The organism is Burkholderia sp. BKH01 (assembly GCF_025685725.1).
Taxonomy (GTDB): Bacteria; Pseudomonadota; Gammaproteobacteria; order Burkholderiales; family Burkholderiaceae; genus Burkholderia; species Burkholderia pyrrocinia_C.
Window position 1 is genome coordinate 55,295 of the sequence record NZ_JAOTQT010000002.1, and the last position, 451,950, is coordinate 507,244.

Below are 451,950 nucleotides of genomic sequence, written 5' to 3' on the forward strand. Positions count from 1 at the left end.
GGCAACGGCTATGTGTCGGTGAAGCGCACGGACAACACGTTCCTGACGACGCTGAACAACCTGCATCGCGGCGTCGGGATGAACCTCGGCTGGGTGCTGCTGATGGACACGATCGCGGGCTCGCTGATCCTGCTGTCGTTGACGGGCGTGCTGCTGTGGACCGAGCTGAACAAGCGCCGCACGGTCGGCGTCGTGCTGGTGGTCGGTTCGGTCGCCGCGGCGCTCGCCGCCGGCCTGACCTGATCGGCGCTCGCGCCGGCCTGCCGCCGCGAGCCGCTTCGGCCGCGCATCCGGCATGGTCGAAGCGGCTAGCCGCCGCGGCTCAGAAGCCGCAGGCCGCGCCGCTGTTCGCCGCGATTTCTCGCGCGGCCTTTGCGCCCTCGACCTGCAGGATCGTCGGCAGCGACACGTTGTTCTTCGCGGCGGTGATCTCGGCGAGGATCGAGATCGCGATCTCCGGCGGCGTCCGGCTGCCGATGTAGATGCCGGCCGGCCCGTGCAGCCGGCCCAGTTCCGCTTCGTTCAGGTCGAACTCGCGCAGCCGCTCGCGCCGCGCCGCGTTGTTGCGCCGCGAGCCGAGCGCGCCGACGTAGAACGCGGGGGTCTTCAGCGCCTCCATCAGCGCGAGATCGTCGAGCTTCGGATCGTGCGTGAGCGCGATCACGGCCGAACGCGCATCGAGCTTCATGTCGAGCACCGTATCGTCGGGCATCGTGCGCACGACACGCGTGCCCGGCACGTCCCACGCATCCGTGTATTCCTCGCGCGGATCGCACACCGTCACCTGGTAGTCGAGCCCGACCGCGATCTGGCACAGATAGCGCGACAACTGGCCGGCGCCGATCACGAGCATCCGGTAGCGCGGCCCGTGGATCGTCACGAGCCGCTCGCCGTCGAACGCGAGCCCGTCGGTCGCCTGCGCGGGCGACAGCGATGCGCGGCCGGTCGCGAGCGTCATCGTGCGCGTGACGAGGCGGCCGGCCTCGACTTCCGCGCACAGCGCGGCAATCCCGCTGTCGCGCGTGAGCGGCTCCAGCACGAGCTGGATCGTGCCGCCGCACGGCAGCCCGAAGCGGTGCGCTTCCTCGGCCGTCACGCCGTACTTGAGGGCTTCCGGGCGCGCGTCGGCCGCGATCCCGCTTGCGTGCACACGGGCGATCAGGTCGTCCTCGATGCAGCCCCCGGACACGGAGCCGACCACGAGCCCGTCCTCGCGCACCGCGAGCATCGCGCCTTCGGGGCGCGGCGACGAGCCCCACGTCTTCACGACCGTCACGAGCAGCACGCGGCGCCCTTCTTCGAGCCAGCGCGCGCTGGATTTCAGCACATCGAGATCGACGCTTTCCATCTTCTGTTTCCTGTTGCCGGGCGGCCCGCCGGTCCGGGCCGTCGTTCGATGGCGGGATTATGAACCGCCCGGCGCACGCGTGCAGGCAGCGTGCAATTCGTGCGTGCAAATCCGGAGGATCGGGCAAGAGATCGCGACGATCGGACAGCGATCGAGCGCGGGAAGGGAACGGCGCGGCGGCGCGTGTCCTGCCACGGCGCAGGTGCGCCGGCGGTCGGTTCGGGTGGGGAGGCGGTTGCCGCACGGGGCCGGTTACGGCCCGGTGCGGTGTCGCGGCGCTGCGCGCGGCGTGCGCGCGCAGCGGCGGAGGTCAGTGCGTGTCGTGGTGACCGTGCGCGAGCTTCGAGTGGTGGCGCGAGTACAGGAAGTAGATCACGAGGCCGATCACGAGCCAGATGCCGAACGCGGCCCACGTGACGGGCTGCAGGTTCAGCATCAGGAACAGGCACGACGCGACCGCGAGGATCGGCACCACGGGCACGCCCGGGCAGCGGAATGCGCGCGGCAGGTCGGGGTGCGTGCGGCGCAGCACGAGCACCGCGATCGACACCATCGAGAACGCCGCGAGCGTGCCGATGTTGATCAGCTCGGCGAGCACGTTGAGCGGCACGAGCGCGGCGATCAGCCCGAAGAACAGGCCGACGAGCCAGGTCGTCAGGAACGGCGTCGCGTAGCGCGGATGCACGCGCGACAGCGTCGCCGGCAGCAGCCCGTCGCGCGACATCGCGAAGATCACGCGGGTCTGGCCGTAGCTCATCACGAGGATCACGGTCAGCATGCCGAGCACGGCGCCGAGATCGATGAAGCCGGCGACCCAGTTCTCGCCGGCGGCCTGCAGCGCGTACGAGATCGGGTGCGAGATGTTCGCGTATTGGGCCGATGGCACGATGCCGGTCGCAACCGCGGCGACCGTCACGTACAGCACCGCACACACCGCGAGCGACGCGATGATGCCGATCGGCAGGTCGCGTTTCGGATTCTTCACTTCCTCGGCCGCCGACGACACCGCGTCGAAGCCGATGAAAGCGAAGAACATCACGGCCGCCGCACCGAACACGCCGTTCCAGCCGTGCGGCATGAACGGCTTCCAGTTCGCGGGCGTCACGTGGAACACGCCGACCGCGATCACGAGCAGCACGACCGACACCTTGACGAACACCATGATGTTGTTGATGCGGGTCGACTCGCGGATGCCGATCGACAGCAGCGTCGTGATCACGAGCATCACGAGGAACGCGGGCAGGTTGAACCACGTGACGACGCCCGGCACCGCGCCGGGTGCCGCCGTCAGCACGGTCGGCAGCGACAGCCCGAAGCCCTGCAGCAGCGACTGCAGGTAGCCCGACCAGCCGACCGACACGGCCGATGCCGCGAGGCCGTACTCGAGCATCAGGTCCCAGCCGATGATCCATGCGGCGAGCTCGCCGAGCGTCGCGTACGAATACGTGTAGATCGAGCCGGCGACGGGGATCGTCGACGCGAATTCCGCGTACGACAGCGCCGCGAGGCCGCATGCGATCGCGGCGATCACGAACGACAGCATCAGTGCGGGGCCGGCCTGCACGGCGCCGGTGCCGGTCAGCACGAAGATGCCGGTGCCGATGATCGCGCCGATGCCGAGGAAGGTGAGGTCGATCGCGCCGAGCGCTTTTTTGAGCCCGGCGGCGTGCGCGCCGGCGATCATGCGATCGACGTTTTTCTTGCGGAAGAGAGACATTGCGGATGAATTGTCAGCGCGCGCGAGCGCGGCGGCGCTGACTGAGTGAAAACCCGCAATTTTAGCCGATTTGGCGAACAAGACCTGCTGCGGCGCAGCGGCGCTTTGCGGAATCGTCCGATAAAACAAGCGCTTGCGCGCGAAAACGGGCGGCGGTCGAGCGCGCCGCGGCGTGCGCCGCGCCGTTGAATCGTACGAATCTGATGTATCGGGCGAATCCGTTGAATCAGGCGGATCAGGCGCCGGCCGTGGGCGCCATGTCGACGAGCCGGTTGCTCATCACGTAGAACGTGAGCTCGGCGTTGTTCGACAGCCGCATCTTCTCGAGCAGCCGCGACCGGTACACGCTCACCGTCTTCACGGACAGCGACAGCGTGTTCGCGATGTCGGTGAGCCGCTTGCCCGACGCGAGCATGCAGAGCGTCTGGTATTCGCGGTCGGACAGCTTCTCGTGCGGTAGCGGCTCGTTCTCGAACGACACGTATTCGGCGAGCGCCTCGGCCATCGCGGGGCTCACGTACTTGCGGCCGGCCGCGACCTGCTGGATCGCGCCGATCATCTGCGCGGCGTTGACCGTCTTCGACAGGTAGCCGGCGGCGCCGGCCTTCAGCGCGCGCACCGCGTACTGGTCCTCGCGGTACATCGAGAACATCAGCACGGGCGTGCGCGACAGCTTGCGCTTGAGGCGCTTGAGCACCTCGATGCCGTTCGTGTCCGGCAGCGAGATGTCGAGCAGGATCACGTCGAATTCCTGCCGGTCGACGGCAGCCATTGCGTCGCCGCCGGTCTCGGCCTCGGTGACGTCGCGCGCGATGCCGCGGTCGATCAGCAACTGGCGGATCCCTTGCCGGACGATCGCGTGATCGTCCACGAGCAGGATGTTCAGGCTCATGCCGACCTCACGAAAGCGACGCGCGGCGTGCCGCGGCGGGCATCGCGAGCAACGAATGCCACGCGAAGCGCGCGGTGACGCGCGTGCCGTGGCCGGTTTCCGGCGTGGCCGTCTCGAAGCTGCCGCCGAACGCTTCGCAGCGTGCGCGCATGCCGGCGAGGCCGTAGCCGGTGCGGCGGCTCCGGGCGAAACCTCTCCCATCGTCGGCGACAATCAGTGACAGATGCGTACCGTCGGTGATGATCCGCACGTCGATCGACGACGCGCGGGCATGTTTCGCGACGTTCGACAGCGCTTCCTGCGCGACGCGGAACACCGCGAGCGCGCTGGCGCCGGCGATCTGCGTCAGGCGCGCGTCGGCCGCGCACACGAAGCTGGTGCGCAGGCCCGTGCGCGTCGCATGGCTGTCGACCCACGACGACAGCGCGCCGACCATGCCCGCGTCGAGCGCCGGCGTATCGCGCTCGTCGATCAGCCGGCGATTCGCGTCGGTCGCGGCGTCGAGCGCCTGCTGGGCCAGCTCCAGCGCGCGCAGGCAGCCGTCGGGCGCATCGGCCGGCAGCCACGTTTGAACGTTTGCGAGCGCGAAACGCGCGGCGGTGAGTTCGGCGCCGAGCCCGTCGTGCAGCTCGCCGGCCAGATGGCGGCGCGCGGCTTCGTCGGCGGCAAGCAGTTGGGCGGACAGCGCGGCGATGCGCGCAGCGCAGGCGTCGCGTGTCGATGCGGCTTCGGCAATGGGCGGAGTAGCGGCGCAGCCATGCACGAGCTGCCGCGACGGGAACGGGGCGTGGGCGCCCGAGGGCGCGTTAAGCAACGTATCCATGACTCTCCCTGCTGTCAGAAAGCGGTTCAGGCACCGGCTGGCTGCGTGGAATGGCTGCCGTATCGATGACGGTCGCCGCCAGGGAATCGTCCCATGCCGAGGTAACAAAAGTTACGTTTTGTAACACTTGCATCCGACCCTTCAAGACCTATCCGAATGGCATCCACGCGCGCCGAATAATATCTCAAAAATTCCGGAAAGGTCATGTCGGGCGGACATTTAAGGGTAAATGTGAACAATCCGGATGAAGCTGTTGTAGGAAAAACACTGACACTCAAGCGCCGGACGATGACGTATCGAAATGTAACTATTTGAGATGAGATGGTCCCAGTTTGTTACGAATTCGCCAAGTGCGGACGAAAAAAAACCGGAGCTTTTGCTCCGGTTCTTGATACCGCGCAAATTTCAGGGACCGATCAGTCGACGAACGCACGCTCGATCACGTAGTGGCCCGGCGCGCTGTTCTTGCCTTCGACGAGGCCGGCCTGCTTCAGCAGGTCGGTCGTGTCCTTCAGCATCGCGGTGCTGCCGCACAGCATCACGCGGTCGTTTTCCGGCGAGAACGGCGGGACGTCGAGATCCGTGAACAGCTTGCCCGTCGCGATCAGGTCGGTGATCCGGCCTTCGTTGTCGAACGCTTCGCGCGTGACCGTCGGGTAGTAGACGAGCTTTTCCTTGATGATGTCGCCCAGGTACTCGTGGCCCGGCAGGTCGTGCTTGATGTAGTCCATGTACGCGAGCTCGCCCTTCAGGCGGCACGTGTGCGTGAGGATCACCTTGTCGAAGCGGTCGTAGATGTCCGGATCGCGGATGATCGACATGAACGGCGCGAGGCCCGTGCCCGTCGACAGCATCCACAGCGTCTTGCCCGGCAGCAGGTTGTCGGCGACCAGCGTGCCCGTCGGCTTCTTGCCGATCAAGACCGTGTCGCCCACCTTCAGGTGCTGCAGGCGCGACGTCAGCGGGCCGTTCTGCACCTTGATGCTGAAGAATTCGAGGTGCTCTTCGTAGTTCGGGCTGACGATCGAGTAGGCGCGCGCGAGCGGCTTGCCGTCGACCTCGAGGCCGACCATCGTGAATTCGCCGTTGTTGAAGCGCAGGCTCGCCTCACGGGTGCAGGTGAAGCTGAAAAGCGTGTCGGTCCAGTGGTGGACGGATTGGACGGTGGCGGTGTCGTATTTGCTCATGGCTTTGAAAACGGACGCGCGTGGCGAACGCGTGTAACGGGCCCAAAAACGGGCAAAAAAACCGAGTGCGACGGCCCGATCGCGGATCGGCCGGCCGGCGCGTCGGACACGCGCCCTCTCGATGACAGACGATTGACGAACTGGTTATTTTACCCTGTTGGCGCTGATCGCGGGCTTGACCCGCGTGGCCGCGCGGATTTGGCGCAACGAATGCTTTCGAACAACTTTCATCGGTCGGCCGTGAGTTTCGCGCCGAGGCCGACGATCGCGACGCCGCACGGCGCGTCGAGCGGGCGCCGCACGCGCCGGTAGCCGCGCTTGCCGCGGATCGTGATCGCGTCGTTATTGCGGATCGAGGCGCAGGCGCGCGATGTACGGCAGGTGGTCCGACAGCCACGCGGCCTCGCCGGACGGCGCGCGCCATTCGAGCGGCGTCAGGCCGCGCACGAACATCTTGTCGAGCGCGAGCGCCGGCGAGAACGCGGGGAACGTGCGCCCCGATTCGCCGAGCAGCGTCGCGACCTCGGACATGCCGATCTCGCCGAACAGCGCGACCGAATCGTTGCGCCAGTCGTTGAAGTCGCCGGCGAGCATCAGCGGGCCGTCGCCCGCGTTGCGCACGATCCAGTGCGCGATCCAGTGCATCTGGCGCAGCCGCGCGGCGCGCGTGAGCGCGAGGTGCGCGCACAGCAGCGTGACCGGGCGCGCGCCCGCGAGCGTCGCGCGCGCGACGAGCAGTCCGCGCCGTTCGAAGCGGTGCGCGGATATGTCCCAGCGGCCGCCGAGATCGAGCGGATGCGGCGACAGGATTGCGTTGCCGTGCCGCCATGACGGCTTGAACACGTTTGGCCCGAGCGCGATCTGCCAGTCGAGCGCATGCGCGATCTCGGTGGCCTGGCAGTGCCACACGTCGTCGACCGCGTCGTCCATCGGCGCGCCGAAGCCGGGCGCGAGCACGGGGCGCGGCATGCGGCGCGCCATCGCTTCCTGCAGGAAATACACGTCGGCGTGCGTCGACTGCATCCAGTTGCGCATCGCGTTCCATGCGGTGAAGCCGAGCGGCGAGCGGCCCTTGTGGAGGTTCCAGCTGACCGCGGTGATTTCGTCGGGGGCGGCGTGCGGTTCGGCGAACGGCAGGGACAGGGCGTCTGCGGACATGACGCTCAGTCCTTTGCGACGTGTGCGCGCACGCGGTACACGAGGTGCGGGTGCTGCTCGACGAGCGTCCAGTCGGTCCACGCGTCGCTGCCGACCGACAAGCCGGGGTGGCTCGCGACGATCTGCCGCGGCGACGCGGGCACGCATGGATCGCCGCGCGTCGCGTTTTCGTCGTCGAGCGTTTCCTGCACGTCGAGCGCGAGCGACACCGTGTTCGCGCTGGCGTCGACGGTGAGCGGCGCGACCGTCACCGAGCGCGAGCGCTCGGTCGGCACGACGCGCGCGGCATTGCCGCAGCCGACCGGCACGGCGGACGGATAACGATGGGTATCGGTGCGGGTCTGACCCACGGTGGTGCGCTGCTGGAACGTGTCGATCGTCTGACCGTCGCGCACTACCTGGATCTCCCACGCGACGGAGGCCGGTGCGGGGCTCTGCGCATGGGCGGCGAGCGCGACGCTCGCGAGCAGGACGGCCAGGCCGTGTTTCAGCATGAAACGTCTCCGGAAACGCGGAATAGCGGGGAACGGACGCACATCTTACGCCCGATCGATTTCGATCGTGATGTGACAGGACGCGCCGCGACAGGTTCGCTGCGCAATACGGTCCTGTCCGAAAGGTAGGTGCGCGTCACGCGTTTTCAAGCGAAAAAGCGCGCGAATTCGGCGACGGGCGCGCGTTCGGTGACGAGGCGGTTCTCGATCGCGTCGGGGTCCGCGTGGCCGAGCGACATGCCGCAGACGAATTGTTCGTTGGCGGGAATGCCGAGGTGTTCGGCGACGATCCGGTGAAACGGCACAAACGCGGCTTGCGGGCAGGTATCGAGCCCGCGTGCGCGCGCGGCCGTCATCACGCCTTGCAGGAACATCCCGCAATCGAGCCACGCACCGTGCGTCATCACGCGATCGAGCGTGAAGAACAGCGCAACGGGCGCATCGAAGAAGCGGAAATTGCGCGCGTGCTGCGCGTGCATGCGCGCCTTCTCGTCGCGACCGATGTTCAACAGCCCGTATAGATCCCAGCCGACCTTGCGGCGCCGGTCGATATACGGCGACACCCATTCGCGCGGGTAGTAGTCGTACTCGGCCACATATTTCTCGTCGCGCGCGGGATCGTCGTGGGCCGCGGTCAGCGCGGCGGCGAGCGCATCGCGCGTGGCGCCCGTCGCGACGTACACGCGCCACGGCTGGATGTTGGTGCCCGACGGCGCGCGGCTCGCGGCTTCGAGAATCGCCTCGAGCGTGTCGCGCGGCACGGGCGTCGGCAGAAATGCGCGGATCGCGCGGCGCGACGTGAGCGCCGCGTCGACGGCGCCGATCGCATCGGCATCGACGCGCGGGGAAGCAGTGGGGACGGACATCGGCATACCTTCGGGACGGGGCGCGACGCGCCGCGCGGGCGCCGTCGGCGAAGCCTTCGGGCGGGTGGGTGAACCGACGATCATACGCCGCGCCGCGCAGCCGTGCAGCGCACGCCGGGTGTTAGCAGCAGACTCGCACGGCTGCTTGCTTGCGCGCGGATACGGGCCCGCTACACTGAAATCGTAAGGGTCTGATGGTCGTGTGACAGCAAGCGGCAGCGAGGTTGGTATGACGACGGCGATGGTGAAACAGGAACTGGCGGTGGCGTCCTTCAGCACGGTGTACGACCTCGAGCAGGTCGAGACGGCGCTGAGCGACCTGAACGAGAGCGCGAGCGATGCATTGCGCGCCACCTACGAAAGGATGCTCAAGACGGGGAATCTGCGCTTTTGCGTGAAGCCGAACCGGATGCCGTCGTTCGACGCGCTCGGCGATGCACTGCCCAATTTCGTCGAACCGCTCGACGACGTGCGCAAGCAGGTCGCGTTGTGTCTCGAAACGGACGATCGGCTCGAACTGATGCCGATCCTGCTGCTCGGGCCGCCCGGCATCGGCAAGACGCATTTCGCGAAGGCGCTCGCGCAACTGCTCGGCACCGCGTACCACTATGTGCCGATGAGTTCGCTGACGGCCGGCTGGATCCTGTCGGGTGCGTCGTCGCAATGGAAGAACGCGAAGCCCGGCAAGGTGTTCGACGCGCTCGTGAACGGCAGCTACGCGAACCCGGTGATCGCGGTCGACGAGATCGACAAGGCCGGCAGCGATGCGCAATACGATCCGCTCGGCGCGCTGTATGCGTTGCTCGAGCACGACACGGCGCGCGCGTTCGTCGACGAATTTGCGGAAGTGCCGATCGATGCGGGCAACGTGATCTGGGTCGCGACCGCGAACGAAGCGCAGGCGATCCCGGAGCCGCTGCTCAACCGGATGAACGTGTACGAGATCGCGCCGCCCGATGCGGCCGGTGCGCGCCGGATCGCGCAGACGATCTACGACGAGATCCGCACGTCGCACGCGTGGGGGCGGCGCTTCCCCGACACGCTCGGCGACGACGCGCTCGACGTGCTGGCCGCGACGCCGCCGCGCACGATGCGCCGCGCGCTGCTGCATGCATTCGGCGCCGCGCGGCTCGACGGTCGCGACGCGATCGCGCCGCACGACATCCGCGCCGACGAGGGCGCCGCGAAGCGCAGGCCGATCGGCTTCTGAACCGGCGGCGCGCGCACGGCCGAGGGGCGCGCGCCGCGTCGTGCGCAGTGTCGTCGCGACGCGGCACACATGCTTTCGGCAGGCTTGCGAACCGAGACGTACAATTCTCTTCTCTCCCCTCGACGCGTTAGCGGCGCGAAACGTCATGGAGCAGATGGATTGTGTTGTGATCGGCGCGGGCGTCATCGGCCTTGCGATTGCACGCGAACTGGCCGCGCGCGGGCGGGAAACGCTCGTGCTCGAGGCGGCCGATGCGATCGGCACGGGCACGAGCTCGCGCAACAGCGAAGTGATCCACGCGGGGCTCTACTATCCGCGCGGTTCGCTGAAGGCGATGTCGTGCGTGCGCGGTCGCGATCTGTTGTACGAATTCTGCGACACGCATCACGTGCCGCACCGGCGCACGGGCAAGCTGCTGGTTGCGACGAGCGCCACGCAGGTGAAGCAGTTGAAGGCGATCGCCGCGCGCGCGGCCGAAAACGGCGTGCTCGACCTGCTGCCGCTCACGCGCGTCGAGGCGCAGACGCTCGAGCCCGCGCTCGAATGCGTCGCGGCGCTGTTCTCGCCATCCACCGGCATCGTCGACAGCCACCAGTTGATGCTCGCGCTGCTCGGCGATGCGGGGCGCGACGGTGCCGTGTGCGCGCTGAATTCCCCGGTCGAGTCGATCGACGTGCTGCGCGGCGGGCGTTTCGTCGTGCGCACGGGCGGCGATGCGCCGACCGAAATCGAGGCCGTCTGCGTGATCAACAGCGCGGGCCTCGGTGCGCAGGCGCTGGCGCGCCGCACGCGCGGCCTCGACCCGCGCTGGGTGCCGCCGCTCTATCTCGCGCGCGGCAATTATTTCAGCCTGTCGGGCCGCGCGCCGTTCTCGCATCTCGTCTACCCGATGCCCGACCGCGCGGGGCTCGGCGTGCACCTGACGCTCGACCTCGCCGGGCAGGCGCGCTTCGGCCCGGACGTCGAATGGTGCGATTCGCTGCGCTACGAAGTCGATCCGGCGCGCGCGGGCGCGTTCTACGCATCGATCCGCGCGTACTGGCCGGATCTTCCCGACGACGCGCTGCAGCCTGCGTACGCGGGCATCCGGCCGAAGGTCTCGGGGCCCGGCGAGCCGCCGGCCGATTTCATCGTGCAGGGCGCCGCGCAGCATGGCGTGCGCGGGCTCGTGAACCTGTTCGGCATCGAGTCGCCGGGGCTCACCGCGTCGCTCGCACTCGCGCAGCGCGTCGGCGACATGGCCGCTTACGGCTGACGCAACCGCGCGCGTCGGCCGTGTGAAATCCCTTATCTCCGGCATTTCGGCGCGCACATTTGCTCGCGTGGGCGTTATTCTGTCGAACGGCTGTCGCCAGAACAGCTTTCAAACCGATAACGTTGGAGCGAGTCCCCATGAAAACATCCCGTCGGAGTTTCCTGATTTCGAGCGTTGGCGTCGTGTCCGCGCTGGCGCTGTCGCGTGAAGCGCTGGCCGATGCGCCGATGCTGTCGGAAACCGATCCGACCGCGGTGGCGCTCGGCTACAAGGCCGATGCCACGAAGGTCGACAAGACGAAATACCCGAAATACGCAGCGGGCCAGGATTGCGCGGCCTGCATGCTGTACCAAGGCAAGAAGGGTTCGGCTTCGGGCCCGTGCGGCGCCTTCCCCGGCAAGCAGGTGTCGTCGAAGGGCTGGTGCAGCGCATTCTCGAAGATGGGTTGAGGCCCGTGCGGCATCGTGCGATGCCGCAATGTGGCGAAAACCGCAAAACGCCCGCCGTCGAAAGACGGCGGGCGTTTTTATTGCTTGAAAACGGTTCCGTCGCTTTCTACACTCGCTGCAAACCAGCGCGGCGCGGCACACCACGCGCCGCCCGACATGGCGAATTCACGAGGATGAGGCACGCATGGCGACGATTGCGAATTCAACGAAGACGATCAGGCCCGAGCGTGCGCTGAACCGGCGCGCGGTCGTGGCCGCCGTGATCGGCAATGCGCTCGAGTGGTACGACTTCACGGTGTTCGGTTTCATGACGGTCGTGATCGCCGAGCTGTTCTTCCCGACCTCCAGCGAATACTCGTCGCTGCTGTTGACCACCGCGACGTTCGGCGTCGCGTTCTTCATGCGCCCGATCGGCGGCATCGTGTTCGGGCTGTACGCGGACCGAGCCGGCCGCAAGGCCGCGCTGTCGCTCGTGATCCTGCTGATGACGGCCGGCATCTTCCTGCTCGCGATCGCGCCGCCCTATGCGGCGATCGGCATCGGCGGCCCGATCCTGATCGTGCTCGGCCGCCTGCTGCAGGGCTTCTCCGCCGGCGGCGAATTCGGCAGCGCGACGGCGCTGCTGATCGAAGCCGCGCCGTTCTCGAAACGCGGTTTCTACGGCAGCTGGCAGATGGCGAGCCAGGCGGCCGCGCTGCTGATCGGCGCGCTCGTCGGCGCGGCCGTCACGCGCGGGCTGTCGCACGACGCGCTGCGCAGCTGGGGCTGGCGCGTGCCGTTCATCCTCGGGCTCGTGATCGGCCCGATCGGCTTCTACATCCGCCGCCATCTCGCCGATTCCGAAGCGTTCCTGCATGCGCAGCAGAGCGCGCGCCGCGCGACGCTCGGCGAAGTGTTCACGCGCCACCCGCGCGAGGTGCTGTGCGGGCTCGGCTCGGTGATCGCGCTGACGGTGACGATCTACGTGCTGATCAGCTATCTGCCGACCTTCGCGGTGAAGCAGCTGAAGCTGCCGTACTCGGAATCGTTCTACGCGGTGATCGTCGGCAACCTGCTGCTGATGGTGCTGTCGCCGGTCGCCGGCGCGTGGTCGGACCGCATCGGCCGCAAGGGGCTGTCGCTGTGGTCGCTCGTGCTGACGCTCGCGCTGATGTATCCGCTGTTCGCGTGGCTCGACGCGGCGCCGAGCATCGGGCGGCTGATCGCGGTGCAGGCCGTGCTGTCGGTGACGCTCGCAGGCTATTACGGGCCGTTCGGCGCGATGATCGCCGAGCTGTTCCCGGCCAACGTGCGCTCGACCGGGCTGTCGATCGCATACAACGTCGCGGTGATGCTGTTCGGCGGCTTCGGGCAGTTCATCGTCACGTGGCTGATCAAGGTCACGGGTTCGCCGCTGGCGCCAACCTACTATGTGATGGTCGGGCTCGCGCTGTCGATCGTCGCGGTCGCGTTCGTGCCCGCGCGCAACGCCGATCTCGACGCGCCGGCATGACAGCATGACAGTGTGAAGACTGTCATCGAATCGTTTCGCAAAACGCAATGATGTGTGGCCGAACACGGGAAACCGCGCGCGGAACCTTCGCATTCGCACCCGAATTGTTTAGTTGTCGAACGAAACATGCGCGGAATGAACGGAACTGTCGCTCGCGCGCGTTTTCGCATTTTTTGCCCGTGCAATACATCGGCAAAAACCCGTGCGGGCGCGTCTAGAAGAGTTTTTTCTCCAGCTTGTTGCAGCATCGCTAGCTCAAGTAATATCCGCGTACGCCGGACCCTGGCGGGACCGGTTCCGATCTGGAGACCTGGAGGAAACATGGAATACAACCGTCTGTTGCACACCCTGCGTGTTACAGCCATTGCAGGCGTGGCAGCGGCATCGCTCGGCGTCGCGGGTTCTGCATTCGCACAGATCCCGAACAAAACGCTCGTCTACTGCTCAGAAGGCAGCCCGGCGGGTTTTGATTCCGCGCAATTTACGACCGGCGTCGATTTCACCGCCGCCACGTTCACCGTCTACAACCGCCTCGTCGAATTCGAGCGCGGCGGCACCAAGGTCGAGCCAGGCCTCGCCGAGAAGTGGGACGTGTCGTCCGACGGCAAGGTGTACACGTTCCACCTGCGCCACGGCGTGAAGTTCCACACGACCGACTTCTTCAAACCGACGCGCGAATTCAACGCGGACGACGTGCTGTTCACGTTCCAGCGCATGCTCGACCCGAACCAGGCGTTCCGCAAGGCGTATCCGGTGTCGTTCCCGTACTTCACCGACATGGGCCTCGACAAGCTGATCACGAAGGTCGAGAAGGTCGATCCGTACACCGTGAAGTTCACGCTGGCCGAGCCGAACGCGCCGTTCATCCAGAACATGGCGATGGAATTCGCGTCGATCCTGTCGGCCGAATACGGCGACCAGCTGATGAAGGCAGGCAAGGCCGCCGACATCAACCAGAAGCCGGTCGGCACGGGCCCGTTCATCTTCCGCAGCTACACGAAGGATGCGACGATCCGTTTCGACGGCAATCCTGATTACTGGAAGAAGGGCGAAGTGAAGCTGTCGAAGCTGATCTTCTCGATCACGCCGGATCCGGGCGTGCGCGTGCAGAAGATCAAGCGCAACGAATGCCAGGTGATGAGCTATCCGCGCCCGGCCGACATCGCGACGCTGAAGGCCGACTCGAACGTCGACATGCCGTCGCAGGCGGGCTTCAACCTCGGCTACCTCGCGTACAACGTCGAGCACAAGCCGGTCGACAAGCTCGAGGTGCGTCAGGCGCTCGACATGGCGATCAACAAGAAGGCGATCCTCGAATCCGTCTACCAGGGTGCGGGCCAGGCGGCCGGCGCACCGATGCCGCCGACCCAATGGTCGTACGACAAGAACCTGAAGATGGCCGCGTTCGACACCGCGAAGGCGAAGGCGCTGCTCGCGAAGGCCGGTTATGCGAACGGTTTCGAGATCACGCTGTGGGCGATGCCCGTGCAGCGCGCGTACAACCCGAACGCCCGCCTGATGGCCGAGATGATCCAGGCCGACTGGGCGAAGATCGGCGTGAAGGCGAAGATCGTCACGTACGAGTGGGGCGAGTACATCAAGCGTGCGCACACGGGTGAGCAGGACACGATGCTGATCGGTTGGACGGGCGACAACGGCGACCCGGACAACTGGCTCGGCACGCTGCTCGGCTGCGAGGCGATCAAGGGCAACAACTTCTCGCACTGGTGCTACAAGCCGTTCGACGAGCTGGTCCAGAAGGGCCGCACGACGACGGGTCAGGACGCGCGCACGAAGCTCTACACGCAGGCTCAGCAGATCTTCGCGCAACAGCTGCCGTTCTCGCCGATCGCGAACTCGACGGTCTACCAGCCGGTGCGCAAGAACGTGGTCGACATGCGCATCGAACCGCTGGGCTACGCACGTTTCGACGGTGTCGGCGTGAAGTAACAGAGCCGGCGTAAGCTGTCTACGAAGACCGAGACCGGCTTGAAATCATCCGGCGGCGGGGGGCCAAAAGCCCCCCGTCGCCGGTCGCACATTTCCCACAAGAAAATACGAGACGCATCATGTTCAGATTCGTGTTGCGCCGCGTGGGCATGGTGATCCCGACTTTCATCGGCATCACCATCCTGGCGTTTGCGCTGATTCACCTGATACCGGGCGACCCCATCGAAGTGATGATGGGCGAGCGCGGCGTCGATCCCGCCATGCACGCTGAGGCGATGAAACGCCTCGGGCTCGACCAGCCGCTGCCCATGCAGTACGTGCACTACATCGGCCGTGCGATGCACGGCGACCTCGGCACGTCGATCATCACCAATACGAGCGTCGCGGGCGAGTTCTTCGCGCGCTTCCCGGCGACCGTCGAGTTGTCGCTGTGCGCGCTCGTGTTCGCGCTCGCCGTCGGGCTGCCGGCCGGCGTGATCGCCGCGCTGCGGCGCGGTTCGGTCGTCGACCATGGCGTGATGGGCACCGCGCTCACCGGTTATTCGATGCCGATCTTCTGGTGGGGGCTGATCCTCATCATGGTGTTTTCGTCGTATCTCGGCTGGACGCCCGTGTCGGGGCGCATCGCCGTCGAATACGACTTCCCGCACCCGACTGGCTTCATGCTGATCGACGCGCTGCTCGCGCCGGACGAAGGCTCGTTCAAGTCGGCGGTCAGCCACCTGATCCTGCCCGCGATCGTGCTCGGCACGATCCCGCTCGCGGTGATCGCGCGGATGACGCGCTCGTCGATGCTCGAAGTGCTGCGCGAGGACTACATCCGCACCGCACGCGCGAAGGGGCTGTCGCCCGTGCGCGTGGTCGTCGTGCATGCGCTGCGCAACGCGCTGATCCCGGTCGTCACCGTGATCGGCCTGCAGATCGGCACGCTGCTCGCGGGCGCCGTGCTGACCGAGACGCTCTTTTCGTGGCCCGGTGTCGGCAAGTGGCTGATCGATGCGATCGGCCGCCGCGACTATCCGGTCGTCCAGGGCGGCATCCTGCTGATCGCGACGCTCGTGATCGTCGTGAACCTGGTCGTCGACCTGCTGTACGGCGTGCTGAATCCGCGCATCCGCCACACGAGGTAAATCCATGAGCAATCTGCAAAACACCCTGCCGAGCGAATCCGCGCCGGCCGGCGGCCGTGCGCTCGCGCTGCGCGAGTTCTGGGCCAACTTCTCGCGCAACCGCGGCGCCGTCGGCGCCGGGATCGTCGTGATCACGCTGATCCTGGTCGCGCTGCTCGCGCCGCTGATCGCGCCGCACAGCCCGGTCGAGCAATACCGCGACTACGTGAAGATCCCGCCCGCGTGGCTCGACGGCGGCAACTGGAAATTCATCCTCGGCACCGACGAAGCGGGCCGCGACATTCTTTCGCGCCTGATGTTCGGCGCGCGGATGTCGTTCTGGATCGGCTTCGTGTCGGTCGTGCTCGCGCTGATCCCCGGCATCGTGCTCGGGCTCGTCGCCGCGTTTTTCCAGAAGTGGGCCGACACGCCCGTGATGCGCATCATGGACGTGCTGCTCGCGCTGCCGTCGCTGCTGCTCGCGGTCGCGGTCGTCGCGATCATCGGCCCGGGCCTCACCAACACGATGTTCGCGATCGCGATCGTCGCGTTGCCGGCCTACGTGCGCCTCACGCGCGCGTCGGCGCTCGGCGAGCTGCAGAAGGAATACGTGACGGCGTCGCGCGTGGCCGGTGCCGGCACGCTGCGCCTGATGTTCTCGCAGGTGCTGCCCAACTGCACGGCGCCGCTGATCGTGCAGGCGACGCTCGGCTTCTCGTCGGCGATCCTCGACGCGGCCGCGCTCGGCTTCCTCGGCCTCGGCGTGCAACCGCCGACCGCCGAGTGGGGCGCGATGCTCGCGTCCGCGCGCGACTACATCGACAACGCGTGGTGGATCGTGACGATGCCCGGCCTGTCGATCCTGATTTCGGTGCTCGCGATCAACCTGCTCGGCGACGGGCTGCGCGACGCGCTCGATCCCAAACTGAAACGGATGGCCTGAACATGAGCCAAGATCTACTGACCATCCGCAATCTAGCGGTGAACTTCAACGGCCTGCCCGCCGTCGACCGTATCAACATGTCGATCGCGCCGGGCGAGGTGGTGGGCGTCGTCGGCGAATCGGGCTCGGGCAAGAGCGTGACGATGATGGCGCTGATGGGCCTGATCGACGCGCCGGGCAAGGTCACGGCCGACGAGGTCACGTTCAACGGCGTCGACCTGCTGAAGGCGTCGCCGAAGGCGCGCCGCAAGATCGTCGGCAAGGACATCGCGATGGTGTTCCAGGACGCGCTGACGAGCCTGAACCCGAGCTATACGGTCGGCTACCAGATCAAGGAGGTGCTGAAGCTGCACGAGGGGCTGCGCGGCGACGCGCTGCACCGGCGCGCGCTCGAACTGCTCGACCAGGTCGGCATTCCCGATGCGAAGAACCGCATTACGTCGTTCCCGCACCAGATGTCGGGCGGGATGAATCAGCGCGTGATGATCGCGATGGCCGTCGCATGCAACCCGAAGCTGCTGATCGCCGACGAGCCGACCACCGCGCTCGACGTGACGATCCAGGCGCAGATCATGGATCTGCTGGTGAAGCTGCAGAAGGAGCGCGGGATGGCGCTCGTGCTGATCTCGCATGACCTGGCCGTGGTGTCGGAGGTCGCGCAGCGCGTCGCGGTGATGTACGCGGGCGAGATCATCGAGACCAACAGCGTGCCCGAGATCTTCCGTGCGCCGCATCATCCGTACACCGAAGCGCTGCTCGCGGCGATTCCCGAGCACAACAAGGGGGCGCGTCGCCTTGCCGCATTGCCCGGCATGGTGCCGGGCCGCGATGATCGCCCATCCGGGTGCCTGTTCGCGCCGCGCTGCAAGTACGTGGTCGACGATTGCCGCAAGGCGCGGCCGGCGCTCGACACGCTGGTGTCCGGCAACGAGGCGATGCGCGCGCGCTGCATCAAGCCGCTCAATGTTTCCAACCTCGACCTGACGGGAGGCGCACGATGAATGCAGTCCAAGATACGCGCGCGCCGCACGATGACGACGTCGTACTGGTCGCCGACCAGCTCGCGAAACACTACACGGTGAAGCGCGGCATGTTCGGCCAGGGCACGGTGAAGGCGCTCAACGGCGTGTCGTTTTCGCTGAAGCGCGGCAAGACGCTCGCCGTCGTCGGCGAATCCGGTTGCGGGAAGTCGACGCTCGCGCGGCAGCTGACGATGATCGAGACGCCGACGTCCGGCCACCTGTCGATCGACGGCAAGGACGTCGCGGGCGCGGACCGCCACCGGGTCGCCGACCTGCGCCGCCGCGTGCAGATGGTGTTCCAGAACCCGTTCGCGTCGCTCAACCCGCGCAAGACCGTCGAGCAGACGCTCTCCGAGCCGCTCGAGATCAACGCGAACCTGACGGCCGACGAGCGCGCGCAGCGCATCGCGCAGATCATGCGCACGGTCGGCCTGCGGCCCGAGCACGCGAAGCGCTATCCGCACATGTTCTCGGGCGGCCAGCGCCAGCGTGTCGCGATCGCGCGCGCGATGATCCTCGATCCGCGGATCGTCGTCGCCGACGAGCCGGTGTCCGCGCTCGACGTGTCGATCCAGGCGCAGATCCTGAACCTGTTCATGGATCTGCAGGAGCAGTTCAAGACGAGCTACGTGTTCATCTCGCACAACCTGTCGGTGGTCGAGCATGTCGCGGACGACGTGATGGTGATGTACTTCGGCAGCGTCGCCGAGCTCGGCGACAAGGCGACGATCTACGCGCGGCCACGCCATCCGTACACGCGTGCGCTGATGTCGGCGACGCCGGCGATCTTCGAGGAAGACCGCCGCGTGCAGATCAAGCTGCAGGGTGAGCTGCCGTCGCCGCTCAATCCGCCATCGGGCTGCGCGTTCCACCAGCGCTGCCCGTATGCGGTCGAGCGCTGCCGCATCGAGGAGCCGCAGCTGCGCGAGGTCGACGGACGGCGCGTGGCCTGCCATCGCGCCGAGGAGGTAGGGGAGGCGAATGCCTGAAGCGTTGGCGGCGCGCGTGTCCGGCGCGCGCCGTTCGGGGGCAAGCAGCGCGCGCGTGATGCGCGCGTACCGCTACGCGCGGCGCTGGAGCGTGCGCACCGTCACGGGCGCGGCGCTGGCCGGCGCGTGCGTGGCAGCCAGCCTCGCGGTTCCCGTCGAGGCCGCGCGCGCCGAAGGGCGCGCGCCGGCCACTTCGCCGATCCATCCGTCGCAAGTCCCGCCGCCCGGCATGAGCCTGCCGGGCTTCCACGCACCGGCCGTGTCGAACGGCACGGTCGCGAGCGGCGCGGTGCGCGTGCAGCCCGCGCGCATGCCGTTCTATGTCGCAACCAAGGGCAAGGTCACGCTCTACGTGCTCGGCACGCTGCACACGGGCGACCCGTCCGACTACCCGAGCGCGCAGCCGTTCCGGCCGCGCATCCTCGCGGCGCTCGCCGCGTCGGCGACGCTCGCGCTCGAACTGTCGCCCGACGACCTGCTCGAATCGCAGGACGACGTGTCGAAGTACGGCGTGTGCCGCTACCCGTGCCTGCAGCGCCTGCTGCCCGAGCCGCTGTGGCAGCGGCTCGCGGCGCGCCTGCGCGGCAACCCGGCCGCGCTCGCCGAGATCCGCAAGATGCGGCCGTGGCTCGCGGCGCTCGTCGTCGAGACCTACGATTCGCTGTCGGCCGGCCTGCAGACCGAATACGGCACCGAGGCGCAACTGCAGAACGTGTTCCTGAAGAAGAAGGGCGGCCGCGTGATCGGGCTCGAGACGCTCGCCGAACAGATGCGCGCGTTCACCGGGCTGACGCTGGCCGAGCAGCGCGAGATGCTCGCGCAGGACATGGTGCAGACACCCGCGCAGAACGCGGACGACATCAGGGCGCTGCACCGGCTGTGGCGAATTGGCGACGCCGACGCGATCTCGGCATGGGCCGTCGCGAAGAGCGAGCGGCTCGCGCGTTCGCCGGCGTTGTCGGCGTCGATCGACAACAAGATCCTGTACGAGCGCAACCGGCGCTTCGTTGCACGGATGACGGCAATCGCCGCGCCGAACCGGCCGCTGTTCGTCGCGATCGGCGCGCTGCATCTGGGCGGCCCGCGCGGCGTGCTCGAATTGTTGCGCCAGCAAGGATACCGGGTCGACGCGAACTGATCGCGCCGGGCGGCACGCACCGATGTTCCCCTGTTTGATCGGCATCACGCGCACGCCGGGAGGCGGCTGCACGGCCGCGGAAATCGATAAGGAAAACCCTCGAATCGTCGGGAAATAGCGTTTAAAACGATTGACATCCCGTTCTGCCAATATCTATTCTTCATCCCACAAGTTGAAAAAATGAAAAGAATAGATAAGTTCTACGGGGTAGCAGAAATAAAGCGCGGGGTTAGCGTTGCCGGCACGTGAATCGCGTGCCGGCCGCGGAGTGTCTGCATGCACGGCGGGGCCAATCATCGTCGGACACACAAATGCATGCGGGCCGACTTGCAGATAAGCAACGTTCCGTCGTCTGACCGGGGAATACAGTGATCGGGCGACGGCGGACGTTTTTTAATCCGGAATGTTTTTCCGGTCACCGTCGAAAGACGGTTTCGGGGGGCGAATCGACAGACGGCGAAGTCCGCGGCGATTGCGCCAACGTAAAAGCGCCACGAGGGCGCTTTTTTCTTTTGTGCGGCGCTTTTGTGCAGCGGATACGTGCCATGCACGTGTCACGCGACGCAGACGCGTCACGCGCCTTCGTCGGCCTGCAGCGCGCCGGGCGCCACGACGTCGACGCCGGCGGCCTCGAGCGCCGCGCGGATCCGTTTCGCGAACGCCAGCGCATGCGGCCCGTCGCCGTGCAGGCAGACGGTCTGCGCGTTCAGCGGCACCCATTCGCCGCTCAATGCACGCACCTGCCGGTTGCGCACCATGTCGAGCGTGCGCGCGAGCACCGCCTCTTCATCGTCGATCAGCGCGCCGGGCTGGCTGCGCGGCACGAGCGAGCCGTCCGCGCGGTAGCCGCGATCGGCGAACACTTCCTCCACCGCGGCGAGCCCCGCGTGCCGCGCGGCCGCGACGAACACGCTGTTCGCGAGCCCGAACACCGCGAGCGACGGATCGAAATCGTGGATCGCGGACACCACCGCATCGGCGATCATCGGGTCGCGCGCGGCCTGGTTGTACAGCGCGCCGTGCGGCTTCACGTGCGCGATGCGCCCGCCTTCGGCCTGCGCGATCGCCGACAGCGCGCCGAGCTGGTACAGCACGCCGGCGTAGATGTCGCCGGCCGGCAGCTGCATTTCCTTGCGGCCGAAATTCTCCGGATCGTGAAAGCTCGGGTGCGCGCCGATCGACACGCCTTTCTGCACGGCCCAGCGCACGCAGTCGCGCATCGCATTGGCGCCGCCCGCGTGCCAGCCGCATGCGATGTTCGCCGACGTGACGAGGTCGAGCAGCGCCTCGTCCGATCCGCATCCTTCGCCGAGATCGGCATTCAGATCGATTTCCATGATGTTCCTCGTCCACTGATTGCGTGGCGCGTCTCCCGTGCCGCTTCCGCCATTGTCACGCCGCGCGCGATTGTGCGCGGCGGCGCGCTTCCTCGCGCATGTCGATCGCGATGTCGATCTGCCGCAGGTACGCACGTTCCGCGGCGAGGGCGGCCCGCGCGACGTCGGGTGTCGTGCGCACGAAGCGGATCGGCAGGTTGAGCCGCGCCTGCGCGAGCTTCCACAGGTCGGCGCGGATCACCGTGCCGATCTTCGGGTAGCCGCCGGTGGTCTGCGCGTCGTGCATCAGCACGATCGGCTGGCCGTTCGGCGGTACCTGGATCGTGCCGGGCAGCACCGCGTGCGACAGCAGCTCGGCCGGCCGCTCGCGCACGAGCTCGGCGCCGGCGAGGCGATAGCCCATCCGGTTGCTGTTCGCGGTGACGAGCCATTCGTCGTCCCAGAACGCCTGCTGCGAATCGGCCGCGAACGACGCGTAGTCGGGGCCCGGCAGCACGCGCACGGGCATCGCCCACGGCGCATGCGCGGGGCGGTGGCGGCGCGGCGGCTCGTCGACGCGCGCGAACGCGCACCACGCGGGCGCCTTCACGCCGAATTCGGGCGCATCGGCCGCGAGGCAGCCCGCGCCGGCCGGCGGCACACCGACCGGGAGCCGATCGCCGTCGCGCAGCGTGCGGCCGCCGAGGCCGCCGAAGCGCGACGCGAGATCGGTGCTGCGCGAGCCGAGCATCGGCAGCACGTCGATGCCGCCCGCGATGCACAAATAGCCGCGCATCCCGCGTTTCGCGGCCGGCAGCACGAGCGTCTGCCCGGCTTCGACGGGCAGGCTCCACCACGAATACACGTGCCGGCCGTCGAGCGTCGCGCCGAATTCGGTGCCGGTGATCGCGATGCGGGTGGCGCGCGTGAAGCGGAATGCGGCCGGGCCGATCGTGATCTCGACGGCTGCCGCGTCGGGGCGGTTGCCGACGAGCCGGTTGCCGACCTCGAGCGCGAGGCCGTCGAGCGCGCCGCCCTGCGCGACGCCGAGATGGCGCGCGCCGCGGCGCCCGAGATCCTGCACGGTCGACAGCGGGCCGGCCCGCACCACCTCGATGGTGCCCGGTGCGTTGCTCTGGGTCATCGTGCGTCGACTCCCGCAATGGTGAAGCGCACGCGGTCGCCGGGCAGCAGCAGCGTCGGCTGCGGCCGCGCCGGATCGAACAGCACGTGCGACGTGCGGCCGATCAACTGCCAGCCGCCGGGTGACGTGGCCGGGTAGATGCCCGTCTGCGCGCCGCCGATGCCGACCGAGCCGGCCGGCACCTCGAGGCGCGGCGCCGCGCGGCGCGGCGTGTGCAGCGACGCGTCGAGGCCGCCGAGATAAGCGAAGCCCGGCTGGAAGCCGATGAAGAACACGACGTATTCGCCGGCCGCGTGGCGCGCGACGACCTCGTCTGCCGACAGGCCGGTGTGCGCGGCGACGGCCGCCAGATCGGGGCCGGCGGCACCGCCGTATTCGACCGGGATCACGACCTCGCGGCCGTCCGCGTGCTCGACGTCGGCGGTCTCCCACGCGTCGCGCAGCGCCGGCGTGAGCGACTCGGCCGTCGCCGCGAGCGGGTCGAACACGATGGTCAGGTTGTTCATGCCCGGCACGACGTCGATCACGTCGGGCCACGCGCGCGCAGCCTCGGCGACGGCCCAGACGCGGCGCTGGCAATCGAGCGTGGCGGGCGGCGGCACCTCGCAGACGAGGGCGGCATCGCCGAGCGGATAAAAGCGGGGTTGCGTCATCGGACTGGCACGGTTCGGACGGCAATGTTAGCGCACATTGTCAACAAGATATCGATAACTTACCAATAAGCGTTTTCGCCTAGCCCGTATACCGGGGCTTCTGACGTACACTCGGCACACCCTGACATCCTGCTTGCGCCGCCTTTCCATGAAGCGTCCTCCGACCAAGATCGTGTCATCCGAACACCTCGTTTCCGATTCCAGCGCGGAGCTGTCGGAGCTCGAATACGGGCTCATCATGGTCGGCAACGCGTTCAACCGCTGGATGGTGCGCTGCATGTCGGCGGCCGGTGCGAAGGACATGACGGCGGTCGAGGTGTCGCTGCTGCATCACGTCAGCCATCGCGAACGCAAGAAGAAGCTCGCCGACATCTGCTTCGTGCTCAATATCGAGGATACGCACGTCGCGACCTATGCGCTGAAAAAACTGATCACGCGCGGCTATGTGAAGAGCGAGAAGAGCGGCAAGGAAGTGTTCTTCTTCGCGACCGACGCGGGCCGCGACCTGTGCCTGAAGTATCGCGAGGTGCGCGAGCACTGCCTGATCGAGACGCTGAAGGACAGCGGGCTCACCAACGAGCAGATCGGCGACGCGGCGCAGCTGCTGCGCCACGCATCGGGCCTCTACGACACGGCCGCGCGCGCGGCGGCGTCGCTGTAAACGATTGCGGAAAGTGTTGCGCGCGGCATTGCGCTGACGGGCGTGCGACGACGGTCGAGGCGCCGCGCGGCGCGTCATCCGGCGGCCGGGTAGAGCGCGCCGTCGGTCACGATCCAGCGCAGCGCGAGATCGTGCGCTTCGGCCGGCAGCGCGTCGACGCGGCACGCTTCGTACGCGATGCCGACCGTCACCGGCAGCGTTTCGCCCGGCCATGTGGCGAGCGTGCGGTCGTAGTAGCCGCCGCCGTAGCCGAGCCGGTAGCGCTGCGGATCGAATCCCACGCAGGGAATCAGCAACAGGTCGGGCACGACGACGATTCCCGCCGCCGGTTCCGGAATCCGGTGATGACCTTCGCGCATCGGCGTGTGCGCGTCCCATGCATGGAACGCGAGCGGCGTGTGCCGCTCGCCGATCACGGGCAGCGCGGCGCGCCGGCCGGCGCCTGCCGCGCACCACGCGAGCACCGCGTCGCGCGCATCGAATTCGCCCGGCAGCGGCCAGTAGAACCCGACCGTGCGCGGCGCGAGCCGGTCGAGCAGCGTGCGCAGCCGCGCGTCGAGCGCGGCGTTCGCGGCGGGCTGCGACGCGGCGTCGCGACGCGCGCCGGACAGCGTTTTGCGCAGCGCAACCTTCGGGTTCGGCACAGGGTGGCGTGCTATGCTTTCGCTCAATTCGTGCTCCATTCAAAACGATGTCGAACAGCCTTTTTCGAGTATATCGCGCGGTCGCGCTGACGCTTTCGGCGGCCGCGCTCGTCGCGGGTACGGCCGCGTGCGCCGCGCCGGGCGACGACACGGTCGCCGGGGATGACCAGATCTTCGTGCAGCTTCGCGAAGCCGCACGCCGCAACGACGCCGCGAAAGCCGCGCAGCTCGCGTCGATGATCCCGAACTATCCGGTCCCGTCCTACGTCGAGTATTTCCAGATCAAGCCGCAGTTGTTCGATTCGACGGGCCGCGCGCGCGTCGATGCGCCGGACGCGCCCGTGCAGTCGTTCCTGCAGCGCTACGACGGCCAGGCGATCGCCGACCGCCTGCGCAACGATTACCTGCTCGTGCTCGGCGCGCGCCACGACTGGCGCAGCTTCGACGATCAATACAAGCGCTTCGTGCTCGACGACGACACGCAGGTCAGGTGCTATGCGCTCGAATCGCGCGCGGCGCGCGGCGAGAACGTCGCCGATGCGGCGCGCGCGCTGCTCGTCGAGCCGAAGAACTACGGCGACGCATGCGTCGACCTGATCACCGCGCTCACGGTCAACCAGCAGTTCACGAGCGACGACGTGTGGCAGCAGGCGCGCCTCGCGTACGAGCAGAACTACACGACGCTCGGCGGCAAGATCGTCGACGCGCTGGGCCCGCGCCCGGTCGGCTTCGACCAGGCGACGAGCGCGCCGCCGCTGTTCCTCGCGCGCGGCGTCGGCCCCGACGCGACGTCGCACCAGCTCGCGCTGATCGCGCTCGGCCGCATGGCGCGCAACGATCCGGACGCGGCCGCCGGGATGCTGACGTCGGTTGCCGGCTCGCTCACGAAGCAGGAACAGGCGATCGCGTGGGGCGCGATCGGTTACCAGGGCGCGATCAAGCGCTCGGCGCTCGCGTCGGTCTGGTACGCGAAATCCGCGAATGCGCCGCTGTCGAACTCGGGCTACGAATGGCGCACGCGCGCCGCGCTGCTCGTCGGCAACTGGCCGATGGTTCGCTGGTCGATCGAGCAGATGCCGCCGTCGCTGCGCAGCGATCCGGCGTGGATCTACTGGCATGCGCGCGCGCTCAAGCAGAGCGGCGACACGCTGCAGGCAAACCAGGAATTCGAGCAGGTCGCGGGCCAGTTCAACTTCTACGGGCAGCTCGCCGGCGAAGAGCTCGGCCAGCGCACGACGATCCCGCCGCGCACGAAGGTGGGCGACGCCGAGATCGACGCGATGAGCAAGATTCCGGGCTTCGCGCTCGCGCAGCGCTTCTATGCGCTGAACCTGCGCCTCGAAGGCAACCGCGAATGGAACTGGCCGCTGCGCGGGATGACCGATCGCCAGCTGCTCGCGGCCGCCGAGTACGGCAAGCGCGTCGAGCTGCTCGACCGCACGGTCAACACGGCCGACCGCACGAAGGCCGAGCACGACTTCACGCTGCGCTACCCGTCGCCGTACCGCAACATCGTCGAGCGCTATGCGCAGTCGACGGGCCTCGACATCGAATGGGCGTACGGGCTGATCCGCCAGGAGTCGCGCTTCATCACGAGCGCGCGTTCGTCGGTGGGCGCGGGCGGCCTGATGCAGCTGATGCCGGCCACCGCCCAGCTCGTCGCGAAGAAGCTCGGCATGGGTACGATCACGCGCGCGCAGATGCACGACATCGATACCAATATCCAGCTCGGCACCTGGTATCTGGCGGACATCTACAACAACTTCGACAGCTCGCCGGTGCTGGCCACCGCCGGCTACAACGCGGGCCCGGGCCGGCCGCGCCAGTGGCGCCAGGTGTTGACGCAGCCGGTCGAAGGCGCGATCTTCGCAGAAACGATTCCGTTCAACGAGACGCGCGACTACGTGAAGAACGTGCTGTCGAACACCGTTTATTATGCGGCGCTCTTCGAGGGTAAACCGCAGTCGTTGAAGAAACGTCTAGGCATGATCTCGCCCTGATCAGCAATCTTCACACTGCCGCGCGAGACGCGGCAGTGTTCTTTTGAGGTGTCGAACATGGATCGCCAGACCGTCGCGCTGCTGGGCGGCACCGGCTTCATCGGCAGCCGGCTCGTCAATGCGCTGATCGACGCCGGCAAGCAGGTACGGATCGGCACGCGGCGCCGCGACCATGCGCGCCACCTGCAGATGCTGCCGGTCGAGATCGTCGAGCTCGAAGCGCTCGACACGCGCACGCTCGCGCGCTTCGTCGCCGGCGCGCATGCGGCGATCAATCTGGTCGGCGTGCTGCACGGCGGCCGCGGCACGCCGTACGGGCCCGGCTTCGAGCGCGCGCACGTCGCGCTGCCGGCCGCGCTCGCGAGCGCGTGCGTCGAGGTCGGCGTGCGGCGCCTGCTGCACATGAGCGCGCTCGGCGCCGATTCGCACGGCGCGAGCATGTACCAGCGCTCGAAGGGCGACGGCGAAGCGGCGCTGCATGCGGTCGCGGCGACCGATTCGCTCGCGCTGACGATCTTCCGCCCGTCGGTCGTGTTCGGCCCCGGAGACGCATTCCTCAACACGTTCGCGAACCTGCAGCGCACGGTGCCCGTGCTGCCGCTCGCGATGCCCGATGCTCGCTTCCAGCCGGTGTTCGTCGGCGATGTCGTGCGCGCGTTCGTCAACACGCTCGATCTCGCGGCCGCGCACGGCAAGACCTACGAGCTCGGCGGCCCGACCGTCTATACGCTCGAGCAACTGGTGCGCTATTGCGGCACGCTGGTCGGCCGGCAGGCGCGCATCGTGCGGCTGCCTGACGCGCTCGCGCGGCTGCAGGCGCGCGTGTTCGAATGCCTGCCCGGCGAACCGGTGCTCACGCGCGACAATCTCGCGTCGATGTCGGTGCCGAATGTGCTGTCGGGGCCGCTCGCGCCGGAACTCGGGATCACGCCCGCGAGTCTCGAAAGCATTGCGCCCGCGTATCTTGGCAAGGCCGCGGAGCGGTCGCGGTTCGACTGGTTCCGCTCGCGCCGCTAGGCTCGGCCCGGGTGCCGTTGTTCAGCCTCTTCCTTTCCACCTTCGCGTTATCCGGAACACCGTCATGAAACTCGTCATTGGAGACAAGAATTACTCGTCGTGGTCGATGCGTCCGTGGCTGCTGCTCGCGCATTTCGGCATCCCGTTCGACGAGATCGCGGTCGAGCTGCGCCGCGACGATACGACCGCGCGCATCCTCGAGTATTCGCCGTCCGGCAAGGTACCGTGCCTGATCGACGACCACGGCGTCGCGATCTGGGATTCGCTCGCGATCGCCGAGACGCTCGCCGAGCGTTATCCGCAGTTCCCGATGTGGCCGGCCGATCCGCTCGAACGCGCGCATGCGCGCTGCATCGCGGCCGAGATGCATTCGGGCTTCGCGGCGCTGCGCACGCAGATGGGCATGAACGTGCGCGCGTCGATGCCGGGTCGCGGCGCGACGCCCGACGCGCTCGCGGATGTCGCGCGCATCGACGCGCTGTGGAGCGCGTGCCTCGAGGCGTCGGGCGGGCCGTTCCTGTTCGGCGAGTTCGGGATCGCCGATGCGATGTACGCGCCCGTCGTGATGCGCTTCAACACGTACGAGCCGGGCCTGTCGCCGGACGCGGCCGGCTACGCGGCGCGCGTGACGGCGCTGCCGGCGGTGCAGCGGTGGATCGACGCCGCGCGCAGCGAGACCAATGTGATCGCCGAATACGAACCGCAGCCATGAACATCTACGCAGTAGGCGGTGCGATCCGCGACGAATTGCTCGGCGTGCCCGTGCAGGACCGCGACTACGTGGTGGTGGGCGCGACGCCCGAGCAGATGGCCGCGCAGGGCTTCCGGCCGGTCGGCAAGGATTTCCCGGTGTTCCTGCATCCGCACACGCAGGAGGAGTACGCGCTGGCGCGCACCGAGCGCAAGACGGCGGCCGGCTATCACGGCTTCCAGTTCCATTACGCGCCGGACGTGACGCTCGACGAGGATCTCGCGCGGCGCGACCTGACGATCAACGCGATGGCGCGCGAGGTGAGCCCGGAAGGCGCGCTGGTCGGGCCCGTGATCGACCCGTTCGACGGGCAGGCCGACCTGCGCGCGCGCGTGTTCCGGCACGTGAGCGACGCGTTCGTCGAGGATCCGGTGCGGATCCTGCGCATTGCGCGCTTCGCCGCGCGGTTCGCGGATTTCACGGTTGCCGACGAAACGCTCGCGCTGATGCGGCGGATGGTCGACGCGGGCGAGGCCGACGCGCTGGTGCCCGAGCGCGTGTGGCAGGAAATCGCGCGCGGGCTGATGGAGGCGAAGCCGTCGCGGATGTTCGCGGTGCTGCGCGACTGCGGCGCGCTCGCGCGCGTCCTGCCCGAGGTCGACGCGCTGTGGGGCGTGCCGCAGCGCGCCGACTATCACCCGGAAGTCGATACGGGCGTGCACGTGATGATGGTCGTCGACTACGCGGCGAAGCAGGGCTATTCGCTGCCGGTGCGCTTCGCGGCGCTCACGCACGATCTCGGCAAGGCGACGACGCCCGCGGACGTGCTGCCGCGCCACGTCGGCCACGAGGGTCGCAGCGTCGACCTGCTCAAGCCGTTGTGCGAGCGGCTGCGCGTGCCGAACGATTGCCGCGATCTGGCGCTCGTGGTCGCGCGCGAGCACGGCAACCTGCATCGCGTGATGGAGATGGGCGCGGCCGCGCTGGTGCGGCTGTTCGAGCGCAGCGACGCGCTGCGCAAGCCGGCGCGTTTCGCCGAGATGCTGCAGGCCTGCGAATCGGATGCGCGCGGGCGGCTCGGGCTCGATGCGCAGCCGTATCCGCAGGCCGAGCGGCTGCGGGTGGCGCTCGCGGCCGCGCGCAGCGTCGATGCCGGCGCGATCGCGCGCGGCATCGGCAACGAGGCGGAGAAGATCAAGGATGCCGTGCATCGCGCGCGGATCCAGGCCGTCGCGCAGGCGCTCGCGATCGGCGAATAAAGGGCAGGGAGACAGCGGCGGGCGGCGCGCGCCCGCCAGGCGTCACGGCTTCTTGCGCGGGGCTGCCTTGCGCGCCGGGGTCGCGGCCGCCGGGCGTTTGCCGGCGGATGCGCGCGGCTTGGCCGTAGCCTTCTTTTCCGCCGCGCCGGCCGACCGGGCCGGATCGGCGTCGCGGCCGCGTTTCGGCGCCGGTTCGCGGCGGCTCACGCGCGGCTCGCCCGGCGCCGTGCGCACGACGGGCGCGGGCTGCCTGATTTCCATCGTCGCGGACACGAATTCGGCGCAACTGTCGTCGAACAGCGGTAGCGTGCCGACCGCGATCAGCTCGGCGGGCCCGTCGCCCACGTTGGCGACGCGATGCCGCTTGCGCGCGTCGAAGTGCAGTGAGTCGCCGGGCGCCAGCGGGTAATCCTTCTTGCCGACCGTGTAGCAGATGCGGCCGGCCAGCACGTAGACGAATTCGTCGCCGCCGTGCGACACCCATTCCGAGCGGTAGCCTTCCATCATCTGCACCTTGACCGCGTTGATCTGGCTGCCGTCGAACGTGGTGGACAGCCGTTCGTACCACTGCGACGCGCTGTCGACCGCGTATGGCTTGCGGCTGCCTTCGTGCGAATCGGGCTGCGCCTGGCGCGGCTGGTCGATCAGCGCGCCGAGCGGCACGCCCAGCGCCTTCGCGACGTTGACGAGCGACGACAGCGAGATGCCCGTGAGATGGCGCTCGACCTGCGACAGGAACCCGACCGACAGCTTCGCTTCGGTCGCGACTTCCAGCAGCGTCTTCTTCGCTTCCCGGCGCAGGCGGCGAATGCGCTGGCCGATACGCATGATGTCTGAATCCATGAATCTCTTTCGTGGCAACGAGTCGGGAGGCGAGCGGAGGGGCGGTGCAGTCGCCGGGGCGTTGCCTTCCGCGCATCGCACGAAGCACGGCCGTCGGGACGACGATGCCGGCGCATTGTACCGCGCAGTGTCGCCGGGCGAAGCCACGTTGCGCATGCACGCGGCACCGTGCCGCCGATTTTAGTCCTACGAAAATTTTGGCTTGACCTCAATTTCCACGTGCTCTAGATTCTGTCGCACGTATCAAACAAAGTTAAGTGAGACAAAAATTTCCGGGGTCTGCCGCTGGAACGGTACAGCGGCCCGGCCACGTGCCGGGCCGCGCGTCGTCCGCGCAGCGGCGCCGAGTTGCGTCAGGCCTGCTTCAGGCAGCGCACTGCCGCGTCACGCCGCCGGCCATCGACAACAATGAATAACATGGGCATCCGATGATCGATCGACTGAAATACAGCTTCTCCGGCCTTCCCCCGTACGACGCGTCCGTCGCCGACACGCAGGCCGGTCTGTCGCGCCTGCTCGACGCCGCGCGGCTCGACGCGGTGGTGGTCACGTCGCAGGACGAATACGTCACCGAGTACCTGCCGCGCAGCAATAACCCGCGCTATGCGTTGTCGGGCTTCGACGGCTCGGCCGGCTGCGGGATCTTCCTGAGCGCGGAGACCGCGCGGGCGCTCGGCGTGCCGCCGTTCGTGCTGTTCGTCGACGGCCGTTATCACCTGCAGGCCGAGCAGCAGTGCGACCCGGCGCGCGTGCGCATCGAGAAGCTCGGGATGAACCTGACGATCTGGCAGGCGATGGCCGACTGGCTGGTCGCGCATGCGAGCCGGCTCGCGCGGGTCGGCTACGACGGGTTGCGGATCAGCGTCGCGCAGCGCGACCGGCTGGTCGAGCAGACGCAGGCTGCGGTGCTCGACTGGACGAGCCTCGCCGATCGCGAGATCGACCGCGCGATCGCGCTGCCGGGCTGGGTCGTCGAGCGGCCGATCTTCGAGCTGCCGGAATCGATGACGGGCCTGAGCGTCGCGCAGAATCTCGACGCGCTGAGCCGCAAGCTTGCCGCGCATACCGGCGCGACCGACGGCAGGACCGCGTTCTTTACCTGCGCGTCGGACGATCTCGCGTATCTGCTGAACAGCCGCGGCTATCACATCCCGAATGCGTCGTCGCACCTCGGCTTCCTGTTCGCGGTCGGCGGGGAAGTCGCGCTGTTCCTGCCGGAAGGCTGCGACCGCTGCGAAGTCTCGCTCGAGTCGTATCCGGCGCTGCACGTGATCCGGCGCGACGTCGCGGCGCTCGAGCGCTTTCTCGCGCAGTTCGAGGTCGATCGCGTGTGCTACGGCTTCGAATCGGTGAACTGCGCGCTCGTCGACGCGGTGAGCCGCGTGTGGCCGCACGCGCGCCATGCCGACTTCAATCCGGTCGAGGCAATGCGGGCCGCCAAGACGCCGGCGGTGCTCGACCGGTTCCGCGACGCGTTCGCGCGCAGCTCCGCGGCGATCGCCGAGACGATGCGCTGGGCGAAGACCGGCGAACCGGGCGCACGCCACACCGAATACGACCTGGCGCGCACGATCAACGACGCGTACGGCGCGCGCTCGGCGGTTGCGCTGACGTTTCCGTCGATCGCGGCGAACGGCGCGAACAGCGCGTTCGCGCATTACACGGCGGCGAGCGCCGATGTCGAGCTGACGGAAGGCGAACTGGTGCTGCTCGACAGCGGCGCGTACTACGAAGCCGGTTTCGCGACGGACTGCACGCGCGTCGTGCTGCGCCGCACGCGCGCGGATACGGTCGCGCAGCCGTGGCAGCGCGAGATCTACACGGTCGCGCTGAAGGCCTGCATCAAGGGGCTCGTCACGCGCTTCCCGGCCTCGGCGACGGGCGGCGACGTCGATGCGCTCGTGCGGCAGGTGTGTCGCGATCACGGCCACGATTTCGGCCACGGCACCGGGCACGGCGTCGGGATTCACGTGCACGAGAGCGGCGTGCGTTTCGCGCCGGGCGCGAAATACGGGCTGGTGCCGAATGCGGTGATTTCGGTCGAGCCGGGCATCTACGTGCCGGGCAAGGGCGGCGTGCGGATCGAGAACATCGTGATCATCCGGCCGGACGACGCGCAGCCGGATACCGTGACGTTCGAGAACATCGTGACGGTCGGCTACGACTGGGACCTGATCGATCTCGACCTGCTGGACGACGACGAGCGCGCGTACCTGCGCGACTACGAGCGGCTGTGTGTGGAGCGCGGCACGCAGGTGACGGCGTGTCCGTTGCTGTAAGGAAGGGCAAGGCAGGCGCGCGGCCGTCGGGCGGCCGCGCCGCGCGACGTCAGCGCATCAGCGCCGACACGCGCCCGTCGGGGCCGTAGACGCCGGCTGGCGCGGGCGCCGAGCGCAGCACCGCGAGCGCGCGCTCGTTGTAGTCCATCCGGATCCGGATCAGCATCCCGTTGTTCGCGTTGGCCTGGCGCGCGCGTTCGGCGGCCTGCTGCAGCAACTGCCAGCGGCCGGCGAGGCGTGCATCGCGCTCGGCGGCCTGATCCATCCCTTTCTTGCCCGACGCAAAGCCGAGCGCGGAAAGCTGCGTGTCGCGCGTGCGTTCGAGCTGCGCGAGCCGGTCGATCAGCTCGTTTTTCTTCTCGACGATCCCGGGCAGCATCTCGAGCGGCTCCGCCGTCGTCAGCGCTTTTTCCTCGTAGGCGAGCAGGGACGCGAACGCCTCGACCGTTGCGTGTTCGTCGTTGACCGTGGCCAGCAGCTCTTCTCTCATCGCGTCATGCTCGTCGCGCCGGTGCGCGAGGTGCGGCGCGCCGGCAAACCGGGGGGACCGGCCGCGAGGCGGCCGGCTCAGCTGCCCTGCGGGCGCTGCTGCTGCAGCAGCTCGCGGGCGGTGTTCAATACGCCGTCGGCAATCTTGTTCGCGTCGATCGTCAGCGTGCCGTTGTTCAGCGCTTCCTTGATCGACTGGACAAGGCCCGTGTCGATATCGGCGTCGCCGGACGCGGATACCGAGCGCAACTGGCCGGACAGACCCGACAGGTTCACGGTCGCGTCGCCGCCGGTCGATCCGGCGTCGGCCGCCTGCGCGGACGACGAGGCCGTGCCGGATTGCGCACGGGTCGCGCCGTTGCCGGTCGGCGCAAGGGGGCTCGGTTTCGGAGTGGAATCGATCTTCACGATGGGTTTCCTGTACGGTTTGACCCAGATAACGGCCGGGTCGGCCCGAACTTTAGCATCGTGAGCCCGAAATTCTCCGAATAAACAATTCTTTGCAATCTTGCGGCGGGATCCGTCCCTACAGCGGAATTTCCACGGTGCCGGCGTCCTTGACGATCGCCGTGACGATCTGGCCCGCCGCCATCCGCACCCGCACCGACTGGCCGGGTGCCGCATTCGCGAGCACGCTGCCCTCGGCCGAAATCGTGAAACCCGGGCCGGCCGCGACGACCCGCACCGTCTGGCCGGCCGACACCGACGCCGCGCTTTTCAGCATGTCCTGCCGCAGCGGCAGCCCGGCCGAGATGCGCGCGAGCGCGGTCGAGCCGATCGCCTGCGCCGGATCGGTGATCACCGCGAGCGGCAGCACCGTCAGGTCGCCGTCGCGCGCGATCAGGTCGGCCGCGCCCAGCGGCTCGCCGGGCGCGATCTGGCGCGCGGCGACGTAGTAGGTGGCCTGCACGGCGACCTTCGCCTGAAGGTAGACGGTCCACGGCCGTTCGCCCGCGCAGCGCACGCCGACCGTCGTGCGGCCCCACAGGCGCGCGCCGGTCGGCAGGAACGGCTCGAGCGTCGTGCACGCGGCGAGCCCGCGCGGAAACGCGGTCGTGACCGTCGCGGTGGTCTTGCCGGGCAGGCCCGCGATCTGCTGCTGCAGGAACGCGAGGGCCGCGCGCCGGATCGAGTCGGGGTCCTGCTGGCCGGGCGGCGTCGCGGGCTGGGCCGCCTGGGCCGGGTTGGCGGAAGCCATCGGTGCACGCGGCGCCGGCGCGGCCGACGCGGCGACGGCCGCCGCCATGCGCGCGGCGATTGCCCGCGGCGCCGGCCGTGCGGGATTCGACGCAGGCTCGGCCGTACCGGCGACGACCGTCGCGATGGCGTTGGGATCGGCGGCGCGCGGCGCGCCGTAGGCGGTGTTCGCGCGAGCGGCTGCGTAGACGGGGGCCGGTGCAGGGGGCGGCGGCGGAACGTTCGTCACGACCATCGTGCCGGCCGGCGGCGCCGCGTAGCCGGCGGTGGCGGCACCGGCAGCACCTGCCGCCGCGCGTCCCGCGTCCGGCGCCATGCCGGCGCTCGAACCCATCCCCGCATTCCCGCCGAACTGCCCGCCGCTCGCCGCATTGGCGTGCGCGAGCGCGGTTTCGGCCGTCTCGCCGCGTCCGGGAATCACGATCATCCCGTCGTCCGCATGCGCGGCCGGTGCGGCGATCCACAGCGCCGCGGCGAGCGCAAACGCACGCCGGACGTGCGTGAGCCGCCCGTTCCTGCCGCGAAGTGCGCTGCCCGTCATCGCCGTGTCCTCGATCCGTTGATCCGATTTGCATTCTAGGGAGCCGGACCGCCGCGCAAACGATGAATAGAGGGGGGCTTTGCCGCGTTATTCGCCCGATTGCCGGTTGCGTGCGACGCCTACCATCGCTGTCATGGAAAAAAGCCTCTCGGGTCGCCATCCGGCGCGAGGGGCGTGCAGCGCTTCATACGGAGAGACGCACACATGCTGGACAAACTCGATGCGGAATTCGCGTTCGGCCGACAGGCGCTCGACGTGCGCGCCTACCGGCAGGAACTGCTGTCGTCGAACATCGCGAACGCCGATACGCCGGGCTACCAGGCCCGCGACGTCGATTTCGCGTCGACGCTCGCGCGCTCGCTGAAGCAGACGAGCGGCGGTCTCGCGCCGAGCAACGCCGCGCAACTGCCGATGGCGCAGCCGGCCGGCGTGACGAGCGGCATGTCGATGGTGTCGACGGCGGCGGGCCACATGGCCGGCACGGCGAAGCTGATCCCGACGGGCGGCCCGGCCGACGACTACGGCCGCGCGCAGTACCGGATGCCGCTGCAGCCGTCGCTCGACGGCAACACGGTCGATCTCGACGTCGAGCGCGTGCAGTTCGCGAACAACGCGCTGCACTACGAAACCGGGATGACCGTGATGACCCAGCAGATCAAGGCCATGATCGCCGCGATCTCGACGAACTCGTAAGCGCGCCGCTTCCGAACCCGCGCACAAGCACAAGGAGCCTCCATGCCTTCGTTGATGAACATCTTCGGCGTCGCCGGTTCGGCGCTGTCCGCGCAATCGCAGCGCCTGAACGTCACCGCGTCGAACCTCGCGAACGCCGACAGCGCCACCGGCCCCGACGGCAAGCCGTACAAGGCCAAGCAGGTCGTGTTCGCGACCGACCCGATGGGCGGCGCGCGCACCGCGTCCGGCCAGGGCGTGGGCGGCGTGCGCGTGACCAAGGTGATGGACGACCCGTCGCCGATGAAGTCGACCTACGACCCGGCGAACCCGGCCGCCGACGCGAACGGCTACGTGCAGATGCCGAACGTCGACCCGGTTCAGGAGATGGTGAACATGATCTCGGCGTCGCGCTCGTACCAGGCCAACGTCGAGACGCTGAACACCGCGAAGACGCTGATGCTCAAGACGCTGACGATCGGCTCGTGAGCCGCGCGTCGACCCTAACCCGACAGTTCCGATAGAAGGCCACCCAGGATGACATCCTCCAGCACGACGATCGGCGGCAACGGCACGAACGTGTCGACCCTGCCGACCGACACGATGAACACCAACAGCCTGTCGTCGACCAACGGTACGTCGGCGAGCGACCTGCAGGCGACGTTCCTGAAGCTGCTCGTCACGCAGTTGCAGAACCAGGATCCGACGAGCCCGGTCGACAGCTCGCAGATGACGTCGCAGCTCGCGCAGATCAACACGGTGAGCGGCATCGCGCAGCTGAACACGTCGCTCACGTCGCTGTCGACGCAGCTCACGGCCGGCCAGCAGACGCAGGCCGCGCTGCTGATCGGCACGAACGTGCTCGCGCCGGGCAACGCCGTCGCGGTGAAGAGCGGTGCGGCATCGCCGTTCGGCGTGTCGCTGGCGAGCTCGGTGTCGAACCTGACGATCACCGTGAAGAACTCGGCGGGCGCCGTCGTGAATACGATCAACGCGGGCGCGCAGTCGGCCGGCACCGTGCCGTTCAACTGGACGCCGACCGACGCGGCGGGCAATGCGCTGCCGGACGGCAAGTACACGATCAGCGCGTCGTATACCAACAGCGCCGGCACGCCGCAGGCGGCCACGACGCTCGCGGCCGCGCAGGTGCAGAGCGTGATCAAGCAGGCTGACGGCACGGCGGGGCTCGTGCTGTCGAACGGCACGACGGTGGGGCTCACCCAGGTCGCGTCGATTTTCCCGAACACGTCGTCGTCCGGCGGCACTACGTCCAACTGATTCAGCTTTCCCGAAACGGAGACCGAAATGGGTTATCAACAGGGTCTGAGCGGCCTCGCCGGCGCATCGAACGCGCTCGACGTGATCGGCAACAACATCGCGAACGCGAACACGGTCGGCTTCAAGTCGAGCACCGCGCAGTTCGCCGACATGTACGCGAACTCGGTCGCGACGTCGGTCAACACGCAGATCGGCATCGGCACGACGCTCGCGTCGGTGCAGCAGCAGTTCGGCCAGGGCACGATCAATACGACGAACTCGTCGCTCGACGTCGCGATCAACGGCAACGGCTTCTTCCAGATGTCGAACAACGGCGTGACGACGTACTCGCGCGACGGCACGTTCCAGCGCGACAAGAACGGCTTCATCGTCGACTCGCAAGGCCGCAACCTGATGGGCTACGCGGCTGGCTCGGGCGGCGTGATCAACACTGCGCAGACGGTGCCGATGCAGGCGCCGACGACCAACATCGCGCCGACCGCGACGACCAAGATCACCGGCCAGTTCAACCTGAACTCGCAGGACACGGTGCCGGTCAAGACGCCGTTCAGCGCGACCGACACCACGACCTACAACTACTCGACGTCGATCCAGGTGTACGACTCGCTCGGCGGTTCGCAGGCGGTCAACATGTACTTCGTGAAGTCGGCGGCCGGCACGTGGGAAGCGTACGCGGGCGTCCAGGGCGGCGCCACGACCGATCTCGGCACGGTCACGTTCAATTCGTCGGGCGCGATCCAGAGCACGACGACGGGCACGCCGGCGGCACCGACCACGTCGCTCGGCCAGTTCCAGTTCACGGTGCCGAACACCGACGGCTCGGTGACGCCGCAGAGCCTCACGCTCGACCTGACCGGCACGACGCAGTACGGCGGCAAGGACGGCGTGAACAACCTCGCGCAGGACGGCTACGCGAGCGGCACGCTGACGACCTACTCGATCGGCGCCGACGGCAAGCTGACCGGCAACTACTCGAACGGCCAGACCGCCGTGCTCGGCCTGATCGCGCTCGCGAACTTCAACAACCCGAACGGGCTGGTCAACCTCGGCGGCAACCAGTATGCGGAGTCCTCCGCATCGGGCGTGCCGCAGATCTCGGCACCGGGCAGCACGAACCACGGCACGCTGCAGGGCAGCGCGCTCGAGAACTCGAACGTCGACCTCACGTCGCAGCTCGTCAACCTGATCACCGCGCAGCGCAACTACCAGGCGAACGCGCAGACGATCAAGACGCAGCAGACCGTCGACCAGACGCTCATCAACCTGTAAGCGCGGATAACCGGCAGCCATGGACCGACTGATCTACACGGCGATGACGGGCGCGTCGCAGTCGCTCGACCAGCAGGCGATCGTCGCGAACAACCTCGCGAACGCATCGACGACGGGCTTTCGCGCGCAGCTCGCGACGTATCGCGCGGTGCCGATGAATTTCGGCGACGGCAGCACGATCGACCCGACGACGACGCGCACCTACGTGCTCGCGTCGACGCCCGGCGCGGATTACGCGCCGGGTCCGATCACGCGCACCGGCAATCCGCTCGACGTCGCCGTGCAGGGCGCCGGCTGGCTGTCGGTGCAAACGGCCGACGGCAGCGAGGCGTACACGCGCGCCGGCAACCTGCACGTCGACGAGAACGGCCAGCTCGTCAACGCGAGCAACCTGCCGGTGATCGGCAACGGCGGCCCGATCTCGGTGCCGCCGAATGCGGAAGTGACGATCGGCAAGGACGGCACCGTTTCCGCGCTGATGCCGGGCGACCCGCCGACGGCGGTCGCGATCGTCGACCAGATGAAGCTCGTCAATCCCGATCCGGCCACGCTCACGCGCGGCAACGACGGATTGTTCCGCACCGCCGACGGCAATCCGGCCGACGCCGCCCCTAACGTGGTCGTCACGCCGAATTCGCTCGAAGGCAGCAACGTCAACCCGGTGACCGCGATGGTCGCGATGATCGACAACGCGCGCGCATTCCAGCTTCAGTCGAAGCTGATCCAGACGGCCGACCAGAACGAGCAGACGGCGAACCAGCTGCTCAACTTCAGCTGAGCGCCCGCGCCAGCCCACGCAGGAGACCTTACAAGTGAACCGTTCGCTCTACATCGCCGCCACCGGCATGAATGCGCAGCAGGCGCAGATGGACGTGATTTCGAACAACCTCGCGAACACCAGCACGAACGGCTTCAAGGCGTCGCGCGCGGTGTTCGAGGATCTGCTTTACCAGACGATCCGCCAGCCCGGCGCGAACTCGACGCAGCAGACCGAGCTGCCGTCGGGCCTGCAGCTCGGCACCGGCGTGCAGCAGGTCGCGACCGAGCGCCTGTACACGCAGGGCGGCCTCACGCAGACCGGCAACTCGAAGGACGTCGCGATCAACGGCGCGGGCTTCTTCCAGGTGCTGATGCCGGACGGCACGAACGCGTACACGCGCGACGGCTCGTTCCAGACCAACGCGCAGGGCCAGCTCGTCACGTCGAGCGGCTACCAGGTGCTGCCGGCGATCACCGTGCCGCAGAACGCGCAGTCGCTGACGATCGGCAAGGACGGCGTCGTGTCGGTCACGCAGCCGGGCTCGGGCAATGCGGTGCAGATCGGCTCGCTGCAGATCGCGACCTTCATCAACCCGACCGGCCTCGAGGCGAAGGGCGAGAACCTGTTCGCGGAAACGACGTCGTCGGGCGCGCCCAACGTGTCGCAGCCGGGGCTGAACGGCGCGGGCGTGCTCAACCAGGGTTATGTCGAGGCGTCGAACGTGAACGTCGTGCAGGAGCTCGTCAACATGATCCAGACGCAGCGTGCCTACGAGATCAACAGCAAGGCCGTGACGACGTCCGACCAGATGCTGCAGACCGTCACGCAGATGAAGACCTAACCGGAACACCCGTCGTCGCCATGAAGCAGGTTCGCCTCCTCCCGTCAGCCACCGTCCGCGCCGCGTGCGCGGTCGCGGTGGCGGCGCTCGCCGGTTGCGCGCAGATCCCGCGCGATCCGATCATCCAGCAGCCGATGACGGCGCAGCCGCCAGCGCCGATGTCGATGCAGGCGCCCGGCTCGATCTACAACCCCGGCTACGCGGGGCGGCCGCTTTTCGAGGATCAGCGGCCGCGCAACACCGGCGACATCCTGACGATCGTGATCGCGGAAAACATCAACGCGACGAAATCGTCGGGCGCGAACACGAACCGGCAGGGCAACACCGGCTTCGACGTGCCGACGGCCGGCTTCCTCGGCGGGCTGTTCGCGAAGGCGAACCTGTCTGCGGCCGGCAACAACAAGTTCGCGGCGACGGGCGGCGCGAGCGCGGCGAACACGTTCAACGGCACGATCACGGTGACCGTCACCAACGTGCTGCCGAACGGCAACCTCGTCGTCAGCGGCGAGAAGCAGATGCTGATCAACCAGGGCAACGAATTCGTGCGCTTCTCGGGCATCGTCAACCCGAACACGATCTCGGGCGCGAACTCGGTCTACTCGACGCAGGTCGCCGACGCGCGGATCGAATACTCGGCGAAGGGCTACATCAACGAAGCCGAGACGATGGGCTGGCTGCAGCGCTTCTTCCTCAACATCGCGCCGTGGTGATGACGATGCAGAAGCCCCTTTTCGACCGCCTGTCGTCCCGCGCACGGGCCTTCGCGCGGCTCGCCGTCGCGTTCGCGGCCGCGGCCTGCGTGTTCGGCGCGGCGCCCGCGCACGCGGAACGCCTGAAGGATCTCGCGCAGATCCAGGGCGTGCGCGACAACCCGCTGATCGGCTATGGCCTCGTCGTCGGCCTCGACGGCACGGGCGACCAGACGATGCAGACGCCGTTCACGACGCAGACGCTCGCGAACATGCTCGCGAACCTCGGCATCTCGATCAACAACGGGTCGGCCAACGGCGGTTCGTCGTCGCTGAACAACATGCAGCTGAAGAACGTCGCGGCCGTGATGGTGACCGCCACGCTGCCGCCATTCGCGCGGCCCGGCGAGGCGCTCGACGTGACCGTGTCGTCGCTCGGCAACGCGAAAAGCCTGCGCGGCGGCACGCTGCTGCTCACGCCGCTGAAGGGCGCGGACGGGCAGGTGTACGCGCTCGCGCAGGGCAACATGGCGGTCGGCGGCGCGGGTGCCAGCGCGAACGGCAGCCGTGTGCAGGTGAACCAGCTCGCGGCCGGCCGGATCGTCGGCGGCGCGATCGTCGAGCGTTCGGTGCCGAACGCGATCGCGCAGATGAACGGCGTGCTGCAGCTGCAGCTGAACGACATGGACTACGGCACCGCGCAGCGGATCGTGTCCGCGGTCAACTCGAGCTTCGGCCCGGGCACCGCGACGGCGCTCGACGGCCGCACGATCCAGCTCGCCGCGCCGGCCGACTCGGCGCAGCAGGTCGCGTTCATGGCGCGGCTGCAGAACCTCGACGTAAGTCCGGACAAGGCCGCCGCGAAGGTGATCCTGAACGCGCGCACCGGCTCGATCGTGATGAACCAGATGGTCACGCTGCAGAGCTGCGCGGTTGCGCACGGCAACCTGTCGGTCGTCGTCAACACGCAGCCGGTCGTGTCGCAGCCGGGGCCGTTCTCGAACGGGCAGACGGTGGTGGCGCAGCAGTCGCAGATCCAGCTCAAGCAGGACAACGGCGCGCTGAAGATGGTGACGGCCGGCGCGAATCTCGCCGACGTCGTGAAGGCGCTGAACACGCTCGGCGCGACGCCGGCGGACCTGATGTCGATCCTGCAGGCGATGAAGGCGGCCGGCGCGTTGCGCGCCGACCTGGAGGTCATCTAAATGGCAGCGAACCTTTCCAACGCGAACGACCTCACGCAGCGCTTCGCGCTCGACGTGCAGGGTTTCGACGCGCTGCGCGCGCAGGCGAAACAGTCGCCGCAGGCCGGCGCGAAGGCCGTCGCGGGCCAGTTCGACGCGATGTTCACGCAGATGATGCTCAAGAGCATGCGCGACGCGTCGCCCGACGGCGGGCTGTTCGATTCGCATACGTCGAAGATGTACACGTCGATGCTCGACCAGCAGCTCGCGCAGCAGATGTCGACGCGCGGGATCGGCGTCGCCGACGCGCTGATGAAGCAGCTGCTGCGCAACGCCGGGCAGGGCGCGGGCAGCGACACGGCGGCCGACGTCGGTACGGGCGGCTTGGGTGCGGGTGGCCTCGGCACGGCCGGCAACGAAGGCAGCCTCGCCGCGATGAACGCGATGGCGCGCGCGTACGCGAACGCGGCCGGCAACAACGGCGGGCTCGCCGGCGCGCGCGGCTACTCGGCCGGCAGCGCGCTGACGCCGCCGCTGAAGGGCGCGAGCGGCGCGCCGGACGCCGACGCGTTCGTCGACCGGCTCGCGGCCCCCGCGCAGGCGGCCAGCGCGTCGACCGGCATCCCGGCGCGTTTCATCGTCGGCCAGGCCGCGCTCGAATCGGGCTGGGGCAAGCGCGAGATTCGCGCGGCCGACGGCTCGACCAGCTACAACGTGTTCGGCATCAAGGCGAACAAGGGCTGGACCGGCCGCACGGTGTCGGCGCTGACGACCGAGTACGTGAACGGCACGCCGCGCCGCGTGGTCGCGAAATTCCGCGCGTACGACTCGTACGAGCACGCGATGACCGATTACGCGAACCTGCTGAAGAACAATCCGCGCTATTCGGGCGTGCTGAGCGCGAGCCGCAGCGTCGAAGGCTTCGCGCACGGGATGCAGAAGGCCGGTTACGCGACCGACCCGAACTACGCGAAGAAGCTGATCTCGATCATGCAGCAGATCGGCTGACGGGCCAGGGCCTGCGCCCCGCCGATAACAGGCTCCGGCCCACCGTCAATTACCCTCTCAGGACCGCGCCCGGCAGCCCGCCGCGCGCGGTTTCAACGTTTGCGCGAAAAAAATCGGGAAATCGATCTAAACTTTCGGTCAGCACTGCCGCTAAGTGTGAGAGACCTGCGACCGGGCCTTGTTCTGACCCGGTTTTATTGCGCACCGGTTGTCCGGGCGCCCATGACAAGAAAGACCGGCTAGCCATGAATATCGAAACGTCGACGGACCCCAGCCTGGACGCAGGCCACTCCGGGCCCGACTATGCCCGCCGCAATCCGCTGGAAATCGGCGTGCAGTTGCGCAACCTCGTGAATCGCGGCGATTTCCTGACCGTCCAGTATCCGGGCGGCCAGCTCGTCACGCGGCTGCTCGAGGTCGACGTCGGCGCGCGGACGTTCACGTTCGACTGGGGCGCGCTGTCCGAGCAGAACGCCGGCATCCTCGGCGCGTCGCACTGCACGTTCGCCGCCTCGCCGGAAGGCGTGCGCGTCGAATTCACCACGAGCACGCCGCGCGAGACGCGCTACGAGGGGCTGCCCGCGTTCGTCGCCGATTTCCCCGAAGTCCTGATGTGCATCCAGCGCCGTGAATATTTCCGCGTGGATGCGCCGATCGTCGATCCGTTCCTGTGCCGCGGCAAGCTGCCGGACGGCGAGAGCTTCCTGTTCGAGGTGCACAACCTGTCGCTCGGCGGCGTGGGGCTGCGCACGGCCGACGAACGCGTCGAGGCGCTCGAGGTCGGCACGCTGCTGCCCGACGTCGAGCTCGAGCTGACCGGCCACGGCAAGCTGTCGCTCGACCTGCAGCTCGTGTCGCAGCGCTCGACGCAGATGCCGAACGGGTCGCGGCGCTTCCAGCTCGGCTTCCGCTACATGTCGCTGCCGGGCAGCGCCGAGAACACGCTGCAGCGGCTGATCACGCAGCTCGAGATGAAGCGCCGCTCGCTCGTGCGGGCCTGACGCGCACGCGGCCGCCGGCCCGCACGGGCCGCCCGCCGGACGCTTCGACCAGCGCCGCGCGTGTCGCACGCCGTGCGTGCATTTTTTCCTCAATTTTTTCGATCCGCGGCCGTTATACCGGGAGTTACGCAACCCGGCGGCCGCAGCGCGGCCGGCTCATCAGGATCGCGCATGTCCAACTCACTCATGAACCTCGGCGTCAGCGGCCTGAATGCCGCGCTCTGGGGCCTCACGACGACCGGCCAGAACATCAGCAACGCCGCGACGCCGGGCTATTCGGTCGAACGCCCCGTCTATGCCGAGGCGAGCGGCCAGTACACCAGCAGCGGCTACATGCCGCAGGGCGTGAACACCGTCACCGTGCAGCGGCAGTACAGCCAGTACCTGAGCGACCAGCTGAACGGCGCGCAGACGCAGGGCGGCGCGCTGTCGACCTGGTATTCGCTGGTCACGCAGTTGAACAACTACGTTGGCAGCCCGACGGCTGGCATCTCGACCGCGATCACGAGTTACTTCACGGGGCTGCAGAACGTCGCGAACAGCGCGTCCGACTCGTCGGTGCGGCAGACCGCGATGAGCAACGCGCAGACGCTCGCGAACCAGATCACGGCGGCCGGCCAGCAATACGACGCGCTGCGCCAGAGCGTGAACACGCAGCTCACGAGCACCGTCACGCAGATCAACGCGTACACCGCGCAGATCGCGCAGCTGAACCAGCAGATCGCGTCCGCGAGCAGCCAGGGCCAGCCGCCGAACCAGTTGATGGACCAGCGCGACCTCGCGGTGTCGAACCTGTCGAACCTCGCGGGCGTGCAGGTCGTGCGCAACAGCGACGGCTACAGCGTGTTTCTCGCGGGCGGCACGCCGCTCGTCGTCGCGGACAAGAGCTACCAGCTCGCGACCGTCACGTCGCCGTCCGATCCGAGCGAGCTGACCGTCGTGTCGCAGGGGATCGCCGGCGCGACCCCGCAGGGGCCGAACCAGTTCCTGTCCGACGCGTCGCTGTCGGGCGGCACGCTCGGCGGCCTGCTCGCGTTCCGCAGCCAGACGCTCGACCCGGCCGAAGCCCAGCTCGGTGCGATCGCGACCAGCTTCGCCGCGCAGGTCAACGCGCAGAACGCGCTCGGCATCGACCTGTCGGGCAACGTCGGCGGCAACCTGTTCACGACCGGCTCGCCGATCACCTACGCGAACCAGGGCAACACCGGCAACGCGGCGCTGTCCGTGTCGTTCGCGAACGCGTCGCAGCCGACCACGGGCGACTACACGCTGTCGTACGACGGCACGAACTACACGCTGACCGACCGCGCGAGCGGCACGGTGGTCGGCTCGTCGGCGTCGATGCCGGCCTCGATCGGCGGGCTGAACTTCTCGTTCACGTCGGGCTCGATGAGCGCCGGCGACAAGTTCACCGTGCAGCCGACGCGCGGCGCGCTGAACGGCTTCGGCCTCGCGACGTCGAACGGCTCGGCGATCGCGGCGGCGGCGCCGTACGTGCCGTCGGCCACCACGACGAACACGGGCACCGGGACGATCGGCGGGTTGTCGGTCACGAGCGCGGCGGCCGCGGCCACCGCGCACAAGTACACGATCACGATGGGCGGCACCGCCGCCAGCCCGACCTATACGGTCACCGACAACACGGCCGTGCCGCCGACGACCACCGGCGCGCAGCCGTACCAGTCCGGCACGCCGATCACGCTGACGGCCGGCGTCACGGTGACGGTGTCGGGCACGCCGGCGGTGGGCGACACGTTCACGGTCGCGCCGAACACGGGCGGCACGAACGACGGCAGCAACGCGCTCGCGCTGTCGAAGCTCGTCAACTCGAAATCGTTCGGCAACGGCTCGACCACGCTGACGGGCGCCTACGCGAACTACGTGAACGGCATCGGCAACACGACGAGCCAGCTGAAGTCGTCGAGCGCCGCGCAGACCGCGCTGGTCGGCCAGATCACGTCCGCGCAGCAGTCGGTGTCGGGCGTGAACCAGAACGAGGAAGCGGCCAACCTGATGCAGTACCAGCAGCTCTACCAGGCGAACGCGAAGGTGATCCAGACGGCGTCGACGCTGTTCCAGACCGTGCTCGGCCTGTTCAACTGATTTCGGGGACCGAAGCGATGCGGATTTCCACCACCCAGTTCTACCAGCAGAACGTCGCTCAGATGAGCGACCAGCAGGCGCAGCTGTCGCAGCTGTACCAGCAGATCTCGAGCGGCGTGAGCCTCGCGACGCCGGCCGACAACCCGCTCGGCGCGGCGCAGGCCGTGCAGTTGTCGATGACGTCGGCGACGCTGTCGCAGTACGCGTCGAACCAGAACGCCGCGCTGTCGTCGCTGCAGAAGGAAGACCAGACGCTCATCAGCGTCAACAACCTGCTGAACAGCATTCATACGGTGGTGATCCAGGCAGGCGACGGCTCGCTGTCCGACAGCGACCGCTCGGCGCTGTCGACGCAGCTGCAGGGCTATCGCGACCAGCTGCTGACGCTCGCGAACTCGACGGACGGCTCGGGCAATTACCTGTTCTCGGGCTTCCAGTCGACCACGGCACCGTTCTCGAACGCGTCGGGCGGCGGCGTGACCTACAGCGGCGACATGGGCACGCGGCAGGTGCAGATCGCCGACACGCGCGCGATCTCGCAGGGCGACAACGGCGCGAACGTGTTCCTGTCGGTGCCGATGCTCGGCAGCCAGCCGGTGCCGCTCGCCGGCGCGACCAACACGGGTACGGGCACGATCGGCGCGGTGTCGATCACGAGCCCGTCGGCCGCGACCAACGCACACCAGTTCGCGATCACGTTCGGCGGCACGGCGGCCGCGCCGACCTATACGGTCACCGACAATTCCGTTGTCCCGCCGACCACGACCGCCGCGCAGCCGTATTCGGCCGGCGCGGGGATCGCGCTCGGCAGCGGCCTGTCGGTGCCGGTGTCGGGAACGCCTGCGCCCGGCGACACGTTCACGGTCACGCCCGCGCCGAAGGCCGGCACCGACGTGTTCGCGGCGCTCGACACGATGATCGCCGCGCTGAAGGTGCCGATCAGCAGCAACACGACTGTCGCGGCCGCGCTCGCGAACGCGATGACCACCGGCACGACGAAGCTGAACAACATGATGACGAACGTCCTCACCGTGCAGGCGTCGGTCGGCGGCCGCGAGCAGGAAATCAAGGCGATGCAGACGGTGAACCAGACCAACACGCTGCAGGTCACCAGCAACCTGGCCGACCTGACGAGCACCAACATGGTGTCGACGATCAGCCAGTTCCTGCAGATGCAGAACGCGCTGACGGGCTCGCAGAAGGCTTACGCGCAGTTGCAGAACCTGTCGCTGTTCCAGTACATCAACCCGTGATGCACAGTGCGCCGGCGACGATGCGAGCGCACGCTTGCATCGCCGCCGGCGCCATCCGCTGCCGCCCGCGCGCAACGCACGGGCGGCTGCTTCACCGGGCCGCGCGGCCGTGCGCCGGTTCGCGCATGCGGCAAGCCGCGCCCGCGCTTTCCGGCGGCCCGTTCGCGCTTGCCGCGCTTGCCAGCCTTATTCCCGCTCCGTAAACTCGCGCCAGATTCCAGACCGGCGCGCCCTCCGCAGCCGGCGACCGACAGGAGCCCTTTTCCCCATGTCCGATTCCTACTTCCCGCGCTGGCGGGTGCAATCGACCGGCGCGGCGTCGCGCGTGGTCGGCCCCGACGAGCGCCTCGCGTGGCCGCAGATGGTCGCGATGGGCGTGCAGCACGTCGTCGCGATGTTCGGTTCGACCGTGCTCGCGCCGCTGCTGATGGGCTTCGACCCGAACCTGTGCATCTTCATGTCGGGCATCGGCACGCTGCTGTTCTTCGTGCTGGTCGGCGGGCGCGTGCCGAGCTATCTCGGCTCGAGCTTCGCGTTCATCGGGCTCGTGATCGCGGTGACGGGCTACGGCGGCAGCGGCCCGAACCCGAACATCCCGGTCGCGCTGGGCGGGATCGTCGCGTGCGGCGTCGTGTATGTCGCGCTCGGCGCGCTGGTGCAGGCGATCGGCACGCGCTGGATCGAGACGCTGATGCCGCCCGTCGTCACCGGCGCGGTCGTCGCGGTGATCGGGCTGAACCTCGCGCCGATCGCGGTCAAGGGCGTGTCGGCGTCGACCTTCGACTCGGTGATGGCACTCGTCACGGTGCTCTGCGTCGGCGGCGTCGCGGTGTTCGCGCGCGGGATGATGCAGCGCCTGCTGATCCTCGTCGGGCTCGCGATCGCATACGCGATCTATGCGATCGCGACCAACGGGATGGGCCTCGGCAAGCCGATCGACTTCGCGATCGTCGGGCATGCCGCGTGGTTCGGCGTGCCGGCCTTCCGCACGCCGGTGTTCGACCCGCACGCGATGCTGATGCTCGCGCCGGTCGCGGTGATCCTCGTCGCCGAGAACCTCGGCCACATCAAGGCCGTCAGCGCGATGACGGGGCAAAACCTCGACCGCTACGTCGGCCGTGCGTTCATCGGCGACGGGCTCGCGACAATCGTGTCGGGCAGCGTCGGCGGCACGGGCGTCACGACCTACGCGGAGAACATCGGCGTGATGGCCGTCACGGGGATCTACTCGACGCTGGTGTTCGCGGTCGCCGCGCTGATCGCGATCGGGCTCGGGTTCTCGCCGAAATTCGGCGCGGTGATCCAGACGATCCCGGGCCCGGTGCTCGGCGGCGTGTCGATCGTCGTGTTCGGCCTGATCGCGGTGACGGGCGCGCGGATCTGGGTCGTCAACAAGGTCGACTTCTCCGACAACCGCAACCTGATCGTCGCGGCCGTCACGCTCGTGCTCGGCGCGGGCGATTTCTCGCTGAAGATCGGCGGCTTCGCGCTCGGCGGGATCGGCACCGCGACGTTCGGCGCGATCATCCTGTACGCGATCCTGCGCAGGGAAAAGGAGCCGGGCCCGGTGGTCTGACCGGGAACGGGCGGCACAACGCCGCCCGTCGGCGCGCACTCACGCGCCGGTATTCGACTGCGCTTCCAGCCACGCGCAGAACTGCGCGACGAGCGGATCGTCGGCCGGCGCGCGCGGCGCGATCCACCAGTAGCTGCGCGTCGCGATGCGCGGTCCGGGCAGCGGCATCACGAGCCGGCCGCTCGCGAGTTCGTCGTCGATCAGCGGCAGCGGGCCGAGCGCGACACCGAGCCCGTCGACGGCCGCCTGCAGCGCCAGGTAGAAGTGGTCGAACGACTGCCGCTTGCGCCCCTTCATCGCGACGCCGGCCGCCGCGAACCAGTCGCGCCAGCCTTCCGGCCGCGTATCCGAATGCAGCAGCACGTGCCGTGCGAGGTCGTCCGCGCGCGCGATCGGCGCGCGCTTGAGCAGCGCCGGGCTGCAGACCGGAATCACGCTTTCGTCGAGGAAGTGGCCGCTCGTGCAGTTCGGCCAGTGGCCGGGGCCGCGGCGGATCGCGACATCGAAGCCGTCGAGCGCGTCGAGCGGCGCGTTCGACGTCGACAATTTCAGTTCGACGTTCGGCACGTCGCGCTGGAACCGCGACAGGCGCGGCAGCAGCCATTTCATCGCGAAGGTCGGCAGCGCATTGATGCGCAGCACGCGCGCAGCACCCGTGTTGCGCAACTGCTCGGTCGCGTGCGCGATGCTGTCGAACGCCGCACGCACGGTGTCCAGGTAGCGATGGCCTTCGTCGGTGAGCTTCACGCGCTTGCCGTAGCGGTGGAACACCGGCTTGCCGAGCCACGCCTCGAACGCGGCGATCTGCCGGCTGATGGCACCGTGAGTCACATGCAGCTCGTCGCCGGCGGCGCTGAAGCTTTCATGTCGTGCCGCGGCTTCAAAGGCCCGAAGCGCGGAAAAGGGCGGGAGATCGCGTGCCATGCTTGTGATTCTAGATCACAAGGACGTGCCGATAAAATCGTTTTGCTGGGATCCTGAACGGCGGTAACCTCGGCTGACCGTTTGATGAGGATCCCCATGCAATCCGTTTCCCCGCAGCCTGCCGCGTCACCTCGCAGCGTCGGTCTCGCCGAGCTGTTCACCGGCTTCCTGTCGCTCGGCCTCATGTCGTTCGGCGGCGCGCTGCCGTTCGCGCGGCGCACGATCGTCGACGAGCGCAAGTGGCTGTCCGCCGCCGAATTCACCGATCTGCTCGGCCTGTGCCAGTTCCTGCCGGGTGGCAACGTGATCAACCTGTCGGTCGCCGTCGGCATGCGCTTTCGCGGCATCGCCGGCGCGTTCGCGGGCATTCTCGGGCTGATCGCGGGCCCGACGCTCGTCGTCGTCGCGCTCGGCGTGCTGTATGCGAAGACGCAGAACGATCCGCACGTGCAGCACCTGTTCGCGGGACTCGCCGCCGCGGCCGCCGGGCTGCTCGTCGCGATGGCCGTGAAGGTCGCGAAGCCGCTGCGGCACGCGCGCGCGGCGGCCGGCATCGCGGCGCTCGCGTTCGTCGCGATCGCGGTGCTGCGCATTCCGCTGCTGACCGCGATGCTCGTGCTGACGCCCGTCAGCGTCTGGTTCGCGTCGCGGCGCCGCGATGCGGGCACGCCGCAGCCGGCGCAGGCTGCCGCGCGCGACGCGCAGCCCGGAGGCCGGCCATGAACGACACGCTGGTCGCGATCGCGACGATCTTCAGCCAGTTGTCGCTGCTCGCGTTCGGCGGCGGCAATACGATCCTGCCGGAGATGCAGCGGCAGGTCGTCGACGTGCATCACTGGATGAGCGCGCACGAGTTCACCGCGCTGTTCGCGCTGGCGCAGGCGGCGCCCGGGCCGAACATGATGATCGTGTCGCTGGTCGGCTGGCACGTGGCCGGCTGGGCCGGGCTGCTGGTTGCGTCGCTCGCGAAGTTCGGGCCGTCGTCGATCGTCACCGTGCTTGCGCTGCATGCGTGGGAGCGTTTTCGCGACCGGCCGTGGCGCCGTTACGTGCAGCAGGGGATGATGCCCGTCACGGCCGGGCTCGTCGCGGCGAGCGCGGTGCTGATCTCCGAGGCGTCGAACCGCACGGCGATCCAGTGGGGCATCACGGCCGCCTGCGCGGCGCTCGCGTGGCGCACGCGCATCCATCCGCTGTGGCTGCTCGCGGGCGGCGCGTTGATCGGGCTCACGGGCATCGGGCAGTGAGCCAAGGACAAGCCATCTCCCGTGCAGCATACTGGCGCGAATATTCACGGGAGGATCGATGGATCTGGACGGCGCCAGCCGCAATCTCACTGTCGCCGCGTTGCTGACGCTGTCCGGCGGCTACCTCGACGCGTACACGTACGTCGGCCACGGCCACGTGTTCGCGAACACGATGACCGGCAACGTCGCTCTGCTCGGCATCAACCTGTCGGCCGGCGAATGGGCCGCCGCGCTGCATCACGTGCCGCCGCTCGTCGGCTTCGTGATCGCGGTGTTCGTCGCGCACCTGCTCGGTCTCGCCGCGCAGCGCGGCTGGATGCGGCACACCGCGTTCGCGAGCCTGATCGTCGAGATCGCGTTTCTCGGCGTCGCCGCGAGCGGCCTCGTCGGCGCGTCGAGCGCGTGGCTGATTCCGGGCATCTCGTTCGTCGCGACGCTGCAGACGCTGTCGTTCACCCATCTCGAGGAACTGTCGTACACGTCGGTGATGACGACCGGCAACCTGCGGCGTGCCGCGCAGAAGCTGTTCGTCGGGTTGATCCCGCGCTACGACGCGGGTGCGCTGCACGACTCGGCGCTGCTCGCGACGATCAGCTTCTGCTTCCTGGCCGGCGCGGTGGTCGGCGGCCTCGTGACGCGGCTCGCGCCGGGCGTCGCGCTGTGGGGCGCCGTGCTGCTGCTGGCGGGCGCGTTCGCGGAGATCGTGCGGCGCGCGTGGCGTCGTGCGGGGAACGGTGGCGATGGTGGTCGCGACGACGACGGGGTGGCGCAAACGGCCTGACGGCGCGTATCGCCCGGCAGCCGTTGGTGCCGCGTTCCGGACTTGCCGCGTCACCGCTTCATCAATTTCACCGATCCACCGATCCACCGATCCACCGATCCACCGATCCACCGATCCACCGGCGCACCCGAACGCGGGCCGGTTGCACCGGCCGCGCCCGCTGCGGGCGTTCGCGAGACATCCCGGTTGCATCGATCGCACCAACCGGCCCGCCGCGACACGCCCCTTACCGCGCCGCACCATCGCCGATCCTTACAGCACCGCCGACACACGCCGACACCGTCGCGAACCGTCCTGCCGGCGCGCGAGGCAAGCCCGGCACGGGAAACGTTGTTCCCGGGCGACAGTCGCGCGATTACCGCGCGTTTCAATTTCTTTCAGCGATTGCAGTCGTCATATGATTCAGGCCACATCGCGCGCGCCAAGAACGTGTGCGATCGCCACCCGGCTGCGCACGCGGCCGGCAATGAACGGAGACACCCACAAAAAGGAAAGCTCATGAAGCAGACCACTCGACTCGCAGCCATCGCAGGGGGCGCCGCGCTCGCATTCGCCAGCCAGTACGCGGCCGCACAAAGCTCGGTCACGCTCTGGGGCGTCGCCGACGTCAGCGTCCGCTACCTGACCAACGCGAACGCCAAGAACGACGGCCTGCTGTCGATGACCAACGGCGCGGTCACCAACAGCCGCTTCGGCATCTACGGCACGGAAGACCTCGGCAGCGGCCTGAAGGCCGTGTTCAAGCTCGAAAGCGGCGTGAACCTGCAGAACGGCGCATTCGCCGACAGCGGCCGCCTGTTCAACCGTGCGGCATACGTCGGTCTGGATAGCCCGTACGGCACGGTGACCCTCGGCCGCCAGAAGACGCCGCTGTTCGACCTGCTGTCGGACACCTACGATCCGCTGACGGTCGGCAACTACTTCGAAAATGCATGGCTGCCGGTCGCACTCGGCGGCGGCCTGTATGCGGACAACCAGATCAAGTACACGGGTACTTTCGCGGGCCTGACCGCGAAGGCGATGTACTCGACGGGCACCAACTACGAATCGACCGGCGCCGGCGGCTTCTCGGGCCAGATTCCGGGTTCGCTCGGCAAGGGCAATGCGTGGGGCGTGTCGCTGTCGTACGTGATGGGCCCGCTCAGCATCGCAGCCGGCGCGCAGCAGAACAGCGACAACTCGGCGCGCAAGCAGACGATCTACCACGCGAACGTCGTGTACGCGTTCAGCAAGGCGAAGGTCTACGCGGGCTACCTGCGCTCGAAGGACGACACCGGCTTCGTCGACAGCCTGCTCGCGCAGCAGACGATTCCGGTCGCGAAGGGCACGGGCCGGATCGACGACGGTCCGTTCGCGGGCGTGAGCTGGCAGGTCAGCACGCCGCTGACGCTGACGGGCGCGTTCTACTACGACCACATGCGCAATGCGATGACCGCGAACGGCACGCTCGCGAGCGGCAACCGCTACGCGATCGTCGGCATCGCCGAGTACGCGTTGAGCAAGCGCACCGAAATCTACGGCACCGTCGACTTCAACAAGACGAACGGCGCGGCGAACGTCGAGCTGCCGGGTCGCAGCAACCAGACGGGCATCGCGATCGGCCTGCGCAATATCTTCTGACGAACGTCGGTCGGCACGCGCCGGCATTCGCCCGGCGCGCATCGAAGAGGCTCCGCAAGGAGCCTCTTTTTTTTCGTCATGCGGCGTTCATACGCGCACACGACTATTCGGCAATCGCTTCATCACGGAATCCCCGCGCCGTAAGCGATCCGTCGGCAATCCAGAACATACTTTTACAGTACGCCCGAAGGCTTTCCGCTACGCTGCGTGCATGGCCCGCTGCGTGCCGCCGTGCACGCGCGTGCGTCGTTCCGGTGGCGCTTATCGAGCGTGGCCGGCCTGGTGCGTAACTTGTGTATCCGGTGATGACAGACACGGTCTGCCGGTTTTTTTTCGTGGGACGATCGGTCTCACGATTTTCTTGAAAGGGGATGACGATGGGTATCCTGAACACCGTGGGTGAAATCGCCGGCGCAGTGGCGGCAGTCGAAGGCGCGGAAAAGCTGGATCCGGATGCGGGCCTGCTGACCAAGGCGGCTGCGGCCGTCGCCGGTTTCAAGGGCGCCGAGGCGATCGAAGGCATGCTCGAGAAGAAGGAAGAGAAGCCCGAACAGGCGGCAGACGATACGCAGGCGACGGACGGCAGCGACACGTCGCAGGCCTGAGCATGGCGGCTGGTCCGGCCGCGGGCGCGCCCTTCGCGCGCCCGGGCGGACCTGGTGCTGCGCGCCGGCAGGTCGGGCATGCGGTCGATCGGTGACGCATGACACACCCGGCAGCTGGTTTGACCGGCGAGAGGCGACGCTTCTCGCCGTTTTTTGTTGGGCGCGCGGCATGTGACGCCGTGCCCCGCAAGAATTCCGGAATCTTGCTATCGTGCCGTCATCCGAACTGCGATGAGGCAATGCGATGGATTTCGACTACGACCTGTTCGTCATCGGGGCCGGCTCGGGCGGCGTGAGGCTCGCACGAATGTCGGCGTCATACGGCGCGCGCGTCGGCATAGCGGAGGAAGAACAGATCGGCGGCACCTGCGTGCTGCGCGGCTGCATTCCGAAGAAGCTGCTCGTCTACGCATCGCACTACCCGCACGAAGTCGAGGACGCGAAGGGCTTCGGCTGGACCTTCGGCGCCGGCACGCTCGACTGGCCCGCGCTGATCGCCGCGAAGGATCGCGAGATCAATCGGCTGAGCGACATCTACATCAACCTGCTGCGGCAATCGGGTGTCGAGATGCACGCGGGGCGCGCGACGCTCGTCGATGCGCACACCGTCGCGATCGGCGAGCGCACGATCCGTGCGCGCCACATCGCGATCGCGACCGGCTCGCGTCCGTCGCTGCCGCAGCGGCCCGGCATCGAGCATGCGATCACGTCGCGCGAGGCGCTGTCGCTCGCGACGTGCCCCAAGCGCATCGCGGTGGTTGGCGGCGGTTATATCGCGGTCGAGTTCGCGGGCATCTTCAACGGCTTCGGCAGTCACGTCGACCTGTTCTATCGCGGCGAAAGGATCCTGCGCGGCTTCGACGACGACGTGCGTCAATTCCTGAGTGACGAGATGACGAAGCAGGGCGTCGCGATCCACGCGCGCGCGGTGGTCGAATCGATTTCCCGCGCGGACGACGGCACGCTGAGCGTGCGCGCCGGCGATGCGCAGCACGGGCCGTACGACGCGGTGCTTTATGCAACCGGCCGCGTTCCGAATGTCGACGGGCTCGGGCTCGAGCAGGCGGGCGTTTTGCTCGACGCACGCGGCGCGATTGCCGTCGATGCGTATTCCGCGACGTCGATCGCGTCGATCCATGCGATCGGCGACGTCACGTCGCGGCCGCAGCTCACACCGGTGGCGACGCGCGACGGCGGGCTGCTCGCGCGCACGCTGTTCGGCGGGTCGCGCGTCGCGGCCGATCACGAATGGGTGCCGTCGGCCGTGTTCAGCCAGCCCGAGGTCGCGACGGTCGGGCTGACCGAGGCCGATGCGCGTCGCACGTACGGCGACGTCGATATCTACCGCACGTCGTTCAAGGCGCTGCGTCACACGCTGTCGGGTCGCGACGAGCGCACGCTGATGAAGCTCGTCGTCGCGCGCGACAGCCAGCGCGTGATCGGCGCGCACATGGTCGGCCGCGATGCGGGCGAGATCATCCAGGGGATCGCGATCGCGATTCGCGCGGGCGCGACGAAGGCGCAGTTCGACGACACGATCGGCATTCATCCGACCGCGGCCGAGGAATTCGTGACGATGCGGCAGAAAGTGGCCGACTAGCGGCGCCGGGTGGTGCGTCGACGTGCCCGAGGCATAACAATCGGGCGCATTCGATTTCCCGCCCCGATTGCTTTCCAAATGCCGAGATGTTGAATCGCTGTCTTGTTCGGCATTTATCGGCGTGCGCCAATCGCCGATCATCCGCTCGCGATCGCATCGGCCAATGAGCCGTGGACAGGGAGCGCGGCGACCGCGTTCGTCCAGTGTCGATTCCGGGCGATCGTTGTCGTCGTGTTACCGCCATACAAAATTCGTCAATTATCTAAAAGGCGTTCCGTCTCGATAAACACGTTTGGTATCATCGCGCAAAACCATACGGGGGGCCGATCATGCGCGATCAACAGCGCAGCATCCGCAATAACGGGGTAACGGGCGCGCACGCGCATGTCGCGTGTTCTGCCGCCTTTCCGCTTTTCGCCGCAACACGCCTGTTGCGCGCACCTTTCCTTCGAATGTCGTAGTCGCCAGTCCGGCGATGAATCAGGCCGCGCGCGCGCCGCATCGATGTGCGCACGTCCGCACCGACACGCCCGTTCCGGGCAATCTTTCCACGCAAGGAGACCAGCAGTGAAAATTCAGACACGACGCACCGTACTCGTGGCGGCGGCAGTCGTCGCAGCGCTGTCCGGCTGCGCGACCGAATCGTCGCGCACGCTCGACGTGCCGGCCGTGAGCAGCGCGCAGAAGCCTTATGCGGGCAAGCCCGTCGCGATCGCGGTCGGCAAGTTCGACAACCGCTCGAGCTACATGCGCGGCATCTTCTCGGATGGCATCGACCGCCTCGGCGGACAGGCGAAGACGATCCTCGTCACGCGCCTGCAGCAGAGCCGGCGCTTCAACGTGCTCGATCGCGAGAACCTCGACGAGATCAAGCAGGAAGCCGGCTTCATGAAGAAGGCGCAGGCGGTGAAGGGCGCGAACTACGTGGTGACGGGCGACGTGACCGAGTTCGGCCGCAAGGACGTCGGCGATCACCAGCTGTTCGGCATCCTCGGCCGCGGCAAGACGCAGGTCGCGTACGCGAAGGTCAACCTGAACATCGTCGACACGACGACGTCGGAAGTCGTCGCGTCGAGCCAGGGCGCGGGCGAGTTCAGCCTGTCGAACCGCGAAGTGATCGGCTTCGGCGGCACGGCCGGCTACGACTCGACGCTCAACGGCAAGGTGCTCGACCTCGCGATCCAGGAGGCCGTGAACCATCTCGCCGAGCAGGTCGACGCCGGTGCGCTGAAGACCGGGCAGTAAGCGCAGCAGGCGCCGGGGCCGGCGCCGCATGCGATCGATTCACCACGACATCAAAGAGAAAAGACCATGAAACGGGGTAACTGGCTGCCGGCGACGGCCGCCGCATTGCTGCTCGCCGGCTGCGCGAGCTCCACGCCGCCGCTCTATCAGTGGACGGGCTACCAGCCGCAGGTGTACGAATACTTCAAGGGGCAGAAGTCGCCGCAGGAGCAGATCGACGCGCTCGAAAAGGCGTTGCAGGAGATCCGCGGGAAGGGCCATACGCCGCCGCCGGGCTTCCATGCGCATCTCGGGATGCTGTACGCGAGCGTCGGCAACGAGCAGCAGGCCGAGCAGGAACTGCAGGCCGAGAAGCAGTTGTTCCCGGAATCGTCGACCTACATGGATTTCCTGCTGAAGAAGAAGACCGGCGCAGCGAAACCCGCGGATCAGAAGGCTGCCGGCCAGAAGGGTGCCGACCAGACGATCGCCGGCCAGAAGAACGCCGATTCGAATTCCGCCAAACAGTGACGTGCCCGCCATGTTCAAGACACTCTCATTCAAGCTGATGTCCGTGCTGTCGATCGTCGCGCTGCTGAGCGCGTGCGCGCAGCCGGTGAAACGACCCGACTACACGGCATTCAAGAAGAGCCAGCCGCGCTCGATCCTCGTGCTGCCGCCTATCAACGAGACTTCCGATGTCGCTGCGACCTACGGGGTGCTGTCGCAAATGACGCTGCCGCTCGCCGAGTCCGGCTATTACGTGGTGCCGGTCGCGGTGATGGACGAGACGTTCAAGCAGAACGGCCTGACCAACGCGGCCGAGATCCAGGAAACGTCGCCCGCGAAACTGCGCGAGATCTTCGGCGCGGACGCCGCGCTGTATTCGAAGGTTTCGCAGTACGGCACCGTGTACCGGATTCTCGCGAGCGCGACGGTCGTGTCCGCGTCGGCGAAGCTCGTCGACCTGCGCACGGGCGACGTGCTGTGGCAGGGCCGGGCGAGCGCGAGCAGCGACGAGGGCGGCAACAACGGCGGTGGCGGCCTGATCGGCATGCTCGTGGTGGCAGCGGTCAAGCAGATCGCGAACACGCTGATGGATCAGAGTCACGACGTCGCCGCGTTCACGAGCAGCCGGCTGTTGTCGGCCGGGCCGCCGAACGGTTTGCTCTACGGGCCGCATTCGCCGAAGTACGGCACGGATTGATCGACGCGGGCGCCACGTGCGCAGCGCGGCGGCAGGCGTGAGCATTCGCCTGCCGCCGTGCAACCCCGCAGTCGGATCGAACGGCCACGCTTTCGCGTGGCCGTATTGCTTCATTCGCGATGCTCAATGCACGCCGATCGCGTCGAGCAGCCGGTACCAGCTCATCGCGAGCACCAGCGCCGGCGTGCGCAGTGCCGCGCCGCCCGGGAAGTCGCGGTGCCGGATCTTGTCGAACAGGTCGAAGCGGCTCGCCTGTCCGTCGATCGCCTCGGCGATCAGCTTGCCCGCGAGCGCGGTCGTGTTCACGCCGTGCCCCGAAAACCCCTGCGCGAAGTACATCGTCGGCGCGACGCGGCCGAAGTGCGGCGCGCGGTTCATCGTGATGTCGACGAAACCGCCCCATGCGTAGTCGACCTTCACGTCCGCGAGCTGCGGGAACGTCTTCAGCATGTCCGCGCGCATCGCGGCCGCGAGATCGCGCGGCTGCCGCGTCGAATAGCTGACCTTGCCGCCCCACACGAGCCGCGTATCGGGCGCCGGCCGGAAATAGTCGAGCACGAAGCGGCTGTCGCAGATCGCCGCGCGCGCGGGCATCAGCGCGGCGGCGCGCGCTTCGCCGAGCGGCTCCGTCGCGATCACGTAGGTGCCGACCGGCATGATCTTCTTCGCCAGCGCGGGCGCGAGCGTGCCGACGTAGGTATTGCATGCGAGCACGACGAAACGCGCGCGTACGTTGCCGCCGCTCGTCTCGACGACGTGGCCGCCCGCGACGTCGCGCACGCGCATCACGCAACTGTCCTCGTGGATGCGCACGCCCGCGCCGGTCGCCGCACGAGCGAGACCGAGCGTGTAGTTGAGCGGGTGCAGGTGGCCGCTGTCCGGATCGTACAGGCCGCCGCAATAGCGGTCCGACTGCACGTAGTCGCCGAGTTCGTCGGCTTCGACGAAGTGGAAGCGGTCGTAGCCGAAGCGCTTCGCGGCTTCGTCGCGCCAGCGCTTCAGCGCATCCGCATCGCGTTCGGTGTTCGCGGCGGTCAGGTAGCCGGGCACCAGCGCGCAGTCGATGTCGTGCCGCGCGATGCGCGACTTCACGAGCGACAGCGTTTCGAGCCCCATGTCCCAGATGCGCTTCACGTCGCCTTCCGGCATGAATTGCCCGAACGTGTCGATGTCGCACGCAAAGCCGCCGATCAACTGGCCGCCGTTGCGGCCGCTCGCCGCCCATCCGACCCGCGACGCTTCGAGCACGGTCACCGAATGGCCGCGCTCGGCGAGGTTGAGCGCGGCGGACAGGCCCGTGAGGCCCGCGCCGATCACGCACACGTCGGCGTCGGTCGTGCCGGCGAGCGGCGCGTGGCGAGTCGTATCGTTGGCGGTCGCCGCGTAGTAGGACGCGACGTGCGGCTGGTTGGCGAATGTCTGCATGTTTAGGAAAACGGAAAAAAAGAGATCAGAACAGCTCGCGCACGCGGTGGTACAGCATCCCGAGTTCGAGCGCGGGTTGCCGCCATGCGTCGCCGCCGGGGAAGCGCCGGTGCCGCATGCGCGCGAACACGTCGAACGCGCGCATGTCGCCCGCGATCGCGCCGGCGACCGCGCGTCCGGCGATGCCGGTGAGCGCGACGCCGTGCCCGCTGAAACCCTGCACGTAAAAGAAGTTCGGATCGAGCGCGCCGAAATCCGGCGCGCGATTGCGCGTGACGTCGACGAAGCCGCCCCACGCGTGGTCGACGCGCACGTCGCCGAGTTGCGGAAACACGCCGACCATGCGCTGCCGGATCGTTTCGGCGAGCGTCGCGGGCGACGCGCCGGCTGAATTCGCGCGGCCGCCGAACAGCATCCGTTGGTCGGCCGACAAGCGGAAATAGTCGAGGAAGAAGTTGTTGTCGCACACGGCTTCGCGCCGCGCGATCAGCGCGTCGGCGCGTGCCTGGCCGAGCGGCTCGGTCGCGATGATGTACGACGCGATCGGCGCGATGCGCGCGGCGGTCGCGGCCGGCAGCACGCCGCCGGGGCCCGCGTTGCAGCACGACACGACGAAACGGCAGCGCACCTCGCCCGACGGCGTGCGCACGACGGGCCGAGCGCCGCGCACGATGTCGAGCGCGGGCGTGTGCGCATACAGCGCGACGCCTTCGCGGCGTGCGGCATCGGCGAGGCCCAGGCAATACTTGAGCGGATGCAGGTGACCCGACAGCGGATCGTGCACGCCGGCCAGATAGCGCGTCGATGCGATGCGCGCGTGGATCTCGCCGGTGTCGAGCCACGCAAGCGACGGATGGCCCCAGCGCGACGTCGCGGCGTCCATCCATGCGCGCAGGTCGTCGATGCGGCGCGGCTTCGTCGCGACCGTCAGGTAGCCGCGCGTGAAATCGCAGTCGATCCCGTAGCGCGCGATCCGCTCGGCGATCAGTGCGACGCCGTCGAGCGACAGCGACCACGCGGCGCGCGCGCCGTCGGCGCCGAGCTGACGTTCGATCTCCTCGTCCTTCGCGAAGCCGGTGATCGCCTGGCCGCCGTTGCGGCCCGATGCGCCCCAGCCAGGACGGTGCGCATCGATTACCGCGACCGACAGCCCGCGCGCGCGGCAGTCGAGCGCCGTCGACAGGCCCGCGAAGCCGGCGCCGATCACGCAGACGTCGACGTCGATCGCATCGTCGAGCGCAGGATCGTCGACCACGGGCCGTGTGACCGTCGCCTCGTAGTACGAGTCGCGCGCGAGTGCATCGGCGCGGCGGGTGAAAGACTGCGTCATCGAATCGACTCCCTCTTTACGGCCGGCAGACGGTGCGCGACGCGCCGCGATCCGGCCGGCAAAAACGGCACGGGACGCCGTGCGCGCGGCACGGCGTCCCGCGTGTGCTGCGTCAGAACGAATAGATGAACTGCGTCGCGAGCAGGTCGTTGGACTTGCTGTACGAACCGTCGTTGCGCAGGAACACCTTGTTGTTCGCCCAGTCATGCCGGTATTCGACCTTCACGGTGATCTGCTGGGTCGGATAGAACAGCAGGTCGAGCGCAACGTCCTGACGGATCGCGCCCTTGCACTCGAAGCCGAGGCCACCGCCGGCCCTCGACGTCGCGAGGCAGTCCGAATCGACGCCGAAGCCGTTGTTCGGATCCATCCCGTTGCCGTTCAGCGCGATGCCGCCGCCGCCGCCGCCGTTCTTGCTGTTGACGAGCGCATCGTAGCGCAGCGTCACGCCCATGCGGCCGACCACCGGCGCGTTGAACTTGCGGTGCGCGAGCAGCGACAGCCCGTACCATTGCGCGAGCCCGCCGTTGAATGCCGCATGATCCTGCCGACCGTAGTCGACTTCGGCGTTGTACTGAATATCCGCGAGCGTGTAGGTCGCGTCGAGCTCGCCGAAGAAGAACGAGCCGTACGCGCTCGGTGAGTTGCCGCCCGGGCCGTAGTGCACGACGCCGGTCGAATCGATCGCGCTCGCGAGCGTCTGCCGGCCGATGTTGAACGAGCCGCCGATGTCGAGCGCGCTCGACCACGTGTAGTCCGCGCGCGCGGTGAAGGTCGGCACCTTGTTGCTGGTGCTGATCGGATCGCCGAGCGCATTGGTGCCCGTCTGCGTGACCGAGCCGTACGTGCGGTACTGCTCGTTGCCGACGAAGAACTTCCACGCCCAGTTGCCCTTCGTGTAGTTCGCGCCGGCACCGATGTAGCTGCCCGGATCCGAGAAGTCGTACAGCAGGTTGTGCGTGAGCGTGAGCATCTGGTTCGACTGCTGCACCTCGTAGCCGCCGAAGCTCGGGATCAGGCCGGCCACGAGCGTCGTCTCGGCCGTGATCGGCACGTTGACGACCGCCGTGTTCAGGATGTTGTTGCCGATGTTGCCGCGCGAGTTCTGCAGCAGCGTGATGCCGTTGCCGCGGTTCGGCATCAGCGTGATTTCGGCCGACGGCGCCATCGGGCCGACGCCGAAGGTCTTCTTGATGTCGAGGTAGAGATCGCCGAACGTGCTGTTGAAGTAGTTGTACGCGCTCTCGTGGTTCGCGAACAGGAACGACGACGTGCCGGCCGCGCGGTTGTAGATGTAGGTCGGATCGATGTAGCCCGTCACCGACAGGCCGGCGAGCGGGCCCGTGTTGGCCGCGTCGGTCAGCGAGTCGACCTTCAGCTGCTGGTTCGCGATCTGCTGCTTCATTTCGCCGACCTCGTCGTTGGTCAGCGTGGCCTGCGCCTTGCCGTAATCCGGCGAGCCCGGATCGACGGCCACCGCAACCGGCGCCGCGCCGGCCTTCGCACCGGCCTGCGCGACCGCGGCGCCGCCCGGCTTCGCGGCGAGCTGCGCCTGCATGGCCTTCATCTGTTTCTGCAGCGCCGCGACCTGCGCCTGCAGCGCCTTGATCTCGGCGGATGTCGAGTCGGCCAGCGCGATGCCCGGCAACGCGCCGGCCACCAGCAGGCAGATCAGTTTCTTCTTCATTGCGGATTCTCCTTGTCGTGCGCCAGTCAAATTGCGATCGGTTCGCGCGCCGCATGGCACGGCGCGCGGGTCTTGTTATCGAGGAAAGGGAAAGGGGAGGCTCACGCCACCGCGAACGCCGCCTTCATGTCGGCCACGCGGCGCCGCTCGCGCGCGATCATCATCCGGTTCACGACGATCACGCCGATCGTCACGGCCGTGATGAACAGCGTCGCCAGTGCGTTCATCTCCGGGTTCAGCCCGAGCCGCACGCGCGAGAACACCACCAGCGGCAGCGTCGTCGAGCCCGGCCCCGACAGGAACGCCGACAGCACAAGGTCGTCGATCGACAGCGTGAACGACAGCAGCCAGCCGGACAGCAGCGCCTGCGAGATCAGCGGCAGCGTCACCACGAAGAACACCTTCAGCGGCGTCGCACCCAGATCGAGCGCGGCCTCCTCCAGCGACTTGTTCATCTCCTTCACGCGCGACTGCACGATGATCGCCACATACGACACGCACAGCATCACGTGACCGATCCAGATCGTCACCATCCCGCGGCCCTTCGGCCAGCCGAACATCTGCTCCAGCGCAACGAACAGCAGCAGCAGCGAGATGCCCTGGATCACTTCCGGAATCACCAGCGGCGCGTTGATCATCCCCGTGTACAGCGTGAAGCCCTTGAAGCGGCCGAAGCGCGCGAGCACGAAGCCTGCCCAGGTGCCGATCACGACCGACGCGGTGGCCGTCAAGAGGCCGATCTTCAGCGACAGCCACGCGGCGCTCAGCAGTTCGTCGTCCTGCCACAGCGACGCGTACCACTTCAGCGAGAAGCCCGACCACACCGTCACCAGCTTCGACTCGTTGAACGAGTACACGACCAGGCTGATGATCGGGATGTACAGGAACAGGAAGCCGAAGGCGAGGACGCCCGTCGACAGCGGTTTGCTCGGCTTGATCATTTCGCTTCCTCCAGTTCCTTGACCTGGTAGTACTGGAACAGCGCCATCGGCACCAGCAGCAGCAGCACCATCGCGACCGTCACCGCGGACGCCATCGGCCAGTCCATGTTGTTGAAGAATTCATCCCACATCACGCGGCCGATCATCAGCGTGTCGGCACCGCCGAGCAGCTCCGGAATCACGTACTCGCCGACCGCCGGGATGAACACCAGCAGGCTGCCGGCGATGATCCCGTTCTTCGACAGCGGCAGCGTGATCCGCGTGAACGCGACCCACGGCCTGGCACCCAGGTCGTACGCGGCTTCGAGCAGCGTCAGGTCCATCTTCACGAGGTGCGCGTACAGCGGCATCACCATGAACGGCAGGTACGAATAGACCATGCCGATGTAGACGCCCGCATCGCTGTGATAAAGCCGCAGCGGCGTGTGGATGATGCCGAGCGCGATCAGCGTGTGGTTCAACAGGCCGTCATCCTTCAGGATCCCGATCCATGCGTACACACGGATCAGGAACGACGTCCAGAACGGCAGCATTACGGCCATCATCAGCACGTTGCGCCGGTTCGGCTCGGCGCGCGCGATGTAGTACGCCATCGGATAACCGATCAGCAGGCACAGCACCGTCGACACGGCGGCCATCTTCAGCGAGCTGAGGTAGGTCGCGATGTACAGGTCGTCCTGCAGCAGGAACGCGTAGTGCGACAGTTGCAGCGCGAAGTGCACGACGCCGTCCTTGAACTCGACGAGCGACGTGTACGGCGGGATGCCCATCACCTGGTCGGCGAAGCTGATCTTCAGCACCAGCACGAACGGCAGCGCGAAGAAGACCGCGAGCCACAGGAACGGCACGCCGATCGCGACGCTGCGGCCCGACGGCAGGAACCGCGACAGCGCGGCGAAGCGGCCCGGACGCGACCGGCCGGCGCCGCTGCTCGCGGCGCCGGTCGACATCGGCGCGGACGGAGTGGAAGCGGAGGTTCTCATCGTGTCGTCCTCATTGCGTCAGCACGACGCCGCTGGCCGGCGACCACGACACGAACACGTCGTCGTTCCATGCGGGCGCACTGTCGGTCATCAGGTGCGAGCTCGACAGGTTCGATACGACCGTCTTGCCGCTCGGCAAACGCACGTGATACAGCGAGTACGCGCCCATGTACGCGATGTCGGTCACGACGCCGCGCGCCCAGTTGTGCTTCGAACCCGGCTTGTCGCGCGACACGTGCACGCGCTCCGGCCGCACCGAGATGCCGACCGGCATCCCGAGCGGGCCCGTCACGCCGTGGCTCACGTACATGCGTGCCTCGAGATCGTCGCTTTCGACGAAGATGTGATCGGGTTCGTCCTCGACGACGCGCCCTTCGAACAGGTTCGTCGAGCCGATGAATTCGGCCGAGAAGCGGCTGTTCGGGAATTCGTAGACTTCGCCGGGCGAGCCGATCTGCACGATCTTGCCTTCGCTCATCACCGCGAGGCGGCTCGCCATCGTCATCGCCTCTTCCTGGTCGTGCGTGACCATCACGCAGGTCACGTCGACCTTCTCGATGATGTTCACGAGTTCGAGCTGGGTTTTCTGGCGGATCTTCTTGTCGAGCGCGGACATCGGCTCGTCGAGCAGCAGCAGCTTCGGGCGCTTGACCAGCGAGCGTGCGAGCGCGACGCGTTGCTGCTGGCCGCCGGAAAGCTGGTGCGGCTTGCGCTTCGCATACTTGCTCATCTGCACGAGTGCGAGCGCATCGGCCACGCGCTCCTTGATCTCGTTCTTCGGCGTGCCTTCCTGCTTCAGGCCGAACGCGACGTTCGATTCGACCGTCATGTGCGGAAACAGCGCGTACGACTGGAACATCATGTTCACCGGGCGGCGGTACGGCGGCAGCGACGCGAGATCCTCGCCGTCGACGAAGATCTTGCCGGAGGTCGCGGTTTCCAGTCCGGCGAGCATGCGCAGCAGCGTCGACTTGCCGCAGCCGGAGCTGCCGAGCAGCGCGAACAATTCGTTCTTCGCGATCGTCAGGTTCACGTTGTCGACGGCCGTGCTGTCGCCGAATTTCTTCACGACGTTTTCGATGCGCACGAAGGCATCGTTTTGCGTACGGGCCGCGGCGGCCGGTTGAGTCTGTCGTGCAGCAGCGGAAGAGGGTATCGATTGCATGGGAGTCACCATTCGTTCTTCACGGATTGCAGGCATGAGCGTCCCCGCACGAGGCGCGCAACGCGACTCGCGGACAACGGCTCGTGCCGGATGGAACAGTGCGCGCGACGCGCGCGGGCGGACGGAGGTCCGCGGATCTCAGGCGGGCAGGCGTGGAGCGATGCCTGCACCGCCGTCATTCATGACGATCAGTGGCCGGTTTTCAGCTGCGCCCACAGACGGTTCTCGAGGCGCAGGATGTCGGCCGGCATCGGCTTCATCAGCACCATCTTCTTCAGCACGTCCTCAGGCGGATAGACGGTCGGGTCCTGCGCGACGGCCGGCGTGACGAACTGGTGCGCGGCCTTGTTCGCGGTCGGGTAGAACACCGTATTGGTGATCGCCGCGTTGACCTTCGCGTCGGAGACGTAGTTGATCCACTTCAGTGCAGCCTCGGGGTGCGGCGCATCCTTCGGGATCACCATCACGTCGAACCACAGCAGGCCGCCTTCCTTCGGGTTCGAGAACTTGATGTCGTACGAGCGCTTCGCTTCCGACGAGCGGCGGTGCGCGATGCCGACGTCGCCCGACCAGCCGAGCGCGACGCACACGTCGTTGTTCGCGAGGTCGTTGATGTAGCCGGACGAGTTGAACTGGGTGATGTACGGGCGGACTTTCTTCAGGACTTCGAATGCAGCCTGGTAATCGCCGGGGTTCTTGCTGTTCGGATCCTTGCCCATGTACTGCAGCGTGGCGGCGAACACGTCGACGGCCTGGTCGAGGAACGACACGCCGCAGCCCTTCAGCTTCGCCATGTTGACCGGATCGAACACCAGTGCCCAGCTGTCGACGGGCGCGTTGTCGCCGAGCGCCTTCTTCACCGCTTGCGCGTTGTAGCCGATGCCGTCCGTGCCGTAGGCCCAGGGCACGCCATACTGGTTGCCCGGATCCGCATCGGAGATCATCTTCATCAGCAGCGGGTCGAGGTTCGCGAGGTTCGGAAGCTTCGACTTGTCGAGCTTCTGGTACACGCCGGCCTGGATTTGCTTGGCCATGTAGTTCGACGTCGGCACGACGATGTCGTAGCCCGAACTGCCGGCAAGCAGCTTCGCCTGGAGCGTGTCGTCGCTGTCGTAGTTGTCGTACTTGACGTGGATGCCCGTCTGCTTCTGGAAGTTCGGGATCGTGTCCGGTGCGATGTAGTCGGACCAGTTGTAGACATTCAGCTCGTCGGCATGCGCCGACGGGCTGGCGACCGACGTGAACGCTGCCGCGGCGGCGAGGGCGGCAACGGAACAGGCTTGGCGAAGAAAGCAGGCACGCATGGTGGAGTTCCCCTGGTTATGGCGGCGTGCGGCGCCCGCCGCACGCTGGTAGGCAAGGCCGTTACGAAATACCCAGTTGCTGGGCGGTTGCATCGACGGCCTTCTTCGCCTTCGACACGAGTTCATCGATTTCCGGACGCGAGATCACGAGCGGCGGCGACAGCAGCATCCGGTCGCCGGTCGCACGCATGATCAGGTTCCCGTTGAAGCAGAAGTCGCGGCAGATCGTGCCGACGTCGCCGCCGTTCGCGAAGCGGCGGCGTTCGGCCGGCGCTTCGGCGAGCTGCAGGCTCGCGACGAGGCCGTGGCCGTGCACTTCGCCGACGATCGGGTGACGCGCGAAGGTTTCGCGCATCAGCGCCTGGAAGTACGGGCCCGTGTCGTTCTTCACGCGCTCGACGATGCCTTCGTCGCGCAGCAGCTTCAGGTTCGCGACCGCGACAGCCGCCGCGACCGGATGGCCCGAGTACGTGAGGCCGTGGTTGAATTCGCCGTTGTCGATGATCGGCCGCGCCACCCGCTCGTGAATGCCGACCGCGCCCATCGGCACATAACCCGACGTGAGGCCCTTCGCCATCGTGATCAGGTCCGGCTCGAAGCCGAAGTGCTGGTGTGCGAACCATTCGCCGGTGCGGCCGAAGCCGCCGATCACCTCGTCGGCGGCCAGCAGGATGTCGTACTTGCGGCAGATCCGCTGGATTTCCGGCCAGTACGTCGACGGCGGGAAGATCACGCCGCCCGCGCCCTGGAACGGCTCGCCGATGAACGCCGCGACGTTCTCCGCGCCGAGTTCGAGAATCTTCGCTTCGAGCTGCTGCGCACGCGCGAGGCCGAACGCTTCGGGCGTCTCGCCCGGCTGCGCTTCGCCGAAGAAATACGGTTGGTCGATATGCACGATGTGCTCGACCTTCGACGGCATCTGCTCGTGCATGTAGCCCATCCCGCCGAGCGTGGCGCCCGCGATCGTCGAGCCGTGATAGCCGTTCTTGCGCGAGATCACGTACTTCTTCTGCGGCTTGCCCTGCACGCGCCAGTACTGATGCACGAGGCGCAGCACGGTGTCGTTGCCTTCCGAGCCGCTGTTGCAGTAGAAGAAGTGGTTGAAACCGGCAGGCGTGACTCCCGCGAGCATCGCGGAAAGCTCGATCACCGGCGGGTGCGTCGTCTTGAAGAAGGTGTTGTAGAACGGCAGTTCCTGCATCTGGCGATACGCGGCATCGGCGAGTTCCTTGCGGCCGTAGCCGACGTTCACGCACCAGAGGCCGGCCATCCCGTCGATGACCTTGTTGCCGTCCGAGTCCCACAGGTAGACGCCGTCGGCCTTCACGATCACGCGGCTGCCCGCGCGGTTCAGCGCGCCCATGTCCGAGAACGGGTGGATATGGTGCGCGGCGTCGAGTGCGCGGTATTCGGCGGTCGTGCGTGCCTGCGCCGGGCGCGGCGCGGCGGCCGGCGCGGCCGGCTGGATCCAGGCAGATTCGTTGCGGTAAGTCATGTTTCCTCCGTGATTCCGTATGGCGGTTGTGCGCGCGCTTAGACGTGCAGCAGCAGATGGCGGCGTTCCCACGAACTGATCACGCGGAAGAACGCTTCGTATTCGGTTTCCTTCAGCGCGAAATACGCCTTCAGGAACTTGTGGCCGAGGATCTCGCCGAGCGGCTCGCACGCGGCCATCAGCGTCAGCCCTTCCTCGAGATTGCGCGGCAGCTGGTACGGCAGGTCGTAGCCGTCGCTGACGAGCGGCTCGGTCGGCTCCAGGCGCTGCGTCATGCCGAGGTAGCCGGCCGCGAGCGTCGCGGCGAGCGCGAGGTACGGGTTGCAGTCGACGCCCGGAATGCGGTTCTCGATGCGGCGTGCCGACGGGCCCGAGTGCGGGATGCGGAAGCCGACCGTGCGGTTGTCGTAACCCCACTGCACGTTGATCGGCGCGGCCATGAAGCGCGACAGCCGGCGATACGAGTTGATGTACGGCGCGAAGATCGGCATCAGCGCAGGCGTGTATTTCTGCAGCCCCGCGAGGTAGTTGTAGAACATCGACGTCGCGCCGCCGGTTTCCTGCGACGTGAACAGGTTCAGGCCCGTTTCCTCGTCGACGATGCTCTGGTGCACGTGCATCGCCGAACCCGGCTCGTTTTCCATCGGCTTGGCCATGAACGTCGCGTACATGTTGTGACGCAGCGCGGCCTCGCGCACCGTGCGCTTGAACAGGAACACCTGGTCGGCCAGCGACAGCGCGTCGCCGTGCATGAAGTTGATCTCCATCTGCGCGGCGCCGACTTCGTGGATCAGCGTATCGATGTCGAGGTTCTGTGCTTCGCAGTACTCGTAGATGTCTTCGAACAGCGGATCGAACTCGTTGACGGCCTCGATCGAATACGACTGGCGGCCCGTTTCGGGGCGGCCCGTGCGGCCGACCGGCGGGCGCAGCGGCAGGTCGGGGTCCTTGTTCATGTCGACCAGATAGAACTCGAGCTCAGGTGCGACCACGGGCTTCCAGCCCTTCGCCTTGTACAGCTCGAGCACGCGGCGCAGCACGTAGCGCGGCGAGATCTCGACCGGCGAGCCGTCGAAGTGCACGCAATCGTGGATCACCTGCGCGGTCGGGTCGACGGCCCACGGGATCAGGCGGATCGTCGACTCGTCGGGCACGCACACCATGTCGGGATCGGTCACGCCGGTCAGCGAGCCGTCTTCCGGATATTCGCCGGTGACGGTCTGCACCATCACGGCCTGCGGCAGCCGCATCGATTCGCCGGACGTGAACTTGTTGCGCGGCGTGATCTTGCCGCGCGCGATGCCGGCCATGTCGGGAATGATCGCCTCGACTTCGGTGATCCGGTGTTGTTTCAGAAAATCTTCGATGTCTTGCATGTCTGTTCTCGTAAGTGGGTCGGCGCGCTCAAGCGAGCGCGGCGGCGGCCATGGCGCGCGCGCGGGCATGGCGGCGGGCGCGGCAGGCGTCGCCGAAGGCGCGGAAGATCGCGCTCGACAGCGGGTCATGCGCATGCCGCCATTCCGGATGCCATTGCACGGCGAGTGCGAAAGCCGGGGCATCGACGACGCTCACGGCCTCGATCAGGCCGTCCGGCGCGACCGCCTCGACGGCGAGGCCGGAGCCGAGCTGCGCGATGCCCTGCTTGTGCAGCGAGTTCACGTGCACTTCATCGCGGCCGCCGGCGAGCGCATGCAGCTTGCCGCCGGGCGTCAGGTGCACGACATGTGCGGGGCCGTATTGCGTGTCCATCGGCGCGGCGTCGTCCTCGCTGTGATCGGCGAGGCCCGGCACTTCGTGCACGCGCTGATGCAGCGTGCCGCCGCAGACGACGTTCAGCTCCTGGAAGCCGCGGCAGACGGCGAGCACCGGCACGCCCGCGGCGATCGCCGCGCGCAGCAGCGGCAGCGTCGTCGCATCGCGAGCCGGGTCGTGCTTCGTGCCGGGTGCGCTCGGCTCGCCGCCGTACAGGTGCGGCTCAACGTTCGAGTAGCTGCCGGTAAACAGCAGGCCGTCGACCGTGTCGAGGATGTCGTCAGCCGACTGGCGCTCGCCGAGCGCGGGCAGCACCATCGCGAGCGCCTGCGCGCCGTCGACGATCGCGGCGACGTATTTGTCGCCGACCGTATGCGACGCGTGTGCGCCGATTTGCGTGTGGTCGGCGGTGATGCCGACGAGGGGTTTCCTTTCCATGACGTCAATCAGTAATCCATAGGGCTGTGGCGTGCGTCGTTTCGGATATTGCAAAACGCAGGCGCGACACGGCCCCGCAGCCTGGCGCAGAGCGCAAGGCCGCTGGTGAATGGGCGCAGCAGGATGACGTGGCGATCCGCGCTGCGCGCGACGATCAGGCCGTCGTTCGTTTTGTTGCGATACGTGACGCGGGCGACGCGGCAACGAATGCGCGAACGCGTTCCGTCACCGCATGGACGATGCGGTTGGCGAATCGACAAACGAAACGAACGACGTAAAGAAAGGAGAGGCGCTACGGCAGCAGCGACGCCACTTCGTCGGTATCGACGGCGACGAATGCGCGTGCGGAAACGGCGTTGTGGCGCCGAACAGAACGACGGGACAGGATTGTGTAGATCGACAGATGCTGCAGGCGAGGACTATGCCAGCCGCAACTGCCATCGGAAGGGGACGCCGCGCTGCGCGAACTTCGCGCCACGCTTCGATCCCACCTCACCAGAGGGCCACGGACTCTCACGATTACACTCGACTGGGTTGTTGAAAGTATTGAACACCTGACCGTTTCGACGCGCTGGGCGTTTAAAATAATCAAGGCGCCGGTCCTGCGTCATTTACATTGATGGGCATCAATTATTGCGTTGCAATAACGCGTTTTGCTGCCTGTGAAAGCCAAATGACGCTGACCTGAGAGCCAGCATATACGAGCCAAAAACGGCGTCAAATGTTTTTTAACGGTCCTGCATCAGGGCTTTCCCGAGCAGTGCGAACAAAAGATTCGCAAAAGGAATGATCGGCAAGGTGTTCATTATTTCGAACGCCTTTCAGGGTTTTCCCCGCTGATGTGCGGCATAAAGTGATTAGAATATTCAACGGCTGTCCACCGCGTCGTTTCACTTTGTCATCGCACTTATCGTGTCCGAAACCGAATCGATGTCCACCGAAGTCGCCGAGCGCCTGCGTTTCGTGCGCAACAAGCATGGCCTGTCGCAGCGCGAACTCGCGAAGCGCGCCGGCGTGACCAACGGCACGATCTCGCTGATCGAACAGGGGCGCGTGAGCCCGTCGGTCGGCTCGCTGAAGAAGCTGCTCGAATGCATCCCGATGAGTCTCGCGGAGTTCTTCACGTTCGAGCTCGTCGAATCGCGCACGGTCGTGTCGCGTCGCGACGAGATGCCGAACCTCGGCAACGACACGCTCGCGTTTCATCTGGTCGGCGCGAGCGTGAAGGACCGCAACATGTGCATCCTGCGCGAGATCTACCAGCCGCACGCCGATACGGGGCCCGAGATGCTCGTGCACGCGGGGCATGAGGGCGGTGTCGTCGTATCGGGCCGGCTCGAGCTGACCGTCGACGGCGCGACGTGGCTGCTCGACCCCGGAGACGGCTACTACTTCGAAAGCCGTTTGCCGCACCGTTTTCGCAATCCCAGCGCGGAGCAGATCTGCGAGGTCGTCTCGGCCAATTCGCCGGCGACCTTCTGACCGCGCGTCACCGCATTCGCGGCCGGCCGCGCATGATGCGCGCGGCGCGTCGCACCGCGAATGCCACAACATAAGGCATCCTGATGAACAAGTTGACTTTGGCTGACTGGCAGGACAAGGCGGCGTCGCTCGAGATCGAAGGGCGCGCATTCATCGACGGCGCGTCGCGCGACGCGCACGGCGGCAAGACGTTCGACTGCGTGAGCCCGATCGACGGCCGCGTGCTGGCGAAGGTCGCCGAATGCGGCGAAGCCGACGTGAACGCGGCCGTTGCGGCCGCGCGCCGCGCGTTCGACGCGGGCGTGTGGGCCGGCCTGAACCCGCGTGCGCGCAAGGCCGTGCTGCTGCGCTGGGCCGCGCTGATGCACGAGCATCTCGACGAGCTGTCGCTGCTCGAGACGCTCGACGCGGGCAAGCCGATCGGCGACACGACGACGGTCGACGTGCCGGGCGCCGCGTATTGCGTCGAATGGTTTGCGGAAGCGATCGACAAGGTCGGCGGCGAAGTCGCGCCGGCCGATCATCATCTCGTCGGCCTCGTCACGCGCGAACCGGTCGGCGTGGTGGCGGCCGTCGTGCCGTGGAACTTCCCGATCCTGATGGCCGCGTGGAAGTTCGGCCCCGCGCTCGCGGCCGGCAACAGCGTCGTGCTGAAGCCGTCGGAGAAGTCGCCGCTGACCGCGATCCGCGTCGCGCAGCTCGCGTACGAAGCCGGCATCCCGGCCGGCGTGTTCAACGTCGTGCCGGGCGCGGGCGAACCCGGCAAGCTGCTCGCGCTGCATCGCGACGTCGACTGCATCGCGTTCACCGGCTCGACGGCGGTCGGCAAGCTGATCATGCAGTACGCCGCGCAGTCGAATTTGAAGCGCGCATGGCTCGAACTCGGCGGCAAGTCGCCGAACATCGTGCTACCCGATTGTCCCGATCTCGATCGCGCCGCGCAGGCCGCGGCCGGCGCGATCTTCTACAACATGGGCGAGATGTGCACGGCCGGCTCGCGGCTGCTCGTGCATCGCGACATCAAGGATGTGTTCATCGAGAAGCTCGTCGCGGCCGCGCGGGCTTACGTGCCCGGCAACCCGCTCGATCCGTCGGTGTCGATGGGCGCGATCGTCGACGGCATCCAGCTCGAGCGGGTGCTCGGCTACATCGAGGCGGGGCGCAATGAAGGCAGGCTCGTCACGGGCGGTGCACGCGTGAAGGAGGAGACGGGCGGCTTCTACGTCCAGCCGACGGTGTTCGAGGTGAAGCCCGATGCGAAGATTGCGCGCGAGGAGATCTTCGGGCCCGTGCTGTCGGTGATCGTGTTCGACGACGTCGACGAGGCCGTGCGGATTGCGAACGACACCGAATACGGGCTGGCCGCGGCCGTATGGACGTCGAACCTGACGACCGCGCACGACGTGTCGCGCCGGCTGCGCGCGGGCACGGTATGGGTGAACTGCTACGACGAGGGCGGCGACATGAACTTCCCGTTCGGCGGCTACAAGCAGTCGGGCAACGGCCGCGACAAGTCGCTGCACGCGCTCGAAAAGTACACCGAGCTGAAGTCGACGCTGATCCGGCTGCGCTGACGCGATGCCGCGGGCTCATCGCCACCCGGCGGTGCGCCCGCAGCCCGCAGCCCGCGTTATGCGGCGCGCAGCGCGGGGTGGAAGCCGGCGGCCTCGATGATCGACTGCACGCGCTCGGCGCCTTGCGCCGATTCGACCTTGACGATCTTTGCCGCGACGTCGATCTCGAGCTTCGCGGCGGGATCGGCGGCCGTCACCGCACGCGTGATTGCATTGGCGCAGCCGCCGCAGGTCATGTCCTGGACTTCGAATTCCATCGTGTTCTCCTGGTTGGACGATTGACGAACATGGTCAGCATGAAGCTTGCCATGGTGGGAAGGTCAAGCGCATTCATTCAGCCTGACGCATGCACGGCCACCCGGCGCGGCGAGATCGCTCGCCGGTGTGAGGTCAGACAAATCGGAAAGCAGTCGAATGCGTCAGTCGGAATCTTTCCCGATTGACACCGATGCGGCGCCGCCGCCATGTGATGAGCGCCTTGCCTGGCAAGGCGCGGCACGCACTTGTGAAACGCTATCTCCATTATGAAAGTAAGGGTACGCGATATCGAAATGCGAATCGATCTTAGTATCAATGTCCTTCGATATTTCATTTCGCTACGCACATGAACCGTTTCGCACTGGGTTTCGCCGCTGTCCTGCTGGGCGCGTCGGCCGCCACCGCATTCGCCGCTGCCGACGACGTCAACCTGACGCTGAAGGACCACAAGTTTTCGCCCGAAGGCGTGACGATTCCGGCCGGCAAGAAAGTGAAGTTCGTCGTGAAGAACCTCGATGCGACGCCCGCGGAATTCGAGAGCGACGACTTCAAGGCCGAGAAGGTCATTCCCGCCGGCAAGTCGGCCGAGATCCTGGTCGGGCCGCTGAAGGCCGGTACCTACGAGTTCCACGACGAGTATCACGAAGCGCAGTCGAAGACCCACCTGACCGTCAAGTAAGCGAATCCCGCCATGCTGTCTACCGCGCTGATTGTCTTTCGTGAAGTGCTCGAGGCCGCGCTGGTGGTCTCGATCGTGATGGCCGCCACGAAGGGCGTGCCGCGGCGCGGCTGGTGGGTCGGCGGCGGGCTCGTCGGTGGTGTGGTCGGCGCGGGCCTGATCGCGGCGTTCGCCGACGTGATCTCGCAGTGGGCGTCCGGCATGGGGCAGGAGGTATTCAATGCGGGCGTGATGTTCGTCGCGACGCTGATGCTGGCCTGGCACTGCATCTGGATGAGCCGGCACGGCCGCGAGATGGCGTTGCACATGGGCGAAGTCGGCCGGGCCGTCGCGGCCGGCAGCCGGCCGCTGACGGGGCTGGCGATCGTGGTCGGCGTCGCGGTGCTGCGCGAAGGCTCCGAGGCCGTGCTGTTCCTGTACGGTATCGCCGCGGGCGATCCGGGGCAGACGCCGCAGATGATCGCCGGCGGGCTGCTCGGCGTGCTCGGCGGCGCCGGGCTCGGTTATGCGATGTATGCGGGGCTGCTGCAGATTCCGCTGAAGCGCCTGTTCTCCGTGACCAACGGGCTGATCGTGCTGCTGGCGGCCGGGATGGCGAGCCAGTGCGTCGGTTTCCTGCTGGCGGCCGGCCTCGTGCCGTCGTGGGGCGACGCGATCTGGGACACGTCGTGGCTGCTGAAGGAGTCGAGCATCGTCGGCAAGGCGCTGCATACGCTGATCGGCTATACCGCGCGTCCGGCAGGCATCCAGATCGCCGCGTACGTCGCGACGCTGGCGGCGATCGTCGTGCTGATGCGGCTCGTCGGTCGTCCGCAGGTGACGGTGAGGCCGCCACGGCATGCCGCGTGAGTTTTCCCGGGTTTGAACGAAAGAAGGGGCGTCCATGACGCCCCTTCTTTCGTTTGCGGTTCGTGGTCGGCTACGCGCCGGCCAGGGTCGGTCAGCGGTGGCTGTCGATCCACGCGCGGGCCCATTCGAGCCCGGCCTCGCGCGCGTCGTCCTCGGTGTCGAATACGCCGAGTACGCCGGACGCTTCGACGAGCTTGTTGTTCTGCGTGATCGTGCCGCTCGCCGCGAAGCGTTCGGGCTGCAGGATCTCGTCCTGCTGCAGGATCGCGTGGCCCCAGATCTGGTAGCCGAGGTAGTTTTGCGCTTCCATTATCGAGTCACCTCCGCGGAGCGGTTGTGCGTGCCGACCCGCAGCACGTTGCCGTCCGGCGTGTATTGCCGCGGGATGTCGGAGAAGTTGAGCGCGTGCGTCTCGTCGGGGCCGGCAGGCTGCATCACCGTGAGACGGCCCGGCGCGGGCTGCGCGACGGGGCGCGGTGCGGCCGGCGCCTCGGCCGCGGCGGGGGGGCGAGGCGAGCCGGCTTTCACGGTTTGCGTGACTCGACGCTTGTGCGGCTTCACGGCGGTTTTCGGCGTTGCGCTCGCGTGCTTCTCGGCGCTCTTGCCGGCGCGCGCGTCGGCGCTCGCGTGCGCGGCTGGCGTACGGGCTTCCGGCGTCCGGGCTTCCGGCGTATGCGCCGCCGGCTTCCGCGCCTCGGGCGGGTTCCAGACCTCGACGTAGTGCTCGGCGGCCCAGCCCGTCGACGCGAACGTCAGCGCCAGCAATCCGCATCCAAACAGTCTTACCATTGTCTCTCCGTCTGTCTCGTTGGTGCGCCGTGCCGGCTGCGCCGATCGGTCTTTCGCCTTACTCCACCGTCACCGATTTCGCGAGGTTCCGCGGCTTGTCGACGTCGGTGCCGCGCGCGCACGCGGTGTGATACGCGAGCAGCTGCAGCGGCACGACGTGCAGGATCGGCGACAGCTGCCCGTAGTGTTCCGGCATCCGGATCACGTGCAGGCCGTCGTCGTTGACGATCTGCGTATCGGCATCGGCGAATACGTACAGCTCGCCGCCGCGCGCACGCACTTCCTGCATGTTCGACTTCAGTTTCTCGAGCAGCGTGTCGTTCGGCGCGACCGTGACGACCGGCATCGCTTCCGTGACGAGCGCGAGCGGCCCGTGCTTCAGTTCGCCGGCCGGATAGGCCTCGGCGTGGATGTACGAGATTTCCTTCAGCTTCAGCGCGCCTTCGAGCGCGATCGGGTAGTGCAGCCCGCGGCCGAGGAACAGCGCGTTTTCCTTGCGCGCGAATTCCTCCGACCACGCGATGATCTGCGGCTCGAGCGCGAGCACGCTGTTCAGCGCGGCCGGCAGGTGGCGCAGCTGCTTCAGGAATTGCGCTTCCTGCGCGGCGTCGACGTGCCCGCGCAGCTTGCCGAGCGTCGCGGCCAGCACGAACAGCGCGACGAGCTGCGTCGTGAACGCCTTCGTCGACGCGACGCCGATCTCGGTGCCCGCGTGCGTCAGGAACTGCATTTCGGTCAGGCGCACCATCGCGCTCGTCGCGACGTTGCAGACCGCGAGCGTATGCGTGTGGCCGAGCGACTGCGCATGCTTGAGCGCCGCGAGCGTGTCGGCCGTCTCGCCGGACTGCGAGATCACGAGCACGAGCTGGCGCGGGTTCGGCACCGATTCGCGGTACCGGTATTCGCTCGCGATCTCGACTTGCGTCGGGATCTTCGCGATCGATTCGAGCCAGTACTTCGCGGTGAGGCCCGAGTAGTAGCTCGTGCCGCACGCGAGGATCAGCAGGCTGTCGATGTCCGCGAACGCGGCGGGCGCGGCGTCGCCGAACAGCGTCGCGTCGAACGCGTCGGTTTGCGGCACGGTATCGCCGATCGCGCGCGGCTGCTCGAAGATTTCCTTCTGCATGAAGTGGCGATACGGGCCCAGCTCGACCGCGCCGCCGTATGCGCTGACGACGCGGATTTCGCGCTGCACGGTGGCGCCGTGGCGGTCGACGATCTTCACGCCGTCGAGCGACAGCTCGCACACGTCGCCTTCCTCGAGGAACGTGAAGCGGTCGGTGCTGCCGGCGAGCGCGAGCGCATCGGACGCGAGGAAGTTCTCGCCGTCGCCGTGGCCGACGACGAGCGGCGAACCCTGGCGCGCGCCGACGACGGTGTGCGGCTGGTCCTTGTGGATCACGGCGATCGCATACGCGCCGTGCAACTGCTGCACGGCTTCGCGCACCGCGTCGAACAGGTTGCCGCGATACAGGCTGTGCACGAGGTGCGCGATCACTTCGGTGTCGGTCTGCGACACGAATTCGTAGCCCTTCGCGCGCAGCGCTTCGCGCAGCGGCTCGAAGTTCTCGATGATGCCGTTGTGGACGAGCGCGAGCGCGTTCGACGAGAAGATCGGGTGCGCGTTGTGCGTGACGGGCGCGCCGTGCGTCGCCCAGCGCGTGTGCGCGACGCCGGTCGTGCCTTCGAGGTGCGATTCGCGCACCTGCGCGTCGAGATCGGCGACGCGCGCGACGCTGCGCGCGCGCTTCGGTGCGCCGGGCTCGAGCACGGCGACGCCGCACGAGTCGTAGCCACGGTATTCGAGGCGCCGCAATCCTTCGATCAGCACCGGAACGATATTACGCTGCGCAACTGCGCCGACAATGCCGCACATGAATGGTCAGTCCTGTAAGTCGACGCGGGCGCCGCCGGGGCGCCCGCAAAAGGTTCAGCTCTTCTTCTTGACCGGGCGGACGTAGCCGCTCTTCGTGGTCTGGGTCTTCTCGTTCAATGCGAGCAGGCCGTCGGCGACGTCCTTCCAGATCGTCGTGCCGGCCGCGATCGTCACGCCGCGGCCGACGCGCACGGGCGCGACGAGCTGCGTGTCGGAGCCGACGAACACGTCGTCCTCGATCACGGTGCGGAACTTGTTCGCGCCGTCGTAGTTGCAGGTGATCGTGCCCGCGCCGATGTTCACGCGCGCGCCGATGTCGGCGTCGCCGATGTACGTGAGGTGGTTCGCCTTCGAGCCGTGGCCGATCACCGCGTTCTTCACCTCGACGAAGTTGCCGACGTGCGCTTCGTCCGCGAGCTGCGCGCCGGGGCGCAGCCGCGCGTACGGGCCGATCACGGTGTTCGCGCCGAGCTCGGCGCCGTCGATGTGCGAGAACGCGTCGATGCGCGTGCCGGCGCCGACCGACGCGTTGCGGATCACGCAGTTCGCGCCGATCGTCACGTTGTCGGCGAGCGTCACGTTGCCTTCGAACACGCAGTTCACGTCGATCGACACGTCGCGGCCGCAGCGCAGCGTGCCGCGCACGTCGATGCGCGCCGGATCGGCGAGCGTGACGCCGTCGACGAGCAGCGCGTCCGCGACATTGCGCTGGTGGATGCGCTCGAGTTCGGCGAGCTGCGCCTTGCTGTTCACGCCGAGCGTTTCCCATTCGTCGTCGGGCTGCGCCGTGACGACCTCGAAGCCGGCCTCGATCGCAAGCTCGACGACGTCGGTCAGGTAGTACTCGCCCTGCGCGTTTTCGTTCTTCAACGCGCCGAGCCACATCGACAGCTGGGCGGTGGGCGTGACGATGATGCCGGTGTTGATCTCGGCGATCTTCAACTCGTCCGGCGACGCGTCCTTCTGCTCGACGATGCGCGTGACGAAGCCGGCCGCGTCGCGCACGATGCGGCCATAGCCGGTCGGATCGTCGAGCGTGACCGTCAGAATCCCGTAGCGGCCGTCGCGCGCGGCGTCGACGAGATGTCGCAGCGTCGACGCGCGGGTGAGCGGCACGTCGCCGTACAGCACGAGCGTCGGCTGCGCGGGATCGAGGAGCGGCAGCGCCTGGCGCACCGCGTGCCCGGTGCCGAGTTGCTCGGCCTGCACCGCGAACTGGACGTCGGGCGCGGCGACGGCAGCCTGGACCCGCTCGGCGCCGTGACCGACGACGACGACGAGCCGGGACGGCTGCAGCGTGCGCGCGGTGTCGATGACGTGGGAGAGGAGCGGCCTGCCGGCCAGGGGGTGAAGCACTTTCGGCAGCGCGGAACGCATGCGCTTGCCGGTGCCTGCCGCCAAAATCACGATATTCATGGCGCCAGCTTGTCAGAGGAGTTCGAAGCCGTCCATTTTAGCATGCGGCCCCCGCCGTTCCGGGCCCGCCGCGCGGCTCCGGCGGCGCCGGAAAGGGCGGCCGGCGCCCCGTTCCGGCGGGAATTCCGACCCCGATTACAGATCGTCGAACTGGACGATCGAGATCGGTCGGGCGGCGCCCGGCGCCGTTGCGTCGTCGCCCGACGCGCACGGCTCCTCGTCGAACGCGATGTCGCCCTGCGGATCGGCTTCGCCTGTCGCGCGCAGCGACGTGAACGGGAACAGCGTCGTATCCATCAGGTGCGACGGCACGACCTTCGCGAGCGCGTTGAACATGTTCTCGACGCGGCCCGGGAAGCGCTTGTCCCATTCGCGGATCAGCGCCTTCATTTCCGCGCGCTTCAGGTTCGGCTGGCTGCCGCACAGGTTGCACGGGATGATCGGGAATTCGCGCAGCTCCGCGTATTTCTCGAGATCCGTTTCCTTCACGTACGCGAGCGGGCGGATCACGATGTTCTTGCCGTCGTCCGACTGCAGCTTCGGCGGCATCCCCTTCAGCTTGCCGCCGTAGAACATGTTCAGCAGCAGCGTCTGCACGATGTCGTCGCGGTGATGGCCGAGCGCGATCTTGGTCGCGCCGAGCTCGCCGGCCACGCGGTACAGGATCCCGCGGCGCAGCCGCGAGCACAGCGAGCAGGTCGTCTTGCCCTCGGGCACGAGTCGCTTGACGATGCTGTAGGTGTCCTGGTTCTCGATGTGGAACGGCACGCCGACCTGCTTCAGGTACTCGGGCAGCACGTGCTCGGGGAAGCCCGGCTGCTTCTGGTCGAGGTTCACCGCGACGATGTCGAAGTCGATCGGCGCGCGCTCGCGCAGGCGCAGCAGCACGTCGAGCATCGCGTAGCTGTCCTTGCCGCCCGACAGGCAGACCATCACCTTGTCGCCGTGCTCGATCATGTTGTAGTCGCCGATCGCCTGGCCGACCTGGCGCACGATCCGCTTGAACAGCTTGTTGTTCTCGTACGCTTCCTTCTGCTCGCGGCGCGTCAGCGCCTGGCGGCCGGCCGGGGCGGCGGTCGCGTCGAGGGTGGCGGCGTCGGCCGCCGTGTCATTCATGTGGGGGGCGTTCATGCGCGCTCCTCGTCCTTGATGCGAAAGACTTCGACGCCGACGGCGTCGCAGTCCGGATAGGCGTCCGGTTTCTCGGTACAGACGCGTACCGCGCGCACGGCGTCGTGCGCCAGCAGGTGCGCGGCGATCGCGTCGCACAGCGTTTCCTGCAGGTGGATGTGGCCGCGCGCCACGCATTGCGCGACGCTCTGCTTCATCAGGTCGTAGTCGACGACTTCATGGAGACGATCGTCGACGGGGGTGGACAGCGCGAGCGGCACGAACAGGTCGACGTTGATGACGACGCGCTGCTCGCCGCGCTTCTCGTGTTCGAAGGCACCGATGTTGATGTGCACCTCGTAATCGCGCAGGTAGAGCCTGCGGCAATCCGCGAGGCGGGGGTGCAGGAGAGCGGAAAACATGGTCGTCCCAGTCAAATTGGCGTGCGCGCACGCAAAGCGGCGCGGGCGGCGGCAGTCAGGCCGCGCGCCCGCGCGGTTCATTCATTCGGGCCGGCGGCGGGCGGCACGAGGTGCTCGCCGCCGTCGACGGTCAGCGTCGCGCCCGTGACGCCGGGCGCGCTCGCGAGATAGCAGGCGGCGGCCGCGATGTCGTCCGCGTGCGCCGCGTGGCCGCGCACGAGCGCCGCGACCCGCACCTTCGGCGCGAGCGCGAGCGCCAGCGCCGACGTCGCGCGGTTCAGCGCGGCCTGCATCAGCGCGTGCGACAACTGCGCCGGCGCCGGGTGAAACAGCGCCTGGTCCAGCACGTGGATCGCGCACGCGCGCAGCGCTTCGTGCTCGCGCGCGGCGTCGGGCGTCGCATCGGCGAGCGCGCGGGCCAGCGCGAGCGGCGCCGTCACGTTGCGCGCGAGTGCGGCGGCGAGCGACGCGCCGTCCACCGTGTGCGCGTCGTCGGTGCCCGCGCTGGCGCTCACGAATACCGCGCACGCGGGCCGGCCGAGCGCCGCGCCGCATGCGGCGACCAATGCGGCCGCGTCGGTTTCCAGGGCCAGATCGGTGTCGAGCACGGCCGCGCGGCGGCCGAGCGCCGCGACCTCGGCGACGATCGCATCGGCGGCCGCGCGCGGCGCGCCGTGGCTGCGCTGCAGCGCGACGTCCCAGCCGCGGCGCGCAAATCCCGTCGCGAGCGCACGACCGATCGACGCGGCGTCGGCCGCGCTGCCCAGGGCGCCCGCGACGAGCACCACGCGCAGGGTCGACGTATCGGCTGAAACGGTCATTTACAATGCCGGGATGAACCCGAAAGCTCACGAACCCGCTAGTTTACCTGCTCCCGGCCCTGACGCGCTCGCGCAGTCCGAAACCCTTGCCGCGCAACTGCGCGACGAGATCGCGGCGGCCGGCGGCTGGCTGCCGTTCGACCGCTTCATGGAGCGCGCGCTGTACGCGCCGGGCCTCGGCTATTACAGCGGCGGCGCGCGCAAGTTCGGGCGCCGCGCCGACGACGGCAGCGACTTCGTCACCGCGCCCGAGCTGTCGCCGCTGTTCGCGCAAACTCTCGCGCAACCGGTCGCGGAAGCGCTCGCGGCGAGCGGCACGCGCCGCGTGATGGAATTCGGCGCCGGCACGGGCAAGCTCGCGGCCGGGCTGCTCGAGGCGCTCGACGCGCTCGGCGCCACACTCGACGAATACCTGATCGTCGACCTGTCAGGCGAACTGCGCGAACGGCAGCGCGACACGATCGCGGCCGCCGCGCCGGCGCTCGCCGCGAAGGTGCGCTGGCTCGACGCGCTGCCCGAGCGGTTCGAGGGCGTCGTGGTCGGCAACGAGGTGCTCGATGCGATGCCGGTGCGGTTGTTCGCGAAGGCGGACGGCGCGTGGCACGAGCGCGGCGTCGCACTCGACGCGCGGCACGCGTTCGTGTTCGAGGACCGGCCGGCCGCGCCGGCCAGCCGGCCGCCGGTGCTCGCGGCGCTCGACGCCGAGGTCGCCGACGGCTACGTGACCGAGACGCACGAGGCCGCGCTGGCGTTCACGCGCACCGTCTGCACGATGCTCGCGCGCGGCGCGGTGCTGCTGGTCGACTACGGCTTTCCCGCGCACGAGTACTACCATCCGCAGCGCGACCGCGGCACGCTGATGTGCCACTACCGCCATCACGCGCACGACGACCCGTTCCTGTACCCGGGCCTGCAGGACATCACCGCGCACGTCGAATTCACCGGCATCTACGACGCGGCCATCGCCGCCGGCGCCGACCTGCTCGGCTACACGTCGCAGGCGCGCTTCCTGCTGAACGCGGGCATCACCGATGCGCTGGCCGCGATCGACCCGTCCGACATCCGGCAGTTCCTGCCGGCCGCGAACGCGGTGCAGAAGCTGATCTCCGAAGCCGAGATGGGCGAGCTGTTCAAGGTGATCGCTTTTTCGCGCGGCATCGACGGCACGCTCGACGCGTTCGCGCGCGGCGACCGCTCGCACGCGCTCTGAGGCCGGCATGCTGCGCTGGCTGATGACGTCGTTCGTCGCGGTGATGATCCTGACGCGCTGCTGGCCGTGGCTCGGCAAGCTCGGCATCGGGCGGATGCCGGGCGACGTCACGCTGACGCTCGGCGGGCGGCGCTACCCGTTCCCGTTCATGTCGACGCTGGTGCTGACGATGCTGGTATCGATGGTGGCGCGGCTGCTCTGAGCCGCGCCGGAAAGGGCGGTGCGCGTTACATCTCGATCTCGCCGAGGATCCGGTGCGCGAGCGCCTTCGCCTCGTCGAACGCTTCTTCCTCGCTGGGGCTCGTCGAGTGGACGTCGTAGCGCGTGTTCTCGGTGTCGTCCCCGTTGTCCCGCGCGAGGATCACGTAACCCTGGAACTGCCCGTTGGCCGAATGCTGGGTATGCGCCTTGGCCGTGTAGATACCCTTCGTGAACGTGTTCGTGTCCATCGTGCCTCTCCCGCAAAAGGACACTTCATCGTAGCACTGCGGCGCAGCATGTACAGCGCGGCTTATCGGTGACCGAACGGCGGCCGGTCAGCGCCCGGTCACCGTTCGATCAGCCCTCGATCAGCGCGACGACCTCGTCGAGCGTCGGCGCGTGCGCGCCCGTGTGCCGGCATGCGGCGGCGCCCGCCGCCAGCGCGAACGCGAGATGCTCGCGCCACGATCGCTGCGGCGCGGCCATCAGGCTGAACAGCATGCCGCCGATCGACGCGTCGCCCGCGCCGACGGTGTCGGCCACCTCGACGCGCGGCGGGCTGGCCACGTGCGCGTCGCCGTCCGCGTAGAGCGTCGCCGCCTGCGCGCCGCGCGTGACGAGCACGGCCGCGCGCGGGTTCAGCGCGCGCACCGCCGCGACCGCATCGGGGCCGTCGCCGCCGAACAGGTGCCGCAGGTCCTCGTCGGACACCTTGATCAGGTCGGCGAGCGCAGCCATCTTCGCGAGCGTCGGCCGGTACGCGGCCGTCATCAGGTTGCGGACGTTCGGGTCGAAGCTGATCTTCACGCCGCGCGCGTGCAGGTCGGCCGCGAGCGCGGCCAGCGTGCCCGCGAGCGGTTCGCGCACGAGGCTGATACAGCCGAAATGCGCCCATTTCACGTGGTCGGTCCAGCCGGCAGGCAGCCGCGCGGGATCGAACGCGAGATCGGCGCTCGCTTCGCCGATGAAGAAGTACGCGGGCGGGCGCGTCTCGTGGACGATCGCGAGCAGCGGCGGCCGTGCGACGCGCTGCAGGAAGCGCAGGTCGAGCCCGGCCGCTTCGCTCGTGCGCCACAGCACGTCGGAGAAGCAGTCCTCGCCGATCGAGCCCGCGAGCGCGCTCGGCACACCGAGCCGCGCGACCGCGCGCGCGACGTTCCAGCCGGCGCCGCCCGGCACCGACGTCCACTGCGCATCGCCCGCGCGCACCATGTCGGTCAGGATGTCGCCCGCCGATACGAAAGCCGGAAACGTGCCGCCGCTCATTGCGTCGGCTCGCTGCGCACCGTGCGCGCAAGGGTCGCGAGCACGTCATAGCACGCGCCCATCGTGTGATAGTCGGTCTTGCCGGCCGGGCTCTTCTCGTCGCTGTACTTGCGGTTGTCGCAGGTGAGGATCCGGTACCACGCGCCGTAGCGGTGATCGACGAAATGCGCCCAGCTATAGCGCCAGATCTCGTCGTACCAGTCCCAGAAGCGCTCGCTGCCGGTGCGCGCGCCGAGCATCGCGGCCGCCGCGAAGGTTTCCGCCTGCACCCAGAAGTACTTGTTGTGGTCGCAGATCGTGAAGTCGGGGCCGAAGCCGTAGTACAGGCCGCCGTGATCGGCGTCCCATGCGTGCGTGAGCGCCGCGTCGAACAGTTCGGCCGCGCGCGGCACGAGCCAGTCGAGCGGGCGGTGCCGCTCTAGGATCAGCAGCAGCTTTGCCCATTCGGTCTGGTGCCCGGGCTGGAAGCCCCACGGACGGAAGATGTTCGAGCTGTCTTCCTTGTTGTAGTCCCAGTCGACCGACCAGTCCGCGTGGTAGTGCTCCCATACGAGCCCGCCCGACAGCGCGGCCTGGCGCTGCGTGACGTGGGTCGCGAGCTTTTCCGCGCGATCGAGGTACGTGAGGTGGCCGGTCGCCTCGTAGGCCGCGAGCAGCGCTTCCGTCATGTGCATGTTCGCGTTCTGGCCGCGGTACGACGACACGATCCAGTTCGGCGTCGCGTCGTCCGCATACAGGCCCGCGGCCGCATCCCAGAAGCGGTGCTCGGCCAGCTCGTAGGTCGCCGCGATCAGCGGGCGTGCCTCGTCGATGCCGGCCATCGTCGCGTGCGCGGCCGCGAGCAGCACGAACGCGAGCCCGTAGCAGTGGCGCGTGCCGTCGAGCGTCGCGCGCTTCGCGCCGTCGCGCCAGTCGAGTTCCCAGTCGTAGCCCTGCAGTTCGTCGTCCCAGTGCACGTCGCGCAGGAAGCGCAGCCCGTGGCGCGCGTATTCGAGGTGACGCGGATCGCCGAAATGCCGGTACGCCATCGCGTAGTTGAAGACGAATCGGCAACTGCTGACGAGGTGGCGCGACGTGCGGTTGTAGATGCTGCCGTCGTCGCGGAAGTAGTGATAGAAGCCGCCTGTCGGGTCGAACGCGTTCGTCGCGTAGAAGCGCAGCGTGTCCTCGACGTGCGACAGCAGGAACGACGGATCGCGGAAGCTCGCGACGAGCGGCGCGGCTTGCGTGTGGGCGGCCGGCGCGGCCGTGCAGGGTTGGACCGGGGGCATGTTCATGTTTCGGTGACCGTTGCGATATCGAGTGCCGGGGAGCCGGCGGGCTGGCTGCTGGCCCGCACGATCAGCTCGACGGGCAGGGAAATCTCGGTGTGCTCGGGCGCTTCGGCGAGCAGCAGCTCGACGCCGCGGCGGCCGAGCGCTTCCTTGTCGACCGACAGCGTCGTGAGCGGCGGGCTCGCGTGCGCGGCGGCCGGGATGTTGTCGAAGCCGACGATCGCGATGTCGTCCGGAATCCGCAGGCCGCGCGCGGTGCACACGCGCTGCGCGGCCAGCGCGGCCGCGTCGTTGTACGCGAAGACGGCGTCGGGGCGCGGGCCCGGCGCGTCGAGCAGTTGCGCCATCGCGCGCGCGGCGCCGGTGTCGGGGTCGAGCCCCGCGTCGATCGTCACTTCGTATGCGGGATCGAACAGCCGCCCGGCCTCGAAGAATGCGCGCCGGTAGCCGATCGCGCGCTGCGCGATGCTGTAGTGCGCGGGCGAACCGCCGATGAACGCGATCCGCGAACGGCCGGTGGCGAGCAGGTGGCGCATCGCGAGCGCGGCGCCCGTCGCGTTGTCGATGTTGACCGAGCGCAGCCCGGGCGCCCACAGGTCGATCAGCACCAGCGGCCGGCCGGTTGCGGCGAGCGCCTCGATCGTCTCGGGCTCGATGAAGCCGGCGACCGCGATCGCGTCGGGCGCGTGCGGGCGCATCTGGCGCAGCACGTCGTCGTTCGGGCCGACCGTGAGCAGCGTCGGCACGATGCCGCGCTCGCGGCATGCGTCCTCGACGCCGTGCAGCACGTGCGAGAAGAACGGGCTCGCGGGAAAGCGGTTGTGCTGGCGGTGCAGCAGGAAGGTGAGCCGGCGGATACGCGGCCGCAACTGCGCGGAATCGTAGCCGAGCTGCTGCGCGATCTCGACGATGCGCGCACGCGTTGCTTCCGACAGGCCCGGCTGGTTTTTCAGCGCGCGGGAGACGGTGCCGATCGAGACCTCTGCCGCCCGCGCGACATCGCGAATGGTGGTGCCCATCGTTCGGGGTTCGGTTTGTTTAGGTTGAAAGCGATTGTATAGTAAAACACTTCGCGGAATTCGGGCCGGATGACCGGGGAATACCCGCGAATAGTGCCTTTTTAGGCGCTAATCTGCGAAAACGCCGTTACTAAAAATACTAAACAAAACGCGAAAAAGGCAAGGTGGTCGTGCGGGTGCCCGATGGCGCGGGCGGCCGGCGGGAAATGGACGGGAAAGAGGCCGGAAAGCGGGCGGTTTCGAGCGGCCGGGCAGGGTGCGCGACGGCCTGCGCGGGTGGCCGGAAGCCGATGCACAACGATTCGGCCGGTTGACGGGCGGTCGCCCGTCCCCGTCGCACCGAGCGCAGCCGTATCCCGCGCTCGACGATTGCCCGCCGTTCAGTCCGCCGTCACCGCCCCGCGACCGGCGGTTCGCCGCGATTGCGCAGCGCGGCGAGGCCCGCGTCGAGATCGACGACCGCGAGCCCGTTCGGCTGCTGTTTCGCGCGCCGCTTCGCGAGCGCCGCGACCGACGCGATCTCGTCGCTGCCGTAGCGCTTCGCGCCGTGCGCGCCGGCCGGCACGCCGACCGCGCCGATCGCCATCGTCACGAAGCCGAAGAACGCCGGGTTGCCGTGGCGGTCCTCGCCGCGCAGCCCGCCCGCCTGCCGGTCGGCCTGTGTGTAGAAGCGCTGCGCGCCGTCGTTGAAGCGCGCGATCGCGTCGGTCGCGCGCACGTGCCAGTCGTCGTGCTGGAACAGCACGAGGAAATCGTCGCCGCCGACGTGCCCGAGAAAGTCGCGCTGCGGGTCGCACACGCCGGCCAGCACCGTCGCGGCGAACTTCAGCACCTCGTCGCCCTGCCAGTAGCCGTACTGGTCGTTGAACGGCTTGAACTGGTTCAGGTCGACATAGCACGCATGAAAGCCGGCGTCCCGCTGGAGCAGGCGGTCGATATGCGCGCTGATCGGGATGTTGCCGGGCAGGAACGTCAGCGGGTTCGCGTAGCGCGCGGCTTCGATGCGCATCTCGGTCACCGCGCGCACGAGGCTCTCGCCGGTGCCGAGCCCGACGTAGCGGCCGTGCTCGGTGATCACGAAGCCGTCCGCGAGATAACGCTGGTCGTGGCTCGCGAGCAGCATCGCGAGCTGCTCGAACGTCGTCGCGTTGTCGATCATCAGCGGCGCATCGTTCGCGAACTGCAGGCACGGCTTCTTCCCGAACACCTCGCGGTGATACGGCAGCGCGAAGCGGTCGATGAAGCCGCGGCGATTCACGAGCGCGACGGGCCGCCCGCGTTCGACCAGCGCGACCGCGTGCAGGTCGGGCATCCGGTTGAACAGGTCGAGCACGTCGTTGCTGGTCGCGTCGCACGACAGTGCCGGCGCGGGGACGAGCATCTTCGCGGCGATCGTGCCGGCCGGCCGCATGGAGCGCGTCGCGCCGGGAAACACCGCGATGTGCGGCGCGCGGATCGCATCGCGCGCGGCCGGCGCGACGACCCGCGACGGCTGCGCGTCCGGGCGGCCGAGCAGGAAGCCCTGCACGCAGCAGATCCCCATGTCGCGCACGACGATCAGGTCGCATTCGTTCTCGATGCCTTCCGCGATCAGTTGCGCGCCGCTCGCCTGCGCGAAGTGCTGCATCGCCTTCACGGCCTCGAACTTGAGCGGGTCGCGCGCGATGTCGTGGATGAAGAAGCGGTCGATCTTCACGACGTCCGGATGCAGGCGCAGCCACAGGTTCATGCTCGCGTTCGCGGTGCCGTAGTCGTCGAGCGCGAACTGGATGCCCGCATCGCGCAGCGACGCGACCGCCGGCCCGATATGCGCGACATCCGGTATCGCGTTCTGCTCGGTCAGCTCGATCACGATGCGCTCGGCGCGGACCCGCGCGCGGCCGAGGAACTGGCACGCGCGCTCGCGTTCGCTGGCGAGTTGCAGGATCGTCCCCGCGCTGAAATTGAGGAACAGCTTGCCGTCGCAGCCGAGCGCCGCGAACGCGTCGAGGCAGGTGAGCGCGGCAGCCTGTTCGAGCGCGATGGTCGCGCCCTCGCGCGCGGCCTGCGCGAACAGCGCGGTGGGCGGCTCGAGGTCGGTGCCGCGCGGGCCGCGTATCAGGCCTTCGTAGCCGACGACCGTCCCCGACCCGAGATCGACGATCGGCTGGAAAACGGCCGCGAGCGCGCGATCCGCGATCAGGCGCGTGGTGCTGGCGGCAGCGGAGTCGGAGTGGAGCGCGGGCATGGGTGAGGGCAGCCGAATCGACGGGACGCCCGGCTTAACGGCACCGCTCGCGGGGAATTGAATGAAGATTTCGTGATGCGATGGGCGCTGATGGTGCATCGCGTTGGACGCGCACCGGCGCGCGTTTGGAAAGCGGGAAGGCGGGAAGGCGGAGAGCGGCGCCAGCGCGCCCCCATCCGGTGACCGTCCCGCTCCCCCTTCCCGTCAGCGCTTGCCCGCGTTCAGCGCGCCGGGCGCTGATGCCTTGCCGTCCTGCCCGTCGCGCTCGCCGCTCATGTCGCGTGCACCCCAGCGCTGCGCGAGCGCCGCGCACGCCATCAACTGGATCTGATGGAACAGCATCAGCGGCAGCACGATCGCGCCGACCGCGTTCGCCGAGAAGATCACCTTCGCCATCGGCACGCCGGCCGCGAGGCTCTTCTTCGATCCGCAGAAGATGATCGTGATCCGGTCGGCCCGATTGAAGCCGAGCCGCTTGCCGACGAACGCGGTCAGCAGCAGCGCGATCGTGAGCAGCACGAGGTTGACGACCAGCAGGCCGCCGAGCGCGCGTGCCGGAATCTGGTGCCACAGGCCCTCGTTGACGGCCTCGCTGAACGCGACGTACACCACGAGCAGGATCGAGCCCTGGTCGACGAAGCGCAGCACGCCGCGGTTCCGTTCGATCCAGCCGCCGATCACGGGCCGCAGCAACTGGCCGGCGATGAACGGCACGAGCAGCTGCATCACGATGCTGCCGACGGTGCTCCACGGAGATGCGGCGGCGGCCGACTGCGACGTGATGATCAGCCCGACGAGCGCCGGCGTGACGAAGATCCCGAGCAGGCTCGATGCCGATGCCGCGCACACGGCGGCCGGCACGTTGCCCTTCGCGATCGACGTGAACGCAATTGACGACTGGACCGTCGACGGCAGCGTGCACAGAAACAGCACGCCGGCATAAAGCGCCGGCGTGACGAGCGGCTGCAGCACGGGTTTCAGCGCGAGGCCGAGCAGCGGGAACAGCGCGAACGTGCTGAGCAGCACGACCGCGTGCAGCCGCCAGTGGGTCGCACCCGCAACGACGGCTTCGCGCGACAGCTTCGCGCCGTGCAGGAAGAACAGCAGGCCGACGGCGATGTTGGTCGCCCAGTTGAACGCATGGGCGGCCGGGCCGCGGCACGGCAGGAGGCTCGCGAGCACGACGGTGCCGACCAGTGCGAGCGTGAAGTTGTCGGGAAGAAAACGGGGGCGGGCCATCGGGAACTCGACTCGGAAACGACGAAGGCGCGCGTCGCGCGCGCGAATGCCGCTATTGTCCCGGTTGGCCATTCACTACACAAATTCATTGTGAGAATCGATTGATGATTCGATTGCATGCGACAACGGCCGTCGCGCCTGCCCGGCCATGCGCAAAACGGCAGAAGAATGTTCTGTCGCGTTCGCCCCCTGAAGTGAAAAAACCTAGCAGTAACATGGTGTTACACCGATGCCGGCGACCTAACACTTTTTGGCTCGACACCGTTTCGGGCCGCTCATAAATTACTGCTGAAAGCCTTGCGTCGGCCGAAAGGAGCCGGCGACAGGCGTGGACAGGCACTGAACGATGACGGAACGTGTGAAACGGAAGATCGGACGATGGGTGGCAGGCGTGCTCGGCGCGCTGCTGATGCCGCTTGCGCTCGCACAGCCGCCACACGGCGGTCATGGGTTCGGCGGCCACGGTTTCGGTGGCGGCGACATGCGCGCGTTCGGTCAGCAGGCTGGCGGCGGGTTCGGTGGCGGGCCCGTCTGGCGCCGCGTTCCGCCCCCCGTCGGGGCACGCGCCGGCGGCGTGAGCGGCTACGGCTCCCGCTGGGGGCTGCGGCCGACGCCGTCGTACGGCCATTACGCGGCGCAAAGCCCGTATCGCCCGATCAGCGCCGATGCGCGCCAGATGCCGCGCCCGCCTGGCGGCGGCAACGTGCCGCTGCGCGCCGGTTCGATCCGCGCCGACGTCGCGCGCTACAACGAGGAGCGCGGCGGCCGTCCGATGCCGCCGCCCCGCTCGCAGGAAGAGCCTGCGCACTCGCCGTATTTCTCCCCGTTCTACCGAAACTGAGCGCCCGCGCGCCAGCGCAAGCCCGCTATTAGCGGGAACAGGCTCAGGCCCCCCCGCCGGCTGATGCGAATTCGCCACAGTCGCGCGCAGATTTCCGCTGATTTTCCCGTCGCATTGCGCTATCTTTCGCGCCCGGCTCGCGTGCGCCACGCCGCCGTCCCGTCGAGCAACCGCTTTCGCGCGGGGCCGCCGCGGGGCATCCGGCCACGTATCGATTCCGTGAAGTTAATGCTGGCGCTATACCAGCAATAAGTGTGCGCAATTTTGACCGGACAAATGATCCGTAAAGATGGCTGCGCCCCATACGACGCAAGCACTCGGCTCCCAAAAACAACGCTCGCGCCACTTATCGACCATTCGACAAAACCTGGAGATCCCATGAAAGCATTTGCTCGCCGTGCGTCGCGCACGTCCGTCAAGCTGATCGCCGCGGCTGCCTGCGTGGCAGCGACCGCACCCGTTTATGCGCAATCGAGCGTGTCGCTCTACGGTCAGGTCGACGAATGGGTCGGCGCGACCAAGTTCCCGGGCGGCGATCGCGCATGGAACGTGTCGGGCGGCGGGATGTCGACGTCGTACTGGGGCCTGCACGGCGCAGAGGATCTGGGCAACGGCTACAAGGCGATCTTCACGCTGGAAAGCTTCTTCCGCGCGCAGAACGGCCAGTTCGGCCGCTTCCAGGGCGACACGTTCTTCGCCCGCAACGCGTACGTCGGCATCAGCTCGCCGTACGGCACGGTGACGGCAGGCCGCCTGACGACGCACCTGTTCCTGTCGACGATCCTGTTCAACCCGTTCTACGACTCGTACACCTTCTCGCCGATGGTGTACCACGTGTTCCTCGGCCTCGGCACGTTCCCGACCTATCCGAGCGACCAGGGCGCGGTCGGCGATTCGGGCTGGAACAACGCGGTGTCGTATACGTCGCCGTCGTTCGGTGGCCTGAATTTCGGCGCGATGTACGCGCTCGGCAACCAGGCCGGCGACAACCGCTCGAAGAAGTGGAGCGCGCAGTTCAACTATGCGAACGGCCCGTTCGCGGCAACCGCCATGTATCAGTACGTGAACTTCAACAACGGCCCGCAGGACCTGAGCGCGCTCGTCACCGGCATGAAGAGCCAGGGCATCGCGCTGGTCGGCGCGACCTACGACCTGAAGCTCGTGAAGCTGTTCGGCCAGTATATGTATACGAAGAATGACCAGGTCGCGGGCAGCTGGCACGTGAACACCGCGCAAGGCGGCGTGTCGGTGCCGCTCGGCGTGGGCAACGCGATGGCGTCGTACGCGTATTCGCGCGATGCAGGCGGCCTCGACCAGACGCGCCAGACCTGGGCCGTCGGCTACGACTATCCGCTGTCCAAGCGTACGGACGTCTACGCTGCGTACATGAACGACCACATCAGCGGCCTGTCGACCGGCAACACGTTCGGCGCCGGTATCCGCGCGAAGTTCTGACGCGCACGCGCGATCGGCGCGCCGGACCCTCGCGAAAATCGCGCATTCTGGCTGCATGTTTTCCCGCCCGAAACGGCGCCGCCTCCCCGCGGCGCCGTTTTGCCTTTGTTGACCTTTCTATTTCCCTGCCTTTGTTACCCTATCTCGTAATTGGAACATTCCCCCGTCATTACGAGCTAGTTCGATGGATACCCTCGTCAGCATGAATGTGTTTCGCTACGTCGTCGAAGTGGGCAGCTTCGTCGGCGCGGCCGAGCGCATGCAGATGTCGGCTGCGATGGCGAGCAAGCACGTGATGCATCTCGAGCAGCAGCTCGGTGCGCGGCTGCTGCATCGCACGACACGACGTGTCGCGCCTACCGAGGCGGGACGCGAATATTACGAGCGCCTCGTGCAGGCGCTGTCGGAACTCGACGAAGCCGGGCAGGCCGTCGGCGCCGCAAGCGTGGTGCCGCAGGGCCGCCTGCGCGTGACGTCGCTGTCCGCGTTCGGGCTGCGGCACGTGATGCAGGCCGTTACCGATTACGCGGGCCGGTTCCCGGACGTAACCGTCGACATGACGCTGTCCGATCGCGTGGTCGACCTGATCGAGGAAGGCTACGACGTCGCGGTGCGCGCGGCGCCGAACGGATTGAAATCGTCGTCGCTGGTCGCACGGCAGATCGCGACCGCGCACATCCTGCTCGTCGCGTCGCCCGAGTATCTCGACAAGCACGGCACGCCCGAAACGATCGCCGATCTCGCGCATCACAACTACCTGCGGCGCGACTCGAATTCGACGATGCTCGACTCGCTCGTGATCGACGCGGCGGCGGCGTCGCGCGTGACCCTCAACGGCAACCTGATCGTGAACCATCTCGAGGGGCTGCGTGCGGCCGTGCTCGCGGGCGCGGGCATCGCGCTGCTCGGCACCGAGGTGGTCGGCGACGACATCGAATCCGGCCGGCTCGTGCCGGTGCTGCTCGATTCGGTGCCGCCGCACGAGGCGCCGATCTACGCGGTGTACGCGAGCCGCCGTCACGTGTCGGCTAAGGTACGTTCGTTCGTCGATTTCCTCGCGGCGCGTTTCGAAGGCCAGTCGCTGTGCCCATCGATCGAGTCGCGCCTGCGCGTGCTGCCGATCACGCGGATCAAGCGCGCGGGCTGAGCCGCGTGTCCCGCGGCGGCGGGGCGATGAAAAAAAAGCGCGAACCGCAGCGGTTCGCGCTTTTTGTTTTGTCCGACGGGATTGGCGGCCGCAGTGGCCGCCGCATCCGTCAGCGTGCGATGCCGAGCCGCGCCTTTGCTTCGTCGTACTCACGCTTCAGGCGCTCGACGAGCTCGCCCACGCTCGGCAGGTCGTCCATCAGGCCGACGCCCTGGCCGGCGCCCCAGATGTCCTTCCACGCCTTCGTCTTGTCGCCGCCGAAATTCATCTTCGTCTTGTCGGATTCCGGCAGCGCTTCCGGATCGAGGCCGGCTTTCTCGATGCTCTCGCGAATGTAGTTGCCGTGCACGCCGGTGAAGAGGTTCGTGTAGATGATGTCGGACGATTTCGCGTTCAGGATCGCGTGCTTATAGTCGTCGATCGCGTGCGCTTCCTGCGTCGCGATGAAGCGCGTGCCCATGTACGCGAAATCGGCGCCCATCGCCTGCGCGGCGAGGATCGAGCCGCCGTTCGCGATCGAGCCGGACAGCACGATCGGACCGTCGAAGATCTTGCGGACCTCGCCGACGAGCGCGAACGGCGACGTCGTGCCCGCATGGCCGCCCGCGCCGGCCGCGACGAGGATCAGCCCGTCGACGCCGGCTTCGAGCGCCTTCTGCGCGTGGCGCAGGTTGATCACGTCGTGCAGCACGATGCCGCCGTAGCCGTGCACCGCGTCGACGATCTCGCGCGCCGGCGCGCGCAGGCTCGTGATGAAGATCGGCACCTTGTGCTCGACGCATACGCGCACGTCGTGTTCGAGCCGCGCGTTCGACTGGTGGACGATCTGGTTGACCGCGATCGGGCCGATCACCGCGTCCGGGTGTTTCGCCTTGTGGTCGGCCAGCTCCGACTGAATCTGCGTGAGCCACTCGTCGAGCAGTTCGGCCGGACGGGCGTTGAGCGCGGGGAACGAACCGACGATGCCCGCCTTGCATTGCGCGAGCACGAGTTCGGGGTAGCTGACGATGAACATCGGCGACGCGATGACGGGCAGCGTCAGGTTCTGCAGGACGGTGGGCAATGCCATGTGATGTCTCCAGTCTCCAGGGAGGGCCGGCGCCGGCGCGGTCGCGCCGATACCGACACCATGCTTTGCGGTCGGACGGTGATTCGAGTGTAGCTGCGGACGAAGTCGTTCGTTCATATTAATACGAACGGTCGTGCGATTCTACGCGAGCTTAACAAAATGCGCGGTGTGGCGGCAATCGAGTGAGTGTTCTCTTTCTACGGATTCTGGCTGTTGCACCGCTGTGCAGACGCACGAGCGCTCCTAAAATAGCCGCCATAACAAACCAACGAGAAATAAACCATGTCGTTTGAGGCGTTTGCACCGTTTCGCGTGATGGTGCAGGACACCGACATCTTCGGTGTCAAAGGAGGCGCGGGCCCGCCGCTCCTGTTGCTGCACGGGCATCCGCAAACCCACATGATCTGGCATCGCGTTGCCGCGACGCTCGCGAATCACTTCACCGTGATCGCCACCGACCTGCGCGGATACGGCGCGTCGGGCCGACCGCCGAGCGACGCGCGGCACGCGCCGTATTCGAAACGGGCGATGGCCGCCGACCAGGTCGCCGTGATGCGGCACTTCGGCTTCGAGCACTTTCATGTCTGCGCGCACGATCGCGGCGCGCGTGTCGCGCACCGGCTCGCGCTCGATCACGCGGACGCCGTCGAACGGATGATGCTGCTCGACATCGCGCCGACGCTCGCGATGTATGAGAAAACCGATCGCGCGTTCGCGACCGCGTATTTCCACTGGTTCTTCCTGATCCAGCCGGAGCCGCTGCCCGAGACGCTGATCGGCGCGCATACCGATGCGTACATCGAGCGCGTGATGGGCAACCGGTCCGCCGGGCTCACGCCGTTCGCGCCCGCGGCGCTCGACGCGTACCGCGCTGCGCTCGCGCAGCCGGGCGCCGTGCACGCGATGTGCGAGGACTACCGCGCATCGGCGACGATCGACCTCGAGCACGACCGTGCGGATCTCGAGCGCGGCAACAAGGTCGCGTGTCCGTTGCGCGTGCTGTGGGGCGAGCACGGGATCGTCGGACGCTGCTTCGATCCGCTCGACGAATGGCGTCGCGTCGCGCGCGACGTCAGCGGCCGCGCGCTCGAATGCGGGCATTACATTCCGGAAGAGGCGCCCGTCGCGCTGATCGACGAGCTGCTCGCGTTCTTCGAGGCGCGCGACCCGGCCGCATGAGGGCGCGGGCGGGCGGTGCGGGCCGTCCGCTCAGCGGTGCGCGCTGTCGTCCTCGACGAGCGGCGGCAGGCGGCGCGGCACGGGCGTCGATTTCACGATCGCGGTGCTCGTCTCCGCGCGCTCCGTCACCTTCGACAGGATGTCGTCGAGGTGCTCGATCGTGCGGAGGTAGAGCCGGCAGATGAAGCAGTCTTCGCCGGTCACCTTGTCGCATTCGACGAATTCGGGAATCCGCCGCAGCAACTCCTCGACCAGATGCAGCTGGCCCGGCAGCGGCTTCACGCGGACGATCGCCTGCAGCGTGTAGCCGAGCGCGCGCGGGTCGAGCTCGACGGTGAACGCGGCGATCACGCCTTGCGCCTCGAGCCGCCGCACGCGGTCGGCGGTCGCGGGCGCCGACAGCCCGATCTGCCGCGCGAGCTCGCTGGTCGCGATGCGCGCGTCGTCGGCCAGCGCCGCGAGGATCGCGCGGTCGGTCGCGTCGAGCGACGCGACGGAGGGTGGGGAAAGGCGTTTCGGCATGATCGCTTTGCTTTCGAAGGTAAATCGGCTGATTCACTTCAGTTTAGCCGTGGTTGCGGCGAAAGCAAGTTTCTAGAATCGAAGTCATCCACTCTCATCAACGGAGTTCAAGATGGCCTCGAATGAAATTCGCCGCGGCGCCGCCGAGATGGTCGTCGCGATGATGATGTCCGGCATGATCGGCTGGCTCGTGATGTCGTCGCAACAACCGCTGACGAACGTCGTGTTCTTCCGCTGCCTGTTCGGCGCCGCGACGCTCGCGATCGTCTGCGCGGCGTTCGGCTTCCTGCGCCGCTCGCTGTTCTCGCCGCGGATGCTCGCGCTCGCGGCGCTCGGCAGCGTCGCGATCGTCGCGAACTGGCTGCTGCTGTTCGCCGCCTATTCGCGCGCGTCGATTTCGATGGCGACCGCCGTCTACAACACGCAGCCGTTCATGCTCGTCGCGCTCGGCGCGATCGTGTTCCGCGAACGGATCACCGCGTCGACGGTCGCGTGGCTTGCGCTCGCGTTCGCCGGGCTCGTCTTCGTGGTGCGCGTCGAGCCGGCCGTGCTCGCGGTGCCGGGCGAATATCTGGAAGGCGTCGCGCTGTCGCTCGGCGCGGCATTCCTGTATGCGATCTCGTCGATCGTCACGAAGCACCTGAAGGGCACGCCGCCGCACCTGCTCGCGCTGCTGCAGGCCGGCCTCGGCATCGTGCTGCTCGCGCCGTTCGCGCACTTCGATACGCTGCCCGCGACTGCCGGGCAATGGCTCGACCTCGTCGTCCTCGGCGTCGTGAACACGGGCCTGATGTATGTGCTGCTGTACGGCGCGATCCAGAAGCTGCCGACCGCGATGACCGGCGCGCTGTCGTTCGTGTATCCGGTCGTCGCGATCGTCGTCGATCACGTTGCGTTCGGGCAGACGCTCGCGTGGACGCAGGTGTTCGGCGCGCTGCTGATCCTGCTCGCGGCGGCCGGCGTGAATCTCGGCTGGCGCATCGTGCCCGCGCGTCGCACGGCGGTCGGTAACTGAAACGGTCGTACGATTCGGCGCCGCGACGGGGCGCCGCCGCGGCTCGCCGGGGGCGGATTTCGGGTACGAGGATTGCGCGCGGATTGCGCTCGAAATGAGCCCGCGCGCATGCGCGAAAGACGCTGTAAGAAGTTGTAGGGAAACACCCGATGCGATGCGGCCGCGTCGCTCGTATCATGCGGGCTGTGACGTTGATCACGTTCACAGGATTCCGATCTCGACGCCGTTCGCCCGTGAGGCTGAACGGCTTTTTTTTATGTGCCGCTCCCGGCGAGCATGCGTCGCCGCGCATCGAGGCGCGAGAGCAGCGCGCGCCGCGCGTCGTCGTCCGACGCACGCCATCCCTTGATCTCGTCGCGCGTGCGCAGGCAGCCCGCGCACCAGTCGGTGCGCGGATCGATCCTGCAGACGTCCGTGCACGGCGATGCGACCGTGCCGACCGGCACCTGCACGTCGCTCATGCGTTGTCCCGCAATGCGACGTCCGCGACCGGTGCGCCCGTCAGCGACACGAGTTCGTGCGGCGACAGGTTGAACACCGCGTGCGGATGGCCGGCGGCCGCCCACAGGCTGTCGAGCTCGAGCAGGTCGGCGTCGATCAGCGTAACGGGCTCGACGAGATGGCCGATCGGGCAGACGCCGCCGATCGCATAGCCGGTGTTGTCGCGCACGAACTTCGCGTCCGCGCGGCCCACCTCGCCGACCTGCGCGGCAACCTTCTTTTCATCGACGCGGTTGACGCCGCTCGCGACCACGAGCACGGGCGCGCCGTCCGACTGCCGGCGAAACAGGATCGACTTCGCGATCTGCGCGACCTCGCAGCCGAGCCCGGCCGCGGCCTCGGCCGACGTCTTGCCGGTTTCGGTGAGCATCACGATGCCTTTCGCATGGCCGCGCTCGCGCAGCAGCAGCGCGACTCTGCGCGCGGAATCGGGGAGGGAATCGAATGAAGCAGGTGTCGTCATATTGAGGAATCCATGGAATGCCGGGGTCAGACGCAGGTCGCGGCGTCGTCCGCGCTCTGCGCCTTGGCGAGCAGCGCGCGACCGGCACGCGACACGTTCGTGCGGCCGATCGCGTTAGAGATGAAGTCGCCGGCGGCGACGACTTGCGCGAGATCGACGCCGGTGTCGATGCCGAGGCCCTGCATCAGGTACAGCACGTCCTCGGTCGCGACGTTGCCGGTCGCGCCCTTCGCGTACGGGCAGCCGCCGAGGCCGGCGACCGACGCGTGAAAGATTTCGATCCCTTCGAACAACGCCGCGTAGATGTTCGCGAGCGCCTGGCCGTAGGTGTCGTGGAAATGGCCTGACAGGCGTTCGCGCGGGAACACGCGCGTGACGGCCGAGAGCACTTCGCGTGTGCGCTTCGGCGTGCCGACGCCGATCGTATCGGCGATGTCGATCTCGTCGCAGCCGAGCGCCGCGAAGCGTTCGACGACGTCGACGACCGACGCGACCGGCACCTCGCCCTGGTACGGGCAGCCGAGCGTGCACGACACGCTGCCTCGCAGCCGCAGGCCCGCGTCCTTCGCGGCCTTCGCGACGGGCTCGAAGCGCGCGATGCTCTCGGCGATGCTGCAGTTGATGTTCCGCTGCGAGAATGCCTCGCTCGCCGCGCCGAAGATCACGACCTCGTCGGCGCGTGCGGCGAGCGCGTTCTCGAAACCCTTCAGGTTCGGCGTGAGCACCGAGTACACGGTGCCCGCGCGACGCTCGATGCCCGCCATGACTTCGGCGCCGTCGGCCATCTGCGGCACCCATTTCGGCGACACGAACGACGCGGCCTCGATGTTGCGGAAGCCGGCGCGCGACAGGCGGTCGACGAGCGCGATCTTCACGTCGGTCGGCACGAAGGTCTTCTCGTTCTGCAGCCCGTCGCGCGGGCCGACTTCGACGATCTTGACGGCGGTGGGGAACGTCATGGTTGTCTCCTGGTTCCTGGTATCTGTGTGGAGCGGAATTCAATAACCGCGCGCGTAGTCGACGATGCCGCCGACGCGCTCGCCGCGCTCGAACGCGCGGATCTTGCCGGCGATCTGCTCGACGGCCTCCGCGCGCAGCGTCTCGGCGGAGCTGTGCGGCGTGATCGTGATGCGCGGCGCGCGCCAGAACGGATGATCGTCCGGCAGCGGCTCGTGCTGGAACACGTCGAGCGTCGCCGCGGCGACCCGGCCGCTCGCGAGCGCGTCGAGCAGGTCGGCCTCGACGAGATGCGCGCCGCGCGCGACGTTGACGATGTACGCGCCGGGCGCGAGCCGCGCGAACGCGCGCGACGACAGGATGCCGTCGGTGTCGGGCGTGCTCGGCAGCAGGTTGACCAGCACCTTCGCGCCGTCGATGCACGCGTCGAACGCGCCGTCGCCGGCGAAGGTCGCGATGCCGTCGAGCTGCTTCGCGCTGCGGCTGTAGCCGCGCACCGGCAGGCCGAGCGCGGCGAGCGCGAGCGCGACCTGCGCGCCGAGCACGCCGAGGCCGAGCACGGCGACGGTGAACGTTGCGCGCGGATGCGGTTCGAGCGGCTGCCAGCGGCGCTCGCGCTGCTGCGCGTCGTATTCGTCGAAACGGCGCAGGTAGCGCAGCACCGCGTGCGTCACGTATTCGACCATCTGCTGCGCCATGCCCGAATCCTCGAGCCGCACGAGCGGCACGTGCGCGGGCAGCGTGCCCGGATGCGCACGGTCGAGCGCGAGTAGCGCGTCGACGCCCGCGCCGAGGTTGAAGATCGCGCGCAGGCCGTCGCGCGGCGCGAACAACTCGCGCGGCGCGCGCCACACGAGCGCGTAGTCGGCGGCGGCCGTGTCGCCCGGCTGCCAAGCGCGCAGTTCGGCTTCCGGCAGCGCGTGTGCGATCTCGTCGCGCCACGCGCCGGCTTCCTGGTGCGGGGAGTAGAACAGGATCTTCATTGCATGACTTCGCGCGCGCCGGCGAGGCTCGTCACGGGAAAGGCGAGAGGGGCCGGGCGCGGCGCGCCGGCGGGCGTAGCGGACATCGGGCGTCTCCTGACGACCGGGCCCGGCGCGTCGACGCCGGGCCCGGTTCCGTGTGAAGCTGACGGGAAGCCCACATTCTACGGTTTCGACGCGAATTGCGCCGTCGCGCGGGCCGGCGCGCGCAAAGCAAAGCACAAAATATTGGTTCGGCCGCCGGACGCGGCGCGCCACAATCGAAACTCGTCTTCAAGCAAGCGAGGGCAATCATGCGCGCATGCAGCAAATCGGCGTGGCCGCCGCGGCTCGTCACCGTACCGGGCCTGCACGGCAGCGAAGGCGCTCACTGGCAGACCTGGCTCGAGCGGCAGTTTTCGCGCTCGCTGCGCGTCGAGCAGGACGACTGGGACGCGCCCGATCTCGCGCGCTGGGCGCAGTCCGTGCGCGCGCTGCTCGACCGCGAGCGCGGCCCGTTCGTGCTCGCCGCGCACAGCTTCGGCTGCCTCGCGGCCGCACATGCGCTCGCGCAGCGGCCGCATACGGGCGATGTCGCGGGCGTGCTGCTCGTTGCGCCCGCCAGCCCGAAGAAATTCACGTTTGCCGGGCCGTTCGATGCGCGCCGGCTCGCGGTGCCGTCGATCGTGATCGGCAGCGAGACCGATCCGTGGATGCCGCTCGCCGATGCGCGCACGCTCGCGCAGCGCCTGGGCAGCGCGTTCGTGAACCTCGGCGACGCCGGGCACATCAATACGGCGGCGGGCTTCGGGCCGTGGCCGCGCGCGAAGTACTTCGTCGACACGCTCGTCCATTGCGCGGCGCCGCTGCGCTTTCGCGATGCGGATGACGGCTTCGAGGCCGCGCTCGTCGACCGCGCGCTTGCGCACGCGGTCTGACCACCTCGGTTCTGCGGTCGGGGGCGGAATCGGCGCGATCAGCCCGGCGAAGATGCAGCGGCGGCCGACGCGGCCGCGTTCGACGCGGGCTTCGCGTCGTCGTCGTCATCGGGCGGGTAATGCACGACGGGCGGCGCGAGCGGGGCGGCATCGGACGCGGCGGCATTCGCGGTCGCATTGCTGTTGAACGCGCTGGCGGAGCCGCTCGATGCGCCGGCCTGCTGCGATGCGTCGGCCGCGTGCGCGTCGTGCGGCGCGTCGTCGCTGCAGGCGGCGACCAAAGCGGCGGCACAAAGAACGACGACGACGGAAACGCGACGCATGACTTCTCTCCTGGCAGGCTGATCGGGAAACGTTTTCGAGTATGCCGGTGCGATGCGACGTTTCGGTGAATCGTTTGCGACCGGCACGTAATCGCGAAATGCTTTCGTCAAGCTAACGAATTACTTTCGTGCGCTCGTGCGCTCGTGCGCGCATGCAGCCGGCATGCGGCCATCGCCGACCGCCGCCTGTCAGCGCCGCGGCGTCCTGCGCCGCACTTCGCTGCGCAGCCAGTCGAGCCAGGTGCGGATCGCCGCTTCGTGCGGATGGCCGGGGCGCCACACGACGTAGTGCGCGTACACGTCGGTCACGCGCACCGTCGACACGCGCACGAGCGTGCCGGCCGCGAGTTCGGGCTCGATCAGCGAGCGGCGTGCGAGTGCGACGCCGCGCCCTTTCAGCGTCGCGTCGATCAGCGCGTTCGCATCGGTGAAGCGCGGCGCGCGAGCGGATTCGGTGAGGTCGAGCCGCGCGGCCTGGAACCACGGCTCCCACGGCTGCGCGGGATGGCGCAGCAGCGTCGCGCGCAGGAGATCGGCCGGCACGCGTGGCGCGATGCCGTCGCGATTGCGGTACGCGGGGCTTGCGACCGGAAAGATCGTCTCGTTCATCAGCTTCTCGGCGACGACGCCCGGCCACGTGCCGGGCCCGTAGCGCAGCGCGACATCGATGCGGTCGCGCTTGCGCAGCGGCGCGAGCGTCGCGTCCGGGTGCAGCGCGATCGCGATGTGCGGATGCGCGGCCGAGAAGCGCGGCAGGCGCGGTGCGAGCCAGCGCTCGGCGACGCTCGGCAGCACGCTGACGTTCAGCGTGACGTCGCAGGCGCGCGGGCGGCTGCGCATGGCGAGCGTCGGCTCGAACGCACGTTCGAGCACGCTCAGGCCCTGGCGCACCTGCAGCGCGAGCGCGTGCGCGGCATGCGTCGGTGTCGCGCCGTTGCGCTCGCGCGTGAAGAGCGGATAGCCGAGCTGCGCCTCGAGCGCGCGGATGTGCTGGCTGACCGCGCCTTGCGTGAGTGCGAGTGTGTCGGCCGCGCGCGTGAAGCTCTGCAGCCGCACGGCGGCCTCGAACGCGCGCAGCGTCTGCAGCGGAGGGAGGTGGATGCGTCGCATGCGGGTATTAGTAACACTAATGTCCGAGCACGACAATTCATCGTTTGCGGCGCCCGGCCACGCGTTCCTACACTCGGTTCCGTCTTCTACAGCCCGGTCGGGCCACATCAACATGAACGCATACCGTCTCTATCTTTCGCCGGGCGCCTGCTCGCTTGCCGCCCACATCGCGCTGGAGGAAACCGGCGCGCCGTTCGACGTCGAGATCGTCTCCGTGCAGAAGCAGCAGAACCTCGACGCGCGCTATCTCGCGATCAACGCGAAGGCGCGCGTGCCCGTGCTCGCGATTCCGGGCGAGCCGCGCGTGCTCACCGAAACGCCGGCGATCCTCACGTATCTCGCGCGCCGTTATCCGGATGCGCGCTTGCTGCCGCTCGACGATCCGCTGCGCGAGGCGCGCTGCCACGAATGGCTCGCCTGGCTGGTCGGCTGGGTGCATGGCGTCGGCTACGGCGCGCTGTGGCGGCCGGGCCGCTTCATCGGCGATCCGGCCCTGCACGGTGCGGTCAGCACGCACGGGCGCGGCACGATCGATGCCGCGAACGAGAAGATCGAAGCCGCGCTCGCCGACGGCCGCACGTGGGCCGAACCGGGCGGCCATTCGATCGTCGATCCGTTCCTGTTGGTGCTGTATCGCTGGGGCGTCGCGATCGGGCTTGACATGACGCGGCATCCCGCATGGACGGCTCATGCGCAGCGCGAGGCCGAACGGCCGGCCGCGCGGCGCGCGCTGGCTCGCGAGGCGGGCTGACAGCACGAGCCCGCCCGATCGGTCGCGCACCGGTTTCGTCTTCGGGTTCATTCGCAGAACGAAATTCGAACACGTCCAATTGCCATGCCGCGTCCACTCCGATTGAATGAGAATCATTCTTATCAATGAAGTGGAGTGAACATGAGTCGTTGCATTGTGTCGAGCGCGACGCCGCCGCGTCGCGCGACTGCTTCCGTCGCGTTTGCGATGATGACCTGTGCGGCCGCGCCGGCGTGCGCGGAAGAGGCGGACCCGCGGCAGGCGCCGCACCTGAGCCCGATCGTCGTGCAGGGCGATCGCGACACCGGTTCGCGCGTCGACCGCTCCGGCTCCGCGAAATACGCGACGCCGCTGCTCGACGTGCCGCAGACGATCACCGTCGTGCCGCGCGCGGTGCTCGACGAGCAGCAGGCGCTGAGCCTGCGCGAAGCGCTGTCGAACGTTGCGGGCATCACGTTCAACGCAGGCGAGGGCGGCGGCGGATCGGGCGACATGTTCAACATCCGCGGCTTCGGCGCGAACGCGAACCTGCAGCTCGACGGCCTGCGCGACAGCGCGCAGAACAATCGCAGCGACCTGTTCAACGTCGAGGCGGTCGAGGTGATCAAGGGGCCGAACTCGGTGTTCGGCGGCGCGGGCACCACGGGCGGTTCGGTGAATCTGGTCAGCAAGGCGCCGAAGGCCGGCGCATTCACGGAGGCCGGTGCGATGCTCGGCACGTCCGACTACCGCCGCGTGACGCTCGATGCGAACCGGCCGCTGCCGGGCACCGACGGCAGGGCCGCGTTCCGCCTGAACGCGATGGCGCACGTCAACGACGTGCCGGGCCGCGACGACATCCGCAAGCGTCGCTGGGGCGTTGCGCCGTCGCTCGCGTTCGGCCTCGGCACGCCAACGCGCGTCACGCTCGGCTATTTCCACCAGGACGACAACAACCTGCCCGACTACGGACTGCCCGCGCACAACGGGCAGGTGCTGGGCGGCGTGTCGCGCGACAGCTATTTCGGCTGGCGCAACCTCGACCGCGAACGCATCGCGTCCGACACGTTCACCGTGAAGGCCGAACACGACGTGTCGTCGAACCTGAAGCTGCAGAACCTGAGCCGCTATGCGCACCTGCATCGCGACACGGTGATCTCCGCGTCGCACGTGAACCTGCAGGGGCTGCCGCCCGGGCGCTACAAACCGGCCGGGCCGCAGGGTTACGGCCGTGATGCGTCGACGGCGATGTGGGCGAACCAGACGAACGTCACGAGCACGTTCGGCACCTTCGGGATCGGGCACACGCTCGTTGCCGGCTTCGAGATCTCGCGGGAAACGTACGACCGCACGACCTATTCGTACGGGCTCAACCGGTTCTACCCGGCCGGCGGTTTCCCGCTCGCCGCGCCGCCCGGCGACTGGCGCGGCCCCGCGCAGCGCGCGGACAGCGCGCACAACGACACGGCGCTGATCGTGAAGGCGCTCTACGCGTTCGACACGATCGCGCTCGGCCGGTACTGGGACGTCGACGTCGGGCTGCGGCACGACTGGATCGACGGCCGCTCGGAAAGCACGCCGGCCGGCAAGCCGACCGAGCGCGCGGACAGCGCTGACCGTCACCTGAGCACGCGCGCCGGGCTCGTGTTCAAGCCGACCGACAACGGTCGCGCGTATTTCGCGTACGGCACGTCGTTCAATCCGTCCGCCGAGTTTCTCGTCACGACGGGCTCGGGCGTGAGCGCGGCGACGGGTGCGCTCGCGCCCGAGAAGAACGAGAGCTTCGAACTCGGCGCGAAATGGGAGGGGCTCGCCGGTGTCGCGCTGAACGGCGCACTGTTCCAGACCGAAAAGAAGAACGCGCGCGAACGGATGGCCGACGGCAGCTACGCGCTCGTGGGCCGGCAGCGCGTGCGCGGCATCGAGCTCGGTGCCGCCGGCAAGGTGACGCCGCGTTGGGACGTGTTCGCGAACTACACGTATTTGGCGAGCGTCACGCTGAGTTCACCGTCTTCGCCGCGCCGCGACGGGCAGGCGCTCGGCAACACGCCGCGGCACGCGTTCAATCTGTGGACGACCTATCGGCTGCCGGCCGGCTGGACGGTGGGCTATGGTTCGCATTTCGTCGGCCGGCGCGCCGTGACGTCGCAAGGCGACGGCAAGCTTGGCGCGTACTGGGTGCACAACCTGATGGCCGGCTACGACGTGAGCCGCCGGCTGCGTTTCCAGCTGAACGTCGACAACCTGTTCGACCGCGCATATGTCGAGCGGGTGCGGCAGGTGTCGGGAAGCGAATCGCGATCGTCCGCGGTCGAGTTCGGCGACGGCCGCTCGGCGATGCTGTCGGCCATGTACAAGTTCTGACGGTGCGCGCGTGCCCGCTACCGCGAGAACAGCGGATAGGTCGCGCCGGCGACCAGCGCGGCCGCGAGCCAGACCACGCTCCACGAACTGACGGCGAGCAACGGCGGAATCGCGAGCGGCGTCGCGAACAGCCCGAGGTAGACGATCGTGTTCGCCATCCCGAGCGCGGTGCCCGCGTGGTTCGCGCCGGCGAGCGTCGCGAGCTCCGTATACGCGACGCCGTGCCATGCCGATACGCAGACGCCCGCGAACACGAGAATCGCGACGATCGCCGCGAGCGGCACGTGCGGGCTGCCGGCCGTCGCGGCTGCAAGCAGCGCGAACGACCCGGCCGCGACGAGCACGGAACCGCGCAGGTAAGCGCGCCGGTTGCCGTGCCGGTCGGTATGACGGCCGCTCCAGACGCGCATCACCATCGCGCCGAACTGCAGCGCGACCATCGCCGCGCTGATGCCGGCGAGGCCGAGCCGGCCGAAGTCGTGCAGGAACACCGTCGCGAACGTGAGCACCGCGAACTGCGGCGCGCACAGCAGGCCCATGCCGAGCACGATGCGCCACACACGGCCGCTCGCGAGCGGGCTGCGCGCATGCGGGGCGGGCTGCTGCTGTTCGACGGGACGATGCACGGTGCCGTGCACGGCGGCCGGCGCGGCGGGCGGTTCGTGCAGCCAGCGCCAGGTCAACGCGGCCGATCCCGCGCACAGCAGCATCAGCGCGCCGAACACCGCGGCGAAGCCGAGATGCGACGCGAGCGACGGCAGCAGCGCCGCGCCGACGCCGCCGCCGAGCGGGACGGCCGTCTGGCGGATGCTCATCGCGAGCCCGCGTTCGCGCTCGCCGAACCAGCGCATCACCGCGCGCCCGCTCGACCCGTTCACGCTGCCGCCAAGCAGGCCGACGCAGCTCATCATCGTGACGACGCGCACCAGCGGCGGCACCGCGTGCGCGGTCGGGACGATCGCGCACATCATCAGCGCGAACATCGCGGCCGTCGCGACGAGCCCGGTCAGCAGCACGCGGCGATCGCCGAAGCGGTCGGCGGCGATTCCCCAAGGCAGCTCGGACAGCGCGACGCCGAAGCCGAGCGCGCCGAGCACGAGGCCGAGCGCGCCGTTGTCGAGGTGATAGGCCGTGCGCATCCACACGGCGGTGGTCGGAATGCCGGCCGCGGCGGCCGAAAAGCTCATGTTCGCGGCGACGCCGGCCGCCAGCACGCGCCAGCGGTGGGCGGGCACGCGCGCGTCACGCGCGGGCGAGGAGGGGGAAGCGATGCAGGTGGTATCCATGACGGCAGGCCCGATTGGAATTTGACATCGACAGTCTGGCGGCCTACATTCATCCTGAAAATCGGAAAGTTTTTGATGAATCGTTCGATAAAACAGGATGATTGACGTGCCCGGACAAGACCTTCCCCGTGGCGGCGACGAGCCGCTCGCAATGGCCGATGCCGCGCATGCCCGGCCCAACTTCGATGTGGCGGCGCTGCGCAGCCTCGTCGCGGGCGTGGATCTCGGCAGTTTCGCGAAGGCGGCCGACCGCGTCGCGCGCTCGTCGTCGGCGGTGAGCGCACAGATCCGCAAGCTCGAGGAGCAGGCCGGCACGCCGCTGTTCGTGAAAGCCGGGCGCGGGCTCGCGCTGACCGACGCCGGCGACGCGATGCTGCGCTATGCGCGGCGGATGATCGAGCTGAACGACGAGGCGGCCGCGGCCGTGCGCGGCGTGAATCTCGACGGCTGGGTGCGCGTCGGGCTGCAGGAGGATTTCGGCGAGGCGATCCTGCCCGACGTGCTCGGGCGATTTGCGCGCGCGCATCCGAAGGTGAGGATCGAGGCGCGCGTGGCGCGCAATGCCGAACTGCTCGACCGGCTCGATGCGAACCAACTGGATCTCGCGCTCGTGTGGGGCGACCCGGCGTCGGCGGCGCTCGTGTCGCGGGCCGGGATCGACAGCGAAGCGATCGCGCAGGTGCCGATGCAATGGATCGGTGCGGTGGGCGCGGGCGGGTTCGGGATGCCGGACGGCGGCGGGGAGGGCGCGGAAGACGATGTGGCAGCGGTTGCGCGCCGCGAAACGGGCGGCCGTGCCGTGCGCGTACCGGGCGAGCCGCTGCCGCTCGTCGTGTTCGACCGGCCGTGCCGGTTCTTCGGCGCGGCAACCGATGCGCTCGACCGCGCGAGCGTGCCGTGGCGCGTCGCGTTCACGACGCCGAGCCTCGCCGGGCTATGGGCGGCGGCGGCGGCCGGCCTCGGGCTGACGGTGCGCTCGCACTACGGGCTGCCCGCGTCGGTGCGCGTGCTCGACGCGGCGTCGTCCGGCCTGCCGGAACTGCCGAGCCTGCCGCTGATCCTGCTGCGGCGCACGTCGTCGGCGACGCCGACCGTCGACCGGCTCGCGCGGATCGTGACGCAGGCTGTGCGGCAGGCGGAGGGGGCAGTGGCGGCGCTGGCGGCCTGACGAAACGTTCGATTGCCGCCGTGGGCTGCGACTCGGCAGCCCCTCTGCCGATCGGTCGAATGGATCGATCGGGAGAATCTGACTACAGTGATGGTCACCTGTAACGGAGGTCATCATGCAAAACGCGAACATTCCCGACGTCAGTGCGATCGATCCATCGCAACGGGCTGATGCCACGATCCGCGGTGACGGGGTGTCAGCCGATCGACTCGCGCCCGCCAAGCCGCCCATTCGGTTCGGAGTCCTGCAAGGGCAGGCCTGGATCGCGGACGACTTCGACGCTCCGCTGCCCGATTACCTGCTGGATGCTTTCGAAGGGCGCTGATGCGGCTGTTGCTCGATACGCACATCTTTTTGTGGATCGTGACCAATGACCCGAAGCTCAGCGCACGGGCGCGCAAACTGATCTCGGCCGCCGACGAACGTTTCGTCAGCAGCGCGAGTATCTGGGAGGCCGCCATCAAGGCCGGCTTGGGGAAGCTCGACATCGACGTGGACAGGCTGATCCGTTCGATCGGCGCAAGCGGGATTCGCGAGCTACCGGTTCGGGCCGCGCATGGGGCCGCAGTCCGGGATTTGCCGCACCACCATCGCGATCCGTTCGATCGCTTGCTGGTCGCGCAGGCCCGGCTCGAGCCGCTTCGGCTTGTAACTGCCGACGCCCATCTTGCGCGGTACGGCCTGTCTCTGGTTCTGACAGTTTGAAATAATCAGTCGCGTCGAAATTCTTCTGTCGCCAGCGCCCCGCGCGGTGTAGAGGCTTAAGCCGCCGCAACGTCAGGCTCGATTTCGTCGAGTGCCGCGCAGATGGCCGCCAGCCGCTCCCGCAACCCGTCGCTTGCCGGCACGAACGGCAGCCGCAACCCGTCCTCGCACCATCCTTGCGCGGCCAGCACGGCCTTCACCGGCGCCGGGTTCGGTTCCGCGAACAGCGCCGCGACGAGCGGCTGCAGTGCCACCGACAGGCGCCGCGCGTCGGCGAGCCGTCCGTCGCGCAGCAGCGCATGGATGCGCACATGGCATTCGGGCAGCACGTGCGCGCTGCTGGCAATCGCGCCGTGCGCACCGGCGCATAGCGCCGCGAAGTTCTGGTTGTCGTCGCCGGACAGGATCGCGAGCGGCGTGTCGTGCACGAGCCGGCTCATCCGGTCGAGCGTGCCGCCGCATTCCTTGATGCCCGCGACGCGCGGGTCGCGCGCAAGCGCCTGCAGCGTCTCCAGTTCGACGTTCACGCCGGTGCGGTACGGGATGTTGTAGACGAGCACCGGCAGGTCGGCCGCGTCGACGATCGCCTCGACATGGCGGCGGATGCCGTCCTGCGTCGGCCGCACGTAGACGGGCGGCGTGACGAGCAGCCCGTCGGGCCGCAGCGCCGCGAGTTCGCGCGCGCGTGCCGTCGCGAAATGCGTCGCGCTCGCGGTCAGCCCGACGACGATCGGCAGGCCAGGCGCCGCGTCGCGCAGCGTCGCGAACACGGCGTCCTGTTCGCGTGCGTCGAGCAGCACGCCTTCACCGGTCGTCGCGCCCGCGACGAAGCCCGCGATGCCCGCGGCCGCATAGTGGCGCGCGAGCCGCGCGAGGGCCGCATGGTCGACTTCGCCGTGGTGGAACGGCGTGATGATCGGCAGCCAGATACCTTCGAAACGTGTGTGCATGAAAAGCCTCATGGTGGAAACGGAGTGGGAAGGAACCGTTCCGCCGGCGGAGTGCCGGAACGAGGCACGCGGGCAAGGAGAAAGAAACGACCTGCGGGCATCCCGTCCGGCATTCGCCTGACGGGACGCGACGCCCCCGTCAGTCGAGGAGTCGTTTTTTCAGTTTCAGCCCGGCCGCGCGCGTACCTGCCGCGACGGCGGCGAGGATCGAGAACGAGCGCAGGGCAGCGGACATGGATGAACCGTGAAGTGGGCTGAACGGCGATCTTAACATCGGATCGGACGCGTGCGCGAGCGTCCGCCGCTGGTTAGCACGATTCGAGATTTGCTTTCCACGACTGATTGGAAAGCGCGCCGCGCCCGGCCGCTAGAATGCCCGCTTACGTTTCGATGACAGCGCGTACGCGTGCCGTCACGCACATTCACCACCACTGGAAACGGGGCATATCACGATGGCAAGCATCAAGGGGATCGGCCGCTGGCTGCACACGGGCGCGGCGGCGGCGCTCGTCGTCGCGGCGACGGCTGCGCACGCGGACACGTCGCTCCTGAACGTGTCGTACGACGTGACGCGCGAGCTGTACAAGGACATCAACGCGAGCTTTGCCGCCGCCTACAAGCAGAAGACCGGCGAGACGGTCGCGCTCAAGCAGTCGCACGGCGCGTCGAGCGCGCAGGCGCTGTCGGTGCTGCAGGGGCTGCAGGCCGACGTCGTGACGATGAACCAGCCGAACGACATCGACCTGCTCGCCGAGCGCGGCCAGCTGCTGCCGAAGGACTGGCGCGCGCGCTTCCCGGACAACAGCTCGCCGTACTCGACGACGATGGTGTTCCTCGTGCGCAAGGGCAACCCGAAGGCGATCAAGGACTGGAGCGATCTCGCGAAGCCGGGCGTCCAGGTGATCATCGCGAACCCGAAGACGTCGGGCAACGGCCGCTACGCGTATCTCGCCGCGTGGGGCTTCCAGAAGCAGAAGGGCGCGACCGACCAGCAGGCGCTCGACTTCGAGAAGGCGATCTTCCGCAACGTGCCGGTGCTCGACTCGGGCGGCCGAGGCGCCACGACGACGTTCACGCAGCGCGGCATCGGCGACGTGCTGGTCACGTTCGAGAACGAAGTCGCGCTGATGGACACCGGCGCGTCGGGCGCGCAGTTCGACGCCGTGTATCCGTCGGCGAGCATCCTCGCGGAGCCGCCCGTCGCCGTCGTCGACAAGGTCGTCGACAAGAAGGGCACGCGCAAGGTCGCGCAGGCGTATCTCGACTACCTGTACACGCCGGAAGCGCAGGAGATCATCGCGCGGCACCATCTGCGCCCGCGCGACGCGAACGTGCTGAAGAAGCATGCGGCCGAGTTCAAGTCGCTGAAGACGTTCAGCGTCGAGCAGGTCTTCGGCAGCTGGGCGAACGCGCAGAAGACCCATTTCGCCGACGGCGGCACTTTCGACCAGGTGATCGTCGACCGGAAGTGATAACGGCGCGCTCCGCGCGCTGGTCCGCACGATGACGATGCAGCCGGCCGCTTTCAAGCGGCCGGTTTTTTTTTCGACGCTGCGCGGCCGCACGCGTCCGGCGGCGCGGCAAATTTCCGTTCCGAATCGGCACGCATTCCCGGCCGCCGCCGCGCATGCTACGCTCATCGCCTCCCTGAAACCGGCACTGCGCGATGACCGTCGATTCGTCCTCCCCCGCCTCCCGCGGCCGTGGCCGCAAGATCTGGTCGGGCACCCGCCCGGTGATCGCGTACGGGATGCCGCCGCTCGGCTGGCGCGATTTCTATCACCGCGCGCTGACGGTGAGCTGGCCCGTGTTCTTCCTGTCGCTCGCGGTGCTGTTCCTGCTGCTCAACGGCGGCTTCGCGATGCTCTACATGCTGGGCCACGCGCCGATCGCGAACCAGTCGCCGGCCGGGTTCGGCGGCGCGTTCTTCTTCAGCGTCGAGACGCTCGCGACCGTCGGCTACGGCGACATGCATCCGCAGACTACTTATGCGCACCTGGTCGCGACGCTCGAGATCTTCGTCGGGATGTCGAGCATCGCGCTGGCCACGGGGCTCGTGTTCGCGCGGTTTTCCCGGCCGCAGGCGAAGATCCTGTTCGCGCGCTACGCGATCGTGCGGCCGTTGAACGGCCGGATGACGTTGATGGTGCGCGCCGCGAATGCGCGCCAGAACGTGATTGCCGAGGCGCAGGCGAAATTGCGGCTGATGCGCGTCGAAGGCACGCACGAGGGCTACTCGCTGCGCAAGATCCACGACCTGCCGCTCGTGCGCAGCGAGCATCCGATCTTCCTGCTCGGCTGGAACCTGATGCACGTGATCGACGAATCGAGCGCGCTGTTCGGCGAGACGCCCGAATCGCTTGCTGCGCGCGACGCGTCGCTGCTGATCACGATCGAGGGCTCGGACGAGACGACCGCGCAGGTCATGCAGGCGCGTCACTCGTGGGCGCATGGGGAGATTCGCTGGCGTCATCGTTATGTCGACCTGATGCACGACGAAGACGGCGTCACGCACATCGACTACACGCATTTTCACGACGTAGTGCCGGTCGACACCGATACCGACGAGCGCGGTTCGCCGGGCGTGGTGGTCGAAGCGGGCGCCGCGGCGCAGGGGCCGGCTGCGTAGGTATGCTCGCGGGGCGGCGGGCGCCGCCCCGCATGCGTCAAGCGTGCAGCAGACGCGCCGCTTCGCGTTGTTCGATCGCGACCGCGCGGCGGAACGCGTCGCGGTCCTCGGCTCGCGCGACGTAGTCGCCGAGCACGCCTTCGTGCGGCAGCAGATGCGCGTCGAACGCGATCTTCAGCGTGCTGGCGAGCAGCAGGTCGGCCGCGGTGAAGCGGTCGCCGACGAGCCAGGGGCTATGGGCGAGCGTCTGCGCGAGCGCGCGCTGCACGCGCGTGATGTTGCCCCAGCCGAACGCGACCGGATTGCCCGATGCGCCCGTGAATTTTTCGGCCATCGCCGGTTCGAGGCAGGTCGGCGTGAAGAACATCCATTGGAGGAAACGGCCGCGCAGCGGATCGTCGGGTGCGATGCCGAGCCCGGCGCCCGGGCAACGGTCGGCGAGATAGAGCAGCACGGCACCCGATTCGGCGAACGGCGCGCTACCGTCGTCGAGCGCGGGCAGCTTGGCCATCGGGTTGACCTGGACGAACGCGTCGCTGCCCTGTTCGTGCGAGCGCAGGTCGATCGGCACGAGTTCGTACACCACGCCGATTTCCTCCAGCATCCACAACGCCCGGAATGCCCGGGTCTTCGGCCAGTAGTAGAGCTTCATCGCGCCTCCGCGTTTGGGTGCAGGTAGGGTCCGGTGAATGCTCAAGCGTACCCGAGCAACGCGGGTTCGACAGAGGTTTAATGAGTGACTAGTTATATAAAGACTAGTTATAAATTCGAATCGGGAATCTCGGTGCAGATCAGCACGACTGCCGGGCACCGCCGGTTCGACCGTGCAGGGAGACAAGCAACGAATGGCAAACGACGATCGCACCACGATCATTCCGCGAAGAACGCCGGAATCGGCGGCCATGGTGGCCGAGGTCAAGCGAGCGATGGCGATCACCGCGCGGCTCAACCGTCTGACGTTCGACGATGCGGCAGACGTCCGCGCGTTGTTCAGCGAACTGATCGGCACGCAGGTGGACGACGGCTTCGTGCTGATTCCGCCGTTCCATGCAACGGGTGGCGCCGGCATGAAGATCGGGCGCAACGTGTTCGTCAACCAGAACTGCACGTTCTACGACCTGGGCGGGCTCGAGATCGGCGACGACGTGATGATCGGGCCGAACGTCAGCCTGATCACGTCCGGCCATCCGGTCGAGCCTTCCCGGCGGCGCGATTTCGTTGTCGCGAAGCCGATCGTGATCGAACGGAACGTTTGGATCGGCGCCGGCGCGACGATCATCGGTGGCGTGACGGTGGGCGAGAATTCGGTCGTCGCGGCCGCGGCCGTCGTCACCAGGGACGTTCCGCCGAATACGCTCGTCGGCGGCAATCCGGCAACGGTCATTCGTTCGATCGCCGAGTGAGGCTGCCCGGGAGCGTGTGTCGGCTTGAGTGAGCGCAATGGGAGGGATGTGGACAACCCACCGCCAAGGCGACTCGAAACGCTGTGCATTTGAATGGTGAGGGTGCCGCCGAGGCTGTCCAGACAGGGCTTTCCGGCTATCGCCCGAATGCTGCGCGTTGATGCGCCGACCGCTTTCGCCGATGTGCCGACGAACGTTTCTTCGCACGATCCGTTGTGGATATCCGCGCATCGAAACGACTCGGCGACCTGTGCATTTCACCGGTGAGGATGACCGAATGCGCGCAATACATGAAGAGGGTTGTGGATAACCGACCCACGAAACGACACGAAATACTGTGGAATTCAGCGGTGAGTGTCGGCGCCCGATCACGCGACGTGCCTGCTCCGGCGCGGCTTCCCAACCTTTGGTGTGATTCGGAGCGCCGCGCATTCTAGCCGAACGCGCGCATGCGTGACCGAACCGCGAGTGCGTGGCGACACGGATATCCGGCCCCGGAAGCCCATCGAAGGGCCGTGCATTCTAACGGTGAGCGCGGGGAAGTGGTCCGCCGCGAGCAGATTTCATTGCGCGTACCAACCTTCTCAAGCGACTCGACGCGCTGTGCAATTCAATGGTGAGCGTGAGTGCGCCATCGGCGGACAGCCGGTCAAGACGCGGCCGTTCGGCCGACAACGTCGTCTGAAGCGCCGCGCATTTCAGGCCCGGGAGCGAGCACGCTGTCGAGGGCAACGCGGATTCCCGTGTGGATATCCGGCCAACCAAACGACTCGCGGCACTGTGTATTTCGAAGGTGAGTGTCGACGCCCGATTGGATAGCGTGCCGACGCCGGCGTGGCCTCCCGGTCGTCGCGGCCCTTGGAAACGTGCTTTCATGGCTGATCAAAGGATTCGCGTCCATGTGGATATCCGTCTCTCCAGGCCACTCGTCGCGCTGTGTTTTTCAACGGTGAGGGTGCGAGCGAGATCGGACGGCAGTGCCGGTTCGGGCGGTGGACAACTGCCGCCGCAGCCACTCGAAGCGCTGTGGTTCTCAACGGTGAGGGTGCGAGCGAGATCGGTCAGCAGAGCCGGTTCGGGCGTGGACAACTACCATCTCAGCCATTCGAAGCGCTGTGGTTTTCGACGGTGAGGGTGCGCTTGAGACCGGACGACAGAGGCAGTTCGGGCGGTGGACAACCACCGCCACAGCCACTCGAAGCGCTGTGGTTTTCAACGGTGAGCGCAAGCCCACGACTGCGCAGCATGTCTGTCCGGCGTCGATATCCGGCCAACGAACCCACTCGCGCTCCTGTGTATTCGATCGGTGAGGGTGAATCGCGGATCGACGAAATCAGCCGATGCCGATGTGGATATCCACAGCCGAAACCCACTCGCCATGCTGTGAATTTCAACGGTGAGCGTCGGCGCCCGAGCGAACCGGATACCGATCACGGATGTGGACATCCCGCCCCCAACGCCACTCGAAACGCTGTGCATTCGAACGGTGAGCGCGCGAGCCCGATCGGCCGAAGGGCGCGGCATTGTGGACATCCCGCGCTTCCGACCAATCGGAAGGCTGTGCATTCCAATGGTGAGGGTGACCGCCTCGGACCGCCGAATCCCTTGTCACACGGGGCGCGAGCACCCGCCGCCGCGCCGGCCGGTTGCCTGCGGACCCGCACCGGTGGTTCCGTTAAACCACCCGGCCGTCCCGACACCCCGCCAATCCCGCTCGACCACCGCGCGCGAAAACTCTCTCAAATCCCGGTAAAAAGCTGCGCAGTTTTTCTCGCTACGGGCCCGCCCGAGCAAGAAGAGAAAAAACATTCTCGTCTGCGCGCGAAAAAATAGAGGCATTCGCTGCCGGCGCCCACACGTCGCCCGACGCACCGCCGCGCAGCCCAGAACAGCACAATCAGGAGACATCCCCCATGACCGCCCGCTTGCCCATCGACGGCACGCCTGCCCTGTCCGACTATCGCCTGACCGACAACCTGACCGCGACGCGCGGCCGGATCTTCCTGACCGGCACGCAAGCGCTGGTTCGCCTGATGCTGATGCAGCGCACGGTCGACACCGAACAGGGGCTCAACACGGCCGGCTTCGTCAGCGGCTACCGCGGCTCGCCGCTCGGCATGGTCGACCAGCAGCTGTGGAAGGCGAAGAAACTGCTCGACGGCAGCGGCGTGCGCTTCCTGCCCGCAATCAACGAGGAACTCGGCGGCACGGCCGTGCTCGGCACGCAGCGTGTCGAGGCCGATCCCGAGCGTACGGTCGAAGGCGTGTATGCGATGTGGTACGGCAAGGGCCCGGGCGTCGATCGCGCCGGCGACGCGCTGAAGCACGGTAACGCGTACGGTTCGTCGCCGCACGGCGGCGTGCTCGTCGTCGCGGGCGACGACCACGGCTGCGTGTCGTCGTCGATGCCGCACCAGAGCGACTTCGCGATGATCGCGTGGCACATGCCGGTCGTGAACCCGGCGAACATCGCCGACATGCTCGAATTCGGCCTGTACGGCTGGGCGCTGTCGCGCTACTCGGGCGCCTGGGTCGGTTTCAAGGCGATCTCGGAAACGGTCGAGTCGGGCTCGACCGTCGATCTCGACGCGCTGCAGACGCAGTGGCCGGCGCCGGCGGGCTTCACGCCGCCGGCGGGCGGCCTGCACAACCGCTGGCCCGACCTGCCCAGCCTCACGATCGAGGCGCGTCTCGCCGCGAAGCTCGACGCGGTGCGTCATTTCGCGCGCACCAACAGCATCGACAAGTGGATCGCGCCGAGCGCGCGGGCAAACGTCGGCATCGTCACGTGCGGCAAGGCGCATCTCGACCTGATGGAGGCGCTGCGCCGTCTCGACCTGACGGTGGCCGACCTCGACGCGGCCGGCGTGCGGATCTACAAGGTCGGCCTGTCGTATCCGCTCGAGATGACGCGCATCGAGACCTTCGTCGACGGGCTCGCCGAAGTGCTCGTGATCGAGGAGAAAGGCCCGGTCATCGAGCAGCAGATCAAGGATTACCTGTACAACCGCACGGAAGGCGCGCGTCCGCGCGTGCTCGGCAAGCACGACGCCGCCGGCGCCTGCCTGCTGTCCGAACTCGGCGAGCTGCGCCCGTCGCGCATCCTGCCGGTGTTTGCCGAATGGCTCGCGCGGCACAAGCCGGCGCTCGACCGCCGCGAACGCGTCGTCGATCTCGTCGCGCCGCAGATCCTGTCGAACGAGGCCGACGCGGTGAAGCGCACGCCGTACTTCTGCTCGGGGTGCCCGCACAACACGTCGACGAAGGTGCCGGAAGGCTCGATCGCGCAGGCCGGCATCGGCTGCCACTTCATGGCGTCGTGGATGGAGCGCGACACGACGGGGCTGATCCAGATGGGTGGCGAGGGCGTCGACTGGGCCGCGCACGCGATGTTCACGAACACGAAGCACGTGTTCCAGAACCTCGGCGACGGCACCTACTTCCACTCGGGCATCCTCGCGATCCGCCAGGCGGTCGCCGCGAAAGCGAACATCACGTACAAGATCCTCTACAACGACGCGGTCGCGATGACGGGCGGCCAGCCGGTCGACGGCAGCATCTCGGTGCCGCAGATCGCGCGACAGGTCGAGGCGGAAGGCGTGTCGCGCTTCGTCGTCGTGTCCGACGAACCGGAGAAGTACGACGGCCATCACGGGCTGTTTCCGAAGGGTACGACGTTCCACCACCGCAGCGAGCTCGACACGGTGCAGCGCGAACTGCGCGAGACGCCGGGCGTCACCGTGCTGATCTACGACCAGACCTGCGCGGCCGAGAAGCGCCGCCGCCGCAAGAAAGGCGAATTCCCCGACCCGGACAAGCGCCTGTTCATCAACGACGCGGTGTGCGAAGGCTGCGGCGACTGCGGCGTGCAGTCGAACTGCCTGTCGGTCGAGCCGCTCGAGACGCCGCTCGGCCGCAAGCGCCGCATCGACCAGTCGTCGTGCAACAAGGATTATTCATGCGTGAACGGCTTCTGCCCGAGCTTCGTGACGGTCGAAGGCGCGGCGCTGAAGAAGGCCGCGGGCGCCGCATTCGACGAAGCGGCGCTAGCCGCGCGCGTCGACGCGCTGCCGGTGCCGGCGACGCATCTCGATGCGGCGCCGTTCGACATGCTCGTGACGGGCGTCGGCGGCACGGGCGTCGTGACGGTCGGCGCGCTGATCAGCATGGCCGCGCACCTCGAAGGCAAGAGCGCATCGGTGCTCGACTTCATGGGCTTCGCGCAGAAGGGCGGCTCGGTGCTGTCGTTCGTGCGGATCGCTTCGAGCGACCAATGGCTGAACCAGGTGCGCATCGACACGCAGCAGGCCGACGTGCTGCTCGCGTGCGACATGGTCGTCGGCGCGAGCGCCGAAGCGCTGCAGACGGTGCGTCACGAGCGTTCGAGGATCGTCGTCAACACGCACCGGATCCCGAACGCGTCGTTCGTGCAGAACCCCGACGCGAACCTGCATGCGGACGCGCTGCTCGAGAAGATGCGTCACGCGGCCGGCGACGGCTACCTGTCGAGCTGCGACGCGCAGGCGCTCGCCGCGAAGTTCCTCGGCGATTCGATCGGCGCGAACATCCTGATGCTCGGCTACGCGTGGCAGCTCGGCCTCGTGCCGGTGTCGCTCGCCGCGATGATGCGCGCGATCGAGCTGAACAACGTTGCGGTGCCGATGAACAAGCTCGCGTTCTCGATCGGCCGGATGGCGGCCGGCGATGCGGCGGGGCTCGACGCGTTGTGGAACGCGCGTCACACGGTGGCCGCACAGGTCGCGCCGGAGACGCTCGCCGAACTGATCGCCGATCGCGAAGCGCGTCTCGACGCGTACGGCGGCGCGCGCTACGTCGAGCGCTACCGTGCGCTCGTGAACGCGGCGGCCGCGAAGGGCGACGACGCGCTGGCGCGCGCGGTCGCGACGACGTTCTACCGGCTGCTCGCGGTGAAGGACGAATACGAGGTCGCGCGGCTTTACACGGACGACGCATTCCGCACCGCGCTCGAAGCGCAGTTCGAAGGCGTGCCGGGGCAGGCCTATCGCGTGAAGTTCAACCTCGCGCCGCCGACGATCGCGAAGGCCGGCCGCGACGGCGGCGTGCCGAAGAAACGCGTGTTCGGCCAGTGGATGTGGCCGGTGTTCGGCATGCTGGCCCGCGTGCGCAGCCTGCGCGGCACGTGGCTCGATCCGTTCGGCCGCACCGTCGAGCGCAGGATGGAACGCGCGCTCGCCGACGACTACGAGACGACGCTCGCCCGTGCGCTCGCCGCGACGACGGCCGGCAATGCGGCGCAGGTCGCGCAGCTGGCCGACCTGCACGCCCGCGTGCGCGGCTTCGGTCACGTGAAGGTGCGTAACCTGGCCGGCGTGAAGCGTGCGGAGCGCGAGCTCGCGCTGCAGCTCGGCATCGACGCGGCGACGAGCGCGGCCGTGCAGCACGCGCTCGACGAAATGAAGGGCGCCGGAATGCTGAAGGGGATTCCGGTCGTCGTCGCGAAGTAACGCGAACGCGGGCGGATGTGAAAACGGCGACGCTTCGGCGTCGCCGTTCTTTTATGGGTGGTTGCTTCCGGGCATCGAACGGCCCGTCAGAGAATGCCTTTCTTGCGCGTCGACAGCGCGGTTTCCGACAGGTCGATCTCGCGGATCAGCTTCGTCAGCGTCTCGTCCGAAATCTTGCTGTCGCTGCGCAGCCGGTACAGCACCGAGCGCTCCGCGCGGATCGCGGCGATCCGCATCTGCAGTTCCATCGTTTCGCTCTGCTTCGCTTCCGCGCGCGGCGTGGGGCCGTCCTCGGCGAGCGCGGCGAGCCGGCGGCGGTACTGGTCCATCACGCGCGCGGAGATGTCCGCGCAGCGCGCGGCGCCCGATTCGTCGAGATCGGCCGAGATCGCGTCGTGCGACGAGTCGATCGCGCGAATCGCGGCCTGCGCGGCGGCCGCACGCGCGGTGCGCTCCTCGTCGGCGAGCGGGTTGCGCGACGAGCGCACGCCGCGCAGCAGCAGCGGCAGGCCGATCACCGCGACGACGAGCGAGCCGAGGATCACGGCCGACGCGACGAAGATCGCGGTGTCGCGCCCCGGCAGCGGCGCGCCGTCGGCGAGTGCGACGGGGATCGACAGCACGCCGGCGAGCGTGACGGCGCCGCGCACGCCGCCGACCGTCATCACCGCGATCGTGCGCACGCCGGCCATCGTGCCCGCGAGACCCTGGCGCGCCGCGCGGCGGCTCGCAATCCAGCGCAGCAGCCAGACCCACAGGAAGCGGATCGCATACAGCGCGATCATCATCGCGCATACGTTGAAGATCATCCGGCCGACGAGTGCGTCGCTCGTATGGTGCGCGTCGACGAGCGCGCGGCCGATGATGTGCGGCAACTGCAGCCCGAGCATGATGAACACCATGCCGTTGAACACGAACTCGATCATCGCCCACGTGCTTTCGGCGCGCACGCGCGACGCGACGGTGCTTTTGCGCGAGAAGCTCGTGTAATTCATCATCATCCCCGCCGACACGGCCGCGAGCACGCCCGACAGATCGAGGTGCTCGGCGAACAGGTAGGCCGCGAACGGCACGAGCAGCGTCATCACGATGCCGGGGGCCGGATCGCCTTCCTGCTCGGCGTTCAGGAAGCGCGTCGACAGCGCGCTGAACACCCACGACACGATCGCGCCCGTCGCGAGCCCGCCGGCGGCGACGATCACGAACGTGACCGACGCGGCGCGCAGCGAGAACACGCCGGTCAGCGCGGCCGCGATCGCGAACTTCAGCGCGACGAGGCCCGACGCGTCGTTCATCAGCGCCTCGCCTTCGAGGATGTGCATCAGTTGCGGCGGGATCCTACCCTTGCCGGCGATGCCCGACAGCGCGACCGCATCGGTCGGCGACAGCACGGCCGCGAGCGCGAACGCGATCGGCAGCGGCAACTCGGGAATCAGCCAATGCGCGAAGTAGCCCACTGCGAGTACCGTCATGAATACGAGCCCGAATGCGAGCATCAGGATCGCGCGGCGCTGCAGGTACAGCTCGCGTTTGGGAATCCGCCAGCCGTCCGCGAACAGCAGCGGCGGAATGAACAGCAGCATGAAGATTTCGGGATCGAACGTGACGTGCAGGTTGAACTTCGGCCACGCGAGGATTGCACCGAACGCGATCTGCATCAGCGGCAGCGGCAGTTGCAACGGCAGGATGCGTGTGACGGCACCGGACAGTGCGACGGTCAGCAGCAGGATCAGGACTGTGAAGACGATTTCCATCGATACGGCGAATACGGGGAATGAAACGATCGTACGGAGTGTAGCGTGCCGCTGTGACGGCTGCGCTCGAGCGGCCGGTGCGTGCGCACAAAAATGGTGCGCCGGACGCGCGCCACGCTGGTGCGGCAGCCCCGCGCACCCGCGCGGCGTATGGGTTGTTCGCCCCTTGCACGGAGCTTGCTTGATGCTGGGCAGCCGTCCGGCACCGACCGGACAACCGAGGGTCCAACCAAGACATTGCACGCGCCGTCCGTTTCGTCGGTCGGCGCGTTCGAGTGCTTCACCAGGAGGAAGGCATGACGATCGTGCAACAGGAGCGTCCGGCCGCCGCGTCGCCGTACCGTTTCGAGCGGGAGATGAGCTCCGGCCTCGAACGTCTGGCAACGCAGCATCGCGACCTGACGCTCACGACCGTGTTCCAGCCGATATTCAGCCTGTCGCACCAGCGTGCGGTCGGCTACGAGGCGCTGTTGCGCGCGCACGATGCGCTCGACCGCCCCGTGTCGCCGCTCGACGTGTTCGGCGAAGCCGCGCGCCAGGGTGAACTGCTGCAGCTCGACCGGCTCGCGCAGGCGCTGCATCTCGAAAACTTCGCGCTGTTCGGCGCCGAGCGCGAGTGGCTGTTTCTCAACGTCCATCCGGGCGTGCTCACCGACCCGTTCCAGGCGGCCGCACTGCTCGCGAACCTGAAGCGGCTCGGCATGCCGCCGCGCCGTGTCGTGCTCGAAGTGCTCGAACAGCGTGCGGACGACGTCGAGCGGCTCGCCGAGGCCGTGCGCGAGTTCCGCACGCACGGCTTCCTGATCGCGCTCGACGATTTCGGCGCCGGCCATTCGAACCTCGAGCGGATCTGGCAACTGAACCCGGACATCGTGAAGCTCGACCGCATCATGCTGTCGCACGCGGCACACCGCACGGGGCTCACCGCGATCCTGCACGGGCTCGTGACGCTGCTGCACGAGGCCGGCAAGCTCGTGCTCGTCGAAGGGATCGAGACCGAGCACGAGGCGCAGATCGCGCTGTCGTGCGAGGCCGATTTCGTGCAGGGCTACTACTTCGGCCGCCCGGCTCCGGGGCTGCCCGACAGTGCGGCCGCGACGGCCTGCATCGGTGAGCTGACCGAGCGCTTTCGTCAGCAGACCGAAGCGCGCGAGCGGCGCGACGCACAGCGAATCGCGCCGTACCTGCGCGCGTTCGAGCGCGCGGCCGAACGTCTCGCGGCCGGCGAGACGCTCGACGAGGTGTGCTGGAACTTCCTCGCGCTCGATGCCGCCGCGCGCTGCTTCCTGCTCGACGCGCAGGGCCGGCAGTCGGGCCGCAACGTCGTGCTGCGCGCCGATCGCGCGCTGAGTGAGGCCCGCTTCTCGCCGCTGGCGGACGCGCAGGGCGCGAACTGGCTGCGCCGCCCGTATTTCCGCTCGGCGATCGCCGAGCCGGGGCGCGTGCAGGTCACGCGGCCGTACCTGTCGATCAACGAGGCGCAGCCGTGCGTGACGCTGTCGGTGGCCGTGCGCGTCGGCGATGCGCAGCGCGTGCTGTGCGGCGATATCGACTGGGTCGACGACGAAGCGGACGCCGGCTAGCGCCGCCTGCGGTGCTTGCGGCGATCCTGGCGACCGGGGCGCACCGGCGCCGGCCGGCCGTTGCATTCGCCGCACGCTTCCCCGAAAATGGCGCGATCGCGGCCGTCGTGACCGCGATCGCGCCGTCCCGGGGGCCACCATGGCGGCGAATAAAAGGACAACACAATGAAAAGACCGATTTCGCTGACCATCCTCGCGTGGATCATCATCGTGACCAACGCGATCACGTGCATCTATACGCCGTTCTCGATCGGCATGCCGACCACCCAGGCACTGCTGTCGCACTACCTGCTGCCCGTCTGGGCGACGCTCGGCATCAGCGTGATCATCGAAGCCGCGAACGTCGTGATCGGCATCGCGATCCTCAAGGGGCGCGAGTGGTCGCGCAAGGCGTATGTCGCGACGTCCGTGCTCGGCTTCGCGTTCTCGTTCGTCAACATGCCGGTATCGATGTTCGCGGTGCTGATTCCCGGCTTCCTGCTGTTCGCGCTGTTCGTCTACCTGCTGTTCCGGCGCCCCGCGACCGCGTATTTCCGCCAGGCACTCGCGTGAGCTTCGTGCGCAATGCGCTGGCGGTCGTGCTGTTCACGATCGCGGGCATGTGCGTGATTACCGCGCAGATGGGCGCGTTCATGCGGGTCGGCCATACGGGCGTGATGTCCGGATTCGTCGCCGCGCTGTTCGCGTTTTCGGCCGTGCTCTTCGCTGCGGGCGCGTTCGCCGGTGCATTCCGGCCGCGCGCGCGGGGTGCGGGCATTGCGCTGCTCATCGCGACCGCGACCACCGCGCTCGGGATGATGGGCTGGGCGTCGTTCCTGCTGGCACCCGGGATCGTCGACGTGATGCAGCAGCAGGGCGTGGACCTGAACGCGCGGATGTTCCGGGTCGCACCGGGCGCCGTGGTGACGGCCCTGTCCGCGCTGGCCGGCATGTGGCTCGTGCGGCGCGGCTGACTCTCGCGGTGCCCGGCCCGCTGGCGCCCGTCGCGCCGCTCGGCTAGGATGCGCGAATTGTCCTGACGAATCGCGAGCCGCCGATGAACCGAAACGCCGCTTCCTCCGTCCTCCTCGAAGTGATCGCCACGACTGTCGGCGATGCGAAGGCCGCCGCCCGCGCGGGCGCCGACCGCCTCGAACTCGTGACCGCGATCAGCGAAGGCGGGCTGACGCCGAGCGTCGGCCTGATCGAGGCCGTCGTGGCCGCCGTGTCGATTCCCGTCAACGTGATCGTGCGTCCGCACAGCCGGTCGTTCGTCTATGACGCCGACGATCTGCGCGTGATCGAACGCGACGTGCGCGCGGCCGTTGCGGCCGGCGCGAACGGCGTCGTGTTCGGCGCGCTCGATGCGCGCGGCGACGTCGATCTCGGCGCCCTGGCGCGCATCGCCGCCGCCGCGGATGGCCGCACGCTGACGTTCCACCGTGCATTTGACGTGTCGCGCGACCTCAACGCCGCGTTCGACGCGCTGCTGCGCGTGCCGGCCGTCACGTCGGTGCTGACGTCGGGCGGCCATCCGTCGGTGCTCGACGCGGCCGCGACGATTTCGCGGATGGTGCGGCAGGCCGAAGGATCGACGTGCACGGTGCTCGCCGGCTCGGGGCTCACGGTCGATGCGGTCGGCGATTTCGTCCGGGCCACCGGCGTGCGCGCGGTGCATTTCGGCTCGGGCGTGCGGCCGCGCGGCGAGGTGCTGGCACCCGTCGACGCACAGCTCGTCGAGCGGGTGCGCGCGGCGCTTGACGGCGCGGCGTCGCATATCGGGTGATACGCGGCGGCGCGCGCCGTTACGTATTGCGCACGAACCAGGTTCGTTTCGCAGTGCCCAGCAACGCGCGATAGACGGCCCACGACACGACGAAAGTCGCGGGTGCCGACAACGACGCGGCAAGCCCGGTCGCCTGGTTCAGCGCGAGTCCCGCGAACGCGCCGGCGAACCACGCGGTCAGCCCGCCGGGGTTGAACGTCGGCACATGCGCGTCGCGGCATTCGACGTCGTCGCCGACCAGCTGCCCGTAACGCGCCGACAGGATATGCGCGAGCGCGACGCCGACCCACGCGACGACGAAGATGCCCTGGTACGCGAGCGCCTGCAGGATCCGCGAGAAGATGTCGGCCATCATCAGCGCATAGACGACCGCGCCGACCACGAGCGCCCACACGAATTTCGGCGCGCGCAAGCCGGCCACTTTCAGGAAGAACGCCTGCATGTTGACCGTCGCGAGATAGTAGTTCGCGGTGTTGATGCGCGATTGCGTGACCCACACGAACAGCAGCCCCCACAGCCCCATCAGCTTCAGCAGCGCGAGCACGACCGACACTTCGGACAACGTGCCGAGCCCCGGAATCGTGCTGACGAGATAGATGCCGGCCGCACCGTTGACGAGGAACGTGACGAGATAGAACGGCATTCCGAAGTTGAAGCGGCCGTGATACCCCGCGTCTTCCTTGCGCCCGAAACGCGCATAGTCGAACGTGAACATCATCAGCACCCACACGCCCATGTAGTAGACGAAGCAGTGCCACCAGCCGCCGGCCGGCGTCGCGCCCGTCGGGCCGAAATCGAGCCACGCGGCGTTGTAGCCGTACTCGGCCGTCGCGAGCCCGAGCGCCGCGAGCAGCCCGAACAGGTAGAACGGCAGCAGCACGCCGTTGAACTTGTCGAGCCAGTGCTGCACGCTGCCGAACACGAGCGGCACGCTGTAGCAGACGACGATCAGCGCCGCCCACTTGTAGTCGAGCGCCGGAAATTGGTGATGCGCGGCGACCGCGATCACCGAGCCTTCGAACACCGCGTAGTAGATCGCCGTCGCGAAGAAGATCAGCGTCGCGAGCGCCGCGCCCGCGCTGCCGAACAGCACGCGCGAGAACAGCGCGACCGACAGGCCGGTGCGGATCGCATAGCGGCTGATGATCGAATTGACGATGCCGTACGACACCACCGACAGCGCCATCCCGATCAACGCGTTGCGCGCGCCGTAGGTGAGCGCGAGCGTCGCGCCGACGACGATGTAGAACACGGCGCTGCACACGGCCCACCACGCCATCGTCAGCGAAAAGGGCGGCATGCGCGCGTGATCGGGAATGGCGAGCGTCGACAGGTCGAGATCCTCGTCGGTGCGTGCCTGAGCCAGGTTGGCCATGATCGTGCTCCTCGATGAGCAAAACTGCGAACGACGTCTCGGCCGCGGCACATGCGATCCGCAGGGTTGCCCCGACGTCGGGCGGGCAACCGGTCCGGCAGAAAAAACGCGCAGGCGTCCCCGCCGCGCGGCGCGTGGCCGCGCGGGCGGGAAACGGACAGCGAAGCGCGGAAAGCGCGAAGCGGAGGCGGCGTGCAGCCGCACACGGCGCCCGGCGCGACGGCCGGGCGTGCGGCGCTCAGTCCTGCAGCACGGCGCGCAGCAGCGCGAGGCGCCGCTGGTACTCGCGGCGCGCAGCGAGCGCTTCGGCCATCGTCACGCGCACGAAGCGCGCACGGTGGTTCGGCTGCATCTGGCCGATCAGGTCCATGTCGGCGCTGATGACCGTGCCGATCGTCGCGTAGCCGCCACCCGACACCGCATCGCGATGCAGGATGATCGGCTCGAGCCCGGCCGGCACCTGGATCGAGCCGATCGGGTAGCACGCGTCGACGATGTTCGACGGATCGGCGCCCGCGCCGAACGGCTGCTCGCGCGGCCGGAACTGCAACGGGCGGCCGTTCTTGTAGCGGTAGCCGATGCGATCCGCTTCGGGCGCGACGGTCCACTCGTCGTCGAAGAACGTCTGCGCCGATGCGTCGGTGAGCCGGTAGTGGTACAGGCCCGGCAGCACGCGCAGCTCGACCTGGCTGTCGAGCGGCCGGCTCACGGAAGCCGGCAGTTCGAGCCCTTCGCGGTGCGTGCCGCGCACGGCGCCGATCGGCAGCCGGTCGCCTTTCTGCAGACGCCGGCCCGCATGACCGCCGATCGCGCCGAGCGTGTACGTCGAGCGGCTGCCGAGCACGACCGGCACGTCGATGCCGCCCGCGACGGCCAGGTACGCCCGCGCGCCGCCCTTCACGTAGTGGAACGACAGCACGCTGCCGGCGCGGATCCGCAGCGCGACGTTGCAGCGCTGCCCGACGCCGTCGATCTTCGGCGTCATCTCGGCACCCGTGACGGCGATCAGCGCGTCGACATGGAACATCAGCTCGGGGCCGAGCAGCGTGCATTCGAGCACGGCCGCCTGTTCGGGGTTGCCGACCAGCAGGTTCGCCGCGCGCGATGCGTACTGGTCGAGCGAGCCCGACGGCGGAATGCCGACGTGGTAGTAGCCTTGCCGGCCCGTGTCCTGGACCGATGTCGCGAGGCCGGGTTTCACGACCTCGATCACGTTGTGCGCGTCAGCTTGCATGCAGCACCTCGACGAGAGAGCGGTTATAGGCGTCGGGATCGCGCAGGAATGCGTCGAGCGAGAACTTCACGGGACGCACGCGCAGGGAGAAGGTGCCGGCTTCGACGGCCGCGACGGCGGCGTCGTACGCAGCGCGGTCGATCGGCGTGAACTTCACGATGTCGCCGGGCCGGAAGAACACCATGAAGTCGCGCAGGTAGTCGAGCCGCTGCGCGGGATCGAAGATCGGCGCGGGCGTCACGCCGAACATCTGGTAGCCGCCCGCGCCGCGCACCGAATAGATGCAGCCGAAACAGCCGCCGTGGCCGATGGTGAGCTTCGGCGTGTCGGTGCGCGGGCGCAGGTATTTCGGCACTTCGAGCTGGCGCGCGCGCTCGACCATCTGGTACATGAACGGCAGGCCCGCGACGAAGCCGACCATCGACACGAACCACGGCGAGCCCGAGTGCGCGGCGATGAATTCGTCGACGCTTCGCTTGCCGTTGATGCGTGCCGCGTATTCGAGATCGGTCGACGACGGATCCTGGTGGCGCTCGCGAAACCGCATCAGCGTTTCATGCGTCCACGGGTCGTTGTAGAGCACGGGTATCTCGACGATGCGCGTGTCGAGTTCGAGCGACGCTTCGCCGACGTCGGCCTCGACCGTCTTCAGCAGCGCGACGAGCGCGTCGGGATCGATCACGTCCGGGTCGTAGCGCACCTGGTACGACGCGTTCGCCGGACAGATTTCGGTGATGCCCGGCACCGCGCGCCGCTGCAACTCGCGCGTGATCGCCGTGCCCTTGAAGAACGCGTCGAGCGACATGGCTTCGCCGATCTCGACGAACACGAACTCGTCGCCGCCGAACGTATAACGGGTCGTCACAGGGCCTCCCCGACGCGCGCGGCGTCCTCGGTTGTTTGCTCGCGCGCGGCGGCCGTTGCGGCTTCGCGCCACTGCGGCATCCACGCTTCGAGAAAATTCGTGTGGTAGCGCCCGGCGCGCACGTCGTCGTCAGCGAGCAGCGCGACGTGCAGCGGCGCGGTGGTCTTCACGCCGCCGACGTGCAGTTCGCCGAGCGCGCGCGCGAGCCGTTGCAGCGCGGCCGGGCGGCTCTCGTCGTGCACGATCAGCTTCGCGAGCAGCGAATCGTAGAACGGCGGCACGACGTAGCCCGGATAGAGCAGCGAATCGACGCGCACGCCGGGGCCGGTCGGCCACACGAGTGCGTCGATCCGGCCGGGATTCGGGCGGAACTCCTGCAGCGGATCTTCCGCGTTGATCCGGCATTCGAGCGCCGCGCCGCGCATCGCGATGTCCTGCTGCGCGAAGCGCAGCGGTTCGCCGTCGGCGATGCGCAGCGTCTCGCGCACCAGATCGATGCCGGTGATCGCCTCGGTCACCGGATGCTCGACCTGGATGCGCGTGTTCATCTCGATGAAGTAGAACTCGCCGCGCGTTTCGTCGAACAGGTATTCGAGCGTGCCCGCGCTGCGATAGCCGACTTCGCGTGCGAGGCGCGTAGCCGACGCGCACAGCGCGTCGCGCTGCGCCGGTGCGAGCGACGGCGACGGCGCTTCCTCGAGAATCTTCTGGCGGCGACGCTGCAGCGAGCATTCGCGCTCGAACAGATGGACGACATCACGCCCGTCGCCGAGCACCTGTACCTCGATATGCCGGGCGCGCGCGATGAAGCGTTCGAGATAGACGCCGCCGTCGCCGAACGCGGCCTGCGCCTCGCGCTGCGCGAGCGGCAGTTCGGCGTCGAGCTGCGCGGCGTCGTGCGCGACGCGGATGCCGCGCCCGCCGCCGCCCGCGGCTGCCTTGATCATGATCGGGTAGCCGATGCGCGCGGCGACTTCCCGCGCGTCGTCGAGCGACTGCACGACGCCGTCGCTGCCGGGCACCGTCGGCACGTTTGCGCGCCGCGCGGTGTCGCGGGCGCGCGCCTTGTCGCCCATCGTCGCGATCACCTGCGAGGCCGGGCCGACGAAGATCAGGCCGGCCGCCTCGACCTGCGCCGCGAATGCGGCGTTCTCGGACAGGAAGCCGTAGCCCGGATGGATCGCGTCCGCGCCGCATTGCCGCGCGGCGTCGAGGATCGCGGCGGGATTCAGGTAGCTCTTTGCCGCATGCGACGAGCCGATGTGGATCGCTTCGTCGGCCATGCGCGCGGCGAGGCTGTCGCGATCCGCGTCGCTGACCACGGCCACCGCGCGCATGCCGAGCTCGCGCGCCGCGCGTATCACGCGCACCGCGATTTCGCCGCGGTTCGCGACCAGCACGGTACGAATTCGCGACGGGCGATAGAACGCGCCGGAGAAGGTTGCCGGATTCATCGCGTCACCCCTCGATCCGCATCAGCACCTGGCCCGCGTCGACCGGCTCGCCGTCGTCGACGAGCAGCTCGGCGACGCGGCCGGCGATGTCGGCTTCGATCTCCGTGAACTGCTTCATCACTTCGACGAGGCCGACGACGGCGCCGGCGGCGACCGCCGCATCGACCGCGACGTAGTAGTCCGCGTCGGGCGCCGGGCGTCGGTAGAAGGTGCCCGGCAGCGGGCTGACGATATCGTGCAATGCCATCGTGTGTCTCCTTGGATCGAATTAGTGACGAGCGGCGAGCGGCTGCGGGCCGGCGGTCCGGATGCCTTCGCGGACCAGCGCGTCGCGCGTTTCGCGCACGAGGTCGAGCGCGCCCGGCGTGTCGCTGTGGATGCAGACCGAATCGAAATCGATGTCGATGTGATCGCCGTCGATCGTGCGCACCTTGCCGTCGATGCAGGCGCGCAGCACCTTGTCGGCGACCTGGCGCGGGTCGAGACGCCCGACGCGGCGCGTGAACACGATCGAGCCGCTGCGGTCGTAGTCGCGATCCGCGTAAAACTCGCGGATCACCGGCTGACCGTATTCGGCGGCGACGCGGTAGGTGACGGACGCTTCCATGCAGTACAGCCACAGGCCGGGATCGACGCGCTGCAGCGTCTCGATCAGCAGCCGCGAGAACGCCTCGCTGGCCGCTGCGTGCATGTAGAGCGCGCCGTGCGGCTTCACGTGCTGCAGGCTCACGCCGTTCAGGCGCGCGAATTCGCGCAGCGCGCCGAGCTGGTACAGGATGTCGTTGACGAGCGCTTGCGGCGTTTCGGCGATCGTGCGGCGGCCGAAGCCGACGAGGTCGCGAAAGCCGGGATGCGCGCCGATGCCGACGCCGGCGTCGCGCGCGAGTTGCACCGTACGCGCCATGATGTTCGGATCGCCGGCATGAAAGCCGGTGGCGATGTTCGCCGAGCTGATGAGCGGCATGATCTGCTCGTCGACGCCGTCGCCGATCGTCCACGGGCCGAAGCCTTCGCCCATGTCGGAATTCAGGTCGACGCTGTGCTTCCTCATACGGTTCGTTCCTCCAGGTTCTCCGGTTCGCGTGCGCGGCGGCGCAGCGCGAAACCGTGTTGAACGGAGGTTAGCCGTGTGGGGTGCGTCAAAATAGTTCTATTTTTGTATGCGACGGTATCGATTTTTCAGATACCCCCCGGATCGACCGCACAGCGCCGCCGGAACTGGGCGCAGCATGCTTCGCCGGCGCGGGATTGGCGTCGGCGGAACGGTTGATATGATGTTTGTCGCGCCCTCATCGGTTTTCGACCACACATGGCCCTGACCCTCAGACAGCTCAAGTACTTCGTCGCGACCGCCGAGCTCGGACAGATTTCGCAGGCGGCGATCCAGCTCACCATCTCGCAGTCGGCCGTGACGAGCGCGATCAGGGAGCTGGAGGACAGTCTCGGCACGCAGCTGTTCCTGCGCACGTCGGCGGGCGTGACGCTGACCGACACCGGGCGGCGCTTTCTCAATCACGCGTACACGATCCTGTCGTCGGTCGACGAGGCGATGCGGATCCCGAATCTCGAAAGCACGTTGACGGGCACGCTCGCGATCGCCGCGAGCTATACGGTGCTGGGCTACTTCCTGCCGCATCACGTGCTGCGGCTGAACACGCTCTATCCGCGGCTGACGATCCACTTGCACGAGCTGAACCGCGAGTCGATCGAGGAGGGGTTGATCGCGGGCCGCTACGACATGGCCGTGCTGCTCACGTCGAACGTGTCGAACCCCGAGCTCGTGCTGGAGCCCGTGATCCATTCCGTGCGCAGGCTGTGGGTCGGCGCGCATCATCCGCTGCTCAGGCGCGAGAGCGTCACGTTCGCCGAGGTCGCGCGCGAGCCGTTCGTGATGCTGACGGTGGACGAGGCAGGACAGACGGCACTGCGCTACTGGAACGAGACGCCGTACCGGCCGAACGTGATCCTGCGCACGTCGTCGGTCGAGGCCGTGCGCAGCATGGTCGCGAACGGCAGCGGCGTCGCGATCCTGTCCGACATGGTGTATCGCCCGTGGTCGCTCGAGGGGCGGCGCATCGAGACGATCGTGCTGCGCGATCCGGTCCCGCCGATGAGCGTGGGCCTCGCGTGGCGCAAGAACATCGAGCTGAGCCCCGCGATGCACGCGGTGCGCGACTATTTCCGGCACACGTTCATGGAGCCGCGGGCGCTGGGTGGTGCAGTCTGAATCGCCGGTGCGGATGCGAAAAAGCCGGGGCATTCCCCGGCTTTTTCGTTCGCAGGTCCGGCCCGCCGGCCGCCGTTTCGCTTACGCGTTGTCCGACAGCGCGTCGGCCTGGCTCGCGCGGATGCCGAGGCGCTCGAACAGCGCGCGGTCGCGCTGCGTCTGCGGGTTGCTCGTCGTCAGCAGCTGGTCGCCGTAGAACATCGAGTTCGCGCCGGCGAGGAAGCACATCGCCTGCATCGCGTCGTCGAGCTGCTCGCGGCCGGCCGACAGGCGCACGACGGCCTTCGGCATGGTGATGCGCGCGACCGCGATCGTGCGCACGAATTCGAACGGGTCGAGCGGCGCGGTGCCTTCGAGCGGCGTGCCTTCGATCGCGACGAGGTTGTTGATCGGCACCGATTCCGGATACGGGTTCAGGTTCGCGAGCTGCGAGATCAGGCCCGCGCGCTCGCGGCGCGACTCGCCCATCCCGATGATGCCGCCGCAGCACACGTTGATGCCCGCGTCGCGCACGCGGTCGAGCGTGTCGAGGCGGTCCTGGTATGTGCGCGTCGAGATCACCTGGCCGTAGAACTCCGGCGACGTGTCGAGGTTGTGGTTGTAGTAGTCGAGGCCCGCGTCGGCGAGCTGCTGCGCCTGTTCGTCCTCGAGCATGCCGAGCGTCATGCAGGTTTCGAGGCCGAGTTCCTTCACGCCGCGCACCATCTCGGTCAGCGCCGGCATGTGGCGCTCCTTCGGGTTGCGCCACGCGGCGCCCATGCAGAAGCGGCTCGCGCCGTTCGCCTTCGCGGCGCGCGCGGCGTCGAGCACCGTGTCGACGTCCATCAGCTTCTCGGCCTTCAGGCCCGTGTCGTGATGCGACGACTGCGAGCAGTAGCCGCAATCTTCCTCGCAGCCGCCCGTCTTGATCGACAGCAGCGTCGACAGCTGCACCGCGTTGGCATCGAAGTGCTCGCGATGCACCTGCTGCGCGCGGAAGATCAGGTCGTTGAACGGCAGAGCGAACAGCGCGACGACGTCGGCGACGCGCCAGCGCTGCGGGGCCGGTGCGGCCACGGGAATCGCGTCGGGTTGCACGGCGGCGGTCTGGGCTTGGGTCATTTCGTTTTCCTGTCCTGGGCGGGATTGGGGGATCGGTTGGGTCAATGCTGCGCGGCGCGCAGCGACTCGACGAGCGCGGCGATGTCGAGCATCGCCGCGGCGGATTCGGGAGCGGCCGGGCTCAGGTGCGCGATGCGGCCGAGCAGCGGCGCGCGATGCTCGCGCGCGAGCCAGTCGCGGATCGTCGCGACGTTCTCGTCGGCGAACGACATGGCCGGGTCGACGTGGTTCGCGACCCAGCCCGCGAGCGTGAGGCCGCGTTGGCGAATCGCGTCGGCCGTCAGCAGCGCGTGGCTGATGCAGCCGAGCCGCACGCCGACCACCATCACGACCGGCAGGCCGAGCGCGACCGCGAGATCGGCTGTGTCCTGCGTGTCGTTCAGCGGCACGCGAAAGCCGCCGACGCCTTCGACGACGACGATGTCCGCGCGCGTCAGCGCTTCGCGGTGGCACGCGACGATCGTGTCGAGGTCGAGCGTCACGCCTTCCTGCGCGGCGACGATATGCGGCGCGGCCGGTGCTTTCAGCAGGAACGGCGTGCGCAGCTCGGGCGGCAGCACGACGTTCGCGGCCGCATCGAGCTGGTCGGCATCCTCGTTGCGCCAGATGCCGTCGCGCTCGTACGCGCCGGCCGCGACCGGCTTCAGCGCGGCCGCGCGCAGGCCGTGCCGCGCGAAGCCGTGCAGCATCGCGGCCGACACGAAGGTCTTGCCGATTTCGGTGTCGGTGCCGGTGACGAAAAGCGAGAGCGGGGCTGTCATGCTGCTGCCTCGCTGGCTTCGATCAATGCGGCTTCGAGCCGCGCGAGATCGTCGAACGAATGCGCGGCCGACAGCGACACGCGCAGTCGCGACGTGCCGACGGGTACCGTCGGCGGCCGGATCGCGGGCACCCACAGGCCGTGCGCGTCGAGCGCGCGCATCGCGGCGAGCGTCGCGTCGTTGCTGCCGATCACGAGCGGCTGCACGGCCGTGTGCGAATCGACGGGTTGCCAGCGCGTGTTGCGCAGCAGCGCGCGCGTGCGCTCGATCAGCGCGGCGAGATGCGCGCGGCGCGCGTCGCCTTCGTCGCCCGCGATCACCTTCAGGCTGGCCGATACCGCATGCGCGACGGCCGGCGGCGCGGCCGTCGTGAAGATGTAGCTGCGCGCGCGCTGGATCAGCCATTCGATCACGGTCTCGTGCGCGATGACGAACGCGCCCGCGACGCCGGCCGCCTTGCCGAGCGTGCCGACGTAGACGAGATTCGGCGAACGCAGCGCGGCGGCCGCGAGTGCGCCGCGGCCCTGCGGGCCGAGCACGCCGAAGCCGTGCGCGTCGTCGACGACGAGCCATGCGCGGTGGCGTTCGGCCAGCGCGACGAGTTCGGCGAGCGGCGCGACGTCGCCGTCCATGCTGAACACGGTGTCGCTGACGATCAGTTTCGTTTCGGCGTCCGATGCTTCGAGCAGCGCGGCGAGCGCGGCGGTGTCCGCATGCGGGTAGACCTGCACGTTCGCGCGCGACAGCCGCATGCCGTCGATCAGCGATGCGTGGTTCAGCGCGTCGGAGAAGATCGTCGCACCTTTGCCGGCGAGCGCGGTCATCGCGGCGAGGTTCGCCATGTAGCCGGTGCTGAAGTACAGCGCGCGCGGTGCGTCGGAGAAGCCGCCCGCGAAGCCCGCGAGTTCGTCCTCGAGCGTCGCGTGCGCGCGCGAATGGCCGCCGAGCAGGTGCGAGCCGCCGCTGCCGGAGCCGTAGCGCTGCGCGCCTTCGGCGAACGCGGCGACGAGCGCCGGGTGCGCGGCGAGGCCGAGGTAGTCGTTGCTCGCGAAACCGACGATCTCGCGGCCGTCGACGGTCATGCGCGCGTCGCACGCGGTGTCGGCGATGCGGCGCACGCGGCGCAGCCCTTGCGCGTCGAGATCGGCGAGGCCGCGCTGCAGCGTGTCGAGCAGGGGCGTCGTCGCTGCCTCCCGCCGGGCCGCCTCGCGCGACGGATCTGCTTCCGGGGGATGGGGGGGCTGTTTCGTCATGCAATCTCCGCGAGCGTTGCGTCGAGCGTGTCGCGCGTGCGCTGCGCGAGCCACGCGATGTCGTCGTCGCTCATCACGTACGGCGGCATCAGGTACACGGTCGTGCCGATCGGGCGCAGCAGCAGCTCGCGTTCGAGCGCGCGTTCGAAGAAGCGCCGCGAGAACCCGCGCGCCGCGTCGCCGTCGAGCGCGACGTCGAATGCGAACAGCGTGCCGCGTTCGCGCAGGTGGCGCACCTGCGGGTGTGCGTCGAGCGGTGCGAGCGCGGCGCGCATCGCGGCCGACTTGCGTGCGTTCTGCGCGAGCACGTCGTCGCGTGCGAACAGGTCGAGCGTCGCGACCGCCGCGCGGCATGCGAGCGGGTTGCCGGTGTACGAATGCGAGTGCAGGAAGCCGCGCGTCGTGTCGTCGTCGTAGAACGCCGCGAACACGTCGTCGCGCGTGAGCACGAGCGACAGCGGCAGGTAGCCGCCGCTGATCCCTTTCGACAGGCACATGAAATCGGGCCACACGCCGGCCTGCTCGCACGCGAAGAAGGTGCCGGTGCGGCCGCAGCCGACCGCGATCTCGTCGGCGATCAGGTGCACGCCGAATTCGTCGCACAGCGCGCGCAGCCCGCGCACGTACGACGGATCGTGCATCGCCATGCCGGCCGCGCACTGCACGAGCGGCTCGACGATCAGCGCGGCGATCCGGTCGCCGCGTTCGACGAACAGGCGCCGCACGTCCGCGAGCGCGCGGCCCGCGACATCGGCGGCCGTCTCGCCCGGCAGCGCGCCGCGCGCATCGGGCGACGCGACGACGTGCGCATGGCGGATCAGCGGGTCGTACGCATCCTTGAACAGCGCGACGTCGGTCACGCCGAGCGCGCCGATCGTCTCGCCGTGATAGCTGTTCGCGACGCAGACGAATTCCTGCTTGTTCGCGCGGCCAAGGTTGCGCCACGCGTGGAAGCTCATCTTCAGCGCGATCTCGACGGCCGATGCGCCGTCCGACGCGAAGAACGCATGGCCGAGCGTGCGCGCGGTGAGCGCGTGCAGCCGCTCGGCGAGCTCGATTGCGGGCTCGTGCGTGCAGCCGGCGAGCATCGCGTGCTCGAGCGTGTCGAGCTGGTCCTTCAGCGCCGCGTTGATGTCCGGGTTCGCATGTCCGAACAGGTTGACCCACCACGAGCTGATTGCGTCGAAGTAGCGACGGCCTTCGCGGTCGTACAGCCACACGCCCGCGCCGCGCGCGACCGGGATCAGCGGCAGGCGCTCGTGGTGCTTCATCTGGGTGCAGGGATGCCAGACCGCGCGCAGGCTGCGCGCGACCCAGTCGTCGGTGGCTGGCGTACTCAAGGCAACTCCGAAGGGTAAAACGGCCGCGCGGCATCGACGGGATGCCGCGCGGCAGATTCCAAAACGCGCTGAGATTAGCGTGTTCCGCGACACGTTGCACTAGCGGTTACAAACGTCGCAAAGCCTTGCTGGGTGGGAGTTCGGCGCAGATCGGAGCGGCTCGGAACGGTACGGTTCAGATGCGCCGAAATGAGCGCAGATGACGACGTTCGAGTGAGCCCCCCCGACAGAAAAAATCGCGGGGCGGCGCGCGGCGCGATCGCGAAAAATCAGGGATCGAAGGGGCGCGGCGAAGCGGGCGACGCCACGCCACGCGCGAAAGGCGGCGGCCGAATGGTCTGCGGAATCCGGAGTGAGAGCGGGCCGCGAGGGCGGCAGGCGATGGCGTGGTGGCGCGAGCGCGCGTATGCGACGACACGCGATGCGATCGCGCACGGAAGAATGACGCGGGAGGCAGGAACGGAAGCGAAAAAGGCGCGGCGGGCGGCCCGCCGCGCGTCAGCGCGAAGCCAGCGCGTGCGTATCGGTGTCGCGCGTGTTGCCGTCGCCGTTGTCGGCCGTCTGCGTCGTGTTCGCGTTCCACACGACGCGGTCGTTGACCGCATACAGCCGGCACGCGCCCGCGCCCTGTTTCGCGCAGTTGTCGAGCGCGAGCGCCATCGGGTCGTCGCCGCCTTCGGCCCACGACCACGCGCCTTCCGACGACACCGCGAACGCGCGGCTTGGATGCTGGTTCAGGAAGCGGCGATAGCCTTCGCGGCCGGCTTCGTCGACGTAAGGCACCGCGTTGACCGCGTCGATGGCCGCATAGCCGGTGGCCTTCGGTTCGTGCGGGTTCGCGACCGCATAGCGCACCGAGGTCGGCAGGTTCAGTTTCTCGAGGAACGCGTTGACGGCCGGCCACCAGACCGGCACGCCGTCGCGATCGACGATCAGCCGGTGCGCGTCGTCCTTGTAGCGCCCGAAATCGATGAACTGGGCCTGCGTGCCGTGCGACACGTACGCGTCGTGCATTTGCGCGACGAGCGCGGGCGTCCACACCGAATCGTTGTCGCCGTACAGCCAGAGCGACCGCACGGCCGTGTGCGCGCCGTACTGGTCGAATGCATCGACGAGGTTACGCTGCCAGCCGTCGCACAGGTCCTGGCGCAGCCCGCCGGAGAAGTTGATGATGCCGCGCACGCCCGGTGCGGCTTCGGTGCCGTACGCGACCGACGCGAGGCCGCCGTGCGACGTGCCGGCGACGACGATGCGCGACGCATCGACATACGACTGGCGCGACATGTAGCGCACCGTCGCGTCGACGTCGGCCGCCTGGGCGAGACCGTTCTTGCCGACGTTGCAGCCTTCCTGCTGGTAGGTGCCGCCCGAACCGGCGAAGCCCTGGCGGTTCGGCGCGATCACCGCATAGCCGCGGCGCACGAATTCGCGCGCGAACGCAAGCGGCCGGCTGCGCGGCTGCAGATGGAGATCGCCGGTGTTCTTGCCGTGGTTGAAGACGACGAGCGGGAACGGGCCGGGGCCGTCCGGCTTGAAGAGTGTCGCCTCGAGCGTGACGGAGCCCGAAGCATCGGCCGGAATGCGGAGGATTTGTTCGTTGAGGTCGGCCGTGACCTGCGGCAGGTTCGCGCCGCCGTAATCGAAGCGCTCGGCGTGGGCGAGCGACCCGCTGGCGGTGCCGGCACCCGTGTTTGCGTTCGGCAGCGCACCGGCCTGAGCGGCCGACAGCGCACCGGCCGCCATCCATCCCACCAATACCTTGCTGAACGCCATTCGTAAGCCCTGCCATGCAACATGACCAATCTGACGGCCATCGTAGCCTGACAAAATCGGGTTGTGCAATGCGGGAATTACCCGGCGTCTGACACAGCAACTATTTGTCAGCGCTCACTTACTTCGCCGTCGACATAGCGCCAGAAACCGTGCTCGTCGCGCTCGAAACGGCTCGTCTCGTGGAGCCGGTAAGCGCGTCCGCCAACCTTGTAGCGGGCCACGAATTCGACCTCCGCGTGCCGTTCGTCGAGCGGCACATGGCGTTTCACCGCGAGGCCGAGCCAGCGCGGCGCGTCGGGTGCATCGGGGTCGGTGTCGAGATCGGGCGGGCAGGTGCGCGCGGCCCACGTCGCGCGCAGGTAGCCGGTTGCGCCGAGCACGTATGCGCTGTACCGCGAACGCATCAATTCGAGCGCGCTCGGCGCGGCTTCGCCGCCGTCGATGAAGCGGCCGCAGCAGGCCGCGTAGCGCGGGGCCGGCGCTTTGCCGGCGGGAGCAGGGGATGCGCCGCCGCACGGGCACGCGTCAGGTCGGTTCAAAATCATGCGAAACGGGAATTAACGACGCTCGGTTGTGACCGCGGCTCACCAGCTCAGCTCGATGCCGTCGTACTGGAAGAAGCGGCCGTTTGCCTGCGACACGTCCGCACCGGCTTCGGCGATCACGCGGCGCATGCCGGTCACGCTGGTTTCCGGATCGATCGCGGCCTGCGCGCCGCCCATGTCGGTACGCACCCAGCCGGGATGCAGCGAGATGCACGCCGCATGGCGCGTCTGCAGCGACGCGATGCGCAGCGCGTCGTTCAGCGCGGCCTTGCTCGCGCGGTACAGCCAGCCGGTCGTGCCGGTCGCCTCGGCGATGCTGCCCATCCGGCTCGACACGACGGCCAGCACGCCGCGCGCATCCTCGACGAGCGGCAGCAGGATCGGCAGCAACTGCATCGGCCCGCGCACGTTCGTGTGCATCACCGCGTCGAAATCCTCGGCGGTGATCGTCTCGACGCCTTCGGTGCGCGGCCCGTAGACGCCCGACACGAGCACGGCCGCATCGAGCCGCTCGCCGTCGAGCTTCCAGCCGAGCGCCGCGATCTGCTCGGGCTGCGCGATGTCGAGCGCATGCGCCTGCGCGCCGAGCGCGCGCAGCGCGGCGAGCGACGCGTCGTCGCGTGCGGTGGCGATCACGTTCCAGCCGTCGCGCCGGTATTGACGGACGAATTCGCGGCCGAGGCCGCGTGATGCGCCGACGATCAGTACGGTTTTCATGTTCGCCGCTCCTTTGCAGTGCCGTGGTGACGGCGTCAGGTCAGTTCGATGCAGGTTGCCGTTGCGTCGTCGCCGCCGCCGCGGAACGCGTGCTTACTCCGCGTCCGTGCAAGGCTTCAGCGTATCGACCACCGCCTGCGCGACTTCGTTCATTTGCGCGGCATCGGCGGCGACCATGTCGTTGTCGGGCGCATGCTGGCCGCCCGCGGTCAGCGCGGCGACGCAGCGCTTGTAGGTTTCGTCGAGCGCTTCGAAGTTCGACACGGCCATCCCGAGGTTGCGCATCCGGCCGTCGTGCACGCCGTACACGAGCCCGTGCACGGTGAGCGACTGGCCGCGTGCCCATGCGTCGTTGACGATCGTCGTGCGGCACACGTTGACGACCTGCTCGATCGCGTTCAGCTCGATCAGGCGGCGATAGCGCGCTTCGCCCACCGGCCATTCGTCGAGCAGCGCCGCGTGGCGCTCGCGCACGTCCTGCACGTGATGCAGCCAGTTGTCCGCGAGGCCGACGCGGCGGTTGTGCAGCGCCGCGTTCACGCCCGAGCAGCCGTAGTGGCCGACGACCATGATGTGTTTCACGCGCAGGATGTCGACCGCGAACTGGATCACCGACAGGCAGTTCAGGTCGCTGTGCACGACGACGTTCGCGATGTTGCGGTGGACGAACACTTCGCCCGGCGGCAGGCCGATGATCTGGTTCGCGGGCACGCGCGAATCCGAGCAGCCGATCCACAGATACTCCGGCGCCTGCTGGTCGGCGAGGCGCGTGAAGAACTCGGGATCGTCGGCGAGCTTGCGCCTGACCCAGGCGTCGTTGTTGTCGAACAGGTGCGAGAGCGGGTTGACTGGGGTGTTCATCGGTGTGGATTCCGTTTTCGGAACTCGGGTCGATATCGGGTTCGGTATAACCGGCGTCAGGCGGCGCGCTGCGCGTCGCCTTCACCGTCGTTCTGGTCCGCCGCGCCGAAGCGCTCCGGGTAGCGCACGCAAAAGCGCAGCGCGACGTCGTACGGATGAAAATCGGGCAATTCGCCCTGCAGCAGCTTGTCCTTGCTCGTCTGCCACAGCACGGGATCGAAAAAGTCCGCGTGATGCTTCATGAATACGTCCCGCACGCGCGGGTCGCCGAGCAGGAACGGCCCGTAGGTCTCCGGAAAGATGTCGTGCGGGCCGACGGTATACCACGGTTCGCCGGACAGCTCGTCTTCCTCGTTGCGCGGCGCCGGCACGCGGCGCACGTTGCAGTCGGTCAGGTACTCGATCTCGTCGTAGTCGTAGAACACGACGCGGCCGTGGCGCGTGACGCCGAAGTTCTTGTACAGCATGTCGCCGGGGAAGATGTTCGCCTTCATCAGCTCCTTCACCGCGTTGCCGTACTCCTTCACGCCGTGCTCGATGTCCGCGTCGGTGCCGTTCTGCAGGTACAGGTTCAGCGGCGTCATCCGGCGCTCGATGTACAGGTGCTTGATCACGAGGTTGTCGTCCTCGTATTCGAGCAGCGACGGCACTTCCTTCTCGAGCTCGCGCACGAGCGCATGGTCGAGCCGCGCGAGCGGCAGCGCGACGCTCGAATACTCGAGCGTGTCGGCCATCCGCCCGAGGCGGTCGTGGCGCTTCACGAGCTGGTACTTCTCCATGATCTGCGCGCGCGTCGTTTCCTTCGGCGGCGGGAAGTGATCCTTGATGATCTTGAACACGTACGGGAACGACGGCAGTGTGAACACGAGCATCACGAGGCCCTTGATCCCGGGCGCGACGATGAAGCGGTCGCTCGAGTGCGACAGGTGGTGCAGCAGGTCGCGGTAGAACAGGTTCTTGCCCTGCTTCTGCAGGCCGACCGACGTGTAGATCTCCGCCTTCGGCTTGCCGGGCATGATCGTGCACAGGAAGTCGACATACGCGGACGGCACGCCCATGTCGACCAGGAAATACGAGTGCGAGAAGCTGAAGATGATCTGCAGCAGGTCGCGGCGCAGCAGCACGGTGTCGAGCGCGAGCAGGCCCGGGCGCACGTGGCGGATCGGCACCGCGAACGGCAGCACGCGGTCGGCATTGATGATGCGGCCGACGATGTACGCGCTCTTGTTGCGGAAGAACAGCGACGACAGCACGTGGATCTGGAAATTCGGCGCTTCGTCGAAGTGGCCGAACTCGTCGTGGATCGCCTGCATCACGCACGCGATGTCGCGCGAGAGATCCTCGAACGGCGGGTCGAGCTGGAAGTTCGTGACGATGCGTTCGAGCGTGACTGCGAGCCCGTCGGTGCCCGGGTAATACGCGCGGTAGGTCGGTTTCGCGGCCGGCTCGTCGTTCTCGAGATACTCGGTCGAGATCGCCGGGCGCACGAAGATGAAGTCGTTGCTGAAATACGAGCGGTGCAGGATCTTGCAGCACACCGAATTGAAGAACGTCTCCGCGCACTCGGGCTGGCGGTGCGACGTGAGCAGGCCGATGTAGTGCAGCTTGATCTGCTGCCAGACCTCGTCGTCGATGTTCTCCGCGTCGTATTCGTCTTCCAGCACCTCGACGCACTCCTGCACGCGATCGTCGTACGACGTGATCCGTTCGCGTGCGAGCCGCTGCAGCCCGTGCCAGTCGGCGCGCTCGTACAGCGTCTTCGCCTCGACGGCCGCTTCGCGGAAGATCCGGTAGTGGCGGTCGAAGTTTTCGAGCATCGTCTGCGCGACGTCGAAACCGATCTGTGACGACAGCAGTTTGGGGAAGTGATTCATTGCGTGCAGGCTCGTTCAGGAGGGGCTGTAAGCACTCGCCATTTTAGCGCCCAAGCGGGCGGATCAAAGACTTTGCGGCGACGCGTGGCCGGCCGGCCACGCGTCGGGTTATCCGTCGTTGGGCGCAGTTCGGTGCATCTTCGCGTAAAGATACGGGTACGGAACCGATTCTGACACGAACTTTTTTAGCGGGCCGGCGGCGGCCGGGCACGCGTTTCGCGCGACGGCGATAGAATCGACGCACCGCCCGCCGCGGCCTGCCGCCGGCGCGCATTCGCACCGATAACGACGAGACGCCCCACCGATGAACGCACTGGAACACCAACTCGACTATCCCTTCGCCGACACGCTGCCCGCCGCGGGCGACACGTTCGAGGTCGCGCCCGGCGTGCGCTGGCTGCGCATGCCGCTGCCGTTCTCGCTCGATCACATCAACCTGTGGCTGCTGCGCGACGAGATCGACGGGCAGGCCGGCTGGACGATCGTCGATTGCGGGATCTCGTCGGATGCGATCCGCACGCACTGGGAGCAGATCTTCGATACGCATCTCGACGGCCTGCCCGTGCTGCGCGTGCTCGTCACGCACTGCCACCCCGATCACTTCGGGCTCGCGAACTGGCTGTGCGAAGGCGGCGACAAGGGGCGCTGGAACGTGCGGCTGTGGATGACGCTCGGCGAATACATGTTCGGCTGCCTGATGGCGGCCGGCAACGGCTCGAACGCGGGCGGCGCGGCCGCCGCCGATCATTTCGCGCGCCACGGGCTGACCGATCCCGCCGCACTCGACAAGCTGCGCAACCGCCGCAGCTACTACTCCGATCTCGTGCCGGCCGTGCCGCCGCGCTACCGGCGCCTGCGCGAAGGCGACGCGGTGACGATCGGCGTGCGCACGTGGCGCGTCGTCACCGGCTACGGCCATTCGCCTGAACATTGCGCGCTGCACAGCGAAGCGGACGGCGTGCTGATCTCCGGCGACATGGTGCTGCCGCGCATCTCGACGAACGTGTCCGTGTTCGACCTCGAGCCGGAAGCGAACCCGCTCGCGCTGTACCTGCAGTCGCTCGGCCGCTACGAGACGATGGCGCCCGATACGCTCGTGCTGCCGTCGCACGGCAAGCCGTTCCGCGGCGTGCGCACGCGCATCGTGCAACTGCGCGAACACCACGACGCGCGGCTCGACGAAGTGCGCGTCGCGTGCGCGGAGCAGCCGATGAGCGCGGCCGACATCGTGCCGATCATGTTCCGCCGCCGCGAGCTCGACATCCACCAGATGACGTTCGCGCTCGGCGAGGCGCTCGCGCATTTGAACCTGCTGTGGCTCGCGGGCGAACTCGTGCGCGAGCAGGGCGACGACGGCGTGCTGCGGTTCAGCACCGCCGGCCGATAGCGCTTCGTTCTCCTTACACGACGGGTTCGTAGCGCCACCCGTCGCGATGCCATTGCATCGTGTGCGTCGGTTCGAGCGCCGCGAGAAACGCGGTGTCGTGCGACGCGACCACGATCGCGCCCGGGAAGCCGGCCAGCGCGGCTTCGATCGCGCGCACCGATTCGAGATCGAGGTGATTGGTCGGCTCGTCGAGCAGCAGCAGTTGCGCGGGCGTGCCGCGCCACAACGCGCACGCGAGCGCGGCCTTCAGCCGTTCGCCACCGCTCAGCTGGCGTGCCGGCTGCGTCGCGCGTGTCGCGTCGAGCTGCAACAGTGCGAGACGGCTGCGCAGGTCGCCTTCGGCGAGCGGCGTATCGAGCAGCCCCAGCTGCTCGACGATCGAGCGCTCGGGGGCGAGCAGCGCGAGCCGCTGGTCGAGATACGCGGCGCTCACGTGCGTCGTGCATGTGCCTGAACGCGGCGCGAGCTCGCCCGCGAGCATCCGCAGCAACGTCGATTTGCCGCAGCCGTTCGGGCCCGTCAGCGCGATGCGCACGGCGCCGCTCGCCGACCACGTGATTGAATCCGCATCCGCATCCGCATCGCCGGCCGCGCGCCACGGCAGTTGCGCGCGTTCGAGCGTGAACAACTGGCGGCGCGCGCTGACCTCGGTGCCGGGCAGCGACACGAGCACGGGCGCATCGGCTTCGACGCGCGCGGCCGCCTGCTGCACGCGTTCGTCGAGCGTTGCCTTGAATTCGTCCTGTTGGCGCCGGACCTGTCCCATGATGTTGCGCGCCGCACCCTTGCGACTCTGTTTTGCCATCGACGACAGATTGGCCGTCTTCGCATCGCGCAGCGAGCCGGCCGCGTGACGCTGGATCGTGTCGTGTTCCTGTTCGAGCCTGCGCCTCACGCGCCCGCGCTCGGTGCGCGCATGATCGAGTGCCGCCTGCGCGGCGTCCTGTTCCGCGTCGCGCTGCGCGCGGTAGAGCGCGTAGTTGCCGCCGTACGAGCGTGCGCCTTGCGGCGTCAGTTCGACGATGCGCTGCACTTCGGCGAGCAGCGCACGGTCGTGGCTCACGATCACGAGCCCGCCGCGCCAGCCGTCGAGCGCCGCGCACAGCCATGCGCGGCCCGGCGCGTCGAGATGGTTGGTCGGTTCGTCGAGCACGAGCAGGCCGGCGCCGGACAGCAATGCGCCGATCAGCGCGACGCGCGCGAGCTGGCCACCGCTCAGCGCGTGCGCGGGCGTGTCGGGTCGCACATCGTGCAGGCCGGCCGCGTCGAGTGCCGCGCGCAGCCGCTCGGCGAGATCCCAGCGATCGCCGATCAGGTCGAAGTCGTGCGGCTCCGCGCGGCCGGTCGCGAGACGCGCAAGCGCGCCGAGCGGCGCATCGAGCGCGGCGATCTGCGCGACGGTCCGCGGGCCGGCCGCAGCGTCGTCGTTGTGCTGCTGCGCGACGTAGGCGACCGGCACATGCCGGTCGATCGTCCCCGAACTCGGCGCGCAGCGGCCCGCGATCAGTTGCGCGAGTTGGCTCTTGCCGATGCCGTTGCGGCCGACGATGCCCGTCGGCGTGCGATCGATGGAAAGGTCGAGCGAATCGAACAGCGCGAAGCCGTCGTCGAAGCGGAAGGAAACGTGATGAAGCGCGACGAGCGCGCCGGTGGGCGTGGCTGCAGCCATAAGCACCTCCGAAAATGCGTGAAGACCTTCGCGCGGCGTGCGTGGCACGGCGGCGAAAACATTTTGGGAAGGCTTAGTTGTTCACTTTGGCTGGCGTCCGGTATGAGGAATAGGAGCGGAGTGTAGCAAGCGGGGCGCGCGGGCCGCAAGCGAGCGGCGCGAACGCCGTCGCTTGCGCGCCACGCGCGGTTACTGCACGGCGACCGTCGTGAAGTTCTGCCGTCCGAACGGACTCACGCGATAGCCGCTCACGTTCGTGCGCGTGAGCGCCGCGGCGGTCGGGTAGCCGAGCGGGATCCACAGCGCCTGGTCGTGGATGATCTTCTGCGCGGCTTCATACAGCTTCGTGCGCTTGGCCTGGTCGGCGGTCGACTTGCCGTCGACGATCAGCTTGTCGAGCTGCGCGTCGCAGAAGCGCGCGAAGTTGATGCCCGACTTCACTGCATTGCAACTGAACAGCGGCGACAGGTAGTTATCCGGATCGCCGTTGTCGCCGGCCCAGCCCATGAACAGCATGTCATGCTGGCCGAGCTTCGCCTGCTTGATCAGCTCGCCCCATTCGATCACCTTCACGTCGGCCTTCACGCCGATCTTCGCGAGGTCGGCCTGCAGCAGCTCCGCGCCGACCTTCGGGTTCGGGTTCAGCACGCTGCCGGTCGGGCGCGTCCAGATCGTCGTCGAGAAGCCGTTCGGGAAGCCGGCCTGCGCGAGCAGCTGCTTCGCCTTCGCGGGATCGTACGCATACGGCGCGACGTCCTTCGCGTAGCTCCACGTGTTCGGCGGATACGGGTTGTTCGCGGCCGTCGCGGTGTTGTCGAACACGACCTTCAGGTAGGTCGCGCGATCGAACGCGAGGTTCAGCGCCTCGCGCACCTTGTCGTTGTCGAGCGGCTTCTTCTGCGTGTTCAGCGCGACGAACGCGGTCATGAACGCGGGCGTCTGCACGACCTTCAGCGCGCTTTCGCCCTTCGCGGCGAGCACGTCCTGCGGTTTCGGCGACAGCGCGATCTGGCATTCGCCGGCCTTCACCTTCTGCAGGCGCACCGACGGGTCGGGCGTGATCGCGTAGATCAGCCGGTCGACCTTCGGCTTCGTGCCCCAGTACGTCGGGTTCGCGTCGTAGCGGATCAGCGCGTCCTTCGTATAGCTCTTCAGCACGAACGGGCCCGTGCCGACCGGCTTCGCGTTCAGGTCGGCCTGCTTGCCGGCCTTCAGCAGCTGGTCCGCGTATTCGGCCGAGTAGATCGACGCGAAGCCCATCGTCAGGATCGGCACGAACGTCGCGTTCGGCTCGTTCAGCACGAACTTCACGGTGCTGTCGTCGACCTTCGTGACCGACTTCACGAGCTTCACGAGGCCCATCGACTGCGCGTGCGGGAAGCCGCTCGCGCCGGCCACCTTGTGCCACGGGTTCGCATCGTCGAGCATCCGCGTGAACGTGAACACGACGTCGTCCGCGTCGAGCGCGCGGCCCGGCTTGAAATAGTCGGTGGTCTGGAACGCGACGTTCGGGCGCAGGTGGAACGTGTAGGTGAGGCCGTCGGCGCTCGCGTCCCATTTGTCGGCGAGCGCGGGCACGACCTTTTTCGCGGCTTCGTCGTACGACACGAGCGTGTTGAAGATCACGTCGGCCGATGCGTTGGTCGTGACGAGCGAGTTGTACTGCACGACGTCGAAGCCGTCCGGGCTCGATTCCGTGCAGACGGTGAGCGGCTTGGCGGCAGCGAGGCCGGGGGCGGCGAGTGCGGCGGCGACCGCGGCCGCGGCGAACAGCTTGACGTGCATAGGATCTCCCACGTGGCTTGTGCTTTTTGCTTGGTGATGCTTGGTGACGGGATGCGGGCGCGGCCCGGAAGCGGGCGGGGCCGGCGCGGCTGGCGAATAGCATACCGGCAAAGCGTGCGACGCGTGAAAAAAGGCGCCGGAACGCGGTGAATTGACCGAAAAACGGCTGCGTTCGCGACGGAACGGGTGTTGGAGCGGCACCGGCGCCGCACATGGGGCTGGCCGGGCGCGTGCATACGGGAGGCGGCGGCCGGACCGGCGAAAGAGGGCGTGGAGCCCGCACGGACTCGGGTCCAGCTGCGAACGCGGGGCGAGCGCGCTGCCGAGGGGGAGCCGGCGGGAAGAAGGCGCGGAGAGGGTGTGGAGAGGGTGTGGAGAGGGTGTGGAGAGGGCGCGGAGAGGGCGCGGAGAGGGCGCGGAGAGGGCGCGGAGAGGGTGTGGAGAGGGTGTGGAGAAGGCGCGGAGAAGGCGCGGAGAGGGCGCGGAGAAGGCGCGGAGAAGGCGCGGAGAAGGCGCGGAGAAGGCGCGGAGAGGGTGTGGAGACGGCGTGGAGCGGGCGGGGCAACGACGCTTGTGCCGCCGAAACCGGAGCGCCGTTGCGACGATCGAATTGCCGAACGAGCCGCGCGGCGGGCCAACCCGCCGGTGCGTCAGTGCGCGCCGGCCTTCGGCTTGCGCGGCGCCTTCTCGAACAGGCGGTCGTACAGCCAGCGCGGCAGCACGTGCAGCACCTTCGCGACGACGCCCATCTGCCACGGAATCACGCGGAACGCGTGCTGCCGCGCGATCGCTTTCGCCGCGCGCGCGGCGAAGCGGTCGGCGTCCATCAGGAACGGCATCCGGTACGGGTTGTGCGCGGTCATCGGCGTGCGGATGTAGCCGGGCGCGATCGTCACGACGCCGACGCCGGCCGGGCGCAGCTCGACGCGCAGCGATTCGAGATACTTGATCGCAGCCGACTTCGACGCGCTGTACGCGCCGGAGCCGGGCAGGCCGCGCACGCCGGCGACGCTCGCGACGCCGACCAGCGTGCCGTGGCGCGACGCCGTCATCGGGCCGACGAACGGCTCGAACGTCGCGACCATCCCGTAGTAGTTGATGTCCATCACGTTGCGGAACGTCGCGAGATCGCCCTGGCCCGTGACGGCGCCCTGGCTGATGCCCGCGTTCGCGATCACGACGTCCGGGCAGCCGTGCGTCGCGATGAACGACGCGGCGGCCGTCGCGAGCGCGTCGGCATCGCGCACGTCGGCGGAATAGACGGAGATGGACAGCTTCGGGAAACGCCGCGCGAACGCATCGAGCGCCTCGGTGCGCCGCGCGACGAGCGCGAGCGTGGCGCCCTGGCGGGCGTATTCCTCGGCCATCGCGAGGCCGAGGCCGCTCGACGCGCCGGTGATGAAGACCTTCAGCGGAGTAGTCATGCCGGCGCGCGGGCGGGAATCAAAGCTTCTTGTCCTGAACCTGCTTCACGAGGAAATCGAGCACCTGGGCGGTACCCGGGATGCTGTTCGCGTAAGCGGGGCCCGTCTTGTACTTGCCCTGGACGACGACTGTCGGCACGCCGTCGATCGCGTAGTCCTTCAGCAGCTTGGCCGACTGGTTCACCTCGCCCTGCACGCTGAACGAGTTGTACGCGTCCATGAACTTCTTCTTGTCGACGCCCTGCGTGACCAGGAAGTCGGCCTGCGCCTGCGGCGTCAGCAGGTAGTTCTTCTGCTTGTGGATCGCGTTGAAGATCGCCGGCGTGACCTTCTCGGAGATGCCGAGCGCGGACACCGCATAGAACAGCTTCGAGTGCGGCACGAAATCGTCACGGAATGCGACCGGCACGCGCTTGAAGTCGATGTTGTTGCCCTGCTTCTTCACCCAGGCCTCGATCGTCGGCTCGAATTCGTAGCAGTGCGGGCAGCCGTACCAGAAGAACTCGATCACCTCGACCTTGCCGGCCGGCGCGGACACCGGCTGCGGGGACTTCATCACCTCGAAGTCCTTGCCGGCGACCGGCGCGGCGGGCGTTGCCTGGGCGAAGCCGGCCGCGAGGCCCAGGGACAGAAGGAGCGTGCTAAGCAGTTTTTTCATGTTGTGAACGTCGAATCAGTTGCTCGGGTTACGAAACGTAACGGGTTCTGCGTGGGCTCGACCGGCTGCCTACTGCTTCGTGAAGCGGATCACCGCCGTGTCGACACCTGCATCGGACAAGCGCTGACGGGCCGAGTTCATGTCCTCGAACTTCGAGAACGGGCCGACGCGCACGCGGAAATAGGTCACGCCGCTGACATCGCGCTTCGACACCTTCGACTCGAAGCCCTGGAAGCCGAGGCGCGCGCGCTGCTGCTCGGCGTCGCCTTCCGTCTTGTACGCGCCGACCTGCAGGAAGTAGCCGGTATTCGCGTCGCTCGCGGTCGGCGGTTTCGCTGCCGCGGCGGCGGTGGCCGACGACGTCGGCTTCGGCGTGTTCGCGGCCTGCTGCTGTTGCTGCTTTTGCGCGGCGGCCTGTTGCGCCTGCTTCTGCGCGGCGAAGCGCGCGAGGTCGTCCTCGCCGGCCTGCTGCTGCTGCGGTTGCGTCTTCTTCGGCGGCGTGGTGTCGGCCGGCTTCGGCGCGACGGCGACGCCGTTACCCGACGACGTATTGTTCGACGCGGTCGTGTTGCTCGAGCTGCCGGTGTTGTTCGAGCCGCTCGACCCGTTGGCCGACGGCGGCACTTCGACGATCTGCGGCTCGGGCAACAGGCCGCCCTGGGTCTGGTTCGCGGCCTGGCCGGGCGCGGTGTTGGGCGGCGCGGGCTGCGCGGCCTGCGGCACCGGCTGGCCGGGCGTCTTGCCCTGCAGCGCGCGGTTCGGGTCGAACTGCTGCGGCTGGCTCGCGCCGTTGTCGGCCGGCGGCGGCGCGACCTTCGACACGAACGGCGACGGCGAACGCGTGATGTAGAGCGCCACCACCACGGCGATCGCGAGGCCGACGATCAGGCCCAGCACGATTCCAAGAAATGTCCCTCCGGCTTGTTTCGATTGTTTCGAAGTGCGGCGTGGTTGTGCCATTGCTTGAGTCACCTGCAAAAAGAATCGTGAAAAGGCCGCGGCGGGCTATCCGACGGCGGTTAATCCGACGGCGGGCGCTGCCGCGGCCATTCGCTGCCCGGTTCGGGCCGCTTGCGTCCTTACATCTTGGCTGGCGCGGACACGCCGAGCACCGCCAGGCCGTTCTCGAGCACCTGCCGCGTCGCGGCGAGGAGCGCGGCGCGCGCATTGCGCGGCGCTTCGTCGTCGACCAGCACGCGCTCCGCATTGTAGAACGAGTGGAATTCACCAGCGAGATCGCGCAGGTAGAACGCGACCGCGTGCGGCGCCAGCTCGTTCGCTGCGTGCGTGAGCATGTCCGGATACTCGGCGAGCTTCTGCATCAGCGATGCCGCTTGCGCGCTCGTCAGTTGCGACAGGTCGGCGCCCGGCAGTTGCGCGGCGTCGACGTTGTAGCGCGACTTCAATTCGTTGAGCACCGAGCAGATCCGCGCATGTGCGTACTGGACGTAATAGACCGGATTTTCGTCGTTCTGTTTCAGCGCGAGGTCGATGTCGAACACGAACTCGGTATCGGCCTTGCGCGAGATCAGGAAGAAGCGCACCGCGTCGCGGCCGCGCGTGATGGTCGCCTCGTCGATCAGGTCGGGCGCCGCTTCCTGGCCCGCCGCGGCACCGCCCGACCATTCGATCAGGTCGCGCACCGTCACGTAGCTGCCCGCGCGCTTCGAGATCTTCACTTCCTGGCCGTCGCGCATCACGGTGACCATCTTGTGCAGCACGTAGTCGGGATAGCCCTTCGGGATCCCGATGTGCAGCCCCTGCAGGCCCGCGCGCACGCGCGCGATCGTGCCGTGGTGGTCCGAGCCCTGGATGTTGATCACCTTCGTGAAGCCGCGCTCCCACTTGGTCACGTGGTACGCGACGTCCGGTACGAAGTACGTGTACGTGCCGTCCGACTTGCGCATCACGCGATCCTTGTCGTCGCCTTCGTCGGTCGTGCGCAGCCACAGCGCGCCGTCCTGCTCGTAGGTCATGCCGGCCTTGATCAGCGCGTCGACCGTCTTCTCGACGCGGCCTTCGCTGTACAGCGACGACTCGAGGTAGTACTGGTCGAACTTCACGCCGAACGCCTGCAGGTCCATGTCCTGTTCGCGACGCAGGTACGTGACCGCGAACTTGCGGATCGCGTCGAGATCCTCGACGTCGCCCGTGCCCTTGACGGGCTCGCCGTCCGACGCGGCGACCGTTTCGCCGTTCAGGTAGTCGCGTGCGATGTCGGCGATGTATTCGCCGTTGTACGCGGCTTCCGGCCAGCCCGCGTCGCCCGGCTTCAGGCCGCGCGCGCGCGCCTGCGTCGAGATCGCGAGGTTGCCGATCTGCACGCCTGCGTCGTTGTAGTAGAACTCGCGGTGCACTGCGTAGCCCTGGCTCGCGATCACGTTCGCGAGCACGTCGCCGAGCGCGGCCTGGCGGCCGTGGCCGACGTGCAGCGGGCCGGTCGGGTTCGCCGACACGAATTCGAGCAACACCTGCTTGCCTTTCTCGCGATCCGACGTGCCGAATGCACGGCCCTGGTCGAACACGGCGGTGATCACCGCCTGCTTCGCGGCGGCCGACAGGCGCAGGTTGATGAAGCCGGGGCCGGCGATTTCGGCGGCTTCGACGAGCCCTTGCGCGGCCGGCTGCGCGGTGAGCGCGGCGACGATCTGCTCGGCGAGCTGGCGCGGGTTCGCGCCGAGCGGCTTGGCGAGCTGCATCGCGACGTTGCACGCGACGTCGCCGTGCGCGGCGACCTTCGGGCGCTCCAGCGTGATGGCCGGGGCGACGAACGCTGCGTCGGCGCCTTTCAGCGCGTGTGCGACCTGCTTGACGCTATCCGCGAGCAGGGCTTCGAGGGTCTGTTTGTGTGCTGGCAGCATGCTGGTAGAAGGCTTCGTTGGTGGCGGCCGGAAACGCCGGGCCGCCGGCGCGCTTTTTAAGCGCGCGTTTCAGGGATCGCAGAATTTTAACAGGTGCTAATATGCCGCTCAGGCGCCCCGCGTCCGCGAGGCCGGACGCCGGTCTGCCGGCGTTCCCCCAACCTCGCCGCGCAGGCACAACAAGATGAAAAGGGAATTGTCATGATTACGTTCAAGAGCAAGGCGGCACAGGATCTCGACGTGCTGAAGGATTTCGCGGTGTATGTGCTGGGCCTCGTCGGCAAGCAGCTGGGCGAGCGCGGTGTGATTACGCACGACGAGCTGGACCACGCGATCGCGAAGCTGGAAGGCGCAGTTGCGCAGGCGAAGCAGGCGCGCGCCGAGCACGCCGGCCATTTCCACGAGGACGAAGCCGATCACGCGCATCACGAAGTGCCGCCGAACCTGGCCCAGCGTGTCGCGCCGTTCCTCACGATGCTGCGCGAGGCGAAAGCCGGCGAAGCCGATGTGCACTGGGGCTTCTGAGCTTCCTTGCCCGGCAGTACGAAAGTTTGGTAAGGCAGGAAAAAGCCCGCTTCCGAGCGGGCTTTTTCTTTTTGTCTGACCAAACGGGCGGTCGGCCGCCCGTTTGCATCGATCAGAGCTGCGGCGCGAGCGCGCGGCGCGCGTCGTCGAGCGACAGCGCCATGCGCCGAGCGTAGTCCTCGAGCTGATCCTGCCCGATTTTGCCGACCGAGAAATAGCGGCTGTCCGGATGCGCGAGGTAGAAGCCCGACACGCTCGCGGCCGGCAGCATCGCCAGCGAGTCGGTCACGCTCATGCCGATCTCGTCCGCATGCAGCACGTCGAACATGTCGCGCTTCACGAGGTGATCGGGGCAGGCCGGGTAGCCTGGTGCCGGGCGGATGCCCGCGTACTTTTCCGCGATCAGCGCGTCGTTGTCGAGCGTCTCGCCGCTCGCGTAACCCCACAGCTCGCGTCGCACGCGCGCATGCATCGCCTCGGCGAACGCTTCCGCGAAGCGGTCGGCGAGCGCCTTCAGCATGATCGCGCTGTAGTCGTCGTGGTCGGCTTCGAACTGCTTTTCCTTCACGTCGACGCCGAGGCCGGCCGTCACCGCGAACATCCCGATGTAGTCGGCGACGCCCGATTCCTTCGGCGCGATGAAATCGGCGAGCGAGCGGTTCGGCCGCATCACGCCGTCGACCACCGGGCGCACGCTCTGCTGGCGCAGGTTGCGCCACGTGAGCAGTACTTCCGAGCGCGATTCGTCGCTGTAGATCTCGATGTCGTCGTCGTTGACGGTGTTCGCCGGCAGCAGCGCGATCACGCCGTTGGCGCTCAGCCAGCGGCCCTGGATCAGGCGCGCGAGCATCGATTTCGCGTCGGAGAACACGCGCCGCGCCGATTCGCCGACGATCTCGTCGTTCAGGATCGCCGGGTACGGGCCTGCCAGGTCCCACGTCTGGAAGAACGGGCCCCAGTCGATGTAGTTCGCGAGTTCGTTCAGGTCGTAGTTCTTGAACACGCGGCGGCCGATGAACTTCGGCTTCACGGGCGTGTAGCCGGCCCAGTCGACCTTCGTCCTGTTCGCGCGCGCCTCGGCGAGCGTGACCATCGGCTGCGCCTTGCGGTTCGCGTGCTGGTCGCGGATGCGTTCGTAGTCGGACTTCAGCTCGTCGAGATACTTCGTCGCGCCTTCGTCGGACAGCAGGCTCGACGCGACCGACACCGAGCGCGACGCGTCGGGCACGTAGACGACCGGGCCCTCGTAGTGCGGCGCGATCTTCACGGCCGTGTGCACGCGCGACGTGGTCGCGCCGCCGATCAGCAACGGGATCTTCTTCACGCGGAAGTAGTCGTCGCGCTGCATTTCGGACGCGACATACGCCATTTCCTCGAGGCTCGGCGTGATGAGGCCCGACAGCCCGATGATGTCCGCGCCCTCGACCTTCGCCTTCGCGAGGATCTCGTTGCACGGGACCATCACGCCCATGTTGACCACTTCGAAGTTGTTGCACTGGAGCACGACCGACACGATGTTCTTGCCGATGTCGTGCACGTCGCCCTTCACGGTCGCGATGACGATCTTGCCCTTCGCGCGCACGTCGCCGCCCGCTTCCGCGAGCAGGCGCTTCTCTTCCTCGATGAACGGGATCAGGTGCGCGACGGCCTGCTTCATCACGCGCGCCGACTTCACGACCTGCGGCAGGAACATCTTGCCCTGGCCGAACAGGTCGCCGACGATGTTCATCCCGTCCATCAGCGGGCCTTCGATCACGTTGATCGGGCGACCGCCGGCCGCGTCGATCTTCGCGCGCACTTCTTCGGTGTCCTCGACGATGAAGGTCGTGATGCCGTGCACGAGCGCGTGCGAGAGCCGCTTCTCGACCGGCTGGTTGCGCCACTCGAGGTTCTCTTCCTTCTTCGCGCCGCCCGCCTTGAACTTGTCGGCGATCTCGAGCAGGCGGTCGGTGGAATCGGCGCGGCGGTTCAGGATCACGTCCTCGACGCGCTCGCGCAGCTCGGCGTCGAGCTCGGCGTATACGCCGAGCTGGCCGGCGTTGACGATGCCCATGTCCATGCCGGCCTGGATCGCGTGGTACAGGAACACGGTGTGGATCGCCTCGCGCACCGGGTCGTTGCCGCGGAACGAGAACGACACGTTCGACACGCCGCCGCTCACCTTCGCGTACGGCAGGTTCTGCTTGATCCAGCGGGTCGCCTCGATGAAGTCGACCGCGTAGTTGTTGTGCTCCTCGATGCCGGTCGCGACCGCGAAGATGTTCGGGTCGAAGATGATGTCTTCCGGCGGGAAGCCGACTTCGGTCACGAGGAAGTCGTACGAGCGCTTGCAGATCTCGGTCTTGCGTTCGTACGTGTCGGCCTGTCCCTTCTCGTCGAACGCCATCACGACGGCGGCCGCGCCGTAGCGGCGGATCAGGTTCGCGTGGCGGCGGAACGCTTCCTCGCCTTCCTTCAGCGAGATCGAGTTCACGATCGCCTTGCCCTGCACGCACTTGAGGCCGGCCTCGATCACGTCCCACTTCGACGAGTCGATCATGATCGGCACGCGCGCGATGTCCGGCTCCGACGCGATCAGGTTCAGGAAGCGCACCATCGCCGCCTTCGAATCGAGCATCGCCTCGTCCATGTTGATGTCGATCACCTGCGCGCCGTTCTCGACCTGCTGGCGCGCGACGGCGAGCGCCTCGTCGAACTGGCCGTTGAGGATCATTCGCGCGAACGCCTTCGAGCCGGTGACGTTGGTGCGTTCACCGACGTTGATGAAGAGCGTTCCGGACGTGACGTTGAACGGCTCGAGGCCGGCAAGGCGCATCATGTGATCGGTCATGGCGGTGCGAATTCGTGTAATGAAGGGCGTGGGGCGGTCGGGTCAGGCGTTGTCGCTGTACTGGTTCGGCCAGCGGCGCGGCTTCACGTCGGCGAGCGCCTTCGCGATCTCGGCGATGTGCTCGGGCGTCGTGCCGCAGCAACCACCCGCGAGGTTCACGAGCCCGGCCTGCGCGAATTCCTTCAGCAGGCCCGACGTGACGTCCGGCGTTTCGTCGAAGCCGGTGTCGCTCATCGGGTTCGGCAGGCCCGCGTTCGGGTAGCACGACACGTAGGTGTCGCACAGTTTCGCGAGCTCGGCGATGTACGGGCGCATCAGCGCCGCGCCGAGCGCGCAGTTCAGGCCGAACGTGAGCGGCTTCGCGTGGCGCAGCGAATTCCAGAACGCCTCGACCGTCTGGCCCGACAGGATCCGGCCCGACGCGTCGGTGACGGTGCCCGAGATCATGATCGGCAGGCGCTCGCCGGTGTCCTCGAACAGCTCGTCGAGCGCGAACAGCGCGGCTTTCGCGTTCAGCGTGTCGAAGATCGTCTCGACGAGGAACAGGTCGACGCCGCCGTCGAGCAGCGCCTTCGCCTGCTGGTAGTACGCGTCGCGCAGCTCGTCGAACGTGACGTTGCGGGCGCCCGGATCGTTGACGTCCGGCGAGATGCTCGCCGTCTTCGGCGTCGGCCCGATCGCGCCCGCGACGAAGCGCGGTTTGTCCGGCGTCGCGTATTTCGCGGCCGATTCGCGCGCGAGCTTCGCCGATTCGACGTTCATCTCGACGACGAGATCTTCCATCCCGTAGTCGGCTTGCGCGACCGTCGTCGCGCCGAACGTGTTGGTTTCGACGATGTCGGCGCCGGCCGCGAAGTACTGGTCGTGGATCTCGCGGATGATCTGCGGCTGCGTGAGCGACAGCAGCTCGTTGTTGCCCTTGATGTCGCGCGTGAAATCCTTGAAGCGCTCGCCGCGATACGCGGCTTCGTCGAGCTTGTAGCGCTGGATCATCGTGCCCATCGCGCCGTCGAGGATCAGGATGCGCGATTTCAGCAGCGCGGGCAGTGCGGCGCCGCGCGTGTAGGGCGCGTCGAGCGGGACGGAAGCGGCGAGAGGAGTCGCAGACATGGGCGGAGGACCGGCGAAGACGGGAAAAGCGTCATTGTAGCCGGTGCGCCAGGCCGCCGCCCGGCCTCGCGCCGGCTGGGGCGCCCGCCAAACGAAAGCCCCCGCCGGCGAACCGGACGGGGGCGTGAACGGAGTGCTCGCGGCGCCGCGTCGGTGCGCGGCGAATGGCCCGGCCGCGCGAGGCGCCGGGCCGCGGGTCGTCAGTGCAGCACGACGGGCATCATCATCAGGCTGTCGAATTGCCCGAGGAATTCGTCGACTTCGTCGAGCGACGGTTCATCCTCGATCAGTTGCTTCACGTGCGCGCGGAAGCGTTCGGCAAGTTCGCCGTCGATGAAGATCTCGCGCTGCGCGTTCTTGTCGACGATTTCGTACCCGCCGGCATTCATCAGATGATGGCCGGCCTGCGGCGCAAATTCGACGACGCAGTAGTTGGGGCTGTTGTAGATCATTTGCATGGCGGCACTCCTCTTCGCAGTGGCATCTGGCCTTGTTGTCCCCTAGGTGGGGCGAGCCTTGCCGGTTTCAAGGGGCTTGCGCTGCACACCCCGTTCCCGTTGCGTGGGGTGTATCGGTTAGAAGCCGATGTCTATGAAACGTTTCTTATTGTCTGCCGGTGGACTGAAATAGTTGTTAAAGAGTGTCATCGGCCATTTCGCGGAAATCTGTAATCGGTCGAAATTGCCGATCCCTGCGCGTTCACTGTGTGACAGGCGCAGCCGGTTGCGCGGGCGGTTGCACGGTGGCCGGCGGCGCGGGTTGTGCCGGTTCCGCGGACGGGGCGGGCGGTGCGGCCGATGCATCGGGCGTCGATGCGCCGGCGGGCGCGTTCGTTGCACCGCCTGCCGGCGCCGCATCGGACGGCACGGCCGGCGCCGCGAGCCGGCCGTGCCACAGCAGCTCGATCTGCGCGCCGTTCGGTTCGGTCTGCACGAGCCGAGCGGGCAGCCAGCCGAGCGACGGCGCGAGCCACATGTCGATGCGGCGCGTGTCGCCGTCGCGGCGCGGCAGGCGCATGAAGTGCCGCGCGTCGATGATGCCGGCCTGCGTCTGCACCTGCTCGTCGCCGATCACCGTGATCGGCCAGGTCTCGCCGCTGTTGTTGTCGATCACGAAGAACTGCTGCGTGACGCCCGGCTTGTAGGCGGACGGGTTGCCGCGCAAGAGCCCCGACAACTGCATCAGCATGCTGAAGCGGTCCTGCACGCCGTCGGGCAGCGGCGCGTTGTTCGGCGTGCGCGTGAACACGACCTGCCGGATCTCGCGGTTGAAGATCGCGATGTCTTCCGGCCGCTTGCCGCGTTGCTCGACGTAACGGTCGGGCGCGACGCCGAACGCGTCGATGCGGCCTTCGCTGCGATAGGCGAACGGGCCGACGAACGGCACCGGCATCGATACCGACAGGTCGTAGGTGCGCCCGTCGGTGCGCCAGTGGATCGTGCCGATCATGTTCTGCATCCCGTTGTAGAACGTGTCGTACTGCAGGTCGCCGGACGGCGGCGCGGCGAACTTCACGCCGCTGGTCGCGGGGCCCGGCGTCGCGGCGCTGCTGGCGCCGGCGGCCGATGCGGCGAGCGTGCCCGATGCACCCGATGCACCCGGTACGCCGCTCGCCGCGGACGCGGCGGCCGGCGGCGGCTCGCCGTGCTCGGCCGTCTGCGTCGACGTGAGGACCGGCTCGGGTGACGGTGCGGGCTTCGGTGCGGCGGCCTTGGGCGCGGCCGGCGCGGGGGCGGCCGGATGCTCGACCGGCTTCGGCGCGGGCGGCGCGGGCTGGCGCTCGATCGGTTGCGGCTTCAGCAGCTCGATCTGCATGGGGACCTCGGCGGGCGCGGGCGGCGTGAACGATTCGCGATTGCGTATCAGCCAGATCGCGGCGAGCGCGTGCAGCACCAGCACGACGACGAGCGCGACGCCCACGCGCAGCCAGCGGCGGGGCAGGGCGTGACTCGGGCGGATGTCGGCAGGCTGCATGGGCATCGGAACGGGGTCGGGTCGGTCGCGTGACGTCGGGCGTGCAGCGCGCGCCACAGGAATCGGACCGTCGGAGGCGTCGCGCGTTCGCGGTGCGGCGTGTACCGGGGTGTCTCGCGTGCGTCAGGCGTGGCGCGCGTCGGGACTATAGCCGAGTTCGTAAGACAGTTTCCGCGCGCACGCGCGCAGCGCGGTGTCGATCTCGCCGCCCCACGCAATATCGAACGAGCCTTCCTGGCCGAGCGCGACGATCGCGAGCGCGAGCTCGCCGACCGCGTCGAACACGGGCATGCAGAACGCATGGATCGTCGGCAGCAGCATCCCCTCGACGCGCGCGGCCTCGTGCTCGCGCACGTCGGCCAGCACCGCGTCGACCTCGTCGAGCGTGCGCGGGCCGCCGTGATGCGGCGAGCGGCGCGTATCGGCGAGTTCGCGCTCGAGCATCGCGGCGGTCTTGCTGCGCGGCAGGTACGCGGCGAACAGCAGCCCGGTCGCGGAGCCGAGTAGCGGCATCACGTCGCCGAGCTTCAGCGACGCCTTCGCCGGATGGCTCGATTCCATCCAGTGCACGATCGTCGGCCCCTGGTTGCCCCACACCGCGATGCCGACCGTCTGGTCGAGGCGGTCGCGGAACTCGGTCAGCGCGATCCGCGCGAGCTTCACGCCGTCGACGCGTGCGAGCCGCGCGAGCCCCATCTGCAGTGCGAAGCCGCCGAGCTCGTAGCGGCCCGACACGGGATCCTGCGACACGACGCCGAGCCGCGAGAAGCTGACCAGGTAGCGGTGCGCCTTCGCAGGACTCATGCCCGCGCGCTGCGCGAGGTCGCGCAGCATCATCGCGCGCGGCTCGCTCGTCAGCACGTCGAGCAGGCGGAAGCCGACCTCGATCGACTGGATGCCGGAACGGACTTTCTCGCCGTGCTCGCCGGAAGCGGCGTCGTCGGTGTCGGAGTCGGCGAGATCGTCGTCGGGAAGCGGGCTGGCGGGCATGGGCAACGGGTGCGCGAAAATGCGGCAAGGATCGGGGCGAAAACGGCGTGCGCGATCATGCGCGCCGCATGGATTCACCATCGTAAAATAGATTCCTTCCATCGTCACTACAACGGCAGATTCCCCTATGAAACTTGCTTCGCTGAAGGACGGCACGCGCGACGGCCAACTGATCGTCGTGTCGCGCGACCTGCACACCGCGGCGATCGCCGACGCGATCGCGCCGACGCTGCAGCGCGTCCTCGACGACTGGGCGTTCTACGCGCCGCAGCTGCGCGACCTGTACGACGCGTTGAACCAGGGACGCGCGCGCAACGCGTTCGCGTTCGATCCGGCCAACTGCATGGCGCCGCTGCCGCGCGCGTTCCAATGGGCCGACGGCTCCGCGTACGTGAACCACGTCGAGCTCGTGCGCCGCGCGCGCGGCGCGGAGATGCCGCCCGAGTTCTGGACCGATCCGCTGATGTACCAGGGCGGCAGCGACGATTTCCTGGGGCCCCGCGACGACGTCGTGTGCCCGTCCGAGGAATGGGGCATCGATTTCGAGGCGGAAGTCGCGGTGATCACCGGCGACGTGCCGATGAGCACGTCGCCCGACGACGCGCTGAAGGCCGTGCGGCTCGTCACGCTCGCGAACGACGTGTCGCTGCGCAACCTGATTCCGGCCGAGCTCGCGAAGGGCTTCGGCTTCTTCCAGAGCAAGCCGGCCACCGCGTTCGCGCCGGTCGCCGTGACGCCCGACGAGCTCGGCGACGAATGGCGCGAAGGCCGCGTGCACCGGCCGATGATCGTCCACTGGAACGGCAGGAAGGTCGGCCAGCCCGACGCGGGCACCGATATGGTGTTCCACTTCGGCCAGCTGGTCGCGCACGCGGCGAAGACGCGCAACCTGCGTGCCGGCTCGATCGTCGGTTCGGGCACGGTGTCGAACAAGGACGCGAAGCGCGGCTACTGCTGCATCGCCGAGAAGCGCTGCCTCGAGACGATCGAGCACGGCGCGCCGCAGACCGAATTCATGCGCTACGGCGACACCGTGCGCATCGAGATGTTCGATGCGGCCGGCAAGTCGATCTTCGGCGCGATCGAGCAATCGGTCGCACCGCCCGACGGCGCGGCGTAAGGGACGCAGGGCACGCAGCGCCCGCGCGAGACCCGGCCCAGGCCCGCGCGCCGGGTTTCGCCTGATGTTTGCCCGCGCGGGCTTGGCTACACTCGATTCAAGCGTCTCGCAAGGAGCAGCACATGGCCGATCTCGCCGCGTACGGCGGTTATGAAGCACTGAAGGTGACGCGCCGCGACCATGGCGTGCTCGACATCGTGATGAGCGGCGAGGGCGCGAACCGCAGCGGCCTCGCGACCGCGAACGCGCGCATGCATCGCGAGCTCGCCGACATCTGGCGCGACGTCGATCGCGATCCCGACACGCGCGTCGCGGTGATCCGCGGCGAAGGCAAGGGCTTTTCGGCGGGCGGCGATCTCGCGCTCGTCGAGGACATGGCGAACGACTTCGACGTGCGCGCCCGCGTGTGGCGCGAGGCGCGCGACCTCGTCTACAACGTGATCAACTGCAGCAAGCCGATCGTGTCGGCGATGCACGGCCCGGCCGTCGGCGCGGGGCTCGTCGCCGGGCTGCTCGCCGACATCTCGATCGCCGCGAAGGATGCGCGCATCATCGACGGCCATACGCGGCTCGGCGTCGCGGCCGGCGACCACGCGGCGATCGTGTGGCCGCTGCTGTGCGGGATGGCGAAGGCGAAGTACTACCTGCTGCTGTGCGAGCCCGTGAGCGGCGAGGAGGCCGAGCGGATCGGGCTGGTATCGCTCGCGGTCGAGCCGGCCGACCTGCTGCCGAAGGCGTACGAAGTGGCCGAGCGGCTCGCGCACGGCTCGCAGTCGGCGATCCGCTGGACCAAATATGCGCTAAACAACTGGCTGCGCACGGCCGGGCCGACCTTCGATACGTCGCTCGCGCTCGAATTCATGGGCTTCTCGGGGCCCGACGTGCAGGAAGGCATCCGTTCGCTGCGCGAGCGGCGCCCGCCCGACTTCCCCGGCGACGCGCCGTTCTGACGACGCGCGCTATGATCGAATCACGCGCGGCTGCACGACCCATGGCGGCCGCCTCGCTCCCCCAGTCAACCAGGATGCCCGTATGACGACCGATGCCTCCGGCTCCAACCCTTTCGCCGGCTTTGCCGGCTTCAAGCCCGCCGACATGATGGACCGGATGTGGGACATGATGCGGATGTCGCCGTTCGGCGGGATGACGTCGTTTCCGGGCGCCACGCAAGGGCTGCCGCCGTCGCTGTCGAGCATGTCCGACATGATGGCGCCGCTCACGAGCGTCGAGGAACTCGACAAGCGGATCACCGATCTGCGCGCGGTCGAGCAGTGGCTGAAGCTCAATCTCGGGATGCTGCAGTCCGCGATCCAGGCGCTCGAGGTGCAGCGCGCGACGCTCGCGACGCTGCGTGCGTTCGGCGCGTTCGCACAAAGTTCGATGTCGGCGGCCGAGGAAGCGGCCGTCGCGGCCGCGCAGGCGGCGAAAGCCGCGTCGGCGTCGCCGGGCGATGCAGCACCGCCGACGGACGGTGCGGATGCGCCGCCGGAAGGCGAGGCCGCGCAGCAGGCGTTCGACCCGGCCGGCTGGTGGAACCTGCTGCAGTCGCAGTTCAACCAGCTCGCGAGCCTCGCGATGGCGCAGCCGGGCATGCAGCCCGCGGCGCCGGGCGACGCGCCGCCGGAAGCAGCCGCCCCGCCGGAGCAGCCCGCGAAGCCGGCACGGGCCGCCGCCGCGCCGCGCAAGCCCGCCGCGAAGCGCGCGAAGCCGGCCGGTTCGGCCGCGGCGAGCGCGGCGGCCGCATCGTCGCCCGAAACCCGTCCGCCGAAGCGCTCGACGTGACACGGCACAGCTAGCAGGTCGATCATGCGGCTCGCGCTCGTTCTGATGGGAGGCGGTGCACGTGCCGCCTACCAGGTCGGCGTGCTGAAGGCGCTGGCCGAAATCGCGCGAGAGGCCGATCCGGACCGGCAGACACTGCCGTTTGCGGTCGTGTGCGGCTCGTCGGCCGGCGCGATCAACGCGACGTCGATCGCGAGCCACGCGGACGACTTTTCCCACGGCGTGCGCCGCCTGCTCGAATTCTGGGAGCACCTGCGCCCCGACTACGTGTACCGCACCGACTGGCTCGGCATCGCGGCCGCCGGCGCACGCTGGCTCGCGACGATGACGTTCGGCTGGGCGGCCCGCCGTTCGCCGCGCGGGTTGCTCGACAACACGCCGCTCGCGCACCTGCTGCAGCGCGAACTGAGCTTCCACCGGATCGAGCAGATGCTCGAGGCGCGCCTGCTGCACGCGCTCGCGGTGACGGCGCTCAGCTATTCGAGCGGCCGGCACCTCACGTTCTACCAGGCGGCCGAGCCGATCCAGGCGTGGCGGCGCGCGCAGCGCACCGCGCGGCTCGTCGATTTGTCGGCGTCGCACCTGCTCGCGTCGTCGGCGATTCCGTTCGTATTCCCGGCCGTGCCGCTCGTGCTCGACGGGCAGATCGAATACTTCGGCGACGGTTCGATCCGGCAGATCGCGCCGCTGTCGCCGGCGATCCACTTCGGCGCGCACCGGATCGTCGTCGTCGGCGCGGCCGACCCGCGGCCCGAGATTCCGGCCGCGAACGGCGCCGGCCGCGTGCGCGGCTACCCGACGCTCGCGCAGATCGGCCAGCAGGTGCTTGCGAGCGTGTTCCTCGACTCGATCGGCTCGGACATCGAGCGGATCGAGCACATCAACCGGATGATCGAGCACCTGCCGCACCAGGTCGAGGTCGACAGCGGCTGGCGGCACGTCGACGTGCTCGCGATTGCGCCGTCCGAGCGTATCGAGCTGATCGCCGCGAAGCACCTGAAGCAGATGCCGGCGGCGATGCGCGGGCTGCTCGGCGCGGTCGGCGGCAGCCAGCCGGCCGGCGCGTCGTTCGCGAGCTACCTGCTGTTCGAGGAGGCGTTCACGCGCGAACTGATCGAGCTCGGCTACGGCGACGGGCGCGCGCAGCGCGACACGCTCGCCGGCTGGATCGCGCTGGCGGACGGCGGCAGCGCGCCGGCAGCCGGCATGCCGCCGGAAGACGGCCTCGCGACGGGCGAAATACGGGTCTGATGCACGCGGATGGCGGGCGGTTGCGCGAGGTTGCGTTTTCGCGACGCTGGGGCGCGACCGATCGCCGCACCGGGATTGGCGGCGCGCGACCGGGCAGGCGTCTCGGAAGCGTCATACACGCGTGATATCATGGCCGCCGCCGTATACACCACATCGAGCAGCCCGCCGATCCGGCATCCGCACGGGACCCTACGGGGAACCCGCCTGGGGGCAGGGGACGGGCTCGCCAACGAGCCGGCCAGTGCCGGCCCCCAACTCAGGCAGGCGCGGCCGGTTCCGTTCGAACGGAGCGTGGCTGCGGCGTGCCCAACGGCGGCGGCGCGGCCGCCCGGCTGCCGGACGCGGAATCAGCGTCCGGTCGGTCGGTTTCACGCGTAAAATTACAGTCTTGGCTGCAAAAAGCGCGCTTGGCGCGCCTTTGCGGCAACAGTCACGTTTAGAGAAGTCGCATTGCGCAGAACAGGGGTGGGACCATCATGAACACGATGCTTTATCCGGAACTTTACAGGTCGCTCGAAGCCGTCCGATGGGACATGGAGAAGGACATTCCGTGGGACAAGTTCGACGCTTCGCTGCTCACCGACGAGCAGGCGAAGACGATCAAGATGAACGCGATCACCGAATGGTCGGCGCTGCCCGCGACGGAAATGTTCCTGCGCGACAACCAGCACGACAGCGACTTTTCCGCGTTCATGAGCGTGTGGTTCTTCGAGGAGCAGAAGCATTCGCTCGTGCTGATGGAATACCTGCGCCGCTTCAAGCCGGAAATGGTGCCGACCGAAGAGGAACTGCACGCGGTGCGCTTCCAGTTCGACCCGGCGCCGCCGCTCGAAACGCTGATGCTGCACTTCTGCGGCGAGATCCGCCTGAACCACTGGTACCGCTGCGCGGCCGACTGGCACACCGAGCCCGTCATCAAGCAGATCTACGAAACGATCTCGCGCGACGAAGCACGCCATGGCGGCGCGTACCTGCGCTACATGAAGAAGGCGCTGAACAACTGCGGCGACGTCGCGCGTGCCGCGTTCGCGAAGATCGGCGTGCTGATGGCGTCGGCGCGCCGCACCGAGAAGCCGCTGCACCCGACCAACCTGCACGTGAACCAGGCGCTGTTCCCGCGCGACACCGTGCAGTCGCGCCTGCCGGATCCGGAATGGCTCGAGCGCTGGCTCGACGAGCAGATCCGTTTCGACGGCGAGTGGGAAAAGAAGGTCGTCGAGCGCATCCTGCACAACCTGTCGATCCTGTTCGAGCGCACGTTCGCGACCGCGCAGGAGCTGAACCGCTACCGCAAGGAAGTCACCGGCCGCCTGCAGGCCGAAAGCGGCCCGTCGTCGGCCGCGCAGCCGGCCTGAGGCCGTCGGGCACCGTAGTCGGCGTGAGTCGCGCCGGGGCCGCGTTGCGCGGTTTCGTGTCCGTTGCATGAAGCCCGCCCGGCCGGTCCGGCGGGCTTTTTATCTGGCGTCGCCGCCGCGTCCTGCCGTCGGGGCCGCCGTGCGCGCCATCGTTCATTCCGTCCGATCTCCATCATGTCCGCCACCTTCGAACGCAAGCTGATCACCCGTGATGCCCTCGTCGCCCTGCGCGCGGCGCTGCCGTCGCCCGTCGTGTTCACCAACGGCGTATTCGACATCCTGCATCGCGGCCACGTCACGTATCTCGCCGACGCGAAAGCGCTCGGCGCATGCCTGATCGTCGGCGTGAACTGCGATGCGTCGGTGCGCATGCTCGGCAAGGGCGACGACCGGCCGATCAACCGCGAGGACGATCGCGCGGCGCTGCTCGCGGCGCTGGAAAGTGTCGACTGGGTCGTGAAGTTCGAGGAACAGACGCCAGTGTCGCTGATCGAGGCCATCCGTCCGGACATCCTCGTGAAGGGCGGCGACTACGACATGGATGCGCTGCCGGAATCGGCGCTCGTGCGCGGCTGGGGCGGCCGCGCGCTGGCGATTCCGTTCGAGCACGACCGCTCGACCACCGCGTTGCTGAAGAAGGTCCGCGCGCAGCAGTCCTGAGCGCGGATCGGTACCGTCAGGGCGCGGACGCCGCGAGCGGCGCGGCCGTGACGCCCGGCGACGCGATCGGGCCGCCGACGACGGGCTGGTCGGTCGCCTGCGCCAGCGGCGTCACGCGCAGCGCGTCGGGCTGCACCTGCCGCGACAGCACGCCGGGTTCGCGCGGGCCGGCTGCCGGCAGCGGCCCGAACACGCCGCGCGCCACCACGAACGCAAGCATGTTGGCGAGAAAGAGAACAGCGATCAGCCAGCGCAGCATCGTCGAAACTCCTCGTCGTGGTTCACGTCATTCAGTCGGGCCGGCCGCATGGCCGGCGTTTTCGTTACTTCCGTGACTGTTCTCAACAGTCAGGCAACCCGTGTGCGGCCTTCGCCTCGCGGGCGGCGGGCCGCTTGCGGCGGCGCGTTCCCCCAACGTTCCCGCGACGAAATTCTGCACCGGCATGCACCGATACCGTCGGCGAGACGGCGAAGCCGACGCAACTCCGTCAATTCTGCGCTGCCGCTTCCTCGGCAATCAGCGCGAGCCCGGACAGGATCAGCGCGTCGTGCCGCGTATGCGGGACCGTCAGTGCACGCGCGACATCGTCCGCCGCGCCGCCTGCCAGCACGAGCCGCACGGGCGCCTGCCAGGCGTCGGCAAGATCGCGCCACGCGCGTTCGATCAGCCCGGCCTGCGCGTACAGGCAGCCGGCCGACAGCGAGCGCGGCGTATCGACCTGGAACGGCTCGGCCTGCGCACCCGCGAGCAGCCCGCTCGCGATGTCGGTGGTGAGCGTCGGCAACTGCGCGGTGTGCGTGCCGAGCGCGCGCATCATCAGCGCCCAGCCCGGCGCGATCAGCCCGCCCGTGAAGCGGCCGTCCGCGCGCAGCGCCTCGAGCGTCGTCGCGGTGCCGAACGTCGCGATCAGCAGATGCTCGCCCGGAAACGCCGCGTGTGCGCCGATCAGGCCGGCCCAGCGGTCGCTGCCGAGTTGTTCGGGGGCCGTATAGCCGTTCGTCACGCCGCATTGCGCGGGTCGCGAGCGTATCGTCGCGCGCGGCAGGCCCGGCCAGCGGGTGTCGAGCAGCGCGTCGATCCGTGCGGCCACGTCGGCGCCCGCGACGTTCGAGATCCATGCGCCGCGCGGACGCGGCAGGTTCGACCAGTCGGGATCGGCGCCGCCGTCGCGCGCGTGGCCGAACGCGCCCGTGTCGACGAGCGTGCGCTGCGCGTCGGCGAGCGCCCACTTGATCCGGCTGTTGCCGGCGTCGATCAGCAGGTGCGGCTCGCTCATTGCGCTTCGCGCAGCGACACGTCGCCGGCCGCGATCGCCTGCACGCCGTTCGGCGTGTCGAGCAGCAACTGTCCGGTCGCATCGATACCGGTCGCGATGCCGCGCGCGCGTTCGACGCCCTGTTCGAGCAGCACGACTTCGCGCCCCGCGTACGCGTGCAGCGCGTGCCAGCGCGGCAGGAACGGTGCGAGCCCGTCGGTGCCGAACTGCGCGAGCGCGGGCGTGAGCGCGTTCAGCGACGCGGCGAGCGTATCGGTGAGGTTGGCCGACGCGCACGCGATCGACAGCGCGGCGGGCGGCAGCCCGCTCGCGAGTGTCGCGTCGCGTGCGCGTAGCGCGTCGACCTGCGCGGCGACGGCTTCCGCACCGCGCACGTTGATGCCGAAGCCGATCACGACGGCGGTCGCGTCGGCGGTGGTCCAGACGGTTTCGATCAGGATCCCGCCGAGCTTGCCGACGATGCGGGGCGTGCCGTCGTCGGTCGCCGTCAGCAGCAGGTCGTTCGGCCATTTGAGCGCCACGCGCGTGCGCGCGTCGAGCGGCAGCGTGGCCAGCCCTTCGGCGAGCGCGACGCCGATCGCGATGCTCAGGCCGCCGAGCGCGTCGACGGGGCGCGGCACGATGCAGCCGACCGAGCACAGCAGTGCATTGCCGGGCTGCGCGAACCACGGCCGGCCCTGTCGGCCGCGGCCGGCCGTCTGCTCGAACGCGACGCGCACGAGCGGCGCGGGCAACGCGTTCGCGCTGCGCGGCAGCGCCTTGAGCCGCGTCGCGACGTCGGCGTTGGTCGAGCCGGTGGCGGCGACGATGTCGAGCGGCCACGCACGCGGCGCGGCGTCCAGGTGCGCCTCGAGCCGGTTGCGCGCGATGTGCGCGTCGCCGGAATCGGGCGTGTCGGAGGAGGTGGGGGCGTTCATGGTGACTATTGTAGCGACAGGGGGCGGGGGCGCGTCGGGCAACGCGCGCGAACCGAAGAACCATCACATCACGGCGCGACAACCGGATGCTTCAGCGCATGCGCGGTCTCGATCCACTGCGCGTGGAATTCGTCCGCGTCGGGCCTGAGCCCCAGCTCGCCGTTGCGATAGGCCATCGCGAGCGTCTGCACGGCTTCCGGCAGCTCGTGTTCGGCGGCCCGGCGATACAGCGCAAGCGCGCGCGCGTCGTCGCGCGGCACGCCGCTGCCATCGCGGTACGCGTTCGCGAGCATGAAGTCCGCGGCCGGGATGTCCGCACGCGACGCGATGTCGAACCAGTGCGCGGCCTGCACCGGATCGGCGGCGATGCCGTAGCCGCTGCGATAGATCAGCCCGAGGTAATACGCGGCGGCCGGGTCGCCCTGTTCGGCCGCTTCGCCGAGCAGCGCGCGTGCGCGTACGTAGTCCTTCGGGATGTCGCCGCTGCCGAGCAGCAACGCCTTGCCGAGCGCGAGCTGCGCGCGCCGCGCGGCCGGCGCGTCGGCCTTGCCGTCAGCCTGCGCGGCGGTTTCCAGCCAGCCGCGCCCCTCGTCGCGCAGCCCCGGTTCGCGCGCGTCGACGAGCGCGATGCCGAGCGCCGCCTGCGCGGCGCCCGACCCGCGACGCGCGAGGGTACGCAATTGCGCGAGCGCATGCGGCTCGGTGGCCTGCGTGACCATCGCCTGCCACTCGTCGAGTTGCGCGGCGCTGGGCGCGGGGCTGGCGCCGCGCAAGCCGGTCGCAGCTACCACGGCCGCGACGGTCACGGCCGCCGCCGCGAGCAGCGCGGCCGGCGGGAGTTTCGCGCGCAGCAGGCGCCGCGCGGCGGCAGCGAAGCCGGTTTCGGCCGGCCGCATCGTCCGGATCGGTTGCATCGCGTGTCTCATTGCGTGAGGTCGATCTCGTAGGTGGCGAGGTTCTTGCCCGAGCCGTCGTCGGCCGCGACCTGCGTGATGCCGGTCAGGCCGGCCGCTGCCGCATCGCCGAGACGGTTCGGTGCGGACGCAAACTGCACGTGCGCGACCGAGCTCGCGAGCTTCGTGAAGCGCCAGCTGCGCTGCGCGCCGTCGGCCGCGCGAGTGATCGCGCCGCGCTTCTTGATGAATGCGATCAGCACGTCGCGGTTCGCATCGGGCGACGCGAAGATCGTCTTGCTGCCGTCGAGGCCCGGGAAGTTGCCGCCGCCGCTCGCGCGGTAGTTGTTGGTCGCGACGATGAACTGCGCGTTCGGGTCGATCGGCGCGCCCTTGTACGTCAGATTCCTGATCCGGCTGCCGAGCGGCTGCGTGACGTCGATCTCGTACGCGAGATCGGCCGACGTGAACATGTCGAAGTTGTAGCCGGGGAAGCTGCTGACGAGCTTCTGTACGGTCGCTTGCGTCGGATCGATCCGGTTGAAGCGCTTCGCGGCGGTTTCGAGCCAGTTCTTCACGTCGGCGCCGCTCACCTTCACCGCGTACACGGTGTTCGGATACAGGTACAGGTCGGCCGCGTTGTTGATCGCGAGCGCGCCCGGCGCGACGTCGGTGTAGTCGCTGCCGCCGCCGAAGCCGCTCTTGAACGGCGCGCTGACCGACAGCACCGGCAGCGACGCGTACTGCGGCAGGTTCGCCTGCACGTAGGTCTTCACGTAGTCGGCTTGCGCCTCGTTGACGATCTGGATCGCGCCCGGGTCGCCGACATCCGCGAAGTACGAGTTCATCCGGTAGTCGGTCGAGCCGACCGGCGTCTTCACGTAGTCGATCGTCGCCTGGTGCTCGGCGGCGATCGCCGCGGATACCGACGGGTCGGCCGCGACGTAGGTCTTGTCGGCGTTCTGGATCGGCCGCGCCTCGACGGTCGTCTGCGACTTGTCGACGCTCCACGTCTTGCCGTCGAACTTCAGGCCGAGCTTGATCACGCCGAGGTGCTTGCCCCAGTAGTTGGCCATCACGGTCGGCACGCCGTTGACGGTGCCCTTGACCTTGTCGACGCCCGGCAGGTTGAACTGTGACACGGTGCTGTTCGCGTCCGGGAACACCTGGTGCGAGTGGCCGATCAGCATCGCGTCGATGCCGGTTACCGTCGACAGCCACCAGCTGCCGTTTTCCATCGTCGGCGAATACGCGGAATTGTCGAGGCCGCCGTGCGAGATCGCGACGACGAGATCGGCGCCCTTCGCGCGCATCTCGGGAATGTACTTCTCGGCGGCTTCCTTCAGGCCGGTCGTGTAGACCTTGCCGTCGAGCCAGCGCTTGTCCCAGCTCATGATCGCGGGCGGCGTGAAGCCGATGATGCCGATCTTCACGGGCGCGCTGACCGTCTTGCCGTCCGGCGTCGTCGCCGTCACCGTGCGGGTCAGGATCGTGTACGGCGTGAACAGCGGCGCGTTGGTCTTCGCGCTGATCACGTTCGCGAGCACCTGCGGGAAGTTCGGGCCCGCGCACTTCTTCTGCTGGGCCGGGGCCGGCAGGCCGTCGACCTCGAACGTGTTGCCGGTCACCTGCGACAGGTACGGCAGCCCGTAGTTGAACTCGTGGTTGCCGATCCCGCCGCCGTCGAATTTCGCGGCGTTCATCACCTTGTAGATCGCGAGCGTCTGGTCGCAGCCGATCGGCTTCACGAGCGCCTGGTAGTCCGACAGCGCGGTGCCCTGGATCGTGTCGCCGTTGTCGAGCAGCAGCGTGTTCGGGTACTGCGCGCGCGCCTGCGCGATCAGCGTCGACACGCGCTCGAAGCCGAGCGAATTGTCGGCGGCGAGCTTGAAATAGTCATACGACAGCACGTTGGTGTGCAGGTCGGTCGTCTCGAGCAGCGCGAGCGTGGCCGTCGTGCCGACGGGCGCCTGGGCCTGCGTCTGCGGCGGGGCGGTGACGTCGTCGCCGCCGCAGCCGGCGAGGGCAAAGGCCAGGCTGGCGAGCGCGGCGGCGGCCGGTACGCGGCGGCGGGAAAGCGGGGGGAAACGCATCGGTTGTCCTGTTCTCGGAGTTCTGTTTTGTGAAATGCGAAGTGCGCAACGAAATGGCGGCGCAGAGCGCCGACGGCCTGAGGTGCGGCGCGTGAGAGTATCGAAAGGAAACGTGACGGAAGAATGAAAGGCGATGACGCCGGCGGCGGGCCGCGTGTGCGGCGGCCTCCGGGGGCAGGCCCAGCCGGGCGCGCCCAGCTATGCGCGCCCGGCTGGGCGCCCCACGGAAATCCTCACGTCGCGGCGCCGGGCGGTTCGCTACAATGACCGCTGTCATCCTTTTGCAAACAACCTGCCCTTGGACTTCGAGACTCCTCCCGGCCTGTCGGTCGACGCCGGCGGCCAGGGCCAGACGGTGCGCCTGACCGGCCAGTGGACCGCGATCGCGCTTGCGCGCAATCGCGGCGCGGTTGCGCGCCGCGTCGCGAGCATCGCGTCCGGGCGCGTGAGCGAATGGGATCTGTCCGGCATCGAGCGGCTCGACCACGTCGGCGGCCAGGCGCTGTGGCGCGTGTGGGGCCGCAAGCTGCCGGCCGGCGTCGCGCTGAGCGCCACGCAGCGCACGATCTTCGAGCGCATCGAGCGGCTCGACAGCGGGCGCGAAGCGCCCGAGCGCATCGTGCGCGTCGATCCCGTCACGCGGCTCGGCCAGGCAATCTTCACGTTCGGCGAACACCTGCAGGGTGGCATCGCGATGTTCGGCCTCGTGATCCTCGATGCGCTGTCGGTGCTGCGCCGCCCGCAGACCATGCCGTGGAAGGAAACCTCGGCGAACATCTACAGCGCCGGCGCGCAGGCGCTGCCGATCACCGCGCTCGTCGCGTTCCTGATCGGCATCGTGCTCAGCTACCTGTCCGCGCAGCAGCTGCAGATGTTCGGCGCGAACCGCTACATCGTGAACATCCTCGGGTTGTCGGTGATCCGCGAGCTCGGCCCCGTGCTGTCGGCGATCCTCGTCGCGGGCCGCTCGGGTTCGGCGATCACCGCGCAGATCGGCGTGATGCGCGTGACCGAGGAACTCGACGCGATGCGCGTGATGGGCATCCCGCACGGGCTGCGGCTGGTCCTGCCGCGCGTGCTCGCGCTCGGCGTCGCGATGCCGTTGCTCGTGATGTGGACCAACATCATCGCGCTGACGGGTGGCGCGCTCGCCGCGAAGCTGGTGCTCGGGATCGACGTCAACTATTTCGTGCGCTCGCTGCCGGGCGTCGTGCCGATCGCGAACCTGTACATCGGCGTCGGCAAGGGCGTCGTGTTCGGCATGCTGATCGCGCTGGTCGCCTGCCATTTCGGCTTCCGGATCAAGGCGAACTCGCAGAGCCTCGGCGAAGGGACGACCACGTCGGTCGTGTCGTCGATCACGGTCGTGATCCTCGCCGACGCGGTGTTCGCGATCCTGTTCCAGAACGTGGGGCTCGGATGAACGCATCGAACGAATCGCCGGCCGATGCCGCGGCGGCCGGTGCCGCGCCGGCCCACACCGCGGCAGTCGGCGTCGCCTCGGCCGGCACGCCGCCCGCCGCGGCGGCGGATGCCGGCGACCTCGTGATCGAGGTGCGCAACCTGACCAAGCGCTACGGGCGCAACATCGTTCACCAGAAGCTCGACTTCGACGTGCGGCGCGGCGAGATCGTGGCGATCGTCGGCGGCTCGGGCTCCGGCAAGACGACGCTCGTGCGCCAGATCCTCGGCCTCGAGCGGCCGACGTCGGGCACGATCAAGGTGTTCGGCGAAGATACGGCGACGATCGACGACGCGAGCGCGCGGATGATGCGTACGCGCTCGGGGATGTTGTTCCAGCAGGGCGCGCTGTTCTCGTCGATGACGGTGTTCGACAACGTCGCGCAGCCGCTGCGCGAACTCGGCCGCGTGCCGCCGGACCTGCTGCACGACATCGTGATGCTGAAGCTCGAGATGGTCGGGCTGCCGTGCAAGCACGCGTCGAAGATGCCGGCCGCGCTGTCGGGCGGGATGGTGAAGCGGGTCGGCATCGCGCGCGCGATCGCGCTCGAGCCCGAGCTGCTGTTCCTCGACGAGCCGACGGCCGGCCTCGATCCGCAGGCATCGGACGAATTCGTCGAGCTGATCGCGACGCTGCACCGCACGCTCGGGCTGACCGTCGTGATGATCACGCACGATCTCGACACGATGGTCGCGCTGTCGACGCGCGTCGCGGTGTTGGCCGACCGCAAGGTGCTGGTCGCCGCACCGGTCGAGGAGGCCGCGAACGTCGACCATCCGTTCATCCACGAATATTTCCTGGGGCTGCGCGGGCGCCGCGCATTGCAGGCACTGCCGCCCGAGCGGCGCGCGAAGCTGCCGAAGGCGGCCCTCGAACCGGCGCTGTCGAGCGTCGAGCTGTAGGCAAGGCAAGAAGCAAGGAACCGTCGAATGGAAAACAAATCACATGCGTTCTGGGCCGGCCTGTTCACGATCGCGCTGACGCTCGCGATCGCGGGCACCGTGTTCTGGTTCAACGTCGACCGCACCGTGCGCGTGCCGTACGACCTGCTTGCGCGCACCAACGTGACGGGGCTGTTCCCGGACGCGGCCGTGCGCTTTCGCGGCCTCGACGTCGGCAAGGTGCAGTCGATCGGCTTCGACCGCACGCACCCTGGCCAGATTCGGATCCGGATTCTCGTCGACCACGACGCGCCGATCACGCAATCGACCTACGGCAGCCTCGGCTTCCAGGGCGTGACGGGCATCGCGTTCGTGCAGCTCGAGGATACGGGCCGCGACCTGGCGCCGCTGCCGTCGTCGCCGAAGGCGATTGCGCAGATCCCGATGCGGCCGAGCCTGTTCGACCAGATTCAGGAGCGCGGCGACGTGCTGCTGCGGCAGCTCGAACTGGCCGCGAAAAGTGCGAACGCGCTGATGTCGCCCGAGATGCGCGAGCAGTTGCGCGCGACGGCCGAAAGCCTGCAGCACGCGGCCGATGGCGCGACGGTACTGTCGAAGCAACTCGCCCCGGCCGTCGCCGCGCTGCCGGAGACGATGCACCAGGTGAACCGCACGATGGCGTCGGCGAACACGCTGCTGCAGCCGAACGGGCCGCTCGTGTCGAACCTGAACAAGGCCGGCACGGCCGCCGAGCAGGTCGGCGTCGCGCTGAACGATCTCAACGCGCGCGTGCAGTACGACACGCTGCCGCGCTTCAATGCGTTGGCCGGCAGCGTCGGCGACGCGTCGCGGCAATTGAAGGACGTCGCCGGTGAACTCGGCCGCAACCCGCGCAGTCTGTTGTTCGGTTCGCCCGGCGCTGCGCCGGGGCCCGGCGAAGCGGGCTTCGCCTGGCCCGCTGCGACGGCCGGGAAGTGAAGCAGGCCGGAGACCCATCGATCGCCTGGCCGGAAACGGCCGGGCAGTGACGTCCATCGAAACCGGAAACATCATGCAGGAACACGCCATGCCACGAATCCTTGACCGCGCGCTGCGTCCGGCCGCGGCTGCGTTTGCCGTGCTGACGCTCGCGCTTGCGGCCGGCTGCGCCGGCAACAGCGCGGCGCTGTCGAATGTCCGCTACGACCTCGGGCCGGCCGCGTCGGTTGTGACGGCCGGTTCGGGCCCTGCGCTGAAGGTGCTCGATATCGCCGCGCCCGACGCGCTCGATTCGGACAAGTTCGCGTACCGCCTCGCGTACGCGGATGCGCAGCACGTGGCCGTCTATCGCGACAGCCGCTGGACCGCGCCGCCCGCGCAACTGCTCACGCAGCGGCTGCGCGGCGCGCTGTCGTCGCGCGGCGCGGTGCTCGAAGGGACCGACGGCGTGCGCGCGCCGACCCTCAAGGTCGACCTGAACGAATTCGAGCAGGTGTTCGACGGGCAGTCGCAAAGCCACGGCGCCGTCACTGCGCGCGCGACGCTGACGCTCGACGGCAAGGTGCTCGGCCAGCGTACGTTCGTCGCGCGCGCGCCGTCGAGCACGCCCGACGCGGCCGGCGGCGCGCGCGCGCTCGCGACGGCGAGCGACGAACTCGTGTCGCAGATCGCCGCATGGGTCGGCATGCAGGCATACGCGGGCACGCCGTGACGCACGCCGCGCAGCCGCGATGAACGCGACCGGCACGCATCGCACATCGCCGCTCGCGCGGCAGGCCTTTGCCGCCTACGCGGCGCTCATCGTCTACGCGTCGCTGTATCCGTTCGAAGGCTGGGTGTCGCTCGGCATCGGGCCGTTCGACTACCTGTTCGCGCCGATGCAGCGCTACGTGACCGCGTTCGACGTGGTCACGAACGTGCTCGGCTATTTGCCGTTCGGCGCACTCGGTGTGCTCGCGCTGCACCCGCGCTGGCGCGGGGTCGCCGCGACGCTGATCGCGGGCGCGCTCGGCGTGCTGCTGTCGGGCTCGATGGAGGCGCTGCAGACCTACCTGCCGACGCGCGTCGCGTCGAATCTCGATCTCGCGGCCAACGCACTCGGCGCGCTGCTGGGCGCGGCGCTCGTCGCGCCGGCCACCGGTGCGCTGCTCGACCGCGGCGCGCTGCGCCGGCTGCGCTTCGCGTGGTTCGAGGCCGATGGCGCGACGCCGCTGCTGCTTGCCGTGCTGTGGCCGTTCGCGATCCTGTTTCCGTCGCCGTTCCTGTTCGGCATCGGCGACTGGCCGGCCGCGCTGTGGGAGCGCGCCGACGCGTCGATGCAGAACACGCTGCTCGCGTGGCTGCCGGCCGCGTGGCATGTGAGCGAATGGCCCGAGCGCGTCGACGGCTGGCTGTCCGATTCCGCGTGGGAGGCCGCGCTCGGCGGGCTGATGCTGTTCGCCGCGCTGGCGATCGCGTCGCTCGCGATGCGGCCGCGCGCGCCGCGTATCCGGCTGCTGATCGCGCTCGTCGTCGCGACGCTTGTGCTGAAGGCGGCCGCGACGTTCATGCAGTCGGCCACCGGCCTCGTCGTCGTGTGGGCGACGCCCGGCGCGCGGCTCGGCATCGAGCTCGGTTTCGCGGCCGCGCTCGTCGCGCTGCGCGTGCCGGCCACCTGGCGCGCGACGCTCGCGGCGCTTGCGTTGCTGGCGGGTGTGGCGCTCGTCAACCTGCTGCCGGTCAATCCGTTCTTCGATTTCACGCTGTCGGGCTGGCGGCAGGGCCGCTACCTGCACTTCAACAGCATTGCGCGCTGGCTCGCATGGATCTGGCCCTACGCGGCGCTGATCTGGCTCGGCCAGCGCGTCGAGCACGCGTGGCTGCCGGCCGCGGTGCGCCGCTGACGGTGCAGTCCGGGCGGGGCGGTTCCGGCCGCATCGCGGGCAGCGGCGCGCGCCGGTCGCTATAATCGTCCGGACCATCATCCGTTGCACCGCGCAACGGCTATCGCCCCTCTTTCCGCCCGGCACCGCGCCGGGCCGCTCGTCACCACCATGGATTCCTACTACCAGCACCACGTCTTTTTCTGCCTGAACCAGCGCGAACCGGGCGCCGAGCGTCCGAGCTGCGCGCAATGCGACGCGCAGACCATGCAGGAATACGCGAAAAAGCGCGTGAAGGAACTCGGCCTCGCGGGGCCCGGCAAGGTTCGCATCAACAAGGCCGGCTGCCTCGACCGCTGCGAGGAAGGGCCCGTGATGGTCGTGTATCCGGAAGGCACGTGGTACACGTACGTCGACCAGGCCGACATCGACGAGATCGTCGAATCGCACCTGCGCGACGGCAAGGTCGTCGATCGACTCAAGATCTGAACGGGCCGGCCGAATGAACGTTCATACGCAGAAATCGCTGATCGCAGGCCCGGTCGGACAGATCGAAATCGCGGTCGACCTGCCCGACGCCGTGCGCGAAGGCGGTGCCGCGCCGCGCGGCATCGCGCTCGTCGCGCATCCGCATCCGCTGTTCGGCGGCACGATGGACAACAAGGTCGCGCAGACCCTGGCGCGTACGCTCGTGCAGCTCGACTACGTCGTCTACCGGTCGAACTTCCGCGGCGTCGGCGCGACCGAAGGCGTGCACGACAACGGCACCGGCGAGGCCGACGACCTGCTCGCGGTGCTCGCGCACATGCGCGCGCAGCCCGCGTATGCGGACCTGCCGCTCGTGCTCGCGGGCTTCTCGTTCGGCACCTTCGTGCTGTCGCACGTCGCGAAGCGGCTGCGCGACGCGGGCGAGTCGATCGAGCGGATGGTGTTCGTCGGCACGGCCGCAAGCCGCTGGCAGGTGGCCGACGTGCCGGAGAACACGCTCGTGATCCACGGCGAAACCGACGACACGGTGCCGATCGCGTCGGTGTACGACTGGGCGCGGCCGCAGGAGCTGCCGGTCGTCGTGATCCCCGGTGCCGAGCATTTCCTCCACCGCAAGCTGCATGTGCTGAAGCGCATCATCGTCGACGCGTGGCGCTAGCCGGCGCGCGGGCGCCGGCATAACGGCCGGCGGCTCGCGTCGCGTACCCGGCATCCGGCACCCGCCGAATGCACGATCCACCCGCGCGACATCGCGCCGCACCGCGAGGCGCAACCCGACTTGCGCCCCGCCTGCGCGCGCCTTTCGCGCGGCTTCGAGCGATTTCCCGCAGCGTGTCCGCGCTATCCTCCTGACGCCTGTGTGCTGCCGTCCTGCAATCGTGCGGTGTTCGGCGCCAATCGGCACCGGTGTACTGCGCCTTCGCGTCCATGGCGGCGTTGCAAATCCTCGCGATGCCGCTGCGCATCGCTGCGGTTTGCGCGTTGCCATGAGCACGAATCCGCCGGCGCATCAGCACCGCCTGGCACTGGACGCTACACCCGGTTCCCGAAAACGCCGTTCGCGGCCACGTATAATGGCCGCATTTCGCGTCGCCCGCGGCCCGGCTGGGCCCATGCGGCGCTCGTTTCGCCGCCTGTCCGCCCGCTCGCGACGGCCGCGAACCGAACGCGTCCGCACGAGTCCAACCGGCGCGTTTCGCGTCGCCCGACGATGTCGGGCGAGTGCCCGAAACGCCTACCGCCTTGCCGTTCAACCCTGCGCGTTTCGCACCGCACTTTCTGCCATCAGCCTGAATCGATCATGCGTCTGTCTCCCCAAGGCCTCAAGTCCCTCGCTTCCTCCATCGCCTTCGGCACCGCCGCGCGCAACGTCGCGCTCGGCGTGATGCTGCCCGTCGCGCTCGCGTCGACGATCGTCGTCGCCGAGGCGAAGCCGGCCGCCAAGGCCAAGGCCGCGCATGCGGCGCCGGCCGCCGCTGCCGAGCAGTTCACCGGCGCGCCCGCGGTCTACATGCCGGGCGCGGTGCCGCCGCCGGGCGTGAATGCGCGTTCGTGGGTGCTCGTCGACGCGACGAGCAACACGGTGCTCGCATCGGGCAATGCGGACGAGCGTGTCGAGCCCGCATCGCTGACGAAGCTGATGACGGCCTACCTGGTGTTCGAGGCGCTCGACAAGAAGAAGATCTCGATGGAGCAGATCGTCACGCCGAGCGAAGCGGTGCGCCGCGTCGGCCGTGACGAGTCGCGCATGTTCATCGAGGCGAACAAGCCGGTGTCCGTGCACGACCTCGTGTACGGGATGATCATCCAGTCGGGCAACGACGCCGCGATCGCGCTGGCCGAACTCGTCGGCGGCAGCGAAGGGCAGTTCGTCACGCTGATGAACGACGAGGCGCAGCGCCTCGGCATGAAGGGCACGCACTTCGCCGACGTGAACGGCATGCCCGACCCGAACCACTACACGACGGCCGGCGACCTCGCGAAGCTGTCCGCGCACCTGATCCGCGATTTTCCGCAGTACTACAGCATCTTCTCGGAGAAGGAATTCAAGTACAACAACATCCGCCAGGGCAACCGCAACCGTCTGCTGTGGCTCGACCCGACGGTCGACGGCCTGAAGACGGGCCATACGCAGGCGGCCGGCTACTGCCTGATCGCGTCGGCGAAGCGCGCGATTCCGGGTGTCGACGGCCAGCGCCGCCTGGTGTCGGTGATGATGGGCGAGCAGAAGGAAGGCGAACGCACGCAGGACAGCATGAAGATGCTGAACTACGGCTATAGCGCGTTCGATTCGGTGCGCCTGTTCAAGGGCGGCCAGGCGATCTCGACGCCGCGCATCTACAAGGGCAAGGCGAACACCGTGCAGGTCGGCGTGAAGGGCGACCAGTGGGCGACCGTGCCGCGCGGCCTCGGCGACAAGGTCAAGACGGAAGTCGACGTCAACGCGCCGCTGATCGCGCCGCTCGCGGAAGGCCAGCAGGTCGGCACCGTGAAGATCGTCGCCGACGGCAAGACACTGTCCGAATTCCCGGTCGTCGCGCTGCAGGCCGTGCCGGAAGCCGGTATCTTCGGGCGTATCTGGGACTCGATCCTGCTGATGTTCAGCAAGAAGAAGTAAGCACGACGGGCCTTTGTTTTCACGACTTCATCCCCATCTGTCATCACCATGAGCCAAGCCGAATTCGAACCGATCGTCTACCTCAGCGTGTCGTCGCAGGAGGAGCTGGTGCCGCTGTCCGAAGCCCGTGTGCCGGTGCTCGACCGCGGGTTCATCTTCGGCGACGGCGTGTATGAAGTCGTCCCCGTTTATGCGCACGACGGCGCGCACGTGCCGTTCCGGATCGAGCAGCATCTGGAGCGGCTCGCGCGCAGCCTGAAGAAGATCGGCATCGACAACCCGCACGATGCCGCCGGCTGGCGCGCGTTGATCGAGCGCGTCGTCGCGGCGAATGCCGAAGGCCTCGGCGACGGCAACGCGCTCGTCTACCTGCAGGTGACGCGCGGCGTCGCGAAGCGTGGCCATGCGTTCCCGGCGAACGCGGTGCCGACGGTGTTCGCGATGACGAGCCCGCTGCGCCTGCCGTCGGAAGAAGAGCGCGCGAAGGGCGTGCGTTGCGTGACGGCCGAGGATCGTCGCTGGCTGCATTGCGACATCAAGTCGATCTCGCTGCTCGGCAACGTGCTGATGGCGCAGCATGCGGCCGAACGTGACGCGTTCGAGACGCTGCAGTTGCGCGACGGCTACCTGACCGAAGGCTCGTCGTCGAACGTGTGGATCGTGAAGAACGGCGAGCTGATCGCGCCGCCGCGCAGCAACAAGATCCTCGAGGGGATCCGCTACGCGCTGGTCGAGCAGCTGGCCGACGAATGCAAGATCCCGTTCGTCGCGCGCGAGATCAGCGAAGTGGAGTTGCGCGCGGCCGACGAAATCATGATCACGTCGGCCACGAAGGAAGTGCTGCCCGTCACGTCGCTCGACGATCTGCCCGTGCAGGGCGGCAAGCCGGGCCCCGTATTTGTGGCGCTGTATGACGCGTACCAGCGTGCGAAGGCACGCGAGTTTGAACAGTTTGACCTAACCCGGAGAAAATGATGAGCGAACCGACCAAAACCGTCGAGGTCACCGGCGCGATCGAGACCCGGAAGGAGTCGCTGCTGGAGTTCCCGTGCGATTTCCCGATCAAGATCATGGGCAAGGCGCACCCCGAGTTCAAGGACACGATCTTCAAGGTCGTCGCCGTTCACGACAACGAGATCGATGTCGAGAAGATCGAGGAGCGCGCGTCGAGCGGCGGCAATTACACGGGCCTCACGATCACCGTGCGCGCGACGAGCCAGGAACAGCTCGACAACATCTACCGCGCACTGACCGGCCATCCGATGGTCAAGGTCGTACTCTAAGCGCCTCCTTCCTGCGCGAACTCGGCGGGGGTCTTCCCCGCCGCGCGCCGCGCGTCTAGTTCGTCGCACAGCCGCTTGTATTCGGCGACTTCGTCGAGCAGCCAGGTCCTGAACGCCTGCACGCGCGGCGTGTTCAGCAGCGGCGGCGGACACACGAAAAAATAGTGCCACGGGCTCGGCCCGTCGATGTCGAACAGGCGCACGATGCGCCCGTCCAGCAGATCGTGCACCGCGAGCGAGCGCCGCACGAGCGCGATGCCCTGGCCGTCGATCGCGGCCAGCAACAGGTTCGACGAATCCTGGTACAGAATCCCCCGCTTCGGCTCGGTCAGCGTATCGAGCCCGGCCGCGTCGAACCATGGCCGCCACAGCTCGTCGTCCGAGCGCAGCAGGTTGTAGTGCACGAGATCGGCCGGAGTCTGCGGCAGCTTGCCGCCGTTCAGCGTCGGCGCGCACGCCGGAAAAAACACTTCCTCGAACAGCGGCTCGACATGCAGCCCCGGATAGCTGCCGAAGCCGAAGCGGATCGCGAGATCGACATCGTCGCGCGCGAAATCGGTGAGCGAGTTGGTCGACTGCAGTTCGACGTCGATTTCCGGATGGCGCTCGATGAACGTGCCGATGCGCGGCGTGATGAAGCGCGCGGCGAATGACGACAGCATCGACACCACGAGCCGCCGGTCGCGGTCGCTCGCGCGTACGTCGCGCGTCGCGTCGGCGATGACCATCAGCGCGGTGCGGATCTGCTGCGCGTAGCGCATGCCGGCGTCGGTCAGGCACAGCCGCTTGCCGTTGCGCGTGAAAAGCTGCACGCCGAGCTCCTCCTCGAGCGCGCGCACCTGGTGGCTGACCGCGCCGTGCGTGACGTACAGCTCGTCGGCGGCGCGCGAGAAATTCTCGTGACGGGCGGCGGCTTCGAACGCGCGAATTGCGTTCAGCGCAGGCAGCTGGCGGAGGTCCATTTGCTAATTTTCCTCACATCGACGTGAAAATTGGTCGTTTGGTCGGACGCCTTCAAGTGACTACGATTGTAGCCATCGAAGCATTTATTGGCGGAGTCGATCATGCAAGAAATTTCTTCAAGCATCACGTTCGAAATCCCCGCGGGCGAAACCGTGCCGATGAAGGTGCAACGCAGCACGCGGCTGATTGTCCAGTGCGGGCCGATCTGGGCCACGCGCAGCAACGACGTCGACGACTACTTCCTGGTCGATGGCGAGACGCTGAAGCTGCGCCGCGGCGAGCGGCTGTGGCTCAGCGCGGAAGGCCGGGAGGGCGCGTGCGTCGCATTCTCGGTGTCGCGGCCGACCAGGGAAGTCGCGCTTGGCGGGCTGGCACGGCTGCGCGAACGCTTGACCGCGCTGTTCCATGACGGATGGCGCACTGTTTGATCGGCATTTCCTCCGACGGATACTGACCATCCGTCCCTTTCCCGGGCCGGCGAGACCCATGGGTTTTCGGTAAACTACCGCCCATGTCCGTTTCGCCGGTTTCCATCGTGTCCACGCCTGTCGCCGTTTCCGCATCGCCCGCCGAATCGCCGGTTCACCCGGTCACCGTGCGCTGGCGGGGCGTCGAGGCCTACGAGACGAGCTTCGACGCGATGCGCGCGTTCACCGACACGCGCACGGCCGACACCGGCGACGAGATCTGGGTGGTCGAGCATCCGCCCGTCTACACGCTCGGCCAGGCGGGCGACCCGGCCCACCTGCTGGTGGCCGACAGCGGCGTGCCGCTCGTGAAGGTCGACCGCGGCGGGCAAATCACTTATCACGGCCCCGGCCAGATCGTCGCCTACCTGCTGCTGGACTTGCGCCGGCGCAAGCTGATGGTGCGCACGCTCGTGACGAAGATCGAGGAGGCCGTGATCGAAACCCTCGCGGCGTATAATCTCGCTTCGGTCCGCAAGGCGGGCGCGCCGGGGATCTACGTGGCATCCGGCATGCACGAAGGCGCGAAAATCGCGGCCCTCGGCCTGAAGATCCGCAACGGCTGCAGCTATCACGGGCTGAGCCTGAACGTGAAGATGGATCTGCGCCCGTTTCTTGCGATCAACCCGTGCGGCTATGCCGGACTGGAAACTGTCGACATGGCGAGCCTCGAGGTTGCCGCCGACTGGAACGACGTCGCCCACACGCTGGTGCGCCGTCTGATCGCCAACCTCGACGGCGCATCCGCGGCCGCCGACAAGCCGCAGGCACTGGAACAATCGAATGACTGACGTTACCGCTTCTCCCGCACCGGCCGATTCGGCCGCGACCCCTGCCTACGATCCGACCGCCAAGCAGAAGGCGCAGGCGAAGACGGCGCGCATCCCGATCAAGGTCATTCCGATCGAGAAGCTGAAGAAGCCCGAGTGGATCCGCGTGAAGGCAGCCACCGGCAGCTCGCGTTTCAACGAGATCAAGACGATCCTGCGCGAGCACAACCTGCACACCGTGTGCGAGGAAGCGAGCTGCCCGAACATCGGCGAATGCTTCGGCAAGGGCACCGCGACGTTCATGATCATGGGCGACAAGTGCACGCGCCGCTGCCCGTTCTGCGACGTCGGCCACGGCCGCCCCGATCCGCTCGACACCGATGAGCCGAAGAACCTCGCGCGCACGATCGCCGCGCTGAAGCTCAAGTACGTGGTGATCACGAGCGTCGACCGCGACGACCTGCGCGACGGCGGCGCCGCCCACTTCGTCGAGTGCATCCGCGAAGTGCGCGAGCAGTCGCCGGAAACGCGCATCGAGATCCTGACGCCGGACTTCCGCGGCCGTCTCGACCGCGCGATCTCGATCCTGAACGCCGCGCCGCCCGACGTGATGAACCACAACCTCGAAACGGTGCCGCGCCTGTACAAGGAAGCGCGCCCGGGTTCGGACTACGCGCACTCGCTGAAGCTCTTGAAGGACTTCAAGGCGCTGCATCCGGACGTCGCGACGAAGTCGGGCCTGATGGTCGGCCTCGGCGAGACGGAAGAGGAAATCCTGCAGGTGATGCGCGACCTGCGCGCGCACGACGTCGACATGCTGACGATCGGCCAGTACCTGCAGCCGTCCGAGCACCACCTGCCGGTGCGTGCGTACGTGCATCCGGATACGTTCAAGATGTACGAGGAAGAGGCGTACAAGATGGGCTTCACGCACGCAGCCGTCGGCGCGATGGTGCGTTCGAGCTATCACGCCGATCTGCAGGCGCATGGCGCCGGGGTGGTCTGAGCGCCGCGTCAGCGTTACCGCAGCCTTCACGCAGTCGAAAAAGCCCGCAGCGATGCGGGCTTTTTTGCTGGTGCGGCTGCGATCCCTGCATTCGCACGACAATCGCCATCCGACCGGACGCACGATCCGGTTCAGCGTGGAAAGCAAAGCTGAAACGGCATCGATAGCTTCGCAGGATAAGTTCGCTCCCGCCGCGCGCAAAGCTCCTATAGTCGGCTCTCCCGCAGCAATGCCCGCATTCCGAAGGAGAGCCGCATGTCCCGTTTCAGCTTCATTCGCCGCGCCGTCGTCGCGCTGACCGCCTTGGCCGCGCTCGGCGCGGCGCACGCCGAATCGCGTGAAGTCGTGATCGCGTACCAGGACATGGTCGTGCCGTGGCGCTATGCGCAGGCGAGCGGTGAAGTCGAAAAGGCGACCGGCTACAAGGTCAGCTTCCGCAAGCTCGACAGCGGCGCCGACGTGATCCGCGCGCTCGCGTCGGGCTCCGTGCAGCTCGGCGAAGCCGGGTCGAGCCCGATCGCGGCCGGCCTGTCGCAGGGGCTCGATATCTCGCTGTTCTGGGTGCTCGACAACATCAACGACGCCGAGGCGCTCGTCGCGCGCAACGGCTCGGGCGTCACGAGCGTCGCGGCGCTGAAGGGCAGGAAGATCGGCGTGCCGTTCGTGTCGACGTCGCATTTCCATACGCTCGTCGCGCTGCAGGCCGCGGGCGTCAATCCGAACGACGTGAAGATCGTCAACCTGCGTCCGCCCGAAGTCGCGGCCGCGTGGGCACGCGGCGACATCGACGCGACCTATATCTGGGATCCCGTGCTGGCGAAGGTCAAGCAGTCGGGCACGGTACTGACGACGTCGGGCCAGGTTGCGAAAGAAAGTGGCAAGGCGACCTTCGACGGCTTCGTCGTGAGCCGCAAGTTCGCGCGCGAGAACCCCGAGTTCGTCACGCGCTTCGTGAAGGTGCTCGCGGCCGCCGATGCCGACTACCGCGCGCATGCGGCCGCATGGAATGCCGGCTCGCCGCGGGTCGCGGCGGTGGCGAAGGTGTCGGGTGCGAACGCGCAGGACGTGCCGGCCAGCCTCGCGCTCTACGCATTCCCGACGCCGGCCGAGCAGGCGTCGCCGACGTGGCTCGGCGGCGGTGCGCAATCGGGCGCCGCGAAGTCGCTCGCGGCCACGGCCACGTTCCTCAAATCGCAGGGCACGATCCAGACGGTGCTGTCCGATTATTCGGCCGGCGTCGATCCGCAGTTCGTGCAGAAGGCCGCGCGCTGAGCGCGGTGATTTATCTCGGAGCCCTCGATCATGAGCACGCTGGAAGTCCGTCAGGTATCGGTTGCCTATCCGGGCGAGCGCGGTCGGCCGACGACGCAGGCGCTCGCGCGCGTCGACCTGCGCATCGATGCCGGTGAATTCGTCGTCGCGCTCGGTGCGTCCGGGTGCTGAAAGACGACGCTGCTGAACTGCATGGCCGGCTTCGTCGCGCCGACGACCGGCGGCGTGCGCGTCGACGGCGTGCCGGTCACGGGCCCCGGTGCCGATCGCGGCGTCGTGTTCCAGAAATATGCGCTGCTGCCGTGGCTCGACGTGCTCGACAACGTCGCGCTCGGGCTGCGTTTCGCGCGCGTGTCGAAGGCCGAGCGCGAGGCGCGGGCGCGCGAGATGCTTGTGCTGGTCGGGCTCGAAAAGCATGCGCATGCGCGCGTGTACGAACTGTCGGGCGGGATGCAGCAGCGTGTCGGTATCGCGCGTGCGCTCGCGAGCGACCCGCGCGTGCTGCTGATGGACGAGCCGATGGGCGCGCTCGACGCGATGACGCGCGGCACGATGCAGGCGCTCGTGCTCGACGTATGGGCACGCACCGGCAAGACGGTGTTCTTCATCACGCACGACGTCGAGGAGGCGCTGTTCCTCGCGACGCGCCTCGTCGTGATGACGCCCGGCCCCGGCCGGATCGCGGAAACGTTTGAGTTGCCGTTCGCGCGTCGCTATGTCGAATCGCGCGACGCGCGCGCGGTGAAGTCTTCCGCGGATTTCATCGCGTGGCGCGAACGGTTGATCGCGTATCTGCATCGCGACGAAGCGGTCGGAGTGGCTGCGTGACGAGCGAGCTCGCGCGGCAGGGCGCGTCCGTTGGGCGCGGCCGGAACAGTACTTTGCACAGGCAGGACGGCATGAGCACGCAGGATTCGTGGACGGCCGATCGTACGGCCGCAGGTTTCGAACCGGACGATCGCACGACGCGGCGCCAGACGGCCGCACGCGCCGTGCGCGTCCCTCATCCATCGCGTCGCTACCGCTTGCCGGGGCAGGGAAAGACCGCCGGGCTGAGCGTGGCGACGGTCGTGGCGCTGGCGGTGTTTTGGTGGGTCGCCACCCATCGGCAATGGCTGCCGCCGCTGTTCCTGCCCGCGCCGGAAGCCGTATGGACGGCCTTCGTCGACGCGTGGCACGGCCGCATCCAGGGCGGCCTGCCGCTGTCTGAGCATCTGCTGTGGAGCGCCGCGCGCGTGTTCGGTGCGTTCCTGCTCGCGACCGCAATCGGCGTGCCGGCCGGCATCCTGATGGGCGTGAGCCGCGTCGCGCGCGGCGTGCTCGATCCGCTGCTGGAGTTCTACCGGCCGCTGCCGCCGCTCGCGTACCTGCCGCTCGTCGTGATCTGGTTCGGCATCGACGAAACGGCGAAGCTCGTCGTGATCTTCCTTGCATGCTTCGCGCCGATCGCGATGGCCGCGCGCGCCGGCGTGCGCGCGGCGACGGTCGAGCAGATCAACGCCGCGTATTCGCTCGGCAGCAGCTTCGCGCAGATCGTGCGCCACGTCGTGCTGCCGGCCGCGCTGCCGGAGATCCTCACCGGGCTTCGGATCGCGATCGGCTTCGGCTGGACCACGCTCGTCGCGGCCGAGATGGTCGCCGCGACGGCCGGGCTCGGGCAGATGGTGCTGAACGCATCGAGCTTCCTGCGCACCGACATCGTCGTGATGGGGATCCTGATCATCGGCGCGATCGCGTGGCTGTTCGATCTCGCGATGCGGTGGGTCGAGCGGCGGGTGGTGCCGTGGAAGGGGAGAGGATAGGGGCGGCACGGCGCGCGGGGGATATACGCCGGGTGTATGGCGCGACGCGTGACGGCGATGAGCGTACAGGGTCGCGAATAGAACGGGCCGGGTTTCGTGTCGATCGAAACCCGGCCCGTTCTGAATGATGCTGTCGGCAATGCCGCGACGGCTTACCAGCGATAGCCTGCGCCGGCGCCGACTGCCACGGTGCCTCGTGTATTGGTCGACCCGGACGCCTTGACGACCCAGCGACCGTTGCGGGTAGCAGTCGACAGGCCGAACGCGACGGCCGACTGACCGCTGTACGTGCCGCCGGCGATCGATACCATGCTTTCGCCCGCCAGCGATGCTTGCGGCAGGTTCGCGATCGCGACGGCGGATGCGATGCCGCCGCTTGCGTCGCGCCGGTAGTGATCGATGTCGGATCGAACGCTGCCGATCTGGTCGTTCAACTGCTGCACGTTCACGGCATCGGTCGGCGCGGTGCCGGCCTTGACGTTGGTGATCTGCCGTTCCTGTCCCGGCGCGCCGACGGACACCGTGTCGTCGCGGTCGGCGACGGAGTTGTTGCCGAGCGCGACCGAATTCTTGCCCGAAGCGATCGCGTTGTTGCCGATCGCGAGACTGTCCTTGCCGGATGCGCTCGATCCCTGGCCGAGCGCCATCGCGTTCGAGCCGGTCGCGCCGGAGCCGTCGCCGAGTTGCGCCAGCTGGTTGCCGTGGTCGCCCGCCGGCGGTTTGACGGCCGGGCCGTTCTGCTCGATGTTCGACAGGCGCTTGTCGAGTGAATCGAAGCGGCTCTGGAATTGCTGCTGCGTCGAGAAGAGCTGCCCGCCGTTGACGGCCTGCATGCCGCTTGCAACGATCGCGCCTGGCCGTACGTTGTCCAGCAGCGTGCCGCCGACCCCGCCGAGCGTCGCGCGTCCGAGCGTCAGGTCGTCGTACACGATCGCGCCGAGCGGCTTGCCATTCGGGTCGATCAGGCCGGTCGCCTTAAGCTGCGCGACCGTCACGGCGTCGGTATCGCCAGTGCCGTTCGACAGCCCGGTCAGCGTGCGCGTGCCGGTCGCGCCGGCGACGTTGACCGACGTGCCGCCCTTGTCGGCGCCGATCGAGATCGCGAGACTCGCCGGGTCCTGCCGCACGAGGCCGGTCGTGCCGTTGTCGAGCCGTGTGCCGAGATCGCTGACGTCGTAGCGGATCGACTTGACGTCGGCTTCGGTCGTCGACACGCGCCCGTCGAGGTTCGTCAGCGCACTGCCGACATTGGTGAAGGTCTGGCCGTCGATCTTGTAGCTCGGGCCGCGCACGGACCCGTCCGCGTTGACCGCGGCGTCGCCGCCGAGCGCGTCGACGACGGGCTTGAGCTGCGACAGGTTGGTCGCATCGGTGTCGCGCGTGCCGGCGCGGAGATTGACGAGCTGACGTTCGTTGCCGGTGTTGCCGATCGACACGGTGTTTGTGCGGTCGGCGACGCTGCCCTGGCCGAGTGCGACCGCGCCATGCGCGGTGACCTTCGTGTCCGCGCCGAGCGCGAGGGCGCGGTTCGCATTGACGTTCGACGAGACGCCGAACGCGTTCGAGCGGTCGCCGTGGACGTTCGCGTTTTCGCCGACGGCGACGGTAGCTTGCCCGTCGGCAACGGCTTTCGCGCCGATCGCGATCGCCGAGTAGTCGCCGCCGGTTTCGCCAAGCGCTTGCGCGCCCGGTCCTATCGCGATCGCGCTGGCGCCGGACGCGATCGGATCGCTGCCGTCACCGCCGAGAATGACCAGGTTGGTCTGGATCAGGTCGTCGGTGGCATGGCCGTAGCACGGTGCGAGCGCGGCGAGCGCGAGGGCGAATGTCGTGAGTCTGGCGGCAGGTGTGCGCTTCGGCTTGATCGAAGCGCGCGAGCGTGCGCGCGGAATACCGGAGCGAATGGCGATGACGCTTGTCATATGAATCGTAGTCCTGATTGATTGATGTCGTGTGTCAGACGGCCGGACGATGCACGTGCGACTCACCGAACGGAGCAGGTACGATGTACCGCCGTCGGTGAAGACATGTCCGTATCGGATGGCCTCGAACCGGGGCAATATACGGTTCGTCGAAGGCGCCGTCGATCAGACAGTTACGAAAATGATGACGTCGCTAATGGGACAAATCGTATGTGGGGAGGCTGGCGGGGGGGCGTAGCCGCGATTCGATGGGCGGCCACGGAAATCGGTCGTTTGTATGTGTGGTGCTAGGAGCGGCGCGCGACGGGTCACGCGCGCTGCCGCGGACGGGGGGCGTCCGTCACTCTCCCATCGCAACCCCTTCCCGCCGCGGGTCCGCGCCGCCGAACCACACCGTCTGCCCCTGTACGTTCAGCCGCTGGATGCCCTGCAGCCCCGAGTTCATCTCGACGACCTGCACGTCGTGCCCGCGGCCCTTGAGCCCTTCGGCGAGCGCGTCCGACACGCGGCCGCGCTCGAGCTGCGTCGGCCCGTTCATCGACCCGAAGTTCGGCAGCGCGATCGCCTGCTGCATCGTCATGCCCCAGTCGAGCACGCCGACCAGCGTCTTCGCGACGTGATTGATGATCGCGGGGCCGCCGGCCGAGCCGACGATCATCGTCACCTGCCTCGTCTTCTTGTCGAACACGAGCTCCGGCGACATCGCCGAACGCGGCCGCTTGCCGGGCTGCACGCGGTTCGCGACCGGCCGGCCGTTGTCGTTCGACACGAACGAGAAATCGGTGAGCTGGTTGTTCAGCATGAAGCCGCGCACCATCAGCCGCGAGCCGAACGCATCCTCGATGCTCGTCGTCATCGACAGTGCCTGGCCGTAGCGGTCGACGATCGCGATGTCGGACGTCGACGGCAATTCGGGGCTGCGGTCGTCGGCCATCGCGAGCGTTGCGCCCTGCGGTGCGCCGGCCTGCGCGATGCCCATGCTGTTGTCGCCGATCAGCCGCGCGCGCTGCGCGAGATAGGTCTTGTCGGTGAGGCTTGCCCAGTTGCCGCCCGGCAGCGGCACGAAATCGGGATCGGCGACATAGCGCGCGCGGTCCGCATACGCGAGACGCCCGGCTTCGCTGAACAGGTGCGCGGCGAACGGCGTCGGCTCGTAGCCGACGTCGTTGCGCACCGGCTTCTGCGCGCCGATCTGCTGCCAGTCGGGCATCGCTTCGAGGATGCCGAGCATCTGCGCGATCGCGAGGCCGCCCGACGACGGCGGCGGCATCCCGCAGACGACCGAGCGCCGGTAGTCGGCGCACAGCGGCGTGCGCACCTTCGCCTTGTAGCGCGCGAGATCCTGGAGCGACAGCAGGCCCGGATTGGTCGGGTGCTTGCGTACCTTGGTGACGATGTCGCGCGCGATTGCGCCGGTGTAGAACGCGTTCGCGCCGCGGTCGGCGACCTGGCGCAGCACGGTCGCGAGCGCGGGGTTCTTCAGCACCGTGCCGGCCGCCTTCGGCGTGCCGTCCGGGTTGTAGAAGTACGCACGCGCGGCCGGGTCGTTCTTCAGGTACTTGTCGTTCGCGATCAGCGTCGCGAGCCGCGGGCTGATCGTGAAGCCGTGCTCGGCGAGCCGGATCGCGGGCTGGAACAGCCGGCGCCACGGCAGCTTGCCGTGTGCGCGGTGCGCGGCGTCGAGCATGCGCAGCACGCCCGGCGTGCCGACCGAGCGCCCGCCGACGACGCCTTCGTAGAAGCCCATCGGCTGGCCGGTCGGCCCGTAGAACAGGCGGTCGGTCGCGGCGGCCGGCGCGGTTTCGCGGCCGTCGTACGCCTGCGTCGCGTTGCCGTCGAAGTACAGCATGAACGCGCCGCCGCCGATCCCGGACGATTGCGGCTCGACGAGCGCGAGCACCATCTGCGTCGCGATCGCGGCGTCGATTGCGGTGCCGCCGGCCTTCAGCATCTCGTAGCCGGCCTGCGTCGCGAGCGGGTTCGCGGCCGCGATCATGCTGTGCTGCGAAGTCCAGCCCGGCTTGTCGACCCAGCCGGACGACAGCTCGGGCGCATGGATGCCGGGCAGCGGCGCGGCTGCGCCCGACGCGGCGGCAACCGGGACGACGGCGCCCGACGGCGCGGACGGGGACGTGCAGCCGGCGTTGAACGCGACGAGCGCGACGGCGGCGAGCAGCGTCCAGGGACGCGAATGCGGACGAATCCGGTCGAACATTGAACCCTCGGCAGCAGTGAATTCGAATGAAGCGATGGTGCGGGCGCAACGGGGCTGCGCGCCCCGGCGCGCTATTGTCGCCGCGGGGCCGGCGGATTGTCACCCGACAGGAAACCCTGACGCATCCCGCCGGGCCCGCCCCGGCCGGTCTTTCCGGCCTGTTCGAGGATGAACTCTATGAACGTGGACGTCGCGCGCGTGTGGTGCCGGTTCGGCATGTAGAGCATGTACATGTGCGTGCCGAAGATGCTGAGCCGGTACGCGTCGAGCGACGTGACGACGGCGCCGCACCGCATGTCGTCCTGCATCACGTAGTCGGGCACGATGCCGACGCCGATCCCCGCGAGGATCGCCTGGCGCAGGAACAGGAAGTTCTCCGAAATCAGCGTCGGCTCGAGCAGCACCTCGTGCCGCTCGTCGCCGAGATACGCGGCGATCCTGAGCTGGCGGCCCATCACCGTCGCGGTGACGACCGGCGCGGCGGCCAGCGCGCCGAGGCTCGCGGGCATCCCGTGCGCGGCCGCGAACGCGGCCGACGCGCACGCGATGTAGCGCACCGCGCCCATGTCGCGCGCGACGAGGTTCTGCGGCGGCTCGGGCATCACGCGTACCGCGATGTCGATCTCGTCGCGCATCAGGTCTTCCACGCGGTTCTCGAACACGACGTCGAGCACGATGCCCGGATGCAGCTGCTTGAACGCGAGCAGCCATTCGGACATCACCATCTGCCCATAGCCACTCGGCACCGACAGCCGCACGCGGCCCTGCAGGTCCTGGCCGAGCGTCGTCACCGATTCCTCCGCGGCGAGCAGTTCGTTGCGGATGCGCCGGCCGTGCTCGTACAGCTTCAGCCCGATCTCGGTCGGCTCGATGCGCCGCGTCGTGCGCCGCACGAGCTGCTGGCCGATCGAGCGCTCGAGCTGGTTCAGCCGGTAGCTGACGTTCGCGCGGCTCATCTTGAGCCGCTGCGCGGCCTTGCTGAGATTGCCGGCGTCGAGGATCTCGACGAGCAGCGTCAGCGCGTTCAGGTCCATGCGTTCGCTCCTGATCCGTCCCGTTTAACGGTCGGAAAGCATTCAGTGTCAAGTCAGACTTGACAGCTTGTAAAGGCGTGCGGGAATTGTCAATGAATCTCGATCAATCGAGAATCGATGCATGTCTGGTGCATATGACAGGACAGGAGACACCATGAATTCACCCACCTCACCCCAAGCCGGCACGGTCACGCGCGAGCGGCGCGACAAGGTGCTCGTCGTCACGATCGACCATCCGCCCGTCAACGCGCTGTCGGCCGACGTGCGGCGCGGCCTCGCCGGCGCGCTCGACGCCGCGCAGGCCGACGACGCGATCCGCGCGGTGCTGATCGTCGGCGCCGGCCGCAACTTCATCGCGGGCGCCGACATCCGCGAGTTCGGCAAGCCGCCCGTCCCGCCGTCGCTGCCCGATGTATGCGAGCGGATCGAGTCCAGCGCGAAGCCGGTCGTGGTCGCGCTGCACGGCGCGACGCTCGGCGGCGGCCTCGAAGTCGCGCTGGCCGCGCATTACCGGCTCGCGGTGCCCGGCGCGAAGCTCGGGCTGCCCGAAGTCACGCTCGGCCTGCTGCCCGGCGCGGGCGGCACGCAGCGCGCGCCGCGCCTGATCGGCGCAAAGGCCGCGCTCGACCTGATGCTGACGGGCCGCCACGCGAGCGCGGACGAAGCGCTCGCGCTCGGCCTCGTCGACCGCGTCGCGCACAGCGACGACACGCTCGCCGAAGGCCTCGCGTATGCGCAGGAACTCGTGTCGCTCGGCGCGCTGGCACGCCGCACGCGCGATGCGCAGGGGCTCGCCGATCGGGCGGCCGCGCAGGCCGCGATCGACGCGGCGCGCGCGGAGCTGCAGAAGAAGTCGCGCGGGCTGTTCTCGCCGGCGAAGATCGTCGAAGCGGTCGAGGCCGCGCTCACGCAGTCGTTCGACGCGGGGATGAAGTTCGAACGCAGCCTGTTCCTGCAATGCATCGACAGCCCGCAGCGCGCGGGCCTCGTGCATGCGTTCTTCGCGGAGCGCGAAGCCGCGAAGGCACCCGAGGCGCGGCGTGCGAGCGCGCGGCCGGTCGAGCGGATCGGCGTGGTCGGCGGCGGCACGATGGGCGCGGGCATCGCGGTCGCGGCGCTCGACGCCGGGCTGCCGGTGACGATGATCGAACGCGACGAATCGTCGCTCGCGCGCGGCCGCGCGCACGTCGAGAAGGTGTACGACGGCCTCGTCGCGAAAGGGCGAATGACGCCGGCCGCGCACGCGGCGCGGCTCGCGCGCTTCAAGGGCAGCACGTCGTACGACGCGCTCGCGCAGGCCGACGTCGTAATCGAGGCCGTGTTCGAGGACATGGCCGTGAAGAAGGCCGTGTTCGCCGAACTCGCGCGCGTCTGCAAGCCGGGCGCGGTGCTGGCGACCAACACGTCGTATCTCGACATCGACGAGCTGGCCGCCAGCATCGACCGACCGGCCGACGTGATCGGCCTGCATTTCTTCTCGCCGGCCAACGTGATGAAGCTGCTCGAGATCGTCGTGCCGGCGCGCGTCAGTGCGGACGTCGTCGCGACCGCGTTCGCGCTCGCGAAGCAGCTGAAGAAGACGCCGGTGCGCGCGGGCGTATGCGACGGCTTCATCGGCAACCGGATCCTCGCCGTCTATCGCACGGCGGCCGACTACCTGATGGAAGACGGCGCGTCGCCGTACCAGATCGATCGCGCGGTGCGCGAATTCGGCTTCCCGATGGGGCCGTTCCAGGTGGTCGATCTCGCGGGCGGCGACATCGGCTGGGCGACCCGCAAGCGCCGCGCGGCAACGCGCGATCCGCGCGCGCGCTACGTGGAGATTTCCGACCGGCTGTGCGAGCGCGGCTGGTTCGGGCAGAAGACGTCGCGCGGCTATTACCTGTATCCGGACGGCGCGCGCGTCGGCACGCCGGACCCGGAAGTCGAAGCGATCGTCGCGGCAGAACGCGCGAAGAAGGGCGTCACGCCGCGCACGTTCACCGACGACGAGATCCTGCGCCGCTACCTCGCCGCGATGATCAACGAAGGCGCGAACGTCGTGCACGAAAAGATCGCGCTGCGCCCGCTCGATGTCGACGCGGTGTTCCTGTACGGCTACGGATTCCCGCGCTATCGCGGTGGCCCGATGCACTACGCGGACACGATCGGCCTCGCGAACGTGCTCGCCGATATCCGCGCGTTCGCGAAGGAAGATCCGCTGTTCTGGAAGCCGTCGCCGCTGATCGTCGATCTCGTCGCGCGCGGCGCGGATTTCGCGAGCCTGAACCGCATCGACTGAACGCCAACCGCATTCGCAACGGACCGAAGATGGACCTCGATTTCACTCCCGAAGAGGAAGCCTTCCGCACGGAAGTGCAGCGCTTCCTGCAAGCCGAACTGCCCGAGCGCATTGCGCGCAAGGTGAAGGGCGGCCTGCACCTCACGAGCGACGACATGCGCGAATGGCATGCGATCCTCAACGCGCGCGGCTGGCTCGCGAGCCACTGGCCGCGCGAGTACGGCGGCCCCGGCTGGAGCGTCGCGCAGAAGTTCCTGTTCGACAACGAATGCGCGCTCGCGGGTGCGCCGCGCATCGTGCCGTTCGGCGTGAACATGCTCGGCCCGGTGCTGATCAAGTACGGCAACGAAGCGCAAAAGCGCCACTGGCTGCCGCGCATCCTCGACGGCACCGACTGGTGGTGCCAGGGCTACTCGGAGCCGGGCGCCGGTTCCGATCTCGCGGCGGTGAAGACGAGCGCGGTGCGCGGCGTAGACGCGCAGGGCGAGCACTACATCGTGAGCGGCCAGAAGACGTGGACCACGCTCGGCCACTACGCGAACATGATCTTCTGCCTCGTGCGCACCGCGACCGACGTGCGCAAGCAGGAGGGCATCAGCTTCCTGCTGATCGACATGAACACGCCGGGCGTCGAAGTGCGTCCGATCATCACGCTCGACGGCGAGCATGAAGTGAACGAGGTGTTCTTCACCGACGTGCGCGTGCCGGCGGAAAACCTCGTCGGTGACGAGAACCGCGGCTGGACCTACGCGAAATTCCTGCTCACATACGAGCGCACCAACATCGCCGGGATCGGCTTCTCGACGGCCGCGCTCGACCGGCTGCGCGCGGTGGCCGCGAAGGTGACGAAGAACGGCCGGCCGCTCGCGGACGATCCGTTCTTCGCGGCGCGTGTCGCGCGCGTCGAGATCGAGCTCGAGAACATGCGCACGACCAACCTGCGCGTGCTGGCCGCGGTCGCGGGCGGCGGCGCGCCGGGCGCGGAAAGCTCGATGCTGAAGATCCGCGGCACGCAGATCCGCCAGGAGATCACGTCGCTGATGCGGCGCGCGATGGGGCCGTACGCGCAGCCGTTCATCGACGAGGCACTCGATGCCGATTACGACGGCGAACCGGTCGGCCCGGACGACGCCGCGAGCGCCGCGCAGCAGTACTTCAACAACCGCAAGCTGTCGATCTTCGGCGGCTCGAACGAGATCCAGAAGAACATCATCGCGAAGATGATGCTCGGGCTGTAACGAGGGACGCGACGATGGATTTCCAGCACACAGAAGACCGCCGGATGCTGGCGGACACGTTGAACCGCTTCATCGCCGAGCAGTACGCGTTCCCGGTGCGCGATCGCATCGCGCAGTCGGCCGAAGGCTTCGATCGCGCGATGTGGCAGCGCTTCGCCGAGCTCGGCACGGTCGGCGCGCTGTTTCCCGAGACCGACGGCGGCTTCGGCGGCGCGGGCTTCGATATCGCCGTGGTGTTCGAATGCCTCGGGCGCGGGCTCGTCGTCGAGCCGTTCCTCGGCGCGCTGCTGGCTGGCCGTGCGCTGTCGCTCGCCGGTGGCGATGCGCATCGCGACAAGCTCGCGGCGCTGATCGACGGCAGCGCGAGCGCCGCGTTCGCGCACGACGAGCCGGGCTCGCACTACGAGCTGACGACCGTGCGCACGCGCGCCGAACGCTCGGGCGACGGCTGGGTGCTGACGGGCGCGAAGGGCGTCGTCGACCAGGCCGCGCAGGCGGCGTTCTTCGTTGCCAGCGCGCGCACGTGCGGCCACGACGACGATGCGGCCGGCATCGGCCTGTTCGTTGTGCCGGCCGATGCGCCGGGCGTATCGCTGCGCGATTACCGGAAGATCGACGGCGGTCGCGCGGCCGAGGTGCGCTTCGATCGCGTTGCGCTGCCGGCCGATGCCGCGCTCGGCGAGCCGGACGGCGACGGCGAAGCGGGCGCGGCGCTGCTCGAACGCGTGCTCGGGTACGGGCTGCTCGCGCTGTCGGCGGAAGCGCTCGGCGCGATGGACGTCGCGAAGGAACACACGCTCGACTACCTGCGCACGCGCAAGCAGTTCGGATTGCCGATCGGCAGCTTCCAGGCGCTGCAGCACCGGATGGCCGACCTGCTGCTCGAAGTCGAGCAGGCGCGTTCGGCCGTGATCAACGCGGCCGCGCAGCTCGATGCGCCGCGCGCGGTGCGCGAACGCGCGCTTGCGGCGGCGAAATACAGCATCGGCCGGATCGGCACGCTCGTCGCCGAGGAGAGCATCCAGTTGCACGGCGGGATCGGGATGACGTGGGAGTTGCCGCTGTCGCATTACGCGAAACGCCTCGTGATGATCGATCACCAGCTCGGCGACGAGGATCACCATCTCGCGCGCTACATCGCGCTGTCGAAACAGTAGAAGCGAACGACGCGAACGGAGGAGACAAGGATGACGAACGAACCGCGCGCATTGCCGCTGGCCGGCGTGAAGGTGCTCGATTTCTCGCGCGTGCTCGCGGGCCCGTGGTGTGCGATGGTGCTCGCCGATTTCGGCGCGGAGGTGATCAAGGTCGAGCATCCGGCGCGCGGCGACGACACGCGCGACTGGGGGCTGCGGATCGGCGATACCGAGACTACGTATTTCAACAGCGTGAATCGCAGCAAGCGTTCGATCTGCGTGGACCTGCAGACCGAAGAAGGGCAGCGCATCGCGCGTGAGCTGGCCGCGCAGGCCGACGTGCTGGTCCACAACTTCAAGTTCGGCGGCGCGGAAAAGCTCGGCCTCGGCTACGACGCGCTGGCCGAACTGAACCCGCGCCTCGTGCACTGCGCGATTTCCGGCTACGACCGTTCGGGCGCCGAGGCCGCGCGGCCCGGCTACGACCTGGTCGTGCAGGGCGAGGCCGGGCTGATGGCGCTGAACGGCGAGGCCGGCCAGCCGCCGCTGAAGTTCGGCGTCGCGGCGGTCGACCTGTTCACCGGCATGTATTCGGCGCAGGCGATCCTCGCCGCGCTGTACGAGCGCCATGCGACCGGGCGCGGGCGGCGCATCGAGATGGCGCTGTTCGACTGCGGGCTGATGATCACCGCGTACTACGGGCTCGATGCGCTGCTGATGGGCGAGGACCCGCCGCGCTACGGCAACGCGCATCCGTCGATCGTGCCGTACGGCGTGTTCGACGCGGCCGACGGCCCGCTCGTGATCACGGTCGGCAACAACACGCAGTTCGCACGCTTCTGCGAGGTGATCGAGCGGCCCGATCTCGCGGCTGACGCGCGCTACAAGACCAACCTCGGACGCTCTGAAAACCGTGCCGATTTGCTGCCAGAGCTTCGCCGCGAACTCGCGCGCAGGTCGCGCGCGACGCTGCTTGCGGCGCTCGCCGATGCAGGCATTCCGTGCGGCGAAGTGCTCGGGCTGCACGAAGCGCTGAGGTCCGAGCGTGCGACCAGCGCGGGACTCGTCACACGGCAGCCGCATCCGGTCGCGGGCGGTGTCGACGTGCTCGCGCCACCGTATCGTTTCGACGGTGCGCGGCTGCCGGTGCGCGGCGCACCGCCGGTGCTGGGCGCGGATACGGACGCGGTGCTCGGCGGCTGGCTCGGGATGTCGGCCGACGAGGTTGCGCGGCTTCGTGCGGATCGCATCGTGTAACGCGTTTTTTACCGCCGCGGCGCGTGCGGATCGATTGACGCGCCGGCCATTCACAAGACAACCCTCGCGAAACGACGAGGGGCCCTGCGGGGACGAGAGTCAGCGTTCAAACGCCGAATTCCGGTCCACCGCGGAGCATGGGACCGGAATAAGCGCTAAAGCGCCAACTCCGGTCGACCGCGAAGCATGGGACCGGAGTAAGCGCTAAAGCGCCAACTCCGGTCGACACAGGAGACAACATGGAGCTTTCCGTCATCGAATCGGTCACGGCGCGCCGCGACTACCAGCAACTCGTGCGTGCGCGGCGCCGCTTCAGCTTCACGCTGACGGCGCTGATGATCGCGACCTACTACGGCTTCATCCTGCTCGTCGCGCTCGCGCCGCACGTGCTCGCGGCGCCGCTGTATCGCGGTGCGACGACGACAGTCGGGATCGCCGTGGGCGTCGCGATCATCCTGGTCGCGATCGGCCTGACCGCGTGCTACGTGCTGCGCGCGAATCGTGCGTTCGATCGCCGGGTCGACGCGATTCTGCAGCGTTCGTAACGGAGGCCGACATGCGACGCACATCGATTGCGCTCGGCGCGCTTGCCATTCTCGTTTCCTCCGCCGCGCATGCGGTATCGGTCGCGGGCCCGATGCCCGACAAGGTCGAGCTGAACCCGGTCGCGATCGGGATGTTCTTCGCGTTCGTGTTCGCGACGCTCGCGCTCACGCGCTGGGCCGCGCGCCGCACGCGCTCGACGCGCGACTTCTACACGGCCGGCGGCGGCATCACCGGGCTGCAGAACGGCCTCGCGATCGCGGGCGATTATATGTCGGCCGCGTCGTTCCTCGGGCTGTCCGGGATGGTGTTCATGTTCGGCTTCGACGGGCTCATCTATTCGATCGGCTTTCTGGTCGGCTGGCCGTTCGTGATGTTCCTGATCGCCGAACCGCTGCGCAACCTCGGCAAGTTCACGTTCGTCGACGTCGTCGCGTACCGCTTCGCGCAGCGGCCGATCCGGCTGCTGACCTCCGCGAACGCGCTGACGATCGTCGTGCTGTACCTCGTCGTGCAGATGGTCGGCGCGGGCAAGCTGATCCAGCTGCTGTTCGGGCTGTCGTACGGCACGGCCGAGCTGATCGTCGGCGTGCTGATGGTCGTCTACGTGTTCTTCGGCGGGATGACCGCGACCACCTGGGTGCAGGTGATCAAGGCCGTGCTGCTGCTGTGCGGCGCGACGCTGCTCGTGTTGCTCGCGCTCGGCGAATTTGGCTTCAGCGTCAACGAGATGTTCCGCCGCGCGGTGGCCGTGCATCCGGGCGCGCTCGGCATCATGGGGCCCGGCAAGCTGATCCGCGATCCGGCCAACGCGCTGTCGCTCGGCATCGCGCTGATGTTCGGCACGGCCGGCTTCCCGCACATCCTGATGCGCTTCTTCACGGTGCCGAACGCGAAGGAGGCGCGCAAGTCGGTGCTCTACGCGACCGGCTTCATCGGCTACTTCTACCTGCTGACCTTCGTGATCGGCTTCTCGGCGATCGTGCTGCTCGCGCAGCATCCGGAATTCTTCAAGCTCGGCGCGAACGGCACGTTCAACCTCACGCACGACCTGCTCGGCGGCTCGAACATGGTCGCGGTGAAGCTCGCGCAGGCGGTCGGCGGGAACTGGTTCTACGGTTTTATCGCGGCCGTCACGTTCGCGACGATCCTCGCGGTGGTCGCTGGCCTGACGCTCGCCGGCGCGACGACGATCTCGCACGACCTGTATGCGCAGATGTGGGCGCGCGGCAAGCCCGACGAGCGCCTCGAGATGCGCATCTCGCGCGCGGCGACGATCGCGCTGTCGGCCATCGCCATCGGGCTGTCGATCCTGTTCGAGCACGTGAACGTCGCGTTCATGGTCGGGCTCGTCGCGGCGGTGGCCGCGAGCGCGAATTTCCCGGTGCTCGCGATGTCGATCTTCTGGCGCGGGATGACGACGCGCGGCGCGGTGCTCGGCGGCGGCCTTGGCCTCGGGTCGGCGGTGGTGCTTACGGTGCTGTCGAAGTCGGTGTGGGTCGACGTGCTGCACCACGCGCATGCGCCGGTGTTCCTCGACAACCCGGCGCTCGTGTCGGTGCCGCTTGCGTTCGTCGGGATTGTCGTCGGCTCGCTCGCGGATCGCGGCGAGCGCGCGCGGCGCGAGCGCGCCGCGTTCGCGCAGCAGGAGTTCTATGCGCAGACGGGCCTGCTGGCCGGCGAGGCCGTGCAGCATTGATTCGTCTGATCAATGCGCCTATCCGTCCGGCGATCCGGACGGATATTTTCCGGAAATCCGGAATCCCGGATTTCCTTGCCTGCCGCATTATGAGAAATACAATGAAAACAATGCTTTGAGCGGTTGCGGAAACCTGGCATCGACCTTGCGATATAAAACGCATGGCCGCCCACTCGGCCTGACTATTAAACCAAGCGTTGCATGGGACCCAAGTAAGCGCTGAAGCGCTAACTCGGGTCGACAGGAGACAATCGATGACCACTGCCTTCCTCCCCCTCCGGATGTCTTGAGGCATCGCTTGTTGCGGCACGGCAGCCGCGCGGGCGAGTGACTCCCCTGACATTCGTCCGCGCGCGTGACGCCGTTTCCACCGGCTCATCTACTTCAGCAGGAACCATCGTGAAGAAGAAACCCTTCTACAAAGTGCTCTATGTGCAGGTGATCTTCGCCATCATCGTCGGCGTGATCCTCGGCCACTACTACCCGGCGCTCGCCACCGACATGAAGCCGCTCGGCGACGGGTTCATCAAGCTGATCAAGATGGTGATCGGTCCGATCATCTTCTGTACGGTCGTCACCGGCATCGCCGGCATGGAGGACATGAAGAAGGTGGGCCGCGTCGGCGGCAAGGCGCTGCTGTACTTCGAGATCGTGTCGACCTTCGCGCTGCTGCTCGGCCTCGCGGCCACGCACATCCTGCGTCCGGGCGTCGGCTTCAACATCGATCCGGCGACGCTGAACGGCAAGGAAGTCGCGTCGTACGCGGCGAAGGCGCACGGGCAGTCGACGGTCGACTTCCTGATGCACATCATCCCGAACACGATGGTCGATGCGTTCGCGCAGGGCGAAATCCTGCAGATCCTGCTGATCGCGCTGCTGTTCGGCAGCGTGCTCGCGCACCTCGGCGAGCGCGGCAAGGTCGTCACCGACTTCATCGACGGGCTCACGCGCGTGCTGTTCGGCATCGTGCACATCGTCACGAAGCTGGCACCGATCGGCGCGTTCGGCGCGATGGCGTTCACGATCGGCAAGTACGGCGTCGGCTCGCTGGTGCCGCTGCTCAAGCTGATCGGCACGTTCTACCTGACGTCGGTCGTGTTCGTGCTCGTCGTGCTCGGCGCGATCGCACGCTTCACGGGCTTCTCGATCATCCGCTTCGTGTCCTACATCAAGGAAGAGCTGCTGATCGTGCTCGGCACGAGCTCGTCGGAAGCCGCGCTGCCGCAGCTGATGGAAAAGCTCGAGAAGGCCGGCTGCTCGCGTTCGGTTGTCGGCCTCGTCGTGCCGACCGGCTATTCGTTCAACCTCGACGGCACCAACATCTACATGACGATGGCCGTGCTGTTCATCGCGCAAGCGACCAACATCGAGCTGACGTGGATGCAGCAGCTCACGCTGCTGGCGGTCGCGATGCTGACGTCGAAGGGCGCGAGCGGCGTGACGGGCGCGGGCTTCATCACGCTCGCCGCGACGCTGGCCGTCGTGCCGACGATCCCGCTGTCGGGCATGGTGCTGATCCTCGGCATCGACCGCTTCATGAGCGAATGCCGCGCGCTGACCAACATCGTCGGCAACGGCGTCGCGACGGTCGTCGTGTCGGCCTGGGAGAAGGAGCTCGACCGCAACAAGCTGCGCCAGGCGCTGAAGGGCGGCGGCGAAGTCTCGGCGACCGAGACGGCCGGCGTCTGACACCATGAAGGAGCAGGCGGCGCCGCTCGCCGGCGGCGCGGCACGCGGCGGCCGAGGCGTTGACAGGGAGGCCTATGACACAATAGGCGATCCGCATCGCCAGGAAGCCTCGACCGTGAAGCGCCGCCTGCTCATCCTCGTCGTGCTTGCCGCCGCGCTCGTCGCGGCGTGCGCGCTGACGTGGACGATTACCTGGCAACGCGGCGTCGCCGAGCTGCAGCGCAACGCCGCGGTGCGCGTCGACCGCACCACCAGCGCGCTCAAGAGCACGCTCGACCGCTACGAATCGCTGCCTTATCTGCTCGGCAGCCATCCGTATGTGCAGGACCTGCTCGCCGAGCCGAAGCGCGGCGACTACACCGCGCGCGTCAACCGCTATCTCGAAGATCTCAACGAACACGCGCACGCGACCGTCACCTACGTGATCGGCGCGGACGGCCTGTGCGTCGCCGCCAGCAACTGGCGCGCGCCCGACAGCTTCGTCGGGATCGAATACCGTTTCCGCCCTTACTTCCTCGACGCGATGAACGGCCGGGTCGGCCGCTTCTTCGGGATCGGCACGATCTCGCGCGATCCCGGCTACTACATCTCGCAGCCCGTGTGGCGCGACGGCAAGATCGCGGGCGTCGTCGTCGTGAAGCTCAATCTCGAATGGTTCCAGGGCGCCGATGCGTCCGAGCCGCTCGTCGTCGTGGACGATCACGGTGTCGTGTTCCTGTCGTCGGTGCCCGCGTGGAAGTACCACACGCTGCGGCCGTTGACGGGGCCCGTTGCCGCGTCGATCTACGAGACGCGCCAGTACGCGCAGCAGCCCGTCACGCCGCTGCCGCTGCGCGTCGAGCAGACGCTCGGCGCCGATGCGGAGATCGTGCGCCTCGGCGCGGGCCTGCGCGCGCCGCGTTTCCTGGCCAGCAAGCGCCGGATCGGCGAGCCCGACTGGCTGCTCGTCACGCTCGCGCCGATCGCGCCCATCGACGCCGATGCGCGCAACGCGACGATCGTCACGGGCTTCGGCTTCGTGTCGGTCGCGCTGCTCGCGTTCTACTGGCGGATGCGCCGCGCGCGCGTGCGCGAAATGATCCGCGGCCGCGCGTTGCTGCAACAGGCGTACGCGGAGCTGAACCGGCGTGTCGAGGAGCGTACGGCCGATCTGTCGGAGGCGAACGAGCAATTGCAGAAGGAAGTCGGCGACCGGATTCGCGCGGAGCAGGAGTTGCGCGCCGCGCACGACGAACTGATCCAGGCGAGCAAGCTTGCCGCGCTCGGCCAGATGGCGGCCGGCATCACGCACGAACTGAACCAGCCGCTCGCGGCGCTGCGCAGCTTCTCGGACAACACGCGCGTGCTGCTCGATCGCGGCGAGCAGGCGGCCGCGCGCGAGAACCTCGAGGCGATCGCCGCGCTCACCGAGCGGATGGGCAAGATCACGAACCAGTTGAAGCTGTTCGTCGGCCGCGCGAAGCCGCGCAACGAGCGGGCGCTCGTCGTGCGCGCGCTGCGCAGCGTGCTGGCGCTGCTCGGCGATCGCCTGCGCGGCGTCGCGCTGACGCTGACGCTGCGGGACGCGACCGTATCGCCCGCGCACGACGACCAACCGAATTCCCCGCAGGACGCACCGCTCGATCTGGCGCGCGACTATCCCGAGCTCGTTGCGCGTTGTGAGGACCTGCGCCTCGAGCAGGTGCTGATCAACCTGCTCGGCAACGCGCTCGACGCGGTTGCGGGCATCGCGGCGCCTGCCATCGAAGTGACGATCGCGGTGTCGGCCGCGACGCTCGCGGTCGAGGTGCGCGACAACGGGCCCGGCATCGCGCCCGACCTGTTGCCGCGCCTGTTCGAGCCGTTCTTCACGACCAAGGAAATGGGGCGCGGGCTCGGGCTCGGCCTCGCGATCTCGTCGTCGATCGCGAGCGACGCGGGCGGTGCGCTGACCGCGCGCAACGCGCCGTCGGGCGGCGCGTTGTTCGTCTTGACGCTGCGGCGCGCGCGCACGCATCATCCGGACTCCGTGTCCGAGCCGGCGGGCTCGCATTGAGCAAGCGTCCGCCGCAGGCCCGGTCGGCGAACGACCGGCATCAACGCCGCCGCGCGCACGATAGCGCCGCGCGGCCCGTCAGGAGCAAGTGAGTACGATGGCCAACCGGCTGCAAGTGATCTATATCGAAGACGATGCGCTCGTTCGCCGGGCGAGCGTGCAGAGCCTTCAACTGGCGGGCTTCGACGTCGCCGGTTTCGAGTCGGCCGAAGCGGCCGAGAAGGCGATCGTCGCGGACACCGCCGGCGCGATCGTCAGCGACATCCGGCTGCCCGGCGCGAGCGGGCTCGACGTGCTCGCGCAGTGCCGCGAGCGCGTGCCCGACGTGCCCGTGATCCTCGTCACCGGGCACGGCGACATCTCGATGGCCGTGCAGGCGATGCGCGACGGTGCGTACGACTTCATCGAAAAGCCGTTCGCGGCCGAGCGCCTGATCGAGACGGTGCGCCGCGCGCTCGAACGGCGCGAACTCGTGCTCGAGAACCATGCGCTGCGGCGCGAGCTGGCCGGGCAGAACGTCGTCGCGCCGCGCATCATCGGCCGCAGCCCCGCGATCGAGCAGGTGCGCAAGCTGATCGCGAACGTCGCGCCCACCGACGCGTCGGTGCTGATCAACGGCGACACCGGCGCCGGCAAGGAGCTGATCGCGCGCAGCCTGCACGAGCTGTCGCCGCGCCGCGACAAGCCGTTCATCGCGGTGAATTGCGGCGCGCTGCCCGAGCCGATGTTCGAGTCGGAGATGTTCGGCTACGAGCCCGGCGCGTTTACCGGCGCCGCGAAGCGGCGCGTCGGCAAGCTCGAATACGCGTCCGGCGGTACGCTGTTCCTCGACGAAATCGAAAGCATGCCGCTCGCGCTGCAGGTGAAGCTGCTGCGCGTGCTGCAGGACGGCGTGCTGGAGCGGCTCGGCTCGAACCAGCCGATCCGCGTGAACTGCCGCGTCGTCGCGGCCGCGAAGGGCGACATGAGCGAACTCGTCGCGGCCGGCACGTTCCGGCGCGACCTGCTGTACCGGCTCAACGTCGTGACGATCGCGCTGCCGCCGCTCGCCGAGCGCCGCGAGGACATCGTGCCGCTGTTCGAGCACTTCATGCTCGATGCGGCCGTGCGCTACGGGCGGCCCGCACCCGTGCTGACCGACCGGCAGCGCGCGAGCCTGATGCAGCGCGATTGGCCCGGCAACGTGCGCGAGCTGCACAACGCGGCCGACCGCTTCGTGCTCGGCGTGGCCGACATGCCGCAGGAAGCGGGCGCGGGCGGCGACGCTGCCGACAACGAGCAGACGCTGAAGGAGCGCATCGAGCAGTTCGAGCGCGCGGTGATCGCCGAGGCATTGAACCAGACGGGCGGCGCGGTCGCCGCGACGGCCGACCGGCTGCATGTCGGCAAGGCGACGCTGTACGAGAAGATGAAGCGCTACGGGCTGTCGGCGAAAGGCGAAACCGAGCGCTGAAAAGCAAACGGACCGCGGAGCCGGGCTGGCCGGTCGTGCGGTCCGTTTTTGGAGAAGGGCGCTGTGCGCGCCCCTTCGATCCGGATCCGGCGGCGCTCAGGCCGCGTTGCTGTCGAGCGCCTTCTTGAGCAGCGCGTCGAGTTCCGCGAACTGCGGGGCGCCGACGTAGCGCTTCAGGATCTTGCCGTTCTTGTCGACGACGAAGGTCGTCGGCGTGAGCTGCACGTTGCCGAACTGCTTTGCGACGCTGCCGTCGTCGAGCGCGACCTTGAACGGCAACTGGCGCGTCTGCGCGTAGTTCGCGACGTACATCGGCGGATCGTAGTTCATCGCGACCGCGACGAATTCCAGCCCCTGACCCTTGAAGCGATTATAGGTATCGACCATCTGCGGCATTTCCTGCATGCAGGTCGCGCAGCTCGTCGCCCAGAAGTTCACGAGATAGACCTTGCCCTTCAGGTCGCCGGTGGTCGAGACCTTCTGGCCCGACAGCAGCGTGAAGGTCGCGTCCGGCACGCTGGACTTGCCGTTGAACGCGAAGAAGCCGGCTACTGCGATGGCCGCGACGACGACGGCCGCGACGATGTAGCGGACGGGGCCGGCACTGCGGCGGGCGGGAGGCGTGGTGTTCATCAGCGGTGCTCTCGGAGTCGGTCGATGACGCGGATCAATGCAAAGGACGTCGAAATTCGGCGCTCATTTTAGCGCGAATGCGGTGCGCGCACCGGCGGCGGCCACGCATCCCGGTTTTCACGTTCGGCGGATAATGGCCGATTTGCTTGCCCGATCCACGCCATGCCGAAGGAAGTCATCGATTCGTTGTGCCCCCTTTTTCGTCCGCTGCGACACTTCGCCGCGCTCGCCTGTGCGAGCGCCGCGCTGGCCGCGTGCTCGCCGTCGTACGACTGGCGCACGCTGCACAACGACGCCGGCTACACGATCGACTTGCCGGCGAAGCCGACCGTCGAGGAGCAGCCGGTTGCGATCGACGGCACGTCGATGCCGATGCGGATGCAGGCCGCGCACGTCGACGGCGCGGTGTTCGCGGTCGGCACGCTGACGCTGCCCGACGACCGCGACGACACGCGCCGCGCGGCGCTCGAGTTCCTGCGCGCCGGGCTGTCACGCAATCTCGAAGGCGCGCCGCAGACGGCTTCGGTGCCCGTGCCGCTCGCAGCCGGCGGCGCGGTGAACGGGCTCGAGCTGCGCATCGCGGGCGCGGCCGCCGGCGGCGATCGCGCGCGCAAGACGATCGTCGCGCGGCTCGCCGCGCGTGGCCGGCACGCGTACCAGGCCGTCGCGATCACCGACCGGCCGCTCGCTCAGGAGCAGCTCGACCAGTTTTTCGGCTCGTTCAAACTCGACTGACGATGGCAAGCGAGGGCGCTCAGACACTGTGTGACAACTGAAAGTTCATTCGCAGCTTTCGACGCTAATCGCCGGATTTTGCGAGGGTTTTTCGGCTATCCACAGCGCTTGTGGATAACTTTGTTGAAAAGTTGGCCGGATTTCCCGCTGAGCCGCACCGGGCGGCCCTCCGGCCCGTTTCGCTGCTCGTCCGTATTTTTGGAAATTCCAATAAAAACAAAGAGATATGAATTTTGCGATGAACGGGCCCTGGCGAGTCATGATCCGGGGCCAGATTCGCGAAATTGTGCATAAGTCAAGTCTTGACAGCCGGATTTTGTCCTCCGAGGGCGCTCAGAGCGATGTAAGCACGCGCCGGTAGCGGATCGCCTCGGCGATCTGCGCGGCCGTCGGCAGCGGGTCGCCGGCCAGGTCGGCGATCGTCCGCGCGACCTTCAGCACGCGGAAATACGCGCGCGCCGACCAGCCGAAGCGCTCGCCGGCCTCGCGCAGCAGCCGTTCGCCTTCGTCGGTCGGCCGGCACAGGTCGTCGGTCTCGCGGCCGCTCAGCATGTGATTCGTCTTGCCCTGCCGGCCGAGCTGCAGCGCGCGCGCCTGCGCAACCCGCGCGGCGACCGCGGCGCTCGGCTCGCCGGGCGCCGACGCACGCGACGCGAGTTCGGCCGGCGACAGCGCGGGCAGGTCGATCTGGATGTCGATGCGGTCGACGAGCGGCCCCGACAGCTTGCGCAGGTAGCGCGCGGCGACGTCCGGCGTGCAGCGGCAACGCCCGGACGGATCGCCGTGCCAGCCGCACGGGCACGGGTTCATCGCGGCGATCAGCTGGCACGCGGCCGGGAAATCGGCTTGCTGCGCCGCGCGCGAGATCGTGATGCGGCCGGCTTCCAGCGGCTCGCGCAGCATCTCGAGCACGTGCCGGTCGAATTCCGGCAGTTCGTCGAGGAACAGCACGCCGAGGTGCGCGAGCGTGATTTCGCCCGGCTGCGGCGGGTTGCGGCCGCCGACCAGCGCGGCCGCGCTCGACGAGTGATGCGGCGAGCGGAACGGCCGCCGGCGCCACTGCGCGGGCGAGAAGCCGACGCGGCTCGCGGAAAGGAGTGCGGCCGACGTCAGTGCCTCGTCGTCGGTCAGCGGCGGCAGGAGGCCGGCCAGCCGCGCGGCCAGCATCGACTTGCCGGCCCCCGGCGGGCCGACCATCAGCATGTGATGCCCGCCCGCGGCGGCGACTTCCAGCGCGCGCCGGGCGCCGCGCTGGCCGACCACGTCCGCGAGGTCGGGCGCGGCCGGTGCCGGCAGGCCGTCGAGACAGGGCGCCGCGACCGGCGCGAGCCGCCCGTCGGGCGCATCGGCGAGGTGCGCGCACAGCGCGGGCAGGTCAGGCGCGCCGAACACGGTGACGCCCGGTACGAGCGCCGCCTCGGCCGCGCTGTCGAGCGGCAGGTATAGCTCGGGTGGCCGCGACGTTGCCGCAGAGCCGGACAGGGCGACCGGATCCGGGCCCGGGCTGGAACCGAGGCCCGATCCGGTTTCGCACGCGCGCCAGTCCCGTGCCGCGCCGCACGCCATCGCGAACGCGCCGCGCATCGGCCGCAGCGCGCCGGTCAGCGACAGCTCGCCGGCGAATTCGCGGCCGGCCAGCGCGTCGGCCGGGATCTGGCCGTTCGCGGCGAGGATGCCGAGCGCGATCGGCAGGTCGAACCGGCCCGACTCTTTCGGCAGGTCGGCCGGCGCGAGGTTGACGGTGATCCGGCGCACGGGGAATTCGAATCCGCAGTTCTGCAGCGCGGCGCGGACGCGCTCGCGGCTTTCGCGGACTTCGAGATCGGGCAGGCCGACGATCGCGAACGACGGCAACCCGTTGGCGAGATGGACTTCGACGGTGACGTCCGGCGCGCGGCCGGATGCGGGCGCGCGACTGCGCACCACGGCGAGCGACATGGCGAGGCTCCTGTAAACAGGCGGGCGACGGCCGTTCGGGGCCGCATGCCGCGGGAATCGGAGGAATCGGTGCGCGCTTGCCGGCGTGGCGCGGGGAAAGAACGAGGCACTGCGGAACGACGGACTGCGAAGAGCGATGAACAGCGAAGAGCGGGGGCTGCGAAGAACGACGGACTACGAAGAACGACGGACTACGAAGAACGGCGGTACGGCTTCGGGGCGGCAGGCGCGGGCCGCGCGAGGCGGCCCGCGCCCGGACCTTGCGGTCGGGTGGCGGGCGTCAGGCCTGCGGCGCCGCGAGCTTCTGCTCGAGTTCCGCGACGCGCTTTTCGAGTTCCTCGAGGCGCACGCGGGTGCGGGCAAGCACCTGCGCCTGCGTGTCGAATTCCTCGCGCGTGACGAGATCGAGCTTCGAGAAGCCTTGCGACAGCATGGCCTTCACGTTGCGCTCGACGTCCTTGGCCGGCGAGTTTTTCAGCAGGTCGCTGACGCGCGACTGCAGATCGTTGAAAACGTCGCTGGGTTGTTTCATGTGATTCCCCTTCCTTGCACAAAAATTGTGCATCTTCAGTTGCGTACGTGCCCATGATGCACGCATGACCGGAAATGGTGCGCGCGGAGCGCGAATTCCGGGCATGGCGCCGGCATGGGTGAATGCCCCGGTGATCCGGGACGTGCGTGCACTCTAGCAACGATCCTTTCGCCGCGCCAGCAAACCGGGCCACGTTGGCCATTCGGCCGGGCTTTCGCACCTTACATCACGGGATGCGACCCCGTTCCAGGGCCCTTCGAGATCGTGCTCGGGCAAACATGGCATGCGAGTTGCTGAGAAGAGTCCGTTACAACATTCCAACCAATTCGACGGGACAACCCAGCGAGAGGACTTCATGAAACTCATTACCGCAATCATCAAGCCGTTCAAGCTCGATGAGACGCGCGAAGCGCTGTCGGCGCTCGGCGTCTCCGGCATCACGGTGACGGAGGTGAAAGGGTTCGGGCGCCAGAAGGGGCATACCGAGCTGTATCGCGGCGCCGAATACGTGGTCGATTTCCTGCCGAAGATGAAGATCGAGGCAGCCGTGTCCGACGATCTCGTCGACCAGGCGGTCGAGGCGATCGAGCGGGCCGCGCGCACCGGCAAGATCGGCGACGGCAAGATCTTCGTCACGCCGATCGAACAAGTGATCCGGATTCGCACCGGGGAGACGGGCGCTGACGCGCTGTAACAGAACAGACAAGACAAGCGACAAGAGGAAACCCAAGATGCGCAAACTTCTGATGTCCCTGCTGATGGCCGGCTCGCTGATCGCGGCCGGCGTCGGCCCCGCGCTCGCCGACGACGCGGCGTCCGCCGCGGCTGCGTCCGCGCCCGCCGCAACGGCTTCCGACGCATCGGCTGCCGCGGCACCCGCCGCGACGGCAAGCGCCGCGCCTGACGCATCCGCCGCAGCGGCCGCCGCCGCACCGGCTTCGGGCGCCGCCGCCGACGCATCGGCCGCCGCCGCTGCCTCCGCGCCGGCCGCACCCGCCGCGCCGACCGCACCGTTCTCCGTCGATTCGTCGAAGATCAACTCGGGCGACACCGCGTGGATGCTGACGTCCACCGCGCTCGTGCTGTTCATGACGGTCCCCGGTCTCGCGCTGTTCTACGCGGGCATGGTCCGCAAGAAGAACGTGCTCGCGACCGTGATGCAGAGCTTCGCGATCACCGCGCTGATCACGGTGCTGTGGACGGTGGTCGGCTACAGCCTCGCGTTCACGCCGGGCAACGGCTTCATCGGCGGCATGTCGCGCGTGTTCCTGCACGGGATGAACTACATCCACGGCGACAAGGCGACGACGCTGACCGTCAGCCACCTGGCACCGACGATTCCGGAATCGGTCTACTTCGTCTACCAGATGACGTTCGCGATCATCACGCCGGCGCTGATCTGCGGCGCGTTCGCCGACCGGATGAAGTTCTCGGCGATGCTCGTGTTCATGACGCTCTGGTCGCTGATCGTCTATGTGCCGATCGCGCACATGGTGTGGGAACCGACCGGCTGGCTGTCGGCCGACGGCGTGCTCGACTTCGCGGGCGGCACGGTGGTGCACATCAACGCCGGTATCGCGGGCCTGATGTCGTGCCTGGTGCTCGGCAAGCGCGTCGGCTACGGCCGCGAATCGATGGCGCCGCACAACCTCGTGTTGACGATGATCGGCGGCTCGATGCTGTGGGTCGGCTGGTTCGGCTTCAACGCGGGTTCGGCGGTCGCGGCTGACGGCCGTGCCGGCTTCGCGATGCTGACCACGCAAGTGGCGACGGCCTGCGCGGCGCTCGGCTGGATGTTTGCCGAGTGGGTTGCGAAGGGCAAGCCGTCGGTGCTCGGCATCGTGTCGGGCGCGGTCGCGGGTCTCGTGGCGATCACGCCGGCCGCCGGTTTCGTCGGCGTGGCGGGCGCGCTCGTGATCGGCATCGCGGCGGGCGTGGTCTGCTTCTGGTCGGCGACGTGGCTCAAGTCGAAGCTCGGCTACGACGATTCGCTCGACGCGTTCGGCGTGCACGGCGTGGGCGGGATTCTCGGCGCGCTGCTGACGGGCGTGTTCGCGGTCAAGGACATCGGCGGCGCCGACGGCAGCCTGCTGCTGCAGGCGAAGGGCGTGCTGATCACGCTGGTCTACAGCGGCGTGCTGAGCTTCGTGCTGCTGAAGCTGATCGACCTGACGATCGGCCTGCGCGTGTCCGAAGAGGAAGAGCGCGAAGGCCTCGACGTGATCCTGCACGGCGAGCATGTCGAATAAGTCATAAGGATGCACGGCGGGCCGCCGCGACGACGGCGCCCGCCACGAATGAGCGCAGCGACTTCGGCCCGCCCACCCGGCGGGCTTTTTTTCTCCTGCCGCCTGCTGCCGTAGCGCATAACCCTTCGCGCTATCGGGTCAATAGCCGAAAACTTCCTCCAAACCCTTGCGAAGCCGGGAACAATCCCCAAATGGGCAGGGCAATTGCTCTACAATCTTCATTCTCCCGCTCGCGAGTGATTCATGGTTCCCCACCTCGTTACCGCGTTGAACGGTCCGCTGCTCGAACTCGAGCAGAAGATCCTCGACGCGACGCCTGCGATCGAACGCTGGTTCAGGCTCGAATGGCAGGAACATACCCCGCCGTTCTATTGTTCGGTGGACCTGCGCAACGCCGGCTTCAAGCTGGCGCCCGTCGACGCGAACCTGTTCCCCGGCGCGTTCAACAATCTGCCGTCCGAAGTGCTGCCGCTCGCCGTGCAGGCCGCGATGGCCGCGATCGAGAAGATCTGCCCGGACGCGAAGAACCTGCTCGTGATTCCCGAGCTGCCGACCCGCAACGCGTTCTACCTGGAAAACGTCGCGCGCCTCGCGACGATCATGCACCAGGCTGGCCTGAACGTGCGCTTCGGCTCGCTCGACCCGAGCATCACCGACATGACGCCGATCACGCTGGCCGACGGCCAGAAGATCGTGCTCGAACCGCTCGAGCGTTCGCAGCGCCGCCTCGGCCTGAAGAATTTCGATCCGTGCTCGATCCTGCTGAACAACGACCTGTCGGCCGGCATCCCGGCCGTGCTGGAAAACCTGCACGAGCAGTACCTGCTGCCGCCGCTGCACGCGGGCTGGGCCGTGCGTCGCAAGTCGACGCACTTCTCGTGCTACGACGACGTCGCGAAGAAGTTCGCGAAGATGGTCGGCGTCGATCCGTGGATGGTGAATCCGTATTTCGCGCACGTCGAGGGTGTCGACTGGCAGGCGCATGAAGGCGAGCAGGCGCTCGCCGACGCGATCGACGGCGTGCTGAAGAAGATCGCGCGCAAGTATCGCGAATACGGGATCAGCGAGAAGCCGTACGTCGTCGTGAAGGCCGACGCGGGCACGGCGGGGCGCGGCGTGATGACCGTGCACGACGCGGCCGAGATCGGCCGCATGTCGAAGGCCGAGCGCGCGCAGATGGCCGAGTCGAAGGCCGGCCTCGCGGTGCGTGACGTGATCGTGCAGGAAGGCGTCTATACGTTCGAGCGCGTCGGCGACGAAGTGGCCGAGCCCGTCGTGTACATGATCGACCGCTACGTGGTCGGCGGCTTCTACCGCACGCACGGCGGTCGTGAGCGCGACCAGAACCTGAACGCGCCCGGCATGCACTATGTGCCGCTCGGCTTCGAGCACACCGCGCTGCCGGATGCCGGCGCGAAGCCGGGCGCCGCGCCGCCGAACCGTTTCTACATGTACGGCGTCGTCGCACGGCTGTCGCTGATCGCGTCGTCGATCGAACTGGAAAAGACCGATCCCGAAGCCATCCAGGTGTAACCGGGCTTCGCTACGCACAGGATTCGCATGGATATTCTCTTTATCGCCGACCCGCTCGAGCGCTTCAAGATCTACAAGGATTCGACCTACGCGATGATGGCGGAGGCCGCGCGGCGCGGGCACGTGATCTACACGTGCGAGCCGCACCAGCTTGCGTGGACGGGGTCGGGTGTCGAGGCGGACGTGCAGCGCGTGACGATCGTCGGCGATACGGCCGACCTGCATCGCCATCCGTGGTACGAGGCGGCCGCGCATGAATCCCGTCAAATGACGTCGTTCGGCGCGGTGCTGATGCGCAAGGATCCGCCGTTCGACATGGAGTACGTGACGGCCACGTGGATGCTCGAACTGGCCGAGCGCGCGGGCGCGCGCGTGTTCAACAAGCCGCAGTCGATCCGCGACCATTCGGAGAAGCTGGCGATCGGCGAGTTTCCGCAATTCGTCGCGCCGACGCTGGTCACGCGCGATGCCGCGCGGTTGCGCGCGTTCCACGCCGAGCACGGCGACGTGATCGTGAAGCCGCTCGACGGGATGGGCGGGATGGGCGTGTTCCGCGTGAAGGCCGACGGGATGAATCTCGGCGCGATCATCGAGATGCTCGGCCACGACGGCACGCGCTCGCTGATGATTCAGAAGTTCATTCCCGAGATCAAGGCCGGCGACAAGCGGATCCTGCTGATCGCGGGCGAGCCCGTGCCGTATTCGCTCGCGCGGATTCCGCAGGGCAGCGAGGTGCGCGGCAATCTCGCCGCGGGCGGGCTCGGCGTTGCGCAGCCGCTGACTGCCCGCGATCGCGAGATCGCCGGCGCGCTCGGGCCCGTGCTCGCGTCGCGAGGGCTGCTGCTGGTCGGCCTCGATGCGATCGGCGACTGGCTGACCGAGGTGAACGTCACGAGTCCGACCTGCTTCCGCGAGATCATGGAGCAGACGGGCTTCGACGTCGCCGCGATGTTCGTGGACGCGCTGGAGCGTGCGGCCGCGTAGGCCGCCTTCCTGCGCAACCCCGGCGGCGGCCGCGCAGGTCCCCCGTCGCCGGAGCAGCTTGACCGGCCTGCTACAATGCCCGCTTGCCCGGTGCCGTGATCGGCGCACCGAAGGCCCGGCGGTCGGGCCGAAACTGTTGCAAGGCTGAACATGAAACGTTCCCCACACTCGCTACGCTTTTTGCCCCGCCGCGGGGTGTCGGCCCGCCAGGGGCGGCCGGGAGCGATCTGACATGGCCGGGATCCTGATCATCGCGCACGCACCGCTCGCCACCGCGCTGCGGGACTGCATCGCGCACATCTACGGCGGCGTGCCCGCGCGCATCGGCTGTATCGACGTGATGGCGGACAGCGATCCGACCCAGGTGATGGCGTTCGCGCACGCGGAGCTCGCGCGGCTCAGGGAAGAGAACGGCGTGGTCGTGCTGACCGACATGTACGGCGCGACGCCCGCGAACATCGCGGGCCAGCTCGCGAAGATCGACAACGTGCGTGTGCTGGCGGGCGTGAACCTGCCGATGCTCGTGCGGGCCGTCTGCTATCGCACCGTGCCGCTCGACAAGCTCGTCGACAAGGCGCTGTCCGGCGGCGCGAAGGGCGTCCACGAAGTGGCGGCCGGCACGCCGCCGCCGCCGACGGAAGCCGGTTGCGGCCAGTGCGCGCCGATTCCGCCCGAACCGCAACCGCGCACCGAATCGCACTGATCACCGCGTTTTTCGTTTTAGACAGCACCGCCGACGCGCACCGCCGGCGGTCCCGACCGACCCGACCGAGAATCATGCTTCAACAAGAAACCACCATCGTCAATAAATTGGGGCTCCATGCGCGCGCATCGGCCAAGCTTACGCAACTGGCCGGCAATTTCCAGTCGGAAGTCTGGATGACACGCAACGGGCGCAAGATCAATGCGAAGAGCATCATGGGCGTGATGATGCTGGCGGCGGGCATCGGCAGCACCGTGACGATCGAGACCGAAGGGGCCGACGAACGGGAAGCGATGGACGCGCTGCTTAAGCTGATCGCCGACAAGTTCGGCGAAGGCCAGTAACCATCGCGCGGGATCGTTGCCGTTTCCAGCCAGAATGCCGCGGATTTCGCGGCATTTTTTTCGTCGGAAGCATTGATGCGGAATGCGCAATGCTGCGGTGCATGCAGTCAGCGGGGAGTCGCGGAATTTATAATCACTAACCGGGGTCATAAGCGCATCGCAGCAGTGTGCCGCGGCTTTACTTGTACAGAGGAGGTGCGCGTGTCCTTCACGCTGCAAGGCATTCCCGTCTCACGAGGTATCGCGATCGGGCGAGCGTATCTGATCGCGCCGGCGGCGCTCGACGTCGCCCATTACCTGATCGAGGCGAACCAGACCGACGCCGAAGTCGAGCGTTTCCGCACGGCGCTCGAAGTCGTGCATTACGAACTCGAAGCGCTGCGCGCCGACCTGACCGACGACACCCCGAGCGAAGTGGGCGCATTCATCGACGTCCACATGATGATCCTGAGCGACGCGATGCTCGTGCAGGAAACCATCGACCTGATCCGCACGCGCCGCTACAACGTCGAGTGGGCGCTGACCGAGCAGCTCGAGCTGCTCACGCGCCACTTCGACGACATCGAGGACGAATACCTGCGCGAGCGCAAGGCCGACATCGAACAGGTGGTCGAGCGCGTGCTGAAGGCGCTCGCCGGTGCGCCGTCCGCGTCGCAGGCGCTCGACCGCGCGGCCGCGAACGGCACCAACGAGATGATCGTCGTCGCGCACGACATCGCACCGGCCGACATGATGCAGTTCAAGACGCAGTCGTTCCAGGCGTTCGTCACCGACCTCGGCGGGCGCACGTCGCACACGGCGATCGTCGCACGCAGCCTCGGCATTCCGGCCGCGGTCGGCGTGCAGCACGCGAGCGCGCTGATCCGCCAGGACGACCTGATCATCGTCGACGGCGACCAGGGCATCGTGATCGTCGATCCGGCGCCGATCGTCCTTGAGGAATATTCGTACCGACAGTCCGAGAAGCTGCTCGAGCAACGCAAGCTGCAGCGTCTGAAATTCTCGCCGACGCAAACGTTGTGCGGCACCAAGATCGACCTGTACGCGAACATCGAGCTGCCCGACGACGCGAAGGCGGCCGTCGACGCCGGCGCGGTCGGCGTCGGCCTGTTCCGCTCCGAGTTCCTGTTCATGCATCAGAAGGAGATGCCGGAAGAGGAGGAGCAGTTCGCCGCATACAAGCGGGCCGTCGAGTGGATGAAGGGCATGCCGGTGACGATCCGCACGATCGACGTCGGCGCGGACAAGCCGCTCGAGGCGCTCGACGAGGGCTACGAGACGGCGCCGAACCCGGCGCTCGGCCTGCGCGCGATCCGCTGGAGCCTGTCCGAGCCGCAGATGTTCCTCACGCAGTTGCGCGCGATCCTGCGGGCGTCCGCGTTCGGCCAGGTAAAGATCCTGATCCCGATGCTCGCGCACGCGCAGGAGATCGACCAGACGCTCGACCTGATCCGCGAGGCGAAGCGCCAGCTCGACGATGCGGGGCTCGCATACGATCCGAACGTGCGCCTCGGCGCGATGATCGAGATTCCGGCCGCGGCGATCGCGCTGCCGCTGTTCCTGAAACGGTTCGATTTCCTGTCGATCGGCACGAACGACCTGATCCAGTACACGCTCGCGATCGATCGCGCCGACAACGCGGTCGCACACCTGTACGACCCGCTGCATCCGGCCGTGCTGCACCTGATCTCCTATACGTTGCGCGAAGCGAAGCGCGCGGGCGTGTCCGTGTCGGTGTGTGGCGAGATGGCGGGCGATCCGGCGCTCACGCGCCTGTTGCTCGGGATGGGGCTCACCGAGTTCTCGATGCACCCGAGCCAGCTGCTCGTCGTGAAGCAGGAGATCCTGCGCGCGCACCTGAAGGCGCTCGAGAAACCGACGGCCGACGTGCTCGCCGCGTTCGAGCCGGAGGAAGTGCAGGCGGCGCTGAAGCGCCTGTCGGTCGCCGAGCCGCGTGCGGACGCGGCCGCTTAGGCCGCTCTGGCCGCGTAGGCGCCCGAGTCGCCCGCTGACTGCCGTGAAGTGTCATGCATGCGCCGCCCGGCGCATGCGTTCGACGCGCGTCAGTGCCGGCCCCCGCACACGGGGCAGTCGGCCTGGCGCGCGATTTTCATCGTCGTCCATTCCATCCGCAGCGAATCGAGCATCATCAGCCGCCCGTTGAGCGTCGTGCCGATTTCGCCGATCACGCGCAGCGCTTCGGCGGCCTGCATCGCGCCGATGATCCCGACCGTCGGCGCGAACACGCCCATCGTCGCGCACGCGACTTCCTCGAACGGCTGGTCTTCCGGAAACACGCACGCATAGCAGGGTGCAGCCGCATCGCGGAAATCGAACGTGCTGATCTGGCCGTCGAAGCGCAGCGCGGCGCCCGACACGAGCGGCACGCCGTGCGCGACGCACGCGCGGTTGATCGCGTGCCGCGTCGCGAAGTTGTCGGTGCAGTCGAGCACGACGGTCGCGCGCGGCACGTGCGCGTCGAGCCACGCGTCGTCGACGCGCTCCGCGACCGCGTTCACCTTCACCTCGGGGTTCAGTTGCGCGAGCGTGTCGCGCCCCGATTCGACCTTGCTGCGGCCGACCGATGACGTCACGTGCAGGATCTGCCGCTGCAGGTTCGTGAGGTCGACCGTATCGGCGTCGACGAGCGTGATCGTGCCGACTCCCGATGCCGCGAGGTACATCGCGGCGGGCGAGCCGAGGCCACCCGCGCCGACGACGATCGCGTGCGCATCGAGAAAGCGCTGCTGCGCTTCGATGCCGATTTCGTCGACGAGGATGTGGCGGGAGTAGCGGAGGAGTTGATCGTCGTTCATGGGGAGATCGGGCGAAGCATGCCGCGGGCGGCGGCGCGGACGTATCTGCGTATTCTAGGCGCACATGAAAAACGGGCCATCGCGGTCTTCCCGCGATGGCCCGTCGGATGCCGGCCGGCGCTTACTTCGGCGCCGACGCGGGCTTCGGTGCGGAAGCCGGCTTTGCGCTTGCGGCCGATGCCTTCGGGGCCGCGGCAGCCTTGCCGGCCGGGCTCTTCGTCGTGCTCTCGGCGAGCAGCGACTTCGATGCCTGGACGGGCTTGCCTTCGAGCTTGTTGAGCGCCTGCTGCATCATGAAGTCGTCGGTGCTGCCGAACTCGATCGGCTTGCGATCGCGATCCTTCTGGCGTTGCTCCGGCGTCTTCTTGTCGTTCTGCTCTTCGAGGACGCGCAGTTGATCCATCCGGCGCTGCTCGCGCTCTTCCTGTTCCTTCTTCTCGTTCGGGTCCTGCGTGTTCGCGAGGTGGTTCGTGTAGTCGACCTCGCGCGTCACGAGCACGTCGTCCGGATCGCCGTCCGCGTACTGATCGACCGGCACGTCGGGCGTGATGCCCTTGTTCTGGATCGAGCGGCCGCTCGGCGTGTAGTAGTACGCGGTCGTCAGGCGCAGCGCGGTCTCGGCCGTCATCGGGCGGACCGTCTGCACCGAGCCCTTGCCGAACGTCGTCTTGCCCATGATCTGCGCGCGCTTCGAATCTTGCAGCGCGCCGGCGACGATTTCCGACGCGGACGCCGAATACGCGTTCGTCAGCACGATCATCGGCACGGTCTTGAAGACGGGCGGCAGGTTCTTCAGCGGATCGCCGTCGAAGGACGGCAGGCGATAGTTGTCGTACGTATCGCGGTAGACCTGCTTCGAATCGGGGATCTGGCCGTTGGTCGACACGACGACGGAGTCGGGCGGCAGGAATGCGCCGGCAACGCCGACCGCGCTCTGCAGCAGGCCGCCGCCGTTGTTGCGCAGATCGAGGACCAGGCCCTTCAGGTTCGGCTGCTGGCGCGCGATGTCCTGCAGCTTCGCGGCGAGATCGGGCGTCGTGCGCTCCTGGAAGCTCGTGATGCGGATGTATGCATAGCCGGGGTCGAGCATCTTCATCTTCACGCTCTGGACCCTGATGATCGCGCGCGTGACCGTGACCGGGAACGTGCGGTCGTCGCTCTTGCGGAAGATCGTCAGCGTGACCTTGGTGCCCGGCTCGCCGCGCATCTGCTTGACGGCCTTGTCGAGCGTCATGCCGCGCACCGGCTTGTCGTTGATGCGCGTGATCAGGTCGCCCGGACGGATGCCGGCGCGGAATGCGGGGGTGTCCTCGATCGGCGAGATCACCTTGACGAGGCCGTCTTCCTGCGAGATCTCGATGCCGAGACCCGCGAAGCGGCCCTTCGTCTGCTCCTGCAGTTCGTCATAGTCGGTCTTGTCGAGGAACGACGAGTGCGGGTCGAGGCTCGACACCATGCCCTTGATCGCCGCCGTCAGCAGCTTCTTGTCGTCGACCGGCTCGACGTACTCGCGCTTGATCTGGCCGAATACTTCCGCGAACAGGCGGAGCTGGTCGAGGGGAAGCGGCGCCGTGGCGGTCTGCTCGGCCGACGCGGAAATCTGCAGCGTGGCGAACACGCCCGTGGCGAGGCCCGCGGCAATCAGGCCGATGTTCTTCAATTTCATTCGCATAGAGAGTCTGGTGCGGTCGGGAAGCGCGTGGCGGTAGCGGGGATGTAGCGAACAAGTATAACTGTTCGTCCGATAACTCAGTGGAACGCCGCGAAAAGCCGAGAAAAGGGCCCCGGAGAAGGCCCGGCGGGGCGCCGCCGGACGCGCTGCGGGTTCGAAAGCGGATTCGACAGCGGCGGGGCCGCGAAGGTTCGCGCGGCGTGCCGGGCGCGCCGGACACGCCGGACACGCCGCGCCGGACGCGGCCCGCCCGGCGCGACGGGCGTCAGCCCGCCTTGCCCTGCTTCGCGACGGCGGCTTGCGCCTGCGCGATCGAGTCCTGGTCGCCGAGGTAATAGTGCTTGATCGGCTTCAGGTTCTCGTCGAGTTCATACACGAGCGGCACGCCGTTCGGGATGTTCAGGCCGACGATGTCGCTGTCCGAGATGCCGTCGAGGTACTTGATCAGTGCGCGCAGCGAGTTGCCGTGCGCGGCGATCAGCACCTGCTTGCCGGCGCGGACCGCCGGCGCGATCGACTCGTTCCACAGCGGCAGCACGCGCGCGACCGTGTCCTTCAGGCACTCGGTGAGCGGCAGCTGCTCGCGCGGCACCTTCGCATAACGCGGGTCGTCGAACGGCGCGCGCTCGTCGGTCGGCTCGAGCGCGGGCGGCGGCGTGTCGTAGCTGCGGCGCCAGACGAGCACCTGGTCGTCGCCGAATTTCGCGGCCGTTTCCGCCTTGTTCAGCCCCGACAGCGCGCCGTAGTGGCGCTCGTTCAGGCGCCACGAGTGGACGACCGGCAGGTACATGAGGTCCATCCGATCCTGCACGTGCCACAGCGTGCGGATCGCGCGCTTGAGCACCGACGTGTACGCGATGTCGAACGTGTAGCCGGCCTCGCTGAGCAATTCGCCGGCCTGGTAGGCCTCGTTACGACCCTGTTCGGTCAGGTCGACGTCGACCCAGCCGGTGAAGCGGTTTTCCTTGTTCCACGTCGATTCGCCGTGGCGGATGAGAACGAGTTTGTACATGGATCTTGCGGTCGGTAGTGAGGGAAGCGGTGCGCGTCGCGCGGTACCCGACCCGGGCCCGCCATCGCGCAAGGCGGTTATTTTATAATGGCTGGATTGTCCTCATCCGATTTCTCTTTTTCCGGCGGAATTCCGTGACGTTCTTTACCAATTACACGAACCTGGCCCTCATCGCGATCCTGCTGGTATCCGGCGGCCTGCTGGCGTGGCCCGCCCTGCGCCGCGGCCGCGGCGGCCTGTCGGCCGCGGAGGCCACCCAACTCATCAACCGCCGCAATGCGATCGTGATCGACGTGCGCGCCGCGTCCGATTTCGCCGCCGGCCACCTGCCGTCGGCGCGTCAGGTCGCGGCGGGCGAGATCGGCGCGAAGATCGCGCAGGTCGCGAAGAACAAGAGCACGCCGGTACTGCTCGTCTGCCAGAATGGCCAGCAGTCGCAGAAGGCGGCGCGCGAGGTCGAGGCGGCGGGCTACGCCGAGGTGCACGTGCTCGAGGGTGGCGTGGCCGCCTGGCAGCAGGCCGGGATGCCGGTCGTCAAACAGGGAGTGGCGAAGTGAACAAGGTTTTGATGTACAGCACGCAGGTGTGTCCGTATTGCATGCAGGCCGAGCGCCTGTTGAAGCTGCGCGGTGTCGAGCAGATCGAAAAGGTGCTGATCGACCGCGATCCGGCGCGCCGCGAAGAAATGATGACGCGCACGGGGCGCCGCACGGTGCCGCAGATCTATATCGGCGACACGCACGTCGGCGGTTACGACGATCTGTCGAAGCTCGACCGCGAAGGCGGGCTCGCACCGCTTCTGCAAGCGGCCTGATTAGGGCAGAATGGCCGCCGGCCGCGCCGCGGCTTGGGCGCGCAGGAATCATCCGTGGCGGCCGGCGAGAAGCCGGGCCGCTCCGTCACCACTTTTAGGGAAACACCATGTCCGACGTCGAAAACCAACCGTTCTTCAACATCCAGCGCGTCTACTTGAAGGATATGTCGCTCGAACAGCCGAATTCGCCGGCTATCTTCCTCGAGCAGGACATGCCGTCGGTTGAAGTCGAAGTCGACGTCAAGGCCGACCGCCTCGCGGAAAGCGTGTTCGAAATCGTCGTGTCGGGTACCGTCACCGCGAAGGTGAAGGACAAGGTCGCGTTCCTGATCGAAGCGAAGCAGGCCGGCATTTTCGACATTCGCAACATTCCGGACGAACAGCTCGACCCGCTCGTCGGCATCGCTTGCCCGACGATCCTGTTCCCGTACCTGCGCTCGAACATCGCCGACGCGATCACGCGTGCGGGCTTCCCGCCGATCCACCTGGCGGAAATCAACTTCCAGGCGCTGTACGAGCAGCGTCTCGCGCAGCTTCAGCAGCAGGCCGGCGCCGCAGGCGCACCGAACGGCACGACGCTGAACTGACGTTTCACTCGGACCGGTGCTGGGTATGAAAGTAGCCGTTCTCGGCGCCGGTGCCTGGGGCACCGCGCTCGCGGGCCATCTGGCCGCGCGGCACGATACGCTTCTGTGGGCGCGCGACGCCGCGCTCATCGCCGGGCTGCAGGCCCGGCACGAAAATTCCCGCTATCTGGACGGCATCGCGCTGCCTGACGCATTGCGCTACGACGCCGATCTCGGCGCCGCGCTCGCGCACGGCGCCGCGGACGACGCGCTGTGCGTGATCGCCGCGCCCGTGGCCGGGCTGCGCACACTGTGCCACGCGATGCGCGACGCAGGCTGCGTGCCCGCGCATATTGTCTGGGTCTGCAAGGGCTTCGAGGCCGACACGCATCTGCTGCCGCATCAGGTGATCGCGGCCGAGCTGCCCGAACAGCGCAGCAACGGCGTGCTGTCGGGGCCGAGCTTCGCGCGCGAGGTCGGACAGTCGCTGCCCGTCGCGCTGACGGTGGCGAGCGCGTCCGCCGAATGCCGCGAGCGCACGCTCGCCGCGTTCCATCACGGCGCGATGCGGATCTACACGGGCGACGACGTGGTCGGCGTCGAAGTTGGCGGCGCGGTGAAGAACGTGCTCGCGATCGCGACCGGCATTTCCGACGGCCTCGGCCTCGGGCTGAACGCGCGCGCCGCGCTGATCACGCGCGGCCTCGCCGAAATGTCGCGGCTCGGCGTCGCGCTCGGCGGCCGCGCGGAAACCTTCACGGGCCTCACGGGCCTCGGCGACCTGATCCTCACCGCGACGGGCGACCTGTCGCGCAACCGCACGGTCGGCCTGCAACTGGCGGCCGGCCGCACGCTGAACGACATCCTCGGTGCGCTCGGCCACGTGGCCGAAGGCGTGCGCTGCGCGCAGGCCGTGCTGGCGATCGCGCACGCGCAATCGATCGAGATGCCGATCACCGAAGCCGTGTGCGGCGTGCTGTTCGACGGCATCGCGCCGCGCGACGCCGTCAGCGGCCTGTTGCGGCGCGACGCGCGCGCCGAGTAACGCGGACGGGTGTCGCCCGGCGCGGCCGCATCAAGCGCGCGGCGCCAAAGCGCACTACGCTTGAACAGTCTCCGGCGTTTCGGGAGGTTGTCATGCTGCAGATCCATTCCACCACGCTCGACGCGCAACTCGTCGACATCACGACGCTCGATGTCGACGCGGTCGTCAACGCCGCGAACGGCTCGCTGCTGGGCGGAGGCGGCGTCGACGGCGCGATTCACCGCGCGGCCGGCCCCGGCCTGCTTGCCGAGTGCCGCACGCTCGGCGGCTGCAATACGGGCGATGCGAAGCTCACACGCGGCCACGGGCTGCCGGCGCGCTACGTGATCCATGCGGTCGGCCCGGTGTGGCACGGCGGCGATCGCGGCGAGTGCGACCTGCTCGCATCGTGCTACCGACGCGCGATCGAACTGGCCGAGGAGGTGGCTGCGACATCGATTGCGTTCCCGGCGATCAGTTGCGGGATCTATCGTTATCCGGCCGGCGAGGCCGTCGACATTGCAGTCGGCACCGTCGTCGAAATGCTGCCGCAGGCGCCGAGCCTCGCACGCGTGGTGTTCGCATGCTTTTCCCCCGACATCCACGACCTGTATCGCGCGCGGCTCGCGCGGGCCTGACGCAGCCCGCACCGCGCACGCATCATGCGCCGCCTTCGAAGCCGGCCTGGCGCCACGCCTCGAACACGACCACCGCGACCGTGTTCGACAGGTTCAGGCTGCGGTTGTCCGGCCGCATCGGCAGGCGCACGCGCTGTTCGTTCGGGAAGCGTTCGAGCAGCGCGGCGGGCAGGCCGCGCGTCTCCGAGCCGAACACGAACCAGTCGCCCGGCAGGAACGCATGATCGTGGAAGCGACCCGAGCCGCGCGTCGTGAACGCGAACATCCGCGCGGGATCGGGCGATTCGGCCGCGACGAACGCGTCCCAGTCGCGGTGCACGCGCATCTGCGCATATTCGTGATAGTCGAGGCCGGCACGGCGCATCCGTGCGTCGTCGAGCGGAAAGCCGAGCGGCTCGATCAGGTGCAGGTGCGCGCCGGTGTTGGCGCACAGGCGGATCACGTTGCCGGTGTTCGGCGGAATTTCGGGAGCGACGAGGACGACGTTGAACATGTTTCGGTTTGGCTGGGCCGGCCGGGACGGAGCAACGCGCGCTCGTTCCCGGCCAGCCGGTTCGTGACGGCCGCGGCCGCGTGCAGGCGGCCGGCCTCTCTATTTAATTAATCCCTGGCGGTGCGCAGCGCAACCAGATTCGTCACGCGCGCAGCGCCCGCCGCCTTCAGTGCGTGCGCGGCGGCCTCGAGCGTCGCGCCGGACGTCATCACATCGTCGACGAGCGCGACGTGGCGGCCGGCGACGTCGCCCGCCACCGCGAACGCCGCCATCACGTTGTCGCGCCGTGCGCGCAGGGCGAGCCGCGACTGCGGCGCGGTGTCGGCGACGCGCGTAAGCAGCGCCGCGTCCGCATGCACGCCGAGCCGGCGCGCGAGCGGCCGCGCGATCGCCCATGCCTGGTTGTAGCCGCGCACGACGAGCCGCCGGTGCGACAGCGGCACCGGCGCGACCAGGTCGAAGCCGCCGGTGCCGCGCGTATCGTCGACCAGCCGGGCGAGCCGGGCCGCGAATTCGGCGCCGAGCGCGAGCCGCGCATGAAACTTCAGGCCGCGTGCGAGCCCGTCGAGCGGCGCGCGGTAATCCGCGAGCGCGAGCGTCGCGTCGAACGGCGGCGCCGCCGTGCGGCACGCGTCGCACCGGTACGCGTCTGCGCGGGCGGCGCCGCCGTGCCCGCCGCGGAGCGGGCGCGAACGCGGTTGCCCGACACCCAGCGGCAGCGCGCAGACGTCGCAGCGCAGCCGCGCTTCATTCCAGTACGCGGCGTCGCAGGCAACGCAAATCACGGCGTGTGACAAATTGCCGCACAGTGCGCAGCGGTTCGGCAGCGCGACCGCGGCGACGCGCGCAGCCAGCGCGCGAACCTGCGACAAAACGACGCGCATCGCGCGCGGAGCGGAACTGCGGTTCATCGCGAATACTCCTGGCGGCCCCGCCTCGATGAAGCCTGCGGGGCGAGCGAGTATACTTCGGGCTCTTCGCCAGTGTGCCCGACATGTCCCCAGCTTCGACTTCAACCGGCCGTCCGGCCAATGACACCAGGCGCCTGCGGCGGATCTTCGATCGCCGTGCCGCCACGTTCGACGCGGTCGCGTTCCTGCCGCGCGAGATCGCGCAGCGGATGAACGAGCGCCTCGAATACATCAAGGTGAGCCCCACGGCCGTGCTCGATGCGGGCTGCGGCCCGGGCGACGATCTTCCGGCGCTGCGCGCGCGCTTTCCGGAGGCGCCCGTATTCGGCGTCGACCTGTCCGGCGCGATGCTCGCGCGGGCCGGTCAACGCGAGGTCGAGCAGACGAACTGGCGCCGCTGGCTGCCGGCTTCGCTCGGCCGGGCGCTGGGCCAGCGCGGCCCGCGCGTCGCGCAGGCCGACTTCGCCGCGCTGCCGTTTCCGGGCGGCGCGTTCGACCTGATCTGGTCGAATCTCGCGCTCCACTGGCATTCGCGCCCCGACGCGGTGCTGCCCGAATGGCAGCGCGTGCTGCGCGTGAACGGGTTGCTGATGTTCAGCACGCTCGGCCCCGACACGCTGCGCGAGCTGCGCGCGGCCTGCGCGGACGCCGAAGCGGCGCTCGGCATCGCGCCGCCCGCCGCGCGCGTGATCGATTTCGTCGACATGCACGACCTCGGCGACATGCTCGTCGAGAGCGGCTTCGAGATTCCCGTGATGGATCAGGAAGTGCTGACCGTCACGTACAAATCCCCCGACTCCCTGCTGGCCGACGTGCGCCGCTGGGGCGCCTATCCGTTCGAACGGGCGGCGCCGCAGCACGCGACGCGGCGCTTTCGCGCGGCGCTCGGCGATGCGCTGGAAGCGCGCCGGCGCGCGGACGGCACGATTGCACTGACCTTCGAGGTGATCTACGGCCACGCATGGAAGGCCGTGCCGCGCACGACTGCCGAAGGGCATGGGATCGTGCGCATCGAGGACATCGGAAAGGGGCGTCCGAAGAATCGGTAAAGCGGTAAAGAGGGGTTTTGTTATGTCTGAAATTAGCGGCGCAAAGCGGGGTCGAGTTGGCGCCAAAAATGGCCGGAAAGCTTGTCGTGCTTGGCTTGGCGGGCGATAGGCGCTTGCTTGTGGATGCCATTGAACCCGCCTATAATGCGTCAGCTTGTCGTCCCGGGGTCCCCGCAATACGGGGCGACGAGTCCGATGCAGGCATGCATCGCATGCCATTCGCGTGAGGCGGCGATGGAAGCAGCGAGGGTTTTGGCGGAGACGACGAACGGCGAGCCGGTCCTCGAAGACTGGCTCATGAAACGCAACTGTTCGGCGTCGCCACGCCAGTTCGTGCTGTTTTACGCGTCGCTCGCAGGCTTCTCGCTGGTGATCGCGACGTTGCTGATGTGGCGGGGGGCTTGGCTCGTCATGCCCTTCACCGGAATCGAGTTGCTGGCTGTGGGCGTCGCATTCGCGATCTATGCTCGCCATGCGGTCGATTACGAACGCATCAGGCTGTATCCGCACCGGCTCGTGATCGAGCGGATGGATGCGGAGCGGCTCACGCAGATCGAATTCAACCCGCGCTGGGTGCGGGTCGAGCCGGGTGCGACGCCACGCGATCCGATTCGGCTGGTATCGCGCGGGCAGACCGTCGTAATCGGGCAGCATCTCGCGCAGTACAAGCGTGCGCAGTTCGCCGACGAACTGCGCATGTCGCTCAGGCGCTGCGGCTGACGAGGCGCGGGCACCGGCCGGGAACAGGCCGGCGGCTTGCGACGGGGGAGGGTTTGAATGGAAATTTTGGGTAAGGATGCTATGAAAACAATCAAGCGAGCCCTCACGGGCGTGCTGGCATGCAGCGGATTGCTCTTTGCCGGTGCCGCCCTGGCGGTCGGTGATAGCCCGGGCGGCCCCCGCGTCAACGAGATCAACTTTCAGCCGCCGGTCACGAAAATCGCCGAGGAGCTCTACGATCTCCACACGATGATGCTGATCCTGTGTACGGTGATCTTCGTCGGCGTGTTCGGCGTGATGTTCTATTCGATCTTCGCGCACCGCAAATCCAAAGGCCACAAGGCCGCCAATTTCCATGAAAGCACGACCGTCGAGATCATCTGGACGATCGTGCCGTTCGTCATCGTCGTGCTGATGGCGCTGCCGGCGACGAAGGCCGTCGTCGCGATGAAGGACACGACGAACGCCGACCTCACGATCAAGGTCACCGGCTACCAGTGGAAGTGGGGCTACGACTACGTGAAGGGCCCGGGCGAGGGCATCGGCTTCCTGTCGACGCTGAGCACCCCGCGCGACGAAGTGATGGGCAAGAAGCCGATCACCGACACCTATCTGCAGGAAGTCGACAACCCGCTCGTCGTGCCGGTCAACAAGAAGATCCGAATCATCACGACCGCGAACGACGTCGTCCACTCGTGGTACGTGCCCGCGTTCGGCGTGAAGCAGGATGCGATTCCCGGCTTCGTGCGCGACACGTGGTTCAAGGCCGACAAGGTCGGCACCTTCCGCGGTTTCTGTACCGAGCTGTGCGGCAAGGAACACGCGTACATGCCGGTCGTGGTCGAAGTCCTGTCGGAAGACGACTACGCGAAGTGGGTCACCGCGCAGAAGGCCAAGATGGCCGGCGCGGCGGTCGATCCGAACAAGGTCTACACGATGGCTGAACTCGTCGCGCACGGCGAGGAAGTCTACAAGGCGAACTGCGCGGCCTGCCACCAGGTGAGCGGCAAGGGCCTCGGCGCGTTCCCGGCGATGGACGGCAGCCCTATCGTGAACGGCCCGATCGCCGGCCACGTCGAGCGCGTGCTGCTGGGCAAGGGCGCAATGCCGTCGTGGGCGTCGCTGTCGGACCTCGACATCGCATCGGTCATCACGTACGAGCGCAATTCGTGGGGCAACCACAAGAACGACCTGCTGCAGCCGAAGCAAGTGGCTGACGCGCGCAACGGCAAGATGCCGGAAGACGCGGCAGGCGCAGCGGCGTCGGCCGAAGCGGCTTCGGCACCGGCGCAAGCCGCGTCGGGCGCAGCCGAGCAGCCGGCGGCAGCGTCGGCATCGGCCGCACTGTCGACGATCTACTTCGAGACGGGCAAGAGCGTGCTGCCGGCCGACGCGAAAGCGGCGATCGCCGCCGCGGCCGACTATGCGAAGGCACATCCGGACGCGAAGCTCGCGCTGTCGGGCTTCACCGACAAGACGGGCTCGGCCGACGCGAACGCCGAACTGGCGAAGCATCGCGCGCAAGCCGTGCGCGACGCGCTGAAGGCAGCAGGCGTGGCGGAAGACCACATTATTCTCAAAAAGCCGGAAACGATCTCGGGCGGGGCAGACGCGAAGGAAGCCCGGCGTGTCGAGATCGGGCCGGCGGCTTGACGTGTCGCTGAGTTAGTCGACGTATTCGCATTAGGAGATTCTCATGTCTAGCATCGGGCACGACGTAGCCGCGGACCACGCGCACGACGACCACGCGCACGAAATGCCGCACGGCTGGCGGCGCTGGCTGTTCGCCACCAACCACAAGGACATCGGTACGCTGTACCTGCTGTTCTCGTTCATCATGTTCCTGTCGGGCGGCGTGATGGCGCTCGGCATCCGTGCCGAACTGTTCGAGCCGGGCCTGCAGATCATGCGTCCGGAGTTCTTCAACGAACTCACGACGATGCACGGCCTGATCATGGTGTTCGGCGCGATCATGCCGGCGTTCGTCGGCTTCGCGAACTGGATGATTCCGCTGCAGATCGGCGCGTCCGACATGGCGTTCGCGCGGATGAACAACTTCAGCTTCTGGCTGCTGCCGGTCGCGGCAGTGCTGCTGGTCGGCTCGTTCTTTGCGCCGGGCGGCGCGACGGCCGCAGGCTGGACGCTGTACGCGCCGCTGTCGACGCAGATGGGCCCGGGCATGGACTTCGCGATCTTCGCGGTGCACATCATGGGCGCGTCGTCGATCATGGGCGGGATCAACATCGTCGTGACGATCCTGAACATGCGCGCGCCTGGCATGACGCTGATGAAGATGCCGATGTTCGCATGGACGTGGCTGATCACGGCCTACCTGCTGATCGCCGTGATGCCGGTTCTGGCAGGCGCGATCACGATGGTGCTGTTCGACCGCCACTTCGGCACGTCGTTCTTCAACGCGGCAGGCGGCGGCGACCCGGTGATGTACCAGCACATCTTCTGGTTCTTCGGCCACCCCGAGGTGTACATCATGATTCTGCCGGCGTTCGGGATCGTGTCGCAGGTGATCCCCGCGTTCTCGCGCAAGACGCTGTTCGGCTATAGCTCGATGGTGTACGCGACGGCTTCGATCGCGATCCTGTCGTTCATGGTCTGGGCGCACCACATGTTCGCCACGGGCATGCCGGTCACCGGGCAGCTGTTCTTCATGTACGCGACGATGCTGATCGCCGTGCCGACGGGCGTGAAGGTGTTCAACTGGCTCGCGACGATGTGGCGCGGTTCGATGACGCTCGAAACCCCGATGCTGTTCGCGATCGGCTTCCTGTTCGTGTTCACGTTCGGCGGCCTGACGGGCCTGATGCTCGCGATGGCGCCGCTCGACATCCAGTATCACGGCACCTACTTCGTGGTGGCGCACTTCCACTACGTGCTGGTGGCGGGTTCGTTGTTCGCGCTGTTCTCGGGCTGGTACTACTGGGCACCGAAGTGGACGGGCTGGATGTACAACGAGACGCGCGGCAAGATCCACTTCTGGGCGTCGATGATCTTCTTCAACCTGACGTTCTTCCCGATGCACTTCGTCGGTCTCGCGGGCATGCCGCGTCGTTATGCGGACTACCCGGCGCAGTTCACGGACTTCAACCAGGTTGCGACGATCGGCGCATTCGGCTTCGGCCTCGCGCAGGTGTACTTCCTGTTCGCGGTCGCGCTGCCGGCCTACCGTGGCGGCGGCGATCTGGAAAAGGCGTCGGACAAGCCGTGGGATGGCGCGACGGGCCTCGAGTGGACGGTGCCGAGCCCGGCCCCCTTCCACACGTTCGAGCAACCGCCGCACGTCGAGTAAGTTTCACAGTGCGCTTAGCCGCTGCCTGCCGCGCAGGCAGGCAGCGGCGGGCGCCGAACCGAAGTTTCAGATGAACCGGAATCCACAAGAAAGACGAACGTCCGAGCAGATTCGCGCGGGCAACAAGCGGCTCGGCCTCATCCTGCTCGTCATCGCCGCCGTTTTTTTTGTGGGTGTCGTGATCAAGCAGTGGTGGCTGTCCACTCACTGATGCAGTAACTGACGCAGTAGCGAGGAAGTTGTCGTATGTCGAAGCCGGAAGAGGGCGCCGTCGATCGCGCGTTCAATCGTTCGATGCTGGTGAAGCTCTTCGTCGTGGCCGGGCTGATGTTCGGTTTCGGCTTCGCGCTGATCCCGATGTATCGGGCGATCTGCCAGATCACCGGCATCAACAACCTGGTGCAGCGCGACGTCAGCGAGCGCGAGGTGAAGAACTCGCAGGTCGACACCAGCCGTACGGTGTCGGTCGAGTTCGATGCGAACGCGCGCGGCCCGCTCGGTTTCAAGCCGGAGCACAACAGCCTCGACGTGCATCCGGGCGAGCTGACGACGATCGTATACGACGTGACGAACGGGCAGGGCCGGCCGGTCGTTGCACAGGCGATTCCGAGCTACGCGCCGAAGCAGGCGACGGAGTTCTTCAAGAAGATCGAATGCTTTTGTTTCACGCAGCAGACGCTGGCCGCGAACGAGTCGCGCAAGATGCCGGTGGTGTTCGTGATCGATCCGAAACTGCCGAAGGACGTGAAGACGATCACGCTGTCGTACACGTTCTTCGAGCTGAATACGCCGGCCGCGCCGGCGCCGGCGACGCGCAGTACCACGGCGCAGGGCGCGGCGAAGCCGGATGCATGACAACGGAGACGGGGCGATGACGGAGGGCAAGCGGGGCGGGTCGTTCGGCCAGGCGGTGAAAGCGGTGCTGTGGTCGTTCTTCGGGGTGCGCAAGCGGCGCGACCTGGAAGCCGACGCGACGCAGCTCAACCCGCTGCACGTGCTGATCGTCGCGTTGATCGCGGCCGGCGTGTTCATCGGCGTGCTGATCCTGATCGTGCGTGCCGTCGTGGGCTGAGGCTGAGGCCCGCGGTCACGAAAGAATGCAGTGCGCAGCGCCGCGGCGCTGCGTGCAGGAAAGAGCGGTGGCGGTCGCGCCGCGCAAGAAATAAAGCCGGAGCGGTTTCCGGTACACAAATTGGACTGAAGTGGAGAATCAAGCATGAGCGGTCAAAACCAGACCCCGTACTATTTCGTGCCGCATCCGTCGCAGCATCCGATCAGCGCGGCCATCGGCCTGCTGGTCATGCTCGGATCGGTGGCGCTGTGGATCAACGGTCACGACTGGGCGCCGTTTACGGCGCTGCTCGGCCTGCTGTGGTTGCTCTTCACGCTGTATCACTGGTTCGGCGATGCGATCGCCGAATCGGAAGGCGGTCATTACGGCAAGAACGTCGACAAGTCGTACCGCTGGAGCATGAGCTGGTTCATCTTCTCCGAAGTCATGTTCTTCGGCGCGTTCTTCGGCGCGCTGTTCTATGCGCGTGAAATCGCGCTGCACCAGCTCGGCAGCCTCGACTACAAGCTGATCTGGCCGGACTTCTCCGCCGTGTGGCCGAACGAAGGCCCCGCCGCGCTCGCCGGTCACTTCAAGACGATGGGCCCGTGGCCGGTCCCGACGATCAACACGGCATTCCTGTTGTCGTCGGGCGTGACGCTGACGATCTCGCACCACGCACTGCGCGACGATCATCGCAAGAAGGCGATCGCATGGCTGGCCGCGACGCTCGCGTTCGGTATCTGCTTCCTGTTCCTGCAGGGTTTCGAGTACTACCACGCGTACAACGAACTGAACCTGACGCTGAACTCGGGCGTGTACGGTTCGACGTTCTTCCTGCTGACCGGCTTCCACGGCTTCCACGTGTTCCTCGGCGGCACGATGCTCGCGGTGGTGCTGGTGCGGATGATCCGCGGCCACTTCAAGCCCGATCACCACTTCGCATTCGAAGGCGCCGCGTGGTACTGGCACTTCGTCGACGTCGTCTGGCTTGGCCTGTACGTCGTCGTCTACTGGCTGTAAATGGAAAAACGGCCCGCGCAGCAATGCGCGGGCCGTTTTCATTGGTGTTGGCCCCGCAGCGGCTGGCTGCGAATCGACACCACCCTGGCGCCGCCGCGACTCAGTCAGGCGGCGCTTTTGCTTGGTGGTGCGGCCATGCGGCTAAATGTCACAGCGGTTGCGGCGGGCCGCGGCGGCAAATACATCAACGCCCGATCGGCAGGCCGGTCGAATGGATCCAGCCCATCCAGTTCGCGAGCAGGATGAACAGGAACAGCGAGAGCGACAGCCCGACGCGGGTGGCGAGCGACCAGACCATGCGTTTCGTGTGGCCGCGGTCGTGCATCATGAAGTAGAGCGCCGAGCCCATGCTGGCAATGATGAGGACGAAGGCGATGGGAACGAGTATGTGCATGACGCGAACAGGACGACGGCAATTCGAAAGGAAGAGGATAATTATCGCACTTCGCTTTCGCGAATGTGCCGGGCGGGCCGCACGATGAAGATTCGCTGGCTGCCTGCGCTGCTGATTCTCGTCGTCGTCGCGGTCACGATCCGTCTCGGTTTCTGGCAGCGCGACCGCGCGCACCAGAAGGAAGCGCTGCAGGCGAGTATCGAGCGCTACGAGCATGCGGCGCCCGTCGATGTCGGCGCGCAGCCGATTCCGCTCGCGTCGATCGAGTTTCATCGCGTGCGTGCGAAGGGCCGCTTCCTGCCCGAGCAAGCCGTGTTTCTCGACAATCGGCCGTATAACGACCAGCCGGGTTTTTACGTCGTCATGCCGTTTAAACTCACGGGCGGCGGCGTCGTGCTCGTCAACCGCGGCTGGCTGCCGCGCAACATCGCCGATCGCACGGCGATCGAGTCGTTCGCGACGCCCGCGGGCGACGTCGAGATCGTGGGCATCGCGCGCGCGGACGCGTCGCGTGCGTTCGAGCTCGGCGAAGGCGGATCGGCGGCGCACCAGAAGATCCGGCAGAACCTGGACGTCGCCGCGTATGCGAAGGAAACGGGGCTGCCGCTGCAGCCGTTCGTGATCCAGCAGACGAGCGACGGCGGCGACAAGCTCGTGCGCGACTGGCCGGCGGCGACGACCGGCGTCGAGCGCAATTACGGTTACATGTTTCAGTGGTGGGCCATGGCGGCGGCCGCGCTCGGCTTCGGCCTGTACGCCGCACGGCGTGCGGCGAAGAAGTCGGCCGGCGCGTGAGCGCCATGCCAGGACGCGGCGCAAGCGCCGCGGGTTCGTTTCGAGAGGTCTGATTTGTCCATGCAATCTTCCCGTCAGGGTCCGGCCGCTGCGCCGATCTCGCCAGCGGCCCGCAAGCGCGGCCGCTGGATGCTCGTGCTGCTCGGTCTCGTGTGCGCGGCGCCGATGCTCGCGTCGTACTTCACCTATTACGTGATCAAGCCGAAGGGCGGTTCGACGAACTACGGCACGCTGATCGAGCCGCAGCGGCCGATCCCGGCCGATCTGCAAGTCACCGACGAAACCGGCAAGACCGTGCCGCTGTCGTCGCTGCGCGGCGTGTGGCTGTTCGTGATGACCGACCGCAGCGCGTGCGACGACGCATGCGCGCAGAAGCTCTATTTCATGCGCCAGATCCGCGTCACGCAGGCTGGCGAACGGCACCGGATCACGATGGTGTGGCTGCGCAGCGATGCGGGCGCGATGCCGCAGAAGGTGCTGGAAGCCTATCCTGACACGCGCCGGCTCGTCGCCGAGCCGGCCGCGGTGGCCGCGTGGCTGCCGGCCGACGTCGGCACGAAGGACAGCGACCACATCTACATGGTCGACCCGAACGGCAACCTGATGATGCGCTTCCCGAAAGACCCGAATCCCAGCAAGATCAAGTCGGACGTGACGAAGCTGCTGAAGTGGTCGAGCATCGGCTAAGGCAAGAGAGCGAGGCACCATTCCGATGTCGTATCTATTGCAACTCGGCCTGATCGGCTTCTGCATCGCGCTGCTGCCGCTGTCGTACGTGTGGGTGAAGGCCGACGACGACAAGTTCCGCAAGCTCGTGTGGATCACCACGTTCCTGACCCTCGACCTGGTGATGTTCGGCGGTTTCACGCGGCTGACCGATTCGGGGCTCGGCTGCCCCGACTGGCCCGGCTGCTACGGCACGTCGTCGCCGTTCATCGCGCATGCCGCGATCACGGCCGCGCACCAGGCGATGCCGACGGGCCCCGTCAGCATGACGAAGGCGTGGATCGAGATGATCCACCGTTATTTCGCGATGGCGATCGGCGTGCTGATCATCGCGCAGGTCGTGATTGCATGGGCCGCGCGGCTGCGCCGCCGGCCGCTGCACGTGTCGCCGTGGTGGCCGACGAGCCTGCTGCTGCTGATTCTCGTGCAGGGCGCCTTCGGCGCGTGGACGGTCACGATGAAGCTGCAGCCCGTGATCGTCACGATCCACCTGCTGCTCGGCCTCGCGCTGCTCGGCACGCTCGGCTGGCTCGCGGCGCGGCAGACGCCGCTGCCGTCTCATGACCCGGAGGCCGGGCGCTATCGCGCGGCCGCGCTGGCGGCGCTCGTGCTGCTCGTCGTGCAGATCGCGCTCGGCGGCTGGGTGAGCACCAACTACGCGGTACTCGCGTGCACCGATTTCCCGACCTGCAACGGCCAGTGGATTCCGCCGATGGACTTCCAGCACGGCTTCCACCTGTGGCGCGCGCTCGGGATGACGAAGGACGGCGATGCGATCACGCAGGATGCGCTGGTCGCGATCCACTGGACGCACCGCACGTTCGCGTTCGTCGTGGTCGCGTACCTGGTCGCGTTCGCGCTGAAGATGCGCCGCTTCGAATCGCTGCGGCGGCCCGCGAACGGCGTGCTGCTGGTCGTCCTGCTGCAGTTCGTGACGGGCCTGACCAACATCGTGCTGCAGTGGCCGCTGCCGGTCGCCGTCGCGCACAACGGCGGTGCCGCGATCCTGCTGCTGCTCGTCGTCATGTTAAACTTTCGCATCCTTTCAAGCCGCCCCGGCCGTGTCGCGCAGCCTGCGCGCGACGCCGCCCCGGCGTGACCGCCCCCATGCAAAGCACCCTCTCCCAATCGCCCGGTAGCCGCTTTTCCCAGTACATGGCGCTGACGAAGCCGCGTGTCACGCAGCTCGCGGTGTTCTGCGCGGTGATCGGCATGTTCCTCGCGACGCCGGGCATGGTGCCCTGGCATGTGCTGATCGGCGGCACGGTCGGCATCTGGCTGCTGGCCGGCGCCGCATTCGCGATCAATTGCCTCGTCGAACAGAAGATCGACGCGATGATGCGCCGTACCGCATGGCGCCCGTCCGCGCGCGGCGAGATCACGACGCCGCAGATCCTGGTGTTCTCGGCCGTGCTCGGCAGCGCCGGCGCATGGACGCTCTACACGTTCACGAACCCGCTGACGATGTGGCTGACGATCGCGACGTTCGTCGGCTACGCGGTGATCTACACGCTGCTGCTCAAGCCGATGACGCCGCAGAACATCGTGATCGGCGGCGCGTCGGGCGCGATGCCGCCGGCGCTCGGGTGGGCCGCGGTCACCGGCGCGGTGCCCGGCGACGCGTGGATCCTCGTGCTGATCATCTTCGTGTGGACGCCGCCGCATTTCTGGGTGCTCGCGCTCTATCGCCGCAAGGATTACGAGAGCGCGGGGTTGCCGATGCTGCCCGTCACGCACGGCGAGAAGTTCACGCGGCTGCATATCCTGCTGTACACGGTGATCCTGTTCGCCGTCACGCTGATGCCGTTCATCTCCGGGATGAGCGGGGCCGTCTACCTGACGAGCGCGGTGCTGCTCGGCGCGGTGTTCCTCGCGTATGCGTGGAAGATCTACCGCGACTATTCGGACGAACTCGCCCGCAAGGCCTTCCGCTACTCGATCGTCTATCTGTCGCTGCTGTTCGCCGCGCTGCTCGTCGATCACTATGCACGCCCGCTGCTCGGCGTGTAACCGCACGGTTTGAACGCAATGCTCCATACACGGTTCGGGCGCCGAGCGCGCCAAGGCTGGATGCTCGCGTGCGCATTCGCGGCAGCGCTGCTGCTCGCCGGATGCGACAACGCGCCGAAATTCCAGAATCTCGACATCACCGGCAACACGCAGTTCGGCAGCGACTTCTCGCTGCCCGATACCGCCGGCAAGGTGCGCACGCTCGCCGAATTCAAGGGCCGTGCGGTCGTGATGTTCTTCGGCTATACGCACTGCCCGGACGTGTGCCCGACCACGATGGCCGAACTGTCCGAGGCGCTGAAGCAGCTCGGGCCCGATGCCGCGAAGCGCGTGCAGGTGCTGTTCGTCACCGTCGATCCGGAGCGCGACACGCCGGCGCTGCTCGGCCAGTACGTGCCCGCGTTCGATCCGTCGTTCATCGGCTTGCGGCCGGCCGACGAAGCGGCGCTGAAGAAGGTCACGAAGGATTTCCGCGTGTACTACGCGAAGGTGCCCGGCAAGGCACCCGGCAGCTACACGATGGATCACACTGCCGCGAGCTATGTGTTCGATCGCGACGGCAAGCTGCGCCTGTTCGTGCGCGACGGCCAGGGCCCCGGCCCGTGGGTCCACGACCTGAAGCTGCTGGTCGACTGACCGGCATGCGTCGGGCGCCCGGCCCGGCGATCGTGTGACGGCCGTGTTGCGCCGTCATGCTTTCCCTCTTCCCCTTGTCATTGCATGTGCTGCCCGCCGAGCGGCGCGTCGGCACGCGCGTGCGTGCCATGCCGCGCAGGCGTCGCGTTACGGCAGTGCCGGCACGTTGAAGCCGGATGCGGCGCGCGTGATCCGGAATTCCGTCACGCGATACGTCGCGAGCCCCTCGGTGACGAACGGATCGGTCTTCAGGATCGCATCCAGCTCGTCGCGATCGATGCGGGCCGCGAGGATCACGCCGCCTTCGCGCGGCACCTTCGGCCCGGCCGCGATGAAGATGCCCTTGTCGAGCAGCGGCTGCAGATACGCACGGTGGCGTTCGAGCGCGTCGTCGATGCGCTCGAGCGATGCTGCGTAGTGGATGTCGATGACGTACATGGATGGCCCCGGAATGGCGCCGGCGCTTCGCGCGCCGGCAAGCCGGTCTTTTTAGCACAGCGGATGCAGGCTGTCGCGCCGGCGGGTGCGTTGCGGGGCGACGGCGCCGGCGGCCCGTCGCCGCGCCGGGCCGGCGAATGGGCGGTCGAACCCGCGTTCGGCAAGAAGGCGACCGGCGAAGCGGTGGAGGCGTGACACGGGCTGGTTGATGCGCGCCACGCGCCACACGTAAACGCAACTAACGGCCAGATCGCGCGTCGTTCGCCAGCACCGCTGCGGTGCATACCCATATGAGCGGGATGTATTTCACTTCCCGCCGATCCTGTGACACCATTTGCCCCTTCCTGCGAGTCGGGACATACCCGCATCGCACCCCATTTCCAGTAAGCAAGAAAGCGAGAAACAGATGAAGCGTCGCAGTCTCCTGAAGGTATTTTCCGTGCTGGCCGCCGGTGCAGCGCTGACGCTGTCGGCGGGCGCGCACGCCGAGGACAAGGTGATCAAGGTCGGCACGGTCGCCGGCCCGGATGCGGAAGTGTGGCAGCTCGTGCAGAAGGTCGCGAAGGAGAAGGAAGGCCTGAACGTGAAGGTCATCGAGTTCAACGACTACGTGCAGCCGAACGCGGCGCTCGACTCGGGCGACCTCGACGCGAACAGCTTCCAGCACCAGCCCTACCTCGACAGCCAGGTGAAGCAGCGCGGCTACAAGATCGTCAGCGCGGGCCTGACCTACATCTCGCCGATCGGCGTGTACTCGAAGAAGTTCAAGTCGCTGAAGGACCTGCCGCAAGGCGCGAAGCTCGCGGTGCCGAACGATCCGTCGAACGAGAACCGCGCCCTGCTGCTGCTGCAGACGCAAGGCGTGATCAAGCTGAAGTCGGGCGCCGGCACGGGCGGCAACAACGCGACGGTGCTCGACATCGCCGAGAACCCGAAGAAGCTGAAGATCTCCGAACTCGACGCCGCGCAACTGCCGCGCGTGCTGTCGGACGTCGACGCGGCCGTGATCAATACGAACTACGCGCTGGCCGCGAACCTGCAGCCGACCAAGGATGCGATCGCGCTCGAAGCGCTGACGAGCCCGTATGCGAACCTGATCGCCGTGCGCGCGAAGGACAAGGACCAGCCGTGGGTGAAGAAGCTGGTCAAGGCTTACCAGTCGCCGGAAGTGAAGGAATTCATCAAGAAACAGTTCAAGGGCTCGATGGTCGCGTCGTTCTGAACGCCGCACACCGGTCGGACCGCTGAACGAAAAGGGCCTGCATCGCGCAGGCCCTTTTTCATTGGTTCGGCCGACGGACGGCCGCGCGGTGCGCCGCGTTCAACGCCGGATTACATCTCGCCGCGCCGCGAGCAGATCGCCATGATCTGCTGGATCGCGTAGTTGTCGCGCACGCCCGGCAGCGACTGCACGACACACTCGTGAAAGCGCCGCTCGCGCGGCAGCAGCATCGCGTTGTTGCGGTACAGCGCGTCGCAGGAGCGCTGGATCAACTGAGCCGCCGCGCCGTTGCGGCTTTCGCGCAGCGCGCCGAGCATGCAGTCGTCGTATTGCGCATAGCCGTCGGTCAGCGCGAATGCCGCGCCCGGCAGCGCCAGCGCGACGGCCGCGAATGCGATTGCGCGGACTCCCCGTTTCATGGGCCCTCCGATGGAGTGGATTGGGTCGGCCGACAGCATAACGTAAAGCCGTCAACGCGGCTGACGCGTTGTGGCGATGTTGGCTGGAACCGCCGCCGGCCGGGCTTCGCGCGCGGTTGCGGGCACCGGCGAGCGGCGCAATCCGGCGCGCCGGGCGAAAGCGCGGAGTCAGGCGGTGGTCTGCGGAAATGGTATCCTCGTGCGTTCGCCGCTGCGCGCCTTCCCGGGGTGTGCTCGGGCCGGTCGCCGCCGAGTTTTGAGCGCGACGGCGCCCGCCTGACGGCGGCGGGAATCCATCATCCAGAACCGACACAATACGGGGGAGACTCACCCATGAAGCGATTCAAGACTTTCGCGATCCGTTCGATCACGGCCGGCGTGGCCACGCTCGCGCTGGCAGGCGCCGCGCACGCACAGACCGTCAAGGTGCTGTCGATCGTCGATCACCCGGCGCTCGACGCGATCCGCGACGGCGTGCGCGCCGAACTGAAGGCGGAAGGCTACGGCGACGACAAGCTCAAGTGGGAATACCAAAGCGCGCAGGGCAACACGGGCACGGCCGCGCAGATCGCGCGCAAGTTCGTCGGCGACAAGCCCGACGTGATCGTCGCGATCGCGACGCCGGCCGCACAGTCGGTCGTCGCGGCGACGAAGAGCGTGCCGGTCGTCTATTCGGGCGTGACCGATCCGGTCGCCGCGCAGCTCGTGAAGGGCTGGGGCCCGTCGGGCACCAACGTGACGGGCGTGTCCGACAAGCTGCCGCTCGATCGCCAGGTCGCGCTGATCAAGCGCGTCGTGCCGAATGCGAAGACGGTCGGCATGGTCTACAACCCGGGCGAGGCGAATTCGGTCGTCGTCGTGAAGGAGCTCAAGGAGATCCTCGCGAAGCAGGGGATGACGCTGAAGGAAGCGGCCGCACCGCGCACCGTCGACATCGGCCCGGCCGCGAAGAGCCTGATCGGCAAGGTCGACGTGATCTACACGAACACCGACAACAACGTCGTGTCCGCGTACGAAGCGCTCGTGAAGGTCGCGAACGAAGCGAAGATCCCGCTCGTCGCAGGCGATACCGACAGCGTGAAGCGCGGCGGCATCGCGGCGCTCGGCATCAACTACGGCGACCTCGGCCGCCAGACGGGCAAGGTCGTCGCACGCATCCTGAAGGGCGAGAAGCCGGGCGCGATCGCGTCGGAGACGAGCAGCAACCTCGAACTGTTCGCGAACACGGGCGCGGCCGCGAAGCAGGGCGTCACGCTGGCGCCGGATCTCGTCAAGGAAGCGAAGACGGTCATCAAGTAAGCCGCGGCCCGACCGCGCGCTTGCGGGCCCGATCCGGGCCTGAACGACACCGCCGGACGGGCGGCTCCCACCCGGGGCCGCCCGTTCGCTTCACCCGGCCGTACACGTCCGGCCGGGAAGCAACAGGATTTCCCCATCATGTCTCTGTTCTCGTTTCTGGGCGCGCTGGAGATCGGCCTGATCTTCAGTCTCGTCGCCCTCGGGGTGCTGATCTCGTTTCGCATCCTCAACTTCCCCGATCTCACCGTCGACGGCAGTTTTCCGCTCGGCGGCGCCGTCGCCGCGACGCTGATCTCGGCCGGCTACGACCCGTTCTCCGCGACGGTGCTCGCGATCGTCGCGGGCGCGCTGGCCGGCTTCATCACCGGTTGGCTCAACGTGCGCCTGAAGATCATGGATCTGCTCGCCAGCATCCTGATGATGATCGCGCTGTATTCGGTGAACCTGCGGATCATGGGCCGGCCGAACGTGCCGCTGATCACCGAGCCGACGCTGTTTACCGTGCTGCAGCCCGACTGGATGCCGGACTACGTGCTGCGCCCGGCGCTGCTCGCGATCGTCGTCGTGGTCGCGAAGCTCGGCCTCGACTGGTTCTTCTCGTCGCAGCTCGGCCTCGCGATGCGCGCGACCGGCGCGAACCCGCGGATGGCGCGTGCGCAAGGCATCGCAACCGGCCGCGCGACGCTTGCCGGGATGGCGCTGTCGAACGCGCTCGTCGCGCTCGCAGGCGCCTTGTTCGCGCAGACGCAGGGCGGCGCGGACATCTCGATGGGGATCGGTACGATCGTGATCGGGCTGGCCGCGGTGATCATCGGCGAGACGCTGCTGCCCGCGCGCCGGCTGGTGCTGACGACGCTCGCCGTCGTGCTCGGCGCGATCGTCTACCGCTTCTTCATCGCGCTCGCGCTGAACAGCGAATTCATCGGCCTGAAGGCGCAGGATCTGAACCTCGTGACGGCCGCGCTCGTCACGATCGCGCTGGTGCTGCCGGCGACGCGCAAGAAGCTGTTCGCGCGCAAGAACGGAGGGGCATGACATGCTGTCCGCACAAGACCTGAAACTCACGTTCAATCCCGGCACGCCGATCGAGACGCGCGCGCTGCGCGGGCTGTCGCTCGAGATTCCCGACGGCCAGTTCGTCGCGGTGATCGGCTCGAACGGCGCCGGCAAGTCGACCTTCCTCAATGCGGTCAGCGGCGACCAGCGCGTCGATTCGGGGCGCATCGCGATCGATGGCGCGGACGTCACGCGCCAGCCAGCGTGGGACCGCGCGCACCTCGTCGCGCGCGTGTTCCAGGATCCGATGGCCGGCACCTGCGAGGCGCTGACGATCGAGGAGAACATGGCGCTCGCGATGGCGCGCGGCGTGCGGCGTGGCTTCCGGGCCGCGCTCGACCGTCCGTCGCGCGAGCTGTTCCGCGACAAGCTGCGGCTGCTGAACCTCGGTCTCGAGAACCGGCTGACCGACCGGATCGGGCTGCTGTCGGGCGGCCAGCGGCAGGCCGTGAGCCTGCTGATGGCGTCGCTGCGGCCGTCGCGGATCCTGCTGCTCGACGAGCACACGGCCGCGCTTGACCCGAAGACGGCCGCGTTCGTGCTGGAGCTGACCGCGCGCATCGTCGCCGAGAGCCGGCTGACGACGATGATGGTCACGCACAGCATGCGGCAGGCGCTCGACTACGGCGACCGCACGGTGATGCTGCACCAGGGGCAGGTCGTGCTCGACGTGTCGGGCGACGCGCGCAAGGGGCTCGACGTGCCGGACCTGCTGCAGATGTTCGAGAAGGTGCGGCACGAGCAGCTCGACAACGACGCGTTGTTGCTGGGGTGACGTGACGGGCGGCACGCGGCGAGCCGGCGCGATGCGGTGCTGCATCGTGCCGGTTTGCGTGAGGGTTCGCGTGCCGATCCGGCCGGGCGATTCGGCCCGCGTGCGTCGCATCGGGCCGGATGGTCGTGGCGGCGGGCGTGCGGGCGGCATGATCCTGCCACGCCCGAGCCGGCGCGCCGTAACATGACGGGCGCGCCGGCTTTCCCCCTGTTTTTCATCTGACAAAAACCGATGTCGCACCGGTGCTGTGCGACGCGAGCGCATTGCCATATACTGTATATCCATACAGTTGTGGGTGGCGTCATGCTCGCATCCTCCATTTCTCCCGAATCCCTTCATCCGTCGCTCTGGCGAGGCTCGCAGCTCGCGCGCGGCGGCCCGCGCACGATCGATACCGGCTTCGCGCCGCTGTCCGCCGAGCTGCCGGGCGGCGGCTGGCCGGTCGGCGGGCTCGTCGAGCTGCTGGCCGCGCAGCCGGGCTGCGGCGAGATGCGGCTGCTCGCGCCCGCGCTTGCACGCACCGTCAGCACCCGGCGTCCGCTCGCGCTCGTCGCGCCGCCGCAATCGCCGCATGCGACCGCGCTCGCCAGCCTCGGCGTGCCGGCCGACGCGCTGCTGTGGCTGCGCGCCGGCAGTCGCACGGATGCATTGTGGGCCGCCGAGCAGGCGCTCAGGACCGGCTGTTGCGGCGCGCTGCTGCTCTGGCAGGACGCACGGTCCGATGCGCTGCGGCGCCTGCATCTCGCGGCCGCGCGCACGGGCGACACGCTGTTCGTGATGCTGCGCCCGCTGTCGGCCGCGCGGCAGCCGTCGCCGGCCGTGCTGCGCGTCGCGCTGCATCCCGTGCCGGGCGGCGTGTCGCTCGACATCGTCAAGCGTCGCGGGCCCGCGTGCGGCGAGCCGCTCGTGCTCGACCTGCCGTCGCCCATCGTGGAGAGTCGTTATGCGCGTCTTGCTCGGCATCCATCTGCCGCGCCTGCCGCTCGACGTGTGCGCCCCGCAGCCGTCTGACGCAGCGGCCGGCGGCGCCGGCTGCGCGGTGCTCGAGCAGGGCGTCGTGCTGATCGCCGATGCGGCCGCACGCCGGCAAGGCGTGCGCGCGGGCATGAAGCGCGGCGGCGTGCTGACGCTCGCGCCCGAGACGCAGCTCGTCGAACGCGATCCCGCGCGCGAGGCCGATGCGCAACGCGCGGTCGCGCTCGCGTTGCTGCGCTTCTCGCCGTGCGTCGCGCTCGACGACGAAGCCACGCTGATCGTCGACGTCGGCCCGAGCCTGCGCCTGTTCGGCGGCCTGCCGTCGCTGTGCCGCCAGGTGCGCGCGACGCTCGCGGCGCTTGGTTATGCTGCGCGCCTGTCCGCCGCGCCGACCGGGCGCGGCGCGTGGCTGCTCGCGCGTGTCTCGGCCCGCGCGCGGATCCGGCGCCGGGTGGCCGCTCCTGCGTCGCTGGTTCGCGCGCTCGACGGGCTGCCCTGCGTGCTGCTGCCCGATGCGCGTCCGTATGCGGGCTGGTTCGACGGCCTCGGTTGCCGCACGCTCGCCGATCTGCGCCGCCTGCCGCGCGCGGGGCTGCAGCGCCGCTGCGGTCCCGCGCTGCTGGCAGCGCTCGATCGCGCGTACGGCGATGCGGTCGAGCCGCTTGCGTGGATGGCGGTGCCGCCCGTGTTCGACGTGCGGCTCGAATTGCCGGAGCGCGTCGAATACGCGGAAGCCGTGCTGTTCGCCGCGCGGCGGCTCGTCGTGCAGCTCTGCGGCTGGCTGGCCGCGCGGCAACTGTCGCTGGCCGCGATGGCGTTCGAGCTCGAGCACGAGCGCGGCCGCCAGGCCGTGCCGCCGACGCCGCTCGAACTCGCGTTCGCCGCACCCGTGCGCGACGAGGCGCACTTCATGCGGCTGCTCGGCGAGCGGCTCGCGCGCGTCGAGTTGCCGGCCGCGGTGATCGCGGTGCGCCTGAAAGCCACGCGCGTCGAATCGGTCGCGCCGCCGGCCGACGATCTGTTTCCCGAGCCGGGCAGCACGCGCGAGACGCGTGCGCGGCTGTTCGAGTTGCTGGTCGCGCGGCTCGGCGCGGAGAACGTGCTGCGCGCGGCGCCCGTCGCCGATCACCGGCCCGAGGCCGCGAACCGCTGGCTTCCGCTCGATGCGCCGGCCGGCAAGCCGGCCGCTGGTCCGCCGGCCGTGCCGCCGCGTCCCGCGTGGCTGCTGGCCGAGCCGCTGCCGTTGCTGATGCGCGGGGAGCGGCCGGTATTTCATACGCCGCTCAGGATGATGTCGTCGGTGGAACGGATCGAGGCAGGGTGGTTCGATGGTCAGCTCGCTGCGCGCGATTACTGCGTTGCGCAGGACGAGGCCGGTGCGTGCTACTGGGTATTCAAGGAGCGGGCGGGGAGCGAGTCCGAGCCGCGCTGGTTCCTGCACGGCCTGTTCGGGTGAACGGCGATGGTTGCGGAATTCAGTTGGCTGCCCGATTACGCGGAGTTGTTCTGCCGCTCGAACTTCTCGTTCCTGCATGGCGCGTCGCATGCGGATGAACTGGTCGAGCGCGCGTTCGACCTCGGTTATCGCGGGATCGCGATCACCGACGAATGCTCGCTCGCGGGCGCGCCGCGGATGCATGTCGCGGCGAAGGCGAAAGGGCTGCCGCTCGTCATCGGTTCGTATTTCGAAGTCACACCGGATGAAGTCGCACCAGGCCACGATCCTGGCCCCGGCGCGTTCGGGCTCGTGCTGCTCGCGCAGAACCGCGAGGGTTACGGCAACCTGTCCGAGCTGATTTCGTGGCGGCGGATGGCATCGCCGAAGGGCACGTACCGACTGACGTCGAGGATGCTGTCGGTGCCGCCCGAGGAGTTTGCGCACTTGCGCGGAATACCCGACTGCTTCGCGATTCTCGTGCCCACGTATCCGGTGCGTGCGGATGTGCTCGATGCGCAGGTCGCATGGTTTCGCGCGACATTCGGCGAGCGTGCGCGGCTAGGGCTCGTGCAGTTGCAGCGCGCGCTGGACGGTGCGCAACGCGAGGAGATTCGTGCGGCCGGCACGCGGCGCGGCGTGCGCATCGTTGCGCTTGGCGACGTGACGATGCACCGGCGCTCGTGCAAGGCGTTGCAGGACGTGATGACGGCGATCCGCGTCGGGATGCCGGTTTCGGAATGCGGCTATGCGCTCGCGCCGAATGCCGAACAGCACCTGCGTTCGCGACAGCGTATCGGGCAACTGTTTTCGCCTGAAGAGATCGCGGAAACGTGCGCGATTCTCGATGCGTGTCATTTCGAACTCGATTCGCTGCGCTACGAGTATCCCGACGAAATCGTGCCGAAGGGGCACACGCCGGCGAGCTACCTGGAACAGGAAACCGAGGCAGGGGCGGCCGGGCGTTATCCGCGGGGTATTCCGCAGAAAGTGGCGAAGCAGATCCGGTATGAACTCGACCTGATCGCGAAGCTGAGCTACGAACCGTTCTTCCTGACCGTGTACGACATCGTCAAATACGCGCGCAGCCAGAACATTCTGTGCCAGGGACGCGGCTCGGCAGCGAATTCGGTCGTCTGTTTCTGCCTCGGCATCACCGAGGTCGATCCCGATCAGAGCACGATGCTGTTCGAGCGTTTCATCAGCGAGGAGCGTGGCGAGCCGCCCGACATCGACGTATATAGAACCCTGTTTTCTACCGATGAGCGGCACGCTTGCCTGTCAGCCTTTTGTCTCGGTACTCCACCTCCTTAGATGAATCGGTAGATATACCGAATCAATCGGGATAGCGCGAAAGAGCATCGTTTTCCAGGACGTCGGCCCCACGATGCGCCAGGATGTCTGGCGGATGCCTTGTTCGATGGAAATGTTCCGCATCGGTTGTACATCTCATGAACACATTGCCTCTCTCGTTGCCGGCATATGCCGAACTCTTCTGCTTGTCGAACTTCACCTTCTTGGAGGGGGCTTCCCATGCGGAGGAGTTGGTCAAGCGAGCCGCTCAGCTGGGTTACTCCGGGATTGCCATCACGGACGAATGCTCTTTGGCGGGGGTTGTACGGGCGCATGTAGCGGCCAAGGACCTAAATTTTCCGTTGGTCATCGGGTCGTACTTCAAACTGACTCAGGCCGATTCGTCTCCTGCCCTTGACCTAATCTTGCTGGCCCAGAACCGCGAAGGGTATGGCAATCTGTCCGAGCTCATCACGCTGGCACGCATGCGATCACCCAAAGGTGGGTATCGCCTCACGCCTCAGGATTTCTTGAAACCGGAGAAGGCGTATGCCCATCTGAGAGGCATGCCAGGGTGCCTCGCGATCCTGATTCCCAAGTTCCCCGCGAAACCGGAAGCGCTGGACGCTCAAGTTGAATGGCTGTTGGAGACGTTCCCAGGGCGTGCATGGGTCGGCCTATGTCTGCATCAGCGCGCAATGGACAATCCCCATGCTGGTGTTGTCGAGCACATAGCGTATGGCAACGGTGTCCCAGTCGTTGCGGTCGGGCATGTAACCATGCATGTCCGTTCCCGGAAGCCGCTGCAGGACACAATGACGGCGATCCGTATAGGCAAGCCCGTCGCAGAATGCGGCTATGAGCTTGCACCGAATGCCGAGCAGCATCTGCGGTCGCGGATGCGCTTGGCGCATCTCCATCATCCAAACGCGTTACACGAGACGGTCGCGATTCTTTCACGTTGCGGGTTCTCGCTCGATGAGTTGCGTTACGAGTACCCCGATGAACTAGTGCCGGCTGGGCTCACACCAACTGAATATCTGCGACAGGAAACATACATTGGAGCGCATCGTCGCTTCTCGAGCGGCATCCCTCTCAACGTGCAGACGCAGCTCGAACATGAGCTCGAACTCATCACGGACTTGAGCTACGAGCCATATTTTTTGACGGTGTACGACATCGTCAAATTTGCGCGCAACGAAGGAATTCTTTGTCAGGGACGTGGGTCAGCAGCCAATTCTGCGGTCTGTTATTGCCTTGGCATAACGGAGGTGGACCCTGCGCGATCGACGATGCTGTTTGAACGATTCATCAGCCGGGAACGCAATAGTCCACCCGACATAGATGTCGATTTCGAGCATCAAAAGAGAGAAATCGTCATGCAATACATCTATCGAAAGTATGGGCGTGACCGCGCAGCTATCGCTGCCGCGGTATCGACATACCGTGCGCGAGGTGTGCTTCGGGACGTAGGGAAAGCAGTCGGTGTTGATGCTCAGATTGTCGATCGAGTTGCCAAGGCGCATCACTGGTTCGACGGCACCGCAGATTTACTTGAGCGATTTTCAGAGTCAGGGCTTGATCCATCAGCACCCATCATTCAAACGTGGGCATCGCTTGCCGCGCAGCTGCATGGTTTTCCTCGACATCTTTCCCAGCACTCCGGTGGCTTTGTGATCAGTCGAGGCAAGTTGTCACGCCTTGTACCGATCGAGAACGCGGCAATGCAGGACCGTAGCGTGATTCAGTGGGATAAGGATGACCTTGAGTCGCTCGGGTTGCTCAAAGTGGATGTGTTGGCGTTGGGAATGCTGAGCGTCATTCACCGTGCGCTTGACCTCATATCCCTGCACCGTGGTGAACCGTTTGAGATGCAGGATATCCCGTCAGAGGATCCGGAGACGTACGACATGATCTCGAACGCGGATACGGTTGGAGTATTCCAGATCGAGTCGAGAGCGCAACAGTCGATGTTGCCACGATTGAAGCCACGGACGTTCTACGACCTCGTGATTGAGGTGGCGATCGTGCGTCCTGGTCCGATTCAAGGCGGTGCTGTCCATCCGTATTTGAAGCGACGTCAAGGAATCGATCCGGTCAGCTATCCGAGCAAGGATCTGGAAACAGCACTAGCTCGAACGCTCGGCGTGCCGATCTTCCAGGAGCAAGTGATGCAGGTCGCAATTCTCGCGGCCGGTTTTTCTCCCGGGGAGGCGGACGGACTACGGCGCGCGATGGCAGCCTGGAAGCGCAAAGGCGGGCTGGAGCCCTATCACGATCGCCTGGTGAGCGGCATGTTGATACGAGGCTACGAAAGGGAATTTGCCGAGGCGATCTTTGCTCAGATAAAGGGGTTTGCCGACTATGGTTTCCCGGAAAGCCATGCGGCAAGCTTTGCGTTGCTTGTCTATGTCAGCAGCTGGTTGAAATGTCACGAGCCAGAGGCATTCCTTGTATCGTTACTGAATAGCCAGCCGATGGGGTTCTACTCGCCCTCACAGCTTATCCAGGATGCGAAACGTCATGGGGTTACGGTCTTGCCTGCAGACGTCGCGATCAGCAACTGGGAGTCGTCTCTGGAATATCCAGAAGCGGGGTGTCGTCCCGTTGTTCGGCTTGGTCTCTCTCTTCTGCATGGGATGCGAGCGGAGGCGGCTGATCGTATTGAAATGGCCCGAGCCGTTGAGCCGTTTTCGTCAACGATTGATCTGGCTCGGCGGGCTCAGTTGGATCGACATGATTTGCATGTTCTGGCTCGATCCGATGCGCTTGCGTCGCTGGCTGGCGGTCGTCGAAGTGCGCTGTGGGAATCCGTTGTCGCTGCTCCGGACAAGGATCTGCTTGCTTCAGCAAATGTGGTTGATGAAACACCTGATCTCGGATGGGCATCCGAAGGGGACGAGATACAGAGTGACTACCAGTCTATGGGGCTGACGCTGCGACGACACCCCCTAGCGTTGCTGCGTCCGATGCTACATGCGAAGAAGCTCATGCCGGCCGCTATGTTAAACACCTACCCAAACGGAAGGCTCGCGCGTGCATGTGGGTTGGTCACCGTACGACAGCGGCCGGGAACCGCGAAAGGCGTAATCTTCGTCACGCTTGAGGATGAAACAGGCAACGTGAACGTCATCATTTGGCCCGCGTTGCTGGAGAGACAACGTAAAGAAATACTTAGGGCTAGGTTGCTGGCGGTCTTGGGCGTATGGCAATGCGTCGACGGTGTACAGCATCTGGTCGCCAAGCGCGTTGTGGATTTGACGCATTTGCTAGGGGAGTTGCCAACGGTCAGTCGGAATTTTCACTAGTAGAAATTTTCCGAAAAGATATGCCCTATGCTGTATGTTTTCAACGTAGATGAGCGACAGCGAACCGCTCATCTTCAGCTGGTCAATCGCTAGGTAACCGTCTTGGCGACGTCTGCAGAAAGCAACTCTCTCGCTTTGACATAACGGCGAGCTAAGTACTGTTCAACGGGGGCTCGATGGTGGCTACACAAGAAAGCATATATGCCGACGTGTTTGACTGGGCGGTTGTCCGCCTGGCAACTTACTTTCCGGCGTCCGCCGGCCAGGCTCGGATACTCTTTGGCTCCGTTTCACTCCTCACAAAAGATCGTCCACGTCCGGCGTCTAGTAGAGGTGCCGATAGTTATAAGGTGGCGAGAGGCAAGAGCGGAAAGCTCTTCTTCAGACGTACCGTCCTAAGTGCACGCGAGGCTATTGCTTGGTACCGCAGCGTTGGTGCACATGGCATCACAACGCCAGTTCCTACAGATCCGAGCGAAGTCGAGGATGACAAGGACGGCATTCCACTCACGCTAACTACGTTTACGGATGACCCACCGTGGCCGTCCCTCGGGGTACCTTTAGGTACAGATCTGTTCTCAAGTGCTGGAGGTCCTGGCGACCCGGCACCATTCCGCGGCTCTGGATCGCCGCGCGTTCATCGTCGCTTTGGCGACAATACTGGGTTTGAAGCGGTCATTGCGGATGATGCCGCCGTTAGCTTTCTGAATCGCCGTCTTCATCTCGAGCTTGCCGACTACACCGAATATCTCGGTGGTCTGGCTCTTGTCGTTCCGGATCCCGTCCTGCGTCGCGTGCAACATTTTTTGGTCCCTGCACAGGATGCTGGTGGGACAGAGCGTGTCGTTTACCGCCTGGTGTCACGTCCAGGACAAAATTTTCGCGATTTGAAGCTGACCGTTATCGAACGGCGATCAAATCTGCTTTCACGGTTCCAAACCGTCGATGTTCCTGATGACGGACTTGTCACGGTGGAGAGTTCTATACCATTTGACCAAACTGGCTACGCCATCTCACACAACAGACAGGGTGTTATTGCATACCAACAGCCTGTTCCATTCCTTCGTGCGGTGACAGCTTCAATCGGTGTTACTGGTCGAAGAATAAAGATCCAAGCTCCTCGAGCAGAGTCACCACGTAGCGCAGTCGACAGTTACGAGTTCAACGAGATTGCGCACGAAATTCCGATTGCCGTTGGTGAGGGACGCCACGATGCGAACGTCCAAGTTGCCGTCGCTGAGCAACGTCGTGCTAGACGGAGCGCAGCCAAAAATCAGAAGCAGACTTGGTTCGATGATGGTCAGCGTGATGAGGCCTTGTCTTTTATACGCAGGCAGATTGCGAGAGCTCGATCATCTGTGATGGTTGCTGATCCGTATTTTGGTGCCCTTCAGATCTTTCAGTTTCTCCAAGCCGTCCCGCGGACTCAGATTGAATTCACGATACTTACGTCAAGGCTCGCATTCGAGAGCGAACGTATGGAGGTGGTTGATCCACGTCAAAGCGAAGCCCAGGGCTCACCCGCGTACTCGGCTGGTGCCTCAACGGAAATCGAGAAACTGAGGGGTTTCACCAACTCACTCGAGGCACTTCGAGCGCGAGGGATGAAAAGCGTCGCTGCGGTTGTTTTGAATGGGAGGCCACCTCCGCTTCACGACCGTTTCCTTGTGATCGATGACGAGGTTCTGTTCCTAGGTAACTCGCTCAACGCTCTAGGAGAACGTGCTTCACTCATCCTTAGTGTCCCTGATAGCGAGCCGATCCTTGCGAGGTTGCGTACCATGGTAAGCGTGGCGCTTCCCTTTGAAAAGTACGCCTTGCAGCGCGGCAGTACTGTTGCATCGCCTTCGCGAGGAGCTTAGCCGGTGCCATTACCTCAGCCACTTGTTGTCGATGCGGCTACGCCTGTTGTGCGTCCCGTTCCAGATCCACAAATCCTATGGCCGACGTTTCCCGGCTACGGCACAAATGGTGGGTCGGATTCTGGTGCGTTTCCCTCTCTTGTTGCGATCAAGGCTCGACGGGCCGCACGTCCCCCGGGATTCCTGGACGCGTTCGTCGAGGCGGTCTGGGCAGCTCAGGATCGCATTCTGATTCTCGACGATTTTCTATTCAAGGCGCTGGATGGTCAGTCACAACAGGTACGGTACGACCAGATTTTAGATTGGCTCCCAGACGGGCTTGTTGCGAATGACATTCGATTCCTGACCAATTCGCACGAAGATAAGGTAGAGCAGCAACAGATACAGGCGCAGTTCGCTACACGCATTGCTGCCATCAACCGATCCGCGTCTCATCGGGCTGGTATGGCGACGATCGAAATCCGATTTTCTCTCGGCAGTAAATTTCCATACGTGCATGATCGCTTTGCAATCGTCGACAACGAGCTCTGGCATTTTGGTGCTACGGTTGGAGGGCTTCATCACCTTGTGAACGCTGCTACACGTGGTTGGGACGCGATGGCGCATCAAGCTCTCCGTTTTTTCAACGACGCGTGGAACGGCGATGACGACATTTATCCGGGAGGTCGCCATGGTTGAGTGGCCGCAGGAGCGACAGCGTAGATTGGGTAGCATGGTTCAGGTTTCGCAGCGTCTCGCTGATATCCCGAATGATCTAGTTAGAGAAATACGGACCACGAGTGAATTTGATGAGCTGGTTCAGGCCGCGATTGATGCCTTCTCCCGCAGGCAGGACCCTGAGGTAGCTCTCGGCAATTTATCGACTCGCATCGACCGGTCCGAAGCGTTCGGAGGCTACGATGAGATTGTGCGGCATGCGATCTTGGCGATGGCCGGGGTAGAAGCGCTTCGCTCGATCCCCTCGCGAGAGATGTGGGAGTATCTCTGGTCACTTGCTTGGCATTCTTCCGCGCTTGAGCGCTATTTGCCCGAAGCTGTCATAGCAGCTTGCGACGACGGGTTTCGCGATCAGTTTTTTGAGATCGCGAAAAGAGTTGTGGCTGAGGCGATCGAAAACCCAGGGCGTCGGGCCATCGAGCGTGAGAGGTCCGTCGGGGCCAGTCGAAGAGAACACTGGAGAGACCGCCCTCAGCTCTCGGCGCTTTGGGGAGGACGCTTCGAACATAGCTTTCATGCCGTCGGGCGAGACGATGATCACGTTTTATTGATAGTCGCGGAGATTGACGTAGCGAAGTTCGTTCATTTGCTTGCCCTCTACGACTACCCCGATCCTGTCGCTCATGCATTGGTATGGTGTGGAGCACAATGGCGATTTGAGCGTTGGCGCGCCGTGACACTGGCGGCACCGGAAGCATTTGACGACCGTGCCGGATGGAACCAATCACTAATCCTGCCGCTCCTGTTAGAGATTGCTCGTGAACAGTTCCAGTTCGGTCTCGGTAACAACCCCACCCCGGAGCAAGTTGCCGACGCAACCGATGAAATCAGAGATCTTGCGGCGGAAGTCGCAAAGACTCTCTCACAACGTTCCGATGCGCAAGGCTGCGCGACGCGATGGGGGAATTGGCTTGTTCGAACTAGTGTCCCTGCCGTGTCGACTAACCCGATTCCGCATCCTAGTGATGCCGCTTCTCACGGTTTCATCGATGACGCACTTCTAGAGGCACTGATCTCTGAGATGCCAGGCAATCGCTGGAAGGCAGAACTTCCGCCAGACGTCGAAGCGTGGGAGCCATGGTGTCAGCTCGCGGTAGGTGCAATGGTGGCACTTGCTGGAAAGACTTCGATGCCGTCTCCGGGCAAATTTCTCGATGAATGGCACGTCTCGCTTGACCAATGGTCGGCCAGATATGGTGGTGGACTCCTACTCGCAGCTATTCCGTTTGAACTCACCACCCAGAGGGCCGATGGATACGGCGCCCGCCTACTTGCTATACCCTTGGTCGAGACCGATTCACCAGATGAGCTGTGGGAACGATTTTGGAGTTCGACCATATCGTTACGCGAAATCGTTGAATTCGGCGACGTAGATGAGGCTGATCCGAATGGTTGGCAAGGTCGCATCGACGCAGGTCGCCTTCTTATGCTTCAGTTTAGTATCGGTCTCATGATGCTGGATCATCTGATTATGCCGCTGCGTGCTCTTCCATATGAGCGGTCCTCGGTCATCGTCAATTTGCTTCCACGCCTCAACGAAGCGATTCGAGAAATGGCGGCGATTGATCAACTGAATGGAAGATTCTGGTCTGAATCGATCAGGCATCTCGCAATTCGTAGAGCAGCATGGCTTTCCAACAACGATGCATCTATCGGAATTACGATCAGTGCTGATGCTACGCCGAACCTATCAGACTTCATCCGTGCTTTGGCGGGCGACACCGAAAATCTTCTGGCTCTTGCTTGCGTCGCACAACAGAATCATGTCGATAAGGCTGTCATCGCGAAGGCATTTGTCGAGGCGGAAATCAATCTTCAGGCGGAGATCGAACTTGCTGAGCGCCTGTTGTCGATATCTCCACGAGCTATAGGCCTAGATAGAGCACAGATTGATACCGCACGCGAGATTGCACGCAGCGACCTGCCAAGTCAGCACTGACATTGGCATCGTTGACGAAGTGTATTGATGGGGGAAGCATGAAAAGTCGAAGAGCTAAGTTCCAACAGGAGTCGAGCGATAGCATGGCACCACATGAAACGGATCCGTCGCTTGATATCCAGTTGAACACGCCAGCTGACAGAGTTCCAGATTGCCCCCCGATTAACACTAGGATTCAGGTGCTTCCGTTTGGGCAGCTTACTTGGGAAAATTTCGAGCGCCTTTGCTATCGCCTTGCCGGCAAGGCGGAGCACGTCGAATACGTCGCTCGCTACGGGCGGGCCGGACAAGCCCAAGGCGGTATTGATCTCTTCGTCCGTAGATCAAGTGCGAAGTATCAAGTGTGGCAGGCGAAGCGGTACGACGCTATAACTGCGACCGATATCGTAACTATGGTCGAGAAGTTCAGAGCGGGAAGCTGGCGAGAAAAGTCGGAACAGTTGATTCTCGCAGTGCAGGCTTCGCTGGCAGATACAAAAATACAAGATGCAATCGAGGCGCAGGCTACGCTTCTTCGAGCCGATGGAATCAGTTTGCTACCGTATGGAGGAGAGGAGCTCAGCGAGCTACTTCGGGGTTCACCGGAGATTGTCGACGATTTTTTCGGGCGGCAATGGGTTGAGGCATTCTTGGGGCTGGACGCGGTCAAGGCGCTAGGTCAGCGCCTTGACGGTGGTGAATTTGTCCGAGTTCGCGATCAGCTTCGCAGCTATTACAACGCACACTTCCATCTATTGGATGTAGGGGTAGCGTTGCCACTCCACGCTTCTGGTGCGGAGAGTAACGATCCTCCGTCGTTATTGAAGCGTTTCACTGTTCCCGACGTGGTTGTCCGAGATATGTTTGCTGGCGAAACATATGATGGATCTGTTGCCGAGGTGCAGCAGACGTCGGATTCGCAACGAACGTTGCTCGACAATGAGTTCGTACAGCCGCACATACCCCGTCTGTCACGACGCGATTACATTCGCCGTTCGCCATTAGGGAGCTGGATCGCCGATGGCCAACACTTGGCTGTGGTCGGAGATTCTGGTAGTGGAAAAAGTATGCTGCTCAGATGCATCGTGCTCGACTTGTTATCCGATAAGCAGACGTTCCCTCAGATTGTGCATCGTTGGAGTGGTCTCCTACCGCTCCATATTTCGTTTTCCAAGTGGAGCAGGCTTAGTGCGGGTTGCGGACGCCCGATTGGCCTTAAGGAGGCGATCGCCGAAACTCTTCAGCCGGCGCTTACGGCAGATTTGCTTTCCCTCATGAATCGAGCCATTGAAGAGCGACGATGCCTGCTACTAATTGACGGACTCGACGAGTGGTCGGACGAACAAGCTGCGCGAACCACGCTTCAACATGTGCAGGCCTTCGTCGCAACACATAGCCTTCCGGCAATCGTCACTGCGCGGCCTCGAGGGCTGGACAGGATCGGTGCGATTCCCTCCAACTGGCGAGTTGCCGAGTTGGCGCCATTGTCGCTCGAACAGCAAAGAGAGCTTGCCCGCGTGTGGTTTGTCAAAGGCTTCCCAACTGCGCTGAGCACTGGGGGACAATCCACCGGTGAGGGGACACCGGTCGAAATGCGCCTAGACAGATTTTTTGCTGAGCTTACCCGCGACAACCGACTGTCCACGCTTGCTAGCAATCCACTCCTGCTTGTCGGACTCGTTGCACTTTCGATACGGCAGGTCGCACTGCCACGAAATCGAATTCAGGTCCTGAAAAGTCTCGTGGAAATTCTGCTGGACAAGCACCCTAACGAGCGAGCAACCGCAGCAGGAGATACTGCGGGAAGATATGTCTATCTACCAGACCGAGATGACCGGCGCGCAGCTCTTGCGCGATTGGCGTTCGTCTCTAGATCGGAAAGCGGTGGCGGGACCTACGATATTAAGAAGGCCAAAAAAGTGATCCGGGAGTATCTGATCGATCCGGATCATTTCGCATTCGCCGCTGAAAAAGCACAGAATGCCGCAGGCGAGCTATTAGCGGTGAACGCGGAAACGATCGGACTTTTGACCGAGAGGGCACCAGGTGAAATAGGGTTCGCTCATGCGGCGTTTGAGGAGTATCTTGCCGCGGAACATATCCAGACGTGGAATCTTCAAGATATGCTGGACTTCGTTCGTGCGGGCTCTGGCAACACGCTATGGCGAAACGTCATTTCTAATCTGACATGCTTGCTGGTACGTCCAGCAGAGGTCGAGTCCGTTGTTTCTACGATAGAGGATGCGCGTGCGGAGACGGGCAACATCGAAGATGTGATCAGTCGCGATGTGCTGCTTGCCGATATAGCATTCAATTCGGCGCGAAAGCCACCGGCCACGGCAAGCAGATTGATTGGGAATGCCCTTGATATCATTCAAGTAGGCGATTGGATGCCAGCCCGCCGCGAAGCACTTAAGTCGGCGCTTGCAAGTGTCAGTGAAGGATCGTCACCAATCGACGATAGGATAGAGTCTTGGCTTCCACGTCGCAGCAGATCTTTGCGAAATTTGTTCGTGATGCTTGGTGATTGGAGTCCAGCCCCGGATCTGAAAGAAGTGCTGCTTCGGGCGCTGCACGATGAGGAAATTTCCACGCAACGGGCCGCCGCTCGTGCACTCGCCAATGTATATCGTGGCGATAATGATGTCGGCGAAATCCTTTGCAAAAAGATCCAGTCGACGCTTGATCTATCTGTTGCGGCTGCTGCTTTGGAAGCGTTGACGCACGGATGGCTTGACACGCCGGAAATCTCCAAGCTGCATGATGCAGCTTTCGAGTCAGATTTTCCAATACTTAAGTTTACCGGCATCTCAGGCAGGCTGGTCAGCGGCCGAACGGACCAGCGCGATTGTCATTGCTTGTTGGGATTGCTGAAAGAGTTCCCGGACCTAGACATATGGGAACGACAAGCTGCACAGGAAATGTTAATCAAGAATTGGCCAAACGACCCCGCCGTTGAGGAGGCTGCATTTAACAGCCTTTCCGGACACAGATCGGAGTCGGCGAAATTTGATCGCGGCGTCGCCATTCATTATCTGCTCGGCTGCTCCCCTACGAATAAGATGGTTGCGGATTGGGTAAGGAGTGAGTTAAAGGCGGATCACCCATTTCTCCTTTCGCGGGATGATATGGTATGGGATCGGGTTGCTGATTTTGCCATCGAGCACGATGACATACGAAATAAAGTAATGGAATTTATAAAAAAAGATTATGGGCGGTACAATCTTCATTTCATGCAGGAGCTCGTTATTAAGCTTCGCGGCAATGAAATTCGTGACGAGCTAATTAATATATCTCGCGCGGAATCCGATCATATGTTGTACTGGGCCATCGCTCCACTAGTCAAAGGTTGGGGGTGGGCAGATCCGGTCGTCGCAGCTTTGATGGCGGAAATTGTTGAATGGGAGGACGATCGGATTCAACACGTGGCGACCCTGCTCCCAGAGATTTTTAGGGACTCCGTAGAGTGCAAGGCGAAATTGTTGACTCTGGCCAATAGCTCAAAGGTTAAGCGACTCGATCTAATCGCACGAGGATTGGCAGTTTTGGGGTGCGATGGCGCGGATGCAGATGTTGTCGACATACTCCTTGCAAGCGTTGGCCGAACTGCCCCTGCATACGATCCAGGTGAGGACATACTCACGTATTATCATTCCAGCGTTAGAGTCAAGGAGTACGCGCTGCAGGCACTGACGAAGCAAGCGCCACCTATTGCGATATTGGCAAAGTCATACAAAGATGACGAGGCGATCCGTGCGAAAGTATTGGCCTTTGCGAATCCACTGCCAGCGCCTCTTCGCGGTGACATTATTGAGGTGGCTTCGACGGACGCAAATGGTCGCTCGGCGCTTGAGAGGATTTTAGCTGGGTACGATATCGAAGCGGATGGTGAGTTGAAAATTACTTCATCAATATGCTTCCATCGACATATTTCCTCGTATTCTGAAGAGACGCATGAGGACCACTTGACCGTGCTCCGACGGGATCTACGTGCGGTTGGGCCGGACCTCGAGGAGCGGCGAGCGGCAGCATTCGCCGGCATGCTTATCCTAGGGCACGTCGACGATGTCGTGCCCATGATGGATTACGGGGATAAGCCCCTTGATATTCCTTCCGGAAAATTCTATGGAGAGGAAAGTGAGAGTTTGGCGGCGCTCCTGAGTGAACGTTGGAGCGAGGTTCGGCAGGCATTTGGTGATACGTTTGCTACGCGTTTCGGGCGGATTCAAGGGGATGAGCGATATTTGTGGGAGTGCTTGGCACCTCATATTAGTGAATCTCCGGTTGCTCGGCGGGATTTCTTGGCCTTCTGTGGTTCTACACAAGGAGTCATTGGGGTACGCAGCATGATGGCGCTTGCTCGCGAAGATCCATCTAGTAGATTGCTTTACGAACATTGTTGCCGAGTACTCTCGAGCAATCTGCGTGAGGCGGAAGTGCGTTACTCCCCTTGGAATATATTGCAGCTGCGCCTTGAAACAGCATACATTGTTCGCGAAAACTTTCCCGGCGATTTGACGTTGATTGAGCAGGTTCGCGAGGCGTTTGTTCGTGGCCATCTTTATGCATTGGTGGCATTTCCTTTGATCGCGCCAAATGATCATCTTGTCGTAAATCTTCCATACGGACCGAGGGACGTTTGGGAGCGAACCGGGCAATGGATTTCAACTGTACATGTAGCAGCAACGTGCAGCAATGCGCATGAATTTGTTGAAATCGCTCTGGCGATGATTAATCGTAAAAGCCATCACATTTGGGATTTCCAAAGCATAATTAATCGTGCAGTCATCGAGCGATTGCAGCGTGACGACGCTGTAGGGCATCACTTCAAGAGTATTTTGGCAGATTGTCCCACCGAGAGTGAAACGGCGAGCTTGCCGCGATATCTGCTGGCGGTCGGTCAGTTCGATACTGAGGTTTTACTGCGATGTCGATCGCTTCTTGGTGAAGAAAGACGACGGATTCTTCCTCGGGCCGGCTATGACGCGATAGAGGGCGCGACGCGCGCAATATCGAGGAGTCTTCTCGAAGTTCTCGCACCGTCGTTATCTACCTAGCACGACCAGAACTTAGGTGTTCCTCCGATCATTGTCGTCTCTTCGATCGCTCAGCCAGAATTGTAACCATTTTGTTACCTCAACCCACTGAGCGGGAGATAACAGTGTTTGAACGACTCCATCAACCTCGCTGGCAAGCCGGATCGACTGACCCCGACGCTGAACCTGGATCGCGGATGGTTGCTTGATAAAGATCACCTCCAACGCATCGAGCAGGCATCGAGGAATTTGTGAATTCGAGTCTGACAGTTCGACCTGCAAGCCTAGCTCGTCTATCGGTCCGCTCCCCAGTGCTTCGGTTAGGGACAGAGGGTGTCGCAGTGATTCTTGCTCGAGCATCTGCGCTAGTCGAATATTTTCCCGTGCAAGCCTCTCGTTATCCTGCCTGAGAATGTCGATGTGCAACTTGGTTTTGGCGTCCAGATCCGTGGCTGGATAGTGCACAGCCTCATCCGTGATTCGTTTGCCTGCTTTGGGCGCGGCGCCTCCAGAGCGAGTGGCATGATATTCACTGATCCGGGTCGCGATGTATGCCTTCAGATGCCGATTATTCTGAACCGTTTGCGCGCGTGGTCCGCCGAACAGATCAGTCGCCATCGCGGCGACGCGACTGTAGTTCATAAGACCTCGCATCGCTTCGATCCTGTCGCACGCGGCCTTGATACGTTCCAGGCTGACCCGGGCCTTCGCACCCACCCGCTCCATCAATTGCGCCAGCACCTGTTCTGCTGTTCCATCGAATCGATCAACCACGGCGTATTTTCCTCTGGTGTTGCTTCGACTGATTCGGCAGGGCCTTTTGACTTGGCGGCATCGCTTCTGCAAGCGTTGATGCGACCCATCTATGAAACTCATCACGCTTTTCTGCCGAGAGGGGAAGCGGCGTGCGTGCGTCGATCGCTTCCTGGGCACTTTCGTACCCTACAAGATGCTCCACCATGGAGGCCATAAGATAGGCTGCTCGATGGCGCAGTCGATCATCCCGAATATCCATCAGCAAATGGCGACTATCTTCGGTCCGAAGAATCCTGTCCATGAATTGCGAACATGCATCCTTCGACAGACTGGACGCTTTCTCGAGGCCCCCTTGGATGATCGCCGCGTCGAGGATATTCCTGACCAGCCCGAAGTCGCCGGACTTCTCAAACCGCACTTCGACTTCACGTCTCAACTTGTCGTCGCTCTCTCCCGCTACCAGCAAAAAATGCCCGGGCGTTGGAGAACGCTTCTGTTTGAACTCCTTCCATTCGTTCGTCAGTCGAGCCGACTCGGTATACATGCGGTAGCGATTGATCCACTCAAGGATCAAGGGCTCGCTCTTTCGATCGAAGTCGGCGATCTTCTCTTTGATCAGTTGCTTGTCAAACACCAATTTATGGCGCTCGGCATCAGCGAGATCGGGAACGTCCTTCCATGCGAGCTCAGACAACGCGTCGTACAGGGCTTTACGCTCGCGGCCGAGGAGGCGGAGCTCAAGCATGAGTTCATTCATCGCAAGGCCCTGATGAATGAGGAACGCCGGCCCGGTACTGAAGAAGCGGCAGTTACCACATCCGCCTTCGACGGGTGAGTAGTGTCGGACGATCTTGTCGGGATCTTCCTCCTCGGACGGGATGCCGATATGGCATCCGCTACCGCCCACGGGGCAGATTCCGCCCGGTACGGTCTTCCAGCTCGATGCCTGATCCAGAATGTCATCGTCGCGGTGGCGAGCGTATCGTCGATTGAATGTCCACAGCGCTTGCTGGGCACTCAACGGCTCGCGGTAACAGTCCCACTCGTCGGCCGTCCCGCTGTTCTGAAGGGCCTCCACTAGTCTTGCCTTGAAGGCGCCCGGCTCCGCCTTGCTGTAATACATCGTCATTACTGCGGTGGCATGGCCAGCGATGAACTCCTGGACTATGCTGACGGGGACGCCCATCTCGATCAGACGGGAGATTCCGGCGACCCGAAGTCCATGGATCTCGTATATGCTGGCCCGCCCTTCATGGCTAGAGCTTGATGTACTCGTCTGGGTGAGTCTTACAACTCGTCCCTCGGCTGCGAGCCTCTTTTCGGTTTCGATCGACAGCGCATTGAACAACTTATAGAGCTTATTGTGCGATACAGGTTGGTAGTAACGCGTCTGCTTGCTGTCGCCCTTGTAGTACTCGTTGCTCAAGTCTGCGAAGAGTGGTGTGAATGCCGGCAACAAGTCAAGATACTTGTCATTGACCTGTAGCCTGTCGGAAATTGAGTCGCCGAAGGAGATGGGGACTGGATCGGGGTGGTACTGATTCATCCAGTCGATTTGCTGCGCAATCAGTGTGTATGGACGGTTCAACCACTGCGCAGTTTGCGACGCTATGCTGGAATCGTGATCCTCTCGAATATTCGGCCACGGAAGTTCATATCCGCGTCGACTCGATGGATCCCACATTTGGGTCTTGTTGGTATTGATAAAGATACCGAGGTCTTCTTCCTCCAGCATTGGATCAATGAGTGGCTGAAGTACCCCGCTCGGTCGCCCGTATCGCTGACGGTGCGTGCTTCCATCGGGGTACCGCCACTTTCGGAGGGGGTGCTTGTTCATAACGTATCGGTGTTGGCCGACGTCCCAGATATGTTCGTCTAACAGGCCGCGATCCAGCCACCGAGCCTGCTTTGCTCGAATCGGTAGAAGAAGTAGGAGAGCAAGAAGTGCGCACCTTGACGGGCACCATACTGGCTCACTTCGCCCGCTGACGTGACATCGCCATTCGAACCAGTCTGCGTGGCAGATAGTCTTTGCCCAGCGAAATGTCGGTGTTCCCCTGTCGTCTGACTCCAGAAGGACATCGATCATTGCATCGTGCACGCTGTTGGGTAGCCGGCGTCGAGAAGACTTGTGCTGTTGGCTTATGTTGAACGGGTTCTCGACGGCTTCGAACGGACTTTCGTCGATAGGCAGCAGCGCGTCTGGCGCAAGCTTTAGGGCGTTGACAACGCAACGAAAGGCATGCGCGGTTGAATGCCAGTATCCCCACGCTGTTCCGGTTGAAATTTTCCCTTGCTGAATGCGGCTCGCGAGATAGTGCTTGAACGTGATCTTGCTTGTCGGATCAGCCGGATCGATCAGGTCACGAATAGTAATGCCGGCAGGAGATCGGATTTCCCTTTGTGTCGCCCATTGAACAATGCTGCGTAGTGAGGCCCGAGTGCTTGCTCTTCCAGATTCACTCGTTTGGATAACGAGCTCCGCAAATCGACTCCATGCGGAGCCGCTCTTGTCACCGATAGCGGTAGGTGTCCACACCTCATTCTGCGCCTTTGCTCCTTGTCGACGGCCCCCGTGAAGACCGCTGAGGGGCCATGGACTGAGTTTGGTATTGTCACGCTGCACTGGCTCTACGAGATGCTTGGTCAGGCTGTAGGCATAGTGGCTCTCCTTGAAGCCGGAAAGCCAGCTCCTCAGCTGTGCTGGGACATCATTGACGTCACGGACATCAGTCGATGAAATCAGCAGTTGCAGTAACGGTCGGTAGTGTGGCTTTATCGTGCTCCATGGCCAATGCGGCGCAGCGATTCGACAGGCTTCCGGGTACGCCATTTGGGATGACGGGAGAAGTATTGAGCCACGTTGGACAAGGTTGACCAACGTGAGCTCTGCGGCATTCGCGATGTTCAGCAATGACATCCCGTCGGGAATACTGGATAGCGCTGCGCACGGAATGGCGAACGCTTTAAGGCGCGCTAGCACTTGGCGGTTGTGCTTTCGCGCCCAGCTGAGATCATATCCATGGCGGTGTTTGTTCCAGCTAAATTGCTGAGCAACGCAGAGGATTTCAATTGCAGCATCAAGTGACTCTTGTGACAACGCTTCAAGCAGCTGGAGAAATTCTGACTTTCCAAGGTGTAGCCAAGAGGAGGACGAACCATTCAGTCTCGGCATCCCGTCGGAGGACTGCTTGAGCGACTGAGTGACCTCGTCGATCACGAAGGCTCGTTGCTGCTCAATGCCACTCGGATAACTTTCTTTGAACCACGCGGCGAACTCTTGCCACGTGAATGCATCACGATTTTTCCCAGAGGGAAGCTGTTGGTGGAACGTTCGGAACAGCGTGAGCGGAAACCACAGACGGAAATTCGAGGTCGATGAGTCAAAAGCTCCCGATAAGGACCCACCGGACAATTCGAAGCAGCGGTCAAATCGCGCGGTGATCTCGTCACGAAGGTGCTTTCTGTAAAGCTGGAGACAGAGCTTGCGGATTTGCGCGGCCGTAAGCGAGGAGTCGAGAATGACGACCTGGTCTCCGGCGTTGAATCGCACTTCCCTGCGAGACCAGAATCCTTGCGTGACTCGGAGCGAGGATTGATCTCGCGACGCGGCCGGAGCGGAGAAGGCCTTCGGGAGTCTCATGATGGCTCATCGACACTAAGTGATACGGGTCCAATGGGAGGGCAAATCCAGTGAGGTGCGCTCCCTCCGATCAGGCATATCGCTCGGTGGGATATCGTGCTGTTGCGCTACAGATTCGACTACTGCGTGCCGAACCGTATCGTTCGTCAGGTGGTAGTAGATCTGCGTGCTTTCGACACGAGCGTGACGCAGGAGCACTTGGGTGGTCTCGATAGGGTGCCGGAGGATGTTCGCACAGTAGAAGCCGGCGAGGTGACGCAACGAATGTGGGCCCAGATGCAGACTTTCGAGCCCAAGCCGCTTCATGCTCTTGCTCCACGCTTTTTTCACTGCTGGAAGCGACATCGGCAAGCCGAACCTCGCCCTGTCCAAATGGATGTACAGCCACGGGTGAAAAGGCCATCGCTTCGGTCTCCCGTGGAAATGCTCCTCCATGTATGCTTTGAAGCACTTCAGAAAATACACGCCGATGCGTGGATCAATCCATATCGCTTCGTTGCCGAAAGACGTGGCATCGGGCTCCGAGTCTAGGTGGAACGTCATTCCCTTGAATCCCGCGTACATCCCACCGCGGCGGCCATAGCGCGTTCGTGGAACAAGTCGATGGAGCTCGGGGTACCCATCCTTGAACTCCTCATTCGACCAGTTGGATTCGAGATAGCTGGTACGGGTGGTCGATCGATGCTTACCTTGCGAGTCCCGCCAGTTCCACAAACCTGTTTCCGGGTCATCGAGCCGGATGCGAGCCTCACCATATCGACCGATCCCGAAAACATCCTCGGTGTACAGATGAAGAAGCTCCGAAGTTCGAAGTGCCAATCCAAACATCTGCAGGTACAACATCTTGTCGCGCGTGTTGTTGCATTGCTCGACCAAATCCACAAACGCCGCTAGCGGGAAGCACTTGGGAGTGGAGCGTGATGACCGCTGAAGGCGCCGATGCCAATGCGGAGCGTGATGAAGATGGACGGATTTTTCCTTTCGCCGAGCTGGAAATAAGTGAAGCATCGGATCCCAACGTTCTCGCCGTCGGAACTCGGAGTACAACTCCCAGGCTGTCATCAACCGTTGCTCTGCGGGGTTCAGGCGCGTGGAGCCATGGAAAGCTGCTTGCCATGTATCGAACGCATTCAGCGCCGCAAGATATTTCAATATCGTCGTGCGCCGCACCGGGCGCCAGAACAAGCCTAGTGGATAGGATCCGTCTGGCCTATCGGTGCCTAGCTTCTTGGCTGTCAAAAATTCACCGACCAGCGAATGGGCATCCTGTTCGGTCAGAGCGTTCTGGCCGTGGCGTGCCCAGCAAAAGTCGTGGAGGTGCAGGACAGCGCGGATCCGCTCTTCAAGTAGCGATTGCTCGATGCCGCCGTCGAGCATGTGGGTGATCCACTCATTGACTACGTAGCCCGGCTCACCATTCAGGAATACGAGCGGAAAGCGGCGATGCGGAAATTCGCGAACGTAGACGTACTTGATCGACCAGAAGTGCCTCGCGTGCATCGCTCACTCCTCGTTTAGAGTGTGACGCTGATGAAGTATTGATGACTTACAAGGCAGAAATGTGACTGGGTGTGGTGCTGCTGGGCTCAGGCCAAGTGCACTGGACGTGACTTGTGACGCGAAGAGAGTGACACCGTGGCTTAAAGCCCAGCGGCTTGAAGCAACTCAGAGGGTTGACACGCGAGTGCTCGGGCGATCTTGACGAGATTCAATAGCGTTACGTTTCGCTCGCCCCGCTCGATCTTTCCCATGTGACTTCGGTCGATTTGCGCGAGGTGCGCGAGTGACTCTTGTGAGATGTCCAGGATTTCTCGACGAGCTCGAATAGAGCGCCCCAACGCTTTAAGGTGCGCTTCTGCGTCGTTTCGTCCCGATACCCTTTCCATCCGGGTATCGTCCGGTTATCATCCAATGTTGGCCACGGCATTTACGACCCATTTTTAGCGTGGCTTCGATCGTGAGGCGGTATCAGAATCTGCCGTTGCTCCGACTAGGTCCGCCTCTCCATCTTGTTTGTTGCTTTATGAAAGACACAGCACATCTGGTGCGCGGTAGCGCGTCAGCGCCGAGCCGACATGGTCGTGCTTCGGAATCCTCGAAAGTGTTGATAGCCATTGAGCGCGTGCTCTCCAAGCACCAAGGAGAGCGTGACCTCGATCTGCCTCGCGTGGGAGGCGCGCAGCGCTCTCGTGACGAAACACGTAGAAAGAGCCCGACTGGCAAGCGATACACGGACGAGTTCAGAGCTGAAGCGGTGCGGCAAGTAGTGGAACTTGGCGCATCCGTAAAGCAGGTCGCCGCTAGGTTGGGTGTGTCAACGTGGAGCCTGCATCGCTGGGTAAGGGAACAGCATGTGTCGCATCCTGCGGCGGACGCCACCCCCGAGCACTCGTCGGAAATTCAGTGGCTTCGGGCGGAGCTGCTTCGCGTAACGGAGGAGCGGGATATGCTCGAGAAGGCTGCTGCATACTTTGCGAAGCAGGCGGGATAAATTCGGTCGGTGAAACGCGAGACTTGAGCACGCGCACAGACGGGATGGCATTGCCACCGACTTGTTGACGCCGGATGATCGTGCTAGGGGCGATCGTCTCAATCAACAATACGTACAGGCCATCCAAGACTATTCGAGTTCGCCTCCACCGGCTAGGATGATATCCAGAACAAGAGCTTGGTGAGGTGACCATGTCGCGACAGCAGATTCAGTCGGTCGTTGAGAATTTCGTCGGTAACGTAACGCCTCAGGTCCTCGCCGTGACGGGCCCCTGGGGGGTAGGAAAGACGTTCACGCTCAAGAAGATAATCGAATCCTATACGGGTCCGGGATCACTCAAGCGATATTCATACGCGTCCGTGTTTGGTGCACAGTCCATCGCAGAGGTGCGTACCTTGCTCTTGGCGAGAACAAGGGCATTTCCCTTGGCCGGGGACGCCGATGGGAGCATTCGTGCAAAATTTGAGCGGCATGCGGGGCGGATAAGATTTCGCGAGATCATTGATCAGTTGAAGGAGATGATCCCGTTTGGTGGCAAGCACCTGGTGATAGCGCTGGAGACTATGGCCGGGTCCCTTCTAAGGGACACGCTCGTTGTGCTGGATGACTTTGAGCGCCTCAATGAGAAGGTAAAGATGGAAGACCTAATGGGGCTTGTGTCGGAGCTCAAAGAGCAGGCCGGCTGCAAGATAATTATGGTCTTCAATGAAGACGTTTTGAGCGACGGCGCGAAGGAGAGTTACGCGCGCTATGCCGAGAAAGTTGTCGATCAAAAGTTGAAGTTCGTCATGTCACCGCAAGATGCGCTTGAGCTAGGTTTGCCGGACGATGTGCCATTGCGGAGCTTCGTGACGCAGCCGATCCAACATCTCGGGATCGCAAATATCCGGGTGATTCAGAAGATCGCAAGTGCGTTGCGGATGGTCTATCCCGTCATTGAGCATTGCTCTTCTGCCGTCCAGCAACAGGCAGCGATCTCGGTAGCTGTATTTGCGTGCGCCTTGTATGAAAGAGCTCGCGAGTTTCCGGAGCCGGAGGTGATACTCAAATACAACATGTTCACCTATCGGCGGAAGCTAGGTGAGGCCGGGCAAGAGACGGACAAAGAAGCCTGGGTCGAAAAACTCGAAGCGTGCGGCTTCACAAGTGCGGACGAGTTCGATGCCGCTATCCTCGATGCGATGAGCTGTGGGTACATTCAAGGGACGGCGATCAGTGAGCACGCCGCAGGTCTGGACGAGGGAGTTGATCGCGCAAGGCTCGACGGGATCTTCACGGATGCATGGAATCTGTTTCACAACAGGCTTGACGTGACTGCGGACGAGCTTGCCGATGCGTTTGTCAGCTCGGTAACTGCGGCCGCACGTGTAATTTCACCGGTCAATCTGAACAGTACGGTGAAGGTGCTGCGTGAGCTAGGACTTGACGAGAAGGCGGACGAGATCATTGAGATCTACATCGAGCAACGAAAGGATACTCCAAGAGTCTTTGATATCGACCACCACTCACGACTCGGTGATGTCGATGACCCACGGACGCGCAAGCGATTTCTGGAGGTGTTCAATAGTTCTGACGATGCGCTGACTTTACAGGCGGCGGCCAACATTATCGTCGAAAATGAACGTTGGGACGATCGGGTTGTGCCGGCGTTCGTTCGAGCTGAGTCGGCGCAACTGGTTGAGCTACTCATGGCAAACCAAGGCGAGAATTTGCCGAAACTCATCTCCGGGATTCTTAATTTGCCGGTTGGGATGGAGGATCGCGAGCGAGTCAGGGTGAACGTTGTGGGGGCGCTCACGGTCATTGGACAACAGTCGCCGTTGAACAGACTGAAGGTGAAGCGATGGGGAGTTCACGTGGCGGATGCGTGATTACATGCCACGCGCCACCGGACTCACCAGGGAGCCAAGCGGACCCGGTCGAATATATCGAAGTGTTTTACAACCGCAGATGTCGTATCCGACACTCGGCCTTGTTTCTCTAGAGCAGTATCTTCAGGCCTGAATCAAGGTCCAGAACATGAAGGGTGCTGGTGCCTAACGCCCGCGCTTCTGGAAGGCGAAAAACAGGAGGAATCACATGCATGATGTGCTATGTCTGGGATCGGATAGTAAAATGGCGAGAACCACGACCCGCGTGATATGCAAGGTACTGCGTCCATCACACTGCCAGGCTATGACTCATCGGGCGCCGATTTATGTGACCGGGGAAACGATAAATGCTGGGAAAAAAGCATCAGGTCATCGCCAACTGGCTTGTTGACGATTGGAAGAATGATAACCGTCGAGTCTGTGTTATCGAGGGTTTTTCGGGGGTTGGTAAAACAGAGGTGGCGTCAGAGTTTGAGCGACGAGCGCCGATCGATGCTCGCGTTGATGCGCCTGAGTCAGGCGAGATTGACGATCTGATGCTCGACCTAGCGGAGCAACTTGCAGTGCAGGGGCACGAAGAGCTCTCTAACGCTATCAACGACGGTAGCAAGACAACAGAAGCGGCGCTAGAGTCAGTACTTCTCAAGCCAGTACGTATCGTCATCGATGAATTTCAGAGAATGATCGACGTAAGCGCTGGCACCCCCTCGCATCGCATTGCAGCGTTCCTCGAACGCGTGTCGAAACGCTCGGCGCCTGGGCGGCTGCTTCTGCTGAGCCACCACGGCTTAGATAAAACGCGCCGATGGGGGGAGCGGGTCGTCTTCAAGACTTTGGAAGGACTGTCACCCGGCGAAGGTGCACAGCTGTTGGGAGAACTGCTGGCGAACCGCGAGCGCGAATCAGACATTCCAGCCGAACGGCGTCCTGAGATCTCAAGCTGGCTGGGCGGTAATCCGCGCGCGATGCGCGTGCTTGTCGGTTGCCTCGAAGAGGCGGCTCTCGACGACCTTACCGGAGTCGTCCCTGAGGCGTGGGAGGCGCGCGATCAACAGGTTTCCCAGGGCCTGATTTCCAAGCTTGAGCGCGAGCTGCTGGTGCGGGCCCTAGAGAACTTAGATGGTGCGAGCGCGTCGACGCTTGAGCGCGTAGCGGTTTATCGGAAGGCGGTGACAAAGGACGGCGTTGATCGCATGTTGGTCCCCGGACTAGCGTCAGACAAATTTCTCGCAGCCCTGAGTTCCAGATTTCTGCTAGAACAGCGAGCAGGTTGGTATACGCTCAATCCTGTCGTGCGCGAAATTTCGCTACATCGGCTTAAGGGTAATACCCGCGCAACTCAATTGGCGCACCGCTCCGCCGCCGGCTTTTATACACGTCACTTTTCGGCGAAACAGATTGTCAACGCCGGCAAGCTTGGAGGCGCGTTTATAGAAGCTCGTTACCATCTCGTGCAGGCGGACGAAATGGAAGAGCTGACCGACATCGCGCAGCGTTTCGGCGCGCATCTACGCGCACTTTTCGGATGGACGACCCCGATGACGCGCGACGAGGCGCTGCGGGACGAGATCATCGGCGTCCTTTCGGCGTACCTTCATGAGGATGGGCCAAGAGCGATGGAATACCACCTTGCTCGCCTGCTCTTCGTACGCTCCCGTCCGGGCGATCACCAACGCGCTTTGGACCATGTGCGCAAAAGTACCGGCCAACAGTCTCCGGCCGATGCATGGGTGTTGCGCCTGCGGCTTGAGGCTGAAATAGCCGGCATCGACTCGATGCTGCACGCGACGCGACTCGCTTTGGCAACGGTTCCTGCCGACGCCAACCTCGGGACCGTTTATCAGATGGCCGCGGAACAACTTGCTCTCGCAGGCCGTATCCCTGAGGCTATCGACCTGATTGAGCAAGGAATTTCCCGTATCGCGCCCGACAAGGGGCTCTATTCTCTATATATCGCTGAAGCGAACTTACTTGTAGCCGCCGGTGAAATCGACGATGCGATTCTCCTGTTGCGGCAGGGGCTCACAACAATCCCTGCAGATCAGAACCTCTTCGCGATTTACGTCCGTGCCGCGCAGTTGCTGATAATTAGGCATCGGATGGACGATGCGGTCGCCCTTCTCAAGGATGGAATCACGCGAATCTCGCCGAACAAGGGCCTTTACGTCCTGTTTGTAGCGCTAGCAGACATATTTGCCGATGCCGGAAGCCGGGACGAAGCAATCGGAACATTAGATGAGGGCCTCCAAAAAATCTCAACGGGCTCAGAACGGGACATCCTCCAGGCCGCACTATGTCGAATCTCCGACGTTCAGGCACCGACCGACGGCTCCGATCCTAGTGGGTCTGTCGACAAATTAATTTCGATGCCCGAGTCTCTTCCTGAGGACGTTGTTGACAATAGTGCGCCTGAGCGTCGGCTGCTGCGTATCCTCGCCGTCGGGACCGAGTGGGAATCGCGGCATGGCGGTTTATCCACATTCAATCGCGATTTGTGTATTGAGCTTGCCGCTGCTGGGCACCGTGTGGTGTGCGTGGTGCCAGAGGCACAGGCACATGAGCGAACAGATGCCGAGCGCAGTGGCGTCTGTTTGGTGAATCCGCCAGCCACACCGGGCATCAACGACATGCAGAAGCTGCTGCTAGAAATGTCATTGCCGGAGGACTTCCGTCCGGAAGTCGTCATTGGCCACGATCGGAAGACCGGTCCACATGCGAATGTGCTCGCGCAACGGTTCGAGGCGGCGAAGTTCATCTGGTTCCTGCACACTCGCCCCGAGAACATTGAATGGCACAAGGACAATTTTGGTCCAGGCGATACCGCAACGACAGCGGAAAACCGTAGGTTATTGCTGCAAGACCTTGCGGCCAATGCAGCGCTTGTTGTAGGGGTGGGGCCCGCCCTCGCAACGAATGGCCAAACGCTTGTGTATCTCGCGACTCCGCAGCCAGCAGTGCATCGTCTGGATCCGGGATTCCGCGCAGTTCAGCGCCCATCCAGTTTGCCCCCCGAGATCAATTGCCTCGTTCTCGGTCGCGCGGAAGATTTCACACTCAAGGGGCTAGATATCGCTGCATGTGCGCTTAGCGAGGTGACGAAGCGGGGCAAGCTCGACTCACTTCCGCGTCTGATTGTCCGAGGCGCACCTGTCGGCACCGGCCGTGAATTGAGAGAGCGACTCATAGCGCTTAGTGGCAACTTCGACGTTGAAGTGCGGGACTATTCACCGGACGTGGGGCTCCTGCAACGAGATATCCTGATGGCGTCACTCGTACTGATGCCTTCCCGTAGCGAAGGATTTGGCCTGGTCGCGCTTGAGGCGATTGCCGCCGGCACACCGGTGCTCGTGAGCAGCCAGAGTGGGCTAGCATTGTTGTTGCGCGAAAGGCTTGGCAAGGATGCCAACACCGTTATTGTCGAAACTCGGGACGATCTTGCATGGTCGACGCGCGAGTGGGAGCGCAGCATTGAGGCTGTACTTTTCGATAGGCAGGCTGCGTTTGCGCGGGCAAAATCGCTGCGCGAAAAGCTTGCCAATATTCTCGATTGGCGCGACGCCATTCGCCAACTGGAAACTGCATGGGAGCCACTGCTAACGGAATCCTCGCAGGGGCGCTAATGCAAAAGTCATCGGCTCAAACTACTTCTAGTTGCCGGATCCCAGGCACGGTCAGTCCACCGGACTCAGCGAGATCATCTACGACAACGTGTTGACGTGTGTGATTCATGGACATCGTTTCAACTAAAATGAAACGATGGACCGAGAGATCGCCGCGCGATTGCGTTGGGTGCGTATGTATCGCGAGACCGGCAATGCTGGCCTCGTGTGCGCACGTTGCGACATATCTCGGCCGACACTTCGCAAATGGCTACGTCGCTATCAGGAAGCTGGCGAAGCAGGTCTCCAGCCTCCAAGCCGTCGTCCACTGCGCAGCCTAAACCGGAAGGTTTCAGAGGCTGATCGGACGACGGTTCTCCGATTGCGTGCTGAGCGCAAAGGTGCACGGCGGATCCAGAATGAACTGCGACTGCACGAGCAACGAGAGCTATCCCTCGCTACCATTCACAAGATCTTGAGTGAGGCGGGCTTAAAACCGTTGATTCGATCCAGGCGACCGACGCAGACGAAACGCTATAGCTGGCCGGTGCCAGGAGACCGCGTCCAGATGGACACGATGATAATCGCTCGAGGTGCGTACCAGTACACGGCAATCGACGACTGTTCGCGATTCCGGGTACTGGCGATCTACCCATGCAGAAATGCCCGAAATACGCTGCTTTTTCTTGATCGTGTCATTGAGGAGATGCCGTTCCCGATCCAGAGTATCCCGACCGAGGCAGTGAGTTCTTCGCCGAGTCGGTGCAGCAGCGTTTGATGAGCGGCGCCCGCACGGCTCACTTGGTGGTAAGACGCTCATCGAGCGTATCGGGGAGTTAAGCGGAATCACGCCTCTCGCGGCGGAGGTGGAAGGTGCCTACGACGAGACGAAAGAACGAATTCGGCACCGTGAATGGCGCGTCGACAAGACCCTCGCCGAAGATCATCGACGCGTGGTGGAACTCGCGTCTCCTCACGGAGCCGCGAGCTCCACCACGGATCGAAAAAAGCGCACTAAGAAGTGAAACGATGTCCGTGAATCGCACAGTTGACGTGCTGCGAATAAGTATTCGCCATCGTGATACGGTCGATCAGTTGCTGGCCGGTCAGGTCCACCGACGTGCCCAGCACGTTCCCGACGTACCGGATCTGGCCGGTGGAATCGACGGGTTCGCCGAATGGATCGTGGTCGCGATGATCCCGACCGGAGTAGGCGAATCGATCGTCCGCCACTGTTCGTGGGGGCGCTACCGACAGTTTGGTGGATTCGGCGACGGACCTGCGCACCGAGATGTGCTGCCGCCTGTCGCTGCTGAACATGTCGGTTTTCCTTGGCTGCAGTTCAGGCAGGCTCAGCGCCCAAGTCGTTCCCGGCCGCAGAACGGACCTTCGATCGTCCATTCACAAATGGGAGCCAATGACTGATTGTGGTTGCGGATTCAACCCGTCGATGCAACGAATTGAGTCAGACGAACTGACGCTGCCTGTTTGATCTAGTCCTGCTTTGTACAACTTAGTGGGCTAATAACGTCTCGCCCTTGCAATCTTCGATCGGTAGACGTCGTTTGGGTGCTATATCGACGTTGACTTCGAGCACCAGCGCCGAGAGGAAGTGATTCAGCACATCTACGAAAAATACGGCAAGGACCGCGCCGCACTCGCGGCCGCCGTATCGACGTATCGTCCGCGCGGCGTGCTGCGCGAAACCGGCAAGGCGCTCGGCGTCGATCCGATGCTGATCGATCGCGTCGCGAAGGGGCATCGCTGGTTCGACGGCAGCCGTGACCTGCTGCAGCAATTCGCGACGACCGGGCTCGATCCGGCGACGCCGATGATTCGCGCATGGGCCGAATTGTCGGGGCGATTGCTCAACTTTCCGCGCCACCTGTCGCAGCACTCGGGCGGCTTCGTGATCAGCCGCGGCAAGCTCACGCGGCTCGTGCCCGTCGAGAACGCTGCAATGGACGGGCGTCGCGTGATCCAGTGGGATAAAGACGATCTCGAATCGCTCAAGCTGATGAAGGTCGATGTGCTCGCGCTCGGCATGCTGTCGGCGCTGCATCGCGCGTTCGACATGCGCACCGCATGGCGCGGGCCGCCGGAACCGGACGGCGAGCCATTCACGCTGAAACACATTCCGCAGGATGACGAAGCAACCTACGACATGATCTGCCGCGCCGACACGGTCGGCGTGTTCCAGATCGAATCGCGCGCGCAGATGTCGATGTTGCCGCGCCTGCGACCGCGCAACTACTACGATCTCGTGATCCAGGTATCGATCGTTCGGCCGGGGCCGATCCAGGGCGGCGCGGTGCATCCGTACCTGAAGCGGCGCAGGATCATCGCTGGCGAGGAAGAGGGCAAGGTGACGTATCCGAGCGAGGCACTCGAGGAGGTGCTCGTGCGTACGCTTGGCGTGCCGATCTTCCAGGAGCAGGTCATGCAGATCGCGATCGTCGCCGCGGGTTTCACACCCGGCGAAGCGGATGAATTGCGTCGCGCGATGGCTGCATGGAAACGCAAGGGCAACCTCGAGAAGTATCACGACAAGATCGTTCACGGCATGCTCGAACGCGGCTACACATGCGAATTCGCCGAGCAGATCTTCGAGCAGATCAAGGGCTTCGGCGAATACGGTTTCCCCGAAAGCCACGCGGCGAGCTTCGCGAAACTGGCCTACGCCAGCAGCTGGCTCAAATGCCACGAACCGGCAATCTTCCTCGCCGCATTGCTGAACAGCCAGCCGATGGGTTTCTACCCGCCGTCGCAACTCGTGCAGGACGCGAAGCGCCACGGTGTGCAGGTCATGCCGATCGATGTGACGCAAAGCAACTGGGAAGCATCGCTCGAAGCGCTGCCCGGCCGCCCGCCGCCGCACGGCCAGCCTGCCGTGCGGCTCGGCCTGTCGCTGGTGCGCGGCCTCGGCGAAGCCGCCGCGCGCCGCATCGAAGCCGCACGCGCGGCGGGCCCCTTCGAGAACGTCGACACCCTCGCGCGTCGCGCGCAGCTCGAACGCCGCGACCTCGAAGCGCTCGCCGCCGCGAACGCGCTCGCGACGCTCGCCGGCCATCGCCGCGATGCACTGTGGCAGGCCGTCGCCGCGGCGCCGGAGCGCGACCTGCTCGCCGCCGCGCCGATCGACGAAGCGGAGAAGCCCGCGCTCGGCGCGCCGTCGGAGGCCGACGACATCCTTGCCGACTATCACACCACCGGCCTTACGCTGAACCGCCATCCGGTCGCGCTGCTGCGGCCCGCGCTGCGCGCGCAGAGGCTGTCGTCCGCGGCCGAACTGCGCGACCGCCCCGACGGCCGGCTCGCACGCGCGTGCGGGCTGGTGACCGCGCGGCAGATGCCGGGCACCGCGAAAGGCGTGATGTTCATGACGCTCGAGGACGAAACGGGTTGCGTGAACGTGATCGTCCGGCCCGAACTGCTCGCGCGGCAGCGCCGCGAAACACTCGATTCGCGGCTGCTCGCGGCATCCGGCGTGTGGCAGGTCGTGAGCGACGTGAGGCACCTCGTCGCGCAGCATTTCGAGGATCTGACGCCGCTGCTCGGCGGCCTGCGCACGTCGAGCCGCGAATTCCACTGACTCCCCCGACGCGTGCCGCCGGCCCGCGCGGCGCTTCGCCTCACGATGCATACCAGTCGGCTCAACTGGTTCTATTCCGGTCTCATACTTGCCCCCGAAACCTGGCTGAAACGTGCATTGGAACTGTCCCCTTGCATACCACTCCGGGTAAATCCCTATCTCGTACTGCGTTGTAAACAAAGGCTTTAACGGCACTAAAACGCTTGCGCAGCAAGGCTCCCGGCGATTTCGGCACATCTAATACCAGTTCGTTGACTGGTATTATGGTGGTTATATAATGCGTTCACTTTCGACGGCCCGAGGTCGTCGTCCGACACCCGGAGGCACATGGAAACCGGCTGGTCCGAACTGGCGCCCGATCCCCTCAGCGACACGCCGCTCTATCTGCAGCTCGCCCGCAACCTGGCGAGCGCGATACACGGCGGCGCGTGGCGGGCCGGCGAGGCGCTGCCGTCGGAGCGGCTGCTGTCGGTGTCGGTCGGCGTATCGCGGATCACGGCTCGCCGCGCACTCGTGCTGCTGGTCGAGCAGGGGCTGATCACGCGGGCGCGCGGTGCGGGCAGCTTCATCACGCCGCGCGTCGCCGACCCGCTGTCGCGTCTTGTCGGCTTCACCGCGAAGATGCAGCAGCGCGGCTTCATGCCCGATTCGGTGTGGCTGTCGCGCAAGTTGCGTACCGCGAGCCGTGACGAGATCGTGCATCTCGGCCTCGCGCCGGGCGCGACGGTTGCTCGGCTCGAACGGCTGCGCCGCGCGGACGGCATCGTGATGGCCGTCGAGCATTCGACGCTGCCGGCCGCGGTGGTGCCCGATCCGCAGGCGCTCGGTGCGTCGCTGTACGAATACCTGGAAGCGCGCGGCATGGTCGTCGTGCGCGCACTGCAGCACTTTCGTGCGGTGAACGCGACGCGCGAGATCGCGAAATGGATGGCGGTGAAGCCGGGCGCGGCGCTCCTCGTGATCACGCGCATCGGCTACGGTGCCGACCAGCGCGCGATCGAAGTGACCGAATCGTATTGCCGCGACGACTATTACGACTTCGTCGCCGAACTGAAACGCTGACGCGCGAGACTGCCCGCGCGCGACATGCGCGAAGCAACGACACGGATTTGCAAATCACGACGCGGATGCCCGCGTCACCAGATCATCAAGAGAACGTCATGCTGACTGGAAACATCCTCACCCCCGACGGCTGGATTCACGGTTCGCTCGATAGCGAGAACGGCCGCATCACCACGCTCGACGGCACGCCTGCCGATCCCGCGCAGAACGACTCGCCGTACATCCTGCCCGGCTTCATCGACCTGCACGTGCATGGCGGCGGCGGCGCCGACGTGATGGAAGGCGGCGACGCGATCGAGACGATCGCCCGCACGCACGCGCAATTCGGCACGACGAGCCTGCTCGCGACGACGATGACCGCGCCGCGCGACGAACTGATGAAGGTCGTCGGCAACCTCGGCAGCGTCGCGCGCACCCGCACGCCGGGCGGCGCGCGCGTGCTCGGCGTGCACCTCGAAGGACCGTACATCAACCCCGGCAAGCTCGGCGCGCAGCCCGACGCGGCCGTGTCGGCCGTGCTCGACGAAGTGCTGAAGTACCTGTCGATCGCGCCGATCCGCGTCGTCACGCTCGCACCGGAAATCGCCGGCCACATCGAGATCATCGGCGAGATGGCCGCGCGCGGCGTGCGCGTGCAGCTCGGCCACTCGCTCGCGACCTACGACGATGCCGTTGCCGCGCTCAAGCACGGCGCATGCGGCTTCACGCACCTGTTCAACGCGATGTCGCCGCTGCATCACCGCAACCCGGGCCTGGTGGGCGCGGCGCTTGCGCATGCCGAATACGCGGAAATCATTCCCGACCTGCTGCACGTGCACCCGGGCGCGATTCGTGCTGCGCTGCGCGCGATCCCGCGCCTGTACGTCGTGACCGACAGCACGTCCGCAACCGGCATGCCCGACGGCGAATACCGGCTCGGCAGCCAGCACGTGACGAAGTGCCTCGGCGGCGTGCGGCTGGCCGACGGCACGCTCGCCGGCAGCACGCTGACGATGGACCAGGCGCTGCGCAACCTCGTGTCGCTCGGCCTGCCGATCGCCGACGTGTCGAACCGGATGTCGCGCTATGCGGCCGACTACCTCGGCATCGCCGACCGCGGCCGCCTCGAGCGCGGCGCATGGGCCGACCTCGCGGTGTTCGATCGCGACCTGAACCTCACCGCGACCTATGTCGAAGGAGAATCGATTGTCGAATATGCTTAAGGAAGCGCGCGAGTCCGCCCAGGTCGTCGCCGCGCAAATCGCCGACACCACGCGCGTCGAAGCGCTCGCAGGCCAATTGCTCGATCACCCTCCGGCCGTCGCGCTGACGGTCGCGCGCGGCAGCTCGGATCACGCCGCGAGCTATTTCGCGAGCCTGACGATGAGCCGCCTCGGCGTGCCGGTCGCGTCGCTGCCGATGTCGGTCGCGACGCTGCAGCAGGCGCCGCTGAAGGTGCAGGATCAACTCGCGATCGCATTCTCCCAGTCGGGCAAGAGCCCCGACCTCGTCAACACGATGGCCGCGCTGCGCGAAGCCGGCGCGCGCACCGTCGCCGCCGTCAACGTGCTGCCGTCGCCGCTCGCCGATGCGTGCGAGCACCAGTTGCCGCTGCTCGCCGGCCCCGAATTGTCGGTTGCCGCGACGAAGAGCTATATCGCGATGCTGTCGCTGTCCGCGCAGATCGTCGCTTACTGGCAGCGCGACGCCGCGCTGATGTCCGCGCTGCGCGGCTTGCCCGACGTGCTCGCGCAGGCCGGCCGGCTCGACTGGTCGCAGGCCGTTGCCGCACTCGCGGGCGTCGAGCGGATGATCGTGATCGGCCGTGGCCTCGGTCTCGCGATCGCGCAGGAAGCCGCGCTGAAGCTGAAGGAAACGTCCGGCATCCAGGCCGAGGCGTTCTCGAGTGCCGAAGTTCGTCATGGCCCGATGGAACTGATCGATCGCGACTATCCGCTGCTCGTGTTCGCGCCGCCGGGGCCCGAACAGGCCGGCCTGCTGCAACTCGCGGAAGACATGCGCGCGCGCGGCGCCGCCGTGCTGCTCGCGGCGCCCGCCGGCACGCCCGGCCTGTCGGGCACGGTGCTGCCGCTCGCGCAGTCCGCCCATCCGGCGCTCGACCCGATCGCCGCCATTCTTTCGTTCTACGTGATGGCGGCGGATCTCGCCGTCGCGCGCGGCCGCAATCCCGACACGCCGCGCCACCTGAACAAAGTCACCGAAACGCACTGATAGCCGAGACAGCCGATGAGACGCGCCGAGGAGTCCCAGTTGAACAGCCCCACCCACGATCAGATCGTCCTGCTTGCCCCGCTGACGGGGCCGATCGTTCCGCTGGCCGACGTGCCCGATCCGGTGTTCTCCGGCGGGATGTTCGGCGACGGCATCGGCATCGACCCGCTCGCGGGCAAGCTCGTCGCGCCGTGCGCGGGCATCGTGTCGCATCTCGCGCGCACGGGCCACGCGGTGACGATCACGACGCCGCAAGGCGCGGAAGTGCTGCTCCACATCGGCATCGACACCGTCGAGCTGAACGGGCAGGGCTTTACCGCGCACGTCGAGGCCGGCGCGCGCGTCGAAGCGGGCGATCTGCTGATCGAGTTCGACCAGGACGCGGTCGCGCGCAGCGCGCATTCGCTCGTGTCGGTGATCGCGATCGCGAACTCCGACGCGTTCGAGGTCGTCGACCGCGCGAGCGGTTTCGCGACGGCCGGCGAGACGCCGCTGCTCGCGCTGCGCGGCAAGGGCGAAGCGGCCGCGCAGGCGGCTCAGGCCGGCGCGGCGGCGCACAACGAAGTGCGCCGCGAAATCGTGCTGGCGCAACCGGGCGGCCTGCATGCGCGGCCGGCCGCGCGTGCGCGTGAGGCCGTGCGCGGGCTCGACGCGACCGTCGACGTGCTGTTCGACGGCCGCAAGGCGTCGATCGCGAGCGTCGTCGGCCTGCTCGGCCTCGGCGCCGGCGAAGGCGCGACGGTCGAACTGGTCGGCCGCGGCGCGCACGCACAGCAGGCCGTCGATGCGGTCGAGCACGAACTGCTGCGCGAGGCGCACGGCGAGGTCGAGGAAAAGCCGGCACGGCTGAGGTCGCCCGCGCCGCAGACGGTCGCGCGCAACGTCGGCGCACCGATCGACCCGAACACGCTCGTGGGCGTATGCGCGGCGCCAGGCATCGCGGTCGGCACGCTGGTGCGTCTCGACGATGCGGAAATCGTGCCGCCCGAGCAGGCAGCCGGCACGCCGGCCACGGAAAGCCGCCAGCTCGACCAGGCGCTGAAGGCCGTCGACGGCGAACTCGACGAAACGGTGCGCAGCGCATCGGCGCGCGGCGCGGTTGGCGAAGCGGGCATCTTCGCGGTGCATCGCGTGCTGCTCGAGGATCCGACGCTGATCGACGCGGCACGCGACCTGATCAGCCTCGGCAAGAGCGCGGGCTTCGCATGGCGCGCGACGATCCGCACGCAGATCGACACGCTGTCGAAGCTCGACGACGCGCTGCTCGCCGAACGCGCGGCCGACCTGCGCGACATCGAGAAGCGCGTGCTGCGCGCGCTCGGCCACACGAACGGCGCGGCGCGTGCGCTGCCCGACGAGGCCGTGCTCGCGGCCGAGGAATTCACGCCGTCGGACCTGTCGTCGCTCGATCGCCAGCGCGTGACCGCGCTCGTGATGGCGCGCGGCGGCGCGACGTCGCACGCGGCGATCATCGCTCGGCAGCTCGGCATTCCGGCGCTGGTGGCGGTCGGCGAAGCGCTGTATGCGATTCCGGACGGCACGCAGGTTGTCGTCGATGCGAGCGCGGGCCGTATCGAACACGCGCCGACCGCACTCGACGTCGAACGCGCGCGGCACGAGCGCCAGCGCCTGGACGGCGTGCGCGAGGCGAACCGGCAACTGGCAGGCGTTGCCGCTGCGACGGCCGACGGCCGCGCGATCGAGGTCGCCGCGAACATCGCGACGCTCGACGACGCGAACACCGCGGTCGACAACGGCGCGGACGCGGTCGGCCTGCTGCGCACCGAGCTGATGTTCATCCATCGCCAGGCCGCGCCGACGGTCGTCGAACACCAGCAGAGCTACCAGTCGATCGTCGACGCGCTGCAGGGCCGCACGGCGATCATCCGCACGCTCGACGTCGGCGCCGACAAGGAAGTCGACTACCTGACGCTGCCGCCCGAACCGAACCCGGCGCTCGGCCTGCGCGGCATCCGCCTCGCGCAGGTGCGCCCCGATCTGCTCGACGATCAATTGCAGGGCCTGCTCGCGGTGAAGCCGTTCGGCGCGGTGCGCATCCTGCTGCCGATGGTCACCGACGCGGGTGAGATCGTGCGGCTCAGAAAGCGCATCGACGAGTTCGCGCGTGCGCAGGGCCGCACCGAGCCGATCGAGGTCGGCGTGATGATCGAGGTGCCGTCGGCCGCGCTGCTGGCCGACCAGCTCGCGCAACACGCGGATTTCCTGTCGATCGGCACCAACGACCTGACGCAGTACACGCTCGCGATGGACCGCTGCCAGGCCGACCTGGCAGCGCAGTCCGACGGCCTGCATCCGGCCGTGCTGCGCCTGATCGACATCGCGGTGCGCGGCGCCGCGAAGCACGGCAAGTGGGTCGGCGTGTGCGGCGCGCTCGGCGGCGATCCGCTCGCGGTGCCGATTCTGGTCGGCCTCGGCGTGACCGAGCTGTCGGTCGACCCGGTAGCGGTGCCGGGCATCAAGGCGCGTGTGCGCCGTCTCGATTACCAGTTGTGCCGTCAGCGCGCGCAGGATCTGCTCGCGCTCGATTCGGCACAGGCGGTAAGGGCAGCAAGCCGCGAGGTCTGGCCGCTCGACTGAACGTCGAAGGCAGGCTCGCGACCCGTTTCACTACGAAAGCAATTAGGTCAACGACGCTTAACGACGAGACAAGGATTGGAGGACTGAATGAACGGGAATCCGTTTCTGAAAATACAGGGCCTGGGCCGGGCGCTGATGCTGCCGATCGCGGTATTGCCGGTTGCCGGCATTCTGCTGCGACTCGGCCAGCCCGACGTGTTCAACATCAAGATGATCGCCGACGCCGGCGGTGCGATCTTCGACAACCTGCCGCTGCTGTTCGCGATCGGCGTGGCGGTCGGCTTCGCGAAGGACAACAACGGCGTTGCCGCGCTCGCCGGCGCGATCGGCTACCTGATCGAAACCGCGATCATGAAGGACATCGATCCCAAGCTGAACATGGGCGTGCTGTCCGGGATCATCGCGGGTGTGGTCGCGGGCTTGCTGTACAACCGCTACAAGGACATCAAGCTGCCGGACTACCTCGCGTTCTTCGGCGGCAAGCGGTTCGTGCCGATCATCACGGGGCTGGCCTGCGTGGTACTCGGCATCGTGTTCGGGTACGTGTGGCAGCCGGTCCAGCATGCGATCGACGCGGCCGGCCAGTGGCTGACGACGGCGGGCGCGATCGGTGCGTTCGTGTTCGGCTTCCTGAACCGCCTGCTGCTCGTCACGGGGCTGCACCACATCATCAACTCGCTCGCGTGGTTCGTGTTCGGCAACTTCACGCCGCCCGCCGGCGGCGAGATCGTGCACGGCGACCTGCATCGCTTCTTCGCGGGCGACCTGACCGCGGGCACCTTCATGGCCGGCTTCTTCCCGATCATGATGTTCGGCCTGCCGGCAGCGTGTCTGGCCATGCTGCACGAAGCGCCGAAGGAGCGCCGCGCGATGGTCGGCGGCCTGCTGTTCTCGATGGCGCTGACGTCGTTCCTGACCGGCGTGACCGAGCCGATCGAGTTCAGCTTCATGTTCCTCGCGCCGGTGCTGTACGTGATCCACGCGGTGCTGACGGGGCTGTCGCTCGCGATCTGCCAGATCCTCGGCGTGAAGCTCGGCTTCACGTTCTCGGCCGGTGCGATCGACTACGTGCTGAACTACGGGCTGTCGACGAAGGGCTGGATCGCGATTCCGCTCGGCATTGCGTACGGCGCCGCGTACTACGGGCTGTTCCGCTTCTTCATCCGCAAGTTCAACATGGCGACACCGGGCCGCGAGCCGGCATCGGCCGATGCGGCGGTCGAGTCGTACGCATCGGGCGGCTTCGTCGCGCCGGCTGCGGGCGCCGCCGCGGCTGCACCGCGTGCGCAGCGCTACATCGCCGCGCTCGGCGGGGCGGGCAACCTGACGGTCGTCGACGCATGCACGACGCGCCTGCGCCTGAGCGTCGTCGATCCGGAAAAGGTATCGGAGCCTGAACTGAAGTCGATCGGCGCGCGTGGCGTGCTCAAGCGCGGCGGCAACAGCGTGCAGGTGATCATCGGGCCCGAGGCCGACATCATTGCCGACGAGATGCGTGCAGCGATCGGCAGCGGCGCGACCGGCGCGGCGTCGACGGCGACGGCCGCCGCGGCGCAGCCCGTCACCGGCGCGGCCGCCGGCCCGCTCGATCCGGAGCCGGCGCGCTGGCTCGCGGTGTTCGGCGGGGCGACCAATGTCGCGTCGCTCGACGCGGTCGCGACCACGCGCCTGCGCGTCGTCGTGCGCGATCCGTCGGCGGTCGATCGCGATCGTCTCGGCGCGCTCGATGTCGCATGGGTGTCGCTCGACACGTTCCATATCGTCTGCGGCAACGCGGCGGCCCGCTATGCCGAACAGCTCGGCGCACGCCTGCCGCCGTCGGGCGGCGGGGCGGCTGCGCAACCGGCATGACGCAATAAGGCCGGCCGAATCCGCGCTGCGGATTCGGGCCGGCCGGCAGAAACGAAAACGGCTTGCGATGCGTCGCAAGCCGTTTTTGTTTGGTGGGGCGATGCGCGATGCGGATGAATGCATCGCGCATCGCTGAACCGCTGAACCGCTGAACCGCTGAACCGCTGAACCGCTGAACCGCTCAACCGTCCAGCCGTCCAGCCGTCCAACCGTTCACGGGTTCGTCAGCGTGAAGGTCGGCTTCCGGTAGCCGATGCCCGCGCGGTCGAGCTTCGGCAATTCGCGTTGCGTGAGCAGCGTCGCGAAACCGGCCCAGTCGCGCTGCAGCGCGGCCGTGTCGACGTGATGCGTATCGCCGCGCTTGAAGCGCACGCCTGCCGCGTACGGCAGCTCCCAGTCGGCCCGGTGCCACGCGCGCTCGGCGAGCGCGAGCAGCCGCGGATAGGCCATGTATTCGAGGAAGGTGTCGTTGCGCATCACCTCGCCCCATGCCTGCCCCTGCATGCCTTCGAGGCGCGGCGCGGGGCCCGTGCCCGTTACCTCGAACGCGTTGCCGGCACGGTCGCCCATCACCTCGGCGTTCTGCGGCAGGTTTTCCGGCGCGAGCGAGAACACCTTGTACTCGTCCGTCGCGTGCGAGCCCCAGTAGTAGCCGCGCTCGCGCGGGTTGAGCGTGTACGGGAAGTCGAAGTACAGGTAGTCGGGCAGCGCCAGCACCGTCAGGTAGCCCCTGCCGCTCAGGTCGCGCGCGCTGTCCGACGCACCCCAGAAGATCGTGTCCCACAGCGACACCATCACGTGGCGCGTGCCGAAGTCCTGCGGCCCGTTCGCATGCTTGATGCCGTCCTGCCACGCGGCCATCGTGTCGATCCCGTTCGCGTTGACCGCCGTGCTCACCTGTTGCGCGAAACGCGTCGGCAGCTCGTCGATCGACTTGATCTCGCCGCGCTGGAGCAGCGCCGTGCACGCGGGCGAACGCGCCCACGGCTTGTCCTGCGCGGCGAGATCGATGCGGCCCTTGTTCGGGTCGGTGCCGTTCAGCGGCTGGAAGCCCGCGCCGAGCAGGATGTTCTTCGCCTCGTCGCCGCCGTAGTGCCAGATGTGCAGCGGCGCCTGCGCGTCCGCATGCATTGCCGCGATCTCGCGGATCACCTTCGACGCGAAATTGAGCGCGCCCGGCACGCACGGGTTCAGGTCGCTGCGCCGGTCGTAGAACTGCACCGTCAACAGGTTCGACGTGTCCTGCGGATCGAGCAGCCGGTACGCGTTCGCTTCCTGCTCGCGGCCGGCCGCATGCAGCCGGCGGTAGCGCGCTTCCATCGTCACGACGGCTGCGCGCGCATGCGCGGGCATGTCGATCTCCGGGATGATCTCGACGAAATGCGCGGCCGCGTAGCGCACGAGCGCCACGTAGTCGTCGCGCGTCAGGTAGCCGCCGCCCGAGCGGTTGTCGGGGCCGGAGCCGAGCTGCGGCAGCAGGCAGCGCGTCTCGCTCGGGTCGTGGCAGCGGCGCGAGCCGATCTCGGTCAGCTCGGGCAGGCCGGGAATCTCGATGCGCCAGCCTTCGTCGTCGGACAGATGCAGGTGCAGGCGGTTGAGCTTGTACGCGCTCATCTGGTCGATCAGGCGGCGCAGCGTCGCCGGGTGCTTGAAGTTGCGCGCGAGATCGACGTGCATGCCGCGATGCGTGAAGCGCGGCGCATCCTCGACGAGCATCGCCGGGATCGGGCCGCCGCCTGCCGGCGCGAGCGAGAAGAGCGTCTGTACGCCGTAGTAGAGGCCCGCGCGATCGTAGGCTTCGATGAACACGCCGCGCGGCCCGATCGCGAGCCGGTAGCCGCCCGGCGTCGCGATGTCGGCCGGCAGCCGGCGCGGCGCGACCGCGCCCCACACCGGCACGCGCGCGCCGTCGAGCCCGAGGGTCGCCGCGCGCTCGCGCAGCGCCGCGACCTGCGCGTCCGGCAGGCCAGGCAGCGCGAACTCGACGCCGCGCAGGTCGAGCGTGCCGGGCAGCGGCTGCTCGCGCTTCACGCTCGGCAGCGCTCGGGTCGCGTCGGGCCGTGCGGCCACGGGCGGCGCATTGCCGGTCGAGTTGTTCTGCGCGTCGGCCGGCAGCGATTCGACGTAGCGCAGTTCGTCGTCGGTGTCGTTGTAGCGCAGCACGGCGGGCGGCGCGCCGTCGACCACGACGTACGGGCGCGGGATCACGTCGCTGTAGCGCAGCAACCAGTATTCGGCGACGAACGGCAGCTCGATGCGCTCGCCCGGCGCAAGCCGCACCGAGCCCGGCTGCGGCGTCAGTTCGTACAGGTCGCCCGTGAGCCGCCGCAGCGCGAAGCCCGGACGATCGATCCGCAGCAGGCGGCGGATGCTGTGCAGGTAGAGCTTCCAGCCGCCGTCGGCGATCGCCTGGTGGCCGCGGTTCTGCAGGATCAGGCGACCCGTCGCGCAGGCTGCGCCGTCGGCGCCGAGATCGGCGCACGGCACGCCGGCCGCGGCCGCGTGGTTGTTGTCGACGGCGACGCGCAATGCGAGGCCGTTCGACAGCAGCGCCGCGAGATTGGCCGCTTGCGCGGTGGGCTGCGCGGTGCCGGCGGTCGCGGTCGATGGAGGCTGGGCGGAAATTGCGGCCGGCGACAGCGCCGCGATCAGCACGCCGGCAACGAGGGATGGCAAGGTGTGCTTCATTCGAACTCCTGAGAAAAAGGGGGGCGTAGCGGCGTCGTGAGGTGACGATCGCTGCGATCGGGCTTTCAATGGAGCTGCTGGAGATACCTGCGCGCGGGGCGATGCGGCCGCACCGCGCGCTTTCGGCACGCGGGGGCGTGCATTACGGAACGGGAGGCGGGCAGGCGTGCCGATCGGACCGGCGGGGCGGCGTACGCGCGCTCATCGGCGGCGCGCGGCAACGGCCGCAATGGCGAAGCGGTCGCAGTCGGCTACGTTCGTCCGGCCGCGCACGATGGCGACAACAGGTGCCGCCGAACGGCAATCGGCCACCGCCCGGCAACACGGCGCGCAGGTGCGCGCCATACACGGGATTCGCATGTCTCCCCCACCCAGAAGGATTCGGCCTGTCGGCGGCCGTGTCCAAAGATCTTATGAAACCTTTTATTGGTATTCAAGTGGTATCAATCTGGCGCTAAATTGGCATCGGTGTGCGAGGCCGGTCCGGACGGCCGGGACGAAAAAAAACCTCGCGCGAAGCGAGGTTCTTTCCGGACGGCGGCGGTGCGATCCGCCGCGCGCGTCACGCGTCAGTCGCGGCGCACGCGCGCGGGCGCTTCCTGCGTCTTCTGCCGCGCTTCGAGCCACATTGCATTGACGATGCCGAACGACAGCGCGACGCCGATACCGAGAATCCAGCTGAAATACCACATGATCCGACTCCTTGCGAAACGGTAGGCGGGGGCGCCTGCGCGCCCCGGCCCGGTTCAATACATCGAGTGATTGTTCTCTTCGAGCGTCTGGTGCGTGACCTTGCCGCGCATCACGCGATACACCCAGCCCGTGTAGATCAGGACGATCGGCAGGAACACGATCACCGCGAACAGCATCACCTGCAGCGTCTTGTGGCTCGACGTCGAATCCCACACGGTCAGGCTGCTGCGCGGGTCGAGCGACGACGGCATGATGAACGGGAACATCGAGAAGCCCGCGGTCAGGATCACGCCGACGATCATCAGGCCCGTGCAGAAGAACGCCGTCTTCTCCTGCTTCGAGCCGGCGAGCAGCAGCGCGAGCAGGCCGCCCGCGATCCCGACGACCGGCGCCGCGATCATCCATGGAAACTCGCCGTAGTTCGCGAGCCACAGGCCCGAGCCGGCGGCGACGTCCTTGAGCAGCGGGTTCGCGACCGTGTCGGTCGGCGCGGCGTTCGTGATGTGGAAGCCGCCGATGGTCGATGCGATCAGCACGCCGGCCAGCACGAACAGCACGACCGCGAGGAACGACGCCACACGAAGCGCGATCGATGCGCGGCGCGCGATCACGCCGTCGGTCTTCATCTTGATGAACGCGGCGCCGTGCGCGACGAGTATCGTGAGGCTGACGAGCCCGCACAGCAGCGCGAACGGGTTCAGCAGCGCCCAGAAGCTGCCGTAGTAGGTCACGCGCAGGTCGCTGTCGAACTTGAACGGCACGCCCTGCAGCAGGTTGCCGAACGCGACGCCGAACACGAGCGCCGGCACGAAGCCGCCGGCGAACAGGCCCCAGTCCCAGCCGGCGCGCCAGCGCGGGTCCGGCCGCTTGCTGCGGTAGTCGAAGCCCACCGGCCGGAAGAACAGCGCGAACAGCACGAGCAGCATCGCGAAGTAGAAGCCTGAGAACGACGCGGCATAAACGAGCGGCCAGGCGGCGAACATCGCGCCGCCGGCGGTGATCAGCCACACCTGGTTGCCTTCCCACGTCGCGCCGACCGTGTTGACGATGATGCGGCGCTCCTCGTCGGTCTTGCCGAGGAACGGCAGCAGCGCGGTCGCGCCCATGTCGAAGCCGTCGGTGACGGCGAAGCCGATCAGCAGCACGCCGACGAGCAGCCACCAGATCAGCTTGAGAGTTGCATAGTCCATAGCGATTCCTTGTTCCGTTTCGGGTGCGTGCTCAGGCCGGGGCGCGCTCGCTGGCGGCCGCGAGTTCGTGGTGATAGCGGCCGGTATGCAGCGACGACGGGCCGAGGCGCGCGTACTTGAACATCAGCTTGATCTCGATGACGAACAGCGCGGTGTAGAACAGGATGAAGCCCGCGAGGCTCAGGTACAGGTCGGTCGGCGTCAGGCTCGACGCGGACAGGTGCGTCGGCAGCACGCCCGCGATCGTCCACGGCTGGCGGCCGAGTTCGGCGACGATCCAGCCGAATTCGATCGCGATCCACGGCAGCGGGATCGCCCACACCGCGTAGCGCAGGAACCAGCGGCGGTTGTCCTGCAGCAGTTCGCGGCGCGCGCAGAACCAGAACGCGGCAACGAACGTCGCGACGAACAGGAAGCCGAGGGCCACCATGATCCGGAACGAGAAGAACACGGGCGCGACCGGCGGGATCGTCTTCTTCGCGGCGGCCTTGATCTGCTCGGGCGTCGCGTCGGTCACGTTCGGCGTGAACTGCTTGAGCATCAGCCCGTAGCCGAGATACTGCTTGTGCTGGTCGAACAGTTCGCGCGTCGCGGCGCTCGTGTCGCCCTGCTTGATCTTCTGCAGCGCGCCGTACGCGATCATCCCGCTCTGGATGTGCTCCTCGCTGCGCTTCGCGAGATCGCGCAGGCCGATCACCGGTTCGTCGATCGAGCGCGTCGCGATCAGGCCGAGCGCATACGGGATCTTGATCGCGTAGTCGGTACGCTGCTCTTCCTGGTTCGGAATGCCGATCAGCGTGAACGATGCGGGTGCCGGCTGCGTTTCCCATTCGGATTCGATGGCCGCGAGCTTCATCTTCTGCACTTCACCGGTCGTATAACCCGATTCGTCGCCGAGCACGATCACGCAGAGCGTCGCCGCGAGGCCGAAGCCGGCCGCGACCGCGAACGAGCGCAGCGCGAAGTCGATGTCGCGCTTCTTCAGCAGGTACCACGACGACACGCCGAGCACGAACATCGCGGCCGACACGTAGCCGGCCGACACCGTGTGCACGAACTTCACCTGCGCGACCGGGTTGAACAGCACGTCGAACAGGTTCGTCATTTCCATCCGCATCGTCTGGTAGTTGAACTCGGCGCCGACCGGGTTGTTCATCCAGCCGTTCGCGACGAGGATCCACAGCGCGGACAGGTTCGAGCCCAGTGCGACAAGGAACGTGACCATCAGGTGCTTGACCTTCGACAGGCGGTTCCAGCCGAAGAAGAACAGGCCGACGAATGTCGATTCGAGGAAGAACGCCATCAACCCTTCGACCGCGAGCGGCACGCCGAAGATGTCGCCGACATAGTGCGAGTAGTACGACCAGTTCGTGCCGAACTGGAATTCGAGCGTGATGCCGGTCGTCACGCCCATCGCGAAGTTGATCCCGAACAGCTTGCCCCAGAACTGGGTCATGTCCTTGTAGACCTGTTTGCCGGTCATCACGTAGACGGCTTCCATGATGACGAGCAGCCAGGACAGGCCCAGCGTCAGCGGCACGAACAGGAAGTGGTAGAGCGCCGTGATGCCGAACTGCAGGCGTGATAGATCGACGACTTCACTACTTATCATGGTGGTCTCCCTCGGTAGGTGCAGGCGCCGGTACCGAGAGCAGCCTCTCGGCGACGGCGGCAGGCGGAAGCGACATGTGCTCGGCCTGCGGATGATTGAAGAATGCGTATTTGAGCGACATCAGGAGGATCAGCTTGACGATCAGCACCAGCGTGATGTCGCGGGCGAGGGTCGGCCCGCGAGCCCACGCGGCGATGCGCGCGCGCCAGCCGATCATGCCGGCCGGCCGCGGGGGAGGTGGCGGCGCAGGCTCTTTATTGATCGAGATCAAGGCGATTATCCTGAATCGATTGAGGTCGGATTGGGGGCGACTTTACGTCGGATTTATGACGGCCGTGAAGCTGTTTTAATCCTTTTGCGCCTGACATGCCAATTTTAAGATGACGGCTTTGCGATGCCGAGTGCTGCGCTGCGGCAGACCGTCGCTAACTACGGGCTGAAACTTGAGGCAGATCAAGGTTATGCGGAAGGGGCCCGAAAACGGCCTATTACCTGATGAATCAGGTCAATTAATCGGCGAAGAAACGAGCGGTAAAGCGGGTGAAAAGCAGCGGAAAAATCGGGGAAAAGCAGACGAAAAAAAACCGCTGCCGGTCGGGCAGCGGTTTTTGATGAAGCGCTCTGAATCGCCGGATTTATGCGTATTCGGCGAGTGCGGTGCGCATCTTTTTCATTGCGCTCGCTTCGATCTGGCGGATGCGTTCCGCGGACACGCCGAACTCGGCGGCGAGATCGTGCAGCGTCGAGCCGCCCGAGCCGTCGTCGTCGACGTGCAGCCAGCGCGCCTCGATGATGCGGCGGCTGCGTGCGTCGAGCGCGTCGAGCGCTTGCGCGATGCCGTCCGTCTGCAGCGTGTCGCGCTGACGCGCGGCGAGCACGGCGGTCGGCTCGTTGTGCGAGTCGGCCAGGTAGGCGATCGGCGCGTACGACTCCTCGCCGTCTTCCACCTGCCCTTCGAGCGCGATGTCGCCGCCCGACAGGCGCGTTTCCATCTCGGCCACGTCTTCGCGCTTGACGTTGAGTTCCTGCGCGAGGCCGTCGATTTCCTCGGGCGTCATCGCCTGCATGCTCTTCTTGTGGCTGCGCAGGTTGAAGAACAGCTTGCGCTGCGCCTTCGTCGTCGCGACCTTCACCATGCGCCAGTTGCGCAGGATGTACTCGTGGATCTCGGCCTTGATCCAGTGGATCGCATACGACACGAGACGCACGTTCTGCGCCGGATCGAAGCGCTTCACGGCCTTCATCAGGCCGATGTTGCCTTCCTGGATCAGGTCGCCGTGCGGCAGGCCGTAGCCGAGATAGTTGCGCGCGATCGACACGACGAGACGCAGGTGCGACAGCACGAGGCGGCGCGCCGAATCGAGGTTGTTGTCTTCGCGGAATTCGGTTGCGTACTGGCGTTCCTCTTCGGCCGTCAGCAGCGGAATGCGATTGACGGCCTGGATATACGAATCGATGTTGCCAAGCTGGCCCGGCAACATCGATTGAGCTGCGAGCGCCAGCGAGCCTGCCGATTCGGCCTTGGCCGGCGTCGGGCTCAGGGTATTCGGAAGGGTCAGGGCGTTGCTCACTAAAAAACTCCTTTGGAATCAGGGACAAACCCTGGGTCTCGGATGAGATTCCGGGGCCAATCTTAGCACTCCCGCAAACCGAGTGCTAATTCCTTAGAGCGGGCGTGGGCATCTGAGTTCCCGATTTTTCTATCGAGATAGTCGAGTCGATAGTCTAATCTGCGACCAAGGCGGCGGATCGAAGTTCCGTAAACCGTTGTTTCTGATGAGAATCGGTAGACGGTTTCGATTTTTGTCGTTTTGGAAGGAAGCCATTTCGCTTCGTGATGCCGATCCGAAAAGTCCTTTACCATACCATTCAGTTCGCTCGGGCCAGGCCGTCGCGGCAGGCCCCATTCAACCCACAAAGTTGGAGTGTCAGATGAACAATAAGAAGAATCGCCGGCCCCGCAGCCGGCTTGCGCTGCATGCGATGCTGGCGGCGTCACTGCTGGGTGGATCGGGTGCGGCGTTCGCGGATCGATGGGGGATCCAGGCGGGCGGCGGGTTTTCGGATCGTCACGCGATCGACAAGGCCGATCTTGGCGTGGTGTGGGATCCGGGCTGGAACTGGTGGGAAATCGGCGGCTGGCACTTCGCGTTCGTGATGGAAGGCCACGTCGGCTACTGGCACACGGGCGGCAATGTCCACGGCAACCTCGGCGAGTTCGGCGCGACGCCGATGTTCCGCTTCATCAAGAGCGCGGGCCAGGTGCGCCCGTTCGTCGAGGCCGGCGCCGGCATCCGGTTCCTCACTTCCCCGACGATCTCCAACAATCTTTCGCTCGCGACGTCGTTCCAGTTCGTGGATGTCGTCGGCGTCGGCGCACAGTTCGGAGAACGGCAACAGTATCAGGTCGGTTACCGTTTTCAACATGTGTCTAACGCGGGTATCAAAGAGCCGAATCCTGGTATAAATTTCCACCAGTTCTACGTGCAATACAACTTCTGATCCGCATGCCTGCGCTCGGCGCACGGCGTGCGCGTTGCCGAGGAGTCAGGCGATGGCGAAGGTGGTCGATGCGATCCGCGCGCTCGAGCGCGATCGGTTCCGGGCGATGGTGGACGGGGACGGCGAGGCGCTCGACGCGCTGCTGTCGGACAAGGTGTTCTTCGTGCACACCAACGGCAAGCGTGAAACCAAGCAGCAGTTCATCGACGCCATCGTCGCCGGCCGCCGCCGCTATCGTCAGATCGAAATCCAGTCGCAGGACGTGCTGCCTGTTGGCGGCGAAACCTGCGTCGTCACCGGGCGCGCGTTGATCGAGATGGAAACGAACAACGGCGGCCTGGTGTTCCCGATCGCCTACACGTCCGTCCACACCGAGGAGCAGGGCCGCTGGTGCCTGCTCGCGTGGCAGGCGACGCGGTGCGCGACCGAGACATGAGCGCGTGTGGCGCTCCTTTTCATGTCCCCACCGAAGCGGCCTCCTGGGCCGCTTTTTGCTGGCCCGTGCGGCGCGGATCGCGCGGCGCACGGGCGGTCACGCCCTGCTCGCTGACTGTCGAACCCTGAGCGTCAGGCCGCCGCGCGGCGGTCCGTGCAATGCCATGCCGAGCGGTTGATTGCGCTGACGATTGCATCGAGCGCAGCGCTCGCCGCATCGGCGTGCAGGCCGACGCCGTGCCGCAGCGGCGCATCGCCGACCCGGCAGCCGACCGATACCGCGTTCCGGCCGTCCGTCGTTCGCGCGTGTTCGCAGGATGCGATGTCGATCGCGGCGCCGGCGGCCGCCGCGAATGCCGCGGCCAAACGTCGCACGGCATCCTCGGGCGTCGCGTCGGGCGCCGGCGCCGCTGCCGCGATCTCGCGGTTCTGCCAGCGCGCAGCGCTGCCATGCCGCGCGGCCGGGCCGTCGGTCTCGAAGAATTCGCGGGCGAACAGCGCGCAGATCGCGTCGCCCGTCACTTCCTCGCCGGATGCGTCGGCGAGCGTCTGCACCGCGTGGCTGAATTCGATCTGCACGCGGCGCGGCGGCGTGAAGCCCATTCCGCGTTCGAGCAGGAACGTCGCGCCGCCCTTGCCGGACTGGCTGTTCACGCGGATCACCGCGTCGTAGCTGCGGCCGAGGTCGGCCGGGTCGATCGGCAGGTACGGCACTTCCCAGACTGCGTCGGGGCGCTGCTGCGCGAAGCCCTTGCGGATCGCGTCCTGGTGCGAGCCCGAGAACGCGGTGAACACGAGGTCGCCCGCGTACGGATGGCGCGGATGCACGGGAATCTGGTTGCAGCGTTCGACGACGCGGCGCACCGCGTCGATGTCGGAGAAGTCGAGGCCCGGATCGATGCCCTGCGTGTAGAGGTTCAGCGCGAGCGTGACGAGATCGACGTTGCCGGTGCGTTCGCCGTTGCCGAACAGGCAGCCCTCGATGCGGTCGGCGCCCGCGAGCAGCGCGAGTTCGGCCGCCGCGACCGCGGTGCCGCGATCGTTGTGCGGATGCACGGACAGCACGATGCTGTCGCGATACGCGAGGTTGCGGTCCATCCATTCGATCTGGTCGGCGAACACGTTCGGGCTCGCGGCTTCGACGGTGGCCGGCAGGTTGACGATCATCTTGTGGTCGCGGGTCGGCCGCCAGGTTTGCGCGACCGCGTCGCAGATCTCGCGCGCGAACGTCAGCTCGGTCATGCTGAAGGTTTCCGGCGAGTACTGGAAGGTCCAGTGCGTGTCGGGGCGCGCGGCGGCGTGCTCCTTGATGACGCGCGTGCCGTCGACCGCGAGCGCCTTCACGTCGCTCTTCGACATCCCGAACACGATGCGGCGGAACGACGGGCAGACCGCGTTGTACAGGTGCACGATCGCGCGCGGCACGCCTTCGAGCGCGTCGAACGTGCGTGCGATCAGGTCTTCGCGCGACTGCACGAGCACCTCGATCGTCACGTCGTCGGGAATCCGCTTGTCGTCGATCAGCTTGCGGACGAAATCGAAGTCGGTTTGCGACGCCGACGGAAAACCGACTTCGATCTCCTTGAAACCGATCGCGACCAGCATCTCGAAGAACTCGAGCTTCTGCTCGATGCTCATCGGCTCGATCAGCGACTGGTTGCCGTCGCGCAGGTCGGTGCTCATCCAGACGGGCGCGCGCTCGATGGTGCGGGTCGGCCAGCGGCGGCCATTGATGCGGACGGGCTCGAACGGACGGTACTTGTCTTGCGGATTGCGCTTCATCTTCTGGACCTCGGGTCTCAAGTCGCGAGCGAAGACGGGCGGCAGGGGCGACGGTTGGCGCTGCCTCGCACCGCGGCGCGTGATCGCGCTGCGGATGCGAATGATCTTCGCGAATCGACCGACGGATAGACGGACGAATGCTGACGACTTCGGGTTGTAAAAACTGCGAGAGGGGTACTGCGAGGAACTGCTGGGAGGGACCGTGCGGACAGCACACGGCGCTACGACAGCCTTAGGCTAGTCGTAGCGATAGCGGCCGCGCTAGGCGGCCGGAGGTAATTCGGAGGGTGTTCGGAAAGGAACGCATGACGGCAACTCTATGCCAGGATGCGGGCGCGTGTCAAATCGTCGGGGCGCGGGGTCGGGTCGTTGCCGTGCCGTCAGCGCGTGGTGCGGGCGATCTGCACGATCGTTCCGACCTGCCGCGCGACCGTGTCGGGCACCGGCACCTCGCCGCGCAACACGGCGTCCGTCCACGCGGCCGTCGTCGCCGCATCGCGCGATTCGGGCAGTGCGACGGGCGGCGTATCGGTCGACGAACGTTCGGCCTCGATCAGCGTGTCGCACACGCCGTCGTGCAGCCAGTCGACCTGCACCTGGCGCCGCGTATCGGCGACGGCTTCGCCTTCGGTGCCGCGCGCGAGCAGCGCGCCGCCGAGCGCGGCGTCCGGATGGTCGCGGAACAGTTGCGCGAGGCTGTCGCGGTAAGGCGGGTGCGTGTAGTTGACGAGCCGCAGGCCGGCCGGCGCGAACGGCTGCAGGATCTTCACGAGCGTATGCGTCGAGTTGCGCACGCCGAGCACGCGGCGCATCGACAGCAGGTGCGCGATGCGCGGCGCCAGCGCTTCGATCGGCGCGAACGCGACGCGGCGTTCGGCGAGCGTGTCCTCGATCGCATCGTGCGACGTCGACGGCGCGAGCGACAGCGCCGAGAAGATCTCCGCGCTCGTCACGCGGCCCGGGTCGCGCTCGACACCGTGCACGAGCACCGGCACGCCTTCGCGAGCGAGCAGCAGCGCGAGCAGCGGCACGAGGTTCGGCTGCTTGCGCGCGCCGTTGTAGCTCGGGATCGACACGGGGCGGAACGCGGCGTCCTGCACGTGCACGGGCTCGAACGACGCCTGCGCGGCGGCGAGCATCGCGGCCAGCTCGTCGGACGTTTCGCCCTTCAGCCGATAGGCGATCAGGATCGCGCCGAGTTCGACGTCCGACACGCGCGCGTCGAGCATCGCGCGATAGAGTTCGAACGTGTCCTCGGCGGACAGCGCGCGCGCGCCGTGCGGGCCGCGGCCGATCTCCTTGATGAAGCGGGCGCAAGGGAACGGAGCGGCGGCGGGATCGTGGGAAGCGGTCATCGGTGCGTGGGGCGGGCGGCCGGCATCGGGCCGCGCGGTGAGCGGTGAGGAATGCCCCGAGTATCGCATGGGCGCGGCCGGCGCAAGCGCGGCCGCGCATCGCGTCGCGCTACACTCTGGTTACCGGCGGCGGGCGCGCCGGCTGCGCTGCGCCTGTGCCGTTGCCGGCCGAATACGACTACGAGAGACATGTCATGAAGCTCTACAGCTATTTCCGCAGTTCCGCGTCGTACCGCGTGCGGATCGCCCTGAACCTGAAGCAGTTGCCGTTCGACTATGTCCCCGTGCACATGCTGCGCAACGGCGGCGAGCAACTGAAGGACGAGTACCGCGCGCTGAATCCGGATGCGGTCGTGCCGACGCTGATCGACGGCGACGCGACGCTGCAGCAGTCGCTCGCGATCATCGAATATCTCGAAGAAACCCATCCCGAGCCCGCGCTGCTGCCGAAGCAGCCGGTCGACCGCGCGTATGTGCGCGCGGTCGCGCTGCAGATCGCGTGTGAAATCCATCCGCTCAACAACCTGCGCGTGCTGAAGTACCTGAAGCACATGTTGCAGGTGCCGGAAGAGGCGAAAAACGCGTGGTACCGGCACTGGATCGAGGCGGGCTTCGAAACGCTCGAGACGCGCCTCGCGAACGATCCGCGCACCGGCAAGCTGTGCTTCGGCGACACGCCGACGCTCGCCGACGTATGTCTCGTGCCGCAGGTGTTCAACGCGAACCGCTTCTCGGTCGACACGGCGCGCTATCCGACGATCCAGCGGATCGTCGACCATGCATCGACGCTCGACGCATTCAAGGCAGCCGAGCCCGGCGCGCAGCCGGACGCAGAATGAGCGTGGCGTGCCCCGGTTGTCGGGCACGCATGAGCATGAAAAAGGGCGCCCGAAGGCGCCCTGTGCGATCCGTGCCGGCGGTGTTCAGCCGAGCAGCGCGTCCGCGAATTCCACGGCGCTGAACGGCTGCAGGTCCTCGACCTTCTCGCCGACGCCGATGAAGTAGACGGGCACCGGGCGTTGCCGCGCGATCGCGGCGAGAATCCCGCCCTTCGCGGTGCCGTCGAGCTTCGTGACGATGAGGCCCGTGAGGCCGAGCGCGTCGTCGAATGCCTTCACCTGCGTGAGCGCGTTCTGGCCGGTGTTCGCGTCGATCACCAGCAGCACTTCGTGCGGCGAGCCGTCGTGCGCCTTCGAGATCACGCGCTTCACCTTCTTCAGCTCTTCCATCAGGTGGAGCTGCGTCGGCAAGCGGCCGGCCGTGTCGGCCATCATCACGTCGATCTTGCGCGCGCGCGCGGCGCTGACCGCGTCGAAGATCACCGCGGCCGGATCACCGCTTTCCTGCTGCACGACCGTCACGTTGTTGCGCTCGCCCCAGACCGCCAGCTGTTCGCGCGCGGCCGCGCGGAACGTGTCGCCCGCGGCCAGCAGCACCGACTGGTCGAAGCTTTGCAGATGCTTCGCGAGCTTGCCGATGCTGGTCGTCTTGCCCGCGCCGTTCACGCCGGTGATCATCATCACGAGCGGCTGCGCGCGGCCGAGCATCAGCGATTTCTCGAGCGGCTTCAGCAGCTCGACGAGCAGGTCGTGCAGCGCACCCTTCACCTGCTGCGGGTCGGTCAGCCGGCCGGTGCGTACCTTTTCGCGCAGTGCGTCGAGCAGGTACTCGGTCGCGTCGACGCCCGCGTCGGACATCAGCAGCGCGGTTTCGAGCTCCTCGTACAGATCCTCGTCGATCTTCGTGTTGACGAATACGCCGGTGATGCTGTTGCCCGTTTTCGCGAGCCCCGTTTTCAGGCGCGCAAGCCACGATTTCTTCGCGGATGCGTCCTGCAGCGGCGGCGGGACGATCTCGACCGTCTCGACGACTTCGTCGCGACCGTCGTTGGTCGGCGTGACCGTCATCACGACGGCCGGCGCGGCCGGTTGCACGGGCGCCTGCGGCACTTCGGCCGCGGGCGGAGCCTCGAGCGCGGGCGCATCGGACGGCTCGTCCGTTTGCTGCGCGTCGGCCGATTGCGATTCCGCGGGATCGGGCTCCTGCGTTTTCTTGAATCGTTTGAAGAAGCTGAACATGGTCTGACGTCGGGAAGAGGGCGGGCCGCCGCCAGAGGCGGGGCGCCGGAGGGGCCGTTCTGCGTTCGCGCGGGCGCGGCGCTCGGCGGCCGAAACCGTGCATTTTATCAGTGCGGCGTGGCGCTCGCGTCAGTGTGCGCCGCCGCTGTGGTAACGTGCGCCTGTTTGGCGGTGCGCCCTGGCGCGCGCCCGGTCCCTCCGTTGCCTATATTCCGTATGTCCCGTTCCTCTCCCGGCCGCCCGGCGGCCCCTCCTGGCCGCGGCAAGCCGCACACGATCCGCATCATCGGCGGCGACTGGAAACGCACCCCGCTCGCGGTGCTCGATCTCGACGGCCTGCGGCCGACGCCCGATCGCGTGCGCGAGACGCTGTTCAACTGGCTCGGCCAGGATCTCGAAGGCCGGCGCTGCCTCGATCTGTTCGCGGGCACCGGCGCGCTCGGCTTCGAGGCCGCGTCGCGCGGCGCGGCGAGCGTCGTGATGGTCGAGCGCCATCCGCGCGCCGCGCAGCAACTGCGTGCGATCAAGGACAAGCTCGGCGCCCGCGCGGTCGAGGTCGCCGAGGCCGATGCGCTGCGGCTCGCGGCCGGGCTCACGCCGGGCGCGTTCGATGTCGTGTTTCTCGATCCGCCGTTCGGCGAACCGGCCGCGCTCGAGCGTGCGATCGCGCTGTCGGCGCCGCTCGTCGCGGCGGACGGTGCGCTGTACGTCGAGACGGGGGCGGAACTCGATCCGGCCGCGCATGACGCGCTCGCGGGCTGGCAGGTCGTGAAGCACGGCAAGGCGGGTGCGGTTCACTATCATTTGCTGCGGCGCGAAAATGATGAATAATGCGCGTTCCATACGAGGCGGCGCACCGCTAAGGCGACGCATGCCCATCTCGGCAGTGGCGTGCGCATCGCACGGCTGCCATCCCGTTTGCGTGATGACAGGAGGAGCGACATGGTAGTCGCCGTGTATCCCGGTACGTTCGATCCGCTGACGCGCGGGCACGAAGACCTCGTGCGGCGTGCGTCGAGCATTTTTGATACGCTGGTGGTCGGCGTCGCCGACAGCCGCGCGAAAAAGCCGTTCTTCTCGCTCGAAGAACGTCTGACGATTGCGAACGAGGTGCTCGGCCATTATCCGAATGTGAAGGTGATGAGTTTCACCGGTCTCCTGAAGGACTTTGTCCGTACCAACAACGCACGCGTGATCGTGCGTGGCCTGCGTGCCGTGTCCGATTTCGAATATGAGTTCCAGATGGCGGGAATGAACCGCTATTTGCTGCCCGACGTCGAGACGATGTTCATGACGCCGTCCGATCAGTACCAGTTCATCTCGGGAACGATCGTGCGCGAAATCGCGCAGTTGGGCGGCGATGTCAGCAAGTTCGTGTTCCCGTCCGTCGAGAAGTGGCTGACCGAGAAAGTTGCTGCGATGGGAGGCCCTGCCGCGTGACGCGGCGCCGGCCGGTTTCGGTGCGAAGCCGGCCGCCGGCCTGAAGAAGTGAGATCAGTATGGCTTTGATGATTACCGACGAGTGCATCAATTGCGACGTGTGCGAGCCCGAGTGCCCGAACGGCGCGATTTCGATGGGCCCGGACATCTACGTGATCGACCCGAACAAGTGCACCGAGTGCGTCGGCCATTTCGACGAACCGCAGTGCCAGCAGGTGTGTCCGGTCGAATGCATTCCGCGCGATCCGCAGCATGACGAATCGCACGCGCAATTGATGGAGAAGTACCACGCGTTGATCGCCGGGAAAGGCGACGACGCGTCGTGACCCTGCGGTGACGCGGCGCGCTTTGACCTATCGGCGCACGCGTCACGCTTCCCGAGCGACGCCGTCCGGCGCCGGTTCTTCCTTAGGCAAGCATCTCGCGCAGCGCCGCGACGAGCGCATCGCATTCGGCGTCGGTGCCGACGGTGATGCGCAGATGCTGGTCGATCCGCGGCAGCCGGAAGTGCCGCACGAAAATTTCCCGTTCCTTCAGCTTTGCCGCGATCGTGCCCGCATCGTGCGCGGGATGGCGCGCGAACACGAAATTCGCGGCCGACGGCACGATGTCGAAGCCGAGCGCGTCGAGTGCATGCGTGAGCCGCGTCCGGCTGTCGATCACGCGCCGGCAGGTTGCGTCGAAATGGTCGGTGTCCTCGTACGCGGCCTGCGCGGCGACCTGCGCGAGCCGGTCGAGCGGATAGGAGTTGAAGCTGTCCTTCACGCGGTTCAGTGCGTCGATCAGCGCCGCATCGCCGAACGCGAAGCCGACGCGCATGCCCGCGAGCGAGCGCGCCTTCGACGTCGTGTGCACGACGAGCAGGTTCGGATGGCGGTCGATCAGCGTAATCGCCGACTGCGCACCGAAATCGACATAGGCCTCGTCGATCACGACGACCGATGACGGATTCGCGGCCGCGATCCGCTCGACGTCCGCGAGCGGCAGCGCGCGCCCGGTCGGTGCATTCGGGTTCGGAAACAGCACGCCGCCGGCGTCGTCGAGATAGTCGTCGACGCGGATCGAGAAATCGTCAGCGAGCGGCACGACCGTGGTCTGCACACCGTACAGGCGCGCATACGTCGGATAGAAGCTGTACGTGATGTCGGGAAACCGCAGCGGCCGGTCGTGCTTAAGCAGCGCCTGGAACGTGTGCGCGAGCACCTCGTCGGAGCCGTTGCCGACGAACACCTGTTCGGGTTTGATGCGGTGATGGGCCGCGACCGTTTCGCGCAGCGCGCGCGCGACCGGATCCGGATAGCGGCGCAGCGTGTCTCCGGTCTCGCCGAGTTCGCGTGCGATCGCCGCGACGACGCGCGGCGATGGCGGATAGGGATTCTCGTTGGTGTTCAGCTTGACGGGGTGCGCGAGCGCGGGCTGTTCGCCCGGCACGTAAGGCACGAGTTGCTGAACGACGTCGCTCCAGTAACGGCTCACCGCTTGGCTCCTGTCGGGCAAAACGACCAGATTACCGCATGTGCGCGTCACGGTGGGAAAGGCGTGCCGCCCGGTGAGGCCGGACGGCACGATGCACCGGGCCGGTGCGATGCGCGATCAGTTGCGATGCAGCTGCATCGTCGCGCGGTCGAGTTCGCCCTTGACGACCATCGGCATCACGGCGAGCGCGCGTTCGATCGACGCATCGATCACGTCCTGTTCCTCGCGGCGCGGCGGCTTCAGCACGAAGTTCGCGACGTCGGGCTTCGCGCCGGCGCGCGCGCTTTCCGGAATCAGGTCGCGCGGATGACCGATGCCGATCCGCAGCCGCCAGTATTGCTGCGTCGACAGGTGCGCGGAGATGTCCTTGAGGCCGTTGTGGCCGCCGCTGCCGCCGCCGAGCTTCAGCTTCACGGTGCCGGGCGGCAGGTCGAGCTCGTCGTGCGCGACGAGGATCTGGTCGGGCAGGATCTTGAAGAATTGCGCGAGCGCGACGACCGACTGGCCGGAGCGGTTCATGTAGGTCTGCGGCTCGAGCAGGTGCACTTCCTCGCCATGCAGGCGCGCTTTCGCATAGAAGCCGTGGAAGCGACGCTCGTCGCGCAGCGTCGTGCCTGCTTCGCGGGCGAGCTGGTCGATCAGCCAGAAGCCGGCGTTGTGGCGCGTCGCGGTGTATTCCGCCCCGGGATTGCCGAGGCCGACGATCAGTTTGATCATGACGTTTCGAAGGCGGCGGCTGCCGCCTGGGCGCAGAAAAAGAAAAACCCGCCGGGCAAGCCGCGGCGGGTTGCGTCGACCGTTTCGTGAAACGGATCGATCGGGCGCGTAGGCAGCCGCTTAGGCAGCCGGCGTTTCGCCTTCGCCTGCTGCGTCCGACACGGCACCAGCCGGGACCGTCGCCGATGCGACAACCGGGTTTTCCGCGTCGATGTGCGCGACCAGCGCGACGCCGTTCGGCAGCGTGATGTCCTTCGCGTGCAGCGACTGACCGGCTTCGATCTTCGACAGGTCGACTTCGAGGAACTCCGGCAGCGCAGCCGGCAGGCACTCGATTTCGATTTCCGTCGCGACGTGCGAAACGACCGCGCTCGACAGCTTCACGGCCGGGCTGACTTCAGCGTTCAGGAAGTGCAGCGGCACCTTCGTGTGCAGCTTCTTCTTCGCGTCAACGCGCTGGAAGTCCACGTGCAGCACCAGTTGCTTGAACGGGTGGTATTGCACGTCGCGCAGCAGAACCTGCTGCGACTGGCCGGCCACTTCGAGGTCGAGGATCGACGAGTGGAAGGCTTCCTTCTTCAGCGCGTGCCACAGGGCGTTGTGATCGAGTTCGATCTTTTGCGGGGCTGCTTCGCCGCCGTAAACGATACCCGTGGTCTTACCGGCGTTGCGCAGGCGGCGGCTCGCACCCGTACCTTGCTGTTGGCGCTCGAAAGCGACGACTTTCATGTGATTCTCCAATGGCTGCCCGCGACCAGGCAGTAAAACGGGGCCGTCAAACGGCGGCCCCCGATGAAACGGCGGGGTTTCGTCTATCCCGTCCGATTGTGCAAAAAGCGAAGCGTTGCCGCTTCGCTTTCTGCGCATGCTTTGTTGTGTCGACTCGCGATCAGGATTCCGCGAACAGCGACATCACCGAATCGCCGCGGCGGATCCGCGAGAACGTCTCGGCCAGCAGGCTCGCGCTCGTCAGCGAGCGGATCTTCGAGCACGCCAGCGATTCGGCCGACAGCGGGATCGTATCGGTGACGACCAGCTCGTCGAGTGCCGATGCGGCGATGCGGTCGGCGGCGCCGCCCGACAGCACGGGGTGCGTCGCATATGCGAACACCTGCTTCGCACCGCGGTCCTTCAGCACTTGCGCGGCCTTGCAGAGCGTGCCGGCCGTATCGACCATGTCGTCCATGATCACGCAGGTGCGGCCTTCGACTTCACCGATGATGTTCATCACTTCGGCGACGTTCGCCTTCGGACGACGCTTGTCGATGATCGCGAGATCGCAGTTGAGCTGCTTCGCGAGTGCCCGGGCACGCACCACGCCGCCGACGTCCGGCGACACGACGAGCAGATCCGAGTAGTTCTGCTTGCGCAGGTCGCCCAGCAGGATCGGCGTTGCGTAGATGTTGTCGACCGGGATGTCGAAGAAGCCCTGAATCTGGTCGGCGTGCAGATCCATCGTGATGATCCGCTCGACGCCGGCGATTTCCAGCATGTTCGCGACGACCTTCGCCGAGATCGCGACGCGCGCCGAACGCGGGCGGCGATCCTGACGGGCGTAGCCGAAGTAGGGGATGGCTGCAGTGATCCGGCCGGCGGATGCGCGCTTGAGCGCATCGACCATGATCATCAGTTCCATCAGGTTGTCGTTCGCCGGTGCGCACGTGGATTGCAGGACGAAGACGTCCTTGCCACGTACGTTTTCCTGGATCTCGACCTGGATCTCGCCGTCGGAGAAACGGCTGACCATTGCTTTGCCGAGGGGGATTCCAAGAATGTTGACGACTTCCTGGGCGAGCGCGGGATTCGCGTTGCCAGTAAAAACCATCAGGCCGTCATGGCTGCTCATCGTGCACCTGCTTCAGGCTTAGGCGGGAAATGCGGGAAAATTTTTGGCAGGGGAGGAAGGACTCGAACCCTCGCATGCCGGAATCAAAATCCGGTGCCTTGACCAACTTGGCGACTCCCCTACACTTAACTGATAACTTCACCGGATTCGTGTAGGCCATCCGGCAAAGTAAAACTTCATGACGCGAAAGCGAAGAGCGGATGCTCGCTCAGGCTCTCGGCAACTGCGCCGTTCCAACTGGCGGGCAGCTTGGCTTTTGCCGCTTCTGCCTCGCGTTTGCTGCGAAACGCTGCAAACACGCTTGCTCCGGAGCCGGTCATCCTCGCGGGGGTCACATCATACAACCATTTGACCACCTGCGCAACTTCCGCGTACTTACTTGTCACAACTCGCTGCATATCGTTCCGGCCGAAGCTATCTGGCCAGCCCGCATCGCTGTTTTGCTGTGCAAGAAAGTCAGCAATTGTGACGGGCTTCGAATCTCTTGTCAACAACTCATCTGAAAATATTTCAGCGGTCGGGACATGAACGCGTGGCGTCACAACCAAGAACCAGCGAGTCGGCAATTCTACCTCAGCTAATTCTTCTCCGATACCCTCTGCGAACGCATTTTTTCCAAAAATAAAAAACGGGACGTCTGCACCGAGTTTCACCGCGAGCGACTGAAGTTCCGTGCGCGGCAGGTCGAGTTGCCACAGGCGGTTCAGCGCGAGCAGCGTTGTTGCCGCGTCGGAGCTGCCGCCGCCGAGGCCGGCGCCCATCGGCAGGCACTTGTCGATCTCGATGTCGACGCCTGACGCGGTGCCCGTGTGCGCCTTCAGCAGGTTGGCCGCGCGCACGACGAGATCGCTTTCCTCGGGCACGCCGGGCACGTCGGTGACGCGTGCGACGCGGCCGTCGTCGCGCAGCGTGAAGTGCAGCGTGTCGCCCCAGTTCAGCAGCTGGAACACGCTCTGCAGGTCGTGATAGCCGTTCGGGCGGCGGCCGGTGATGTGCAGGAACAGGTTGAGTTTCGCGGGCGCAAGGCAGTTGCGCAGCGAGCGGGTCGAATCGGTCATGCTTGTGTCGGGGCTAGGCGCACGTACTCACTGATCGAGTACGAGCTTGATGTCGAGCGGCGGCATCGCGCGCACGAGGTTGACGCGTTTGACGCCCGTGGCCGGGGCGTCCGCGTAGGCAAGGTAGTCGATCGTCCAGCCGTCCTGGCGGATCTGCTTGACGTGCGTGCCGTCGGCCGGATCGCGTACCGTCTCCGCCGGCGTCGCGGGCGCGGGCGTCGGCAGCAGCCAGTAGCGCAGGCCCGCGAGCGGCAGTGCGAAGCCGAGCGTTCGCTGCATCAGGTCGCCGACGTCCGTCGCAAATTGCGTCGGACGGTTCGGCAGCTCGAGCGACGCCGCCTGCGGCGTCGATTTCACGACCGCGAGCGTCTGGCCGAGCGGGCTGCGCAGCTCGAGCGACACGTCGTCGCCGTGCTCCTGCCAGTCGAAGTTGCCGTACACGTTCTGCTGCTTGCCGAGACGGTCGTCGTACTGCACCGCGAAGCGGCCATGGTAAGCATGCGTCGCGGCGGTCTGCAGCACCGCGTCCGTCGGCGCGCTTGCCTGCGGCGGCGTGCTCGCGCAGCCGGCGAGCGCGAGCGCCGCGCCGGCTGCGGCCAGCGTGCGCTGCGCGCGGGAGGACAGGGAAGGCATCGGGAACATCTGCATCAGAGGCCGTTGATCTGCAGGCGCTTCAGCGTCTGCACGAGCGTTTCGTTGTCGGGCTCGAGCTTCTGCGCGGCACGCCACGCAGAACGCGCGTCGTCCTGCTCGCCGCTCTTCCACAGCACTTCGCCGAGGTGCGCACCGATTTCGGCGTTCGGCTGCAGTTCGTACGCGTGCCGCAGGACCTTCGCCGCGCCGGCCGTGTCGCCCATCCGGTACTTCACCCAGCCGAGGCTGTCCATGATGTAGGCATCGTTCGGCGCGAGCGTCATCGCCTTGTCGATCAGCTTGCTGGCTTCGGGCAGGCGCTGGTTGCGGTCGGCGAGCGAATAGCCGAGCGCGTTGTACGCCTGCGGGTTGTCGGGCTGCGTGCGGATCAGCTCGCGCAGCTGCTTTTCCATCGTCGTGTAGTGGCCGGTCTTTTCGGCCGCCATCGCGTAGTCGTAGCGCAGGTCGGGATCGTCCGGGAAGTCCTGGACCGCCTGCCCGAGCCGTGCCTCGGCTTCCGGATAGCGCTTCGCGGTGAACAGGATCGACGCGTCGGTGCGCGCGACCACGGCCGCGTCGCGCGGATCCGTGATCGGCAGGTCGTCGAGCACCTTGCGCGCCTCGTCGGTCTTGCCCTGTTTCTGCAGCAACTGTGCGCGCGTGATCTGCGCGGGGAGATAGTGCTGGCTCGCCTGGTCGACCTTGTCGAGCCATTGCGACGCCTGCGCGTCGTTGTTCTGGTCGATCGCGATCTGCGCGAGGTAGATGTAGCCCTGGCCGACGTCGAGGTTCGGCTGCTTGTCGCCGAGCTGCACGTACTGCTTCAGGTAGGCGGTCGCTTCGTCGAGTTTCTTCTGCTGAATCTTGATCAGCGCAAGCGCCATCAGCGGTGTCGGATCCTTCGAGTCGAGCTTGCGCATGGTCTCGAACTGCTTCTGCGCGTCGTCGAGGCGATCGTCGGCGAGATAGAGCTGCGACAGCGCGAGCCGCGCGTCGCGCGACTTCGGATTCTGCTGAACATATTTCTCGAACGATGCGATGCCCGCCGCGCGTTCCGCCGGCCCCATCTGCGACAGCATCAGGGCCGCAGGCAGGTAGTCGGGGCGAAGCTGCAGCGCTTGCTTCAGCGATTGAGCGGCACCGTCCTTGTCGTCGACCGCGAGTTGTTGCCGCGCGATCGCGAGCTGCGCCTCGGGCCGGTTCATGTCGTTCTTCAGCATGTCCTTCAGCACCGCGAGGCCGCCGACGCGATCGGGGCCGCGCACGAGCAGCGCCTGCAGCGCGAGGATTGCCGGGCCGCGCGTCTCGCCGGTTGCGCGGGCCAGCTCGCGCGCGAGCATCTGCTGCGCGTCGGCCGGCTTGCCGGCGAGCACCAGCAGCGCGGCGTCGACCTGCGACGCCCGGTTCGAATCCGGTGCGTACTGGCGCCACAGGTTCGCGGCGGACAGCGCGTCGGCCGGGCTCTGCGCGCCGAGCGCGATCTCGGTCGCACGCTGCGCCATGCGCGGATCGCGCGTGTCGCGGGCGAGCGCGAGGTAGGTCTGGTACGCGGGCGCCGGCTGGTTGCGCTGGAGCGCGACCTCGGCCGCGAGCACCTGGTAGACGATCTGGCTCGTCAGCGGGACGCCTGGGAGATTCTTCTGCTCGTCCGGCATCACATGCTCGAACGCGCCCTGCGGCTCCGCGTCGTCCGATGCCGGATCCTGCGCGTGAGCCGGGAAGGCGGTGAGGGTCCAGGCGGCAAACAGCGCGGCGCCGAGTGCACGACGGACCGGGAAGGCGCGCGCGCCGCGCGCGGCGGCGGGGCGCTTCTGAAGCAGCTTCGAGGGCAGAGTCATGGAAATCCGTTCGATGTTTCAACCGATTGTAACGCGCTCGCTACAATACACGCACGATCGTGAATCCAGCCTCAGACCCGCAAATCATGCCAGAGTTGCCAGAAGTCGAAGTCACGCGCCGGGGCATCGAGCCCTTTGTCGCGGGCCGCCGCGTCGAGCGTGTCGACGTCCGTACCGCGATGCTGCGCTGGCCCGTGCCGGCAGGGCTCGCCGAGCAGTTGCGCGCACGCGAGGTGCTCGCCGTCGAACGTCGCGGCAAGTACCTGCTGTTCGAGGTCGACGCGGGCTGGTTCATCGTCCATCTCGGCATGACGGGCACGCTGCGCGTGCTGCCCGCGGCCGGCGTGCCGGTTGCCGCGAAGCACGACCACATCGACTGGATCTTCGACGAGTTCGTGCTGCGGTTCCGCGATCCGCGCCGCTTCGGCGCCGTGCTGTGGCACCCGCGCGAAGCGGGCGACGTGCATGCGCATCCGCTCCTCGCGAGCCTCGGCGTCGAGCCGTTCTCGCCGGCGTTCACCGGCGCGCTGCTGCATGCGCGCACGCGCGGCCGCACGGTGTCGGTCAAGCAGGCGCTGCTCGCGGGCGACATGGTCGTCGGCGTCGGCAACATCTATGCGTCGGAGAGCCTGTTTCGCGCCGGCATCCGGCCGACGACAGCCGCCGGCAAGGTCTCGCTGCCGCGCTACGAGCGGCTGGCCGACGCAGTGCGCGCGACGCTCGCCGATGCGATCGAGCGCGGCGGCAGCACGTTGCGCGATTTCGTCGGCAGCAACGGCGAAAGCGGCTATTTCCAGCTCGACTGCTTCGTCTACGACCGTGCCGGCCAGCCCTGCCGCGTATGCGGCACGCCGATCCGCCAGATCGTGCAGGGCCAGCGGTCGACCTATTTCTGTGCGACCTGCCAGCGTTGAAACCTTTTTCCGCGATTAGATAACTTGAAGCCGCCCCGCATCGCCCCCGCTCCGTTCCCCGTCACGCCGCTGCACCGCACGTTCGCCACGCGCCTGATCGCGTGGCAGCGCGAGCATGGCCGCCACGACCTGCCGTGGCAGAACACCCGTGATCCGTACCGGATCTGGCTGTCGGAAATCATGCTGCAACAGACGCAGGTGTCGACCGTCATCCCGTATTACGCACGCTTTCTCGAACGCTGCCCCGACGTCGCCGCGCTCGCGGCCGCGCCGGTCGACGACGTGATGGCGCTGTGGGCGGGGCTCGGCTACTACTCGCGCGCGCGCAACCTGCACCGCTGCGCGCAGGTCGTCGTCGCCGAGCACGGCGGCGCATTTCCGGCGACGCCCGACGCGCTGGCCGAACTGCCGGGCATCGGCCGCTCGACTGCCGCGGCGATCGCGTCGTTCGCGTACGGTGCGCGCGCGACGATCCTCGACGGCAACGTGAAGCGCGTGCTCGCGCGGGTGTTCGGCGTCGAGGGCTTTCCGGGCGAGAAGCGCGTCGAGAACGACATGTGGGCGCTCGCCGAATCGCTGTTGCCCGATGCCGCGAACGCGGCGGACGTAAGCGCGTATACGCAGGGGCTGATGGATCTCGGCGCGACGCTGTGCGTGCGCGGCAAGCCCGATTGCGCGCGTTGCCCGTTCGCGGGCGATTGCGTCGCGCAATCGACGGGCCGGCAGCGCGAACTGCCGGCCGCGCGGCCGAAGAAGGCCGTGCCGACGCGCAAGACCTGGATGCTCGTGCTGCGCGATGGCGACGCCGTGCTGCTCGAGCGGCGGCCGCCGGCCGGCATCTGGGGCGGCCTGTGGAGCCTGCCGCAAGCGGACGGCGACGCCGCGCTCGCGGAGCTTGCGCACGGCTTCGGCGGCGGCGGCCCGGTTCCGCTTGCGCCGTTCACGCACACGTTCACGCATTTCCGGCTCGAGATCGAGCCGCGATTGAGCGACATGGCGGACGGCGGCGGCCTGCCGTCGCAGGCACGGGACGCGGAAACCGCGTGGGTGCCGCTGAGCCGGCTCGATGCGTACGGCGTGCCGGCGCCTGTGCGCAAGCTGCTCGATGCACTGAGCGGGCCGCTGCTGTAACGAAGAGGAAAGGGCGCGGCGCGGGCCGCGCACTTGAGAAAACGCCGGGTCGCCGCAGCTTTTCTGCGCCGAAGGACGACCTTTCGGAGGCGCTTACAGCCAGCCGTGCCGGTCGAGCACGTGGTGCACGGCGTCGATGCGTGCGCCGACGTCCGGAAACTCCATCAGCTTTTGTCGCGCGCGCAGGTCGAGCGGCAGCAGTTCCGCGAGGCGGTTCGACACCCAGCTCGGATCGTCGAGGCGGAACGGTTCGCCGAACGGCAGCTTGCCCGGCTCGGATTTCTTCAGTGCGCCGATGATGCGCTCGAGTACTTCGGCGCACGAGCCGAACTGCGCGAGCGCCTGCTCGCCTTCGAGCGGGATGTCGTCGGGCAGAGGTTCCGCGATGCCGACCAGCAGCCCGTTGCCTTCAACGCGATACGACAGCAGTTCGAAACGCTGCGTGCCGACCGCCTGCAGATACAGCATCCCGAATTCGCCGGTGTCGCACTCGGTGATGCGCGCCATGCAGCCGATGGTTTCGGGCACCGACACGGCGCCGTCCTGCGCGACTTCGGGCCCGCTCTTCAACAGGCACACGCCGAACGGCGCGTTGTCGCGCAGGCACGCGCGGGACATGTCGAGATAGCGTGCCTCGAACACCTTGAGCGGGAGCAGGCCCCCCGGAAACAGCACCGTGTGCAGCGGAAACAGCGGCAGGTCGATCAGGGTGGTCGATAGGGAGGACATGGCGCGCTGACGAAGGGGCGGGTGTCGCTAGGGTCGGTCGACCTCGGAGACGAGCCGCGACGACGCGTCGACATCCACTGGCGCGTCACGATGCCGCACGATCACGTTCGCCTCGTGCGCGAGGCGCGCGGCGAGCGTTTCCGCGATGAATACCGAGCGATGCTGGCCGCCCGTGCAGCCGATGGCGACGGTCAGGTAGCTGCGGTTGTCATCGCGGAAGTGCGGCAGCCATTTCAACAGGAACGCATGGATGTCGTCGATCATCTGGTGGACGATCGGCAGTGCGTCGAGAAAGGCGATGACCGGCTGGTCGAGCCCGGTGAGCGGGCGCAATTCGTGGTCGTAATACGGATTCGGCAGCGCGCGCACATCGAACATCAGATCGGCGTCGAGCGGGACGCCGCGCTTGAAGCCGAACGACTCGAACATCACCATCAGGTCGTTGTTCTTCTGCTCGATGAAGCGCTTGACCCATGTGCGCAGCACGTTCGCGCGCAGCGTGCTCGTATCGATCTGGTGGCCGAATTCGGCGAGCGGCGCGACGAGGTCGCGTTCGCGCTCGATCGCTTCCTCGAGCGACGACAGCAGGCCGACGTCCGCATCGTGCGACAGCGAGCCGGACAGCGGATGGCGGCGGCGCGTTTCGGAGAAGCGCTGGATCAGCGCCTGGGTGCTTGCGTTGAGGAACAGCACGCGGACATCGTGCTCGCGCGACAGCTCGCGGATCAGGCCGGGCATTTCATCGAGCGATGCGCTCGAGCGCGCGTCGATCGCGACCGCGAGCCGGCGCTTGCCATCCTCGGCGAGGTAGCGGGCGAGTTCGGGGAGCACATGCGGCGGCAGGTTGTCGACGCAGTAATAGCCTGCGTCTTCGAGCGCGTTCAGCGCGACGGACTTGCCTGAGCCGGAGATGCCGGTGATAAGGACGATGCGCATGGGAAGCAGAGAATCCTGACGTTTCATCATAGCACCGGCTCGACGCGTCGGCGTTGCGCGGCCGGCGCGTGCGGGTTACACCAGTTTGCCGGGGAACTGACTGTCGGGATCTTGCATCGCGAGTCGTTGCCGATCCATGAAATCGCGCAACGTGTCGATTCCGCGCAACTGCAGGATCGTGTTCCGGACGGCGGCCTCGACGAGCACCGCGAGGTTGCGGCCGGCCGCGACCTGGATCGTGACCTTGCTGATCGGCAAACCGAGCACGTCGACGGTCTGGCTTTCGAGCGGCAGGCGCTGGAATTCGCCGTCGGGGCGCCGCACGAGCTGGACGATCAGCTTCAGCTTCATTTTCCGCCGCACGGCGGTCTCGCCGAAGATCGTCTTGATGTCGAGCAGGCCGAGGCCGCGCACTTCGAGCAGGTTCTGCAGCAGCGGCGGGCAGCGTCCTTCGACGAAATCGGGGCCAAGACGGACGAAGTCGACCGCGTCGTCGGCGACGAGGCCGTGGCCGCGGCTGATCAGTTCGAGGCCGAGCTCGCTCTTGCCGAGGCCAGAATCGCCGGTCAGCAGCACGCCCATCCCGAGGATGTCGAGGAATACGCCGTGCAGCGTCGCGCGCGGCGCGAGGATGCGGGACATGTACAGCCGCAGGCTGTCGATCACCGCGGCGGCCGACATCGGCGTTGTGAACAGCGGGGTCGACGAGCGCGTGCAGCGCAGCACGAGTTCGGGCGGCGCCGCGGCGCCGCCGGCGACGACGAGGAACGGCGGTTCGAGCGCGATCAGCTCGGCCATGTGGCGCGAGCGGTCTTCGTCGGTCTGGCGCTGGTAATAGTCGATTTCGGCTTCGCCCAGCACCTGGATCCGGTTCGGGTGGATCAGGTTCAGGTGGCCGACGAGGTCGGCGCTCGACGTCGCATTGCCGACCGTGTCGGCCGAAAAGCCGCGCTCCCAGCCTTCATGCCCCGTCAGCCAGCTCAGCTTCAGCGTGGCCGCGTTGTCGTCGAAGATGCTCTGGGCGTTGATGCTGGACGTATCCATGACTCTCGTCACTCCAATGAGCCGGTGCATGCGCGCGGCGACGGACGTCGCCATGCCGGGCCGGCGCCGGGCGGCCCTGGACGGCGGCGCGTGCCGCCTCGTGAGGGAAAATATTCCGCCCGGATCAACTCAAGGTTGCCACTGAGTGAGCAGGCGATGCAACTCGGCGATATCCGTTTCGTTGTGCAGACGCTCGCGCGCGTCGCGATCGGACAGCAGTTGCGCGATTTCCGACAGGATTTCGAGGTGCTGCTGGGTGGCTTGCTCGGGGACGAGCAGGAAAATCAGGAGGCCGACCGGCTGGCCGTCGGGCGCTTCGAACGGGATCGGGTCGGCGAGCCGGACGAACGCGGCGAGCGGGTGCTTGAGACCCTTGATGCGCCCGTGCGGAATCGCGACGCCTTCGCCGAGCCCGGTCGAGCCGAGGCGTTCGCGCGCGAACAGATTGTCCGTGACGGTGCTGCGGGCGATGCCGTTCTGATTCTCGAACATCAGCCCGGCTTGTTCGAACACGCGTTTCTTGCTGGTGACCGAGAGGTCGATGACGACGTTCTCTAGGGGCAGGATTTTGGCTAGGCGATTCATGTTGACAGGCGATTGGGCGGCCTGGGGTCTCCTTGCGGCGGCAGACTGATTTTCCATGTGCGGCGATATCAAGGCATTTGGCATCGGCATCCTGCAACGCAGCTACCGCACCCAACGCCCCCCGGCGATAACCGGGACATTATAGAGCACAGCCGCGTGCGTGGCGCAGCATGGACGGACCGGCCGCACCACGTGCGCGGAGTCGCAAAAAAAACGCCCGGCGAACCGGGCGGCGTGCGTGTTGCGGTGACCGTTATTGCGGCGGCAGTTCGATCTGGTCGATCGACGGCTGAAGCTTGATCGGGTCGTGCGCGTGCGTTTGCAGGCGCTCCATGTGCTTGACGACCTGGCGATCCAGCTTGTCGATCAGCAGATCGATCGCGGCGTACAGGTTGCCGTTTGCGCTTTCGACGAAGATGTCCTTGCCCTTCAGGTGCAGATTGATTTCCGCGCGCTGCTGCTTGTCCTTTTCCTTGTGGTTGTCGACCGAGAGGATCACAGTGCCATCGATCACCTGATCGCTATGCCGTAGCACCCTGTCCAGCTTGGTGATCACGTATTCGCGAATTGCAGGCGTGACTTCGAGATGATGTCCACTGATCTTCAGGTTCATAGTGCTTCTCCAAGCGAGTGACCACCCGGCCGCATCGAGGCGGCGCTCCGGTCGACTTGCCCGTGCCGCACTAGGCGGCGTATCGTGGACAGGTCGCCCGGCTTGTTCCCCGAGTGCGCGGTGGCCGGAACACGCCTGCCGCCGGGCAGGCAGCAGGCTAAAGAGACTTGCGCAGATTCACTGCCGGGATCTTGAGAGCTTCGCGATATTTGGCAACCGTGCGGCGCGCGACCACGAAACCCTGTTCTGCCAGCAGCTCGGCAATGCGGCTGTCCGAAAGTGGCGATTTTGGGTCTTCAGCTCCTATCAGTTGCTTGATCAGGGCTCGGATGGCGGTCGACGAGGCGGCGCCACCGGTGTCGGTCGAAACGTGAGATCCGAAGAAGTACTTAAATTCAAGCGTCCCGAACGGGGTCAGCATGTACTTCCCGGTTGTCACACGGCTGACAGTCGACTCGTGTAGGCCCAGCGTATCAGCAATTTCCCGCAAAACCAAGGGGCGCATGGCGATTTCACCGTGCGCAAAGAAATTCTTTTGACGCTCGACAATAGCCTGCGCGACACGCAGGATCGTGTCGAAACGCTGCTGGATGTTCTTGATCAGCCAGCGCGCTTCCTGGAGCTGCTGCTTCAGCGAACCGGTCGACGGATCGCCGCGGCTGTTGCGCAGGATGTTCGCGTAGAGGTTGTTGATCCGCAGGCGCGGCACGACCTCCGGATTGAGCTCCGCGAGCCATCCCTGGCCGGCCTTCTTCACGATGATGTCGGGCACGACGTAGTCGGCCTCGGCCCTGCCGTACGCGGCGCCGGGGAACGGCTCGAGCGAGCGGATCAGCGCATGCGCGTCGCGCAGTGCGTCGTCGCTCGCCTTCAGGTGCTTGCGCAGCCGTGTGAAGTCGCGTGCGGCGAGCAGTTCCAGATGCTGCGACACGATCTCGAGCGCGAGCGTGCGCGTCGGGGACGGATCGAGGCGCAGCAACTGCAGCTTCAGGCATTCGGAGGCCGAGCGGGCGCCGACCCCGGCCGGGTCGAAGCTGTGCAGCAGCGCGAGCGCCGCGTTCAGTTCGTCGCAGTCGATCTCCAGTTCGGGCGGCAGGTCGGCGAGCACTTCGTCGAGCGTGGCGGTCAGGTAGCCGTCGTCGTCGAGCGATTCGATCAGGAACATCACGAGCGCACGATCGCGCGGGCTGGCCTGCGTGACGCGCAACTGCGCGGACAGGTGGTCGCGCAGCGACGTCGCGGCTTCCTGCACCTGCAGCGGCGGGAGATCGTCATCGTCGGACGCGCCGCTCGAGCGGCCGAATTCGTCGAGATTCCATTGCGGGCCGTCGTTACCGTCGCCGGACGCATAACCGTCGTATTCGTCGGCGCCGGCCGGCTCGTCGCGCTCCGCGCGATCGCCCGACGAACTGCCGATGTTTGCCGAGGCCGGCTCGGTGTTCTGGCCGGGAGGTGTCTGCGCGATCAGCGATCCGTCCGCCGCGACGCGCAGCGGGCTCGCGATCCATTCGTCATCGCTCTCGAGCAGCGGGTTCTGCGCGACGGCCATCGCGACTTCCTGCTGCAATTCGAGCGTCGACAACTGCAGGAGCCGGATCGACTGCTGTAGCTGGGGCGTCAGCGCCAGATGTTGCGACAGGCGGAGTTGAAGGCTGGCTTTCATGGCAAGGAGGGAGTCATACCGGCAGTTTGCCACGACCCAGGCGCGTTGAGCCATCCGCGATTACGCGCGGCGCGCCGCCCGGCCGCGGGCATGGCCGCGAAGCGGGGCGCGGCCCCGCGCGGCCATGCCGGGCGGGGTGCAGCCAGCCACGAGGAGGAAGTTACATGCGGAAGTGTTCGCCGAGGTACACGCGGCGCACGCTTTCGTTTTCGATGATGTCGCTCGGCGCGCCGGCGGCGAGCACCGAGCCGTCGCTGATGATGTAGGCGTGGTCGCAGATGCCGAGCGTTTCGCGGACGTTGTGATCGGTAATCAGCACGCCGATGTTGCGCTGCTTCAGGAACTTGACGATCTTCTGGATCTCGAGCACCGCGATCGGATCGACGCCGGCGAACGGTTCGTCGAGCAGGATGAAGTTCGGGTTGGTCGCGAGCGCGCGCGCGATCTCGACACGGCGTCGTTCGCCGCCCGACAGCGACAGCGCGGGGTTCTCGCGCAGGTGGCCGATCTGCAGCTCGTCGAGCAGCGCTTCGGTGCGCGACGCGATCCCGTCCTTCGACAGCCGCTTGCCGTCTTCGCCGTACTGCAGCTCGAGCACCGCGCGGATGTTTTCCTCGACGGTCAGCTTGCGGAACACGGACGCTTCCTGCGGCAGGTACGACAGGCCGAGCGACGCGCGCTTGTGGATCGGCAGCAGGCTGATCGAGCTGCCGTTCAGCGAGATCTCGCCCGCGTCGAGCGGCACGAGGCCGACGATCATGTAGAACGACGTGGTCTTGCCGGCACCGTTCGGGCCGAGCAGGCCGACGACTTCGCCGCTCTTCACGTCGAGCGACACGTCCTTGACGACCGTGCGCGAGCCGTAGCGCTTCTTCAGGTTGCGGACGACGAGCGAGCTCGTGGTGCCGGCCGGCTGGCGGTTCGGAAGCGCGTTCATTGGCCTGGCGCTCCCTGGATGGTGGTCGACGGCGACAGCTTCGCCGGCGCGCCGTTCAGCGGAGCGGGGCCGCCGTTCTTCGGCGACAGCATCGCGCGCACGCGGCCGTTCGGGTTGCCCGGCGCGGCGACGTCCTTGCCGCCCTTGGCGGTGTAGAAATCGCGCTGGCCGTCGTACGTGACCACGCTGCCGTGCACGGTATCGGCGATGGTCGATGTGCCCTGCAGGCGGCGCACGGTTGCGGCGGTCGTCAGCGTGGTCAGGTCCTGCTTGCCGTCGTAGTCGATGCGCTCGGCGTCGCCGTCGATGTATTCGTCGAGGCCTTCGCGCTTCTGGCGGAACGTCGCGTGCTTCTTGCCGCTGCCGAACGACGTAGCGTACTGATAGCCTTCCGGATCCTGGCGCACTTCGACGCGATCGCCCTTGATGATGATCGTGCCCTTCGTGATCACGACGTTGCCGGTCGCGACCGTGACCTGCTTCAGGTCGTCATAGGTCAGGTTGTCGGCCTCGACGTTGATCGGCTTGTTTTGGTCGGCCTTCTCGGCATGGGCGAGCGGCGCCAGCCCGATCAACGGGAGCGCCACGAGCGTCGCGGCGAGCGCGGCGCGGACGGCGCGCGCAGCGCCGCCGGAAATCTGTCGAGGGAACGGTTCGTTCATGCAGTCACGTGAGGGAAGCGTCACTTGGGTTGACCTTTCGAGCCGCCGGACGTGTCCGCCGCGGCGATCGTGCCGCGCACGTTGCCGTAAAGCTCGATGACCCGGGTGACGTTGTTGTACTTCATGCCGTCGGTCGCGTTGACGAGCGACAGGCCGCGCTGAAGTTTAACCGGCTTTTCGGTCTGGATCACATCGTCATTGACGAAGATCCGGAAATGCTGGGAATCGGCCTGCATTTGCGGATCGCCGCCGCCGGCCGCGCGCAGGATCCGCGCGTCGTCGTACAAATCGACGATCGACACGTCGCCATTGACGGTGCCGCGCTTCGCGGTGGTCGTCACGACCGGCTTGCCGGGCTGGAATGCGCGCATGGCCGGATCGGTCAGGTCGCTGTTTTCGGTGTCTTCGTAATGGATCAGCTTCGCGGCCGTCAGCCTGTACTGGGTCGTGCCGGACTGGTCGAGCTCGGTGACCGAGAAGTTGTCCGCGAAATAGTCGGGCGTGTGGCGCTTCGGTTGCACGGTGCCTTCGCCGGGCGGCGGCAGCGTCGCCTGCAGCAGCCACCACGTGATGCCCGCGAGCGCGGCGACCGCGGCGAGCGGCAGCAACTGGGTCCAGCGGAAATGCGTATTCATCCGTCAGGCTCCGCAGGCGGCCGCGAGCAGCGCGTCATAGCGTCGCTGCGCGCGCAGGATCGCGTCGCAGACTTCGCGCACGGCGCCTTGGCCGCCGCGGGCCTCGGCCACCCAGTGCGCGCGGGCGATCACCTCGGGGTGCGCGTTCGCGGGCGCGGTCGCGAAGCCGCAGCGCAGCATCACCGGCAGGTCGGGCCAGTCGTCGCCCATGTAGCCGCACGCGTCGGCGGTGAGGCCGAGCGATGCGATCAGATCGGCGAACACCGTGAGCTTGTTCTCGACGCCCTGGAACAGATGTGCGATCTTCATTTCCTTCGCGCGCGCCGCGACGATCTCCGAGCGGCGGCCCGTGATGATCGCGGTCGCGATGCCGGCTTCGCCGAGCAGCTTCACGCCGTGGCCGTCGAGCGAATTGAACGACTTCATCGCGTCGCCGGCTGCGGTAAACAGCAGGCCGCCGTCGGTCAGTACGCCGTCGACGTCGAAAATCATCAGCTTCACGCGGCTCGCGCGCTCGGCTGCAGTCAACGCTGCGCTCATCAGATCACCTTCTTCGAAAACAGGTCGTGCATGTTCAGCGCGCCGATCAGCGCGCCGTCGGCATCGACCACCAGCATCTGGTTGATCCGGTGGCGCTCCATCAGTTCCACGGCCTCGACCGCCAGGTGATCCGGCGCGATCGTGCGCGGGTTGCGCGTCATCACGTCGGCGATCGGCAGCGTGCGGAAGTCGCCGTCGCGCGCGAGCACGCGGCGCAGGTCGCCGTCCGTGAAGATGCCGGCGACCTTGCCGTCGGCGTCGACCACGGCGGTCATGCCCAGGCGCTTCGCGGTGATTTGAAACAGCGCGTCCGACAGCGTCGCGTCGAGCCCGACGGACGGGACGTCGTCGCCCGTGCGCATCACGTCGCGCACGTAGGTGAGCAGGCGCCGGCCGAGCGCCCCGCCCGGGTGCGAGCGCGCGAAATCTTCCGAACCGAAGCCGCGCGCGTCGAGCACCGCGACGGCAAGCGCGTCGCCGAGCGCGAGCGCGGCGGTCGTGCTCGCGGTGGGCGCGAGGTTCAGCGGGCACGCTTCCTTCGAGACTGCGGCGTTCAGGTTCACGTCGGCGAGCGTGCCGAGGCTCGATTCGGCGCGGCCCGTGATCGCGATCAGCTTCGCGCCGATCCGCTTGACGAGCGGCAGGATCGCGACGAGCTCTTCCGATTCGCCGGAATAGGAGATGCCGATGAAGACGTCGTCGGAGGTGACCATCCCGAGGTCGCCGTGGCTGGCCTCGGCAGGGTGGACGAAAAAGGCCGGCGTGCCGGTGCTGGCCAGCGTTGCCGCGATCTTGCGGGCAATATGCCCCGATTTGCCGATACCGGACACCACCACGCGGCCGCGGCAGCCGAGCAGCAGCGCGACGGCCTGGACGAAGCCGCCGTCGAGCTGGTCGCGCAGTGCGCGCACGGCGTCCGCCTCGATGTCGAGCACATCGCGGGCGAGCGCGAGCGCCCGATCATCATTGATTTTCGCTATCATGCGCGGAGTATAGCAAAGGCGTTTGTTCGCCGCGCCGGGCCTTCGGACTCGTCCGATGTCGCCTATCCCACGCTACGCCATCGCGCCCGCTTCGCGGTGGCCCCGACGAACGAGGACGCTTTGCCCGTGATTTCCCCGCTCGAAATGACGCTCATGCTGCTGCTGGCTTCGGTGGTGGGCGTCGTCGTATTCCGCTCGCTGAACCTACCGCCGATGCTCGGCTACCTGACCGTCGGCATCCTGGTCGGCCCGCACGCGCTCGGGATCGCGGCGGATCTCGAGCGCGCCGAGCATCTCGCGGAATTCGGCGTGGTGTTCCTGATGTTCTCGATCGGCCTCGAATTCTCGCTCGCGAAACTGAGGTCGATGCAGCGGCTCGTGTTCGGGCTCGGGCTGCTGCAGGTCGTCGCGACGCTTTTGCTCGCGCTGTTGCTCGGCGCGCTGTTCGAGCGCTGGGTGCACATCACGTGGCAGGGCGCCGTCGCGCTCGGCGGCGCGCTCGCGATGTCGTCGACGGCGATCGTGTCGAAGATGCTTGCCGAACGTCTCGAGATCGAGACCGAGCACGGCCGCAACATTTTCGGCGTGCTGCTGTTCCAGGATCTCGCGGTCGTGCCGCTGCTGATCGTGATCGCCGCGTTCGGCGCCGAATCGTCGAAGGATCTCGCGCTGACGCTCGGCGTCGCGGCGGTCAAGATCGTGATCGCGCTCACGCTGCTGCTGGTCATCGGCCAGCGCTTCATGACGCGCTGGCTCAACGTCGTCGCGCGGCGCCGCTCGCAGGAACTGTTCGTGTTGAACCTGCTGCTCGTCACGCTCGGCGCCGCGTTCATCACCGACAAGTTCGGCCTGTCGCTCGCGCTCGGCGCGTTCATCGCGGGGATGCTGATCTCCGAGACGCCGTTCCGCCATCAGGTGGAAGAGGACATCAAGCCGTTCCGCGACGTGCTGCTCGGCCTGTTCTTCGTGACGACCGGGATGCTGCTCGATCCGCGCGTGATCTGGGAGCATCCGTTGCTCGTGCTCGGCTTCTTCGTCGGGCAGATCCTGTTCAAGGGGACGATGATCGCCGGGCTCGCGCGGCTGTTCGGCGCGACGCCGGGCGTCGCGATGCGCACGGGCATCGGCCTCGCGCAGGCCGGCGAATTCGGTTTCGTGCTGCTGAACCTGATCCTCGACCGGCATCTCGTCGATTCGACGCTGCTGCAGGCGATCCTCGCGTCGATGCTGCTGTCGATGCTCGCCGCGCCGTTCCTGATCCAGAACGCGGACCGGATCGTGATGCGGCTGTCGTCGACCGAATGGATGCAGCAGTCGCTGCAGATGACGCGGATCGCGACGCAAAGCCTGAAGCAGCGCGGCCACGTGATCATCTGCGGCTACGGCCGCGCGGGCCAGAACCTGGCGCGCATGCTCGAACAGGAAGGCATTTCGTATGTCGCGCTCGACCTCGACCCCGATCGCGTGAGCGCGGCTGGAGCAGCCGGCGAATCGGTCGTGTTCGGCGACGCGGCGCGCCGCGAGTCGCTGCTCGCGGCCGGTATCCACCGCGCGGCGGCGGTCGCGATCACCTATGCGAACACGCCGTCCGCGCTGCGCGTGCTGCATCACGTGCACGAGCTCGAGCCGACGCTGCCCGCGATCGTGCGCACCGTCGACGATGCCGATCTCGAGAAGCTGCTCGCGGCCGGCGCGACCGAGGTGATTCCGGAGATCGTCGAGGGCAGCCTGATGCTCGCGTCGCATACGCTGGTGCTGGTCGGCGTGCCGATGCGCAAGGTCGTGCGGCGCGTCGAGGAAATGCGCGACGAGCGCTACAGCCTGCTGCGCGGCTATTTCCGCGGCGCGGACGACGCGGACGACGACGACCACGAGCAGGTGCGGCTACAATCGGTGCCGGTCGATGCGCGCGCGGACGCGGTCGGGCGCTCGCTGGAGGAGCTCGGGCTGTATGCGCTCGGGCTGGAAGTTACGGCGATCCGCCGGCACGGCATCCGCGGCGTCGAACCCGATCCGCAGACCAAGCTGCGCGCGAGCGACATCGTCGTGCTGCGCGGGCTGCCCGAGGCGCTCGCGCTCGCGGAGGAGCGGCTGTCGCGCCATCGGCGCGACCCGCCGGCCGCGGCCGCGTGAGCCGCGCTTCAATAACCTGACCCGTATTTGTTCGAAACGGTGCCCGATCTTCGCGCACCGTTTTTTTCGGAGAGTTTCATGCCGCATTCGTCGTCGGGCGCGCCGCTCGATCCGGTCGCCTTCATCCACAGCCAGATCCGCACGGTGCCCGACTGGCCGCAGCCGGGCGTGATGTTCCGCGACATCACGACGCTGCTGCAGAGCCCGAAGGCGCTGCGCATCCTCGTCGACCTGTTCGTCGAACGTTATGTCGATGCGAAGCTCGACTACGTCGCGGGCCTCGACGCGCGCGGCTTCATCATCGCGCCGATCGTCGCGTACGAGCTGAGCGTCGGCTTCGTGCCGATCCGCAAGGTCGGCAAGCTGCCGTACAAGACGTGCTCGGAATCGTACGACCTCGAATACGGCAGCGCGACGGTCGAGATTCACGAGGATGCGTGCCGCCCCGGCGACCGCGTGATCATCATGGACGACCTGATCGCGACCGGCGGCACGATGATGGCGGGGCGCAACCTGCTGCACCGGCTCGGCGCGGTGGTCGTCGAGGGCGCTGCGATCATCGACCTGCCGGATCTCGGCGGCTCGGCGCTGCTGCGCAACGCGGGACTGCCCGTCTATACCGTCACCGAATTCGCCGGCCACTGAACGTCGGCCTGCTTTACTCACGTCAAGCCGCGAGGTCACGATGCCCAACTTCATGCTGTTTCTCGCCACTTCGATCGCGATCACGTTCGCGCCGGGTCCCGACAACCTGCAGGTGCTCGCGCGCGGCATCTCGCAGGGCCGCGCGGCCGGCTTCGTCGCCGCGCTCGGCTTCACGGCCGGGATCCTGTTCCACACGACGCTCGCGGCGCTCGGCGTCGCGGCCGTGCTGCGTTCGTCGCCGGTCGCGTTCGAGATCCTGAAGCTCGCGGGCGCCGCGTACCTCGTGTGGATCGGCATCAAGGCGCTGCGCAGCCAGGGCCTCGCGAACGCGCACGCGCGCCCGCCGCAGCCGCTCGGCACGATCTTCCGGCAGAGCGTGATCGGCAACCTGATGAACCCGAAGGTCACGCTGTTCTTCGTCGTGTTCCTGCCGCAGTTCGTCGATCCGCACGGCGCGCAGAGCGTGACGCTGCAGATGTTCGAGCTCGGCGCGCTGTTCATGCTGCAGACGGCCGCGATCTTCTCGCTGTTCGGCATCGGCGCCGGCATGATCGGCGCATGGCTGAAGCGCCGCCCGAAGGCCGGCGTGTGGCTCGACCGGATCGCCGGCGCGACGTTTATCGCGATCGGCATCCGCGTCGCGCTGAAGGACTGACGGCGATGACGTTTCCGTGCATCGCGGCCGCGCACCGCTTCGATCCGGCCGCGCACCTGCGCTTCGAGATCGCCGGCCAGGCGGTCGGCTGGGTGCGCCGTCAGGATGTCGCGAAGCTTGCGCGCTGGCCCGACGTGTTCGAGTTGACCGGCGAGCGCGTCGTGCTGTCGGCGCGCTACGATTCGGTCGACGCGCGCAGCATGGCGCTTGCGAGCGCGATCGGCGCGCTCGCGGCCGAAGGCGCGATTCCCGGCTGGCGCGACGAGATCTACGCAATCCGCAACCGCTTCGACGATGCGCCGCTCGCATACATCGAGCGCGCCGCGTCGCGCTTCTTCGGGACGCAGACTTATGCGGTGCATCTGAACGGCATCGTAGAATGTGCGGTTGCGCCGGGCGAGGCGCCCGCTGCGGCCGCGCCGCAGATGTGGCTCGGCCGCCGCAGCGCGACCAAGGCTACCGACCCCGGCATGCTCGACAATGTCGTCGCGGGCGGCATCGGCTGGGGCCTGGGCGTTCACGAGACGCTCGTGAAGGAGTGCTGGGAAGAAGCCGGCATTCCGGCCGAACTCGCGGCGCGTGCGATCGCGGGCCGCGCGGTGCAGGTGCTGTGCTCGCTGCCGGAAGGCACGCAGTCCGAACTGATCTTCGTGTACGACCTGCCGCTGCCGCACGACTTCGCGCCGCGCAACCAGGACGGCGAAGTGGCCGAGCATCTGCTGGCCGGCGTACCCGAGGTGATCGGCTGGCTGCGCGAGGGCCGCGCGACGATGGACGCGAGCCTCGCGACGCTCGACATGCTGCTGCGCCATCGCTGGCTCGCTGCGGCCGACGCGGCAGGCATCGACGCGCTGTTCGCACCCGCCGCGTGACGCGTGCCGCGACGCGCAGCCCGGCGACGCGAACGGACAATTTGACGAATACGGAAACAAAGGGAGTAGCGGTCATGCCGACCGATCACAGCTTTATCTTGAAACTGTCGTGCCCCGACCGGCACGGCATCGTCCACGCGGTCTCGGGCTTTCTGTTCGAGCGCAGCAACAACATCCTCGATTCGGCGCAGTTCGGCGACAGCCGCACCAGCGAATTCTTCATGCGCGTGCACTTCGAGCAGGACGGCAACGGCACGGATGCCGCGTCGGCGCTCGACACACTTCGCAAGGAATTCGCGCCGCTCGCCGAGCAGTTTTCGATGCGCTGGGAACTGCACGACGCGGCCGTGAAGCCGCGCGTCGTGATCATGGTGTCGAAGATCGGCCACTGCCTGAACGACCTGCTGTTCCGCTATCGCACCGGCCAGTTGCCGATCGAGATCCCGGCGATCGTGTCGAACCACAAGGAGTTCTACCAGCTCGCCGCGAGCTACAACATCCCGTTCCATCACTTCCCGCTGATCGGCGGTTCGTCCGATGCCGCGAAGGCCGCGCAGGAAGCGCGCGTGCTGGAAGTGATCGACGAGCACCAGGCCGATCTCGTCGTGCTCGCGCGCTACATGCAGATCCTGTCGCCGAACATGTGTCAGCAGCTCGCCGGGCGCGCGATCAACATCCACCACTCGTTCCTGCCGAGCTTCAAGGGCGCGAAGCCGTACTACCAGGCGTTCGACCGCGGCGTGAAGCTGATCGGCGCAACCGCGCACTATGTGACGACCGATCTCGACGAAGGCCCGATCATCGAGCAGGAAGTCGAGCGCGTCGACCACAGCATGACGCCCGACCAGTTGACCGCGATCGGCCGCGACGTCGAGTGCGTGACGCTCGCGCGCGCGGTGAAGTGGCACGTCGAGCACCGGATCGTGCTGAACGGGACGAAGACGGTCGTGTTCCGCTGATCTGAATCGGCCGGCCGCCGGTTGGCAGCCCCCGGAAACAAAAACGCCGCGCCCCCTTTTCGGGGCGCGGCGTTTTTTTGTCGCCCGAGACGCGGGTTTCAGATCAGCCGCAGCAGGTACAGCTCGCGTTTCAGGTACGCATAGAAGATCGGCGCGGCGATCACGCCCGGCAGCCCGAACGCGGCCTCCATGATCAGCATCGCGAGCAGCAGCTCCCACGCGCGCGACTCGATCTGGCCGCCGATGATCTTCGCGTTCAGGAAGTATTCGAGCTTGTGGATGACCACGAGGAACACGAGCGACGCGATTGCGGTGCCCATGCTGACCGACAGCGATACGGCGACGATCAGCGTGTTCGAGATCAGGTTGCCGATCACCGGCAGCAGGCCGACGATGAACGTGACGAGCACGAGCGTCTTCGACAGCGGCAGCCGCTCGTGAAAGATCGGCAGTGCGACGAGCAGGTAGATGCCCGTGAACGTCGCGTTGATCGCCGAGATCTTGATCTGCGCGAACACGATCCGGCGGAATGCATCGGAGAAGCGCGATACGCGCGTGACGAGCGCGGTCGACAGCGGCCGGCGTACCTTGCCATGCTCGACGCCGATCGCGATCATCGCGCCGATGATCATCCCGAACAGCACGTGGCCGAAGCCGCGCGCGACGCTCTTGCCGCTCTGCTGGAGCTGGTCCATGTGCGAGTGCATCAGCACGGCCGCCTTCGTCTTCATCTGCTCGACGTCAACCGGCAGCAGGTTCGCGATCCACGCCGGCGTGCGCGCTCGGGTTTGCTCGACGATCTGCATCAACTGGTCGAGCAGGCTCTGCAGGTTCGGCACCGTGTGCTCGAAATGCTCGATGATGCCGATCGTCAGGCCCGTGAGCCCGCCGACGATCACGATCGCCAGCAGCACGACGGCGACCCAGCGCGCGCGCATGCTCGTCGTGTGGCGTTCGATCACGGGCGCGATCGTGTGGATCAGCTGGTAGACGAGCAGGCCGGCCAGCAGCCCGCCGAGCAGCTTGAGCTCGAGGACGAGCCACATCGTGACGATCGCGAAGAGATAGCTGCCGATCTCGAGTGCCGACAGCCTCGGCAGGCTGAAGTCGCTCGTCAGCCGCACGCTGCGCAGGTGCGGCTCGCGGCTCTGCGCGTCGCGCGGCTCTTGTTGCTTCTCCATCGTGGATTCCTGTCGTTCGTGTGTCATGCCGTGCAGCGCGCGGCAGAGCCGGGCTCGCCCGGCGCCGCACCGGATTGGTGCGGACGGCGAACCTTACGACCGTAAAGTATAGCTGCCATTATGGTCCGCAACCGGGCCGTTTGGCGCATGGTGTAAACGCAGAAGGGAAAACGAGGGGCGGACGGCGTGCCGCCAACGGTCGCGCGCGGCCGGGTGGCCGCGCGCGGGAAGGGCCGGGACGGCGGAATGAGCGTCAGCCGGCCGCGACCTTGCGGGTCGAACGCTTGAGCAGCGGCGCGAGGTACTTGCCGGTGAAGCTCGCCTTCGTCTTCGCGACCTGCTCGGGCGTGCCCTGGGCGATGATCTGGCCGCCGCCGGCGCCGCCCTCGGGGCCGAGGTCGATCACCCAGTCGGCCGTTTTGATCACGTCGAGGTTGTGCTCGATGATCACGACCGTATTGCCCTGGTCGCGCAGCCGGTGGATCACCTCGAGCAGCAGCGCGATGTCGTGGAAGTGCAGGCCGGTGGTCGGCTCGTCGAGGATGTACAGCGTGCGGCCCGTGTCGCGCTTCGACAGCTCCAGCGACAGCTTCACGCGCTGCGCCTCGCCGCCCGACAGCGTCGTGGCCGATTGGCCGAGGCGGATGTAGCCGAGGCCGACGTCGAGCAGCGTCTTCAGCTTGCGCGCGATGACCGGCACCGCGCTGAAGAACTCGTACGCATGCTCGACCGTCATGTCGAGCACTTCGCTGATGTTCTTGCCCTTGTACTGCACTTCGAGCGTTTCGCGGTTGTAGCGCTTGCCGTGGCACACGTCGCACGGTACGTAGACGTCCGGCAGGAAGTGCATCTCGACCTTCAGCACGCCGTCGCCCTGGCACGATTCGCAGCGGCCGCCCTTCACGTTGAACGAGAAGCGGCCCGGATCGTAGCCGCGCTCCTTCGAGGTCGGCACGCCCGAGAACAGCTCGCGGATCGGCGTGAACAGGCCCGTGTACGTGGCCGGGTTCGAGCGCGGCGTGCGGCCGATCGGCGATTGGTCGACGTTGATCACCTTGTCGAAGTGCTCGAGGCCCTCGATCGCCTCGTGCGGCGCCGGCTCGGCCGACGAGCCGTACAGGTGGCGCGCGACCGCGTGATACAGCGTGTCGTTGATCAGCGTCGACTTGCCGGAGCCCGACACGCCGGTGATGCAGGTCAGCAGGCCGACCGGCAGCTCGAGATCGACGTGCTTCAGGTTGTTGCCGTGCGCGTCGACGATGCGCAGCATCCGCTCGGCGTCGGGTGCGATCCGCTCGTCCGGATACTCGATCGTGCGCTTGCCGAGCAGGTACTGGCCCGTCAGCGACTGCGGGTTCGACTGCACCTGCTTCGGCGTGCCTTCGGCCACCACCACGCCGCCGTGTTCGCCCGCGCCGGGGCCCATGTCGACGACGTAGTCGGCCGTGCGGATCATGTCCTCGTCGTGCTCGACGACGATCACCGAGTTGCCGAGGTCGCGCAGGTGCTTGAGCGTCCCGATCAGGCGGTCGTTGTCGCGCTGGTGCAGGCCGATCGACGGCTCGTCGAGCACGTACATCACGCCTGTCAGGCCCGAGCCGATCTGCGACGCGAGCCGGATCCGCTGCGCTTCGCCGCCCGACAGTGTTTCGGCGCTGCGCTCGAGCGACAGGTAGTCGAGGCCGACGTTGTTCAGGAACGTCAGGCGCGCGACGATTTCCTTGATCACTTTGTCGGCGATCTCGCGTTTCGCGCCTTCGAGCGTGAGCCCGTCGAAATAGCCGAGCGCGTCGCGCAGCGGCCAGCCGCTGATTTCATAGATGCCGCGCGCGTAGTCGCCCGTGCCGATCCGCACGTGGCGCGCCTCGCGGCGCAGGCGCGTGCCTTCGCACGACGGGCACGGCTGGTTGTTCTGGTATTTCGACAGTTCTTCGCGCACCGCGACCGAATCGGTCTCGCGGTAGCGGCGCTCGAGGTTCGGGATGATCCCTTCGAACACGTGCTCGCGGATCGTCGTGCGGCCGCGCTCGTTGATGTACGAGAACGGGATCGTCTGCTTGCCCGAGCCGAACAGCAGCACCTTCCTGATTTTTTCCGGCAGATCCTCGAACGCGGCGTCGATGTCGAACTCGTAGAACGCCGCGAGGCTCTGCAGCATCTGGAAGTAGAACTGGTTGCGGCGGTCCCAGCCCTTCACGGCGCCCGCGGCGAGCGACAGCGACGGGTGCGCGACGACCCGCTTCGGGTCGAAGAACGTGATCTGGCCGAGGCCGTCGCATTCCGGGCACGCGCCCATCGGGTTGTTGAACGAGAACAGGCGCGGCTCGAGCTCCTGCAGCGAGTACGAGCAGATCGGGCACGCGAACTTCGAGCTGAACAGGTGCTCGTGGTCGGTATCCATCTCGAGCGCGATCGCGCGGCCGTCGGCGAGGCGCAGCGCCGTCTCGAACGATTCGGCGAGGCGCTGCTTCATGTCCGGGCGCACCTTCAGGCGATCGACGACGACGTCGATCGTGTGCTTGTCGTTCTTCTTGAGCTTCGGCAGCGACTCGACCTCGTAGATCTTCGCGACACCTTCGTTCGCGGTGCCGCCGCCCGAGCGCACGCGAAAGCGCACGAAGCCCTGCGCCTGCATCTCCTCGAACAGCTCGGCGTGCTCGCCCTTGCGGTTCGCGACGACGGGCGCGAGGATCATCAGCTTGGTTTCCTCGGGCAACGCGAGCGCCGCGTCGACCATCTGCGACACGCTCTGCGCCTCGAGCGGGATGTCGTGGTCGGGGCAGTACGGCGTGCCGACACGTGCGTACAAAAGTCGCAGGTAGTCGTGGATTTCCGTGACCGTGCCGACGGTCGAACGCGGGTTGTGGGATGTCGCCTTCTGCTCGATCGAGATCGCGGGCGACAGGCCCTCGATCAGGTCGACGTCCGGTTTCTCCATCAACTGCAGGAACTGGCGGGCATACGCGGAAAGGCTTTCGACGTAGCGGCGCTGGCCCTCGGCATAAAGGGTATCGAACGCGAGCGACGACTTGCCCGACCCTGACAACCCGGTAATCACGATCAGCTTGTGGCGCGGCAGGTCGAGATTGACGTTTTTCAGGTTGTGGGTACGTGCCCCACGGATACGGATCTGTTCCATGAACCTGGCGAAAATGGAGGGAACCAAACCTGCTACTATAACGGCTTTTCGAGACCGTCGTTTGGGGTCCCCAGCCTTTACAGCAGGTGACAGCAAGGCGGCGCCTGCGCCGGGGAAAGCGGTCGCGCCGCGTGGTTCCGGGTGGCCTGCAGGCTGCCGAATCCTGCCCCGACGCGTCGCCTGCCAGGCCTGCCGGGCCGCCGGTCCTGATCTTCCGCCGTCCGCTGCCGGGCGGGCACACCGATCATTCGAAATTCATTCCCGATGTCCAATCCGTCCGCCACGTCTTCCCGCATGACCGCGCCCGAGTTGCGCGCGACCACGTCGCTCGCGGCGATCTTCGCGCTGCGCATGCTCGGCCTGTTCATGATCATGCCGGTGTTCTCGGTCTACGCGAAAACCATCCCGGGCGGCGACAACGTGCTGCTCGTCGGCATCGCGCTCGGGGCCTACGGCGTCACGCAGTCGCTGTTCTACATTTTCTACGGTTGGGCGTCCGACAAGTTCGGCCGCAAGCCGGTGATCGCCGCGGGCCTCGTGATCTTCGCGCTCGGCAGCTTCGTCGCCGCGTTCGCGCACGACATCACGTGGATCATCGTCGGCCGCGTGATCCAGGGGATGGGCGCCGTATCGTCAGCGGTGCTCGCGTTCATCGCCGACCTGACTTCCGAGCAGAACCGCACGAAGGCGATGGCGATGGTCGGCGGCTCGATCGGCGTGTCGTTCGCGGTCGCGATCGTTGGTGCGCCGATCGTGTTCCACTGGGTCGGGATGAGCGGGTTGTTCACGATCGTCGGCGTGCTGTCGATCCTCGCGATCGGCGTCGTGGTGTGGATCGTGCCCGACGCGGCGAAGCCCGTGCACGTGCCCGCGCCGTTCGCCGAGGTGCTGCACAACGTCGAACTGCTGCGCCTGAACTTCGGCGTGCTGGTGCTGCATGCGACGCAGACGGCGCTGTTCCTCGTCGTGCCGCGCCTGCTCGTCGACGGCGGGCTGCCGGTCGCCGCGCACTGGAAGGTCTACCTGCCGGTGATGGGGCTCGCGTTCGTGATGATGGTCCCGGCGATCATCGTCGCGGAAAAGCGGGGCAAGATGAAGCCGGTGCTGCTCGGCGGCATTCTGGCTATCCTGATCGGCCAATTGCTGCTGGGCAGCGCGCCGCATACCATTCTGATTGTGGCGGCGATCCTGTTCGTCTACTTCCTCGGGTTCAACATCCTGGAAGCGTCGCAGCCGTCGCTCGTGTCGAAGCTCGCGCCGGGTTCGCGCAAGGGCGCGGCCACGGGCGTCTACAACACCACGCAGTCGATCGGGCTCGCGCTCGGCGGCATCGCGGGCGGCTGGCTGCTGAAGCACGGCGGCGCGAATACCGTGTTTTACGCGTGCTCAGGGCTGGTTGCCGCGTGGCTTATAATCGCGGCCAGCATGAAAGCGCCGCCGCGCAAGGCCTGAACCTATTTTTCGGGCAGGCACCGGCGGCGTTCGCGGGCTTGCCCGGCGGGCCGCTCCGACGCATGCGCGGGCGGCCCGGCATCGAATTTACTGGAGAAACACATGGCATCCGTCAACAAGGTCATCCTCGTCGGCAATCTCGGCGCCGATCCTGAAGTCCGTTACCTGCCGAGCGGCGACGCGGTTGCGAACATCCGTCTCGCGACGACCGACCGCTACAAGGACAAGGCAAGCGGCGATTTCAAGGAAATGACCGAGTGGCATCGCGTCGCGTTCTTCGGCCGGCTGGCGGAAATCGTCAGCGAATACCTGAAGAAGGGTTCGTCGGTCTATATCGAAGGCCGCATCCGCACGCGCAAGTGGCAAGGCCAGGACGGCCAGGATCGTTACTCGACCGAAATCGTCGCGGACCAGATGCAGATGCTCGGCGGCCGCGGCGGTGCGGGCGGCGGCGGTGGCGGCGGTGACGAAGGCGGTTACGGCGGCGGCTACGGTGGTGGTGGCGGCGGTCGCGGCGAGCAGGCGGAACGCGCCGGTGGCGGCGGCGGTCGTGCCGGCGGCGCGGCGCGCGGCGGTGCTGGCGGTGCTGGCGGCGGCGCGCAGAGCCGTCCGAGCGCACCGGCAGGCGGCGGCTTCGACGAGATGGACGACGATATTCCGTTCTGATCGGCAAGTCGGCATCCCGCATCACGATGGGCCCGAATGTCCGAGTCAAGCCGGTTGCTTGGCCCGGGTCTTCGGGCCTTGCTTCGTTTACGTCCTTGTCTCCGCACTGCAGGCGAACCGTGGCTGACGAACTCCCCGACCTCATCGCTGCGCATCTCGACGTGCTGTTCTGCGGGATCAACCCCGGCATGACTGCCGCCGCGACGGGGCATCACTTCGCGGGGAGAAGCAACCGCTTCTGGCGCGTGATTCATCTCGCGGGTTTCACGCCAACGGAAATTCCTCCGCACGACGATCGCGCGATACTCCGGTACGGCTGCGGCCTGACGGCGGTGGTGAAGCGGCCGACCGCGAGTGCCGATCAGCTTTCGCGCGCGGAATTCATCGCCGTGGCCGCGGAGTTCGAGCAGAAGGTAGCGCGTTATGGGCCGCGCTTTGTCGCCTTTCTCGGCAAGGCGGCGTACTCGGCGCTTTCGGGGCAACGCGAAATTGCATGGGGATTGCAGCCGGCGCGCATGCAGCGCGCGAGCGTCTGGGTGCTGCCCAATCCCAGCGGGAGAAATCTTGCGTTCGGCCTCGGCGATCTGGTCGATGCGTACCGTCAGCTTTATCTGCACGCGAGGACCGCTTCCGGTCGTCAGCCCGAGGGGCAGCCGGATGCGACTCGGTAAGACGGCATCCCCATGGCCGGGCACTGTGTTGCCGCGTGCATTTTTCGATCGCGCGGCCACCGACGTCGCACCGCAACTGCTCAACAAGATCCTCGCGGCAGCCGACGGCCGGGCCGGCCGCATCGTCGAGGTGGAAGCCTATGCGGGTGCGATCGACCCGGCGGCGCATACCTATCGCGGCAAGACGCCGCGCAATGCGACGATGTTCGGGCCGCCTGGGCACCTGTACGTCTATTTCACGTACGGCATGCACTGGTGCTGCAATTGCGTGTGCGGCCCGGACGGCATCGGAACGGGCGTGCTGATCCGTGCGCTGGAACCGCTGCACGGGCTCGAACGGATGCGTGCGGCACGGCCGCCGCTGACGCGCGATCGCGATCTGTGCCGCGGGCCGGCGCGGTTGACGCAGGCGATGGGGATCGGCGGCGCGCAGGATGGCGTCGATCTGGTTGACGCACGCGAAGGGTTCGCGATCGTGGACGACGGATTGGCGCCGCCCACGGATCTGGCGGGCGGGCCGCGCATCGGCATTCGCGTCGGCAAGGATCTGCCGTGGCGATGGAGCGTGCCCGGCAATCGATATGTGTCGGGGGCGCTGCCGCGCATCTGATGCGTGCCGCCCACAATCGCGCGTAATTCGATCTGCGTCACGTTGCCGCCATTATTGACCGGCTAAGCTGCTCGTTTCGACGTTTCGATCGAGGAGACACCATGCGGCGGGTCGTATTCAACCAGAAGGGCGGCGTGGGCAAATCGACGATCGTCTGCAACCTGGCGGCGATCAGCGCGCGCGAAGGGCTGCGCACGCTCGTCATCGACCTCGATGCGCAGGCGAACTCCACGCGCTACCTGCTCGGCGATGCCGCGGCCGATGCGCAACCGGGCGTCGCCGGCTTCTTCGAAACCGCGCTGACCTTCAACTTCCGTCCGGTCGACGTCGCGTCGTTCATCCATCCGACCCCGTTCGAAGGGCTCGACGTGATGCCCGCGCATCCGGACCTCGACACGCTGCACGGCAAGCTCGAATCGCGCTACAAGATCTACAAGCTGCGCGACGCGCTGAACGAGCTCGACACGTACGACGCCGTGTACATCGACACGCCGCCCGCGCTGAATTTCTACACGCGCTCGGCGCTGATCGCGGTCGAGCGCTGCCTGATCCCGTTCGATTGCGACGATTTCTCGCGCCGCGCACTGTACACGCTGCTCGAGAACGTGAAGGAAATCCAGCAGGACCACAACGCGGCGCTCGAGGTGGAGGGGATCGTCATCAACCAGTTCCAGCCGCGCGCGAGCCTGCCGCAACGGCTGGTCGACGAGCTCGTCGACGAAGGGCTGCCGGTGCTCGCGTCGAGGCTGTCGGCGTCGGTGAAGATTCGCGAGTCGCATCAGCAGTCCAAGCCGGTGATTCACCTCGAGCCTGGACACAAGCTCGCGCAGGAATTCCTCGCACTGCATCGCGAACTGGCCGGCTGATCGCGCGCGCCGGCGCCGACCGCGGCCGTTTCATACGGCCGCGCTTTTTTTATTACGACCCGAAATTCGTCCGATCATTGATTCCGTCATTAATAATCCCGGAAACGATTTCATAATAAATCCGAAAAAAACGATTACATAAGCGACTGCTCCATTTTCAATGGTCGCCGGTTTTCTAATAAACGGAATAGTGAATTGGTAAATGTTGCGCGATGTCACGATGCGCTATCCTGTAAAAAGGTAAAAGAAGACATTGCGGGACCGGACGCTGCGGTATTTTCTACGTGATATCGACGCGTCGCGGGCGCCGGTGGCCGCTCGAAGGGGTGTAAGGGTTTATACCTAGCATTAATGCCATTTTATTGACAATTAATCGATCTAGAATGGCTTCCTTCAACTTCTCGTGCTCAAATGAGTGGCGGGTTGTCAATAAGGAAGTCGGCTATCGATCTGGCTTCTATTTTCTTTACGTCGTCTCTCGCATTGCTAACAGGAGCGTGCCCGATGTCCGTATTTGCCCCCGAAAAATTCGCCGCCGATTATCAATCCGGTATCGCCGCGTGGTTCGCGATCGCCCGTCCGGCGATCAAGGGTTTCGAGGCTGTCGTCGAACTCAACCTGCAGGCGGCCCGGACGGCGCTCGAGGAATACGAGGACAAGCTGAAGAACGCCTTCAACAGCAGCAATCCGGCCGCGGGTTTCGCGCAGCAGGCAGCCGTACCGCAGGAAGCGGCCGGCAAGGTCGTGTCGTACGGCCGTCATCTGTTCGACATCGCGGTGTCGACGCAATCCGAATGGGCGAAGGTCGCGCAGGCGCAATACGAACAGAACGACAAGCGCCTGAAGGACGTGATCGGCGAGCTGTCGAAGCATGCGCCGGCCGGCTCGGCACCGGTGGTGGCCGCACTGAATTCGGCGCTGTCCGCGGCGACGGCCGCGGCCGACTCCGTGCGCGCAGCGACGGGTCAGGCGATCGAAGCCGCGCAGAGCAGCTTCGATGCGGTCAGCGAAACGGCCACGCGCGGCGGCAAGCAGACGGCAGCCGCCGCACGCAAGGACGCAGCGGCTGCGCGCGAATCGGCTGCGTAACGACGAAACCGCGGACGTAACCGCGGACGTAACCGCGGACGTGAGCGCGTGTCGCGCGCAGGCGCGACACGATTGATCGGCGCCGGGCGGCGCCGCGCACCGCGTGTGCCGCGCAGTGCGTGGAACCCCCGGTTTGCCGCAAGGCGCCGGTGCATGTGCGGGCCGTGCCGGTGTGCCGCCGGTGCGACCGGGCGCGGCTCGTGGCGCGGCGGCGTGCGACCTTTATCGCGCCGGATGGCCCGACGTGCGCCGTCGCCGGTTGCAGCCGGCGCGTGCCGGCGTCAGAACGACGAACTTGATTTCGATGCAGGAACTGAACATGACGGACGTAGTGATCGTATCGGCCGCGCGGACCGCGGTCGGCAAATTCGGCGGCTCGCTTGCGAAGATTGCGGCGCCGGAGCTGGGCGCGACGGTGATCCGCGCGGTGCTGGAGCGTGCGGGCGTGAAGCCCGAGCAGATCAGCGAAGTGATCATGGGCCAGGTGTTGACGGCCGGCTCGGGGCAGAACCCGGCGCGGCAGTCGCTGATCAAGGCCGGGCTGCCGGCGGCGGTGCCTGGGATGACGATCAACAAGGTGTGCGGCTCGGGCCTGAAGGCCGTGATGCTGGCGGCGAATGCGATCGTCGCGGGCGACGCGGAGATCGTGATCGCGGGCGGCCAGGAGAACATGAGCGCGTCGCCGCACGTGCTGCCGGGCTCGCGAGACGGGTTCCGGATGGGCGACGCGAAGCTGGTCGACACGATGATCGTCGACGGGCTGTGGGACGTGTACAACCAGTACCACATGGGCATCACGGCGGAGAACGTCGCGAAGGAATACGGCATTACGCGCGACGAGCAGGACGCGTTCGCGGCGCTGTCGCAGAATAAGGCGGAAGCGGCGCAGAAGGCCGGGCGCTTCGACGACGAGATCGTGCCGGTGTCGATTCCGCAACGCAAGGGCGAGCCGCTGCAGTTCGCGACCGATGAATTCGTGCGTCACGGCGTGACGGCGGAATCGCTGGCGGGGCTGAAGCCGGCGTTCTCGAAGGACGGCACGGTGACGGCGGCGAACGCGTCGGGCCTGAACGACGGCGCGGCGGCGGTGCTGGTGATGTCGGCGCAGAAGGCGGCGGCGCTGGGCCTGACGCCGCTGGCGCGGATCAAGGCGTACTCGAACGCGGGCGTGGATCCGAGCGTGATGGGGATGGGTCCGGTGCCGGCGTCGCGCCGGTGCCTGGAGCGCGCGGGCTGGACGCCGGGCGACCTGGACCTGATGGAGATCAACGAGGCGTTCGCGGCGCAGGCGCTGGCGGTGCACAAGCAGATGGGCTGGGACACGTCGAAAGTGAACGTGAACGGCGGGGCGATCGCGATCGGTCACCCGATCGGTGCGTCGGGCTGCCGGATCCTGGTGACGCTGCTGCACGAGATGGTCAAGCGCGATGCGAAGCGCGGGCTGGCGTCGCTGTGCATCGGCGGCGGGATGGGCGTCGCGCTCGCGGTCGAGCGCGTCTGAGCCGGGTCTGAAAACATCGCGCGGATGCGGCGCCGGCCCGCGCAGCATCCGCGTGAAGCGGTTTTCGCGCACGACAAGCAGCCAACAACAAGCGCGATGTTCCGGTGCGTGCCGCGCCCGCGACGCGGGCGGCTGCGCATCGAAGCGGTGGGGCGGCAGCATGTGCGATGCCGTCGCCCCGCATTCATCGATTACTTTTTTGTCGGTAATTTATAGGATGACTAAGCGAATTGCAGTTGTGACAGGTGGAATGGGCGGTCTCGGCGAAGCAGTCAGCATCAGGTTGAACGACGCGGGCCACCGGGTAGTCGTCACGTATTCGCCGAACAACACCGGCGCCGACCGCTGGCTGACCGAGATGCAGGCGGCCGGCCGCGAGTTCCATGCGTACCCGGTGGACGTGGCCGATCACGATTCGTGCCAGCAATGCATCGAGAAGATCGTGCGGGACGTCGGCCCGGTCGACATTCTCGTGAACAACGCAGGCATCACGCGCGACATGACGCTGCGCAAGCTCGACAAGGTGAACTGGGACGCCGTGATCCGCACGAACCTCGATTCCGTGTTCAACATGACGAAGCCTGTCTGCGAAGGCATGGTCGAGCGCGGCTGGGGTCGCATCGTCAACATCTCGTCAGTGAACGGCTCGAAGGGTTCGGTCGGCCAGACCAACTACGCGGCCGCGAAGGCCGGCATGCACGGGTTCACCAAATCGCTCGCGCTCGAGGTCGCGCGTAAGGGCGTGACGGTGAACACGGTGTCGCCGGGCTACCTCGCGACGAAGATGGTCACGGCGATCCCGCAGGACATCCTCGACACGAAGATCCTCCCGCAGATTCCGGCGGGCCGGCTCGGCAAGCCCGAGGAAGTCGCGGCGCTGGTCGCCTACCTGTGCTCGGACGAGGCCGGTTTCGTGACGGGCTCCAACATCGCGATCAACGGCGGCCAGCACATGCACTGACGCGCGGCGGCCCGGACCGCGTTCGCGCACGTGCCGGGCCGCGTTCCGCTGTATCCAGTGCCGGAGCGGCGGCAGGCGCGCCGCTTCGGCCTCGCATTCCGGAGAAGGCATGGGTGACACCTGGATGGGACTCTTGATCGGCGGCTCGGCACTGGCCGTCGCGCTGACGATGGCGATCTCGCTCCACTGGCTGGAGCGGCGCCGCGCGCGGTTGCTGCGGAACTTCGATCATCGCGATTGCTGGTTCGTCGCGTACGGCAAGTGCTTCGCACGCAGGACGGCGAGGCCGGCACGCCGCATGCGCGGCGCGCGTTGACGGCCGCGACGTCGTGGTAACGCGGCGTCACGATTGACGAACGGTCACGCATCGCGCGCATGCAGTCGGTGATGCGCGCGATGCGCGTGATCAATTGCTCTTTTCGCTCTTGCCACCCGACTCGCCCGAGTCGTTCTTGTGGAAGATCCGCTTCGTCGTGCGCTTGGTGGCATCCCAGCCTTCGCGCGACGCGTGGGCGACTCCGTGCCCGACCGCTTTCGCGGCGCTCGCGGTTGCGTGGCCGAAGCTGCGTGCAGCGTCGCCCGTCTTGTGCGCGGCTTCCTTCGAATCGCGCTTGATGTCCTGCTTCACTTCCGACATGTCCGCATGCGCGATCGGGCTGATCAGCGCCAGAACGAGTGCGGTGCCAATGAACTGACGAACTTTCACGACCTGGTTTCCTTGTATAAGTCTCTTCATCGAGGATTCGAATTGCCGGCTGGCGGCGGGGCATACGTGCCGGGCGCCGATGCGTCGAGCATCACCGCGGCGCGGCCGGTCAGCAGCACGCGATCGCCGCAGCGCAGCGCGAAGCCGTACAGCACCGAGCGGCCGTCGCCGCTCATGCGTTCCGCGTCGACGGTGAGCGGCTCGTCGAACGTGTCGAGCCGGTCGACGAACGCGTCGACATTGCGCACGCTCGCCAGATAGCCGACGCGCGGACGTTCTTCTTGCGCACCGAGCAGCGCGCCGTGCACGGCCATCGCCTGCGCCGCGTATTCGATGCCGCAGACCGATGCGAGCCGGCCGTGCGAGCGCAGCGGGTTATGCGGGTCGTGGTGGCTCGTCGCGGTGCAACGGATGCGTTGGGCGTCCCACGTATCGACCGTATCGAGCACGCACATCGTGCCGCCGTGCGGAATATGCGCGGCGATCCATGCGTGGTCGAGCGGCGGCGTCAACGCGATCGTTGCGGCCATCACGGGCACTCCGCGAAGGCGTCCGGCATCGCGACGTCGACCTGCACGCGCGTATCGGCCAGATAGTCGAGCACGACGCGAGTCGAACGCCGTGCAGCCAGCGCATCGAGCAGCGGCAGCACGCGCGCGGCCGGATTGCCGGCACGCAGTGCGTCGAGCTCGGCATTCGCGAGCGTCGTGGCAGGCGCGTCGGTGAGCTGCACGTCGATGCGGGCGAGCGAACGTTCGCTTGCTTCCGGCGCGAACACGAGCGCGACGCCGAATGCATCGTCGATCGGCCGCACCGTGTGCAGCGGTTCCGGATAGTCGGTGTCGTACGCGATCAGCAGGGTCGGCATGCGATCGACCGCGACCTGGCACAGGCTCTCGAGCAGGCCCGCGGCAAAGCTGCCGTCGTGCGCGCACAGCACGTTCGACGTCGCCATCGCGCGGGTCGCGATGCTCCAGTAGCCGGCCGGCGCGTTGTGCACGGAGTTGTGGAAACGCGTAGGCGACAGCTGGCGATCGTCGCCGGCGAGGGTTTCGCAGATCGCGTGGCAGTTCTGGCCGTCGCCGCCGGACGCGCTGAACACGGTTGCGAGCGTGGCCGCATCGCGTCCGCTCGCGGCGACCGCTTCGTGGCCGACCGCGAGCGCGACGCGCACGACGGGGCCCGTGCGGCGCCGCTCGGCCGACGGCAGGCCGGCCGGCGGCGGCAGCACGGTGCGTGCGCTCGCATAGGCTGTGCGGCCGGTGAGCACGTCGGCCGCGTGCGGCCAGTCGTTCATTCCCGGCCCGACGAGGCCGATGCTTTCGATGAAGGCGGTGAGCGTCATGTCGGGCCTCAACGGCGTACGTGGCCGGCGCGGCCGAGGATCAGGCTGCAATTCGTGCCGCCGAAGCCGAACGAATTGGAAAGCACGGTGCGCACGCGCGTATCGCGGCTCGCGAGCACGTAGTCGGCGGCCAGCGCCGGGTCGGGCTGCGTCGTGTTGACGCCGGCCGGTACGAACTGCTCGCGCAGCGCGAGCGCGGCGACGACCGCTTCGAGCGCGCCGGCCGCGCCGAGCGCGTGGCCGGTCGCGCCCTTCGTCGAGCTGCACGGCGTGCTCGCGAGCAGCGCGCCGACCGCGCGGCTTTCGGCCGCATCGTTGCTCGGCGTTGCGGTGCCGTGCAGGTTCACGTAATCGATGTCGTTCGTGTCGAGGCCGGCGGACGCGAGTGCCTGCTCGATCGCGACGCGCGCGCCGAGCCCGTCCGGATGCGGCGACGACATGTGGTGCGCGTCGCTCGATTCGCCGATGCCGAGCAGCAGGATCGCGTTGCCGTCGAGCGCGGCGGGCGGTTCGGGCACGCGTTCGACGAGCGCGAATGCCGCGGCCTCGCCGATCGAGATGCCGTCGCGCGCAACGTCGAATGGCCGGCACGGTAGGCGTGACAGCAGTTCGAGCGAGTTGAAGCCGTACAGCGTCGTCAGGCACAGCGAATCGACGCCGCCGACGACGGCCGCGTCGATCAACCCGGCCTCGATCATGCGGCGCGCGGAGCCGAATACCTTCGCGCCGGACGAGCACGCGGACGAGATCGCCATCGCCGGCCCGCGCAGCGCGAAATACGTGCGCACGAACGCGGCCGCCGAATACGGGTTGTGCGTGTTCGCATAGTGGAAGTCGGCGGGCAGCGCGCCGCTCGCCGGATCTCGATGCTGGTACGCGCGTTCGGTCTCGAGGATGCCGGCCGTGCTCGTGCCGACGAACACGCCGACGCGCGCCGCGCCGTAGCGGGCCACGGCCGCCGCCACGCCGGCATCGAAGCCGTCCTGCGCGAGGGCGAGTTGCGCGAGGCGATTGTTGCGGCATTCGAAGTCGGCGAGGTCCGCGCGCACGGGTTGCGCATCGACGCCGTCCACCGCCCCGATCCACGTGTCGAGATCCGCGCGCTCGAAGTCGCACGGCGCGAGCCCGCCGCGCGCGTCGTGCAGCGCGTCGAGGGTCGCATCGAGGCCGCGGCCGATGCAACTGGTGGCGGTGAAGTGCGAGAGCAGGAGAGGTTTCACGAGGGTCGCATCCGGTGACCGGAACGGGCGCCGCAGCAGGGCTGGCAGGCGCACCGTTCGCGTTCAGATTTTATCAAACGGGGGGACTGGAACGCCCGGCTGGCCGGCCGGTTCGGGCGCGAGCGCCGCGCGCAGCGTGGTCCAGTGCAGTTGCGCATCGACGGCTGCGCGCAGTACCGCTTGCAGTACGTCGAGCACGATCGGCTCGCCGCGCGCGTCACGTGCCGCGTGACCGTCGTGCACGAGCAGGATGTCGCGCGGCGCGAGGCCGTGCAGCAGGCGGCGCGTGACGGTCGCGGCGTCGTACGCGCGGGTGTCGAAGCCGCGCCGCGTCCAGCTCGCAAGCTGCAGGCCGAGTTCGCACAGCACCGGTTCGAGAAACGGATTGCGCAGGCCGGCCGGCGCGCGGAAGAACAGCGGGCGCGTGCCGGCGATCTCGGTCAGCGTCTGCTGCGCGGCCGCGATCTCGCGCCGCAGCGCGGCGGGCCCCGACAGCGAGAACGTGTGCCGGTGCCGCTGGCTGTGGTTCTCGACCGCGTGACCGCGTGCGACGATCGCCTCGATCCATTGCGGATGACGGCGCGCGAGATCGCCGATGCAGAAGAACGTCGCACGGGCGTCGTAACGGTCGAGCAGGTCGAGCACGCGCGGCGTGACATCCGGGTCCGGGCCGTCGTCGATCGTCAGCGCGATCCGGCGGCCGGCACCGGCCGGCAGGCGCGTCCAGTTCGGGCCGAGCAGCGTGCTGCGCGGCCATAGGCCGGCTGCCGTCAGCGCGAGATGCGACGCGACCACGCCGCCGACGGCCCACGGCCATGCTGCCGGCTGCGCGACGACGGAGGCGGCCGCGCCCGCGTGCAGCGCGGCCGTGCCCGCGATCAGCGGCGTCGGCTGCCAGCGGCGCACGCCGGATTGGACGGGCTGTCGAGGCGGAACGGACGACGGTGCGTTCATGTCAGGCTCCGTTGACGACGATCGCCGGCCGCTGCGGCGCGTGGCGCGAGTATCGCCGCGAATGCGAGCGCGAGCATCGCGCCGGGGCCGACAGTCAGCCCGAAGGTTTCGAGCAGCGGCACGTGCGACAGCGCCAGCAGCCCGAAGCCTGCGACCGTCGCGAGGTTCGCGATCAGCAGCGACACGAGCGTGTACGGCGTGACGGGCTGCGCGTCGTCGCGCTTGCAGAAGAACAGTGCGTAGTTCGAGCCGACCGCGACGATCAGCAGCATGCCGACGAGGTGCAGGATCGTCAGTTGCACGCCGGCGAGCGCGAAGCCGGCCGTCACGACCAGCACGGCTGCGACGAGCGGCGCGAGCGCGCGCACGGCACGGCGCGGCGAACGCAGCGCGACCAGCAGCAGCACGGCGATCGCCGCGAAACCCGCGAGCGACAGCCGGATGTCCTCGTGCACGTAGCTTACGTACAGGCGATCGGCTTCGGCCTTCATGTCGACGAACAGCGCATCGGGCACGCCCGCTTGCGCGACGGCCGCGCGTATCGGTGTTGCGTCGAACCCTTGCGCCGATTGCGCCGCGCGTGCGGCGTCCGGCGCGCGCAGCGGCAGCATCGCGCTCCAGCGGCCGTCGCGTTCGGTCAGCAGCGCATCGACCGCGAGCGCCATCGACGTGCCGCGCAAGTCCGCACGCGTCAGCAGCGGCGCGTGGCGGGCGGCTTCGACATCGGCGATGAACGGCGCGAACAGGTCGGGTTTCACCGCGATCGGCTGGTTCGCGACGGCGTCGCGCATCCGCGCGGCAAGCACGTCCGCATCGGGCAGGCTCGCGTGGCGCGCGCGCTGCGCGGCGTCGCTCGGCAGGTAGCGCGCGGGGCTTTCGAAACCCGCGAGCGCGCCCCGGTCGACGAGCGGCTGCAGTTGCGCGGCGACCTTTTCGGCGCCTTCGAGCGCGGCCTGCTCGGTCGGCGCGGAAATCACGACGAGGTAGCGTACGTCGGGCGCGCCGACATCGGCGCGCAGCCGCGCGTCGAGCGCCTGCGCGCGCGCCGGCACGGGGCTGAGCGAGGCGAGCTCGCGGCTCCACAGGCCGTCGCGATGCAGCGCGAGCGTCGCGCACGCGGCCACCACCAGTACGGCGAGCGGCCAGCGCAGCCGCGGCGCGGCGTCGGCCGCGCGCGCGAGCACGGCGCCGACGCGCGACACGTCGCGGATCGCGACATGCTCGCCGCGCAGGTGCGGCAGCACGAAGCGCGTGACGAGCGCGGCGGCCGTCAGCCCGACGATCGAATACAACCCGAGCTGCACGAGGCCCGGGAATCCGGAGAACAGCATCGACGCGAATCCGCACACGGACGTCAGCACGCCGAGCCGGATCGTCGGCCAATACGCGGCGAGCCATGCGCGCGTCGCATCGGCGGGGCGTGCGGCACCGCGCGGGCCGGCCTGCGCCGATTGCACGAACAGGTAGATCGAGTAATCGACGGCTTCGCCGATCAGCGTCGTGCCGAAGCCGAGCGTCAGCCCGTGGACCGTGCCGAACGCGACGCTGACCGCCGCGATCCCGGCCGCGACGCCCGTCAGCACCGGCAGCAACCCGAGCGCGAGCGTGCGCGGCGAGCGGTACAGCGTCAGCAGCAGCGCGACGATCAACACGACGCTCGCCGTCGACAGCCGCTCGACGTCGTGCCGGATCGTGTCGCGCATGTCGACCGAGAACACGCCGGGGCCCGTCATCGCGAGCGTGGTCGCGGCCGCGTTCGGCACGGCCTGGGTCGCGGCGGCGAATGCGCGGCGCACCGTGTCGATCGCGCGCGCCTGCGCGTCGGTATCGGAGCCGGCCGCGGCCGTTTGCACGACGAGCACCGCGCGCGTGCCGTCGCGCGACGCCCACACGCCGTCGCGGCTTGCCGGTTGCGCCGCGCTGTCGAGCTGGTCGACGAGCGCGGCGACCTCGCCGGTCGGGTCGCGCGGCAGCATCGCCTTGGCCATGAGGCCGGCCGACGAACTCAGCAGGTCGAGGCTGTCGCCGAGCGCCTGGTGCAGGCCGTCGGCGCTGAAGCGTTGCGGCGTGACCGCCGGGCTCAGCAGGTAGCGATGATCGAAGACGAACTGCCGGTCGCGCGCGTCGTTCGCGGCTTCGCCATTGTTAATCGCCGCGAACTGCGGATCGGTGCGCAGCGTGCCGGCGATGCGCCGCGACAGCGCGGCGCGCGTACTTGCATCGCCGCCGTCGATCGCGACGAGGATCAGCCGCGACACGATGCCGTCGCGCAACTGGTCGACGAGCACGCGCTGCCCGGCGCTCGGCGAGTTTGGCAGGAACGCGGACAGGTCGGCCGTGAAGTGCGCGCGGCCGATCGCGACGCCGCATGCGACGAGCGCGAGCAGCCACACGAGCACCGCGCGCTGCCGCAACGCGTGCAGGCGGCCGGTGACGGGTGACGATGAAGGGCGCGTGCGTTGGTCCATCAGTTCGGATTCGCGGGAACGGGTTGCAGGCGCATCACCGAATGGTCGCCGTCGGCCTGCCGGATCGCGACGCCGCGCAATACGTCGCGCGTGCCGTCGAGCGTGATCGTGCTGATCACCTTCAGCATCCGCGAATCGAGCGGCGTGAGCGTCAGCGTCCAGTCGTCGCCGCGCCCGGCGAGCGCGACCTTGTACACCTGCTCGAGCGCGAAGCGGTTGCCGGCGAGCGTCGCGCGGATGCTGTCGATGAACGCGCCGAGTTCCGGATAGCGCGCGAGCGCGAGCGTGTACTTGCGGTTGTTGCGTTCGACGGTGAGCATGTCGCCGTCGACGACGAGGTGTTCGGGCTTCGGGTTCAGCGTGTGCTTTTCCAGATGATCGGGCGCGACGAACACGAGTTCGCCGGACGATTCGACCGGCTGCGTGGCGATCGACAGGTACTTCGTCTCGGTGAACGTCGCGCGTCCCGACTTGTGCTGCGCGAGCGTCGACATCAGCCGGTCGAGGTTCCAGGCCGACCCGGTGTCGGCCGCCTGCGCGGGCGCGGCCAGCGCGATCGCGGCGGTGGTCGCGGCGAGCCAGTAGGCGACGCGGGGCAACGCGAACGGGGACAGGAAGCGGAGAACGGCGGTCATGCGTCGGAATCCCTCGTGGCGGGCAGGTCGGCAGCGGCGTGCGCAGTGTCGCTGCGGGCGGTCGCGGTTTCGCCGACTTGCCAGAAATCGAAATAGTTGAACCAGTTGTACGGTGCCGCGCGGCAGTACCTGTCGAGCAGCGCGACGTAGCGCTCGAGTGCCGCGTCGACGGCCGCCGCGCGCGCGTCGCGCCGCACGTCGGAGAAATCGGCGAGCGTCTCGAAGTGCACGTCGTAGCGATTGCCGTCGCGATAGAGGCCGGTCATGAAGATCACCGGGCGCCGCAGCATCGCGGCCATGTAGAGCGGGCCGAGCGGGAACGCGGCCGGCGCGCCGAGCAGCGGCAGCCGTCGCAGCGACGCGGCCGCGTCGTCGAGCAGTGTGCGGTCGGCGAGCATGCCGATCATGCAGTTCGCGTCGAGGCGCTCGCGCACCTTCAGCATCGAGTCGACCTGCCCGAGCGCGATCACTTCCGGCGTCGCGGCGGGATTCACCGCGGCGAGCGTCGCGTTGATCTTGCGCGCGTTCTTCTCGTACATCGTGACGACGACGCGCAGGTCCGGGTGCGTGCGGCCGATCGCGCGCATGACCTCGAAGCTGCCGAGGTGCGCGCCCATCAGGAATGCGCCGCGTCCGCCCGCGAGCGCATCGTCGACGAGCGTTTGGCCGTGCAGCCGGATGTCGAACAGGTCGAAGCGCTCGTTCATCAGGTAGATGCGATCGTGGATCGTCGCCGCGAACGTGAACACGTGCCGGTACACGTCGCGCCAGCGCGCGGGTCTGCCGAGCACGCGACGCAGGTAGTCGCGCGACGCCGCACACGCGACCGGCGAGAACAGCACGAAATACGTCGCGATCAGATGCAGCACGATGCGCGCGCGCTGCCGTCCGAAGCGCAGCGAGATCCATGTCATCGCGCGCAGCAATCCCGCGTTGCTGCGTTCCTGGCGCTCGGCCCACGCGGTGCGCTTCATGGCTGCGCGCCATCCTGCGAGGCCGGCGGCGCGGACAGCACGCCGGTCGCGACATCGCGCGGCCCGGCGCGCAGCGTGAAGCGGATCGCGCCGCTGGCTGCGGCGTCGAACGCGACATCGAGCGGTTCGCCCGGTGCGACCGGGCTCAGGAATTTCGCGGAGCCGAGCCGCCACGCGTGCAGCGGGCGGTTCAGCGCCGCGCCGATCGCGTGGATCGCGTGATCGAGCAGCACGACGCCCGGCACGACCGGATGGCCGGGGAAGTGGCCGGGCAGCGCCGGATGATCGGCGGGAATCGTGAACGCGAGCGCGGGCGTGCCGGCCGCGTCGTGCGCGGGCAGCGATGCGGCCACGGCACGCGTGTGTCGTGCAACGAGCGCGGCCAGCACGTCGCGCGGCAGCTTGCCTGTTTCGTTGCGCGGCAGCGCATCGACGAATACGAGCGGGCGCGGCATGAACGCGGGATCGATCCGCTCGCGCAGCGCGCGCTGCAGATCGGCGGCGGCGAGCGTCGGCGCGACGACGAGCGCGACGAGGCGCGTGACCGGTTCGAGGCTCGTATCATCGTGCGCGGCTGCGGTTTCGTCGGGCATGAAGAACACGCCGTCGACCACCTCCGGAATCGCGTTCAGCTGATGGTTCAGGTACGCGAGCGACGTGCGCTTGCCGGCGATGTTGACGAGATCGGCCTTGCGGCCGTGCAGCAGGAAGCGGCCGTCGCCGAGCAGTTCGAGCGCATCGCCCATCGGCACGGGCGCCTCGACGTGCCCGCCCGACACCCAGACGGTCGGCCCGCCGTCGTCTCCCGCGCCGTCGCTTGCCGGCTCGTCGCGCGTGTCGAGCCGGATGCCCGGGAACAATTGCCACACCGCGCCTTGCGACGTGCGGCGGGTCGCGATCTGGCCGGTCTCGGTGCTGCCGTAGATCTCGACGAGCGGCGCGTCGAGCGCGGCCTCGGCCTCGCACGCGAGCTTCTCCGATAGCGGCGCGGTGGCCGACAGCACGAGCGCCGCACGCGGCAGCGCATGGCCGGCCGACAGCAGCGCACGCAGGTGGATCGGCGACGTGACGAGCACGCGCGGCTGCGGGATCGAATCGAGTTCGTCGCGAATGTCGACCGGGTAGAACGGCTGGCGGTTGCTGAACGCGAGGCCGCCGATCAGCGCGAGCAGCACCGTCGATTCGAAGCCGTACATGTGCTGCGCGGGCACCGTGCCGATCAGCGTGGCCGCGCGGCCGTCGAGCAGCCCGAGGCGGTCGGCCGCCGCGCGCACGCAGCCGACCAGGAAACCCCAGGTCTTGCGGTGCGGCACCGGCGCGCCGGTCGAGCCGGACGTGAACACGTAGGCCATGATCCGCGCCGCATCGATCTGCGGCACGGCGAACGGCGCATCGTCGGCGAGGTCGCCGGGAGCGGCGTCGGGATACGCGAAGCGCGGCAGGTCGATCGCGCAGTCGGGCGCGTCGTGCAGGCAGAACGCATCGGGCGCGAACGACGCGAGCTGGCGGACCATTTCCGGCGTGTGCGTCGACGGCAGCAGGCTGACCTTGCCGGCCACGAGCGCCGCGCACAGGCTGACCGCGAAGCGGTAGCGATCGCGGCACACGTTGAACACGTGAGCGCCGGCGGGCAGCGCGGCGGCCACGCGCGCGACGTCGGCGACGAACGCGCGCACGGTGACGGGCGCGCCGTCGCGCCAGGCGATCGTCTGGTCCGGCGACGAATGGAATACCAGCGGGTGAGTCGGCATAAATCGGTAAAAACGGGAGCGAAGGTCGGTGCGGCCGCGTTGCGGCGCCGCGCCGGCCGTGAATTCATCGAGACGCCTGCGACGCGTGCGTTGTCGCGCGATACGCGCGCACCGCTTCGATCATCCGCGGCCGCGGCTCGCGCGGCAGCGCGAAGCGCCGGAACGCATGCTCGGTGGCGAACATCACGGCGACGAGCGGCAGCGACAGGTAGTTCGCGAACGTCGACCACGTGACGATCGGCGCGGTCGCGAACAGCAGTGTCGACACGGCGGCGATCGCGACGAAGAACAGCGTCCACGCGAGCGTGATCTGCCGCGTATAGCGCGCGACGGCCGGCGTGACCGCGCCGTGGATCATCGTCGCGAAGCGCGTGCAAAGCGGCACCTCGCCGGCCGCGAGCGTGCGCCCGAACAGCAGCGCCATCGCGACGTTGAAGCTCGCGTGTTCCAGATACAGGCCCCATTCGAAGTGCTGCGCGAGAGGCGCGCGCGCGGCCCACAGCGCGGCGGCGGCCAGCAGCCACGCCGGCACGAACCATACACGTCGCGGCGAGCGCAGCGCAGCGCCGAGCGCGAGCAGCAGCGGCGGCACGAGCGCCATCGCGAGGCCGAAGCCGTGCGCGCCGGGCGTCGCGGCCGCGTAATGCGCGCCGGCCTGGTAGGCCGCCACGGCGCCGACCGCGGCGACGCCGCGCGCGATGGGAGGCAGCCGGCTCATCGGCGGCCTCCGGGCGTACGGTGCGGGCATCCGCGTCCGGCTGCAGTTGCAGGGCAGCGGCTGACGGGCGGACGAACCGGAACGGAGCGGAACGACGGATGCGGCATGACTGGAGACATCGGGCTGATCGTGGCCGGACGCGGTGGCCGGGCCGTCAAACATCATACGAATGGCGGCCGGGACCCGGGTCCCGGCGGGTTGTCGAGTGCGCCCATTTTAGGGCCGCGGCATTACGTGTTCGGGGCCTGCGCGTGCGGGTTTTGTAACCGATTGTATGGCACCGGACGAACGGTTTCGCGGGGTCGGTCCATTTCCATCCAAAGCGGCTCAAGCGTCTCGTGCATTCGTGTCACGAAACGGGCCGCGGCACCGGCTCGCCAGTCTGTAACCATTCCCCGTATACGGCCCGATACCCATCGTCTAGAATCCGCGTAACTTTTACAAACGATCCCCAAATAACGCAGGCGGGGACGCCGGCAGACGCCGGAGGGACGGAGATTTGCACGCGCCGGGCGTGCACGACGGTTGCCGTTTCCGGGTGCCTCCCGCTGCCATTGGCCGCCTGCTCGCACGCATGATGAACGCACTGGAACAAGAGCTCGCCACGCTGATCATCGGCGAACTGAATCTCGAAGACGTCCCGCTCGAAACAGTGACGGGAGAGACCCCGCTTTACGGCGAAGGTTTCGGGCTCGACTCCATCGACATCCTGGAAATCGCGCTGCTGATCTCGAAGAAATACGGCTTCGAACTGCGCTCGGACAACCCGGATAACCAGAAGATCTTTGCGACGCTCGGTGCGCTGGCCGCGTACGTCGCTGCGCATCGCACGAAGTAGGTAATGGCGTCGCGCTCGGGCGCGGCGCGCAGGTGATGACGACATGCGGCGGCGATCGGCAGACGATGCGCCGCCGCGTCGATCGAGGTGGAACGCGATGAACGGAGCAATTCGATGCGCGCGCTCGTGACGGGCGGCAGCGGCGCACTCGGGCAGGCGATCTGCACGGCGCTCGCGCAGGCCGGCCATGAAGTGTGGGTCCATGCGAACCGCCATCTCGCGCAGGCAGAGGCGGTCGCGCAGCAGATCGTCGCGGCCGGCGGCACCGCGCGCGCGATCGCGTTCGACGTGACCGACGCCGACGCGACGCTCGCCGCGCTGGCGCCGCTTGCCGACGAATCGCCGGTGCAGATCCTCGTCAACAACGCGGGCATTCACGACGACGCGCCGATGGCCGGCATGTCGCGCCGGCAGTGGCACAGCGTGATCGACGTGACGCTCAACGGCTTTTTCAATGTCACGCAGCCGCTGCTGCTGCCGATGATCCGCACGCGACGCGGGCGGATCGTCAACATCGCATCGGTGGCCGGCGTGACCGGCAATCGCGGGCAGGTCAATTACGCGGCCGCGAAGGCGGGGCTGATCGGCGCGACCAGGTCGCTGTCGCTGGAGCTTGCGTCGCGCGGCATCACCGTGAACGCGGTCGCGCCCGGCATCATCGAATCGCCGATGGCCGAACAGGCGTTTCCCGCCGAACGGATCAAGCAGCTCGTGCCCGCGCAGCGCGCGGGCCGGCCCGACGAAGTCGCGGCGATGGTCGCGTATCTGGTGTCCGACGCCGCCGCCTATGTGACCGGGCAGGTGATGTCCGTCAACGGCGGGCTCGCATGACGAAACGCGCGGCGTCGGGCTGACGTCGCGCAACGCGATGCAGGCCGCAATGTCGCGCGGCCAGCGCCGCATAGTGAGGAAATCGAAGTGTCCGTGCATCCAGTCGACGCCGAACGGCGCCCGTGTTCCCTGTCGTCAGCCGCCGCGCCGAGCGCGCGCGGGCAAGCTGCAGCGGTGCCGGACGCATCGCGATCGGGCACGCCGCTCGCACACGGCGGCGATCGCGCACTGCGGCTCGTCCGGATGAGTCATGCGCGGCTCGCCGCGCTGCTGCACGATGCGCGCATGCGGGGCGACGGATTCGACCGCGCGTTTCCGGGCGCGTTGGGCGCGGTGTGCATCGGCGCGGCCGGATTGCGGGATGAATCGTACGCAGGATCGCAGGCCGAATCGCAAGCCGATGCGGCGGCGCGGATGCTGGCCGATGCGGCGCCCGATCTGCCGGTCGCACCGGTGCAGATGGCGCTGCTCGGCGCCGGCGTCGCGCCGGGCGATGCCGTCTGCGAAATCTGGCAATGCAACGCGCACGACCTGCGCAGCGAGCGGCGCGGCGCGCTGCACTATCGCTACAGCGAAGCGGCGGGGCTCGTGTTCGGCAGCATCGTCGTGCACGAGGCACACGACGCGCAGCGCGACGGCGGCACGCCGCTCGAACGCGCGACGCGCAATGCATACCGCACGCTGTTCGACGTGCTCGATACGCTCGGCATGCCGCATCCGCTGCGCATCTGGAACACCGTGCCGGCGATCAATGCCGTGCAGTTCGGGATCGAACGCTATCGTCAGTTCAATATCGGCCGTCAGCACGCCTTCGACGCGTGCCGCCGCGCACTGACGGGCGGCGTGCCGGCCGCGTGCGCGCTCGGTTCGGTCGTGCCGGTCGCGGGCGACGCGTCGCCGGACGCGCCGCTCGCGATCCATTTCCTCGCGAGCCGCACGTCGGCCGATCCGGTCGAGAACCCGCGTCAGGTCAGCGCGTATCACTATCCGGCGCAGTACGGCCCGCGTGCGCCGACGTTCGCGCGCGCAGCCGCCTGGGCGGACGGCGACGCCGCGCCGGTGCTGTTCGTATCGGGCACCGCGAGCATCGTCGGGCACCGCACCGTGCATCGCGGCGACGTCGTCGCGCAAACGCGCGAGACGGTCGCGAACCTCGCCGCCGTGCTCGAGCAGGCCGCGCGGCAGGGGCATGGCCCGTTCTCGCTCGCTGACCTGAGCTATCGCGTCTACGTGCGCGATGCCGGCGATGCCGCGGTGCTTGCCGCGATCGATCGTGTGCTGCGCGATGCCGCCGGCCCCGGCGTGTGGCCGCTCTTCGTCCATGCGGACGTATGCCGCGACGACCTGCTGGTCGAGATCGAGGCCAGCGCGGGTCACGTGGTGGAGTGGCTGTCGTGAAGCGGGAGAACTTGACGAGCCGACGACCTTCGCCGCATACGCCCGGCGTCGACGAAGCCTGCCGCCGGTCGTCGGCAAGTCATAAACTTTTGTCAGGATCCCTGTCTTCGCATTCGGCCGTTCCCATGTCCAAGCTGCACGCATCATCCACCCATCTCGTCCTGATTCCGAGCTACAACCCGGGTGCCAAGGTCGACACGACCGTGCGCAATGCCCGTGCGCAGTGGAATCCGGTGTGGGTCGTCGTCGACGGCAGCACCGACGGCAGCACCGAGCGGCTGCAGGCGATGGCCGAGCACGATCCTGGGTTGCGCGTGATCGTGCTGCCTGAGAACCGCGGCAAGGGCGTCGCGGTGCTCGCGGGGCTCGACGCGGCTGCCGCGAGCGGCTTCACGCACGTGCTGACGATGGATTCCGACGGCCAGCATCCGGCCGACCTGATTCCCGCTTTCATGGCCGCGTCGCAGGCCGCGCCCGATGCGATGGTGCTGGGCGTGCCGAAGTTCGACGCGAGTGCGCCGCAGTTGCGCGTGCAGGGGCGCCGGCTGTCGAACGCGTGGGCCGACCTCGAGACGCTGTGGGCCGGGATCGGCGATTCGCTGTACGGCTTTCGCGTGTATCCGGTCGCGCCGCTCGCCGCGATCATGCGGCGGCAGCCGTGGATGCGCGGCTTCGACTTCGATCCCGAAGCGGCCGTGCGGCTGTGCTGGGCGGGCGTGCGTCCGATCCGCATCGACGCGCCGGTGCGCTATTTCGGCCGGCACGAGGGCGGCGTGTCGCATTTCCACTACGGCCGCGACAATGCGCTGCTCGTATGGATGCACCTGCGGCTTTTCGCCGGCTTCGCGGTGCGGCTGCCGATGCTGGTCGCGCGGCGGCTGATGCGCCGCCGCGGCCAGACGGCCTGAGCCGCGCGCCCGTTTTCCCTCCCGATCGTCGCCCGCTCGCGGCGATTGCTTCGGTTTTGATCTTCAATTTCGCTGAAAATCGCCGCTTCGCATCAATCCTATGAGCAATTAAGGTGTCATAGGATGTAAACATCTGGTAATTTTCTGCCGGATTATGCAAAATCGCCGCTCCCAAATACAACTATCGAGGGATCCGGGATGCAACTCAAGAAAGCGGTGGCAGCGTGTGGCGTGGCGTTCCTGTTGAGCGCATGCGGCGGGGTACAGAGTCTCGACGCGAACAGCCTGACGTCGGCGGGCACGAACCTGTTCAAGGCAGCGACGCTGTCGGATACGGACATCGCCGCGCTGTCGAACGACTCGTGCAAGTCCAGCGACGCCGAATCGAAGATCGCGCCGGCGAACAGCGCGTATTCGAAGCGTCTGACGAAGGTGATGAAGGGCTTCGGCGACATGACGCTGAACGGCCAGAAGGTCAACTACAAGGTCTACGTGACCAAGGACGTCAACGCGTGGGCGATGGGCAACGGCTGCGTGCGCGTGTACAGCGGCCTGATGGACATGATGAACGACGACGAACTGCGCGGCGTGATCGGCCATGAAATGGGCCACGTCGCACTGGGTCACTCGAAGAAGGCGATGCAGACGGCATACGCGGTGAGCGCGGCGCGCAGCGCGGCCGGCGCGGCATCGCCGGGCGTGGCGGCGCTGACGAGCTCGCAGCTCGGCGACATCACCGAGAAGTTCATCAACGCGCAGTTCTCGCAGACGCAGGAAAGCGCGGCGGACGACTACTCGTTCGACCTGATGAAGCAGAAGGGCATGAGCCAGAAGGGCCTCGTCACCGCATTCCAGAAGCTCGCGAAGCTCGATGGCGGCCAGAGCTCGATGATGAGCTCGCACCCGTCGTCGACGAGCCGTGCGCAGCACATCGAGGATCGCATCGCGAAGGGCAGCTGATCGCGCAGCCGCCCGCCGGCCGTCGTCGGCGAGCGGCAGGCGAAATGAAAAACCCCACGCTCTTCCGGGCGTGGGGTTTTGTTTTTTGGGACGGCGTGCCGCTTACGGCACCATCCCCGGCAGCACGTAAGCCTGCACGAGCGTGATCAACCCGACGATCACCGCGAACAGCAGGCTGTGCCGCACCGTGAAGCGGAACAGCGCCGACTCGTTGCCGACGAGGCCCGTCGCCGCGCACGCGACCGCGATCGACTGCGGCGAGATCATCTTCGCGGTCACGCCGCCCGTCGTGTTCGCGGCCACCGCGAGCGTTTCGGGCACGCCGAGCTGATGGGCCGTGGCCTGCTGCAGCGAGCAGAACAGGGCGTTCGACGACGTGTCCGAGCCGGTCAGGAACACGCCGAGCCAGCCGAGGAACGGCGAGAAGAACGGGAACGCGGCGCCGGTCGCGGCCAGCATCAGCGCGAGCGTCGACGACATCCCCGAATAGTTCGCGACGAACGCGAACGCGAGCACGAGGCCGATCGACAGGATCGGGCGCGTCAGCTCCTTCAGCGTCTCGCCGAACGTGACGAGCGCGTCGCGCGGCTTCATCCGCAACAGCGCCATCGAGATCAGCGCGGTCACGAGGATCGCGCTGCCCACTGCCGACACCAGATCGATCTTCAGCACGGCTTCGAGCGCCTTCGGCGTCGCGGCGATCGGCGCGGTCTTCACGACGAGCTGGTCGAGCCCCGCCACATGGAACTTCAGCACGGTCGACGCAAGCGCGCCGTGCGCGGCGAACAGCGCCTTGAACGGTGCGATGCTCCACACGGTGACGACGGCCGTCAGGATCAGGAACGGCGACCATGCGCGCACGGTCTGCACGAGCGTGTACGGCGACGCCTGCCGGCTCGTGCCCGCGTCGAATCGGCCCGCGCCGAAACCGGCCAGCGCCGCGCCGCCGCCGGACGCGACGATGCCGCCTGCCGGCTGCTTCGCGGTGCGCGGCTGCCACACCTTCAGGAACGTCGCGAGCGCGACCAGGCTGACGAGCGACGACGTGATGTCCGGCAGTTCGGGCCCGATGTGGTTCGACGTGAAGTACTGCGTGACGGCGAAGCTGCCGCCCGCGACGAGCGCGGCCGGCCAGGTCTGCCGCACGCCGCGCAGCCCGTCCATCATGAACACGAGCCAGAACGGCACCGCGAGCGACAGCAGCGGCAACTGGCGGCCGGCCATCGCGCCGATGTGGAACGGGTCGATGCCCGTCACCTGCCCGGCGACGATGATCGGAATGCCCATCGCGCCGAACGCGACCGGCGCGGTGTTCGCGATCAGGCACAGCCCGGCCGCGTGCAGCGGCTTGAAACCGAGGCCGACGAGCAGCGCGGCCGTGATCGCGACAGGCGCGCCGAAGCCGGCCGCGCCTTCGAGGAATGCGCCGAACGAGAAGCCGATCAGCAGCATCTGCAGGCGCTGGTCGTCGGTGATCGACAGCACGGACGCGCGGATGATGTCGAACTGGCCCGTCTTCACGACGATCTTGTACAGGAACACGGCCGCGACGATGATCCACGCGATCGGCCACAGGCCGTATGCGAAGCCGAAGCCGGCCGCCGCGAGCGCCTGCGGCACGGGCATCCCGTACGCGAGGATCGCGACGCCGAGCGACAGCAGCAGCGTGATCGCGGCCGCGACGTGGCCCTTCAGCCGCAGCGCGGCCAGCGCGACAAAAAAGAAGATGATCGGGATCGCGGCGACGAACGCCGACAGCCCGAGGCTGCCGAGCGGGGTGTAGATCTGATGCCAAACCTGCATGGGTGTCTCCTCCATCTGTGTCTGTATTTCTATGGGTACGGTCGGGAAAGCGGTGTCTTATTCGGGCTGGCCGCGTGCGCGCAGCAGGTCGGACAGGCTGCGCGGCGCCGGTTCGAGCGGCGTGCGGTGCTGCGTCCAGCCCATCTGTTTCGCGGGCGTCAGCGCACGCAGGCGGGTCGCCGCCCAGCGGAACGCGCGGTACGCGCGCGGATGCGCGAACGCGCCCGACCAGAAGCGCCACACGAGGTCTTCCGCGCGGTTGTAGTTCGCGCCCTGGCCGCGCAGCGGATGCGCGACGGGTTCGTCGGGCTTGCGGTTCGCCTCGGTGCGCAGCCGCACGAGCAGTTGCGGGATCGGGATCCGGACCGGACATACCTCGCCGCATGCGCCGCACAGCGTCGACGCGGTCGGCAGGTCGGCCGTCGCGTCGAGGCCGAGCAGGTGCGGCGAGATGATCTTGCCGATCGGCCCCGGGTAGGTCGTCCCGTAGGCGTGGCCGCCGATGCGCGTGTAGACGGGGCAGTGGTTCATGCACGCGCCGCAGCGGATGCACTGCAGCGTCGAACGCAGCTGTTCGTCCGCGTAGGCCTGCGTGCGGCCGTTGTCGAGCAGCACGAGATGCAGTTCGCGCGGGCCGTCGCGTTCGCCGTCGCGGCGCGGGCCCGAGATCAGGTTGAAGTAGGTCGTGATCGCCTGGCCGGTGGCCGAGCGCGTGAGCAGGCTCGACAGCGGCACGATGTGCTCGAGCTTCTCGACGACCTTCTCGATCCCCATGATCGCGATGTGCGTGTCGGGCACCGTCGTCGACAGACGGCCGTTGCCTTCGTTCTCGACGAGCCACAGCGTGCCCGTGTCGGCCGCCGCGAAGTTCACGCCGGACAGGCCGATGTCCGCGTCGGCGAACGCGCGGCGCAGCGCGCGCCGGCCGGTCTGGATCAGCTCGTCGACGTCCTCCGTGTAGCGCGTGCCGGGGATGTGCTTCTCGAACAACCCGGCGATGTCGCCGCGCGTCTTGTGGATCGCCGGCATCACGATATGCGACGGCTTCTCGCCCGCGAGCTGCACGATGAACTCGCCCATGTCGGACTCGATGCAGTCGACGCCGTGATCCGCGAGGTAATGGTTCAGCTCGATTTCCTCGCTCGCCATCGACTTGCCCTTGATCACGCGGCGCGCCTTCTTCGCCTGCGCGATGCCGAGCACGATCGCGTTCGCGTCGGCGGCCGTCTCGGCCCAGTGCACATGCACGCCGGCTTCGACGAGCTTCGCCTCCAGCCGCTCGAGCAGCGCCGGCAACTGCGCGAGCGCGTGCTGGCGCACGGCTTCGCCGAGATCGCGCAACTGCTGCAGCTCGGTGTCGTCGGGGAATTGCGTTGCGCGCTTGCCCTGCAGGAAGTCCATCGCGCCGCGAAAACTCCGGCGCAAAGCGGGATCGTCGAGCGCGGCGCGCGCGCGGGCCTTGAAGTCGCCGGGGGCGACGAATTGCAGCGTGTGGTCGCTCATCGCGGCAGCTCCTCGCAAGCGGTTGCGGCCGGCCGGGTGGCCGTGGCATCGGCATTGGCAGCCGGATCGGTGACGATCACGACCCACAGGCGGCGCGGGCCGTGCGCGCCATAAGCGAGCGTCTGCTGGATGTCGGACGTCTTCGACGGCCCCGACACCAGCACGAGGTTGGTCGGCATGCCGGCGTGCCAGTGCTCCGCGTGCACGGCGGCGTGCAGGTCCGCATGCAGCGTGTTCGCGCGGACGAGCGCGACATGCAGCGGCGGCACCAGCGACACCGTGCGCGGGGTGCCGGCGTCGGGGGCGAGCACGACGGTGCCGGTTGCGGCAATGCCCGAGCGTGCGACGGTGAAGCCCGCATCGATCGTGTCGAACAGTTCGGCCTTCCACGCGTCGATCGGCCGGTCGAACGGCACGGGCGCGACCGCGTCGGGCAGCGCGCGGGCGAGCGCCGCGGATTCGGCGCGCGCCGGGTCGAGCAGCAGGCGGCGCACGCCGGCGTCGGCGAGACGCGCGGCGAGTTGAGCGGGCCATTCGTCGTCGGTCGCGCACCAGACTTCCGCGTGCGATGCGGCGAGCGCGGCCTGCATCGCCGATGCGAGCGCGAGCGGATCGCGCGCGGCCGATGTGCGGCGCGTGTCGTAATGCGTGTCGATGCGTGCGTCGAGCGCGGCGGCGGCCGTCGCGGCAACGCCCGGGGCGGCGGCGCGCAGGCGCGCGAGAATCGCGGCGCGCGCGCTCATTGCTTGTCTCCGCGCAGCGACGCGGCACCGGCCGTGCGCCGCCACAGGAAGCTCGCGAGATGCTCGACCGGCAGCTGCGCGCCGGCCTTGGTCGCAGCGTGGCCGATGTTCAGCAGGCAGCCGCAGTCCGCGGATACGAGCCGGTCGCAGCCGGTCGCGCAGGCCGACGCGACCTTGTCGTGCACCATCGCGCCGGAGATGTCGGGATGCTTCAGCGAGAACGTGCCGCCGAAGCCGCAGCATTCGGATTCGCGTTCGTGTTCGATCCGCGTCACGCCCGGCAGCGCGTCGACGAGCGCGACGCCGTGCACGCGCGTGCCCATCTCGCGGCGCGCCGCGCACGACGTGTGCAGCACGACGCGCTCGTCGGGCCCGGCGCTTGCCGCGGCCGCGTCGAGTTGCACGTCGAGCACATGGACGAGGAATTCTGCGAGTTCGTAGGTCCGCTCCGCGATTGCCCGCGCCTTCGGGCCGTGGACGGGATCGTCGGCGAACAGCGCCGGCCAATGGTGACGGATCATGCCCGCGCACGAGCCGGACGGCACGATCACGGGCCACGGTTCGGCGAACAGGTCGAGCTGCGCGGCCGCGACGCGGCGCGCTTCGTCGGGATTGCCGCTGCTGTAGGCCGGCTGCCCGCAGCAGCTCTGGCCGCGCGGATAGTGGACGGTCAGGCCCTCGCGCTCCAGCAGGCGGACCGCGTCGAGCCCCGCTTCGGGGACGAACAGGTCGACCAGGCAGGTCGCGAACAGATAGACGTGCGCGGGGGCGGCGGCGGGGTACTGCCTTTCGTTCATGTCTCGCTCCAGTGGCGACGGCCCGGCATGCGGGACGACGATTTCGCTGCATAATTCCCGCGACGGCGCCGTAGCTCAAATTGGTTGGGCCAATCGGCGCGACGGGCATTCCGGAGGGAGACGCGACGATGGCAGCGATGACGGCACGGGGCCGGACCGAAGTGGTGATGCGCAAGATCGAGACGGCGCTGCTCGACGGCACCTGGCCGGCCGGTGCGCGCCTGCCGGCCGAACGCGTGCTCGCGCAGCAGTACGGCGTCGCGCGCAATACGGTGCGCGAGGCGACCCAGCGGCTCGTCGCGCGCGGGCTGCTGCAGAGCCGGCGCGGCGCGGGCGTCTACGTGACGGACCAGTTGCGCGCGGGCATCGCGTCGCCGTGGGGCCAGCTGGTTGCCGATCATCCGGCGCTGCGCGACGACATCCTCGAATTCCGCCGCGTGCTCGAAGGCGCGACCGCGTATTTCGCCGCGCTGCGGGCCGATGCGAACGACCGGCGCCGGATCCGCACGCTGCTGCGCGAACTCGAAACCGCGCATGCGAACGACGACGCGGCCGTCGAGGCCGCGACCGACGCGAAGCTGCACGAGGCGATCGCACGCGCATCGCACAACACGATGTTCCTGCACCTGCATACGAGCGTGATCGGGATGCTGCGCGAGCACATCTCGATCAACGTGGCGGGCATGACGACGGACGACGAGCAGGCGTCCGAGCTGCTATTGCTGCAGCACCGCGTCGTATGCGACGCGATTTGCGCGCACCGGCCCGAAGAGGCGCGCACCGCGATGCAGACGCATATCGACTACGTGCGCAGCCATTTCGAGCGCAGCGGCGACGCGGCATGAGATTGGTCGGACCGCTTCGGTGCGCGGGCCGCCCGGCGGACGGGTCCGGGGTGACCGGATATCGACGCCAGGCACGCGGTCATTCGCCGGCCGCCCACACCGCCCGCCGCGGCAGCGGGGCGCCGCCCGCGCGATTGACCGGTTCGTCGGGCGCCCACTAGAATCGGCTGGAACCGCCCGCCAGCCGCGCGCCGCGGCGAATGCGGACCGTTGTTCCGCCAGTCGAGGAAGCTTCCGTGCTCACGTCTTTCATCCGGCGCGCGTCGGCCGCGCTATCGTGGCGCGCCGCATGCCGCCCGGCTCGCACGCTGGCCGTCTGCGTGCTGCTGTCGCTCGTCGCCGCGTGCGCGACGCATCCGCCCGCCACCACGCTCGATCGCCCGGTCTCCCATGCATTGCCGCCCGATACCGCGACGCCGCTGCGCGACGCGCTGGCCGCGCCCGGGGCCGCGCATCCGGGCCAGTCGGGTTTCCGGCTGCTGGCGGACGGCGCCGAGGCGCTGCAGATGCGCATCGCGCTCGCACGCGCCGCGACGAAGACGCTCGACATGCAGTACTACATCGCGACCGAGGACGCGACCGGCAAGCTGCTGCTCGCCGCGGCGCTCTACGCGGCCGATCGCGGCGTGCGCGTGCGGATGCTGGTGGACGACCTGAACTTCCGCGATATCGATCGCATCATGGCCGCGCTGAACACGCACCCGAACATCGAGATCCGCGTGTTCAACCCGTTCGGCGCGTCGCGGCAGCGCATGGTCGAGCGCACGACCAACTTCTTCACGCGCATCGACAGCTTCACGCGCCGGATGCACAACAAGGCGATGATCGCGGACAACCAGATCGCGATCGTCGGCGGCCGCAATCTCGGCGACGAATATTTCAGCGCGAGCCCGACGCTGCAGTTCCGCGATCTCGACGTGCTCGCCGCCGGCCCCGTGACGAACGACATCTCGGCGAGCTTCGACACCTACTGGGCAAGCGCGAGCAGCTATCCGCTGCGCGTGCTGAATCACCAGTCGTTCGATCCAAAGGATCTCGACGCGATGCGCGACGAGCTGCGCAAGCACTGGCGCCAGAACGCCGATCCGTACAACGCGAAGCCGCTGAACGCGACGCCGCTCGCGCAGCAGATCGCGCGCGACGAACTCGGGCTCGTGTGGGCGCCGGCCGAGTTCAAGGCCGACGCGCCCGACAAGGTCGCGCAGCCGGACGACGCGTACGTGAGCCCGCCGATGCGGCGCCTCGTCGAACTGACGCGCGGCGCGCAGCAGGAATTCCTCGCGTTCTCGCCGTATTTCGTGCCGCACGACGCGGGCGTGAAGATTCTCGGCGACACGACCGCGCGCGGCGTGCGCGTCGCGATCCTGACGAATTCGCTCGCCGCGACCGACGCGGTTGCCGTGCAGGCCGGCTACGGGCCGTACCGCGTGCCGCTGCTGCAGCACGGCGTCGAGCTGTACGAGTTCAAGGCGCAGCCCGGCCGGCAGCGCCCGCTCCTGTTCGGGTCGCGCTCGCGGGCCAGCCTGCACACGAAAGCGTATGTGATCGACCGGAAGATTCTCGTGATCGGCTCGATGAACCTGGATCCGCGCTCAGCGCACCTGAATACCGAACTGGCGCTCGTGATCCACAGCCCGGCGCTCGCGCAGCAGGTCGCGACGATCTTCGCGCGCGTGACGCAGCCGGACGAAAGCTATCGCGTGAGCCTCGCGACGCAGGCGGGCGGCGGCGCGCCTGAACTCGAGTGGACGGGCACGGACGACGGCGTGCCGACCACCTATCACGTCGATCCGCACGCGGGGCTGCTGCGCAACCTGATGACCGGCATCTTCACGCTGCTGCCGGTCGACGACCAACTTTAGGGCCAGCGCAGGCCCGTTATCGGCGTGAACAGGCCCCAAGAGAACGGCAGCGCTCCGGCTAAACCCGCGTTACCGGTGCGCGAGGAAAGGTGATATGGTTGTGCGCGCAACTATCATGTCGGCATGACGGTGCCGCCGGACGGCTCGCGCCATGCGCACCGCCCACATCCGCAACCGGAGTTCCCCATGCAACGTGTACCGAACCAGCCGTTCACGCGTCCCGCCCGCTTCTCCGAAGCCGAATGGCAGGCGCGCGTGCAGCTCGCGGCGGCCTACCGCATCTTCGATCATCTCGGCTGGACCGAGCTGATCTACAACCATATCTCGCTGCGCGTGCCGGGCGAGGACGGACATTTCCTGATCAATCCGTTCGGGCTCCATTACAGCGAGGTGTGCGCGTCGAACCTTGTGAAGATCGACCTCGACGGCAACGTGATCGGGCATTCCGACTGGCCGATCAATCCGGCCGGCTTCACGTTCCACAGTGCGATCCATGCGGCGCTGCCCGATGCGCACTGCGTGATGCATGTGCACACGACGCCTGCGATGGCCGTGTGCTGTTCGCGCGACGGGCTGTCGTTCTCCAATTTCTATTCCGCGCAGTTGTACGGGAAGATCGCATATCACGACTTCGAGGGAATCACCGTGCATCTGGAGGAGGGGCGGCGCATCGTCGAGAGTGCCGGCGGGCGGCCCGTGCTGCTGCTGCGCAATCACGGACCGGTGACGATCGGCGCGACGCTCGCGCAGACGTTCTCGCTGATGTGGCTGCTCAATCGCGCGTGCGAGGTTCAGGTTGCCACGCACGCGATCGGCGACGCGCTGCCGATCGCGCCGCCCGTGCTGGAAGCGTGCGTTCGGGATTCGCTGAATTTCGACCCGAAGCATGGCGCGGGGCAGGACGCGTTCGACGCGTTGCAGCGCATCGTCGATCGCATCGACCCCGGCTATCGCGCGTGACGCGGGGCGGCCGCGCGGCCGCTAGAAGCGGTAGCCGAGGCCGGCCTGGATCACGTCGGTGTCGCGGTTGTAGCGCGTGACCACGCGGTTCCACGTGATGCGCGTGAGCCAGCGATCGGAGAGCCGGTAGCTGGCCGAGATCGACACGATGCCCGAGAGCCGGCCGTCGCTGGGCCCGGGTTGTCCTTCCCGGTTGCGCTCGTTGACCGCGAAATAGCCGCCGGCGCCGGCCGCCAGCGTGACCTTGTCGTTCAGGAACGCGCGCGTGAGCCACAGCTCCGATGCAATCCCGTTGCGGCGGATGCCCTGTTTCGCGCCTTCGTACAGCCACGTCGCCGTCCAGTCGACCGTGCGCGTGAGGCCGCGCCGGTATTCGAGGCTGCCGCCGAGCGTCGACGGCGACGAGCGGCTGTTGAGGATCGTCTCGCCGAGCATCGCGGTGACCTCGTTGTCCGTGACCTTGCGCGTGCGTGGCAGCGCGGTGTCGCGCGGGCCCGCCGTGTCGGGCGCATCGAGCTGGTAGCCGACGCCGAATATCACCGACGTCGTCGCGGGGCCGCTGAACACCTGAGTGCGGTTCAGCTGAAGCTGCGCGAGCCAGCGGTGCGACGTGTAGTACGTGGCGCGCACGCTCATCAGCACGCCCCAGCCGTGCGTGTTCGAGTAGCCGCCGCCTTGGGCGACCGGCACCGTATCGAAGTAGCGATACGGGCCGACGCCGGCCGACAGCACGAAGCGGCGATTCTCGAGCGGCATGCGGCCCCAGAACTGCACAGCCTGGCCGTCGCGGTGGTGATTCGGAATGTGGCCTTCGTTGAGCCAGGTGAAGCCGAGCGCGGTGTGTGCGCTCAGGCCTTCCTGATAGTCGAACGCCCACGAGTACGAGCGGCCGCCGCCACCCCACAGCGAGCCGGCGAACAGCGAGAATTCCTGCGCATCGGCAGGTGCGCCGTAGAGCGCGGCAACGGAACACAGGCCCGCCAGCATCGGGCGGACACGGAGAGGTCGGGGCGGGCGGGGCAGCGGACGACGGGCCGGCACGGTTCACTTCCAGTTACGATCGGACGTCGTCATTGTCACGCGCACGCGACGACGTGTCGATGAGGGTTTGCGCAATTCCCTGTTCCGCGTCGTGACCACGGCGCGTGCGCGTCTTCGCGCCGCACGACAGGATGGGCAGTGCGAGATGCGATGCGAAGGAGCGGCAGCGGAAACTGCTTCGGCATGCTTGTCATCCGGCGAGTACGAGTTCGCTTCGCGATGCCGGCATGCCACGTCGCCAGGCCGCGCAGCGCGCGCAAAAAAAAACGCGGCCGGGTGGCCGCGTGAATACTCGCAGACTCCTTCGGACGAAGGAAACAAGCAACTGTGAGACGAAGTGTAGCGAAAGGCCGTGCGCGGATTCAGGTGTCAGGCTGCAAAGGTCTCTTCCAAGTTTCGGCGGGCTGTGTGGGCGTGCGATCCGCATCGACGATGCCCGGCGCGCCCGGCCGGGCGCGATCCATGGTGCGAATGGTCGACAGGCTGTCGGATCGACTACCATCACGTAACGCCCCCGTTCGGGCGGCGTACAACGTCGTGCAAGGAGAGTCCATGCTTAAGCTGCGTTTGCTCCAGGTCGCGTTACTCGCGGGCGTGCTGGCCGCCGGCAGCGCCGCCGCCGAAACGGTGCGCCTGTCCGCCAATCTCCAGCCGTCGAGCGAAGTGCCGCCGACGACGACCAAGGGCTCGGGCGCGGTCCACGCCACCTACGACACGGCCACGCACATGCTGCAGTGGATGGTTACTTACGAACACCTCACGGGGCCGGCCACCGCCGCGCATTTCCACGGGCCCGCGCCGGTCGGCCAGAACGCGGGCGTGCAGGTGCCGATTCCGAAGGACGAGCTGGCGAGCCCGATCAAGGGCTCGAAGGAGCTCACCGACGCGCAGGTGACTGACCTGATGGGCGGCAAGTGGTACTTCAACGTCCATACAAAGGAGCACCCGTCCGGCGAGATTCGCGGCCAGGTGATGCCGGCGAACTGACGGCCGGCGTTCGGGCGTTGCGCGGCAAGCCTTGCAAGGGCGGGACCCGAGCGGTTGGCTCGTGCAGATACGTCGCCTGAAGTAGCGGCGTCGGGCCAGGAATCCACCGAAGCGACTATGCAGTTGAGCAATGGGCGCCGCAGGAATCTCCCGGCTTTCGGCGGGGGAGGATGTCAAATAGAGGCCCCTTTCGAGCGGCACGGGAACGATCGCACGTACCATCGTCACACTGCGATTACGGAGCGCGTCCGATGAGTTGGCAAAGCAAGTTCGCCTGCTGGCTGCTGCGCAGGCAGTTTCGTCCCGAGACCACGCGCGAGGTGCTCGACCCCACCCGCGCACGGCGCTTTGCCGACCTGCGGACGGCCGTGCCGCGCCGCGCGCCTTCGGGCTACCGGCTGCGCGAGTGCAACGGCACGGGCGACGCGCCGTTGCGCGGCGAATGGCTCGAACGCACCGATGCGGGCGCGGGGCGCGGGCCCGGCCGCACGCTGCTGTATTTCCACGGCGGCGGCTATTACTTCTGTTCGACGAAGACCCATCGGCCGCTCGTGTTCGGCCTGACGAAGCGTGCGGGCGTGCGCTCGTTCTCGCTCGACTACCGGCTCGCACCGGAAAACCGCTTCCCTGCCGCGCTTGACGATGCGCTGGCCGCATACCGGCAACTGCTGGCGCTCGGCACGCCGCCCGAGTCGATCGTGCTCGGCGGCGATTCGGCGGGCGGCGGCCTCGCGCTCGCGACGCTCGTCGCGCTGCGCGATCGCGGCGAGCCGTTGCCGGCCGGCGCGATCCTGTTCTCGCCTTGGACCGACCTGGCCGGCACGGGCGATACGATGCGCACCAACGACGGCGCCGATCCGATGTTCGCCGGTGCCGCGCTGGCGAAGGCCGCGAAGCTGTACCTCGGCGACGCGCCGGCGACGAATCCGTACGCGTCGCCGCTCTATGCGGATTTCACGGGCCTGCCGTCGCTGTATATCCAGGTCGGCAGCACCGAGGTGATGCTCGACGATTCGCGCCGGGTCGCCGAGAAGGCGAAGGCGGCCGGCGTGCCGGTCGAGATCGAGGTGTGGCCGGACATGCCGCACGTGTGGCAGCTTTACGCGCCGGTGGTGCCGGAAGCGCGCGATGCGCTCGACCGTGCGGCCGCGTTCCTGCGCCGCGTCGCGGTCGAACGCGCGGTTCAGCGCGTCGGCGACGCGTCGATTGCCTGATAGGCGGCCTTGACGGCCACCGAGCCGTACTTGCGCTCGAGGCGGCGCACGGTGAAGTGGCCGTGCGCCATCTGCTGGAAGTGGTCGATGAACAGCGTGTTGACGGTCGCGCCGAGCACGGCGCCGATCGCCGGGATCGACTTCGCGGCCATCTGCTCGGTCACCTGCACCGAGAAGCGCGATGCCACGGTCTGTACCAGCTTGAACACGGCCGCCGAGCTGTGCGCGGCGATGCCTTTCGTCGTGATGTCCGACGACGCCTTCGAGATCGCCTGCGCGAGCGCGCCGCGCAGCACGAAATAGCCGAGATCGGCGTCCTCTTCCTGCTTGTCCGGGTTGCCGCCCATGCCGAGCACGGCCAGGCATTGCAACTGCGTATCCACCGATGCGAGATCCTCACCCTCGCTGCGCGCGATGTCGCACACCGAGCGGAAGATCAGCGTGGTCGTCACCGGCAGCTCGACCGGCAGCGCGAGAAAGCCGAACGCGCCGCCCGCCGCGCCGGTCGTCGCGACTGCAAGCTTGTGCAGCAGGTTGCTGGGTTTCTCGGGCTCGGCGTCCGGCGCCTGCGGCTTGCCGAGCGTGCGCAGCGCGATGTTCAGGCACTTGCGCAGCGCGAGCTGCGTCGCATCGTTGATCTTGCCGGTCGCGAAATCAGGCAGCCGCGCGATCATTTTCTCGACCGGCGCGCCGAGCACGCCCGTCAGCTTCATCGTCAGCGACGGGCTTTCCAGCACCTGCTTCGCGCGCCGCAGCGCGTCCCGATCCTCCGGCGACAGCGTCGTCGCGGGGGTGATTGAAATCGGTTCCATTCTTCTCCTTGGTGAACAGGCGCCAAACCATCGCCGGCCTAGATTACTCCGCCATGCTAGAATTTTGAGATTGTTTGACTCATCAAAAGTTGCATCGACAAAAAATGGCCGTCCATACTGCCGCCCACCATTCGAGCGGGCAAGTCCTGCCGTTCCGCGAATCGCTGCTGGCGATGATCGGGCTCTCGTTCGTCACGATGCTCGTCGCGCTCGACCAGACCGTCGTCGGCACCGCGCTGCCGACCATCGTCGCCGAGTTGAGGGGCTTCGACCTGTACGCGTGGGTCGCGACCTCGTACCTGCTCAGTTCCGTGATCACGGTGCCGATCTTCGGCCGCCTCGGCGACTATTACGGCCGCAAGCCGTTCGTGATCGTGTCGATCGTCGTGTTCACCGGCGCGTCCGTGCTGTGCGGGATGGCCAACGACATGCTGAGCCTCGTGCTCGCGCGCGGGCTGCAGGGGATCGGCGGCGGGATGCTGGTCGGCACCGCGTTCGCGTGCATTCCCGACCTGTTCCCCGATTCGGTCGTGCGGCTGCGCTGGCAGGTGCTGATGAGCTCCGCATTCGGCATCGCGAACGCGGTCGGCCCGTCGCTCGGCGGCGTGCTGACCCAGTCGTTCGGCTGGCGTTCGGTGTTCTACGTGAACCTGCCGGTCGGCCTGCTGTCGCTGCTGTTCGTGTGGCGCTACCTGCCGCACCTGCGCCACGTCGAGCACGATCGCAAGATGCGGCTCGACTGGCCGGGCGCGCTGCTGATCGCGCTGTCGCTCGGCGCGCTGCAGCTGTTCGTCGAATGGCTGCCGAAGTACGGCGTCGCGAGCTGGGCGTCGCTGCTGCTCGTCGTCGCGGTCGCGGCCGGCGTCGGCCTGTGGCAATGGGAGAAGCGCTGCGCGCAGCCGATTCTGCCGTTCGACATGTTCGGCAACCGCGCGCTGTCGGCGCTGTTCGTGCTCGCGATCCTCGCCGGCTTCTCGATGTTCTCGCTGCTGTTCTATGCGCCGCTGCTGTTCCAGGGCGGCTTCGGGATGTCGCCGAGGGAGGCCGGGCTCGTGATCACGCCGCTCGTCGTGTTCATCACGATCGGCAGCATCATGAACGGCCGGGTCGTCACGCGCATCCGCAATCCGAACGCGATGCTGCACGTCGGCTTCGTGCTGTTCGCGATCGCATGCGCGGGCATCGTCGTGTCGACGCACACGACGCCGACCTGGATGCTGATGGCGCTGATGGTCGCGGGCGGCATCGGTCTCGGCTTCGTGCTGCCGAACCTCACCGTGTTCGCGCAGCAGGCGGCCGGCCGCGAGCACCTCGGCATCGCGACGGCGCTGCTGCAGTCGCTGCGGATGGTCGGCGGGATGATCGGCACCGCGCTGACGGGCACGCTCGTCAACCAGATGTATTCGGGCGGTGTGCGCGATGCCCTCGCGGCCGACCATGCGATGCAGTGGCATGCGCAGCTCGCCGATCCGCAGATCCTGATCGACCGCGCGGCGCAAAGCGGTCTCGTCGCGGAGCTGACGCGTGCCGGGCATAATGGCGCGCTGCTGCTGGAAGCGGCCCGCGAATCGCTCGTCGGCGCGATCCACCTGGGCGTCGCGATGGCGGCCGTCGTCGCCGTGGTGTCGGTGTGGCAGTGCCGCCGCGTGCCGCCGATCGCGCTGCGGCGCAAGATCGAGCCGCACGTCGCGGCCGATTAACGATTCAACGATTCACCGGAAACGAAATCAGCGCATGGAAGAACAGGACCGCGTCGCGATCTTGCAGCAATTCGGACGCACGTATCGCGCGTTCATGACCGCGTTCGAAGCGCACGTCGGGCAGCCGATGCCGCGCTGGCGCATCATGGTCGCGTTGCACACGATGGGCGGGCATTCGTCGCAGAAGAAGCTCGTCGAAGTGTTGCGCATCGATCCGGGCGCGCTCACGCGCCAGTTGAAGTCGCTCGACGCGCTCGGCTGGATCGAGCGCGAATCCGACGCACGCGACAACCGCGTGACCAACGTGACGCTGACGGACGACGGCCGCGCCGCGTTCGATGCATGCCTGCCGCGCCGCAAGGCGTTTCTCGAACAGACGGTGGCGCAGTTGCCGGACGACGTGCTGAATGCGCTTTCGGGTGCGCTGGCGATGCTGGAATCGCGGATCGCGGACGTCGGCTCGACGCCGGTCGCACGCTGAGGCGCGGCGCGGGCAGGCACATACACGCCGTGGCCGCGACCGCTCGCGACCAGTAAGCGGGCACGAAATCCCGCCACCGGCCGGCACTTCAATTCATCTCAATTCACTTCACGTTCACAGCTCGATGCGCGTTCCCAGCAGCGCGAGGAACTGCGCGAGCCATGCCGGATGCGCGGGCCACGCGGGCGCGGTGACGAACGGCGCGTCGGTCACGGCCGCATCGACCGGGATGTCCGCGTATTCGCCGCCCGCGAGCTTCACCTCGGGCGCGCAGGCCGGGTAGGCCGAGATGCGCTTGCCGCGGATCACGTCGGCGGCCGCGAGCAGTTGCGCCGCGTGGCAGATCGCGGCGATCGGCTTGCCGGCCTCGGCGAACGCGCGCACGAGCGAAATCACCTTCGGATCGAGTCGCAGGTATTCCGGCGCACGGCCGCCCGCGATCGCGAGCGCGTCGTAGCGCGATGCATCGACGTCGTCGAACGCCGCGTTCAGCGTGAACTGGTGGCCGGGCTTCTCGGTGTAGGTCTGGTCGCCCTCGAAATCGTGGATCGCGGTCTTGATCTTGTCGCCCGCGCGCTTGCCCGGGCAGACTGCGTCGACATGGTGGCCGACGGCCTGCAGCGCCTGGAACGGCACCATCGTTTCGTAGTCTTCGGCGAAATCGCCGGTCAGGAACAGGATCTTTTTCGCGGCCATGGCTTTCTCCAGTGAAGCAGCGTTGAGGGCCCGTTCGCGCCGCGTGTGGCAAACCGATGCAACGGCCGCGAGGGGCCCCGAGGACGAAAGCGCAGTGTACTCCGGCAGATTGAAGCGCGCGTGACGGCCGCCCCGCACGAGCGGCGGAGCGGCGTGCGCAACATGCGTCAGAAGAACGTTTCGACCACTTCCGTCACGCGGAACTGCGGATCGAGCACGAGCACCTGGCGCCACTTGTCGAACGTCAGGCACGGGTGCGAGATGTCGAACGCGACCATGTCGCCGACCTTCACGTCGGCGCCCGGCGGGATCTGCAGGTACGCGTGCTGGTCCATCATTCCGGTGACGGCCCAGCCTTCGGCGGCGGTGACGTCGCGCGGCGCGGTGTCGCGGCCCGGGCGGAAGTGGCGCGCCGGCTCGGGCAGGCCTGCGTCGAACGCCGCGTCGCGCTTGCCGAGCGCGACGATCGCGCGATTCTGCTCCGGCACCGACTGCACGTACGCCCACAGCTGCAGCGCGGGCAGCAGCCCTTCGCCCATCGTGCGTGCGATCGGGTTGCGCGCGAACACGTCGGTCTGCGCCTTCTTGTAGATGCCGACGTCGTGCGTCAGGTAGCAGCCCGGACGCAGCACGACTTCCGCGAAGCCCGCGTCGGACGCCTTCGCGAATTCTTCCGCAACCACGTCGTACCACGCCGAACCGGCGCCGGACAGGATCGCCGGCGTGCGCGCGAAGCGGCCCGCGCCGGCCAGCTCGCGCGTGAGCGCGACCGCGTCCTGCAGGAACGCGCGGATCTCGCCTTCCTCCTTCAGCACGCCTTCGTAGAGTTCGATGCCGGCCAGCTTCAGCGTGTCCGGATAGCGCGCGAGCGCGGCGAGCACGGCCTCGCGCTGCGCGGCGTCGCGCACGCCCGCGCGGCCGCCCGGCACGCCGAGCTCGAGCAGCACGTTCAGCGTTTTTTTCGCGTCGCCGAAGAAGCGGCCGAGCTGGTCGACGCTCTCGGCGGAATCGACGAGGCAGAAGAATTCGAAGTCGGGATCGGACAGCAGCCCGGCGATGATCGTCATGTTCTGGCGGCCGACGAGCTGGTTCGCGAGCAGCACGCGCCGCACGCCGCCGTGATACGCGGCCTGCGTCTGGTGCGCGGTCGCGAGCGTGATGCCCCATGCGCCGGCGTCGAGCTGGCGGCGGAACAGTTGCGGCGCCATCGTCGTCTTGCCGTGCGGCGCGAACTTGACGCCATACTTCTGGACGAACGCCTGCATCCAGTTCAGGTTGTGTTCGATGCGGTCCTCGTAAAGCACGGCAGCCGGCAGGCTGACGTCTTCCGCGAGCAGGTTCCACTCGAGGCGGCCCGCGTCGCCGAGCGGCACGCTGGCGCTCGGCAGGTTGCCGAGGCCCTTGCCGAAAGGATCGATCGTCGCTTCCTGATAGTTTGTAACTTTCATGTCATCCCGCTCCATCATCACTATGCATTGCACTGAAGTTGACATGCCGATGGTACAGAAAGTAGCATCGGCGCGGTGATGTTATTTAGTAACATCAGGCTTCGAACCCTTTTCCGCAGATGAATACGCCCGCCACCCCGTCCGCTCCGCTCGCGGCCGAGCCCCATCCGGCTTCGGCCGCCCCGCCGGTCCTCGACATCGTCGCGAGGATCGCCGAATGCGCGCCCGAGTTGCGAGATGCCGAGCGCAAGGTCGCCACGTTCATCCTCGCCGATCTCGCACGCGCCGCGCATGCGAGCATCGGCGCGCTCGCGCGCGACGCGGAGGTCAGCGTCGCGACGGTCACGCGTTTCGCGAAGGCCGTCGGCTGCCGGGACGTGCGCGAACTGAAGGTGCTCGTCGCGCAGGCGGCGGCCGTCGGCCAGCGTTTTCTGGTGCCGTCCGACGATGCACCGACCGCCGACGCGAGCCCCGCGTCGGTCGTCTACGACGAGATCCGCGTGGCGCTCGCGCACAACCACCAACTGCTGCGCAACACGTCGTTCGACGCGGCGGCCGACCTGCTCGCCGGCGCGAAGATGATCTACGTGTACGGGCAGGGCGGCGGCTCGACCATGCTCGCCGACGAGCTGCGCTTCCGGCTCGTGCGCTTCGGCCGGCCGGTTGCGAGCTACCAGGACAGCCTGCTGCAGCGGATGGTGTCCGCGACGCTGTCGCGCGACGCGGTGGTCGTCGCGCTGTCGGTGAGCGGGCGCGTGCCCGAGCTGCTCGAGAGCTGCCGCCTCGCGAAGCGCTACGGCGCGAAGCTGATCGCGATCACCGCGCCGGCTTCGCCGCTCGCGAAGCTCGCCGACCACCTGATCCCGGTCGTCGCGTTCGAAACCGATTTCATTTACAAGCCGTCGACATCGCGCTACGCGATGATGATGGCGATCGACGTGCTCGTCACCGGAGTCGCGCTGCGGCTCGGCGATGCGGGCCGAGAATCGCTGCGCCGCATCAAGCATGCGCTCGATGCGCATCGCGGCGGCGGAGACCGTCAACCGGTAGGAGACTGACCATGCATTCGCATCCCGAAGCCGCCGATACGCTGATCGTCGGCGCGCAGTTGTACGACGGCACCGGCGCACCGCCCGTCACGCGCGACGTCGCGATCCGCAACGGCGTGATCGCGGCGATCGGCAATCTGTCGAACTGGCTCGCCGAGACCGTCGTCGATGCGGACGGCCGCGCGCTCGCGCCGGGCTTCGTCGATGTGCACACGCACGACGACACGCACGTGATCCGTGCGCCGCAGATGCTGCCGAAGATCTCGCAGGGCGTGACGACCGTGATCGTCGGCAACTGCGGGATCAGCGCGTCGCCGGTGACGCTCGCGGGCGATCCGCCCGACCCGATGAACCTGCTCGGCGAGCGCGGCGCGTTCCAGTACCCGACCTTCGCCGACTACGTCGCGGCCGTGAACGCCGCGTGTCCGGCCGTGAACGTCGCGGCGCTCGTCGGCCACACGGCGCTGCGCAACAACCAGATGGACTGCCTCGACCGCGCGGCGACCGGCGGTGAGATCGCCGCGATGCGCGCGCAGCTCGAGGAGGCGCTCGTGAACGGCGCGCTCGGCTTGTCGTCGGGCCTCGCGTACGGTTCCGCGTTCGCGGCGCCGACCGAGGAAGTGATGGCGCTCGCCGAGCCGCTCGCGAACGCGGGCGCGCTGTACACGACGCACATGCGCACCGAGTTCGACGCGATCCTCGACGCGATGGACGAGGCGTATCGCGTCGGCCGCCATGCGCAGGTGCCGGTCGTGATCTCGCACCTGAAATGCGCGGGGCCGTCGAACTGGGGGCGCAGCACCGAAGTGCTCGCGTCGCTCGAAGGCGCGCGCCGCTACCAGCCGGTCGGCTGCGACTGCTATCCGTACAGCCGCAGCTCGTCGACGCTCGACCTGAAGCAGGTGACGGGCGACATCGACATCACGATCACGTGGTCGGAGCCGCACCCGGAAGTCGCCGGCAAGCTGCTGAAGGCGATCGCGGCCGACTGGGGTGTGACCGAGCAGGAAGCCGCGCAGCGCATCCGCCCGGCGGGCGCCGTGTACCACAACATGTCCGAGGACGACGTGCGGCGGATCCTGTCGCACCCTGCGACGATGGTCGGCTCGGACGGCCTGCCGAACGATCCGCTGCCGCACCCGCGGCTGTGGGGCGCGTTCCCGCGCGTGCTCGGCCATTACGTGCGCGACACGAACCTGCTGCCGCTCGAGGAGGCGATCCGCAAGATGACGTCGTTGTCCGCGCGCCGCTACGGGATCGCGCGGCGCGGCGAGGTGCATGTCGGCTATCACGCGGATCTCGTGCTGTTCGATCCGGCGCGCGTGATCGACGCCGCGACGTTCGAGAAGCCGCAGCAGCCCGCGCACGGGATCGATGCCGTGTGGGTGAATGGCGTGCTGACCTACGAGAACGGCCAGCCGACCGGTGAGCGCGCCGGCGGCTTCGTCGCGCGCGGCGAGCGCGTGCCGGCGAGCGCCGACGCTGCGTTCTGAGTCCGGACGCAACTGTTGTTCCGATCTTCCCGCGTGTGCCGCTGCCGGCACGCGCATCCGCAACCGTGCGTTGCACGGGATTCGGGTCAGCGCTGAAGCGCCTGCCCGGGTCGACAAAACAAGGAGTGAAACGATGAAGCGATATGGCGTAGGCGAAGCGAAGGGTACCGGCGGCCAGGTGATGCCGTTTGCGCGTGCGGTCGAAGCCGACGGCTGGCTGTACGTGTCGGGCCAGACGCCGATGGTGAACGGCGAGGTCGTCGAAGGCGGGATCGTCACGCAGTCGAAGCAGACGATCGAGAACGTGATCGCGATCCTGAAGGAGGCCGGTTACGGCCTCGAGCACGTCGTGCGCTGCGGCGTGTGGCTCGACGACGCACGCGATTTCGCGTCGTTCAACAAGGTGTTCGTCTCGTACTTCGGCGAGCATCCGCCGGCACGCGCGTGCGTGCAGTCGAGCATGGTCATCGACTGCAAGGTCGAGGTCGACTGCATCGCTTACAAGGCGCCGGCGAAGTAACGCGGCCGCGCTTCCCTGCGCACAGCAAAACAGCCCGGTCAGTTCTGACCGGGCTGTTTCGTTTGTGGATCGCAACAATGGCGCTACGCCGCCATGGCCTGGCGACCGCCTGCCACCGTCACTGCCGCGCAGTCCGCGCGTTATCCGGCATCGGCTGGTTGTAATTCGTGCGGAACGGGTTGATGTCGAGCCCGCCGCGGCGCGTGTAGCGCGCATACACCGCGAGCTTCACCGGTTTGCACGCATGCAGGATGTCGAGGAAGATCCGCTCCACGCACTGCTCGTGAAAGCCCGTGTGATTGCGGAACGAGATGATGTAGCGCAGCAGGCCGGCGTGATCGATCTGCGGCCCGACGTAGTGGATCTGCACGCTGCCCCAGTCGGGCTGGCCGGTGACCGGACAGTTCGAGCGCAGCAGGTCCGACACGAGCGTCTCCTCGACCGGCGCTTCGTTCTCGGCGGCCGACAGCAGCGACGGATCGGGTTCGTACACGTCGGTGTCGAGATCGAGCCGGTCGAGCGACAGCCCGTCGAGCTCGTCCATTTCCAGCTTGCCGAAATCGTGCGCCGACACGAGTTGCACGGCGACGCTCGCGCCGCATGCGGCCGACACGTCGCGCTTCAGCGTGTCGCGCACCGCGTCGATCGAGTCGAACTTCGACTGCGCGAACGAGCCGAGATACAGCTTGAACGACTTCGATTCGACGATGTTCGGCGATTCGGCCGGCACGTAGAACGTCGCGACCGCGACCTGCGGCTTGCCGCGCGCGTTGAGCCACGACAGCTCGTACGCGTTCCAGATGTCGGTGCCGAAGAACGGCAGCGCCGACGCGATGCCGAGCTGCTCGCGCGCGCCCGCGCGCGGGATCGGGAACAGCAGCGACGCATCGTACTGGGCCGCGTAGACGGTGGCCTTGCCGAGCGGGGAATGTTCGGGATTCATTGCGTGACGCCTTTACGACAGGAAGAGGCGGTAAGCCGGGTTGGCGCTCTCTTCGACATACGGATAGCCGAGCGCCGCGAGGAAGCGCTCGAATTCGGCGCGATCGGCCTGCGGCACCTGCAGCCCGACGAGGATCGAGCTGTAGTCCGCGCCCTGGTTGCGGTAGTGGAACAGGCTGATGTTCCAGTCCGGCGCCATCGACGACAGGAACTTCATCAGCGCGCCCGGGCGCTCCGGGAATTCGAAGCGGAACAGGCGCTCGTCGAGCGCGAGCGGCGAGCGGCCGCCGACCATGTAGCGGATATGTTCCTTCGACAGCTCGTCGTGCGTCAGGTCGACGGTCTTGAAGCCGTGCGACTCGAAGTTCGCGGCGATCTCCGCCGATTCGCCGCGCCGGCGGATCTGCACGCCGACGAAGATGTGCGCGGACTGCGCATCGGCGATCCGGTAGTTGAACTCGGTGACGTTGCGATCGCCGACGAGCGAGCAGAAGCGCTTGAAGCTGCCGCGCTCCTCCGGGATCGTGACCGCGAACACGGCTTCGCGCGCCTCGCCGACCTCCGCGCGCTCGGCGACGAAGCGCATCCGGTCGAAGTTCATGTTCGCGCCGGACGTGACCGCGACGAGCGCCTGGTTCTCAATCCCCTCGCGTTCCGCGTACAGCTTCGCGCCCGCGACCGCGAGCGCGCCGGACGGCTCGAGCACGCTGCGGGTGTCCTGGAATACGTCCTTGATCGCCGCGCACAGTGCGTCGGTGTCGACGGTCACGACGCCGTCCAGGTATTCGCGGCACAGCCGGAAGGTTTCCTCGCCGACGAGCTTCACCGCGGTGCCGTCCGCGAACAGGCCGACCTCGGTCAGCTCGACGCGTTCACCGGCCTTCAGCGACTGCGCCATCGCGCACGAATCCTCGGCCTGCACGCCGATCACCTTGATCTCCGGGCGCACGGCCTTCACGTACGCGGCGACGCCGGACGCGAGACCGCCGCCGCCGATCGGCACGAAGATCGCGTGGATCGGGCCCTGGTGCTGGCGCAGGATCTCCATCGCGATGGTGCCCTGGCCGGCGATCACGTAAGGATCGTCGAACGGGTGGACGAACGTGAGGCCGCGCTCTTCCTGCACCTTGACCGCATGCGCGTACGCGTCGCTGTACGACTCGCCGGCCTGGATCACCTCGACGCCCGGGCCGCCGTGCGCGCGCACCGCGTCCACTTTCACCTGCGGCGTCGTGATGGGTACGACGATCACCGCCTTGACGCCCATCCGGGCTGCCGAGAACGCGACGCCCTGCGCGTGGTTGCCGGCCGACGCGGTAATCACGCCGCGCGCAAGCGCGTCGGCCGGAATGTGCGCCATCTTGTTGTACGCGCCGCGCAGCTTGAACGAGAACACCGGCTGGTTGTCCTCGCGCTTCAGGTAGACGGCATTGCGCAGTCGGGCCGACAGGTTGCGGGCGGGTTCGAGTTCCGTCTCGATCGCGACGTCGTAGACGCGCGCGGTGAGGATTTTCTTCAGGTAATCGTGGGATGCCATGGGCGCTCGCGTGCAGTGCGGAAGCAGACGGTAAAAGGTCAATGATAGCGCCAAGGGTCAGCCCGCACGCAAGCGGCATGCCGGGCGAGCGGTCGCGGGGCGGCGCATTCGCGACCCGGGCGTCCCGTTTTTACCGGTTTAACCGCGCGGTTACCGACCGGACGGGCGGCGAATGATCGCACGAAACCGCGCCGAACCAGGCCTGGCGCGGCTGGCGGCGATAGCCCCACGACCTGTCCGGCGTGTCACGCATGGCCCGATCATGGGTTAGAATTCCGTTTTGAATCAAGGATCGGAAGATGCAGAGGCACCCTCGGATCGCCCCGTTGAAGCCGACGCCGCGCGCAGCCAGCCCCGCGGCCGAACGGCATGCGCGCCGCGCGCGATCGTGCTGATGGTTCCGAGTGCCGCCAGGCCCTGTCGCCGGCCAGGAGGGGCGAGTCAACGCCCGCTCCGGCCCCATGAAGGACAGCCGCGCGCCTGGTAATAGAACAGATTTCCCCAAGATTGCGCCCACGCGCTTGCCGACGCCCGTGCACGGGGTATCGGCCCTCCGAGTCGTCCGAACATGAACGCACCACAAGTTTTCGATCCGAATGGCGCGGCCGCCGCCGTCGCCGCCGACCCCGCGCCCCGGTTGCGCGAGATTCCCTACAACTACACGTCCTTCTCCGATCGCGAGATCGTGATCCGCCTGCTCGGCGAAGAGGCGTGGTCGGTGCTCGACGAACTGCGCGCCGAACGCCGTACGGGTCGCTCGGCACGGATGCTGTATGAAGTGCTCGGCGACATCTGGGTCGTGCGCCGCAATCCGTACCTGCAGGACGACCTGCTCGACAATCCGAAGCGCCGCGCGCTGCTGATCGAGGCGCTGAACCACCGCCTGACCGAGATCGGCAAGCGCCGCAGCGCGGATCTCACCGAGCATCGCGACGACGCGGGCCGCGAGCGCGCGTTGCGCGTCGAGATGCTCGAAGCCGCCGCGCAGCGTGCGGTCAACGAGTTCGCCGACGAATTCGAGAAACTGGCCGACCTGCGCCGCCGTGCGACCAAGGCGCTCGGCCGCTGCACGCAGAAGGACAACATCCGCTTCGACGGGCTGTCGCGCGTGTCGCATGTCACCGATGCGACCGACTGGCGCGTCGAATACCCGTTCGTCGTGCTGACGCCCGATACCGAAGCCGAGATCGCGGCGCTGATCAAGGCCTGCTTCGAGCTCGGCCTGACCGTGATCCCGCGCGGCGGCGGCACCGGCTACACGGGCGGCGCGGTGCCGCTCACGCCGTTCTCCGCGGTGATCAACACCGAGAAGCTCGAACAGCTCGGCGCGGTCGAGCTGACGGAGCTGCCGGGCGTCGCGCACAAGGTGCCGACGATCTTCTCCGGCGCGGGCGTCGTCACGCGCCGCGTGACCGAGGCGGCCGAGGCGGCCGGTTACGTGTTCGCGGTCGATCCGACGTCGCTCGACGCGTCGTGCATCGGCGGCAACGTCGCGATGAACGCGGGCGGCAAGAAGGCCGTGCTGTGGGGCACCGCGCTCGACAACCTGGCCTGGTGGCGGATGGTCGACCCGGACGGCAACTGGCTCGAAGTCACGCGCCACGAGCACAACCAGGGCAAGATCCACGACATCGCGGTCGCGCGTTTCGAGCTGAAGTGGTTCGACGGCGCGTACGCGCCGGGCGAGAAGCTGCTGCGCACCGAGATGCTCGAGATCGAAGGCCGCCGGTTCCGCAAGGAAGGGCTCGGCAAGGACGTGACCGACAAGTTCCTCGCCGGCCTGCCGGGCGTGCAGAAGGAAGGCTGCGACGGGCTCATCACGTCCGCGCGCTGGGTGCTGCACAAGATGCCCGCGCACACGCGCACCGTCTGCCTCGAATTCTTCGGCCAGGCGCGCGAGGCGATCCCGAGCATCGTCGAGATCAAGGACTACCTGTTCGAAACGTCGAAGCAGGGCGGCGCGATCCTCGCGGGCCTCGAGCACCTCGACGAGCGCTACCTGCGCGCGGTTGGCTACGCGACCAAGAGCAAGCGCAATTCCTTCCCCAAGATGGTGCTGATCGGCGACATCGTCGGCGACGATGCCGACGCGGTGGCGCACGCGACGTCCGAAGTGATCCGGATGGCGAACGGCAAGAGCGGCGAAGGCTTCGTCGCGGTCAGCGCGGAGGCGCGCAAGCGCTTCTGGCTCGACCGCAGCCGCACGGCCGCGATCGCGAAGCACACGAACGCGTTCAAGATCAACGAGGACGTCGTCATCCCGCTGAACCGGATGGGCGAGTACACCGACGGCATCGAGCGGATCAACATCGAGCTGTCGCTGAAGAACAAGCTGCAGCTCGTCGACGCGCTCGAAGCGTTCTTCCGCGGCGGCAACCTGCCGCTCGGCAAGACCGACGACGCGAACGAGATCCCGAGCGCCGAGCTGCTCGAGGATCGTGTCCAGCAGGCGCTGGAGCTGCTCAAGCGTGTGCGCGCGCGCTGGGAATTCGTGCGCGACCGGCTCGACCAGCCGCTGCGCGAGGCGCAGCACTACCTCGTGCAGCTCGGCTACGAGGCACTGGCCGAGAAGTTCGCGGATCGCGCGGACGAGCAGCCGGGTGCGACCGTGTTCCACGTCACGCAGGACCGCACGGTCCGCATCTCGTGGAAGCAGGAGATCCGCGCGGAGCTGCGCGCGATCTTCAACGGCGGCGCGTTCAAGCAGATCCTCGACGAGGCGCAGGCGATCCACAAGCAGGTGCTGCGCGGCCGCGTGTTCGTCGCGCTGCACATGCACGCGGGTGACGGCAACGTCCACACGAACATCCCGGTCAACTCCGACAACTACGAGATGCTGCAGGACGCGCACGCGTCGGTTGCACGCATCATGAAGCTCGCGCGCTCGCTCGACGGCGTGATCTCCGGCGAGCACGGGATCGGCATCACGAAGCTCGAGTTCCTGACCGACGACGAGATCGCCGAGTTCCGCGCGTACAAGCAGCGCGTCGACCCGAACGGCCGCTTCAACAAGGGCAAGCTGCTCGACGGCGCCGATCTTCGCAACGCATATACGCCGAGCTTCGGGCTGATGGGTTACGAGTCGCTGATCATGCAGCAGTCCGACATCGGCGCGATTGCCGATTCGGTGAAGGACTGCCTGCGCTGCGGCAAGTGCAAGCCGGTGTGCGCGACGCACGTGCCGCGCGCGAACCTGCTGTACAGCCCGCGCAACAAGATCCTCGCGACGTCGCTGCTGGTCGAGGCGTTCCTGTACGAGGAACAGACGCGCCGCGGCGTGTCGATCAAGCACTGGGACGAGTTCAACGACGTGGCCGACCACTGCACGGTGTGCCACAAGTGCGCGACGCCGTGCCCGGTGAAGATCGACTTCGGCGACGTCACGATGAACATGCGCAACCTGTTGCGCAAGATGGGCAAGAAGAAATTCAACGCCGGCAATGCGGCGGGCATGTTCTTCCTGAACGCGACCAATCCGCAGACGATCAACGCCGCGCGCAGCGTAATGATGGGCGTCGGCTACAAGGTGCAGCGCTTCGCGAACGACATGCTGAAGAACGTCGTGAAGAAGCAGACGCAGCACCCGCCGGCGACCGTCGGCAAGCCACCCGTCGTCCAGCAGGTGATCCACTTCGTCAACAAGAAGATGCCGGGCAACCTGCCGAAGAAGACGGCGCGCGCACTGCTCGACATCGAGGACAACAAGATCGTGCCGATCATCCGCAACCCGAAGTCGACGACCGTCGATTCGGAAGCGGTGTTCTACTTCCCCGGTTGCGGCTCCGAGCGCCTGTTCTCGCAGGTCGGCCTGGCGACGCAGGCGATGCTGTGGGAAGCCGGCGTGCAGACGGTGCTGCCGCCGGGCTACCTGTGCTGCGGTTATCCGCAGCGCGGCTCGGGGCAGTACGACAAGGCCGAGAAGATCGTCACCGACAACCGCGTGCTGTTCCACCGCGTCGCGAACACGCTGAACTACCTCGACATCAAGACGGTGGTCGTGTCGTGCGGCACCTGCTACGACCAGCTCGCCGGCTACGAATTCGACAAGATCTTCCCCGGCTGCCGGATCATCGACATCCACGAGTTCCTGCTCGAGAAGGGGATGAAGCTCGACGGCGTGACGGGCACGCGCTACATGTATCACGACCCGTGCCACACGCCGATCAAGACGATGGACCCGGTCAAGCTCGTCAACGAGCTGATGGGCACGGAGAAGGACGGCTACAAGATCGAGAAGAACGACCGTTGCTGCGGCGAATCGGGCACGCTCGCGGTCACGCGCCCGGACGTGTCGACGCAGGTCCGCTTCCGCAAGGAAGAGGAGATCCGCAAGGGTGCCGCGAAGCTGCGCAGCATCCCGGTCATCGCCGGCGGCGCGAGCGCACCGGCGCCGGCCGCGAACGCCGGCCCGGACGTGAAGATCCTGACAAGCTGCCCGTCGTGCCTGCAAGGCCTGTCGCGCTACAACGAGGATGCGAACATCGAGGCCGACTACATCGTGGTCGAGATCGCGCGCCAGGTGCTCGGCGAGAACTGGATGGCCGATTATGTCGCACGTGCGAACCATGGCGGGATCGAGCGCGTGCTGGTCTAATGCGGGCATGACGATCGCCCGACCGGGCTAGGGATGAGCGGGCGCCGGCGCCGATGCGCGGGCGCCCGTCCACATGGGAGCGACGATGGAATGCGTGTTTTGCCGTGAAGACGGCGGCGAGCTGCTCTGGCGGGACGACGCGCTGCGCGTCGTGCTCGCGACGGGCGAGCACGACTACCCGGGCTTCTGCCGGGTGATCTGGGGCGCGCACGTGGCCGAATTCTCCGATCTCGGCGAGCCCGAGCGGGCCCACCTGATGCGCGTGGTCTACGCGGTCGAGCGGGCCGTGCGCCGCGTGATGCAGCCGAACAAGGTGAATCTCGCGAGCCTCGGCAACATGGTGCCGCACGTGCACTGGCACGTGATCCCGCGCTTCTCGAACGACGCCCATTTCCCGCAGCCCGTGTGGGCGCCGCGCCAGCGCGGCGTGTCCGAGGCGCTGCTGCGCACGCGTGCCGCGCAGGCCTCGCTGCTGCACAATGCGGTGCGCGAGGAAATTCAACGAACGACCGATTCGAGGCAGCCATGAGCGGTTTGACTTCCACGACGCCGATTCCGTCCGGCGTCGTCGTGCACGCGGTGTCGCGCGTGCTCGAATTGCAGTACCCGAACGGCGACAGCTACCGGATTCCGTTCGAGCTGATGCGCGTCTATTCGCCGTCGGCCGAGGTGCGCGGCCACGGGCCCGGCCAGGAGACGCTGCAGACGGGCAAGCGCGAGGTGACGATCACCGCGCTCGAAGGCGTCGGCAACTATGCGCTGCAGCCGACGTTCTCCGACGGCCATTCGACCGGCATCTACTCGTGGGACCTGCTGTACGAACTGGCGACGCAGCAGGACGCGCTGTGGCGCGACTATTTCGACAAACTGAAGGCGGCGGGCGCCGATCGCGACGCCCCGATGCAGGCGGCCGCGGCGCCGCACGGCCACTGCCACTGAAATCGACGGCGCCCGCTCGGCGCCGTCTTGCCATTTACTGAGGATCAACGCGATGAGCAAAACCCACTTCGGCTTCGAAAGCGTCGAGGAAAACGAAAAAGCGAAGAAAGTGGCGGGTGTGTTCCATTCGGTCGCGAGCAACTACGATCTGATGAACGACCTGATGTCGGCGGGCATGCACCGCGCGTGGAAGGCGTTCACGATCGCGCAGGCGAACGTGCGCCCCGGCTTCAAGGTGCTCGATATCGCGGCCGGCACCGGCGACCTGACCAAGTCGTTCGCGAAGGCGGCCGGGCCGACGGGCGAGGTCTGGCATACGGACATCAACGAATCGATGCTGCGCGTCGGCCGCGACCGGCTGCTCGACAAGGGCATCGTGACGCCGTCGCTGCTGTGCGACGCCGAGAAAATTCCCTTTCCGGACAACTACTTCGACGTCGTCACGGTCGCGTTCGGGCTGCGCAACATGACGCACAAGGACGCCGCGCTGGCGGAAATGCGCCGCGTGACGAAGCCCGGCGGCCGCGTGATGGTGCTGGAATTCTCGAAAGTCTGGGATCCGCTGAAAAAAGCGTACGACTTGTATTCTTTCAAAGTATTACCGTGGCTTGGCGACAAGTTCGCGAAAGATGCTGAAAGTTACCGGTATCTTGCTGAATCTATCCGGATGCACCCCGACCAGGACACGCTGAAGACGATGATGGAACAAGCGGGCCTCGACGCCGTCAAATATTACAATTTGTCAGGTGGCGTGGTAGCTTTACACATGGGAACCAAGTACTAAGGGGTTCTTTCCATACATTCGCCTTACATCTGGAGAAAGTGATGTCCGAATCGCGTTCGTTGTTCAACCGTAGCAAGCCGTCGAAGCCGTGGGCTCGACGGGTCGGCACGCTGCTGATGGTCGGCCTGCTCACGGCCGGCACGTTCGCATCGCTCGACGCCGAAGCCAAGCGCATGGGCGGCGGGCGCAGCATCGGCCGCCAGAACTCCACCGTCACGCAGCGCCAGGCCACGCCGCCCGCGCAGCAGCCGATGCAGCAGGCCGCGCCGTCGCAGGCGCAGCGTGCGAATCCGGCCGCTCCCGCACCGGCCGCGCAGCCCAACCGCTCGCGCTGGCTCGGGCCGATCGCCGGCCTCGCGGCCGGTCTCGGCATCGCGGCGCTGCTGTCGCACTTCGGCCTCGGCGAGGCGTTCGCCGGCATGATGTCGAACATCATCGTGATCGCGCTGCTCGCGATGGTCGGCATCTGGCTGGTCCGCAAGTTCATGAACCGCCGTCGCTCGCAGGAGCCCGCGTATTCGGTCGGCGGTTCGGCGTCGTCGTCGGGCGGCTACTCGCAAAGCCCGTCGTTCCAGCAGGGCAACACCGGCAGCAACCAGGCGGGCAGCGGCAGCAGCTACGCGAACGAAGCGCAAGGCGTGTTCGGCGGCGGTGCGGCGGCTGCCGGCGCGGCAGCGGGTGCGATGGCCTCGGCCGCACCGCTCCAGGTGCCGGCCGGCTTCGACACCGAAGCGTTCCTGCGCAGCGCGAAGGTCTATTTCGTGCGCCTGCAGGCCGCGTGGGACCAGGGCAACCTGGCCGACATCCGCGAGTTCACGACGCCCGAAATGTTCGCCGAGATCAAGATCGATCTCGATTCGCGCGGCAGCGAGTCGAACCAGACCGACGTCGTGCAGCTCGACGCGGAACTGGTCGCGATCGAGGATCGCGGCATCGAGCAGTCGGCGAGCGTGCGCTTCCACGGCCTGATCCGCGAATCGGCGAATGCGTCGGCCGCGCCGTTCGACGAAGTGTGGAACCTGTCGAAGTCGGGCAGTCAGGGCTGGCTGCTCGCGGGCATCCAGCAGCTCAACACGCACTGAGCGTGACCGGCGGCCGGCGCCGCCGGATACGCGGGCGACGGCCGCCGCACTGCGACCGCTTGCCGCCAGGGTGTACGGTCGGGCACGGTCTGCCGACGATCCGACGTTACAATAGAAACCCGCGTGGGCGCCCGGCCTGCGCGGGTTTTTTCTTTCCCAGCCCGATGACCTTTGCCGCCAAGCCTTTTGCTGCTGCTGTCAATCACCTGCTCGCGCGCGAATCGTGGGCGCGCGACCGCCTGATTCCCTATGCGGGCAAGACTGCCCGGATCGACGTGCCCCCCGTCACGCTCACGCTGCTGGTGCAGCCCGACGGCTATCTGTCGGCGGTCGACGCGCATGATGCGCAACAGGTCGACGTGTCGATCGCACTCGCGGGCGACACGCTCGCCGCGTTCCTGCAGGGCGGCCAGGCGGCCGTGATGAAGCACGTGAAGATCGAGGGCGATGCAGAGTTCGCGACGCAGATCGCGAAGCTGGCCGAGCACCTGCGCTGGGAACCGGAAGAAGATCTCGCGAAGCTGGTCGGCGACGCGGCGGCATACCGGATCGCGACAGTCGTGCGCGACGCCGGCGCGCGCGCGCGACGCACCGGCCGCAACGTGCTCGATTCCGTCGCCGAGTACTGGCTCGACGAGAACCCGCAAGTCGTCCGGCGCACGGCGCTCGGCGGCTTCGACGCCGAACTGGCGCGCGCACGCGATGCGCTCGCGCGGGTCGAAAAGCGGGTCGAGCGACTCGAACAAAAAATCGGCGCGCGCACGGGTCCCGGCCCGCGCGGCGCGCACTGAGGGCCGCAGGGCATGCGCATTTTCCGTTTCATCAAGATTGTCTACACCGTCATCCGCTTTGGCCTCGACGAAGTGATGCTGTCCCGGATCGACGACCGGCGCGTGAAGCTGCTGCTGCGGATCACGACGATCGGCCGTCGCTACTCCGATCCACCCGCCGTGCGGCTGCGTCACGCGCTCGAAAGCCTTGGCCCGATCTTCGTGAAGTTCGGCCAGGTGTTGTCGACGCGCCGCGACCTGCTGTCGGTCGATTTCGCGAACGAACTCGCGAAGCTGCAGGACCAGGTGCCGCCGTTCGATTCGGCGGTCGCGATCGCGATCATCGAGAAGTCGCTCGGTGCGCCGGTCGACGAGCTGTTCGACGAATTCGAGCGCGAGCCGATCGCGAGCGCGTCGATCGCGCAGGTGCACTTCGCGAAGCTCAAGCAGGGCGTGCACGCGGGCAAGGCCGTCGCGGTCAAGGTGCTGCGCCCGAACATGCTGTCCGTGATCGATTCGGATCTCGCGCTGATGCGCGACATCGCGATCTGGACCGAGCGCATGTGGGCCGACGGCCGGCGCCTGAAGCCGCGCGAAGTCGTCGCCGAATTCGACAAGTACCTGCACGACGAGCTCGACCTGATGCGCGAAGCCGCGAACGGCAGCCAGTTGCGCCGCAACTTCGCGGGCCTCGACCTGCTGCTCGTGCCCGAGATGTTCTGGGATTTCTCGACGTCGCAGGTGCTCGTGATGGAGCGCATGACCGGCGTGCCGATCAGCCAGGTCGAGACGCTGCGCTCGGCCGGCGTCGACATCAAGAAGCTCGCGCGCGAAGGCGTCGAGATCTTCTTCACGCAGGTGTTCCGCGACGGCTTCTTCCATGCGGACATGCACCCCGGCAACATTCAGGTGAGCCTCGACCCGAACACGTTCGGCCGCTACATCGCGCTCGATTTCGGGATCGTCGGCGCGCTGTCCGATTTCGACAAGAACTACCTCGCGCAGAACTTCCTCGCGTTCTTCAAGCGCGACTATCACCGCGTCGCGACGCTGCACCTCGAATCGGGCTGGGTGCCGCCCGAGACGCGCGTCGAGGAGCTCGAAAGCGCGATCCGCGCGGTGTGCGAGCCGTATTTCGACCGTGCGCTGAAGGACATCTCGCTCGGCCAGGTGCTGATGCGCCTGTTCTCGACGTCGCGCCGCTTCAACGTCGAGATCCAGCCGCAGCTCGTGCTGCTGCAGAAGACAATGCTGAACGTCGAAGGGCTCGGCCGGTCGCTCGACCCCGAACTCGACCTGTGGAAGACCGCGAAGCCGTACCTCGAGCGCTGGATGACCGAGCAGATCGGCCTGCGCGGCTGGTACGAGCGCTTCAAGGTCGAGGCGCCGCAGTGGAGCAAGACGCTGCCGCAACTGCCGCGCCTGATCCACCACGCGATGGCGGCGCGCCATGACGCGCCGCGTGCCGCGAGCGAGGACCTGATGCGCCAGATCCTCATCGAGCAGAAACGTACGAACCGGCTGCTGCAGGCACTGCTGATCTTCGGCCTTGCCGTCGGCGTCGGGGCGCTCGTCGCGCGCGTGCTGCTCGCGCTCACGTACGGCGCATGACCGAAAGGAGCAGCGCGATGTCCGATCCTAAGCAACCGGCCGCACCGGCGGCCGCCGATTTCGCGACGCGCGACCCCGGCGACGCGTCATTCTGGGACGAGCGTTTCGCGCGCGGCGTGACGCCGTGGGAATTCGGCGGCGTGCCGGACGGTTTTCGCGTGTTCGCGCGCCGGCTCGAGCCGTGCGAGGTGCTGATTCCCGGCTGCGGCAGCGCGCAGGAGGCCGGCTGGCTCGCACAGGCCGGCTGGCCCGTGCGTGCGATCGATTTCGCCGCGCAGGCGGTGGCTGCCGCGAAGGCGCAGCTCGGCGCGCATGCCGACGTCGTCGAGCAGGCCGATTTCTTCACGTACCGGCCGCCGTTCGACGTGCGGTGGGTGTACGAGCGCGCATTCCTGTGCGCGCTGCCGCCTAGCCTGCGCGCCGCCTATGCGGCGCGGATGGCCGAGCTGCTGCCGGCAGGCGGATTGCTGGCCGGTTATTTCTTCCTGATGGCGAAACCGAAGGGGCCGCCGTTCGGGATCGAGCGTGCCGAACTCGACGCGCTGCTCGGGCCGCACTTCGAACTGATCGAGGATTTGCCCGTCACCGATTCGCTGCCCGTGTTCGAAGGGCGCGAGCGCTGGCTCACGTGGCGCCGCCGCTGATGTCCGGGCGTCACGGCCGTTGCCGGAGCGCGCCGAGGTTTCGGCTATAATTCAAGGTTTTGCAAGCCGTTTCCAGTTTCCGCGGGAAAAATATCATGCCGATCTACGCCTATCGATGCGAAGCGTGTGGTTTCGCGAAGGACGTGCTCCAGAAGATGAGCGACGCGCCGCTGTCGCAGTGCCCGGAATGCGGGAAGGATGCGTTTCGCAAGCAGGTCACTGCCGCGGGCTTCCAGCTGAAGGGTTCGGGTTGGTATGTCACCGATTTCCGCGGCGGCTCGGGCGGCGCCAGCGCACCGGCGACGGCGTCGGGCGACGCGGCGCCGGCAGCCGCTGCGGCGGCCACACCCGCAGCAGACGCGCCGGCTGCATCGAGCAGTTCCGCAAGCACGACGACGAGCGCCGCGCCCACCCCGGCCGCAGCGCCCGCCGCCAGCAGTTGACCGTCGCGGCCCGGCCGGGTCGCGACTACCCCGCGCCGACGGCGCGGTTCATTGACGGCAGATGATGAAAAAGACGACCCTGAAATCGGTGTTTCTGACCGGCCTGCTGGTTCTCGTCCCGCTCGCGATCACGCTGTGGGTGCTCGGTCTCATCATCGGCACGATGGACCAGACGCTGCTCCTGCTGCCCGAATCGTGGCAGCCCGAGCGGCTGCTCGGCTTCCACCTGCCGGGGATCGGCGCGGTGCTGACGCTCGCGTTCATCTTCATCGTCGGGCTGGCCACGCGGAATTTCATCGGCCAGAAGCTCGTCACCTGGTGGAACGCGGTCGTGCGCCACATCCCGGTGGTCGGGCCGATCTACACGAGCGTCAAGCAGGTGTCGGACACGCTGCTGTCGAGCAGCGGCAACGCGTTCCGCAAGGCGCTGCTGATCGAATACCCGCGCCGCGGCTCGTATACGATCGCGTTTCTGACCGGCACGCCCGGCGGCGACGTGCTCAATCATCTGACGGAAGAATACGTGAGCGTGTACATCCCGACGACGCCGAACCCGACGTCGGGCTTCTTCCTGATGCTGCCGAAGAGCGAAGTCATCGAACTCGACATGTCGGTCGATGCCGCGCTGAAGTACATCGTCTCGATGGGCGTCGTGGCGCCCCCGGCGCCGGCTCCGGCGCCCGCCCGCCGCCCCGTCGAGCCGCCGCTGTAAGTAAAGAATCATCGCCCGGGCCGCGCGTTGCGGCACCCGTTGATCAAACCGAACGAAAGCAAACATCATGTCGATGCGTACTGAATACTGCGGTCTCGTGACCGAACACCTGCTGGGCCAAACCGTGTCGCTGTGCGGCTGGGTGCAGCGCCGCCGCGATCACGGCGGTGTGATCTTCATCGACCTGCGCGATCGTGAAGGCCTCGTGCAGGTGGTGTGCGACCCGGATCGCGCGGAGATGTTCGCGACCGCCGAAGGCGTGCGCAACGAGTTCTGCGTGCAGATCAAGGGCCTCGTGCGCAACCGTCCGGACGGCACGGTCAACGCCGGCCTGAAGAGCGGCAAGATCGAAGTGCTGTGCCACGAACTGAACGTGCTGAACGCGTCGGTCACGCCGCCGTTCCAGCTCGACGACGACAACCTGTCGGAAACGACGCGTCTCACGCACCGCGTGCTCGACCTGCGCCGTCCGCAGATGCAGCACAACCTGCGCCTGCGCTACCGCGTCGCGATCGAGGCGCGCAAGTACCTCGACGAGCAGGGCTTCATCGACATCGAAACGCCGATGCTGACGAAGAGCACGCCGGAAGGCGCGCGCGACTACCTCGTGCCGTCGCGCGTGAACGCGGGCCAGTTCTTCGCGCTGCCGCAATCGCCGCAGCTGTTCAAGCAGCTGCTGATGGTCGCGAACTTCGACCGTTACTACCAGATCACCAAGTGCTTCCGCGACGAAGATCTTCGTGCCGACCGTCAGCCGGAATTCACGCAGATCGACTGCGAAACGTCGTTCCTCGGCGAGCAGGAAATCCGTGACCTGTTCGAAGACATGATCCGTCACATCTTCAAGACGACGATCGACGTCGAGCTCGACGCGACATTCCCGGTGATGCCGTACTCGGAAGCGATGGCGCGTTTCGGTTCGGACAAGCCGGACCTGCGCGTGCAGCTCGAATTCACCGAGCTGACCGACGCGATGAAGGACGTCGACTTCAAGGTGTTCAGCACGCCGGCCAACGCGAAGGACGGCCGGGTCGCGGCGCTGCGCGTGCCGAAGGGCGGCGAGCTGTCGCGCGGCGACATCGACGGCTACACGGAATTCGTGCGCATCTACGGCGCGAAGGGCCTCGCATGGATCAAGGTCAACGAGAAGGCGAAGGGCCGCGACGGCCTGCAGAGCCCGATCGTCAAGAACCTGCACGACGCGTCGATCGCGGCAATCCTCGAGCGCACCGGCGCTGAAGACGGCGACATCATCTTCTTTGCGGCCGACCGCGCGAAGGTCGTCAACGACAGCCTCGGCGCGCTGCGCCTGAAGATCGGCCATTCGGAATTCGGCAAGGCGAACGGCCTCGTCCAGCCCGGCTGGAAGCCGCTGTGGGTCGTCGACTTCCCGATGTTCGAATACGACGACGAAGATGCGCGCTACGTCGCTGCGCACCACCCGTTCACGAGCCCGAAGGACGAGCACCTCGAGTACCTCGAGACCGACCCGGGCCGCTGCCTCGCGAAGGCCTACGACATGGTGCTGAACGGCTGGGAAATCGGCGGCGGCTCGGTGCGTATCCACCGCGAGGAAGTGCAGAGCAAGGTGTTCCGCGCGCTGAAGATCGGTGCGGAAGAGGCTCAGCTGAAGTTCGGCTTCCTGCTGGACGCACTGCAGTACGGCGCGCCGCCGCACGGCGGTATCGCGTTCGGCCTCGACCGCATCGTCACGATGATGGCAGGCGCCGACTCGATCCGCGACGTGATCGCGTTCCCGAAGACGCAGCGTGCGCAGGATCTGCTCACGCAGGCACCGAGCCCGGTCGACGAGCGTCAACTGCGCGAACTGCACATCCGTCTGCGTCAGCCGGAACAGCCGAAGGCGTAACGCGCTGCTCGCAGGTCGTGTGTGCGGCGACGCGCACACGACACAACGGAAAAAGGCGCAGCGATGCGCCTTTTTCATTTTTTGCGGTACAGTCGCAGCACTTGCCGCACGTTCGGAGCGCCTGCCCGGCGCGCGGCCCCGTGCCGCATGAAACAACGATGACGAAGCCTCCGAAAATCCCCGAATCCGTTCTCGTCGTGATCTACACGCCCGACCTCGATGTGCTGGTGATCAAGCGTGCCGACCAGCCCGATTTCTGGCAATCGGTGACCGGATCGAAGGACGCGCTCGACGAGCCGCTCGCGGTCACCGCCGCGCGCGAAGTGGCCGAGGAAACCGGCATCTCGGTCGGCACGCCGGACGTGCCGGCCACCGCGCTGGTCGACTGGCGCCACCGGATCGAATACACGATCTATCCGCAATACCTGCACCGCTACGCACCGGGCGTCACGCGCAACACCGAGCACTGGTTCGGCCTGTGCGTGCCGCGTCGCATCGACGTGACGCTGTCGCCGCGCGAGCATGTGGATCACGCATGGCTGCCGTTCCGCGAGGCGGCCGCGCGCTGCTTCTCGCCGTCGAACGCCGAGGCGATCCTGCAACTGCCCGCACGCGTCGCACTCGCGCGCGCGCCGCACGGCTCGTCCGCATGACTGCGGAGGCCCGCAAACGCTTCGCGCAATTGCGGCAGATGTTCCTGCAGGAACGCGGCTCCGCGTCGCGGCTCGCGTTCACGGCGGGCAACACGGTGCGGCTGTGCGAGGGCGGCGGCGAATTCTTCCGGGCGCTGATCGAGCGGATCGATGCCGCGCGCGAGCAGGTGATGCTCGAAACCTATATCTTTTGCGACGATGCGGCTGGCCGGCCGGTGTCGGACGCGCTGATCCGCGCGGCGCAACGCGGCGTGCGCGTGCGCGTGATCACCGACGGCATCGGCACCGCGCGCCTGCCGCTGTTCGACACGTGGGCGCAATCCGGCGTCGAGCACTGCATCTACAACCGTTTCCTGTTCGGCCGTTTCGGCTTCTCGCGCACGCACCGCAAGCTCGCGGTGATCGATCATGCGGTCGCGTTCTGCGGCGGCATCAACATCGTCGACGACTACGCGCAAAACGGCACGACGCTGCCGTTTCCGCGCTGGGATTTCGCGGTCGAGATGGCGGGGCCCGCGGTGTCCGACGTGCGCGCCGCGTTCGAACTGCAGTGGCACCGGATCCTGTTCGGCCACAAGCCGTATGCGCAGTACGCGGCCGGGCTGCATGGCGGCGAAGCGTTCCCCGACATGTTCCGGCGCTGGATACGCAGCCACCGGTGGATCAAGGCCGGCGCGCTGCGGGTCGTGACGGAGCCGAGCGTCGCGTTCGTCGCACGCGACAACGTCGTGAACCGCCGCGCGATCGAGAAGGCCTATCTCGCGGCGATCGGGCAGGCGCGCCAGCGGATCCTGCTCGCGAATCCATACTTCATGCCCGGCCGCAAGCTGCGCCGCGCGCTGACGGGCGCCGCGCGACGCGGCGTCGACGTGCGGATCCTGATCGGCCGCAAGGAGTTCGCGGCGCTCGATACGGCCGTGCCGTTCCTCTATCACGCGCTGCTGCGCGCGGGCGTGCGCGTCGCCGAATACGACAAGACGATGCTGCACGGCAAGGTGGCCGTGATCGACGACAACTGGGCGACAGTCGGCTCGTCGAATCTGGACGCGCTGAGCCTGATGCTGAACAATGAGGCGAACGTCGTGCTGGTGCGCTACGATGCGGTCACGAACGAACTGCGCGATGCGATCGCAGCCGCGTTCGCCGATGGGCGGGAGATCGACGCCGCGCGATTCGCCGCGCGCCCGCGCATCGAGCGTATGCTGAACTGGCTCGCCTATACCGTGTATCGCGTCGTGATGAAGGCGCTGACGGTCGGCAGTTACGACTGACGCGGACTAAGCGTTCGCTTCAAAAAATCTGTCCGCACGTTCGTGCGGAAAAGCCGCTCCGGTCCCGCCGGAATCGCGCAAAATAGCGGCTCGGTTAGACACCGGTTTCTAATAATTTCCTTGTTTCGCGAGCGGCCGCACTCAATAATAGTACGGCCGTTCGATTTTATTCGAACCCCCGAACGGTTACAGAAATAGCTATGCGAAAAGGCGAACAGACGCGTGCCGCGATACTTGAAGCTGCTTTGGACCTCGCCAGCCGTGACGGGCTGGAGGGGCTGACGATCGGCCTGCTGGCCGAGCGCATGCAGATGAGCAAGAGTGGTGTGTTCGCGCACTTCGGATCGCGCGAGGACCTGCAGGTCGAGGTCGTCCGCGAGTATCACCATCGTTTCGAAAACGAGGTGTTCTTTCCGAGCCTGCGCGAAGCGCGCGGTCTGCCGCGTCTGCGGGCGATGCTGGCGCGCTGGATCGAGAAGCGCATCCAGGAGGTGACGACTGGATGCATCTACATCAGCGGCGCCGTGGAGTACGACGACCGGCCGGACAGCCCCGTGCGCGAGCAGTTGATCGCGAGCGTGACGGCCTGGCGTGCCGCGTTGCTGCGCGCCATTTCGCAGGCGATGGAAGAGGGGCATCTGCGCACGGATACCGATCCGGACCTGATGCTCTTCGAGTTGTACAGCTTCACGCTCGGCCTGCATCACGACGCACGTTTCCTGCATTCGCCGGATGCCGTGCGTCTCACGTGGGCCGCGCTGGAAAAGACGATTGTTTCGTATCAGAGCGAGAGCCGTTAGCGGCGCGTGATCCGCCCGCCAGGAGCTCGAGCCGTTTTGCCCACCTTTGGAGAGAGTCATGGGACAGTACGCCGCGCCGCTGCGCGACATGCAATTCGTGTTGCACGAGCTTCTGAACGTCGAAGCCGAAGTCAAGCAAATGCCCAAGCATGCGGACCTCGACGCCGACACGATCAACCAGGTCCTCGAAGAAGCGGGCAAGTTCTGCTCCGAGGTGCTGTTCCCGCTGAACCAGGTCGGCGACCGCGAAGGCTGCACGTATGAAGGCGACGGTGTCGTGAAGACCCCGACCGGCTTCAAGGAGGCCTACCGGCAATACGTCGAGGCCGGCTGGCCGGCGCTCGGCTGCGATCCGGACTACGGCGGCCAGGGCCTGCCCGCGTTCGTGAACAACGCGCTCTACGAGATGATGAACTCGGCGAACCAGGCATGGACGATGTATCCGGGCCTGTCGCACGGCGCGTACGAATGCCTGCACGCGCACGGCGCGCCGGAACTGCAGAAGGCCTACTTGCCGAAGCTCGTGACGGGCGAATGGACCGGCACGATGTGCCTGACCGAGCCGCACTGCGGCACCGACCTCGGCATCCTGCGCACCAAGGCCGAACCGAACGGCGACGGCTCCTACTCGATCAGCGGCACGAAGATCTTCATCTCGAGCGGCGAACACGACATGGCGGAGAACATCGTCCACCTCGTGCTCGCGCGCCTGCCGGACGCGCCGCAAGGCACGAAGGGCATCTCGCTGTTCATCGTGCCGAAGTTCATTCCGGACGCGGCGGGCGAGCCGGGCGAGCGCAACGGCATCAAGTGCGGCTCGATCGAGCACAAGATGGGCATCCACGGCAACTCGACCTGCGTGATGAACCTCGACAACGCGAAGGGCTGGATGGTCGGCGAGCCGAACAAGGGCTTGAACGCGATGTTCGTGATGATGAACGCGGCCCGCCTCGGCGTCGGCGCGCAGGGCCTCGGCCTCACGGAAGTCGCGTACCAGAACTCGCTCACGTATGCGAAGGAGCGCCTGCAGATGCGCTCGCTGACGGGCCCGAAGGCGCCGGACAAGCCGGCCGACCCGATCATCGTGCACCCGGACGTGCGCCGCATGCTGCTCACGCAGAAGGCGTACGCGGAAGGCGCACGCGCGTTCACGTACTGGTCCGCGCTGCAGATCGACAAGGAGCTGTCGCACGCCGACGAAGCGGTGCGCAAGGAAGCGGCCGACCTCGTCGCGCTGCTCACGCCGATCATCAAGGCGTTCCTGACCGACAACGCGTTCGAGTGCACGAACCACGCGATGCAGATCTACGGCGGCCACGGCTTCATCTCCGAGTGGGGCATGGAGCAATACGTGCGCGACGCGCGGATCAACATGATCTACGAAGGCACGAACTCGATCCAGTCGCTCGACCTGCTGGGCCGCAAGGTGCTCGGCGACATGGGCGCGAAGCTGAAGAAGTTCGGCAAGCTCGTCACGGAGTTCGCGGAAGCCGAAGGCGTGAAGCCGGAAATGGCCGAGTTCATCAACCCGCTCGCCGACATCGGCGACAAGGTGCAGAAGCTGACGATGGAAATCGGCATGAAGGCGATGCAGAACCCCGACGAAGTCGGTGCTGCCGCCGTGCCGTACCTGCGCACCGTCGGCCACCTGGTGTTCTCGTACTTCTGGGCGCGGATGGCGCGCCTCGCACTCGACAACGAAGCATCGGGCGATCCGTTCTACAAGTCGAAGCTCGCGACGGCCCGCTTCTACTTCGCGCGCCTGCTGCCCGAAACCGCGTCGACGATCCGCGCCGCGCGCGCCGGCTCGAAGACGCTGATGGAAGTCGACGAATCGCTGTTCTGACGCGAGTCCGGGCGGTGCGCGATGCGTACCGCCAGAACGCAACGGTTCCTGGTACTCACTTCTCCGTGCAGCCCTCACATCCTGCGCTGCACGACACTATCCGGAGACATCCCGTGAGCAATTTCCTGATTCGCAAGGTCGCCGTGCTGGGCGCCGGCGTGATGGGCGCGCAGATCGCCGCGCACCTCATCAACGCACGCGTGCCGGTGCTGCTGTTCGACCTGCCGGCCAAGGAAGGCCCGAAAAACGCGATCGCGCTGAAGGCGATCGAGAACCTGAAGAAGCTGTCGCCCGCGCCGTTCGGCGTGAAGGACGACGCGAAGTACCTCGAAGCGGCGAACTACGAAGACGACATCGCGAAGCTGGCCGAATGCGACGTCGTGATCGAGGCGATCGCCGAGCGGATGGACTGGAAGCACGACCTGTACAAGAAGGTCGCGCCGCACCTCGCGCCGAACGCGATCTTCGCGACCAACACGTCGGGCCTGTCGATCACGAAGCTGTCCGAAGGTTTCTCGGACGAGCTGAAGGCGCGCTTCTGCGGCGTGCACTTCTTCAATCCGCCGCGCTACATGCACCTCGTCGAGCTGATCCCGACCGCGCATACGCGCCCGGAAATCCTCGACCAGCTCGAGACGTTCCTGACGAGCATCGTCGGCAAGGGCGTCGTGCGCGCGAAGGACACGCCGAACTTCATCGCGAACCGCGTCGGCATCTTCTCGATCCTCGCGGTGATCACCGAGGCCGCGAAGTTCGGCCTGCGCTTCGACGAAGTCGACGACCTGACGGGCAGCCGCCTCGGCCGCGCGAAGTCGGCGACGTTCCGCACCGCGGACGTGGTCGGCCTCGACACGATGGCGCACGTGATCAAGACGATGCAGGACAACCTCGCCGACGATCCGTTCTTCCCGGTCTACCAGACGCCTGCCGTGCTCGCCGAACTGGTGAAGCAGGGCGCGCTCGGCCAGAAGACGGGCGGCGGTTTCTACAAGAAGGAAGGCAAGGCGATCAAGGTGCTCGACGCGAAGACGGGCACCTACGTCGATTCGGGCGCGAAGGCTGACGAAACGGTCGGCCGCATCCTGAAGCGTCCGCCGGCCGAGCGCCTGAAGCTGCTGCGCGAGACGGACCATCCGCACGCGCAGTTCCTGTGGTCGATCTTCCGCGACGTGTTCCACTACATCGGCGTGCATCTCGAGTCGATCGCCGACAACGCGCGCGACGTCGATCTCGCGATCCGCTGGGGCTTCGGCTGGAACGAAGGCCCGTTCGAAGGCTGGCAGGCTGCCGGCTGGAAGCAGGTCGCCGCGTGGGTGCAGGAAGACATCGCGGCCGGCAAGGCGCTCGCGAACGCGCCGCTGCCGTCGTGGGTGCTCGAAGGCCCGGTTGCCGAGCAGGGTGGCGTGCACACGGCCGAAGGCTCGTGGGCGCCGGCGGCGAAGCGCTTCGTGCCGCGTTCGGACCTCGCGGTCTACGGCAAGCAGGTGTTCCGCGCGCCGCTGCTCGGTGAAGCCGGTGCCGATCCGAAGACGTACGGCACGACGCTGTTCGAAACCGACGCGGTGCGCGCATGGGTCGACGACCGTGCGGGCGAGGACGACGTCGTGATCGTGTCGTTCAAGTCGAAGATGAACACGATCGGACCGAGCGTGATCGACGGCCTCGTGCAGGCGATCGAGCTCGCGGAGAAGGACTACAAGGGCGTGGTGATCTGGCAGCCGACGTCGCTGAAGCTCGGCACGCCGGGCGGCCCGTTCTCGGCCGGCGCGAACCTCGAAGAGGCGATGCCCGCGTTCATGATGGGCGGCGCGAAGGGCATCGAGCCGTTCGTCAAGAAGTTCCAGGAAGGCATGCTGCGCGTGAAGTACGCGAACGTGCCGGTCGTTGCAGCCGTGTCGGGCATCGCGCTCGGCGGCGGGTGCGAGCTGATGCTGCACAGCGCGAAGCGCGTCGTGCACGTCGAGAGCTACATCGGTCTCGTCGAAGTGGGCGTCGGCCTGGTGCCGGCGGGCGGCGGCCTGAAGGAAGCGGCGCTGCGCGCGGCGGAAGCCGCCACGGCCGCGAACGCGACCACCGACATCCTGAAGTTCGTCACGAAGTCGTTCGAAAACGCGGCGATGGCGAAGGTGTCGGCATCGGCGCACGATGCGCGAGCGATGGGCTACGTGAAGCCGTCCGACACGATCATCTTCAACGTGTTCGAACTGCTCGACACCGCGAAGAAGGAAGCGCGCGCACTGGCCGAAACCGGCTACCGCGCACCGCTGCGGGCGAAGGACGTGCCGGTCGCGGGCCGCTCGGCGATCGCGACGATCAAGGCATCGCTCGTCAACATGCGTGACGGCCGCTTCATCAGCGAACACGACTACCTGATCGCGAGCCGCATCGCCGAAGCCGTGTGCGGCGGCGACGTCGAAGCCGGCAGCCTCGTCGACGAGCAGTGGCTGCTCGCGCTCGAGCGCCGCGCGTTCGTCGAGCTGCTCGGCACGCAGAAGACGCAGGAACGGATCATGGGCATGTTGCAGACCGGCAAGCCGGTGCGTAACTGAGCGAGCGGACAGAGCGGACAAGGAGTCTGAAATGAGCAAACAATTGCAAGACGCATACATCGTCGCCGCCAGCCGCACGCCGATCGGCAAGGCCCCGCGCGGTGTATTCAAGAACACGCGCCCGGACGAGCTGCTGGTCCACGCGATCAGGTCGGCGGTCGCGCAGGTGCCCGGCTTCGATACGAAGCTGATCGAGGACGCGATCATCGGCTGCGCGATTCCGGAAGCCGAGCAGGGCCTGAACGTCGCGCGGATGGGCGCGCTGCTCGCGGGCCTGCCGCAGACGGTCGGCGGCGTGACGGTCAACCGCTTCTGCGCGTCGGGCATCACGGCGCTCGCGATGGCGGCCGACCGCATCCGCGTCGGCGAGTCGGACGCGCTGCTCGCGGGCGGCTGCGAATCGATGAGCATGGTGCCGATGATGGGCAACAAGCCGTCGATGTCGCCGCACATCTTCGATCGCAACGAAGACTTCGGCATCGCGTACGGGATGGGCCTGACGGCCGAGCGTGTCGCCGACCAGTGGAAGGTGAGCCGCGAAGACCAGGACGCGTTCTCGGTCGAGTCGCACCGCAAGGCGCTCGCCGCGCAGCAGGCCGGCGAGTTCAACGACGAGATCGCCGCGTACACGCTCACCGAGCGTTTCCCGAACCTCGCGACCGGCGAAGTCGACGTGAAGACGCGCGAGATCGCGCTCGACGAAGGTCCGCGCGCGGACACGTCGCTCGAAGGGCTCGCGAAGCTGCGCACGGTGTTCGCGAACAAGGGCTCGGTCACGGCCGGCAACAGCTCGCAGACGTCGGACGGCGCCGGTGCGCTGCTCGTCGTGTCGGAGAAGGTGCTCAAGGAATTCAACCTGACACCGCTCGCACGCTTCGTGAGCTTCGCGGTGCGCGGCGTGCCGCCGGAAATCATGGGCATCGGTCCGAAGGAAGCGATTCCGGCCGCGCTGAAGGCCGCGGGCCTGAAGCAGGACGATCTCGACTGGATCGAGCTGAACGAGGCGTTCGCCGCGCAATCGCTGGCGGTGATCCGCGATCTCGGCCTCGACCCGTCGAAGGTCAACCCGCTGGGCGGCGCGATCGCACTCGGCCACCCGCTCGGCGCGACCGGCGCGATCCGCGCGGCGACCGTCGTGCACGGCCTGCGCCGCCGCAACCTGAAGTACGGGATGGTCACGATGTGCGTCGGCACCGGCATGGGCGCCGCGGGCATCATCGAACGCCTGTAAGCGGGACGCGACGAAAAGCGACGACGGTGCGCGGGCCACGAGCTCGCGCACCGTTTTTTCATTCCGATAGAGGAAAGTCAAAGGAGACGGTTGTGGCCGAAATTCAAGTGGAACGCGCCGACGGCGTGATGACGATCACGATCGCGCGCCCGGCGAAGAAGAACGCGCTGACGGCGGCGATGTACCAGACGATGGCCGACGCACTCGCCGAAGCGCAGGAAGACAAGGCGGTACGCGTGATCCTGCTGCGTGGCGGCGATGGCAATTTCAGCGCGGGGAACGATCTCGAGGATTTCCTGAAGTCGCCGCCGAAGGACGAGAACGCGTCGGTGTTCCAGTTTCTCGCGCGGATCAGCAGCGCACCGAAGCCGATCGTGGCCGCGGTGCCGGGCATCGCGGTCGGCGTCGGCGTGACGATGCTGCTGCATTGCGATCTCGTCTATGCGGCCGACACCGCGACGTTCTCGCTGCCGTTCGCGCAGCTCGGGCTGTGCCCGGAAGCCGCATCGAGCGTGCTGCTGCCGCGCCTGGCCGGCCATCAGGTCGCCGCGGAGAAGCTGCTGCTCGGCGAGGCGTTCGACGCGCTGGAAGCGCACCGGATCGGCATCGTCAACCGCGTGCTGCCGGCCGCCGAGCTCGATGCGTTCGCGGCGAAGCAGGCGGCGAAGCTCGCGGCGCTGCCGGCGTCGTCGCTGCGCGTGACGAAGGCGCTGCTGAAGGATACGGGCGGTGTCGCGATCGCCGCGCGGATGGCCGAAGAGGCGGGCCACTTCTCCGCGATGCTGCGCGCGCCGGAAGCGCGCGAGGCGATGACGGCGTTCTTCGAGAAGCGCAAGCCGGATTTCCGTCAGTTCGACTGACACCGGGCGCACGTCCTTTGCCGCCTCGGATTCCTTCGTCGTCCGAGGCGGCCACGCTAGCCCCCCGCGAGCCGCCGACCGCGCGGCTTCCGTTCGGTCTTCACGGCGGATGCGTCAATCGACGCGTCGGCTCGAACCTGCGCCGCTGTGCGTTCGCGCGGCGTTCAGCGTTCCCCTGCGCCGTTCCGCGGCCATATTGCACTCGATACGCGCGTCGGTGTCGACGATGGCGTGGCGTGATGCCGCGGCCGGCGTCTCTCGTGTCGCGGTGCAGCGCCGACATGTTTCCCGTTTCGCCATTGCCGCCCGCTATCCGCGGTGCCTGAGCGACGGCCCCCTATCCGTTGCGCCGTCGGCCATCGCCGGCAATCGTATGCGGGTGCCCGCGCACCGACTCGCCTCGCTCGGGGCGGTTCCGGCTCACCTCGGCAAAGCTTGTCCGCCGTCAAGTTGCACTGCGGCATTTTTCCGTACAGTTCGCGCACAGGTCGCCGCGGCCGGATGCGTCGCGCGATGGCGGCATACGGCCGGCTCTTCTCAACGACAATCAGGCGAACGAACAATGATCGGACGAATCACCGGCGGAGCGCGTGCGGCGCCCGCCATCGGGCTGCTGGCGGCACTCGCCGGGTGCAGCGACCTTCACGTGCTCGATCCGAAGGGCGCGGTGGGCGTCGCCGAGAAATCGCTGATTGCGACGGCGACGTGGGCGATGCTGATCGTCGTCGTGCCGGTGATCCTGCTGACGCTTTACTTCGCGTGGCGCTACCGCGCGTCGAACCGCAACGCAACCTACGCGCCGAACTGGTCGCACTCGACCGCGATCGAAGTCGTGATCTGGACGGTGCCGACGCTGATCATCCTGTTCCTCGGCATCCTCACTTGGCGGACGACGCACGAGCTCGACCCGTACAAGCCGCTCGAATCGTCGGTCAAGCCGATCGATGTCGAGGTTGTCGCGCTCGACTGGAAGTGGCTCTTCATCTATCCGGAGCTTGGCATCGCGTCGGTCAACCAGCTCGCGATTCCGGTGGGCACGCCGGTGAATTTCCGCATCACGTCGGACTCGGTGATGAACTCGTTCTTCATCCCGCAGCTCGGCAGCCAGGTCTATGCGATGGCCGGCATGCAGACGCGCCTGCACCTGATCGCCGACGAGGCGGGCAGCTACGCGGGCGTGTCCGCCAACTACAGCGGCCGCGGCTTCTCCGACATGAAGTTCCGCACGCTCGCGGAGCCGCGCGAGCAGTTCGACGCGTGGGTGCAGAAGGTGAAGGCGTCGTCCGACCGGCTCGACATGACCGCATACGGCGCGGTCGCGCAGCCGAGCGAGAAGGCGCCCGTGCGCTACTTCTCGTCGGTGGATCCGAAGCTGTTTCACAACATCATCGCGAAATACAACAACGGCCACGTCCTCGACCCGAAGGATGCCGCCTGCACGACGAAGGGGTAACGCATGTTCGGCAAACTCACACTATCGGCGATCCCGTTCGATCAGCCCATCATCATGGGGGCGAGCGCCTTCATGGGGCTCGTCGTGCTGGGCCTCGTCGCCGCGCTGACGGTCACCGGCCGATGGAAATGGCTGTGGAGCGAATGGCTGACGTCCGTCGATCACAAGAAGATCGGCGTGATGTACCTGGTCGTCGCGGTGCTGATGCTGCTGCGCGGCTTCGCGGACGCCGTGATGATGCGCGTGCAGCTCGCGCTCGCGTACAACGGCCCCGGCTACCTGCCGCCGCATCATTACGACCAGGTCTTCACCGCGCACGGCGTGATCATGATCTTCTTCATGGCGATGGCGCTGCTGGTCGCGTTCTTCAACCTGATCGTGCCGCTGCAGATCGGTGCGCGCGACGTCGCGTTCCCGTTCCTGAACTCGCTGAGCTTCTGGATGACGGCGATGGCCGCGATCCTGATGAACATCTCGCTCGTGATCGGCGAATTCGCGCAGACGGGCTGGCTCGCGTATCCGCCGCTGTCGGAGCTGCAGTTCAGCCCGGGCGTCGGCGTCGACTACTACCTGTGGGCGCTGCAGATCTCGGGCGTCGGCACGCTGATCACGGCGATCAACTTTTTCGTGACGATCATCAAGATGCGCGCGCCGGGCATGACGCTGATGAAGATGCCGGTGTTCACGTGGACCGCATTGTGCTCGAACGTGCTGATCATGGCCACGTTCCCGATCCTGACGGTCGCGCTCGCGCTGCTGGGTCTCGACCGCTACCTCGACATGCACTTCTTCACGAACGATGCCGGCGGCAACGCGATGCTGTACCTGAACCTGATCTGGGCATGGGGGCATCCGGAGGTGTACATCCTCGTGCTGCCCGCGTTCGGCATCTATTCGGAAGTCATCGCCACGTTCGCGAAGAAGCCGTTGTTCGGCTACAGGACGATGGTTTATGCATCGTGCGTGATCATGGTGCTCGCGTTCCTCGTGTGGCTGCACCATTTCTTCACGATGGGTTCCGGCGCGAACGTCAACGCGTTTTTCGGCATCATGACGATGGTCATCGCGATTCCGACCGGCGTGAAGATCTTCAACTGGCTGTTTACGATGTACCGCGGACGCATCGAATTCACGGCGCCCGTGCTGTGGACGATCGGTTTCATGGTCACGTTCACGCTCGGCGGCATGACCGGCGTGATGATGGCGATTCCCGGCGCGGACTTCGTGCTGCACAACAGCCTGTTCCTGATCGCGCACTTCCACAACGCGATCATCGGCGGCGTCGTGTTCGGCTACTTCGCGGGCGTGCATTACTGGTTCCCGAAGGTGTTCGGTTTCAGGCTCGACGAGAAGTTCGGCAAGCGCGCGTTCTGGTGCTGGTTCCTCGGCTTCTACGCGTCGTTCGTGCCGCTGTACGTGCTCGGCTTCATGGGCATGACGCGGCGGCTCAACCACTACGACAACCCGGCCTGGCATCCGTGGCTGGTCGCCGCCGCGCTCGGCGTCGCGCTGATCGCGATCGGCGTGCTGTGTCAGGTCGCGTCGGTGTGGGTCGGCTGGCGCAATCGCAACCAGCCGCAGTATCGCGATGCGACGGGCGATCCGTGGAACGGCCGCACGCTCGAATGGGCGACGAGTTCGCCGCCCGCCGTCTACAACTTCGCGGTGATCCCGAACGTTCATGAACTCGACGAGCTTGCGTATCGCAAGGCGAAGGGCCTCGGGCTCGGCCTCGGCAAGAACGTCAGGTACCGGGATATCCACATGCCGTCGAACACGAGTGCGGGTTTCTTCGTCGGCCTCTTCAGCCTGATGCTCGGCTTCGCACTCGTCTGGCACATCTGGTGGCTCGCGATCGCCGCGCTCGTCGGCATCGTCGCGACGGTGGTGCTGTACAGCGCACAGGACAACGACGGCTATTACATTCCGGCGGATACCGTCCGTACGATCGAGGAACAACGCGCGGGCGTGCGGATCGGCACACCGGCGCCGCAAGCCGAACTGGAGGCGAACTGATGTCGTATCAATCTCTCGCGGGCGCCGGCCATCAACCGGCGGCGCACCACCATCCGCCGTCGCATTCGGTGTTCGGCTTCTGGCTGTACCTGATGACCGACTGCGTGATCTTCGCGTCGCTGTTTGCGACGTTCGCGGTGCTCGGCCACCAGTTTGCGGGCGGGCCGACCGCGAAGGACCTGTTCGATATCCCGGGCGTCGCACTCGAAACCGCCGCGCTGCTGCTGTCCAGCATCACGTACGGCTTCGCGATGCTCGGCGCGCAGCGCCGCCGACGCGGCACCGTGTTCGTCTGGCTTGCGGTGACGTTCGTGCTCGGCGCTGCGTTTCTCGCGATGGAACTGCGCGAGTTCTCGCACCTGATCGCGGAAGGCGCGGGCCCGCAGCGCAGCGCGTTCCTGTCGGCGTTCTTCGCGCTGGTCGGCACGCACGGATTGCACGTGGCGGTGGGCCTGTTGTGGATGGTCGTGCTCGTGGTGCAGATCGCTCGTGGCCCCGGCATGACGGAACGCGACTTCCGGCGCCTCACCTGCCTGAGCCTCTTCTGGCACTTCCTCGACATCGTCTGGATCTGCGTGTTCTCCTTCGTCTATCTCGCGGGCGTGATCTAAATGGCTCATTCGGAACTCATCCACCACGATGAAGCGCACGGCACGGCCGGCGGCTACATCGTCGGTTTCGTGCTGTCGGTGCTGCTGACGGCCGCGTCGTTCGGCCTCGTGACGGGCGGCGTGCTGGCGCCGAGGGCGGCGCTCATCGCGCTCGCGGTGCTCGCGTTCGTGCAGATTCTCGTGCACCTCGTGTGCTTCCTGCACATGAACACGTCGTCCAGCCAGCGCTGGAACGTGATGGCGTTCAGCTACACGGTGCTCACCGCGCTGATCCTGATCTTCGGGACGCTGTGGGTGATGCACAACGTCAGCATGAACATGATGTCGCGTTAACCGGCCCGGGCCGTGTTTGGTCCGCCCTTCCGCGCCGTGCCCGTCGCACGGCCATTTTCCTTTCGGGCGTGCGGTTCGCGCGCCTTTGCGCATCATGATCAACAACGATTCCCAGACACCGGTTCGTGCCGACGAGCCGATCCCGCATCGCAAGGTCATCCGCGCGTGGCTCGTGCCGTTCGCCACGCGCGAGATCGTGCGCCCGATCGCGCTGCTCGTGCTCGACTACCTGCTGCTGTTCGCGGCGTTCGCCGGGGCGCTGCTGATTCCGTCGATCATCGGCAAGATCGTCTGCGGGATGGCCGCCGGCTTCGTTACCGGGCGGCTCTTCATCATCGGGCACGACGCGTGTCACCAGAGCCTGACGCCCGATCGCCGGCTGAACCGCTGGCTCGGCCGCATCGCATTCCTGCCGTCGCTGACGCCATACAGCCTGTGGGAAGTCGGGCACAACGTCGTGCACCACGGTTATACGAACCTGAAGGGCTTTGACTTCGTGTGGGCGCCCCACACCCCGGCGGAATACGCCGCGCTGGCGCCGGCGCGCCGCTTGCTGGATCGCATCTACCGAAGCGGCTGGGCGCCGGGGCTTTATTATCTCGTCGAGATCTGGTGGCTGCGGATGTATTTCCCGACCAGGACCTATATCGGTACGTCGCGGCCCGTGTTCCGGCGCGACTGCCTGCTGGTGACGGGCTTCGCGGCCGTGTGGATCGCCGCCGTCGTCTGGGTGGCGGTCGCGACACGGCAGCCCATTGCGCTGCTGCTCGCAACCGCCGTGCTCGTGCCGTTCCTGTTCTGGTGCTCGATGATCGGCTTCGTCGTGTATGTCCACCACACCGATCCGCGCATCGCGTGGCACGCGAACCGCGCGGAATGGTCTAATGCCGCGCCGTTCGTGTCGACCACGCTGCACCTGACGTTCCCGTTCGGTATCGGCGGCCTGCTGCACCACATCATGGAGCACACGGCGCATCACGTCGACATGAGCGTGCCGCTGTACCGGCTCAAGCCCGCGCAGGCAAAACTGGAAGACATGCTGCCCGGGCGGATTGTCGTGCAGCGCTTCAGCTGGCGCTGGTATTTCGACACGGCCCGCCGCTGCAAGCTCTATGACACTGACCGCAAGCTCTGGGCGGATTACCTCGGAAACCCGACGAGCGACGCGGCATGCGAGGCGCTCCCGCCGGCCGCCGCGGACGAACTGCCGGGCGCGGTTCCCGAACCGGCGGGCAAGGCGCCCGCCGCGAGCGCTCACGCGGTGCCGTAATCCACGTGGCCGGTTTCGCGGCAGAAGCTGACGAGCCGCAGGCCGGCCGCCTTCGCGATCTCGATCGCGAGCGACGACGGCGCGGAGATGGTCGCGACCATCGGGATGCCGACCCGTGCGGCCTTGCGCACGAGCTCGTAGCTCGCGCGGCTCGACAGGAACACGAAGCCGTCGGTCGCGTCGGCGCGCGACAGCACGAGCGAACCGATCAGCTTGTCCAGCGCGTTGTGGCGGCCGACGTCCTCGAACGCGATCCGGATCGCGCCTGATGCATCGCACCACGCGGCCGCATGCAGGCCGCCCGTGAGCTGCGTGAGCGCCTGGTGGGCCGGCAGCGCATGCGCCGCGCGCGCCAGCGCGTCGGGCGCGAGGCGCGCGAGGAAGCCCGTGTCGGGTACGCGTTCGGGCGCGAGGTCGAGCAGGTCGATGCTTTCGATCCCGCAGACGCCGCAACCGGTGCGCCCTGCGAGCGCGCGGCGCCGGTCCTTCAGCGCGGCGAACGCCTGCTGGACGACTTCCAGGTGCACTTCCGCGTGCGGCAGCGGCGCGTCGGCGTGCAGGATCACCTCGATGTCCTTGATGTCGCTGCCGCGCGCGACGATTCCTTCCGAGATCGCGAACCCAACCGCGAACGCTTCGAGGTCGCACGGCGTGCACATCATCACCGCGTGCGAGATGCCGTTGAAGACGAGTGCGACGGGCCATTCCTGGCCCACGTAGTCGTGCGCGGTTTCGACGGCGCCGCCGCGCGTGCGGCGCACGGACAGTTCGATCGCGCCGCGCGGTTCGGCGCGCAGTTGGTCGCGCAGTTCGTCGGATTCGGTCGGATTCACGAGCACTCCCGTTGATTCGAGGCGCGGCCGGCGACAATCGTGTCCGCCGCCCGCGCGCAGAGGTTCTAAAATACCTCAGGCAGGCCGGCCGCGCCGGCATCCGCCACGTCAGGTAACGACCATGGGACTCAGCGACGCTCCGTTGCTATTCAACTTCGAACACGATTCGTCGGAAAATTTCACGTACATCCCGATGATCGTGCGTTTCAACCTCGACCGCTTCGGTTTGCGGATTTCGCTCGAGCAATGGCAGTTGCTGCCGCTCGAGGACCGCAAGCTGCTCGCGCGCTTCCCGGCCGACGACGACACCGCGATCGAGCCCAACTTCGATCACGCGCTGTTCGAGATGCTGCGCACGCATGCCGATCTGGAACCATCGTGGTTCCAGCCGGACGAGCAGCCGACCTGGCGCGCCACCGACACGGTGCCGGAGTCGCTCGTGCAGCAGAGCGCGCTGGCCGGGTTGTCCGCGCCCGCGCTCGCGCAGTGGCAGCGGCTCGCGCCGTTCCAGCGCTACGTGCTGGTGAAGCTGTCGCGCAAGCCGAAGCTGAATCATGATTTCCTGCCCGCGATGCGGGAGTTCGGGCTCACGGCCACGCACTGACGGGCCGCGTGCCGCGCCGCAGCGCGGCGCTTGTCCGTCGGAGCGTCAGAGCGGCGGCAGTTGCCGCGGCTTGCGGTCGGGGCCGGTCGCGACGTACGTGAGCGTCGCTTCGGTAACCTTCACGATTTCGCCCATCAGGCGCATGCGCTGTGCGTACACCTCGACGTCGACCGTGATCGACGTGTTGCCGGTGCGCATGATGGTCGCGTAGAAGCTCAGCAGGTCGCCGACGAACACGGGCTGCTTGAACACGAACGAGTTGACCGCGACCGTCGCGACGCGGCCGTTCGCGCGCTGGCTCGCGGGGATCGAACCGGCAATGTCGACCTGCGACATGATCCAGCCGCCGAACACGTCGCCGTGGACGTTCGCATCGTGCGGTTGCGGGACGACGCGCAGCGCGGGCTGCTTTTGCGGAAGTTCGAGGGTCGAATCGGTCATGGCGGAGGCTTTCATCCTGTAATAAATTCGCCGCCGTGCGCAGGCTGGCCGGCAAGGGCGCCGGCAGCGGCGCGAAGCGGCTTCTGCGACAATACAACGTTCGCAAATTGTACGAGAAAGCGGGCGAGCCGGCCGCCGATGAAAGCGTCCGGCACCGCCGCCGATCCTTCCCCCCATGCGCCGATTTCCTGCTTCCGGCGAGCCCGCGCCGGCTTCGACCGGGCCCCGCAACGACTGGCAGACCATCCGGTCGCTGCTGCCGTACCTGAGCACCTACAAATGGCGCGTCGCGCTTGCGCTCGCCTGCCTGATCGGTGCGAAGGTCGCGAACCTCGGCGTGCCGGTCGTGATGAAGCGCATCGTCGACCACCTGTCCTACGTGCAGCAGATCACCGCGCTCGGCCGCGCCGAACAGTCGGCCGGCATCGTGCTCGCGGGCGGCGTCGGCCTGTTGGTCGTCGCGTATGCGTTCGTGCGGCTGTCGACGTCGCTGTTTACCGAGCTGCGCGAGATCCTGTTCTCGAAGGTCACGGAGAGCGCGGTGCGCCAGCTCGCGCTGCAGGTGTTCCGGCACCTGCACGGGCTGTCGCTGCGGTTTCACCTGGAGCGCCAGACGGGCGGCATGTCGCGCGACATCGAGCGCGGCACGCGCGGCATCCAGCAACTGATTTCGTATTCGCTGTACAGCATCCTGCCGACGCTCGTCGAGGTCGGGCTCGTGCTCGGCTTCTTCGTGGTCAAGTACGAGGCCTATTACGCGTACGTGACGTTCGCGGCGCTGGTCACGTACATCGTGTTCACCGTGAAGGTCACCAACTGGCGCACGCACTTTCGCCGCACGATGAACGAACTCGATTCGCGCGCGAACTCGCGAGCGATCGATTCGCTGATCAACTACGAGACGGTGAAGTACTTCGGCAACGAGGAGTGGGAAGCGCAGCGCTACGACGAGAACCTGAAGCGCTATCGCAAGGCGGCGATCCGCTCGCAGAACTCGCTGTCGGTGCTGAACTTCGGCCAGCAGGCGATCATCGGCACGGGGCTCGTGTTCATCCTGTGGCGTGCGACGCAAGGCGTGCTCGCGGGCAAGCTGACGCTCGGCGATCTCGTGCTGATCAACACGTTCATGCTGCAGCTCTATATTCCGCTGAACTTTCTCGGCGTCGTCTATCGCGAGCTGAAGCAGAGCCTCACCGACATGGACCGGATGTTCGGGCTGCTGTCGGCCGCGAAGGAAGTCGCGGATTTGCCCGATGCACGGCCGCTCGCGGTGGCCGGCGCGCAGGTGCGCTTCGAGCACGTGAACTTCTCTTACGAGCCGGCGCGGTCGATCCTGCATGACGTGACGTTTACGATCGACGCGGGTACGACGACCGCGGTGGTCGGTCACAGCGGTTCCGGAAAGTCGACGCTGTCGCGCCTGCTGTTCCGCTTCTACGATCTCGACCGGCAGGCGGGCGGCGCGATCCGGATCGACGGCCAGGACATCCGCGACGTCACGCAGGATTCGCTGCGCGCGTCGATCGGGATCGTGCCGCAGGACACCGTGCTGTTCAACGACTCGATCTACTACAACATCGCGTACGGCCGGCCGACCGCGACCCGCGACGAGGTGGTCGCGGCCGCGCGCGCCGCGCACATCCACGATTTCATCGAGAGCTTGCCGAAGGGCTATGACACGCCGGTCGGCGAGCGCGGGCTGAAGCTGTCGGGCGGCGAGAAGCAGCGCGTCGCGATCGCGCGCACGCTGCTGAAGGATCCGCCCGTCCTGCTGTTCGACGAAGCGACGTCGGCGCTCGATTCGCGCTCGGAACGCGCGATCCAGCACGAGCTCGACCAGATCGCGCGGCATCGCACGACGCTCGTGATCGCGCACCGGCTGTCGACGGTCGTGCACGCGCAGCAGATCCTCGTGATGGATCACGGACGGATCGTCGAGCGCGGCACGCATGACGAACTCGTGCGCGCGGACGGGCTGTATGCGCAGATGTGGGCGCTGCAGCAGCAGCGCGCGGCGGCGGGCGGGGAAGAAGCCGAGGCCGTATGAGCGGCGATGCTGCGCGCGATGGCGCGCAGCGGGAACGCAGGGCGGTCTGCCGGAAGGGTGCGCGGGCAGCGTAGCGGCACGACGCGGCGCCGCGTCGCTAGTCCGTCCGTCGTCCGGTCAGCCCGCGGCGCGCAGCCGCGCGTCGAGCTCGCCGAGCTGCGCGGGCGTGCCGACGTTCTCCCAGATGCCTTCGTACAGTTCGCCGCTCGCGCGGCCGGCTTCGATCGTCGCGCGGAAGTACGGCGTCAGTGCGCGTCGCGTGCCGGGCGCGAGATCGCGGAACATTCGCGTGTCGTACAGGCCGATGCTGCCGAACGTGACGCGCTCGCCGCCGTCGAGCGACAGGCGCCCGTCGCCACCGAGCACGAAGTCGCCGGCCGGATGGAACGGCGGATTCGGCACCATCACGAGATGCATCGCGGGCGCGTCGAGCGCCGCCATGCGCGCGGCAGGGGCGGCGAGCTTCAGGTAATCGAACTCGGCGAACACGTCGCCGGCCACCGCGACGAACACCGTCGACCGCCCGTCGTGTTCCAGCAGCGGCAATGCCTGCGCGATGCCGCCGGCGGTCTCCAGCGCTTCGCCCTCGGCCGAATACGCGAGCCGCACGCCCCAGCGCGAACCATCGCCGAGCGCGGTCTCGATCCGTTCGCCGAGCCACGCATGGTTGATCACGATCGTCTCGATGCCCGCGCGAGCGAGCGCTTCGATCTGCCAGACGATCAGCGGCTTGCCGCCCGCTTCGAGCAGCGGCTTCGGGCGGGTGTCGGTCAGCGGGCGCATCCGTTCGCCGCGCCCGGCGGCGAAGATCATCGCCGTGGTCAGGGTGTCGCTCATGTTCGGCTGGGTTTCAGGGCAGTCAGGACGGTCAGAACGTATAGCCCACGTCGGCCGGCGCGTTGCCCTCGAGTTCGTCGAGCAGCTTCGCGAACGGCACGAGCGGGCGGTAGCGCAGCGCGACCTTGCGCGCATACGCGAGGAAGCGCGGGAGGTCGTTCAGGTAGTGCGGCTTGCCGTCGCGGTAATTGATGCGCGCGAACAGGCCGAGGATCTTGATATGGCGCTGCAGCCCCATCCATTCGAGCTGGCGGTAGAACTCGCCGAAATCCGGATCGACCGGCAGGCCGGCCTTTTTCGCCTTTTCCCAGTAATACGCGAAGCAGTCGAGCTCGAACTCCTCGTCCCAGCTGATGAATGCGTCGCGCAGCAACGACATGACGTCGTACGTCAGCGGCCCGTAGACGGCGTCCTGGAAATCGAGCACGCCCGGATTCGGCTCGCAGACCATCAGGTTGCGCGGCATGAAGTCGCGCAGCATGAAACCCTGCGGCTGCGCGTGCGCGCTGGCGACCAGCAGCGCGAAGGTGCGGTCGAGCGTACCGCGCATCGCGTCGGTGACGGGCTTGCCGAGGTGGCGGCCGACGAACCACTCGGGCAGCAGCTCCATTTCGCGGCGCAGGAACGCTTCGTCGAACGGCGGCAGCACGTCGGGCTGCGACGTGAGCTGGAAGCGGATCAGCGCGTCGAGCGCGTCGCGCATCAGCGGTCGCGCGGCGGCCGGGTCGGCCGGATCGAGCACCGAGATGTACGACGTGCGGCCGAGGTCCGTCACGAGCATGAAGCCCGCATCGAAATCGTGGGCCAGGATGTCCGGAACGTGATCGCCGGCCGCGGCGAGCAACTGCGCGACCTGGACGAACTCGCGGCACTTCTCGGGCGGCGGCGCGTCGACGGCGATCAGCGTGCCGCCGGCGCTCGTGGCCGACGCGACACGGAAATAACGACGGAAACTGGCGTCGGACGACGCAGGCGCGAGGGTCGACAGGTCAAGGGCGTAGCGCCCGGCGAGCGGGTGCAGCCACGCGGCGAGTGCTTCGAGGCGGGCGTCGGGCTGGGATGCGGCGGATGGCGGCGTCATGAAACTCGGGGGAGGGGGGAACGTCTTGCCATATAATACCCCACGACTTTTTTGACGCGCCCCGCGTCAGCTTCCGCCGTACAGGCCCGCGGCCTGTCGCGCCGTCCGCCCGATCGCCTCCCCGGTTTGCGCTCAGCCGCAGTCGCGGTTCGATGGCGCGGCCCGCCGTGCGCGAGTGTGCCGTGCAGGCGCGGTTGACAAGGGGCGATTCGCCAAACGATAGATGCCGCCCAAACCGCTATTCCCGAATGTTTTCCCCGGTGACGGGGCGCCGCGCAAACGGCGGCTCGCGCTCGCGCTCCTGGCCGTGCCCGGCCTCGTGCCGGCCGTGTCGTACGCGCAGCTGTCGGGCGCGGCTGCGCAGCCGCAGCCGCTCGACTCGCCGTGGGATCTGCGTCTCGCACCCCAGCTCGAGGATCATCCGCTGAAGGACGGCTCGAAGCCCGCTGCCTTCGTGATCGCCGACCACACGAGCGGCACGGCCGACCAGGATCTGGCCGCGAAGGGTTCGGCCGAACTGCGGCGCGGTGACGCCGTCGTGAAGGCCGACGCGATCCACTACGATCAGGATACCGACATGGCCGATGCGTACGGCCAGGTCAGGGTAATCAATGGCGGCACGTCGTTCGCGGGCCCCGAGGCGCATCTGAAGATCGAGGCGAACCAGGGCTTCATGACGGCGCCGAAGTACCACTTCAACGTGACGGGCGGGTCGGGCAGCGCGGAGCGCGTCGACATGGTCGACAACGAGCGCTCGGTGTTCGTCAACGGCACGTACACGGCGTGCCAGTGCTCGACGAACCCCGCGTGGTACATCAAGGGCAGCCGCTTCGACTTCGATACGGGCGCCGACGAAGGCACCGCGCGCAACGGCGTGCTGTTCTTCCAGGGCGTGCCGATCTTCGCGAGCCCGTGGCTGACGTTCCCGCTGTCGGGCGAGCGGCGCAGCGGCCTGCTGCCGCCGACGTTCTCGATGAACTCGAACAACGGCTTCGAGCTGACGCTGCCGTACTACTTCAACATCGCGCCGAACCGCGACCTGACGCTCACGCCGCGCATCATCTCGCGGCGCGGCGTGATGGCCGAAGCGACGTTCCGCTACCTGTCGCCGTCGTATTCGGGCACGTTTACGGCCAATTACCTGCCGGATGACCGGCTCGCACACCGCAACCGCTACGCGATCTACTGGCAGCACCAGCAGAACTTCGGCGGCGGCTTCGGCGGCTACGTCTATTACAACAAGGTCTCCGACAACACCTATCCCGAAGATCTCGGTTCGATGAACCAGTTCATCAACGGGACGCAGACGCTGTACCAGCAGGAAGCCGGCCTCACGTACAACAACGGCCCGTGGTCGGTGCTTGCGCGTTACCAGCACTGGCAGACGCTGCCGCCGTCGATCGCGCCGTACAGCCGCGAGCCGCAGTTGAACGTGAAGTACACGAAGTACAACGTCGGCGGCTTCGACTTCGGTGCGGAAGCCGACTATTCACGGTTCCGCATCACGACGGGCGATGCGACCGAAGGCGACCGGATCGTCTTCAACCCGTACATCGCGTACGGCGTGTACGGCCCCGGCTACTTCGTCGTGCCGAAGGTCCAGTACCACTTCGCGTCGTACGACCTGAACCACCTGTCGTCGGGCACGCCGAACAATCCGAAGCGCTTCACCGAGTCGATCCCGACCGTGACCTTCGACTCGGGCCTGATCTTCGACCGCTCGGTGCGCCTGTTCGGGCAGGACTTCATCCAGACCCTCGAGCCGCGCCTGTACTACGTGTACACGCCGTATCGCGACCAGTCGAACGCGCCGCTGTTCGACACCGCGGAATCGGACTTCGGCCTCGCGGAGATCTACCAGCCGAACACGTTCGTCGGCAACGACCGGATCGCCGATGCGAACCGGATCACGGCCGGCCTCACGTCGCGTTTCATCGATCCGCGCACCGGCGACGAGCGTGCGCGCTTCGTGATCGCGCAGCAGTACTACTTCGCCGATCAGCGCGTCACGCTGAATTCCGGGCAGACCGCGGTGCAGGCGCGCCACTCGGACCTGATCGTCGGCGCCGCGCTGAAGCTCGGCTCGGGCTTCATGTCGGAGACGGCGTTCCAGTACAACCAGAACAACAACCAGCTCGTGAAGTCGAGCATCGGTTTCGGCTACAGCCCGGGCGAGCGCCGCGTGATCAACGTCGGCTACCGCTATACGCGCTCGAACACGACGCTCGACAACCAGCCGATCAACCAGTTCCTGGTGTCCGCGCAATGGCCGCTCACGCGCCGCCTGTATGCGATCGGCCGTTTCAACTACGATCTTGCCGGCGATCGCGTGGTCGACGGTCTGCTCGGCTTACAATACGACGCGGATTGCTGGGCGCTCGGGGTCGGAGTGCAGCGTGCTGCGAACGGCATAAATTCGTCGGGACAGCAGAACTCGTCGACGCGCGTCATGATGCAACTGACGCTCAAGGGCCTGTCGACGGTCGACAACGGCCTCGTGTCCGCATTCCGCGCCGGGGTGCCGGGCTACACGCCGCTGCCGCCGCCGCCGCCGCCGATGTCCCGCTTCAGCAACTACGAGTAACGCCGGCTTGTCTGCACCGGTCAGCACGATTTCAATGGAGTATCAGTGGCAATGAAGAAAACCCTTCGTTTCGCGGCAGTCGTGTCCAGCCTCGCCGCGTCCGCCGCGCTGCTCGCCGCCGCGCCGGCCGCGGCGCAGGCGCTCGGTTCGCGCGGTGCGCAGCTCGCCGACGAAGTCGTCGCGGTCGTCAACAACGACGTGATCACGGGCCGCGAACTCGACCAGCGCGTCGGCCTGATCGCGCGCCGGCTGCAGCAGCAGAACGCGCCGGTGCCGCCGGCCGACCAGTTGCGCGCGCAGGTGCTGAACCAGATGGTGCTCGAGCGGATCCAGGTGCAGAAGGCCAAGGACGACGGGATCCGCATCGACGACGCGACCGTGCAGTCGACGCTGCAGCGTCTCGCGCAAGCGAACGGGATGACGCTCGAACAGTACCGCGCGCGTCTGGAGTCGCAAGGCGTGCCCTGGAGCATCTTCACGAGCGATGCGCGTACCGAGCTGATGCTGTCGAAGCTGCGGGAGCGCGAGGTCGACGGCAAGATCACCGTGTCGGACGCCGAAGTCGCGAACTACATCGCGAGCCAGCGCGGGCCGAACGCGGCGCAGCAGCAGGACCTGCGCTTCCAGCACATCTTCATCAAGGCGCCGACCAACGCGCCGCAGGCCGACATCGAAGCCGCGCAGAAGAAGGCCGACGCGCTGCTGCAGCAAGCGAAGTCGGGCGCCGATTTCGAGCGGCTCGCGAAGAACAACTCCGAAGCGAACGACGCGAAGAAGGGCGGCGACCTCGGCTTCAAGGCACCGAGCGCGCTGCCGGCCGAAGTCGTCGACGCCGCATCGAAGCTGCGCCCGGGCCAGGTCAACCCGACGCTGATCCGCGTGCCGGACGGCTTCGAGATCGTGCGCCTCGTCGACCGCCGCCAGAGCCAGGGCACTTCCGCCGCGGCGCCGAAGATCGTCCAGACGCACGTGCGCCACATCCTGCTGCGCGTGGGCGAAGGCAAGTCGGAAGGCCAGGCGCGCCAGCAACTGGCCGACATCCGCAACCAGGTTGAGGCCGGCGGCGATTTCGCGAAGTTCGCGCGCACCTACTCGCAGGACGGTTCCGCGTCGCAGGGCGGCGATCTCGGCTGGATCAGCCCGGGCGAGACCGTGCCGGAATTCGAGCGTGCGATGAACAACCTGCAGGACGGCCAGATCAGCCAGCCGATTCGTACCGAGTACGGCTACCACCTGATCCAGGTGCTGAACCGCCGCGAGGCGGAAGGCTCGGTGCAGCAGCAGATGGACATCGCGCGTCAGGCAATCGGCCAGCGCAAGGCCGAGCAGGCATATGCCGACTGGCTGCGCGAGCTGCGCGACTCGTCGTACGTGCAGTTCAAGATCGGCGGCGTCGGCCCGGCGAACTGAACGAGCTTCCGATGACCACGCCCGCGCTGCAGATCGCGATCACGACCGGCGAACCCGCGGGCGTCGGCCCGGAGCTGACCGTGCAGGCGCTGCGTGATGCCGCGCAGCGCTGGCCCGATGCGCATTTCACCGTGCTTGGAGATGCGGCGCTGCTCGACGCGCGCGCGGCGGCGGTCGGCGCGAACCCGGCAACGCTCGCAGGCGGGCAGGTGTCGGTCGCGCATCACGCGCTCGCCGCTTCCGTGCAGGCGGGCAAGCTGGACGCGGCGAACGGCCGGTACGTGCTCGACTTGCTCGACGCGGCGATCGACGGCGCGCTGGCAGGCCGGTACGACGCGATCGTTACCGCGCCGCTGCAGAAGAGCACGATCAACGATGCGGGCGTGCCGTTCACCGGCCATACCGAATACCTGGCCGAGCGCACGCATACGCCACGTGTCGTGATGATGCTGGCGGGCACCGGCGCCAAGCCGCTGCGCGTCGCGCTCGCGACCACGCACCTGCCGCTGAAGGACGTGTCGGCCGCGCTGACGATCGACGGGCTCGTCGAGACGCTCGCGATCATCGATCGCGACCTGCGGCGCGACTTCGGTCTCGCCGCGCCGCGCATCCTCGTGACGGGCCTGAACCCGCACGCGGGCGAGAACGGTTATCTCGGCCGCGAGGAGATCGACGTGATCTCGCCGGCGCTGGCCCGCGCGAACGCGCAGGGTATCGACGCGCGCGGCCCGTATCCGGCCGACACGCTGTTCCAGCCGCGCCATCTGGCCGATGCCGATTGCGTGCTCGCGATGTTCCATGACCAAGGGTTGCCCGTGCTGAAGTATGCGACGTTCGGCGAGGGCATCAACGTGACGCTCGGGCTGCCGATCATCCGCACGTCGGTCGATCACGGCACTGCACTCGATCTGGCCGGCACGGGCCGCGCGGATCCGGGCAGCATGATTGCCGCGCTCGATACGGCCGTCACGATGGCGCGCCATCGCCGCGCCGCCTGACGCGGCCCGACCTCACCCCATTCGTCGTATTTTTCGTTTTACTCAGTCGATGTCGAACAGCAGACAGCACCAAGGCCACTTCGCGCGCAAGCGCTTCGGGCAGAACTTCCTCGTCGATCACGGCGTGATCGATTCGATCGTGTCGACGATCGGTCCCGCGCGCGGCCAGCGGATGGTCGAGATCGGCCCCGGGCTCGGCGCGCTGACCGGGCCGCTGATCGAGCGTCTCGCGACGCCCGAGGCGCCGCTGCACGCGGTCGAGCTCGACCGCGACCTGATCGGGCGCCTGCAACAGCGCTTCGGCGCGCTGCTCGAACTGCACGCGGGCGACGCGCTCGCGTTCGACTTCGGTTCGCTCGCGGCGCCCGGCGGCAAGCCGTCGCTGCGGATCGTCGGCAACCTGCCGTACAACATTTCCAGCCCGCTGCTGTTTCACCTGATGACGTTCGCCAACGTGGTCATCGACCAGCATTTCATGCTGCAGAACGAAGTCGTCGAGCGGATGGTCGCGGAGCCGGGTACGAAGGCGTTTTCGCGGCTGTCGGTGATGCTGCAATACCGCTACGTGATGGAAAAGATGCTCGACGTGCCGCCGGAATCGTTCCAGCCGCCGCCGAAGGTCGATTCGGCGATCGTCCGGATGATTCCGTACGAGCCGCATGAACTGCCGGACGTCGATCCGGTGCTGCTCGGCGAAATCGTCACCGCCGCGTTCTCTCAGCGCCGCAAGATGCTGCGCAATACGCTCGGCGACTATCGCGAGACGATCGATTTCGATGCGCTCGGCTTCGATCTCGCGCGCCGTGCGGAGGACGTGAGCGTGGCCGAATACGTTGGTGTCGCGCAGACGCTCGCGGCGGTGCGCAAGGCCGGGTAACGCGCCTGCGCCGGATGTCGTGATGAGGCTGCCCCGCGGGGCAGCTCTTTTATTGCGCTCGTGCCTTTCTTCGCATGTGCGGCGGCCGCCTGCCGCTTGCCGTCACGCCCGCCTGCGCGGCGGCGTATTGACGAGCGCGATGCCGGTCAGCACGAGCGCGGCCGCGGACATGAAGCGCCAGCCGACCGATTCGCCGAGCAGCAGCACGCCGAACGCGACGCCGAACAGCGGCGACAGGAACGTGAATACCGACAACCGCGACGCGCTGTAGCGCGTCAGCAGCCAGAACCACGACAGGTAGCTGACGAACGCGACGACCACCGACTGGTATGCGAGGCTCGCCACCGCGATCGGCGTGACGTGCGCGAACGACACCTGGCCGAACAGCGCGGCGAGCGCGACCAGCACGACCGCCGACACCGCGAGCTGGTAGAACAGCGTCTTGCTCGCACTTGCGCGCGCGAGCGCCGTCGAACGCACGACAACCGTCGTCGCGGCCCACATCGCGCCGCCGAGTATGCCGAGCGCGTCGCCGGCCAGTCCCGCCAGCACAGATGCGCCCGGCGCGCGCGGCTTCAGGAAGCCGTCCGCGAACGCGAGCGCGATGCCGGCAAACGCGAGGCCGACGCCGGCCCACTGCACGCGCTGCAGCCGTTCGCCCGGCGCGAACAGGTGCAGGCCGAGTGCGGTGAAGCAGGGTGCCGTGTACAGGAAGATCGCCATGTGCGACGCGCTCGTCAGCGTCAGTCCGAAGAACACGCAGACGAATTCTCCGGCGAACAACGCACCGGCCGCGAGGCCCGCGCCGAACGTGCCGTCCGCGCGGAACAGCGGCGTGCCGCGCGCGCGGGCCCAGCCCCACAGCAGCAGCGCGGCGATCACCGAGCGCAGTCCGGCCTGGAACATCGGTGCGATGGCGGCGTTCGTGCTCTTGATCGCGACCTGCTGGAAGCCCCAGATCGCGCACAGCAACAGCATCAGGCCGACTGCGCGCATGTCGAGCGCGCGGCGCGTGGGCGTGGCGGCAAGCGTGGTCATCGGCGGGCCTCGCTGGAATGCAACGGCGCCAGCAGGTTCGGGCAGGGGGCGCGTCCGGCGCGCTCGGATCGGCGGTCTCGCACGGCAGTGTGTCGAATGGTTGGAGGGCGAGCATGCCGCAAGTCGTGCGTCGTGCGGGGCGCCGGAACGGGGAACGTCTGCGGTCGAGCGAATATCCGCTTCCGCAGGCGAACGATGGTACACGATCGGCGTACCGCCGTGCGCCGCGAATCGCGCTGCGGGCCGCGCCGCTGGTCGGCCGACGCGGCCCGTCGTGCACGGTCGAGAGGCGCGGCGAGGAAACCAAGCGGCGCGCGCGGCGCCGCTTCGTTTCGCGTCAGTCGGTGAGCTTGGCAGTCAACTCGTCGACGCGGCGCTGATCCGCGCCGAGCGCGGCGGTAACCTGACGCCCGTATTCCGCGTCTGCTTTCTGGAAGTACGACAGCATCGTGTATTTGACGTCGTCGTTCTTGACCTGCTTCAGATCGGTGGCCAGGTTGCTTGCGAGGTTCGCGCGTTCGCTGGCCGTCAGCGAACGGTAGAACTCGCCTGCCTGCTCGAAGTCGAGCGTCTTTGCGATGCGAGCCTGTTGTGTCGCGCCGGCAAGCGGCAAGCGACTGGCCGAGAACGCAGGGTTCGCCGCCAGCGAGGCCTGCCGGCTCGGCTCGTAGTTCGCGCCGCCGCGGGTATTGCCGCCGTTCATCGCGCCGTCCTGGTTGACGTTGTCGACCGGCACGCGCGGGCGGTTCACGGGCAACTGCAGCGCGTTCGTTCCGACGCGATGAAGCTGCGTGTCCGCGTACGCGAAGAGACGGCCTTGCAGCAGGCGATCCTCGGAAGGCTCGATGCCCGGCACGAGGTTCGACGGTGCGAACGCCGCTTGCTCCGTTTCCTGGAACACGTTGTCAGGATTCTTGTTGAGCGTCATGGTGCCGATCTTCGTTTCGGGCACGCCGGTCCATACCTTCGTCGCATCGAGCGGGTCGAACGGGAAGCGGTCGAGCTGCTCGGGTTTCAGCACTTGAACGTACAGGTCCCATTTCGGATACCGGCCTGCGTCGATCGCCGCGATCAGATCGCGGGACATGTGATTGAAGTCCTTGCCCTGAATCGACTCCGCCTGTTGCGCGGTCAGGTTCTTCTCTCCCTGCAGGCTTTTCCAGTGGAATTTGACGTAAGAGATCCGCTGTTTCGCATCGACGAACTTGTACGCGTGCACGCTATTGCCGTCCATTTCGCGATATGTCGCGGGCGTGCCTGCGTCGGAATAGAGGCGCGTAATCATGTGCGTCGCTTCCGGTTGATGCGAGAAGAAGTCGAAGAAGCGGCCCGGATCCTGAATGTTCGTGTTGGGTGCCGGCTTGAGCGAGTGGACCATATCCGGGAACTTGATCGCGTCGCGAATGAAGAACACCGGCAGGTTGTTGCCGACCAGATCCCAGTTGCCTTCCGACGTGTAGAACTTGGTCGCGAAGCCGCGCGGGTCGCGCAGCGTTTCCGGCGACGTTCCGCCGTGGATCACGCTGGAGAATCGCACGAATACCGGCGTTTGCGTGCCGGGATTGAAGACCTTCGCCGTCGTGAGATCGGAAATGTCGCGCGTCGCGACGAATGTGCCGTATGCGCCGGCGCCGCGCGCATGCACGACGCGCTCGGGGATGCGTTCGCGATCGAAACGCTGCAACTTCTGGATCAGATGCCCGTCCTGCAGCAGAACGGGCCCGTTTGCGCCGGCCGTCTGCGAATTCTGGTTGTCACCCACCGGTGCGCCGTTGTCGCGGGTGAGCGTTGACGCGTGAGCCGCGAATGCGCCCAGGACGGACGCTGCGACGAGCAGGCGACTCAAGGGAACGGGGAGACGATAGGCTGCCATGGATGGATTCCTCGTATTTCATGTTGAGATCGCAATCTAACAAGAGGCTTTCACTCATGGAATTTCTAAATTCCTATTGCTTCAATAATCGATTTCTATATATTCCGGATAACGAACGGGCCGGGAATGGCGAGGAACCCGGCGCGCTCCATATGGGCTTGCGCATCGGGGCCGCCGCCAGCGAAATTCACCCGACTCTGGTAGAGTTTCCGGCTCTGGAAAGGCCCCACAGGAGTACACGACATGCGTTTGCTGCATACGATGCTGCGAGTCGGCGATCTCGACCGCTCGATCAAGTTCTACACCGAATTGCTCGGCATGAAGCTGCTGCGTCGCGATGATTATCCGGAAGGCAAGTTCACGCTCGCGTTCGTCGGCTACGAAGACGAAAGCACCGGCACCGTGATCGAGCTGACCCACAACTGGGACACGCCGTCCTACGATCTCGGCAACGGCTTCGGCCATCTGGCGGTGGCGGTGGAGGATGCCTACGCGGCGTGCGAGAAGATCAAGGCGCAAGGCGGCAAGGTCACGCGCGAAGCCGGGCCGATGAAGCACGGCACGACCGTGATCGCCTTCGTCGAGGATCCGGACGGCTACAAGATCGAGTTCATCCAGAAGAAGGCGCACTAAGCGCAGGATGAACGGGCCGCGGCGCGCGATGCGCGCGGCGGCGGAGCGAACGGGCGGTGCGGGGTGTCCCGCATCGCCCGTTTGCGTTTTCAAACGAAGACTGCGCGCGTTACAGCGACGGCAGCAGCTCGGGCGGATGATGCTTGAGCGTGTGCCGCGCTTCGCGAAACTCCGGGAAGATCGATTCGACGGTCTGCCAGAAGGCGGGGCTGTGGTTCATCTCGCGCAGGTGCGACAGTTCGTGCGCGACCACGTAGTCGACGATCGACATCGGGAAATGGATCAGCCGCCAGTTCAGGCGGATCTTGCCGTCGCTCGAGCAGCTGCCCCAGCGCGTCGCGGCCGACGACAGCGCGTACATCGAATATGTGACGCCGAGCTTTTCCGCGTAGACCGCGAGGCGTTCGCCGAAGATCCGCTTCGCCTCGCCCTGCAGCCAGCCCTGCACGCGATCCTTGATCTGCTGCATGTCGGCCTGCGCGGGCAGCGGCAACGAGAGCCGCAGCGCATCGGTGTCGAACCCGACGGCGCCCGCGCCGAGCGCGATCGTCACCGTCTTGCCGAGATACGGAAGCTGCGCGCCGTCGCGCCAGTCGATCTGTGGCAGCGCGCGCTGCTCGGTGCGCGTCTTCCACTCGGCGAGCTTCGCGAAGATCCAGCGTTGTTTCTCGGAGATCGCGGCCTCGATGTCGGTGAGCGTGACCCAGCGCGGCGCGGTGATCGACAACCCGCTGCCGTCGATCGTGAAGCCGATCGTGCGACGCGCCGAGCGCTTCAGGCGGTATTCGAGCACGCGGCTGTCGAGTGCGAACGTGCGCACGCGCGAGCGGTCGGGCGCCGGGCCCGGATCGAGCGGTGCGGCGGGCGCCGCTTCAGGCGGCGCCGGCGGCGTGGCGGGCGCCGACGGTGCGGCGGCCGGCCCATCGAAGAGCGGCAGATCCATCTGACGATGATCGAGAGCCACGACGGCTGGCCGTGGCCGCGGACGCTGTTTCATCAGTTCGCTTCTTTTTGACGTACGCAACGGCTGCAATCTGCGGGATTCAGACACGCGCGGCATCGCGCGTGCCGGCGTTGCCCGCCTGACGATACGAATCGGGATCGATGCGGCGCATTTCCGCTTCGATCCATGCTTCGACCTGCGAGTTCAATGCATCGGGCGTCAGCCCGTCGACGGGGATCGGCTTGCCGATCGACACGGTGACGACGCCCGGGAATTTCATGAACGAGTTGCGCGGCCATACCCGCCCTGCATTGTGCGCGATCGGCACGACCGGCGTGCCGGTTTCGATCGCGAAGCGCGCGCCGCCCGTCTTGTACTTGCCCTGCTTGCCGACCGGCGTGCGCGTGCCTTCGGGGAACATGATCATCCATGCACCTTCCGACAGCCGCTTCTTGCCCTGGCGGATCACCGAGTTGAACGCGTTCTTGCCTTCCTTGCGGTTGATGTTGACCATGTGCAGCAGCCCGAGCGCCCAGCCGAAGAACGGCACGTACAGCAGCTCGCGCTTGAACACGTAGCAGAGCGGCTTCGGCATCAGCGCCGGAAACGCGAGCGTCTCCCACGCGGACTGGTGCTTCGACAGCAGCACGGCCGGGCCGTCGGGCAGGTTGTCCATCCCTTCGATCCGGTAGCGGATGCCGTTCAGCCAGCGCACGACCCACAGCGTCGACTTGCACCAGCCGGCCGCCATCCAGTAGCGCGCGTCGGGGCGCATGAACGGGAACGCGATGAAGCACGCGGTGGCGTACGGCACCGTGTACAGGATGAAGTAGATCAGCAGCAGCAGGGAGCGGACGAAGCGCATCGGCGTGAGTCTGGCATTAGGGAGGATGCGCGCGGCAGCCGCATCACTCGTGTTCGTGTGAAAGGAAATCGAGCGCAAATGCGCGCAGGTCGTCGTGGACCTTCGTGCCGGGCGGCAAATTGCCGGCAGCGAGCGTTTTCTTGCCCTTGCCGGTCAGCACGAGGTGCGGCTGGAAGCCGACCGCGACACCGGCCTGCAGGTCGCGCAGCGAATCGCCGACGGCCGGCGTGTGATCGGGATCGATCTCGAAGCGCTCGGCGATCATCTGCATCATGCCGGGCTTCGGCTTGCGGCAGTCGCAGTGATCCTCGGCCGTATGCGGGCAGAAGAACACCGCGTCGATGCGCGCGCCGACCGCGGCCGCCGCGCGATGCATCTTCAGGTGCATCTCGTTGAGCGCGGCCATGTCGAACAGCCCGCGACCGATGCCGGACTGGTTGGTCGCGACGACCACGCGATAGCCCGCGTGGTTGAGCCGGGCGATCGCCTCGAGGCTGCCGGGCAGCGCGATCCATTCGTCGGGCGTCTTGATGAACGCATCCGAATCGACGTTGATCACGCCGTCCCGGTCGAGGACGACGAGCTTTCGGTTGGGGCTGGTCGGCATCGTGCGGCCCTTATGCGGCGAGCTTCGAGATGTCGGCGACGCAGTTCATCTGCTGGTGCAGCGCCGACAGCAGCGCGAGACGGTTCGCTCGCAGCGCGGGATCTTCCGCGTTGACCATCACGTCGTTGAAGAACGTGTCGACCGGCACGCGCAGCGCGGCGAGCGCCGACAGCGCGCCCGTGTACGCACGCGCCTCGAGCTGCGACTGCACGTGCGGCGTCACGGCCGCGAGCTGTTCGTGCAGCGCCTTCTCGGCAGCTTCGACGAGCAGCGCCGGCTGCACCGCGCCGTTCGCGCCGCCTTCCGACTTCTTCAGGATGTTCGAAATCCGCTTGTTCGCGGCCGCGAGCGCTTCGGCTTCCACGAGGTGCGTGAATTCGCGCACCGCGTCGAGGCGCGCGACGAGATCGTCGACGCGCGTCGGGTTCAGGCTCAGCACCGCGTCGACTTCGCCGGCCGAATAGCCGCGCTCGCGCAGCAGGCCGCGCAGGCGATCCATGAAGAACGCGAAGATTGCATCGGTCGATTCGGCGACGCCCGGCACGCCTTCGAAGCGCGCGTGGGCCGTGCGCAGCAGCGACACGAGATCGAGCGGCAACTGCTTCTCGAGCAGCAGGCGCAGCACGCCGAGCGCGTGGCGGCGCAGCGCGAACGGATCCTTCTCGCCGGTCGGCGCGAGGCCGATGCCCCAGATGCCGACGATCGTCTCGAGCTTGTCGGCGAGCGCGACGGCGGTCGACACGGGTGTGGTCGGCAGCGCGTCGCCGGAGAAGCGCGGCTGGTAGTGCTCGGCGCACGCGAGCGCGACGTCGTCGGCTTCGCCGTCGTGGCGCGCGTAGTACGTGCCCATCGTGCCCTGCAGTTCCGGGAATTCGCCGACCATGTCGGTCAGCAGGTCGGCCTTCGCGAGGCGCGCGGCGCGCTTCGCGTGCGCGGCGTCGGCGCCGATCGCGGGCGCGATCTCGCCGGCCAGCGCCTCGAGGCGCTCGACGCGCGCGAGCGCCGAGCCGAGCTTGTTGTGATAGACGACGTTCGCGAGCAGCGGCACGCGGTCGGCGAGCGGCTTCTTCTTGTCCTGCTCGAAGAAGAACTTCGCATCGGCGAGGCGCGGGCGCACGACGCGCTCGTTGCCTTCGATGATCTCGCCGGGCGTCTTCGTCTCGATGTTCGACACGATCAGGAAGCGCGAGCGCAGCTTGCCGCCGACGTCGGTCAGCGCGAAATACTTCTGGTTCGTCTGCATCGTGAGGATCAGGCATTCCTGCGGCACCTGCAGGAATTCGTCCTCGAAGCGGCACGGGTAGACGACCGGCCATTCGACCAGCGACGTCACTTCGTCGAGCAGCGATTCGGGCATCACGACCGTGTCGCTGTTCGCGTGCTCGTTCAGTTGCGTGCGGATCGTTTCGCGGCGGTCGGCGAAGTGCGCGATCACGCGGCCCTTGTCGCGCAGTGTGTCGGCGTAGGCGCGCGCATGCTGGATCGCGACGAGGCCGTCGGACAGGAAGCGGTGGCCGAGCGTGGTGTCGCCGGCGTCGATGCCGAACGCGGTGACGGGCACGATGCGATCGTCGTGCAGCACCGTCAGGCGATGCACTGGGCGCACGAACTGCACGTCGGAGCCGTCCGGGCGTTGATACGTCATCACCTTCGGAATCGGCAGCTTCGCGAGCGTTTCGTCGAGCGCGGCCTGCAGGCCGTCGGCGAGCGTCGCGCCGGCTGCCGAATAGTTGATGAAGAACGCTTCGGCCTTGCCGTCCTGCGCGCGCTCGAGATCGGCGATCGACAGGTTCGGGTGGCCGAGCGCCGCGAGCTTCTTCGCGAGCGGGGCCGTCGGCTTGCCTTCGGCGTCGAGCGCGACCGATACGGGCAGGACCTTTTCGCGGACCTGCTTGTCAGGTGCGACGGCGCGCACGTTCTGCACGACGACGGCGAGGCGGCGCGGCGTGGCGTAGCGTTCGCACACGAGTTCGCCTTCGACGAGGTCGCGCGCCGCGAGGCGTTGCGCGAGACCTTCGGCGAATGCGTCGCCGAGGCGCGCGAGGGCCTTCGGCGGCAGCTCTTCGGTCAGCAGTTCGACGAGCAGGGGAGCGGGATGATTGTGCGTCATGTTTGGAAGAAATCTCGTCTCGTCAGTCTTGGTCGATCTTGCGTTCGACCTTGAGCGGCGGTGCCCATGCCGGCTGCGCGGCGTCCTGGGCGTCGGTGGTGAGGCCCGGCACGCCCGGCGGGTTGCCGAGCATCGGGAAGCCGAGCTTCTCGCGCGAGTCGTAGTAAGCCTGCGCGACGAGACGCGACAGCGCGCGGATGCGGCCGATGTACGCCGCGCGCTCGGTCACCGAGATCGCACCGCGCGCATCGAGCAGGTTGAACGTGTGGCCGGCCTTCAGCACGAGCTCGTACGCGGGCAGCGCGAGCTGCGCGTCGATCATCCGCTTCGCTTCCGCTTCGTAGCTGTTGAAGAACGTGAACAGCAGGTCGACGTTCGCGTGCTCGAAGTTGTAGGTCGACTGCTCGACCTCGTTCTGGTGGTAGACGTCGCCATACGACAGGCGGCGGAGCTCGGGGCCGTTCGGGCCGTGCTCTTCCCATTCGGTCCACACGAGGTCGTACACGTTCTCGACCTTCTGCAGGTACATCGCAAGGCGCTCGAGGCCGTACGTGATCTCGCCGAGCACGGGCTTGCAGTCGAGGCCGCCGACCTGCTGGAAATACGTGAACTGCGTGACTTCCATCCCGTTCAGCCACACTTCCCAGCCGAGGCCCCATGCGCCGAGCGTCGGGTTTTCCCAGTCGTCCTCGACGAAGCGCACGTCGTTCTGCCGCAGGTCGAAGCCGAGCGCTTCGAGCGAGCCGAGGTACAGGTCGAGGATGTTCTCCGGCGCCGGCTTGAGCACGACCTGGTACTGGTAGTAGTGCTGCAGGCGGTTCGGGTTCTCGCCGTAGCGGCCGTCCTTCGGGCGGCGCGACGGCTGCACGTACGCGGCGCGCCACGGCTCGGGGCCGATCGCGCGCAGGAACGTGTGGACGTGCGACGTGCCCGCGCCGACTTCCATGTCGATGGGCTGGAGCAGGGCGCAACCCTGCTTGTCCCAGTAGGACTGCAGCGTCAGGATGATTTGCTGAAACGTAAGCATGAAGAGCCTTCGTGGCGCTGGCGCTCCGTTGCGGGCCGTGCTCCGGGCGGGGCCCCGAGGGTCGGCTCGCGCGGCGGCGCGGCTTGTTAGTGTGCTGAAACGCGTAATTTTACCGGATCGGCGACCGGATGCGGCCGGAACGCGGGCGAGGCCGCCGCCGGCCCGCTTCCCGCGGCCTGCGCGAGCGTGGCCCCGTGCGCTCCGCGCGGGCGCGTACGGCTCGTCGCGACGCGCGTGCCGCGGCGCTTCGCGCGGGCGTTAAGATGCGCGTATTGCGGTTCGCGCGACGCGTGCCGCGTCACCGCTTGCAGGTTCCGATCGCATGGACGACCCGACCGACATCCTCATTCCGCTGCTTCCGCCGTTCCTCTCGCTGCTCGGGCAGGCCGCCGATGCGCAGGCGCGTGGCGAGCGCGCCGCGCACGATCTGTGGCTCGCCGCAGCCGCCCATCTGCATGCGGTCGACGCCGATGCGCTCGCGCAACTCACGGCGACGCTCGTCGCGCGGCGGCGCACGGCCGATGCGCTCGCGCTTGCCGAATGCGCGGCGCGCGTGCGGCCGGGCGCGGCCGCGCACTTCAACCACGGCTATACGCTGCAGATGGCCGGCCGTCACGCGGACGCGGTCGCGCCGTACCGAGCGGCGCTCGCCGCCGATGCCGGCTGGCCGTCGCTGCGCAACAACCTCGCGATCGCGCTGCGGTTGTCGGGCGGTGATCGCACGGAGGAAATCGCGCTGCTCGACGCGGCCGTGAATGCGGATCCGCGCGACGTGCAGGCGTGGATCAACCTCGTCGTCGCGCGGCTCGCGACGCACGACCTCGACGGCGCGCTCGCATGCGCCGCACGGCTTGCCGACCTCGCGCCCGACAACGCGCTCGCGGTGAACAACGTCGCGATGGCGATGAAGGAGGCGCAGCGCTGGGACGACGCCGAGCGTTACGCGGCGCGCGCGTGCGAGCTGGCGCCCGACGACGCGTCGTTCCGTTTCAACCTCGCGATCATCCAGCTCGTGCGCGGCAACCACGCGGCCGGCTGGCGCGGCCACGAGGCGCGCTGGGACGGCGCGGGCGAGCTGCGCGGCCGCCGGCCGGCGCTGCCGGGCCCGCGCTGGCAGGGCGAGCCGCTCGCGGGCAAGACGCTGCTCGTGTGGGGCGAGCAGGGGCTCGGCGACGTGCTGCAGTTCTGCCGCTTCGTCACGCCGCTCGCCGAGCGCGTGCATCGCGAGGGCGGCCGGCTCGCGTGGAATACGTTCCCGCAGGTGGGCACGCTGATGCAGCGCAGCCTGGGCGCGCACGCGGACGCGTTCGGTGCGGGCGGCGGCGTCGACGCGCTGCCCTCATTCGATTACGAAGTGCCGCTGATCGGTCTGCCGCTGATGCTCGGCATGGAAGCGTCGACGCTCGCGTCGTCGGTGCCGTACCTGCGGGCCGATCCGGATGCGCGCGATGCGTGGCGCGCGCGGCTCGCGGGCGACCGCCGGCTGAAGGTCGGGCTCGTGTGGACGGGCAGCACGGGCCACCAGCGCAATCCGTTCCGGCGCGTCGGGCTCGAGCGTTATGCCGACGCGTTCCGCGGGATCGACGGCGTCGCGTTTTATTCGCTGCAGCCGGGTGCGAACGCGGATGTCGCGGCGGCGCGTGCGGCCGGCTTCGCGATCGAGGACTTCACGGCCGAACTGAAAAGCTTCGACGATACGGCCGCGTTCATCGGCGCGCTGGATCTCGTGATCACCGTGTGCACGTCGGTCGCGCACCTGTCGGGCGCGCTCGGTGCGCGCACCTGGGTGCTGCTCGACGTGAATCCGCACTGGCCGTGGTTGCTCGAACGCCAGGACAGCCCGTGGTATCCGACCGCGACGCTGTACCGGCAGCGGACGTTCGGCGCGTGGGAACCGGTGATGGAGGAAGTGAGCCGCGATCTGCGGAGCCTGGCCGTGCAACCGGCTCAACCGGATCGATCGGCCCGGCAGGCCTGAGCGGCCGACCGCGTTGCGGTCGCGGGCCGCATCGCGCAGCGATCGGCCCTTCTGGTGGCCAGCCCCACGAATGGTTTTTTCCAAACAGGGGAACGTGCGTTGCCGGCCGCATTGCGGCGTCGTGCGTCGCTTGTCCCCTTGGGGGGGGCAGCCGGCAAGGCACGTTCGCAAGCCCGTTATCAGCGTGAACAGGCCCTATTGCGTCATGCCTGCTGGTCGCTGCCGTTCTTCCGGCCGTTGCGCCGGCGCAGCCCCGGCCCGAACGTGAAGCCGAACGCGAGCAGCACGAACGACACCGCGAGCACGATGTTGTTGCCGCTCGTCACGTATGGCGTGAAGCCGCTCGTGCCTTCGATCCGCACGTCGAGCGAGCCGATCGTGAACGGCTTCAGCTGGCCGAGCACGCGCCCGTGTGCGTCGATCGCGGCCGTCATCCCGGTGTTGGTCGAACGCAGCATCGGCCGGCCCGTTTCGAGCGAGCGCATCCGCGCGATCTGCAGGTGCTGGTCGAGCGCGATCGTGTCGCCGAACCATGCGAGGTTCGTCACGTTGACGAGCACGCCGGGCGGCTGCGGATTGTCGCGGATCGTTGCGGCGATTTCCTCGCCGAACAGATCCTCATAGCAGATGTCGGCCATCACGGGCTGGTTGTGCACGAGGAACGGCTTTTGCACCGGCGCGCCGCGCGCGAAGTCGCCGAGCGGCATCTTCATCAGGTCGACGAACCACCGGAAGCCCCACGGGATGAATTCGCCGAAGGGCACGAGGTGGTGCTTGTCGTAGTGATAGATGTCGCGCGAGTTCGGCGTCACGCCGTACAGGCTGTTCGTATAGTCGACGTAGCGGCCTTCCTCGGTCACCGACGCGCCGACCGCGCCGAACAGCACGGCCGAGCCCGTCGTGTCGCTGAACTTGCGGATCGCGACGGCGAACGGCTCGGGCAATTCCTGGATCATCACCGCGATCGCGGTCTCGGGCGTGACGATCAGGTCGGCCGGCTTCTCGACGATCATCTGCTGGTACATCTTGATCGCCGCGTCGATGCCTTCCTGCTCGAACTTGATGTCCTGCTTCACGTTGCCCTGCAGCAGCCGCACGGTGAGCGGTGCGTTCGCGGGCACGGTCCACGTGACCTGCGACAGCCCGAGGCCGGCCGCGACGAGCGCGACGGCGACGCCGGCCGGCGCGGCGATGCGCACGCGCCCGTCGCCCGCGCTGCTTTCACGCGCGGGCGACGGGCGCGCGGCGACGAGCGCCTGCACGACCAGCGCGGCGAACAGCGCGAGCACCCACGCGATCCCGTACACGCCGACGACCGGCGCGAAGCCCGCGAACGGGCCGTCGACTTGCGGGTAGCCGCTCGCGAGCCACGGAAAGCCGGTGAACAGCGTGCCGCGCAGCCATTCGCCGAAGGCCCACGCGCTCGCGAACGCGAACGCGCCGTGCCAGGTCGGCGAGAACGGCCGCGGATCGGGTGCGCGGCGATGCCACGCATGGCCCGCGCAGAACGACCACAGCCCGGCCGAGAACGCCGGGTACAGCGACAGGTACAGCGAGAACAGCACGAGCGCGCCGCCCGCGAGCGGCGCGGCCATCTCGCCGTACACGTGCATGCTGATATAGAGCCACCAGACGCCGCTGATGAAGTTGCCGAAGCCGAACGCGCCGCCCGTGAGCGCGGCGCCGCGCCAGCTTGACGTGCGCGTCAGTTGCGCGAAAAACCAGACGAATACGACGAGCTGCAGCCAGCCGCCGTGCGGCGTCGGTGCGAAGCTGAGCGTATTGGCCGCGCCGGCGAGCAGCGCGGCCGGGTAGTGCCAGCGCGGCAGCGCGCGGCCGGGTGCCGGCGCGAGAAGGCCGCCAGCCGGGCGGGACGGGATCGGATCGTCCATGTGAAGCGGAAGTGGGCGAGCGGTTGAAGGAGACGCGGCTGGCGCGGGACGGTCAGTCCTCGTGCGAGGTTTCGGCGCGACGGCTGGTGAGCGGGTTGCGGCGCACCAGCAGCACATGGACCTGGCGCGCATCGCCGCGCTGGATCTCGAACACGAGGTTGCCGAGCTGCAGCTTCTCGCCGCGGTGCGGCACGCGTCCGAAATGATGGGTGATCAGGCCGCCGATGGTATCGACTTCGTCGTCGGGGAAATCGGTGCCGAACGTCTCGTTGAACTGTTCGATCTCGGTGAGCGCGCGCACGCGGTAGCGGCCATCCGGCCCCGCGATGATGTTGCCGGCTTCCTCGTCGAAGTCGTATTCGTCCTCGATGTCGCCGACGATCTGTTCGAGCACGTCCTCGATCGTGATCAGGCCCGCGACGCCGCCGTATTCGTCGACGACGATCGCGAGGTGGTTGCGGTTCACGCGGAAGTCGTGCAGCAGCACGTTCAGGCGCTTCGATTCGGGAATGAACACGGCCGGGCGCAGCATCCCGCGCACGTCGAATTCTTCCTCGGCGTAGAAGCGCAGCAGATCCTTCGCGAGCAGCACGCCGATCACGTTGTCGCGGTTCTCCTCGAACACGGGGTAGCGCGAGTGCGCCTTTTCGAGGACGAACGGGATGAAATCTTCGGGTTTGTCGGCGATGTTGATCGCGTCCATCTGTGCGCGCGGCACCATGATGTCGCGGGCGCACAGGTCGGATACCTGGAACACGCCTTCGATCATCGACAGCGAATCGGCGTCGATCAGGTTGCGTTCGTGGGCATCCTGGAGGATTTCCAGCAGCTCGCCGCGGGATTCGGGCTCGGGCGAGATGAAGTCGGTCAGGCGCTCGAGGAGCGAGCGCTTTTCTTGCGGTTTGTCGGTTGGCTTACGACTGGGATACGAATCGTTCATGGTGGTGCGCCCGGGTCGTGCCGGGGCGCGCTGTCACGGAGTAGGCAAGGATACACCAAGGGCACGACGCGACCGTGTCACACCGGCCGACCGGCCAGGGTGGGCGGCTCGCGCGCGGGCCCGCTCGCGGACGGCCGTGCCGGGCGCGGCATCGTCCTCGTGCCCATCCTATCTCAGAAAAGGGCGGCGGCGCAGCAGCGGCAAAAAACGGGTGCGGGAAAGGCGGGGCAGCGCGGCGCGGGAAGGCGCCCGGCCGAGGCGGCCGGTGACGGTGGCATTCTGCCGCACGCGGGCGCCGTCGGGCCGTGGATCAGAACCGCATGCCGGTCGAGCAGCCGCCGGCGGCCGCGCCGTTGGTCGCGGCGCCGCCGCAGCCGAATATTCCGCAGCCGGACAGCGCGACGCTCGCGGCGACGAGCAGCGCGGCGACCTTGCAGCGCGACCAGTGTGACGGTTTCATCGGTCGTGTCCTCGTTCGAACGGGCGGGCGGCGCGGTATCGCGTGGCGGCAAACCCGGCGTCGCGTTGCGTCACCGGCATCGCGCGAGCAGCCCTTCCAGCGCGCGATCGGGAATGCCGCTCGCGCGTAGCGCGTCGACCGTGCGGCTCACGTAGTCGAGCGTCGTGCCGTAGCGGCCGGCCGCGCAGCCGAACACTTCCTTGACGATGGAGTCGGACAGCTTGCCCGTATAGGTCGGCACGTCGCGGCGCATCACGAACGCGAGCGCGTTCACGCGTTCGCCGTTCTCGAGCGAGCACGGCAGCCACGCGGGCCGGTACGAACCCATCGGCATCTCGCGCTTCCACAGCGTCTCGAGGTGCGGCTGCGCGGTCGGGCCCGCGAGCCGGAACGCGATGCCCGAGCACGAGCCGCCGCGATCGAGCGCGAGCACGAGGCCCGGACGTTCGGGCGTACCGCGGTTCACGCGCGACCACAGGTAGAGCCCGCGATGGTAGCCGTGCACCTTGCCGCGCACGGCGTCGACGGTCGGCAACCCCGGGTTCCAGATCAGCGAGCCGTAACCGAACAGCCAGAGGTCCTGCCGGCCGTCCCAGTCGCGCATCGTGTGCGCGAGCGACGCCGCGAGCTCGTCTTCCGTCAGCAGCCGCCCGTCGCCGATCGACGGCGGGTAGGCGGGCGGGAGCATTGCGGCGTTGCGCATCGTGCGAACGGCTTACTGGTACGGGTTCGGGAAGCCCAGCTTCGCGAGGATGTCGACTTCGAGCGCTTCCATTTCGGCCGCGTCCTCGTCGCTCGTCTCGTGGTCGTAGCCCTGCGCGTGCAGCGCGCCGTGCACCAGCAGGTGCGCGTAGTGGGCCGTGAGCGGCTTGCCCTGGTCGTGCGCTTCCTTCTCGACGACCGGGCAGCACAGCACGAGGTCGCCGATCACGGTGCCGTCGGGCGCCGCGTCGTACGCGAAGGTCAGCACGTTGGTCGGGTAGTCCTTGTGGCGGTAGCCGGCGTTCAGCGTGCGGCCTTCGTTTTCGCCGACGAAGCGCACGGTGAGCTGCGCGTCGGCGAACAGCGCCGGCTCGATCCATTCGGCGATCAGCTTGCGCTTGGGCAGCGTCTTGCGCACGTCGCTCGTGATCTCGTCGCCGTATTGCACGGACAGGTCGAGTTCCGGCTCGCGCAACGCGTCTTCGCTTTCGTCTTCGCGCGGCGCGGGTTCGGCGCCCACGTGCAGCGTCACGCTGTCGTAGTGCTCGGGTTGCAGCGCGAGCTTCGCGCGCATCGCCGGATCGTTGTGCTGCGCGACGATCGCGACGGCCGCTTCCCCCGAGCTGCCCGACAGGTCGAACATCAGGCTGCGGCCGTCCGGGAAGTCGATTCGCAGCCCCTGCGCGTTGACGGTGCGGGCCTTGCCCTTCGCATCGAACAGCGAAAGACGGGGGGATTCGGGCGCGGCGGACTGGGCGCGCCCGGACTTGCGAGAACGGGAGGATTTCATGACGCGTGCGGCGATTGGAACGCGATGAGGATACACCAAACGGCCGATCGCACCCGAATTCGCGCGGGCGAAAAAAAGCCCGGCGCGCCGTCTGGCGGGCCGGGCCGGCAGGCCGGGGCAGCGCGCGGGCGCCGCCGGCCGGTCAGCTGTCCTGGTGCTGCGCGTGGAACTCGTCGTACGCCTCGACGATGCGCGCGACGAGCGGATGGCGCACGACGTCCGCGCTCGTGAAACGCGTGAGCGCGATGCCGCGCACGCCGCTCAGCACCTGCTGCGCCTCGACGAGGCCGCTCTTGTGGCCGCGCGGCAGGTCGACCTGGCTCGTGTCGCCGGTCACGACCGCCTTCGAGCCGAAGCCGATCCGCGTGAGGAACATCTTCATCTGCTCGGGCGTGGTGTTCTGCGCCTCGTCGAGGATGATGAACGCGTGGTTCAGCGTGCGGCCGCGCATGTACGCGAGCGGCGCGATCTCGATCATCTGGCGCTCGAACATCTTCGCGGTCTTGTCGAAGCCGAGCAGGTCGTACAGCGCGTCGTACAGCGGACGCAGGTACGGGTCGACCTTCTGCGCGAGATCGCCCGGCAGGAAGCCGAGCCGCTCGCCGGCCTCGACGGCCGGGCGCGTCAGCACGATCCGCTTGACCTGGTCGCGCTCGAGCGCGTCGACCGCGCACGCGACCGCGAGGTAGGTCTTGCCGGTGCCGGCCGGCCCGATGCCGAGCGTGACGTCGTGCGACAGGATCTGCTTCAGGTATTCGCGCTGCGCGGGCGTGCGGCCGCGCAGGTCGGCGCGCCGCGTGTAGAGCTTCGGCCCCTGATCTTCGAGCGTCTCGTCGTCGAGCTGCACGACGGGCTCGTCGAACGGGTGATCGGGATCGCCGCGGAAGCGCACGTCGAGCGTGTTCTCGCGGCCGTTGCCGGCGGTGTGGCGCACTTCGACCAGCGCGAGCTGGATGTCGTCGACCGACAGCGGATCGCGCGCGCGGTTGTAGAAGTTGTCGAGCGCGGCGAGCGCGAGCTTGGCGCCGCGCCCGCGGATCGTGATCCGGTGGCCGCGCCGCGCGAGCGTGACGTCGAGCGCCTGTTCGATCTGCCGCAGGTTTTCGTCGAGCGGGCCGCAGAGGTTGGCGAGGCGCGCGTTGTCGTCGCGCGGCGCGGTGAATTCCAGTGCTTGGGCGGGCTTCAAAGTGGCGTCGGGTTCCTGTTGGGCGTCAGTCGGTCAATGCGTGGCGGCGCTTGCTTCGCCGCTGACGAGCACGAGCTCGCCGCGCAGCGAATGCGGGTACGCATGGTTGATCTTCACGTCGATCATCTGGCCGATCAGGCGCGGGTGCGACGCGAGCGGCGCCGGGAAATTCACGACCCGGTTGTTCTCGGTACGGCCCGCGAGTTCGTTCGGGTCCTTGCGCGACGGCCCCTCGACGAGGATCTGCTCGACCTTCCCGACCATCGACCGGCTGATGCGTGCGACGTTCTCCTCGATGGTCGCCTGCAGATGTTGCAGGCGTTTGAGCTTCACTTCGCGCGGCGTGTCGTCGTGCAGGTTCGCGGCCGGCGTGCCGGGGCGCGGGCTGTAGATGAACGAGAAGCTCGTGTCGTAGCTCATGTCGTGCACGAGCGCCATCATCTTGTCGAAATCCTCCTCGGTCTCGCCGGGGAAGCCGACGATCATGTCGGTCGACAGCGACAGGTCGGGGCGGATCGCGCGCAGCTTGCGGATCACCGACTTGTATTCGAGCACCGTGTAGCCGCGCTTCATCGCCATCAGGATGCGGTCGGAGCCGTGCTGCACGGGCAGGTGCAGGTGGCTCACGAGCTTCGGCACCTTCGCGTATGTGTCGATCAGCCGCTGCGTGAATTCCTTCGGGTGCGACGTCGTGTAGCGGATCCGCTCGATGCCGGGGATGTCGGCGACGTATTCGATCAGCGTCGCGAAATCGGCGATCTCGGATGCGCCGGCCGTCAGCGCGCCGCGATAGGCGTTCACGTTCTGGCCGAGCAGCGTGACTTCGCGCACGCCCTGGTCGGCGAGGCCGGCCACTTCGGTCAGCACGTCGTCGAGCGGGCGCGACACTTCATCGCCGCGCGTGTACGGCACCACGCAGTAGCTGCAGTACTTCGAGCAGCCTTCCATGATCGACACGAATGCGCTCGGCCCCTCGACGCGCGCGGGCGGCAGGTGGTCGAACTTCTCGATCTCCGGGAACGAGATGTCGACCTGCGAGCGGCCGCTTTCGCGGCGCGCGTCGATCATCTGCGGCAGGCGGTGCAGCGTCTGCGGGCCGAACACGAGGTCGACGTACGGCGCGCGCGACACGATCGACGCGCCTTCCTGGCTCGCGACGCAGCCGCCGACGCCGATCAGCAGGCCGGGCTTCGCTTCCTTCAGCTCGCGCACGCGGCCGAGATCGGAGAACACCTTCTCCTGCGCCTTTTCACGCACCGAGCACGTGTTGAACAGGATGATGTCCGCGTCTTCCGGGGTATCGGTCTTTTCGAGGCCTTCGGCCGCATTGAGCACGTCCACCATCTTGTCCGAGTCGTACTCGTTCATCTGGCAGCCGAAGGTCTTTACGTAAACTTTCTTGGTCATGGGGATTCGCCGTTCGCAGTGGTTGACCTGGGGGCGTCGTCAAGGGTGAATCGGGACGGCCGCGCGCTGCGCGCGAGTTGTGCGCGTCAAGCATGAAAAGCCGTCGGAAAAGCTTTTCATTATAGCTTTTCGCGCTGCCCGGGGCGGCCGGCGGGTTGCCGCCGCGCGACGTCGATCGTCAGGTTCCGACCCTTGAGCCGCGGCTCGCCAGCCGTCAGCGGCACGCGTTCAGCAGGTCGTCGAGTGCGGCTTCCTCGCGCGCGAAGCGTTCGACGAGAAAGTCGAGCAGCACGCGCACCCGCGGCGCCATGTAGCGCTTGCTGTGATAGATCGCGTGCAGCGGCGCGTCCTGGTGCCGCCAGTCGGGCAGCAGCACGCGCAGCCGGCCCGCGCGGACGTCGTCGGCGATGTCCCACAGCGATTTCAGCGCAATGCCGTGGCCGCGCAGCGTCCATTCGCGCGTGAGGCCGCCGTCGTTGGTCTCGAACGCGGTCGCCACCGGCACCGTGTGGATCTGCACCTCGTCGCCGCGCGTGAAGTGCCACGTATTCATCGGGCCGGACGCGATCGTGATCACGTTGCATGGAAATCGGGCCAGATCATGCGGATCGGCCGGCACGCCGTGGCGTTCGACGAACGACGGCGCCGCGCACAGCACGCGCCGGTTCGTCGCGAGCCGGCGGGCGATCAGCGCACCGTCGGGCGGCGCGGCGAAGCGGATCGCGAGGTCGATCTCGTCCTGCCACAGGTTCGACGACGAATCGGACGCGGTCAGCGCGAACGTGACGTCCGGATGATGCGTCGTGAATTCGTCGAGCCAGTCGAGCAACTGGTTGCGGCCGAAATCGGACGTCGACGACAGCCGCACCTTGCCGCCGACGACGTTGCGGCCTTCCTGCAGCATCGCGTCCGCATCGTCGAGCGCCTGCAGCGCCTGGCGGCAGCAGTTCAGGTACAGCCGGCCCTCGTCGGTGAGCCGCAACTGCCGCGTCGAACGTTCGAACAGCCGCGTCGCGGTCTTTGCCTCGAGCTTCGCGAGGCGCGCGCTCGCGGCGGCCGGCGTGAGGTTCAGCTTGCGCCCGGCAGCGGACAGGCTGCCCAGCTCCGCCGCCTCGACGAACAGCCGGATGTCGCCCAGTCGATCCATTCGATTTTCCAGAATTTTTTGAAAATGGTTCAAATGCCACGCCAATTATCAAATATAGGCATCTTCGGGACAATGCGCGCACATCCCGCTTCTTGTGCGGTGCGGCACCGACCGGGCGCCGCGTCCGCCGCCTTCCGGAGAACGTCATGCCCATTCCGCTACTGGCGCTCGCGATCAGCGCCTTCGCCATCGGCACCACCGAATTCATCATCATGGGCCTGCTGCCCGAAGTCGCGCGTGATCTCGCCGTATCGCTGCCGTCGGCCGGCTTGCTCGTCACGGGTTACGCGCTCGGCGTCGCGGTCGGCGCGCCGCTCCTCGCGGTGCTGACGAGCCGCATGCCGCGCAAGGCCGCGCTGCTGTTGCTGATGGCGATCTTCATCGTCGGCAACGTGCTGTGCGCCGCCGCGTCCGGCTACGCGATGCTGATGGTCGCGCGCGTGGTCACGTCGTTCGCGCACGGGTCGTTCTTCGGGATCGGTGCGGTGGTCGCCGCGTCGCTGGTGCCGGCCGACAAGCGGGCGAGCGCGATCGCGCTGATGTTCACGGGGCTCACGCTGTCGAACGTGCTCGGCGTGCCGTTCGGTACGTTCGTCGGCCAGCTGCTCGGCTGGCGCGCGTCGTTCTGGATCGTCGCCGCGCTCGGCGTGCTGGCGCTCGGCGGCGTGGCCGCGCTGGTGCCGAACCGCCACGAAAGCGGGCCGGTCGGCCTCGGCCACGAGGTACGCGTGCTGAAGGAGCCGGAGGTGTGGCTCGCGCTGCTGATGACCGTGCTCGGCTTCGGCGGCGTGTTCGTCGTGTTCACGTATATCGCGCCGATTCTCGAGACGGTGTCGGGCTACGCGCCGCGCTCGGTCGCGTTGATCCTCGTGCTGTTCGGCGCGGGGCTGACGATCGGCAACACGCTCGGCGGCAAGCTCGCCGACCGTGCGCTGATGCCGTCGCTGATCGCGATCCTCGTCGCGCTGATGGCCGTGATGGCCCTGTTCGCGAAGACGAGCCACCTGCCGGTCGCGGCTGCCGTCACCGTATTCGTATGGGGGATCGCCGCGTTCGCGACGGTGCCGCCGCTGCAGGCGCGCGTGGTCGAGAAGGCCGCGAGCGCGCCGCATCTCGCGTCGACGCTCAATATCGGTGCGTTCAACGTCGGCAACGCCGGCGGCGCATGGCTCGGCGGCCTCGCGCTGGAACACGGCCTCGCGCTCGATGCGCTGCCGTGGGTCGCCGTCGCGGTGACGTTCGCGGCGCTCGTCGTCACGTGGCTCGCGATGCGGCTCGATGCACGTGCTCCGGCGCGCGGCGCGGCGCCGGCGGCGCAATGAGCGGTGCGATAGTGGCGTGACAGCGACCACATAGCGGCGTGCAAAGGTTCGCGAGAATCGAATTCCTCCGCGATGCTGATAACGGTGTGAAGATAACTTCGTTTGCCCGCGCAAGGCCGGGTGATAGCGTCTCGATACGCGCCGTTGCAGGCGCAACCCGATTCCGATCCCGGCTTACCCCATACGCAGGGCCGCGCAGCGGCCCGGAGGCAATGCTATGTCTTCATCCCTGGCGCTCGTGCGCGACGTGTCTTCCTTCGAGTCCGGCAATGCCGCCGACGCGCGGGCATCCGCGTCGCTCGATGTCCTCGAACAGGTCGTCGGCGTGAACCTCGCGCGCTTGCGCGCCGAGCGGCAACTGTCGCTCGATGCGCTCGCGCGGTTGTCCGGCGTGTCGCGCGCGATGCTCGCGCAGATCGAGTCGGCGCGCAGCGTGCCGTCGATCAAGGTGCTCTGCAAGATCGCCGCGGCGCTGAAGGTGTCGGTCGCCGCGTTCCTGCGCCGCCATGCGGTGAACGGCTTCGAGCATCTGGCGGCCGAGCGCGCGTCGCGTGTCGTCAGCTCGAACGGCCGTTTCTCGGTGCGCGCGCTGTACCCGGAAGGCGAGCCGGCCGCGGCCGAATTCCACGAGCTGCGGATCGCGCCGCTGCATACGGAGCCCGGCACGCGCCGCGCGCCCGGCACGACGGTCAACCTCGTCGTCAGCGAGGGCACGCTCGAACTCAGCGTGCATGACCGCCGCCAGTTGCTCGCGACCGGCGACGCGATCGTGTTCGATGCCGACCAGCCGTACAGCCTGCGCAATCCGGGCGACAGCGAAGCGCGCGCGTTTCGCGTGACGGTGAGCCCGGAGGTGCCGCCGCGCTGGCTCGTGCCCGACGCGGCGCACGCGGCCGGCTGATCGTGCGGGCCGCACGGAGCGGTTGCGGTCCCTGTCTCGGGCGGGATCGCGGCGCGGCCGTCGGCCGTCTGGAAGATGCCGTTAGACGGGGTCGTCAGTAAGGTTTTAGGTGTTGTTGGCTGCGCGACGCGCGCGGCTGTTGTATGCTTGGCCCGCCGGTGATGGGCAGCCCCCGATCCGGCAATCAGTGCGTCTTCAGGGCGGGGCGAAATTCCCCACCGGCGGTAGGCTGGCGTAAGCCGGCGAGCCCGCGAGCGCCCGCGCCACCGCGCGGGGTCAGCAGATCTGGTCGAATGCCAGAGCCGACGGTCACAGTCCGGATGAGAGAAGATGTGCAGATAGTCATGTCCGCCAGGGCCGCTTCGCGCTGCATGCGAAGCGGGTTGTCGTTCTGTCTGTTTGCAATGCCCTGAAACGTTTTTCGCCCAAATCGTATTTGCGAGGAGCGTTTCACATGTCCTTGATGTCCGTTTCGTCGGCACCCGCCGACGCCTTTGCCGATCTCCCGTTGCTGGATTCCGAACCGGTGCCGCCGCGCATCGCCGCTGCGCTCGAAGCCATGCGTGCGGGCCGCGCGGTCGTGCTGCAGGACGACCACGACCGCGAGAACGAGGCCGACCTGATCGTCGCCGCCGAGCGCATCACGCCCGAGACGATGGCGCTGCTGATTCGCGAGTGCAGCGGTATCGTGTGCCTGTGCCTGACCGACGACACGGTGCGCGCGCTCGAACTGCCGCCGATGGTGCAGACCAACGAGAGCCGCAACGGCACCGCGTTCACCGTATCGATCGAGGCGCGCGAACGCGTGCATACGGGCGTATCGGCGGCCGACCGCGTGACGACGATCCGCGCGGCGATCGCCGACGGTGCGAAGCCGCACGACATCGTGCGTCCCGGCCACGTGTTTCCGCTGCGTGCGCAACCGGGCGGCGTGCTTGCGCGCCGCGGTCACACCGAAGGCACGGTCGACCTGTCGATCCTTGCGGGCCTGAAGCCGGCCGGCGTGCTGTGCGAGCTGATGAATCCGGACGGCACGATGACGCGCGGCGACGACGTCGAGCGTTTCGCGCGACAGCACGGGCTGCCGATGCTGACGATCGCGGAACTCGTCGAATTCCGCGAGGCGCTGGCGGCTGCGCGCGAGGGCTGCTGCGAACCTGCCTGAGCGGGGAGGGAGCGGGCGCGTTCGCGCGCCCCTGACGCGGCGTGCGTGAATCGGCGCACGCCGGGTCGGCCTGTTCCGGCCTGAATCAAAGTCAGGACTGCACGTCGCCGAATTCGCCGCGCATGCCGGCTTCGACGAGCGCCGGCAGTTCGTCCATCTTGCGCATGATCCGCGTGATGCCCATCGCGCGCAGCGCGTCCGCGTAGTTGTCGGGGATATGGCTTGCGCCGACGAACGCGATCGTCTTCATCCCCGCCGCGCGCGCGGCATTCAACCCCGATACGCTGTCCTCGACGACGATGCAGCGCGCCGGCGCCACGCCGAGCGTTTGCGCCGCATGCAGGTAGACGTCGGGGTAGGGCTTGGGCCGCGATACCTGCTCGGAACTGAACACGCGTTCGCCGAAGATCTCGGTGAGCGATGCGCGCTTCAGCGAACTGCGCACGCGCACGAGCCGGCTGTTCGACACGACGGCGGCCGGCAGGCTGACCTTCAGCAGCGCGTCGCGCACGCCGGTGATCGGCGCGAGCGATTGCGCCAGCGCGATCTCGATGTTGTGCTCGATGGTCTCGATGAAGTTGGCGGGCATCTCGACGCCGAAGCGGGATTCGAGCCCCGAGAGGAAACGTGACGTCTGCTGGCCGAACGCCGACTTCGCGGCGGCTTCGAAATCGATGTGCGGGAAGGTGGCGGTCAGCGTGTCGAGCAGCACGCGGTCGGCGATGACTTCGCTGTCGACGAGCACGCCGTCGCAGTCGCAGATGAGGTGATCGAGCATGATGGTGAAAAAGCGGGATATCGGCGACGCCGATCGATTCGCCATCATACGTGCTTTCACGCGCATGCCGCGCGACGTTTCGGCAAATCTGCCCGATGCGGCCGTGCCGTCGCGGCATTTCGTGCAGGTGTGCTGCCGATCGTGCGGCGGCCCGCTTGCACGCGCCGCCGTCGCCTGCGTCACACCTCGATCACGCGCCCCGTTTTCCACGACGTCATTGCGGCCTCGGCCAGCTCGAGCGCGGCGAGCCCGTCATCGATCGTCGTCCTGACCGGCGTGCCGTCGCGCAGCGCATCGACGAAGTGCGCGATCTCGGCCGCATACGCATGCCGGTAGCGCTCGAGGAAGAACGGCTCCGGCACGTCCGACGCGATGCCGTCGGCCAGCCATGCGCTCACCTCGGTCGGCCGCACGTTGCCGGCCTGCAGCATCCCGTTGCTGCCGAGCAGCTCGAAGCGCTGGTCGTAGCCGTAGGCCGCGCGCCGCGACGTGTTGATCTGGCACAGCAGCCCGCGCCGCGTGCGGATCGTCACGGCGGTCGAATCGATGTCGCCGGCATCGAGCACGGCAGGGTCGGTCAGGCAACTGCCCGTCGCGTGCAGCGTCTGCGCTTCGTCGCCGAGAATCCAGCGGAACACGTCGAAATCGTGGATCAGCATGTCCTTGAAGATGCCGCCCGAGCTGCGGATGTAGTCGACGGGCGGTGCGCCCGGGTCGCGACTCGTGACGATCAGCATCTCCGGTGCGCCGATCTCGCCGCGTTCGACACGCGCCTTCAGCGCCGCGAAGGTCGGGTCGAAACGGCGCTGGAAGCCGATCATGCAGGTCACGCCGGTGCGCCGCACGACGTCCGCGCATGCGCGCGAGCGCCCGACGGTCAGGTCGACCGGCTTCTCGCAGAACACGGCCTTGCCCGCGTTCGCCGCCGCGACGATCAGGTCCGCATGCGTGTCGGTGCTCGACGCGATCACGACCGCCTGCACGGCCGAATCGCCGAGCGCTCGCTCGATATCGGCGACCTGCGCGCCGTGCGCATGCGCCAGCGCTTCGGCCGACGGCGCATGCCGGTCGACCACATACTTCAGCTTCGCGCCCGGATGGCGCGCCAGATTCGCCGCATGGATCTTGCCGATTCTTCCCGCGCCGAACAAAGCGAATTCGATCATTCTGTTCTCCTCTTCCCTTGAGTTCGTTGTCTTCTTCCTGTCAGGCCCGCGCCTGGCGCGCACATCGAGTGCATCGCCGCACGCGTCGTCACGTGTACGGGTCGTCACGCCGGCCGCGCACCGCGGCGACGGTCAGCAATCCGCCAGTTCGCGCCGCACATAGTCGATGCTTGCCCGCAGCCGGTCTTCGATGTCGGCGGCTTCGGCGATTTCGTTCGCGAACGGCTCGAACGAGAACGCGCCGCGGTAGCCGCGCGCGAGCAGTTCGCGCAACTGCCGGATGTTGCCGAGCCGGTCGGCGCCGCCGACCAGCACGCGATGGCCGTCGCGCATCCGGTCGACCGGCAGGTCGTCTTCGTCGACGCCCGAGATGTGCACGAGGCCCGTCAGGTTCGGGAAGAAGATGTCCTCGCCCGACAGATGATGGTGGAACGTGTCGTGCACGAGCCGGAAGACCTGTTCGCCGGCCGCGTCGTAAATGCCTTTCACCGCGTCGGACTTGCGGCGCAGCGCGCACTCCTCGAAGCCGAGCGGCTCGATGAAGCCGAGCAGGCCGCGCGCTTCGAGGATCGGCTTGAGCGCCTTCAGCGCCTTCACGAGATCCGCATGGCGCGCGTCCGCGCCGCGCGTGTCGCCGCGGCTGTTGGTCGGGCACAGCACCAGCGCACGCGCGCCGCACTGCGCCGCGTAGTCGACCAGCACGGTCGCTTCGTCCGCGCGCTCGGCGTTCCATTGCTCGAAGCGCTGCAGCGCGTTGATCGTCAGGATCGTCACGCCGCCGGCTTCGGCCGTCGCGCGCACGGCGGCGGCCGGTGTGCCGTCGGCGATCTCGACGCCGTCGAGATCGTTGCGGATCTCGATCGTGTCGATGCCGAGGCGCCGGCACAGCGCGACATAGCGGTCGAGCGGCAGGCGCGGCGCGCTCATCCGGTTCAGCGAAAAGTGGAATGCTTGCGTCATCGTTCTGTCCTTGCGTGTCGAGTTGGGGGCGGGGGCCGGATCAGGTGCCGGTGCGAGCGGTGCCGCCGGCCGGCGGGTTTGCCGGCGGCGCGGCGAGTGCGTGCCACGTGTCGCGCAACCAGTGCGCGCACGCGACGTTGTTGTCGAAGATCGAATAGCGTGCGCCGCCGCCGTAGTCGGGAAACGGGATGAACTCGCAACTGATCTGCTCGAGCCGCGCCGGCCGAGCGTGAGCCTGCGATTGCAGCAACTGGCGCAGCGCGGTTTTCCACGTGTCGAGCAGTGCCACGCGCCATTCGCCGTGATAGGCGCCCGGTGCCGGCGCGACGAACGGATACTGGATGCCGCGGCCGGGCCGTCCGTCCGCGCGGCGCATCCAGCAGTTCTCGGGATTGTTCGGAATCACGCTGCGCGCATGCGCATGCCGGACCCAGCCGCGCGCGATCCAGTCGGCGTAGATGGCGGCCGGCGACGCAGGGTCGAGCACGAGGCTGTCGCTGTCGACCCGTTCGCGAATGCCCGATGCGTCGAGTTCGGCGCGATTGCCGATCTTGAACAGCAGGTGCGAATGATCGAGGGTGATCCGGAACGGCGCACCGGCCTGCTCGACATGCCGCGCGACCCGCGCGACGCGCGTGAAGTCCTCGCTCCACATGTCGACGTGCACTTCGAGGCTCGGCAGGCAGCCGACCGGCTCGCCGCGTTCGTACGTACGCAGGTAAAAATCGGCGACTTCGCGGTCCGACAGCGGATGGCCGTCCGCGTGATGCGCGTACAGCTGGCAGTTGAGCACCGTGCTGCCGAACCGCGCGCCGGCATCGACGATTTCGGCGGCATGCGCATCGTCGCGGCCCGCGCACCAGATGCCGCCGATCACGCGAATCGGCAGCGCGTGGCGTTCGACCAGCGCGAAATACGGCGACAGATCTTCGCCGCGCGCCGGGTTCTTTTCGACGTAGTCGAACACGCCGGCGCCGGCGACCATCCGGAAGCGTTCGGCTGGCGCGGGCAGCGGCAGGCCGTCGTGTTCGAGCACGCCGTCGAGGTTCACGCCGATGAGGATCGGTTCAGCCATTGTCTCCTGTCCGTTGTCGTGCTGGGGATGGCTGTCCAATGTACGGATACGCCGTGCGGGCTGCATGACAAACGTTGACGAAAAATCGCCAATGCGCCGGTCGATTTTTTTCGCCACGCGCAGGCATCGCGATGCGCGGCGACATTCAGGGCTGCAAGTAGGCGCTCGTCCTCACGTTCGCCGCACAGAACACGCGGAATTCGACCGGGTCGCCCGGCGGTGGCTGTTCGACGATCCCGCACGCATGCAGCACGTGCTGCAGCGCGGAAATCGCCTGTCCGTCCGGATCCTGGTCGATCGCGAGATCCATCGCGCCGGCGTCGATGAAGGTGCGGTGCTCGTCGAGCATCTCGTGCCCGATCCAGATCACGCGCCCGGTCGCGCCGGCCTTGCGCAGCGCCGCTTCAATGCCGGCCGAACCGGCGCCGCTGTTGTAGATCGCGACCACGTCGTCGTGTGCCTGCAGTGCCTTCGTCACCGCGCGGTAGCAGCGGTCGTCCTGGTCGAGCGTCTCGACCGGCTCGCCGTCGCAGCGCAGTGTGGCGAACGCGTCGGCGAGCTGGTCGCGGCAGCCGGCCATCCGGTCGGCGTGCGCGCGGTAGCCCATGCGGCCGCCGAGCAGCAGCACGCGGCCGGGGTGTGCCGCCAGGCGGCCGACGTAATAGCCGGCCGTGCGCCCGGCGCGGTAGTTGTCGATGCCCGCGTAGTGCACGCGATCGATGCCGCCGATGTCGGTGACCATCGTGACGACGGTCTCGCCGCGCGCGATCGCGCCGGCCAGCGCATCGCGCACGCGGGCGGTGTCGCGTGCCGTGACGATCAGCGCCGCGCGCCGGTATGCGGGCCGTTCGATCAGCGCGGCGGCGCGTTCGTCGTCCGCGGCGGGCAGGATCGTCCGGTGTACGACCACGCGCCGGTCGAGCATCTGCAGCGAGCGCTGCAGCGCCTGCTGCAGCCGCCGGAAGAACGGCGCGTCGGTGTCCGGCAGCAGCACGTCGACATGGATCAGCCCGTGCCGCGTGTCGGGGAGCTGCCGCGGCACGCCGAGCTGCCGCGCCGCCGCGACCACGCGCTCGCGCGCCTGCGCCGACACGCTTCCGCGCTCGTTCAGCACGCGGTCGACGGTGGTCGTGCTGACGCCGGCGAGTGCCGCGATCTCGTCGAAGCGCGCGGTGCGCTTGCGCCAGCGCGGCCCGGATTCACCTGCCATGGTCGCCTCCATCGTCGTGGTCGCCATCATCGGGTGCGTGGCGCCGTCGGGAACGCTAAAACGATGGCGAAATTTCGTCAACGTTTCGATTGAGCGGGGGCGGCCGGTCGCCTAATTTTGGTTCCATGGGGAAGCGCTTGCCGTGCTTCCCACGCACAAGGAACCCCGGAGACACGAGTGGCACATACCGACGACCAGGCGCACGATCGCGCGGCGGCGCGCCGTCAGGAATACCGAATGATCGGCGGCGCCGGCGAGCGCGCGCACGCGGCGGGGCTCGTCAACGCCGAGTGGTACCGGTGCGCGGTGCCGCGGCCGCTGATGAAGCAGTTGATGCAGCGCGGCGACGCGCGTGCGATCCGCGACACGCTGATCTGGTACGCGGCGATCGCGGCCAGCGGCGTGATCGCGTGGCTTGCCTGGCGCGCGCATTCGGCGTGGGCGATCCCCGCGTTCTTCGTGTACGGCACGCTCTATTGCAGCCCGGCAGACTCGCGCTGGCACGAATGCGGGCACGGCACCGCATTTCGCACGCGCTGGATGAACGACGCGCTGTACCAGGTCGCGTCGTTCCAGGTGTTCCGCCGCGCGACGGCGTGGCGCTGGAGCCATGCGCGCCATCACACCGACACGCTGGTCGTCGGGCGCGATCCGGAAATCGCCGCGCCGAAGCCGACCGACTGGCTCGCGCTCGCGCTGAACGTCGTCGCGCTGAAGCATGTGGCCGGCGAACTGCGCAAGATGATCGCGGCCGCGTTCACCGGCCGGCTCGACGACGACGAGCGCACCTACGTGCCCGAGTCGGAATGGCCGAAGGTCGTGCGCGAATCGCGCATCCACCTTGCGGTTTATGCGCTCGTGGCCGGTGCGTCGCTGTACTGGCACACGCTCCTGCCGCTGCTCTACATCGGGCTGCCGAGCCTCTACGGCGCGTGGCTGTACCTGTACTTCGGCCTCACGCAGCACGCAGGCATGCCCGAGAACGTGCTCGATCACCGGCGCAATTGCCGTACCGTGATGATGAATCCGGTGTTCCGCTTCCTGTACTGGAACATGAACTACCACGTCGAGCACCACATGTTCCCGATGGTGCCGTTCCATGCGCTGCCGAAGCTGCACGAGGCCGTGAAGGCCGACATGCCGCCGCCGTACCGCAGCACGCTCGCCGCGTATGCGGAGATCGTGCCGGCGCTGGTCCGGCAGACGCGCGACCCGTCCCATTACGTCGTGCGGCCCGTGCCGGACACGGCGCGCACGTGACCGACATCGAACAACCCAATCAAGGAGACACGCATCATGACGCAATGGATCGACACCGGCGCGCTCGACGACATCGACGATGAAGACGTCGCGCGCTTCGATCACGCGGGCCGCACGTACGCGATCTACCGCATCGACGGCGAGGTTTATGCGAGCGACGGCCTGTGCACGCACGAGCGCGTGCATCTCGCGGACGGGCTCGTGATGGGCCATGTGATCGAATGCCCGAAGCACAACGGCCGCTTCGACGTGCGCGACGGCCGGCCGCTGTCCGCGCCCGCATGCGAGAAGCTGCGCACGTACCGCGCGAAGATCGAGGGCGGCCGCGTCCTGATCGAGGTGTGACGCGATGACGAACCACCGTGTGATGGCGATCGTCGGCGCGGGCCATGCGGGCGGCCGCGCGGCGCAGGTGCTGCGCGAGTCCGGCTGGCGCGGGCGTATCGTGCTGATCGGCGCGGAGTCGCACCTGCCGTACGAGCGACCGCCGTTGTCGAAGGGCGTGCTGACGGGCGAGCGCAGCGCGGCGCAGTGCCGGTTGCGCGATCCGGACGCATGGGCGGCCGACGGTATCGAGCCGGTCGTTGCGACGGTCGAGCGCATCGATCCGCACGCACGCGAAGTGCGCGTGTCCGGCGGCCGGGTGTTCGGCTACGACGCGCTGCTGCTCGCGACCGGCGCGCGTGCGCGCCGCCTCGCGATTCCGGGCGCGGCGCTCGACGGCGTGTTTGCATTGCGCACGCTCGACGACGCGGCGGCGCTTGGCCCGCGGCTCGTACCCGATGCGCGGATCGTGATGATCGGCGGCGGCTTCATCGGTCTCGAAGTCGCGGCGTCGGCGCGGCTGCGCGGCTGCCGCGTGACCGTGCTCGACGCGGCGCCGCGCCTGCTCGGGCGCGCGGTGCCGGAGTCGATCGCCGCGCGCGTGCAGGCGCTTCACGAGGAGCAGGGCGTGGCGATCCGCGTGAACCGGAAACCCGTTGCGATCGAGCGGACCTCGGGCGGCGCGCTGGCCGTCGCGCTCGACGACGGCGACACGCTGATCGCCGATACGGTCGTGGCCGGCATCGGCATCGAACCGGCCGACGAGCTGGCGCGCGACGCGGGCCTCGCGGTCGATCGTGGCATCGTCGTGAACGCGCGGCTCGAGACGTCGGCGCGCGGCATCCATGCGGCCGGCGACGTCGCGGTGTTTCCGAGTGCGTTGTCGGGGCGACCGGTCCGGCAGGAGACGTGGCACGGCGCCGAGACCCAGGCGCGCGCAGCCGCGCGCAACATGCTCGGCGCCGACGAACCGTATCGCGACATCCCGTGGTTCTGGTCGGATCAGTACGACGCGCAGTTGCAGGTGGCAGGGGAGCCGGCGCTCGGTGAGCTGGTGGTCGCGCGCAGGCTCGATGGCGACGCCGAAATCCACTTCCATTTCGATGGTGGCGGACGGCTCGTCGCGGCGAGCGGCTTCGGCCGCGCGTCAGGATTCGTCAAGGAGATGAAGTTGGCGAGGACGCTGGTCGAACGCGGCGGCGCGGCGGCGCCCGCGGCGGTCGCGGACTCGAACGTGAAGCTGAAGTCGCTGTTGCCGACAGCCGGCGCGTAGGCGGGTAGGTGCAACGCCCGATGAAAAACAGCCCGCGGCCTTCCGGCACGCGGGCTGTGTTGCTTCGTCGGTGCGACGGGCCGCGTCAGTGCGGTACGTGCAGTTGCAGATAGAGCACGGCAGCGAGCGAGCCGCCGATCAGCGGGCCGACCACCGGAATCCATGCATAGCGCCAGTCGCTGTCGCGCTTGCCGGGAATCGGCAGCAGCGCATGCATGAGGCGCGGCGCGAGGTCGCGCGCGGGGCTCATCGCATAGCCGGTCGGGCCGCCGAGCGAGATGCCGATGCCGAGCACGAGCAGGCCGACGGGCAGCGCGTCGAGTGCGCCGAGGCCGACCTGCGGCGACGCGAGATACAGCACGCCGAGGATCAGCACGAACGTGCAGATCGCCTCGGTCAGCACGTTGTGCCGGACGCTGCGGATCGCGGGCGCCGTGCAGAACACCGCGAGCTTCAGGTCCGCATCGGCTTCCTTCGCGAAGTGCTGGCGATACGCGAGCCACACGAGCAGTGCGCCGGCCATCCCGCCGAGCATCTGCGCGAGGATGTAGCCGCCGACTTTCGACCACGCGAACTTGCCCGCGAGCGCGAGGCTGATCGTCACGACCGGGTTCAGGTGCGCACCGCTGAACGACGCGGTCACGTAGACGGCGACGAATACGGCCATCGCCCAGCCCCAGACGATCACGATCAGGTCCGCGCCCTTGCCCTTGGTCTTCGCAAGCAGCACGTTCGCGACCGCGCCGTTGCCGAGCAGCACGAGGATCGCCGTGCCGATGAATTCTGCAATATAAGGTGACATGATTGTCTCTCGTATGTCGCGGCGGACTCGCGCGCTGCGCGGTCCGCCGGTGTTGTTGTATTTCGTACGGATGGCTGACGATTACTGGGTGTCGTCGGCCCACGCCTTCGCGGCGCGCACCGCACGCTGCCAGCCGGCCATGCAGCGTTCGACCTGCTCCTTCGGCATCGACGGCGAGAAGCGACGATCGAGCTGCCACTGGTCGCGCACTTCGTCGAGGTTCTTCCAGTAGCCGATCGCGAGGCCCGCGAGGTAGGCCGCGCCGAGCGCGGTCGTCTCGGTGATCTGCGGACGCACCGCGTCGACGCCAAGCAGGTCGGCCTGGAACTGCATCAGCAGGTCGTTCGCGCTCGCGCCGCCGTCGACGCGCAGTTCGCCGATGCTGATGCCCGAATCGGCTTCCATCGCGGCCAGCACGTCGAGCGACTGGTACGCGATCGAATCGAGCGCCGCGCGCGCGAGGTGCGCGGCCGTCGTGCCGCGCGTGACGCCGAACACCGAGCCGCGCGCCCGCGCGTTCCAGTGCGGTGCGCCGAGGCCGGCGAACGCGGGCACGAGATAGACGCCGTCGGTGTGCGGCACGCTCGCGGCGAGCGCTTCGATTTCAGCGGCCGTCTTGATGATGCCGACGCCGTCGCGCAGCCACTGTACGACCGCGCCCGCGATGAAGATGCTGCCTTCGAGCGCGTACTGCACGTCGTCGCCGATCTGCCATGCGATCGTCGTGACGAGGTTGTTCTTCGACTCGATCGGCTTGTCGCCGGTGTTCATCATCAGGAAGCAGCCGGTGCCGTAGGTGTTCTTCACCATGCCCGACGTCGTGCACATCTGGCCGAACAGCGCCGCGTGCTGGTCGCCGGCGATGCCCGCGAGCGGGATCTTCGACGCGAATACGGTGGTTTTCGTATGGCCGTAGATTTCCGACGACGCCTTCACTTCCGGCAGCATGCTGCGCGGGATGTCGAGCAGTTCGAGCAGCTCGCTGTCCCACTCGCGCGTATGGATGTTGAACAGCATCGTGCGCGACGCGTTCGTCACGTCGGTCACGTGCAGTTCGTGCTTCGTGAAGTTCCACACGAGCCAGCTGTCGACGGTGCCGAATGCGAGCTTGCCCTGGCGTGCCTTGTCGCGCGCGCCCGGCACGTTGTCGAGGATCCAGCGGATCTTCGTCGCGGAGAAGTACGAGTCGATCGGCAAGCCGGTCTTCGCGCGCACCTTCGCTTCGAGACCCTGCTTCTTCAGCGAGTCGCAGAAGTCGGCCGTGCGGCGATCCTGCCAGACGATCGCGTTGTAGACGGGCTGGCCCGTCTCGCGATCCCAGACGATCGTCGTCTCGCGCTGGTTGGTGATGCCGATCGCCGCGATCGACGTGCCGTTCAGGCCCGTGCGCGTGACGGCTTCCGCGGCGACGCCGGCTTGCGTCGACCAGATTTCCTGCGGGTCGTGCTCGACCCAGCCGGGTTGCGGGTAGATCTGTTCGAATTCCTTCTGGGCGATCGACACGATATTGCCCTGGCGATCGAACAGCATCGCGCGGGAACTCGTGGTGCCCTGGTCAAGCGCGAGGATGTATTGGTCCTGCATGTCTCTCATCTCCATCCGTGGATTGGCTTAGTTGTGATGCGCGCCGCATGGTGCGCGGCGCGTCGGTGAGTCAACGTCGGTAAGACAACTGCAACTGCATTCGAATCACGCGTGCGGCGCGTGCGCGGCGGCGAACCAGGCGTCGACCGCGGCCGTCACGGCATCGAGCGTGCCCGGCGCGACGTGCAGGCCGAGCTTCGAGCGGCGCCACAGCACGTCCTGCGCGCAGGTCGCCCATTCGGCGTCGCGCAGGTAGCGCAGTTCGGCGTCGTGGATGCCCGGCGCGATTTCGGTGCCGAGATCGGCGAGCGACTTCGCGCCGTCGACCACGCGCTCCGCGCGCGTGCCGTAGGCGCGCGCATAACGACGGGCGAGTGCGGCGGGCAGCCACGGATGACGTTTCGCGAACGTGTCGGCGAATGCGTCGAACTTCGCGTTCGCGATGTCGCCGCCCGGCAGCGCGACGCCGGCCGTCCAGGTTTTCGCGTCACTGCCGAGCGCGCGGCACAGCATGTCGCCGGCTTCTTCCGCGAGCTTGCGGAACGTCGTGATCTTGCCGCCGAACACCGACAGCAGCGGTGCGCCGGCGCCGTCGTCCAGCTCGAGGCGGTAGTCGCGCGTGACGGCGGATGCGTTCGCCGCGTTTTCGTCTTCCAGCAGCGGGCGCACGCCCGAATAGGTCCAGTGCACGTCGGCCGGCGAGATCTTGCGCTTGAAGTAGCGGTTGATCGAATCGCACAGGTACTGCGTTTCGTCGCGATCGATCGCGACTTTCGCGGGATCGTTCGTGTATTCGACGTCGGTCGTGCCGATCAGCGTGAAGTCGTGCTCGTACGGAATCGCGAAGATGATCCGCTTGTCCGGGTTCTGGAAGATGTATGCGTGATCGTGATCGAACAGGCGGCGCGTGATGATGTGGCTGCCCTTCACAAGCCGCACGCTGTGCTGCGCGCCGCGGCCGAGCGCGCCGTGCAGCACGTCGCCGACCCACGGGCCGGCCGCGTTCGCGATCGCGCGCGCATGCACGACGCGGATCGAACCGTCGGCGTGCTGCAGCCGCGCTTCCCATTCGTCGCCGCGGCGTTCGGCGGATACCAGCTTCGTGCGCGTCAGGATCTCGGCGCCGCGCTCCTTCGCATCCATCGCGTTCAGCACGACGAGGCGCGCGTCGTCGACCCAGCCGTCCGAATACACGAAGCCGCGCTTGATCGAGTCGATCAGCGGCGCGCCGGCCGCATGGCGGCGCATGTCGATACCGCGCGAGCCGGGCAGCAGTTCGCGTTTCGCGAGGTGATCGTAGAGGAACAGGCCGATGCGGATCAGCCAGGCCGGACGCAGGTTCGGCATGTGCGGCATCACGAAGCGCAGCGGCCACATGATGTGCGGCGCCGCGCGCAGCAGCGTCTCGCGCTCCTGCAGCGCCTTGCGCACGAGCCCGAACTCGTTGTACTCGAGATACCGCAGGCCGCCGTGAATCAGCTTCGTGCTGGACGACGACGTGTGCGACGCGAGATCGTCCTGCTCGCAGAGCATGACCGACAGGCCGCGGCCGGCCGCATCGCGCGCGATCCCCGCGCCGTTGATGCCGCCGCCGACGACGAGCAGATCGTAGCGATTCGGTTGGGTCACCTGCTGTCCTTATCGTCTGATGGAAATGGGCGAACAAGAAATGTTCGAATTCGAAATTTAACGAACGAAATCGAAAAAGTAAAGTTCGGAAAAGCGGGGCCAGTAGCGCGCGACGCGATCCCGGACGATACTGGCGGAATCGACCGTTTCGCGAGGTGAATCATGCGTATTGGGATGTGGGCCGGCTTATGCGCCGTCCTTCTGGCGGGGTGCAGCGCCGGTATGCCGCCGCTCGCCGGCAACTGGCGGGCGCCGTCGTTCGTCGACCTGCAGGCGTCGTGCGGCGGCTCGGCGCGTGACTGGGGCGCGGACGCGCAGCCGGTCTACTCGGCGCTTTACGACGCGTACGTGGCGAAACGGTATCGCGGGCTGACCGAAGCGAACTATTGTGCGTTCGTAAACGAACTTTCGACGCGCTATGCGGCGCCCGACGCGGCGGCGCGCGCCGGCTGGATCGCGTATTTCAACGGTGCGCGCGCGCAGGCCATCAGCTGGCGGGCGGCGGTCGATCCGACGCTGCGCGGCGGCTGAAGCCGGCTGCGGCCGGGTGAGGCGAACCGGCGGGGAAGCTGAAACGACCGTGCGGCCGGGAATCCGGCCGCACGGTCAGGTCAGGAACTGCGGGGTTTTCACGAATACCGGTACTTGATGGATCGAAGCGCGGCGTCGCCGGTCTCGGTCACGCAGTATTTGCGCCCCGAGCCGAGCCCTTCCAGGCGGACGAGCTGCTGTTCGAGCAGGATGTCCAGTTCATCCCGATCCATGTCGCGCTGGTCAGGCGCGTCCTTCACAAGCAATAGCGTGGCGAATTCATGCGGACTCAGCATCGTTCTCTCCATGGCATCCGGTCTGCCCGCGCGGCCGGCGCAAACGCCGACGCACGATACCCCGGGGGGTATGGCTTGGGGGGAAAGCTGTATTCGCCGGCCCTGAAGTTCGCTCACACCCTGGCACAGGCGGTCGGGCAAACGGACCGGGGAACTGGAGTCTAGTCGAGCGCGCAGGCAACGACAAATCGTGCCCCGTTAATTTTCCGTTTGACAGGAGAATGCGTCGCAAGCGGTCGGCTCGCGGCGCCAACTTCTTGATTTCACTTGAAGTTTCGGGTGCGGTGCAGCATCGCTGGCGCCCTCGCAAGCGTCATTCCGCGACGTACACCTGGGTGCCGGCGGCGGCCACCGTGTCGGCCATCTCGGGCGGCAGCGGCTTGTCGGTGAAAAGCGCGTGCACCTGGCTCAGGTGGCCCTGGCGCACCAGCGCCGGGCGGCCGACCTTCGAATGGTCGGTCACGAGGTAGACCGTGCGCGCATGCTGCATGATCGCCTCGGCGACGCGCACCTCGCGCGTGTCGAAGTCGCGCAGCGTGCCGTCGGCCTCGATCGCCGACGTGCCGATGATCGCGTAGTCGACCTTGAACTGGCGGATGAAGTCGATCGCGAGCTCGCCGACGATGCCCTTGTCCCACGGCCGCACGATGCCGCCCGTGATCAGCACCTCGCAGTCGGGGTAGCCGCTCATCATCGACGCGACGTTCAGGTTGTTCGTGATCACGTGCAGCCCGTGGTGGCGGTTCAGCGCGCGCGCGACTTCCTCGGTCGTCGTGCCGAGGTTGATGAACAGCGACGCCTGGTCGGGAATGTGCGACGCCGCGAGCGCCGCGATGCGCCGCTTCTCGTCGTGGAACATCCGCTGGCGCGCCGTGTACGACACGTTCTCCGAGCTGGTCGGCAGGCTCGCGCCGCCGTGGTAGCGGCGCAGCAGGTTCAGGTCGGCGAGCCAGTTCACGTCGCGGCGGATCGTCTGCGGCGTCACCGCGAAGTGCGCGGCGAGATCGTCGACGGTCACGAAGCCGTCGCGCTGCACCCATTCGAGCAGTTCCTGCTGGCGCGCGTTCAGGGTGAGGCGGGGATCTCGGGTCATGGCTCGATGGTCGTGTCGTGAGACGGAGCGGGTATTGTAAGGGCGGCAACGGCGTTCGGCCGGCCTGGCCGGCACGGCCGCCTGTAATTCATGCGGAAACAGCATGGATTCATGTGACAAATGAATTTGTGCGATTGCGCTGATCGCGCTGCAATGGCGGACTGCGCGCGCACGCGGGCACGCGTTCGGCGCGTTCATTCAGCTTTCGACGAGGTGGCACCGATGACTGGCTTCAACTGGCACAACCCGTATCCGACGACCCGCATCCCGGTATTCGCGCGCAACGTCGTATCGACGTCGCATCCGCTCGCCGCGCAGGCCGGGCTGCGGATGCTGTGGAAAGGCGGCAACGCGGTCGACGCGGCACTGGCCGCCGCCGCCGCGATTACCGTCGTCGAGCCCGTGTCGTGCGGGCTCGGCGGCGACGCGTTCGCGCTCGTATGGGACGGCGAGCGGCTGTCCGGGCTGAACGCGTCGGGCGTCGCGCCGGCCGCGTGGAACGTCGACTATTTCCGCAAGCGCCACGGCGAGGATGCGCACGGCATCGCGAACAAGCCGACGCGCGGCTGGGACACCGTCACCGTGCCGGGCGTGATCGCGGGCTGGGAAGCGCTGCACGCGAAGTTCGGCTCGCTGCCGTTCGCGGACCTGCTCGAGCCGGCGATCGAGATTGCGGAGCGCGGTTATGCGGTGCCGCCGATCGTCGCGCACAAGTGGGCGGCGGCGGTGCCCGCGCTGCAAGGGCTGCCGGGCTTCGCGGAGACCTTCATGCCGCGCGGCCGTGCGCCGCTCGTCGGCGAACGCGTGTGCCTGCCCGGCCATGCGCAGACGCTGCGCACGCTCGCGAAGGACGGCGCCCGAGCGTTCTACGAAGGCGCGCTCGCCGAGCGCATCGCCGCGTTCGCCCGCGAAGGCGGCGGCGCGCTGACCGAAGCCGACCTGCGCGCATACCGGCCGGAATGGGTCGAGCCGATCGGCAAGCGCTTCGGCCGTCACACGATTCACGAGATCCCGCCGAACGGGCAGGGCATCGCCGCGCTGATCGCGCTCGGGATCGCCGAGCATGCGGGCGTGACCGATTGGCCGCTCGATTCGGTGGACTCGCAGCATCTGCAGATCGAGGCGATGAAGCTCGCATTCGCGGACGTCTATCGCTACGTGGCCGATCCGCGCGCGATGGAAGTCACGCCCGAGCAGATGCTCGACGATGCGTATCTCGCCGAACGCGCGAAGCAGATCGATCCCGCGCGCGCGACGCACTTCGGCGCCGGCCGGCCGCATTCGGGCGGCACGATCTACCTGTCGGCGGCCGACGAGCGCGGGATGATGGTGAGCTTTATCCAGTCGAACTACATGGGCTTCGGCTCGGGGCTCGTGGTGCCGGGCACCGGCATTGCGCTGCAGAATCGCGGGCACGGCTTCTCGATGGATCCGGCTTCGCCGAACGTCGTCGCGGGCGGCAAGCGGCCGTTCCACACGATCATCCCGGCGTTCGTCACCGAGCAGGTCGACGGCCGCACCGAGGCGGTGATGAGCTTCGGCGTGATGGGCGGCGACATGCAGCCGCAGGGCCACCTGCAGACTGTCGTGCGGATGCTCGGCCATGGGCAGCAGCCGCAGGCCGCATGCGATGCGCCGCGCTGGAAGGTCAACCGCGACTTCACGCTCGACGTCGAAGCGACGATGAATCGCGCGACGGTCGACGCGTTGGCCGCACGCGGCCATACGATCAAGTCGATCGACGATCCTTACATGGATTTCGGTTCGGGGCAGTTCATCTGGCGTCTCGACCGCGACGATCGCGAGCGCGGCTACGTGGCCGCGAGCGACAGCCGGCGCGACGGTCTGGCGGCCGGCTTCTGACGGTTCGCCTCCATTTCATGCGCTCGACGGGCGGCCGAACGACCGCCCGTTTCGTTTGGTGCGGCCCGTGCCACTGAACGGCTGCAAGCGGTTCGAAGGACTCGTCTAACGAACGGCAACAGACGCCGTGGAACTGCGCTTGTCGGCTATGGTCAGTGCTTTGGAGCACGAACGTCAAAGTCCGGCTAAGATGCCAGGATGGTTCGGCCGGACCAAGTCACTATAAACGCAAGTAAAACGCCGCCTGCGGGACGGTCGGCGCCTGTGCCGAAGGCATGGGCCGGCCCCCGCGCGACGACTGGGAGCGCACCACCATGGACACCAAAACGACGCATGTCATGCCGTGGCGAATCGAGGACATCGACCTGAACCGGATCGATCGTCAGCGTGCCGCCGCGAACGAGGATCTGTTGCTGCTGCTGTGCGCGTCGTCGTTCATCGAAAGCGGCTCGGATCTCTATACGAGCAATCTGAGCGAATTCTTCAACGACGATCCTGAAGTATCCGCGTGGCTCAACAATGCATGGGAGCACGAAGAATTGCAGCACGGCCGCGCGCTGAAGGCATACATCGCGCACGTGTGGCCCGAGTTCGACTGGGATACCGCATTCGCGAATTTCTTCGCCGAGTATTCGAAGACCTGCAAGGTCGAGGCGTTCGAGAAGACCCGCGCGCTCGAGATGGTCGCGCGCTGCGTCGTCGAGACCGGCACGGCCACGCTCTATCGCGCGATCAACGAATGCTCCGACGAGCCCGTGTTGAAGGAAATCACCGACAACATCCGCACGGACGAAGTGCGCCACTACAAGCACTTCTTCAAATTCTTCAAGAAGTACAACAAGCTCGAAGGCAATGGCCGGCTCGCGGTGCTCGGCGCGCTGGCGCGCCGCGTGATGGAAATCAAGAACGAGGATTCCGAGATCGCGCTGCGCCACGTGTTCGCGGTTCGTTATCCGGATCGCATCGGCGACAGCCAATACAACCGCGAGCGCGTCGCACGCATCAGTTCGCTGGTGCGGCGCAACCTGTCGGCCGACATGTGCGTGAAGATGCTGCTCAAGCCGCTTGACCTGCCCGCGAAGATCCAGCCGGGCGTCCACTATCCGCTCACGAAGATCACGCGGCACGTATTCCTGCGCTGATCGCCGCGACGCGGCCCGTCGGGCGTATGCTGCCGCATCGTCATCCGATCTGCACCAGGGCCACACCATCATGACCGATACCCATCGCCACGCGCTCGAACAATGGACGTTCGATGCGTGGCCGCCGGCCGTCGTATCGCTGTTCGACGGTACCGCGCTGGAGCGTCATGCCGATATCGCCGCATCGCTGATCGTCGCGACCGACGACGGCCAGTTGCGCACGACGCTGCTCGGCGTCGGTGAGATCTATGCGCGCGACGCGCGCACGCTGCTGCTGGCGCTATGGCCGCAATCGCGTGCGGCGCGCGCGATCGCGCAACGGCGCGCGGCCGCGCTGACGCTCGTCGCGGACGGCGCGTTCTTTCAGGCGCAATTGAGGATCGAGCCGCTCGAAGGCGACTTCGGCGGACTGGCCGGATTCGCTGCGACGATCGCGCACGGCGATGCGCAGCGGGTCGGTTATGCGCGTCTCGCGACAGGCGTCACGT

At 67.1% G+C, this 451,950-nt stretch carries 404 protein-coding genes, 1 tRNA gene, 5 pseudogenes and 1 riboswitch (2 of these 411 only partly in view); of the genes and pseudogenes, 225 read left to right on the forward strand and 185 right to left on the reverse strand.

Going from position 1 to position 451,950, the window contains the following annotated elements:
- Positions 1 to 243: the 3' portion of a PepSY-associated TM helix domain-containing protein gene (locus OEJ37_RS03195; RefSeq protein WP_174422117.1), read on the forward strand. Its footprint begins 492 nt before the window's first position; only the last 243 of its 735 coding nucleotides appear in the window; its start codon lies off the left edge, out of view; it ends in the stop codon at positions 241 to 243.
- Between the two features lie 79 nt (positions 244 to 322).
- Here OEJ37_RS03195 and OEJ37_RS03200 read toward each other — a convergent pair whose 3' ends face one another.
- The 9 genes and pseudogenes from OEJ37_RS03200 to OEJ37_RS03235 all read right to left on the reverse strand — a co-directional run bounded on the left by OEJ37_RS03200 (position 323) and on the right by OEJ37_RS03235 (position 8,485).
- On the reverse strand, positions 323 to 1,348 hold the full coding sequence (locus OEJ37_RS03200) for an XdhC family protein (protein ID WP_175919533.1): 1,026 nt from the start codon (positions 1,346 to 1,348) through the stop codon (positions 323 to 325).
- Positions 1,349 to 1,658: 310 nt separating this feature from the next.
- Positions 1,659 to 3,065 (reverse strand): amino acid permease, encoded by a 1,407-nt coding sequence (locus tag OEJ37_RS03205; protein ID WP_174422119.1) that lies wholly within the window; start codon positions 3,063 to 3,065, stop codon positions 1,659 to 1,661.
- Between the two features lie 235 nt (positions 3,066 to 3,300).
- Complete coding sequence (rqpR, locus tag OEJ37_RS03210) at positions 3,301 to 3,957, reverse strand: response regulator transcription factor RqpR (RefSeq protein ID WP_175919532.1); 657 nt, start codon at positions 3,955 to 3,957, stop codon at positions 3,301 to 3,303.
- A 7-nt stretch (positions 3,958 to 3,964) separates the two neighbouring features.
- Positions 3,965 to 4,780: a quorum system sensor histidine kinase RqpS gene (rqpS, locus tag OEJ37_RS03215; RefSeq protein WP_263343179.1), complete on the reverse strand. Its 816-nt coding sequence runs from the start codon at positions 4,778 to 4,780 to the stop codon at positions 3,965 to 3,967.
- A gap of 416 nt (positions 4,781 to 5,196) precedes the next feature.
- Positions 5,197 to 5,967 (reverse strand): ferredoxin--NADP reductase, encoded by a 771-nt coding sequence (locus OEJ37_RS03220; RefSeq protein ID WP_034179295.1) that lies wholly within the window; start codon positions 5,965 to 5,967, stop codon positions 5,197 to 5,199.
- Positions 5,968 to 6,194: 227 nt separating this feature from the next.
- Positions 6,195 to 6,293: pseudogene (locus OEJ37_RS35035) on the reverse strand (LysE family translocator); the annotation flags it as partial.
- A 16-nt stretch (positions 6,294 to 6,309) separates the two neighbouring features.
- Positions 6,310 to 7,125, reverse strand: a complete 816-nt coding sequence (locus OEJ37_RS03225; protein WP_152864073.1) for an endonuclease/exonuclease/phosphatase family protein — start codon at positions 7,123 to 7,125, stop codon at positions 6,310 to 6,312.
- A gap of 5 nt (positions 7,126 to 7,130) precedes the next feature.
- The gene (locus OEJ37_RS03230; protein WP_175947005.1) at positions 7,131 to 7,619 is read right to left on the reverse strand and encodes a hypothetical protein; all 489 of its coding nucleotides are present in this window, start codon (positions 7,617 to 7,619) and stop codon (positions 7,131 to 7,133) included.
- A 146-nt stretch (positions 7,620 to 7,765) separates the two neighbouring features.
- The gene (locus OEJ37_RS03235; protein ID WP_263343180.1) at positions 7,766 to 8,485 is read right to left on the reverse strand and encodes a nitroreductase; all 720 of its coding nucleotides are present in this window, start codon (positions 8,483 to 8,485) and stop codon (positions 7,766 to 7,768) included.
- A 229-nt stretch (positions 8,486 to 8,714) separates the two neighbouring features.
- Between OEJ37_RS03235 and OEJ37_RS03240 the strand changes: the two genes are divergently transcribed.
- The 10 genes from OEJ37_RS03240 (at position 8,715) to OEJ37_RS03285 (ending at position 20,042) form a co-directional block, all read left to right on the forward strand.
- Positions 8,715 to 9,695, forward strand: a complete 981-nt coding sequence (locus OEJ37_RS03240) for an AAA family ATPase (protein WP_152864079.1) — start codon at positions 8,715 to 8,717, stop codon at positions 9,693 to 9,695.
- A gap of 145 nt (positions 9,696 to 9,840) precedes the next feature.
- The gene (locus OEJ37_RS03245; protein WP_263343182.1) at positions 9,841 to 10,950 is read left to right on the forward strand and encodes an NAD(P)/FAD-dependent oxidoreductase; all 1,110 of its coding nucleotides are present in this window, start codon (positions 9,841 to 9,843) and stop codon (positions 10,948 to 10,950) included.
- Positions 10,951 to 11,087: 137 nt separating this feature from the next.
- Entirely contained in the window at positions 11,088 to 11,399 is a 312-nt protein-coding gene (locus OEJ37_RS03250; RefSeq protein ID WP_174422126.1) for a high-potential iron-sulfur protein, read from the forward strand.
- Positions 11,400 to 11,583: 184 nt separating this feature from the next.
- Entirely contained in the window at positions 11,584 to 12,891 is a 1,308-nt protein-coding gene (locus tag OEJ37_RS03255; protein WP_175919530.1) for an MFS transporter, read from the forward strand.
- Between the two features lie 321 nt (positions 12,892 to 13,212).
- On the forward strand, positions 13,213 to 14,841 hold the full coding sequence (locus OEJ37_RS03260) for an ABC transporter substrate-binding protein (protein ID WP_174422128.1): 1,629 nt from the start codon (positions 13,213 to 13,215) through the stop codon (positions 14,839 to 14,841).
- A gap of 119 nt (positions 14,842 to 14,960) precedes the next feature.
- Positions 14,961 to 15,971 (forward strand): ABC transporter permease subunit, encoded by a 1,011-nt coding sequence (locus tag OEJ37_RS03265; RefSeq protein WP_174422357.1) that lies wholly within the window; start codon positions 14,961 to 14,963, stop codon positions 15,969 to 15,971.
- Between the two features lie 4 nt (positions 15,972 to 15,975).
- Complete coding sequence (locus OEJ37_RS03270; protein WP_152864087.1) at positions 15,976 to 16,893, forward strand: ABC transporter permease subunit; 918 nt, start codon at positions 15,976 to 15,978, stop codon at positions 16,891 to 16,893.
- Positions 16,894 to 16,895: 2 nt separating this feature from the next.
- Positions 16,896 to 17,894 carry an ABC transporter ATP-binding protein gene (locus OEJ37_RS03275; RefSeq protein ID WP_152864089.1) on the forward strand — a complete coding sequence of 333 codons (999 nt, stop codon included), beginning with the start codon at positions 16,896 to 16,898 and terminating at the stop codon, positions 17,892 to 17,894.
- Positions 17,891 to 18,904: a peptide ABC transporter ATP-binding protein gene (locus OEJ37_RS03280; RefSeq protein WP_174422359.1), complete on the forward strand. Its 1,014-nt coding sequence runs from the start codon at positions 17,891 to 17,893 to the stop codon at positions 18,902 to 18,904. Before OEJ37_RS03275 ends, OEJ37_RS03280 begins: the two co-directional genes overlap by 4 nt.
- Positions 18,897 to 20,042 (forward strand): TraB/GumN family protein, encoded by a 1,146-nt coding sequence (locus tag OEJ37_RS03285; RefSeq protein ID WP_263343185.1) that lies wholly within the window; start codon positions 18,897 to 18,899, stop codon positions 20,040 to 20,042. Before OEJ37_RS03280 ends, OEJ37_RS03285 begins: the two co-directional genes overlap by 8 nt.
- A 572-nt stretch (positions 20,043 to 20,614) precedes the next feature.
- Here OEJ37_RS03285 and pxpA read toward each other — a convergent pair.
- From pxpA to pxpB, 3 genes are read right to left on the reverse strand one after another with little or no spacing between them, the layout of a single operon-like run.
- Positions 20,615 to 21,379 (reverse strand): 5-oxoprolinase subunit PxpA, encoded by a 765-nt coding sequence (gene pxpA / locus OEJ37_RS03290; protein ID WP_047899257.1) that lies wholly within the window; start codon positions 21,377 to 21,379, stop codon positions 20,615 to 20,617.
- 55 nt (positions 21,380 to 21,434) lie between these two features.
- Positions 21,435 to 22,502: a biotin-dependent carboxyltransferase family protein gene (locus OEJ37_RS03295; protein WP_152864095.1), complete on the reverse strand. Its 1,068-nt coding sequence runs from the start codon at positions 22,500 to 22,502 to the stop codon at positions 21,435 to 21,437.
- Positions 22,499 to 23,155, reverse strand: a complete 657-nt coding sequence (gene pxpB, locus OEJ37_RS03300; RefSeq protein ID WP_174421224.1) for a 5-oxoprolinase subunit PxpB — start codon at positions 23,153 to 23,155, stop codon at positions 22,499 to 22,501. The genes OEJ37_RS03295 and pxpB overlap by 4 nt, the downstream gene beginning before the upstream one ends.
- A 148-nt stretch (positions 23,156 to 23,303) precedes the next feature.
- Here pxpB and OEJ37_RS03305 point away from each other — a divergent pair, with 148 nt between their 5' ends.
- On the forward strand, positions 23,304 to 23,816 hold the full coding sequence (locus tag OEJ37_RS03305) for a winged helix DNA-binding protein (RefSeq protein WP_263343187.1): 513 nt from the start codon (positions 23,304 to 23,306) through the stop codon (positions 23,814 to 23,816).
- 74 nt (positions 23,817 to 23,890) lie between these two features.
- Here the strand turns inward: OEJ37_RS03305 and OEJ37_RS03310 are convergent, their stop codons facing one another.
- Positions 23,891 to 24,499, reverse strand: a complete 609-nt coding sequence (locus tag OEJ37_RS03310) for a 5-formyltetrahydrofolate cyclo-ligase (RefSeq protein WP_263343188.1) — start codon at positions 24,497 to 24,499, stop codon at positions 23,891 to 23,893.
- A gap of 8 nt (positions 24,500 to 24,507) precedes the next feature.
- On the opposite strand from OEJ37_RS03310, the gene OEJ37_RS03315 reads away from it, so the two are divergent.
- From OEJ37_RS03315 to OEJ37_RS03330, 4 genes are all read left to right on the forward strand, one after another.
- Entirely contained in the window at positions 24,508 to 26,460 is a 1,953-nt protein-coding gene (locus OEJ37_RS03315; RefSeq protein ID WP_175919528.1) for a lytic transglycosylase domain-containing protein, read from the forward strand.
- 57 nt (positions 26,461 to 26,517) lie between these two features.
- Complete coding sequence (locus OEJ37_RS03320) at positions 26,518 to 27,477, forward strand: complex I NDUFA9 subunit family protein (RefSeq protein WP_174421220.1); 960 nt, start codon at positions 26,518 to 26,520, stop codon at positions 27,475 to 27,477.
- Positions 27,478 to 27,541: 64 nt separating this feature from the next.
- Positions 27,542 to 28,189, forward strand: a complete 648-nt coding sequence (locus OEJ37_RS03325) for a glutathione S-transferase family protein (protein ID WP_174421219.1) — start codon at positions 27,542 to 27,544, stop codon at positions 28,187 to 28,189.
- Positions 28,186 to 29,427, forward strand: coding sequence for a multifunctional CCA addition/repair protein (locus OEJ37_RS03330; RefSeq protein WP_034179275.1), 1,242 nt, complete (start codon positions 28,186 to 28,188; stop codon positions 29,425 to 29,427). Before OEJ37_RS03325 ends, OEJ37_RS03330 begins: the two co-directional genes overlap by 4 nt.
- A 42-nt stretch (positions 29,428 to 29,469) precedes the next feature.
- On the opposite strand, the gene OEJ37_RS03335 is transcribed toward OEJ37_RS03330, so the two are convergent.
- Entirely contained in the window at positions 29,470 to 30,270 is an 801-nt protein-coding gene (locus tag OEJ37_RS03335) for a helix-turn-helix domain-containing protein (protein ID WP_263343190.1), read from the reverse strand.
- Between the two features lie 428 nt (positions 30,271 to 30,698).
- On the opposite strand from OEJ37_RS03335, the gene OEJ37_RS03340 reads away from it, so the two are divergent.
- Positions 30,699 to 32,549 carry a M24 family metallopeptidase gene (locus OEJ37_RS03340; protein ID WP_263343191.1) on the forward strand — a complete coding sequence of 617 codons (1,851 nt, stop codon included), beginning with the start codon at positions 30,699 to 30,701 and terminating at the stop codon, positions 32,547 to 32,549.
- 49 nt (positions 32,550 to 32,598) lie between these two features.
- Here OEJ37_RS03340 and OEJ37_RS03345 read toward each other — a convergent pair whose 3' ends face one another.
- From OEJ37_RS03345 to flgA, 3 genes are all read right to left on the reverse strand, one after another.
- Positions 32,599 to 33,039 carry a flagella synthesis protein FlgN gene (locus tag OEJ37_RS03345; RefSeq protein ID WP_174421216.1) on the reverse strand — a complete coding sequence of 147 codons (441 nt, stop codon included), beginning with the start codon at positions 33,037 to 33,039 and terminating at the stop codon, positions 32,599 to 32,601.
- A gap of 77 nt (positions 33,040 to 33,116) precedes the next feature.
- Positions 33,117 to 33,446: a flagellar biosynthesis anti-sigma factor FlgM gene (flgM, locus tag OEJ37_RS03350; RefSeq protein ID WP_174421215.1), complete on the reverse strand. Its 330-nt coding sequence runs from the start codon at positions 33,444 to 33,446 to the stop codon at positions 33,117 to 33,119.
- Between the two features lie 118 nt (positions 33,447 to 33,564).
- Positions 33,565 to 34,776 (reverse strand): flagellar basal body P-ring formation chaperone FlgA, encoded by a 1,212-nt coding sequence (gene flgA, locus OEJ37_RS03355; RefSeq protein WP_263343193.1) that lies wholly within the window; start codon positions 34,774 to 34,776, stop codon positions 33,565 to 33,567.
- A 204-nt stretch (positions 34,777 to 34,980) separates the two neighbouring features.
- On the opposite strand from flgA, the gene flgB reads away from it, so the two are divergent.
- The 13 genes from flgB (at position 34,981) to OEJ37_RS03420 (ending at position 48,410) form a co-directional block, all read left to right on the forward strand.
- On the forward strand, positions 34,981 to 35,469 hold the full coding sequence (flgB, locus tag OEJ37_RS03360) for a flagellar basal body rod protein FlgB (protein ID WP_174421213.1): 489 nt from the start codon (positions 34,981 to 34,983) through the stop codon (positions 35,467 to 35,469).
- 42 nt (positions 35,470 to 35,511) lie between these two features.
- On the forward strand, positions 35,512 to 35,937 hold the full coding sequence (gene flgC / locus OEJ37_RS03365; protein ID WP_006485701.1) for a flagellar basal body rod protein FlgC: 426 nt from the start codon (positions 35,512 to 35,514) through the stop codon (positions 35,935 to 35,937).
- 48 nt (positions 35,938 to 35,985) lie between these two features.
- Positions 35,986 to 36,726: a flagellar hook assembly protein FlgD gene (flgD, locus tag OEJ37_RS03370; RefSeq protein ID WP_152864122.1), complete on the forward strand. Its 741-nt coding sequence runs from the start codon at positions 35,986 to 35,988 to the stop codon at positions 36,724 to 36,726.
- 27 nt (positions 36,727 to 36,753) lie between these two features.
- Positions 36,754 to 37,995 carry a flagellar hook protein FlgE gene (gene flgE / locus OEJ37_RS03375; protein WP_175919524.1) on the forward strand — a complete coding sequence of 414 codons (1,242 nt, stop codon included), beginning with the start codon at positions 36,754 to 36,756 and terminating at the stop codon, positions 37,993 to 37,995.
- A 19-nt stretch (positions 37,996 to 38,014) separates the two neighbouring features.
- Positions 38,015 to 38,773 carry a flagellar basal-body rod protein FlgF gene (gene flgF, locus OEJ37_RS03380; protein WP_152864126.1) on the forward strand — a complete coding sequence of 253 codons (759 nt, stop codon included), beginning with the start codon at positions 38,015 to 38,017 and terminating at the stop codon, positions 38,771 to 38,773.
- Positions 38,774 to 38,807: 34 nt separating this feature from the next.
- Positions 38,808 to 39,596, forward strand: coding sequence for a flagellar basal-body rod protein FlgG (gene flgG, locus OEJ37_RS03385; protein WP_027785669.1), 789 nt, complete (start codon positions 38,808 to 38,810; stop codon positions 39,594 to 39,596).
- 20 nt (positions 39,597 to 39,616) lie between these two features.
- On the forward strand, positions 39,617 to 40,306 hold the full coding sequence (gene flgH / locus OEJ37_RS03390; protein WP_072437537.1) for a flagellar basal body L-ring protein FlgH: 690 nt from the start codon (positions 39,617 to 39,619) through the stop codon (positions 40,304 to 40,306).
- 5 nt (positions 40,307 to 40,311) lie between these two features.
- The gene (locus OEJ37_RS03395; RefSeq protein WP_175919523.1) at positions 40,312 to 41,490 is read left to right on the forward strand and encodes a flagellar basal body P-ring protein FlgI; all 1,179 of its coding nucleotides are present in this window, start codon (positions 40,312 to 40,314) and stop codon (positions 41,488 to 41,490) included.
- Positions 41,491 to 42,477, forward strand: a complete 987-nt coding sequence (flgJ, locus tag OEJ37_RS03400) for a flagellar assembly peptidoglycan hydrolase FlgJ (protein WP_174421210.1) — start codon at positions 41,491 to 41,493, stop codon at positions 42,475 to 42,477.
- 245 nt (positions 42,478 to 42,722) lie between these two features.
- A complete protein-coding gene (locus OEJ37_RS03405) occupies positions 42,723 to 43,478 on the forward strand; it encodes a flagellar brake protein (RefSeq protein ID WP_174421209.1) in 756 nt (251 codons plus the stop codon).
- A gap of 171 nt (positions 43,479 to 43,649) precedes the next feature.
- Positions 43,650 to 45,581, forward strand: coding sequence for a flagellar hook-associated protein FlgK (gene flgK, locus OEJ37_RS03410; protein ID WP_174421208.1), 1,932 nt, complete (start codon positions 43,650 to 43,652; stop codon positions 45,579 to 45,581).
- Between the two features lie 17 nt (positions 45,582 to 45,598).
- A complete protein-coding gene (flgL, locus tag OEJ37_RS03415; RefSeq protein WP_263343200.1) occupies positions 45,599 to 46,834 on the forward strand; it encodes a flagellar hook-associated protein FlgL in 1,236 nt (411 codons plus the stop codon).
- Between the two features lie 268 nt (positions 46,835 to 47,102).
- A complete protein-coding gene (locus OEJ37_RS03420) occupies positions 47,103 to 48,410 on the forward strand; it encodes a solute carrier family 23 protein (protein ID WP_263343201.1) in 1,308 nt (435 codons plus the stop codon).
- Between the two features lie 39 nt (positions 48,411 to 48,449).
- Here the strand turns inward: OEJ37_RS03420 and OEJ37_RS03425 are convergent, their stop codons facing one another.
- A complete protein-coding gene (locus tag OEJ37_RS03425) occupies positions 48,450 to 49,334 on the reverse strand; it encodes a transcriptional regulator GcvA (RefSeq protein ID WP_263343202.1) in 885 nt (294 codons plus the stop codon).
- A 96-nt stretch (positions 49,335 to 49,430) separates the two neighbouring features.
- On the opposite strand from OEJ37_RS03425, the gene OEJ37_RS03430 reads away from it, so the two are divergent.
- The 9 genes from OEJ37_RS03430 to OEJ37_RS03470 all read left to right on the forward strand — a co-directional run bounded on the left by OEJ37_RS03430 (position 49,431) and on the right by OEJ37_RS03470 (position 57,618).
- The gene (locus tag OEJ37_RS03430) at positions 49,431 to 50,057 is read left to right on the forward strand and encodes a chromate transporter (RefSeq protein ID WP_263343203.1); all 627 of its coding nucleotides are present in this window, start codon (positions 49,431 to 49,433) and stop codon (positions 50,055 to 50,057) included.
- Positions 50,054 to 50,581: a chromate transporter gene (locus OEJ37_RS03435; protein ID WP_263343204.1), complete on the forward strand. Its 528-nt coding sequence runs from the start codon at positions 50,054 to 50,056 to the stop codon at positions 50,579 to 50,581. Before OEJ37_RS03430 ends, OEJ37_RS03435 begins: the two co-directional genes overlap by 4 nt.
- 58 nt (positions 50,582 to 50,639) lie before the next feature.
- Entirely contained in the window at positions 50,640 to 51,362 is a 723-nt protein-coding gene (locus tag OEJ37_RS03440) for a YoaK family protein (RefSeq protein ID WP_263343205.1), read from the forward strand.
- A 498-nt stretch (positions 51,363 to 51,860) separates the two neighbouring features.
- Positions 51,861 to 52,982 (forward strand): porin, encoded by a 1,122-nt coding sequence (locus OEJ37_RS03445; protein WP_152864149.1) that lies wholly within the window; start codon positions 51,861 to 51,863, stop codon positions 52,980 to 52,982.
- 377 nt (positions 52,983 to 53,359) lie between these two features.
- Positions 53,360 to 53,587 (forward strand): hypothetical protein, encoded by a 228-nt coding sequence (locus OEJ37_RS03450; RefSeq protein ID WP_047901084.1) that lies wholly within the window; start codon positions 53,360 to 53,362, stop codon positions 53,585 to 53,587.
- A gap of 244 nt (positions 53,588 to 53,831) precedes the next feature.
- A complete protein-coding gene (gor, locus tag OEJ37_RS03455) occupies positions 53,832 to 55,187 on the forward strand; it encodes a glutathione-disulfide reductase (RefSeq protein WP_263343206.1) in 1,356 nt (451 codons plus the stop codon).
- A 573-nt stretch (positions 55,188 to 55,760) separates the two neighbouring features.
- Positions 55,761 to 56,432, forward strand: a complete 672-nt coding sequence (locus tag OEJ37_RS03460) for a CsgG/HfaB family protein (protein ID WP_263343448.1) — start codon at positions 55,761 to 55,763, stop codon at positions 56,430 to 56,432.
- Positions 56,433 to 56,498: 66 nt separating this feature from the next.
- Entirely contained in the window at positions 56,499 to 56,942 is a 444-nt protein-coding gene (locus OEJ37_RS03465; protein WP_047899224.1) for a DUF4810 domain-containing protein, read from the forward strand.
- A 10-nt stretch (positions 56,943 to 56,952) separates the two neighbouring features.
- Positions 56,953 to 57,618 carry a DUF799 domain-containing protein gene (locus OEJ37_RS03470; protein WP_174421194.1) on the forward strand — a complete coding sequence of 222 codons (666 nt, stop codon included), beginning with the start codon at positions 56,953 to 56,955 and terminating at the stop codon, positions 57,616 to 57,618.
- Positions 57,619 to 57,741: 123 nt separating this feature from the next.
- Here the strand turns inward: OEJ37_RS03470 and OEJ37_RS03475 are convergent, their stop codons facing one another.
- From OEJ37_RS03475 to OEJ37_RS03525, 11 genes are all read right to left on the reverse strand, one after another.
- On the reverse strand, positions 57,742 to 59,043 hold the full coding sequence (locus OEJ37_RS03475; RefSeq protein WP_263343210.1) for an NAD(P)/FAD-dependent oxidoreductase: 1,302 nt from the start codon (positions 59,041 to 59,043) through the stop codon (positions 57,742 to 57,744).
- 25 nt (positions 59,044 to 59,068) lie between these two features.
- Positions 59,069 to 60,373: an NAD(P)/FAD-dependent oxidoreductase gene (locus OEJ37_RS03480; protein WP_263343212.1), complete on the reverse strand. Its 1,305-nt coding sequence runs from the start codon at positions 60,371 to 60,373 to the stop codon at positions 59,069 to 59,071.
- 112 nt (positions 60,374 to 60,485) lie between these two features.
- Positions 60,486 to 62,060, reverse strand: a complete 1,575-nt coding sequence (locus tag OEJ37_RS03485; RefSeq protein WP_263343213.1) for a DUF3138 family protein — start codon at positions 62,058 to 62,060, stop codon at positions 60,486 to 60,488.
- Between the two features lie 101 nt (positions 62,061 to 62,161).
- Positions 62,162 to 63,001, reverse strand: coding sequence for an ABC transporter permease subunit (locus OEJ37_RS03490; RefSeq protein ID WP_152864159.1), 840 nt, complete (start codon positions 62,999 to 63,001; stop codon positions 62,162 to 62,164).
- A complete protein-coding gene (locus tag OEJ37_RS03495) occupies positions 62,998 to 63,984 on the reverse strand; it encodes an ABC transporter permease subunit (protein WP_263343215.1) in 987 nt (328 codons plus the stop codon). Before OEJ37_RS03495 ends, OEJ37_RS03490 begins: the two co-directional genes overlap by 4 nt.
- A 10-nt stretch (positions 63,985 to 63,994) precedes the next feature.
- Positions 63,995 to 65,149, reverse strand: coding sequence for an ABC transporter ATP-binding protein (locus OEJ37_RS03500; RefSeq protein ID WP_174421189.1), 1,155 nt, complete (start codon positions 65,147 to 65,149; stop codon positions 63,995 to 63,997).
- 188 nt (positions 65,150 to 65,337) lie between these two features.
- Positions 65,338 to 66,453 (reverse strand): polyamine ABC transporter substrate-binding protein, encoded by a 1,116-nt coding sequence (locus OEJ37_RS03505; RefSeq protein WP_175919594.1) that lies wholly within the window; start codon positions 66,451 to 66,453, stop codon positions 65,338 to 65,340.
- 61 nt (positions 66,454 to 66,514) lie between these two features.
- The gene (locus tag OEJ37_RS03510; RefSeq protein WP_263343216.1) at positions 66,515 to 67,948 is read right to left on the reverse strand and encodes an aspartate aminotransferase family protein; all 1,434 of its coding nucleotides are present in this window, start codon (positions 67,946 to 67,948) and stop codon (positions 66,515 to 66,517) included.
- Between the two features lie 38 nt (positions 67,949 to 67,986).
- On the reverse strand, positions 67,987 to 69,324 hold the full coding sequence (locus OEJ37_RS03515) for a glutamine synthetase family protein (RefSeq protein ID WP_152858346.1): 1,338 nt from the start codon (positions 69,322 to 69,324) through the stop codon (positions 67,987 to 67,989).
- Between the two features lie 28 nt (positions 69,325 to 69,352).
- Positions 69,353 to 70,138, reverse strand: coding sequence for a gamma-glutamyl-gamma-aminobutyrate hydrolase family protein (locus tag OEJ37_RS03520; protein ID WP_263343218.1), 786 nt, complete (start codon positions 70,136 to 70,138; stop codon positions 69,353 to 69,355).
- Between the two features lie 292 nt (positions 70,139 to 70,430).
- The gene (locus tag OEJ37_RS03525; RefSeq protein WP_072437498.1) at positions 70,431 to 70,655 is read right to left on the reverse strand and encodes a hypothetical protein; all 225 of its coding nucleotides are present in this window, start codon (positions 70,653 to 70,655) and stop codon (positions 70,431 to 70,433) included.
- Positions 70,656 to 71,068: 413 nt separating this feature from the next.
- Here OEJ37_RS03525 and OEJ37_RS03530 point away from each other — a divergent pair, with 413 nt between their 5' ends.
- Both OEJ37_RS03530 and OEJ37_RS03535 read left to right on the forward strand, forming a co-directional pair.
- Complete coding sequence (locus OEJ37_RS03530) at positions 71,069 to 71,620, forward strand: cupin domain-containing protein (RefSeq protein WP_034179449.1); 552 nt, start codon at positions 71,069 to 71,071, stop codon at positions 71,618 to 71,620.
- Between the two features lie 83 nt (positions 71,621 to 71,703).
- On the forward strand, positions 71,704 to 73,194 hold the full coding sequence (locus tag OEJ37_RS03535; protein ID WP_263343219.1) for an aldehyde dehydrogenase: 1,491 nt from the start codon (positions 71,704 to 71,706) through the stop codon (positions 73,192 to 73,194).
- A gap of 56 nt (positions 73,195 to 73,250) precedes the next feature.
- Here OEJ37_RS03535 and OEJ37_RS03540 read toward each other — a convergent pair whose 3' ends face one another.
- Positions 73,251 to 73,451 (reverse strand): heavy-metal-associated domain-containing protein, encoded by a 201-nt coding sequence (locus tag OEJ37_RS03540; RefSeq protein WP_174419974.1) that lies wholly within the window; start codon positions 73,449 to 73,451, stop codon positions 73,251 to 73,253.
- Positions 73,452 to 73,798: 347 nt separating this feature from the next.
- Here OEJ37_RS03540 and OEJ37_RS03545 point away from each other — a divergent pair, with 347 nt between their 5' ends.
- Both OEJ37_RS03545 and OEJ37_RS03550 read left to right on the forward strand, forming a co-directional pair.
- Positions 73,799 to 74,131, forward strand: a complete 333-nt coding sequence (locus tag OEJ37_RS03545; protein ID WP_174419973.1) for a cupredoxin domain-containing protein — start codon at positions 73,799 to 73,801, stop codon at positions 74,129 to 74,131.
- A gap of 12 nt (positions 74,132 to 74,143) precedes the next feature.
- Entirely contained in the window at positions 74,144 to 74,980 is an 837-nt protein-coding gene (locus tag OEJ37_RS03550) for an FTR1 family protein (RefSeq protein ID WP_152858497.1), read from the forward strand.
- A 91-nt stretch (positions 74,981 to 75,071) separates the two neighbouring features.
- Here OEJ37_RS03550 and OEJ37_RS03555 read toward each other — a convergent pair whose 3' ends face one another.
- The 7 genes from OEJ37_RS03555 to OEJ37_RS03585 form a co-directional block, all read right to left on the reverse strand.
- Positions 75,072 to 75,290: a hypothetical protein gene (locus OEJ37_RS03555; RefSeq protein ID WP_072437493.1), complete on the reverse strand. Its 219-nt coding sequence runs from the start codon at positions 75,288 to 75,290 to the stop codon at positions 75,072 to 75,074.
- The gene (locus tag OEJ37_RS03560; RefSeq protein WP_263343220.1) at positions 75,290 to 75,769 is read right to left on the reverse strand and encodes a hypothetical protein; all 480 of its coding nucleotides are present in this window, start codon (positions 75,767 to 75,769) and stop codon (positions 75,290 to 75,292) included. The genes OEJ37_RS03555 and OEJ37_RS03560 overlap by 1 nt, the downstream gene beginning before the upstream one ends.
- A gap of 58 nt (positions 75,770 to 75,827) precedes the next feature.
- A complete protein-coding gene (glmS, locus tag OEJ37_RS03565; RefSeq protein ID WP_174419971.1) occupies positions 75,828 to 77,645 on the reverse strand; it encodes a glutamine--fructose-6-phosphate transaminase (isomerizing) in 1,818 nt (605 codons plus the stop codon).
- Between the two features lie 54 nt (positions 77,646 to 77,699).
- Positions 77,700 to 79,061, reverse strand: coding sequence for a bifunctional UDP-N-acetylglucosamine diphosphorylase/glucosamine-1-phosphate N-acetyltransferase GlmU (gene glmU, locus OEJ37_RS03570; protein ID WP_174419970.1), 1,362 nt, complete (start codon positions 79,059 to 79,061; stop codon positions 77,700 to 77,702).
- Between the two features lie 135 nt (positions 79,062 to 79,196).
- Complete coding sequence (gene ttcA, locus OEJ37_RS03575) at positions 79,197 to 80,192, reverse strand: tRNA 2-thiocytidine(32) synthetase TtcA (RefSeq protein WP_175919502.1); 996 nt, start codon at positions 80,190 to 80,192, stop codon at positions 79,197 to 79,199.
- A complete protein-coding gene (locus tag OEJ37_RS03580) occupies positions 80,189 to 80,593 on the reverse strand; it encodes a dihydroneopterin aldolase (RefSeq protein WP_059521150.1) in 405 nt (134 codons plus the stop codon). Before OEJ37_RS03580 ends, ttcA begins: the two co-directional genes overlap by 4 nt.
- Before the next feature lie 77 nt (positions 80,594 to 80,670).
- Entirely contained in the window at positions 80,671 to 81,414 is a 744-nt protein-coding gene (locus OEJ37_RS03585) for an SDR family oxidoreductase (protein ID WP_263343222.1), read from the reverse strand.
- Positions 81,415 to 81,427: 13 nt separating this feature from the next.
- Here OEJ37_RS03585 and OEJ37_RS03590 point away from each other — a divergent pair, with 13 nt between their 5' ends.
- Entirely contained in the window at positions 81,428 to 82,624 is a 1,197-nt protein-coding gene (locus OEJ37_RS03590) for a class I SAM-dependent methyltransferase (protein WP_263343223.1), read from the forward strand.
- Between the two features lie 7 nt (positions 82,625 to 82,631).
- A complete protein-coding gene (locus OEJ37_RS03595) occupies positions 82,632 to 82,826 on the forward strand; it encodes a DUF2905 domain-containing protein (RefSeq protein WP_031399528.1) in 195 nt (64 codons plus the stop codon).
- 25 nt (positions 82,827 to 82,851) lie between these two features.
- Here the strand turns inward: OEJ37_RS03595 and OEJ37_RS03600 are convergent, their stop codons facing one another.
- From OEJ37_RS03600 to OEJ37_RS03625, 6 genes are all read right to left on the reverse strand, one after another.
- A complete protein-coding gene (locus OEJ37_RS03600) occupies positions 82,852 to 83,073 on the reverse strand; it encodes a hypothetical protein (RefSeq protein WP_174419966.1) in 222 nt (73 codons plus the stop codon).
- A gap of 109 nt (positions 83,074 to 83,182) precedes the next feature.
- A complete protein-coding gene (locus tag OEJ37_RS03605) occupies positions 83,183 to 84,091 on the reverse strand; it encodes a carbohydrate kinase family protein (RefSeq protein ID WP_174419965.1) in 909 nt (302 codons plus the stop codon).
- Complete coding sequence (locus OEJ37_RS03610) at positions 84,088 to 85,368, reverse strand: AGE family epimerase/isomerase (protein WP_175919500.1); 1,281 nt, start codon at positions 85,366 to 85,368, stop codon at positions 84,088 to 84,090. Before OEJ37_RS03610 ends, OEJ37_RS03605 begins: the two co-directional genes overlap by 4 nt.
- Positions 85,365 to 86,384 (reverse strand): LacI family DNA-binding transcriptional regulator, encoded by a 1,020-nt coding sequence (locus tag OEJ37_RS03615; RefSeq protein ID WP_174419963.1) that lies wholly within the window; start codon positions 86,382 to 86,384, stop codon positions 85,365 to 85,367. The genes OEJ37_RS03610 and OEJ37_RS03615 overlap by 4 nt, the downstream gene beginning before the upstream one ends.
- Before the next feature lie 391 nt (positions 86,385 to 86,775).
- Positions 86,776 to 88,611, reverse strand: a complete 1,836-nt coding sequence (locus OEJ37_RS03620) for an EAL domain-containing protein (RefSeq protein WP_263343227.1) — start codon at positions 88,609 to 88,611, stop codon at positions 86,776 to 86,778.
- A 204-nt stretch (positions 88,612 to 88,815) separates the two neighbouring features.
- A complete protein-coding gene (locus OEJ37_RS03625; protein ID WP_174419961.1) occupies positions 88,816 to 89,850 on the reverse strand; it encodes a bile acid:sodium symporter family protein in 1,035 nt (344 codons plus the stop codon).
- A 346-nt stretch (positions 89,851 to 90,196) separates the two neighbouring features.
- Here OEJ37_RS03625 and OEJ37_RS03630 point away from each other — a divergent pair, with 346 nt between their 5' ends.
- From OEJ37_RS03630 to OEJ37_RS03640, 3 genes are all read left to right on the forward strand, one after another.
- Positions 90,197 to 90,691 carry a peptide-binding protein gene (locus OEJ37_RS03630; RefSeq protein WP_152858532.1) on the forward strand — a complete coding sequence of 165 codons (495 nt, stop codon included), beginning with the start codon at positions 90,197 to 90,199 and terminating at the stop codon, positions 90,689 to 90,691.
- A 378-nt stretch (positions 90,692 to 91,069) separates the two neighbouring features.
- A complete protein-coding gene (locus OEJ37_RS03635; RefSeq protein WP_175919496.1) occupies positions 91,070 to 92,146 on the forward strand; it encodes a porin in 1,077 nt (358 codons plus the stop codon).
- A gap of 184 nt (positions 92,147 to 92,330) precedes the next feature.
- On the forward strand, positions 92,331 to 93,293 hold the full coding sequence (locus tag OEJ37_RS03640) for a LysR family transcriptional regulator (RefSeq protein WP_152858537.1): 963 nt from the start codon (positions 92,331 to 92,333) through the stop codon (positions 93,291 to 93,293).
- Between the two features lie 109 nt (positions 93,294 to 93,402).
- Here OEJ37_RS03640 and OEJ37_RS03645 read toward each other — a convergent pair whose 3' ends face one another.
- The gene (locus OEJ37_RS03645) at positions 93,403 to 94,362 is read right to left on the reverse strand and encodes an NAD(P)H-dependent flavin oxidoreductase (protein ID WP_174419959.1); all 960 of its coding nucleotides are present in this window, start codon (positions 94,360 to 94,362) and stop codon (positions 93,403 to 93,405) included.
- A 282-nt stretch (positions 94,363 to 94,644) separates the two neighbouring features.
- Between OEJ37_RS03645 and OEJ37_RS03650 the strand changes: the two genes are divergently transcribed.
- Positions 94,645 to 95,541 carry an alpha/beta fold hydrolase gene (locus OEJ37_RS03650; protein WP_174419958.1) on the forward strand — a complete coding sequence of 299 codons (897 nt, stop codon included), beginning with the start codon at positions 94,645 to 94,647 and terminating at the stop codon, positions 95,539 to 95,541.
- 30 nt (positions 95,542 to 95,571) lie between these two features.
- Here OEJ37_RS03650 and OEJ37_RS03655 read toward each other — a convergent pair whose 3' ends face one another.
- Positions 95,572 to 96,063, reverse strand: coding sequence for an Lrp/AsnC family transcriptional regulator (locus tag OEJ37_RS03655; RefSeq protein WP_263343229.1), 492 nt, complete (start codon positions 96,061 to 96,063; stop codon positions 95,572 to 95,574).
- Between the two features lie 112 nt (positions 96,064 to 96,175).
- Here OEJ37_RS03655 and OEJ37_RS03660 point away from each other — a divergent pair, with 112 nt between their 5' ends.
- The gene (locus OEJ37_RS03660; protein ID WP_174419956.1) at positions 96,176 to 97,078 is read left to right on the forward strand and encodes a DMT family transporter; all 903 of its coding nucleotides are present in this window, start codon (positions 96,176 to 96,178) and stop codon (positions 97,076 to 97,078) included.
- Between the two features lie 254 nt (positions 97,079 to 97,332).
- Here OEJ37_RS03660 and OEJ37_RS03665 read toward each other — a convergent pair whose 3' ends face one another.
- The 4 genes from OEJ37_RS03665 to OEJ37_RS03680 are packed head-to-tail and all read right to left on the reverse strand — an operon-like array spanning position 97,333 to position 99,982.
- A complete protein-coding gene (locus OEJ37_RS03665; protein ID WP_152858545.1) occupies positions 97,333 to 97,539 on the reverse strand; it encodes a DUF1289 domain-containing protein in 207 nt (68 codons plus the stop codon).
- On the reverse strand, positions 97,536 to 98,042 hold the full coding sequence (locus OEJ37_RS03670) for a YbaK/EbsC family protein (protein ID WP_263343230.1): 507 nt from the start codon (positions 98,040 to 98,042) through the stop codon (positions 97,536 to 97,538). The genes OEJ37_RS03665 and OEJ37_RS03670 overlap by 4 nt, the downstream gene beginning before the upstream one ends.
- Before the next feature lie 26 nt (positions 98,043 to 98,068).
- A complete protein-coding gene (locus tag OEJ37_RS03675) occupies positions 98,069 to 99,001 on the reverse strand; it encodes a hydroxymethylglutaryl-CoA lyase (RefSeq protein WP_174419955.1) in 933 nt (310 codons plus the stop codon).
- Positions 99,002 to 99,040: 39 nt separating this feature from the next.
- Positions 99,041 to 99,982 carry a 2-hydroxyacid dehydrogenase gene (locus OEJ37_RS03680; protein ID WP_174419954.1) on the reverse strand — a complete coding sequence of 314 codons (942 nt, stop codon included), beginning with the start codon at positions 99,980 to 99,982 and terminating at the stop codon, positions 99,041 to 99,043.
- 293 nt (positions 99,983 to 100,275) lie between these two features.
- Here OEJ37_RS03680 and OEJ37_RS03685 point away from each other — a divergent pair, with 293 nt between their 5' ends.
- The gene (locus OEJ37_RS03685) at positions 100,276 to 100,899 is read left to right on the forward strand and encodes an RBBP9/YdeN family alpha/beta hydrolase (protein ID WP_174419953.1); all 624 of its coding nucleotides are present in this window, start codon (positions 100,276 to 100,278) and stop codon (positions 100,897 to 100,899) included.
- Positions 100,900 to 100,937: 38 nt separating this feature from the next.
- On the opposite strand, the gene OEJ37_RS03690 is transcribed toward OEJ37_RS03685, so the two are convergent.
- On the reverse strand, positions 100,938 to 101,222 hold the full coding sequence (locus OEJ37_RS03690) for a hypothetical protein (protein ID WP_263343234.1): 285 nt from the start codon (positions 101,220 to 101,222) through the stop codon (positions 100,938 to 100,940).
- 189 nt (positions 101,223 to 101,411) lie between these two features.
- The gene (locus OEJ37_RS03695) at positions 101,412 to 102,332 is read right to left on the reverse strand and encodes a LysR substrate-binding domain-containing protein (protein WP_263343236.1); all 921 of its coding nucleotides are present in this window, start codon (positions 102,330 to 102,332) and stop codon (positions 101,412 to 101,414) included.
- Between the two features lie 112 nt (positions 102,333 to 102,444).
- Here OEJ37_RS03695 and OEJ37_RS03700 point away from each other — a divergent pair, with 112 nt between their 5' ends.
- Positions 102,445 to 103,083, forward strand: coding sequence for a glutathione S-transferase family protein (locus OEJ37_RS03700; protein WP_263343237.1), 639 nt, complete (start codon positions 102,445 to 102,447; stop codon positions 103,081 to 103,083).
- Between the two features lie 141 nt (positions 103,084 to 103,224).
- Positions 103,225 to 105,426, forward strand: coding sequence for a TonB-dependent receptor (locus tag OEJ37_RS03705; RefSeq protein WP_263343238.1), 2,202 nt, complete (start codon positions 103,225 to 103,227; stop codon positions 105,424 to 105,426).
- A gap of 17 nt (positions 105,427 to 105,443) precedes the next feature.
- Here OEJ37_RS03705 and OEJ37_RS03710 read toward each other — a convergent pair whose 3' ends face one another.
- Positions 105,444 to 106,712 (reverse strand): MFS transporter, encoded by a 1,269-nt coding sequence (locus OEJ37_RS03710; protein ID WP_263343239.1) that lies wholly within the window; start codon positions 106,710 to 106,712, stop codon positions 105,444 to 105,446.
- 106 nt (positions 106,713 to 106,818) lie between these two features.
- Here OEJ37_RS03710 and OEJ37_RS03715 point away from each other — a divergent pair, with 106 nt between their 5' ends.
- From OEJ37_RS03715 to OEJ37_RS03725, 3 genes are all read left to right on the forward strand, one after another.
- Positions 106,819 to 107,880, forward strand: a complete 1,062-nt coding sequence (locus OEJ37_RS03715) for a LysR substrate-binding domain-containing protein (RefSeq protein ID WP_411859234.1) — start codon at positions 106,819 to 106,821, stop codon at positions 107,878 to 107,880.
- 115 nt (positions 107,881 to 107,995) lie between these two features.
- Positions 107,996 to 108,205, forward strand: a complete 210-nt coding sequence (locus OEJ37_RS03720; RefSeq protein WP_263343241.1) for a DUF2281 domain-containing protein — start codon at positions 107,996 to 107,998, stop codon at positions 108,203 to 108,205.
- Entirely contained in the window at positions 108,205 to 108,585 is a 381-nt protein-coding gene (locus OEJ37_RS03725; protein ID WP_263343242.1) for a type II toxin-antitoxin system VapC family toxin, read from the forward strand. The genes OEJ37_RS03720 and OEJ37_RS03725 overlap by 1 nt, the downstream gene beginning before the upstream one ends.
- A gap of 56 nt (positions 108,586 to 108,641) precedes the next feature.
- Here OEJ37_RS03725 and dapA read toward each other — a convergent pair whose 3' ends face one another.
- Positions 108,642 to 109,535: a 4-hydroxy-tetrahydrodipicolinate synthase gene (gene dapA, locus OEJ37_RS03730; RefSeq protein ID WP_263343243.1), complete on the reverse strand. Its 894-nt coding sequence runs from the start codon at positions 109,533 to 109,535 to the stop codon at positions 108,642 to 108,644.
- A 452-nt stretch (positions 109,536 to 109,987) separates the two neighbouring features.
- Between dapA and OEJ37_RS03735 the strand changes: the two genes are divergently transcribed.
- Together OEJ37_RS03735 and OEJ37_RS03740 are read left to right on the forward strand one after the other, a co-directional pair.
- Complete coding sequence (locus tag OEJ37_RS03735) at positions 109,988 to 111,007, forward strand: sulfate ABC transporter substrate-binding protein (protein WP_175941480.1); 1,020 nt, start codon at positions 109,988 to 109,990, stop codon at positions 111,005 to 111,007.
- A 194-nt stretch (positions 111,008 to 111,201) separates the two neighbouring features.
- Positions 111,202 to 112,164 carry an ion channel gene (locus tag OEJ37_RS03740; protein WP_263343244.1) on the forward strand — a complete coding sequence of 321 codons (963 nt, stop codon included), beginning with the start codon at positions 111,202 to 111,204 and terminating at the stop codon, positions 112,162 to 112,164.
- A 37-nt stretch (positions 112,165 to 112,201) separates the two neighbouring features.
- On the opposite strand, the gene OEJ37_RS03745 is transcribed toward OEJ37_RS03740, so the two are convergent.
- Complete coding sequence (locus OEJ37_RS03745) at positions 112,202 to 112,816, reverse strand: glutathione S-transferase family protein (protein WP_034179197.1); 615 nt, start codon at positions 112,814 to 112,816, stop codon at positions 112,202 to 112,204.
- Positions 112,817 to 113,009: 193 nt separating this feature from the next.
- Here OEJ37_RS03745 and OEJ37_RS03750 point away from each other — a divergent pair, with 193 nt between their 5' ends.
- Together OEJ37_RS03750 and OEJ37_RS03755 are read left to right on the forward strand one after the other, a co-directional pair.
- A complete protein-coding gene (locus OEJ37_RS03750) occupies positions 113,010 to 113,567 on the forward strand; it encodes a DapH/DapD/GlmU-related protein (RefSeq protein WP_174419941.1) in 558 nt (185 codons plus the stop codon).
- A 1,913-nt stretch (positions 113,568 to 115,480) separates the two neighbouring features.
- Entirely contained in the window at positions 115,481 to 119,053 is a 3,573-nt protein-coding gene (locus tag OEJ37_RS03755; RefSeq protein WP_263343245.1) for an indolepyruvate ferredoxin oxidoreductase family protein, read from the forward strand.
- 86 nt (positions 119,054 to 119,139) lie between these two features.
- Here the strand turns inward: OEJ37_RS03755 and OEJ37_RS03760 are convergent, their stop codons facing one another.
- Complete coding sequence (locus tag OEJ37_RS03760; RefSeq protein WP_263343246.1) at positions 119,140 to 120,807, reverse strand: Na+/H+ antiporter; 1,668 nt, start codon at positions 120,805 to 120,807, stop codon at positions 119,140 to 119,142.
- A gap of 296 nt (positions 120,808 to 121,103) precedes the next feature.
- Between OEJ37_RS03760 and OEJ37_RS03765 the strand changes: the two genes are divergently transcribed.
- The 4 genes from OEJ37_RS03765 to OEJ37_RS03780 all read left to right on the forward strand — a co-directional run bounded on the left by OEJ37_RS03765 (position 121,104) and on the right by OEJ37_RS03780 (position 124,155).
- A complete protein-coding gene (locus tag OEJ37_RS03765) occupies positions 121,104 to 122,390 on the forward strand; it encodes an EAL domain-containing protein (RefSeq protein ID WP_034179193.1) in 1,287 nt (428 codons plus the stop codon).
- Between the two features lie 165 nt (positions 122,391 to 122,555).
- A complete protein-coding gene (locus OEJ37_RS03770; RefSeq protein WP_175919483.1) occupies positions 122,556 to 122,942 on the forward strand; it encodes a hypothetical protein in 387 nt (128 codons plus the stop codon).
- Positions 122,939 to 123,343, forward strand: coding sequence for a hypothetical protein (locus OEJ37_RS03775; protein WP_175919482.1), 405 nt, complete (start codon positions 122,939 to 122,941; stop codon positions 123,341 to 123,343). Before OEJ37_RS03770 ends, OEJ37_RS03775 begins: the two co-directional genes overlap by 4 nt.
- Positions 123,344 to 123,426: 83 nt before the next feature.
- On the forward strand, positions 123,427 to 124,155 hold the full coding sequence (locus OEJ37_RS03780) for a copper homeostasis protein CutC (protein ID WP_175919481.1): 729 nt from the start codon (positions 123,427 to 123,429) through the stop codon (positions 124,153 to 124,155).
- Between the two features lie 19 nt (positions 124,156 to 124,174).
- Here OEJ37_RS03780 and OEJ37_RS03785 read toward each other — a convergent pair whose 3' ends face one another.
- From OEJ37_RS03785 to OEJ37_RS03810, 6 genes are all read right to left on the reverse strand, one after another.
- Positions 124,175 to 125,530 (reverse strand): purine-cytosine permease family protein, encoded by a 1,356-nt coding sequence (locus OEJ37_RS03785; RefSeq protein WP_175919480.1) that lies wholly within the window; start codon positions 125,528 to 125,530, stop codon positions 124,175 to 124,177.
- Positions 125,531 to 125,768: 238 nt separating this feature from the next.
- Entirely contained in the window at positions 125,769 to 126,764 is a 996-nt protein-coding gene (locus OEJ37_RS03790) for a biotin-dependent carboxyltransferase family protein (protein ID WP_174419934.1), read from the reverse strand.
- Complete coding sequence (locus tag OEJ37_RS03795) at positions 126,754 to 127,629, reverse strand: 5-oxoprolinase subunit B family protein (protein ID WP_174419933.1); 876 nt, start codon at positions 127,627 to 127,629, stop codon at positions 126,754 to 126,756. The genes OEJ37_RS03790 and OEJ37_RS03795 overlap by 11 nt, the downstream gene beginning before the upstream one ends.
- Positions 127,626 to 129,083 (reverse strand): acetyl-CoA carboxylase biotin carboxylase subunit, encoded by a 1,458-nt coding sequence (locus tag OEJ37_RS03800; protein WP_263343247.1) that lies wholly within the window; start codon positions 129,081 to 129,083, stop codon positions 127,626 to 127,628. The genes OEJ37_RS03795 and OEJ37_RS03800 overlap by 4 nt, the downstream gene beginning before the upstream one ends.
- Positions 129,084 to 129,087: 4 nt before the next feature.
- Complete coding sequence (locus tag OEJ37_RS03805) at positions 129,088 to 129,330, reverse strand: acetyl-CoA carboxylase (RefSeq protein ID WP_174419931.1); 243 nt, start codon at positions 129,328 to 129,330, stop codon at positions 129,088 to 129,090.
- A gap of 21 nt (positions 129,331 to 129,351) precedes the next feature.
- A complete protein-coding gene (locus OEJ37_RS03810; RefSeq protein WP_175919477.1) occupies positions 129,352 to 130,134 on the reverse strand; it encodes a 5-oxoprolinase subunit PxpA in 783 nt (260 codons plus the stop codon).
- A 258-nt stretch (positions 130,135 to 130,392) separates the two neighbouring features.
- Between OEJ37_RS03810 and OEJ37_RS03815 the strand changes: the two genes are divergently transcribed.
- Positions 130,393 to 131,310: a LysR family transcriptional regulator gene (locus OEJ37_RS03815; RefSeq protein ID WP_175919476.1), complete on the forward strand. Its 918-nt coding sequence runs from the start codon at positions 130,393 to 130,395 to the stop codon at positions 131,308 to 131,310.
- 81 nt (positions 131,311 to 131,391) lie between these two features.
- On the opposite strand, the gene bioB is transcribed toward OEJ37_RS03815, so the two are convergent.
- The 9 genes from bioB to aceK all read right to left on the reverse strand — a co-directional run bounded on the left by bioB (position 131,392) and on the right by aceK (position 141,535).
- Complete coding sequence (gene bioB, locus OEJ37_RS03820; protein WP_034179184.1) at positions 131,392 to 132,411, reverse strand: biotin synthase BioB; 1,020 nt, start codon at positions 132,409 to 132,411, stop codon at positions 131,392 to 131,394.
- A gap of 41 nt (positions 132,412 to 132,452) precedes the next feature.
- On the reverse strand, positions 132,453 to 133,172 hold the full coding sequence (gene bioD, locus OEJ37_RS03825) for a dethiobiotin synthase (RefSeq protein ID WP_263343248.1): 720 nt from the start codon (positions 133,170 to 133,172) through the stop codon (positions 132,453 to 132,455).
- Entirely contained in the window at positions 133,169 to 134,425 is a 1,257-nt protein-coding gene (gene bioF, locus OEJ37_RS03830; RefSeq protein ID WP_411859235.1) for an 8-amino-7-oxononanoate synthase, read from the reverse strand. The genes bioD and bioF overlap by 4 nt, the downstream gene beginning before the upstream one ends.
- Positions 134,422 to 135,765, reverse strand: coding sequence for an adenosylmethionine--8-amino-7-oxononanoate transaminase (gene bioA / locus OEJ37_RS03835; RefSeq protein WP_174419927.1), 1,344 nt, complete (start codon positions 135,763 to 135,765; stop codon positions 134,422 to 134,424). The genes bioF and bioA overlap by 4 nt, the downstream gene beginning before the upstream one ends.
- Before the next feature lie 498 nt (positions 135,766 to 136,263).
- Positions 136,264 to 137,538 carry a dienelactone hydrolase family protein gene (locus OEJ37_RS03840; RefSeq protein WP_152858603.1) on the reverse strand — a complete coding sequence of 425 codons (1,275 nt, stop codon included), beginning with the start codon at positions 137,536 to 137,538 and terminating at the stop codon, positions 136,264 to 136,266.
- 107 nt (positions 137,539 to 137,645) lie between these two features.
- Positions 137,646 to 138,083 (reverse strand): YchJ family protein, encoded by a 438-nt coding sequence (locus OEJ37_RS03845; RefSeq protein WP_152858606.1) that lies wholly within the window; start codon positions 138,081 to 138,083, stop codon positions 137,646 to 137,648.
- Between the two features lie 39 nt (positions 138,084 to 138,122).
- Positions 138,123 to 138,800 carry an SDR family oxidoreductase gene (locus tag OEJ37_RS03850; RefSeq protein WP_152858608.1) on the reverse strand — a complete coding sequence of 226 codons (678 nt, stop codon included), beginning with the start codon at positions 138,798 to 138,800 and terminating at the stop codon, positions 138,123 to 138,125.
- Positions 138,801 to 138,893: 93 nt separating this feature from the next.
- Positions 138,894 to 139,661, reverse strand: coding sequence for a carbonate dehydratase (gene can, locus OEJ37_RS03855; RefSeq protein WP_034179177.1), 768 nt, complete (start codon positions 139,659 to 139,661; stop codon positions 138,894 to 138,896).
- Positions 139,662 to 139,717: 56 nt separating this feature from the next.
- Positions 139,718 to 141,535 carry a bifunctional isocitrate dehydrogenase kinase/phosphatase gene (aceK, locus tag OEJ37_RS03860; protein ID WP_174419925.1) on the reverse strand — a complete coding sequence of 606 codons (1,818 nt, stop codon included), beginning with the start codon at positions 141,533 to 141,535 and terminating at the stop codon, positions 139,718 to 139,720.
- A 304-nt stretch (positions 141,536 to 141,839) separates the two neighbouring features.
- On the opposite strand from aceK, the gene OEJ37_RS03865 reads away from it, so the two are divergent.
- Positions 141,840 to 142,922: an MBL fold metallo-hydrolase gene (locus tag OEJ37_RS03865; RefSeq protein WP_175919471.1), complete on the forward strand. Its 1,083-nt coding sequence runs from the start codon at positions 141,840 to 141,842 to the stop codon at positions 142,920 to 142,922.
- A 13-nt stretch (positions 142,923 to 142,935) separates the two neighbouring features.
- Here OEJ37_RS03865 and OEJ37_RS03870 read toward each other — a convergent pair whose 3' ends face one another.
- From OEJ37_RS03870 to argS, 6 genes are all read right to left on the reverse strand, one after another.
- The gene (locus tag OEJ37_RS03870) at positions 142,936 to 144,591 is read right to left on the reverse strand and encodes an ABC-F family ATP-binding cassette domain-containing protein (RefSeq protein WP_263343251.1); all 1,656 of its coding nucleotides are present in this window, start codon (positions 144,589 to 144,591) and stop codon (positions 142,936 to 142,938) included.
- 189 nt (positions 144,592 to 144,780) lie between these two features.
- Positions 144,781 to 146,376, reverse strand: coding sequence for an ABC transporter substrate-binding protein (locus OEJ37_RS03875; protein ID WP_174419922.1), 1,596 nt, complete (start codon positions 146,374 to 146,376; stop codon positions 144,781 to 144,783).
- Between the two features lie 650 nt (positions 146,377 to 147,026).
- The gene (locus OEJ37_RS03880; protein ID WP_174419921.1) at positions 147,027 to 147,800 is read right to left on the reverse strand and encodes an SDR family oxidoreductase; all 774 of its coding nucleotides are present in this window, start codon (positions 147,798 to 147,800) and stop codon (positions 147,027 to 147,029) included.
- 19 nt (positions 147,801 to 147,819) lie between these two features.
- Positions 147,820 to 148,458, reverse strand: a complete 639-nt coding sequence (locus OEJ37_RS03885; protein WP_263343253.1) for a thiol:disulfide interchange protein DsbA/DsbL — start codon at positions 148,456 to 148,458, stop codon at positions 147,820 to 147,822.
- Between the two features lie 69 nt (positions 148,459 to 148,527).
- Positions 148,528 to 149,418: an SPOR domain-containing protein gene (locus OEJ37_RS03890; protein WP_263343255.1), complete on the reverse strand. Its 891-nt coding sequence runs from the start codon at positions 149,416 to 149,418 to the stop codon at positions 148,528 to 148,530.
- A 119-nt stretch (positions 149,419 to 149,537) separates the two neighbouring features.
- Positions 149,538 to 151,319 carry an arginine--tRNA ligase gene (argS, locus tag OEJ37_RS03895; RefSeq protein WP_175919467.1) on the reverse strand — a complete coding sequence of 594 codons (1,782 nt, stop codon included), beginning with the start codon at positions 151,317 to 151,319 and terminating at the stop codon, positions 149,538 to 149,540.
- A 201-nt stretch (positions 151,320 to 151,520) separates the two neighbouring features.
- Between argS and OEJ37_RS03900 the strand changes: the two genes are divergently transcribed.
- Positions 151,521 to 151,844 (forward strand): DUF1840 domain-containing protein, encoded by a 324-nt coding sequence (locus OEJ37_RS03900; protein ID WP_263343256.1) that lies wholly within the window; start codon positions 151,521 to 151,523, stop codon positions 151,842 to 151,844.
- 112 nt (positions 151,845 to 151,956) lie between these two features.
- On the opposite strand, the gene metH is transcribed toward OEJ37_RS03900, so the two are convergent.
- The 5 genes from metH to OEJ37_RS03925 form a co-directional block, all read right to left on the reverse strand.
- Complete coding sequence (gene metH, locus OEJ37_RS03905) at positions 151,957 to 154,674, reverse strand: methionine synthase (protein WP_175919466.1); 2,718 nt, start codon at positions 154,672 to 154,674, stop codon at positions 151,957 to 151,959.
- 42 nt (positions 154,675 to 154,716) lie between these two features.
- Positions 154,717 to 155,784: a homocysteine S-methyltransferase family protein gene (locus OEJ37_RS03910; protein ID WP_263343257.1), complete on the reverse strand. Its 1,068-nt coding sequence runs from the start codon at positions 155,782 to 155,784 to the stop codon at positions 154,717 to 154,719.
- A 200-nt stretch (positions 155,785 to 155,984) separates the two neighbouring features.
- Entirely contained in the window at positions 155,985 to 156,242 is a 258-nt protein-coding gene (locus OEJ37_RS03915) for a DUF3567 domain-containing protein (protein ID WP_006477667.1), read from the reverse strand.
- A 241-nt stretch (positions 156,243 to 156,483) separates the two neighbouring features.
- A complete protein-coding gene (locus OEJ37_RS03920; RefSeq protein ID WP_263343258.1) occupies positions 156,484 to 157,764 on the reverse strand; it encodes a DUF3108 domain-containing protein in 1,281 nt (426 codons plus the stop codon).
- A gap of 117 nt (positions 157,765 to 157,881) precedes the next feature.
- Positions 157,882 to 158,748, reverse strand: a complete 867-nt coding sequence (locus OEJ37_RS03925; protein ID WP_263343259.1) for an IclR family transcriptional regulator — start codon at positions 158,746 to 158,748, stop codon at positions 157,882 to 157,884.
- A 127-nt stretch (positions 158,749 to 158,875) separates the two neighbouring features.
- On the opposite strand from OEJ37_RS03925, the gene OEJ37_RS03930 reads away from it, so the two are divergent.
- From OEJ37_RS03930 to rfaE2, 6 genes are all read left to right on the forward strand, one after another.
- A complete protein-coding gene (locus OEJ37_RS03930) occupies positions 158,876 to 159,868 on the forward strand; it encodes a fumarylacetoacetate hydrolase family protein (RefSeq protein WP_263343260.1) in 993 nt (330 codons plus the stop codon).
- Between the two features lie 122 nt (positions 159,869 to 159,990).
- On the forward strand, positions 159,991 to 160,818 hold the full coding sequence (locus tag OEJ37_RS03935) for an enoyl-CoA hydratase/isomerase family protein (RefSeq protein ID WP_174419914.1): 828 nt from the start codon (positions 159,991 to 159,993) through the stop codon (positions 160,816 to 160,818).
- A gap of 82 nt (positions 160,819 to 160,900) precedes the next feature.
- The gene (locus OEJ37_RS03940) at positions 160,901 to 161,650 is read left to right on the forward strand and encodes a PhaM family polyhydroxyalkanoate granule multifunctional regulatory protein (protein ID WP_175941442.1); all 750 of its coding nucleotides are present in this window, start codon (positions 160,901 to 160,903) and stop codon (positions 161,648 to 161,650) included.
- Between the two features lie 24 nt (positions 161,651 to 161,674).
- Positions 161,675 to 162,901 carry a patatin-like phospholipase family protein gene (locus OEJ37_RS03945; protein WP_174421260.1) on the forward strand — a complete coding sequence of 409 codons (1,227 nt, stop codon included), beginning with the start codon at positions 161,675 to 161,677 and terminating at the stop codon, positions 162,899 to 162,901.
- Positions 162,902 to 163,377: 476 nt separating this feature from the next.
- Positions 163,378 to 164,256: a diiron oxygenase gene (locus OEJ37_RS03950; RefSeq protein WP_011353352.1), complete on the forward strand. Its 879-nt coding sequence runs from the start codon at positions 163,378 to 163,380 to the stop codon at positions 164,254 to 164,256.
- A 174-nt stretch (positions 164,257 to 164,430) separates the two neighbouring features.
- Positions 164,431 to 164,916: a D-glycero-beta-D-manno-heptose 1-phosphate adenylyltransferase gene (gene rfaE2 / locus OEJ37_RS03955; protein WP_263343261.1), complete on the forward strand. Its 486-nt coding sequence runs from the start codon at positions 164,431 to 164,433 to the stop codon at positions 164,914 to 164,916.
- Between the two features lie 16 nt (positions 164,917 to 164,932).
- Here rfaE2 and OEJ37_RS03960 read toward each other — a convergent pair whose 3' ends face one another.
- From OEJ37_RS03960 to OEJ37_RS03980, 5 genes are all read right to left on the reverse strand, one after another.
- Positions 164,933 to 165,175: a hypothetical protein gene (locus OEJ37_RS03960; RefSeq protein WP_175919463.1), complete on the reverse strand. Its 243-nt coding sequence runs from the start codon at positions 165,173 to 165,175 to the stop codon at positions 164,933 to 164,935.
- Positions 165,176 to 165,404: 229 nt separating this feature from the next.
- The gene (locus OEJ37_RS03965) at positions 165,405 to 166,193 is read right to left on the reverse strand and encodes a type III pantothenate kinase (protein ID WP_263343262.1); all 789 of its coding nucleotides are present in this window, start codon (positions 166,191 to 166,193) and stop codon (positions 165,405 to 165,407) included.
- On the reverse strand, positions 166,190 to 167,110 hold the full coding sequence (locus OEJ37_RS03970) for a biotin--[acetyl-CoA-carboxylase] ligase (RefSeq protein ID WP_175919461.1): 921 nt from the start codon (positions 167,108 to 167,110) through the stop codon (positions 166,190 to 166,192). Before OEJ37_RS03970 ends, OEJ37_RS03965 begins: the two co-directional genes overlap by 4 nt.
- A 68-nt stretch (positions 167,111 to 167,178) precedes the next feature.
- Positions 167,179 to 168,024 carry a tetratricopeptide repeat protein gene (locus OEJ37_RS03975; RefSeq protein ID WP_263343264.1) on the reverse strand — a complete coding sequence of 282 codons (846 nt, stop codon included), beginning with the start codon at positions 168,022 to 168,024 and terminating at the stop codon, positions 167,179 to 167,181.
- Between the two features lie 8 nt (positions 168,025 to 168,032).
- A complete protein-coding gene (locus tag OEJ37_RS03980) occupies positions 168,033 to 170,096 on the reverse strand; it encodes a bifunctional 2',3'-cyclic-nucleotide 2'-phosphodiesterase/3'-nucleotidase (protein ID WP_263343265.1) in 2,064 nt (687 codons plus the stop codon).
- Between the two features lie 298 nt (positions 170,097 to 170,394).
- Here OEJ37_RS03980 and OEJ37_RS03985 point away from each other — a divergent pair, with 298 nt between their 5' ends.
- The 10 genes from OEJ37_RS03985 to OEJ37_RS04030 all read left to right on the forward strand — a co-directional run bounded on the left by OEJ37_RS03985 (position 170,395) and on the right by OEJ37_RS04030 (position 179,668).
- A complete protein-coding gene (locus OEJ37_RS03985) occupies positions 170,395 to 171,519 on the forward strand; it encodes an MlaE family ABC transporter permease (protein ID WP_174421269.1) in 1,125 nt (374 codons plus the stop codon).
- Positions 171,516 to 172,460: an ABC transporter ATP-binding protein gene (locus tag OEJ37_RS03990; protein ID WP_263343266.1), complete on the forward strand. Its 945-nt coding sequence runs from the start codon at positions 171,516 to 171,518 to the stop codon at positions 172,458 to 172,460. Before OEJ37_RS03985 ends, OEJ37_RS03990 begins: the two co-directional genes overlap by 4 nt.
- 27 nt (positions 172,461 to 172,487) lie before the next feature.
- The gene (locus OEJ37_RS03995; RefSeq protein WP_174421271.1) at positions 172,488 to 173,417 is read left to right on the forward strand and encodes an MlaD family protein; all 930 of its coding nucleotides are present in this window, start codon (positions 172,488 to 172,490) and stop codon (positions 173,415 to 173,417) included.
- An 88-nt stretch (positions 173,418 to 173,505) separates the two neighbouring features.
- Positions 173,506 to 174,129, forward strand: coding sequence for an ABC-type transport auxiliary lipoprotein family protein (locus tag OEJ37_RS04000; protein ID WP_174421272.1), 624 nt, complete (start codon positions 173,506 to 173,508; stop codon positions 174,127 to 174,129).
- 19 nt (positions 174,130 to 174,148) lie between these two features.
- The gene (locus OEJ37_RS04005) at positions 174,149 to 175,300 is read left to right on the forward strand and encodes a VanZ family protein (protein ID WP_263343269.1); all 1,152 of its coding nucleotides are present in this window, start codon (positions 174,149 to 174,151) and stop codon (positions 175,298 to 175,300) included.
- Between the two features lie 150 nt (positions 175,301 to 175,450).
- Complete coding sequence (locus OEJ37_RS04010) at positions 175,451 to 175,768, forward strand: (2Fe-2S) ferredoxin domain-containing protein (protein WP_011694422.1); 318 nt, start codon at positions 175,451 to 175,453, stop codon at positions 175,766 to 175,768.
- A gap of 13 nt (positions 175,769 to 175,781) precedes the next feature.
- Entirely contained in the window at positions 175,782 to 176,426 is a 645-nt protein-coding gene (locus OEJ37_RS04015; protein ID WP_047899129.1) for an alpha/beta hydrolase, read from the forward strand.
- Positions 176,427 to 177,068: 642 nt separating this feature from the next.
- Positions 177,069 to 178,385 carry a D-alanyl-D-alanine carboxypeptidase family protein gene (locus tag OEJ37_RS04020; RefSeq protein ID WP_175919456.1) on the forward strand — a complete coding sequence of 439 codons (1,317 nt, stop codon included), beginning with the start codon at positions 177,069 to 177,071 and terminating at the stop codon, positions 178,383 to 178,385.
- Positions 178,386 to 178,433: 48 nt separating this feature from the next.
- Complete coding sequence (locus tag OEJ37_RS04025; RefSeq protein ID WP_175919455.1) at positions 178,434 to 179,360, forward strand: D-amino acid aminotransferase; 927 nt, start codon at positions 178,434 to 178,436, stop codon at positions 179,358 to 179,360.
- Complete coding sequence (locus OEJ37_RS04030; RefSeq protein ID WP_011546305.1) at positions 179,360 to 179,668, forward strand: YbeD family protein; 309 nt, start codon at positions 179,360 to 179,362, stop codon at positions 179,666 to 179,668. Before OEJ37_RS04025 ends, OEJ37_RS04030 begins: the two co-directional genes overlap by 1 nt.
- On the opposite strand, the gene OEJ37_RS04035 is transcribed toward OEJ37_RS04030, so the two are convergent.
- Positions 179,665 to 180,630, reverse strand: a complete 966-nt coding sequence (locus OEJ37_RS04035) for a transcriptional regulator GcvA (RefSeq protein ID WP_175919454.1) — start codon at positions 180,628 to 180,630, stop codon at positions 179,665 to 179,667. The genes OEJ37_RS04030 and OEJ37_RS04035 overlap by 4 nt on opposite strands.
- A 102-nt stretch (positions 180,631 to 180,732) precedes the next feature.
- On the opposite strand from OEJ37_RS04035, the gene OEJ37_RS04040 reads away from it, so the two are divergent.
- From OEJ37_RS04040 to OEJ37_RS04065, 6 genes and pseudogenes are all read left to right on the forward strand, one after another.
- The gene (locus OEJ37_RS04040) at positions 180,733 to 181,059 is read left to right on the forward strand and encodes a DUF2917 domain-containing protein (RefSeq protein WP_174421277.1); all 327 of its coding nucleotides are present in this window, start codon (positions 180,733 to 180,735) and stop codon (positions 181,057 to 181,059) included.
- 83 nt (positions 181,060 to 181,142) lie between these two features.
- Positions 181,143 to 181,889 (forward strand): lipoyl(octanoyl) transferase LipB, encoded by a 747-nt coding sequence (gene lipB, locus OEJ37_RS04045; RefSeq protein ID WP_174421278.1) that lies wholly within the window; start codon positions 181,143 to 181,145, stop codon positions 181,887 to 181,889.
- Positions 181,882 to 182,874 (forward strand): lipoyl synthase, encoded by a 993-nt coding sequence (gene lipA / locus OEJ37_RS04050; RefSeq protein WP_174421279.1) that lies wholly within the window; start codon positions 181,882 to 181,884, stop codon positions 182,872 to 182,874. Before lipB ends, lipA begins: the two co-directional genes overlap by 8 nt.
- 255 nt (positions 182,875 to 183,129) lie before the next feature.
- A complete protein-coding gene (gene tauA, locus OEJ37_RS04055) occupies positions 183,130 to 184,146 on the forward strand; it encodes a taurine ABC transporter substrate-binding protein (protein ID WP_263343274.1) in 1,017 nt (338 codons plus the stop codon).
- A 30-nt stretch (positions 184,147 to 184,176) separates the two neighbouring features.
- Positions 184,177 to 184,974: pseudogene (locus tag OEJ37_RS04060) on the forward strand (taurine ABC transporter ATP-binding protein).
- A 71-nt stretch (positions 184,975 to 185,045) separates the two neighbouring features.
- Positions 185,046 to 185,948 carry an ABC transporter permease subunit gene (locus OEJ37_RS04065; protein WP_263343275.1) on the forward strand — a complete coding sequence of 301 codons (903 nt, stop codon included), beginning with the start codon at positions 185,046 to 185,048 and terminating at the stop codon, positions 185,946 to 185,948.
- Between the two features lie 152 nt (positions 185,949 to 186,100).
- On the opposite strand, the gene OEJ37_RS04070 is transcribed toward OEJ37_RS04065, so the two are convergent.
- The 3 genes from OEJ37_RS04070 to OEJ37_RS04080 all read right to left on the reverse strand — a co-directional run bounded on the left by OEJ37_RS04070 (position 186,101) and on the right by OEJ37_RS04080 (position 191,119).
- Positions 186,101 to 187,870, reverse strand: a complete 1,770-nt coding sequence (locus OEJ37_RS04070; RefSeq protein WP_174421283.1) for a YadA family autotransporter adhesin — start codon at positions 187,868 to 187,870, stop codon at positions 186,101 to 186,103.
- A 340-nt stretch (positions 187,871 to 188,210) separates the two neighbouring features.
- Positions 188,211 to 190,085, reverse strand: a complete 1,875-nt coding sequence (gene ggt, locus OEJ37_RS04075) for a gamma-glutamyltransferase (RefSeq protein WP_263343276.1) — start codon at positions 190,083 to 190,085, stop codon at positions 188,211 to 188,213.
- 71 nt (positions 190,086 to 190,156) lie between these two features.
- A complete protein-coding gene (locus OEJ37_RS04080) occupies positions 190,157 to 191,119 on the reverse strand; it encodes a LysR family transcriptional regulator (RefSeq protein WP_263343277.1) in 963 nt (320 codons plus the stop codon).
- Between the two features lie 154 nt (positions 191,120 to 191,273).
- Here OEJ37_RS04080 and OEJ37_RS04085 point away from each other — a divergent pair, with 154 nt between their 5' ends.
- The 9 genes from OEJ37_RS04085 (at position 191,274) to OEJ37_RS04125 (ending at position 204,450) form a co-directional block, all read left to right on the forward strand.
- A complete protein-coding gene (locus tag OEJ37_RS04085) occupies positions 191,274 to 193,400 on the forward strand; it encodes a 3-hydroxyacyl-CoA dehydrogenase NAD-binding domain-containing protein (protein WP_175919449.1) in 2,127 nt (708 codons plus the stop codon).
- A gap of 29 nt (positions 193,401 to 193,429) precedes the next feature.
- Positions 193,430 to 194,638 carry an acyl-CoA dehydrogenase family protein gene (locus OEJ37_RS04090; RefSeq protein WP_174421287.1) on the forward strand — a complete coding sequence of 403 codons (1,209 nt, stop codon included), beginning with the start codon at positions 193,430 to 193,432 and terminating at the stop codon, positions 194,636 to 194,638.
- Between the two features lie 14 nt (positions 194,639 to 194,652).
- The gene (locus OEJ37_RS04095; RefSeq protein WP_263343278.1) at positions 194,653 to 195,795 is read left to right on the forward strand and encodes an acyl-CoA dehydrogenase family protein; all 1,143 of its coding nucleotides are present in this window, start codon (positions 194,653 to 194,655) and stop codon (positions 195,793 to 195,795) included.
- 30 nt (positions 195,796 to 195,825) lie between these two features.
- Positions 195,826 to 197,031 (forward strand): CaiB/BaiF CoA transferase family protein, encoded by a 1,206-nt coding sequence (locus OEJ37_RS04100; RefSeq protein WP_174421289.1) that lies wholly within the window; start codon positions 195,826 to 195,828, stop codon positions 197,029 to 197,031.
- 239 nt (positions 197,032 to 197,270) lie between these two features.
- Complete coding sequence (locus OEJ37_RS04105; RefSeq protein ID WP_059233105.1) at positions 197,271 to 197,576, forward strand: DUF485 domain-containing protein; 306 nt, start codon at positions 197,271 to 197,273, stop codon at positions 197,574 to 197,576.
- 11 nt (positions 197,577 to 197,587) lie between these two features.
- Complete coding sequence (locus tag OEJ37_RS04110; RefSeq protein WP_263343279.1) at positions 197,588 to 199,273, forward strand: cation acetate symporter; 1,686 nt, start codon at positions 197,588 to 197,590, stop codon at positions 199,271 to 199,273.
- A 399-nt stretch (positions 199,274 to 199,672) separates the two neighbouring features.
- Positions 199,673 to 200,962 carry a dicarboxylate/amino acid:cation symporter gene (locus OEJ37_RS04115; RefSeq protein WP_175941394.1) on the forward strand — a complete coding sequence of 430 codons (1,290 nt, stop codon included), beginning with the start codon at positions 199,673 to 199,675 and terminating at the stop codon, positions 200,960 to 200,962.
- Between the two features lie 4 nt (positions 200,963 to 200,966).
- Positions 200,967 to 202,997: an ATP-binding protein gene (locus OEJ37_RS04120; RefSeq protein WP_263343280.1), complete on the forward strand. Its 2,031-nt coding sequence runs from the start codon at positions 200,967 to 200,969 to the stop codon at positions 202,995 to 202,997.
- A gap of 97 nt (positions 202,998 to 203,094) precedes the next feature.
- On the forward strand, positions 203,095 to 204,450 hold the full coding sequence (locus OEJ37_RS04125) for a sigma-54-dependent transcriptional regulator (RefSeq protein ID WP_175919592.1): 1,356 nt from the start codon (positions 203,095 to 203,097) through the stop codon (positions 204,448 to 204,450).
- Between the two features lie 96 nt (positions 204,451 to 204,546).
- On the opposite strand, the gene OEJ37_RS04130 is transcribed toward OEJ37_RS04125, so the two are convergent.
- Positions 204,547 to 205,083, reverse strand: a complete 537-nt coding sequence (locus OEJ37_RS04130) for a TlpA disulfide reductase family protein (RefSeq protein WP_174421293.1) — start codon at positions 205,081 to 205,083, stop codon at positions 204,547 to 204,549.
- A 162-nt stretch (positions 205,084 to 205,245) separates the two neighbouring features.
- On the opposite strand from OEJ37_RS04130, the gene OEJ37_RS04135 reads away from it, so the two are divergent.
- Positions 205,246 to 205,818, forward strand: coding sequence for a hypothetical protein (locus OEJ37_RS04135; protein ID WP_175919443.1), 573 nt, complete (start codon positions 205,246 to 205,248; stop codon positions 205,816 to 205,818).
- Positions 205,819 to 206,151: 333 nt separating this feature from the next.
- Here OEJ37_RS04135 and OEJ37_RS04140 read toward each other — a convergent pair whose 3' ends face one another.
- Together OEJ37_RS04140 and OEJ37_RS04145 are read right to left on the reverse strand one after the other, a co-directional pair.
- Complete coding sequence (locus tag OEJ37_RS04140; RefSeq protein WP_174421295.1) at positions 206,152 to 207,756, reverse strand: YifB family Mg chelatase-like AAA ATPase; 1,605 nt, start codon at positions 207,754 to 207,756, stop codon at positions 206,152 to 206,154.
- Between the two features lie 280 nt (positions 207,757 to 208,036).
- Positions 208,037 to 208,288 (reverse strand): accessory factor UbiK family protein, encoded by a 252-nt coding sequence (locus OEJ37_RS04145; protein ID WP_006489451.1) that lies wholly within the window; start codon positions 208,286 to 208,288, stop codon positions 208,037 to 208,039.
- Between the two features lie 355 nt (positions 208,289 to 208,643).
- Here OEJ37_RS04145 and OEJ37_RS04150 point away from each other — a divergent pair, with 355 nt between their 5' ends.
- From OEJ37_RS04150 to ptsP (OEJ37_RS04180), 7 genes are all read left to right on the forward strand, one after another.
- The gene (locus OEJ37_RS04150) at positions 208,644 to 208,982 is read left to right on the forward strand and encodes a P-II family nitrogen regulator (RefSeq protein ID WP_006398175.1); all 339 of its coding nucleotides are present in this window, start codon (positions 208,644 to 208,646) and stop codon (positions 208,980 to 208,982) included.
- A 37-nt stretch (positions 208,983 to 209,019) separates the two neighbouring features.
- Positions 209,020 to 210,537 (forward strand): ammonium transporter, encoded by a 1,518-nt coding sequence (locus tag OEJ37_RS04155; RefSeq protein WP_175919442.1) that lies wholly within the window; start codon positions 209,020 to 209,022, stop codon positions 210,535 to 210,537.
- 243 nt (positions 210,538 to 210,780) lie between these two features.
- Positions 210,781 to 212,070, forward strand: coding sequence for a glutamate--cysteine ligase (gene gshA / locus OEJ37_RS04160; protein ID WP_263343281.1), 1,290 nt, complete (start codon positions 210,781 to 210,783; stop codon positions 212,068 to 212,070).
- 27 nt (positions 212,071 to 212,097) lie between these two features.
- A complete protein-coding gene (gshB, locus tag OEJ37_RS04165; protein WP_175941384.1) occupies positions 212,098 to 213,054 on the forward strand; it encodes a glutathione synthase in 957 nt (318 codons plus the stop codon).
- Between the two features lie 232 nt (positions 213,055 to 213,286).
- On the forward strand, positions 213,287 to 213,757 hold the full coding sequence (locus OEJ37_RS04170; protein WP_263343282.1) for a PTS sugar transporter subunit IIA: 471 nt from the start codon (positions 213,287 to 213,289) through the stop codon (positions 213,755 to 213,757).
- 74 nt (positions 213,758 to 213,831) lie between these two features.
- Positions 213,832 to 214,101, forward strand: coding sequence for an HPr family phosphocarrier protein (locus tag OEJ37_RS04175; protein ID WP_072437289.1), 270 nt, complete (start codon positions 213,832 to 213,834; stop codon positions 214,099 to 214,101).
- Between the two features lie 201 nt (positions 214,102 to 214,302).
- Positions 214,303 to 216,075 (forward strand): phosphoenolpyruvate--protein phosphotransferase, encoded by a 1,773-nt coding sequence (ptsP, locus tag OEJ37_RS04180; RefSeq protein WP_175941380.1) that lies wholly within the window; start codon positions 214,303 to 214,305, stop codon positions 216,073 to 216,075.
- An 89-nt stretch (positions 216,076 to 216,164) separates the two neighbouring features.
- Here ptsP (OEJ37_RS04180) and OEJ37_RS04185 read toward each other — a convergent pair whose 3' ends face one another.
- From OEJ37_RS04185 to gpmA, 3 genes are all read right to left on the reverse strand, one after another.
- Positions 216,165 to 216,917: a HesA/MoeB/ThiF family protein gene (locus tag OEJ37_RS04185; RefSeq protein ID WP_152862613.1), complete on the reverse strand. Its 753-nt coding sequence runs from the start codon at positions 216,915 to 216,917 to the stop codon at positions 216,165 to 216,167.
- A gap of 121 nt (positions 216,918 to 217,038) precedes the next feature.
- Positions 217,039 to 218,589, reverse strand: a complete 1,551-nt coding sequence (locus tag OEJ37_RS04190; RefSeq protein WP_174421368.1) for a S41 family peptidase — start codon at positions 218,587 to 218,589, stop codon at positions 217,039 to 217,041.
- A gap of 265 nt (positions 218,590 to 218,854) precedes the next feature.
- Positions 218,855 to 219,601 (reverse strand): 2,3-diphosphoglycerate-dependent phosphoglycerate mutase, encoded by a 747-nt coding sequence (gpmA, locus tag OEJ37_RS04195; protein ID WP_263343284.1) that lies wholly within the window; start codon positions 219,599 to 219,601, stop codon positions 218,855 to 218,857.
- 134 nt (positions 219,602 to 219,735) lie between these two features.
- Here gpmA and OEJ37_RS04200 point away from each other — a divergent pair, with 134 nt between their 5' ends.
- From OEJ37_RS04200 to OEJ37_RS04220, 5 genes are all read left to right on the forward strand, one after another.
- Complete coding sequence (locus tag OEJ37_RS04200; protein WP_124827846.1) at positions 219,736 to 220,158, forward strand: rhodanese-like domain-containing protein; 423 nt, start codon at positions 219,736 to 219,738, stop codon at positions 220,156 to 220,158.
- Positions 220,155 to 220,415, forward strand: coding sequence for a glutaredoxin 3 (gene grxC, locus OEJ37_RS04205; protein WP_034179116.1), 261 nt, complete (start codon positions 220,155 to 220,157; stop codon positions 220,413 to 220,415). The genes OEJ37_RS04200 and grxC overlap by 4 nt, the downstream gene beginning before the upstream one ends.
- Positions 220,416 to 220,522: 107 nt before the next feature.
- Entirely contained in the window at positions 220,523 to 221,002 is a 480-nt protein-coding gene (gene secB / locus OEJ37_RS04210) for a protein-export chaperone SecB (RefSeq protein ID WP_152862608.1), read from the forward strand.
- A 25-nt stretch (positions 221,003 to 221,027) separates the two neighbouring features.
- Positions 221,028 to 222,026, forward strand: coding sequence for an NAD(P)H-dependent glycerol-3-phosphate dehydrogenase (locus OEJ37_RS04215; RefSeq protein WP_174421370.1), 999 nt, complete (start codon positions 221,028 to 221,030; stop codon positions 222,024 to 222,026).
- A 92-nt stretch (positions 222,027 to 222,118) separates the two neighbouring features.
- Positions 222,119 to 222,643, forward strand: coding sequence for an O-acetyl-ADP-ribose deacetylase (locus OEJ37_RS04220; protein ID WP_263343285.1), 525 nt, complete (start codon positions 222,119 to 222,121; stop codon positions 222,641 to 222,643).
- Positions 222,644 to 222,665: 22 nt separating this feature from the next.
- Here OEJ37_RS04220 and trmL read toward each other — a convergent pair whose 3' ends face one another.
- Both trmL and OEJ37_RS04230 read right to left on the reverse strand, forming a co-directional pair.
- Positions 222,666 to 223,136 carry a tRNA (uridine(34)/cytosine(34)/5-carboxymethylaminomethyluridine(34)-2'-O)-methyltransferase TrmL gene (trmL, locus tag OEJ37_RS04225; protein ID WP_034179112.1) on the reverse strand — a complete coding sequence of 157 codons (471 nt, stop codon included), beginning with the start codon at positions 223,134 to 223,136 and terminating at the stop codon, positions 222,666 to 222,668.
- Between the two features lie 107 nt (positions 223,137 to 223,243).
- The gene (locus tag OEJ37_RS04230) at positions 223,244 to 224,047 is read right to left on the reverse strand and encodes a ComF family protein (RefSeq protein WP_263343286.1); all 804 of its coding nucleotides are present in this window, start codon (positions 224,045 to 224,047) and stop codon (positions 223,244 to 223,246) included.
- 83 nt (positions 224,048 to 224,130) lie between these two features.
- Here OEJ37_RS04230 and OEJ37_RS04235 point away from each other — a divergent pair, with 83 nt between their 5' ends.
- The 8 genes from OEJ37_RS04235 to OEJ37_RS04270 all read left to right on the forward strand — a co-directional run bounded on the left by OEJ37_RS04235 (position 224,131) and on the right by OEJ37_RS04270 (position 231,194).
- Complete coding sequence (locus OEJ37_RS04235) at positions 224,131 to 225,096, forward strand: methyltransferase domain-containing protein (protein WP_263343287.1); 966 nt, start codon at positions 224,131 to 224,133, stop codon at positions 225,094 to 225,096.
- A 195-nt stretch (positions 225,097 to 225,291) separates the two neighbouring features.
- Positions 225,292 to 225,816: a DUF2244 domain-containing protein gene (locus OEJ37_RS04240; protein WP_174421394.1), complete on the forward strand. Its 525-nt coding sequence runs from the start codon at positions 225,292 to 225,294 to the stop codon at positions 225,814 to 225,816.
- 57 nt (positions 225,817 to 225,873) lie between these two features.
- Positions 225,874 to 227,469: a cytochrome c oxidase subunit II gene (coxB, locus tag OEJ37_RS04245; RefSeq protein ID WP_174421374.1), complete on the forward strand. Its 1,596-nt coding sequence runs from the start codon at positions 225,874 to 225,876 to the stop codon at positions 227,467 to 227,469.
- Between the two features lie 43 nt (positions 227,470 to 227,512).
- A complete protein-coding gene (gene ctaD / locus OEJ37_RS04250) occupies positions 227,513 to 229,120 on the forward strand; it encodes a cytochrome c oxidase subunit I (protein ID WP_034179108.1) in 1,608 nt (535 codons plus the stop codon).
- 70 nt (positions 229,121 to 229,190) lie between these two features.
- The gene (locus OEJ37_RS04255) at positions 229,191 to 229,331 is read left to right on the forward strand and encodes a cytochrome oxidase small assembly protein (protein ID WP_213264103.1); all 141 of its coding nucleotides are present in this window, start codon (positions 229,191 to 229,193) and stop codon (positions 229,329 to 229,331) included.
- 35 nt (positions 229,332 to 229,366) lie between these two features.
- Positions 229,367 to 229,975: a cytochrome c oxidase assembly protein gene (locus OEJ37_RS04260; RefSeq protein WP_174421375.1), complete on the forward strand. Its 609-nt coding sequence runs from the start codon at positions 229,367 to 229,369 to the stop codon at positions 229,973 to 229,975.
- 16 nt (positions 229,976 to 229,991) lie between these two features.
- Positions 229,992 to 230,192, forward strand: coding sequence for a DUF2970 domain-containing protein (locus OEJ37_RS04265; protein WP_047899090.1), 201 nt, complete (start codon positions 229,992 to 229,994; stop codon positions 230,190 to 230,192).
- 144 nt (positions 230,193 to 230,336) lie between these two features.
- The gene (locus OEJ37_RS04270; protein ID WP_174421376.1) at positions 230,337 to 231,194 is read left to right on the forward strand and encodes a cytochrome c oxidase subunit 3; all 858 of its coding nucleotides are present in this window, start codon (positions 230,337 to 230,339) and stop codon (positions 231,192 to 231,194) included.
- Positions 231,195 to 231,378: 184 nt separating this feature from the next.
- Here OEJ37_RS04270 and OEJ37_RS04275 read toward each other — a convergent pair whose 3' ends face one another.
- Positions 231,379 to 231,588, reverse strand: a complete 210-nt coding sequence (locus OEJ37_RS04275) for a twin transmembrane helix small protein (protein ID WP_263343288.1) — start codon at positions 231,586 to 231,588, stop codon at positions 231,379 to 231,381.
- Between the two features lie 84 nt (positions 231,589 to 231,672).
- Between OEJ37_RS04275 and OEJ37_RS04280 the strand changes: the two genes are divergently transcribed.
- The 5 genes from OEJ37_RS04280 to OEJ37_RS04300 are packed head-to-tail and all read left to right on the forward strand — an operon-like array spanning position 231,673 to position 235,755.
- Entirely contained in the window at positions 231,673 to 232,383 is a 711-nt protein-coding gene (locus OEJ37_RS04280; RefSeq protein WP_217443243.1) for an SURF1 family protein, read from the forward strand.
- 60 nt (positions 232,384 to 232,443) lie between these two features.
- Positions 232,444 to 233,070, forward strand: coding sequence for an SCO family protein (locus OEJ37_RS04285; RefSeq protein WP_174421378.1), 627 nt, complete (start codon positions 232,444 to 232,446; stop codon positions 233,068 to 233,070).
- A 25-nt stretch (positions 233,071 to 233,095) separates the two neighbouring features.
- Positions 233,096 to 234,208, forward strand: coding sequence for a COX15/CtaA family protein (locus OEJ37_RS04290; protein ID WP_174421379.1), 1,113 nt, complete (start codon positions 233,096 to 233,098; stop codon positions 234,206 to 234,208).
- A gap of 8 nt (positions 234,209 to 234,216) precedes the next feature.
- Positions 234,217 to 235,119: a heme o synthase gene (cyoE, locus tag OEJ37_RS04295; protein WP_034179099.1), complete on the forward strand. Its 903-nt coding sequence runs from the start codon at positions 234,217 to 234,219 to the stop codon at positions 235,117 to 235,119.
- Between the two features lie 18 nt (positions 235,120 to 235,137).
- On the forward strand, positions 235,138 to 235,755 hold the full coding sequence (locus OEJ37_RS04300; protein ID WP_175919437.1) for an SCO family protein: 618 nt from the start codon (positions 235,138 to 235,140) through the stop codon (positions 235,753 to 235,755).
- Positions 235,756 to 235,902: 147 nt separating this feature from the next.
- Here the strand turns inward: OEJ37_RS04300 and OEJ37_RS04305 are convergent, their stop codons facing one another.
- Complete coding sequence (locus OEJ37_RS04305; RefSeq protein ID WP_174421381.1) at positions 235,903 to 236,193, reverse strand: YciI family protein; 291 nt, start codon at positions 236,191 to 236,193, stop codon at positions 235,903 to 235,905.
- 63 nt (positions 236,194 to 236,256) lie between these two features.
- Here OEJ37_RS04305 and OEJ37_RS04310 point away from each other — a divergent pair, with 63 nt between their 5' ends.
- Together OEJ37_RS04310 and OEJ37_RS04315 are read left to right on the forward strand one after the other, a co-directional pair.
- Positions 236,257 to 236,388 carry a hypothetical protein gene (locus OEJ37_RS04310; protein ID WP_263343289.1) on the forward strand — a complete coding sequence of 44 codons (132 nt, stop codon included), beginning with the start codon at positions 236,257 to 236,259 and terminating at the stop codon, positions 236,386 to 236,388.
- 211 nt (positions 236,389 to 236,599) lie between these two features.
- Positions 236,600 to 237,415, forward strand: coding sequence for a MetQ/NlpA family ABC transporter substrate-binding protein (locus OEJ37_RS04315; RefSeq protein ID WP_263343290.1), 816 nt, complete (start codon positions 236,600 to 236,602; stop codon positions 237,413 to 237,415).
- 110 nt (positions 237,416 to 237,525) lie between these two features.
- Here OEJ37_RS04315 and OEJ37_RS04320 read toward each other — a convergent pair whose 3' ends face one another.
- A complete protein-coding gene (locus OEJ37_RS04320) occupies positions 237,526 to 237,834 on the reverse strand; it encodes a VF_A0006 family four-cysteine protein (RefSeq protein ID WP_175919435.1) in 309 nt (102 codons plus the stop codon).
- A 333-nt stretch (positions 237,835 to 238,167) separates the two neighbouring features.
- Here OEJ37_RS04320 and OEJ37_RS04325 point away from each other — a divergent pair, with 333 nt between their 5' ends.
- From OEJ37_RS04325 to OEJ37_RS04375, 11 genes and pseudogenes are all read left to right on the forward strand, one after another.
- Entirely contained in the window at positions 238,168 to 239,133 is a 966-nt protein-coding gene (locus tag OEJ37_RS04325; RefSeq protein ID WP_174421384.1) for an ABC transporter substrate-binding protein, read from the forward strand.
- Positions 239,134 to 239,271: 138 nt separating this feature from the next.
- Positions 239,272 to 240,168, forward strand: coding sequence for an ABC transporter permease (locus tag OEJ37_RS04330; protein WP_105393573.1), 897 nt, complete (start codon positions 239,272 to 239,274; stop codon positions 240,166 to 240,168).
- Position 240,169: 1 nt separating this feature from the next.
- Positions 240,170 to 240,964, forward strand: coding sequence for an ABC transporter ATP-binding protein (locus OEJ37_RS04335; protein ID WP_263343291.1), 795 nt, complete (start codon positions 240,170 to 240,172; stop codon positions 240,962 to 240,964).
- A 303-nt stretch (positions 240,965 to 241,267) separates the two neighbouring features.
- Positions 241,268 to 241,975, forward strand: a complete 708-nt coding sequence (imuA, locus tag OEJ37_RS04340; RefSeq protein ID WP_174421387.1) for a translesion DNA synthesis-associated protein ImuA — start codon at positions 241,268 to 241,270, stop codon at positions 241,973 to 241,975.
- Positions 241,908 to 243,395, forward strand: coding sequence for a Y-family DNA polymerase (locus OEJ37_RS04345; protein ID WP_263343292.1), 1,488 nt, complete (start codon positions 241,908 to 241,910; stop codon positions 243,393 to 243,395). The genes imuA and OEJ37_RS04345 overlap by 68 nt, the downstream gene beginning before the upstream one ends.
- 6 nt (positions 243,396 to 243,401) lie before the next feature.
- Positions 243,402 to 244,613 (forward strand): annotated as a pseudogene (locus tag OEJ37_RS04350) (PHP domain-containing protein); the annotation flags it as partial.
- Between the two features lie 212 nt (positions 244,614 to 244,825).
- A complete protein-coding gene (locus OEJ37_RS04355) occupies positions 244,826 to 247,975 on the forward strand; it encodes an error-prone DNA polymerase (RefSeq protein ID WP_263343293.1) in 3,150 nt (1,049 codons plus the stop codon).
- A 350-nt stretch (positions 247,976 to 248,325) separates the two neighbouring features.
- Entirely contained in the window at positions 248,326 to 249,837 is a 1,512-nt protein-coding gene (locus OEJ37_RS04360) for a VPA1262 family N-terminal domain-containing protein (protein ID WP_263343294.1), read from the forward strand.
- Between the two features lie 3 nt (positions 249,838 to 249,840).
- Positions 249,841 to 250,515, forward strand: coding sequence for a hypothetical protein (locus OEJ37_RS04365; RefSeq protein WP_263343295.1), 675 nt, complete (start codon positions 249,841 to 249,843; stop codon positions 250,513 to 250,515).
- Complete coding sequence (locus OEJ37_RS04370; RefSeq protein ID WP_263343296.1) at positions 250,481 to 252,493, forward strand: hypothetical protein; 2,013 nt, start codon at positions 250,481 to 250,483, stop codon at positions 252,491 to 252,493. The genes OEJ37_RS04365 and OEJ37_RS04370 overlap by 35 nt, the downstream gene beginning before the upstream one ends.
- Positions 252,494 to 252,576: 83 nt before the next feature.
- On the forward strand, positions 252,577 to 257,529 hold the full coding sequence (locus OEJ37_RS04375; protein WP_263343297.1) for an NACHT domain-containing protein: 4,953 nt from the start codon (positions 252,577 to 252,579) through the stop codon (positions 257,527 to 257,529).
- Between the two features lie 12 nt (positions 257,530 to 257,541).
- On the opposite strand, the gene OEJ37_RS04380 is transcribed toward OEJ37_RS04375, so the two are convergent.
- The 4 genes from OEJ37_RS04380 to OEJ37_RS04395 all read right to left on the reverse strand — a co-directional run bounded on the left by OEJ37_RS04380 (position 257,542) and on the right by OEJ37_RS04395 (position 263,793).
- Positions 257,542 to 258,282 (reverse strand): hypothetical protein, encoded by a 741-nt coding sequence (locus OEJ37_RS04380; protein WP_263343298.1) that lies wholly within the window; start codon positions 258,280 to 258,282, stop codon positions 257,542 to 257,544.
- Entirely contained in the window at positions 258,275 to 261,907 is a 3,633-nt protein-coding gene (locus tag OEJ37_RS04385; RefSeq protein ID WP_263343299.1) for a VPA1269 family protein, read from the reverse strand. Before OEJ37_RS04385 ends, OEJ37_RS04380 begins: the two co-directional genes overlap by 8 nt.
- A gap of 15 nt (positions 261,908 to 261,922) precedes the next feature.
- Positions 261,923 to 263,407: a site-specific integrase gene (locus OEJ37_RS04390; protein ID WP_263343300.1), complete on the reverse strand. Its 1,485-nt coding sequence runs from the start codon at positions 263,405 to 263,407 to the stop codon at positions 261,923 to 261,925.
- Between the two features lie 140 nt (positions 263,408 to 263,547).
- A complete protein-coding gene (locus OEJ37_RS04395) occupies positions 263,548 to 263,793 on the reverse strand; it encodes a helix-turn-helix domain-containing protein (protein ID WP_038778919.1) in 246 nt (81 codons plus the stop codon).
- A gap of 137 nt (positions 263,794 to 263,930) precedes the next feature.
- Here OEJ37_RS04395 and OEJ37_RS35040 point away from each other — a divergent pair, with 137 nt between their 5' ends.
- The 4 genes and pseudogenes from OEJ37_RS35040 (at position 263,931) to OEJ37_RS04410 (ending at position 270,893) form a co-directional block, all read left to right on the forward strand.
- On the forward strand, positions 263,931 to 264,398 hold the full coding sequence (locus OEJ37_RS35040; RefSeq protein ID WP_411859236.1) for a transposase: 468 nt from the start codon (positions 263,931 to 263,933) through the stop codon (positions 264,396 to 264,398).
- Positions 264,399 to 264,589: 191 nt separating this feature from the next.
- On the forward strand, positions 264,590 to 266,269 hold the full coding sequence (locus OEJ37_RS04400; RefSeq protein ID WP_263343301.1) for an ATP-binding protein: 1,680 nt from the start codon (positions 264,590 to 264,592) through the stop codon (positions 266,267 to 266,269).
- Positions 266,270 to 266,616: 347 nt separating this feature from the next.
- The gene (locus tag OEJ37_RS04405; protein WP_263343302.1) at positions 266,617 to 269,889 is read left to right on the forward strand and encodes a glycosyltransferase; all 3,273 of its coding nucleotides are present in this window, start codon (positions 266,617 to 266,619) and stop codon (positions 269,887 to 269,889) included.
- Positions 269,890 to 270,025: 136 nt separating this feature from the next.
- Positions 270,026 to 270,893: pseudogene (locus OEJ37_RS04410) on the forward strand (helix-turn-helix domain-containing protein).
- On the opposite strand, the gene OEJ37_RS04415 reads toward OEJ37_RS04410, so the two are convergent.
- On the reverse strand, positions 270,883 to 271,188 hold the full coding sequence (locus tag OEJ37_RS04415) for a hypothetical protein (RefSeq protein ID WP_263343303.1): 306 nt from the start codon (positions 271,186 to 271,188) through the stop codon (positions 270,883 to 270,885). The pseudogene OEJ37_RS04410 and the gene OEJ37_RS04415 sit on opposite strands and share 11 nt — an antisense overlap.
- A 256-nt stretch (positions 271,189 to 271,444) precedes the next feature.
- Between OEJ37_RS04415 and OEJ37_RS04420 the strand changes: the two are divergent.
- From OEJ37_RS04420 to nagE, 6 genes and pseudogenes are all read left to right on the forward strand, one after another.
- Positions 271,445 to 273,460, forward strand: a pseudogene (locus OEJ37_RS04420) (error-prone DNA polymerase); the annotation flags it as partial.
- A gap of 327 nt (positions 273,461 to 273,787) precedes the next feature.
- Positions 273,788 to 274,522: a GntR family transcriptional regulator gene (locus tag OEJ37_RS04425; RefSeq protein ID WP_174421390.1), complete on the forward strand. Its 735-nt coding sequence runs from the start codon at positions 273,788 to 273,790 to the stop codon at positions 274,520 to 274,522.
- A 98-nt stretch (positions 274,523 to 274,620) separates the two neighbouring features.
- Positions 274,621 to 275,724: an N-acetylglucosamine-6-phosphate deacetylase gene (gene nagA / locus OEJ37_RS04430; protein ID WP_174421391.1), complete on the forward strand. Its 1,104-nt coding sequence runs from the start codon at positions 274,621 to 274,623 to the stop codon at positions 275,722 to 275,724.
- The gene (locus OEJ37_RS04435; protein ID WP_174421395.1) at positions 275,717 to 276,733 is read left to right on the forward strand and encodes an SIS domain-containing protein; all 1,017 of its coding nucleotides are present in this window, start codon (positions 275,717 to 275,719) and stop codon (positions 276,731 to 276,733) included. Before nagA ends, OEJ37_RS04435 begins: the two co-directional genes overlap by 8 nt.
- Positions 276,734 to 276,748: 15 nt before the next feature.
- Complete coding sequence (gene ptsP / locus OEJ37_RS04440; protein ID WP_263343304.1) at positions 276,749 to 279,331, forward strand: phosphoenolpyruvate--protein phosphotransferase; 2,583 nt, start codon at positions 276,749 to 276,751, stop codon at positions 279,329 to 279,331.
- Positions 279,332 to 279,418: 87 nt separating this feature from the next.
- On the forward strand, positions 279,419 to 281,182 hold the full coding sequence (nagE, locus tag OEJ37_RS04445) for an N-acetylglucosamine-specific PTS transporter subunit IIBC (protein WP_174421393.1): 1,764 nt from the start codon (positions 279,419 to 279,421) through the stop codon (positions 281,180 to 281,182).
- A 213-nt stretch (positions 281,183 to 281,395) separates the two neighbouring features.
- On the opposite strand, the gene OEJ37_RS04450 is transcribed toward nagE, so the two are convergent.
- The 6 genes from OEJ37_RS04450 to rpoH all read right to left on the reverse strand — a co-directional run bounded on the left by OEJ37_RS04450 (position 281,396) and on the right by rpoH (position 288,936).
- Positions 281,396 to 283,870: a family 20 glycosylhydrolase gene (locus tag OEJ37_RS04450; RefSeq protein ID WP_263343305.1), complete on the reverse strand. Its 2,475-nt coding sequence runs from the start codon at positions 283,868 to 283,870 to the stop codon at positions 281,396 to 281,398.
- A gap of 569 nt (positions 283,871 to 284,439) precedes the next feature.
- On the reverse strand, positions 284,440 to 284,562 hold the full coding sequence (gene cydX, locus OEJ37_RS04455) for a cytochrome bd-I oxidase subunit CydX (RefSeq protein ID WP_034179083.1): 123 nt from the start codon (positions 284,560 to 284,562) through the stop codon (positions 284,440 to 284,442).
- A gap of 54 nt (positions 284,563 to 284,616) precedes the next feature.
- Entirely contained in the window at positions 284,617 to 285,753 is a 1,137-nt protein-coding gene (gene cydB, locus OEJ37_RS04460; RefSeq protein ID WP_263343306.1) for a cytochrome d ubiquinol oxidase subunit II, read from the reverse strand.
- A gap of 31 nt (positions 285,754 to 285,784) precedes the next feature.
- Positions 285,785 to 287,365, reverse strand: a complete 1,581-nt coding sequence (locus OEJ37_RS04465) for a cytochrome ubiquinol oxidase subunit I (RefSeq protein WP_175963638.1) — start codon at positions 287,363 to 287,365, stop codon at positions 285,785 to 285,787.
- Positions 287,355 to 287,642, reverse strand: a complete 288-nt coding sequence (gene cydP, locus OEJ37_RS04470) for a cytochrome oxidase putative small subunit CydP (RefSeq protein WP_174421259.1) — start codon at positions 287,640 to 287,642, stop codon at positions 287,355 to 287,357. Before cydP ends, OEJ37_RS04465 begins: the two co-directional genes overlap by 11 nt.
- Positions 287,643 to 288,000: 358 nt before the next feature.
- The gene (rpoH, locus tag OEJ37_RS04475; RefSeq protein ID WP_174421255.1) at positions 288,001 to 288,936 is read right to left on the reverse strand and encodes an RNA polymerase sigma factor RpoH; all 936 of its coding nucleotides are present in this window, start codon (positions 288,934 to 288,936) and stop codon (positions 288,001 to 288,003) included.
- Positions 288,937 to 289,297: 361 nt separating this feature from the next.
- On the opposite strand from rpoH, the gene OEJ37_RS04480 reads away from it, so the two are divergent.
- Positions 289,298 to 289,867 (forward strand): acyloxyacyl hydrolase, encoded by a 570-nt coding sequence (locus OEJ37_RS04480; RefSeq protein ID WP_152862552.1) that lies wholly within the window; start codon positions 289,298 to 289,300, stop codon positions 289,865 to 289,867.
- A gap of 52 nt (positions 289,868 to 289,919) precedes the next feature.
- A complete protein-coding gene (locus tag OEJ37_RS04485) occupies positions 289,920 to 290,303 on the forward strand; it encodes a nuclear transport factor 2 family protein (RefSeq protein ID WP_034179077.1) in 384 nt (127 codons plus the stop codon).
- A gap of 131 nt (positions 290,304 to 290,434) precedes the next feature.
- Here the strand turns inward: OEJ37_RS04485 and leuA are convergent, their stop codons facing one another.
- Together leuA and ybiB are read right to left on the reverse strand one after the other, a co-directional pair.
- Positions 290,435 to 292,084, reverse strand: a complete 1,650-nt coding sequence (leuA, locus tag OEJ37_RS04490; protein WP_175919430.1) for a 2-isopropylmalate synthase — start codon at positions 292,082 to 292,084, stop codon at positions 290,435 to 290,437.
- A gap of 380 nt (positions 292,085 to 292,464) precedes the next feature.
- A complete protein-coding gene (gene ybiB, locus OEJ37_RS04495) occupies positions 292,465 to 293,439 on the reverse strand; it encodes a DNA-binding protein YbiB (RefSeq protein ID WP_174421252.1) in 975 nt (324 codons plus the stop codon).
- Between the two features lie 194 nt (positions 293,440 to 293,633).
- On the opposite strand from ybiB, the gene maiA reads away from it, so the two are divergent.
- On the forward strand, positions 293,634 to 294,278 hold the full coding sequence (maiA, locus tag OEJ37_RS04500) for a maleylacetoacetate isomerase (protein WP_263343309.1): 645 nt from the start codon (positions 293,634 to 293,636) through the stop codon (positions 294,276 to 294,278).
- 84 nt (positions 294,279 to 294,362) lie between these two features.
- On the opposite strand, the gene ftsY is transcribed toward maiA, so the two are convergent.
- On the reverse strand, positions 294,363 to 295,517 hold the full coding sequence (gene ftsY, locus OEJ37_RS04505) for a signal recognition particle-docking protein FtsY (protein ID WP_174421250.1): 1,155 nt from the start codon (positions 295,515 to 295,517) through the stop codon (positions 294,363 to 294,365).
- Between the two features lie 216 nt (positions 295,518 to 295,733).
- On the opposite strand from ftsY, the gene rsmD reads away from it, so the two are divergent.
- The 3 genes from rsmD (at position 295,734) to OEJ37_RS04520 (ending at position 297,283) form a co-directional block, all read left to right on the forward strand.
- Positions 295,734 to 296,348 (forward strand): 16S rRNA (guanine(966)-N(2))-methyltransferase RsmD, encoded by a 615-nt coding sequence (gene rsmD, locus OEJ37_RS04510; protein ID WP_152862540.1) that lies wholly within the window; start codon positions 295,734 to 295,736, stop codon positions 296,346 to 296,348.
- Between the two features lie 111 nt (positions 296,349 to 296,459).
- Complete coding sequence (coaD, locus tag OEJ37_RS04515) at positions 296,460 to 296,957, forward strand: pantetheine-phosphate adenylyltransferase (RefSeq protein WP_031403077.1); 498 nt, start codon at positions 296,460 to 296,462, stop codon at positions 296,955 to 296,957.
- Between the two features lie 59 nt (positions 296,958 to 297,016).
- Positions 297,017 to 297,283 carry a YfhL family 4Fe-4S dicluster ferredoxin gene (locus OEJ37_RS04520; protein WP_034179073.1) on the forward strand — a complete coding sequence of 89 codons (267 nt, stop codon included), beginning with the start codon at positions 297,017 to 297,019 and terminating at the stop codon, positions 297,281 to 297,283.
- 82 nt (positions 297,284 to 297,365) lie between these two features.
- On the opposite strand, the gene hisC is transcribed toward OEJ37_RS04520, so the two are convergent.
- From hisC to OEJ37_RS04560, 8 genes are all read right to left on the reverse strand, one after another.
- Complete coding sequence (hisC, locus tag OEJ37_RS04525; RefSeq protein ID WP_175919428.1) at positions 297,366 to 298,433, reverse strand: histidinol-phosphate transaminase; 1,068 nt, start codon at positions 298,431 to 298,433, stop codon at positions 297,366 to 297,368.
- A gap of 117 nt (positions 298,434 to 298,550) precedes the next feature.
- Positions 298,551 to 299,150, reverse strand: a complete 600-nt coding sequence (gene pth, locus OEJ37_RS04530; RefSeq protein WP_174421248.1) for an aminoacyl-tRNA hydrolase — start codon at positions 299,148 to 299,150, stop codon at positions 298,551 to 298,553.
- Between the two features lie 120 nt (positions 299,151 to 299,270).
- Positions 299,271 to 299,879, reverse strand: coding sequence for a 50S ribosomal protein L25/general stress protein Ctc (locus OEJ37_RS04535; protein ID WP_174421247.1), 609 nt, complete (start codon positions 299,877 to 299,879; stop codon positions 299,271 to 299,273).
- Positions 299,880 to 300,039: 160 nt separating this feature from the next.
- Positions 300,040 to 300,996: a ribose-phosphate pyrophosphokinase gene (locus OEJ37_RS04540; protein WP_034179069.1), complete on the reverse strand. Its 957-nt coding sequence runs from the start codon at positions 300,994 to 300,996 to the stop codon at positions 300,040 to 300,042.
- Between the two features lie 44 nt (positions 300,997 to 301,040).
- Positions 301,041 to 301,117 (reverse strand) — tRNA-Gln (locus OEJ37_RS04545).
- Between the two features lie 55 nt (positions 301,118 to 301,172).
- Positions 301,173 to 302,054 (reverse strand): 4-(cytidine 5'-diphospho)-2-C-methyl-D-erythritol kinase, encoded by an 882-nt coding sequence (ispE, locus tag OEJ37_RS04550; RefSeq protein ID WP_263343312.1) that lies wholly within the window; start codon positions 302,052 to 302,054, stop codon positions 301,173 to 301,175.
- A 27-nt stretch (positions 302,055 to 302,081) separates the two neighbouring features.
- Positions 302,082 to 302,702, reverse strand: coding sequence for a lipoprotein insertase outer membrane protein LolB (lolB, locus tag OEJ37_RS04555; protein WP_263343313.1), 621 nt, complete (start codon positions 302,700 to 302,702; stop codon positions 302,082 to 302,084).
- Positions 302,702 to 304,525 (reverse strand): tetratricopeptide repeat protein, encoded by a 1,824-nt coding sequence (locus OEJ37_RS04560; protein ID WP_263343314.1) that lies wholly within the window; start codon positions 304,523 to 304,525, stop codon positions 302,702 to 302,704. Before OEJ37_RS04560 ends, lolB begins: the two co-directional genes overlap by 1 nt.
- A gap of 86 nt (positions 304,526 to 304,611) precedes the next feature.
- Here OEJ37_RS04560 and mutM point away from each other — a divergent pair, with 86 nt between their 5' ends.
- Positions 304,612 to 305,439, forward strand: coding sequence for a bifunctional DNA-formamidopyrimidine glycosylase/DNA-(apurinic or apyrimidinic site) lyase (gene mutM, locus OEJ37_RS04565; protein WP_034179065.1), 828 nt, complete (start codon positions 304,612 to 304,614; stop codon positions 305,437 to 305,439).
- A 24-nt stretch (positions 305,440 to 305,463) separates the two neighbouring features.
- Complete coding sequence (gene mutY, locus OEJ37_RS04570) at positions 305,464 to 306,570, forward strand: A/G-specific adenine glycosylase (protein ID WP_174421243.1); 1,107 nt, start codon at positions 305,464 to 305,466, stop codon at positions 306,568 to 306,570.
- A gap of 93 nt (positions 306,571 to 306,663) precedes the next feature.
- Here mutY and OEJ37_RS04575 read toward each other — a convergent pair whose 3' ends face one another.
- From OEJ37_RS04575 to kdsD, 11 genes are all read right to left on the reverse strand, one after another.
- Complete coding sequence (locus tag OEJ37_RS04575; protein ID WP_174421242.1) at positions 306,664 to 307,299, reverse strand: LON peptidase substrate-binding domain-containing protein; 636 nt, start codon at positions 307,297 to 307,299, stop codon at positions 306,664 to 306,666.
- Positions 307,300 to 307,326: 27 nt separating this feature from the next.
- On the reverse strand, positions 307,327 to 308,235 hold the full coding sequence (gene rapZ / locus OEJ37_RS04580) for an RNase adapter RapZ (protein ID WP_152862523.1): 909 nt from the start codon (positions 308,233 to 308,235) through the stop codon (positions 307,327 to 307,329).
- Positions 308,236 to 308,310: 75 nt separating this feature from the next.
- Complete coding sequence (hprK, locus tag OEJ37_RS04585) at positions 308,311 to 309,279, reverse strand: HPr(Ser) kinase/phosphatase (RefSeq protein ID WP_006483133.1); 969 nt, start codon at positions 309,277 to 309,279, stop codon at positions 308,311 to 308,313.
- Between the two features lie 129 nt (positions 309,280 to 309,408).
- Positions 309,409 to 309,921, reverse strand: coding sequence for a PTS sugar transporter subunit IIA (locus tag OEJ37_RS04590; protein ID WP_175919425.1), 513 nt, complete (start codon positions 309,919 to 309,921; stop codon positions 309,409 to 309,411).
- Between the two features lie 196 nt (positions 309,922 to 310,117).
- The gene (gene hpf, locus OEJ37_RS04595) at positions 310,118 to 310,477 is read right to left on the reverse strand and encodes a ribosome hibernation-promoting factor, HPF/YfiA family (protein ID WP_006477786.1); all 360 of its coding nucleotides are present in this window, start codon (positions 310,475 to 310,477) and stop codon (positions 310,118 to 310,120) included.
- A gap of 157 nt (positions 310,478 to 310,634) precedes the next feature.
- Entirely contained in the window at positions 310,635 to 312,140 is a 1,506-nt protein-coding gene (locus tag OEJ37_RS04600; RefSeq protein WP_175941339.1) for an RNA polymerase factor sigma-54, read from the reverse strand.
- Between the two features lie 160 nt (positions 312,141 to 312,300).
- Complete coding sequence (gene lptB / locus OEJ37_RS04605; protein WP_174421239.1) at positions 312,301 to 313,077, reverse strand: LPS export ABC transporter ATP-binding protein; 777 nt, start codon at positions 313,075 to 313,077, stop codon at positions 312,301 to 312,303.
- A complete protein-coding gene (gene lptA, locus OEJ37_RS04610) occupies positions 313,074 to 313,739 on the reverse strand; it encodes a lipopolysaccharide transport periplasmic protein LptA (RefSeq protein WP_175919423.1) in 666 nt (221 codons plus the stop codon). Before lptA ends, lptB begins: the two co-directional genes overlap by 4 nt.
- 20 nt (positions 313,740 to 313,759) lie before the next feature.
- Entirely contained in the window at positions 313,760 to 314,374 is a 615-nt protein-coding gene (gene lptC / locus OEJ37_RS04615) for an LPS export ABC transporter periplasmic protein LptC (RefSeq protein WP_096471803.1), read from the reverse strand.
- Positions 314,375 to 314,377: 3 nt separating this feature from the next.
- The gene (locus OEJ37_RS04620; RefSeq protein WP_048246956.1) at positions 314,378 to 314,914 is read right to left on the reverse strand and encodes a KdsC family phosphatase; all 537 of its coding nucleotides are present in this window, start codon (positions 314,912 to 314,914) and stop codon (positions 314,378 to 314,380) included.
- On the reverse strand, positions 314,914 to 315,897 hold the full coding sequence (gene kdsD, locus OEJ37_RS04625; protein ID WP_174421237.1) for an arabinose 5-phosphate isomerase KdsD: 984 nt from the start codon (positions 315,895 to 315,897) through the stop codon (positions 314,914 to 314,916). Before kdsD ends, OEJ37_RS04620 begins: the two co-directional genes overlap by 1 nt.
- A 126-nt stretch (positions 315,898 to 316,023) precedes the next feature.
- On the opposite strand from kdsD, the gene OEJ37_RS04630 reads away from it, so the two are divergent.
- The 5 genes from OEJ37_RS04630 (at position 316,024) to purU (ending at position 321,161) form a co-directional block, all read left to right on the forward strand.
- The gene (locus tag OEJ37_RS04630) at positions 316,024 to 318,030 is read left to right on the forward strand and encodes a monovalent cation:proton antiporter family protein (protein ID WP_174421236.1); all 2,007 of its coding nucleotides are present in this window, start codon (positions 316,024 to 316,026) and stop codon (positions 318,028 to 318,030) included.
- Positions 318,031 to 318,108: 78 nt separating this feature from the next.
- Positions 318,109 to 318,675: an adenine phosphoribosyltransferase gene (locus tag OEJ37_RS04635; RefSeq protein WP_263343316.1), complete on the forward strand. Its 567-nt coding sequence runs from the start codon at positions 318,109 to 318,111 to the stop codon at positions 318,673 to 318,675.
- A 40-nt stretch (positions 318,676 to 318,715) separates the two neighbouring features.
- Positions 318,716 to 319,330, forward strand: a complete 615-nt coding sequence (locus OEJ37_RS04640) for a LysE family translocator (RefSeq protein WP_152862507.1) — start codon at positions 318,716 to 318,718, stop codon at positions 319,328 to 319,330.
- 5 nt (positions 319,331 to 319,335) lie between these two features.
- On the forward strand, positions 319,336 to 320,202 hold the full coding sequence (locus tag OEJ37_RS04645; RefSeq protein WP_263343317.1) for an NUDIX hydrolase: 867 nt from the start codon (positions 319,336 to 319,338) through the stop codon (positions 320,200 to 320,202).
- A gap of 74 nt (positions 320,203 to 320,276) precedes the next feature.
- Positions 320,277 to 321,161, forward strand: a complete 885-nt coding sequence (gene purU, locus OEJ37_RS04650; protein ID WP_034179051.1) for a formyltetrahydrofolate deformylase — start codon at positions 320,277 to 320,279, stop codon at positions 321,159 to 321,161.
- Between the two features lie 98 nt (positions 321,162 to 321,259).
- Here purU and OEJ37_RS04655 read toward each other — a convergent pair whose 3' ends face one another.
- Together OEJ37_RS04655 and uvrA are read right to left on the reverse strand one after the other, a co-directional pair.
- Entirely contained in the window at positions 321,260 to 322,342 is a 1,083-nt protein-coding gene (locus OEJ37_RS04655; protein ID WP_174421233.1) for an AI-2E family transporter, read from the reverse strand.
- Positions 322,343 to 322,595: 253 nt separating this feature from the next.
- Positions 322,596 to 325,481, reverse strand: a complete 2,886-nt coding sequence (gene uvrA / locus OEJ37_RS04660) for an excinuclease ABC subunit UvrA (RefSeq protein ID WP_174421232.1) — start codon at positions 325,479 to 325,481, stop codon at positions 322,596 to 322,598.
- 264 nt (positions 325,482 to 325,745) lie between these two features.
- Between uvrA and OEJ37_RS04665 the strand changes: the two genes are divergently transcribed.
- The 9 genes from OEJ37_RS04665 (at position 325,746) to OEJ37_RS04705 (ending at position 333,613) form a co-directional block, all read left to right on the forward strand.
- A complete protein-coding gene (locus OEJ37_RS04665; RefSeq protein ID WP_034179048.1) occupies positions 325,746 to 326,933 on the forward strand; it encodes an MFS transporter in 1,188 nt (395 codons plus the stop codon).
- A gap of 102 nt (positions 326,934 to 327,035) precedes the next feature.
- Positions 327,036 to 327,599 carry a single-stranded DNA-binding protein gene (locus OEJ37_RS04670; RefSeq protein WP_263343321.1) on the forward strand — a complete coding sequence of 188 codons (564 nt, stop codon included), beginning with the start codon at positions 327,036 to 327,038 and terminating at the stop codon, positions 327,597 to 327,599.
- Positions 327,600 to 327,718: 119 nt separating this feature from the next.
- Complete coding sequence (gene mug / locus OEJ37_RS04675; RefSeq protein ID WP_263343323.1) at positions 327,719 to 328,270, forward strand: G/U mismatch-specific DNA glycosylase; 552 nt, start codon at positions 327,719 to 327,721, stop codon at positions 328,268 to 328,270.
- Positions 328,257 to 328,880: a DNA-3-methyladenine glycosylase gene (locus OEJ37_RS04680; RefSeq protein ID WP_263343326.1), complete on the forward strand. Its 624-nt coding sequence runs from the start codon at positions 328,257 to 328,259 to the stop codon at positions 328,878 to 328,880. The genes mug and OEJ37_RS04680 overlap by 14 nt, the downstream gene beginning before the upstream one ends.
- 101 nt (positions 328,881 to 328,981) lie before the next feature.
- Positions 328,982 to 329,746 carry a ParA family protein gene (locus tag OEJ37_RS04685; RefSeq protein WP_175919409.1) on the forward strand — a complete coding sequence of 255 codons (765 nt, stop codon included), beginning with the start codon at positions 328,982 to 328,984 and terminating at the stop codon, positions 329,744 to 329,746.
- 504 nt (positions 329,747 to 330,250) lie between these two features.
- Entirely contained in the window at positions 330,251 to 330,835 is a 585-nt protein-coding gene (phaP, locus tag OEJ37_RS04690) for a TIGR01841 family phasin (protein ID WP_034179043.1), read from the forward strand.
- Positions 330,836 to 331,154: 319 nt separating this feature from the next.
- Entirely contained in the window at positions 331,155 to 332,336 is a 1,182-nt protein-coding gene (locus tag OEJ37_RS04695; RefSeq protein WP_263343332.1) for an acetyl-CoA C-acetyltransferase, read from the forward strand.
- A 217-nt stretch (positions 332,337 to 332,553) separates the two neighbouring features.
- Complete coding sequence (phbB, locus tag OEJ37_RS04700) at positions 332,554 to 333,297, forward strand: acetoacetyl-CoA reductase (RefSeq protein ID WP_152860589.1); 744 nt, start codon at positions 332,554 to 332,556, stop codon at positions 333,295 to 333,297.
- A gap of 109 nt (positions 333,298 to 333,406) precedes the next feature.
- On the forward strand, positions 333,407 to 333,613 hold the full coding sequence (locus OEJ37_RS04705; protein WP_152860591.1) for a hypothetical protein: 207 nt from the start codon (positions 333,407 to 333,409) through the stop codon (positions 333,611 to 333,613).
- 90 nt (positions 333,614 to 333,703) lie between these two features.
- Here the strand turns inward: OEJ37_RS04705 and OEJ37_RS04710 are convergent, their stop codons facing one another.
- The 10 genes from OEJ37_RS04710 to OEJ37_RS04755 form a co-directional block, all read right to left on the reverse strand.
- Positions 333,704 to 334,033 carry a hypothetical protein gene (locus tag OEJ37_RS04710; protein ID WP_174422093.1) on the reverse strand — a complete coding sequence of 110 codons (330 nt, stop codon included), beginning with the start codon at positions 334,031 to 334,033 and terminating at the stop codon, positions 333,704 to 333,706.
- A complete protein-coding gene (locus OEJ37_RS04715) occupies positions 334,030 to 334,533 on the reverse strand; it encodes a hotdog family protein (RefSeq protein ID WP_263343338.1) in 504 nt (167 codons plus the stop codon). The genes OEJ37_RS04710 and OEJ37_RS04715 overlap by 4 nt, the downstream gene beginning before the upstream one ends.
- Entirely contained in the window at positions 334,533 to 335,348 is an 816-nt protein-coding gene (locus tag OEJ37_RS04720) for a beta-ketoacyl synthase chain length factor (protein ID WP_263343339.1), read from the reverse strand. Before OEJ37_RS04720 ends, OEJ37_RS04715 begins: the two co-directional genes overlap by 1 nt.
- Before the next feature lie 8 nt (positions 335,349 to 335,356).
- Positions 335,357 to 336,568 carry a beta-ketoacyl-[acyl-carrier-protein] synthase family protein gene (locus OEJ37_RS04725; protein WP_263343341.1) on the reverse strand — a complete coding sequence of 404 codons (1,212 nt, stop codon included), beginning with the start codon at positions 336,566 to 336,568 and terminating at the stop codon, positions 335,357 to 335,359.
- 63 nt (positions 336,569 to 336,631) lie between these two features.
- The gene (locus tag OEJ37_RS04730) at positions 336,632 to 337,522 is read right to left on the reverse strand and encodes a polysaccharide deacetylase family protein (RefSeq protein ID WP_263343343.1); all 891 of its coding nucleotides are present in this window, start codon (positions 337,520 to 337,522) and stop codon (positions 336,632 to 336,634) included.
- Positions 337,519 to 339,990, reverse strand: coding sequence for an MMPL family transporter (locus OEJ37_RS04735; RefSeq protein WP_263343344.1), 2,472 nt, complete (start codon positions 339,988 to 339,990; stop codon positions 337,519 to 337,521). Before OEJ37_RS04735 ends, OEJ37_RS04730 begins: the two co-directional genes overlap by 4 nt.
- Entirely contained in the window at positions 339,990 to 340,625 is a 636-nt protein-coding gene (locus OEJ37_RS04740; protein WP_175941310.1) for an outer membrane lipoprotein carrier protein LolA, read from the reverse strand. Before OEJ37_RS04740 ends, OEJ37_RS04735 begins: the two co-directional genes overlap by 1 nt.
- Positions 340,622 to 341,599 carry an acyl-CoA synthetase gene (locus OEJ37_RS04745; RefSeq protein ID WP_175941308.1) on the reverse strand — a complete coding sequence of 326 codons (978 nt, stop codon included), beginning with the start codon at positions 341,597 to 341,599 and terminating at the stop codon, positions 340,622 to 340,624. Before OEJ37_RS04745 ends, OEJ37_RS04740 begins: the two co-directional genes overlap by 4 nt.
- Positions 341,596 to 343,350, reverse strand: a complete 1,755-nt coding sequence (locus OEJ37_RS04750; protein ID WP_263343347.1) for an acyl-CoA synthetase family protein — start codon at positions 343,348 to 343,350, stop codon at positions 341,596 to 341,598. Before OEJ37_RS04750 ends, OEJ37_RS04745 begins: the two co-directional genes overlap by 4 nt.
- A 64-nt stretch (positions 343,351 to 343,414) precedes the next feature.
- Positions 343,415 to 344,068, reverse strand: coding sequence for a hypothetical protein (locus OEJ37_RS04755; protein WP_263343348.1), 654 nt, complete (start codon positions 344,066 to 344,068; stop codon positions 343,415 to 343,417).
- 577 nt (positions 344,069 to 344,645) lie between these two features.
- Here OEJ37_RS04755 and OEJ37_RS04760 point away from each other — a divergent pair.
- From OEJ37_RS04760 to OEJ37_RS04780, 5 genes are all read left to right on the forward strand, one after another.
- On the forward strand, positions 344,646 to 344,906 hold the full coding sequence (locus OEJ37_RS04760; protein WP_174422094.1) for a phosphopantetheine-binding protein: 261 nt from the start codon (positions 344,646 to 344,648) through the stop codon (positions 344,904 to 344,906).
- Positions 344,907 to 345,020: 114 nt separating this feature from the next.
- A complete protein-coding gene (gene fabG / locus OEJ37_RS04765; protein WP_174422083.1) occupies positions 345,021 to 345,737 on the forward strand; it encodes a 3-oxoacyl-ACP reductase FabG in 717 nt (238 codons plus the stop codon).
- Between the two features lie 87 nt (positions 345,738 to 345,824).
- The gene (locus tag OEJ37_RS04770) at positions 345,825 to 347,135 is read left to right on the forward strand and encodes an endoribonuclease L-PSP (protein ID WP_263343351.1); all 1,311 of its coding nucleotides are present in this window, start codon (positions 345,825 to 345,827) and stop codon (positions 347,133 to 347,135) included.
- Between the two features lie 125 nt (positions 347,136 to 347,260).
- The gene (locus tag OEJ37_RS04775; protein ID WP_174422081.1) at positions 347,261 to 348,043 is read left to right on the forward strand and encodes a glycosyltransferase family 2 protein; all 783 of its coding nucleotides are present in this window, start codon (positions 347,261 to 347,263) and stop codon (positions 348,041 to 348,043) included.
- 198 nt (positions 348,044 to 348,241) lie between these two features.
- Positions 348,242 to 349,003: a M48 family metalloprotease gene (locus OEJ37_RS04780; RefSeq protein ID WP_174422080.1), complete on the forward strand. Its 762-nt coding sequence runs from the start codon at positions 348,242 to 348,244 to the stop codon at positions 349,001 to 349,003.
- Between the two features lie 102 nt (positions 349,004 to 349,105).
- Here OEJ37_RS04780 and OEJ37_RS04785 read toward each other — a convergent pair whose 3' ends face one another.
- From OEJ37_RS04785 to OEJ37_RS04800, 4 genes are read right to left on the reverse strand one after another with little or no spacing between them, the layout of a single operon-like run.
- Positions 349,106 to 350,806: a lactate permease LctP family transporter gene (locus OEJ37_RS04785; RefSeq protein WP_174419706.1), complete on the reverse strand. Its 1,701-nt coding sequence runs from the start codon at positions 350,804 to 350,806 to the stop codon at positions 349,106 to 349,108.
- 57 nt (positions 350,807 to 350,863) lie between these two features.
- Positions 350,864 to 352,309 (reverse strand): LutB/LldF family L-lactate oxidation iron-sulfur protein, encoded by a 1,446-nt coding sequence (locus OEJ37_RS04790; protein WP_174419707.1) that lies wholly within the window; start codon positions 352,307 to 352,309, stop codon positions 350,864 to 350,866.
- Positions 352,306 to 353,052, reverse strand: a complete 747-nt coding sequence (locus OEJ37_RS04795; RefSeq protein WP_263343356.1) for a lactate utilization protein C — start codon at positions 353,050 to 353,052, stop codon at positions 352,306 to 352,308. Before OEJ37_RS04795 ends, OEJ37_RS04790 begins: the two co-directional genes overlap by 4 nt.
- Positions 353,049 to 353,849 (reverse strand): (Fe-S)-binding protein, encoded by an 801-nt coding sequence (locus OEJ37_RS04800; protein ID WP_174419709.1) that lies wholly within the window; start codon positions 353,847 to 353,849, stop codon positions 353,049 to 353,051. The genes OEJ37_RS04795 and OEJ37_RS04800 overlap by 4 nt, the downstream gene beginning before the upstream one ends.
- Positions 353,850 to 353,977: 128 nt before the next feature.
- Between OEJ37_RS04800 and OEJ37_RS04805 the strand changes: the two genes are divergently transcribed.
- From OEJ37_RS04805 to OEJ37_RS04815, 3 genes are all read left to right on the forward strand, one after another.
- A complete protein-coding gene (locus OEJ37_RS04805; RefSeq protein WP_152860623.1) occupies positions 353,978 to 354,694 on the forward strand; it encodes a FadR/GntR family transcriptional regulator in 717 nt (238 codons plus the stop codon).
- A 236-nt stretch (positions 354,695 to 354,930) separates the two neighbouring features.
- Positions 354,931 to 356,556, forward strand: coding sequence for a phospholipase D family protein (locus OEJ37_RS04810; RefSeq protein ID WP_263343357.1), 1,626 nt, complete (start codon positions 354,931 to 354,933; stop codon positions 356,554 to 356,556).
- A 186-nt stretch (positions 356,557 to 356,742) separates the two neighbouring features.
- The gene (locus OEJ37_RS04815) at positions 356,743 to 357,516 is read left to right on the forward strand and encodes a class II aldolase/adducin family protein (protein ID WP_174419711.1); all 774 of its coding nucleotides are present in this window, start codon (positions 356,743 to 356,745) and stop codon (positions 357,514 to 357,516) included.
- A gap of 21 nt (positions 357,517 to 357,537) precedes the next feature.
- Here the strand turns inward: OEJ37_RS04815 and OEJ37_RS04820 are convergent, their stop codons facing one another.
- Positions 357,538 to 358,503 carry a hypothetical protein gene (locus OEJ37_RS04820; RefSeq protein ID WP_175919110.1) on the reverse strand — a complete coding sequence of 322 codons (966 nt, stop codon included), beginning with the start codon at positions 358,501 to 358,503 and terminating at the stop codon, positions 357,538 to 357,540.
- A gap of 606 nt (positions 358,504 to 359,109) precedes the next feature.
- Here OEJ37_RS04820 and OEJ37_RS04825 point away from each other — a divergent pair.
- Both OEJ37_RS04825 and OEJ37_RS04830 read left to right on the forward strand, forming a co-directional pair.
- Positions 359,110 to 359,544: a CHRD domain-containing protein gene (locus tag OEJ37_RS04825; protein WP_174419713.1), complete on the forward strand. Its 435-nt coding sequence runs from the start codon at positions 359,110 to 359,112 to the stop codon at positions 359,542 to 359,544.
- A 251-nt stretch (positions 359,545 to 359,795) separates the two neighbouring features.
- Complete coding sequence (locus OEJ37_RS04830; protein ID WP_263343359.1) at positions 359,796 to 360,758, forward strand: alpha/beta hydrolase; 963 nt, start codon at positions 359,796 to 359,798, stop codon at positions 360,756 to 360,758.
- Here OEJ37_RS04830 and OEJ37_RS04835 read toward each other — a convergent pair.
- Complete coding sequence (locus OEJ37_RS04835) at positions 360,728 to 361,570, reverse strand: EcsC family protein (protein ID WP_175919112.1); 843 nt, start codon at positions 361,568 to 361,570, stop codon at positions 360,728 to 360,730. The two genes, OEJ37_RS04830 and OEJ37_RS04835, sit on opposite strands and share 31 nt — an antisense overlap.
- A gap of 104 nt (positions 361,571 to 361,674) precedes the next feature.
- On the opposite strand from OEJ37_RS04835, the gene OEJ37_RS04840 reads away from it, so the two are divergent.
- Together OEJ37_RS04840 and OEJ37_RS04845 are read left to right on the forward strand one after the other, a co-directional pair.
- A complete protein-coding gene (locus tag OEJ37_RS04840; protein WP_263343360.1) occupies positions 361,675 to 363,270 on the forward strand; it encodes an MDR family MFS transporter in 1,596 nt (531 codons plus the stop codon).
- Between the two features lie 34 nt (positions 363,271 to 363,304).
- A complete protein-coding gene (locus OEJ37_RS04845) occupies positions 363,305 to 363,751 on the forward strand; it encodes a MarR family winged helix-turn-helix transcriptional regulator (protein WP_034179018.1) in 447 nt (148 codons plus the stop codon).
- A gap of 114 nt (positions 363,752 to 363,865) precedes the next feature.
- Here OEJ37_RS04845 and OEJ37_RS04850 read toward each other — a convergent pair whose 3' ends face one another.
- Entirely contained in the window at positions 363,866 to 364,447 is a 582-nt protein-coding gene (locus OEJ37_RS04850; RefSeq protein WP_050016662.1) for a DJ-1/PfpI family protein, read from the reverse strand.
- Between the two features lie 167 nt (positions 364,448 to 364,614).
- A complete protein-coding gene (locus OEJ37_RS04855) occupies positions 364,615 to 365,895 on the reverse strand; it encodes an amino acid deaminase (RefSeq protein WP_263343362.1) in 1,281 nt (426 codons plus the stop codon).
- Positions 365,896 to 366,014: 119 nt separating this feature from the next.
- On the opposite strand from OEJ37_RS04855, the gene OEJ37_RS04860 reads away from it, so the two are divergent.
- The 3 genes from OEJ37_RS04860 (at position 366,015) to OEJ37_RS04870 (ending at position 368,957) form a co-directional block, all read left to right on the forward strand.
- Positions 366,015 to 366,953: a MurR/RpiR family transcriptional regulator gene (locus OEJ37_RS04860; RefSeq protein ID WP_034179015.1), complete on the forward strand. Its 939-nt coding sequence runs from the start codon at positions 366,015 to 366,017 to the stop codon at positions 366,951 to 366,953.
- 2 nt (positions 366,954 to 366,955) lie between these two features.
- The gene (locus OEJ37_RS04865; protein ID WP_263343363.1) at positions 366,956 to 368,437 is read left to right on the forward strand and encodes an N-acyl-D-amino-acid deacylase family protein; all 1,482 of its coding nucleotides are present in this window, start codon (positions 366,956 to 366,958) and stop codon (positions 368,435 to 368,437) included.
- 133 nt (positions 368,438 to 368,570) lie between these two features.
- Positions 368,571 to 368,957, forward strand: coding sequence for a RidA family protein (locus OEJ37_RS04870; protein ID WP_006751946.1), 387 nt, complete (start codon positions 368,571 to 368,573; stop codon positions 368,955 to 368,957).
- A 118-nt stretch (positions 368,958 to 369,075) separates the two neighbouring features.
- Here the strand turns inward: OEJ37_RS04870 and queF are convergent, their stop codons facing one another.
- Together queF and ilvA are read right to left on the reverse strand one after the other, a co-directional pair.
- Positions 369,076 to 369,900, reverse strand: a complete 825-nt coding sequence (gene queF, locus OEJ37_RS04875) for an NADPH-dependent 7-cyano-7-deazaguanine reductase QueF (RefSeq protein ID WP_174419722.1) — start codon at positions 369,898 to 369,900, stop codon at positions 369,076 to 369,078.
- 12 nt (positions 369,901 to 369,912) lie between these two features.
- Complete coding sequence (ilvA, locus tag OEJ37_RS04880; RefSeq protein ID WP_175919119.1) at positions 369,913 to 371,436, reverse strand: threonine ammonia-lyase, biosynthetic; 1,524 nt, start codon at positions 371,434 to 371,436, stop codon at positions 369,913 to 369,915.
- Positions 371,437 to 372,004: 568 nt separating this feature from the next.
- On the opposite strand from ilvA, the gene OEJ37_RS04885 reads away from it, so the two are divergent.
- The 23 genes from OEJ37_RS04885 (at position 372,005) to OEJ37_RS04995 (ending at position 399,778) form a co-directional block, all read left to right on the forward strand.
- Positions 372,005 to 376,030, forward strand: a complete 4,026-nt coding sequence (locus tag OEJ37_RS04885; RefSeq protein WP_263343365.1) for a DUF3683 domain-containing protein — start codon at positions 372,005 to 372,007, stop codon at positions 376,028 to 376,030.
- Positions 376,031 to 376,115: 85 nt separating this feature from the next.
- Complete coding sequence (locus tag OEJ37_RS04890; protein WP_034179010.1) at positions 376,116 to 376,559, forward strand: HIT family protein; 444 nt, start codon at positions 376,116 to 376,118, stop codon at positions 376,557 to 376,559.
- On the forward strand, positions 376,556 to 376,969 hold the full coding sequence (locus OEJ37_RS04895; protein WP_034179009.1) for a gamma-butyrobetaine hydroxylase-like domain-containing protein: 414 nt from the start codon (positions 376,556 to 376,558) through the stop codon (positions 376,967 to 376,969). Before OEJ37_RS04890 ends, OEJ37_RS04895 begins: the two co-directional genes overlap by 4 nt.
- A 52-nt stretch (positions 376,970 to 377,021) precedes the next feature.
- Entirely contained in the window at positions 377,022 to 377,753 is a 732-nt protein-coding gene (gene ubiE, locus OEJ37_RS04900; RefSeq protein WP_111016129.1) for a bifunctional demethylmenaquinone methyltransferase/2-methoxy-6-polyprenyl-1,4-benzoquinol methylase UbiE, read from the forward strand.
- Between the two features lie 41 nt (positions 377,754 to 377,794).
- A complete protein-coding gene (locus OEJ37_RS04905; RefSeq protein WP_174419725.1) occupies positions 377,795 to 378,835 on the forward strand; it encodes a Tim44 domain-containing protein in 1,041 nt (346 codons plus the stop codon).
- Positions 378,836 to 378,999: 164 nt separating this feature from the next.
- Positions 379,000 to 379,626 carry an SCP2 domain-containing protein gene (locus OEJ37_RS04910; RefSeq protein ID WP_174419726.1) on the forward strand — a complete coding sequence of 209 codons (627 nt, stop codon included), beginning with the start codon at positions 379,000 to 379,002 and terminating at the stop codon, positions 379,624 to 379,626.
- Between the two features lie 12 nt (positions 379,627 to 379,638).
- On the forward strand, positions 379,639 to 381,216 hold the full coding sequence (gene ubiB, locus OEJ37_RS04915) for a ubiquinone biosynthesis regulatory protein kinase UbiB (protein WP_174419727.1): 1,578 nt from the start codon (positions 379,639 to 379,641) through the stop codon (positions 381,214 to 381,216).
- 17 nt (positions 381,217 to 381,233) lie between these two features.
- Complete coding sequence (locus tag OEJ37_RS04920; RefSeq protein ID WP_263343367.1) at positions 381,234 to 381,860, forward strand: TPMT family class I SAM-dependent methyltransferase; 627 nt, start codon at positions 381,234 to 381,236, stop codon at positions 381,858 to 381,860.
- A gap of 95 nt (positions 381,861 to 381,955) precedes the next feature.
- Positions 381,956 to 382,303, forward strand: coding sequence for an FmdB family zinc ribbon protein (locus OEJ37_RS04925; protein ID WP_263343368.1), 348 nt, complete (start codon positions 381,956 to 381,958; stop codon positions 382,301 to 382,303).
- Positions 382,304 to 382,364: 61 nt separating this feature from the next.
- Complete coding sequence (locus OEJ37_RS04930; RefSeq protein ID WP_034179003.1) at positions 382,365 to 383,015, forward strand: DUF502 domain-containing protein; 651 nt, start codon at positions 382,365 to 382,367, stop codon at positions 383,013 to 383,015.
- Positions 383,016 to 383,082: 67 nt separating this feature from the next.
- The gene (gene aspS / locus OEJ37_RS04935) at positions 383,083 to 384,885 is read left to right on the forward strand and encodes an aspartate--tRNA ligase (protein WP_152860660.1); all 1,803 of its coding nucleotides are present in this window, start codon (positions 383,083 to 383,085) and stop codon (positions 384,883 to 384,885) included.
- Between the two features lie 158 nt (positions 384,886 to 385,043).
- The gene (gene nudB / locus OEJ37_RS04940; protein WP_263343369.1) at positions 385,044 to 385,538 is read left to right on the forward strand and encodes a dihydroneopterin triphosphate diphosphatase; all 495 of its coding nucleotides are present in this window, start codon (positions 385,044 to 385,046) and stop codon (positions 385,536 to 385,538) included.
- Positions 385,535 to 386,809 (forward strand): cardiolipin synthase ClsB, encoded by a 1,275-nt coding sequence (clsB, locus tag OEJ37_RS04945; protein WP_174419730.1) that lies wholly within the window; start codon positions 385,535 to 385,537, stop codon positions 386,807 to 386,809. The genes nudB and clsB overlap by 4 nt, the downstream gene beginning before the upstream one ends.
- A gap of 200 nt (positions 386,810 to 387,009) precedes the next feature.
- Positions 387,010 to 387,609, forward strand: a complete 600-nt coding sequence (locus OEJ37_RS04950) for a TetR/AcrR family transcriptional regulator (RefSeq protein WP_034179000.1) — start codon at positions 387,010 to 387,012, stop codon at positions 387,607 to 387,609.
- A 58-nt stretch (positions 387,610 to 387,667) separates the two neighbouring features.
- A complete protein-coding gene (locus OEJ37_RS04955; protein WP_175941283.1) occupies positions 387,668 to 389,455 on the forward strand; it encodes an acyl-CoA dehydrogenase C-terminal domain-containing protein in 1,788 nt (595 codons plus the stop codon).
- Between the two features lie 113 nt (positions 389,456 to 389,568).
- Positions 389,569 to 392,004, forward strand: coding sequence for a 3-hydroxyacyl-CoA dehydrogenase/enoyl-CoA hydratase family protein (locus tag OEJ37_RS04960; protein WP_263343372.1), 2,436 nt, complete (start codon positions 389,569 to 389,571; stop codon positions 392,002 to 392,004).
- A 31-nt stretch (positions 392,005 to 392,035) separates the two neighbouring features.
- Positions 392,036 to 393,235, forward strand: a complete 1,200-nt coding sequence (locus OEJ37_RS04965) for an acetyl-CoA C-acyltransferase (protein WP_034178997.1) — start codon at positions 392,036 to 392,038, stop codon at positions 393,233 to 393,235.
- A gap of 92 nt (positions 393,236 to 393,327) precedes the next feature.
- Entirely contained in the window at positions 393,328 to 394,095 is a 768-nt protein-coding gene (locus tag OEJ37_RS04970) for an enoyl-CoA hydratase (protein WP_174419733.1), read from the forward strand.
- 562 nt (positions 394,096 to 394,657) lie between these two features.
- Positions 394,658 to 395,548, forward strand: coding sequence for a ubiquinol oxidase subunit II (gene cyoA, locus OEJ37_RS04975; RefSeq protein WP_174419734.1), 891 nt, complete (start codon positions 394,658 to 394,660; stop codon positions 395,546 to 395,548).
- Between the two features lie 3 nt (positions 395,549 to 395,551).
- A complete protein-coding gene (gene cyoB, locus OEJ37_RS04980; protein ID WP_263343375.1) occupies positions 395,552 to 397,564 on the forward strand; it encodes a cytochrome o ubiquinol oxidase subunit I in 2,013 nt (670 codons plus the stop codon).
- The gene (gene cyoC, locus OEJ37_RS04985; protein WP_034178993.1) at positions 397,564 to 398,175 is read left to right on the forward strand and encodes a cytochrome o ubiquinol oxidase subunit III; all 612 of its coding nucleotides are present in this window, start codon (positions 397,564 to 397,566) and stop codon (positions 398,173 to 398,175) included. The genes cyoB and cyoC overlap by 1 nt, the downstream gene beginning before the upstream one ends.
- Positions 398,176 to 398,508 carry a cytochrome o ubiquinol oxidase subunit IV gene (gene cyoD, locus OEJ37_RS04990; protein ID WP_072443486.1) on the forward strand — a complete coding sequence of 111 codons (333 nt, stop codon included), beginning with the start codon at positions 398,176 to 398,178 and terminating at the stop codon, positions 398,506 to 398,508.
- 94 nt (positions 398,509 to 398,602) lie between these two features.
- Complete coding sequence (locus OEJ37_RS04995) at positions 398,603 to 399,778, forward strand: fatty acid desaturase (RefSeq protein WP_263343379.1); 1,176 nt, start codon at positions 398,603 to 398,605, stop codon at positions 399,776 to 399,778.
- Here the strand turns inward: OEJ37_RS04995 and fdhD are convergent.
- Positions 399,763 to 400,617 (reverse strand): formate dehydrogenase accessory sulfurtransferase FdhD, encoded by an 855-nt coding sequence (gene fdhD, locus OEJ37_RS05000; RefSeq protein WP_263343381.1) that lies wholly within the window; start codon positions 400,615 to 400,617, stop codon positions 399,763 to 399,765. The two genes, OEJ37_RS04995 and fdhD, sit on opposite strands and share 16 nt — an antisense overlap.
- 115 nt (positions 400,618 to 400,732) lie before the next feature.
- Here fdhD and OEJ37_RS05005 point away from each other — a divergent pair, with 115 nt between their 5' ends.
- Positions 400,733 to 401,215: a nitrate reductase associated protein gene (locus OEJ37_RS05005; protein ID WP_047898989.1), complete on the forward strand. Its 483-nt coding sequence runs from the start codon at positions 400,733 to 400,735 to the stop codon at positions 401,213 to 401,215.
- 45 nt (positions 401,216 to 401,260) lie between these two features.
- Here the strand turns inward: OEJ37_RS05005 and OEJ37_RS05010 are convergent, their stop codons facing one another.
- Positions 401,261 to 401,656 carry an acyl-CoA thioesterase gene (locus tag OEJ37_RS05010; protein WP_027789162.1) on the reverse strand — a complete coding sequence of 132 codons (396 nt, stop codon included), beginning with the start codon at positions 401,654 to 401,656 and terminating at the stop codon, positions 401,261 to 401,263.
- Between the two features lie 175 nt (positions 401,657 to 401,831).
- Here OEJ37_RS05010 and OEJ37_RS05015 point away from each other — a divergent pair, with 175 nt between their 5' ends.
- Positions 401,832 to 403,703: an ABCB family ABC transporter ATP-binding protein/permease gene (locus tag OEJ37_RS05015; RefSeq protein ID WP_174419738.1), complete on the forward strand. Its 1,872-nt coding sequence runs from the start codon at positions 401,832 to 401,834 to the stop codon at positions 403,701 to 403,703.
- Positions 403,704 to 403,820: 117 nt separating this feature from the next.
- Here the strand turns inward: OEJ37_RS05015 and murU are convergent, their stop codons facing one another.
- Together murU and OEJ37_RS05025 are read right to left on the reverse strand one after the other, a co-directional pair.
- Positions 403,821 to 404,540: an N-acetylmuramate alpha-1-phosphate uridylyltransferase MurU gene (murU, locus tag OEJ37_RS05020; protein WP_263343382.1), complete on the reverse strand. Its 720-nt coding sequence runs from the start codon at positions 404,538 to 404,540 to the stop codon at positions 403,821 to 403,823.
- Between the two features lie 31 nt (positions 404,541 to 404,571).
- Positions 404,572 to 405,621 carry an aminoglycoside phosphotransferase family protein gene (locus OEJ37_RS05025; protein ID WP_263343383.1) on the reverse strand — a complete coding sequence of 350 codons (1,050 nt, stop codon included), beginning with the start codon at positions 405,619 to 405,621 and terminating at the stop codon, positions 404,572 to 404,574.
- 223 nt (positions 405,622 to 405,844) lie between these two features.
- On the opposite strand from OEJ37_RS05025, the gene OEJ37_RS05030 reads away from it, so the two are divergent.
- Genes OEJ37_RS05030 through rsmA form a run of 4 tightly spaced genes read left to right on the forward strand, consistent with a single transcriptional unit; the run spans position 405,845 to position 411,490 of the window.
- Complete coding sequence (locus OEJ37_RS05030; protein ID WP_174419741.1) at positions 405,845 to 408,205, forward strand: LPS-assembly protein LptD; 2,361 nt, start codon at positions 405,845 to 405,847, stop codon at positions 408,203 to 408,205.
- 51 nt (positions 408,206 to 408,256) lie between these two features.
- Positions 408,257 to 409,615 (forward strand): peptidylprolyl isomerase, encoded by a 1,359-nt coding sequence (locus OEJ37_RS05035; protein WP_263343385.1) that lies wholly within the window; start codon positions 408,257 to 408,259, stop codon positions 409,613 to 409,615.
- Between the two features lie 11 nt (positions 409,616 to 409,626).
- Entirely contained in the window at positions 409,627 to 410,613 is a 987-nt protein-coding gene (gene pdxA, locus OEJ37_RS05040; RefSeq protein ID WP_263343388.1) for a 4-hydroxythreonine-4-phosphate dehydrogenase PdxA, read from the forward strand.
- Between the two features lie 49 nt (positions 410,614 to 410,662).
- Positions 410,663 to 411,490, forward strand: coding sequence for a 16S rRNA (adenine(1518)-N(6)/adenine(1519)-N(6))-dimethyltransferase RsmA (gene rsmA / locus OEJ37_RS05045; RefSeq protein WP_263343390.1), 828 nt, complete (start codon positions 410,663 to 410,665; stop codon positions 411,488 to 411,490).
- A gap of 102 nt (positions 411,491 to 411,592) precedes the next feature.
- On the opposite strand, the gene OEJ37_RS05050 is transcribed toward rsmA, so the two are convergent.
- Both OEJ37_RS05050 and OEJ37_RS05055 read right to left on the reverse strand, forming a co-directional pair.
- Positions 411,593 to 412,528, reverse strand: a complete 936-nt coding sequence (locus OEJ37_RS05050) for a DMT family transporter (protein WP_175919135.1) — start codon at positions 412,526 to 412,528, stop codon at positions 411,593 to 411,595.
- Between the two features lie 337 nt (positions 412,529 to 412,865).
- Positions 412,866 to 414,401 (reverse strand): catalase, encoded by a 1,536-nt coding sequence (locus OEJ37_RS05055; protein WP_174419746.1) that lies wholly within the window; start codon positions 414,399 to 414,401, stop codon positions 412,866 to 412,868.
- Positions 414,402 to 414,644: 243 nt separating this feature from the next.
- On the opposite strand from OEJ37_RS05055, the gene gloA reads away from it, so the two are divergent.
- Complete coding sequence (gene gloA, locus OEJ37_RS05060) at positions 414,645 to 415,034, forward strand: lactoylglutathione lyase (RefSeq protein ID WP_152860698.1); 390 nt, start codon at positions 414,645 to 414,647, stop codon at positions 415,032 to 415,034.
- A gap of 109 nt (positions 415,035 to 415,143) precedes the next feature.
- On the opposite strand, the gene OEJ37_RS05065 is transcribed toward gloA, so the two are convergent.
- Genes OEJ37_RS05065 through glyQ form a run of 5 tightly spaced genes read right to left on the reverse strand, consistent with a single transcriptional unit; the run spans position 415,144 to position 420,586 of the window.
- Positions 415,144 to 416,031 (reverse strand): M48 family metallopeptidase, encoded by an 888-nt coding sequence (locus tag OEJ37_RS05065; protein ID WP_174419747.1) that lies wholly within the window; start codon positions 416,029 to 416,031, stop codon positions 415,144 to 415,146.
- Between the two features lie 46 nt (positions 416,032 to 416,077).
- Positions 416,078 to 416,842 (reverse strand): lysophospholipid acyltransferase family protein, encoded by a 765-nt coding sequence (locus OEJ37_RS05070; protein WP_152860702.1) that lies wholly within the window; start codon positions 416,840 to 416,842, stop codon positions 416,078 to 416,080.
- Between the two features lie 43 nt (positions 416,843 to 416,885).
- Positions 416,886 to 417,449, reverse strand: a complete 564-nt coding sequence (gene gmhB, locus OEJ37_RS05075) for a D-glycero-beta-D-manno-heptose 1,7-bisphosphate 7-phosphatase (protein ID WP_152860704.1) — start codon at positions 417,447 to 417,449, stop codon at positions 416,886 to 416,888.
- A gap of 10 nt (positions 417,450 to 417,459) precedes the next feature.
- On the reverse strand, positions 417,460 to 419,559 hold the full coding sequence (glyS, locus tag OEJ37_RS05080) for a glycine--tRNA ligase subunit beta (RefSeq protein WP_263343392.1): 2,100 nt from the start codon (positions 419,557 to 419,559) through the stop codon (positions 417,460 to 417,462).
- Between the two features lie 22 nt (positions 419,560 to 419,581).
- Positions 419,582 to 420,586, reverse strand: coding sequence for a glycine--tRNA ligase subunit alpha (glyQ, locus tag OEJ37_RS05085; RefSeq protein ID WP_263343393.1), 1,005 nt, complete (start codon positions 420,584 to 420,586; stop codon positions 419,582 to 419,584).
- 322 nt (positions 420,587 to 420,908) lie between these two features.
- Here glyQ and OEJ37_RS05090 point away from each other — a divergent pair, with 322 nt between their 5' ends.
- Positions 420,909 to 422,564: a hypothetical protein gene (locus OEJ37_RS05090; RefSeq protein WP_263343394.1), complete on the forward strand. Its 1,656-nt coding sequence runs from the start codon at positions 420,909 to 420,911 to the stop codon at positions 422,562 to 422,564.
- Between the two features lie 203 nt (positions 422,565 to 422,767).
- Here the strand turns inward: OEJ37_RS05090 and lnt are convergent, their stop codons facing one another.
- The 8 genes from lnt to OEJ37_RS05130 form a co-directional block, all read right to left on the reverse strand.
- Entirely contained in the window at positions 422,768 to 424,456 is a 1,689-nt protein-coding gene (lnt, locus tag OEJ37_RS05095; protein WP_263343395.1) for an apolipoprotein N-acyltransferase, read from the reverse strand.
- A gap of 52 nt (positions 424,457 to 424,508) precedes the next feature.
- Complete coding sequence (locus OEJ37_RS05100; protein WP_174419752.1) at positions 424,509 to 425,396, reverse strand: HlyC/CorC family transporter; 888 nt, start codon at positions 425,394 to 425,396, stop codon at positions 424,509 to 424,511.
- 310 nt (positions 425,397 to 425,706) lie between these two features.
- Complete coding sequence (locus OEJ37_RS05105; protein WP_174419753.1) at positions 425,707 to 425,856, reverse strand: hypothetical protein; 150 nt, start codon at positions 425,854 to 425,856, stop codon at positions 425,707 to 425,709.
- Positions 425,857 to 425,926: 70 nt separating this feature from the next.
- On the reverse strand, positions 425,927 to 426,559 hold the full coding sequence (locus OEJ37_RS05110) for a gamma-glutamylcyclotransferase (RefSeq protein WP_174419754.1): 633 nt from the start codon (positions 426,557 to 426,559) through the stop codon (positions 425,927 to 425,929).
- Between the two features lie 12 nt (positions 426,560 to 426,571).
- Entirely contained in the window at positions 426,572 to 427,348 is a 777-nt protein-coding gene (gene ybeY / locus OEJ37_RS05115) for an rRNA maturation RNase YbeY (protein WP_174419755.1), read from the reverse strand.
- Positions 427,349 to 427,490: 142 nt separating this feature from the next.
- Entirely contained in the window at positions 427,491 to 428,534 is a 1,044-nt protein-coding gene (locus OEJ37_RS05120) for a PhoH family protein (protein WP_174419756.1), read from the reverse strand.
- Positions 428,535 to 428,567: 33 nt separating this feature from the next.
- A complete protein-coding gene (gene miaB / locus OEJ37_RS05125) occupies positions 428,568 to 429,941 on the reverse strand; it encodes a tRNA (N6-isopentenyl adenosine(37)-C2)-methylthiotransferase MiaB (protein WP_263343397.1) in 1,374 nt (457 codons plus the stop codon).
- Between the two features lie 214 nt (positions 429,942 to 430,155).
- A complete protein-coding gene (locus OEJ37_RS05130) occupies positions 430,156 to 431,088 on the reverse strand; it encodes a LysR family transcriptional regulator (RefSeq protein WP_174419758.1) in 933 nt (310 codons plus the stop codon).
- Between the two features lie 146 nt (positions 431,089 to 431,234).
- Between OEJ37_RS05130 and OEJ37_RS05135 the strand changes: the two genes are divergently transcribed.
- From OEJ37_RS05135 to ribB, 3 genes are all read left to right on the forward strand, one after another.
- Positions 431,235 to 432,410, forward strand: a complete 1,176-nt coding sequence (locus OEJ37_RS05135; RefSeq protein WP_263343398.1) for an MFS transporter — start codon at positions 431,235 to 431,237, stop codon at positions 432,408 to 432,410.
- 217 nt (positions 432,411 to 432,627) lie between these two features.
- Positions 432,628 to 433,311 carry a helix-turn-helix domain-containing protein gene (locus tag OEJ37_RS05140; protein ID WP_263343399.1) on the forward strand — a complete coding sequence of 228 codons (684 nt, stop codon included), beginning with the start codon at positions 432,628 to 432,630 and terminating at the stop codon, positions 433,309 to 433,311.
- Between the two features lie 187 nt (positions 433,312 to 433,498).
- Positions 433,499 to 433,647: riboswitch (FMN riboswitch) on the forward strand.
- Between the two features lie 118 nt (positions 433,648 to 433,765).
- Complete coding sequence (ribB, locus tag OEJ37_RS05145) at positions 433,766 to 434,476, forward strand: 3,4-dihydroxy-2-butanone-4-phosphate synthase (protein WP_263343400.1); 711 nt, start codon at positions 433,766 to 433,768, stop codon at positions 434,474 to 434,476.
- A gap of 91 nt (positions 434,477 to 434,567) precedes the next feature.
- On the opposite strand, the gene OEJ37_RS05150 is transcribed toward ribB, so the two are convergent.
- The 5 genes from OEJ37_RS05150 to OEJ37_RS05170 form a co-directional block, all read right to left on the reverse strand.
- A complete protein-coding gene (locus OEJ37_RS05150) occupies positions 434,568 to 435,254 on the reverse strand; it encodes an HAD family hydrolase (RefSeq protein WP_174419762.1) in 687 nt (228 codons plus the stop codon).
- A gap of 179 nt (positions 435,255 to 435,433) precedes the next feature.
- Positions 435,434 to 436,420 carry an inositol 2-dehydrogenase gene (gene iolG, locus OEJ37_RS05155; RefSeq protein ID WP_263343401.1) on the reverse strand — a complete coding sequence of 329 codons (987 nt, stop codon included), beginning with the start codon at positions 436,418 to 436,420 and terminating at the stop codon, positions 435,434 to 435,436.
- A 132-nt stretch (positions 436,421 to 436,552) separates the two neighbouring features.
- Complete coding sequence (locus tag OEJ37_RS05160; RefSeq protein ID WP_263343404.1) at positions 436,553 to 437,380, reverse strand: TIM barrel protein; 828 nt, start codon at positions 437,378 to 437,380, stop codon at positions 436,553 to 436,555.
- 40 nt (positions 437,381 to 437,420) lie between these two features.
- The gene (locus OEJ37_RS05165) at positions 437,421 to 438,455 is read right to left on the reverse strand and encodes a xylose isomerase (protein ID WP_263343405.1); all 1,035 of its coding nucleotides are present in this window, start codon (positions 438,453 to 438,455) and stop codon (positions 437,421 to 437,423) included.
- 145 nt (positions 438,456 to 438,600) lie between these two features.
- Positions 438,601 to 439,665 (reverse strand): LacI family DNA-binding transcriptional regulator, encoded by a 1,065-nt coding sequence (locus OEJ37_RS05170; RefSeq protein WP_175919147.1) that lies wholly within the window; start codon positions 439,663 to 439,665, stop codon positions 438,601 to 438,603.
- A gap of 177 nt (positions 439,666 to 439,842) precedes the next feature.
- Here OEJ37_RS05170 and OEJ37_RS05175 point away from each other — a divergent pair, with 177 nt between their 5' ends.
- Genes OEJ37_RS05175 through OEJ37_RS05185 form a run of 3 tightly spaced genes read left to right on the forward strand, consistent with a single transcriptional unit; the run spans position 439,843 to position 442,522 of the window.
- On the forward strand, positions 439,843 to 440,925 hold the full coding sequence (locus tag OEJ37_RS05175) for a fatty acid desaturase family protein (protein WP_174419767.1): 1,083 nt from the start codon (positions 439,843 to 439,845) through the stop codon (positions 440,923 to 440,925).
- A 36-nt stretch (positions 440,926 to 440,961) separates the two neighbouring features.
- Positions 440,962 to 441,270 (forward strand): non-heme iron oxygenase ferredoxin subunit, encoded by a 309-nt coding sequence (locus OEJ37_RS05180; RefSeq protein ID WP_152860744.1) that lies wholly within the window; start codon positions 440,962 to 440,964, stop codon positions 441,268 to 441,270.
- A gap of 4 nt (positions 441,271 to 441,274) precedes the next feature.
- Positions 441,275 to 442,522, forward strand: coding sequence for an NAD(P)/FAD-dependent oxidoreductase (locus OEJ37_RS05185; RefSeq protein WP_263343408.1), 1,248 nt, complete (start codon positions 441,275 to 441,277; stop codon positions 442,520 to 442,522).
- Positions 442,523 to 442,607: 85 nt separating this feature from the next.
- Here OEJ37_RS05185 and OEJ37_RS05190 read toward each other — a convergent pair whose 3' ends face one another.
- From OEJ37_RS05190 to glpD, 3 genes are all read right to left on the reverse strand, one after another.
- On the reverse strand, positions 442,608 to 443,324 hold the full coding sequence (locus OEJ37_RS05190) for an MIP/aquaporin family protein (RefSeq protein WP_096471721.1): 717 nt from the start codon (positions 443,322 to 443,324) through the stop codon (positions 442,608 to 442,610).
- Positions 443,325 to 443,405: 81 nt separating this feature from the next.
- On the reverse strand, positions 443,406 to 444,908 hold the full coding sequence (gene glpK / locus OEJ37_RS05195; protein WP_034178958.1) for a glycerol kinase GlpK: 1,503 nt from the start codon (positions 444,906 to 444,908) through the stop codon (positions 443,406 to 443,408).
- Positions 444,909 to 445,013: 105 nt separating this feature from the next.
- Positions 445,014 to 446,537, reverse strand: coding sequence for a glycerol-3-phosphate dehydrogenase (gene glpD / locus OEJ37_RS05200; protein ID WP_174419769.1), 1,524 nt, complete (start codon positions 446,535 to 446,537; stop codon positions 445,014 to 445,016).
- Positions 446,538 to 446,699: 162 nt separating this feature from the next.
- Here glpD and OEJ37_RS05205 point away from each other — a divergent pair, with 162 nt between their 5' ends.
- Positions 446,700 to 447,068 carry a hypothetical protein gene (locus OEJ37_RS05205; RefSeq protein ID WP_175941231.1) on the forward strand — a complete coding sequence of 123 codons (369 nt, stop codon included), beginning with the start codon at positions 446,700 to 446,702 and terminating at the stop codon, positions 447,066 to 447,068.
- A 98-nt stretch (positions 447,069 to 447,166) separates the two neighbouring features.
- On the opposite strand, the gene OEJ37_RS05210 is transcribed toward OEJ37_RS05205, so the two are convergent.
- Together OEJ37_RS05210 and OEJ37_RS05215 are read right to left on the reverse strand one after the other, a co-directional pair.
- Entirely contained in the window at positions 447,167 to 447,364 is a 198-nt protein-coding gene (locus OEJ37_RS05210) for a hypothetical protein (RefSeq protein ID WP_006477892.1), read from the reverse strand.
- A 313-nt stretch (positions 447,365 to 447,677) separates the two neighbouring features.
- The gene (locus OEJ37_RS05215; RefSeq protein ID WP_006493999.1) at positions 447,678 to 448,457 is read right to left on the reverse strand and encodes a DeoR/GlpR family DNA-binding transcription regulator; all 780 of its coding nucleotides are present in this window, start codon (positions 448,455 to 448,457) and stop codon (positions 447,678 to 447,680) included.
- 222 nt (positions 448,458 to 448,679) lie between these two features.
- On the opposite strand from OEJ37_RS05215, the gene OEJ37_RS05220 reads away from it, so the two are divergent.
- From OEJ37_RS05220 to OEJ37_RS05230, 3 genes are all read left to right on the forward strand, one after another.
- Positions 448,680 to 450,320: a gamma-glutamyltransferase family protein gene (locus OEJ37_RS05220; RefSeq protein ID WP_174422346.1), complete on the forward strand. Its 1,641-nt coding sequence runs from the start codon at positions 448,680 to 448,682 to the stop codon at positions 450,318 to 450,320.
- Between the two features lie 314 nt (positions 450,321 to 450,634).
- Entirely contained in the window at positions 450,635 to 451,462 is an 828-nt protein-coding gene (locus OEJ37_RS05225; protein WP_174422347.1) for a ferritin-like domain-containing protein, read from the forward strand.
- Positions 451,463 to 451,532: 70 nt separating this feature from the next.
- A protein-coding gene (locus OEJ37_RS05230) for a hypothetical protein (RefSeq protein ID WP_263343409.1) crosses the window boundary here: on the forward strand, positions 451,533 to 451,950 show its 5' portion. It continues 89 nt past the right edge of the window; only the first 418 of its 507 coding nucleotides appear in the window; the start codon lies at positions 451,533 to 451,535; the stop codon falls past the right edge of the window.

What these genes read in the sequence shown, in the direction of transcription:
- OEJ37_RS03200 (WP_175919533.1), bottom strand. Translation starts at nt 1,348, where the DNA reads ATGGAAAGCGTCGATCTCGATGTGCTGAAATCCAGCGCGCGCTGGCTC.
- OEJ37_RS03205 (WP_174422119.1), bottom strand. Translation starts at nt 3,065, where the DNA reads ATGTCTCTCTTCCGCAAGAAAAACGTCGATCGCATGATCGCCGGCGCG.
- rqpR (WP_175919532.1), bottom strand. Translation starts at nt 3,957, where the DNA reads ATGAGCCTGAACATCCTGCTCGTGGACGATCACGCGATCGTCCGGCAA.
- rqpS (WP_263343179.1), bottom strand. Translation starts at nt 4,780, where the DNA reads ATGGATACGTTGCTTAACGCGCCCTCGGGCGCCCACGCCCCGTTCCCG.
- OEJ37_RS03220 (WP_034179295.1), bottom strand. Translation starts at nt 5,967, where the DNA reads ATGAGCAAATACGACACCGCCACCGTCCAATCCGTCCACCACTGGACC.
- OEJ37_RS03225 (WP_152864073.1), bottom strand. Translation starts at nt 7,125, where the DNA reads ATGTCCGCAGACGCCCTGTCCCTGCCGTTCGCCGAACCGCACGCCGCC.
- OEJ37_RS03230 (WP_175947005.1), bottom strand. Translation starts at nt 7,619, where the DNA reads ATGCTGAAACACGGCCTGGCCGTCCTGCTCGCGAGCGTCGCGCTCGCC.
- OEJ37_RS03235 (WP_263343180.1), bottom strand. Translation starts at nt 8,485, where the DNA reads ATGTCCGTCCCCACTGCTTCCCCGCGCGTCGATGCCGATGCGATCGGC.
- OEJ37_RS03240 (WP_152864079.1), top strand. Translation starts at nt 8,715, where the DNA reads ATGACGACGGCGATGGTGAAACAGGAACTGGCGGTGGCGTCCTTCAGC.
- OEJ37_RS03245 (WP_263343182.1), top strand. Translation starts at nt 9,841, where the DNA reads ATGGAGCAGATGGATTGTGTTGTGATCGGCGCGGGCGTCATCGGCCTT.
- OEJ37_RS03250 (WP_174422126.1), top strand. Translation starts at nt 11,088, where the DNA reads ATGAAAACATCCCGTCGGAGTTTCCTGATTTCGAGCGTTGGCGTCGTG.
- OEJ37_RS03255 (WP_175919530.1), top strand. Translation starts at nt 11,584, where the DNA reads ATGGCGACGATTGCGAATTCAACGAAGACGATCAGGCCCGAGCGTGCG.
- OEJ37_RS03260 (WP_174422128.1), top strand. Translation starts at nt 13,213, where the DNA reads ATGGAATACAACCGTCTGTTGCACACCCTGCGTGTTACAGCCATTGCA.
- OEJ37_RS03265 (WP_174422357.1), top strand. Translation starts at nt 14,961, where the DNA reads ATGTTCAGATTCGTGTTGCGCCGCGTGGGCATGGTGATCCCGACTTTC.
- OEJ37_RS03270 (WP_152864087.1), top strand. Translation starts at nt 15,976, where the DNA reads ATGAGCAATCTGCAAAACACCCTGCCGAGCGAATCCGCGCCGGCCGGC.
- OEJ37_RS03275 (WP_152864089.1), top strand. Translation starts at nt 16,896, where the DNA reads ATGAGCCAAGATCTACTGACCATCCGCAATCTAGCGGTGAACTTCAAC.
- OEJ37_RS03280 (WP_174422359.1), top strand. Translation starts at nt 17,891, where the DNA reads ATGAATGCAGTCCAAGATACGCGCGCGCCGCACGATGACGACGTCGTA.
- OEJ37_RS03285 (WP_263343185.1), top strand. Translation starts at nt 18,897, where the DNA reads ATGCCTGAAGCGTTGGCGGCGCGCGTGTCCGGCGCGCGCCGTTCGGGG.
- pxpA (WP_047899257.1), bottom strand. Translation starts at nt 21,379, where the DNA reads ATGGAAATCGATCTGAATGCCGATCTCGGCGAAGGATGCGGATCGGAC.
- OEJ37_RS03295 (WP_152864095.1), bottom strand. Translation starts at nt 22,502, where the DNA reads ATGACCCAGAGCAACGCACCGGGCACCATCGAGGTGGTGCGGGCCGGC.
- pxpB (WP_174421224.1), bottom strand. Translation starts at nt 23,155, where the DNA reads ATGACGCAACCCCGCTTTTATCCGCTCGGCGATGCCGCCCTCGTCTGC.
- OEJ37_RS03305 (WP_263343187.1), top strand. Translation starts at nt 23,304, where the DNA reads ATGAAGCGTCCTCCGACCAAGATCGTGTCATCCGAACACCTCGTTTCC.
- OEJ37_RS03310 (WP_263343188.1), bottom strand. Translation starts at nt 24,499, where the DNA reads ATGGAGCACGAATTGAGCGAAAGCATAGCACGCCACCCTGTGCCGAAC.
- OEJ37_RS03315 (WP_175919528.1), top strand. Translation starts at nt 24,508, where the DNA reads ATGTCGAACAGCCTTTTTCGAGTATATCGCGCGGTCGCGCTGACGCTT.
- OEJ37_RS03320 (WP_174421220.1), top strand. Translation starts at nt 26,518, where the DNA reads ATGGATCGCCAGACCGTCGCGCTGCTGGGCGGCACCGGCTTCATCGGC.
- OEJ37_RS03325 (WP_174421219.1), top strand. Translation starts at nt 27,542, where the DNA reads ATGAAACTCGTCATTGGAGACAAGAATTACTCGTCGTGGTCGATGCGT.
- OEJ37_RS03330 (WP_034179275.1), top strand. Translation starts at nt 28,186, where the DNA reads ATGAACATCTACGCAGTAGGCGGTGCGATCCGCGACGAATTGCTCGGC.
- OEJ37_RS03335 (WP_263343190.1), bottom strand. Translation starts at nt 30,270, where the DNA reads ATGGATTCAGACATCATGCGTATCGGCCAGCGCATTCGCCGCCTGCGC.
- OEJ37_RS03340 (WP_263343191.1), top strand. Translation starts at nt 30,699, where the DNA reads ATGATCGATCGACTGAAATACAGCTTCTCCGGCCTTCCCCCGTACGAC.
- OEJ37_RS03345 (WP_174421216.1), bottom strand. Translation starts at nt 33,039, where the DNA reads ATGAGAGAAGAGCTGCTGGCCACGGTCAACGACGAACACGCAACGGTC.
- flgA (WP_263343193.1), bottom strand. Translation starts at nt 34,776, where the DNA reads ATGACGGGCAGCGCACTTCGCGGCAGGAACGGGCGGCTCACGCACGTC.
- flgB (WP_174421213.1), top strand. Translation starts at nt 34,981, where the DNA reads ATGCTGGACAAACTCGATGCGGAATTCGCGTTCGGCCGACAGGCGCTC.
- flgC (WP_006485701.1), top strand. Translation starts at nt 35,512, where the DNA reads ATGCCTTCGTTGATGAACATCTTCGGCGTCGCCGGTTCGGCGCTGTCC.
- flgD (WP_152864122.1), top strand. Translation starts at nt 35,986, where the DNA reads ATGACATCCTCCAGCACGACGATCGGCGGCAACGGCACGAACGTGTCG.
- flgE (WP_175919524.1), top strand. Translation starts at nt 36,754, where the DNA reads ATGGGTTATCAACAGGGTCTGAGCGGCCTCGCCGGCGCATCGAACGCG.
- flgF (WP_152864126.1), top strand. Translation starts at nt 38,015, where the DNA reads ATGGACCGACTGATCTACACGGCGATGACGGGCGCGTCGCAGTCGCTC.
- flgH (WP_072437537.1), top strand. Translation starts at nt 39,617, where the DNA reads ATGAAGCAGGTTCGCCTCCTCCCGTCAGCCACCGTCCGCGCCGCGTGC.
- OEJ37_RS03395 (WP_175919523.1), top strand. Translation starts at nt 40,312, where the DNA reads ATGCAGAAGCCCCTTTTCGACCGCCTGTCGTCCCGCGCACGGGCCTTC.
- flgJ (WP_174421210.1), top strand. Translation starts at nt 41,491, where the DNA reads ATGGCAGCGAACCTTTCCAACGCGAACGACCTCACGCAGCGCTTCGCG.
- OEJ37_RS03405 (WP_174421209.1), top strand. Translation starts at nt 42,723, where the DNA reads ATGAATATCGAAACGTCGACGGACCCCAGCCTGGACGCAGGCCACTCC.
- flgK (WP_174421208.1), top strand. Translation starts at nt 43,650, where the DNA reads ATGTCCAACTCACTCATGAACCTCGGCGTCAGCGGCCTGAATGCCGCG.
- flgL (WP_263343200.1), top strand. Translation starts at nt 45,599, where the DNA reads ATGCGGATTTCCACCACCCAGTTCTACCAGCAGAACGTCGCTCAGATG.
- OEJ37_RS03420 (WP_263343201.1), top strand. Translation starts at nt 47,103, where the DNA reads ATGTCCGATTCCTACTTCCCGCGCTGGCGGGTGCAATCGACCGGCGCG.
- OEJ37_RS03425 (WP_263343202.1), bottom strand. Translation starts at nt 49,334, where the DNA reads ATGGCACGCGATCTCCCGCCCTTTTCCGCGCTTCGGGCCTTTGAAGCC.
- OEJ37_RS03430 (WP_263343203.1), top strand. Translation starts at nt 49,431, where the DNA reads ATGCAATCCGTTTCCCCGCAGCCTGCCGCGTCACCTCGCAGCGTCGGT.
- OEJ37_RS03435 (WP_263343204.1), top strand. Translation starts at nt 50,054, where the DNA reads ATGAACGACACGCTGGTCGCGATCGCGACGATCTTCAGCCAGTTGTCG.
- OEJ37_RS03440 (WP_263343205.1), top strand. Translation starts at nt 50,640, where the DNA reads ATGGATCTGGACGGCGCCAGCCGCAATCTCACTGTCGCCGCGTTGCTG.
- OEJ37_RS03445 (WP_152864149.1), top strand. Translation starts at nt 51,861, where the DNA reads ATGAAGCAGACCACTCGACTCGCAGCCATCGCAGGGGGCGCCGCGCTC.
- OEJ37_RS03450 (WP_047901084.1), top strand. Translation starts at nt 53,360, where the DNA reads ATGGGTATCCTGAACACCGTGGGTGAAATCGCCGGCGCAGTGGCGGCA.
- gor (WP_263343206.1), top strand. Translation starts at nt 53,832, where the DNA reads ATGGATTTCGACTACGACCTGTTCGTCATCGGGGCCGGCTCGGGCGGC.
- OEJ37_RS03465 (WP_047899224.1), top strand. Translation starts at nt 56,499, where the DNA reads ATGAAACGGGGTAACTGGCTGCCGGCGACGGCCGCCGCATTGCTGCTC.
- OEJ37_RS03470 (WP_174421194.1), top strand. Translation starts at nt 56,953, where the DNA reads ATGTTCAAGACACTCTCATTCAAGCTGATGTCCGTGCTGTCGATCGTC.
- OEJ37_RS03475 (WP_263343210.1), bottom strand. Translation starts at nt 59,043, where the DNA reads ATGCAGACATTCGCCAACCAGCCGCACGTCGCGTCCTACTACGCGGCG.
- OEJ37_RS03480 (WP_263343212.1), bottom strand. Translation starts at nt 60,373, where the DNA reads ATGACGCAGTCTTTCACCCGCCGCGCCGATGCACTCGCGCGCGACTCG.
- OEJ37_RS03485 (WP_263343213.1), bottom strand. Translation starts at nt 62,060, where the DNA reads ATGAAGAAGAAACTGATCTGCCTGCTGGTGGCCGGCGCGTTGCCGGGC.
- OEJ37_RS03490 (WP_152864159.1), bottom strand. Translation starts at nt 63,001, where the DNA reads ATGATCAAGCCGAGCAAACCGCTGTCGACGGGCGTCCTCGCCTTCGGC.
- OEJ37_RS03495 (WP_263343215.1), bottom strand. Translation starts at nt 63,984, where the DNA reads ATGAGAACCTCCGCTTCCACTCCGTCCGCGCCGATGTCGACCGGCGCC.
- OEJ37_RS03500 (WP_174421189.1), bottom strand. Translation starts at nt 65,149, where the DNA reads ATGCAATCGATACCCTCTTCCGCTGCTGCACGACAGACTCAACCGGCC.
- OEJ37_RS03505 (WP_175919594.1), bottom strand. Translation starts at nt 66,453, where the DNA reads ATGCGTGCCTGCTTTCTTCGCCAAGCCTGTTCCGTTGCCGCCCTCGCC.
- OEJ37_RS03510 (WP_263343216.1), bottom strand. Translation starts at nt 67,948, where the DNA reads ATGACTTACCGCAACGAATCTGCCTGGATCCAGCCGGCCGCGCCGGCC.
- OEJ37_RS03515 (WP_152858346.1), bottom strand. Translation starts at nt 69,324, where the DNA reads ATGCAAGACATCGAAGATTTTCTGAAACAACACCGGATCACCGAAGTC.
- OEJ37_RS03520 (WP_263343218.1), bottom strand. Translation starts at nt 70,138, where the DNA reads ATGGAAAGGAAACCCCTCGTCGGCATCACCGCCGACCACACGCAAATC.
- OEJ37_RS03530 (WP_034179449.1), top strand. Translation starts at nt 71,069, where the DNA reads ATGTCCACCGAAGTCGCCGAGCGCCTGCGTTTCGTGCGCAACAAGCAT.
- OEJ37_RS03535 (WP_263343219.1), top strand. Translation starts at nt 71,704, where the DNA reads ATGAACAAGTTGACTTTGGCTGACTGGCAGGACAAGGCGGCGTCGCTC.
- OEJ37_RS03540 (WP_174419974.1), bottom strand. Translation starts at nt 73,451, where the DNA reads ATGGAATTCGAAGTCCAGGACATGACCTGCGGCGGCTGCGCCAATGCA.
- OEJ37_RS03545 (WP_174419973.1), top strand. Translation starts at nt 73,799, where the DNA reads ATGAACCGTTTCGCACTGGGTTTCGCCGCTGTCCTGCTGGGCGCGTCG.
- OEJ37_RS03550 (WP_152858497.1), top strand. Translation starts at nt 74,144, where the DNA reads ATGCTGTCTACCGCGCTGATTGTCTTTCGTGAAGTGCTCGAGGCCGCG.
- OEJ37_RS03555 (WP_072437493.1), bottom strand. Translation starts at nt 75,290, where the DNA reads ATGGAAGCGCAAAACTACCTCGGCTACCAGATCTGGGGCCACGCGATC.
- OEJ37_RS03560 (WP_263343220.1), bottom strand. Translation starts at nt 75,769, where the DNA reads ATGGTAAGACTGTTTGGATGCGGATTGCTGGCGCTGACGTTCGCGTCG.
- glmS (WP_174419971.1), bottom strand. Translation starts at nt 77,645, where the DNA reads ATGTGCGGCATTGTCGGCGCAGTTGCGCAGCGTAATATCGTTCCGGTG.
- glmU (WP_174419970.1), bottom strand. Translation starts at nt 79,061, where the DNA reads ATGAATATCGTGATTTTGGCGGCAGGCACCGGCAAGCGCATGCGTTCC.
- ttcA (WP_175919502.1), bottom strand. Translation starts at nt 80,192, where the DNA reads ATGAACGCCCCCCACATGAATGACACGGCGGCCGACGCCGCCACCCTC.
- OEJ37_RS03580 (WP_059521150.1), bottom strand. Translation starts at nt 80,593, where the DNA reads ATGTTTTCCGCTCTCCTGCACCCCCGCCTCGCGGATTGCCGCAGGCTC.
- OEJ37_RS03585 (WP_263343222.1), bottom strand. Translation starts at nt 81,414, where the DNA reads ATGACCGTTTCAGCCGATACGTCGACCCTGCGCGTGGTGCTCGTCGCG.
- OEJ37_RS03590 (WP_263343223.1), top strand. Translation starts at nt 81,428, where the DNA reads ATGAACCCGAAAGCTCACGAACCCGCTAGTTTACCTGCTCCCGGCCCT.
- OEJ37_RS03595 (WP_031399528.1), top strand. Translation starts at nt 82,632, where the DNA reads ATGCTGCGCTGGCTGATGACGTCGTTCGTCGCGGTGATGATCCTGACG.
- OEJ37_RS03600 (WP_174419966.1), bottom strand. Translation starts at nt 83,073, where the DNA reads ATGGACACGAACACGTTCACGAAGGGTATCTACACGGCCAAGGCGCAT.
- OEJ37_RS03605 (WP_174419965.1), bottom strand. Translation starts at nt 84,091, where the DNA reads ATGAGCGGCGGCACGTTTCCGGCTTTCGTATCGGCGGGCGACATCCTG.
- OEJ37_RS03610 (WP_175919500.1), bottom strand. Translation starts at nt 85,368, where the DNA reads ATGAACATGCCCCCGGTCCAACCCTGCACGGCCGCGCCGGCCGCCCAC.
- OEJ37_RS03615 (WP_174419963.1), bottom strand. Translation starts at nt 86,384, where the DNA reads ATGGGCACCACCATTCGCGATGTCGCGCGGGCGGCAGAGGTCTCGATC.
- OEJ37_RS03620 (WP_263343227.1), bottom strand. Translation starts at nt 88,611, where the DNA reads ATGCCCGCGCTCCACTCCGACTCCGCTGCCGCCAGCACCACGCGCCTG.
- OEJ37_RS03625 (WP_174419961.1), bottom strand. Translation starts at nt 89,850, where the DNA reads ATGGCCCGCCCCCGTTTTCTTCCCGACAACTTCACGCTCGCACTGGTC.
- OEJ37_RS03630 (WP_152858532.1), top strand. Translation starts at nt 90,197, where the DNA reads ATGACGGAACGTGTGAAACGGAAGATCGGACGATGGGTGGCAGGCGTG.
- OEJ37_RS03635 (WP_175919496.1), top strand. Translation starts at nt 91,070, where the DNA reads ATGAAAGCATTTGCTCGCCGTGCGTCGCGCACGTCCGTCAAGCTGATC.
- OEJ37_RS03640 (WP_152858537.1), top strand. Translation starts at nt 92,331, where the DNA reads ATGGATACCCTCGTCAGCATGAATGTGTTTCGCTACGTCGTCGAAGTG.
- OEJ37_RS03645 (WP_174419959.1), bottom strand. Translation starts at nt 94,362, where the DNA reads ATGGCATTGCCCACCGTCCTGCAGAACCTGACGCTGCCCGTCATCGCG.
- OEJ37_RS03650 (WP_174419958.1), top strand. Translation starts at nt 94,645, where the DNA reads ATGTCGTTTGAGGCGTTTGCACCGTTTCGCGTGATGGTGCAGGACACC.
- OEJ37_RS03655 (WP_263343229.1), bottom strand. Translation starts at nt 96,063, where the DNA reads ATGCCGAAACGCCTTTCCCCACCCTCCGTCGCGTCGCTCGACGCGACC.
- OEJ37_RS03660 (WP_174419956.1), top strand. Translation starts at nt 96,176, where the DNA reads ATGGCCTCGAATGAAATTCGCCGCGGCGCCGCCGAGATGGTCGTCGCG.
- OEJ37_RS03665 (WP_152858545.1), bottom strand. Translation starts at nt 97,539, where the DNA reads ATGAGCGACGTGCAGGTGCCGGTCGGCACGGTCGCATCGCCGTGCACG.
- OEJ37_RS03670 (WP_263343230.1), bottom strand. Translation starts at nt 98,042, where the DNA reads ATGACGACACCTGCTTCATTCGATTCCCTCCCCGATTCCGCGCGCAGA.
- OEJ37_RS03675 (WP_174419955.1), bottom strand. Translation starts at nt 99,001, where the DNA reads ATGACGTTCCCCACCGCCGTCAAGATCGTCGAAGTCGGCCCGCGCGAC.
- OEJ37_RS03680 (WP_174419954.1), bottom strand. Translation starts at nt 99,982, where the DNA reads ATGAAGATCCTGTTCTACTCCCCGCACCAGGAAGCCGGCGCGTGGCGC.
- OEJ37_RS03685 (WP_174419953.1), top strand. Translation starts at nt 100,276, where the DNA reads ATGCGCGCATGCAGCAAATCGGCGTGGCCGCCGCGGCTCGTCACCGTA.
- OEJ37_RS03690 (WP_263343234.1), bottom strand. Translation starts at nt 101,222, where the DNA reads ATGCGTCGCGTTTCCGTCGTCGTCGTTCTTTGTGCCGCCGCTTTGGTC.
- OEJ37_RS03695 (WP_263343236.1), bottom strand. Translation starts at nt 102,332, where the DNA reads ATGCGACGCATCCACCTCCCTCCGCTGCAGACGCTGCGCGCGTTCGAG.
- OEJ37_RS03700 (WP_263343237.1), top strand. Translation starts at nt 102,445, where the DNA reads ATGAACGCATACCGTCTCTATCTTTCGCCGGGCGCCTGCTCGCTTGCC.
- OEJ37_RS03705 (WP_263343238.1), top strand. Translation starts at nt 103,225, where the DNA reads ATGAGTCGTTGCATTGTGTCGAGCGCGACGCCGCCGCGTCGCGCGACT.
- OEJ37_RS03710 (WP_263343239.1), bottom strand. Translation starts at nt 106,712, where the DNA reads ATGGATACCACCTGCATCGCTTCCCCCTCCTCGCCCGCGCGTGACGCG.
- OEJ37_RS03720 (WP_263343241.1), top strand. Translation starts at nt 107,996, where the DNA reads ATGCAAAACGCGAACATTCCCGACGTCAGTGCGATCGATCCATCGCAA.
- OEJ37_RS03725 (WP_263343242.1), top strand. Translation starts at nt 108,205, where the DNA reads ATGCGGCTGTTGCTCGATACGCACATCTTTTTGTGGATCGTGACCAAT.
- dapA (WP_263343243.1), bottom strand. Translation starts at nt 109,535, where the DNA reads ATGCACACACGTTTCGAAGGTATCTGGCTGCCGATCATCACGCCGTTC.
- OEJ37_RS03735 (WP_175941480.1), top strand. Translation starts at nt 109,988, where the DNA reads ATGGCAAGCATCAAGGGGATCGGCCGCTGGCTGCACACGGGCGCGGCG.
- OEJ37_RS03740 (WP_263343244.1), top strand. Translation starts at nt 111,202, where the DNA reads ATGACCGTCGATTCGTCCTCCCCCGCCTCCCGCGGCCGTGGCCGCAAG.
- OEJ37_RS03745 (WP_034179197.1), bottom strand. Translation starts at nt 112,816, where the DNA reads ATGAAGCTCTACTACTGGCCGAAGACCCGGGCATTCCGGGCGTTGTGG.
- OEJ37_RS03750 (WP_174419941.1), top strand. Translation starts at nt 113,010, where the DNA reads ATGGCAAACGACGATCGCACCACGATCATTCCGCGAAGAACGCCGGAA.
- OEJ37_RS03755 (WP_263343245.1), top strand. Translation starts at nt 115,481, where the DNA reads ATGACCGCCCGCTTGCCCATCGACGGCACGCCTGCCCTGTCCGACTAT.
- OEJ37_RS03760 (WP_263343246.1), bottom strand. Translation starts at nt 120,807, where the DNA reads ATGGAAATCGTCTTCACAGTCCTGATCCTGCTGCTGACCGTCGCACTG.
- OEJ37_RS03765 (WP_034179193.1), top strand. Translation starts at nt 121,104, where the DNA reads ATGACGATCGTGCAACAGGAGCGTCCGGCCGCCGCGTCGCCGTACCGT.
- OEJ37_RS03770 (WP_175919483.1), top strand. Translation starts at nt 122,556, where the DNA reads ATGAAAAGACCGATTTCGCTGACCATCCTCGCGTGGATCATCATCGTG.
- OEJ37_RS03780 (WP_175919481.1), top strand. Translation starts at nt 123,427, where the DNA reads ATGAACCGAAACGCCGCTTCCTCCGTCCTCCTCGAAGTGATCGCCACG.
- OEJ37_RS03785 (WP_175919480.1), bottom strand. Translation starts at nt 125,530, where the DNA reads ATGGCCAACCTGGCTCAGGCACGCACCGACGAGGATCTCGACCTGTCG.
- OEJ37_RS03790 (WP_174419934.1), bottom strand. Translation starts at nt 126,764, where the DNA reads ATGCAAGCTGACGCGCACAACGTGATCGAGGTCGTGAAACCCGGCCTC.
- OEJ37_RS03800 (WP_263343247.1), bottom strand. Translation starts at nt 129,083, where the DNA reads ATGAATCCGGCAACCTTCTCCGGCGCGTTCTATCGCCCGTCGCGAATT.
- OEJ37_RS03805 (WP_174419931.1), bottom strand. Translation starts at nt 129,330, where the DNA reads ATGGCATTGCACGATATCGTCAGCCCGCTGCCGGGCACCTTCTACCGA.
- OEJ37_RS03810 (WP_175919477.1), bottom strand. Translation starts at nt 130,134, where the DNA reads ATGAGGAAGCACAGCGTCGACCTGAATTCCGACATGGGCGAAGGCTTC.
- OEJ37_RS03815 (WP_175919476.1), top strand. Translation starts at nt 130,393, where the DNA reads ATGGCCCTGACCCTCAGACAGCTCAAGTACTTCGTCGCGACCGCCGAG.
- bioB (WP_034179184.1), bottom strand. Translation starts at nt 132,411, where the DNA reads ATGACCCAAGCCCAGACCGCCGCCGTGCAACCCGACGCGATTCCCGTG.
- bioD (WP_263343248.1), bottom strand. Translation starts at nt 133,172, where the DNA reads ATGACAGCCCCGCTCTCGCTTTTCGTCACCGGCACCGACACCGAAATC.
- bioF (WP_411859235.1), bottom strand. Translation starts at nt 134,425, where the DNA reads ATGACGAAACAGCCCCCCCATCCCCCGGAAGCAGATCCGTCGCGCGAG.
- OEJ37_RS03840 (WP_152858603.1), bottom strand. Translation starts at nt 137,538, where the DNA reads ATGGCGTTCAGCAAGGTATTGGTGGGATGGATGGCGGCCGGTGCGCTG.
- OEJ37_RS03845 (WP_152858606.1), bottom strand. Translation starts at nt 138,083, where the DNA reads ATGATTTTGAACCGACCTGACGCGTGCCCGTGCGGCGGCGCATCCCCT.
- OEJ37_RS03850 (WP_152858608.1), bottom strand. Translation starts at nt 138,800, where the DNA reads ATGAAAACCGTACTGATCGTCGGCGCATCACGCGGCCTCGGCCGCGAA.
- can (WP_034179177.1), bottom strand. Translation starts at nt 139,661, where the DNA reads ATGAACACCCCAGTCAACCCGCTCTCGCACCTGTTCGACAACAACGAC.
- aceK (WP_174419925.1), bottom strand. Translation starts at nt 141,535, where the DNA reads ATGAATCACTTCCCCAAACTGCTGTCGTCACAGATCGGTTTCGACGTC.
- OEJ37_RS03865 (WP_175919471.1), top strand. Translation starts at nt 141,840, where the DNA reads ATGAACGCACTGGAACACCAACTCGACTATCCCTTCGCCGACACGCTG.
- OEJ37_RS03870 (WP_263343251.1), bottom strand. Translation starts at nt 144,591, where the DNA reads ATGGCTGCAGCCACGCCCACCGGCGCGCTCGTCGCGCTTCATCACGTT.
- OEJ37_RS03875 (WP_174419922.1), bottom strand. Translation starts at nt 146,376, where the DNA reads ATGCACGTCAAGCTGTTCGCCGCGGCCGCGGTCGCCGCCGCACTCGCC.
- OEJ37_RS03880 (WP_174419921.1), bottom strand. Translation starts at nt 147,800, where the DNA reads ATGACTACTCCGCTGAAGGTCTTCATCACCGGCGCGTCGAGCGGCCTC.
- OEJ37_RS03885 (WP_263343253.1), bottom strand. Translation starts at nt 148,458, where the DNA reads ATGAAAAAACTGCTTAGCACGCTCCTTCTGTCCCTGGGCCTCGCGGCC.
- OEJ37_RS03890 (WP_263343255.1), bottom strand. Translation starts at nt 149,418, where the DNA reads ATGGCACAACCACGCCGCACTTCGAAACAATCGAAACAAGCCGGAGGG.
- argS (WP_175919467.1), bottom strand. Translation starts at nt 151,319, where the DNA reads ATGCTGCCAGCACACAAACAGACCCTCGAAGCCCTGCTCGCGGATAGC.
- OEJ37_RS03900 (WP_263343256.1), top strand. Translation starts at nt 151,521, where the DNA reads ATGATTACGTTCAAGAGCAAGGCGGCACAGGATCTCGACGTGCTGAAG.
- metH (WP_175919466.1), bottom strand. Translation starts at nt 154,674, where the DNA reads ATGACCGATCACATGATGCGCCTTGCCGGCCTCGAGCCGTTCAACGTC.
- OEJ37_RS03910 (WP_263343257.1), bottom strand. Translation starts at nt 155,784, where the DNA reads ATGTCTGCGACTCCTCTCGCCGCTTCCGTCCCGCTCGACGCGCCCTAC.
- OEJ37_RS03915 (WP_006477667.1), bottom strand. Translation starts at nt 156,242, where the DNA reads ATGCAAATGATCTACAACAGCCCCAACTACTGCGTCGTCGAATTTGCG.
- OEJ37_RS03920 (WP_263343258.1), bottom strand. Translation starts at nt 157,764, where the DNA reads ATGCCCATGCAGCCTGCCGACATCCGCCCGAGTCACGCCCTGCCCCGC.
- OEJ37_RS03925 (WP_263343259.1), bottom strand. Translation starts at nt 158,748, where the DNA reads ATGCCCGCCAGCCCGCTTCCCGACGACGATCTCGCCGACTCCGACACC.
- OEJ37_RS03930 (WP_263343260.1), top strand. Translation starts at nt 158,876, where the DNA reads ATGAAACTTGCTTCGCTGAAGGACGGCACGCGCGACGGCCAACTGATC.
- OEJ37_RS03935 (WP_174419914.1), top strand. Translation starts at nt 159,991, where the DNA reads ATGGCCGATCTCGCCGCGTACGGCGGTTATGAAGCACTGAAGGTGACG.
- OEJ37_RS03940 (WP_175941442.1), top strand. Translation starts at nt 160,901, where the DNA reads ATGACGACCGATGCCTCCGGCTCCAACCCTTTCGCCGGCTTTGCCGGC.
- OEJ37_RS03945 (WP_174421260.1), top strand. Translation starts at nt 161,675, where the DNA reads ATGCGGCTCGCGCTCGTTCTGATGGGAGGCGGTGCACGTGCCGCCTAC.
- OEJ37_RS03950 (WP_011353352.1), top strand. Translation starts at nt 163,378, where the DNA reads ATGAACACGATGCTTTATCCGGAACTTTACAGGTCGCTCGAAGCCGTC.
- rfaE2 (WP_263343261.1), top strand. Translation starts at nt 164,431, where the DNA reads ATGTCCGCCACCTTCGAACGCAAGCTGATCACCCGTGATGCCCTCGTC.
- OEJ37_RS03960 (WP_175919463.1), bottom strand. Translation starts at nt 165,175, where the DNA reads ATGCTGCGCTGGCTGATCGCTGTTCTCTTTCTCGCCAACATGCTTGCG.
- OEJ37_RS03965 (WP_263343262.1), bottom strand. Translation starts at nt 166,193, where the DNA reads ATGAGCGAGCCGCACCTGCTGATCGACGCCGGCAACAGCCGGATCAAG.
- OEJ37_RS03970 (WP_175919461.1), bottom strand. Translation starts at nt 167,110, where the DNA reads ATGAACGCCCCCACCTCCTCCGACACGCCCGATTCCGGCGACGCGCAC.
- OEJ37_RS03975 (WP_263343264.1), bottom strand. Translation starts at nt 168,024, where the DNA reads ATGCAACCGATCCGGACGATGCGGCCGGCCGAAACCGGCTTCGCTGCC.
- OEJ37_RS03980 (WP_263343265.1), bottom strand. Translation starts at nt 170,096, where the DNA reads ATGCGTTTCCCCCCGCTTTCCCGCCGCCGCGTACCGGCCGCCGCCGCG.
- OEJ37_RS03990 (WP_263343266.1), top strand. Translation starts at nt 171,516, where the DNA reads ATGAACGCATCGAACGAATCGCCGGCCGATGCCGCGGCGGCCGGTGCC.
- OEJ37_RS03995 (WP_174421271.1), top strand. Translation starts at nt 172,488, where the DNA reads ATGGAAAACAAATCACATGCGTTCTGGGCCGGCCTGTTCACGATCGCG.
- OEJ37_RS04000 (WP_174421272.1), top strand. Translation starts at nt 173,506, where the DNA reads ATGCCACGAATCCTTGACCGCGCGCTGCGTCCGGCCGCGGCTGCGTTT.
- OEJ37_RS04005 (WP_263343269.1), top strand. Translation starts at nt 174,149, where the DNA reads ATGAACGCGACCGGCACGCATCGCACATCGCCGCTCGCGCGGCAGGCC.
- OEJ37_RS04010 (WP_011694422.1), top strand. Translation starts at nt 175,451, where the DNA reads ATGGATTCCTACTACCAGCACCACGTCTTTTTCTGCCTGAACCAGCGC.
- OEJ37_RS04015 (WP_047899129.1), top strand. Translation starts at nt 175,782, where the DNA reads ATGAACGTTCATACGCAGAAATCGCTGATCGCAGGCCCGGTCGGACAG.
- OEJ37_RS04020 (WP_175919456.1), top strand. Translation starts at nt 177,069, where the DNA reads ATGCGTCTGTCTCCCCAAGGCCTCAAGTCCCTCGCTTCCTCCATCGCC.
- OEJ37_RS04025 (WP_175919455.1), top strand. Translation starts at nt 178,434, where the DNA reads ATGAGCCAAGCCGAATTCGAACCGATCGTCTACCTCAGCGTGTCGTCG.
- OEJ37_RS04030 (WP_011546305.1), top strand. Translation starts at nt 179,360, where the DNA reads ATGAGCGAACCGACCAAAACCGTCGAGGTCACCGGCGCGATCGAGACC.
- OEJ37_RS04035 (WP_175919454.1), bottom strand. Translation starts at nt 180,630, where the DNA reads ATGGACCTCCGCCAGCTGCCTGCGCTGAACGCAATTCGCGCGTTCGAA.
- OEJ37_RS04040 (WP_174421277.1), top strand. Translation starts at nt 180,733, where the DNA reads ATGCAAGAAATTTCTTCAAGCATCACGTTCGAAATCCCCGCGGGCGAA.
- lipB (WP_174421278.1), top strand. Translation starts at nt 181,143, where the DNA reads ATGTCCGTTTCGCCGGTTTCCATCGTGTCCACGCCTGTCGCCGTTTCC.
- lipA (WP_174421279.1), top strand. Translation starts at nt 181,882, where the DNA reads ATGACTGACGTTACCGCTTCTCCCGCACCGGCCGATTCGGCCGCGACC.
- tauA (WP_263343274.1), top strand. Translation starts at nt 183,130, where the DNA reads ATGTCCCGTTTCAGCTTCATTCGCCGCGCCGTCGTCGCGCTGACCGCC.
- OEJ37_RS04065 (WP_263343275.1), top strand. Translation starts at nt 185,046, where the DNA reads ATGAGCACGCAGGATTCGTGGACGGCCGATCGTACGGCCGCAGGTTTC.
- OEJ37_RS04070 (WP_174421283.1), bottom strand. Translation starts at nt 187,870, where the DNA reads ATGACAAGCGTCATCGCCATTCGCTCCGGTATTCCGCGCGCACGCTCG.
- ggt (WP_263343276.1), bottom strand. Translation starts at nt 190,085, where the DNA reads ATGTTCGACCGGATTCGTCCGCATTCGCGTCCCTGGACGCTGCTCGCC.
- OEJ37_RS04080 (WP_263343277.1), bottom strand. Translation starts at nt 191,119, where the DNA reads ATGGACCTGAACGCGCTGACGCTGCTCGTCGAGATCCTCGACGCCGGC.
- OEJ37_RS04085 (WP_175919449.1), top strand. Translation starts at nt 191,274, where the DNA reads ATGAATTCACCCACCTCACCCCAAGCCGGCACGGTCACGCGCGAGCGG.
- OEJ37_RS04090 (WP_174421287.1), top strand. Translation starts at nt 193,430, where the DNA reads ATGGACCTCGATTTCACTCCCGAAGAGGAAGCCTTCCGCACGGAAGTG.
- OEJ37_RS04095 (WP_263343278.1), top strand. Translation starts at nt 194,653, where the DNA reads ATGGATTTCCAGCACACAGAAGACCGCCGGATGCTGGCGGACACGTTG.
- OEJ37_RS04100 (WP_174421289.1), top strand. Translation starts at nt 195,826, where the DNA reads ATGACGAACGAACCGCGCGCATTGCCGCTGGCCGGCGTGAAGGTGCTC.
- OEJ37_RS04105 (WP_059233105.1), top strand. Translation starts at nt 197,271, where the DNA reads ATGGAGCTTTCCGTCATCGAATCGGTCACGGCGCGCCGCGACTACCAG.
- OEJ37_RS04110 (WP_263343279.1), top strand. Translation starts at nt 197,588, where the DNA reads ATGCGACGCACATCGATTGCGCTCGGCGCGCTTGCCATTCTCGTTTCC.
- OEJ37_RS04120 (WP_263343280.1), top strand. Translation starts at nt 200,967, where the DNA reads ATGAAGGAGCAGGCGGCGCCGCTCGCCGGCGGCGCGGCACGCGGCGGC.
- OEJ37_RS04125 (WP_175919592.1), top strand. Translation starts at nt 203,095, where the DNA reads ATGGCCAACCGGCTGCAAGTGATCTATATCGAAGACGATGCGCTCGTT.
- OEJ37_RS04130 (WP_174421293.1), bottom strand. Translation starts at nt 205,083, where the DNA reads ATGAACACCACGCCTCCCGCCCGCCGCAGTGCCGGCCCCGTCCGCTAC.
- OEJ37_RS04135 (WP_175919443.1), top strand. Translation starts at nt 205,246, where the DNA reads ATGCCGAAGGAAGTCATCGATTCGTTGTGCCCCCTTTTTCGTCCGCTG.
- OEJ37_RS04140 (WP_174421295.1), bottom strand. Translation starts at nt 207,756, where the DNA reads ATGTCGCTCGCCGTGGTGCGCAGTCGCGCGCCCGCATCCGGCCGCGCG.
- OEJ37_RS04145 (WP_006489451.1), bottom strand. Translation starts at nt 208,288, where the DNA reads ATGAAACAACCCAGCGACGTTTTCAACGATCTGCAGTCGCGCGTCAGC.
- OEJ37_RS04150 (WP_006398175.1), top strand. Translation starts at nt 208,644, where the DNA reads ATGAAACTCATTACCGCAATCATCAAGCCGTTCAAGCTCGATGAGACG.
- OEJ37_RS04155 (WP_175919442.1), top strand. Translation starts at nt 209,020, where the DNA reads ATGCGCAAACTTCTGATGTCCCTGCTGATGGCCGGCTCGCTGATCGCG.
- gshA (WP_263343281.1), top strand. Translation starts at nt 210,781, where the DNA reads ATGGTTCCCCACCTCGTTACCGCGTTGAACGGTCCGCTGCTCGAACTC.
- gshB (WP_175941384.1), top strand. Translation starts at nt 212,098, where the DNA reads ATGGATATTCTCTTTATCGCCGACCCGCTCGAGCGCTTCAAGATCTAC.
- OEJ37_RS04170 (WP_263343282.1), top strand. Translation starts at nt 213,287, where the DNA reads ATGGCCGGGATCCTGATCATCGCGCACGCACCGCTCGCCACCGCGCTG.
- OEJ37_RS04175 (WP_072437289.1), top strand. Translation starts at nt 213,832, where the DNA reads ATGCTTCAACAAGAAACCACCATCGTCAATAAATTGGGGCTCCATGCG.
- OEJ37_RS04185 (WP_152862613.1), bottom strand. Translation starts at nt 216,917, where the DNA reads ATGAACGACGATCAACTCCTCCGCTACTCCCGCCACATCCTCGTCGAC.
- OEJ37_RS04190 (WP_174421368.1), bottom strand. Translation starts at nt 218,589, where the DNA reads ATGCGAATGAAATTGAAGAACATCGGCCTGATTGCCGCGGGCCTCGCC.
- gpmA (WP_263343284.1), bottom strand. Translation starts at nt 219,601, where the DNA reads ATGTACAAACTCGTTCTCATCCGCCACGGCGAATCGACGTGGAACAAG.
- secB (WP_152862608.1), top strand. Translation starts at nt 220,523, where the DNA reads ATGTCCGACGTCGAAAACCAACCGTTCTTCAACATCCAGCGCGTCTAC.
- OEJ37_RS04215 (WP_174421370.1), top strand. Translation starts at nt 221,028, where the DNA reads ATGAAAGTAGCCGTTCTCGGCGCCGGTGCCTGGGGCACCGCGCTCGCG.
- OEJ37_RS04220 (WP_263343285.1), top strand. Translation starts at nt 222,119, where the DNA reads ATGCTGCAGATCCATTCCACCACGCTCGACGCGCAACTCGTCGACATC.
- trmL (WP_034179112.1), bottom strand. Translation starts at nt 223,136, where the DNA reads ATGTTCAACGTCGTCCTCGTCGCTCCCGAAATTCCGCCGAACACCGGC.
- OEJ37_RS04230 (WP_263343286.1), bottom strand. Translation starts at nt 224,047, where the DNA reads ATGAACCGCAGTTCCGCTCCGCGCGCGATGCGCGTCGTTTTGTCGCAG.
- OEJ37_RS04235 (WP_263343287.1), top strand. Translation starts at nt 224,131, where the DNA reads ATGTCCCCAGCTTCGACTTCAACCGGCCGTCCGGCCAATGACACCAGG.
- OEJ37_RS04240 (WP_174421394.1), top strand. Translation starts at nt 225,292, where the DNA reads ATGCAGGCATGCATCGCATGCCATTCGCGTGAGGCGGCGATGGAAGCA.
- coxB (WP_174421374.1), top strand. Translation starts at nt 225,874, where the DNA reads ATGGAAATTTTGGGTAAGGATGCTATGAAAACAATCAAGCGAGCCCTC.
- ctaD (WP_034179108.1), top strand. Translation starts at nt 227,513, where the DNA reads ATGTCTAGCATCGGGCACGACGTAGCCGCGGACCACGCGCACGACGAC.
- OEJ37_RS04255 (WP_213264103.1), top strand. Translation starts at nt 229,191, where the DNA reads ATGAACCGGAATCCACAAGAAAGACGAACGTCCGAGCAGATTCGCGCG.
- OEJ37_RS04260 (WP_174421375.1), top strand. Translation starts at nt 229,367, where the DNA reads ATGTCGAAGCCGGAAGAGGGCGCCGTCGATCGCGCGTTCAATCGTTCG.
- OEJ37_RS04265 (WP_047899090.1), top strand. Translation starts at nt 229,992, where the DNA reads ATGACGGAGGGCAAGCGGGGCGGGTCGTTCGGCCAGGCGGTGAAAGCG.
- OEJ37_RS04270 (WP_174421376.1), top strand. Translation starts at nt 230,337, where the DNA reads ATGAGCGGTCAAAACCAGACCCCGTACTATTTCGTGCCGCATCCGTCG.
- OEJ37_RS04275 (WP_263343288.1), bottom strand. Translation starts at nt 231,588, where the DNA reads ATGCACATACTCGTTCCCATCGCCTTCGTCCTCATCATTGCCAGCATG.
- OEJ37_RS04280 (WP_217443243.1), top strand. Translation starts at nt 231,673, where the DNA reads ATGAAGATTCGCTGGCTGCCTGCGCTGCTGATTCTCGTCGTCGTCGCG.
- OEJ37_RS04285 (WP_174421378.1), top strand. Translation starts at nt 232,444, where the DNA reads ATGCAATCTTCCCGTCAGGGTCCGGCCGCTGCGCCGATCTCGCCAGCG.
- OEJ37_RS04290 (WP_174421379.1), top strand. Translation starts at nt 233,096, where the DNA reads ATGTCGTATCTATTGCAACTCGGCCTGATCGGCTTCTGCATCGCGCTG.
- cyoE (WP_034179099.1), top strand. Translation starts at nt 234,217, where the DNA reads ATGCAAAGCACCCTCTCCCAATCGCCCGGTAGCCGCTTTTCCCAGTAC.
- OEJ37_RS04300 (WP_175919437.1), top strand. Translation starts at nt 235,138, where the DNA reads ATGCTCCATACACGGTTCGGGCGCCGAGCGCGCCAAGGCTGGATGCTC.
- OEJ37_RS04305 (WP_174421381.1), bottom strand. Translation starts at nt 236,193, where the DNA reads ATGTACGTCATCGACATCCACTACGCAGCATCGCTCGAGCGCATCGAC.
- OEJ37_RS04310 (WP_263343289.1), top strand. Translation starts at nt 236,257, where the DNA reads ATGCAGGCTGTCGCGCCGGCGGGTGCGTTGCGGGGCGACGGCGCCGGC.
- OEJ37_RS04315 (WP_263343290.1), top strand. Translation starts at nt 236,600, where the DNA reads ATGAAGCGTCGCAGTCTCCTGAAGGTATTTTCCGTGCTGGCCGCCGGT.
- OEJ37_RS04320 (WP_175919435.1), bottom strand. Translation starts at nt 237,834, where the DNA reads ATGAAACGGGGAGTCCGCGCAATCGCATTCGCGGCCGTCGCGCTGGCG.
- OEJ37_RS04325 (WP_174421384.1), top strand. Translation starts at nt 238,168, where the DNA reads ATGAAGCGATTCAAGACTTTCGCGATCCGTTCGATCACGGCCGGCGTG.
- OEJ37_RS04330 (WP_105393573.1), top strand. Translation starts at nt 239,272, where the DNA reads ATGTCTCTGTTCTCGTTTCTGGGCGCGCTGGAGATCGGCCTGATCTTC.
- OEJ37_RS04335 (WP_263343291.1), top strand. Translation starts at nt 240,170, where the DNA reads ATGCTGTCCGCACAAGACCTGAAACTCACGTTCAATCCCGGCACGCCG.
- imuA (WP_174421387.1), top strand. Translation starts at nt 241,268, where the DNA reads ATGCTCGCATCCTCCATTTCTCCCGAATCCCTTCATCCGTCGCTCTGG.
- OEJ37_RS04345 (WP_263343292.1), top strand. Translation starts at nt 241,908, where the DNA reads ATGCGCGTCTTGCTCGGCATCCATCTGCCGCGCCTGCCGCTCGACGTG.
- OEJ37_RS04355 (WP_263343293.1), top strand. Translation starts at nt 244,826, where the DNA reads ATGAACACATTGCCTCTCTCGTTGCCGGCATATGCCGAACTCTTCTGC.
- OEJ37_RS04370 (WP_263343296.1), top strand. Translation starts at nt 250,481, where the DNA reads ATGACGACATTTATCCGGGAGGTCGCCATGGTTGAGTGGCCGCAGGAG.
- OEJ37_RS04375 (WP_263343297.1), top strand. Translation starts at nt 252,577, where the DNA reads ATGGCACCACATGAAACGGATCCGTCGCTTGATATCCAGTTGAACACG.
- OEJ37_RS04385 (WP_263343299.1), bottom strand. Translation starts at nt 261,907, where the DNA reads ATGAGACTCCCGAAGGCCTTCTCCGCTCCGGCCGCGTCGCGAGATCAA.
- OEJ37_RS04390 (WP_263343300.1), bottom strand. Translation starts at nt 263,407, where the DNA reads ATGCACGCGAGGCACTTCTGGTCGATCAAGTACGTCTACGTTCGCGAA.
- OEJ37_RS04395 (WP_038778919.1), bottom strand. Translation starts at nt 263,793, where the DNA reads ATGGAAAGGGTATCGGGACGAAACGACGCAGAAGCGCACCTTAAAGCG.
- OEJ37_RS35040 (WP_411859236.1), top strand. Translation starts at nt 263,931, where the DNA reads ATGAAAGACACAGCACATCTGGTGCGCGGTAGCGCGTCAGCGCCGAGC.
- OEJ37_RS04400 (WP_263343301.1), top strand. Translation starts at nt 264,590, where the DNA reads ATGTCGCGACAGCAGATTCAGTCGGTCGTTGAGAATTTCGTCGGTAAC.
- OEJ37_RS04405 (WP_263343302.1), top strand. Translation starts at nt 266,617, where the DNA reads ATGCTGGGAAAAAAGCATCAGGTCATCGCCAACTGGCTTGTTGACGAT.
- OEJ37_RS04415 (WP_263343303.1), bottom strand. Translation starts at nt 271,188, where the DNA reads ATGTTCAGCAGCGACAGGCGGCAGCACATCTCGGTGCGCAGGTCCGTC.
- OEJ37_RS04425 (WP_174421390.1), top strand. Translation starts at nt 273,788, where the DNA reads ATGGAAACCGGCTGGTCCGAACTGGCGCCCGATCCCCTCAGCGACACG.
- nagA (WP_174421391.1), top strand. Translation starts at nt 274,621, where the DNA reads ATGCTGACTGGAAACATCCTCACCCCCGACGGCTGGATTCACGGTTCG.
- OEJ37_RS04435 (WP_174421395.1), top strand. Translation starts at nt 275,717, where the DNA reads ATGCTTAAGGAAGCGCGCGAGTCCGCCCAGGTCGTCGCCGCGCAAATC.
- ptsP (WP_263343304.1), top strand. Translation starts at nt 276,749, where the DNA reads ATGAGACGCGCCGAGGAGTCCCAGTTGAACAGCCCCACCCACGATCAG.
- nagE (WP_174421393.1), top strand. Translation starts at nt 279,419, where the DNA reads ATGAACGGGAATCCGTTTCTGAAAATACAGGGCCTGGGCCGGGCGCTG.
- OEJ37_RS04450 (WP_263343305.1), bottom strand. Translation starts at nt 283,870, where the DNA reads ATGAAGCACACCTTGCCATCCCTCGTTGCCGGCGTGCTGATCGCGGCG.
- cydX (WP_034179083.1), bottom strand. Translation starts at nt 284,562, where the DNA reads ATGTGGTATTTCAGCTGGATTCTCGGTATCGGCGTCGCGCTGTCGTTC.
- cydB (WP_263343306.1), bottom strand. Translation starts at nt 285,753, where the DNA reads ATGGACTATGCAACTCTCAAGCTGATCTGGTGGCTGCTCGTCGGCGTG.
- OEJ37_RS04465 (WP_175963638.1), bottom strand. Translation starts at nt 287,365, where the DNA reads ATGATAAGTAGTGAAGTCGTCGATCTATCACGCCTGCAGTTCGGCATC.
- OEJ37_RS04480 (WP_152862552.1), top strand. Translation starts at nt 289,298, where the DNA reads ATGAACAATAAGAAGAATCGCCGGCCCCGCAGCCGGCTTGCGCTGCAT.
- OEJ37_RS04485 (WP_034179077.1), top strand. Translation starts at nt 289,920, where the DNA reads ATGGCGAAGGTGGTCGATGCGATCCGCGCGCTCGAGCGCGATCGGTTC.
- leuA (WP_175919430.1), bottom strand. Translation starts at nt 292,084, where the DNA reads ATGAAGCGCAATCCGCAAGACAAGTACCGTCCGTTCGAGCCCGTCCGC.
- ybiB (WP_174421252.1), bottom strand. Translation starts at nt 293,439, where the DNA reads ATGACCGCTTCCCACGATCCCGCCGCCGCTCCGTTCCCTTGCGCCCGC.
- maiA (WP_263343309.1), top strand. Translation starts at nt 293,634, where the DNA reads ATGAAGCTCTACAGCTATTTCCGCAGTTCCGCGTCGTACCGCGTGCGG.
- ftsY (WP_174421250.1), bottom strand. Translation starts at nt 295,517, where the DNA reads ATGTTCAGCTTCTTCAAACGATTCAAGAAAACGCAGGAGCCCGATCCC.
- rsmD (WP_152862540.1), top strand. Translation starts at nt 295,734, where the DNA reads ATGTCCCGTTCCTCTCCCGGCCGCCCGGCGGCCCCTCCTGGCCGCGGC.
- coaD (WP_031403077.1), top strand. Translation starts at nt 296,460, where the DNA reads ATGGTAGTCGCCGTGTATCCCGGTACGTTCGATCCGCTGACGCGCGGG.
- OEJ37_RS04520 (WP_034179073.1), top strand. Translation starts at nt 297,017, where the DNA reads ATGGCTTTGATGATTACCGACGAGTGCATCAATTGCGACGTGTGCGAG.
- pth (WP_174421248.1), bottom strand. Translation starts at nt 299,150, where the DNA reads ATGATCAAACTGATCGTCGGCCTCGGCAATCCCGGGGCGGAATACACC.
- OEJ37_RS04535 (WP_174421247.1), bottom strand. Translation starts at nt 299,879, where the DNA reads ATGAAAGTCGTCGCTTTCGAGCGCCAACAGCAAGGTACGGGTGCGAGC.
- OEJ37_RS04540 (WP_034179069.1), bottom strand. Translation starts at nt 300,996, where the DNA reads ATGAGCAGCCATGACGGCCTGATGGTTTTTACTGGCAACGCGAATCCC.
- ispE (WP_263343312.1), bottom strand. Translation starts at nt 302,054, where the DNA reads ATGACCGATTCGACCCGCTCGCTGCGCAACTGCCTTGCGCCCGCGAAA.
- lolB (WP_263343313.1), bottom strand. Translation starts at nt 302,702, where the DNA reads ATGCAGATGTTCCCGATGCCTTCCCTGTCCTCCCGCGCGCAGCGCACG.
- OEJ37_RS04560 (WP_263343314.1), bottom strand. Translation starts at nt 304,525, where the DNA reads ATGACTCTGCCCTCGAAGCTGCTTCAGAAGCGCCCCGCCGCCGCGCGC.
- mutM (WP_034179065.1), top strand. Translation starts at nt 304,612, where the DNA reads ATGCCAGAGTTGCCAGAAGTCGAAGTCACGCGCCGGGGCATCGAGCCC.
- OEJ37_RS04575 (WP_174421242.1), bottom strand. Translation starts at nt 307,299, where the DNA reads ATGTCCTCCCTATCGACCACCCTGATCGACCTGCCGCTGTTTCCGCTG.
- rapZ (WP_152862523.1), bottom strand. Translation starts at nt 308,235, where the DNA reads ATGCGCATCGTCCTTATCACCGGCATCTCCGGCTCAGGCAAGTCCGTC.
- hprK (WP_006483133.1), bottom strand. Translation starts at nt 309,279, where the DNA reads ATGGATACGTCCAGCATCAACGCCCAGAGCATCTTCGACGACAACGCG.
- OEJ37_RS04590 (WP_175919425.1), bottom strand. Translation starts at nt 309,921, where the DNA reads ATGGAAAATCAGTCTGCCGCCGCAAGGAGACCCCAGGCCGCCCAATCG.
- hpf (WP_006477786.1), bottom strand. Translation starts at nt 310,477, where the DNA reads ATGAACCTGAAGATCAGTGGACATCATCTCGAAGTCACGCCTGCAATT.
- OEJ37_RS04600 (WP_175941339.1), bottom strand. Translation starts at nt 312,140, where the DNA reads ATGAAAGCCAGCCTTCAACTCCGCCTGTCGCAACATCTGGCGCTGACG.
- lptB (WP_174421239.1), bottom strand. Translation starts at nt 313,077, where the DNA reads ATGAACGCGCTTCCGAACCGCCAGCCGGCCGGCACCACGAGCTCGCTC.
- lptA (WP_175919423.1), bottom strand. Translation starts at nt 313,739, where the DNA reads ATGAACGAACCGTTCCCTCGACAGATTTCCGGCGGCGCTGCGCGCGCC.
- lptC (WP_096471803.1), bottom strand. Translation starts at nt 314,374, where the DNA reads ATGAATACGCATTTCCGCTGGACCCAGTTGCTGCCGCTCGCCGCGGTC.
- OEJ37_RS04620 (WP_048246956.1), bottom strand. Translation starts at nt 314,914, where the DNA reads ATGAGCGCAGCGTTGACTGCAGCCGAGCGCGCGAGCCGCGTGAAGCTG.
- kdsD (WP_174421237.1), bottom strand. Translation starts at nt 315,897, where the DNA reads ATGATAGCGAAAATCAATGATGATCGGGCGCTCGCGCTCGCCCGCGAT.
- OEJ37_RS04635 (WP_263343316.1), top strand. Translation starts at nt 318,109, where the DNA reads ATGCCGCATTCGTCGTCGGGCGCGCCGCTCGATCCGGTCGCCTTCATC.
- OEJ37_RS04640 (WP_152862507.1), top strand. Translation starts at nt 318,716, where the DNA reads ATGCCCAACTTCATGCTGTTTCTCGCCACTTCGATCGCGATCACGTTC.
- OEJ37_RS04645 (WP_263343317.1), top strand. Translation starts at nt 319,336, where the DNA reads ATGACGTTTCCGTGCATCGCGGCCGCGCACCGCTTCGATCCGGCCGCG.
- purU (WP_034179051.1), top strand. Translation starts at nt 320,277, where the DNA reads ATGCCGACCGATCACAGCTTTATCTTGAAACTGTCGTGCCCCGACCGG.
- OEJ37_RS04655 (WP_174421233.1), bottom strand. Translation starts at nt 322,342, where the DNA reads ATGGAGAAGCAACAAGAGCCGCGCGACGCGCAGAGCCGCGAGCCGCAC.
- uvrA (WP_174421232.1), bottom strand. Translation starts at nt 325,481, where the DNA reads ATGGAACAGATCCGTATCCGTGGGGCACGTACCCACAACCTGAAAAAC.
- OEJ37_RS04665 (WP_034179048.1), top strand. Translation starts at nt 325,746, where the DNA reads ATGTCCAATCCGTCCGCCACGTCTTCCCGCATGACCGCGCCCGAGTTG.
- OEJ37_RS04670 (WP_263343321.1), top strand. Translation starts at nt 327,036, where the DNA reads ATGGCATCCGTCAACAAGGTCATCCTCGTCGGCAATCTCGGCGCCGAT.
- OEJ37_RS04680 (WP_263343326.1), top strand. Translation starts at nt 328,257, where the DNA reads ATGCGACTCGGTAAGACGGCATCCCCATGGCCGGGCACTGTGTTGCCG.
- OEJ37_RS04685 (WP_175919409.1), top strand. Translation starts at nt 328,982, where the DNA reads ATGCGGCGGGTCGTATTCAACCAGAAGGGCGGCGTGGGCAAATCGACG.
- phaP (WP_034179043.1), top strand. Translation starts at nt 330,251, where the DNA reads ATGTCCGTATTTGCCCCCGAAAAATTCGCCGCCGATTATCAATCCGGT.
- OEJ37_RS04695 (WP_263343332.1), top strand. Translation starts at nt 331,155, where the DNA reads ATGACGGACGTAGTGATCGTATCGGCCGCGCGGACCGCGGTCGGCAAA.
- phbB (WP_152860589.1), top strand. Translation starts at nt 332,554, where the DNA reads ATGACTAAGCGAATTGCAGTTGTGACAGGTGGAATGGGCGGTCTCGGC.
- OEJ37_RS04705 (WP_152860591.1), top strand. Translation starts at nt 333,407, where the DNA reads ATGGGTGACACCTGGATGGGACTCTTGATCGGCGGCTCGGCACTGGCC.
- OEJ37_RS04710 (WP_174422093.1), bottom strand. Translation starts at nt 334,033, where the DNA reads ATGAAGAGACTTATACAAGGAAACCAGGTCGTGAAAGTTCGTCAGTTC.
- OEJ37_RS04715 (WP_263343338.1), bottom strand. Translation starts at nt 334,533, where the DNA reads ATGGCCGCAACGATCGCGTTGACGCCGCCGCTCGACCACGCATGGATC.
- OEJ37_RS04720 (WP_263343339.1), bottom strand. Translation starts at nt 335,348, where the DNA reads ATGACGCTCACCGCCTTCATCGAAAGCATCGGCCTCGTCGGGCCGGGA.
- OEJ37_RS04730 (WP_263343343.1), bottom strand. Translation starts at nt 337,522, where the DNA reads ATGAACGCACCGTCGTCCGTTCCGCCTCGACAGCCCGTCCAATCCGGC.
- OEJ37_RS04735 (WP_263343344.1), bottom strand. Translation starts at nt 339,990, where the DNA reads ATGGACCAACGCACGCGCCCTTCATCGTCACCCGTCACCGGCCGCCTG.
- OEJ37_RS04740 (WP_175941310.1), bottom strand. Translation starts at nt 340,625, where the DNA reads ATGACCGCCGTTCTCCGCTTCCTGTCCCCGTTCGCGTTGCCCCGCGTC.
- OEJ37_RS04745 (WP_175941308.1), bottom strand. Translation starts at nt 341,599, where the DNA reads ATGAAGCGCACCGCGTGGGCCGAGCGCCAGGAACGCAGCAACGCGGGA.
- OEJ37_RS04750 (WP_263343347.1), bottom strand. Translation starts at nt 343,350, where the DNA reads ATGCCGACTCACCCGCTGGTATTCCATTCGTCGCCGGACCAGACGATC.
- OEJ37_RS04755 (WP_263343348.1), bottom strand. Translation starts at nt 344,068, where the DNA reads ATGAGCCGGCTGCCTCCCATCGCGCGCGGCGTCGCCGCGGTCGGCGCC.
- OEJ37_RS04760 (WP_174422094.1), top strand. Translation starts at nt 344,646, where the DNA reads ATGAACGCACTGGAACAAGAGCTCGCCACGCTGATCATCGGCGAACTG.
- fabG (WP_174422083.1), top strand. Translation starts at nt 345,021, where the DNA reads ATGCGCGCGCTCGTGACGGGCGGCAGCGGCGCACTCGGGCAGGCGATC.
- OEJ37_RS04775 (WP_174422081.1), top strand. Translation starts at nt 347,261, where the DNA reads ATGTCCAAGCTGCACGCATCATCCACCCATCTCGTCCTGATTCCGAGC.
- OEJ37_RS04780 (WP_174422080.1), top strand. Translation starts at nt 348,242, where the DNA reads ATGCAACTCAAGAAAGCGGTGGCAGCGTGTGGCGTGGCGTTCCTGTTG.
- OEJ37_RS04785 (WP_174419706.1), bottom strand. Translation starts at nt 350,806, where the DNA reads ATGCAGGTTTGGCATCAGATCTACACCCCGCTCGGCAGCCTCGGGCTG.
- OEJ37_RS04790 (WP_174419707.1), bottom strand. Translation starts at nt 352,309, where the DNA reads ATGAGCGACCACACGCTGCAATTCGTCGCCCCCGGCGACTTCAAGGCC.
- OEJ37_RS04795 (WP_263343356.1), bottom strand. Translation starts at nt 353,052, where the DNA reads ATGAGCGCGCGCGCCGCGATTCTCGCGCGCCTGCGCGCCGCCGCCCCG.
- OEJ37_RS04800 (WP_174419709.1), bottom strand. Translation starts at nt 353,849, where the DNA reads ATGAACGAAAGGCAGTACCCCGCCGCCGCCCCCGCGCACGTCTATCTG.
- OEJ37_RS04805 (WP_152860623.1), top strand. Translation starts at nt 353,978, where the DNA reads ATGGCAGCGATGACGGCACGGGGCCGGACCGAAGTGGTGATGCGCAAG.
- OEJ37_RS04815 (WP_174419711.1), top strand. Translation starts at nt 356,743, where the DNA reads ATGCAACGTGTACCGAACCAGCCGTTCACGCGTCCCGCCCGCTTCTCC.
- OEJ37_RS04820 (WP_175919110.1), bottom strand. Translation starts at nt 358,503, where the DNA reads ATGCTGGCGGGCCTGTGTTCCGTTGCCGCGCTCTACGGCGCACCTGCC.
- OEJ37_RS04825 (WP_174419713.1), top strand. Translation starts at nt 359,110, where the DNA reads ATGCTTAAGCTGCGTTTGCTCCAGGTCGCGTTACTCGCGGGCGTGCTG.
- OEJ37_RS04830 (WP_263343359.1), top strand. Translation starts at nt 359,796, where the DNA reads ATGAGTTGGCAAAGCAAGTTCGCCTGCTGGCTGCTGCGCAGGCAGTTT.
- OEJ37_RS04835 (WP_175919112.1), bottom strand. Translation starts at nt 361,570, where the DNA reads ATGGAACCGATTTCAATCACCCCCGCGACGACGCTGTCGCCGGAGGAT.
- OEJ37_RS04840 (WP_263343360.1), top strand. Translation starts at nt 361,675, where the DNA reads ATGGCCGTCCATACTGCCGCCCACCATTCGAGCGGGCAAGTCCTGCCG.
- OEJ37_RS04845 (WP_034179018.1), top strand. Translation starts at nt 363,305, where the DNA reads ATGGAAGAACAGGACCGCGTCGCGATCTTGCAGCAATTCGGACGCACG.
- OEJ37_RS04850 (WP_050016662.1), bottom strand. Translation starts at nt 364,447, where the DNA reads ATGGCCGCGAAAAAGATCCTGTTCCTGACCGGCGATTTCGCCGAAGAC.
- OEJ37_RS04855 (WP_263343362.1), bottom strand. Translation starts at nt 365,895, where the DNA reads ATGAAAGTTACAAACTATCAGGAAGCGACGATCGATCCTTTCGGCAAG.
- OEJ37_RS04860 (WP_034179015.1), top strand. Translation starts at nt 366,015, where the DNA reads ATGAATACGCCCGCCACCCCGTCCGCTCCGCTCGCGGCCGAGCCCCAT.
- OEJ37_RS04865 (WP_263343363.1), top strand. Translation starts at nt 366,956, where the DNA reads ATGCATTCGCATCCCGAAGCCGCCGATACGCTGATCGTCGGCGCGCAG.
- OEJ37_RS04870 (WP_006751946.1), top strand. Translation starts at nt 368,571, where the DNA reads ATGAAGCGATATGGCGTAGGCGAAGCGAAGGGTACCGGCGGCCAGGTG.
- queF (WP_174419722.1), bottom strand. Translation starts at nt 369,900, where the DNA reads ATGAATCCCGAACATTCCCCGCTCGGCAAGGCCACCGTCTACGCGGCC.
- ilvA (WP_175919119.1), bottom strand. Translation starts at nt 371,436, where the DNA reads ATGGCATCCCACGATTACCTGAAGAAAATCCTCACCGCGCGCGTCTAC.
- OEJ37_RS04885 (WP_263343365.1), top strand. Translation starts at nt 372,005, where the DNA reads ATGAACGCACCACAAGTTTTCGATCCGAATGGCGCGGCCGCCGCCGTC.
- OEJ37_RS04890 (WP_034179010.1), top strand. Translation starts at nt 376,116, where the DNA reads ATGGAATGCGTGTTTTGCCGTGAAGACGGCGGCGAGCTGCTCTGGCGG.
- OEJ37_RS04895 (WP_034179009.1), top strand. Translation starts at nt 376,556, where the DNA reads ATGAGCGGTTTGACTTCCACGACGCCGATTCCGTCCGGCGTCGTCGTG.
- ubiE (WP_111016129.1), top strand. Translation starts at nt 377,022, where the DNA reads ATGAGCAAAACCCACTTCGGCTTCGAAAGCGTCGAGGAAAACGAAAAA.
- OEJ37_RS04905 (WP_174419725.1), top strand. Translation starts at nt 377,795, where the DNA reads ATGTCCGAATCGCGTTCGTTGTTCAACCGTAGCAAGCCGTCGAAGCCG.
- OEJ37_RS04910 (WP_174419726.1), top strand. Translation starts at nt 379,000, where the DNA reads ATGACCTTTGCCGCCAAGCCTTTTGCTGCTGCTGTCAATCACCTGCTC.
- ubiB (WP_174419727.1), top strand. Translation starts at nt 379,639, where the DNA reads ATGCGCATTTTCCGTTTCATCAAGATTGTCTACACCGTCATCCGCTTT.
- OEJ37_RS04920 (WP_263343367.1), top strand. Translation starts at nt 381,234, where the DNA reads ATGTCCGATCCTAAGCAACCGGCCGCACCGGCGGCCGCCGATTTCGCG.
- OEJ37_RS04925 (WP_263343368.1), top strand. Translation starts at nt 381,956, where the DNA reads ATGCCGATCTACGCCTATCGATGCGAAGCGTGTGGTTTCGCGAAGGAC.
- OEJ37_RS04930 (WP_034179003.1), top strand. Translation starts at nt 382,365, where the DNA reads ATGATGAAAAAGACGACCCTGAAATCGGTGTTTCTGACCGGCCTGCTG.
- aspS (WP_152860660.1), top strand. Translation starts at nt 383,083, where the DNA reads ATGTCGATGCGTACTGAATACTGCGGTCTCGTGACCGAACACCTGCTG.
- nudB (WP_263343369.1), top strand. Translation starts at nt 385,044, where the DNA reads ATGACGAAGCCTCCGAAAATCCCCGAATCCGTTCTCGTCGTGATCTAC.
- clsB (WP_174419730.1), top strand. Translation starts at nt 385,535, where the DNA reads ATGACTGCGGAGGCCCGCAAACGCTTCGCGCAATTGCGGCAGATGTTC.
- OEJ37_RS04950 (WP_034179000.1), top strand. Translation starts at nt 387,010, where the DNA reads ATGCGAAAAGGCGAACAGACGCGTGCCGCGATACTTGAAGCTGCTTTG.
- OEJ37_RS04955 (WP_175941283.1), top strand. Translation starts at nt 387,668, where the DNA reads ATGGGACAGTACGCCGCGCCGCTGCGCGACATGCAATTCGTGTTGCAC.
- OEJ37_RS04965 (WP_034178997.1), top strand. Translation starts at nt 392,036, where the DNA reads ATGAGCAAACAATTGCAAGACGCATACATCGTCGCCGCCAGCCGCACG.
- cyoA (WP_174419734.1), top strand. Translation starts at nt 394,658, where the DNA reads ATGATCGGACGAATCACCGGCGGAGCGCGTGCGGCGCCCGCCATCGGG.
- cyoB (WP_263343375.1), top strand. Translation starts at nt 395,552, where the DNA reads ATGTTCGGCAAACTCACACTATCGGCGATCCCGTTCGATCAGCCCATC.
- cyoC (WP_034178993.1), top strand. Translation starts at nt 397,564, where the DNA reads ATGTCGTATCAATCTCTCGCGGGCGCCGGCCATCAACCGGCGGCGCAC.
- cyoD (WP_072443486.1), top strand. Translation starts at nt 398,176, where the DNA reads ATGGCTCATTCGGAACTCATCCACCACGATGAAGCGCACGGCACGGCC.
- OEJ37_RS04995 (WP_263343379.1), top strand. Translation starts at nt 398,603, where the DNA reads ATGATCAACAACGATTCCCAGACACCGGTTCGTGCCGACGAGCCGATC.
- OEJ37_RS05005 (WP_047898989.1), top strand. Translation starts at nt 400,733, where the DNA reads ATGGGACTCAGCGACGCTCCGTTGCTATTCAACTTCGAACACGATTCG.
- OEJ37_RS05010 (WP_027789162.1), bottom strand. Translation starts at nt 401,656, where the DNA reads ATGACCGATTCGACCCTCGAACTTCCGCAAAAGCAGCCCGCGCTGCGC.
- OEJ37_RS05015 (WP_174419738.1), top strand. Translation starts at nt 401,832, where the DNA reads ATGCGCCGATTTCCTGCTTCCGGCGAGCCCGCGCCGGCTTCGACCGGG.
- murU (WP_263343382.1), bottom strand. Translation starts at nt 404,540, where the DNA reads ATGAGCGACACCCTGACCACGGCGATGATCTTCGCCGCCGGGCGCGGC.
- OEJ37_RS05025 (WP_263343383.1), bottom strand. Translation starts at nt 405,621, where the DNA reads ATGACGCCGCCATCCGCCGCATCCCAGCCCGACGCCCGCCTCGAAGCA.
- OEJ37_RS05030 (WP_174419741.1), top strand. Translation starts at nt 405,845, where the DNA reads ATGCCGCCCAAACCGCTATTCCCGAATGTTTTCCCCGGTGACGGGGCG.
- OEJ37_RS05035 (WP_263343385.1), top strand. Translation starts at nt 408,257, where the DNA reads ATGAAGAAAACCCTTCGTTTCGCGGCAGTCGTGTCCAGCCTCGCCGCG.
- pdxA (WP_263343388.1), top strand. Translation starts at nt 409,627, where the DNA reads ATGACCACGCCCGCGCTGCAGATCGCGATCACGACCGGCGAACCCGCG.
- rsmA (WP_263343390.1), top strand. Translation starts at nt 410,663, where the DNA reads ATGTCGAACAGCAGACAGCACCAAGGCCACTTCGCGCGCAAGCGCTTC.
- OEJ37_RS05050 (WP_175919135.1), bottom strand. Translation starts at nt 412,528, where the DNA reads ATGACCACGCTTGCCGCCACGCCCACGCGCCGCGCGCTCGACATGCGC.
- OEJ37_RS05055 (WP_174419746.1), bottom strand. Translation starts at nt 414,401, where the DNA reads ATGGCAGCCTATCGTCTCCCCGTTCCCTTGAGTCGCCTGCTCGTCGCA.
- gloA (WP_152860698.1), top strand. Translation starts at nt 414,645, where the DNA reads ATGCGTTTGCTGCATACGATGCTGCGAGTCGGCGATCTCGACCGCTCG.
- OEJ37_RS05065 (WP_174419747.1), bottom strand. Translation starts at nt 416,031, where the DNA reads ATGAAACAGCGTCCGCGGCCACGGCCAGCCGTCGTGGCTCTCGATCAT.
- OEJ37_RS05070 (WP_152860702.1), bottom strand. Translation starts at nt 416,842, where the DNA reads ATGCGCTTCGTCCGCTCCCTGCTGCTGCTGATCTACTTCATCCTGTAC.
- gmhB (WP_152860704.1), bottom strand. Translation starts at nt 417,449, where the DNA reads ATGCCGACCAGCCCCAACCGAAAGCTCGTCGTCCTCGACCGGGACGGC.
- glyS (WP_263343392.1), bottom strand. Translation starts at nt 419,559, where the DNA reads ATGACGCACAATCATCCCGCTCCCCTGCTCGTCGAACTGCTGACCGAA.
- glyQ (WP_263343393.1), bottom strand. Translation starts at nt 420,586, where the DNA reads ATGCTTACGTTTCAGCAAATCATCCTGACGCTGCAGTCCTACTGGGAC.
- OEJ37_RS05090 (WP_263343394.1), top strand. Translation starts at nt 420,909, where the DNA reads ATGGACGACCCGACCGACATCCTCATTCCGCTGCTTCCGCCGTTCCTC.
- lnt (WP_263343395.1), bottom strand. Translation starts at nt 424,456, where the DNA reads ATGGACGATCCGATCCCGTCCCGCCCGGCTGGCGGCCTTCTCGCGCCG.
- OEJ37_RS05100 (WP_174419752.1), bottom strand. Translation starts at nt 425,396, where the DNA reads ATGAACGATTCGTATCCCAGTCGTAAGCCAACCGACAAACCGCAAGAA.
- OEJ37_RS05105 (WP_174419753.1), bottom strand. Translation starts at nt 425,856, where the DNA reads ATGAAACCGTCACACTGGTCGCGCTGCAAGGTCGCCGCGCTGCTCGTC.
- OEJ37_RS05110 (WP_174419754.1), bottom strand. Translation starts at nt 426,559, where the DNA reads ATGCGCAACGCCGCAATGCTCCCGCCCGCCTACCCGCCGTCGATCGGC.
- ybeY (WP_174419755.1), bottom strand. Translation starts at nt 427,348, where the DNA reads ATGAAATCCTCCCGTTCTCGCAAGTCCGGGCGCGCCCAGTCCGCCGCG.
- miaB (WP_263343397.1), bottom strand. Translation starts at nt 429,941, where the DNA reads ATGACCAAGAAAGTTTACGTAAAGACCTTCGGCTGCCAGATGAACGAG.
- OEJ37_RS05130 (WP_174419758.1), bottom strand. Translation starts at nt 431,088, where the DNA reads ATGGATCGACTGGGCGACATCCGGCTGTTCGTCGAGGCGGCGGAGCTG.
- OEJ37_RS05135 (WP_263343398.1), top strand. Translation starts at nt 431,235, where the DNA reads ATGCCCATTCCGCTACTGGCGCTCGCGATCAGCGCCTTCGCCATCGGC.
- OEJ37_RS05140 (WP_263343399.1), top strand. Translation starts at nt 432,628, where the DNA reads ATGTCTTCATCCCTGGCGCTCGTGCGCGACGTGTCTTCCTTCGAGTCC.
- ribB (WP_263343400.1), top strand. Translation starts at nt 433,766, where the DNA reads ATGTCCTTGATGTCCGTTTCGTCGGCACCCGCCGACGCCTTTGCCGAT.
- OEJ37_RS05150 (WP_174419762.1), bottom strand. Translation starts at nt 435,254, where the DNA reads ATGCTCGATCACCTCATCTGCGACTGCGACGGCGTGCTCGTCGACAGC.
- iolG (WP_263343401.1), bottom strand. Translation starts at nt 436,420, where the DNA reads ATGATCGAATTCGCTTTGTTCGGCGCGGGAAGAATCGGCAAGATCCAT.
- OEJ37_RS05160 (WP_263343404.1), bottom strand. Translation starts at nt 437,380, where the DNA reads ATGACGCAAGCATTCCACTTTTCGCTGAACCGGATGAGCGCGCCGCGC.
- OEJ37_RS05165 (WP_263343405.1), bottom strand. Translation starts at nt 438,455, where the DNA reads ATGGCTGAACCGATCCTCATCGGCGTGAACCTCGACGGCGTGCTCGAA.
- OEJ37_RS05170 (WP_175919147.1), bottom strand. Translation starts at nt 439,665, where the DNA reads ATGGCAGGTGAATCCGGGCCGCGCTGGCGCAAGCGCACCGCGCGCTTC.
- OEJ37_RS05180 (WP_152860744.1), top strand. Translation starts at nt 440,962, where the DNA reads ATGACGCAATGGATCGACACCGGCGCGCTCGACGACATCGACGATGAA.
- OEJ37_RS05185 (WP_263343408.1), top strand. Translation starts at nt 441,275, where the DNA reads ATGACGAACCACCGTGTGATGGCGATCGTCGGCGCGGGCCATGCGGGC.
- OEJ37_RS05190 (WP_096471721.1), bottom strand. Translation starts at nt 443,324, where the DNA reads ATGTCACCTTATATTGCAGAATTCATCGGCACGGCGATCCTCGTGCTG.
- glpK (WP_034178958.1), bottom strand. Translation starts at nt 444,908, where the DNA reads ATGCAGGACCAATACATCCTCGCGCTTGACCAGGGCACCACGAGTTCC.
- OEJ37_RS05205 (WP_175941231.1), top strand. Translation starts at nt 446,700, where the DNA reads ATGCGTATTGGGATGTGGGCCGGCTTATGCGCCGTCCTTCTGGCGGGG.
- OEJ37_RS05210 (WP_006477892.1), bottom strand. Translation starts at nt 447,364, where the DNA reads ATGCTGAGTCCGCATGAATTCGCCACGCTATTGCTTGTGAAGGACGCG.
- OEJ37_RS05215 (WP_006493999.1), bottom strand. Translation starts at nt 448,457, where the DNA reads ATGACCCGAGATCCCCGCCTCACCCTGAACGCGCGCCAGCAGGAACTG.
- OEJ37_RS05220 (WP_174422346.1), top strand. Translation starts at nt 448,680, where the DNA reads ATGACTGGCTTCAACTGGCACAACCCGTATCCGACGACCCGCATCCCG.
- OEJ37_RS05225 (WP_174422347.1), top strand. Translation starts at nt 450,635, where the DNA reads ATGGACACCAAAACGACGCATGTCATGCCGTGGCGAATCGAGGACATC.